Source organism: Pseudomonas sp. REST10 (assembly GCF_029542605.1).
GTDB lineage: Bacteria > Pseudomonadota > Gammaproteobacteria > Pseudomonadales > Pseudomonadaceae > Aquipseudomonas > Aquipseudomonas khazarica.
In genome coordinates this window covers 1,895,810-2,237,559 of sequence record NZ_CP035677.1, presented here as the reverse complement: position 1 = coordinate 2,237,559, position 341,750 = coordinate 1,895,810, and the positions used below count along the sequence as shown (strand labels likewise).

The following is a 341,750-nucleotide window of genomic DNA, read 5'->3' as shown; positions in this document are numbered from 1 at the left end:
GCAGCAGGTTCAGCGCTTCGTCGAACGTGGTGGTGGTGCCGTCATGGCGGATCGCTTCGTACAGGGTGGTCTGCAGTTGCGGACCGTCGACCGAGTCGACGATTTCCAGGCGGAAGACCACGTGGCCGTCGCCGTCCACACCCACCACATCGTCACCATCCATCTGCAGCACGATGGCGCCGCCATCGGTGGCTTCCAGGTTGGTGCTCAGCTCGCCACCCGCCGGGATGCCGCTGAAGTAGAAGTTCCCGGTCAGGCTGCCAGGACCATCCTGGCCGTAGCCACCACCAACGGTGAACAGACTGACCAGGCCGCCACCACCCAGCTCGGTGGTCGCACGGCCCAGGTAGCCGGCGCCATCATCGTCGTTGCCATCGGCCGTTTCACCCGGAGCTTCGCGGTCGACGCCCAGGGTCTCATCCAGCTGCAGGTTAAGGCCCCGGCCCTCCATCTCTTCGTTGAGCCCGACGGTCAGCGTCGGGCTGTCATCGTCCACCAGAATGCTCAGGCTGCCCGTCGCCGGGGTGCCGTTGCCGTCGGTGATGGTGTAGTTGAACAGGTAGACGATGTCGTTCTCGTCGCTCCCCCCTTCCTCCGGTGCGGCATGGTCCAGTGCGGCCAGCAGGTCGAACTGGTAAGAGCCGGTCGCCAGGTCGGTGACCTGAGCGACGAATACCACGGTAGCCCCGGCGAAAGCCGTGAGCGTCAGGCCGTCAGCACTCACTTCATAGGTGAGCGGAACCCCGCCCGAGCTGATGCCCATCGCAGCCAGACCGGCAGTGGACCAGACGAAGGCGCCGGGGCCGTCGGGGCCGAAGCTGTAACCCAGCACACCTGTGACCTGGGTGGCCTCGCCATCCAGGTCGTTCACGCCGCCGACGATGCCGTCGGACAGGCCTTCTTCATCCACCTGGTTGGAGGCGGTGCCGCCAGTGGGAATGCCATCGACTGCCGGGTCGGCCAGCGCAATAGGTTCGGCTTCGGGGAATTCAGGGCCGCTGTTGAGCCCCTCGGTTGGATAACCGATGACCGGATCGAGTGCGCCGCCCACTTCGGTCAGCAGCACGAAGGAGTTGCCACCGCCGGCACCACCCGCGCCACCTGCACCGGCACCCGGACCGGCGGCGGTCGCCTCGCCCTGCAGGGTCGGGTCATCGCCAGCCTCGATCGCGGCCTGCAAGCGCTCGACGTCGGTCAGGTCATCGTCGGTGGGAGGCTGTGGCGCCTCGACCACCGGTGCCTGGGTTTCACCCCGGTACGCGAGCATCTGTGCGTCGAGCGTGATGCTGCTATCGCGGCCAAGGGTCAGTTGCTGACCGTTGGTCATGGAGACTGCCACGGCGCCGGTTGCTCCGGTCACCAGCTGTTCTCCTGCGTAGACGCGATCGCCCTCGCTGACAGGCCGGCGCGATCCGTCGCTCGCTACCGCGAAAACCTCGCCGACAACCTGACTGACGATACCGATGAGAGTAGCCATGATTCCATCCTCACTACAGCTGCCGACCACCGCCGACACGTACCTACCGAAAGGGTCAGAACACCTTTTCGAAGTCGGGGGACAAGCCCTGACAGCTGATTGAAATGGAACGGCGCAAAATCCAGAAAAACGCGACTGACAATAAAATGTCACCACAGCATGCGTCGAACTACTCCATCAGATGAATCCCCGATTTTTGATGCCTGACTGCTCACTGCAGCTGCGCAACCCACGAAAAATGAGCACTTGCGCAGCTAGCACCTTCAAACAATGTGCTGCTTTTCGCAGACTTCATAAGACTTTTTCCGAATAGGGGTTGTGAAAAAATCATCTTAGGTCCTCCGAAAGTTGTTCTTAGCTCTGATGTTACAAGCCTGAAACGGTTTGACAGGACAAAACGCCATTTTTATGGCGACAGGATAAGAACTTCAGTAAGGAGAAACGCCAATGCGCACCCTATCCCCTCTATGGAGCGCCATGCTTTTGGCGACGGTCTGCAGTCAGGCATACGCCATGAACCTCACGGAAGCGATCCAGAGCACGCTAGACAACCATCCGGAGATTCACGCCGCGACCAACAGCCGCCTGGCATCGGATGAGGATGTGAAATTCGCCAAGGGTGGCTACCTGCCGACCGTCGATCTGCTGGTCGGCTACGGCCGGCAGAACACCGACAGCCCCAGCACCCGTGACCTGGGCGACCACAACACGGAAACCCTCAACTACCGCAACGCGGAGCTGCGCCTGCGGCAGATGCTGTTCGACGGTTTCAACACGCCCAATGAAGTCGCCCGTACCGAGGCCGTGGTCAACTCCCGCGCCTATCGCTTGCTGGGCACCTCCGAAAGCCTCGCCCTGCGTACCGTCGAGGTCTACCTGGATGTGCTGATGCGCCGCGAGATGGTCTCTCTGGCGCGCAACAACCTGCAGGCGCACCAGCGCATCAACGACCAGATCGGACTGCGCAGCCGTCAGGGTGTCGGCAGCACCGCCGACCTCGACCAGTCCGAAGCCCGTCTGGCTCTGGCGCAGAACAACCTCTATACCGAGGAGGTCAACCTGGCCGACGCCGAAGCCAACTTCTTCAGCGCGGTCGGTCGTCTGCCGGATCAGCTCGAGTCGCCCGCCACGATCAAGGGCAACATGCCGGAAGACCTGCTCGCAGCCCGGCAGACGGTGATGGACAACAACCCCTTCCTGAAATCGGCACAAGCCGACGTCCAGGCTGCCGAGAAGCAGTACGAGGTCGCCAAGTCGCCGTTCTACCCGCGCTTCGACGTGGAGCTGGCCACCTCGGCCGACGACAACGTGCAGGGTGACGAAGGCCACTACAGCACCTGGCGGGCCGCCGTGGTGATGAATTACAACCTGTTCAACGGCATGCGCGACAAGGCCCGCCTGCAATCCGCCGCGCACCAGATCAACGAGTCGATGGACATTCGCAACAATGCGCTGCGGGTGCTCAACGAGAACCTCTCGCTGGCCTGGAACGCCATGGAAAACGCGCGCCTGCAAACCCCCAAGGCACGTGACTACGCCGATTACACCGCACGTGTACGCGAGGCCTATCAACAACAGTTCAGCCTGGGACAGCGCACCTTGCTCGACCTGCTCGACAGCGAGAACGAACTGTTCACGGCCAACCGCCGCTACACGGAAGTGCGCTATGGCGAAGAGTTCTCGATGTATCGCGTCGTTGCAGCGATGGGTGATCTGCTGCGTCAGCAGCAGGTCGTGGTCCCGGCGGAAGCGGTAGCCCTCACCGAGGTGAAGAGCGAGGCGCGCCTGCCAGAAATGAAGTAAGCCGTAGCGGCAGGAGTAGTAGATGACCACCATGGAACGGCCAGGACCGGCCAGCGATCCGCGGCTCAGCCACGATGATCCCCTGCTCGATGGCCTGCTGATTCTTTGCAGGCTGCATGGCTGCTCCGTCAGCCGCGGCACACTGAGTGCAGGCTTGCCCCTGCCGGAACAGCGCCTGAGTGCCGACCTGCTGCCGCGCGCTGCGGCGCGGGCCGGCCTGCAGGGGCGTCTGCTGCAGCGCAAGCTGGCCAGCATCTCGCCGCTCAGCCTGCCGGTGCTGCTGTTGCTCAAGGACGGCCGCAGCGCCGTGCTGCGCCAGTGGGGGCCGAAGCAGCAGGCGCAGATCCTGCCCTGCGAGACGGATGGCGGCGAACAGTGGGTCAGCCGCGAACAGCTGGCCGCCGAGTACAGCGGCCAGGCGTTCTTCGCCCGCCCGCGGCATGAGCTGGAAGAAGCCCGCACCCCACTGGTGCCGCGCATCGAGGCCTGGTTCCGCGACACCCTGAAGCTGTCACGCTGGCTCTATACGGACGCCGTGCTGGCCAGTCTGCTGATCAACCTGCTGGGCCTGATGGTGCCGCTGTTCGTCATGCAGACCTACGATCGCGTGGTGCCCAACCAGGCCACCGCGACGCTCTGGGTCCTGGCCATCGGCCTGTTGATCGGCACTGGCTTCGAGCTGTTGCTCAAGGTGTTGCGCGCCCACCTGCTGGACACGGCGGGCAAGAAGACCGACGTGGTGCTCTCGGCCACCCTGTTCGAGCGCATCACCGGCATGTCGATGAAAGCCAGGCCGGCCACCGTCGGCGGCTTCGCCCAGAGCATCCACGACTTCCAGGGGCTGCGCGACTTCCTCACCGCCGTGACGCTGACCAGCCTGATCGACCTGCCCTTCTCCCTGCTGATGCTGCTGGTGATCGGCCTGATCGGCGGCCCCCTGGTATTCATCCCGATGCTGGCGTTCCCGCTGACCGCGCTGTTCGCCTTCATCATCCAGGCGCGCCTGCGCGACACGGTGCAGAAGAGCCTGCAACTCGGCTCGCAGCGCCAGGCGCTGCTGATCGAGACCCTGGGCGGCCTAGAGATGCTCAAGGCCTGCAGCGCCGAGAGCGAACGCCAGCATCAGTGGGAGCAGACCCACGGCGCCCTCACCCGTCTGGACGCTCACGCCAAGTTCCTCGCCGCGCTGGCCACCAACGGTACGCTGTTCCTGCAACAGTTCGCCGGCATGGCCACCATAGTTGGCGGGGTGTACCTGATCATCGCCGGCAACCTCAGCGTCGGTGCGCTGGTGGCCTGCTACATGCTCGGCAGTCGCATTCTCTCGCCGCTGGGGCAGATCGCCGGGCTGATCACCCGCTACCAGCAGGCGCGCCTGACCATGACCAGTACCGACGCGCTGATGGCCCTGCCGCAGGAACGCCAGGAGAAGCAGCGCCCGCTGGACCGCACTCAGCTCAAGGGGGCACTGGAGCTGCGCCAGATCAGCTTCACCTACCCGGGGCAGAGTGCACCGGCCCTGAACAACGTCAGCCTGCGCCTCGGTGCCGGCGAACGCCTCGGCATCATCGGCCGCAGCGGCTCGGGCAAGAGCACCCTCGCCCGTCTGCTGATGGCCTTCTACAGCGCGGACGAGGGGCAGATCCTTCTGGACAACCTCGACCTGCGCCAGCTCGATGTCGCCGACCTGCGCCACCAGATCGGCTACGTGTCCCATGACCTGCCGCTGCTGGCTGGCAGCCTGCGTGACAACCTGACCCTGGGCGCGCGCTACGTCGACGATTCGCGCATGCTCGAAGTGGCGGAGCTGACCGGTGTGGTCGAACTCGCCCGCCAGCATCCCCAGGGCTTCGACCGCCCCGTCGGCGAGCGCGGGCAATTGCTCTCCGGCGGCCAGCGCCAGGCGGTGCTGCTGGCTCGCGCCCTGCTCCTCGACCCGCCGATCCTGGTGCTGGACGAGCCCACCAGCGCCATGGACAACACCAGCGAAGACCTGCTGCGCCAGCGTCTGCAGCCCTATGTGCAGGGCAAGACGCTGATCATCATCACCCACCGTGCCTCCATGCTCAGCCTGGTCGAACGCCTCGCGGTCCTGGACAACGGCCGGGTCGTGGCGGATGGACCGAAGGAGTCGGTGATCGAAGCCCTGCGCAAGGGCCGCGTCGGCCCGGCCAGCCTGTAGGAGCGACCTGCGATGCAAGCGACGCAGAATCTCGGCAACTACCTCGGCAGCCTGCGCGAAAAGCGCCAGGACACCGAGTTCATGCCGGAAGTGGAAGGCGCCATTCTCGAGGACTCGCCCTGGCTGACGCGGCTCACCGTGTGGTCGGTCTGCGCCTGCCTGCTGGCGGCACTGGTGTGGGCACACTTCGCCGTGCTGGAGGAAGTCACCACCGGTCAGGGCAAGGCCATCCCGTCGAGCAAGGTGCAGGTGATCCAGAACCTGGAAGGCGGCATCGTCAGCGAGATATTCGTCCGCGAAGGCCAGGTGGTGAACAAGGGCGACACACTGCTGCGCCTCGATGACACCCGGTTTCTCTCCAACCAGGGCGAGACCGAAGCCGACCGCCTGGCCCTGATCGCACGCATCGAACGCCTCACCGCCGAAGCCGAGGGCCGCGCCCCGGCACTGCCGGAAGAGGTCAGCCGCGACGCTCCGCAGCTCGCCGAGGACGAACTGGCGCTGTACCGCTCGCGCCAGCAGCGCCTGGAGAGCGAGCAGCGCACGCTCGGCGAGCAGTACCGGCAGAAGGAGCAGGAGCTTGCCGAGTTCCGCTCCAAGGCCCAGCAGTACCGCTCCAGCCTGGGCCTGCTGCAACAGGAACTGAACATGTCGCAGCCACTGGTGGCCTCGGGCGCCATCTCGCAGGTGGAGCTGCTGCGCCTGCGCCGCAGCCTGGTGGAACAACGTGGCGCCCTGGAAGCGACCAACCTGGCCATTCCACGCGCCGAAGCGGCCATGGCGGAGATCAAGAGCAAGATGCAGGAGTCGCAGCTGGCCTTTCGCGCCGAGGCGTTCAAGGAGCTCAACGAGGTGCGCACCGAGCTGCAGAAGATCAATGCCACCAGCGTCGCGATCCAGGACAAGGTCACCCGCACCACGGTGACCTCACCGGTGCGCGGGGTGATCAAGCAGCTCAAGGTCAACACCATCGGCGGCGTGGTGCAGCCCGGCAGCGACATGCTGGAGATCGTGCCGCTGGACGACAGCCTGCTGATCGAGGCCAAGGTACGGCCGCAGGATGTCGCCTTCCTCCACCCGGGGCAGAAGGCCATGGTCAAGTTCACGGCCTACGACTACACCATCTACGGCGGGCTCAAGGCCAACCTGGAGCTGATCAGCGCCGACACCATCACCGACGAGGAAGGCAACAGCTTCTACCTGATCCAGGTGCGCACCGAGAAGAGCCACCTGGGCAGCGACGAGAACCCGCTGCTGATCATCCCCGGCATGGTCGCCAGTGTGGACATCATCACCGGCGAGAAAAGCGTGCTGGCCTACCTGCTCAAACCGGTGCTGAAGGCCCGCTCCGAAGCGATGCGCGAGCGCTGAGCCCCGGCATTCACGTAGCCCGGATGCAATCCGGGGCCGAGCGGCAACGTCCGCCGACTACATCCGGGCACAGCCTCATCGCTCAGGCCTACCGCAGATGGTTGCGGGTAAAGACCTCCTCGCCCATCGCGGCGATCTGCCCGTCGATCAACGCGTCGAAGGGCTTCAGCAGCGCCTCGAAACGCTGCGGTGCCTCCAGCGCGTCCAGCGCCGCGACGATCGCCTCCACGGTCGACAACGCCCCCTCTCCCGGTGCCTTGCGCAGACGATAGCGTGACGGCGCGACGCTGCCCAGGCTCACCCGTGGCAAGCCGGCCAGCAGCGGATTGAGGTGCAGCAGCTTGCGTGCCTTGCGCCAGGTGCCGTCGGGCACCACCAGCAGCAGCGGCTGCTCAGCGGGTGCATAGGCGGTCAGCGCCACGGCATCGTCGCCGGGAAACAGCAGGCAGGCCCGGTAACCGGGCTGTGCCAGCCACTGCGGCAGATCGTCGAAGACTTCCCCCACGCGCAGTTCGGCATTGGCCAGGCCGAGTGCCGCCAGGCGTGCGGTGTTGAGGGCGTGGCCAGCCTCGCTCGGGTGCTGCAGGATGAGCACGCGCGTACGGCTGTCGAGATCAGGAATCAGCGCGCACAGGCAATGGCCGAGCGGGCGCTGGCAGCGGGAGCAGGTTGGACGGGGCATGCCGCGCAGTGTGCCATGAACGCCACGCGCCGCGCAGCCCGGATGCATACCGGGCTGCACGCGGCCTCTCGCTCAGCGGTTGAAACGCTCCGCCAGGCTGTGCAGGTAATCGGCCATCTGCTCCAGCTCGAGGCTGATGGACGCGCCCTGGTGAGCCTGGCCGGCGCTGTGATCCGACAGCTGCGCGATCCGCGTGATCTGCCGGCTGATATCGTCGGCGACGTGGCTCTGTTGCTCGGACGCGGCGGCCATCTGCTGACTCATCCCGGTGATGCGCGTGACGGCGGAGCTGATGCCCTCCAGCGCATCGCGCACCGACTCCACGCTCTGCACGCTGCCACGGGAAATGTCCTCGCCCTTGCTCGCCGTCACCACCGCGCGCTCGGCTCCCGCACGCAAGTCGGAAATGATCTGGTGAATCTGCTCGGTGGACTCCCGCGTGCGCGAGGCCAGCGAACGCACCTCATCGGCCACCACGGCGAACCCGCGCCCCTGCTCCCCGGCCCGGGCCGCCTCGATGGCCGCGTTGAGCGCCAGCAGGTTGGTCTGTTCGGCGATCGACGTGATCACATCGGCCACGCTGCCAATGGACTGAGTGGAGTTGGCCAGTTCGTTGACCGCCTGGCCGATATCGCTCACCGCCTTGGCCATCTGGCGCATGGACTCCAGGCTCCCCACCGCCAGATCACGCCCCTCGCGCGCCAGGCGATCGGCCTCCTCGGCGGCATGCGAGGTGCTCTGCACGTTGTGCGCGACCTCCTGGATGGTCGCGGCCATCTGGTTGATGGCGGTCGCCGACTGATCCGTCTCGGCCCGCTGCTGGTCGAGCAGCTGCGAGCTGGAGCGCGACAGTTCGGCCGACTGCGAGGCCCGCTTCTTGACGTTCACCCCGGCGTCTTCCAGCCGCGTGAGCGCCGTCTGCAGGCGCGCTTCCTCGCTGATCATCGCCATGTCCAGCAAGGCCTGGGCACCGCGGTTGTCGCTGTAGGTCAGCGCCACCAGGGCACTGGTGAAGGCCTTGGGATGCTCGGCCAGCGTGCGCCGGATCAACTGCCGCTTGCTGTACAGCTGGTAGGCGCCGAGGGCGAACAGGGTGACGATGACGAAGCCCATCAGCCAGAAACCCGACAGCACCCAGTGGGCCGCCAGCATCAGGGCCGCAGCCATGATCAGCGGCCAGGAACGCACCAGGTCGTAGGTCCAGTACTCGAGCGCGGAAACCGGCGGCTTGCCCGAGCGCAGACGGGCATAGAGCTTCTCCGCCCGGCGCTTCTGCATCTCGCTCGGCACCGAACGCACCGACTCGTAACCGGACACCCGACCGTTCTCGTAGATCGGCGTGACATAGGCACTGACCCAGTAGTAATCGCCGTTCTTCGCCCGATTCTTAACGATGCCCATCCACGGCTTGCCCTGCTTGATGGTGTCCCACATGTGCCCGAAGACGCCTGGCGGCATGTCCGGATGGCGCACCAGGTTGTGCGGCTGACCGATCAGCTCCTCCCGGGTGAAACCGCTGATCTCGACGAAGGCATCGTTGCAGTAGGTGATCTTGCTGCTGAGATCGGTCGTGGAAATCAGGCGTTCTTCAGCAGGGAAAGTTCTTTCCCGCTGGGTCACGGGTAGGTTCTGGCGCATCGAGGCATCCCTGTTCGCGTTGGAAGTTGGTACAGACGTATGAATAAGTACTAGCACAGTGAAACCCCTGCGCCAGGTGTGGTTTCTACGTCTTTCGGAGAATAGAGGCGACCCTGTTTCAGATCTGATTCAGTTGCGTCTTCAACAAATCACGAAACGTCTGGATCAGCGGCTCACGCGTACGACCCCGGCGCAGGATCAGCGAGAAAGGTGCCTGATAGCCGAAGGTCGCCGGTGACAGAACCCGCAGCTGATTCTGCTCGACCCAGTGCTGGGCATAGTGCTCCGGCAGGTAGCCGATATAGGCCCCGGACAGCACCAGGATCAGCTGCGCCTCCATCGACTCCACCGTCGCGGCACTGTGCTTGAAGCCATGCCGCGCCAGCTCGGCCTGACTCCAGTAGCCACGGCCCACCATGCGCTGCTGGGTGATCAGCTCCACCGGAATGCGCCGCTGGCCGAACAGCGCATGCCGCTCGCTGCAGTACAGCCAGTGCTGCTCGCGGTACAGCGGCTGGTAGACCAGCCCGTTCATGCGTGTGGAGAAGGCGCCGATGGCCAGGTCGAGACGGTTGTCCAGCACCGCCAGCTGCAGCTCGTAAGGGCTCATCACCGACAGGTGCAGGTGCACGCCTGGGTGCTCCTGGCTGTAGGCCCCGATCACCTCGGCCAGCGGCAGTGCCGGATCGCTGACGGTGGAGTCCAGCACGCCGAGATTGAGGGTGCCGCGCAGCTCGCCCTTGAGCGCCGCCGAGTAGCGTTCGAACCCCTCCAGTTCCCCGAGCAGGCGCAAGGTCTCCTGATGGAACAGCTCGCCCTTGCTGGTCAGGCTGAAACCTCCGCGCCCACGATGACAGAGCACGATGCCCAGCTGACTTTCCAGCTGACTCATGTAAGTGCTGATGGCCGACGTGGAGAGATTCAGCTCCTGCTGCGCGGCAGCGAAGCCCTGGTGACGGACCACGGCGACAAAGATCTTCAGCAGTTTCAGGTCGGGCAAGGCGAAGGACATGGGCGGCTACGGCAGTCGGTGGGCGGACAGTGTAGCGTCCTGCGCCGCCCAGACACATCCGCGATGACAGCCCATTAGTTCAGCGATTGCTGAACTGATTTTTTGCTCGCAACGATTTAACCGAGCTGACCCCTGGGCAAACAATGCGGCCCATAACCAGGCGCCGGCTCGAATCGGACGCCACCGGGCACGACTCACGCCCCTTGCCAATCTGCCGCAGACCCTCGCCCTCTCCAGGAGACGGCCATGCGACTGGATATCTTCCGCTCCCTCTGGGGCTATCGCGGCAGTTGGCAACAAGCGCTCGACGAAGCGTTCAGCGCCGGCTTCGACGGCCTCGAGGCGCGAATCCCCGAAACCGCCGCGCAGCGCAGCGCCAATGCCCGCATCCTGCGGGACAACGACGCCCCCTACATCGCCACCCTGTTCACCTCCACACCCGTACTGCCGCGGCAGAGCGACAGCCCGCAGGTGCACCTGGAAGACCTGCGCATGAAGCTCGACTGGGCCGCCGAACTCGGCCCGCGCCTGGTCAACGTGCTGCCCGGCAACGACCGCTGGGCACTCGGCGAACAGGTCGACTTCTTCGCCCGCGCCGTCGAACTGGCAGACGCCAGCGACCTGCACGTCTGCTTCGAGATTCACCGGGGGCGCTCGCTGTACAGCCCCTGGGTCACCCTCGAAGTGATCCGCCAGGTCCCCGAACTGCGCTTCACCAGCGACATCAGCCACTGGCTGGTGACCTGCGAGCGTCTGCTCGACGACCCCGCCGATGACCTCTCGGCCTTCGTCGAGCGGGTCGACCACATCCAGGCCCGCGTCGGCTACGACCAGGGGCCGCAGGTGCCGCATCCGGGCGCACCGGAATACGCCGAGCACCTCGCCTTCCATCAGCGCCACTGGGAGCGCATCTGGCGCAGCCAGGAGAAGCGCGGCCGCCAGGTCACCACGCTGACCCCCGAATTCGGCCCCGACGGCTACCTGCACCACCTGCCGTTCACCGACGTGCCGGTGGCCGACCTGTGGCAGCTCAACCAGTGGATGGCGCGCTGCGAGCGCCAGCACTTCCACCGTTTCACCAGCCGCTGAGGGCTCACCATGACCAGCAAGCACTTCACCGAAATTCCCGTGGTCGACATCGCCGGCCTGTTCAGCGGCGACCCTGCCGAGCGCAACGCCGTGGCCGCAGAACTGGGCCGTGCGGCACGCCAGGTGGGCTTCCTCTACATCAGCGGGCACGGCATCGAGCAGTCGCTCATCGATGGCCTGCACCAGGCGGCCGAGGCCTACTTCGCCCAGAGCCTGGACGACAAGATGCGCCATTACATCGGTGCCTCGGACAGTCACAAGGGCTTCGTGCCCGAGGGCGAGGAGCGCTACAGCGTCGGCAAGCCCGACCACAAGGAAGCCTTCGACATCGGCTTCGAAGTCCCGGCCGACAACCCGCTGGTACTGGCCGGCACGCCGCTGCTGGGGCCGAACCACTGGCCCGCCCTGCCCGGTTTCAGGGAGGCCGTGCAGGCCTACTATGCGCGCATTTTCCAGCTTGGCCGCACCCTGTTCCGCGGTTTCGCCCTGGCCCTGGGCCTGCCGGAGAACACCTTCGACGAGATGGCCAACTTCCCGCCATCGAAGCTGCGCCTGATCCACTATCCCTACGATGGCGAAGCGCAGGACGCTCCCGGTATCGGTGCGCATACCGATTACGAGTGCTTCACCATCCTGCTCGCCGACCGTCCGGGGCTGGAAGTGATGAACGACCTCGGCCAGTGGATCGACGCACCGCCGAAGCCGGGCACCTTCGTGGTCAACATCGGCGACATGCTCGAAGTCATGAGTGCCGGCACCTTCGTCGCCACCTCGCACCGCGTGCGCAAGGTCAGCCAGGAGCGCTACTCCTTCCCCTTCTTCTATGCCTGCGACTACCACACGCAGATCCGCCCGTTGCCGCAGTTCGAGGCAGCCGGCCAAGCCTACGAGACCATCAGCATCGGCGAGCACATGTGGAGCCAGGCGCTGCAGACCTACCAATACCTGAAGAAGCGCGTCGAGGACGGCCAGCTGCAGCTGCCCGAACGCGCCCGTCGCCCGTCCAGCTTCGGCCATCTGAAGCACCAGCCGAGCGCGCTGTGATTTCCCCCTGCCAACCCAACACCTGATCCGGAGATAACCACAATGGCAATCCGCAACCCGCTGCGCACCACCCTGCTGGCCCTCGCGTGCACCCTCGCCAGCGGCCTGAGCCAGGCCGCCGAAGCACCCAAGACCCTGTCCAGTGGCGAACTGAAGGTAGGCATGGAGATTTCCTACCCACCGTTCGAGTACTACGAAGGCGACAAGGTACTGGGCTTCGACCCGGAAGTGTCCGCTGCCCTGGCCAGACACCTGGGCCTGGAAGCGAGCTTCAGTGACATCAGCTTCCCCAACCTGATCCTCGGTCTCGACGCGGGCCGCTTCGACACCATCATCTCCGGCATGTACATCCTTCCCGAACGCCTGGAAAAGGCCGACGCCATTCCCTACGCCAAGACCGGCGCGGCGATCATGGTACGCAGCGACGCCGAGAAGAAGCCGGCCGCCCCCGAAGACCTCTGCGGCCTGACCGTCGGCCTGCAGCAGGGCACTTCGTGGATTCCGGCACTGCAGAAGGTCTCCGACGGTTACTGCAAGGAGCAAGGCGCCGCCGCCATCACCATCAATCAGTACCCGACCACCGCGGAAACCACCCAGGCCCTGCTCTCCGGCCACATCCAGGCGCACCTGGAGATCGACGCAGCCTCCTTGCGCATCGTCGAGCGCGCCAAGGGCCGCATCGCCATCAGTTCCAGCAGTGCGATCTATCCGCAGGTGCTGGGCATCTACGTGAAAAAGGGCAACGCCCAGCTGCTCGACGCACTGAAAGCCGCGCTGGACGACTTCAAGGCCAGTGGCGAGTACAGCGCGCTGCTGAAGAAATACAACCTGGAAGAAGCCTGAGAAACAGCCACAGGCGGCAAGCCGCCTGTGGCGCACCGGAGATGACACATGCCGTTCGAATGGAGCTATTTCTTCTCCCTGTTTTCCATGCCGGCCTTCTGGGCGGCATGCTGGACGGTGGTGAAACTCAGCAGCCTGGCCTGGCTGATCGGCCTGCTGCTGGGCTTCGCCCTGGCCAGTGCCAAACAGGCTGCCAGCCGCTGGCTCAGCGCACCGGCATCGCTCTACGTCTGGTTCTTTCGCAGCGTGCCGCTGCTGGTGCTGCTGATCTTCGTCTACAACCTGCCACAGCTGGTGCCCGCCAGCGGCAAGCTGTTGTCCAACCCCTTCTATGCCGGCCTGATCGCTCTGGTCCTGACCGAGGCGGCCTACATGGCGGAAATCCACCGGGGCGGCCTGCTCTCGGTGGCCAAGGGCCAACGCGAAGCGGCTCGCGCACTGGGCATCGGTCGTCTCGGCGCACAGCGCCTGATCGTGGTGCCGCAGGCGTTCCGTATCGCCCTGCCGACCCTGACCAACGAGTACGTCACGATCGTCAAACTGACCTCGCTGGTCTCGGTGATCTCGCTCAGCGAACTGCTGCTGGTCGGCCAGCGTCTCTATGCGCAGAACTTCCTGGTGCTGGAAACCCTGGGCGCGGTAGCCGTGTACTACGTGCTGATCGTCAGCCTGTTCGGCTGGGGCCTGCAGTACCTCGAGCGGCATCTCGACCTCGCCAGACGCAAGCCGGGCACCCTCGGCGAGGAGCAGCTGGCCGGGCTGCGGCGCGACCTGCCGGCGGCCGCCAGCCGCGAGGTCCAGGCCCGGACGCCCGGTACTCCGGCGGCGCTGCACCTGAGCAACATCCACAAGCACTATGGCAATCATCACGTGCTCAAGGGCATCGACCTGAGCGTCCAGCCTGGCGAGGTCCTCTCCATCATCGGTCCCTCCGGCTCCGGCAAGACCTCGCTGATCCGCACCATCAACGGTCTGGAGAGCATCGATGAAGGCGAAATCGTGCTGTTCGGCGAGAGCTTCATCCAGGCCGGCGACCGCCCGGACAATCGTCGCCAGCGCGCAGGCGTGCGACGCATCGGCATGGTGTTCCAGAACTTCAACCTGTTCCCGCACCGCACCATCGCCGACAACGTCATGCTCGCCCCGCTCCATCACGGTCTGGGCACTCGCGTCGAACTGCGCAGGCAGGCGCTGGCCCTGCTCGACAAGGTCGGCCTGCTGGCCCATGCCGACAAGTACCCGCACCAGTTGTCCGGCGGCCAGCAGCAACGCGTGGCCATCGCCCGCGCGCTGGCAATGAAACCGCAGGTGATGCTCTTCGACGAACCCACTTCGGCACTCGACCCGGAGCTGGTCGGCGACGTGCTGGCGGTGATCCGCGACCTGGCCCGCGAAGGCATGACCATGCTCATCGTCACCCACGAGATGGACTTCGCCCTGTCCATCTCCGACCGCGTGCTGTTCATGGAAGACGGTCACGTTCAGCTCGACGCCTCGCCCGCTGCCATCCGCACCGGCGACCACCCGCGCGTACGCCGATTCATCGGCCTGGAGAACGCATGAACGATATCGCCACCCTGCGCCGCGACCTCGCCGCGGCCTATCGCCTGGCCGCCCTGTTTGGCTGGGACGACACCCTCTACACGCACTTTTCCGTACGCCTGCCCGGCAGCGGAGAACCGCGCTTTCTGATCAACCCCTTCGGCCTGTTCTTCGAAGAGGTCCGCGCCAGCGACCTGATCGTGGTGGACATGCAGGGCAAGGTGGTCGAGGGCAACGCCGACTACAACGTCGCCGGCTTCACCATTCACAGTGCCGTGCACATGGCCCGTGACGACGCCCATTGCGTGATCCACACCCACACCCTGGCAGGCATGGCCGTTGCCGCGCAGGATGCCGGCCTGTTGCAACTCAACCAGATCAGCACCGAATTCCACCAGCGCCTGGGCTACCACGCCTACGAAGGCGTGGCGCTGGACCTGGACGAACGCAGCCGCATCCAGCGCTCGCTGGGCGACAACATCGCCCTGGTGCTGCGCCACCACGGCCTGCTCAGCGTCGGTGCCAGCGTCGCCGATGCCTTCTATGTCATGTACTACCTGAACCGTGCCTGCGAAATCCAGCTCGCCAGCACCGGCGGCGGCCAGGCCTGCAGCGAGATCGCGGAGCCGCTGTCGCGCCACGCCTGCGAACAGTTGCAAGGCGCCGAATGGCAGCGCCAGCTGCTGTGGCAGGCCTGGCTGCGCAAGCTCGATCGCCTCGATCCCGGATACCGCGACTGACACATCACCGTCGTCCGGGTACAGCCAAACCCCCATGAATCGGGGGATCAGGCACTTACTTCAGACAATCCTGAAGTAAGTTTTTGCCCCTGCCGATTCTTCCCGACACCTGGCCGGCCAAGAATCCCGCCACAACCAGAACAAGCCTGAGGCCCTCCCATGGACAAGAAACTCCACCAGCCCCTGGGTGGCAACGAAATGCCACGCTTCGGCGGCATCGCCACCATGATGCGTCTGCCGCACATCCAGAGCGTCGAGGAAAAGCGCCAGCTGGACACCGCCTTCATCGGCGTACCACTGGACATCGGCACCTCGCTGCGCTCCGGTACCCGCTTCGGCCCGCGCGAGATCCGCGCCCAGTCGGTGATGATCCGCCCGTACAACATGGCCACCGGCGCCGCACCGTTCGACTCGATCAACGTGGCCGACATCGGTGACGTGGCGATCAACACCTTCAACCTGCTCGACGCCGTGCGCATCATCGAAGAGGCCTACGACGAGATCGTCGAGCTCGGCATCACGCCACTGACCCTTGGCGGCGACCACACCATCACCCTGCCGATCCTGCGGGCGCTGCACAAGAAGTACGGCAAGATCGGCCTGGTCCACATCGACGCCCATGCCGATGTCAATGACCACATGTTCGGCGAGAAGATCGCCCACGGCACCACCTTCCGCCGCGCCCAGGAAGAAGGCCTGCTCGACAGCCAGCGCGTGGTGCAGATCGGCCTGCGTGCCCAGGGTTACACCGCCGAGGACTTCAACTGGAGCCGCAAGCAGGGTTTCCGCGTGGTGCAGGCCGAAGAATGCTGGCACCAGTCGCTGGCTCCGCTGATGGCCGAAGTGCGGGAAAAGGTCGGCGGCGGCCCGGTCTACCTGTCGTTCGATATCGACGGCATCGACCCGGCCTGGGCGCCGGGCACCGGCACCCCGGAAATCGGCGGCCTGACCACCATCCAGGCCATGGAAATCATCCGTGGCTGCGAGGGCCTGGAGCTGATCGGCGCGGACCTGGTGGAGGTCTCCCCGCCTTACGACACCACCGGCAACACCTCGCTGCTCGGTGCCAACCTGCTTTACGAAATGCTCTGCGTGATGCCTGGCGTCACAAAACGCTGATCGCCGAATCCGGGTGCCCTCGACGGCACCCGGAACATCCATACAACAACAATTCGGATGCCTGCCATGAATCATGATGAATCCATGCCCCTGCTCGACGACCAACCCGGCGCGAGCACGCCCTTCAACCTGCGTCAGCTGCTGATCTTCCTGATCCCCTCGCTGCTCGGCGTACTGCTGTTTCTCACCCCCATCGTCTACGAGGAAAAGGTCACCATCGGCCTCGGCGTGATGGCCGATGCGCTCAAGGCGGCGTTCAACGACCACCTGCCGGCCATCGCCACCGCCCTGCTGCTGGCATCCGCCGCGCTCGGCCTGCTCGGCAGCCTGTTCAAGCCACGCTGGCTGACCCAGCGTCCGGCACTCAACGAACTGTTCAACCTGCCGCCGCTGTGGCTCGGCCTGCGTGTGCTCGGTGCGCTGTTCGCGGCGATGACCTTCTGGCAGTTCGGCCCTGAATGGATCTGGGGCGCCAACACCGGGGGCGTGGTGCTCAAGGACCTGGCGCCGGTGCTGATCACCTTCTTCCTGGTGGCCGGGCTGATCCTGCCGCTGCTTACCGACTACGGCCTGATGGAATTCTGCGGCACCCTGGTGCGCAACGTGTTCCGCAAGGTCTTCGGTCTGCCGGGGCGCTCGGCCATCGACGCCATCGCCAGCTGGCTCGGTTCCGGCACCGTCGGCGTGCTGATCACCGCGCAGCAGTACCAGAAGGGTTTCTACAGCGCTCGCGAAGCGGCGGTGATCGCCACCAACTTCTCCATCGCCTCGATCGCCTTCAGCCTGCTGATCACCAGTTTCATGAAGCTCGACCACCTGTTCGTGCCCTTCTACCTCACCGTGGTGGTGGCTGGCCTGGCGGCGGCGATCATCACCCCGCGCATTCCGCCGCTGTCGTGGAAGAAGGAAGAATACGTCGCCGGTGTCGGCAAGCAGATCCGCGAGGAAGTCCCGGCGGGTACCTCGCTGCTGCGCTGGGGCCTGGCCCAGGCCGTGCGTCGCGCCAACGCCAACCCGTCGCCGCTGCAGATGGTGCGCATCGGCGTGCACAACGTGGTCGACATCTGGCTCGGCCTGCTGCCGCTGGTGATGGCCATCGGCACCCTGTCGCTGGCCATCGCCGAGTTCACTCCGATCTTCAACTGGCTGTCCTACCCGCTGGTACCGCTGCTCGAAGCCCTGCAACTGCCGGAAGCGGCCAAGGCCGCGCCGGCCCTGCTGGTAGGCTTCGCCGACATGTTCCTGCCGGCGGTACTGGGCAAGGGCATCGAGAGCGAGCTGACCCGCTTCGTGGTCGCCTGCATCTCGCTGACCCAGCTGATCTACATGTCCGAGGTCGGCGTGCTGATCCTCAAGGCCAAGCTGCCGCTGAGCCTGCTGGAGCTGTTCGTCATCTTCGTCCTGCGTACCCTGATCACCCTGCCGATCATCGCCCTGATGGCGCACTGGATCGTCGGCTAAGCCACAAGGAGAGAGCATGACCACCTGCGGTGAGTTTCTCGTCAAGCAGCTCCAGGCCTGGGGTGTCGACACCGTGTTCGGCATCCCCGGTGTTCACACCGTCGAGCTGTATCGCGGCCTGCCCGGCAGCGGCATCCGCCACATCACGCCGCGCCACGAACAGGGCGCGGGCTTCATGGCCGACGGCTATGCGCGCGTCTCGGGCAAGCCGGGGGTGTGCTTCATCATCACCGGTCCGGGGATGACCAACATCCTCACCGCCATGGGCCAGGCCTATGCCGACTCGATTCCGATGCTGGTGATTTCCAGCGTCAACGAGCGCGAGCGCCTCGGCCTGGGCAAGGGCTACCTGCACGAACTGCCCAACCAGCGGGCGATGACCGCGGGTGTCAGCGCCTTCAGCCACACGCTGATGAGCGTCGAGGAACTGCCCGGTGTACTGGCCCGGGCCTTCTCGGTGTTCGAGGGCGAGCGGCCACGCCCGGTGCACATCGAGCTGCCACTGGACATCATCACCGCCGACGCCTCGCACATGGCCCTGGCCCCACGTCCGGTGGTGCGTCGCCCGGCGCCCAACCGCACGCTGATCCGCGAGGCGGCCGGGTTGCTCAAGCAAGCCGAACGTCCGCTGCTGCTGCTCGGTGGCGGCTGCGTCGCCGCCGAGGCCGAGGCCCGTGCCCTGGCCGCCGCCCTGGATGCACCGACGGCCCTGACCATCAATGCCAAGGGTCTGCTACCGCCTGGCCATCCGCTGCTGCTCGGCAGCAACCAGTCGCTGCGTCCGGTACGCGACCTGGCGCTGGAGGCCGACGTGGTCGTGGCCATCGGCACCGAGCTGGGCGAAACCGACTACGACGTGGTGTTCGATGGCGACTTCCGCCTGCCGGGCCGCCTGATCCGCATCGACATCGACGCCCAGCAGCTGCACCGCAACTTCACCCCGCACCTGGCCATTCAGGGCGATGCGCGAGTAGCCATGCGCATGCTGCTGGCCGAGTTCAACCCGCGCGAGGCCGACCCCGGCAGCCCCGGCGCTCGCCGCACCCTGACCGTGCAGGCTCGCCTGAACGAAGATTTCAGCGGCTGGACGCACTACCGCCAGCTGTTCGCGACGCTGCTGCAGGCCCTGCCCGAGGCACGCTTCGTCGGCGACTCGACGCAGACGGTGTACAGCGGCAACCACCTGGTGGAACTGGACGGCGCGCGGCGCTGGTTCAACTCCTCCACCGGCTACGGCACCCTGGGCTACGGCCTGCCGGCGGCCATCGGCGCCAAGCTGGCCGAGCCAAGCCGCCCGGTGATCAGCCTGATGGGCGACGGTGGCATCCAGTTCACCCTGCCCGAACTGGCCAGCGCCGTGGAAGCCGGCGTCGGCATCATCGTGCTGCTGTGGAACAACGCCGGTTACGGCGAGATCAAGCGCTACATGGAGCGCCGTGACATCGAGCCGATCGGCGTCGACATCTACACCCCGGACCTGCTGGCCATCGCCCGGGGCTTCGGTTGCGCCGCCGAGCGCGCCCGTGACCACGCGCACCTGGCCGAGCTGCTGCGCAGCGCGCCGGCAGACCGCCCGCTGATTATCGAAGTGCAGGAGGCCGCGCCCTTTCACCCCTGAGCGGATCGACCACGGCTGAAACCGCTCCTGCAGAATGCGACCGCTGCGTAGGGTGGATGACGCCTTACCCATCCACCCACTGCAACGGCGGATGAAAAAGACCTCACCCACCCTGCCCGATTGAGCCAATCCGTGGCCCCGCTTGCATCCGGGCCACGGACATAACAAGAAGATTGCGTTTCCTCACTGACTGCCACTCTACCAACACCAATAATCAAGCACCGGGGAGTCATTCCATGTTCAAGAACCTAAGCCAGCATTTCGGCCAGGATGGCCTCGCCCCCACCGACGCCAGCCACCGCAGCCTCGGCCTCGGTGGCACCATCGCCTTGTGGCTGGGCGCCAACGTCGTGGTCACCACCATCCTCACCGGCATGCTGCTGGTGCCCGACCTGCCGTTCAGCCAGGCCATGCTGATCGTGCTGGTCGGCTCGGGGCTTGGCATTCTGCCGCTGGTACTGGTCGGCCTGATGGGCCAGCGCAGCGGCCTCACCACCATGGTCCTGGCGCGCGGCAGCTATGGCTCGCAGGGCGCCAAGCTGCCCTCGCTGGTCAATCTGCTGACCCTGCTGGCCTGGAGCTGGATCCAGGCACTGCTGGCAGGCATGAGCCTGAACTACGCCGTGGAGCACCTGACCGGCTACTCCAACCTGCCGCTGTTCACCATCCTCTGTGAAACCCTGGTGCTGCTGATCGCCCTGCGCGGCCACCTCGGCATCGAGCGGGTCGAGCGCTGGGCGGCCATCGGCATGCTGTTGCTGGCAGGCGCGGTGTTCTACGTGATGGGGCAGAAGTTCGAGTTCGCCAGCCTTCTGGCCATGCCGGCCGAGCCGCGCAACGACATCACCCCGGGGATCGCCTTCGATATCGTCATCGCCACCGCCTTCTCCTGGATTCCGCTGGCAGCCGACTACAACCGCAACTGCCGCAGCCAGGGCGTGGCCGGTGTCGGCACCTGGGTCGGCTACGTGCTCGCCACCCTGCTGGCCATGGGCCTGGGCGCCACCGTATCGGGCTTCTCGGTGATGACCGGCATGGAACAGACCTACGACCCCGCCGTGCTGCTCGCCGGCTTCGGCTTCGGTCTGCCGGCGGCCATCGTGGTGTTCCTCTCGGTGATGACCACCAACGTCATGTGCGTCTACAGCGCCTCGCTGTCGTACCTCAACATCAGCCCGAAGACCCCGTTCTGGAAACCGGCGCTGTGCATCGGCGTGCTGTCGATCCTCGGCTCGCAGATCCCCGGCATTCTCGACAACTTCCAGAACTTCCTGCTGGTGATCGGCAGTGTGTTCATCCCCGCCTTCGCCGTGCTGATCGCCGACTACTTCCTGATCCACAAGGGCGACTACGCGGTGGACGAACTGCTCAGCGAGGATGGCGGCCGCTACCGTTACCTGGCGGGTTTCAACCCCGCCGCCTTCGTCGCCTACGGCTTCGGCGCCGTGCTGGCCTACTACTGGGGCTGGGTCTCGCCGCTGGCCTGGGGGGCATCGCTGCCGGTGTTCCTGATCACCGCCGCCAGCTATGCCGTGCTGCGCCGCTGGCTGCTGGTACCTCGCACGCAACTGGCGTAGCGTGATGAATGTCGTGGCGGGTTGCACCCGCCCTACTCGTCATACCAACCTGTAGGGCGGGTGCAACCCGCCAACGAGGCACGTTTCCCGCCATGAAAATCGTCAGTCGCGACCGCTGGTTCGAGGTGGAACACCGCCACGATGGCATCTGCCTGATCCACGAGCCCTACGTACGCCCCTTCTACCGCTGCAACATGTGGCACGTACAGGGGCGCGAGCATGATGTGCTGATCGACTCCGGCTCCGGCCTGGTCAGCCTGCGCGAGCAGTTGCCCTGGCTGACCGAGAAGCCGCTGCTGGCGGTGGCCAGTCACTGCCACTTCGACCATATCGCCGGACATCACGAGTTCAGCGAGCGCCTGGTGCATCCGGCCGAGGCGGACATCCTCGCCGCACCGGACGGCGCCAACACGCTGGCCACCGACTTCGTCGGCGACGACATGTTCGAGGCGCATCCGGATTGTCCGCTGTGCTACGCCGAATACCGTGTGCGCGCCGCGCCGGCTACTCGTCTGATCGAGGATGGCGACGTTGTGGATCTGGGCGACAGGGTGTTGCAGGTGCTGCATACGCCCGGTCATTCGCCGGGCGGCATCAGCCTGTGGGAAGCGAAGACGCAGACGCTGTTTTCCGGCGACATCCTCTACGACGGCCCGCTGATCGAGGATGCCTACCATTCCAACCTGGAAGACTATGCACACAGCCTGATGCGCCTGCGCGACCTACCGGTGCGCAGCGTGCATGGCGGGCATTTCGCGAGTTTCTCCGGCGAACGCATGCGCGAGCTGATCGACGCCTGGTTCGACGCCCACCGGCTCGCCTGATGCGCTCGGACGCTGCAATCAGCGGCGCTGACGAGCCTCGCGACGCAGGCGCTCCTGCTCGGCCTCGCTGATGCGAATCGGCTGAGGTTGCGGGATGAGGCCAAGGGCCTGCAGCAAGGTATGCAGTTGTTCTTGCAGCTTGGCGAGCATGGGTACGACCTCCTGCCAAGTAGATGGGAGAGCACGCTGGCGTGCTCTCCTATGAGATTAGGCCTGGCAAGGCGGATTTCAACCAGAGCCGATCAAATCACCGGGCTTTTGCGCCGATAGGGGAACACATCGATCACCTTGCCAGCACGAATCGCGTCCTGCAGTTGCTTCCAGTAGTCGGCGTCATACAGGTTGCCGTGCAGCCTGCTGAACAGCTGGCGCTGCTTGATATCGGCGAACAGGAAGGGCGGAAACTCCTCGGGGAACACATCGTTGGGCGCCACCGAGTACCAGGGTTCGGCGCTCATCTCGTCCTCGGGGAAGCGCGGCGGTGGAATCCTGCGGAAGTTCACCTCGGTGAGAAAGCAGATCTCGTCGTAGTCGTAGAACACCACCCGGCCATGACGGGTCACGCCGAAGTTCTTCAGCAACATGTCGCCGGGGAAGATGTTCGCCGCCGCCAGTTGCTTGATGGCCAGGCCGTAATCGTCCAGTGCCTCGCGCACCTGCGCCTCGCTGGCACTCTCCAGATAGAGATTGAGCGGTGTCATGCGCCGCTCGGTCCAGCAGTGGCGCACCAGCACGCTGTCGCCTTCCAGCACCACGGTCGAGGGTGCCACCTCGAGCAACTCGGCCAGGCACTGCGGCTCGAACTTGGCCCTGGGAAAGCGAAAATCGGCGAATTCCTGGGTATCGGCCATGCGCCCGACACGGTCGACGCTCTTCACCAGGCGATACTTCTCGATCACCGTGTTGCGATCCACCGTCTTGGCGTGGGCGAAGCGGTCCTTGATGATCTTGAACACCGTGTTGAAGCCCGGCAGGGTGAACACGCTCATGACCATGCCGCGCACGCCAGGCGCCATCACGAAGCGGTCGTCGCTGCTGGCCAGGTGGCCGATGAGCGAGCGGTAGAACTCGCTCTTGCCGTGCTTGTAGAAGCCGATCGAGGTGTACAGCTCGGCAATGTGCTTGCCCGGCAGGATGCGCCGCAGGAAACCGATGAAGTCGGCCGGGATGGCGACATCGACCATGAAGTAGCTGCGGGTGAAGGAGAAGATGATCGACACCTCCGCCTCGTCGGTGATCGCCGCATCGACCTGAATGCCCTGCCCTTCGCGATGCAGCAAGGGAATCGCCAGCGGCCATTGCTCGTCGCGGGTGTAGATGCGCCCGACCAGGTAGGCGCCCTTGTTGCGATACAGCACCGAGGAAAACAGCTCGACGCACAGCTCCGGGTCCTTGCAGATCCAGTCCGGCAGGCTCGCCCGCAGTTGCTCCTCCAGGCGCTGCAGGTCACGCGGCAGGTCTTCGTAGGCGGCATCGAAGGCGTAGTCCTCGAAGATCGCCCGCAGCGCCTCGTCCAGTGCCCCGTCTGGCCGGTAGCGGCGGGTCTGCGCGGCGCCCGAGCGGCTGCGCAGCGATGGTCGCGTGGTGTGGATGAACATGCAGCCATCGCTGATCAGGTCATGACTGAACAGGCTGCAGAAGATCGAGTTGAACCAGGTCTCCGCCAGCTCGTCGTCGAGGCGCAGGTCGATCAGCGCGATATAGGCGCTCTTCACCAGCGGCCACTGGCTGGCCTCCAGCAGCGCGGCATCGAAGCCCTGCTGCAGACGCCCGCGGGTCTGCGCCACCTTGTCCTCGTAGAGGTTGATGCGCGCGGCCGAGGCCTGTTGCGCCTCCTGCCACAGCGCCTGCTCGAAGCGGGCACGCGCGCCATCGGTGATCTGGCGGAACTGCTCGCGATAATCGTCGAAGCCATCGAGGATCAGGCGGGCGATCCCGTCGGCCGGCCATTGCTGCCCCATGCGCATACCCTGTCAATGCGGTGAATGAGCCGAGCTTAGCCGACAAACCCGGCCCGGATGCAAGTCGCCATGCCGGCAAGGCGTTTGCCGCTTGCAGCCGGCCAGCTACGGCGCACTTCGAAAGCGCGATGCGGATTGCCAGAACGCCGTCCAGCGGCAACACTCTCGCCCCCACCCCTGCCGGATAATCCATCGTGCGCACCGCCGACCTGCTTCGCCTGCTGCTGCTCGCCGCCATCTGGGGCGCCAGCTTCCTGTTCATGCGGGTCGCCGCCCCCGTGCTGGGCAGCATGCCGACCGCCTTCTTCCGCGCCAGCTTCGGCACCCTGGGACTGCTGGCCCTGCTGTTGCTGCTGCGCACCGACTGGGACTTTCGTGGCAAATTCCGCATCTGCCTGGTGCTGGGAATGATCAACGCCGGCTTGCCATCGGCCATGTACTGCCTGGCGGCGCTGATCCTGCCGGCTGGCTACTCGGCGATCTTCAATGCCACGACACCCCTGATGGGCGTACTGATCGGCGCGCTGTTCTTCCACGAGGGCATCACCCCGAGCAAGGCCGCCGGCGTGTTTCTCGGCCTGCTCGGCGTGGCGGTGCTGACCCGCACCGGCCCGGTCGCCTTCGACATGCAATTGCTGCTGGGTGCGGGGGCCTGCCTGGTGGCCACGACCTGCTACGGCTTCGCCGGCTTCCTCACGCGACGCTGGATCGGCCAGCAAGGCGGCCTGGACAATCGCCTGACCGCCTTCGCCAGCCTGGTCGGGGCCAGCCTGTTCCTGCTGCCGCTGTTCGCCGGCAGCCTCGCGCTGCAGGCACCGGCGAGCTGGGGCGGCATCGAGGTATGGCTGTCCCTGGCCGGTCTCGGCCTGCTCTGCACCGCCTTCGCCTATGTGCTGTATTTCCGTCTGCTCAGCGATATCGGGCCGATCAAGGCCAGCACCACCACCTTCCTGATCCCGCCGTTCGGCGTGCTCTGGGGGGCGCTGCTGCTGGACGAGCCACTGAGCTGGGACTACCTGCCGGGCTGCCTGCTGATCGCACTGGCCCTGTGGCTGGTGGTTCGGCCAACTACTGCCAGGGCCTAGCGTGGCTCGCGCATCAGCGGTCCAGCGCCCGGCAGCTCAGACTACAGGCGTGGAAGCGCCTGAGCGCACAGCCTGAGCGAGCGGATTCGCCCGCATGAAACACCGTGGCCATCAGCACAGGCTGCGCCAATCATCCATGCGCAGCCACGGCAACGGCCCTCGCATGACGCGTTACTGCTGCAGTTCCTGCTCGGTGAACAGGCCGTCGAACAGCATCGAGGTCAGGTAGCGTTCACCGGAGTCCGGCAGGATCACCACGATGGTCTTGCCCTGCATGTCCGGCTTCTGCGCCAGGCGCACGGCAGCCACCATCGCCGCACCGCAGGAGATGCCGCAGAGAATGCCTTCTTCGCGCATCAGGCGCAGGGCCATGGCCTTGGCATCGTCATCGGCGACCTGCTCGACCTGATCGACCATGGCCAGATCGAGGTTCTTCGGCACGAACCCGGCACCGATGCCCTGGATCTTGTGCGGAGCCGGCTTGACCTCGTCACCGGCCAGGGTCTGACTGATGACCGGCGAGCCCACCGGTTCCACCGCCACCGAGAGGATCGGCTTGCCCTGGGTCTGTTTGATGTAGCGCGATACCCCGGTGATGGTGCCCCCCGTACCGACACCGGCCACCAGCACGTCGATGGCGCCGTCGGTGTCCCGCCAGATTTCCGGGCCGGTGGTCTTTTCATGGATGGCCGGGTTGGCCGGGTTCTCGAACTGCTGCGGCAGGTAGTAGTCGGGGTTGGCGGCGGCTAGCTCGTTGGCCTTCTCGATCGCGCCCTTCATGCCCTTGGCCGGTTCGGTCAGCACCAGCTCGGCGCCGAGCGCCTTGAGCACCTTGCGTCGCTCCAGACTCATCGAGGCGGGCATGGTCAGCACCAGCTTGTAGCCGCGCGCCGCCGCGACGAAGGCCAGGCCGATACCGGTGTTGCCGGAAGTCGGCTCGACGATGGTCATGCCCGGCTTGAGCACGCCGCGTTCCTCGGCATCCCAGATCATGTTGGCGCCGATGCGGCACTTGACCGAGTACGCCGGGTTACGTCCTTCGATCTTGGCCAGGATGGTCACGCCTTTCGGGCCCAGGCGGTTGATCATCACCAGCGGCGTATTGCCGATGGCCTGGGCGTTGTCTGCGAAGATACGACTCATGATGGAAGTCCTTGCGGGCAGGAAAAACCCCAAGCCTATGCCGCCGCCCGCTGGCCGTCCAGCAGTCAGACCGAAAGCCGGGTGACCCGCCATTCAGTGACTGAATACTGCGTCTGCGTTCACAGCCACCAAGGCTGCGCGTTATAGTCGCGCTCTGAATTTCTGCTGCGGGCCGCCCCGCGCTATCGCTCCGAGGATTTTCCGATGAAGTTCGAAGGTACCCAGTCCTACGTCGCCACCGACGACCTCAAGCTGGCGGTCAACGCCGCCATCACCTTGCAGCGCCCGTTGCTGGTCAAGGGTGAGCCGGGCACCGGCAAGACCATGCTCGCCGAGCAACTGGCCGAAGCCTTCGGCGCCCGCCTCATCACCTGGCACATCAAGTCGACCACCAAGGCGCATCAGGGCCTCTACGAATACGACGCGGTCAGCCGCCTGCGTGACTCGCAGCTCGACTCCGACAAGGTCCACGACGTTCGCAACTACATCAAGAAAGGCAAGCTGTGGGAGGCGTTCGAGTCCGACGAGCGCGTGATCCTGCTGATCGACGAGATCGACAAGGCCGACATCGAGTTCCCCAACGACCTGTTGCAGGAACTCGACAAGATGGAGTTCTACGTTTACGAGACCGACGAGACGATCAAGGCCAAGCAGCGCCCGATCATCATCATCACCTCGAACAACGAGAAGGAGCTGCCTGACGCCTTCCTGCGTCGCTGCTTCTTCCACTACATTGCCTTCCCCGATCGCGACACCCTGAAAAAGATCGTCGACGTGCACTACCCCAACATCAGCGGCGAGCTGGTGGCCGAAGCGCTGGACGTGTTCTTCGACGTGCGCAAGGTGCCGGGCCTGAAGAAGAAGCCCTCGACCAGCGAACTGGTGGACTGGCTGAAACTGCTGATGGCCGACAACATCGGCGAAGCCGTACTGCGCGAGCGCGATCCGACCAAGGCCATCCCGCCACTGGCCGGCGCCCTGGTGAAGAACGAGCAGGACGTGCAGCTGCTTGAGCGCCTGGCCTTCATGACCCGCCGCGCTTCTCGGTAAACATCGGGCGGCTGCGCGTCGGCCAGCGCCTTTGTAGGGTGGGTTAGCGAAGCGTAACCCACCGCCCAGCCGTCAGGCTGGCAAGCATGATGCCGACGGCATCAACGGTGGGTTACGCCGCTACGCGACTAACCCACCCTACGGATTATCCCGAGGGCACAGACAATGCTGCTCAACCTATTCAACGAAATGCGCGCGGCCAAGGTGCCGGTGTCGGTGCGTGAGTTGCTCGACCTGATCAACGCGCTCAAGCACAACGTCGTGTTCGCCGACATGGACGAGTTCTATTACCTGGCGCGGGCGATCCTGGTGAAGGACGAGCGTCACTTCGACAAGTTCGACCGCGCCTTCGGGGCCTACTTCAAGGGCCTGGAGAACCTCAACGAACACATCGAGGCGATGATCCCCGAAGAGTGGCTGCGCAAGGAATTCGAACGCCTGCTGAGCGACGAGGAAAAAGCGCAGATCCAGAGCCTCGGCGGCCTCGACAAGCTCATCGAGGAGTTCAAGAAGCGCCTCGAAGAGCAGAAGGAAAAGCACGCCGGCGGCAACAAGTGGATCGGTACCGGCGGCACCAGCCCGTTCGGCTCCGGTGGCTACAACCCGGAAGGCATCCGCGTCGGCGATGCCGGCAAGCGCCAGGGCAAGGCCGCCAAGGTGTGGGACCAGCGCGAGTACAAGAACCTCGACGACCAGGTCGAACTGGGTACGCGCAACATCAAGGTGGCCCTGCGCCGCCTGCGCAAGTTCGCCCGCCAGGGTGCGGCCGAAGAGCTGGACCTGGACGGCACCATCGACCACACCGCGAAGGACGGCGGCCTGCTCAACATCCAGATGCGCCCGGAGCGCCGCAACACGGTGAAGCTCCTCCTGCTGCTGGATATCGGCGGCTCGATGGACGCCCACGTCAAGGTCTGCGAGGAGCTGTTCTCGGCGTGCAAGACCGAGTTCAAGCACCTGGAGTACTTCTACTTCCACAACTTCATCTACGAGAGCGTGTGGAAGAACAACATGCGCCGCACCAGCGAACGCACCTCGACCCTGGACCTGCTGCACAAGTACGGCGCCGACTACAAGGTGGTGTTCGTCGGCGATGCGGCCATGGCGCCCTACGAGATCACCCAGGCAGGCGGCAGCGTCGAGCACTGGAACGAGGAAGCCGGCTACGTCTGGATGAAACGCTTCACCGAGAAGTTCAAGAAGATCATCTGGATCAACCCCTACCCCAAGGACACCTGGAACTACACCGCCTCCACCGGCCTGGTACGCGAGCTGATCGAAGAACGCATGTACCCGCTGACCCTGCAGGGCCTGGAAGACGGCATGAAGTACCTGTCCAAATAGCCCGGCCGCAACGAAAACGCCGCGACCCCTTTACAGGTGTCGCGGCGTTTTTCCTTGCCCGGAGTACCTCCGGGCCCGGCGTCGGAATCAGCGCTTGTCGGCATCGTCCGGCTTGTTCAGGTCCATCACCGTCTGCGCCGGTGTCTGCGGCGGTTCCTCCGGCTTGCGCTCGGCAGCCGCAGGCGCGGCCGGGGCGCTCTCCTCCGCGCTCGGCGCAGGGTCTTTCTTGCGCAGGCCCAGGCGCTTGCCCAGCCAGCCGAACAGCACCACCGGGATGAACCAGAACTTCTTCAGCAGCACCAGCAACATGGCCAGCAGGCCGGTCTTGGCCGCCACCTTGCCCGCCACCAGCGCACCCAGGCCGTAGGCCGCAACGGTATCCAGGTCCGGGTTGAACTCGGCGTAACGCTGGCCCGGATTGAATTCGGTAGCCGCCAGCACCGCCGGCACGTTGGCTTCGATTTCCGCCAGCTGGTCCATGTTGGCGACGAAGTTCAGCACCAGCACGCCCTTGCGACCCAGCACACGGATGTTGTAGTTGAGGGTGTTGATGTCGCTGTCGCCGAACTTCAGCTCCTTGGCCCAGTGCAGCTTCTTGCCTTCGGCGTCGTAGCGCGGCTCGGCGGCCCAGCCGACCAGCTGCACCGTCTCGTAGCCGTTTTCCTCGCGCCAAGCGTTGGATTCGCGCATGTCGGACTGCATGTCTTCGAGCATGTCGCCGTAGTCGATATCGGCGGCGTCCTCGTCGGAGACGTAGCCACTGTCCTCGTACTCGACCGTCACGCCCCAGGACTCATCGGCCAGCGGCGAGATACCAGCCGGCAGGATCATCCCCAGTGGCGGCACGTCGTCCGGCGGATTGCCCCAGCCGTCGACCAGCAGGCGCTGGGCATTGTCACTGTCGAGAAACACCAGCGAATCGGGCAGGTTCAGCGTCGCCAGGTCATTGCCCAGCACCACGCGGCCGGTCTTGAACTCCAGGCTGGCGACGAACGCTTCGGGACTGCTCCATTGCCCGTCTTCATCGACTTCGGCAACCGCAGCGGCAGGCTCCGGCTCAGCCGTGGAATCGGCATGGGCAACGGACAGGAAAGGCAGGACGGCAGCCAGCGCGGCTGCCAGGATCGAATCCTTGATCGGCATGGAAACTCCAGAGATACACTGAGGCGATTAAATGTAACGCCGTATTACATTAACACGCGCCACCCGCCGCGCAGGCGAACCAGTGCAAATTTCTGCGCGATGCCAGCCAGGGACAGCCGCCCTGCGCCCGTCTCCGTCCCGCTCAGCGCCAGTGTCGCTGCTGCGTCTGCCGGGTTCGTCCAGCGCCGGACATCCAGCCGAGCGTGAGGATCAGCAACTCGACCAGCCAGGCCAGCAGCAAGGCGCAGACCAGGCCCCAGAGAATCGCCTCCGGGGTGAACAGCACCTGGTAGCGGTACGCCTGCAGCGTCTCCTCGAACAGCCCGCGGTCGGCCCCCGTGGCCAGGTGCCAGGCCTGTTCGTACCAGGCCCCCTGCATGGCCTGCCATTCGCGCTCGAGCAGGGCCGCGCGCTCTACCAGGTGGGCGACGCTCTGCGCATCGCTGCGCATCACCGGGTCGTCACTCACGCGGTAGTGCGCCACCAGCGCGTCCATGTCGCCCTTGAAGAACTTGCTGGCGGTGTCCTGAAAGCCCTTGAGACTCTGTTGCGACTCCAGGCGATGCGCCTCGACGCGCTTGGCGTAATCGTCGACGAACCCCGGTACCTGCACGCCCAGCAGCAGGCCGAAGGCGAACAGCGTCAGCCGCAGATAGCTTCTCAACATGCCTCGTTCCCCTCTCTCAGGCCTTGCCGCTGGCGACGCACTCGCCACGACGCCACAACCGCCACTCGCCCGGTTCGTAGCGTGACCATTGCTCATTGTCGGTCAGCGGTTCGGTGGCGATCACCGTAACCACGTCGTCAGGCGTGGTTTCCGCCTGGAAATCCACCTTCAGGTCGGCATCCTTGAGCTGCGCAGGGCCGAAGGGCGCACGCCGGGTGATGTGCGCCAGCTTGCTCGAACAGAAGCTGAACAGCCAGTCGCCATCGCTGAGCAGGCAGTTGAACACGCCGAGCTGACGATAGCTGGAACAGGCCGCGACCAGCACGGGCAGCAGCACCTCGACCGACACCGGCTCGGGAAAGGCCCGGCGCACACGATTGAGCAGATCGCAGAAGGCCGCTTCGCTGTCGGTATCGCCGACCGGGCGATAGAAGCTGCTGGAGCCGGTGAGCCCCGCCAGCTGGCCATTGTGCGCGAAGCACCAGTTGCGCCCCCACAGCTCGCGGCTGAACGGATGGGTGTTGACCAGGCACACCTTGCCGACGTTGGCCTGGCGAATGTGGCCGATCACCACCTCGCTCTTGATCGGATAGCGCTGCACCAGCTGCGCCACCTCCGACTCGCTGCTCGCCTGCGGGTCCTGGAAGATGCGCAGGCCCCGGCCCTCGTAGAAGCCGATGCCCCAGCCATCGCGATGCGGCCCGGTACGGCCACCGCGCTGCATGAGGCCGGTGAAGCTGAACACGATATCGGTCGGAACGTTGGCGCTCATGCCGAGCAATTCGCACATCGAATCAATTCTCCTTGGCGAGGATCAGGCGCAGGCGATCGGCTTCATCCTGCAGGCGCGCTTCGATGCGCTTGCGCCCCAGCGGCAGAAAACGCGTCAGCAGCCGCCAGAGCAATGCCGGCAGGTCACCCGGCCGGCGTGGAATCAGGTGCAGATGAAGATGGGGGACGTGCTGATTGGCGTCCGGGCCATCGTTGATCAACAGGTTGATGCCCTGGCCACCGTAGCCTGCCTGACGCAGCGCCGCAGCCACCCGCTCGGCCAGGGGCAGCAGGCGCTCAGCGAGCGCAGGCGGCAGATCGCGCAGAAAAGGCGCATGCCGGCGACTGACGATCAACACATGGGCCGGCCGCATGGGGAAGATATCCAGCAGCACGATGAAATCATCGTCTTCGTACAGGCGGTGAGCCGGCAGCCGTCGCTCGGCAATGGCGCAGAACACGCAATCCATCGAGCCTCCCTTGCACTGGGCCAGCCGGCCTTGCGCCTGCAGCGGCAGGCGCAAGGCGGCAGATCAGATACGCGGTTCCAGACGACCGGAACGGTCGTGGCCGTAGTCACGCAGCGGCAGGTCGTCGTCCTCTTCCATCCGCTCGCGCAGCGTACGCGAATCGTTGTCGACCTCGCTCACCTGCTCTTCGCGGCGACCTTGCCACCAGCGTTCGATGGGCCAGCGGATGGCGACGAAGAGCAGGTACAGGGCGAAGGCGATCAGGCCATACAGCGACAGGTCGGCCACCGCACGCCAGGCGTTGTTGCCGACCTTGAGCAACAGGTCCATGGCGGTGACGGCAATCGCCGGGGCGAACAGCTCACGCGCCGGGTCGACGATGGTCGGACTGAACAGCAGCACGGCCACCAGCACCCGCAGCGGCTCACGCGCATAGCGCCACATCCAGGTGGTCATGCGCATCCACACCAGCAGGCAGCCCAGGGCGGCAACACCGTATGCGGCCCAGGCCATGAGGTAGTCGTTTTCGTTCATCATAAGCAGTCGCCGGCGTGGCAGGTGTGGCAAAGGGGCGCTTATGATAACGGCTTTTGCTCGCCCCGGCGCCCCTGTCGGGCACCCAGTTCTGGAGTTTCAGCATGTCCACTGCCCCTCGTGCCCGCCAGGAAGCCGGCACAGATCCCTACCGCTGGCTGGAAAACCGCGACAGCGAGGAGGTGCTGGCCTACCTGCAAGCGGAAAACGCCTACCTGGAAAGCACCCTGGCCCCGCAGCATGCCCTGCGCGAGCAGTTGTTCGAGGAGATCAAGGGGCGCATTCGCGAAACCGATCTGTCGCTGCCCACGCCCTGGGGGGACTATCTCTATTACCAGCGCACCACGGCAGGCGACGAGTACCCGCGCCACTACCGTTGCGCCCGCCCGGCGGGCGCTTCGCTCGAGGTCGACGCGGCCAGCGAGACGCTGCTGCTGGACCCCAACGAACTGGCCGCCGGCGGTTTTCTCTCGGTGGGCGCGTTCAGCATCAGCCCCGACCAGCGGCGCCTGGCCTACAGCCTGGATAGCAGCGGTGACGAAATCTACCGCCTGTTCGTGAAGGAACTCGACAGCGGCGCGATACGCGAGCTGCCCTTCGACGACTGCGACGGCAGTATGACCTGGGCGAACGACAGCCAGACCCTGTTCTTCACCGAACTGGACGACACCCACCGCCCGTACAGGCTGCACCGCCACCGCCTCGGCGATGACGCGGCCGAAGCGGTGTTTGAGGAAACCGACGGTCGCTTCTTCCTGCACTGCTATCGGTCCAGCTCCGAACGTCAGCTGATCCTGCAACTGGGCAGCAAGACCACCAGCGAAGTCTGGGTGCTGGACGCCGACACGCCGCAAGCAGCATTCGCCTGCCTGGCGCCGCGCGAGGAAGGCCACGAGTACGACGCCGACCACGGCATGCTCGACGGCCAGTGGTGCTGGCTGATCCGCAGCAACCAGAGCGGCATCAATTTCGCCCTGTACCGCGCCGCCGAAGACCAGCCGCAACGCCCGCACTGGCAGCAGATTCGCGCGCACGATGCGCAGGTGATGCTCGAGGGCGCGACCCTGAATCAGAGCGCCATCGTCCTCGCCTTGCGCGAAGGCGGCCTGCCCGTGCTCGAGGTGCAGCCGCAGGGAGCGGCCAGCTACCGCGTCGCCCTGCCGGATGCCGCCTACAGCCTCTACGTGCAGGACGGCCTGGAGTTCCACAGCACGGTGATCCGCCTGCGCTACGAGGCCCTCGGCCGCCCTGCCCAGGTACGCCAGCTGGAACTGGCCAGCGGCGAGCAGCAGGTGCTCAAGCAAACGCCGGTGGAAGGTCCGTTCGACGCCGACGCCTACGAGAGCCGCCGCCTCTGGGCCACCGCGGGTGACGGTACATTGGTGCCGATCAGCCTGGTGGCGCGCCGCGAGGTCTTCGCCGCCGGCCAGCCGGCACCGCTCTATCTCTATGGCTACGGCGCCTATGGCGCGAGCCTCGACCCCTGGTTCTCCCACGCCCGCCTGAGCCTGCTGGAGCGCGGCTTCATCTTCGCCATCGCCCACGTGCGCGGCGGCGGCGAGATGGGCGAAGCCTGGTACCGTGCCGGCAAGCTCGAGCACAAGCAGAACACCTTCGACGACTTCATCGCTTGCGCCGAACGCCTGATCGCCGAGGGCCTGACCAGCCCCGCACGCCTGGCGATCAGCGGCGGCAGCGCCGGTGGCCTGCTGATCGGCGCGGTGCTCAACCAGCGCCCAGAGCTGTTCGCCGCCGCCATCGCCGAGGTGCCCTTCGTCGACGTGCTCAACACCATGCTCAACCCGGACCTGCCGCTGACCGTCACCGAGTACGACGAATGGGGCGACCCCAACCAGCCCGAGGTCTTCGCCCGGCTGCAGGGCTATGCCCCCTACGAGAACGTCCGCGCCCAGGCCTACCCGGCCATCCTCGCCGTCGCTGGCTACAACGACAGCCGCGTGCAGTACTGGGAAGCCGCCAAATGGGTGGCCAGGCTGCGCGAGCGCAAGACCGACGACAACCTGCTGCTGCTCAAGACCGACCTGGACGCCGGCCACGGCGGCATGAGCGGTCGCTATCAGGGGATCCGCGACGTGGCGCTTGAGTACGCCTTCCTCTTGCGCGTACTGGATATCCGCTGATGCAGGGCCTGCTGTATCGCTGGCTGTTGCTGATGGGCGCGGGGCACGTGCTGCTGGGCATCGTGCTGGCCTTTGCCGCCCACCTGCCACTGACCCAGGGGTACTTCGACTACCTGCACGCCGCCCGTGGCCTGCCCCTGCCGAGCCCCGAGCAGCAGGTGCCGCTGCGCACCCTGGTTGGCCTGTTCGGGCCCACCGTGGCCAGCTGGGGCCTGCTGTTCTGCGCACTGCTGGTGATCTACCGCCGCCACGGCCTGGGCCTGATCAAACCCGTACTGATCGCCGCCCTGCTGCTGTGGAGCCTGCTCGACAGTGCCTTCTCCATCGCCTTCGGCTTCACCCTGCACGCCTACCTCAACGGCGCGGCCGCTCTGGCCATGGGCATCCCGTTGCTGGCCCTGAAGCCCGCCACCCGGCCACGTCCGCCGGCGCTGACACTGCGCCATGACAGCGGGCGTCGCCTGCGTGTGCTGATCACCGGCGGCAGTGGTTTCATCGGCAGCCCGCTGGCCACCGCGCTGAGCCAGGCCGGCCATGAGGTACTGATCCTGACCCGCGACCTGGCCGGTCTCGGCCAGGTGCGCGGGCGCATCAGTGCGCTGACCGACCTGGCGCAGATCGCCAGCGATGAGCGCATCGACTGCCTGATCAACCTGGCTGGCGAGCCATTGGCCGGGCAACACTGGAACCCTGCGCGCAAGCAACGCTTCCTGAGCAGCCGGCTCGACACCACCGACGCACTGCTGCAACTGGTGCAGCGCCTGGAGCACAAGCCCGAGGTGCTGCTCAGCGGCTCCGCCGTCGGCTACTACGGGCACTGGCAGGACGAGCCGCTCGATGAAGACAGCGAGGCGCACGACGGTTTCTCCCATCGGCTGTGCGCTCAATGGGAGGCCAGGGCCCTGCAGATGCAGGCGCTTGGCCTGCGCGTGTGCCTGCTGCGTATCGGCATCGTCCTGGGTCGCGATGGCGGACCGCTGGCCGAGTTCAAGCGCCCCTTCGAACTGGGTGTGGCCAGCCAGCTGGGCGACGGCCGGCAATGGATGCCCTGGATACACCTGGACGATGTTCTGGATATCTGCAGCTACCTGATGCACACGCCACTCAGCGGCCCGGTCAACCTCACCGCCCCCGAACCGGTCAGCCACCGGGACTTCTGCCAGGCGTTGCAGCGCCAGGTGCCCTGGGCGCGCCTGCGACTGAAGGTGCCGGCCGCGCTGGTACGCCTGCTGCTGGGCGAGATGGCCGACGAAGTCCTGCTCACCGGCCAGCGCGTGGTGCCGGCCCGCCTGCTGCAGAGCGGCTACCGTTTCCGCTACCCGCAGCTGCAACCCGCACTCCAGCAACTGCTCGCCAGGCGCTAGCCGCGCGCAGCGGCGGCCAAGGCTCGGCCAGCGCCCTGAAGCGGGTGCTGGCGCGGCACTCTCTCTGGCGTCAAAGCCCCGCCACACCTGGCCTGCTGCCACTTTTCAGCGACGAACGGTAACAAACCTGACCGTTCGACCAACTCGCCGCGCTGGCGGCGAAATCTGATCTAGGCTGAACGCACGGCGCTTGGCGATGGCCATGAGCCACCCTTTCCTGCTGCCAAGGAAGACCCTGCCATGAAGAGTTGGAAGATACGCACTCACCTGTTGCTACTCGCCGGCGTTCTGCTCACCGCGCTGCTGGCCGTCGGCCTGCTCGGCCTGCATGGCCTCAAGACCACCGTCGGCGGCCTGCAGACCGTCTACCTGGACCGCGTGGTACCGCTGCGCGACCTCAAGCAGATTGCCGACCTCTACGCGGTGAACATCGTCGACGCCACGCAGAAGGCGCGCAGCGGCACCCTCAGCGGCAACGCCGCGCAACAGATGATCGAGCAGGCCCAGCAGCGTATCGCCGAGATCTGGAAAGCCTACCTGGCCACCCAGCTGATCGCCGACGAGCGGCGCCTGATCGACGAGATCACCCCCCTGATGAGCAAGGCACAGCAGCCCCTTGAGCAGCTGCAGAGCCAGCTCATCCGGGGTGACCGGGGCGAGATCGAGCGCTTCGCCAGCAACGACCTGTACCCGTTGATCGACCCGCTGTCGGCCAAGTTTTCCGAGCTGATCGAAGTCCAGCTCGGCGAGGCCAAGCGCCAGTACCTGCTGGGTGAAGCGGCCTACGCCAGGAGCCTGCGCCTGAGCCTGTTGCTGCTGGTGGTCGCGCTGCTGCTGGGCAGCGTGCACGTGCTCTACTTCAGCCGCCTGCTCGGCCGCCAGCTGGGTGCCGAACCCGGTGAGCTGGAGGCGATCAGCGCCCGCATCGCCTCCGGCCGCCTCGACGGCGCGCAGCAGGACGGCGCTGGCAGCAGCGGCGTGATGAAATCGGTGCAGGCGATGCGCCACGGCCTGCACGACGTGATCGGCAACATCGGCGAAGCCTCCGAGGAAATCGAGTGCGCCACCCTGCAACTGGCCGCTTCCTCCGAACAGGTGCTCAACAGCGCCAATATCCAGAGCGACACCGCAGCGGCGATGGCCGCCACGGTCGAGCAACTGGCGGTGAGCATCAACCACATCGCGGAGAGCGCCCAGCACACCCACGACCGCGCCCGCCAGGCCGGCGAGCTGACCGACAGCGGCCTGCAGGTGACCACCCAGGCCATCGAGGAGATCCGCCGCATCGCCTCGCTGGTGACGCAGTGCTCCGGCGATGTCGAGCAACTCGCCGCACAGTCCGGCAACATCGGCGCCATCGTCGACGTGATCCGTGGCATCGCCGAACAGACCAACCTGCTCGCCCTCAACGCCGCCATCGAGGCCGCCCGCGCCGGTGAACAGGGCCGTGGCTTCGCCGTGGTGGCCGACGAGGTGCGCAGCCTGGCCGCGCGCACCGCACAGTCCACCACCGAGATCGTCGCCCTGGTCGAGGCCATCCACAATGGCGTGTGCCAGGCCCGCGACAGCATGTCCGCCACCTGCTCGCGGGTGGACACCGGCCTGCAACTGGTGGAGAACAGCGCCACCACCATGGGCGAGATCCGCGTGGCACTGGACGAGTCGCTGCAGTCGGTGGGGCTCATCGCCACCGCCCTGCAGCAGCAACGCGCCGCCAGCGAACAGGTGGCGCAGAACGTCGAACAGGTCGCGCAGATCGTCGAGGAGAACTCCGCCGCGCAAGGCGGCATCGTCCAGGCCATTCGTGCCTTGCAGGGCATGTCCGAGCGCTTGCAGGGGGTGATGCGCCGCTTCAGTTTCTAGGGCGCCAGCGGGCGGCGCCGGTGAACGCGACGCCGCCCTGCCGGGTTTGCCTGCTGCCCGTCACATCGGCAGGAAGACGGGATTGGCAACGCCGAGCGCAGACGCTAAGGTCGCCAGCTCGTTCTTTCAGCGTGACGCCCCAATGTCCGATACCTCCCACCTGATCGACGCGATCCGCGACATGCTGCTCGACTGCGGCCTGTTCGACACCCTGGATCGCAGCGACGTGCAGACCGCCGCCGGCTACTTCAACCTCAATCGCATCAACGAGGGGACGGCGATCTTCAGCGAAGGCGACGCCGGTACCTTCATGTGCATCCTGGTCCAGGGCAGCGTCTCGATCCGCAAGAGCAATGCCAGCGGCGACGAGGTCGAGGTGACCCGCCTGCGCCGTGGCCGCGCCTTCGGCGAGATGGCCGTGCTCGACGGCGAACGCCGCTCGGCCAGTTGCGTGGCCACCTGCGACTGCGTGCTGCTGTCGCTGGGCAAGGACGCGCTGGACAAGATGCTGCAGGAAAGCCCGAGGACGGCCGCCCAGGTGATCCGCGCCATCGCCGTCGGCATGTCCAGGCGCCTGCGCATGGCCGACGGGCGCCTGGTCAACCAGCCCTAGTCGGTCTTCCGCGTCTCGCTCGCGCCTGGGCTGCGGCGCTCGTTGCCACCCTGCTGATTGCGCTGCAACTGCTGCTGCAGCGACTCCAGCGGCAGGTCCTTCGCCGGTGCGGAGCGCGGCGCCGGCAACAGCGGCGCCAACCCCGAGCGCCCGGCAGGCGTCTGTGCCGGTCTTGCATAAGGCTGGCTGGTGGTGGGCTGCGTCGACGTTTCCGGCATGCGCAGCAGCGGTGCGGATTGCCCCTCGGCCAGGGCCTGCCCCACGAGCAACAGCAGAGTGCCCAGCCAGGGCCTGACATGCTTCATCGAAGACCTCCTGCGCGATGCGCTTTCGTTCTATTCTGGCAACACCCACCCACGAACGTTCCAGTGAAACGACTCATGACCACCAGCAAGCTCGACAAGATTCTCGCCGAGGCCCAGCAGCGCCGCGAAACCAGCTACCGGGAAAAGGCGCTGCGCATGTACCCGCACTTCTGTGGCCGTTGCGGTCGCGAGTTCAGCGGCAAGCGCCTGAGCGAGCTGACCGTGCACCACCGCGACCACAATCACGACAACAACCCGGAAGACGGCTCCAACTGGGAGCTGCTGTGCCTGTACTGCCACGACAACGAGCACCAGCGCCAGGTCGACCTGCACTACCAGAAAGAGGAAGCGGCCAGCGCCGGCTCTGGCAGCAAGGTCACGCACAAGGGCCTGGCCGGCCTGGCGGATCTGCTGAAGAAGTCCTGATCGTCAGAAGAAGCGCGTCACGCTGATCTTGGCATTGCGCCCCTGGCTGTAGGCACCGTCGCCGCTCAGCGCCGGTCGATAGAAGCGGTTGAACAGGTTGTCCACGGTCAGGTTGACCCGCGTGCCCTTGAGCCCCTTCATCGTCGGCGCCCACTCCGCAAACAGCCGGTGGGTGTCGTAGCTGTCGTTGTCGTGCTGATCCCACACGCTCTCGCCGGAGACATCGTAGAAGTCGCTGGGCAAGCGGTCGGTTTTGCGCACGAACTCGCCCTGCCAGCCCATCAGCAGGTCCGCCTCGGGCACCTTCAGGCCCAGCGTCGCGACCCACTTCGCCGGCGGCACGTCGCGGGCCCAGACGTCCGGCCCCCAGGGGTTGCTGTAGGCACCGTCGTGCTTGCCGCTGACCCAGGCATAGGTGAGGCTGCCGAACAGGCGGTCGCTATCGTAGTAGGTCTCCACCTCGAACCCCTTGAGCGTCACGCCTGGCAGGTTGCGGTAGTTGGACAATGGCAGGTATTCGCCGCACTTCGCGGAAATGGAGCCCCCCTCCGCAGCCTGGCGCTCGCAGGCGATGCTGCGCAGCTTGAAGATCTCGTCCTCGATCCGGTGGTGGAACACCGTCGTGCGGACCTGCAGGCTGTCACCCTCGCGCAGCAGGTTGCCGAGGCTGACCACGCTGCCCGCACGCAAGGCGCGGATACGCTCGGCGTCCAGGCCGCGACTGGTTCCGCCGATGGTCGTGCTGTTCTGCAGCTCGTACTGCTCGTCGATCACCGGCGCGCGCCAGGTCCGGGCGTAGTCGGCGAACAGGGCGAACTCGTCGGTGACCCGCCAGAACAGCGACAGGCGCGGCGACCAGCCCGTGTAGGTCTGCGCCCGATAGTCATGCCCGCGCTCGGGGTTGTTGTAGTTCGATGCCAGGTTTTCCTTGCCCTGGTTGCGCACCGTGTCGAAGCGCAATGACGGCGTGATGGTGAGGTCGCCCAGGGTGATCGCGTCCTGCAGGTAGGCACTGCGCGACGTCTGCGAGCCGCGCGGCATGAAGTAAGGCTGGAACCAGCCATAGTTGTACTGCGGACGGTTGTAGGTGGAACCCGGCAGGTACATCAGCACGTCCCGCTTGTGGCCGTGCCAGGCCACCCCTGCGGTCAGCTCGTGGCCGAGTACGCTGGTGTCGAAGCGACTGGTGTTGCGCAGCTCGACGACCCGGTCCTGATAGTCCGTGCGCATCCACTTGCCACCGGTGGCCAGCGAGTAGCTGGCATCCTCGCCGCGCTCGTCGATCTGCTCGGTTTCGGACCAGGAGGCCTTCAGTTCGAGGTCGATCCAGGGGTTGTCCAGCGGCTGGTAGCGATAGCGGCCGGCCCAGGTGGTGTCGGTCACCTTGCGATCGGCCATCAGCCGGCGCATGGCCGCCTCCAGGCTGCCGTAGCGGTCGATGCTGTACTTGCTCGGCAACAGGAAGCTGGCCGCGCTGAAGGGGACGAACTCGTCACTGCGCGAACGCATGAACGTCAGGCCGAAGCTGTGCTCGTCGTTCGGTCGGAAGTTGCCCTTGAGCAAGGCGCCATCGAGTTTCTTGTCGGTGAACGGATAGCGCTGCGGATACTCGTACTCGGGTTCGAGCTGGATGTTCCCGGCCAGCTTCATGTCGCGGCCATCGCGTGTGGTCAGGTAGGCCAGGCCGTCGAAGCGGGCATCCTCGCTGCGGCCGTAGACCGCGCCGCTGTAGAGCTTCTGCTGATCGTTGCTGTGATAGCCATACTTGAGCATGGTGCCCAGGTCACGTCCCTCCTCGAGCAGGTCCGGGGCGTCCTTGGTCTCCATGTGCACGGTACCGCCGAAGCCGCCGTTGCCGGTGAACACCGAATAGGGCCCCTTCTCGACCTCGATGCGCTTGATCAGCTCGGGTTCGATGAACACCGTACCCTGCTGGTAGCGCTCGAAGCCGCTCTTGGACGCGCCGTCGAGGCTGAACGGAACGTCCTCGGCATCACCCAGCCCCCAGATGTTGACCGTCTGCCCACCCTGCTTGGACGACCCGCCCATGCTCACGCCCGGCAGCGTCTGCAGCAGGCTGGGAATGTTCTCCGCCTGCTGACGCTCGATCTCCTTGCGCGTCAGCGTCGAGCGCCCGACGCTGGCCGAGTCGACCTGGCGACCGTCGCCCACGATGCTGACGGAGCCCAGTTCGATGGCGTTGGCCTCGGTCGTCGAGACCGGCATGCGGCGCACCACGAAACTCCCCGCCGCCTCCACCAGCTCCAGGCCGCTGCCGCGCAGCAACTGCCGCAGCGCCTCGACGGGTTCGTAGCGCCCGCGCAGCGCGGGCCCCTGCAGCCCCTGGACCTGATCGCTCTCGAAGAAGATCTGCAGCTGCCCTTGCCGGGCCAGGGCCGTCAGCGCGCTGCCCAGGGGCTGCGCGGCCAGATCGAAATCACGTGGCTGCGCCTGGGCGGTTGCCCCCATCAGGCAACCGATCATCAGGGCGGCACCGGTGCGGGAACGCCACCAGGCACTGGGCGAAATGCGGGTTTTCATGCGGGTCTCCACTGCTTGCAACACCACCACGGCATGAGGTGGTTGGCATGGAAGACGCTTAAATGAAAAATATCCGCATATGAGAATGAAAATATTTTTAATCAGGTGCACTGATGAGCCGAACGCTGCCATCGTCCAGCGGCTCGACCTTCACCGGCAGGAGCACCGGCAAGGCGCTGAGGAAGTCGTCGGGCCGCGCCAGATCGACGCTGCCGGACACCTGCCTGGCGGCCAGCGCGGCATCGCCGAACGACACCGGCGTCGCGCCGTACTGCGACAGCTCATCGAGCAGCTGTGCCAGTGGCCATTGCTGGAAGACCAGCCGCCCGGAACGCCAGCTGGCCACTTCGCCGTCGGCGACCCGCGAGCGCAGCAAGGTGCCCCGGCTGCCGTCGTAGACCGCACGATCCCCTGCCAGCAGCTCGACCAGCGGGGCATCCGCACGTGGCTGCAGGGCGACCCGCCCGCTCTCCACGCTCACGGTCAGCAGCTCGCGGCCACGGCGCACGTCGAAGCGCGTACCGAGCACCTGCACACTCCCCTCCCCGGCCTGCACCCGGAACGGCCGTTGCACATCCCTGGCCACCTCGAAGAACGCCTGCCCCTGCACCAGTTCGACCTCGCGCCGCTCCGCCAGCAGGCGCACCTCCAGGCGCGTGTTGCGATTGAGATGGATACGGCTGCCATCCTCCAGGGTCACCTCGCGGGGCGTCTGCGGCCCACTGACCAGGGTGAGCGCCCCATCCGGCGAGACATCCAGCCAGGCCGGCAGCAGCGCCAGCAGCACCAGGCAGGCGGCTGCCGCCAGCGAACGCCAGCGCCGCCGGGGCGCCGGGCGTTCAGCCGGAATCGGCGGCCTGGGTAGTTGGGCCATGTCCTGCCAGAGCAGCTGCAGGTCGGCGTACGCCTCGGCATGGGCGGGGTCGGCCGCCAGCCAGGCCTGCAGGTCGGCTTCGTCGTGGGCGCCGAAGGCATCGCCATGGCACCGGGCGAACCAGAGGGCGGCCTGCTCGTCAGGCGACGTCGGGTCGACTCGATGCTCGCTCATTGCTCATCCTTCCCTGTGTCAGGCGTCAGTTGCTGCCGGCAATGCAGCAGGGCGGCGGCGATGTGTTTTTCCACCATGCTCAGCGAGATGCCCATGCGCTCAGCCACCTGGCTCTGCGACAGGCCCTCGAAGCGGTGCAGGATCAGCGCCTCGCGCCGTCGCGGTGGCAGGCCCTCCAGGGCACGGGCCAGCTGTCGCAGGCGCTGCTGCTGGTCGAGGCGCTCCAGTGGACTCGCTTGCGTGGCGGCGGTATCCGCGATCGCTTCCAGCGGCTCGCGTTGGCCCTGGCGCTGCTGGCGACGCCAGTGGTCACGCAGCAGGTTGCGCGCGATGTGAAAGAGAAAGGCGCGCGGCTGCTCGACGCCACCGCGATCCCGCCAGCCCAGCCACTGGGCGAATGCGTCCTGAGCCAGATCGGCGGCATCGGCCTGGCTTTCCAGGCGCTTGCGGAAGAAGCGCGTCAGTTCCGTGTGGACGCTGCGGTAGACCGACGAGAAGGTGCCGCGAAACTGCTCATCCACGGGCGGCACCAGCGGGCGCGGTGCAACAGACTGCCTGCACGAGGCCCCCTAACTGCATGAGGCGCCCGAAGGCGCCAATTAATGATAATAACTATCATTTAATAGCAGTTATCGTATGCAGGTCAACTCAACGCAACAGGCGCGTATCCAGCGTCTTCGACGGACCACCGATGACATTCTCGGTGATGTCGATGAAATCCTGGGTACTGACCCGGTCCAGGCGCATGAGCCCGCGGGTCACGTCGTCCAGTGACAGGTTGCCCTTGTCCTTGGTCTTCTGCCGAATCTCGCGATCCAGTTCCTGCAGCAGCAGCACCGCACGCGCCGTCACCGGCCCGGTGGCGTGATCGGTACGCAGGCTGTTGACCGGCTTGCTCCAGTCGATCAGCTGCTCGCGGATCTTCTGGTAACGCTCCTCGCTGATGCCGCCCGCGCGGCGCACCAGTTCGATGGCGTAGTACTCGGCCAGGCCCTCGGCGATCCAGTCGCTGCGCTCGCGCCCGTAGATGCGCCCGAAGACATGCACCAGCTCGTGCACCAGGGAGCTGGTGCCGTTCTCGCTGACCAGCGGACGATCGGCGTGCATGTAGTAGGAATTGGCCGCCGACAGGCCGCCACGCCACATCGGATCGCCGGCCCCGACGATCAGCAGCTTGTTCGGATCACGCGGGAATACCTGCTGCAACTGCGGCCAGACGAAGGTGAGGAAGGTCATGATATCCATGCGCCGCATGCCCTCGCCCACCGGCGCGGAGATGGCGACTTCGGTATCGCCCAGGCGCGTGCGCCGGGTACCGAGCTTGCCGGCGAGCATCCAGCCAGTCGGGCGGTCGAACTTGCGCTGCGCATTGTCGACGCGAAAACGGTTCTTGCCGATGCGTGGCCAGCCGGTTTCCACGCTTTTCCAGCCCTTGGGCAGGTCGAACTGCAGGCGCGACACCAGTTCGGTCTTGTCCTGCTGATCGAGCTTGGCCGCCGGCACCAGGTCGTCGCCACGCAGCAGCACCCAGTCCTTGGTCATCCGCGCGTCATAGCGCCCCGACTTGCGTTCATGGTCGATCTGCACCCGGTAGCTGAGCACGCTCTTGCCCTTGCCCGGCTGCCACTTGCCGCGCCCGGCGACCTCCTGTGACCACTGGCCGTCGGTCTCGAAGTCGCTGTAGCGCCCGTCGTCACCCAGGTTGAAATCCAGGCTGCGGACGCGCTCCCCCTTCTCCAGGGTGATGCTGACCTCGGCCTGATCGCTGTCCGGCAGGAAGCGCACGCGATAATCCAGATCGACCTTCTGGGTCGCGGCGAAGGCCGGCAGGCTCAGAAGCAGCAGAGACGATAACAACGGCAAGCGAAGGGACATCGAGCAACACTCCTGGTGCGGGAACTGGCGGCATATGACCGCGACGCCCCGGGGCAATTCCATGGGCGCCCGACAGATTTGCCACGAAGTGGCGAGGCAATCAACCCGCGCGGAAGATCAGGTGCTCTTCCCAGTCGTCCTCGGCGACGCTGTTCTCGCTGAGCATGCGTCCAGCCTGGGAGATGCGCTCGATATGCACCGCCTCCGGGTCACCGCATACCAGGTGATGCCACAGGGGCAGGTCCTTGCCCTCGCTGACCAGGCGATAGGCGCAGGTCGGTGGCAGCCACTGGAACTGGTCGGCCTGCGCCGGCGTGAGCTGGATGCAATCGGGCACGTGCTTGACCCGATTGGCGTAGTCGCTGCAACGGCAGGTCTGCAGATCCAGCAGCTTGCAGGCGATGCGCGTGTAGTAGACGGCGCCGTCGTCTTCATCCTCGAGTTTCTGCAGGCAGCACAGGCCGCAACCGTCGCACAGCGATTCCCACTCGTCCTGGTCGAGTTGGGCGAGGGTCTTGCGTTTCCAGAAGGGTTCGACTTTGGCGGCCATGACGGCAGTATGGACTCGGCGGAGAAAAGCGCGGCAGTCTAGCTCGTGCGCCCGTCCGGGCCAAGCCGCGCGGGGCGAACGGCAGGTCAATAGCCGCGACTGAAGTCCACCTCACCGCGCAGGGGCGCGGCGGCCTGCCAGCGCGACAGGTTGTCGAGGAACAGCGCGCTCATCAGCAACGGGTCGGTCGGTGCCGAACTGTGCCCGGTCAGCAACAGGCGCGGTGCCGCCCAGAACGGATGCCCGGCCGGCAAGGGCTCCTCGCGGCATACGTCGATCACCGCCCCCGCCAGCTGCTGCCGTTCCAGCGCGGCCACCAGGTCGGCATCGACCACCGCCGTGCCGCGTCCGGCGTTGATCAGCAGAGCCTGCGGGCAGAAACGGGCGAACAGCGACGCGTCGTAGAGGTCACGGGTCGCGGGCGTGTCCGGCAGCAGATTGACCACGTAGTCGGCCCAGGCGCTCAAGCGGGGCAGCTCGTCCAGCGCCGCCACCTCGAGGAAGGGTGCCTGCTCGCGCGCCTGACTGGCCAGGCCACGCAGTTCCACGGCGAACGGCGCGAGAAACTCGGCCACGGCCTGGCCGATGTCACCGCAGCCGACCACCAGCACCCGGCGCCCGCGCAGGCTGCGTGGCTGGCCGTTGTCCCACTGCTGCGCGACCTGCGCCGCCAGCCGGGCGAACAAGCGGCGTTCATGCGCCAGCATGTGCCCGAGCACGTACTCGGCCATGACCTGGCCGAAGATGCCGACGGCGCGGGTCAGGCGGTAATCACGTGGCAAGTCGGTCGCCAGCAGCGGCGTGATGCCGGCCCAGGTCGACTGCAACCAGTGCGGGCGCAAACCCTCGCGCAGCAGCGGCGTGAGCAGGTCCGGCTGGCCCAGCCAGACTTCGCACTGCCCGGCGGCCTCGCGCAAGCGCGCCGGCTCGGCGCTCGCCACCAGCTGCAGATCGGGGCACGCACTGCGGACCTGCTCGGCATACAGCGCGTGCTTGTCTTCGGCGATCAGCAGACGCATGACTCAGACCGGATCGTTACGGCACAGCAGCTCATCGGGCAGATGCTGGATGTAATCCTCTTCGGGCGGCGGCATCTGCAGGTGATAGCCCTGCTTCTCGAGGTTCTCCAGCACCTGGGCGATGTCCTCGCGCGCCAGCTGACGCTCGGGGCTGAGCACCAGGTCGAAGGCATGCGCGGGCGGGCCGAACACGGCGAGCAGACCTTCGGGCACGCGGGTCAGGGCATCGGCCTTGAGCACGTAGAGGTACATCTCGTTCTTGCGCGGGCTTTTGTAGATCGAGCAGATGCGTTTCACGCGGATTCTCCTTCGCTGGCCAGGCAGTCGAGCAGCGCCTGGCCCATCAACTCCCGGCGCCAGCCGCGCAGGGAATCGGGCAGTTGGTACGGACCGTTGGGGAAACCCGTTTTCAGCAGGGCTTCCAGGGTTTTCTTGCGCAGCATCAGCTCCGGCACGATATCCAGGCGCTCGCCCTCGCGCTGGCCGACGGCGCGCAGTTTCTTCAGCAGTGCCGAGGCCTCGATCGGCAGCGGCTCGGGCAACGCCTCGGGCCATTGCTCGGGCGGCAGCGCCGCCGCATCGCGAATCAGCTGCAGCAGGGTTTCACCATCCTGACGCACGGTCTTCGGGTGCATGTCCTCGATGCGCGCCAGGGCGACCAGGTTGTCGGGCTGCGTACGCGCCAGCGGCCACAGCGAATGCTCGCGCAGCACGCGATTGCGCGGCTGGTTGCGCGCACGCGCCTGCCGCTCGCGCCAGGCACACAGGGCGCGCAGCACCGCCTGCTGCTGACGGGAAAGCTTCCAGGCCAGCTTGGCATCGCGCCAGGCGTCTTCCGGATCGACTTCGCGGTGCAGGTTGCCCACCAGTTCGGCACCGTCCTCCAGCACCCACTCGACCTTCTGCGGCGCCAGGCGGGCGGACAAGGCGCGGTACACCTCCACCAGATGCAGCACATCCTCGGCGGCATAGCGCACCTGCAACGCCGACAGCGGCCGCTGCAACCAGTCGGAACGGGTCTCGCCCTTGGGCAGCTCGATGTCGAGCAAGGCCAGGACCAGGCGCGAATAGCCCATGGAGAAACCGAGGTTGAGGTAACCGGCCGCCAGTTGCGTGTCGAACAGCGGCGCCGGCAGGCTGCCGGTCAGGCGCAGGAACACCTCCAGGTCCTCGCTGCACGAATGCAGCACCTTGACCACGTTGGGCGCTTCGAGCAGCGCGGCGAATGGCGTCCAGTCGCTGATGCGCAGCGGGTCGATCAGGTAGGCGCCGTCACCGCCGCTGACCTGCAGCAGCCCGGCGATGGGATAGAAGGTGTCGACGCGCATGAACTCGGTGTCCAGCGCGACGAAGGGCAGCGTCTGCCAGACGGCGCAGTGCTCGGCCAGGCTGGCGTCGTCGAGAATCCAGTGTATGTCGTTAGCCACGCGGCTCTCCCATGAACAATGGCGCGCAGTATATATGCCCTGGCCACTCGACGGGCAGCGAGCTGCCGCCGGAGGCTCGATCTGTGTAACCTGTGCCGCGCATCGCCCTCCGACACGGAAGAACAACAATGCTGAAGAAACTGCTCGCCCTGCCCGTCCTGCTGTTGCTCGCGGCAGCGCTCTACCTGGCGCTCACGCCCAGCCCCATCGCCCCCCTGCCCTGGGAAGCGCCCGAGGCACCACCGATGACCGCTGTGCTGGAGCCCAACGACACCCTGATGAAAGCCGAGCTGCTGGCGCGCGGTCAGATCCACGGCCCGGAGGACACCGCAGTCGATGCCCAGGGCCGGGTGTACGCAGGCCTGCATGATGGACGCGTCGTCCGCGTGCTGGCCGACGACAGCGTGGAAACCTTCGCCGATACCGGAGGCCGTCCGCTGGGCATGGACTTCGATGCCGCCGGCAACCTGATCCTCGCGGATGCCTACAAGGGCCTGCTGCGCATCGATCCGCAGGGCCGCATCGAGGTGCTGAGCACAGAGGCCGACGGCCTGCCCTTCGCCTTCACCGACGACCTGGACATCGCCAGCGACGGCATCATCTACTTCAGCGACGCCTCCTCGCGCTTCCAGCAACCGGACTACCTGCTCGACCTGCTCGAAGCGCGCCCGCATGGACGCCTGCTCAGCTATGACCCGAGCACCGGCGAGACCCGCGTGCTGCTCGATGACCTGTACTTCGCCAATGGCGTGGCGCTGTCGGCCAACGAGGACTTCGTGCTGGTCAACGAAACCTATCGCTATCGCATCACCCGTTACTGGCTCAAGGGCGAGCGGGCCGGTCAGCATGAGGTGTTCATCGACAACCTGCCGGGCCTGCCGGACAACCTGCAAGGCGACCGCAAGGGTACCTTCTGGGTGGCCCTGCCGACGCCGCGCAAGGCGGATGCCGACTTCCTCCATCGCCACCCCTGGCTCAAGGCGCAACTGGCCAAGCTGCCGCGCGCACTGTGGCCGAAGGCGATTCCCTATGGCTTCGCCATCGCCCTCGACGAGAACGGCAAGATCGTCCGCAGCCTGCATGACACCAGCGGCACGCACCTGCGCATGGTCACGTCGGTGAAACCGGTGGGTGACTACCTGTACTTCGGCAGCCTGGACAACGACCGCATCGGCAAGCTGCCGCTTCACTGAGCGACGAAGCGGCCCTGCCCGTTGCAGGCACGGGCCGCTTGTTCAGACCTTCCGGGCGATCCAGATGGTGTGCCGCGTGCCGCGATTGCCGTGGGCATAGACCTGCACCGCCTCACCCTTGAAGCCCGCCTTGCGCACTTTCTCCGAGAAGGCCCGGTCAGCGCTGGACGACCACACCGCCAGCATGCCCCCGGGCCGCAGCGCCCTGGCGCACTGATACAGTCCGGGCATGCTGTACAGCCAGTCATTGCCCTTCTGGGTCAGCCCTTCCGGGCCATTGTCGACATCCAGCATGATCGCGTCGTAGCGTTGCTCGGCAGCCTGCAGCAGCTTGGCGACGTCCTCCTGAATGATCAGCGCACGCGGGTCGCGCAGCGGATGACCGGCTTTCGCGCCCAGCGCGCCACGGTTCCACTCGACCACTCCCGGCACCAGCTCGGCGACCTCGACCTCGGCGTCAGCCCCCAGGTGCTGCAGAGCTGAAGCCAGGGTAAACCCCATGCCCAGGCCGCCAATCAGCACCCGCGCCTGCGGGCGCCCGGCAATCTGCTTGCAGGGAATCGCGGCCAGGGCATCTTCCGAGCCGTGCATGCGTGTATTCATCAGTTGCCCACCATCACCGCCGGCAATCTTGATGACGAAATCGTCCCCGTATTCGAACAGGTTCAATGCACCGTCCGTACCCGGGATCGGAGCGGTGTCGAGCAAAACGAAGCGTTTCATGCGGAGCGCAAACCTGCGTGACGAGCGATAAGGCAGGCAGCATGCCTGAATCGCTCGCCCGACACAGCAACGTCATCCGCAGCGAGGGTCGCTCAGACCACACCCTGCGCCAGCATGGCGTCGGCGACCTTGACGAAGCCGGCGACATTGGCGCCCTTGACGTAGTTGATCCGGCCATTCTCCTCGCCGTGGTGCACGCAGGCGTGGTGGATGTTCTGCATGATGCCGTGCAGGCGCTCGTCCACTTCACCGGCACTCCAGTGCAGGCGCATGGCGTTCTGGCTCATTTCCAGGCCGCTGGTGGCCACACCACCGGCGTTGGAGGCCTTGCCCGGTGCGTAGCAGATGCCGGCCTCGACGAACAGGTCCACAGCCTCCAGGGTCGAGGGCATGTTGGCGCCTTCGGCCACGCAGATGCAGCCGTTGCCCAGCAAGACACGGGCATCCGTGCCGTTCAGCTCGTTCTGCGTCGCGCAGGGCAGCGCGATGTCGCACGCCAGGTTCCATGGACGCTGCCCCGCGAGGAACTGCAGGCCATAGTGCTCGGCCATCTCGCGCAGCCGACCGCGACGCACGTTCTTCAGCTCCATCAGGTAGTGCCACTGCTCGGCGCTCAGGCCGGCCTCGGCATACAGCGTGCCCTCGGAGTCGGACAGCGAAATGACCCGACCGCCCAGGTCCATGACCTTCTGCGCCGCGTACTGGGCGACGTTGCCGGAGCCGGAGATGGCCACCCGCTTGTCTGCGAAACCCTGCCCGAGGCGCTTGAGCATCTCCTGGGCGAAGTACACGCAGCCGTAGCCCGTGGCCTCCGGGCGGATCAGGCTGCCGCCGTAGCTCAGGCCCTTGCCCGTCAGCACCGAGGTGAACTGGTTGGAGAGACGCTTGTACTGGCCGAACAGATAGCCGATCTCACGAGCGCCGACACCGATGTCACCGGCCGGCACATCCAGGTCGGCGCCGATGTGGCGGTACAGCTCGCTCATGAACGACTGACAGAAGCGCATCACCTCGCCTTCGCTGCGGCCCTTGGGGTCGAAGTCCGCACCGCCCTTGCCGCCGCCCATGGGCAATGAGGTCAGGGAGTTCTTGAACACCTGCTCGAACGCGAGGAACTTGAGCACGCCGAGGTTCACCGAAGGGTGAAAGCGCAGGCCACCCTTGTAGGGCCCGATGGCGCTGCTCATCTGGATGCGAAAGCCGCGATTGACCTGCACCTGGCCGCGATCATCCACCCAGGGCACGCGGAACAGGATGGCCCGCTCCGGCTCGACCATGCGTTCGAGAATGCCGGCATCGCGATAGCGCGGGTTGGCTTCGAGGAAGGGCCACAGGCTGCGCACCACCTCCTCCACCGCCTGATGGAATTCTGGCTGATCAGGATCGCGCTGCTTCAGGCGCGCCAGGAAAGAATCGACGGACAACGACATGCGGCACCTCGACGCCACGCAGACAAAGTGGCCGGCACTCTATCAGGCGAAAAGGCACCAAAACAGATCAAAATGTCGCCTTGATGAAACTTTCAGGTGCGCGGCAACATGAAACAGCAATGGATCTCCAGTTTGTAGGGGCCTGCAGCGCCCTGATACGCACCAAAAATACACATAAGGTTGCACTATTTTTGCCCGAAGACTCACGAAGCGGCGTGACGGGGCAGGTTCGTGCCTTGCGCGATGGGTTGCAGGCCCGGCATGAAATGGCTCCTTCCTGGCGAGAGATCGAACTGCGTGCGCCGGATTGGCCAGGCGGTATGATGCCGGCAAACGCGTACACGACACCGGAGGCTCCATGCCACTCGCTCAACTGATCAGCGCGCAACAGCTTCGCCAACGTCTGGGCCAGGAGAACCTGCTGCTCCTGGACTGCCGCTTCGCCCTCGAAGACCCGAGCTACGGGCGCCGCAGCTACCTCGACGGGCATCTTCCCGAGGCGCATTTCGTCGACCTGGAGCAGGACCTTTCCGCACCGGTGGTCAAGGGCGTCACCGGTCGCCATCCGCTGCCGGACCCCAGCACCCTGATCGAACGCCTGCGCGCCTGCGGCCTGCGCAGCGACAGCCAGGTAGTGCTGTATGACGATGGCCCCGGTGCCTACGCCGCACGCGCCTGGTGGCTGCTGCTCTGGCTCGGCAAGCGCGATCACCTGTACCTGCTCGATGGCGGCCTCAAGGCCTGGCGCGAGGCCGGCTTCGAGCTGACCACGGCGCAGCCGGACAACACCCCCGGCGATTTCCCCGCGCAACCCGACAGCAGCCTGCTGCTGAGTGCCGAACAACTGGCGGCACGCCTGGACAATCCCGACCTGACCCTGCTCGATGCCCGCGCGCTGCCGCGCTTTCGCGGTGAAGTCGAGCCGCTCGACCCGGTTGCCGGGCACATTCCCCGGGCCCAGTGCGCGGCCTTCACCGACAACCTCGGGGCCGATGGCCGCTTCCTGCCCGCCGCGGCGCTGCGCGAACGCTTCGACGCGCTGCGCGGCGAGCGCCCGCTGGACGACCTGGTGGCCTACTGCGGTTCCGGCGTCACCGCCTGCCACAACCTGTTCGCCATGAGCCTCGCCGGCTACCCGCTGGCCGCGCTGTACGCCGGCTCCTGGAGCGAGTGGATCACCAACCCGGCGCATCCGATCGCCACCGGCGACTGAGCCCTGGCGCTAAGCACCAAAGGAAATATGCCCAATAACTGAAATCCGGAATCAATTTAAAAACAGCCCTTTACAGCTGAAATATCGCACTAGACTTGAAAATGAGCGGCTAACCCCGCTCCCGGTGGGGCCTTTATCGAAGAGCCACTAGAACAGCTGCCACGCGCCCGGCCCCACCGGCACCTTTCGCGAGGATGCCATGGGAATAGCCGCCTGCGACCTCAGCCAGCATGTGATCCGCCCTACCCTGCTCTACCTGCAACGTCACAGCGCAACGGCCGAAGCCCTGCTGCTGGGTGCCGCGGCCTGTCAGTCGGACCTCGGCAGCGCACTCGACACCCCGCACGGCCATGGTCTCTATCGCATCAGCGAGCAACGCCACCTGGCGCTCTGGGACCAGCACCTGGCCCGCGACCCGGAGCTGGCCAGCCGGGTACGCGGCCTGGCCAGCCAACACGCCTTCCTCGAGGCCCCGCACCTGGAGCTGACGGTCAACCTGCGCTACGCCACGGCCATCGCCTGGCTGCTGGTGGAAGCCGAGCAACTGGAGTTGCCGGCGGCCGACGACGTCCCCGCCCTGGAGCGGATCTGGTGCAAGGTGTTCCAGCCCTGCGGGCGCCAGACCGACTTTCTCGATGCCTGGCACCGGCACATCGACCAGGTCAGCCAGGTAGCCTGACCGATCGGACATGAAAGCATTGCGCCCATATCTGCGCAAAATTCAGACAATTGTCCGACAATGCGCTCTATTTCGGGAACTTAAGCGCCTTGGCACAGGTCAGGAAAAACTGTAGCGTGCGCCCCCCTCGCCCCACCACAGGAGCTTCCCCCCGTGAGCAAACGCCTTCTCAAGACAGGCCTGGCCGTCGCCATCACCGCCACGTCGAGCCATGGCTTCGCCAGTGGCTTCACCCTCAACGAGCAAAGCATTTCCGGTATGGGCACCTCGTTCGCAGGGCGCTCGTCGTCCGCCGATGACGCCAGCACCGTATTCGGCAACCCGGCCGGCATGTCGCGCCTCAAGCGCAGCGAGGTGTACTTCGGCGCCGCAGCCATTCATGCCAAGACCGATATCAGCCATGCCAGCGCCAGCGCCGGCCCGCTCTCCCTGTCGGGCAGCAACGACGGCGACATGGTGCCGACCACCGGCGTGCCCATGGGTTACTTCGTCAAGCCACTGGACGACAAGGTCGCATTCGGCCTCGGCATCTATGCGCCCTTCGGCCTGATGACCGACTACGAGAACGGCTTCCAGGGGCGCTACTACGCCAACAAGAGCTACGTGCGCGTGATCACCATCCAGCCGACGCTGAGCTATCGCTTCAACGACCAGCTGTCGGTCGGTTTCGGCCCGACCTTCAACCATATCGAAGGCGAACTCAGCTCTTCCCTGCTCAACCCGCTGAGCCCCGGCCGCAACGATGGCGAGGTGAGGGTCAAGGGCAACGATACCGCCGTCGGCTTCAATGCCGGCGTGCTCTACGAGTTCAGCCCGCGCACCCGCGCCGGCCTGACCTATCACTCGCGCGTGAAGTACGAGCTGGAAGGCGACACCCGGGTCTCCGCCAGCGGCGCGCTGGCCGGCCTGTCCGGCAAGTACGACGCCAGCCTCGACCTGACCACGCCCGAGTCGGTGGACCTGTCGATCACCCATGACCTCACCGACGCCCTGACGCTACACCTGGGCAGTACCTGGACGCGCTGGAGCCGCTTCAAGGAAATCCGTGTGGAGAACGATGCCGCCACGCTGCCGGCGAACCTCTCCACCATCGTCGAGGAGCAGAACTGGCACGACACCTGGGCCCACGCGATCGGCCTGTCGTACCGGGTCAGCCCGCAATGGACGCTGCGCACCGGTATCGCCGTCGACCAGTCGCCGATCAACAACACCGACCGCTCGCCGCGCGTGCCGTCCGGCGACCGCACCATCTTCAGCCTTGGCGCCGGCTGGAGCCCGACCCAGGACATGACCATCGACGTGGCCTATTCCTACCTGCAGGAAGAGACGGTGGACGTGAACCACCAGAGCTCGACCCGCGGCAGCTACAGCGCGCGCTACAAGAACAGCGCTCACGGCCTGGGGGCATCGCTCAGCTACCGCTTCTAATCGACGCCCGGCATTGGCTAAACTCACGCGGCAGAACAACAAGAAAAGCCGCGTGAGTACATCATGACTGCCCTCTGCACCACCCTGCCCGAACACCTCCGCCTGTTGCTGGTCGACGACCACCGCATCTTCCTCGATGGCCTGTCCCTGGCCCTGTCGCCCCTCAGCCAGAACCTGCTGATCCACACCGCGCACAGCGCCGCGGAGGCGGAACAGTGCCTGCGCCAGCATGCATACGACCTGATCCTGCTCGACCTGCGCCTGCCTGACGAACCGGGCCTGGAGCTGTTGCAGCGCTGGCTGTCCCGGGGCGAAAGCACACCGGTGGCCATCCTCAGTGCCAGCGACTCGTCACTGGATGCCCAGGCCGCCCTAGCCGCCGGCGCCCTCGGCTTCATTCCCAAGAGTGCCGACGGCAACGCCCTGCGCCAGGCGGTGACGCGCGTTCTGCTCGGTGAAACGCTGCCGGCGCCGAGCAATGCCTCTCCGCTCACCCCGCGCCAGCTGGAAATCCTCCAGCTGCTGGCCGAAGGCCTGCCGAACAAGGCCATCAGCCGCCAGCTGGGGCTGGCCGAAGACACGGTGAAGACCCACCTCAAGACGCTGTTCGAAACCTTCGCCGTGCACACCCGTACCGCCTGCGTCAGCGCCGCCCGGCAGCGCGGCTGGCTGTGATCAGCTGACGGCCTGGCGCACCTGCAACTGGGTCGCCAGCACCTGACGCAGGCGGGCCGGCAGCAGCGGCTTGGCCAGCGGCATGACATGCGCCGGCAGGCAGCGCTCATGCAGCTCGGGGCTCAGGTCGGCGCTGATCAGCAAGGCCGGCAACATCTGCCCGGCCGCCTCGCGCAAGCGCTCGATGGCCTGCAAGCCATCCTCCCGCCCGCCAAGGCGGTAGTCGCTGATCACCAGCTGCGGCACTTCCCGGCTTGCCGCCTGCAACGCCGTCGTCAGGTCGGCACAGGCCTGTACCTCGCAGCCCCAGCGGCGCAGCAGGCCGGCCAGCGCCTCGCGCCCGGTGGCGTCGTCCTCGAGCAGCAGGACCCGCCCGCGCAACGCCGTCGCCCCCTCACCGCGCGCGACCGGCAGCGGAATCCCGGCAAGCGGCAGACGCAGAGCGAAGCGCGCCCCAGCGCCAGGTCGTGAATCCAGGCGCAGCGGGTGATTCAGTACCTGCGCCAACTGCCTGACGATTGCCAGGCCGAGCCCCAGCCCGCGCTCGGCGTTGCGCCCGGGGTTGTCCAGCTGACGAAACTCTTCGAACACCAGCGCCTGCTCGGCCTCGCTCAGGCCCCGACCATCGTCCGCTATCTGCAGCGCCACGGCATCGCCGTCAGCCCGTGCGGTCACCTGCAGGTGCCGGGCCTGCGCGTGCAGCAGCGCATTGTTGAGCAGGTTGCGCAGCAGGCGTTCCAGCAGCAGAGGGTCACTGCACACCCCCAGCTCAGCGCACTGCAGGTCGAGTTGCAGCCCCTGCTGGCGTGCCTCCGGGGCCACCTCGGCGAGCAGACGTTCGAGCAGCGGGCGCAGCGCGAAGGCATGTGGCCGCGCCTGCACACCACCCGGCAAGGTCAGCCGGGTGTAGTCGAGCAACGACTGCAGCAGGCGCCCGAGCTGCTCCACTGATGCGGCCAGGCGCGCACTGATACGCCGGGTCTGCTGGTCACCGCCCTGCTCCACCAGGTGTTCGGCATACAGGCCCATGGCATTGAGTGGCTGGCGCAGATCGTGACTGGCCGCCGCCAGCAGCCGCAGCTTGCGTGCGTCATCGGCCTCTGCCCGCTGGCGCGCCAGATCCAGCAAACGCAGGTTGAGCCAGGCGCCGCGCTGGCCATGTTCCTGCATGTAGGCGCCGACCGTACCGATCAGGTTGGCGCAGAACAGGAACAGCCCCTGATAGGCCAGTGCACCACCGGTTTCGCCGAACACCGCGCCAAGGCCGACGAACAGCAGGCAGAAGCTCCAGCTGCACAGGCTGATCGCGCGAAACGACAGCCCCAGCAGCGCATAGCCGAACAGCAGGATGAGAAACAGGCCGTCATAGGGCATCGCCACGCCCTGCAGCCAGCACAGGTGCACGATCAGCGCGACGCTGACGCCATTGACCCAGTAAGCCGCCGCATAGACCGGCGGCACCCGGGCGAGTGGCGCAGCGGCACGCCGACAGTAGAGAAACGACAGCAGGACCGCCGTCAGCGCCAGCACCCGCAACGGCAGGACCGACAGGCTGACCGACAACGGCATGAGCAGGAAGTCCAGCAGCGCATAGATCACCTGGAACAGCGCGGCAGTGGCGGCGATCAGCGGCAGGCGCCGGCGAATGCGCTGCACCCGGTGTTCGGCGAAGCCCGCCTCCAGTGGTGCGACGAAGCACAGCGAACGATAGCCACGGCGCTGCTGGGCCAGCAGCTGCTGCTCGCTCAACGCAGACGCTCCTCAGGGCGCGCCCGGCGACTCCAGCTGTTTGGCGGCGATGGCGTCATAGGTTTCCACACGGTATCGGTCTTCATTGGCGAACAGCCGCTCACGCAACTGGCGCTGCAGTTGCTCGCCATCCGTCGCACTCAGCCCCTGGCCCTGCAGGCCAGCCAGTTCGCTGCGGTAGGCCTGGTAGCGCTGCTGCCAGTCACGCTCGCGACGCTGCTCGGCCAGCAGGCGCTGCACGGTATCCGGATCATAGGTCATCGCCAGGAACTCGCGCACCTGTTGCTCGTCCGCCCCGTCGCGCCACAGCTGCTCGCTGTGCTGCAGCTGCTGCAACGCCAGTTGCTGGCGCTGTTCGCTCTCGCGCAGCGCCGTCGGCAGGCGCTCGCGCAACTGCTCGAGCAGTTGCGCACGCTGCCCCGCGTCGAGGTCGTCGCGCTGCTGCAGCGCCAGGCTGTCCAGGGTGTAGCGGGCGTAGGCCTGCTCCGCACCGAACAGCGCCTCCTGCGCCGCCGCGGAAAAATGGCCGCGGCGCAGCTCGTCGAGCTGAGCGAGGGCCGCCTGCAGCACCTGCAACTGTGCCTGCGGGTCGGCTTGCTGCCTGCTCTGCAGCGGCTGCTGCAGCAACGCCATGCTGGCGCGCTTGTAGTCCAGGTAGTCACCCAGCAGGCCGATCAGCTGACCGAGGGCCGGTTCCTCCAGGCGAGCGCCGGCGTCGGCCAGCAGGACCTCGATCACCGCATCGAGACCGGACTGGTCGACGGCACTGAGGAAGTAGTCGAAGTAATCGCGCACGGCCAGGTCCAGCACCAAGTTGCCGGCCGCGTCGCTGCGCAGCTGGCCATCCACCGTGGTGCCGGCCAGGCTCGGCAGCGCCGTGGTGGCAGGTGCCTGGGCCATGCCGGAAACCCGCGCGGGGGCCACTGGCACCTCAGGCGACTGCACGGGCGCAGCGCCGGGCTCAGCGCGCGCGGCAGGTGTCGCTGGCGGCAACGGGGCGGGCCAGCGCCAGTAGAACGTGAGGCCGCCGGCCAGGAGCACGGCAGCCAGGGAAAAACCGAGGAATCTGGACATGTCGCCTCGCTGCGGCGGAGCCAGGCCCCGCCGCACTCTTCAGGATCAGACGCCCTTGTTCTTCAGGCGGTTGGCATGCTGGCGATACAGCGACACCGGTTCGGTCCAGCCGCGAATCCCGAACAGGTGGTTGATCGCGTCGACGTGATTCATGTTGTAGCTGTCGCCGATCACCTGCCCCAGGTAGGTCGAGCAGACGCCGACCAGGCCGTCGTTCTTCTCGCTGCCGAAGACCAGGCCGGTGAACGCGAGGAACGGGTCGGCCGCGTCGAACACGTTGGTGTAGGCCGAGTTCCCCGTCCACGAGTAGTAGCGGATGCTGTAGCCACGAACGTTCTGCACTTCACTGGACTTGGCGCAGTAGCTGCTGCTGTTCACGCCCCAGGGATGGCGCGCATTGAGCGCGTTGGTCCCGGCCGTGGTCAGCGTGGCCAGGGCGTCGATGCCGCTCTGCGGATTGCTCGAGCCGGAGAGCAGGTTGATCAGGGCGCCCAGCGCGTTGGCGATGGCATTGGCGCCACCTTCGATGCCGCTGCCGGGCGGGATCACGCCACGCACCACATCGGCCACCTTGGAGCCCTTGTTGACGCCGTTGACCGAGGTGACCGACGCCACCAGGTCCGGGCGCAGCGACGCCGCCACCCGCGAGGTCGGCGAGCCCTGGCTGTGGCCGATCAGGTTGACCTTGCCACCACCGGCCGCCGCCCAGGGCACGATCTGCCGCGCCAGCTCGGCGCCACGTTGCTCGCTGTCGTTGAACGCGGCGACGCTGGCGACATAGACCCGGGCACCGTCACGCTCGAGGTTCCAGGGGATGGTGTGGAAGTAGTTGACCAGACCGCCGATGGTGTTGAAGCCGGTCACGCCGTGCACCAGCACGATCGGGTACCTGGTCCTGGTGTAATCGCCCGCCTGGGCCTCGACGGCGCCGAGCAGAGCGAGGGTGGCGATGGCAGCGGTATAGACGCGACGCATGGGTGCCTCCTTATTGTTCTTGTGGGCACGCCGGGGAACTGCGTCCGGCGCCTGGCCAGTCTAGGCAGGCGAGCGGATGCGGCCCATCGCCCAGATGGGTGAAGGGCCGTACAGCGAAGAGTGGGCTCAGGGTTGCGAAGCGATGGCCTTTTCCACGGCGGCGATCAGCTCGGGATCGTCCGGCTTGGTCAGGCTGGAGAAGCTCGCCACCACCTTGCCCTGACGGTCGACCACGTACTTGAAGAAGTTCCAGCGTGGCTGCCGGCTCTGCTCGGCGAGCCCCTTGAACAGGGCGATGGCGTCATCACCGGACACCGGCTGCGGCTCGGTCATGGTGAAGGTGACGCCGTAGTTGACGTAGCAGACGGTGGCGGTTTCCGCGCTGTCGTCCGACTCCTGGCGGAAGTCGTCGGAGGGCACGCCGAGCACTTCCAGGCCCTGGTCCTGGTAACGCTGGTACAGCGCTTCGAGACCTTTGAACTGCGGCGTGAAACCGCAGAAGCTGGCGGTGTTGACCACCACCAGCGGCTTGCCGGCGAACTGACAGAGATCGACGCTGGCGCCCTTGCTGCGCAGCTTGGGCAGTTCGCCCTGCAACAGCGCCGGGCATTCGGCAGCGAGCAGGGGCAGCGCGAGGCTGGAGAGCAGCAGGGAGCAGGCGATGTGACGCAGTGACATGGCAGAAATCTCGGACGATGATGCGATCCGTTCACGCTACTCGCAGGCCGCGCCTCAGGCAACTAGCAGATGCCGACGCCCAGTTGCAGCAGGGCCAGGCCACCCTGGCGCCAGCCCCACCAGGCCAGGGCCAGGAGCGCCCCCAGGCCCAGTGCCACGGCCGCGCAGAGCGTGACCTTGCTGCTCACGCCGGCACCGCCTGCAGGCGGGCCACCGGCACCTCGCGCACCGGCCAGTTCAGCGCGGCAGCCATCACGCTCAGGCCGATGGAAATCTGCCAGACCAGGTCGTAGCTGCCGGTATGGTCGTACAGATAGCCCCCCAGCCAGCCGCCCAGGAACGAGCCGATCTGGTGGAACAGGAAGACGATACCGCCCAGCATCGACAGGTTGCGCACACCGAACAGCGTCGCCACGGTGCCGTTGGTCAGCGGCACCGTCGACAGCCACAGCAGGCCCATCGCGATGCCGAACAGGTAGGCGCTCCACTGCGTCAGCGGTGCCACCAGGAACAGGCTGATGACCACCCCGCGCAGCAGGTACAGGGCACTGAGCAGACGCGGCTTGGCCATCCGCCCGCCGAGCCAGCCGGCGATGTAGGTACCGAAGATGTTGAACAGCCCGACCAGGGCCAGCACGGTGGTGCCGGTCAGCGCCGGCAGGCCGTGATCCACCAGATAGGCCGGCAGGTGCACGGCGACGAACACCACCTGGAAGCCGCAGACGAAGAAGCCCAGCGCCAGCAGCCAGAAGCCGGAGTGGCTGGTGGCTTCACGCAGCGCCTCGACCAGCGTCTGCTCCGGACCGTTGCTGGCCGGCGGCGGAGTCTCCCGGATCATGGCCGCCAGCGGAATCATCAACGCCACCAGCAGCCCCAGCGCCAGCAGGGCGGACGACCAGCCCAACCAGCCGATCAAGCCCAGGGAGCCCGGCAGCATGGCGAACTGGCCGAAGGAGCCGGCCGCAGCGGCAATGCCCATGGCCATGCTGCGTTTTTCCACCGGTACGGCGCGGCCCACCACGCCGAGAATCACCGAAAACGAGGTGCCGGACAGGCCGATACCGATCAGCAGACCGGCGCTGAGCGACAGGCTCAGCGGCGAATCGGCCATGCCCATGAATATTAGCCCGAGCATGTACAGCACACCGCCGATGACCACGGCCTTGCGTGCCCCGAAGCGATCGGCCAGCGCCCCGGTGATCGGCTGCGCCAGACCCCAGATCAGGTTCTGCAGGGCGATGGCGAAGGCGAACACCTCACGTCCCCAGCCAAACTCGGCGCTCATCGGCGGCAGGAACAGGCCGAAGCCATGCCGGGTGCCGAGCGACAACGCGAGAATCAGCGATGCGCCGAGCAACAGCCAGGTGGAAGAACGCCATGCAGTTGTCATTGTTATCTCCAGCGAGCGGCCGTCAGTGGCCGCATGGGCAGTAAAAATCAGTCGACCCTCAGGCCAGGGCTTCCAGCAGTTGCATCAGTTCGGCACGCCGGCCCTCACCCAGTTGCAGGTTCAACTCCTGCTGCACCTGCTCCCAGAGCGGCAGCGCCTGGGCGATGCGTCGCTCTCCGGCATCGGTGAGGCTGACCTCGCGGGCACGCAGATCGCGCGCCTCGCTCAGCTGCAGCAACGCCTGCTCCTCGAGCACCCGCAGGTTGCGCCCCAGGGTGCTGCGGTCCAGCCCCATGGCCTCGGCCAATGCGGAAATGCTCGGCTGGCCGAGGCGCTGGACATGCCGCAGCAGGGAAAACTGTGCGGCGCCCAGGCCGACGGCAGCGAGTGCGTCGTCATAGCGGCGGGTCACGCCGCGACTGGCGCGGCGCAATTGGGTACAGAGGCAAGAGGTCGGCAACATGGATACAGGTATATACCCGCATCACCGATTCGCACTCATACAGTTGCAGGGCGTGTCGGCATAACAGTTGCGCTCAGAGGCTCAACGCGAGGACCAGCAGCATGCCGCACTCGGCCAGCTCGACCAGCGCGCCGGCGGTGTCCCCCGTCGTGCCGCCCAGGCGACGCAGCAACGCGCGACGCGTCCAGGCGAACAGCAGCAGGGCACTGGCCACGGCAAGCAGCGCCGGCCAGCCGAATGCCAGCATCAGCAGCAGATGCACGACCAGCACCCAGGGCAGTTGCTGGCGCGGTGCCTGCTCGACCAGCGCCTGCCCCAGGCCGCCGGCGCGCACGTAGGGCGTGGTCACCAGCAGCACCGGCAGCAGGCTGCGCCCCAGCCAGGGCAGCAGAATCAGGCAGGCGCCCTGCCCGGCCTGCAGCAGCGTCAGCAGCGCGGCGTACTTGAGCAACAGCAGCAGCACCAGCACGACCACGGCAATCGGTCCGCTGCGCGGGTCCTTCATGATCGCCAGGGTCCGCTCGCGGTCGCCGAAACCACCCACCCAGGCGTCGGCGGTATCGGCCAGGCCGTCCAGGTGCAGCCCGCCACTGAGGCCGACCCAGAGGGCCAGAATGATCGCTGCCTGCAGCGGTATCGAGGTCTGCCCCAGCAGCAGGTGCGCGCCCCACAACAACACGCCGAGGAGCAGCCCCACCAGCGGATACCAGAGCAGCGAGCGCCCCACCTGCGCGGGCGTCGGCATGCCGGGAAGACTGACCGGCAGGCGGGTCAGGAACTGCAGCGCGATCAGGAATGCGCTCATGGCAACTCCAGCCACTGGCCATCGGCATCGAGGCGCAGGCGGAAACGCTCGGCATAGCCGACGTTGACCTGCAGCAGGTCCTTTCTCGGCAGGCCACGCGCCCGCGCCAGCAGCAGGCGCATCACACCGCCGTGGGTCACCAGCAGCAGGCGCTCACCATCATGCGCCTGCGCCAGGCGCTGCAGGCTGCCCAGCACCCGCGCCTCGAAGCGCGACAGGGGCTCGCCATTGGGCGGCGTGAAGGCATAGGGGTCGGCCCAGAACTGCCCGAGCGCCTCGGCATCGCTGTGCATCAGCTCGGCGGCACTGCGCCCTTCCCAGTCGCCGAAGTGCAGTTCCTGCAGGTCGCGCTCGTAGTCCAACGGCAGCGCCCGGGCCGCCGCCAGCTCTTCGGCGAAACGCGCACAGCGTTGCAGCGGCGAACTGATCAGGCGATCCCAGGGGCCCGCCTCCTGCACGGACCTGCGCAACTGCGCCCAGCCCTGCTCGGTCAGGGCATCGTCGAGGCTGCCACGCAGCCCGCCGCCCTGCTCGGTCTCGCCGTGGCGCAACAGTTCCAGGTACAGCATCAGGCCGGTTTCTCCGCCACGGCCGCCTCGGCGAAGGTGGCCATCTGGCCATGCAGCGCGCAGGCCATGCGCAGCAGCGGCACCGCCAGCGCCGCACCACTGCCCTCGCCGAGACGCAGGCCCAGCTCCAGCAGAGGCTCGGCGCCCAACGCCTGCAGCACACGCACGTGCCCCGGCTCGGCGCCATGGTGGGCGAACAGCAGCCAGTCACGGCACCCCGGATTCAGGCGCACCGCCAGCAGGGCCGCGACGCTGCAGATGAAGCCGTCGACCAGCACCACCACGCCCTGCTGCGCCGCCGCGACATAGGCACCGACCAGCGCCGCGATCTCGAAACCGCCGAGGTGCTGCAGGGCCTCCAGCGGCCCGTCGAGTCGCTGCCGATGCAGCGCCAGCGCCGCATCGATGACCCGCGCCTTGTGCGCCACACCGGCAGGGTCCAGCCCGGTACCGGGGCCGGCCAGTTCGCTCGCCGGGCACTCCAGCAGCCAGCAGGCCAGCGCCGCCGCCGCCGTGGTGTTGCCGATGCCCATCTCGCCACCGACGAACAGGTCGCAGCCGGCGCTGCGCGCACGCTCGATGCTGTCGCGGCCGGCCTCCAGGCAGATCAGCGCCTGGGCCAGGGTCATCGCCGGCTCACGCGCGAAGTTCTGCGTGCCGGCGCCGACATGCAGGTGGCGCACGCCAGGCAATTGCGCCAGCGGCTCGGCGGTGCCCAGGTCGATCACCTCCAGCGCCGCGTCCAGCTCACGCGCCAGCACGCTGATCGCTGCGCCGCCGCCGACGAAGTTGGCCAGCATCTGCCCGGTCACCGCCTGCGGATAGGCGGAAACCCCTTCTGCCACCACGCCATGGTCGCCGGCGAAGATGGCGATCCACAGTTTTTCCAGGTTCGGCCGCTCGCGGCCCTGCAACGCGGCCAGATGAATGGCGATGTGTTCCAACCGCCCCAGCGAGCCCGTGGGCTTGGTCAATTGCTGTTGCCGTGCTTCAGCCTTGCTTCGCGCAACCCGATCACTGGGCTGACAAGGCCCCTGCCACCAGTGCAGACTCATAGCGCTTCCCCCTTCAGAACCATGGGCAGGCCAGCCACGCTGAAGACCACGCGCTGGCTGCGCTCGGCCAGCGCCTGATGCAACCAGCCGGCCTCATCGACATAACGGCGGGTCAGCTCACCCAGCGGCACCACCCCCAATCCGCTTTCGTTGCTGACCAGCAGGATGCGCCCAGGCAACTGCCCAATGCAGGCCAGCAGCGCCTCGCGCTCGACCGTCAGCCGCTGCGTATCCTCGAGCAGCAGCAGGTTGGTCAGCCACAGCGTCAGGCAATCCACCAGCAGGCAACGATTCGGCGCCGCCTGCTCGCGCAGCACGCGGGCCAGCGCCAGCGGCTCCTCGACCAGGGCCCAGTGCCCAGGCCGGCGCGCCCGGTGCTCGGCGACGCGCGCCGTCATCTCGCCGTCGAGCGCCTGGCTGGTGGCGACGTAGACCACCTCCAGGCCCGACTCGTCGGCCAGTTTCTCGGCCAGGCGGCTCTTGCCGGACCGGGCGCCGCCGAGGATCAGTTCAAGCATTTCCACTCCGTAGGGTGCGCGCTGCGCACCGTTCAATAGCTCTGCCGCGCGGCCCTACTCCAGGCCGCACAATGCCCTGAGCCTGGCGCTATCCAGGTGCTGTTCCACCTGGTCGGCCAGGCGTTCGATGTCACGCTCGCGCAGGGCCTGGTAATCCACGTGCTGCACCTCGCGCAGGCCGGCCCAGCGCAACAGCGCCGCCAACGCCGCCGGCTGTTCGAACAGGCCATGCAGGTAGGTGCCGAGGACTTGTCCATCGGCGCTCAGGCCCCCGTCGCCGCGCCCGTCCTCGAGCCGCACGGCGCCGTTGAGTCCCGGCCCCCGGCTGACCCCGGCATGGATTTCGTAACCGCTGACCTCGGCCTGCTCCAGGCACAGCTGGCCACGTACGTTGCGCAGCTGTTTCTCCGGCTCCAGCAGCGTCTCGAAATCCAGCAGGGCGAGGCCGTCGCTGCTGCCAGCGGCGCCCTCGAGGCCATGCGGGTCATGGATCTGCCGGCCGAGCATCTGCAACCCGCCGCAGATGCCCAGCAGCTTGCCGCCGTAGCGCAGGTGCCGGGCGATGGCCGCATCCCAACCCTGCTCGCGCAACCGCGCCAGATCGGCGCGCACGCTCTTGGAGCCGGGCAGGATGATCAGGTCGGCCGGCGGTATCGCCTGCCCCGGCCCGACGAAGCTCAGCTGCACCTGCGGATGCAGGCGCAGCGGATCGAAATCGGTGTGATTGCTGATGCGCGGCAGCACCGGCACCACGACGCGCAGGGCCTGTTCGTCCTTGCGCTGCTGGCGGGTGTCGACGGCGTCCTCGGCTTCCAGGTGGAAGTCCATCAGGTACGGCAGCACGCCGAGCACCGGTTTGCCGGTGCGCTGCTCCAGCCAGTCCAGCCCCGGCTTGAGCAAGGCGATGTCGCCACGAAAACGATTGATCACGAAGCCCTTGACCCGCGCCTGCTCGCTCGCACTGAGCAGCTCCAGGGTGCCGACCAGATGGGCGAACACGCCGCCCTTGTCGATATCGGCGATGAGGATCACCGGGCAATCCACCGCTTCGGCGAAGCCCATGTTGGCGATGTCACCGGCACGCAGGTTGATTTCCGCCGGCGAGCCGGCGCCCTCGACCAGTACCAGTCGGTAGCCCTCGACCAGCCTTGCATGGGACTCCAGCACCGCCGCCATGGCCACCGGCTTGTAGCCGTGGTAGCTCAGCGCCTGCATGTTGCCGATGGCACGCCCGTGGATGATCACCTGGGCGCCCATGTCGCTGTTGGGCTTGAGCAACACCGGATTCATGTCGGTATGCGGCGCCAACCCGGCGGCCTGGGCCTGCACGGCCTGCGCCCGGCCGATCTCGCCACCGTCGGCGGTCACTGCCGAGTTGAGCGCCATGTTCTGCGGTTTGAACGGCACCACGGCGACGCCCTGACGCCGCGCCCAGCGGCACAGGGCGGTGACCAGCGTGCTCTTGCCGGCATCGGACGTGGTGCCCTGCACCATCAGCGTGGTCATCAGGGCGTCTCCTCGAGATTGGCCAGCATCGGCGCGCACTCCAGCAGGCCCTGCTCCAGGCGCTGCCAGCCACACTCGTCCGCCGGCAGACCGAAGCGCAGGCTGTCCAGCTCGGCGAACAGGCGCACCAGGATGCCGCGCCGCGCCAGCAGCTCGGCACAGGGCACCGCCCGCCGCGTGCAGCAGAACTGGAACAGCGCCGAGCCGCCGGTTGGCGGCATGCCGCAATCGCGCAGCAACGCGGCCAGGCGCTCGCCGTCGACCTGCAGGCGTTCGCGCTGGCGGCGCTGGCCCTCATGGTCGTTGAGCAGCGTCAGGGCCACGCTGCGCGCCGGGCCGCTGACCGCCCAGGGACCGAGCAGGCTTTCCAGCTCGTCCAGCAGCGCCTGCGCCGCGAGCACGAACCCCAGGCGCAGGCCGGCCAGGCCGAAGAACTTGCCGAACGAGCGCAACAGGATCAGCCCCGGCATGTCGCTGTACGCCGCCAGGCTGTGCTGCGGGGTGCAATCCATGAAGGCTTCGTCGACCACCAGCCAGCCGCCGCGCTCGGCCAGCTGGTCATGCCAGTCGAGCAGGCGCGCCGGTTCGATCAGGCGCCCCGTCGGGTTGTTCGGGTTGACCAGCAGCAGCACATCGAGCTGCGGCAGGGCACGGTGCACCGAACCCTCGCTGAGCCTGGTGATGCGATGCCCTTCGCGTCGCCAGGCCGCCGCATGCTCGGCATAGGTGGGGGCCAGAATGCCGACATTGCCTGGCTTGCGCAGACGCGGCAGGGCCTGGATCGCCGCCTGCGACCCCGCCACCGGCAGCAGGCTGGCGGCACCGTAGTAGTCGCGCGCCGCCTGCTCCAGGCCATCGTTCACCTCAGGCAGCCGCGCCCAGGCAGAACCGGGCACGGCGGGCAGCTCCCAGCCATAGGGCGCCACACCGGTCGACAGGTCCAGCCAGTCTTCCAGGGCAATCCCGTAACGCTGCGCCGCGGCGCGCAGCCGACCACCATGCTCAAGCAATCCCTACCTCCCACAGCGTCAGGCACAGCAGCCACAGCGCTACGCCGGCAACGACCCGATTCATCGCCCGCTCGATATCTCGCGCTCGCGGAGCCGGCCCCTCGCCCAGTCGTGGACGCTCATGCACCTCGCCGTGATACTCCGCCGCACCGCCCAGGCTGACGCCCAGGCTGCCAGCCCCCGACGCCATCACCGGGCCAGCATTGGGACTGTCCCACATCGGCGCCTGTCGACGCCAGCAGCGCAGCGCCAGGGCCACGTTGCCGAGCAGTGCGTAGGTCAGCGCCACCAGGCGCGCCGGGATGTAGTTGAGGACGTCGTCGATCTTCGCGGCGGCCCAGCCGAAACGCTCGAAGCGCTCGTTGCGATAGCCCCACATGGCATCGAGCGTATTGCTCAGGCGATACAGCACGACGCCGGGCGCCCCCGCGACGATGAACCAGAACAGGGCGGCGAAGACTGCGTCGGAACCATTCTCCAGGACCGATTCGGTACCGGCGCGCGCCACGCCCGTCGCATCCAGCGCGGCGGTGTTGCGGCTGACCATCCAGCCCACGCGTTCACGCGCGAGCGGCAGGTCACCCAGGCGCAGCGCCTGCGCCACCGGCAGCGCATGCTCGTACAGGCTGCGCAGCCCGAGGGCGAAGTACAGCGCGAAGATATCCACCGCCCAGGTCAGGGAGGTCACCTGGGTCAGCAGCCAGGTGAGCAGTGTCAACGGCAGCACCGCCAGGCACCAGGCCGTGACACCGTGACTGCGCCAGCCGCCGCCGGCCGGATTGAAACGCTGTTCGAGGCGGCTGGCCAGGCGCCCGAAGGCAACCAGCGGATGCGCCCGGCGTGGCTCGCCCAGGGCGGCATCCAGAGCAACGCCCGCGCAGGTGATCAGGGCCAGGCTCATCGCTCAGTCACCACGGACACCCCAACGGTTCTCGAACAAGAGCTCCGCCAGCGGTCGTGGCGTCGCCCAGCCCTGCTCCACCAGCATGGGCTTTTCATAGAACGCCTCGACCGGTCCCAGGCACAGCAGCGCGACCGGCTTGCTGCCTGCGGGCATGCCCAGCAACTCGGCCAGCGCAGCAGGATCGAACAGCGACACCCAGCCCAGCCCCAGGCCCTCGGCGCGTGCCGCCAGCCACAGGTTCTGAATGGCACAGGCGACCGAGGCCATGTCCATTTCCGGCAAGGTGCGCCGCCCGAAGATGTGCTTCTCGCGGCCGTCCATCAGCGCCACCGCGAGCAGCTCGGCACAGTCACGAATGCCCTCGACCTTCAGGCGCATGAACGCGTCCGAGCGCTCGCCCAGGGCTTCGGCGGTACGCACCCGCTCCGCCTCCACCAGCTCATGCGCCTGCTGACGCAGCTGCGGATCGCTGATGCGCAGGAAGCGCCAGGGCTGCATCAGGCCGACGCTGGGCGCGTGGTGCGCGGCCTCCAGCAGGCGTGCCAGCACCTCGGGCGGCACCTGGCCACCGGCGAAGTGACGCATGTCACGACGCTCGCCAATGGCGCGGTACACCGCCGCACGCTCCAGCGCAGAGAAGGCGTGATCGCTCATGGACGCAACAGCGCGGCGGCCGCCTCCGGATTGGATGGCAGGTAGAAATGGATGTAGCTGGCGGTGAGCCGGCCGAGCCGATAGACCGCCTCGGCCACCGGCTTGCCATTCGGGCAGCGCGCCTGCGCGTGCGGCGTGAGCGGGCTGTCCAGCCGTGAGTGGTGATAGGTGTGACCGCGCAGCAGGCCTTCCGCCAGCTCGACTTCCTGCAACGCCAGCGCGGTCAGGCGCGGCTGCAGGGCCGCGCTGCCGGCAAGCAGGCCGAGCATGCGGCCACTGGCGCCCTGCTTGTCACGCAGCTCATCGAGCAGGTAGAGCATGCCGCCGCATTCGGCGAGCAGCGGCTTGCCGGCCTGGTGATGGGCACGAATCGCCGCCGCCATGGCCTGGTTGGCTTCCAGCTCGGCCAGGTACAGCTCGGGGTAGCCACCTGGCAGGTAGAGGCTGTCCACCTCGGGCAAGGCGCTGTCGGCGAGCGGTGAGAAGTAGCGCAGCTCGGCGCCCAGGGCCTGCAACAGGTCGAGGTTGGCCTGGTACAGGAAGGCGAATGCCGCGTCCCGCGCCACGCCGATACGCACGCCGGCAATCAGGGAGCCTGGCTCATCGATCACTGGTGCGGCGAAGCTCACTGACGGCGGCAGATCGACGTCGGCACTGGCCGCCAGGGCATCGGCGGCGGCATCCAGCCGAGCATCGAGATCGGCCAACTCGGCGGCCTGCACCAACCCCAGGTGGCGGCTGGGCAGTTCCACCGCCGCGCTGCGTGGCAGCGCACCGAACCAGCGGATCGTCTCCGGCAGGGCATCACGCAGGATTTCGCCGTGGCGCGTGCTGGCGACGCGGTTGCCGAGCACGCCGGCAAACGGCAGGTCCGGTTGGAAGGTGGCCAGGCCATGGGCCAGTGCGCCGAAGGTCTGCGCCATGGCGGCGCCATCGATCACCGCCAGCACCGCTACGCCGAAGTGACGCGCCAGGTCGGCCGCCGAGGGCTTGCCGTCGAACAGGCCCATCACCCCTTCGATCAGGATCAGGTCGGCTTCGCCGGCGGCCTGCCACAACAGGCGGCGACTCTCGGCCTCGCCGACCATGGCCAGGTCGAGCTGGTACACCGGCGCGCCGCTGGCACGGGCATGGATCATCGGGTCGAGGAAGTCCGGGCCGCACTTGAACACCCGCACCCGCCGCCCCTGGCGCGTATGCAGGCGCGCCAGCGCAGCGGTGACGGTGGTCTTGCCCTGACCGGAGGCCGGCGCGGCGATCAACAGCGCCGGACATTGACGTGCGCTCATCAGAATTCGATGCCCTTCTGCGCCTTCACCCCGGCCTTGAACGCATGCTTGACCAGGTTCATCTCGGTGACCGTATCGGCGGCCTCGATCATCTCCGGCAAGGCGCCCCGCCCCGTCACCACCACATGCTGCAGCAGTGGCCGGGCTTCGATATCGGCCAGTACCGTGGGCAGATCGAGATAACCGTGCTTGAGGGCGATGTTCAGCTCGTCCAGCACCACCAGGCCGACGGACTCGTCGGCGAGCAGGCGCCGCGCGACGTTCCAGGCGTCCTGCGCCTTGGCGATGTCACGCTGACGGTCCTGGGTCTCCCAGGTGAACCCCTCGCCCATCACGTGGTAGCTGACTTCCTCGGGGAAACGGCGGAAGAAGGTTTCCTCCCCGGTGCTGGCTGCGCCCTTGATGAACTGCACCACGCCAACCCTGATGCCATGCCCGAGGGCCCGGGCGACCATGCCGAATGCGCTGCTGCTCTTGCCCTTGCCATTGCCGCTGTGCACCAGCAGCAGACCGTACTCGTCCTGGGCCTGGGCGATCTTCTCGTCGATCAGGGCTTTCTTGCGCTGCATGCGCGCCTTGTGGCGCTCATCACGTTCGACGGACTCGCTCATGCTCTGCTCCTGTACATCACGCGCCGGCAAGGTCGTGCACGGCGCGAACGGCAACCAGAAGACGAGACGACGATGCGCACGTCCCATCCAGGCGCCAATGGCTGGTCGGGCATGCGGAAGACAGAAAACACGAACGCCCCGGTGCAACCGGAGCGCTGGCCGGACAACGCCCTCCGCGATGCCGTGAAACTGCGACAGGCCGGTCTCCGGGCTCGTGAGCGAACCAAAGGTTCAACGCCGCGCCTTCCCGTGCACTGCACAGTGGCCTATAGCGGCGTACGACTCACCTACCGTTGCGGGGGCAGCGCCGGCATTGGAACCGGCTTCCCTGTTTCACCCTATCGACCGCCGCTGGCGGCGATTCAGGGCACCTGAAGCAAGGCGCGCAGGTTAGAGGCTGTCCGCCCTGCGCGTCAACGCTCAGCTCAACGAGCAGCCTCGGGGCGCGCGCGCGGGCCTGGCAGGATGCCATTGGTGGTATTGCTCGACAGCAGACGCACGCTGGTGATACCGGCAATCTCGTGACCACGGTCGCTGAGGGTGTTCACCACCTGGTCGACCAGCGCCACGATCAGCATGCCAACCAGGCCACCGCCATTGTTCTGCTGCTGCTCGGCGCTGCTGGCACGGGCCGAGCCCTCCCACAGCAGCTTGCCACTACGCAGATCGACCAGCTTGGCCGTGGCGGTAACCGCCACCTCGCTGGTGATGATCTTGTAGCTGCTGCCGTACTCGGTCACGTCCAGGTACAGCACGCTGTCGGCACCGAAGATTTCCCGCAGTTTCTCGGGCGAGGCCTGACGGACCTCCTCGGCATTCATCAGGCCATTCTGCTTGAAGGTCTCGTCGACCAGGCCCACCGGCATCACGTAGTAGCCGGCCTCGCTGAGCGGCAGAGTGACCTGCGAATAGAGGCTGTAGGAAGCTTTGACATCCGGCGACTGGTTGACCGGAGGCAGCACCAGGATCGACGCCGGCTTGCTCTCGAGGAAAGCGGTGTAGTCATAGCTCTTGGGGGTCGCGCAGCCGCCCAGGGCGGCGAGCAGAGCACCGATCGCCAGCACTCGCAGGGAAGACAGCATGTTCATTGGTCGAATTTCCGCATGAGAAAGTCCATGTAGGTGGCGGACTCGGGGTACAGCGCCTTCTCGGTCTCGAACTCCTGGCGTACCTGGTCGAGCTTGCCGGCATCGGCATAGAGCATGCCCAGGTGCGCATGGAAACCGGGCGGCAGCGCACGGTCGGCGGCACGCGCCTGCTGCACGCTGGCCTCCAGCGCAGCGATCTGCTCCTCGGTGCTGCTCGTGCCGTCGAAGCGCTGGTAGACCTGCTGCTGGTAACCATCCCAGTAGTACAGGGGCTGCGGGCCAGCGGCACAGCCCGCCAGCAGGCCGAGCAGCAGGATTGCGGACACCGTGGTCCATCGGCGTGAAACGATCATGTTCGTCATGTCCTTTTACTTGGCGGGGTGCCACGCGCCACTGTCGACGCCATTGACCAGGTTGTTCACCGCCTCGCGGATCGCCAGGTCGAGCACCTTGCCATTGAGGGTGGAGTCATAGCTGGCAGTACCACCGAAGCCGACGATCTCCCGATTGGAGAGGCTGTATTCACCGGCGCCCTGTGTGGAAAACACCACCTCGGACGTCTTCACATCGACGATGTTGAGGTTGACCTTGGCATAGGCGATCTGCTGCTTGCCGCGGCCGAGAATGCCGAACAACTGATGGTCACCGACTTCCTTGCGACCGAACTCGGTAACGTCGCCGGTCACCACGTAACTGGCACCACGCACCTGTTGCGCCTGCTTGGAGAAACCGGACTCCTGCTGCAGTTCGGCGAGGTTGTCGCGATCGAGCACGTTGAAGCGGTTGGACTGCTGCAGGTGCGTGATCAGAATGGTCTTGGCCTGACCACCCAGACGGTCGACGCTGTCGGTGAAAATACCGCGCATGTAGCTGGACCGGTTGTCGAACTTGCCCACGGAAATAGGGCTACGCGGGCCGGAGTAGGACAGGTTTGCCGTGTTTACCTTGGCGACTTCCAGCGTACGGGACTGCTCTGTCGCACAACCGGCGAGCAGCATGAACAAACCGGCGAGACCACCGGCAAGGAACTTTTTCATACGAACCTCATTTGGAATGACTGATACGCCCATTCAGCACATGCCGACAGACAATGAGGCAGGAACACGTCAGCCGAAGCGTATTGACGAGACAGGAGAGACGAAGAAAGAGAAGAAGTCTGTCCATGACGTTCGGCCCCACGAAACCAGGGCCTCGGTGCATCCTGCAGGCGCGGCGATTCTAACGGGACAATCGGCGTTTTGCCATCTATTGGCCATCAGATTGCGATCATGCGGACCTGCGCCTCTAGAGCGACTTGTCTGTGCTGGGTCGTCAGGCCATACCGGGCACGAGCGAACACCCGGAAGCCACCCGCCAGGAACACCTCATACAGTCTGGACAACCCTGCCCTGACCGACCGTCACCCACCGTTCAGGGATTGTGCGCCAGCTCCGGCGTGATGACCCGCTTGGCATCGAGATAGACACGCTGCCAGTAGACGTTATCGAGGCTGTCGAGGCGCACGGTGCCGCCGCTGGAGGGCGCATGCACGAAGCGGCCCTCGCCGACATAGATGCCGGCGTGACTGACGCTGCGCCCGCCGTTGGTGGCGAAGAACACCAGGTCGCCACTTTGCAGGGCATCACGACGGACATCCGGGGTGCGCATGGCGCTGAGCTCACGCGTCGAGCGAGGCAAGCTGATCCCGGCGGCGTCGCGGTAGACATAGCCGATCAGGCCACTGCAATCGAAGCCGCCCTCGGGCGTGTTGCCGCCATAACGGTAAGGCGTACCGACCAGGCCGAGCGCACGAAACAGGACATCCTCGGTACCGCCCTGATAGGCCGAGGAAGCGCTTGGCGGTATGTAGACGGGCTGGGGAGCGGGAGCGTGGCTGCTGCAGGCACTCAGCAGCAGCGTGAAGGAAACGAGGGCAACACGGGTCGTGACGGGCATGAGCGAGGCGATCCTGAGCCTGGACAGGCTCTACTCTGCCGCCTCGGGCGTGGTGGCGCAACCCTGCGGTTACGCCGCCCCCTCAGGGATGGGCCTTGGCCGAGGCCTGCTCGTCTTCTGTCGAAGCCAGCGCCAGCACGCGCTTGGCCTCCATGTAGCTGCGCTTCCAGTAGCTGTCGTCCAGGCTGTCGATGCGCACGCCACCGCTGCGGCTGCTGCTGGAGTGGATGAACTGGTCATCGCCCAGGTAGATGCCGGCATGGCTGACGCGACCACGACCCCGGTTGTTGAACAGGATCAGGTCACCCGGTTCCAGGTCGGCACGCGCCACCTTGGGCGCATCCAGCTTGATCAGCTCGCGAGTGGAGCGCGGCAGCTCCAGACCCACTTCTTCGCGGAACAGGTAGCCGACGAAGCCGCTGCAATCGAAACCGGACTGCACCGAGGTGCCGCCGTAGCGATAGCGGGTGCCGATCAGCGAACGCCCGAGATCGAGCAGGCTGTCGGCCAACTGCGGCATTTCATAGGGTTTGTCGTCGACCAGTGCGGCGACGTCATCCTCTGCCGGCTCGCTCTGCTGAGCCTGTACTGGGGCGGCGGGCCGGGCCGAGGTTTCGCCGCTCTGCGGCTGCGGCGCATGGCCCGCGCAGGCGGCGAGAAACAGGGTGAGTGCAACAGGCACGAGGGGTGCGAAGCGCTTCAGCATGGGCACGACCGTGTCGAGGGAATTTATATAAGTGCGCGACTATGCCCTCTATATGACCCATTTGCAAATTCTATCGTTGCAATTGTGACTCCGTAGTCTCGCCACACCATCTAACGCGCCCAGCCAGGCAATGGCCGGGCGCGTGTCGCTCAGCCCAGGATCTCGCTCAGCGGGATGAAACGCAGCATATCCCCTTCGGCGAGGGTGCTGCCCTCCATGACTTCCGCCAGTCCCTCAGCCCAGGCCGCGCTGCGCAGCACGCCGGAACTCTGATTGGCGTAAGGCACCACCCGGCCGTGCTCCAGCCGCGCCCGCAGGTACTCGCGGCGCATGCCCGGCTTGCTCCAGGTGAAGCCCGCCGGCAGTGGGAAGCCCAGCGGCTCGACCCGCTGAACGCCAAGGCGGCGCAGCATGTAGGGGCGCGCGAGCAGGCCGAAGGTGACCAGCGTCGAGGCCGGATTGCCCGGCAGACCGATTACCGGCACGCCCTGGTAATGACCGAAGGTCAGCGGCTTGCCCGGTTTGATCGCCAGCTTCCACAGCGCCAGCTCGCCCGCCTCGCGCAGGGCCAGGCCGAGGAAGTCAGCCTCCCCGACGGAAACGCCACCGGTGGACAGGATCAGGTCGACCTCGCCCAGGGCACTCAGCGCCGCGCGGGTACGCGGCAGGTCGTCCGGCAGAATCCCGGCGTCGGTCACCGCACAGCCCAGGCGCTGCAACCAGGCGATCAACAGGCGTCGGTTGCTGTTGTAGATCTGCCCCGGCCCCAGTGCCTGGCCTGGCTCCACCAGCTCATCGCCGGTGGAGAGCACCGCCACGCGTAGACGCCGGCGCACCGGCAGTTGCGCCACGCCAAGCGATGCCGCCAGCCCCAGTTCGACCGGGCCCAGGCGGGTACCTGCCGGCAGCACGCACTCGCCCCTGCGCGTTTCCTGGCCTTGCGCACGCACGTTCTGGCCGACCCTAAGCGTTTCGCGGAACACGGCCCGCCCGGCATCGTCCAGATCGACGTTCTCCTGCATTTCCACCGTGTCGGCGCCATGCGGCAGCGGCGCACCGGTGAAGATCCGCGCACAGCTGCCCGGCTGCAGCGGCGCGGGCGCCGACCCGGCCTGAATGCGTTGACTCACGGGCAGCGCCTGGCCATTCCAGTCGGCCAGGCACAGGGCATAACCGTCCATGGCGCTGTTGGCCCAGGGTGGCAGATCCAGCGCCGCGATCAGCGGCTCGGCCAGCACGCGGCCATCCGCCTCGGCCAGCGCGACCGACTCGATCTGCTCCACGGGCGCCGCGTCGGCCAGCGCCAGAAGGCGCTCCAGTGCCGCCTCCATGGGCAGCAGGCCGGGCTTGTCGCAAGCACTCATCCGCGCGTCTCGCAGGCGCCGACCTCTTTCAGGTGCGGCACGAAGTTGCACGGACGATGACGCGCATCCAGCTGCTCGGCGAGGATGCCGTCCCATGCGGTACGACAGGCGTTGGTCGAACCCGGCAGGCAGCAGACCAGCGTACCGTTGGCCAGGCCGGCCAGCGCGCGCGACTGGATGGTGGAGGTGCCGATATCGGCCACGGAGATCTGCCGGAACAGCTCGCCAAAACCATCGACCTGCTTGTCCAGCAGACAGGCGACGGCCTCGGGAGTACTGTCACGCCCAGTGAAACCGGTGCCGCCGGTGATCACCACGACCTGCACCTGATCCTCGGCGATCCAGGTCGCGACCTGGGCGCGGATGCGGTACAGATCGTCCTTGAGCAGGACGCGCGCCGCCAACTGGTGCCCGGCAGCGCTCAGGCGATCGACCAGCAATTGCCCGGAGGTATCGGTATCCAGCGTGCGCGTGTCGCTGACGGTCAGTACGGCAATGTTCAGCGGCACGAAAACCGCGTCGGCCTTGTGGTTCATGGCAGGCATCCAATTGGTAGACAATGGGCGACGTTATATCACACCGCCCGCCCCGGAGACCGCCGCATGCCTACGCCCAATGCCCTTGCCAACTGTTCGGTGCTGTTGCTCTCCGGTGGTCGCGGGCAACGCATGGGCGGGCAGGACAAAGGCCTGCTGCACTGGCACGGCCGCCCGCTGATCGCCTGGCTGCATGAACTGGCCAGGCCGCTCAGCGACGACCTGATCATTTCCTGCAACCGCAACAACGAGCGCTATGCCCCCTACGCCGACCAGCTGGTGGCCGATCAGGAGCAGGATTTCCAGGGTCCCCTGGCGGGCATCCGCGCCGGCATGGCCGCCGCTCGCCATCCACAGATACTGGTACTGCCCTGCGACGCCCCCCTCGTCGACGCAGCGCTGCTCGACGCCCTGCTCGCGCAGGCGGGCAGCCGGCCGGTGGTCGTCCGCCAGGGCGCGTACTGGCAACCGCTGTTCTGCCTGCTCCCCACTCACCTGCGGGACGACCTCGAGCGCGCCTGGCAGTCGGGTGAGCGCAGTCCCCAGCGCTGGTTCGGCAGGCTCGACCCCATTGCCGTCGACTGCCCGCTGGACGACCCACGCCTGGCCAACCTCAACACGCCGGAAATTCTTGCCGCCACTGCACGCTGACGCTGAAACCGACGCCCTCAGCGGAACTCATGCGGCCGTTTCACGTCAGAGCGAAGGTATGGCACCCCATTCGTACCCAAGGAGACAGACCATGACCAAACGGACCCTTCCCGCCCTGCTGCTGGTGATCGGTTTCGCGGCCCTCGCCGGTTGCGCTTCGCCGTCGGTGATCACCCTCAACGATGGCCGTGAGATCCAGACCGTGGACAAGCCGACATATGACGAAGAGTCGGGCTTCTACGAGTTCGAACAGCTCGATGGCAAGCGCGCCACGATCAACAAGGATCAGGTTCAGACGGTCAAGGAACTCTGAGGCGAGGCGCTACCGACGCGCACCTGGCGCCAAGCCTGAACGGATGATGGCCATGCCGGCCGGAAGTTTTTTCAGGCTAACCCCTTGTGCAGTAAAAGTTTTTCGGTAGAATACGCCTCATTCGGAGTGTAGCGCAGCTTGGTAGCGCGTCTCGTTCGGGACGAGAAGGTCGCAGGTTCGAATCCTGTCTCTCCGACCAAATCAAAAACCCGCCTGTCAAGGCGGGTTTTTTTATGCCTGGCATTCCTGCCAGCCGCAGATCGGCACGGCGGCCAGCGGGCCTTCAGCGCAGAAAGGCCACCACTTCCTCGGCATCGAACGGCCAGTTCAGCTCAGCGCCGGTATCGCAGCGGCGCAGCACCGGAATGCGCAGGCCGTACGACTCGACCAGCCCTTCATGCTCGGCGATATCGATCAGCTCGACCAGCAGGCCGTTCTCGACGAACGGCATGAGCAGCGCCTCGGCCACCTCGCACAGATGGCACCCCAGGGTTCCGAAAAGTTGGCATTCAGGCTTCATGAGCGCACCTCACTGTCAGCAAGGTGCGCAGTCTAGCACCGCGCGGCATCAGCTCGCGTCGTCGCCACTCTCGCCAGCCTCGCCGGCGAGCAGCGACTGCAGGCCGTCGAGCAGGTTGCGGTTGAGACTGTCGGCCTTCTCCAGGCGCGGCAGGTCGAAGCGCTCGTCGAGCGAGAAGCCACCCTTGAGCAGATCCTTGAGCATGCCACCGGCATCCTGAGCCAGGTCGCCAGCGCTGCGCAGTGCATCGAGCAGGCCCTGGGCGTAGTCCTGCAAGCCGCTGTTGACCGCACTGGCACCCTGCCCGCCCACGGCGCCGTAGGCATCGGTGGCCTGGCGCACGCTGGTCTGGGTCAGGCGCAACGACATCGATGCCAGCTGCTCGCCGTCCATGTCCAGCGCCATGGCGCGGTCGAAGGCTCCAGACAGATCACCGGCATAGAACTTGTCGGAGAGGTCCTGCACCTGGCTGAACAGCTTTTCCAGGGCCTTGATCTCGTCATCGTCCAGCTCACCTTCCACACTGACCTGCCAGCCGCCGATCTGCAGGCTGCCGGACTGACTGCTGGCCACCAGACTGCTGGAACTGCCGTCGCTCGCCGCGGCGAAGCTGCTTTGCGACCAGCTGGCCGACGCCTGCGCCACGGAGACACGCAGGCGATCGCCATCGCGCGTGGTGATGGCCAGGTCGAAGGTTTCCGCCTGCGCACTGAAACGCTCGCTGTAACCAGCGACCGCAACGCTGTCCGCGGTGCCCGGGGTTGCCGCGCCGAAGCGCTTGTCGAGATCGCCCAGGCCATCCTGGATACGCGAGTAGGTGTCATCGATGTCACTGGCCACCTGGCCACCCAGCACACCCATGCCGTCGAGAATCTTGCGCGCATCGGCGAAACCCTTCTCGATACCTTCGCGCGCCTGCGCCAGCAGTTGCTCCAGCCGGGCCGGATCGGCCCCGGCCGCGGCCTCGCTCTGCAGGCGCTGCTCGACGAAGCCAAGCACGCGCCCCGCCACCTTCTCCGGCGTGTAGTCGTCACGCTTGCCATTGAGCGCCCCGGGCTGCAGCCCCAGCTTGTCGGCAAGACGGTTGGCCAGCGTCGCCTGTGCATCGGCGGCGTTGTTGCGCGCAGCGGCCGACTGGCTGGCATGCGCGGTGCGTGAAGCGGCGGAGTTGAAGGAGCTCAGAGGATTCATGACCGGGTACCCAGGCAGGTGATCTGCCGAACTTAACGGCCGCGCAGCAGCAAGCTTTAGGGCTGATCGACCAACGGTTGGCGGTTTTTTCTCGCTGCCCGTGCACTCAACGGCGCTTTCCCGATCGGCGGTCGAAGCGCGAAAGGCGCCCGTCACCACGCGCTAGAGCCTCGCAGCCCTGAAAGCCCCGGCAGGCCCCAGGCCCCGCCAGACTAAAGTCTTACAGTCGCCGAATAACCGAAGTGCTTTATTTCATGGCGCCGTAACGGGTCGGTCACAGAGTGGCCGCCCGCTAATAACAACAACGAGGAGACAACAATAATGAGCAAGACTCCCCTCGCCCGCGCCGTGGCCCTCGCCACGCTGGGCGCCAGCCTCACACTCCCCGGCCTGGCACAGGCCGACTTCATCGGTGACAGCAAGGCCACACTCGAACTGCGCAACTTCTACATGAACCGCGACCTGCGCGACACCACCGCCGCGCAGCAGTCCAAGCGCGAAGAATGGGCGCAAGGCTTCATTCTCAAGGCCGAATCAGGCTTTACCGAAGGCACCGTGGGTTTCGGTCTGGACGCTTATGCCGGCCTGGGTCTGAAGCTCGACTCCTCGGACGAACGTGCCGGCACCAACCTGCTGCCCAACGGTTTCGGCGATGAAGGCCCGGACGAATATTCCGAGGCGACCGGCGCGGTCAAGGTGCGCATCTCCAAGACCATCGGCAAGGTCGGCGGCCTGATGCCCAAGCTGCCGATCGTCTCCTCCGGCGACTCGCGTCTGCTGCCGCAGGTGTTCACCGGTGGCATGATCACCTCGCAGGAGCTCGCCGGGCTGACCCTCAACGGCGGCCAGCTGCGTGAAGTGAACTTCCGCAACTCCACCGACAGCCAGGACATCACCGCGAGCAACGTCGGCGGCAAGAGCGACCGCTACAACTTCGCCGGCGGCGACTACAAGTTCAACGGCGGCAATACCACCGTCGGCCTGTGGTACGGCGAGCTGGAAGACATCTACGACCAGAAGCTCTACAACCTGATCCACGTGCAGCCCATCGGCGACTGGAAGCTGGGCGCCAACCTGGCCTACTTCGATTCCCAGGACAACGGCCGCAAGCTCGGCGGCGACGTGGACAACGACCTGACCTCGGTCAACCTCTGGGCCGGCATCGGTGCGCACACCTTCCGCCTGGGCTACCAGAAGGTCGGCGGCGACAACGCCTTCCCCTTCCTCTCCGAAACCGATCCTTACATCGTCAACTACCTGCAGATCCTCGACTTCACCCGCAAGGACGAGAAATCCTGGCAGGCCCGCTATGACATCAACTTCGCCAGCTATGGCGTCCCGGGGCTGAGCGCGTTCGTCCGCTACGTGACCGGCGACGGCTTCGATGGCGTGGGTGGCGCGAGCGGCAAGGAATGGGAACGCGACGTGGACATCAGCTACATCATCCAGGAAGGTCCGCTGAAGAACCTGGGCGTGCGCTGGCGTAACGCGATGGTGCGCTCCAACGCGAGCATCGGCGACCTCGACGAGAACCGCCTGATCGTCAGCTACACCATTCCCCTGCTGTAACCGCCCCCGGCACTGACGGAGCGCCGCGACCTGCTGCAGGTCGCGGCGTTTTTCATGGCGAAGAAGACGGCAGAGCGTGCCACCCGGGCGGTTCCCGGCTAGGCTCAGCGCAGAGCACGAGGAGTGACGCGATGGACGACTACCAACCGCTGGCCTGCGACCTCTACGACTACCTGGAGATCGCCTGCCTGCATGGCTATCAGCTGGACGTGGAGCTGGTCGACGGCACGCGCCTGCAAGGCCGCGCGCTGACCACGGAAACCGCGGCGAGCAAGGAAGAGTTCCTGCTCCTGCGCACGGCCGACGGCGAACAGCGCCTGCGCATGGATCGCCTGCTGGCGATCACACCGCAGGACGCAGGCGCCAGCTTCGGCCGCGTGCTGCTGGGCGGCAAACGCTGCTGAGCGCTACGCGCCCGACGCCCCGCGCCGAAGCATCACCACATCAGGTCGTCAGGAATCTGGTAGGCCGCGTAGGGATCGTCGGCATCCGGCTCTTCGACATGGGTATTGAGCAGGACGATGCGCGAGGCATCGCGCTCCTGGATCTTCAGCGCCGCCTCGCGCGGGATGACTTCATAACCACCGCCGTGACGCACGATGGCCAGCCAGCCGTTGGACAGCTTGTTGCGCACCATGTTGTTGACCGGCAGGCGCTTGACCTTCTTGTCGTCGACGAAGTTGTAGTAGTCCTCGCCATCGAGCTTGGGCAGGCGCGAGCGCTCGATCAGTTGCTTGATCTGCGCCACGCGGGCCTTCTGCTCGGCCTTCTCCTGCTGCTGACGATTCAGCTCCTGGTCGCGCGCCGCCTTCTCCGCCTGCGCCTGCAGGGCCGCCTGGCGGGTGCTGTCATCCAGTTCGGCCTGCCCCTTGTGCGCCAGACGTTTCTGCTTCTGCTGCTGCTTGCCAACCTGCTTGGCCTGTTTTTCATTGACCAGCCCGGCTTTGAGCAGCTGGTCGCGCAGGGAAAGACCCATGACTAAAGATCCCGAACATGATGTTGTTGCAGCGGCGCGCGGCACCGCCATTTCGAAGCGCCCAGCATAATGGCTAACCGGCCCTGGCTCCAGCCGCACGGGCCGGATGCATGCCGGGATACCCGATCAGCAACCGGGCGCCAGCTTCTCCAGCTTCTTCGCTTCGCCCCAGAGCGCGTCCAGCTCCTCCAGCGAGCAGCCATCCAGACACCGTCCGGCTTCGCGCACGCTCTGCTCGATGAAGCGGAAGCGCCGCTCGAACTTGCCATTGGCGGCGCGCAGCGCAGCCTCGGGATCGACCTTGAGGTGACGCGCCAGGTTGGTGACGACGAACAGCAGATCGCCGATTTCCTCGGCCACCGCCTCGGCATCGTTCTCGCTCATGGCCTCCAGCACTTCGTCCAGCTCCTCGCGCACCTTGTCCACCACCGGCAGGGCCTCGGGCCAGTCGAAGCCGACCTGCGCCGCACGCTTCTGCAGCTTGGCCGCGCGGCTCAGCGCCGGCAACGCGGTCGGCACGTCATCGAGCAGGGACAGCTGCTCGGGCACGGCGGCCTTCTCGGCACGCTCCTCGGCCTTGAGCTCCTCCCAGCGCTGCTTGACCGCCGCCTCCTGCAGCCTGGCTGCATCCGGCGCGCCATACAGGTCGCCGTCGGGAAACACGTGCGGGTGCCGGCGGATCAGCTTGGCGGTGATGCCATCGACCACCCTGGCGAAGTCGAAACGCCCCTCCTCCTGCGCCAGCTGGCTGTAGTAGACCACCTGGAACAACAGGTCGCCGAGTTCCCCCGGCAGATGCGCGAAGTCGCCGCGCTCGATGGCATCGGTGACCTCGTAGGCCTCTTCCAGGGTGTAAGGCACGATGCTCGCGTAGCTCTGCTTGAGGTCCCAGGGGCAGCCGTGCTGCGGGTCACGCAGGCGCGCCATGAGGTGCAGCAGGTCGTCGAGTTGGTACATGGAAACTCCTGGGCGGCAAGCTGAAAGCTTCAAGCCACAAGAGAAAGCGGCGGACCACCTTTCACTTGCGGCTTGTTGCTAGAGGCCTGCCGCTCAATTGGCGCGGTGACGGCGCGCCTCGATGATGTTGGGCAACTGGCCGATACGCGCCAGCAGGCGGCCGAGCGCATCCAGGCCGGGGATCTCCACGGTGATCGACATGGAGGCGGTGTTGTCCTCCTTGTTCGAGCGGGTGTTGACCGCCAGCACGTTGAGCTTCTCGTTGAGCAGCACCTGGGTCACGTCACGCAGCAGACCGGAGCGGTCGTAGGCCTTGATGACGATCTCCACCGGGTAGGTCTGCACCGGCACCGGGCCCCAGCTCACCTGGATCATCCGTTCCGGCTCGCGCCCGGCCTGTTGCAGCGCCGTCGGGCAGTCCTGGCGGTGAATGGTGACGCCGCGCCCCAGGGTGATGTAGCCGACGATGGGATCGCCCGGCAGTGGCTGGCAGCAACCGGCCATCTGCGTCAGCAGGTTGCCGACCCCCTGGATCTGGATGTCGCCACGCTTGCCCGGCTTGAAGCCCTGGGCCTTGCGCGGGATCAGCTCGAGCTGCTCGCTGCTGCGCTCCGGCTCGACCAGCTGCTGGGCCAGGTTGACCGCATGGGCCAGGCGCACATCGCCTGCGCCCATGGCCGCGAACAGGTCCTCGGCGGTCTTCAGGTTGGCCTTTTCCGCCAGCTTGTCGAAGTCCACGCCGAGCAGCGCCAGGCGTGCCAGCTCGCGTTCGAGCAGTTGCTTGCCGGCCGCGACGTTCTGGTCGCGGTCCTGCAGCTTGAACCAGTGCACGATCTTCGCCCGCGCCCGGCTGGTGGTGACGTAGCCCAGGTTGGGGTTGAGCCAGTCGCGGCTCGGCGAGCCCTGCTTGCTGGTGATGATCTCCACCTGCTCGCCGGTCTGCAGGCTGTAGGTCAGCGGCACGATGCGCCCGTTGATCTTGGCGCCACGGCAGTTGTGGCCGATCTCGGTGTGCACGCGGTAGGCGAAGTCCAGTGGCGTGGCGCCCTTGGGCAGGTCGATGGCATGGCCGTCGGGCGTGAACACGTAGACCCGGTCCGGCTCGATGTCGACGCGCAGCTGCTCGGCCAGGCCGCCGATGTCGCCCAGTTCCTCGTGCCACTCGATGACCTGACGCAGCCAGGAAATCTTCTCTTCGTAGTGGTTGGAGCCGGATTTGACGTCGGTGCCCTTGTAGCGCCAGTGTGCGCAGACGCCCAGCTCGGCCTCCTCGTGCATGGCGTGGGTGCGGATCTGCACCTCCAGCACCTTGCCTTCCGGGCCGAGCACGGCGGTGTGCAGCGAGCGGTAGCCGTTCTCCTTGGGGTTGGCGATGTAGTCGTCGAACTCCTTGGGAATGTGCCGCCACAGGGTGTGCACGATACCCAGCGTGGTGTAGCAGTCGCGCACCTCCGGCACCAGCACACGCACCGCGCGCACGTCGTAGATCTGGCTGAACTGCAGGCCCTTGCGCTGCATCTTGCGCCAGATCGAATAGATATGTTTCGCCCGGCCGCTGATGTCGGCCTTGATGCCGGTGGCTTCCAGCTCCTGGCGCAGGTGATCCATGGCGTCGTTGATGTACTGCTCGCGATCCAGACGACGCTCGTGCAGCAGCTTGGCGATCTGCTTGTACTGGTCGGGCTCCAGGTAACGGAAGGACAGGTCCTCCAGTTCCCACTTGATATGGCCGATGCCGAGGCGGTGGGCCAGCGGCGCATAGATGTCGAACACCTCGCGCGCCACCCGCTGGCGCTTCTCTTCGTCGGCCTCCTTGACCGCGCGAATCGCGCAGGTGCGCTCGGCCAGCTTGATCAGTGCCACGCGCACGTCGTCGACCATGGCCACAAGCATCTTGCGCAGGTTCTCCACCTGCGTCTGCGAGCCGACCACCACCGATTCGCGCGGGTTGATACTGGCGCTGATCGCCGCCATGCGCAGCACGCCTTCGATCAGCTTGGCCACCACCGGGCCGAAGCGCTGGTGCACCGCAGCCAGGGTGATCTTGCCCTCGCGTACGCCGCGATAGATGATCGCGGCGACCAGGGAATCCTGATCGAGCTTGAGATCGGCGAGGATTTCCGCGATGTCGAGGCCGGCACGGAAGGTCGAGCCGCCTTCGCTCCAGTGATGCGGGGTGGTGTTGGCCTGCTGCTCCAGATCGCGGGCGAACTCGCAGGCCTCGTGCAGTGCCTGACGATCCAGCGCCGGGTCGACGCTGGTGACATGATCCAACCAGGCCTCGAGATTGATGCTGCCGTCATCGTTGACTGGCTGATGCGCTCTCACCTGAACCATCGTCTTACCTTCCCTACGGTGCGCATACGCCGCACCGAGCAGTCGCCGGCCTTCTCTGAGCCGGTCGGATTAACTGAAAGAACGTGCATCCTGCACATCCCTGCGACACCGAACGTGCCGCCTTGTCCCGAACCTAAGGCTCGGCTATCTCGAATAACGCCATCGCCTCGACATGCGCGGTCTGCGCGAACATGTCGAGAATCCCGGCACGTCGCAGGCGGTATCCCTGCCGGACCAGTTCGGCGGCATCGCGCGCCAGGGTGGTCGGGTTGCAGGATACATAGACCAGGCGCCGGGCGCCCAGCTCGCGCATGCCGAGCACGACCTGCAGCGCACCGTCGCGCGGCGGGTCGAGCAGCACCGCGGAGAAACCGCCGCGCGCCCAGGCCTCGTCGGCCAGCGGCTTGGACAGGTCGGCACGAAAAAAGTGCGCATTGCCCAGGCCATTGTTCGCGGCGTTGGCGGCGGCTCGCGCCACCATCGCCTCGCCCCCTTCCACGGCCACCACCTCGGCAGCCTGACGCGCCAGCGGCAGGGCGAAATTGCCCAGCCCGCAGAACAGATCCAGCACGCGTTCATCCGCCTGCACTGCCAACCAGTCTAGCGCCTGCGCGACCATCGCCTCGTTGACCGGACCGTTGACCTGCACGAAATCCCCGGGGCGATAGGCCAGTCGCAGCTGCCAGCGCGGCAGCTCGAAGCCCAGTTCGGCGGCCGCGTCGTCCGCCTGTGGCTGCCCGTCGCCCTGCAACCAGAGCTGCGCGGCATGCTCGTGACAGAAGCGGCGCAGACGGGCCAGATCGGCATCGGTCAGCGCTGCGGTATGCCGCAGCAGGACGGCTTCGGCGGTGCCACTGAACAGCTCGACGTGACCGACTGCCTGGGGTTTCTCCAGGCTGTGCAGCAGCGCCGGCAATGCCTGGAAAATGGGTTGCAAGGGCTGTACCAGTACCGGGCAGTCATCGATGGCGACGATCTCCTGGCTGGCCTCGGCGCGGAACCCGACCTGCAGCTGACGCGCCTTGACATCCCAGCGCACGGCAACGCGTGCCCGGCGCCGGTAGGCCAGCTCGGGGCCGACCAGCGGCGCCGCCCACGCCTCCGGCTGCACGCCACCCAGGCGCGACAGCTGCTCGGCCAGCGTGCGCTGTTTCAGGGCAAGCTGCTCGGCATGAGGCAGGTGCTGCAGGTTGCAGCCGCCGCAGCGCTCGGCATGCGCACAGGGCGCGACGCGTCGTTCGCTGCTGGCGGCGATGATGCGTTCGGCACGGGCCTCGACGGTCTGGCTGCGCGCGCTCAGCACCCGCGCCTCGACCTCTTCGCCAGCCAGGGCACCGCTGACGAACCAGGTGCGCCCGGCCTCGAAGGCGATGCCGCGACCGTCACCCGCCAGCCGCTCGATGGTGAGTTTCTGCTTCTTGCCGACCGGTACCTGCGTCGCCCGACTGCCGCCGCTGGGCTGGAAGCGCAGGTTGGAGCTGCGTCTGGCCATCAGTTCGTCGGTTCTTCGTAAACGCCAGTGGACAGGTAGCGGTCGCCGCGGTCGCAGATGATCGCCACCAGCACGGCGTTCTCCACCTGCTGCGACAGGCGCAGCATGCCGGCCACCGAACCGCCGGAGGAAACGCCGCAGAAGATGCCTTCTTCACGCGCCAGGCGCCGCATCACGTGCTCGGCCTCGGCCTGGCCCATGTCCATCACCTGATCGACACGCTCGGCCTGGTAGATCTTCGGCAGGTATTCCTGCGGCCAGCGACGGATGCCGGGAATGGCCGAGCCTTCCTGCGGTTGCAGGCCGACGATCTGGATCGCCGGGTTCTGCTCCTTGAGGTAGCGCGAGGTCCCCATGATGGTGCCGGTGGTGCCCATCGAGCTGATGAAGTGGGTGATGGTTCCGCCGGTCTGGCGCCAGATTTCCGGGCCGGTGCCGCTGTAGTGCGCCTCGGGGTTGTCGCCGTTGGCGAACTGGTCGAGCACCTTGCCACGGCCTTCGGCCTGCAGTTTCTCCGCCAGGTCACGCGCGCCCTCCATGCCCTCCTCCTTGCTGACCAGAATCAGCTCGGCGCCGTAGGCGGTCATCGCCCACTTGCGCTCGGCAGTGGAGTTGTCGGGCATGATCAGGATCATCTTGTAACCCTTGATCGCCGCCGCCATCGCCAGGGCGATGCCGGTGTTGCCGCTGGTGGCTTCGATCAGGGTGTCGCCTGGCTGGATGTCGCCACGCAGCTCGGCACGGTTGATCATCGACAGCGCCGGGCGATCCTTGACCGACCCGGCCGGGTTGTTGCCTTCCAGCTTGACCAGCAGGGTGTTGCTGGTCTCGCCAGCCAGGCGTTGCAGGCGCACCAGAGGCGTATTGCCGATGCAGTCGGCGATGGTGGGGAATTGCAGGCTCATGGGGTGTGCGAATCCAGACTGACGCAAAGGGGCGTCATGATACGCCGAACCCGTGGCTTCATCACGCCATGATCCATGTCAGGGCGTGATGAAGCCGATGCCCGCAGCGGCAGGCGCTGGCTTCACCGCGCCGCCGCGAAATCCTCCAGGGTCTTCATCAGTCCCTGATACCCCCCCGTGGCGATGTACCAAGTGGCCGGATCGAGATAGAACACCCGGCCCTGGGTCCAGGCCGTACTGGCGGCGACAGCCGGGTGCGCGGCGAGCGTCTGCGCCGCCTTGCCTTCGCCACCGGTCGCGGCACCGCGATCCAGGATCACCAGCCAGTCCGGCTCGGCCTGCAGGGCGGCAGCCAGGCGCGCCTTGTGCCGTTCGCGCAGCTGCATGGCCTCTGGCGAACCGGGCGCCGGGCGGCCCTGCGGCAGGGATGCCGGGTCGACCGGCGGGGCAACGGACGTCGTGCCCAGCACCTCGGCGAGCATGCCGAAACGCTCGCCTGGCGCATGCACCATCAGCGCATCGTTGACGGTGAACAGCGTCAGCGTAGCGAGCCCCTGGTTCTTCTCGTGCGTCGCCGCCAGCGCCTGTTGCAGCTCGGCATCCAGCCGGGCGGCCCGTGCCTGGCGGTCGAAGATGTCGCCCAGCAGCCGCAGGTTCTGCCGCACCCCGGCGACGAAGGCATCCGGCGCGATGCTCAGGTCGAGGGTCGGCGCCAGCTGCGCGAGTTTCGCGTAAGCGCCACTGGAACGCCCGGCAATGATGATCAGGTCCGGGCGGAGGGCTTCCAGCGCAGCGTAGTCCGGCTCGAACAGGGTGCCGACATTGGCCGCCTCACGCCCCGCGTAGGCGTCTTTCAGGTACTCGGGGCCGGCCATCCGCGGCACCCCGGCCGCCGACACGCCGAGTGCATCCAGCGTATCCAGGGTGGCCAGGTCGAACACGGCAACCCGTTTGGGAACCTCGTTCAGCGTCAGGCCACCCTGCGCATGATTGACCGTCAGTGGATAGGCGCCATGGGCAGACGCCAGGGCCAGCAGGGCGAACGCGGCGACCAGGTGGGTCACGGCGGAGCGAAGCGACGACATCTCACTCTCCTCGTTGCAATGGACAGGTAGCGGGCGCGTACGCCGCATGCGGGCGTCGCCTCGGCTGCATGCGCCCCGCCCAGGCGCCGTCGAGGGTACAGCAGCGATTTTGCAATTGATATTGAGCCGCATTCGGATTTACACCTCGCCGGAACCAGGCCCACGAGCCCTCTGCTGTGCAGGGCTGCCGGGGTGCGCAGAATTTACAAAGTGCAAATGTATAGTTTGTAAATCACATTTACTCGCAGATGAGTATTCATATCATTTGCGACCTGTCCGCAGCTTACCGGCAGATTGCCAGCGGCAAGACCTGCCCGGACATGGGCGCCCCAGCAGCACTCGCCCGTATCGCGTCACGCCTCCGAACAGCCGCCGGGACGATCTGCCCTGCGCCGCCGGAGACGCGCCGTCGCTCTGCAAGCACGCCGACACCCGGGCCATCCTGATTTCCGTAGGAGCTATTCGCATGTCACGCACGCGCCACCCGTTCACTGCTCGTTGCAACCCACAGTTCCAGAAAACCCTGCTGGCCGTCGCACTGACCTCGGTCGCCTGCACGACCGCCGCCGCGCAGGCATCCGATCAGGTGAAGCTCAATGACGTGGTCGTGACCGCCTCGGGCTTCGAGCAGAGCATCAAGGATGCGCCGGCCAGCATCAGCGTGATCTCGGCCGAAGAGCTGAAAAAGCGCTCCTATACCGATGTCACCGATGCGCTGAAGAATGTCGCCGGCGTGCAGATCGCCGGGGGCGGCGTCGAGCGCTCGATCATGATCCGCGGCATGACGGCCGGCTACACCCTGTTCCTGATCGATGGCCGTCCGGTGCAGGGCAACGACGCCTTCGGCCTGAACGGCACCCAGGCGGGCACGCCGATCAACTTCCTGCCGCCGATCGAGGCCATCGAGCGTATCGAGGTCATCCGCGGCCCGGCATCCTCGCTCTATGGCTCCGACGCCATGGGCGGCGTGGTCAACATCATCACCAAGCGGATCCACAACGAGTTCGGTGGCAGCATCACCGCCGAATACTCGATGGCCGACAGCAAGAACGACGTCAACGAGGATGGCTACCAGACCAGCGCCTACCTGAATGCGCCGCTGATCCGCGATGTGCTGTCCCTGCAGCTCAATGGCTCGTTCCTGCACCAGGATGAGAGCCACCTCATCGGGGAGGACGACAGCGGCGCCACCGACCCGCGCTACAGACGCAGCAACGCTGGCGGCAAGCTGGGCTGGAACATCGATGAACAGAACCTCGTCACCTTCAACTACAACGAGGGCCGCCAACGGCGCTGGGCCAACCCCGGCAAGAGCCTGCCCCAGGCGGACGACGCCACCTTCACCGACTCGATCCAGCGCACGTACGCGATCACCCACGAAGGCCGCTACGGCAACCTGCTGAGCGACAGCTACATCAATTACGACCACTCCGAGAACCTCAGCCGCCTGAACGCCACGACCGGTGAAGGCATCGAGTACAGCGTGCTGACGGCCAATACCCAGGCGACCTACTTCGCCGGCTCGCACGCCCTCACCGCGGGCCTGACGCACAAGTACGAGAAGCTCGAGGACGGCGCCAGCAGCGGGCTGCGCGAGCCGGTGGTGGCGGACGCCAACGCGGTGGTGGAGATGGATCGCTACCAGAACTCCCTGTTCCTGGAGGACAACTGGAGCCTGACCGATGCCCTGACCCTGACCCTGAGCGGTCGTTTCGATGACAACCAGGCCTATGGCAGCGAGTTCAGCCCGAAGGTCTACGCGGTCTATCGCCTGAATGACAACTTCACCCTCAAGGGCGGCGTGACCACCGGCTACAAGGCGCCGGCCCTGCGCCAGAGCGCCACCGACTACGGCGCCACCTCGAGGGGCGGGGTGATCATCGGCAACCCCGATCTGATCCCGGAAACCAGCGTCAACCGCGAACTGGGGATCGGCTACGAGAACTTCGACCTGGGCCTCAGCAGCACCCTGACCGTCTACCAGATCGACTACGAGGACAAGATCAACCGCACCGGCCGCATCTGCGCCCAGAACGTCGCCTGTACCTACAACGGCACCACCTACCCCGCCCACCAGTACGGGTATACCGCCTACGAGAACGTCGACGAGGCCGAGCTGAGAGGCGTCGAGTTCACCCTCGACTACCAGATTCTCGACAACCTCACCTACCGCCACAGCTACACCTACACCAGCACCGAGCAGAAGTCCGGGCAGTACAAGGGAGAGCCGCTCAACGACGTGGCCAAGCACATGTTCAATGCCTCGCTGGACTGGCAGGCGAGCGAGAAACTGAACCTGTGGACCCAGATCAACTACCGTGGCGAGACCTCCGGCCGCTGGCAGACCGGCACCAGTGGCTCCAGCAGCAACGGCGTGACCTACCCCGCCTACACCTTCGCCGACGTCGGCCTGGTGTACAAACCCAGCCGCGACCTGAGCCTCAAGTTCGGTATCTACAACGTCACCAACAAAGAGGTCACCACCGATGAGGACTTCGCCTACAACCTCGATGGCCGGCGCTACGTGTTCGGCCTGACGCAGAACTTCTGAGGCGACGGGACCCGCCCTGCACGCAGGGCGGATGTCCATGCACAGACGCATCGTCAAGCCGTCACCGGGTTCGCGTGGCGGTCGCCGTATCCAGGTCGATAACCGGCTGGCGCAGCCCAGTCAGGTGAGTCAACCGAGCGCCGAATCCGCCTGGGCCGCCACTGGCGCCTGCTGCTGAGGTGCGGACTCGCCAGGGGCCGCCGGCAGGCGCAGATGGATGCGCAACCCCGCTTCCGGGCTCTCTGCCCACAACTGGCCGCCCTGCAGTTGCACCATGCTGCGCGCGATGGCCAGACCGAGACCGTAGCCATCGCCACCTGGGCGCGCCGCGTTGAGGCGGGTGAAGGGACGAAAGATCGCTTCCAGCGCCTGTTGCGGCACGCCTGGCCCCTGGTCCTCGACACACAGCCACCAATGATCCCCTTCGCGCCGACCGCTCAGGCGCACCACCCCGCCCTCGGGGGAGTGGCGAATCGCGTTGCGCAACACGTTCTCCAGCGCCTGCGCCAGGCCGTTGAGGTGCCCGCGCACGATGCAGTCGGCTGGCAGATCGCAGGGCAAGCGCTGGATGTCCCAGCCCGACTCGAAGCCGGCATTCTCGCGCAGCACTTCCCAGAGCCGGCCGATATCGATCGGCTCCAGCGGCAGGCTGGGCCGTTCGGTATCCAGCCAGACCAGCTCGAGGGTGTCGCCGATCAGCTTCTCCATGCCCTCGACCTCACGCTCCAGGCGCTGGCGCAGGGCGACGATATCCTGCTCGTGCTCGCCGGCGACACGCAGCCGGCTCAGCGGGGTGCGCAGCTCGTGCGACAGGTCACGCAGCAGCTGACGCTGAAAGGTCAGCGTATTCTGCAGACGCCCGGCCATGTGATCGAAGGTCCGCGCCAGCTCTCCCAGCTCGTCCTGGCGGCCGCCCACCCCGGGACCGACCCGGGCATCCAGGTCGCCGGCACTCAGTGCCACCGCCTGGCGGCGCAGGATCGCCAGCGGCGCGATCAGCACGCGGTACAACAGCAGGCCGAGCAATACCGCGAGCACGGCCGGCAGCACCCGCTGCAGCAGGGCTTCCCAGATGTCGTTGTAGCGACGCGGGTTCAGGCGCTGCGGCAGCTCCATGATCAGGCGCGCCTGGTCGTCGCTGAACGGAATGGAAAACGCCGGAGTGCCCCCGGGGCGTCCGACGGAAAAATCGAGCGCACGCACGAAATCCAGGCGCTGCCGCGCCTCCCCGTCCAGCGGCTGCGAGGACAGCGAACGCAGCTCGGCGTCGACCACCACCGCCCAGACCTGCTCGCGTTCGCGCAATGCCCGCAGAAAACCATCGACGCCCTCGGCCCCGTCTTCACGCCAGGCACGCTCGGCGGCGTGCGCATAATCACCGAGCACCGCCTTGGTCGAGTCAGACAGGTAGGAAGTGTTCTGCAGCAGGAGGCGACCGATATCGACATGCAGGCTGACCAGCAACAGGCAGAACAGCGCCAGTGCACCGCTCAGTTTCCACAGCAGCGAGTGCCGCCCCGGCAGGCTCATGGGCTGACCTGCACCATCACGTAGCCCTTGCCCCAGGCGGTGTCCACCCGCGCATCGGCATAGCCGATGGCCTGCAGCTTGCGACGCACGTGGCTGACATGCATGTCCAGGCTGCGATCATGCTGGGCATAGGCGCGACGCAACGCCTGCTGATAGAGGAAGGGTTTGCTCAGGACTTCCTCGCGGTTGCGCCAGAGCAGCTCCAGCACCCGGTACTCGCTGGGTGTCAGTCCGGCCCACTGCCCGGCATGCGAGACATCGCTACGTCCCTCGTCGAAGCTCAGCCCCTCGTCGCTCCTGGGGGCCTGCTGCTCGTGCCGTTCGTAGGCCACGCGGCGCAGGATCGCTTCGATCCGCACGCTCAGCTCACCCAGGCTGAACGGCTTGGGCAAATAGTCGTCCGCCCCCTGGCTGAAGCCGGCGATGCGGTTCTGCTCGTCGCCCAGCGCCGACATCAGCAACACCGGCACCCGGCGACGCTGGCGCAAACGCTGCAGGGCCTCCAGGCCGTTGGTGCCCGGCAGCATGATGTCCATCAACACCAGGTCGAAGTCCTCGCGCTCGGCCAGGCTCAGCCCCTCGCTGCCATCGTGGCTGAGGGTCACCTCATAGCCGCGGCGCATCAGGTCGGCCTGCAGGTGGCTGGCCAGCAGGGGGTCATCTTCGACGGCGAGAATGCGGGCAGACACGGGAGAATGAGCCATCATCGGGGACCACGGAATAAAATGAGAATAATTCTACCTCCTAAACGACAACCGCTCACCTGAAGATTCCGTCGCGCCGAATCGCTACACTGCGCGGATGTCATTACGGAGAGACATCGTGTTCAAGGATCTCGGCATCAAAGGGCGTGTACTGCTGCTCACCCTGCTTCCCACCAGCCTGCTGGCTCTGGTCCTGGGCGGCTATTTCACCTGGGTGCAGCTGTCCAACCTGCAGGCGCAACTGCTGCAGCGTGGGGAGATGCTGGTCGAACACCTGGCGCCCTTGGCCGCACCGGCCCTGCAGCAACAGAACAAGGCCCTGCTCGAGCGCATCGCCCAGCAGGCGCTGGACCACCCCGACGTGCGCGTGGTCAGCTTCCTCGCACCGGAGCGCACGGCCCTGGCGCATGCCGGCCCCAGCATGCTCAACCCCGCCCCCGACAGCCAGACCGAGATCAGCCTGCTCAGCGGCCAGGACGCCACGCGGTTCCTGCTTCCGGTCTACGACCAGCACCTGGTGCTCAGCGACGTGAGCGAAACGGAAAAGCCTCCGCAGCTGCTCGGCTGGGTGGAACTGGAGCTGTCGCACCAGGGCACGCTGCTCAGCGGCTACCGCAGCCTGTTCGCCAGCCTGCTGCTGATCGTCGGCGGCCTGGCCGTCACCGCCCTGCTCGCCCTGCGCATGAGCCGCACCATCAATGAACCGCTGCGTGCGATCAAGGCCGGTGTCGCCCAGCTCAAGGACGGCAACCTGGAAACCCGCTTGCCGCCACTGGGCAGCCACGAGATGGACGAGCTGGCAGCCGGCATCAACCGCATGGCCGAAGCCCTGCAGAATGCCCAGGAAGAGCTGCAGCACAGTATCGAACAGGCCACCGAAGACGTCCGGCAGAACCTGGAGACCATCGAGATCCAGAACATCGAACTGGACTTCGCCCGCAAGGAGGCGCTGGAAGCCAGCCGCATCAAGTCGGAATTCCTCGCCAACATGAGCCACGAGATCCGCACGCCGCTCAACGGCATCCTGGGTTTCACCAACCTGCTGCAGAAAAGCGAACTAAGCCCGCGCCAGCAGGACTACCTGACGACCATCGAGAAGTCCGCCGACAGCCTGCTCGGCATCATCAACGAGGTCCTCGACTTCTCCAAGATCGAGGCGGGCAAACTGGCGCTGGAGTCGATTCCCTTTAACCTCCGTGACCTGCTCCAGGACACCCTGACCATCCTCGCGCCCGCCGCCCACGAGAAGCAGCTGGAGCTGGTCAGCCTGATCTATCGCGATACCCCGCTGGCCCTGCGCGGCGACCCGCAGCGCCTCAAGCAGGTGCTCACCAACCTGGTCAGCAACGCGATCAAGTTCACCCGCGAAGGCACCATCGTCATGCGCGCGATGGTCGAGGACGAAAGCCCCGACAGCGCGCAACTGCGCATCAGCGTGATGGACACCGGCATCGGCCTGTCGGACGAGGAGCTGCGCGCGCTGTTCCAGGCCTTCAGCCAGGCCGACAACTCGCTGACCCGGCAGACCGGCGGCACCGGCCTCGGCCTGGTGATCTCCAAGCGCCTGATCGAACAGATGGGCGGCGAGATCGGCGTCGACAGCACCCCGGGTGAAGGCTCGGAATTCTGGATCAGCCTGGCACTGCCCAAGGCACGCGACGATGCCGAGGACCTGCCCCGTACCGCGCTGCTCGGTCATCGCGTGGCCATTCTCGAAAGCCATGAACTGGCGCGTCAGGCCCTGGCCCACCAGCTGGAGGACTGCGGCCTGGAAGTGGAGAGCTTCGCCGATGCCGGCGCGCTGTTCGATGCCGTCAGCACCCAGCAGCATCAGACGCGATCGCTGACCCTGGCAGTCCTGGGCATCACCGCCGGGCAGATGCCACCCGACACCCTCGGCCAGCGCATTCAGGAGCTCGACCGCCTTGGCTGCAAGGCCCTGGTGCTCTGCCCGACCACCGAGCTGGGGACCTTCCACAGCACGCTGCCAGATGCCTACACCCAGTTGCAGGCCAAGCCGCCCTGCACGCGCAAGCTGCACAAGGCGCTGGTCGAACTGGTCAACCCGCAGCGCCCGCTCAACGAACCGCTGCTGATCAACGACACGCGCCGGCCGCACATCCTCTGCGTCGACGACAACCCGGCCAACCTGCTGCTGGTGCGTACCCTGCTCGATGACATGGGCGCCCAGGTCACGGCGGTGGACAGCGGCTACGCGGCGATCGATGCGGTCAAGCACGGCAATTTCGACCTGGTGTTCATGGACGTGCAGATGCCCGGCATGGACGGCCGCGAGGCCACGGAAGCCATCCGCTACTGGGAGAACGAACAGGGGCACAGCGCCACCCCGATCATCGCCCTGACCGCCCATGCCCTGGCCAACGAAAAACGCGCCCTGCTGCAGAGCGGCATGGACGACTACCTGACCAAGCCGATCAACGAACGCCAGTTGGCCCAGGTGGTGCTGAAATGGACCGGCCTGAACCTGCGCAACCAGCCGGCCAGCAAGGCCGCCCCGCCGGCGCCGGTGCAATCCCAGAGCAAGGTGCTCGACGCCGAAGAAGGGCTGCGCCTGGCCGCCGGCAAGGCCGACCTGGCCGCAGACATGCTGAGCATGCTGCTGGCCGGCCTGCCGGGTGATCGCCAGGCCATCCGCCAGGCCCGGGAAGCCGGCGAGCGCACGGCGCTGATCGAGCGCGTGCACCGCCTGCACGGCGCGACACGCTACTGCGGCGTGCCGCAACTGCGCGCGGCCTGCCAGCGTAGCGAGACGCTGCTGAAACAGGATGACCCGGAAGCGCAGCAGGCCCTGGACGAGCTGGATGCCGCCATTTCCCGCCTCACCGAAGCCGCGGCGCAGAGTGCCTGAGGAACCGCCATGCGTATCTGCCTGTTCAGCAGCAAGCCCTACGACCGGGAATCCTTCATCGCCGCCGGCGCGCCATCCGACTGGCAGCTGCACTTTCACGAGGCGCGCCTGACCCTGGACAGCTCGGCGCTGGCCGCTGGCAGCGAGGTGGTCTGCGCCTTCATCAACGACGAGCTCTCCGCCCCGGTGCTGGAGCGCCTGGCCGCCCAGGGCACACGCCTGATCGCCCTGCGTTCGGCCGGCTACAACCATGTCGACCTGCAGGCAGCGCAACGCCTGGGGCTACCGGTGGTGCGGGTGCCGGCCTACTCGCCGCACGCGGTGGCCGAACACGCCGCTGCCCTGGTGCTGGCCCTGAACCGGCGCATCCATCGCGCCTTCAACCGTACCCGCGAAGGTGATTTCTCCCTGCATGGGCTGACCGGCTTCGACCTCCACGGCAAGACCGTGGGCGTGGTCGGAGGCGGCAAGATCGGCCAGGCGTTCGCCCGCATCATGCACGGCTTCGGCTGCCAGGTACTGATCTACGACCCCTACCCGCTGGCCGGGCTCGAGGCCCTCGGCGCCCGTCAGGCCACGCTCGATGAAGTGATCGCCGGCAGCGACATCCTCAGCCTGCACTGCCCGCTGACCGAGGCCAGCCACCACCTGATCGACAGCACCCGCCTGGCGCAGATGAAACCCGGCGTGATGCTGATCAATACCGGCCGTGGTGCGCTGGTCGACGCACCCGCGCTGATCGCCGCGCTGAAGAGCGGCCAGCTCGGCTACCTGGGGCTGGATGTCTATGAAGAGGAATCCGAGCTGTTCTTCGAGGATCACTCCGACCGCCCGCTGCAGGACGACACCCTGGCCCGGCTGCTGACCTTCCCCAACGTCATCATCACCGCGCATCAGGCCTTTCTGACCCGCGAAGCGCTCGGCGCCATCGCCCGCACCACGCTGGACAACATCGCCGCCTGGGTCGCGGGCACGCCGGGCAATGAGGTCAAGGCCGGCGCGTGATAGCATGCCGGCTGATCCGGAGGACCCATGGCCGAACACGATTTCCGCTACACCCTGCTCAACCCGCAACACACCCTCACCGAATGCCGCGCGCTGGCGCCGGGCCGCTACCAGGTCACCGGCAACGGCGGCTCGATCCAGGCCAACGACGTCCTGCTGGTCACCCTCAAGGGCAGCCGTGACCTGCACATGCGCCTGCAGGTGGAGAAGGTCCGTCACCTGATCAATCCGCCCGGCCAATGGCTGGCCGTGTGCAAAGGCCCGCAGTTCAAGGAGCTGGCCATCCACAACTGGCAGGTCAACTGCGATGGCTGCGGCAAGCAGCTGGATTTCGAATTCGCTGTCGACGCGGCGCTTGGCAAGGCCGCCCAGGGCCCGGCTGCCGAGGCGCGCATCGCCGAACTGGGCTGGCGCAACGACGCCGGCCGTCATCTGTGCCGCACCTGCCAGGAGGCCTGACCATGCACCGCGCCCTGCCCCTCGCCCTGCTGACAACGACGCTGGTCGGTTGCGCCAGCGATGCACCGCAACTGGAAACCGAGCACAGTTACCGCGTCGAATGGATCGGTGAACGCCCGCTGATCGACCGCAGCCACCTGACCATCACCTTCGCCGCCGACGGTCGTGCCCACGGCAACGCGGGCTGCAACCACTGGTTCGCCGGTTACACGCTGGCTGGCGAACACCTGCGCTTCGAGGCCCCCGGCAGCACGCGCAAGCTGTGCGCCCCGGCCCTGATGGAGCAGGAGCAGCGCTTCCTTGCCGCATTGGGCCAGGTGCAGCGCTGGGACTTCAACGCCATCGGCCAGCTGCAACTGTGGCCGGCCAGCGGCAAGCCGATCCGCCTCTGGGCCGAGTGAGACCACTTTAGACGGCGCTCAGCGACAACGCCGTTGTCGCTGAGCGCCCCGCTTCCTGTCAGGCGAACAGATCCAGCTGTTCCTGGCGCCCACGCATGTCGTGCAGGCGAACGCCGACCCCAAGCAGACGCACGGGCCTCTCGCCCCGGGCGAAGGCGTTGCTCAGCAGCAGCCGGTAACTGTCCAGATCGAGGCTGGCGCCCGCCTGCTCCAGGGTGGTCTGGGTGAAGTCATGGAACTTGACCTTGACGAAGGGCTTGTCCGGCCGATAGCTGGCGTCCAGACGCAGCAGGCGACCGTTCATTTCCTCGAGCAGCGCCGGCAACCTCTGCAGGCAACTCTCCAGGTCCGGCAGGTCCTGATCGAAGGTGTGCTCGACGCTCAATGACTGGCGCCGGCTGTCCACCTGCACGGCGCGCTCGTCGATGCCATGCGCCAGGCGCCACAGGCGCTCGCCGAAACTGCCGAACTCACGCACCAGCGCCAGCTTGTTCCAGTCGCGCAGGTCCATGCAGGTGCGGATGCCCAGACGCGTCAGCTTGTCCGCCGTGACCTTGCCGACCCCGTGCAGCTTGTTCACCGGCAACTCGGCGACGAAGTCGTCGACCTGATCCGGCGTGATGACGAACAGCCCGTTGGGCTTGCGCCAGTCACTGGCGATCTTGGCCAGGAACTTGTTCGGCGCCACGCCCGCCGATACGGTGATGTGCAGCTCCTGCGCCACGCGACGGCGGATTTCCTGGGCGATGCGTGTGGCACTGCCGGAAAAATGCGGCGAGTCGCTGACATCGAGGTAGGCCTCGTCCAGCGACAGCGGCTCGATCAGATCGGTGAACTGGCGGAAGATGGCGTGGATCTCGCGGGAAACCGCGCGATAGGCCTCGAAACGTGGTTTGACGATCAGCAGGTCAGGACACAGCTTCAGCGCATGTCGCGAGGACATCGCCGAGCGCACGCCATACGCCCGCGCCTCGTAGTTGCAGGTGGCGATCACCCCACGCCGATCCGCAGAACCGCCCACCGCCAGCGGGCGGCTGGCCAGGCTCGGGTCGTCGCGCATCTCGATTGCCGCATAGAAGCAGTCGCAGTCGACGTGGATAATTTTTCGCTGGCTCATAGGCCGTCGATTTTACGTGCATGCCCCCATGAAAGACGACAGCTGAATATTGCTCCGCTGAATACCTTAGAGGTGTTCTACCAGACGTTATGCACCGAGACCGTCATAGGTATTGCTCAACCAGTAAGCAGTAGAAAGAAACAACGCGACCTGGCAGTCTTGCCGACCACTCTCGACAACCAATTCAGCTGACTAACTCGCTCAGCCTGATGATGGGGTCTCCGTTGTAAGCAAATGACCACAATCCAAACCAGACCATGCCTGGTTGCCATCCTGAAACCTGCAGGCTAGAGTTCGGCCGTCGTGGTCAATCCCACGACCGGGTGTGACAACCCGAATCGTTCGAGGCGCGGTAGCGCCATAGCCTAAGTAGCCAGCACTCCAAGTGCATGGTTACTTAATTTCTATGGTGGACCGTGTGGGGCAGGCTTTTGCCTGGCCGGTTCCCTCGGACGCCGGTTTGTCACCCCCGCACGGTCCGCCACCCATAGCCGAGTGACAACGGCGGGTGACGGCTCCTTAATCGTCTGAGGAGCATAAGGAAAATGCGCTATCCCCTTTTTACCCAAGAGCTCCGCCTTGGGCTTCAGGTCTTACTGTCCACCTCCGATGTTGAGGTGAACCATGGCTGAGTTCGAATCCGGTGTTGTACCTTTTCCGATGCGGCGAAGCCCGCTGCGTGAATCAGAACGTTCCCCCTTAGCCTCTGAAGCAGCAGCTGAACGACGCGGTGAAATGCTCAGCAATTTATTGGATCAGTTGGCCGAGGCAGACGGTTTGCAGCCAACAGACCTGCGCGTGCGAGTCGCCGCTTACGCTGCTTTGGAGTTGCTAAATGAAATGGTCGTGCTCTATCGCCGAGCTTTATCCGAGGCACGAGGAGGTGCGAGATGAGCAAGAGTGCAATGACCTATCTGCCACCTCACGAAGACCTCCCAGGTGTTGAAATCATTTGGACTACGGAGTGCAGGGAAGCATTCAACCAAGGTGCAAAACTGGCACAGACCTGGCTCGACAACGCCCGAGGCGGCTGGCTCTGGGCGATCATGATTGCCGAGCGCGATCTCCTACCTTGCGCTCTAGAAAGGCGTGCCTTCGAGGTCGGATTTCTAAGTCGTATCCACCGGCGAATTGGTTCACAGCATTCCTGAGTAGCCAGCGAAAAGCTCCTCGCGCTGTAGGTGGTTTCTCTACGACAGCAGATTCAACCTAATGGTCGTCCAGGCTTTGTAATGCCAAATCGCTTCGAAGATGAGAACGATTGACGCAGAGACAGGCTGTAGCAGGCTCTGCTATCAGATTGGTCACTCAACCAGCGGCGCTAGGTGGGGCAAAATAGGAGACGTGTACAGCAGTGACGCACCACTACGCAAACCCGCCTCGCGGCCTTGCCCAGCCTGGCCTGGAACCCTGAAGCCCAACGAGCGTTTGACGCTAAGCATCTGAGTTGAAAACAGTTTTCTAGCAAATAGCGGTTGACAGGAAGATATCTGCCGGTAGAATGCCGCCCCACAGACGCGGGATGGAGCAGTCTGGTAGCTCGTCGGGCTCATAACCCGAAGGTCGTAGGTTCAAATCCTGCTCCCGCAACCAGCTTCACGAAAAGGCCACTCAATGAGTGGCCTTTTTGCTTTGGCGAAAAATTAACTTTTTCGATCAAAAACAACAAATCGATTGACAACCTCTCAAGCAAGCGTAGAATTGCCGGCGCGGGATGGAGCAGTCTGGTAGCTCGTCGGGCTCATAACCCGAAGGTCGTAGGTTCAAATCCTGCTCCCGCAACCACCTTCAGAAAAAGGCCACTCATCGAGTGGCCTTTTTCGTTTCCGGCATTGACCTCCCTCAGCTTCGCTTAAGGCAATCGGCCTATTCTTGGCGTACCTGCCACAGACGCAGGACATTGACCGAGGAAAGCCTGAATGAACTGGAAGAACACCCCACCACGCTATGGAAGCCTGTCCATCGGCCTGCACTGGCTGATGCTGATCCTGATCGCCGCCGTCTACGCCTGCATCGAACTCAAGGGCAACTTTCCCAAGGGCAGCGATACCCGCGAACTGCTCAAGCAATGGCACTTCATGCTCGGCCTCGGCGTTTTCGCTCTGGTCTGGCTGCGCCTGCTGGCCCGGGCCCTGGGCAGCACGCCGGCGATCGTACCGCCGCAGCCATCCTGGCAGGCACTGGCCGCCAAGCTGATGCACCTGGCGCTGTACGCCCTGATGATCGGCGCCCCGCTGGCCGGCTGGCTGATCCTCAGCGCCGCCGGCAAACCCATCCCCTTCTTCGGCCTCGAGCTTCCCGCACTGATCGGCCCGGACAAGGCGCTGGCCGGGCAGATCAAGGAGCTGCACGAGCTGGCCGGTACCGCCGGCTACTGGCTGATCGGCCTGCATGCCGTCGCGGGTCTTTACCATCACTACGTGATGCGCGACAACACCCTGACGCGCATGCTGCCCGGACGCAATTGAGGTGAAGACGCCTCTGGTCAAGCGCCCTGAGCGCCGCTAGAATTGCGCACTTTTTGATCAGAGGCGCCCGCAGGCGCCCGTAGAGGTTAGCCCGCATGTCCACCGCCACACCCAAAGTCGGTTTCGTCTCTCTTGGCTGCCCCAAGGCGACCGTCGACTCCGAACGCATCCTGACCCAGCTGCGCATGGAAGGTTACGAGATCGTGCCGACCTACCAGGATGCCGACGTGGTAGTGGTCAACACCTGCGGCTTCATCGACAGCGCCAAGGCCGAATCCCTGGATGCCATCGGCGAGGCGATCGCCGAGAACGGCAAGGTGATCGTCACCGGCTGCATGGGCGTGGCCGAGAACAGCATCCGTGACGTGCACCCCAGCGTGCTGGCCGTGACCGGCCCGCAGCAGTACGAGCAGGTGGTCAGTGCGGTGCACGAGGTGATTCCTCCGAAAACCGAGCACAACCCGCTGATCGATCTGGTGCCGCCACAGGGCATCAAGCTGACACCGCGTCATTACGCGTACCTGAAGATTTCCGAAGGCTGCAACCACAGCTGCAGCTTCTGCATCATCCCGTCGATGCGCGGCAAGCTGGTCAGCCGCCCGGTCGGCGACGTGCTCAGTGAAGCCGAGCGCCTGGTCAAGGCCGGCGTGAAGGAACTGCTGGTGATCAGCCAGGACACCAGCGCCTACGGCGTGGACCTGAAGTACAAGCTGGACTTCTGGAACGGGCAGCCGGTCAAGACCCGCATGCTCGAACTGTGCGAGGCCCTGTCGGCTATGGGTGTATGGGTGCGCCTGCACTACGTCTACCCCTACCCTAACGTTGACGACGTGATCCCGCTGATGGCGGCCGGCAAGCTGTTGCCCTACCTCGACATTCCTTTCCAGCACGCCAGCCCGAAAGTGCTCAAGTCGATGAAGCGCCCGGCCTTCGAAGACAAGACCCTGGCCCGGATCAAGAAGTGGCGCGAGATCTGCCCCGAGCTGACCATCCGCTCCACCTTCATCGTCGGCTTCCCGGGCGAGACCGAGGAAGACTTCCAGTACCTGCTCGACTGGCTGACCGAAGCCCAGCTCGACCGTGTCGGCTGCTTCCAGTACTCGCCGGTGGAAGGCGCCCCGGCCAACGACCTGGGCCTGGAGCCGGTGCCGGATGACATCAAGCAGGACCGCTGGGAGCGCTTCATGGCGCACCAGCAGGCCATCAGCTCGGCACGCCTGCAGGCCAAGATCGGCCTGGAGATGGACGTGCTGGTCGACGAAGTGGACGGCGAAGGCGCCGTGGCCCGCTCCTGGGCCGACGCTCCGGAGATCGACGGCAGCGTGTTCATCGACTCCACCAACGTGAAGCCCGGTGACAAGGTGCGCGTGCGCATCGTCGATGCCGATGAATACGACATGTGGGGCGAGCTGGTCTGAGCCTCCTGCCTGCAAGCCCCGCCTCGGCGGGGCTTGTTCTTTCTACCCCCCATTTGCCTGTCCGAGCCCTGCCATGAGCGAACCCACCCGTCTGTCCAAACGCGTCATCGAACTGCTCGGCTGCTCGCGCCGCGAAGCTGACCTGTACATCACCGGCGGCTGGATCAGCGTCGACGGCCAGGTGATCGAGGCGCCGCAACACAAGGTAGACGAGCAGCAGCGCGTGGAGCTGCTGCCCGGTGCCAGCCTCGATCCGGTGGAGCCGGTCAGCCTGCTGCTGCACGTCCCCGCCGGTAGCAGTGGCGGCGCCCTGCTGCGCCTGCCGACGCGCGACAACCATTGGGAGGCCGATCCGCACGCACAGCGCATCCTGCACGGCCACTTCCTGCGCCAGGAACAGAGCCTGCCACTGCAGAACGGCGCCAGCGGCCTGGTGGTGCTCAGCCAGGACTGGCGTGCCCAGCGCAAGCTGCGCGAGGACGGCGCCAGGCTGGAACAGGAATACCTGGTCGAGGTCAGCGGCGAGATGCCCGCCAACGGCCTGGAGCGTCTGAAGAAAGGCCTGCTGCACAAGGGCGTGCAATACCCGCCGTGCAAGGCCAGCTGGCAGAGCGAGCAACGCCTGCGCTTCGCCCTGAAGAACCCGGCGCCGGATCTGCTGCGCACGCTGTGCACCGCGCTTGGCCTGCAGGTACGGGAGATGAAGCGTATCCGCATCGGCGGTGTGCCGATGGCCAAGCTGCCGCTCGGGCAGTGGCGCTACCTGGGTGACAAGGAACGCTTCTGAGGCCGTGTTAGGCTGTGCCCATCACGCTCTGGAGACCACCATCATGCGTACCCTGCTCCTCACCGCCCTGCTCACCCTGAGCCTGCCCGGCCTCGCTGCGCCAGCGCCGTTCTTCCTCTGGCAGAGCAAGAGCGACGGCCACCTGACCTGCGCTCAGACCAGCCCGGGCGAAGGCTGGATTCGCTTCACCGGGCCGTTCCGCGATGCGGGCTGCCGGGTGGCATACGACGCCCCGGTCAGCAGGCGCTAAGAGTCGAGCCATGCAGCATCTGGTTTCCCCGGTCGGTATCGTCCACTCCTGCTTCAAGGAAAAGTTCGCCATCCCGCGCCAACCGCATCTGGCCCCCGCCGCGCGCGGCGTGCTGGAGCTGCTGCCGCCCTTCGATCAGGGTGATGCCGTGCAGGGGCTGGAACAGGTCAGTCATGTCTGGCTGCTGTTTCTCTTTCACCAGGCACTGGAAGACAAGCCGCGCCTGAAGGTGCGCCCACCGCGCCTGGGCGGCAACCAGTCGGTGGGCGTGTTCAGCACCCGCGCCACCCACCGCCCGAATGGTATCGGTCAGTCGGTGGTGCGCCTGGAACGGGTCGAACCAGGGTGCCTGCATCTGTCCGGCATCGACCTGCTCGACGGCACACCGGTGCTGGATATCAAACCCTACGTGCCCTACGCCGACAGCGTGGCCGAGGCGCACAACGGCATGGCCGACGCGCCACCGCCACTGATTCCGGTGGACTGGCAGGACGCCGCCCTGCAGCAGGCACAGCAGCATGCCCTGCGTCTTGGCCAACCCCTGGTGGAGCTGATCGAGCAGTGCCTGGCCCAGGACCCGCGCCCGGCCTACCAGCAACCCCAGCCGGACCGGCGCTACGGCGCGCGCTTCTGGGACCTGGACGTGCACTGGCACTACCCGGAGCCGGGGCGAATTCGGGTACTCGATGTGCAGACGGCCACGACCTGATCAGACACATGAGCAGGCATTTCGGTTGGCAATGATGCCTGCTTTAGCTGCTGCAACGTCCTAGGGTGAAGGCCTCAATATCCTGCGAGGCCTTTTCATGCATCCGTACTTTTCTCTTGCCGGGCGTACCGCCCTGGTCACCGGCGGCACCCGCGGCATCGGCCTGATGATCGCCAAGGCCTTCGTCGAAGCCGGCGCCCATGTCTATGTCTGCGCGCGTGACGGCGAGGCCTGCGCACAGACCGCCGCCAAGCTGTCGCAGCTCGGCCAGTGCACCGGCATCGCCGCCAACCTGGCCAGCGAAGAAGGCGTGCAGGCGCTGGCGCGGGAGCTGGGCGAACGCATCCAGCGCCTGGACATCCTGGTCAACAATGCCGGCACCACCTGGGGCGCGCCGCTGGAGAGTTACCCGGCCAAGGGCTGGGAGAAGGTCATGCAGCTCAACGTCACCTCGGTGTTCGGCTGCATCCAGCAGATGCTGCCCCTGCTGCGCGAGGCTGGTTCGGCAGCGTGCCCGGCGCGGGTGATCAACATCGGTTCGGTGGCCGGGATCAGCGCCATAGGCGAACAGGCCTATGCCTACGGACCGAGCAAGGCCGCGCTGCATCAGCTGTCACGCATGCTGGCCAAGGAACTGGTGAGCGAGCATATCAACGTCAACGTGATCGCTCCGGGGCGCTTCCCGAGCAAGATGACCCGCTTCATCGCCGAGGATGAGGCCGCCCTGGCCGCCGATACCGCCGTGATTCCGATGCAGCGCTGGGGCCGTGAGGAAGAGATGGCCGCCCTGGCCCTGACCCTGGCCGGCAGCGCAGGTGCCTACATGACCGGTACGGTCATCCCCATCGACGGCGGTTTTCACCTGGGCTGAAGGCTGTACCGGCGGCCGCGCTGCGCATGACGCCCGCGGCTAGCCGTGCGCCCTTCAGCGCGACGGATTGAGCGCCAGCATATCGGCCTCGATAGCGTCCTGACGCTCGATCAGTGGCTCCACCAGCGGGCGGCTGGCCAGGAAATGGGCAGTGCGCGTATGCGCCTCGAAAGCCGCCTCGTCGACATACACCTCGTACAGCCAGACCAGATCGGGATCGCTGCGGTCACGCATCAGGTCGAAAGTCAGGCAGCCCGGCTCATCACGCACCGAGGCGGCGGCGTTGACCTGCATGGCAGACATGAACGCGTCGAACCGGCCAGGCTTGAGTCTGGTCTTGAGCAATAGCACGTACACTGCATTCTCCAATATGTTTTATATTTGAAGAATTATTGTATACATAATGGAGTGCAAAGAAATGCTCGAACGCCCGTCCCGTCTCAATGGTCTGCGCCACCTGGCCCTGCTGGTACCCAACCTGGAAGCCTGCGAGCGTTTCTATGTGGATGTGCTGGGCATGCAAGTGCTGCACCGCGCCAACGAGGACCTGGTCTACCTGACCTGTGGCAACGACAACCTTTCGCTCGGCCGTGCCTACGCCGAGAGCCATGGCGTACCGCTGGTCGATCATTACGGGTTCATCGTCGACAGCGCCGAGGAACTGGATGCCTGGTATCACTACCTCAAGGCCTGCGGCGTGACGCTGCTGGACAGCCCGTTCGAGCATGGCGACGGCGCGCGCAGCTTTCACCTGCTGGACCCTGCCGGCAACAAGGTCCAGCCGCTCTATCACCCGGCGATATCGGGCCAGCGCTTCAGCCCGGCCGCCTGATCAGGCAGCCGCAAGCGGGTCACTCAGGTACGGAACTGCCCGACCAGCCCCTGCAGCTCCACGCCCAGGCGCGCCAGCTCGGCGCTGGAGGAAGCGGTCTGCTCGGTCGCCGTGGCGCTCTGCTCGCCGATGTCGCGCACCCGGGTGACGCTCTCGTTGATCGCCTCGGCCACCGCGCTCTGCTCTTCGGCAGCCGCGGCGATCTGCTGGTTCATCTGCTCGATGGTGCTGACCGCCTGCGTGATGCGCCCCAGGGCATCCCCCGCCTCGCCGGCCAGCTCCACGGTGCGGCGGGTCAGGTCGCGGCTGCTGTCCATCTGCTGCACGGCGTCCTTGGCCATGCGCTGCAGGCTGGCGATCAGGGTCTCGATTTCCTCGGTGCTGTCCTGCGCACGCTTGGCCAGCGCCCGTACCTCATCGGCGACCACCGCGAAACCGCGCCCCTGCTCGCCGGCACGCGCCGCCTCGATGGCAGCATTGAGCGCCAGCAGGTTGGTCTGCTCGGCGACGTTGCGGATCACCTCCAGCACGCTGCCGATGCGTGCGCTCTCCTTGTTCAGCGCGGCGATGGCCTCAGCGGAGTGCTCCACTTCACCGGCCAGGCTGTCGATCTGCTCGACGGCCTGCTGCACCACGCGATTGCCCTGCTGCGCCTCCAGGTCCGCGTCACGTGCGGCCAGCGAAGCCTGCTCGGCGTTCTGCGCCACTTCCTGTACGGTGGCGGCCATCTGGTGCATGGCCGTGGCGGTCTGCTCGGTTTCCAGCTTCTGCGTCTGCACACCGGCGCTGGTCTGCGCGGTGATCGCCGACAGCTGATCGGCCGCCGCCGCGATCTGCCCGACGCCACCGCCGATGCGTCCCACCAGATTGCGCAGGCTCAGGGTCATGTCCTGCATCGCCGCGAGCAGTTGCCCGACCTCGTCGCGGCGGTCCTGCGGGATGTCCTGGCTGAGATCACCGGAGGCGATACGCTGGGCGAAGCTCACGCTCTGACGCAGCGGGCCGACGATCAGGCGGGTGATCAGCAAAGCGGCACAGATACCCAGCACGATGGCCGCAGCACCCATGACGCCGAGCATCAGCAAGGCGCGCTGACTATCACCGAGCATGCTCTGCTCAGCGCTGACCTGGGCCGACTCGGCCAGGTCGACCACCGAGCGCGCACGCTCGATCATGGCCTTCTCGGTCGTATGGTTCTGTTCGCGCAGCTGCTGGTAGTAGAGGAAGGAGCGCTGGTACAGGGTCAGTGCCTGCAAGGCGGTGTCGATGGCCGCCTTCTGATCGTCGTTGAGCCAGACGGTGAGGCTGCGGGCGACGGTCTGCAGGTCTTCGCTGACGTACTCCCACTCTTCCAGCGCCTTGGGTGAGCCGTCGATGATGTAGAGGCTTTCCTGGCCGCGCAGATCAAGCATGCGCTTGCTCAGGCCGGAGGCGGTTTCCGCCAGGGTCAGTGGATCGCTGCCGCGCAGCCGGTCACCTTGCAGGCGCAGTTCGCGCACGGCGTCATACATGTCCAGCTCGATCACTTCGAACTGGTCGCGCGCCTCGGCGGCAGCGGTGCGCATGTCCTGGCGGGCTTCGCGTGCCTTGCCCTGCTGTTCGACGTAGTTGTCGAACTGCTTGAGGTATTCGGCGGTGGCCTGCTGCATGGTCTGTACGCGGCTGCTTTCCACGCTCTGCTGCGCCAGTTGCTCGAGCATGCCCTGTACCTTGCGCAGGCTCTCGCGCACACGCTCGGCGCTCTCCGGGCTCTGCTCGATGGCGAAGTTGCGCTCCAGACGACGCGCCTGGAGGATTTCCTGGTTGACCTGCGCCAGCTGGCCGACCTGCGCGTGCCCCTGGAGCACGGCCTGGACGGCGAGATAACCACTGCCGGTCATCGCGGCGGTGAGCAGCAGCACGAGACCGAAACCGATGAGGAGTTTCTTGCCCACGGCAAGGTTGGCAAACAGACGCGCGGCAGGCTTGAACATATGGGGGTCGCTCCAGTTCTTCTTATTGCAGTCGTACCTCGTGGGTGCGACCTGATCGACTGAACAGGCAACTGCTGTGCCATGCCGAGAACAACCTATCGGCAGGCACCTGGCACCGCTTGAGTGCTGGCAATTGGCCAAACGAACAGTCTGAGGATAGCCACTGCCCGCTCGCTGGCTGGCGCATTTCGGCAAATATCCGCTTACTGGCGCCGAATAACTGGCGACTTCCCGCCCCCCGCCGCGCGCCACGCGGCAAATGAAAAAGGCGCAGCTCCATCAGAAGCTGCGCCTTGGCTGACACCCTACCTGCCTGTGTTCAGCGGCCGGCAAGCACCGGCATCACGCGTGGACGCAATACCTCACCCACCACGGCCAGAGCGCCGATGGCACCGGCGATCCAGTACCACTGCGCGACCGGGTCGAACAGCAGCCAGCCCAGCGCATGCAGGAACACCACCATGATCAGCACGGGGCTGACGTAGCGCACCATGAACAGCCACAGCGCATAGCCGGCCGGCGGCAGGTCGAGCTCATCGCGCATGATCTCGCCGCGCAGCGCATAGCCCGCGAGAATCACCATGAAGATACCGCCCAGGGGCATCATCCAGCGCGAGGTCAGGTAGTCCAGCCAGTCGAAGAAGTTCTTGCCCAGCGGCGTCCAGCCGGACAGCAGGTTGAACGACAGCATCGCCAGCAGGCTGATCAGCAGCAGCACCGCCCCGGACACCATGGCGGCACGCAGGCGGCTGACGCCGTGCTTCTCGTTCAGGTAGGCCACGGTGGCCTCGATCATGGAGATCGCCGAGGTCAGCGCAGCGATCGAGACCATGGCGAAGAACAGCACGCCGAAGGCCGTGCCGAACGGCATCTGCTGGAACGCCAGCGGCAGGCTCATGAAGATCAGCCCCGGGCCCGCACTCGGGCTCATGCCGTTGGCGAAGATGATCGGGAAGATCGCCAGGCCGGCGAGCAGCGCCACGCAGGTGTCGCAGATGGCCACCATGAAGGTAGTGCGGGCGATGGACTGGCCGTCGGGGATGTAGGAGCCGTAGGTGAGAATCGCCCCGGAGGCCAGGCTCAGGGTGAAGAAGGCATGGCCCAGCGCCGCCAGCAGCGCTTCGCCCGTGATCTTCGAGGCATCGAAATGGAACAGGAAACCGAAGCCGGCGCTGAAGCTGCCGCTGGTCAGGGCATAGCCCACCAGCACGATGAGCATCAGGGCCAGGCCCGGCATCATCCAGCGCACCGCATTCTCGATGCCCTTCTGCACGCCCTTGGCCACGATCCACAGGGTCAGCAGCGCCACCAGCACGCTCCAGCCACCCAGCTGCCAGGGGTTGGCGTTGTGCGCCTCGAACACCCCACCGAGCGCTTCCACGCTGGTGGCCGCCAGGGAGCCGTCGAGCATCTTCCAGGTGTAGGCGAAGGCCCAGCCGGCGACGACCACGTAGAAACACAGGATCATGAAGCCGGCGAGCATGGACATGCCGCCGACGGCCTTCCACAGCGGGCTGCCGTTGTTCTCGCGCACCACGCGGCCGATGGCGTCGATGGGGCTGCCACGGCCACGCCGGCCGATGGCGATCTCGGTCATCATCACCGGAATGCCGATGGCCAGGATACACGCCAGGTACATCAGCACGAAGGCACCGCCGCCGTACTCACCGGTGATATAGGGGAATTTCCAGATGTTGCCCAGGCCGACGGCCGAGCCGGTTGCTGCGAGGATGAAGCCCCAGCGCGAGAGCCAGAGATTCTTCGGTTTTTCACGAGTCATGCGTCACCTGTTTGTTTTTATCTGTGACGGGATCGGACCCGCCGTGCTTGTGGCACGGCGGAATGCAAGGCTTGGATGAAAGCCGGAGGTGTCACTGAGCGTCGGGCTGCACCTCCGGGGCGGCCAGTCGGAAGGCCTCCAGGGGTTCGCAGCGCGCCGCCATGGCGACAATGCGTGGGTACGCGGCAAGGTCACAGTTAAAACGCCGCGCATTATACAGCTGCGGGATCAGACAGGCTTCCAGATAACCCGGATGCGCGCCGAGCGACAGGCGCCCGTCGAACGGCGCCAGCCCTTCCTCCACCGCGGCCAGGCCCAGCGCGACCCAGTGCCGGTACCAGGCGTTCTTCGCCGCGTCGTCGGCGCCCAGCTGGTTGCCCAGGTATTGCAGCACGCGCAGGTTGTTCAGCGGATGCACGTCGCAGGCGATGTGCAGGGCCAGCGCCCTGACCTGCGCACGTTCGGCCGGATCGGCGGGCAACAGCGAGGGTACCGGGAAGATCTCTTCCAGGTACTCGAGGATCGCCAGCGACTGGGCGATGCGCACGCCGCCATTCTGTTCGTCGACCAGCAGCGGCAGCAGGCCCTGCGGGTTCAGTGCCCGGTATTCGGCGGCATGCTGCTCGCCACCGTCACGCAGCAGGTGCACCGGCAACTGCTGGTAGGCCAGGCCCTTGAGATTGAGGGCGATACGCACGCGGTAGGCGGCGCTGGAGCGCCAGTAGCCATAGAGTTTCAACATTGCGAATTCCTTTCGAAACGCAACCTGCGTGGGAGCGGCTGCAGCCGCGATTCAACCGAGCATCGCGGCTAAAAACGCTCCTGCAGTCGCGCCGATGGATCAGCGGGCGTCGTAACGCTCCACCACCTGATCGATGGCACCGAAGATGGTCTGGCCGCTGGCGTCGAACATCTCGATACGCACCCGGTCACCGAAGGCCAGGAAAGGCGTCTTCGCCTCGCCCTGTTCGACGATCTCCAGCATGCGTTTTTCCGCCAGGCAGGAAGAACCGGCGCTGCGGTCGTAGTTCGACACGGTGCCCGAGCCGATGATGCTGCCGGCCCCCAGCGGACGGGTCTTGGCGGCATGGGCGACCAGGGTCGGGAAGTTGAAGGTCATGTCCACGCCGGCGTTCGGCTGGCCGAACAGCGCGCCGTTGATGTGCGACACCAGCGGCCGATGCACCTTGCCATCCCTCCAGCTGTCGCCCAGTTCGTCCGGGGTCACGGCCACCGGCGAGAAGCTCGACGACGGCTTGCTCTGGTAGAAACCGAAGCCCTTGGCCAGTTCGCCGGGGATCAGGTTGCGCAGCGACACGTCGTTGACCAGCATCAGCAGGCGGATGTGACCCGCCGCTTCGGCCGGCGTGGCCCCCATCGGCACGTCGTCGGTGACCACCGCCAGTTCGGCTTCCAGATCGATGCCCCAGGCTGCGTCGGCCAGGCGAATCGGGCTGTGCGGCGGGATGAAGGCATCGGCACCGCCCTGGTACATCAGCGGGTCATGCCAGAAGCTTTCCGGCATCTCGGCGCCACGGGCCTTGCGTACCAGCTCCACGTGATTGACGTAGGCACTGCCATCGGCCCAGTGGTAGGCACGCGGCAGCGGGCTGTGACAGGCCGCCTGGTCGAAGGCGAAGGCGCCCTCCTCCATACCGTCGTTGAGACGCTGATAGACCGCCTCCAGCCTGGGCCGCAGCGCGCTCCAGTCGTCCAGTGCGGCCTGCAGGGTGGCGGCGACCTGCGGCACGCGCACGGCGCGGCTCAGGTCACGGGAGACCACGACGAGAACACCGTCGCGGCCCTGATTCAGTGATGCGAGTTTCATGCTTGCTACCTATTCGTCTGTTGGCGTGCGGGCAGCCCCGCTCCCTCTCGCGGGAGCGGGGCGATCGATGCCCGCCCCTTAACCCTGGGCACCCGGCGCGCGCCAGGAATTGACGTACTCGGGCACGTCCACGGCTGCGGCGGCCTCGCCCACCTCCAGCGCACGACGGGTGTCGATCATCACCGCCACCTCGTCGATGAAGGTCGCCGGATCGACCTGGCTTTTCTTCAGCGCCTTGGGATGCGGGCCATGGGGGAAGCCGCATGGGTGCAGCGTGACCATGCCCTGCTCGATGTTGTCGCGACTGAAGAAGTTGCCACGGTGGTAGAACAGCACCTCGTCGTAGTCGTCGTTGTTGTGGAAGAACGGCACCTTGAGCGCGCCCGCATCGGACTCCACCGGGCGTGGGGTGAAGGTGCAGATCACGAAACCGTTGGCCACGAAGGTGGTGTGCACCGACGGAGGCAGGTGGTAGCGATGGCTGATCAGCGGGCGTATGTCGCGCCAGTTGAGACGCACCACGGTGTTGTCGCCATGCCAGCCGACCACGTCCAGCGGGTTGTAGGGATAGGTCACGGTACTGATCTGGTCGCGCCGCTTGATGCGGATCTGCCAGGTGTTCTCGTCCTGCTGCGCCTTGAAGGCATCGTCGATGTGCGGATGTTCCAGCACCGCCGGGTCGAAGATCGCCTGCGGGCCGAGCAGGCCCTTGTCCGGCAGCTGGTAGGCACCGTCGGTGTTCTCGATCAGCAGGAAATAGCTCGGCGTGCTCGCCTCGATGCGCCAGGCGGTACCGCGCGGGATCAGCAGGTAATCGCCGTCACGGTACGGCAGATGGCCGAAGTCGCAATACAGGTGCCCGGCCCCTTCATGGACGAACAGCAGCTCGTCGCCATCGGCGTTGCGCACCAGGTGGCGCATGGCGCCGTGGGTACGCCAGACGCGCAACTTGACGTCGGCATTGTGCAGGGTCAGCGGCGCAGCCAGCGGGCAGTCTCGCTCGCTGGGCACCTCGTTGAAGTCGAAGGCGTGCGGGCGCAGCGGCCCTTCCCAGTCGATCCAGCCCGTCGGCGCATGCTTGTGATGCAGGTGCGCGGTGGGGCCGAAGAACCCCTCGCGGCCCATCTCGCGCTCGTAGGTGTCCTGCGGCAGGTCGCAATGCGCCTGCCGCGAACAATCACCCTCACGCAGGGGAAAGCTGATCCATTTGCGGCTCATGGAATCACTCCTCGGCCTTGATCACGCCGCGCCGCAGCTGGTCCTCTTCGATGGATTCGAACAGCGCCTTGAAGTTGCCCTCGCCGAAGCCCTGGTTACCCTTGCGCTGGATGATCTCGAAGAAGATCGGGCCGATCACCGTGTTGGTGAAGATCTGCAGCAGGATGCCGTCATCGCCCGGTGCGCCATCGATCAGCAGGTTCAGCTCGCGCAGCTGGTCCAGTGGCTCGCCATGACCGGCGACGCGGCTGTCGACCTTCTCGTAATAGGTCTCCGGGGTGGTCATGAAGTCCACGCCATTGGCGCGCAGCTGGCGCACGGTGGCGTAGATGTCGTCGGTGCTCAGGGCGATGTGCTGGATACCCTCGCCATGGTATTCGCGGATGAATTCCTCGATCTGCGACTTGTCGTCGGCCGACTCGTTGATCGGGATGCGGATCTTGCCACAAGGCGCGGTCATGGCGCGGGAGAACAGGCCGGTGAGCTTGCCCTCGATATCGAAGTAGCGAATCTCGCGGAAGTTGGCGATGCGCTCGTAGAAGCCGGACCATACGTCCATCTGGCCGCGACGCACGTTGTGGGTCAGGTGGTCGATGCACTGCAGGCCGACGGCATTGTCGTTGGGGCTACGGCCTTCGATGTACTCGAAGTCGACGTCGTAGATGTTCTTGTCGCCATAGCGATCCACGAGGTACAGCAAGGAGCCGCCGATGCCCTCGACACAGGGGATATTCAGTTCGCCGAAGTTGGCGTGGCTGCCGACCAGCGTGGCGCCCTGCTGCTCGACGTAGGCAGCCGCCTGGGCCGCATTCTTCACGCGGAACGCCATGGCGCAGGCACTCGGCCCGTGTTTCTCGCCGAAGGCACGGACATGGCCGGTAGGGCTGCCATTGAGGACGATGTTGATGTCGTTCTGCTGGAACAGCCAGACTTCCTTCGAACGATGCTTGGCGGTTTCGGTAAAGCCCATGGCCGTGAACAACTGACGCAGTTGCTCGATGCCTTCGGCGCTCGGTGCGGTGAATTCGACGAACTCGAAACCGTCGGTCCCGATGGGGTTGTGCTGCTCGATCTTGGCCACGGCGTTCATTCTGCCTCCTGATTGTCATTGTTATGGCAAGCGCACGAATGCGTTGCGGACAACCTCATGACAACCGAGCGCAGAGCCGCTCTCAAGATGGCTTGCGGCATCTCGCCGCGGTGGCCGAGTGCAGCAATGGCAATTATTCCTTACAGCCCTGAAAACCTGGCGGGCGGAGCATCCACAGCCCCGTAAAACGTAAGCTTTTCTTTACAGCTTGGTGAGTGGGCTTGCCGCTGGCCGTCAGTCCGGGCGCGCGAAAGCGTAGGCGCGCTCCACCTTGGCCACGCGCGTGACGAAAGCCGAGTACCAGGTGCTGCGTCCCTGCTCGCGGACCTGCGTGTGTTCGGCATGCTCGCGCCAGGCGCGAATGGCCTCCTCGCTCTGCCAGTACGACAGGGTGATCCCCAGCCCGTCGCTGCGCGCCGACTCCACGCCGAGAAAGCCAGGTTGCCGGGCGGCCAGTTCGAGCATGCGCTGCGCCGCCTCGGCGTAGCCGGCATCGACCGGCGTCCGCAGCGAGGTGAACATCACCACGTAATAGGGAGGCTCCGGCGTGGCCGCGATCACGAAGCCTGCTCCAGATGGGCCTCGTGCACCGATTGCACGGCACAGGCCCCGACCAGCCCGGCCACCAGCGGCGGCAGGCGACCTTGCAGCGCGGCCCGCTCGGGCTGGAACAGGGTCGCGATGAAGAACGGATGGTCCTCCAGCTCGATGGCGCGCACCGCACCGGCCTCATCATGCCCGGAGGCCTTCAGCGCCTGCGCCATCAGCGGCTCGACGAAGGCATCGACCAGGCCATAACGGCACAGGTACTGCTCGCTGATTTCGCGCACACCGTACAGCTCGGCGATACGCGATCCCGAAACCAGGTGCACACGCTCGCTGACATCCTGCAGGGCGCAGGCCAGCGGCGCGATCAACGGCGTCTGCGCCTGCGGCGACAGCTCGGCGTGTTCGGCATCCGACCAGCCTAGGCGATTGCGCGCGTACTCGAGCAGCGCATGCTGGAAACCGCCGCAGGTGCCGAGGAACGGTACGCCCTGCTCACGGGCGAAGCGGATCGCACGCAATGCCCCATCGGCACTGACATAGGGGCTGCCCGGTACGCACCAGATGCCGTCATAGGCCATCAGGGCCGCATCGTCGACGATGCTGTCGGTGCCCAGCCAGTCGTGTTCGACCGCCACGCCCAGGGCTTCGGCAGCCAGCCGCAGCGCCTCGGGAATGGCCCGGTGCGCGGTAATCGCCGCATTGAATTCACCCACCAGGGCGACCCTGACTCGACACTTGCTGTACATGCGCATCTCCCCCTCTTGCATGGCGGTTTACCTGCCACTATAAGAGGGCGCTTACGCAATAATAATTGGCAAACTGACAAGCAGGAATTGCAGCGATGCAATATCAGATCGACCACGCCGACCTTTCCCTGGTACTCGCCCTGGTGCGTGGCCGCTCCCTGGCCCGTGCCGCCGAACTGCTGCAGGTGGACGTCTCGACGGTGTTTCGCGCCGTACGGCGGCTGGAGGCCGCACTGGGCGTGGCACTGTTCGAGAAAAGCCGGCGCGGCTACGAGCCCAGCGAGACCGCGCGGGCCCTGGCCGAGCAGGCCGAGCACGCCGAACAGGCACTGGACGCCGCCCGCGTGGCCCTGGAACAGGGCAAGCACGTGGTCAGCGGCACGGTACGCCTGACCTGCACCGACGCGGTCCTGAGCAGCCTGCTGCTGCCGGCACTCGCGCGCTTCATGCCCAACTACCCGGCGCTGTCGCTGGAGCTGGTGACCTCCAACGACTTCGCCAACCTGAGCAGGCGCGATGCCGACCTGGCGCTGCGCCTGACCAACCAGCCACCGGAGCACCTGGTTGGCCGGCGGCTGGCGAAGGTGTCCTACGTGGTCTGCGCACGTGACGACGGGCAGGACCGCAGCGACCTGGCGCGGCAGAGCTGGATCGCCCCGGACGAGTCGATGCCGGACCACGCCACCGTGCTCTGGCGCCTGCGCGAATTGCCGGGGGTCATGCCCAGCTACCGCTGCAGCAGCATGTACGCCGTGTCTCAGCTGACCCGTGCCGGGCTCGGCGTTGCCGCCCTGCCCGACTTCGTCCTGCGCAGCCAGCCCGACCTACGGGCGCTCAGCGAACCCCTGGCCGGCTGCGACACCGAACTCTGGCTGCTGACCCGCCCCGACTGCCGCGCCTTGCGCTCGGTGCAGACGCTGTTCGAGGAGCTGGGCAAGGCGCTGAAAAGCAGCGCCTGAGACAAGCACTCGCAGATATCCGCCTCACGGCACCCCACGTGGGAGGGGATTCAGCCGCGACAGGTCAGTGCCCGCGGGTATCCGCCTGCACGGCACCCCGGATTGCATCCGGGCTACGTGAGTCGAGCCGCGTTGTAGCCCGGATGAAATCCGGGGCCTCAGCGGCAGCGGTCAGTCAACATCGTCCACCTGCAGGAGCGGCTGGGTGGCATTCCGCTTCAGCCGCGAAACCCTGCTTGCAGCGCCGCGCCAAAGCCCCTGCCGGCTCAGCCCTGCTGCAAGTGCCCGTACAGCTTGGCGTACAGCCCGCCCTCGGCGATCAGCTGCTGGTGGTCGCCATCCTCGGCAATGCTGCCGCCATCGAACACCAGCACGCGGTCGGCCTGCTTCACCGCACTCAGGCGGTGAGCAATGATCAGCGTGGTGCGCCCCTCGAGGAACTGCGCCAGGGCTTCGTGCAGGGCATATTCGGTCGCGGCGTCCAGCGCCGAGGTGGCTTCGTCGAGGATCACCACCTTGGGCTCGGCCAGCACCATGCGGGCAATCGCCAGGCGCTGGCGCTGCCCGCCGGACAGGCGCACGCCGCTGCGCCCGACCACGCTGTCGAGGCCCTGCGGCAGCAGCGCGATGGTGTCGGCCAGCTGGGCGATACGCAGCGCCTGCCAGCAGGCTTCGTCACTGCGCTCGCGGCCCATCGTCAGGTTGGCGCGCACCGTATCGTTGAACAGCGCCGGATGCTGCAGCACCACGGCGACGTTGTCGCGCACGCAGTCCAGGCCGATTTCCTCCAGGCTGCTGCCGCCAAAGCGAATGGTGCCGGCCTGCGCCGTGTAAAGGCCGAGCAGCAGCTGCACCAGGGTGCTCTTGCCGCCGCCCGAGGCGCCGACGATGGCCACCTTCTCGCCGGGGCCGATGGACAGATCGAGTCGGTCCAGCACCGGTTCGTCACCATAGGCGAAGGTCAGCCCCTGTACCTCGATGCCGACGGTGTCGCGGCCCTTGAACGGGTCGACCTGGCCGACGTACTGCGGCTCGTCCTGGCGCGCCAGCAGCTCGTTGATGCGCGTCAGCGCACCGCCCGCGGCATAGAAGGCGTACTGCAGGCTGAGCAGCTGCTCGACCGGGCCGATCATGAACCACAGGTAGCTGAACACGGCGAGCATCTGGCCGATGGACAGGTCGGAGAACAGCACGGTGAGCATCGCCGCCGCGCGGAACACATCGATACCGAACTGGAACAGCAGGCCACTGGCGCGGCTGGACGCATCGCTCTTCCACTGCGAGGCCACGGCATAGTCACGCACCTCGCGGGCACGGCCGCCGAGGCGCCCGAGGAAATACCCCTGGCGGTTGCCGGCGCGCACTTCCTGAATCGCTTCCAGGGTTTCGGTCAGCGCCTGGGTGAAGCGCGAGGTGCTGTCGTTCTCCAGCTTCTTCAGGTGCTTGACGCGCTTGCCCAGCAGCACCGTGGCGTAGATCACCAGCGGGTTGAACAGGAGGATCAGCAGCGCCAGCTGCCAGTGCATCCAGATGAGGATGGCCGACGTGCCGACCAGGGTCAGCATCGCCACCAGAAAGCGGCTCAGGGTCTCGCCGACGAACTTGTCCAGGGTGTCCAGGTCGGTGACCAAGTGGGTGGTCACGGTGCCGCCGCCCAGGCTCTCGTACTCGCCGAGGGAAATGCGCTTGAGGCGCTCGATCAGGCGCACGCGGATGCGATAGACGATGTCCTTCGACAACCTGGCGAACAGGCGCGCCTGCAACACGTTGAAGACCAGCGCGGAGCTGCGTAGCAGCAGGGTCAGCAACAGCATCAGGCCGATGTAGCCGGCCGCCGTTTCCCAGCCGGCCGGCAAGAAGCGGTCCATCACCTGGAGCGCGGCGTTGCCATCATGCAGCAGCACTTCGTCGACCAGCAGCGGCAACAACAGGGGAATCGGTACGCTGCACAGGGTCGCCAGCACCGCCACCAGGTTGGCCAGCAGCAGCGCCTTCTTGTGACGCAGGGCCAGGCGCCGAATCTGCGCCCAGCTCAACCTATCAGGCATGGCCGGCACGCTCCAGCCAGCGTCCCAGCAGGGGTGAAAGGGCTTCCAGCGGCTGATAGCCGTTGGTCAGCAGCGCCAGCTGGCCGTCGCGCTCGGCGAGCAGGGTGGGAAAGCCGGCGATGCCGAGGTCCTGCACCCAGGTGAAGTCGGCCAGGGTGGCATCGTGCATCGCCTGGCTGTCGAACGCCTCGGCGAACTCGATGCGCGGGATGCCCGCCTGCTCCGCCAGTTGCACCAGCGCGCCGGCCTGGGTGACATCGGCACCCTCGGTGTAGAAGGCCTGCTGGATCAGCTTGAGCAGTGTCCAGGCACTGCCCGCATCCAGGCTGCGTGCGGTGACCAGGGCGCGACAGGCCGGTTCGGTGTCGTACACCAGGCCCTCCGGCAGGCCGCGCTCGAAGTCGAACAGCTGCCCGGTGCTGGCATTGACCGCCTGCCAGTACCCCAGGTAACGCACCCGCGCTGCCGCATCGACCGCAATCTGGTCGCGCCGCAGGCCACCCACCACGATCTGCAGCGCCACACCGGCTGCGGCGGCCTGCTCGGCAAGCGCTTCGGCGACGGGCGCAAAGCCCCAGCACCAGGAACACATCGGGTCCATCACGTAGAGCAGGCGGCTGGTCATGCATCAGGCCTCGTTCAGTTGGCGGGGGTCTCGGCCAATCGGGTGTGGCTGGTTACGCTGACGCGCCAGCTCAATCTGCTTCTGCCGCTCGCGCGCGCCTTCACGGGTCTTCTCCGGCAGCGAGTCCCAGCAATGCGGGCAACTGACGCCAGGGCTGTAGAACTCGGACTGGCGCTCTTCCACGGAAATCGGCGTGCGGCAGGCATGGCACTGATCGTAGTCGCCTTCCGACAGATCGTGGCGCACGGTCACGCGGTTGTCGAAGACGAAGCAGTCGCCCTGCCACTTGGTCTCTTCCTGCGGTACGTCCTCGAGGTATTTGAGGATGCCGCCCTTGAGGTGGTACACCTCCTCGAAACCTTCGCCGAGCATGTAGCTGGAGGCCTTCTCGCAGCGGATGCCGCCGGTGCAGAACATCGCCACCTTCTTGTGCTTGCTCGGGTCGAAGTGCTGGCGGATGTACTCGGGAAACTCGCGGAACGTCTTGGTCCTGGGGTCGATCGCGCCCTCGAAGGTACCGATCGACACCTCGTAGTCGTTGCGCGTATCGATCAGCAGCACCTCGGGGTCGCTGATCAGGGCATTCCAGTCCTTGGCCTCGACGTAGGTACCGACACGCTGGTTGGGATCGACGCCCGGCACACCGAGGGTGACAATCTCCTTCTTCAGCTTGACCTTGGTGCGATAGAACGGCTGTTCGTCGCAGTAGGATTCCTTGTGGTCGATATCGGCCAGGCGGGCATCCTGGCGGAACCAGGCGAGCAGCGCATCGATGGCCGCGCGGGTGCCGGAAACGGTGCCGTTGATGCCCTCTTCGGCGAGCAGCAGGGTGCCCTTGATGCCGTTGTCGAGCAGGGTTTGCAGCAGGGGTTCGCGCAGCGCCTGGTAATCCGCCAGGGAGACGAATTTATACAGCGCCGCCACGACGATCTTGTCAGTCATGAACAGTTCTCTCAGTAGTCGCCCACGTAAAGGGCGGACCGGGTGACATGAAAAACGCCGGCATGGGCCGGCGCGGGGGCGATTGTAGCAAAGCGGCCAATCAGCGGGGAAAGTTGGCGACAGGGCGCGACAGCCTGCCGCGTAGCCCGGACGCAATCCGGGAACGCTCGCCGCCCCGGATTGCGTCTTCGGCTAGCCCGGCATTGACCTGATTGAGCACAGCGCCACCCGGGAAATCTGCGGCAATGCTGCCGCAGGTTTCATCCGGGCCAGGTCAATGCCCGCCGCGACAGGTCGGCGAAGCGGGCGCCGTGCCCTGCGCAGCCCACTCCTCCGGGGTGTAGGTGTGCAGCGCCAGCGCGTGGATCTGGCCCATCAGCTCACCGACCGTGGCATAGACCTTCTGATGCCGCTTGACCGCGTTCAACCCGGCGAACGCCGGGCTGACGATCACCGCCTTGTAGTGGGTTTCCAGGCCACGGCTGTGCATGTGGCTCTCGTCCAGCACCTCGAGGTGCTCGGGCTGCAGCCCGGCCAGGGCGGTGACGATCAGGTCTTGCTTGGACATCTTGGGCTCCATCAGGGCTGTTTCGGCAGGCCGAGCTCGTTGCTCATGTCGGCCAGCAGCTTGTTCACCTCAGGCACGGCGGTTTCCAGCTTGCCCTGGGTGATCTGTGCCGATTGCGCCGTCAGCATCGGCATCTTCTGCAACACCTTCTGCCCCAGCGGCGACTCGTAGAAGCGGATCAGCTCCTTGAGCTCCTTCTCGTCGAAGTTGCTGGTGTAGAGCTTGACCATGTCCGGCTTCAGCTTGTCCCAGCCCACGGCCTTGTCCAGTGCGGCATTGGCCTTGGCCTGGTAGCTCTCCAGCACGGCCTGCTTGCCTTCCGGCGCCTGGGCAAAACGCTGGGCGAACATCTGCTGCACCTGGCCGTACACCGGCACGGTCAGCTTGTCAGCGTGGGCCAGCTTGAGGAAGCGCTCGGCATCGGCGGCATGGCTGGCGGCATCGGCCATGGCCAGGGACGAGCCGGCGGCGAGCAGTACGGCGGCACACAACTGGTGGAAACGGGGCATGAGTGGTTCCAACGGTGATGAATGAGTCTGGGTAGACTACGGTGCCGGCATTTTGTGCCCTGCGCCAATTTCGCTCAAGCGTCGCGAACTGTGCGCTGGCTCACAGCCGTGTTGCCCACCGGCGCACCCACTGGTCAGTTGCCAAAGTGCCAGTACTTGCTCATGCTTGGGCAGGCTCGGCATTCTGTCTGCCTCCAGCCATTATCTCCAGCAAGGCGTGCGCACTCCTCGACCCGGCAATTGATCGCCAGCCCGCGCACAAACATGGATGTGCTCGATGAACAGCTTCGCCTCACATGCGCCCTTTCGGCTCCAGCCGCTCTGCGACAGCAAGGGCAAACTGCTGGACGAAGCCATTGGCTGGTCCAATCGCCCCCTCGTCGACTGCGCCCTGCGGGGCCACGCCGGACGGCGCAAGCGCTGGAATCACTGGTGCATCACCACCCCGCAGTGGATGCTCTCGCTGACCCTGGCCGATCTCGACTACCTCGGCTACGGCGCCGCCTACTTCCTCGACCTGGAAAGCGGCCAGGCAGTGGCCCACACCCAGCTCCGCCCCTTCGCCCTCGGTTGCCAACTGCCCGACCTGCCCCTGGAAAGCCACTCCTTCAGCCACTCCCGGCTGCAGCTGCGCATCGATGAGCACTCCGGCCGCCTGCGCCTGACCGCTGCGGCGCCCGATATCGGTGGCCAGCCCATGCAGGTGGCACTGGATATCCAGCGCCCGGCCCACCTGGAATCGGTCAATCTGGTCGCGCCCATGCAGAATGGCGGCTTCCACGCCACCAGCCGGCAACTGGGACTGCCCACCGCCGGCAGCCTGCAACTGGGGCGCAAGCACTACAGCTGTACGCCGGGGCAGAGTTTTGCCGCCCTCGATTTCGGCCGGGGCGTCTGGCCGTTGAACAGCTACTGGCAACGCGCCGCGTTCGCCGCCGCTGGCGGCATCGCCGGCAACTTCGGCTCGGGCTGGCTGGACCACAGTGGCCTGTCGGAAAACTCGCTGTGGTTCGGCGGCGAAGTGCAGCAACTGGGCAGCCCGATGCATATCGAGCGGACCTCCCACGCGCCCCTCACCCCCTGGCGCCTGGACAGCGAAGACGACCGCGTATCCCTGCGCTTCGCTCCACGCCAGCTGCACAAGGCCTGCCCCAAGATCGGCCCGTTCCATGCCAACACCGTCCAGCACTTCGGTCATTTCACCGGCGTGCTGCGCGGCCCCAAGGGCGAGCGGGTACCGGTGGACGGCGCGCTGGGCTGGCTGGGAGAGACTCACGCCCGCTGGTAATCGGGGCGATAGAGAAGTTGCGGAACCAGTCTCCGGCAGCGCGACCTAAACTGCCAGCACCCTCGCATTTGCCCCGGAGAACGCCATGAGCCGCACCGAAACCGACAGCATCGGCCCCATCGAAGTCCCCACCGACGCCTACTGGGGCGCGCAGACCCAACGCTCGCTGATCAACTTCGCCATTGGCCAGGAGCGCATGCCGCTGGCCGTGCTGCACGCCCTGGCCCTGATCAAGAAGGCCGCTGCGCGGGTCAACAGCCGCAACGGCGAACTGCCAGCCGACATCGCCCGGCTGATCGAGCAGGCCGCCGACGAAGTGCTCGAAGGCCAGCACGACGCGCAGTTCCCGCTGGTGGTCTGGCAGACCGGCAGCGGCACGCAGAGCAACATGAACGTCAACGAGGTGATCGCCGGCCGCGCCAACGAACTGGCTGGCGGCCAGCGCGGCGGCAAGACCCCGGTGCATCCCAACGATCACGTCAATCGCGCGCAGAGTTCCAACGACTGCTTCCCCACCGCCATGCACATCGCCGCGGTGCAGGACGTTCGCCATTGCCTGCTGCCGGCCCTGGCCGAACTGCGCGACGGCCTGCAGGAGCAGGCGCAGCGCCACGCCAGCCTGGTCAAGACCGGGCGCACGCACATGATGGACGCCACGCCGATCACCTTCGGCCAGGAGCTGTCCGCCTTCGTCGCCCAGCTCGGCCACGCCGAGGCCGCCATCCGCGCGGCGCTGCCTGCGGTGTGCGAACTGGCCCAGGGCGGCACCGCCGTCGGCACCGGCCTGAACGCCCCGGCAGGCTTCGCCGAGGCGATGGCCGCCGAACTGGCGGCGCTGTCCGGCATGCCGCTGACCAGCGCCCCGAACAAGTTCGCCGCCCTCGCCGGCCATGAGCCGCTGGTGCAGCTTTCCGGCGCGCTGAAGACCCTGGCCGTGGCCCTGATGAAGCTGGCCAACGACCTGCGCCTGCTGGGTTCCGGGCCGCGCGCCGGTCTCGCCGAGGTGCGCCTGCCCGCCAACGAACCGGGCAGCTCGATCATGCCCGGCAAGGTCAACCCGACCCAGTGCGAGGCGCTGTCGATGCTCGCCTGCCAGGTGCTGGGCAACGACAGCACCATCAGCTTCGCTGCCAGCCAGGGTCATCTGCAGCTCAACGTGTTCAAGCCGGTGATCATCCACAACCTGCTGCAGTCGATCCGCCTGCTGGCCGACGGCTGCCGCAACTTCCAGCAGCACTGTGTCGCCGACCTGCAGCCGGACGCCGCGCAGATGGCCGCCCACCTGGAGAACGGCCTGATGCTGGTCACCGCGCTCAACCCGCACATTGGCTACGACAAGGCCGCCGAGATCGCCAAGAAGGCCTACAACGAAGGCAGCACGCTGCGCCAGGCCGCGCTGCAGCTCGGCTACCTGAACGACGAGCAGTTCGACCAGTGGGTACGCCCACAGGACATGCTCGGAGCCGGCTGGCATGAGTGAGGGCAAGAGCGGCGCAACGCCGCTGGAAGGAGACGGCAAGCGCATCCTGCTGGTTCTCGGCTCGCCGAAGCAGGACAGCCTCTGTCACGCCCTGGCCGAGGCATTCAGCCACGGTGCACGCGGCAAGGGACACGTGGTGCGCCAGCTCAGGCTCGGGGAAATGCAGTTCGATCCGATACTGCGCGACGGTTATGACCAGAGCCAGAACCTGGAACCGGACCTGCTCGAAGCGCAGCGCCTGATCCACTGGGCCGAACACCTGGTGTTCGTCTATCCCGTCTGGTGGGGTGGCGTGCCGGCCTTGCTCAAGGGCTTCTTCGACCGCGTGTTCCTGCCCGGCTTCGCCTTCAGGTATCGCAATCGCTCGCAGCTCTGGGACAAGCTGCTCAGCGGACGCAGCGCCGACCTGCTGGTGACCATGGACACGCCGCGCTGGTACTTCCGCTGGATCTACGGCGCCCCGGCGCATCGGCAGATGGTGCGCACCATTCTCGGTTTCTGCGGCATCAGGACCCGTCGCCTGAGCGAGTTCGCCCCGGTGCGGCCATCCACCGAAGAGCAGCGCCAGGGCTGGCTGCGCAAGGCCGAAATACTGGGCGCCCGAACCTAGGGTGGCTGACGCTTCACCCATCCACCACAGCGATTCGCAGCCGAACACCCGCACCCTGCATACCCCCGGATTGCATCCGGGCTACGCGCACGATTTACGGATGTATCAGGCCGTAGGGTGGATGACGCTTCACCCATCCACCACAGCGCTTCACTGCCGGACACCCATACCCCGCACATTCCCGGATTGCATCCGGGCTACGCGCACGATTTATGGATGTATCAGGCCGTAGGGTGGATGACGCTTCACCCATCCACCACAGCGCTTCACTGCCGGACACCCACACCTTGCACATCCCCAGATTGCATCCGGGCTACAGCACCAGGCCGTCACTGGCCAGGCTGACGCCTGCCGGCAAGGCATCGGGGTGGTCCAGCAGCCAGGCATCGAAGCTGTGACCGATGTGCGTCAGCACCGCATGGGCCGGCTGCAGGCGAGCGATGATCTCCAAGGCACGGGTCAGGTCGTTGTGATTGCGCGGCGCCACCGGTTGCGGCGCGGTGGAGCAGTCGAGCACCAGCAGATCCAGCGGCGCCCGCTGCAGCTCGGCGCAACTGGCTTCGGGCACGCCGACGGTGTCGGTGAGGTAGGCGATGCGCCTGCCCTGCCCCTGCAACAGGTAGCCGAAGGTCGGCCTGGAGTGGGTCAGCGGCACGGCGGTGACGGTCAATTCGCCCAGCTGGCGACGCTCGAAGGCCGCGAAGGGCTGGCTGAAATCGAGGATGCCGGGGTGCTTGTACAGGTCGGCCAGGCCCTCCGGGTCATCCGGGCCATGCACCGGGATCACCAGGCCCTGGCCCCAGCGCAGGTGCAGCAGCCCCTGGGCGTGGTCGGCGTGGTAATGCGTCTGCAGGATGCCGTTGAAGCTGTGCGGCGGAAAACGCTCGGTCAGGTCGCTCAGGCCGCTGTCGATCAGCCAGCGCTGCGCCCCGCATTCGATCAAAGCCGAGCAGGGCCGGCGGCGGCGTGACGGGTAGACCTGCGCCGCGTCGCAGGCCGCACAGCTGCAGTTGTACACCGGCACCTGGCGGGCATCGCCGGTGCCGAGCAGGGTCAGGCGCATTGGCGCGCCTCGTCGAGCAATTGCAGCAGGCGGCTGACGGTCTGTGGCAACGGCCCGGAGTTGTCCAACACGCAGAGCGGTTGCCCTGACGCCGCAGCGCCGTCCTGCCCCCCGGCGGCAAAGCTGCGGCTGCGCGCCAGGCGCTGCTCGATCTGCTCCGGCGTCTCCCGGCCACGGGCCAGCAGGCGTTGGCGCAGTACCGACTCATCGACCCGCAAGAGGATCGCCAGCAGTTGCGGGTAGCGCTGACGGGCGGCCTCGAGATGGCCGCGCGAACCGTTGATCAGCACGTCCTGCCCGCTGCCCAGCCAGGCGTCGATCTCGCTCGGGATGCCATAGGCCAGGCCGTTGGCACGCCAGCTCAGGGCGAAGGCGCCCTCGCCTTCCAGGCGCTCGAATTCGGCCGGGGTCACGCCCACGGCGTCCTCGCCCACCGACTCGGCGCTACGGGTGATCACCCGCCTGGCGAAACGGCAGCCGTGCGCCTCCAGCGGCGCACGTGCGGCCTGCAACAGGCTGTCCTTGCCCGAGCCCGAAGGCCCCATCAGATAGATCAACCTGCCCTGCATCAGAACACCCTTCGTGCTTGCCGCCATACCTGCTGGATCACCGGCTGCTCGCCATGCGCCCTGGCCTGCAGCAGGTCGGCGCGCAACCCTACGCGAATCTCGCCACGGTCGTCCAGGCCGGCCGCCCTGGCCGGTGCGCGGCTCACGGTGGCGATGGCCGCAGGCAGATCATAGTCGTTGTCCTGCCCCGCCAGCAGCCAGGCGGCGTGCAGCAGGCTGGCCGGATAGTAGTCACTGGAAAGGATATCCAGCACACCGTGACGCGCCAGTTCGGCGGCGGCGATATTGCCGGAGTGCGAACCGCCTCGCACCACGTTCGGCGCCCCCATCAGCACCTTCAGGCCCAGTTGGTGGCTGGCCTCGGCCGCCTCCAGGGTGGTCGGGAACTCGGCGATGGCCATGCCGAAGTCGGCCGACTCCTGCACATGGGCCAGGGTGGCGTCGTCATGGCTGGCCACCGAGATGCCCCGGCCATGGCAGTCCTCGACGATGGCGCGGCGCTGGCGGTCGCTGTACTGGCGCGAATTGGCGATCTGCTCCTGGAGGAACTCCTCCATCTCCGCCGGGCTCAGGTGGTACTTGCCCATGTAGTACTCGCGGTACTTCTCCACCTTGGCGAACTGACGCTGGCCCGGCGAGTGATCCATCACCGACACCAGCGACACCAGTGGGTGCTCCACCAGATCTCGATAGAGGCTCAGCGCATCGGGGTGGCACAGCTCGCAGCGCAGGTGCAGGCGGTGCTCGGCGCGGGTCTGCCCGGCCGCCTCGGCGGCGGCGATGGCCTCGATCATCGCCGGCAATTGCTGCATGCGTCGACCACGCGGGTTGATGTCACCGATGGACAGCGCATCGAACACCGTGGTGATGCCGGCGGCCACGATCTGGGCGTCGTGGGTGAGCACCGCCGACGCCGACGGCCAGTCCACCCCGGGACGCGGGCTCATGTGTTTCTCCAGGTTGTCGGTGTGCAGTTCCACCAACCCCGGCAACAGGTAGTCACCCCCCAGGTCCTGGGCCTGCGCCAGCTGGCTGGCGCCCTCGTCGACAGCGGCGATCAGCCCGTCGCGCAGCAGCAAGGAGCCGAGGAACTCGCGATCGGCGGTGACGATGCGGGCATTGCTGAGAATCTGTTCAGACGACATACACGTACTCCGGTTGCGCCGCGGCGGCGCTCATGTCCAGGTAACGATCGGCCACCGCCTCGCGGGCAGCACGGTCGTGGAAGATGCCGATCAGCGCGCTGCCGGCGGCCTTGGCCTCTGCGATCAGCTGCAGCACCACCTGGCGGTTGGTCTCGTCCAGCGAGGCGGTGGGCTCGTCGAGCAGCAGCAGCGGCCACTCGACCATGAAGCCGCGGGCGATATTGACGCGCTGCTGCTCGCCGCCGGAGAAGGTGCCCGGCGCCAGTTGCCAGAGCGCCTCGGGGATGTTCAGCCGGGTCAGCAGCGCCTTGGCCCGCGCCTCGGCATCGCTGCGCGCCCAGCCGCGCGACAGGGCCGGCTCCATCACCACGTCCAGGGTCGAGACCCGCGGGATGACCCGCAGGAACTGGCTGACGTAGCCCAGGCTCTGCCGGCGTACCGCCAGCACCTGGCGCGGCTCGGCGCCGACCAGTTCCACCGCTTCGCCCTGGTGACGGATGCGGATGCTGCCGCCGGCAGCCAGGTAGTTGCCGTACAGGGTGCGCAGCAGGGTCGACTTGCCTGCGCCGGACTGGCCGTGCAGCACCAGGCACTCGCCGCCGCGCACGCTGAAGTTCAGGTCACGCAGCACCTGCAGGACGACGCCGTTCTGCTGGTGCAGGGTGAAGGTCTTGCTGAGGCCGGTGACCTCGATCAGGTTGTTCATACACACCTCGAATACCCTAGGCACGGTCTGCCCCCTCCCCCAGTCGCGGGAGAGGGGAGAAACGCCCATCTGTCGTAGGGTGGATGGCGCTTTATCCATCCACCGGTGGTGATTCGCTGGTGGATGAGAAGAGCGTCATCCACCCTACGTTTCCCCAGTGCGCGGCACGTTCAGGGCTGCAGCACCGACGACACCAGCAGCTGCGAATAGGGATGCTGCGGATCGTCGAGAATCTGGTCGGTCAGCCCCGCCTCCACCACATGCGAACGGCGCATCACCATCAGTCGATCGGCGAGCAGCCGCGCCACCGCCAGGTCGTGGGTGACGATCACCACCGCCAGGTCCAGCTCGCGTACCAGGCCGCGCAGCAGGTCGAGCAGGCGAGCCTGCACCGACACGTCCAGCCCACCGGTCGGCTCGTCCATGAACACCAGGCGCGGCGCGGAGACCAGGTTGCGGGCGATCTGCAGGCGCTGCTGCATGCCGCCGGAGAAGGTGCGCGGCAGATCGTCGATGCGTGCCGGGTCGATCTCCACCTGACTCAGCCAGTCGAGCCCGGCGGCGCGCAGCTCGCCGTAGTGGCGCACGCCCTGGGCCATCAGCCGTTCGCCGATGTTGGCGCCGGCCGACACCGCCATGCGCAGGCCGTCACGCGGGTTCTGCTCGACGAAGCCCCACTCGGTGCGCAGCAGGGTGCGCCGCTCGGCTTCGCTGGCGCTGTAGAGGTCGAGCCATTGCCCCGTGCGACCGCGATAGCGCACCGCGCCGCGATCCGGCAGGCAGCGCCCGGACAGCAGGCTGAGCAAGGTGGACTTGCCCGAGCCGGACTCGCCGACGATGCCCAGCACTTCGCCGGGATAGAGGTCGAAGCTCACGCCCTGGCAGCCCTTCTCCGGGCCGTACAGGCGGGTCAGGTCACGCGCCGAGAACAGCGGCTCGGCCGTTTCCAGGGCAGGTTGCAGACGTTCGGCGGCGCTCATTGCAGGCTCTCCTCGGTGCGCTGGCGGCAGTAGTCGGTGTCGGAGCAGACGTAGCGTTTGCTGCCGGCGTCGTCGACGATCAGCTCGTCGAGGAACGACTCGCTGCTGCCACAGAATGCGCAGCACTCGTCCCACTGCTGCACGGCGAAGGGGTGATCCTCGAAGTCCAGGCTGACGACACGGGTATAGGGCGGCACCGCGTACAGGCGCTTCTCACGGCCGGCACCGAACAGCATCAGTGCCGGGCTCATGTCCAGCTTGGGGTTGTCGAACTTGGGGATCGGCGACGGATCCATCACGTAGCGCTCGTCCACCGTCACCGGGTAGGCGTAGGCCGTGGCGATGTGGCCGAACGTGGCGATGTCCTCGTACAGCTTCACGTGCATCACGCCGTAGTCCTCCAGCGCATGCATGGTGCGCGTCTCGCTCTCCGACGGTTCGATGAAGCGCAACGGCTCGGGAATCGGCACCTGATAGACCATGATCTGCCCGGCCGCGAGCGGTGTTTCCGGAATGCGGTGACGGGTCTGGATGACGCTGGCCTCCCGCGTGCGCTCGGTGGTGGCGACGCCTGCGGTACGCGCGAAGAAACGACGGATCGAGACCGCGTTGGTGGTGTCGTCGGCGCCCTGGTCGATGACCTTGAGCACATCGTCACGACCGAGAATGGCGGCGGTCAGCTGCATGCCACCGGTGCCCCAGCCATAGGGCAGCGGCATCTCGCGGCCGCCGAACGGCACCTGGTAGCCGGGGATCGCCACAGCCTTGAGCAGGCCGCGACGGATCATGCGCTTGGTCTGTTCGTCCAGGTAGGCGAAGTTGTACGCGGACGCCTCGCGGGCGCCGCTGGTGGTCGAAGGGTTCATCAGCGGTTCTCCTCTGCCGGCGCCTGACGACGCAGCTTGCGGATCAGTTCCAGTTCGGCCTGGAAGTCGACGTAGTGCGGCAACTTCAGGTGCGAGACGAAGCCGGCGGCCTCGACGTTGTCGCAGTGCATCAGCACGAATTCCTCTTCCTGCGCGGGGCCCTGCACCTCTTCGCCGTACTCGCCGGCGCGCAGGGCACGGTCGACCAGCGCCATGCCCATGGCCTTGCGCTCGGCGTAGCCGAAGGCCAGGCCATAGCCACGGGTGAACTGCGCCTGCTCGGCGCTCTCGCCGACGAACTGGTTGACCATCTCGCACTCGGTCACTTCGATGTCGCCCAGCGGCACGGCGAAGCCCAGCTCGCCCGGCGTCATCCACACCTCGATGTCACCAATGCGGATCTCCCCGGCGAAGGGGTGGTTGCGCCCGTAGCCGCGCTGGGTGGAATAGCCCAGCGCCAGGAGGAAGCCCTCGTCACCCCGCGCCAGTGCCTGCAGGCGCTCGGCGCGGCTGGAGGGGAACGCCAGCGGCTCGCGGGTGATGTCCGGCACCGGCGCGGCATCGTCCTGTTCGCGCGCCATCAGCCCCTCCTCGGCGAGAAAATCCAGCACCCGCGGGCAGGGCCTCGGCTCGTCCTGCGCGCCGGACGGCGGCGGCGGATACTCGCCCTCGGCCAGCAGCGCGAAGTCCAGCAGGCGATGGGTGTAGTCGAAGGTCGGGCCGAGCAGCTGGCCGCCGGGCAGGTCCTTGAAGGTCGCGGAGATGCGTCGCTCCAGCTGCATCTGCGTGGTGTTCAGCGGCTCGCTGGCACCGAAGCGCGGCAAGGTGGTGCGGTAGGCGCGCAGCAGGAAGATGGCCTCCATCAGGTCACCTGCGGCCTGCTTGATGGCCAGCGCGGCCAGCTCTTCGTCGTACAGCGAGCCTTCGCTCATCACACGGGCGACGGCCAGTGGCAGTTGCTGGCGAATCTGCTCCACCTCCAGCTCGGCGATGCTGCTATCGCCGCGACGGCGACTGGCCAGGAGCTGGTGAGCGTTGTCGATGGCGCGTTCGCCACCTTTGACGGCGACATACATCAGGCTGCCTCCTCGGTTTCGATCAGCACATGGGTGCTGCGCGGCAGGCCGATGACCTCGGCGCCTGCAGCGAAGAAGCAGTCCAGCCCGCGCGGGAATGCGCTACGGGCCTGGCGCTGCGGCCAGAAGCCGGCCGGCAGTTGCAGGCTGACGCTGCGCACGTCCTTGATACCCGGCCCGCGCCAGCGCAGGGCCGCGCCGGCGTGCAGGTCATCGAGCTGGATCAGCAGCGTGCAGGACTGGTCGGGGTAACGCTCGCTGCCGTTGTCGAAGTCGGAGAGGTCGACCAGCTCGCTCTCGTCGAGCAGGGCGAACAGGGCGATCTCGCGGTCGTCGACGATCGGGCAGCCGCAGTGAAAGGCCAGGTTGGCGCGAATCAGCGGCGTATCGAAACGCGGTGCCAGCCACAGCGGCGTGTCGCTGTCGAGAAAGGCCAGGCACAGGCCATAGGTGGCCGGTGCCAGGTCACCGAGTGGGTGAGCGCGATCCATGGTGCGCGGCTGTCCTGGCTCGGCCAGGGCATTGAGTGCGGCGCGAAAACTGACCTGGGCATCCAGCACCGGGTCATCGAAAGCCGGTTGCAGCCAGTGCGAGCTGTGCGGCGTGTTCATCAATCCTCTCCTCTGACCAGGGTGAAGAACTCCACCTGGGTGGTGGCGGTGCGGGCGGCCCGGGCCAGGCGCTGTTCACGCTGCTGGCGGGCCAGGGGTTCGATCAGGTCGCTGAGCCAGCGGGCCTGGTCGCTACCCTGCAGATGGGCATCGGCCAGGGCCGCCAGCTCGGCGCGGCGCTTGTCGCGGCCGGCCAGGTAGCTGTAGCCGGTACGTCCGTCAGCCAGGCGCACCACGCAGCGCGTGACGGTCATCTCGCCCAGGTTGAAGGCGCTGCCGGTGCCGCCCATGCGCCCGCGCACCAGGGTCATGCCCACCTCGGGCGCGCGGATCAGCTGGTAGGCGCTATCCCTGAGCGCCGCTTCATGGGCATCGAGGGCCTGGCCGGCGCGGGCCAGCACCCCCATCCAGCGCTGGCGCGCGACGGTGTTCGAGTCAAGGTCGTTCATGCGGGTCTCCATCAGGTCGCTACCTGGTACTGGAAGCGGTCGGCGCGGCTGCTGGACTGCGCCAGCTCCACCGCTCGACCAGAAGGATCGCGGGACAGGGTGAGCACGCTGAGCAGCGGCGCATGGCGCGGCATCAGCAGATGCGCGGCCTCCTCGCGGCTGGGCAGGCGCGCGCCGATCAGGCTGAAGGTGCGCACCAGCGGCAGGTCGCGTTCGGCCAGGTACTGGCGCAGCGAGCCACCCTGGTAGTCCACCAGCAGCGGCGCCCGGCTGGCGCAGAAGCGGTGGCGAATCAGGCTCAGCGGCTGGCCGTCGAGCAGGCGCAGGGTGGCCAGTTCGATCAGCTCGCTGCCGTCGGGCAACTGCAGATGACGGCACTCCTCGCTGCTGCCGGTACGGCACAGGCGCTCGATCAGGCGTGCCTCGACCCGGTGCCCGAGGGCCGACAGCGACTGGCTGAAGGCGCTGCCCGCCTCCACGGGATAGACCAGCGGCCTGGCCAGCACCTGGGTGCCCTTGCCCTGACGGCGCAACAGGCGGCCTTCGAGGACCAGTTCGTCCACCGCCCGGCGCAGGGTGTGGCGGTTGACGGAAAAGCGTGCGGCCAGTTGCATCTCACCCGGCAGGTAGTCGCCCGGGCTCATGCGCTGCAGTTCCTCGCGCAGCACGCCAGCCAGTTCGCGGTACAGCGGCTCGTTTTGTCTAGACAAGTTCATCGTTCGAAAAGGGCGCACACAGGCGCCCTCCTTCTCCTTCAGATAAAGAGCTTGCGCAGGCGTTGAGAGAGGATGTCGATGGAGCTCACCACCAGGATGATCACGATCAGCACGGCGCAGGTCTGGCCGAACTGGAAGCCGCGAATGGCCTCCCAGAGGATCACGCCGATACCACCGGCACCGACCATGCCGACCACCGTGGCCGAACGCACGTTGGACTCGAAGCGGTACAGCGAGTAGGAGATCCACAGCGGCAGGACCTGCGGGATGACCCCGAAGATCACCTCCTGCAGCGCGCTGGCACCAGTGGCACGCACGCCTTCCACCGGGCCCGGGTCGATGGCCTCGACCGCCTCGGCGAAGAGCTTGGCCAGCACCCCGGTGGTGCTGATGAACAGCGCCAGCACGCCGGCGAAGGGGCCGAGGCCGACCGCGACGACGAAGAGCATGGCGAAGACCATTTCGTTGATCGAACGGCAGGCGTCCATCACCCGGCGTACCGGCTGGTAGACCCACCAGGGCACGATGTTCTCGGAACAGAGGATGCCCAGCGGGATGGCGCAGACGATGGCCAGTACGGTGCCCCACAGGGCGATCTGCACGGTGACCACCATCTCCTTGAGATAGTGCCGCCAGTTGCTGAAGTCCGGCGGGAAGAAATCGGCGGCGAAGGTGGACATGTTGCCAGCATCGCGCACCAGCGCCAGCGGGTTCATTTCCGCGCCCTGCCAGGACCAGGCAAGCACGGCGAAGAACAGCCCCCAGCCGATCAGCTGCAGCCAGCTGCGCTTGCCATCGGCGATCGGGGTGGCGGTGGTCAATGTAGTCATGGGTAACTCTCGATCACTCATTCAGAACCTGTTCACAACCTGCTGCGCGTTGGCCCTGTTGCTGCAAAACCTGGCTCGGAGTGCTCTCGCCTGTATCTGCGGGGCCGCCACCGGTGTTGCAGGGTTCCAGCTCGCGAGGTCATGGACAGGTTCACGGAACGAGCCGCCCCGCCAGGGCGGGACGGCTCTCGGGGTCAGCCGGCGCTGGCGCCACTCTTCTTCTCGAGTTCGGCCATGCGTTGCTGCAGCTTGGCCAGCTCGGCATCCAGCTCCTTGAGCTGAGCCTGCTTGTCGGCCTCGTTGAGCGTGGTGCTGTTGGCCACTTCGGTGCGCTTCTTGAACAGCTCGAGCTGACGGATCGGCAGCAGCTGGTCGTTGTCGGAAGCGCGGAACTGGCCCCACTGCAGACCGGCGAGCACCTTCTTCTCCTCCGGCTTGGCGCCGTAGGTCATGAAGAAATTGCGCAGCTTGTCGCGGGTTTCCTGAGGCAGGTTCTTGCGCCAGACGATGGGGTCGGACGGAATCAGCGGCGACTTCCAGATGACCTTCAGCTGTGCGGCCTTGTCCGGCGCGGTGACTTCCAGGCGCTCCATCCCTTCGCTGTTGAAGGTGCCGACATCGACCTGCTTGTTGGCGACCGACAGGGCATTGACCTCATGGCTGCCGTTGAGCGAGCGCTTGAAGATCTTGCCGGCGTCGGCGTTGTTCTGGGCGAACACGTAGTAGCCCGGCACCAGGTAGCCGGAGGTGGAGTTCGGATCACCGTTGGCGAAGGTCAGGTTCGCGGCATTCTTGAGCATGTCCTCGACCGAGTTGATCGGGCTGTCCTTGTGCGCCACCAGCAGGCTGTAGTAGCCCTGGGCGCCATTGGCCGCGACGGTCTGGGCGAAGATCTCGCCACCGGCACGGTCCACCGCTTCCATGGCCGACTTGTTGCCGTACCAGGCCACGTCGACCTTGTCGAAGCGCATGCCCTGGATGATCCCGGCGTAGTCAGGAGCGAAGAAGGCGTTGATCTTCACGCCAGTCTGCTTGCTCATGTCAGCCAGGAAGGGATCCCACATGGATTTCAGGTTCTGCGAGGACTCGGTGGAGATGATGCCGAAGTTGAGTTCCTCGGCAGCCTGGGCCGAGCCCAGCAGGGAACCGGTTACGAGCGCAGAGGCAGCCAGCACCTGGCCGATGCGTTTGAACATGGAGCACACTCCTGTTGCGGGTTGGCGTTGTTGTTTCGGATGGAGGCAGCGGCGTCAGGCCTTGGCCAGTGCCAGGGGACGCTCCAGCGCACGCGGGCGCTGGCCTTGCGGCAGCAGCAGACTGATGTCGAGGTCGCCGCCGTAGAGGTCGTTGAGGAAATCGGGATTGAAGTCCTGGGTCGGGCCGTCGAAATGAATGCGCCCGCCCTTGAGGGCCACCGCGCGCTGGCAATAGCGCACGGCGTAGTCGACTTGATGCAGGGTCACCACCACGGTCTTGCCGTCGCGGCGATTGATGTCGGCGAGAATCTCCATCACCTTGCGCGCCGACTCGGGGTCGAGCGAGGCGATGGGTTCGTCGGCGAGAATCACCTCGGCCTGCTGGCACAGCGCTCGGGCGATCGCCACCCGCTGCTGCTGGCCGCCGGACAGGGTCGAAGCCCGCTGTGCGGCGAATTCGGCGAGGCCGACGCGCTCCAGCGCGTCCATGGCCCGCTGCTTCTCCTCGGCGCTGAACAGGCTGAGGCTGCCACGCCAGCGCGGCATGCGCCCCAGGCCGCCGAGCAGCACGTTCTGCAGCACGCTGAGGCGACCGACCAGGTTGAACTGCTGGAAGATGTAGCCGATGTCGGCGCGCAGACGGCGCACATCGCCGCTCAGGCGACCTTCGGCCTGCACCTGGCGGCCGAGCACCTCGATGCAACCATCGTCGCCACGCGCCAGGCCAGCCAGGTGCCGCAGCAGGGTCGACTTGCCCGAGCCGGACGCCCCGATCAGGGCGACCATCTCCCCTGGCTGCACGGAAAGCGCCAGGTCGAACAGGGCCTGCTTGCGCCCGAAGGTCTTGTTGAGACGGTCGACTCGAATGGCTGCGCTCATATGCTGGCTCTCTACTATCATTGTCGATATGAGAAGGCAGCACCCGGCTGCCATCTGGTGTAGACCAAGGTAGCCAGAGCCTGTGTCAGCCCAGTGAACCGGGGATGACAATTGAGTGACCGAAACTTTAAATTTCAAATACCGAGCACAGCACGAACGCGACTTCTGCCGAATACTGCGCAATTCTGACAGTCGGTGCTGGCATAAAGCCTCCACCTGCACCACAATGCGACACGTATTTGGCGTCAAGGAACTGTTCAGATGACCGAATGGTCATAACGACGCAGAACGCGGTACCGGTTGAACGGCTAGTGCGAAACACTGTCAAACCGGTGACAATCTCGACACTGACCACCAGTATCGCTCCCTGAACTAACCGGTAATGTATGCGCCCTATGAAACAGGCTACTTATTCCAGCCGCACGGCTGACAAATTCGTCGTTCGCTTGCCAGATGGCATGCGTGAGCGTATCGCTGACGTAGCACGCAACCATCACCGCAGCATGAACTCTGAAATCATCGCCCGTCTGGAGCAGAGCATGCTTCAGGAAGGCGCTCTGGATGAGGATCTCAGCCTGCGTCTCGACAGCCCCGAGCTGAGCCTGCACGAGCGTGAGCTGCTGCAGCGCTTTCGCCAGCTGTCGCGCCGTCAGCAGAACGCCCTGGTCGCGCTGATCGCCCATGACGTGGAAATGGCCGCCGAAGAAGCCTGAAGCGAACCCATGAAAAAAACCGGCCTTGAGCCGGTTTTTTTATGCCTGCGACACGCCGGTCGCCTGTCGGTCAGCCGACGAAGCTGAGCAGCACCCCCGCCGCCACCGCCGAACCGATCACCCCCGCCACGTTCGGCCCCATGGCGTGCATCAGCAGGAAGTTCTGCGGGTTGGACTCCAGCCCGACCTTGTTCGAGACCCGCGCAGCCATCGGCACTGCGGATACCCCGGCCGAACCGATCAACGGATTGACCTTGTTGCTGCTGAACAGATTCATCAGCTTGGCCATCAGCACACCGGCCGCGGTGCCGGCACAGAAGGCGACCATGCCCAGCAGCAGGATGCCCAGGGTCTTGAGCTGCAGGAAGGCTTCCGCCGACAGCTTGGAACCCACGGTCAGGCCAAGGAAGATGGTGACGATGTTGATCAGCGCGTTGCGCGAAGTATCGGCCAGGCGTTCGACCACACCGCATTCACGCAGCAGGTTGCCGAGGGCGAACATGCCGATCAGCGGCGCAGCGTCCGGCAGCAGCATGCCGATCAGGATGCACAGCACGATGGGGAAGATGATCTTCTCGGTCTGCCCCACCGGACGCAGCTGCTGCATCACGATCGAGCGCTCTTCCTTGGTGGTCAGGGCGCGCATGATCGGTGGCTGCAACAGCGGCACCAGGGCCATGTAGGCGTATGCCGCGACGGCAATGGGGCCGAGCAGGTCAGGCGCCAGCTTGGAGGTGACGAAGATCGAGGTAGGCCCGTCCGCCCCGCCGATGATGGCGATGGACGCGGCCTCCTTGAGGGTGAACTCCATACCCGGAATACCCAGCGCAGTGATCGCCAGCGCCCCCATCAGGGTGCCGAAGATACCGAACTGCGCCGCGGCGCCGAGCAGCAGGGTCTTGGGGTTGGCCAGCATCGGTCCGAAGTCGGTCATGGCGCCGACACCGAGGAAGATCAGCAGCGGGAAGATGCTGGTCGGCAGGCCCACTTCGTAGATCAGGTGCAGGAACCCCGCGCCTTCGGCCATGTTGGCCACCGGGATGTTCGACAGCAGCCCGCCGAAGCCGATAGGCACCAGCAACAGCGGTTCGAAGCCCTTCTTCACGGCCAGGTAGATCAGCAGCAGACACACCGCGATCATGAAGGCCTGGCCAGGTTCCAGGTGGTACAGGCCGGTGCTCTGCCAGAGCTTGAGCAGCTTTTCCATGGCGCGCCCCTCAGCCGATGGTCAGCAGGCTGTCGCCCACCGCCACCGCATCACCGACCTTGACGTTGACCGCCCCGACCGTGCCGGCCTTGAAGGCGCGGATTTCGGTTTCCATCTTCATCGCTTCGAGGATGATCACCAGCTGCCCCTCCTCCACGGCCTGGCCTGGCTGTACCAGCACCTTGAAGATGTTGCCGGCCAGTGGTGCCGCCTGCGGCTCGCCAGCGCCGGCAGTCACCGCTGCTGCTGCCGGCGCAGCGCTCGACGCGCCACCGACGGGCTTGAGCCCCTCGATGTCGCCGCCTTCGTTGACCTGTACGACGAAGGCCTTGCCATTCACCTCGACGGTGTAGACCTCGGGCTTGCCCGGCTCGCGGGCCAGGCTTTCCTTGCCGGTCGGCACCGGCTCGAAGGCAGCCGGATTGCCACGATTTTCCAGGAACTTCAGGCCGATCTGCGGGAACAGGGCGTAGGTCAGCACATCGTCGATGGCGTCGGCGGCGAGCTTGATGCCCTTCTCCTCAGCGATGCCCTTGAGCTCGGCGGTGAGCTTGTCCATCTCGGCGTCGAGCAGGTCGGCGGGACGGCAAGTGATCGCCTCGGCGCCATCGAGCACACGCGCCTGCAACTCGGCATTGAAGGCGGCCGGCGCCGCGCCGTACTCGCCCTTGAGCACGCCGGCGGTTTCCTTGGTCACGGACTTGTAACGCTCGCCGGTGAGCACGTTGATCACCGCCTGGGTGCCGACGATCTGCGAGGTCGGCGTCACCAGCGGAATGAAACCGAGGTCTTCGCGAACCCGGGGGATCTCGGCCAGCACCTGGTCGAACTTGTCCTGAGCGCCCTGCTCCTTGAGCTGGCTCTCCATGTTGGTGAGCATGCCACCCGGCACCTGGGCGACCAGGATGCGCGAGTCGACGCCCTTGAGGTTGCCCTCGAACTTCGCGTATTTCTTGCGCACCTCACGGAAGTAGGCGGCGATTTCCTCGAGCAGTTCCAGATCGAGCCCGGTATCGCGCTCGGTGCCCTGGAACATCGCCACCACCGATTCGGTAGGCGAATGGCCGTAGGTCATCGACAGCGAGGAGATTGCCGTGTCGACGTTGTCGATACCGGCCTCCACCGCCTTGAGAATGGCCACCGAGGACAGCCCCGCCGTGGCATGGCACTGCATGTGGATCGGGATCGCCAGGCTGCTCTTCAGGCGCGACACCAGCTCGAACGCGGTATAGGGCGTGAGAATGCCGGCCATGTCCTTGATGGCCACCGAGTCGGCGCCCATGTCCTCGATCTGCTTGGCCAGGTCGACCCACATCTGCAGGGTGTGCACCGGGCTGGTGGTGTAGGAGATGGTCCCCTGGGCATGCCGCCCCTGCTGCTTCACGGCCTTGAGGGCCGTTTCCAGGTTGCGCGGGTCGTTCATCGCATCGAAGACACGGAACACATCGACGCCATTGACCGCCGCGCGCTCGACGAACTTCTCCACCACGTCGTCGGCATAGTGCCGGTAGCCCAGCAGGTTCTGCCCACGCAGCAGCATCTGCTGACGCGTATTGGGCATCGCCTTCTTCAGCTCGCGGATGCGCTCCCAGGGGTCTTCGCCGAGGTAACGAATGCAGGCATCGAAAGTCGCGCCGCCCCAGGACTCCACCGACCAGAAGCCGACCTGATCCAGCTTGGGCGCGATCGGCAGCATGTCTTCGAGGCGCAGGCGGGTCGCGAGGATCGACTGATGAGCGTCACGCAGCACCACATCGGTAATGCCGAGTGCTTGTTTTACGGCTGTCATACAGGTACTCCCTCTGAACCTGATCAACCGCGACGCGCGCGGTGCTGGGCAATGGCGGATTGAATGGCGGCCAGCGTCTGCGCATCCGGCTCGTGACTGGCCGGCCTGGCAACGGATACCGGGGTGGGGGCTGCGGCAGCGGGCGCGGCGAAGACGCCGATCATGCGTGACATCAGGCTGACCACGCCGACCAGCAGTACCAGGAAGGCAAACACGAAACCCATGCCGAACAGCATGAGCTCGACACCCTCGAGAAGAAGTTCACTGGGGGTCATCTTGGCTCCTTTTGGCCAGCAGCTCATGGGCTGCATTCGTTATCGATTAGGAGCGTCCGGGGTCAGCGCCTGGACAGAGCTGCCGAACCTTAGCCTGAAACGCGCGTTTGAGGCAAACCTCCAGCCGGCCTGAAATGCCTGATATGTAGTGTTTTTCTCACAAGCACTACCAAAGGAGGAGAAGCGCCCCGAAGCGCCGCCTGAACCAGGCCACCCCGCCTCCCGCGCCACGCCGGGGATGGACGAGCGGAAGCGCATGACCGAGGTGCAACCCAGGCAGTGCATCGCCGCGCATCCAGGCAGCGACAATCTGACGCCGGGCGCCACTGCCGGTAGCACTCCATGCCAGGCTGCCAGGGGCAGCAAGTGCCTCAGGTCATCGCTCGATGGGAGGGGCAAGCGACTGCCAGGAACGGCAGTCGCTGCAGGGGCAGACGGCTCACAGCACACGAACCGTCCGTATGGCCGAGCGGTGGCGCGATCTACAGCAGGAAGATCGACGCCATGCCCAGGAAGATGAAGAAACCGCCGCTGTCGGTCATGGCGGTGATCATCACGCTGGCGCCCATGGCCGGGTCGCGCCCGAGGCGCGCCAGAGTCATGGGGATCAGCACCCCCATCAGCGCCGCCAGCAACAGGTTGAGCGTCATCGCCGCCGTCATCACCACACCCAGCGACCAACTGCCATAGAGGGAGTAGGCGACGCCGCCGATCACCCCACCCCAGAGGATGCCGTTGATCAGGGAAACCCCCAGCTCCTTGCGCACCAGCCGCGCGGTGTTGCCGGTGCTGATCTGCCCCAGCGCCATGGCGCGCACGATCATGGTGATGGTCTGGTTACCGGAGTTGCCACCGATGCCGGCCACGATGGGCATCAGCGCCGCCAGCGCCACCAGTTTCTCGATGGAGCCCTCGAACAGGCCGATCACCCGCGAGGCGAGGAAAGCCGTCACCAGGTTGATCGCCAGCCAGGCCCAGCGGTTGCGGACCGACTTCCACACCGAGGCGAAGATGTCTTCCTCCTCGCGCAGACCGGCCATGTTCAGCACTTCGCTTTCGCTTTCCTCACGGATCAGGTCGACCATCTCGTCGATGGTCAGACGGCCGATCAGCTTGCCGTTCTTGTCCACCACGGGCGCGGAAATCAGATCGTAGCGTTCGAAGGCCTGAGCGGCGTCGTAGCCGTCCTCGTCCGGGTGGAAGCTCACCGGATCGTCGGCCATGACTTCGCCGACCTGCTTCTCCGGATCATTGACCAGCAGGCGCTTGATCGGCAGGACGCCCTTGAGCACACCGTCGTAGTCGACCACGAACAGCTTGTCGGTATGGCCCGGCAGCTCCTTGAGACGACGCAGGTAGCGCAGCACCACCTCCAGGCTGACGTCCTCGCGGATGGTGACCATCTCGAAGTCCATCAGCGCGCCGACCTGATCCTCTTCGTACGACAGGGCCGAACGCACGCGCTCACGCTGCTGCGCATCGAGCGATTCCATGAGTTCATGGACGACGTCGCGCGGCAGTTCGGGTGCCAGGTCGGCCAGCTCATCGGCGTCCAGGTCCTTGGCCGCCGCGAGAATCTCGTGATCGTCCATGTCGGCGATCAGGGTTTCCCGTACGGCGTCGGAGACTTCCAGCAGGATGTCGCCATCGCGCTCGGCCTTGACCAGCTGCCAGACGGTCAGACGGTCGTCGAGCGGCAGGGCCTCGAGGATGTGGGCGATGTCGGCGGGGTGCACATCGTCGAGCTTGCGCTGCAGCTCGGCGAGATTCTGTCGGTGTACCAGGCTCTCGACCCGGTCATGGTGCTGGCCTTCCTGACGGTGGGTCAGGTCCTCGACCAGCTTGTGCCGATGCAGCAGTTCGACCACCTGCGCCAGGCGATCCTGCAAGCTTTCCTGCGGCTTTTTGGCTTCTACTTCAGTCATAGCGCGCTCCACCCCCAGCTGGCGGGCACGCCAAAGGGGATCAATCAGGTGTTACACGATTGTGCGATGGGAGTATTGAGTAACTACTGGGTAAGTCCATGGTGGTATTCCACAAGCCCCGGCGGGGCTGACGCGGCGAATGATAACACCGCAGAACCGCTTTGTACGTGACAAAAGCGCGGCAAGAACAATTGCTTGCATCGCAAACTTCGATCCCGCGTGAAAACCTGAGTCAGTGACGCCAGTCACTAGGCCCAGGACACCCTGACGAATGAGAAATAACCGCTTAAGCTGGCCCGGTGAACGTCAAGGAGGACGAATCATGCGAGGACTGCACATCGCGGCGCTGTGCGCTGCCGCCCTGCTCCACCCTATTCAAGACAGCTCGGCCACCAGCGTGTTCCGCTGCGAAGACGCCAACGGGCAGATCACCTTCACCCGCCACGGCTGCGCACCCGAGCAGACGCAGTACAGGCAGGAGGTGCGCAACCACTCCCCCGGCAGCGGCAAACCCATCCCCCTGGCCGTCCCCAGGGCGCGCACCGCGACACCTACGACGCGCTCCAGGGCGCCCGTGATCGTCGGCGAGCAGAATGACGGCTGCGGCAACCTGCTCAACAGCAGCGAAAAGCGCCAGGCGATCATCCGCCGCGAGGTGCGCAGCGGCATGAGCAGCGCCGACGTGGAAAGCAGCCTGGGCAAGCCGGACAGGATCACCCGGCAGAACGGCAGGCAGCGCTATCACTACCGCGACAAGCGCGGCGACAACCAGCTGATCAGCTTCGACGAGGCCGGCTGCGTGAAGAAATGACGCGCAAAGAAAAAGGGCCTGCATCGCTGCAGGCCCTTTTGGTATGGCGGACTCAGGAGGATTCGAACCTCCGACCGCTCGGTTCGTAGCCGAGTACTCTATCCAGCTGAGCTATGAGTCCGGTCGGTGCTTTTATACCAGATCACCTCTGGTTGACGCATGACCCCGCATTGCTGCAGTGCCATTCGATATGGCGGACTCAGGAGGATTCGAACCTCCGACCGCTCGGTTCGTAGCCGAGTACTCTATCCAGCTGAGCTATGAGTCCGTTGCAGATCACTCGAAAGCCACTGCGCTTTCGTGCGACCCTTGGCGCTTTTAGACCAGATCACCGCTGGTTGAAACAAAATGGCTTGCAGCGATGCAAGCCATTGAATATGGCGGACTCAGGAGGATTCGAACCTCCGACCGCTCGGTTCGTAGCCGAGTACTCTATCCAGCTGAGCTATGAGTCCGGTCGGTGCTTTTATACCAGATCACCTCTGGTTGATTCGCCAGCCCGGCTTGCGCCCGACTCGCTGAATAATGGCGGAGAAGGGGGGATTCGAACCCCCGACACCCTTTTGAGGTGTACTCCCTTAGCAGGGGAGCGCCTTCGGCCACTCGGCCACCTCTCCGCAACACGGGGCGCATGATAAACATGTTTTCCCCGTTTGCAAACAAAAATTTGTAGAAAAATTAGTGGCTTGGTTCGTCACCCTTCTCTTTCTGGATACGTTGGTAGATTTCCTCACGGTGCACGGCAACCTCTTTGGGCGCATTGACGCCAATGCGCACCTGGTTACCTTTCACGCCCAACACGGTGACAGTCACATCATCACCGACCATCAGGGTCTCTCCGACCCGGCGAGTCAGAATCAGCATTCCTTTCTCCTCACGGATTACATTTTCAGGACAACAGTCTGCAAAAAAGAAAATGGTGCCAGCTTCCTGCTTGTTCAAGCCTGGAAACCTCCACCCAAGTATTGACCAGCCCGCGCAGAAAGAAAGTTCCCGCCTGCCAGTCAAAAAAACGAAAGGCGCGGAACCAGCCGCGCCTTTCGGATAGATCACTCGCCCTGTCGAGCCGGGGCGTCGAGCTCGAAAGCCGTGTGCAGTGCACGCACGGCCAGCTCCAGGTACTTCTCTTCGATCACCACGGAAACCTTGATCTCGGACGTGGAGATCATCTGGATGTTGATGGTTTCCTTGGCCAGTGCCTCGAACATGCGGCTGGCCACGCCTGCGTGGGAACGCATGCCGACGCCGACGATGGACACCTTGGCGATGTCGGTGTCGCCGACCACTTCGCGAGCACCCAGCTCGTCCGCAGTCTTCTGCAGGACGTTCAGGGCATTGTTGTAGTCGTTGCGGTGCACGGTGAAGGTGAAATCGGTGGTGTTATCGTGCGCCACGTTCTGCACGATCATGTCGACTTCGATGTTGGCAGCGCTGATCGGGCCGAGAATCTTGAAAGCCACGCCCGGCAGGTCCGGCACGCCACGGATGGTCAGCTTGGCTTCGTCGCGGTTGAAGGCGATGCCGGAAATGATCGGCTGTTCCATGGATTCCTCTTCATCAAGGGTAATGAGGGTGCCCGGCCCCTCCTGGAAGCTGTGCAGGACGCGCAGCGGGACGTTGTACTTGCCGGCGAATTCCACCGAACGGATCTGCAGCACCTTGGAGCCCAGGCTGGCCATTTCCAGCATTTCTTCGAAGGTGATCTTTTCCAGACGCTGGGCCTTGGGCACCACGCGCGGGTCGGTGGTGTAGACGCCATCGACGTCGGTGTAGATCTGGCACTCGTCGGCCTTCAGGGCCGCAGCCAGAGCCACGCCGGTGGTGTCGGAACCGCCACGGCCGAGCGTGGTGATGCTGCCGTGCTCGTCGACACCCTGGAAACCGGCGACGACGACGACACGCCCGGCCTTGAGGTCAGCGCGAATCTTCTGGTCATCGATCTGCAGAATGCGCGCCTTGTTGTAGGCGCTGTCGGTGAGGATGCGCACCTGGCTGCCGGTATAGGACACCGCCGGCACGCCGCGCTTGATCAGCGCCATGGCCAGCAGAGCGATGGTCACCTGCTCGCCGGTGGACACCATGACATCCAGTTCGCGCGAGACCGGTTCGCCGTCGGTGATCTGTTTGGCCAGATCGATCAGGCGGTTGGTTTCACCGCTCATGGCGGAAACCACCACGACGATGTCGTCACCGTTCTCGCGGAATTTCTTCACCTTGTCGGCCACCTGCTGGATACGCTCGATGGTGCCGACGGAGGTGCCCCCAAACTTCTGTACGATCAAAGCCATTTCAAAAAGCCGCCTGAATCCTCGAAGGGCGCCCATTAAACCCGCATCGGGTCATACTGCCAAGGCCCGCCGGACGCACTGCGGGCCCCGCTTTCTCACTCGTTACGAAGCCTGCTCGACCAGGGTAGCGGCCAGGGCCAGGGCCTCGTCCAGTTTGCCGGCATCGACGCCGCCGCCCTGGGCCATGTCCGGACGACCACCGCCTTTGCCGCCCACGGCTGCTGCGGCCTGACGCATCAGGTCACCGGCCTTGAGCTTGCCGGTCAGGTCCTGGGTGACACCGGCGACCAGCACCACTTTCTCGTCGAACACGCCGCCGAGCAGGATCACCGCGCTACCCAGCTTGTTCTTCAGCTGATCGACCAGCGCCAGCAGCGCCTTGCCATCCAGGCCGTCGAGACGCGCCGCCAGCACCTTGGTGCCCTTCACGTCCACCGCCGAGGCAGCCAGGTCGTTGCCCGCCGCGCTGGCAGCCTTGGCCTTGAGCTGTTCCAGCTCCTTCTCCAGCTGACGGTTGCGCTCCAGCAGTGCGGACAGCTTGTCCAGCACGTTGTCGCGATTGCCCTTGACCAGGGAAGCGGCTTCCTTGAGCTGCTCCTCGGCACCGTTCAGGTAGGCCAGCGCTTGCGCGCCAGTGACCGCTTCGATACGGCGCACGCCGGCGGCCACACCACCTTCGCTGACGATCTTGAACAGGCCGATGTCGCCGGTGCGAGCCACGTGGGTACCACCGCACAGCTCGACGGAGAAGTCGCCGCCCATGCTAAGTACGCGCACCTGGTCACCATACTTCTCGCCGAACAGGGCCATGGCGCCCTTGGCCTTGGCCGTCTCGATATCGGTGATTTCGGTTTCCACCGCCGAGTTCTCGCGCACCACGCGGTTGACGATGTCCTCGAGCTGCTTGAGCTGCTCGGGCTTGATCGCCTCGAAGTGGCTGAAGTCGAAGCGCAGGCGCTGGCTGTTGACCAGCGAGCCCTTCTGCTGCACGTGATCACCGAGCACGATGCGCAGGGCTTCGTGCAGCAGGTGGGTGGCGGAGTGGTTCAGTGCCGTGGCCTGGCGCACTTCGGCCTCGACCTCGGCCTTGACGCTGGTGCCGACGTTGAGCCCGCCGCGTACCACCACGCCGTGATGCAGGAAGGCGCCGCCAGCCTTGGTGGTGTCGCGCACGTCGAAGCGCACGCCAGCACCTTCGAGGTAGCCGCAGTCACCGACCTGGCCGCCGGACTCGGCGTAGAACGGAGTCTGATCCAGCACCACCACGCCCTCCTCGCCCTCGGCGAGGCTGTCCACCGCAGCGCCGGCCTTGAACAGGGCGATGATCTGGCCACTGCCGCTGGTGCCTTCGTAACCGAGGAAATGGGTGTCGGTGTCGACCTTGATCAGACTGTTGTAATCCATGCCGAAGTTGGATCCTGACTGGCCGCGCTCTTTCTCCTCTTGCATCAGGCGGTTGAAGCCATCTTCGTCAATTGTCAGCTCGCGTTCGCGAGCGATATCAGCAGTCAAGTCCGATGGGAAACCATAAGTTCCATACAGCTTGAACACCACGTCGCCGGGAATGACCTTGCCTTTCAGCTCGGCCAGGTCCTGCTCGAGGATCTTCAGGCCCTGCTCCAGGGTCTTGGCGAACTGCTCTTCTTCGGTTTTCAGCACGCGCTCGATGTGCGCCTGCTGCTGCTTGAGTTCGGGGAAGGCCTCGCCCATCTCGGCCACCAGGGCGGCGACGATCTGGTAGAAAAAGCTGCCCTTGGCGCCCAGCTTGTTGCCGTGACGGCAGGCGCGGCGAATGATGCGGCGCAGCACGTAGCCACGGCCTTCGTTGGACGGCGTCACGCCATCGGCGATCAGGAAGCTGCAGGAACGAATGTGGTCAGCCACCACCTTCAGCGACGCCTCGCCGGCGTTGGCGCAGCCGATGGCCTTGGCGGAAGCGGCCAGCAGGTTCTGGAACAGGTCAATCTCGTAGTTCGAGTTGACGTGCTGCAGCACGGCGCTGATGCGCTCCAGGCCCATGCCGGTATCCACGCTTGGCGCCGGCAGCGGGTGCAGCACGCCATCGGCAGTCCGGTTGAACTGCATGAATACGTTGTTCCAGATCTCGATGTAGCGGTCGCCGTCTTCCTCGGGCGAACCGGGCGGGCCGCCCCAGATGTGCTCGCCATGGTCGAAGAAGATCTCGGTGCACGGACCGCACGGGCCGGTGTCACCCATCGCCCAGAAGTTGTCGGAAGCGTACGGCGCACCCTTGTTGTCGCCGATGCGGATCATCCGCTCGGTGGGAACGCCGACTTCCTTGGTCCAGATGTCGTAGGCCTCGTCATCGGTGGCGTAGACGGTGACCCAGAGTTTTTCCTTGGGCAGCTTCAGCCACTTCTCGGAGGTCAGGAACTCCCAGGCGTAGTGGATGGCATCGCGCTTGAAGTAGTCGCCGAAGCTGAAGTTGCCCAGCATTTCGAAGAAAGTGTGGTGGCGCGCGGTGTAGCCGACGTTTTCCAGGTCGTTGTGCTTGCCGCCGGCACGCACGCACTTCTGGCTGGTGGTGGCGCGGGTGTAGGCACGCTTCTCCAAGCCCAGGAAGCAGTCCTTGAACTGGTTCATCCCCGCGTTGGTGAACAGCAGGGTCGGGTCGTTCGCCGGAATCAGCGAGCTGGAAGCGACACGGGTGTGCCCTTTTTCTTCGAAGAAGCTCAGGAAGGCTTCACGGATTTCTGCGCTTTTCATAGGGGTCATCCACGGAATCAGGCGGCCACGGCAGAGCCGGCGAAGCAGACGACGCGAGAACGTGGCGAGCGACGGTCAGGCAAGGCAGGAAACGACAACACATGCAACGTCGCCCCATCCGTGGTTGCGGATGCCGAACGAGCATTTCGATGCCGTTTCCAACGCAGCATGGCCGAGCGCGGCCGTTGTCACGCAGTCTGCAAAGGGACGCATTATATCGGTCCATTCGCCCGCGGCTAGTGCCTTGTTGATAGCCGACCGCTATGGGCGGTCGGCAGCAGGATCAATGATCACGGAAAGCGGCGAATGCCTCGATCACCCGCTCGACGCCCTCGGAACCGACATCCAGATGGGTGACCAGGCGCAGACGCGGTGCCGCGCTGACGACAATGCGGCGCTCGGCCATGAAGGCGCCGACCTGGCTGGCACGCTCGCCGAGCTGCACGTAGACCATGTTGGTCTGCACCGGCTCGACGCTGTAACCCAGCGCACGCAGCGCCTCGCCCAGGTGCGCCGCCTTGGCGTGGTCCTCGGCCAGGCGCTCGACCTGATGCTGCAGCGCATAGAGGCCGGCCGCCGCCAGCACGCCGGCCTGGCGCATGCCACCGCCGACCATCTTGCGCAGGCGCCGCGCCCTGGCGATCAGCGCGGCGCTGCCGCACAGCACCGAGCCGACCGGCGCCCCGAGGCCCTTGGACAGGCACACCGAGACGGAATCGAAGTGCTGGGTGATCTCGCGCGCCGGCACGCCCAGCTTGACCGCCGCGTTGTACAGGCGGGCGCCATCCAGATGCAGGCTCAGGCCCCGCCGGCGCGTCAGTTCACGCGCCGCCGCCAGGTAGTCGAGCGGCAGCACCTTGCCCTGCATGGTGTTTTCCAGGGCCAGCAGACGCGTGCGGGCGAAATGGAAGTCATCCTGCTTGATCGCTGCCTCGACCCGGCCCAGGTCCAGCGAGCCATCGGCCTCGCCTTCGATCGGCTGCGGCTGGATCGAACCGAGCACGGCGGCGCCGCCACCCTCGTACTTATAGGTGTGCGCCTGCTGGCCGACGATGTACTCGTCTCCGCGCTCGCAGTGCGCCATCAGGCCCAGCAGGTTGCTCATGGTCCCGGTGGGAACGAACAGCGCCGCCTCGAAGCCCAGCTCCTTGGCCAGCCAGGCTTCCAGATGGTTGACGCTGGGGTCTTCACCGTAGACGTCATCGCCCAGTTCGGCGGCCATCATGGCTTCGCGCATGGCGGCGGTAGGTTGGGTGACGGTGTCGCTACGCAGGTCGATCAGGGGCATGGCAGGCTTTCCCGTTCATTGGCGAAAGGGCCATGCTAAAGAGGTCGCGAAGGGGGCCACAAGATACAGTTGGCGCAAAATCCGGCGGAACGGCGAGCGAGCCGACTGCCCTTGCTGACAGTCGGCGTGTGGCCAGAGGGAGAGCTGTATCGCGGCTGAAGCCGCTCCTACGGGATGCGGCGTTTGACCCAGGTGCGGCTTCAGCCGCGATGCCGCCCGGATACCCAGGCAGATGGCGCGCTGGCTACACCAGGCTGGCGCCGTCGTCCGGGACGATGAGGATGCCGGCGCGCAGGCCGTTCTTGACCCTGGGGTTGGGGAAGATGATGCGGGCGCCCTGCTCCTCCACCAGCCAGCGGGTGTCGGCGATGTCCTCGGCGAGCAGATAGCCCGGCTTGAGCTCGGTGAAATTCTCGATATCCGCAGGCAGGTGCAGCTGGAAGCTGTCGCTGTGCTTGATGATCTCCCGCGACACGGCGAACAGCTGCAAGCCATCCAGGGTCGGTTCGCCGCTGACCACCTCACGCCCCTCGATCAGCGCCTGCAAGGCGTTCTCCAGCAGATCGAGATTGACCAGCTGGTTCTGCCCGAACGCACGCGCCTTGCCCAGTTCCAGGGTAAAGGCCTCGGCCCCGAGCTGCGCATAGGTGTAGGCACTGAAGGTGATGGACGGCTTGTTCTGCAGCAGCACGGCCTCGATCCCGGCGGCGCGCAGACACTCCAGCTCTCGCCGCGAATGAGCGCGACCTTCCTGCCAGGGGTAGAGGGCGAACTGCTCGATCTTCGAACCGCGAATCGCGGTATGCAGGTCATAGTGCAGGCGCGTGCGGCCCGTTTCCTTGCCGAAGAAGGTGGCCGACAGATGCTCCAGGTCACAGGCACGAATGGCCTCGAAACCACTGGATTGCTCATGGCGACCGCTGAACAGGCGGTTGATGTCCTGCTCGACGAAACGCTCGCCACGGCGCATGGCCTCGGGATTGCCGAACAGGAAGAGAATGCGCGCGGCCGGGCGCAGCTCGTTGCGTGCGATGCCGCGCAGCAGGCGATCGAGCATCTCGATCGGCGCGGTCTCGTTGCCGTGAATACCGGCGGACAGCAGCAGATCGAGGCCGTTGTCACGCGCCGCTGGCGGGGTCACCTCTAGCGCGCCTTCATCCAGCCAGCGCAGGCGCGTGCCGTCGGGGGTCAGTTGAATCTTCGCCGACGGCTCGTGGCCGGCCAGGGTCAGTTCAAGCAGTTTGCCGAGGACCAGCATGGCGACTCCTTGCTTTACAGCACTTCGTGCAGGCGCGAGCGGCAGCCGCGCCTACATGGCTCGACGATCAGTGGTTGCAGTCGGGGCCATGGACATGATCGTCATCATCGTCCGCCGGCTCCATTTCCAGCTGCAGGCTGACCAGGTTGGTGGCCTGCGGACGCAGCAGCAGGTTGGCATACTCGGTATCCCCCTCCTCCACGTCGACGCCGATCAGCAACTGATCGCCAACGGCCTGAACCCAGAGTTCCTTGCCCTGCCAGACCACCGCAAAGCGGGTGCAGGACGTCTCCAGCTGGGTGCCGTCGTTATCTTCGAGAATCAGTTGCAGCGCGTCGCTCATAAAATCTCCGGGGTTGGGGTCAGTTCAGTTGGAAAGGATAGACCGAGCCCAGTTTAAGGATCTGCGTCAGTTCATCCAATGCCGTGCGGCATTCGCCGAGCAATTGCGGATCGGCAAGATCGGCCTCGCTCAGGCGATCGCGATAGTGCTTGTCGACCCAGGCCACCAGGGTGTCATGCAGCGCGTGGCTCATCACCACGCCCGGATTGACCGCCGCCAGCTCCTGCTCCTTGAGCGCCACGCGCAAGCGCAGGCACGCCGGGCCGCCACCATTCTGCATGCTCTGCTTGAGGTCGAACACGCGCACCTCGCGGATCGGCCCGCCGCTGGTGGTCAGTTGCTCGAGGTAGCGCCAGACGCTGGCATTGTTGCGACATTCTTCCGGCACCACCAGCAGCATGCTGCCATCGGCGCGTGTGAGCAGTTGGCTGTTGAACAGGTACGAACGCACCGCATCCTGCACGCTCACCGCCGAGCCCGGCACGCAGACGGCCTGGAAGTTGCCGCCGCGCCGCGCCAGTTTGTCGCCCAGTTCGGCCAGCACCTTGTCGGTCTCGAGGAAGGCGTCCTGGTGGTAGAACAGCACCTCGCCGTTGCCCACCGCGATCACATCGTTGTGGAACACGCCCTGGTCGATCACCGCCGGGTTCTGCTGGGCGTAGACCACGCCCGCGTCGCTCAGGCCGTGCAGGCGCGCGACCGCCTGGCTGGCTTCCAGGGTCTGCCGCGCCGGGTAGCGCGCCGGGGCCGGATAGCGCGTATCGAAGGCACTGCGTCCGTAGACGAAGAACTCCACGCCGGCGTCGCCATAGCCCTTGCAGAAGCGCGTGTGGTTGGCCGCGCCCTCGTCACCGAACTGCGCCACAGCCGGCAACGCCGGGTGGTGGGCGAAGTGCGCGTCGTTGGCGAACATGGCCTGCAGCACGCGACTGGTGATCGGGTGCTCGATACTGCGGTGGAACTTGCAGTTGAGGTTGGCAGCGGTGAAGTGCACGCGACCATCGGCCGTGTCGGCACTGGGGCTGACGGTGCAGGAGTTGGCCGTCCACATGCTCGATGCCGAGCAGCTCGCCACCAGCAGCGGCATGGCCTCGCGCGCGGCGCGGGCGATGACCTCGGCGTCGCTGCCGGTAAAGCCCAGGCGCCGCAACGCGCCGACATCCGGACGCTCCTGCGGGGCCAGCACGCCCTGCTTGAAGCCCATGTCCATCAGCGCCTTCATCTTGGCCAGCCCTTGCTTGGCGGCCTCCCTGGGGCTGGATACCACCTGGCTGTTGCTCTGCGATGCCACGTTGCCGTAGGACAGACCGCCGTAGTTGTGCGTCGGCCCGACCAGGCCGTCGAAGTTCATTTCATAGGCGGACATCACAGGGTCACTCCCGGGGTCAGGGTCGCAGGCAGGGCCAGGGTCTCGCTCTCCAGCGACGCCACCGGGTAGGCACAGTAGTCGGCCGCATAGTAGGCACTGGCGCGATGGTTGCCGGAGGCGCCGATGCCGCCGAACGGGGCGCTGCTGGCAGCGCCGGTGAGCTGCTTGTTCCAGTTGACGATGCCGGCACGGCTATGCAGCCAGAACTGCTCGTAGCGGGCCCGCGAATCGGACAGCAAACCGGCAGCCAGGCCATAGGCCGTCGCGTTGGCTTCCTCGATGGCCGCATCGAAATCTGCGTAGCGGACTACCTGCAGCAACGGGCCGAAGAATTCTTCGTCCGGGCGTTCGGCCACGGCGGTGACATCCACGATGCCGGGCGTCAGCAGTGCCGCATCGGCCTGCGGCTGCGTCATCGCCAGCAGCACGCTGGCGCCCTTGACCTGCAGATCGGCCTGCGCCTGCATCAGCTGTGCGGCGGCCTGCAGGGAAATCACCGAGCCCATGAAGGGCGCCGGCTGCTCGTCGAAACGCCCCACCCGGATCTGCCCGGCGACCTGCACCAGGCGCGCCAGCAGGGCATCGCCCCAGGCGCCCTGCGGCACCAGCAGGCGGCGCGCGCAGGTGCAGCGCTGACCCGCGCTGATGAAGGCGGATTGAACGATGGTGTAGACGGCGGCATCGACATCGGCCACCTGATCGACGATCAGCGGGTTGTTGCCGCCCATCTCCAGCGCCAGGATCTTGTCCGGGCGCCCGGCGAACTGCGCGTGCAGCAGGTTGCCGGTGCGGCTGGAGCCGGTGAAGAACAGGCCATCGATACCGGGATGCCCGGCCAGGGCCACGCCGGTTTCACGGCCGCCCTGCAACAGGTTGAGCACGCCTGCCGGCAGACCGGCTTCGATCCAGCATTGCAGGGTCAGCTCGGCCACCTTGGGCGTCAGCTCGCTGGGCTTGAACAGCACACAGTTACCGGCCAGCAGCGCCGGCACGATATGCCCGTTGGGCAAGTGCCCGGGGAAGTTGTACGGACCGAATACCGCCACCACGCCATGCGGCTTGTGCCGCAGCACCGCCGTGGCATCGGCCAGCGGACCACTCTTCTCACCGGTGCGCTCGCGATAGCTCTGGATGGAAATGGCCACCTTGTTGACCATGCTGGTCACCTCGGTAGCGGCCTCCCACAGGGGCTTGCCGGTCTCTTCACCGATCGCCCGCGCCACCTCGTCGGCACGCGTCTTCAGGCAGGCGGCGAAACGCTCCAGCACGGCAATACGCCCGTCCAGCGAATGCGCGGCCCATAGCGAGAACGCGCCACGCGCGGCGCTGACCGCCGCATCGACCTGTGCGGCAGTGGCGCCCTGGCCTTCCCAGACGACGGCCTGGCTGACCGGGTCGAGCGACTGCAGCGGCTCGCCCTGACCGGGCTGCCACTGACCTGCGATGTAATGAGTGTTCATCTTGTTCTACCACTCCCAGCATTCAGCGGCGGCCGTCGAGAGCCACCGCGCAAAACAGAAATCTCAGCCGTGTGCCGCCAGCGGCACGGCGCGCACCTGATCGCCCGCCGACAGGCGCAGACGCTTGGCCGTCAGCGGATCGACCACCAGGGTACCGGCCGCCAGGCGTGCCGGCGCGGCGGTGATGCGGCAGTCCTGGCGCTTGCGGTTGTGCACCAGGAAGGGTTCGGCGTCGTCACCCGGCGTGCCGATGGCCAGCACCAGGTTCTGACTGTCACGCACAGCGCGGATCTTCGCGGTTTCCGCCTCGATGGCCGGCCCGGCATCGAAGATGTCGACGTAGCCCTGGTAGCTGAAACCCTCGGCCTTGAGCATGGCCAGTGCCGGCTCGGTGTCCGGGTGCACGCGACCGATCACCCCGCGCGCGTCCTCGGAGAGGAAGCAGGCGTAGAGCGGGAACTTGGGCATCAGCTCGGCGATGAAGGCCTTGTTGCCGACACCGGTGAGATAGTCCGCCTGGGAGAACTCCATCTTGAAGAAGTGCCGGCCCAGGCTTTCCCAGAACGGCGAACGCCCACGCTCGTCGGACACACCGCGCATCTCGGCGATCACCTTGTCGCCGAACAGCTCGCGGAATTCGGCGATGAACAGAAAGCGCGCCTTCGACAGCAGGCGGCCGTTGAGGCCAGTGCGGTAACCGGCATGCAGGAACAGCGAGCACAGCTCGGAATTGCCGGTCAGGTCGTTGGCCATGAACAGCGTCGGCACCTGGCGATGGATGTTCAGCTCCTGCGAGGCGCTGACGGTCAGGCCCACACGGTAGTTGTACCAGGGCTCGCGCAGGCCCACGGCGCCGGCGACCGCCGAGATGCCCACCACCTTGCCGGCATCGTCCTCGAGCACGAACAGGTAGTCGGCATCGGCCCGTTCGGCCTCACCGCGAAAGGCCTTCTCCGCCCAGCCGACCCGGTGCGCCAGGCGCGCCTCGTTGGCCGGCAGCGTGGTCAGGCCAGCGCCGGTACTGCGAGCCAGGTCGATCAGAGCCGGCAAGTCGGTACTGCGCACGGGACGAACGATCATAAATCCTCCAGATTCCTCGAGAGTGCCGACGGCACCCTCACCCGCCCCGAAGGGCGCCCTCTGCTACCGGAGCAGGGCCTGTTAAACCGCGACCAACCTGACGCTGGCACCTTCACCGACGCCCAGCGCCTCGGCCGCCTCCGCACTGAGCAGCACGGGCTTGCCGGGCACCCAGTCGAGATCGGCGACGATGGCACGGAAATCCTGCAGTTGGCCGTTGCTCACCAGGTACTGGCGCCCGCCGCCCTCGGCCTCACCGATCTTCACCGGCACCAGACGGCTCTGCGCGATGCTGCGAATGCCCGAGGTGCGCGCGTGCAGGGTCGGGCCACCGTCGAAGATGTCGATGTAGTGGTCCGTCTCGAAGCCTTCACGCATGAGGATGTCGAAGGTAATCTGCGCACGCGGATGCACCTGGCCCATCGCCTCCTGCGCCTCGTCCGAGAGCAGCGGCACGTAGATGGGGTAATGCGGCATCAGTTCGGCGAGGAAGGTGCGGCTTTTCAGCCCGCACAGGCGCTCGGCCTCGGCGTAGGTCATGTCGAAGAAGTTGCGACCGACCGCATCCCAGAACGGCGAATCACCGCCCTCGTCGCTGTGGCCGACGATCTCCACCACCACCGCGTCGGCGAAGCGCTCCGGGTGGCCGGCCATGAACAGCAGGCGACCGCGCGAATTGAGCTCGGCGAAGGCGCTGCCGACCAGCGGCCGCTCGACGTAGAAGCTGGTGAGCAGGCTGTTGCCGGTCAGGTCGTGACAGAGCGACAGCACGTGAATCTTGTTGTGAATCTTCAGCTCGCGCGAGTTGTGCACGAAGGTTTCATTGCGAAAGCTGTAGAAGGGTTCGGAATAGCCGGCCGACGCGACGATGCCGGAGCAGCCGACCAGACGGCCGCTCGCGCTGTCTTCGAGCACGAAGAAATAGCTTTCTTCACCGTTGAAGCTGACCTCGGCGGCGAAGGACGCCTCCGAAGCGGCGATCTTGTCGCCCAGCCGGCCTGCGTCGTCCGGCAACGAAGTGACCCCCACCGGACTGTCAGCAGCCAGTCGCTGCACATCCGCCAGGTCCGCCATTTGCGCAGGGCGCATCACCAGCATGGGTCACTCCTTCTAAACACAGAATCGTTGCGACAGGCAGGCCGACGACCTGCCCGACGGATCGGCGATGAAACGGGAGGGTCCTGGCCAGCCGCTGTCGCGACCAGCCCCCTCCCGGTATCAGCCCGCAAACACTCAGGCCGCCGGCAGTTTGCTCAGCGCTCGTTCGAAACGCGCCAGGCCTTCCTCGATGTCGGCATCGTCGACCACCAGGCTCGGGGCGAAGCGCACCACATCCGGCCCGGCCTGCAGAATCATCAGGCCTTCGGCCGTGGCGGCGTCGAGCACCTGCTTGGCCTTGCCCTTCCAGGCATCGTTGAGCACGCAACCGAGCAGCAGGCCCATGCCACGTACCTGCTCGAACAGGCCGTACTGCTTGCCCAGCGCCTCGAGGCGGACCTTGAACTGTTCGCTCTTGGCCTGCACGCCGTCCAGGGTCTGGCGGGTATTGACGATATCCAGCACGGCCTCGCCGACCGCACAGGCCAGCGGGTTGCCGCCATAGGTGGTGCCATGGGTGCCGGGAACGAAGTGCTTGGCCAGGTCGGTAGTGGTGAGCATCGCCGCGATGGGGAAACCACCGCCCAGGCTCTTGGCGCTGGACAGGATGTCCGGCACCACGCCGTAGTTCATGTAGGCGAACAGCTCGCCGGTACGGCCCATGCCGCTCTGCACCTCATCGAAGACCAGCAGCGCGTCGTGTGCGTTGCACAGCGCGCGGGCGCCCTCCAGATAAGCCTTGTCCGCCGGCAGCACGCCGCCCTCGCCCTGCACGGGCTCCAGCACCACGGCGCAGGTCTTGTCGGAAATGGCCGCCTTCAGGGCGTCCAGATCGTTGTAGGGGACATGGGTGATGCCCTGGATCTTCGGCCCGAAACCATCGGAATACTTCGGCTGGCCGCCCACGCTGACGGTGAACAGCGTCCGCCCGTGGAAGCTGTTGGTAGCAGCGATGATCTCGTGCTTCTCCGGACCGAAACGGTCATGGGCGACACGCCGGGCCAGCTTGAACGCAGCCTCGTTGGCCTCGGCGCCGGAGTTGCAGAAGAACACGCGCTCGGCGAAGGTCGCCTCGACCAGCTTCTTGCCCAGGCGCAGCGCCGGCTCGTTGGTGAACACGTTGGAGATGTGCCACAGGGTATTGGCCTGCTCGGTCAGAGCCGCGACCAGCGCCGGGTGGCAATGGCCCAGCACGTTGACCGCGATGCCGCCGGCGAAGTCGATCAGCTCTCGCCCGCTCTGATCCCAGACTCGCGAACCCAGACCACGCACGGGCACGAAGGCGGCAGGGGCGTAGTTGGGAACCATGAACTGGTCGAAATCGGCGCGTTGCACCGCATCGTGCTGAACGGACATCAAAGCTCTCCTGATGAGAAGTACCAGTCGCAGACCGGCGACAAAGCGCCCGAAACGACAGGGAATGCAAGGATTGTAGGGACTGAAACGGGGGCGGCATTGCCGCCATGCGACAACTTCTTACAGCGCCACCCCGGGTTTTCCGCGGGTTGTCGCCCAAGCGACAGAAAGCATCGGAAAGGCGCAGTTTAATCGCAGATCGTCGCCCGGAGCACGTGGCCGGAAAAAATCTCCGCAGACTGACCGGCCGGTATCGAAATCCTCGCCGGCGTGGCCGCATGAGCACCCGGCAAGCGCGCTGGAGATCGCCCGGATGCCTCCTGGCGAGCGCCCGTGTCAGCCGCGCTCGACCGGGGTGGAGGTCAGCTCGAAGGGGCTGTTGCTGCGGCGCTGGTTGCGATCGTCACGCGGCGTGGCGCCGAAGAAGTTGCGGTAGGCGCTGGAGAAATGCGGCCCCGAGGAGAAACCGCAGGACAGGCCGATCTGGATGATCGACTTGCTGGTCTGCATCAGCAGCTGGCGCGCCTTGTTCAGGCGCAGCTCCAAGTAGTACTGGCTGGGCACACGATTGAGGTACTGCTTGAAGATGCGCTCCAGCTGCCGGCGCGAGACGCAGACATGCTGGGCGATCTCGTCGGTGGTCAGCGGCTCCTCGATGTTGGCCTCCATCAGCAGCACGGCCTGGGTCAGCTTCGGATGGCTGGAGCCGAGGCGATTCTGCAGCGGAATGCGCTGGCGCTCGCCCCCTTCACGGATGCGCTCGACCACCAGCTCCTCGCTCACCGCACCGGCCAGCTCGGCGCCGTGGTCGCGCGCCAGCACCGCCAGCAGCAGGTCGAGCACCGCCAGGCCGCCACACGCGGTGAGCCGGTCACGGTCCCAGTCGAACAGGTGACTGGTAGCGATGACCTTGGGAAAGCGCTCGGAGAAATCGTCCTGCCAGCGCCAGTGCACCGCCGCACGGTAGCCGTCGAGCAGACCCAGCTGGGCCAGCGGATAGACCCCAGCGGACAGGCCGCCGATCACGCAGCCTCCACGCACCTGCTGCTTGAGCGCAGCGGCCAGGCCGGCAGAGACCTGGGCCGGCGGCGTATCGGCCAACAGAAACAGCTTGTCCAGGCCATCCAGATGCCCGGCCCAGGGCTCGCCCGGCAGGCGCCAGTCACCCGCGACCAGTGGTTCGGCCTGGAGGAAAACCAGCTCGTACACCACTTCCGGGTGGACGCGCTGGGCGACACGCAAGGCTTCCTCGGCCAGGGACAGGGTCAGGGCCTTGGTGCCGGGCCAGTAGAGAAAGCCGATTCGATGGGGGGTCATGGGTCTATGTTCAGGTTTGCCTTGCACCAGTTCAGGGCGTCTGCAAAAACCGGCAGCGGTCTCGAGCGCACCCTAAAAGGGCAAAGTCTAGCTGCTTATTATTTGAGGCTACCGGAAAGGAACTGCTTGAGACGCTCGGATTGTGGATTGACCAGCACATCCTTCGGGCAACCGCGCTCTTCCACCAGGCCCTTGTGCAGGAATACCAGCTGGTTCGACACCTCACGGGCGAAGCCCATCTCGTGGGTCACCACCACCATGGTGCGACCTTCGGTCGCCAGGTCCTGCATCACCTTGAGCACTTCGCCGACCAGTTCCGGATCGAGTGCCGAGGTCGGTTCGTCGAACAGCATCACCTCCGGCTCCATGGCCAGGGCACGGGCGATGGCCACGCGCTGCTGCTCGCCACCGGACATGTGCGCCGGATAGGCATCCTTGCGATGGGCCACGCCCACCTTGGCCAGGTAGTGCTCGGCCTTGTCGCGGGCCTCGGCCTTGCTCACGCCGAGCACGTGCACCGGCGCCTCCATCACATTCTCCAGGGCACTCATGTGCGACCACAGGTTGAAATGCTGGAACACCATGGCCAGGCGCGAGCGCATGCGCTGCAACTGCCTGGCATCGGCGGCGCGCAGCGAACCGTCCTTGGCCGGCACCAGCTTCAGCTCTTCGCCGTTGAGCAGGATCTTGCCGGCATGCGGCTGCTCCAGCAGGTTGAGGCAGCGCAGGAAGGTGCTCTTGCCCGAACCACTGGAGCCGATGATGCTGATCACGTCGCCCGCCTTGGCCGACATCGACACGCCCTTGATCACCTCATGGCTGCCGTAGCGCTTGTGCAGGTCCTGAACTTCGAGTTTGTACATGTTCGGGTTCTCTTGAATCGTCATGGCATCAGCCCTTGCGCGGGGCCATGTAGGCCAGCCAGCGGCGCTCGGCCAGCTTGAACAGGCGCACGAGGATGAAGGTCAGCACCAGGTAGAGCAGGCCGGCGGTGATGTAGGCCTCGAACGGCAGGTAGTACTGCGAGCTGACGGTCTTGGCGGCGCCGGTGATGTCGATGAGGGTCACCACCGAGGCCAGGCTGGTGGTGTGCAGCATCATGATCACTTCATTGCTGTACTGCGGCAGCGCCCGTCGCAATGCCGACGGCAGCAGGATGCGCCGATACAGCTTGCCGCGCGACATGCCCATGGCCTTGGCCGCCTCGATCTCGCCGTGCGGCGTGGCCTTGAGGCTGCCCGCCAGGATCTCGGCCGTGTAGGCGCTGGTGTTGATGGCGAATGCCAGGCAGGCACAGAAGGTGGCGCTGGACAGGTAAGGCCACATGAAACTCTCGCGCACGGCCTCGAACTGGGCCAGGCCGTAGTACAGCAGGTACAGTTGCACCAGCATCGGCGTGCCACGGATCACGTAGGTGTAGAGCCAGGCCGGGAAATTGACCAGCGCCTGCTTGGACACCCGCATCACCGCCAGCGGCACCGCCAGCAGCAGGCCCACGGCCAGGGCGATGAGCAACAGCTTGAGGGTCACCAGCACGCCACCGAAGTACAGCGGCAGGCTGTCGAGTACCACGTTGTAATCGAAAAGCATGGTGACTCCCTCAGATCTCGGCGGCTTTGACGCCGACCGAATAGCGGCGCTCGAGATAGCGCAATACCAGCAGCGACACGCTCGTGATCACCAGGTACACCGCCGCCGCCAGGAGGATGTAGGTGAACGGCTCGCGGGTCGCGTCACCGGCGCTCTTGGCGCGGGCCATCATGTCCTGCAGACCGACCAGGGAGATCAGCGCAGTGGCCTTGACCAGCACCAGCCAGTTGTTGGTCAGACCGGGAATCGCCAGGCGGATCATCTGCGGCACGAGGATGCGGAAGAACACCCGCAGCGGGCTCATGCCATAGGCCATGCCCGCCTCGCCCTGCCCCTTGGGGATGGCCATGAAGGCACCGCGGAAGGTCTCCGACAGGTAGGCGCCATAGATGAAGCCCAGCGTGCCGACACCCGCCACGAAGGGATTGATGTCGATGTAGTCCTCATAGCCCAGCAGCGGGGCTATGCGGTTGACCAGGTCCTGGCCGCCGAAGAAGATCAGCAGGATCAGCACCAGCTCGGGAATCCCACGGATCACCGTGGCGTAGGTCTCGCCCATCAGCGCCAGCCACCTCACCGGCGACAGACGGAAGGCCGCACCGAGCAGGCCGAGCGCGATGGCGACCGCCATCGACAGCAATGCCAGCGACACGGTAAGCCAGGCACCCTCGAGAATGGTCGAGCCGTAGCCTTGAAGCATGCGCCAATACCTCTCAGGCACCACGATGGCGCCATCTAGCACAAAGGAAATTCATGTCGCCCGAGCGACCGACAACGCCTGAGCGCCAGCACGGGCGAGCCGCCAGCCGGTCGCTACAGGATGAACCAAGAAAAAAGTGGCACAACCTCCGGGAAGGTTAGTGCCACTTTGTCCATCTGCGATCGCTTACTCGCCGTAAACGTCGAAGTCGAAGTACTTGTCCTGCACGGCCTTGTACTTGCCGTTGGCGCGAATGGCCAGGATGGCAGCACTGATCTTGTCGGCCAGCGCCTTGTCGCCCTTGCGCACGGCGATGCCCTGGCCTTCGCCGAAGTATTTCACGTCGGTGAAGTCCGGGCCGGTGAAGGCGAAACCCTTGCCGGCGTCGGTCTTGAGGAAGCCGTCATCGATGTTCACCGAGTCGGCCAGGGTGGCGTCCAGGCGACCGGACTGCATGTCCAGGAAGATTTCGTTCTGCGAGCTGTAACGCACGACCTCGATGCCCGCCGGAGCGAACAGGTCGGTGGCGTAACGGTCGTAGACGGACGAGCGCTGAACGCCGACCTTCTTGCCTTTCAGGTCGACCAGCGGGTCCTTGACCTCGGTGCCGGCCTTCATCGCCAGCTTGGCCGGCGTTGCATAGTACTTGCCGGTGAAATCGACGGATTTCTTCCGGTCTTCGGTGATCGACATGGACGACAGCACGGCGTCGAACTTGCGGACCTTGAGGGCCGGGATCAGGCCATCGAACTCCTGCTCGATCCACTTGCACTCGACCTTCATCTCTTCGCACAGGGCGTTGCCGATGTCGTAGTCGAAGCCGGAGATCTGGCCATCGGGAGTCTTGAATGCGAAGGGAGGGTAAGCCGCTTCGATACCGATGCGCAGCGGTTTCTCGGCCATGGCCAGAGGCGACATCAGGGACAGCGCCAGGGCGCCGAGCAGTGCGATCTTCTTCATTCTTTGCTCCTTCGAATTGGGTATGGCATCGATGGCAGTGAGGGGCCCGGGCCTTGTAAGGATTGTAGAAGGCGGTGCAGCGTCATCCGTGTAGGACGAGCGACGAAAGGGCCTTGGCTGGGTGAGCGGCATTCTAGCGGCAGCCAATGAGGCGATATTTCCTTAATGCGACAAGTAATTACAGAAGCACAGGAAGCGCCCGGGGCAGATATTGACAGCTCGCAAAAGGAGTGATCAAGCAGAAAAGGGTAAACGGATAATCTCAGCAAGACTCAGGCCAGAAACCATCAAACGCCCACAGCATAGGCACTGGAGACGCCGCGCAGTTTTCCCGCACGCCCGCGACGGCACCTTATCGGCGCATCGGCGTTTCCTATGCGCCCAATCGGGTGCGCGATGTTACCTGTCGGGACAACGGGCGTGCCCACTGCACCATCAAGCCCTGCCGGCACGCGCGAGCGAACCCGCGCCGCCGTCACTCGCCGGCACGCAAGCTCAGCCGCGCCATCACGCGATTCTCCTCGGCGCGGTCCAGCCCGGCCTCCTCCACGCGCACGCCCTGCCCCTCCAGTGTCTCGATCCAGCGCAGGAGCTGGGCAAAGGCCACCGGTTGCAGGTTGACCTGCACGGCGCCGTAACCCTCGGCATCCAGGCGCTCGATCACCACGCCCTGCTCCGCAGCCGTTGCCGTGACCAGGCCCTGCAGGCGCTCCGGGTCGAGGCTCGCGCGCGGTTGCAGGTCACGCCCACGCAGCTGTGGCGCACGGCTCTGCAGGTAGGCATACAACGCCCGCTGCTCCTCGAACGCGGTACGCGCCGCCTGCGCATGGCGCTGCGCGGGCTGCCACAACGCCAGGTAGAACAGCACCAGCAGCAGGAACAGGCCCAGCGCCAGCAACGCCAGGCGATCACGCGACGGCAGCACCTGCCAGCGCTGCGCCAGGGGTGAACGCTGCCAATGCTGCTGCAACTTCTCGCTCATCGCCATGCCGCTCATCCTCCGATCACCACACGTGCGCTGACGCCCTGCGCCTCACGACTGGCCGAGCCCATCTGCACCGACAGACCGGCCTGCTGCAGGCGCTCGCGCAGCCCTTCCAGCTCGGCGAAGCCGGGTGCCTGCAATTGCAGTGACAGGTCGCCACGCACCGCGCTGTAATCGAGCTGATTGACCTGCACCTGCGGTTCTCCCTCGGCATACAGCGCGGCAGACACCTCGCCAAGCAGACCGAGCAGCGCGCTGCCTGCGGTCGACGACTGCGCCAGATGCTGGTCCAGCTGTGCCCTCAGGTTGATCAGCTTGCTGTCCTGCGGAAACAGCTCGCGATACAGCGCCTCACTGGAGGCCGCGTAGGCATCGGCCTCACGCTGCAGGTACCAGCCCTGCGCCAGATTGAACCCCCATTGCAACAGCACACAGAGCGCCAGCACGGCCGCCAGCGGGCGCCAGCGCTGCCAGCCGTCATCACCCTGGCGCAGCGCGAACGCCCCCTGCGCCAGGTCGATACCGCCGCCCTGCTCGACCAGCCACAGGTGCGCATCCTCGAGCGGGTGCTGCTCATCGTGCGGCTCGGGCGCCGACTGCTCGGCCGTCGCCCAGACCATTCGCGGCTGCGGGCACGACTCGGCCAGCGCAGACCAGTCGGCGGCCTGCACTGCCAGCCGCCAGGGTGCCTCGCCCCCCAGCACCCAGCGCGACTGCAGCCACAGCAGCGGGCTGCCCTGATGCGGCAGCATGTCGGCATCCATGCGGATCGCCTGCGGCGGTTGCGCGGCGAACAGCGCCAGGCAGTCACGCAGCCAGTCTGCACGCAGCGCATAGACGCGATGACGACCATCGGCCAGTTGCTCGCCCAGCGCCAGATGCATCGATTCGACATCCTCGGCGAGCAGCTCCTCCACCGCGAACGGCAGCGCCTGGCGTACCCAGCGCGCCTTCTGCGTGGGCAATTGCACGGCGCAGGCGGTCACCGCCTCCACCGGCAACACCAGTTGCCAGTGCGCCGGCAGGTCCGGCAAGGCATCGGCCAGGCTCAGCGTCCGGCTCTCGCCTGGCGCAACCCACTGCACCGGCAATTCCGGCGAGAGTCCCTGGCAGGCCTCGGGCGGCAGAAAAATCCATAACGGCTTCATTCTTGTTCTTCCTCAACGGGCTCCGGCGGCATGCCGCCCTGCCCCAGATCACGCGCCAGGACACGAACCTGGCCATCATTGCCGCGCTGCAGCAGGCTGCGCAAGACCACCCTGCGCTCGCCCAGGCTGACCTCGCTGAACACTTCGAAATACTGGCTGCCGACCGCCAGGCCCTGCGCCACCTGCTCCCCCAGCCCGGCAAGCGCAGGCTGAGCAGCGAAGGCAGCCGGGCTGGCGTAGCCCTCCGAGCCCCGCGCCGCGATCAGCGACATTGCCGAATCCGGGCTGAGGCCATCGGACAGGGTAGAAAGCACCATGGCGCTGGCCGTGTTGACGTTGAGCAACGTGCCGCTGGGCAGCGCACTGACGAAGGGCAGCAGGCGGCGATAGTCGGCCTCGTCCATCTCCAGCAACAGGCGCAACTCGGAAACGTCACTGATCTCGCGATTGGCGCTGCGATAAGGCGGTGCAGCCAGGAGGTACTGAGCATCCTCGGCGCCGTTGCCACCCAGCGTCTCGCTGTCGCGATCCAGCCAGTCGAGCAAGCGCTCGGCGTAAGGCTTGCCGATGTCCAGGCGCAGCAACAGACGGCGCAAGCGCATGACCGCCAGCTCGTTGGGCCGGCCCTGGCTCACCAGGTTGTTGAGATTGAAGCGGCCGCTGGGGTCGACGATGCGCACACGCAGCTCCCCGCCCTCATCCAGCGGAAAAGGCGGCAATGGCCTGGCCCAGGGTTCCAGCAGGTGGTCCACCGGTTGCCGCGGATCACCCTGGCGCAGATCCCGTGCGAGCATCGCCTTGGCCAGGGTCTCGCCACCCAGCGCGTAGTGCCAGGCCTGGGTCACGTGCAACTGATTGGCGCTGCTGCGGATCGACAGCTGCTGGCGGGCGATCAACCCGGCGCAGACCACCGTGACCACGGCCACCACCAGCAGCACAGTGATCAGCGCGACACCCTGCTGCCGCCTCATGACTGCGGTTCCTCGCCCTGCTCGCCTTGCTCCCCCTGCGGCGCCGCCGGCTGCTCCTGCGCCGGCAGATCCGGCAGGCGCAACAGACGCCGCAACTCGCCATAGCGCCGGTGCTGCAGGCGCAGCTCCAGCGCGCGCGGCAGCTCGGTGAACGACGCATCGCCAGTGGCATTGGCCGGCGGCCAGTCAGGCTGCCACTGGCCGTCCTTGTCCAGGTAGCGCAGGCTCAGCGACTCGACGCCGTCGAGCGCCTGCTGCACCTGTGGCGCACTGTCCTGGGCACGATCGAGCACCCGCCAGTAGCGACGCTGCCATTGCTCGCCACTCAGTTGCCAGCGCACCCGCTGCACTTCGGCACGCGGCTGGCCCAGTGGATTGCGCCAGCCGGCACGGCTCAGCTCCAGCGCCGTGGCATCGGTCAGGTCGCTGTGCAGCGCCGGCTGCGGGTCGCCAAAGGCATCTCGAATCGGCCGCACCGTGACCTGCCGCAGGTCACGCTCGAACGCCGACAACGCCCGCGTCAGCTCACGGAGCTGACGCTCGTGTTCACGGGTCACAGCATCGGCACTGAGCACGCTGTCGAGCATGCGGTAGGTCGCCAGCCCCAACAGCGCGAAGATGGCGATGGCGATCAGCAGCTCCAGCAGGGTGAAACCGCGCTGCCCGTACCTCATCGCGGCACCCCGAGAAAACCGCTGAGGCTGACCACGGCCCGCTCGCGCAGATCACCCCGGGCGCCGCGCTCATCGACCGCGACCCACAGCGTCACGCGGCGCATGGCCGGCTCGCTGGTGGCCTCGATCTCGCTTTGCCACGACCAGCGGCGTCCGGCGAACTCCACCTGGCCCTGATCTCGGCCGTCGGCAGGCGGTGTTTCAGCCAGTTGCAACTCCGTCATGCGGTTGTCGGCCACCCACATGGCCAGAGTCTTGTCCTCCAGCTGGCTGGCGGTGCGCACGCTGCGCGCACTGGCGGTCAGCACGCTGGCGGCGACCAGGGCGAAGATAGCCAGGGCCACCAGCACTTCGAGCAGGGTGAAGCCTCGTGCCGATTTCATCCGGCACGCCCCGCGCCCAGTTCCTCGACACGCGGCAGCGTGAAACCGTCGCTGGAGAGCTGCATACGCAGGCCATCACGGCGTCGTTCGGCGAGACGCAGGCGGAACGGGGTCAGCTCGCCACTGGACAGGATCAGCAACTGCGGCGCCGCCGCATCCGCCTCGCCCGGCAGCGCAGGCTCCTCGCCCTCCAGCTCGAGCGTCAGCTCGGCCCACTCCGGCAGACGATGGGCCTGGCGGTCCAGCGCCTGCCATTCGGCGCGTTGCGAGTCGTAGCGCAGCACACGGTAGCCTTCGCGGGTAAAGCTCAGGCCATACTCGCGGTTATCCAGCACCGCCTCGTCGAGCAGCACGCCGATCAATCCACTGAGGCGCTCGGCCTCGCCACGCAGTTCGCGCGCCGGACCGGCGATGCCCGTGCTGAACACCGCGAGGCCGATCAGGCTGCCGAGAATCACCAGCACCACCAGCAGCTCGATCAGGGTGAACCCGCGCTGGCCATGCGCCACGAGCGCCTGCGCGGTGCGCGTGCGAGGGCGCCAACAGGTGAAGGCCAGCATCGGCAGGTCAGAGGTCCCAGTTACCGATATCGGCGTTCAGCTCGTTGCCGCCCTGTTTGCCATCGGCGCCGAACGAATAGAGATCGAAGGCCCCCTTGGTGCCGGGCGCCAGGTACTGATAGGGATTGCCCCAGGGATCGACGGGCAGGCGCTTGAGGTAGCCGTCCTTGTTCCAGTTCTTCGCCGGCGGGTTGCCGCTCGGCTTGCTCACCAGCGCCTCCACACCCTGCTGGGTGCTGGGGTAGTTGTGATTGTCCAGCTTGTACATGTCCAGCGCGGCACCGATGGCGCGGATGTCGTTCTGCGCGGCAGTGACCTTGGCCTGGTCCGGCCGGCTCATCACCTGCGGCACGACCAGCGCCGCCAGGATGCCGAGGATCACCACCACCACCATGATTTCGATGAGCGTGAAGCCCGCCTGAGATTTTCTCACCTGCTATCCCACCATTTGGTTCAAAGAAAGAATCGGCAACAGGATGGCCAGCACGATCACCAGCACCACTGCCCCCATGAAGACCAGCATGAACGGCTCGAACAACCCGACCAGCAAGGCGATCTGCGCGCTGAGGTCGTTCTCCTGGTTCTTCGCCGTACGCGCCAGCATCTGATCCAGCTCCCCGGAGCGCTCGCCGCTGGCGATCATGTGCAACATCATCGGCGGAAACTGCCCGGTCGCCTCCAGCGAACGGGTCAGGCTACCGCCCTCACGGACCTTCTGCGCCGCCACCAGCACCTCGGCGCGAATCACCCGATTGCCGATCACCTCGCCGGCAATCGCCAGCGCCTCCACCAGCGGCACGCCGCTGCGGGTGAGGATCGCCAGGGTCGAGGCGAAGCGTGCGCAATCGGTGGCGCGGCCCAGCCCCCCCAGCAGCGGGATGCGCAACAGGAAACGATGCCAGCGCAGGCGAAATGCCTCGTCACGCAGCGCGGCACGCAAGGCGATAACCGCCAGGACCAGCGCCACCACGGCCAGCAGCCCCCAGGCCTTGACCCAGTCACTCAGGGCGATGAGCCCACGGGTGAGTGCCGGCAGGGTCTGCCCGGAGTCGACGAAGACCTTGACCACGTCCGGCACCACGTAGCCGAGCAGAAAACCGACGATCAGCAACGACGCGCACATCAGGATCACCGGATAGAGCAGCGCCAGTTGCACCTTCTGTCGCGACTGCTGGCGCTGCTCGGTGTAATCCGCCAACTGTTCCAGCACCGGCCCGAGATGCCCGGCGTGCTCGCCAGCGGCCACCGTGGCGCGATACAGCTCGGGAAACGCTGCGGGAAACTCCTTGAGGCTGGCGGCCAGGCTGTGCCCCTCCAGCACCCGCGCGCGCACCGCCAGCAGCATGCCCTGGATGCGCGAACGGGCGGATTGCGCGGCGGCGGCGCGCAACGCCTCTTCGATAGGCAGCGCCGCCTGGATCAGCGTCGCCAGCTGGCGAGTAACCAGTGCCAGGTCACGTGCCGACAGACCACGGGCAAAGCCCAGGCGCACCTGGCCAGCACCCTGCTCGCGACTGCGCGTGGCCTTGACCTCGAGCGGCGCCAGCTGGCGTTCACGCAGCAGCTGCCGCACCTGCCGGGCGCTGTCGGCCTCCAGCACGCCCTTCTGCTGGCGGCCACTGCCGTCCAGGGCGATGTATTCAAAGGCGGCCATCGGCAAATCGCTCCCGTCGTTCCCGTGGAAGCGGCTTCTGCCGCGATCTGCGCCGACCCGCAGCCGAAGCCGCCGCTACAGCCGATGCCCATATCACGCTCGCCATCATTCCTCTCGCGTCACGCGCAACACTTCCTCGACCGTGGTCACCCCTTCCAGCACCTTGCGCCGACCATCATCGCGAATGCTCGGCCCCAGGGTGCGGGCGTGGCGGATCATGTCCTGTTCGGCAGCGCGACTGTGCACCAGGCTGCGCATGGTCTCGTCGAACACCACCAGCTCGTAGATACCGGTACGCCCACGATAGCCCTGCTGATGGCAGTGCGCACAGCCACGGGCGTGGTACAGCGTCGGCGCCTGATCGAGCGACGCCCCCAGCAGCGCGCACTCGGCCGCATCGGCGCTGTAGGGCTCCTTGCATGCCGGACAGAGCACGCGCACCAGGCGTTGCGCCAGCACGCCGAGCAGCGATGACGACAGCAGGAAGGGCTCCACGCCCATGTCCACCAGACGGGTGATCGCGCCGATGGCACTGTTGGTGTGCAGGGTCGAAAGCACCAGGTGACCGGTCAGCGACGCCTGCACGGCGATCTCGGCGGTTTCCTTGTCGCGAATCTCACCGACCATCACCACATCCGGGTCCTGGCGCAGGATGGCGCGCAGGCCACGGGCGAAGGTCATGTCCACCTTGGTGTTGACCTGGGTCTGGCCGATGCCTTCGAGGTGATACTCGATGGGGTCCTCGACGGTGAGGATGTTGCGCGTGTGGTCGTTGAGGCTGACCAGGCTGGCATACAGCGTGGTGGTCTTGCCCGAGCCAGTGGGCCCGGTGACCAGCAGGATGCCATGCGGCTTGCGCACGGTGTCTTCCATCAGCGCGCGATCTTCGCTGCGCATCCCCAGGTGCTGCAGCGACAGGCGCCCGGCCTGCTTGTCGAGCAGGCGCAGCACCACCCGCTCGCCGTTGGCCGACGGCAGCGTGGACACGCGGATGTCCACCTCACGCCCGCCCACCTTGAGCGAGATGCGCCCGTCCTGCGGGATGCGTTTCTCGGCGATATCCAGCCGTGCCATCACCTTGACCCGCGAGACCAGCAAGGTCGCCAGCTCGCGCTTGGGTTCGAGCACTTCACGCAGGATACCGTCCACGCGAAAACGCACCACCAGGCGCTTCTCGAAGGTTTCCAGGTGAATGTCGGAGGCGTTCTCCTTGATCGCTTCGCCGAGAATCGCGTTGATCAGGCGGATGATCGGCGCGTCGTCCTCCTGTTCCAGCAGGTCCTCGGTTTCCGGCACCTGATCGGCCAGCGACGCCAGATCGAGGCTGCCGCCGATGTCCTCGGCCAGCTGCATGGATGCGGAGTCATGCTGATAGGCCGCGCCCAATGCCTGGGCGAACTCGCTGGCGCTCATCGCCTGCAGCGGCAGGCTGCGCCCGGCGAACCGCTGCGCCTCGGCCAATGCCACCAACTCCGCGTCGGAGCGATAGCCCAGGCTCGGTGATCCATCAGTACTCAGCATCACGACCCCATGACGCTTGGCAAAGCTGAAAGGTAAACGCCGCACAAGAGTTTCCGTCAACATCGCATCCATGATCGATAGCCTCTGCCGGGCTAAACCCGGCAGAGGCATTAGAGTTTCCAGCTGCTGATTGTCTTATTTTGCCGAAAGAAGAGCCACAGGGCTAAACAGGTTAAGCGGAGTGAGCTCCCGTCCGCACTAATTCAGCGGACTGCATACCTGCCAATCAGCAGCATTCTGTATACGCAGGCTCGTACCGACATCCTCCGTGGACATCCAAGCGCGATGCCCACGGAGCTGGTCATCACTACGGCATTACCCAGGCTTCGTTCAACGCTTTCACAAGCCGTTCCTGATCGGCGGCCTTACGCTTACTGGACATGCGGTTCATACCCTTCATGACTGCCAGCAATGCATCCACACGCTCCACCGGCAAATAAGCGCCATCCTCACGCTCGATGCGAGCAATACGATTACCTGGCTGGCTGAACCATTTGACGATGGTGATTCGGTCAGTCGCCCCCTCGAACAGCAACTGCAGATTGCTACCGCTTTTCACCAACCAGATCTGTTGTGGCTCCAGTGCCAGATGCATGACCAGCCGATCGTGATCATCGACCAGGCCGCGATCCTCGATGAAATCACGCCCTCCCTCATAGTGGTAAACATCACTACCCGCTCCACCATACAGATAGTCGTTGCCCATGCCTCCGCGCAGCACATCGTCACCTGGGCCACCGTACAACTGATTGCTCTTGCTGTCGCCCAGCAGAACGTCGTTACCAGCGCTCCCGAACACCGGACTGTTGGAAAACGCCTGGATGTGCGCGATGTTACGCAACTCGCTCTCGGAGAAATCAAAGGTCCGCCTGACGCCTCTGGCACTCTTGGCATGAATCACATTGGCGCCATCCCGGCCATCGATGAGCTCCAGGCGATAGTTGCCATCGAAGCGTTCAAGCTTGATGACATCGTCGCCATCACTACCGAGGATGCTGTCGCTCCCCTCACCGCCGACGAATGTGGTGATTCCGGATTCGGCAGAAACCAGAAAGATATCGTCTCCCCCCTGCCCGTCCAGGATGCTGTTTCCAGAGCCAACCTTGAAGAAGTCCGCCTCCTGGCTGCCGATAATCTGGTCATTCCCTCCTGCGCCGTCGATGAGTGCAATAGCCTGCAGATGGATGCCGGAGAAATTGAGCACATCCTTGCCAGCAGTACCGCGAATGATGTTGTAGCCACCATTGCCGTCGACCTCTTCGATCGAGTTGGCCGCAGAGAACTTGTTGAGCAGCAAGACATCGTCACCTGCGCTACCCAGCAAACGGTCATGACCAGGGCCACCATTGTATTCGTTGAGTTCGCTTGCCTCGCCTCTGAACAAGAACGTGTCATCGCCCGGGCCACCGTTCAATCGGTTGCGCCCGGCACCACCGTCTATCACATCGTTGCCCGCGCTACCGGTGATGACATCATCGCCTGCGCCACCCTCGATCACGTCGATATTGATGAGTTCGGTCTTGCTGAAATCCAGGGTGTTGTCGTTGTCATCACCACTGATGACATTGCGCCCCCCACCACCATCGATACGTTCGACGGTGAACCCTTTGGCGAAGTAGCTCAAGCCGATACGATCGTCCTCATCGCCCCCCAGAATCTGGTCGGAGCCTGAGCCTCCGCTGATCTTGTCGAAGCCTTGATCCTGCCCCGACACCAGGAAGGTATCATCGCCGCCCTCGCCATAGAGTTCGTCATTGCCAGGACCGCCAACGATTACATCACTTGCCCGACTCCCTCGAATCAAGTCATCTCCACTCAATCCATGAATGGACTCGATATTGCGCAGCTCGGTCTTGCGGAAATCCAGGCTGTCAGGTCCTGCCGTTCCCTCGATACGGTTGACACCACCGCTACCGTCTATGAGTTCGACATGGTACTTGCCGGTGAACCGGGTCATGCGAATGACATCATCACCTTCACCACCAAGAATACGGTCGTGGCCACTACCGCCGATGAAATGCTTGGGTGACGGGTCGTTACCCTCGACGATGAACGTGTCATTGCCCGAACCACCATCCAGCGTATCTTCACCGGCTCGCCCAATCAGCACATCGTTGCCGCCCCCACCCACCAGGTGATCGTCGCCAGCGCCACCACTCAGGATATCGTCCTTGCTGGTACCAACCAGTTCACCACCGGCATCGCCCAGCTCGCTGACTGGCGCCAGAGCCCCCGGCTCGATCGTCCAATGCAAACGGTTGAACTGCACAGGCTGATCTGCCGGCTGACTGAGGACGATGCGATCGGGGCTCTGGCTCCGAATACCGGTAAGCACTTTGTCGAAACGCACACGACTGGCGCCGGAGAGAACGATATCCCCCCCCTGCACCGACGCACTTGCAGTGGCGCTGAGCAGGGCTGCGCCAGTATTGAGCAACTCAGGCCGCAACGTGATATCGACCATGCCATCGGCACGGACTGCACTACGAGAAATCACCTGGTAATGGCACACGAACAACGTCTGGCCTTCGACTTCATTGTCCATGGTCGTCAGCACGACATCCTGAGGGTCCAGCCCATCGAAATCAGGGTCGCTGCTGTGCAAAGGCAATAACTGAAGCCCCACAGGTTGAGCCCCATCGATGGCGCAGTCATCGACACCCTGGACGCGGATGCGCTGCGGGGTCTGCCAATTCTCCGCCGTGAAATAGAGGAACGGCGGATCATTGAGCACGCGAGCCTCACTCGGATCATCGACGGCCAAGTTGAGAGTCACGCTGGCCCCCGGCATTGGTTGACGGTCGAGACTCACCTCGATCTCGGCTACCACCTCACCGTACTCATCCAGTTCCAGACTGGACAGCGGGGTAACTCGCACCTCAGGTGCCGGCTGCTGCACGGTGATCGAACAACAGGCTTGCGCCCACACTTCGCTGGTGTCGTCGCGTATCACCGCCTTGATCCGGTAAGTACCTGGCTCGACGCCTGCCAGGGACCACTCGAAACGGTCCGCATCACCGTCAGCGTCTTCATCCAGACCTGAGGCGATCAACACGTCATTGGCATACAGATCGATCTTCGCAGAGCTATCCGGATCCGCATCGACCCACTGGATGACAACCATGCCGCCGCTCAAGACCCGATCTCCGTCCGGCTGCACGAAGCTCAGGGAGGGGGCATCATCAACACCGTTCTCGTTGACGAAGAAACGCAACTCCTCACTCCAAGCCGAATACAGCCCCGTGGAATCCAACGCCCGTACACGCCAGCGATACCAGCTGTTGTCCGTCAATGTCAGAGAGGGAGTCCAATACGCTTCCCCCACAAGCTGGCTGGCCATAGGACTCTCGCCGGCGTCGCTGTACAGCTCGAACTGATAGCTGACCGCATCACCATCAGGGTCACGCACAGGGTGTACGGAAAACCGCGGCCGGATCACTTCGACCCAGGCGCCAGGGGCCGGATTATCGACGACCGGCAGCGCGGGCGACTCCTGGAACTGGTTGACCTGGAAGCTGCCAGCCAGCCACTCCGACTCCAACTCACCATCGCTCGCTCGCGCACGCCAGTGATACACGCGGTTTTCCTGCAACGCCTGCGGCACCTGCCACTGGATACCCTCGGCGCTAGCACTGAACCAAGCGGAGTCGAGGCGTTCTGCGCCGTCGAAACGCTCGTTGTCGTCCAGCTGGATACGATATTGCAACGGTCGACGCTCAGGGTCGGTAGCTGCATCCAGGCGCAACACCACCCCTTCACTCTCGGCGATACGCTGCCCCTGCAGCGGCCAGGCCAAACCAGGCGTACTTGGCGCCTTGTTACTCAGGCTGACACCAAAGAGGCTCGGCTCGCTGGCCGTGATGGCGCCATGTGGGTCGCGCGCGTCGACCAACCAGAAGTAGAACTTGCCGTCCTCCAGTTGTACGGGCACTTGCCAGCTCGTCACCCCATCGGGGCCAGGCAGCAATCCGCTCACCTCCGCCAGGGGTTGCTTGAAGTCATCGTCGTCTTCACCAAACACCCGCACCCGATACGTCAGCGGGTCTTCGTCCACGTCCTGACTGTTGTTGAAGCGGAACACGGGCTGAGTATCAGCCACCAAGCCCATGGGTGTCGGATTGAGCAGCACAGGCGCACTGGGAGCATCATTGGCGGTATTGATGAAGAAACGGCCGTTCAACCATTCACTACTGCCTTTGTCGTTGCTGACCCTGACCCGCCAGTAATAGCGACGGTTGTCATGCAGATCAGCTTCCGGCTCCAGCTGATCGGCCTTGACCACCCACTCGGTGCTATTGCTTCCAGGGTTGATCCCCTCGGATCGTGCCAGCAGCTCGCTCATACCCTCATCGGCATACAGCTCGAACCAATAGTGCAGCCCCTGGCCATTGTCCTGAGTCGGGCTGTTGGATACCCGCAGAGCCGGGTACAGGTCACTGACCTGGGCATTGTCGGCAGGGCTCAACAACTGCGGCGGCAACGGCGTGGCATCGGCCACCTTGGGGTCGGTACGATTGAGGAACTCATCCAGATCGGAAACCCCATCACCGTCGAAATCACCGGAGCCATCACGGTCCAGATTGCCAAAGTGCTCCAGCTCCCAATCGTCATCCAGACCGTCGCCGTCGCTGTCGCCCTGACGAAACACCTGAATGCCAACCGGCAGGCTGGACTCCAGCAAACCGTCACTGGCCTTGAAGTTCACCACATAGCGCCCGGCCTGGCCCTGCAACGGCGCCCAAAGAAAAGTACCGCGCCCCTGACCTTCATCCTTGAAGCTGGCACCCGTGGGCAGCCCCTCGACCGAGAGCATGGGGACAGTGCCATTGGGATCACTGGCACGAACCAGAAAACCTACCTGCCCGCCTTCATGCACACTGCGATCCGAGATGTACTGAAATACCGGGGCCTTGGGTTCCTGGCTCAATTCACCGAACTCGACACTGTACTGAGCATCCGGCTGAGTATCGAAGATATTGAGGTAGTAATTGAACGTACGGCCGTCACCTGCACGCTCCTTGCTCAACCAGGCGTTGTATGGCGACAGTGGCAGACCATTGCTGCGCAGTACACGCTGCAAACCCTTGGTCCCCTGATAGGGATCGGTCACTCGCACATAACCAAAACCTGGCTGAACGTCGACGTCCAGCGTGCGCAGTGTAGAAGCGCCAGACAGGTTGCCGCTCAGGCGCTGCACAGGCGAGCAATCCAGGCAGGGCGCGTTGTCCGCCTGGCCGGTCCGGTCGGATTCGAAGACATAGAGGTCATCCCCGACCATGGCGAGAAAATCACGCACTGCGTCGCGAGCCGGCAAGTCGACCAGCACGTCACGCAACAGAAAACGCGCGTGGGCGGCGTCGAGCAGAGAGGTCAGGCGGCCGCCAAGTTCATCGGGGTGACTGAAGGAGGCGCTGAAATCGATGAACTCACCGGACAGAGTACTTTCCATGATCCAGCGCCCATGCCGATTGCTGCCGGGGGCGATCTGACCGAAATCCAGCAACAGCGTAGGCGCAGCAGGTGCTTCATCGACAAAACTGTTGGTGATGCGGAAATTGATTGCCAGGCCCAGCTCGTTACCGATGATGCGTGGCTGCGCCGACTCCAGCTTGACACCCTTTACCTCGCCACGGCCACTATTGTGGATGCGCACGCCCAGGGTGTATGGCTCTGGCGCCTCGATCTCGGGGGTAAAGGCGTCGTCGGCGATCACCTCACGGGTGAGGAAGTAATCCAGGGTCAACTGAGGTTGGGGTTTGACCGTGATGGTGTCGGGGGTCACCGTCATCGACTCGACCTTGCCGCCGGCGTTATAGCTCAGGGCGGCGCCAACGTTGTAGCGCTTGCCGTCGATACCCTCACCCGCCGCACCGGCTGTGGGGATGATCAGCCAACGCAGCACGCCACTGGCCTTGGCCGGCACTTGGCCATTGGTCACCGAGCCGTCTGCCCCTGACTGAACACTATTGACGTTCTGCGAGTCGTCCAGGCGGATAAAGAAGGCGGCATCCGTAGCGTTGGGGTCGGAGCTGGCCTTGATCACGTTGCCCTGATCGTCCTCGAACGACACCTGCACCTGCAACTGATCCAGGGCAATGCTATCCAGGCCGTTATTGATGCGCATGGTGGCCTCGAAGGCCTGGCGCTCGAAGCTCAGCTCCTGGGCGATCTCGATCAATACCACGGCGCAGAGCTGATCCTCCGCCCAGGCCCCCACACTCCAGAGCGCCAGCAAACCGGCCATCCATTGCTTAACCATCATTCCCCCAACTCCCCAATGGCGGGCAATAGGCCCACCGAATTTAAAAGCGATGATATGTAGGAAGGTTCAAAGACCCGCCATCCAACAGGCACTACGATCACTGTGACCGCCATAAAACCGTAGGGCGGGTTAATCCAGTAGCGGCGAAACTCGGCAAGCTATTTCTACCGCAGCGTCAACTCCGAGAACATGGCTGTTAATCGTGGCCTGTCTCCGTTTACCAGTACCAGCAATCAATCAGCGCGAGTCACGACCCGCCATACTTGGCTCATGGCTGCAATGATCGCCTGTAATAGTATCGCGACACTGAACTAGACTCGGAAATATCCACCCAGAATAAATCAGGATCAATCCAATTAAATATCTGAAACCCTAGGTCACCACCACGCCAAAGAATAACGCTCTGCTCTCCTTCAGTAGAGATTACATCATAAGAAAAACTCGCATCATAAGGTTCAATATAACCCTTCCTCCCCATAGAGGCGCACTCACCGCCCCTCAAAAAATAACGCCCCTTACCATCAGAAAACTCAAGACCTGATAGCTCCGCAGTGCACTTAAAAATATCAACCTCCACCTCATCTCGACTTGAAAAATTCTGATCAAAGGAGAAAGTTAACGACCCATCCACCACCCAAACCCCATCCAACTTCCATGGCAAAGAAAAGCAATAACCAGAAAAACCAAAGAACAATAAAAAGCAAAATACTAACTTATTCATACACACAACCCTGCTTGCCATTTTTCAAAAGTACAATTAGGTGTTAACTCATCTGGAGGTGGAGTCCCATTTCCAGATGGATCAGATGGATCAGATGGATCAGATGGATCAGATGGGCCTCCACCACTCACACAGTTCGAAAGCGCGCCATATTTCGATTCACATTTCACAATACAAGGCCCAGCAAGTAGAGGTTTTCTCCCACACAAAGTGCGACATGCTTTTAACTTAACTAGACAAGGATCATCAACACAAGGCTCCAAACCATAAGGATCAGAAAACCTTACAACCATACTCTTCACATAGATATATCGATCATTTATGCGGCCAAGCAGGTCTGAACTGACCGTGTTGGTAGCTATTCCCCAAACACCAAGCTCTTTATAATCTTTCAATATCCCAATCGGATCACTCTGCACATATCGACCAATTTGCGGGTCATAGTCCCTGAAGTAGTTCTGATACAGCCCCGTTTCTTCGTCGAAGTACTGCCCCGGAAACTTCAGCTTATTATCGATAGTGTTGAGCTGGATTTGCGTCTCTCCAAACGCCTGCGCCTTGGCCCGCCAGGTCACTTCCCCGCTCTTCTCGAACGCCACTTCCGGTGCGCCCAGATGACTGGTGCCGAAGTAACTCACTGCCCATACCTGGGTGTCATTGCGCTGGGCTCGAGTAAACAACGGCTGGCTCATCCAGGGCGCGGTCGGATCGTAGGCATATTCCTGTTTGAGGTTGCCTTGCTGGTCGTATACCCCTACCAGCCCTTCTTCGCTGTAGAGGAAGTAAGTGGTCTGGTTGCTCGGTAGCAAGGTCTTGCTGATGCGCTGGCCCAGGGGGTTGTAGGCGTATTTGACCAGCGGCTGGCCGTTCTTCTGCACTGCAACCAGGCGTTCGCGGCTGTCGTACTGGTACTGCCAGTGGTCGATGCTGCCGCTCTGGACCAAACTGCCGTTTTCCTGCAGCGCGCCCTTTTCGATCAGGTGGCCATCGGCGTTGTAGCGGTAGCCGATGCCGTCATGGCTGGCCAGTTGGTTATGGGCGTTGTATTGCCACTGGCCGATATCCAGTTCGGCTTTGCTGGTTTTTTCATCCAGCCGGTTTCCCACGCCGTCGTAGGCGTAAGCTTCATTGCGTCTGCTATCGCCCTCGGGGTATTGCGCTTCGGTCAGGCGGTAGAGTTTGTCGTAGCCATACTGCTGGGCACCACTCTCAGTCTCGATGGCGGTGATATTACCCACCGCATCGTACTGGTAGCGGTGGCTCTGGATCGGGTTGCCCGCCTGGTCGCTGAGGATACGGCTGGTGTAGCGCAGTAGACCGTCATGGACGATCTGCAGGGCGCTGCCGCCCGGGTAGAGGATGTTCTGCGGCTGCATCCAGTTGTAGTTACCCAGACTGATGCTGCCCTCCCCCGGTATGCTCAGACCGCTCAGTTGGCCATGGGCGCTGTAGCCGTAACTGTAGGTCTGTTGTTCCGGGTTGGTATAGCTCGCCTTGCGCCCATTGGCGTCGTAGCTGTAGGCGAGGGTCTTGCTGAACGCTGGGCTGGCCGTTTTGTAGGTAACAGTCAGTTGAGTCACTCGCCCGAGCACATCGTGCTGGTAGACCGCCTTGCTCTCCTCATCCTCGTAGCTCGTTAGGCGGTTCAGGTCGCTATAGCTGTAGGTGGTAGTGCGTTCGGCGTAACCATTGTTCGCCTGGCCGGCATTGACGAAGTGCTGGGTCTGAATCAGGCGATTGCCATCGTCGTATTGGTACTGACTGACTCGGCCATCCGGGGTGATGCTCTGCTTGAGATTGCCCACCGCGTCGTAGCTGTAGCGGCGTTCGGTACGCGGGGTGCTGTCATCACCTGGTTTGATCTCGGCGATCACTGCGTCGCGGGTATCGTGATGGAACTGGGTGACGCGCCCGGCGGGGTCGGTGACCTGGATCAGGTTACCCCGTTTGTCGTAGGCAAAGCGGGTGATGCCGCCTTCGGCATCGATACTGCTGGTCAGCCGGCCCTGGGCGTCGTAGCCATTGCCGGTGGGATTGTTGGCGGCATCCAGGTGTTGTTCCAGCAGGCCGTTGGCCAGGTAGCGGTAGTGCTCGGTCTGGCTTTTGTCGGTGTCGCCTTCGCGGTATTCCTGGGTCTGGCTTTGGATGCGTTCGCGACTGTCGTACTGGTAGCGCTCTTTGTAGGTCGGATAGTCGATGCCGCTCAGGCGGTCCTTGTCGTACTGGTACTGGATGCGGTTGTCAGCGGCGTCCTGCTGGCTGAGCAAACGGCCGCGGGCGTCGTACTGGCGCTGGCTTCTGTTGCCCAAAGGGTCGATCACCGCCACCAGGCGCTGGTTGGCGTCGTATTCGAACTCGGTCTTGGCGCTGGCGGCGTCGGTGATGCTGATGGGCAGGCCGGCGGCGTTATAGGTGGTAACCATGGCCGCGCCGTTAGAGGCGAGGGTCTGGGTGCGCTGGCCCAGTTTGTCGTACTGGTAGGTAACCGTCTGATCAAGCGGCGTGGTCAGGCTGGTGAGGTTACCAGCGGCGTCATAGCTGCTGGTCCAGGTCTTACCCAGGGCGTTGGTCAGGGTCAGCACATTGCCCAGCACGTCGTGGGTGTAGCTGGTGCCGTGGTTGAGCGGGTCGATGCTTTTGCTGCGGTTGCCCTTGGCGTCGTACTGGTACTGCCAGGTGGCGGCCGGGGTCTCGCCGCTGGCCGGAGTGCTCTGCTCGGTCAGTTGGCCCAGGGCGTTGTAGACGTAGGTGGTGGTGCTGGCTTCAGGGGTGCCGGCGGCGTCGATGCGCTCGATCAGGTTGCCCTGGGCGTCGTAGCGGTACTGGGTCTTGTTGCCGCGCTCGTCGATTTCTTCGCTGACGCGGTTGGTGCGTGGGTCGTAGCTCTTTTTGACCTCACTGCCATCGGCGTACTGGATGCGGATGACCTGGCTGTACTGGTTGTACTCGGTGGTGGTGCGGTTGCCCTGGGCGTCCTGCTCGATCATCTGCGCCACATAGGGCGACGGCGCCCTGCCCTGGCGTTGGGAGATCTCGCGGGTCACGGCCAGGCTGCGACCGGTCAGGCGGTAGGCTTCGGCGATCTTGCTGACGTCGCTGGAGCGGTCGGAGAGCAGGTACTGGCGGATCAGTCGGGTTTCCCCAGCTTCCTGCTGGCGCACCAGTTGGCCCAGGCGGTCGTACCAGCGTTCCTTGACCAGGCCGGCCTGGTCGATCTGCCGTACGTAGTATTCTTCGCTGTTCTGGTCGTAGCCGTAGCTGTATTTGATCCAGCGGCCGTCGGGCTGTTTGATCTCCTGCACGCTGTCGCTCTTGCCTAACACGTAGGTGGTGCGCTGGCCCAGGGGGTCGGTGTAGCCGGCAAGGCCGTTGCCGTCGTAGTGGTATTGCCAGCGCTGGCCGACCACGTCGATCACCGCGCTGAGGCGCTCGCCGCTGTACTCGTAGCGGACTTCGCGGCCGCTGTAGTCGCGAACAGAGGTAAGGTTGGCGCCGGTGTAGGTCAGGGTCACCAGTTGCTCGCCGTGGTGATCCTTGACCCCGATCGCCCGCCCTTCATCGTCGCGCACCAGGTTGACCCGATGGCCCTGGCGGTTCTGGTAGCCGGTCATGCGTCCTTGGGCATCGTAGTCGACACGGTTACCCTGCACGTCTTCCCAGCGGTAACCGGCCAGGCCGCGCTGCAACGCGGTAAGGCGGCGCTTGGGCAGGTTGTTGAAGGTCACGTCCTGGCCCTGCACCGTGCTGTTGGCACGCAGGTAGCTCTGCCCGCCGCGCACCACGGCGTAAGGACGGTCGGCATTGAGGCTATCGGCAGCGCCACCCGGGGCGCTGGGGTCGGCCGGGCCGAGTATCTTCAGGTCCTCCCAGCGCTCGTTCCACACCCACTGGCCGTTCTTCCAGCTGCGCAGCATGCGGATCGGGCTGCCCAGCGCCTGCACCTGCAGATCCAGCACGTCAAGCTGCAGCGCCTCGGTGTTGTAGTGAGGGCCGCGGTACTGGTGATCCAGGCCGGGTTTGGCCTGCAACGCGCCGCTGAACAGGGCCAAAGCCGCCCCCAAGCAAAGGCCCAAGCGGCCAAAAACCTTGCGATCCAATCCTTTCTCCTTGTTAACGGGCATGCCGCGAGAGGCACCCCGAATGATGAAAGCCTGCGCGGCATGCCCCTCATCCGGCGCTTCGCGCCACCTTCTCCCGGTGGGAGAAGGGCATCAAAGAGGGCGTCGCTACGCGACTTTCACGCTAGCCGTAGGGGCGCTATATAAGCCAGCACAGCTGAAAACCCGGGCGGGTAGAGCCGCCCTTTCCAAAAGTCCGTATAAGCCTGTGAATCTCGTTGAGGCGCGGGCCTAACGGCGGGTCTTGACCCGCCGCCCTACGTTTAATCGCCGCCGCCGTTACCGCCGCCGCAATTGCCGTTGTCGCAATCTGGTGGTGGTACGCACTGCTTGGTCGAGGTCAAGGGGGTCGGCCGCGGAATGAAACCATTCCCCCATGAACCGCCCCAACCGCCCCAGCCGCTGGCACCACCACCACCGATACTGCCACCACCACCGCCGCCACAGCTTCCGGTACGCCCATTCGCGCTCCAAGCCACATTGGCTCGCCCCGGAATGATCTGGCCATTGACGCACTGGCTTTCGTAGTTCACCACACCCTGGTAATTGAAACTCCAGCAGCCGGCCGCTCCGTTGAGCTCGTCATCCGGGTCGAAACTCTGCAGCGCCACGATGCGATATGGCACCACCAGCACATCTCCCGCTTCCAGCGTCTCCGGCACCGTCCGTAGGTATTCGATACGCGTGCGCGCATCCCCCGTCGGCAAGCTCGCTTGCACCTTGTCGGCACGGATCAATCCGTAGTTCGTAAGCGTCAACTCACCCTGGAACACATCTCCCTTGCGCATCATCGGCAGGTTGATCGACAACGGCTCGATCATCACCAACGCGGTCGGGACGTTGGTCTTGAACGTCGCGTTGAGGATGATTTCGTAGCGATCCTCGACGGTGATTTCCTTCACCGACCACTCCACGGTGACCAGTTTGCTCATCAGGAAAACCCGCTCATCGCCGACTACACCCGGCTTGATCCACAGCTGCCCCGACAGATCATCGTGATCCCACGCAGAGATACGGTAGCTGTATTCACCGGCAGGAATGTTCTCCAGCAGTACCTGGCCACGATCATCGGTGGTCGCACTGAACTCACTGCTCAGTACGTTGCGGTTCTGCAGCTTGATCTTGGCGCCCTTGAGCCCCAAAACCCGCTGCCCCTGCTCGTTCAACGTGCCGGTGTAGATGTCTTCCACCTGGAAAATCACCCCACCCTGCCCTGACTGGGTAACCGATGCACTCATCGGCACATTGGCCACCGGCGCGTTATCGCTTTCGATGCGCAGGGTGAAGTAGTAGTCGCCTTCCGCCACGGCGGCGTCGGGACTGAACGCGACCCCTATCAACTGACTGGCACTCACAGGCAAATCGCCCAAACGCTCAGCAGTTCGCAGGCTAACCCAGCCAGGTGCTGCGCCGCCCTGCTCATCGAGCAGGCTGACGCGAACGTTGCGCAGCACATCCTGACCCGGGTTGCTAAGGGTTACCTGCTCAACCTGCTCAGCCTCACGCGAGACGCCGGTTCGGATCTGCGTCGGAGCGACTCGGACCAACGGCTGGGCTTGCACAAGCTTGTACTGGATACGCACCTGCCCTATAGGCCGCTCCAGACCGTCGGCGACGATGCGATAATCCAGCAACCCAGACTCAGCCGCGCCGTTGTCCCCACTGATGCGCAGAGTCAAATTGCCGCGTTGCTTGGCAATCAGGTTGAGCGCACCACCCTGCTGCACCTTGAGCCCTGTCGGCAAGCCGCTGCTGCCGTCAGGTTGTACATATTCCAACCTGACGTTCGCCAGCGGTGAGTCATGGCCCGCCTCCACCACCACCGTGACGGTTTGCTCATAGTTACGCGGGAAGCTGGTATTCACCGACGCAGGCGAGAACGCAGCGCCCTGCACCAGGAAGCGTCCATGTTGCGGACGCAGCTGGATACTTGGGTGAATCAACGACAGCAAGTACTCCCCGGAGTCGCTGGAGGCCGTATCGAACACATACTCAAAGACACCTTGCTCGTCGGTATTGACGCTCACCACGTGCTCGAAGCCTCGGACGTTGAGCACCAGCTTCAGCGCCACTCCTGCTAGCGGTTGGGCATCATCACGCCCCAATGCTCGGCCACGAATCGTCACGCTGTCACCCGCCTGCACTTGCTCTGGGCTGATCGCGGTGATTTCTCCTCGATAGGGGGCTTCCACCAGGCTCAACTCATGACTGCTACGCAGACCACCCAACTTCAGCTCACCTGGTAGCCCAGTCTGATAGTGAAGGAAGTCCGCTTCCAGTCGCACTCGTACTCGATCCGGTGCAGCCACCGGTACATCGATGCTGAATGGCCCGGTTTCCAGCACGTCATAGCCCCCTACCCGAGCGACAGTTCGCCCGTCGCGGACAGTGATCAAGCCATTGCCCACGGAGGCTTTGACCGACTGACTCGCCAGCACGTTGCCCTGCAAGTCTTCCAGTATCAGGCGCATCTCGTCCGATACTTGGTTGCCGTTACTGCGCGCAGTGATCAACTCCGTTGCGATGGCGCTAGGGTTCTCCAGACGGACACGAACACTGCCACTACCACCACGAGTGAACTCGTCGGGCAACAACTGCACCAACAGGGTGTTCTCACCTGCAGTGATCGTCTCATTGCGCTGAATGCTGACCGACTCACCCTCTTGTGGTGCCTGCACTATCTCCACACTCAGCGGTACGACACCTGGCAGATCTTTATATCCAGCAACCACGACCGCTACTTCGGACACAGAACCAGCACCAACATCGAAGTAGTCGGACAGATGCTGCTTGACCTGCCCTTCGCTGCTGACGTCGACACGCAAACGCAAACGTTTGACAGCAACGGAGCCACTGTTAAGAACTCGGTAATGGAGCTGATTGAAAACACCTCGCTCGAGTTTTTGCTCAGCTCGCAGCTCTGCTTTCAGAGCAGGTAACAACAACGTATGTGGCAAGCTCTCCACACCCTGAGCATCGACAGCCGTCACGCTGTACTGACGCTCGGCACTAAAGGGCAGCGCGACACGGTGATCAACGAAACTGGTGCTCGTAATCAAGGTCTCGTTGAGCTTCTCCGAAGAGGTGCCGGCATAGACGTTGTAGCCGACCACGTCCTGACCAGAGTGGTCCCACTGCAACTGTGGCGCCTGCCCTTCAGCCAAGTGGACCGACAGGTCACGTACCGGTAGCAGACCGGCATTGAGGTACACACTTGTCGCCGGTGCCGACTCATTACCAGCAGCATCCACTGCCGTCACGGTATAGGCATGCTCGACATCAGACGGGCGACTATCCAGTGCAATGCGCTCCGGAATATCACTCTGCAGCGGAGCGAGCCCCTCGATATCGATAGGCTGATCCTGCCCGACATTGGCACGATACAGGTTGTAGCTAACCACCTGGCCTGCCTCGGGAGCCAACCAGCGCAATACGATTCCTGCACCGTTGAGCTCGATGGACAGATCAGTCGGTGCCCCCGGCGCTTGGCTCAGCACGTCCACCTTGATCGAATCACTGGGCAGACTGACCGCCTCTTTATCATCGTGCTCGCGGATACTGGCCACACGATAGTGGTAAGCCCCATCGGCCAACCCCGCAACCGGCAGGTTGTCCTCGAAGGCCTGTTCACGCACACGCCCCAGGGCGACGAAGTCGCTATCAGCATCACCACGACGATACACCTGGTAGGCGCTTGCCTCCGCCACCTCTTTCCAACTCAGAGCCACTCGCCCCGCCGACAACGCCTTACCGCTCAAGCCTTGAGGGATATCCAGTGGCGGCAGGTCTCCCTTATACACCTGAAAATCACGGCGTCCCAGAATGCGCTCACTGGTATTACCAAGGTCATCGCTGGCCCGATAATCGAAGCTCAGAAGCTGGACACTCTGCTGCCCCGCGTCGACTGGTAAACGGAAACGTCCGGTGTAGATGGGTGCCCCTGGCTGCGACTGGGCATCCAGGCTCAGAGCAAGCGGGCCAGGCTGGCTGACCAATGCCTGGCCATCGAGGCGTGGCGTCAGCTCTGGCAATGCGATCGGGTCCTTGCTCAGGCGCAGAACAACCTGAACCTCTCGCCCCTGATTGCCGTCGACCAGATTTTCCACCGGGCTTTCTGGCAACAGCGACAGCTGCTGCAAGTCAGGCCCCTGTGTGTCCACACGCAAGGTCTTGCCCTCAACAACCTCCGTTCCTTCATTACCCACTGGGTCATGCGCAGAAACCCGCGCATAGAGCAACCCGGACGGTACGGCAGCGCTCAGATCAAAACTCCCGAGGTAAGACAGCGGATCATTCGCCGCCTGAGTCAGACGCACAGGAATCGATGCCCCCTGCGGTACATCCAGGCTGAAGAAGGGAGCGTTACGAAGCGCCTCACTCATGCGCAGGCGGACGTCCACACGCCCAGGCGCAAAGCGTCCATCACCGGAGACCTGCCCCAGACTGCTGTATAGCGCCTCTTCCACCTTGGGTGGTGTGCTGTCTGCAGTAACCGACTGCGGCACCGACAAGGCACTTTGCGAGCCAAGCGTGTTGACGCTGCTGACACGGTAATAGTAGGTGCCATCAGCCGTTGTCTGATGCTGGTAGCTGGAGCTGGTCAGTGCCTTGCTGTTGAGTTTGCTCACCCCTGCATCAGTCACCGAGGTGAACGGCTGGTTGGCCGCGTACAGGTCGTAGCCCGACACTCCGTTCACAGCAGCCCAGCTCAGGTTCACGATACCTTGTGCCTTGGCGATGGCCTGAAGACTCCCTGGCGTATCAGGCAAGGCGCTGTCCAGATTGACGCGCAGTGGTTCACTCGCCGCACCGAACTGCTCCCGACTACCGTAACGCAGGCGTGCGGTAAGTTGGTTATCACCTTCTACCAGGGTCAAAGGCACCTGGGCCTGACCACTGCCGTCAAGCACGACCAAGTCACCCAAGTCGCTACCGTTGTGGCTGATTTGAGCCAGGCTGTTGGCCTGGCCACGAACGATCAGCACCTGCTGCGGCGCATTGGTCTTGCTGGCCTTGCTCTGCAGACTCAGGCTCGGAGCCGCTGGCGGAGCCAGCTCAACCTGCACGGCCACTTCAAGCTGTGATTGGTTATCGAGGGTGTCGTACAGACTCACTTGCAACTGGTGGGGACCATCAGCCACCTGAACCAGACTCCAGGCCTGACGGTAATAGTCACCTGCCCGAGTCGCCATGCCCATGGGTTGCCCGTCAAGGCTCAACTCGACGCGACCAATACCAGATTCGTCCTTGGCCTGAATCCTCAGCTCACCCAACTGAGCCAGCACACCACCTGCACGAATATCCTGATTCGCTGATCCATCATGCCAGGTCAGAGCAGTCAGCTCCGGTCCGTCCGAATCGGCAACAGGCTTGACGCTGAGCGACTGCACTTGCGGATTCTCTCCACCAGATGCATTCACCACCGTAACTGCTACGTGGTAAGCCTTGTTATTCAGCAAGCCGCCGATCGACGTGCTGATCTGCCCTACCCCCACCTTGGCTTTGGGCGACATGCCTTGAATGGAAGTGAACGGCTCATCTGCCACATACAATCTGTAGCCACTGACCCATTCGCTTGGCTGGACGGCTTTCCACTGTGCCTCAAACCGATTGGAGAGCGCTTGCAGTTGCAGATCCTGCGGATTACCCAACCAGGTGATACCTGGATTGCGTACTCCTGCACTCTCGTTGCCATCTCCATCTACTGCGACCAATCGCAGGGGATGAGCCGAACCCGCCGCGAGCCCCGTGAGGCTATAACTCAAGCCATCAACGAGGGCAGGCAGCGGAAGGTCGATGCGCTGTACGCCACCTTCACCGACATAGAGCACATAACCCGAAAGATCACCCGCGAGGTTGACACTGGCTTGCCAGCTCAGCTCGAGCCGATCCTCAAAGGAGCGCACACTGAAGCCGCTCGCGTCTGCAGGAGGCTGGATATCTTGTGGAGTTGCCGCTTGAGATAGCAGCTCATCAACCAGCAAGCCTTGCTGATCCACCGCAACCACTGCGAAGTGTCGCGTTTCTGCGCGCGGCAAGTTCTTCACCACGGCCTGACGCGTCCCTCCAGGCACCGTCATCGTAAGTTGCGCTTCGGCAACACGAGTGAACGGCTGAACGGCTGAATAGATGCGGTACTGCTGGATATCGTTGCCGTTGGCGACTTCATCGTAGTTCGGCCATGCCAGCTTGACTTCGGTACCGCTACCCTGAGGGTCGATACTGAAAAGAACCGGCCCTGGAGCTTCATTGTCGAAACGCACCTGAATGGAGGTACGCGGGCTCACGTTGCCCGCTACATCTCGCTGCTCGAGGGTAAACAGGTTATCACCCGGTACCAGATTGATATCCCAGTTCCAGTTGGTGCCACCTCCCGACATGCTACCAACGGCCTGCTCGGCGGCATTACGCAAGATCAACGAGCTTCCGCTTTCCTTGGTAATGCTCAACCGCAGTACATTGACCGTGGTAACGGCAGGGTATGCCGCCAACACAGGTGCCAATGGAGGGGTGTAGTCAAGCGTGAAAGAAAAGGTCGTGGTACTCAGGTTACCGGCCCGGTCTTTCAAGCTCACAGCAACACTGTACTGTCCCTCCAGAAGGGTGCTGCTAGGCGTCAAGCGAAGCGTGTTGCCTTCCAGGCTCAACTGTCCGGCTATCAGGTCGTTGCCACGTTTGAGTACCAGGCTGCTGTTGGCGAAGTCCAACCCACTCCCAGCCTCGACGAAGCGAACCCAGACAAAGTCCGGCACAGTATTGATAGATCCGCCATGGGAATACTGCTGGAAGCTCGGGCGCGTACTATCGACACTCAGCTTCACCACACTTGCGGGAGACAGATTGCCTGCCGCATCGCGTGCTTGAATCTGCAGGTCACTGTCACCCTCGACAGGAACGTAGTCACTGATCGTCCAGGCACCGTTGCCGAGCGCAACTTGCACAACCCCATTGACCAGAATGGCTGTTTGCGACTCTCGCTCGCCAGTCAGGGTGACACGGCGAACATTGATAGAGTTGATCGCAGGAGCAACCAATGGGCTTGTGACTAAAGGCGCCAATGGTGCCTGACGGTCGATCACGAACTGGCGTACGAATACATCACCCGGCTCGTCTTCGATACCGTTGCCGTTCTGATCCATGCCGCGTCCCTGAACCGAGCGAATACCTGGCCCAACGCGAAGCTCATATAGACCATCACTCAACACCGACTCCAACTCGAAGCGGTAGCGCACGCTGTTCAGGGCAGTGATCGACTGAATGGCCACAGCGCCTTGAGGCCCACTCAACGCTACAGCACTGGCAGTGACCGTTTCGGGGTCGACGGCATTAATGAAATCGACGGTGAAGGCATTGATCTCACGACCGATAGAGCCATCGACGTCGGCTCCAGCAACGGCCGTCGAGACCACACGATTCTCCAGGTGTAGCGAACCCTGCTCGGCTGCTGTAGCACTACCACTGCGAACACCACCCGCAACGCTGATCTGACTCAGTACATCGAAACCCTGGAGCCCGGCGTAATAAATAGCGATACGCCCGCCGCCACCGGAGCCACCAGAGTTACGGCCGGCACCACCATTGGCTTGAATACGCGTAGTCGCGCTCCCCAGCAACACTTGCGTGTCGACCCACAAGGAGCCGCCTGCGCCGCCGCCAGCAGTAGAATTGCTCGGGTACGCTTCCCCATTGGCGAGTAGCTGCCCATCCAGATGCAAGGAGCGCGCTACCAGCTTCAACGCACCACCGCCACGGACCATACCCGAAGTCCCGCTACGGCGACCGCCCATACCGAAGGTGACCGGCGCCAGATAGTCGCCATATACCGCATTCGTCTGGCAACCACCGTAAGACCCGCCCAAGCCACCGTGGCTGCCCCCACAATAGTTGGCGACGTCGGCGCCGGGTATCAGCCCTTTGGCACTGACATCGATACGCGAGCTGGCATCGACTTCGATCTCATCGGCGGTCAGAGTGATGCCCTGGGTGAAGGTTTCCGATGCAGCTGGCGTGGTAATCACCCCACCGTTAATCAAGCGTATTTTTTGCCAGCTTCTATCATCCGAAAGCTCTACGGTGTAGTTATCCACCAGGAGCTCGTCCACAACCTGGTTGAAGGAGCCGCTGAGCTGCAGAGTCGCACCGCTGAAACGGTAACTGCTCGTGCTCAAAGCAAAGCCTGCCTGATTCCAGAGACCAGCGTCCAAACGGAGATCGGCGACGTTCAGGTCAGCCCTTTGCAGCAAATGGCTACCAGCGGCCTGCACCAGCCCTAGCTGGCCAGCCAAGAGCTCGACATTGGCATTGTTGACGGTCAGTTTTTCTTTTAACTCACCTTCACTGCCCAAATCGAGCAAGGTTGTAGCAGCCTTGGCTCTATCTACGCTGGTATTGTCGATAATCAGCTCGGCCTGATCACTGCTCCTGTCGTTCAGATAGAGAGTTCCCGCGCCGCCCTGCTGGTAGCTCCAACTCAAGCCTCCACGGACTTGCAACCGCTGCAACAAAGTCGCGCGATCTACTTCCTGGAAATGCACGGCAATACGCCCACCGCCACCGCCACCACGAGTGCAAGTACCGCAAGTACTCGTACCACCACCATTGGCCTGAATCTTCGCCTCGCTACCCAGCTCGATTGCATCGACACGTAGCAGCAACGATCCACCACTTCCAGAACCTTGGCTCGAAGCGTATTGACCGTTGGCCAGGAGCTGGCCGTCCAACTTCAGCGTCCCTGCGCGCAGCTCAAGCGCACCGCCGCCGCGGGTGAAAGCATTGCCACTCCCTCGGCCACCGCTACCGAAGTTCGTCGGCTCACGAAAGTCTCCATAAGACTCGTTGGTCGAGCCGTTATAAACACCACCGCTACCGCCATAGCTGCCGCCGGTGAATGTACCAATAGCTGTGGTGCCCAACTGCCCTTTGCCGCTGACATCGATACGTGAACTTGCATCCACTTCGATCTCATCGGCGGTAATCACTACAGCCTGGGTGAAGGAATCTGAAGCCACGGGCGTGGTGATCAAACCTCCATTCAACACTCGCACCTTGCGCCAGGTTGCGTTCTGATTGAGTGCAACGGTGAAACCATCCACGATCAGGTCAGTTTGTGCACCACTGAAGGCTCCGCTCAGGTCCAGTGTGCTGCCATCGAAGGTATAACGCTCAGCATTTAGCGCATGGCCAGCCTGAATCCAACTACCGCCTGTCATCAGCAGGTCTGTAACAGCAATATCTCGCACCTGAGTCAGTTGGCTATTGTTCGCTTGCAAGAGCAATACTTCGGCAACATTTAGCGAAGCAGTGCTGTCAGCAAAGGAAACTTCGCCAAGCTTGGCACCGACCAGCTCAATATTGGCATTGATCACTGTTAGTTTATCGGCGAACTCAGCATTGTCGCTCACGTCTAGCCGAGTCGTTGCAGCCCTGGCCTTGTCTATGCCGGTGTTATCAATGATCAATTCGGCCTGCTGAGTTTCCAGGTCTTTGACATACAGAGTCCCCGCTGCCCCCTGCTGATGGCTCCAACTAGGGCCTCCGCGTGCCTGTAATTTTTGTACAAGTGCAACGCGATCCACTGCGCGATAATGGACCGCAACACGTCCACCACCACCGCCACCACGAGTGCAAGTACCGCAAGTACTCGTACCACCACCATTGGCCTGAATCTTCGCCTCGCTACCCAGCTCGATTGCATCGACACGTAGCAGCAACGATCCACCACTTCCAGAACCTTGGCTCGAAGCGTATTGACCGTTGGCCAGGAGCTGGCCGTCCAACTTCAGCGTCCCTGCGCGCAGCTCAAGCGCACCGCCGCCGCGGGTGAAAGCATTGCCACTCCCTCGGCCACCGCTACCGAAGTTCGTCGGCTCACGAAAGTCTCCATAAGACTCGTTGGTCGAGCCGTTATAAACACCACCGCTACCGCCATAGCTGCCGCCGGTGAATGTACCAATAGCTGTGGTGCCCAACTGCCCTTTGCCGCTGACATCGATACGTGAAACAGAATCAACAGATATGGACTCGGCAGCAATCTGCAGAGTCTGCCCGACCTGAGCAGTGATGACTCCCTGGTTACGGACAACGACAGATTCGAAATCATGATGACCTGAAATGGTCAGTTCTGCGCCGTCAACGATCAGCCTTTTACCATCCAGACTGGAATCATAAGCGCCAACAAATCGATTGGTATCAACCAGAACATCACCGACTTCGATAGAGAACTCATAGACGCGCTCTTCACCCAGAGCAACCCCGGCGTTAGAACTTAGCGAAGCGTCAAACACGACCCGATAGCGTCCATCCCTGATACGAGACTCGAATTCAAGTCGTAAATCACGCCCCTGCCCTAGCGCCTTGACAGGTATTTCCACCTCAGTATCTGAATCGGCATCAGAAGCCAAGTAAAGCTTCACTAGCCCATCATCTAGGACCTTCGCAGGGGAGTTTTGATCAGCAAGAGGGGCACTGAAAGAGAAATTTAGCTCTTTCAGACTATGCTCATAAACGGAAGGCAAGGAGTCAGCAACCAGATCGAAAGAGCTTATGCTTGGTTTACCGAAAGCGACACCCTGATCCAGAACACGATATAAATCCTGACAGTCTACGTCCTCACCAAAGCAATCAAACCGAAACTTTTCAACAGCTTCTCCTATAGGAACGAGAGAGGAAAAACCGCCATAAAGGTAACTAAACTCATAAGTATCATGCAAAACACCAAGAGCATCTTCTACCACTTCATACTGAAGGCTTCCGACATCAGATTCATCTTCACCCTTCAGATAATATTCCCCCCGGTAATTAAAAATCAGCCCATCCGTCACCTTGGGATACAAAAATGCAACAAAGGACGATTGGTCCTGCCATACGCCATATAGACCATTTGACCAGCGCTGACTTTGAAGCGGATAGTATCCAACTGCAGCCATCATCAATACAGCACGCGTCATCGTGCTATCGACTGAACCGCCCTCCAACTCGGGATTAGAACAGAACATGGGTGGTTCATTCTCAACAACACTCTTACGCGCCGAAACCGAAGAACGGCTGGCATGCAGCTGCTCGGCTTTCGGCAAGACCATCCTGGTTGGCTGGAGGGGCATGAACTCATGCCATGCGTCATTACGGACAACAATCAATTCATCTATGTCACCCTGAAAACCGCTGACATTCTCTTTCACAAGCTCCGCTTTGGCACTTGAAGAACAGTTACCAAGGGTTATATCCAAACCAGACAGACTGCTGACACCATCAGGCACCTCAAGAGACCATATCTTCTTCAACCCCAAGTACACTTCAACTTCGAAGGGAGCAAAGACAATAAAAAGGCCATCCGAAGGCTTATCAAGCTCAGCCGCTATATGTTCAGAGCGGCTAACGCCATTCTCATCGACGTATGCGCGTAGCCCACCATCACCAAACAAGAGCGCAAACCTGTTACCAACAGAAAACAAGCACTGCCATTCAGGTGCAGCTTCGCCCCAACGATAATTAAAATACCCACCCAGAACGACATCAGAGGACAGCCCCTCCAGAAAACCGGTAAACAAATCAAGTGAATCCTGACCATTCAGGCGCAACGCTTTGCCGGCATGTTCCCCCAAAAAACTAGGCACTGTAACTGGCTCGCCACCAAGATACCTTAGCGACTCATATCCAACCTCGTTGAGACTTCCATCCTCCGCCGAAGCCAGGTTATCGGCAGAAAAATAAACCATAGGATCCAAACGCTTCAGCTGATCTGAAATCTCTGCTGAAACCGCTACCGCAGAGCTCATCCAAAGCATGCTTAAAAGTACAAATTTCTTGAAAAGCAGAGCCTTGCGCAGAACAGATCCGACCGAGCAAACTGCAAGCCCGACAAGACGGCTCAAACGCTGCCCTACCTTAGAGAAAAAAGCAAAAATAACTTGATGCATGCAATTGAAATCCCTTCAGACCAAGGATCATCCTTGATATTTTAAGAACCGTTACAAACGTTTATTTTCTACAGCCCGAACTTCATAGCCGTTCATTGCGGCCGCGATAGCCGCAATATGCGCCCAGCAACGTCAAAATCCCTCTTGCACTGCACTTGTACGCCAATACCACTCAGCACGACACCGGCCAAGAACAAGCAGTCAGCACAGGAAAAATATGCGAAGAAAATCACCCGGCAAGGTGAGACAAGAAACAGTCCATTCGACGAGTCCTTTCATACAATCCCTTCGCCCTTACTGCAAAAATAACTTCAAGCTTGGCGAGTCCGTGAAAAGCGGCTGAAGCGATAGCTGCCGGGTGTTGCTATAGAACAGCAACCCCAGATAACGGCTATCTTTCGGGGCGCCAAGCAGCCTTCTGGATGAGTCGAAGACCAGCCATCTGCCATTATCTCGATATTCAATCCAGTTATGCAATCCAGAAGCACTTATATGGTGCTGTTCGTTGGGTACTACTGCCCCTAAAATTCTTCGAACTGTGACGCCATTCCGCTCAAGCAACTCCCCCGCCAGCAGCATGTGCTCAGTGCAATCCCCCCCACCCACTTGCAATGCGTGCTCAGCCCCCTCGACACCTCGACGTATGCCGAAAAACGCAATGTGTTCAACCATCCAGGCAAAGATTCGCTCAACCCGCTCACGCCTGGGATAGATTGCAAATGACTTAGCTAACCGCCGCAACTGTTCAGACGGCTCCTGGACCAAGTCAAAGGATGCCTCTGACGTCCAAGCCTCATCCTGATCCTCAATACCAGGCTGCCACTGCATACTTATACGTTGCGACTGGTATGGCCCCAACTCTTCATGCTGGAGGCAATATTCTCTTGAACGCAGTCGCACAGGACTTGAAGCTTCAATACGCCAGTCACTGACCCGCCCGTTTAGCGAAAGCGGTTTTAGACCGCACACCTCAGCCGCCGGCAGCACACCAGCACTGTCGTTTTGCAAGCGCAGAACAAGTTCGAACCTCTCGTCAGCCTGAGCGGAGCCGCACAACAATGCACTAATCACAGTAATAATTAAGTTGGCGCGCCTGGTCATCTGCCGAGATGCTCACATATTTATTCAATGTATCGCGCACCTGCTCAACCTCATCGAATGACAGGAAGACGCCGGGCAATGGATTATTCGAGAAAAACTCAAAAAACCGCTGCTGATAATCTCTGGACACGAAAAGCACTACTGGCTCGAAAACACGCTGCTGTTTGTCAATCAGTTGTGCAGCCACTTTTGCCGGATCGACTGATGGGAGTTTTTCCAATCCCCGTCCTACCACCACCTTGCCCTGACCAACGAACATCCCGGACAACTCACCGCTCAATAGGTTGGCCGCCACATCCTCCGCCCCCACCAATAGCCAGTCCCAAGCTGGAGCGCCTTGCTTGGCCTGCAACCATTCGCGCCCACCAAACAGTATGTTCGCGTTATAAAGGCCAGTTTCTTGCATCTCAGAACAAACACGCCGCACCGACAGCATGTCATAGCCTGCGAACAGTAACGTCTGAGAAACTCGCCCGCTCTGCAAGCGTGCCAAAAGCGAACCACTCGACACTGACCAAGCACCTTGCACGCTACCCTCGCCATCTACATCGATGAGCTGCTGCGATGCCTGACTGACCCAGCATCCGGGAATGGGTAACGCGGAAGCACTGGCATCCCCCCAAAGCGACAACAGCGATGCCGCCACCAGACACTTAACGCGCTTCGAAGTCATAACCCATTCGCTCGGCTGCTTGATCGATATAGCGATAACGCCCGCCTGTCACCAACTGCGCATCATCATTGCTGCGGATGATCCTAGGCTGAATGAAGATCATTAGATTGTTCTTCGTCTTATTTTTCTTATCACTGCGAAATAGCGCCCCAATGATAGGGATACGCCCCATGAACGGCACCTTGGCATCACCACCTTGCTGCTCATCCGATATAAGCCCGCCCAACACCAGCGTCTGCCCATCCTCCACCAATACTCGAGTCTTGACAGAACGTGTATTGGTAATGATGTCTTGCGCCTGAGCGACACGTGCATTGGAGACACTGGATATTTCCTGCGTGATATCCAATGTAACAGCATCACCCTCATTGACTTGGGGCTTGATTGTCAGGGTGATACCCACATCTTTCCGCTCAATGGTCTGGAAGGGATTATCAACCGGAGTGGCAGCACTCGTAGAACGTCCGGTAACGAAAGGAACATTCTGACCGACGACAATCTTGGCCTCTTCATTATCCAAAGTAACCAGATTGGGTCGGGAGAGGATATTCAACGAATCACTGGTTTCCAGCGCGGTGAACAGTCCCCGTAACGAGCCGTTTCGATAGAAACCTAATGCAAGGCCACTCACCAAGTTAGGCGCTTCATCTATCGCCCCCGCCCCCGCACTATCCCGATATAGAGTTCCGCCATACCAACCATCACCACCTTTAGCGCTGGCGCTGCTCCGCCATTCAACCCCTAACTCACGCCCCTCACTTTCAGACACCTCTACAATCACAGCCTCAACCAGGACTTGAGCGCGGCGAATGTCCAGTTTCTTGATGATGTACTCTACGGCATCGATCACATCAGGCGGCCCACTGACAACCAGAGCATTGGTCGCTTCACTGGCCTGAATGTTCACTTCGACGGAAGACTCCTGAGCGTTGAGTCCCTGCTTCTGAATGCTACTGCTCAGGCTCTGCACTACCGGCAGTATGTCTGCAGCGCGTAGATAGTGCAGATAGAACACCTTGGTATTACCCACACCTTGCACTTTGCGATCCAACCGCATAACCACGTCATGCACCTGACGCCGCAGAACCTCCTCACCAGACACCACGATGCTGTTGGTTCGCACATCGGCACCAATCGAGAAGAACCCCTCCGGTGTATCGGCCTTTGGCTTGGGGAAAAGACCATTGAGCATGGCCAGTATGTCCTGAGCATTGGCATACTTCAGGGCAAAGACATCCGTCGTCACTTCCCATGCCTGATCAAGACGCGCGACCAGATCATCGATCTTGGCGATGTTTACAGCACGGTCAGCAACGATAATGTAATTACGATCCGGATAAGCAGCGATATAGGCCGACTGTGGAACCATAGGCTTGAGCAGATTGACCAGTTGAATGGCCGAAACATTGTTCAATTTGAACAACTTGATAACGTTATCCCCAGCCGTAGCGTTACGCTCATTGACCGGTATGCTGGAGGACTTGGCATCCACTTCGGGAACAACCTTATAAACGTTATTCTCCTTGATGAGCGCAAACCCATGCACACTGAGCACTGAACTCAACAACTGATTGAGGTCCTCTGCAGGAATCGCCTCACTGGTCACCACGGTGACCTTGCCCTTGACTCGGGGGTCGATCACGATGTTCTTGCCCGTCTGATCGGCTACCCACTCAATCAAGGTACGGATGTCCGCATCCTTCATGTCCAGATCAAGTCCAGCAGGCTTCTCCTGTTCCGCATATAGCGCCACGCTGAACAACAACGCACACAACAACGCTCCCCAACGCATCAAATTTCCCCGTTTGCCAGCGCTTGCAATTTATTGAGTTTTTCCGTCAGCTTCTGTTGGCTGATCGGATTCATAGCAGGTGGTGCTGCCGGTAACCTGGCGACCTGTTCAGCAGCCGCTCGATGAAGAGCTGGCTGCTGCCTCTCCTCTAGACTTACGCTTTCCAATGCCCCATTACGTTTGATCAGAACACGGCGTACCTGCACATCGACCAACTCGACGCCAGGCATTAACTGATCGCCTGGATAGTAGAGCTTGTGACTGTTTTCACTCTGAGCGATCACAGCAGCCGAACGTCCCTGTTTGCCACCTACATAACTGGCCACCAGTTTGAGCGACAACGCGCTTTCCTTGACAGGGGCAACGGCAGTCTCTGACTTGATCGTACCGAACAGATTGACCAATTCGACGTGATCCGGCTTGGTACTCTGCGCAGGAGAATCCATAGTCAGGACTGCCGGCAATGCTTCTGTTGACAGATCGTGCTGCCACAGAAAAAAGGCAACGCAATAGGCAGCGGATATGAAAAACAGCCCCGTAAGAAGCAGCCACGGCTTTAGTCGCTCAATCATGCGAGAGTGCAATCCCGACATAACCCCACCATATAAACGCAAAATTCCTAAAAATAATCAGGTGTCCGTACATCAAAATAAAAAACCAACACCCCACTATGAAACAACAGCTCTGAGCACACCACGAAAACTATAAGCTCCAGGCCATCGACCAATTAGAACTTGGCCCAACTCAATACTTACTCGACACCCAGACAGGCACCCTCAACAATATTCTTATGGTGATACGTCACGACAAAAATCCAACCTGCGACTCGTAGCACTTATTGATTTCGCTACCGTCCGTGCATGGGCCACGGATGAACTGGCCGTAGTGGTTGTATTCCGTGTTGGCGCGCCGCCCCACTGAATCGGTACAGCCGGCCAGGCCATTACCGTCGTAGTGGTGCTTCCAGAGCAGGTCCAATACGCCGTTCACCGTAATCAGGTTGTCGCCGGTGTAGCTCAGGATCAGCCGTTCATCGTCTTGATGTTCCTTGACATCGCCCCCCAGCCCTTCGTCGTCGCGCATCAGGCTGGCCTTGATGTCATTGCGGCTCTGATAACCGGCTACGCGGCCCTGGGCTCCGGAGTCGATACGTTTGCCGAGCACGGTCCCCCGGCGATGGTCCGCCAGGCCCCACTGCAAGGCCATTGGACGACGCTTGGGCAGATTCGCGGCATTACTCGCACGTAGGATATCGGGCGCAAGAGCACTCGCACCGAGCACATTCAAACCCGGTACATCAATCTGCAGCATCTCGGTGCTGTAGTGCGGGCCTCGATAGGGGTGATCAATACCAGGATTGAGCAAACCTACGTAGCTGAACAAGCATGCGATGCTTGTAAGCAGGCAAAGCGGAAGGTAACGAAGGAGAGTGCATCCCATGCAGAGTTCCTTTCCATGCCCCAGAGATTCATCTGGGCGATCCATCGGTCTTCGGGAGGAGAAATAGGGCGCCGAGTCTACCCTGAAGGCTAATTGACAGTACAACCCAGTCGTCACTTTTACGACAAGTCCTAGATTTTTCCTTGCTTCCTCAAAGGATGGTGGATGAGATGCAAGCACACTGCGAAACCTTCACAGCGAACACATCACTCTCGGCATGTCAGTCCGGTTGCAACCTTCAACAAGCTCAACGTCCAGGCTTTCACGGATTTCAAGCCCCCTTAAGGGGGATGTCAAAAGCACACATCTTGCTATGATCACTCCCGCTGATCACCGCAGAACAAGAACTTGATGGAGTGACGCACTTGTCCCATGCGATGAATCGATATCGCACCCTGATGCCCCCCTTGCTCGGTCTGCTTGCATTGATACTCGTCAGTAGTGCTTTGGCGTGGCAGAGCGCCGACCTGCTGCGCCTGGTACGCGGCCAGGTGCAGCCCGCCCCGGAGCAGGCCGGCTCCGGCCAGGTGCAGCACGGCCAGGCCCCCGTCGGCCAACTGTTCGGCGCCCCTCGGCAGGCCGATAGCGGCCCGGCGCCGACCACCAATCTGCAACTGACCCTGCTCGGCAGCTTCGTGCACAGCGACCCGCAACGCTCCAGTGCGCTGATCCAGCCCCAGGGCGAGCATGCCCAGCGTTTTGCCGTCGGCACGGAAGTGAGCGATGGCGTGCGTGTGGACGCCATCTATGCCGATCGCGTCGAGCTGCTGCGCAACGGGCGCCGCGAGAGCCTCGGGTTCCCGCGTCAGCAGAGTGGGCAGTACAGCTATACCCCACCGTTCGAAGCAACGCAGGAAGACCCGCAACAACAACTCGAACGACTCGACCAGGACAACCTCGAACAACTGCGCCAGCGCATGCAGATGCTGCGCGAACAGATGGAAGCCTCCGGCACACTGCCCGAAGAAACGCCCCCCGATCAGCCCATGGAAAGCGACTGAACCGATGCCTGTTCTCCGAAGCCGACTGACACTCGCCCTGATAGCCGCCAGCCTGGCCAGCACGCCCTTGCCGCTGCTTGCGCAGATCGAACAGGTGCCCAGCAGCGCCAACCAGCAGGAAGAAAGCTGGACCATCAACCTCAAGGGTGCGGACATCCGCGAGTTCATCGACCAGATCGCCGCCATCACCGGGCAGACCTTCGTCGTCGACCCGCGCGTGAAGGGCCAGGTCAGCGTGGTGTCCAGCACCCCGCTGGGCCTCTCCGAGGTGTACCAGCTGTTCCTCTCGGTGATGGCCACCCACGGTTTCAGCGTACTGACCCAGGGCGACCAGGCGCGCATCGTGCCCAATGCCGAAGCCAAGGCCGAAGCCGGTGAAGGCCGGGCCGCACCGGACCGCCTGGAAACCCGGCTGATCCAGGTACAACACGTGCCGGTGGCCGAGCTGATCCCGTTGATCCGCCCGCTGGTACCGCAGTACGGTCACCTGGCTGCCGTCACCTCGGCCAACGCGCTGATCATCAGCGACCGCAGCGCCAACATCGCACGCATCCAGGACCTGATGCGCCAGCTCGACCAGAGCGGCGCGCAGGATTTCAGCGTGGTCACCCTGCAACATGCCTGGGTGATGGACGCCGCCGAGGTCCTCAACACCGCCATCGCCCGTGGCCAGGCCAAGGGCAGTGGCGCTACCCAGGTGGTGGCCGACGCCCGCACCAATCGCCTGATCCTTCTCGGGCCACCGGACGCCCGCGCCAAGCTGGCCGACCTCGCCCGCTCGCTGGATACACCCACCAGCCGCTCGGCCAACACGCGGGTGATTCGCCTGCGTCACAACGACGCCAAGGCCCTGGCCGAAACCCTCGGGGAAATCTCCGAAGGCTTGAAGAGCCAGGAGACCGGCGAGACCAGCGGCAAGCAGTCGAACATCCTCATCCGTGCCGACGAGAGCCTCAACGCCCTGGTGCTGCTGGCCGACCCGGATCAGGTCGCCACCCTCGAGGACATCGTCCGTCAGCTCGACGTGCCGCGCGCGCAGGTCATGGTCGAGGCGGCCATCGTCGAAGTCTCCGGCGACATCACCGATGCCGTGGGCGTGCAATGGGCGGTGGATGCACGTGGTGGCCGTGGCGGCCTGGGCGGGGTCAACTTCGCCGGTACCGGGCTGTCCGTCGGTTCGGTGCTGCAGATCCTGCAGAACGATGAAATACCGGAGAACACCACCCTCCCCGACGGCGCCATCATCGGCGTTGGCAGCGACCGCTTCGGCGCGCTGATCACCGCACTGTCGGCCAACAGCAAGAGCAATCTGCTGTCGACGCCGAGCCTGCTGACCCTGGACAACCAGAAGGCGGAGATCCTCGTCGGGCAGAACGTCCCCTTCCAGACCGGCTCCTACACCACCGACGCCTCTGGCGCGGGCAACCCCTTCACCACCATCGAGCGCAAGGACATCGGCGTCACCCTCAAGGTCACCCCGCACATCAACGAAGGCGCCACCCTGCGCCTGGAGATCGAACAGGAGATCTCCTCCATCGCGCCGAGCACCGGGCTCAATGCCCAGGCGGTGGACCTGGTGACCAACAAGCGCTCGATCAAGAGCACCATCCTCGCCGACGATGGCCAGGTGATCGTGCTCGGCGGCCTGATTCAGGACGACGTCACCGAAGCCGTTTCCAAGGTGCCGTTGCTGGGTGACATTCCACTGATAGGCGGGCTGTTCCGCTCCACTCGCGAGTCGCACATCAAGCGCAACCTGATGGTCTTCCTGCGTCCCACCGTGGTACGCGACGGCGCCGGCCTGGCCGCACTGTCCGGCAAGAAGTACAGCGATATCCGCATCATCGGCAATAGCAGCAGCAACGGCGGCCGCCCCAGCATCCTGCCCAGCCAGCCTGCGCAACTGTTCGATGGCCAGGGCGCGCCGGCGGTGGATTTGCGCCAGTAAGGGGTATCGCCTGCCACGTTAGCGCCGGCAGCTTCTACCGCCATCGCGGCTGAAGCCGCTCCTACGACCAGCGGTGCCGCCCCCCTCTCCCGCTTGCGAGAGAGGGGCCTCCCGGCACCGCGCATCACCCCAGCGGCGGCGTGCCCGGTGGCACCTGGCGTTTGCTGCCAGTGGACTCGTAAGCAGCCGCCAGCTGCAGCAAGGCCGAGTCGTCATAGGCGCGGCCTGCGAAGGTCAGGCCAACTGGCATGCCGATATCGGCCATCACGCCCATGGGCACGGTCACGGTCGGCACACCCAGGTGGCGAATCGCCAGATTGCCGTTGGCCACCCACACGCCATTACTCCAGGCGATGTCGGCGGATACCGGGTTCACATCGGCATCCGCCGGGCCGACATCGGCAACGGTGGGGAACAGCACGGCATCCAGCCCCAGTTGTGCCATCCAGTCCTCCAGGTCGATCTTGCGCGTGTGTTCCAGGCCGCGCAGTCCATCGGGCAGCGTGGCGATCTGGTCCCAGGGCTTGATGCCGCGCTTGGCCATCTTGACGTACTCGTCCATGCCCGCCGCCAGATCGCCCTCGCGATTCGGCAGCGTACCGGGGTCATGCGGGAAGATCTGCGGCCCATCGACATCGGCCAGGCGCTGCAGCTGCGGGTCGCCGTTGGCCTGCAGGAAGTCGTCGAAGGCCCAGCCGCTCAGCTCCCACAGCTCGTCATGCAGAAACTCGGGCGTGACGATACCCCGGTTGAACACCGTCGGTGCCCCCGGGCGATCCCCTTCGCAGTTGGACACCAGCGGGAAGTCCACCTCCACCACTTCGGCGCCGGCAGCTTCCAGCGCCTGGCGGGCCGCTTCCCACAGGGCGATCACCGTTGGCCGGGTGTGGATGCGCTGGCCGGTCGGACCACCGATGCCCGGCGACTCGCTGGTGCCGGCTTCCTCGTCCTTGTTGATGAACATGCGCGGCACGCCCAGGCGCTTGCCAGCCAGCGCATCGGCCTTGGCTGCCAGCGCCAGGTAGGATTGCGGACGCACAGCGGAGGCTTTCGGGATCGGCACCCAGGGCTGCAAACGCCACAGGTCGCCACGCGTGTCGGCGTCATCGGCCACCACCACGTCGAGTACCTCGAGCAGGTCGGCCATGGTCCGGGCATACGGCACCACCACGTCCATGGTCGGCGTCAGCGGCCAGTTGCCGCGCACCGAGATCACCCCGCGCGACGGCGTGTAGGCGCACAGGCCATTGTTCGACGCCGGGCCGCGCCCGCTGGACCAGGTCTCCTCGGCCAGACCGAACGCGGCGAAACTGGCAGCGGTCGCCGTACCGGCGCCGTTGGACGAGCCCGAGGCGAACGGCGCCGTCAGGTAATCCGCGTTGTAGGGACTCTCCGCGCGGCCGTATACCCCGCGCTGCATGCCGCCGTTGGCCATCGGCGGCATATTGGTCTTGCCCAGGCAGATAGCGCCGGCCGCACGCAGACGCTCGACGGTGAACGCATCACGTTGCGCCACCAGGTCCTTGAAGGCCGGGCTGCCGGAAGCCGCCGTCAGCCCCTTGACCAGGTAACTGTCCTTCGCGGTATAGGGAATGCCGTCCAGCGGGCCGAGCGTTTCACCACGCGCACGGCGCGCATCCGACGCCTCGGCTTCCTGCAGTGCATCCGGGTTGCGCACGACCACAGCGTTGAGCCGGGTCGACGTGGCGGGCCCGTCGTAGGCCTCGATACGCGCCAGATAGGCCTTGACCAGTTCGACCGCAGTGGTGCGGCCGGACTCCAGCGCGGCGCGCAGCTCGGCGATGGAAACTTCGGTTACCTCGATCATGCTGTCATCTCTCGCAGAAGGCGGGACCTGCCAGCTGCATGGCCCCGGTACGCAATACGGCGTGTCCGCGGTCAATGCTGAAACCGCGACACTCTGCCGCCGATGATACAGGGCAACGGATTGCGACAGGAGCGGGCCGGCAGAACTCAGTCTCCGCCGCCACCACCATCACCGCCACCACAGTCGCCACCGAAATCGCCGAAGAAGCTGCCGCCGCCATCCACACCCGGGCCTCCCCCATCGCCCGAGTGGTTCGCGCCTGAGGACTTCCTGCGCATGGCCCGCAGCAACAGCAGCAGAAAGACGATGAACGCGCCGATCACCAAGTAGAACCCCATCAGCCTGCCTCCATGTCCCTGTTCAGCACTGGATGATAGCCCATGCGCCTGCCCGCACTGCCAGAGCGGTTGCCCGCTCGGCGGACACGTTGAGACGCCGATCGCAGAAGCGCCGAGCCATTGCGCACCTCAGTTGCCTGCAGCTTTGCTAGGGTCACAGGCGATAGCCAACGAGCGGAGACCCTCACATGCCACAGATCACCGGCGGCTGCCTCTGCGGCCAGGTACGCTTCAGCACCAGCGCCCAACCCTATCGGGTCGGCGTCTGCCACTGCATGGACTGCCGCAAGTACCACGGCGCACTCTTCCATGCCTCGGCAATCTTTGCCCAGGACACCGTGACCCTGAGCGGCGAAACCGGCCAGTATGGCGGCCGCCATTTCTGCCCGCGCTGCGGCTCGTCGGTGTATTCGCGCACGGCGGATGAGATCGAACTGAACCTGGGCTCGCTGGATGCGCCGGACCAGTTCACCCCCACCTACGAGCTCTGGACCATTCGCCGCGAAGCCTGGCTACCGCCCTTCCCCTTCGCCCGCCATTACCCGCGCGACCGCGAGAGCAGCACGCGCCACGAATAGCGTCGAGCGCTCATGAGCCGTGCCCTCAGGCATCCGCAGCGCGCTGGCAGCCCCAGCCGTGCATCAACCCGGCCTGGAAGAACTGCACCGGCGCCGCGAAGCCGGCGGCCTGGATGATGCCGGCCACCTGCTGCGCCGGCAGCACCGCCACGTCTCGCGCGTAGGCAATGCGTACGCGCTCGAGCATCTGCGGCTGAACGCCGGCACCGGACATCAGCGTCATCCAGTTACGCAGCAGCACCTCGTAGGCCGGCGCGTGGATATCTGCGGCCAGGTCCGCATTGGCCAGCAGCCCGCCCGGCTTGAGCCGCTGCGCGATCTGGCGGAAGAAGCGCGTGCGTGCCTGCGGCTCCAGCAAGAACTGCGAGACCAGGAAGCAGGTCGCGCCGTCATGCAGCGGCTCATCCGCCAGCGTGTCGAGATAGCCCGCGTGAAACTCGCAACGATGCGCAAAGCCCTCGCGCTGCGCACGCTGGCGACAGACATCGAGCATCGCCTCGGAAGGGTCCAGCGCCGTGAACCGCCAGCCAGGAAAGCGCGCGGCCAGGTGGCCGATCTCCGCACCGGTACCCGCGCCCACGCAGAGCACCCGCGCATCGGCCGGCAGCTCGGCGAACAGCGCATCGAGCAGCAGATAGAGCGCCTCGCGAATCGGCGCCATCCCGGCCCATTGCTGGTCATAGCCAGCCGCCTGTTGATCGAACAACGCCCTGAGTTCCTCGTCGCGCATGGCAAACCCTCCGTTTGGCCTGATGAATGATCGCGCTCACACTTTCCAGTATCCCAGAGCTGTCAAGCCCCCATGGCCATGCGCCTTGGCGGCAGCCGTAAGCAGCCGTGGCAAGGCAGCAAGACCGGTCAGCAGTGGATTCGCGGGCACTTTGCCGGCGTTTGCGGGGACTAACTGGCATGCCTCCGCTGAACGAAACCAAGATGCGCAACCCGACCTTCGAACAGAAAGCCTTCATCCTCCTGCTCGCGCTGGTGACCATCGCCTTCTTCTGGATACTCCTGCCGTTCTACGGCGCCGTGTTCTGGGCGATGGTGCTCGCCGTGGTGTTCGCCCCGCTGCAGTCACGCCTCAATCAGCGCTGCAACGGCAGGCGCAACCTGACCGCCCTGCTGACGCTGACCATCTGCCTGCTGGTGGCGATCCTGCCGGTGATCTTCATCACCTCGGCGGTGGTGGCCGAGGGCACCAGCCTGTATGAACAGCTGGAGTCCGGCGAGCTGGATTTCGGTGCCTACGTGACCAGCACCCTGCGCGCGCTGCCGCAGCCGATGCAGGAGCAACTGCAGCGCTTCGGCATCGCCAACCTCGACGGCCTGCGCGAGCAGATATCCAAGGGCGCCACGACCGGTAGCCAGTACCTGGCGACCAAGGTCTTCGCCATCGGCCAGGGCACCTTCGAGTTCTTCATCAGTTTCGGGGTGATGCTGTACCTGCTGTTCTTCCTCCTGCGCGACGGCCAGGAGCTGGTGCGCAACATCCGCGTCGCCATCCCCCTGGCCGACAGCACCAAGCGCCGCCTGCAGATCAAATTCACCCGCGTGGTACGCGCCACGGTCAAGGGCAATGTCCTGGTCGCCGCAGTCCAGGGCGCGCTCGGTGGCTTCATCTTCTGGGCGCTGGGCATCTACAGCCCGCTGCTGTGGGGCGTGCTGATGGCCTTCCTGTCACTGCTGCCAGCCGCTGGCGCCGGCATCGTCTGGGCCCCGGTCGCGCTCTACCTGCTGCTCAGCGGCAGCCTGTGGCAAGGCATCATCCTCACCGCCTTCGGCGTGCTGGTGATCGGCCTGGTGGACAACATCCTGCGCCCCATACTGGTGGGCAAGGACACCCGTCTGCCCGACTACCTGATCCTCGTCTCCACCCTCGGCGGTCTCGCCCTGCTGGGTCTCAACGGCTTCGTCATCGGCCCACTGGTAGCCGCACTGTTCGTGGCCAGCTGGAATCTGCTGGGGACGAAGAAGAAGGTCAGGTTGCCGGAGTGAAGACATCGTCGCAGTGCGGCCATTCGCCCTGGCGCGCAGTCTTCACGACAGTGATAGAAAGGGCTCTCACACTGCCCGGTACTCGAAATGGAATTCACGGAATACGGAACACCTGCTGGCAAACCCGTCGTTCGAGTGACACCGCTGCGAACGAGCAGCCCGTCTTGTGGCCGTCAGATGAACAATGCCGGTCATACGACCGGCATTGCCTGCTCGCAGGTGGGTGGCCAGGACAGCAAGCTCCTGGCCAGCGCGCCTGGATCACGTCCTGGATAAGCCGGCGCGGTACTCGGTGGTGGTGATTCCGGCATAGCCCCAGTTATCGGTGTCGACTTCCTCGATCACGATGTGAGTGAGCTCGGGCTTCTTGTTCAGAACGCGCTCCAGGGTCTCGGTGATTTCCTTGATGACCTGGGCTTTCTGTTCGCGGGTAACCCCGTCGCGGGTGATGCGTACGCTGACGAAAGGCATGGTGATGCTCCTGTGGTTGGGGAAGGGATCTGCTGGCGGTGGCACGGCAGTGGCCGCGTCATCCGCCCGTTACCATTTGCCGCTGCTCATGCCGCCATCGACCGGCAGCACCACGCCCGTGGTGAAACTGGCGCCAGCCAGGTACAGCACGGCCTCGCCGATGTCCTCGACCTGCCCGATGCGTCCTGCCGGTTGCAGGCCCTTGAGGAATTCATGAGTCGCCGGATCGTGCATCGGTGTCTCGATGATGCCAGGTGCCACCGCGTTGACCTGGATATTGTGCGGCGACAGCTCCAGCGCCAGTGCGCGGGTGACCTGGTTGAGGCCGCCCTTGATCAGTACCGGCAGCGCGGCGGGCACGTCGATATTGGCCTGCAGCGCAATGGCCGCGGTGATGGTGATGATCTGCCCCTGACGACGCTCGATCATGTGCGCCGCAGCCGCCTGGGAGGCATAGACCACGCCCTTGAGGTTGGTCTCCAGCAGGCTGTCGATATCCTCCGGGCTGTAGTCGAGGAAAGGCTTGGGCAGGAAGAAACCGGCGTTGTTGACCAGCACATCGACCTGGCCGAACGCTTCGATGCCGGCATCGATCAGCTGGCGAGCGGTCTGCGGCCGGGCGATATCGCCTGCCACGCCAACGAAACCGGCGGGGTTGCCCAGTTGCGCCCTGGCCTGCTCCAGCCGCTCGGCGCTGCGCGCGTTGCCCACCACATTGAACCCCTGGGCGAGGAAGGCCTTGGCCAGGCCGAAGCCGATGCCGCTGGAGGCACCGGTGATCACTACCGTTCTGTTGTTGCTCATGTCGTTTCTCCCGCTGAGAAGGCGCCCTGGGCGCCGTTGGGAGAACTATATTTTTGCCATGAAAGCAGATAAATATGACTTCAATAACTTCAGTTGATACACGGTGTAATCAATCATGCCACGCCAATTCGACGATGTACTGCTTGGCAGCATCGAACTGTTCTGCCTCGCTGCCGAGCTGGGCAGTTTCACCGCGGCAGGGCTGGCCGCGGGCGTGACGCCGGCGGCGGTCAGTCGCTCGATCGGCCGGCTGGAGGAACGCCTGGGCTCCAGACTGTTCTTGCGCACGACCCGCAGCATTCGCCTGACCGAAGGTGGCCGTGGCTACTACGAGCAGTGCCGCCAGGCGTTGACCCAGCTGGTCGAGGCGGAGCGCGCGGTCAGCGGCCAGCAGCAGGAACCCTCGGGGACGCTGCGCATCAGCCTGCCCACCACCTATGGGCACCACCGCATCCTGCCGCTGATGCCGGAGTTTCGCCGCCGCTATCCCAAGGTGCAGGTCGACATCCACCTGGGCAATCGCAACATCGACTTCGTCGCTGAAGGTTACGACCTGGCCATCCGCGTGCGCGCGCAGCCGGATTCGAGCCTCATCGCGCGGCCGCTGGAAGACGCCCGCCTGGTGGTGGTGGCCACTCCCGACTACCTGGCACGCGAAGGCGTCCCACAGACGCTGGACGACCTCGAGCGGCACGACTGCATTCAGTTCGAGCTGCCCAGCAGCGGGCGGCGCATCACCTGGCTGTTCAACGATGACGGCGAGGAGCGGGAGGTCGTCAGCGCCGGGGGCTGCACCTGCTCGGACGATGTGCTGGGTGGCGTGACCCTGGCCAAGCACGGCGCCGGGTTGTTCCAGACCTACCGCTTCATCGTCGAACGCGAACTGGCCGAAGGCTCGCTGGTCGAGGTGCTGCAAGCGTTCGCCGGGCGCTCGCGGCCCTTCACCCTGCTCTATCCGAGCGGCAGGCACATGCCGTTGCGTCTGCGCGCCTTCATCGATTTCATCATGGACAAGCAGCGCCAGTGGAGCGCCTGAACCTTGCCCGCCTCAGACGGCGCCTGCCTCGGCGCCGAGCGCGGCATGGGCACGCAGTTCCTCGTCGATGAATGCGGCAATCATCGCGCGGTACACCTGCTCGACCACCTCGGCCGAGGCCCCGCGTTCACTGGCAAGTGCCCGCACCTTGGCGATGACCTGCTCGACGCGTGCCGGGGCACGCACATCGGCACTGTCCTTCTTGAACCGCGCCGCCTGCGCGACGAAACCACCGCGCCGGGCGATGAGCTCGACCATGGCGCGGTCGATCTCGTCGATACGCTGGCGCACGTCCTCGAGAGAGCTGCATTGCACGTCCATATGATGATGTCCTGTGGTGATTCACGTCGGGGCCATCACGTTAGTGAGCTGACGGCCAGACGTCCAGCGCAACGCCCTGCGACGCGACACCGGCAGCCGGCTTCAGTGGTACTCGATGCGGTTGCGCCCGCCGCGCTTCGCGCAGTACAGGGCGATGTCGCTACGTGAAAGGGCGGCCTCGACGTTGCTGTCGTTGGCGGTGAGCGATGAGATACCCACACTGACGGCCAGGAATATCTGCTCGCCGGCATGCAGGATCGGCGTCCTGGCCAGCTCGCTCTGGATGCGGGTGGCGAAATGCGTGGCCTGTTGCTGGTCGGTCTCGCTGAGCACCACGGCGAACTCTTCGCCGCCCAGGCGTCCGGCGGTATCGCTCTTGCGCAGCTGCGCGCCGAGGATGGTGGCGAAGTGGCGCAGTGCCTGGTCGCCGACGTTGTGCCCCCAGCGGTCGTTGATGGTCTTGAAGTAGTCCAGGTCGAACATCAGTATCGCCGCACTCTGGCCCGAACTGCGTTGCAGGCGCGCCAGCTCGATCTCGAGCTGACGCATGAAGTGACGGCGATTGGCGAGCTGGGTAAGGAAGTCGGTGGTGGCGAATGCCTGCAGCTCGGCCTCGATCTGCTTGCGCTCGGTCACATCGGTCATGAATCCGTGCCAGAGCACGCTGCCGTCGCCCTGGCGGCGCGGGCAGGCCTCGACCTCGCACCAGACCACCTCGCGCCCCGGTACCTGCACGCGGAATTCGTGGTGCCAGGGCGTCAGCTGTTCGGCGCAGCGCGTGAAGGTGTCCAGGAAGGCGTCCTGATCATCCGGATGGACGACCGTCGTCAGCGCCTGGGCATCCTGCATCAACTGCGTGGCGCTGAGGCCGCAGATCGCTTGCGCACCGGCACTGACGTAGGTGAAGGCAGGCTCGCCCTGCAGCGGGCGCAGGAACTGGAAGACCATGCCGGGTATCTCGTTGGTGAGGTCCGTCATCAGCTCGACGGTCTGCTGCACCTGATCGGACAACCGGCGTATGGCAGTGATGTCGGTGGTGGTGCCGATCATCCGCAGCGGCTGGCCATCGCTGTCACGCTCGACCACCTTGCCACGGCTGCACACCCACTTGTACTGACCATCCCGGCAGAGCAGCCGGTGCTCCACTTCATAGGCGTCGGTGCGGCGCTCGAGGTGCGCCTGGATGGTCGCACGCACGTAGTCGAGTTCGGACGGATGAACCCGCGTGTAGCTCTCTTCGATACGGTTGCCGATTTCATGGTCGGCATAGCCCAGCAATGCCTTCCAGCTGCTGGAGTAGTGAATCTCGCCGCTGCTGACATTGCGGTCCCAGATGCCGGTGCCGCTGCCGGCGATGGCCAGCGCCATGCGCCGTTCGCTCTCGCGCAGGGCCGCCAGCTCATGCCGTTGCCTGGTGTCCTTCGCCTCCCGCTCCAGCAGGTCGAGCGCCAGCCAGGCGAACTCCTGCAGGGCCTGTTCCTGGCTGGCGTCCAGCAGCCGATGGCTCTCATCGAGCAGATAGAGGCAGCCGAACTGCCCGCCCTGACACGCCAGCAACGGCCAGACCACCAGGATGCGCAGGTGCTGGATCTCAGCGAGTGGACCGGCCTCGCGGGCATCCGCGATCTGCCGTCGTTGCGTATCGCTCAGCCCGGCACTGGCCCAGATACGGCGCGTGCGCCCCTCGCCCGCGACCAGCACGCAGGCCGGTACAGCGAAGTGGGCACAGATCAGGCGGACCATTCCGTCGAACCGCTCGTCATTGGCGCTGGCAGTTGTATTGATCGACCCCAGGGGCTGCATAGGACGTCTGCTTCGCTTGGACCGCACAAGACATTGATAGTGATACGCCATTAGTGCGCTGGCGTCTAATCGTTCGTCACGCGCCGGCCTGGGGAGCATTCCCGCGCCAGGCACTCACCGAGTGGCCATGGACGCGGAGCGGTCCCCTGCCCCGAGCAGGAAAGCGCTCTATCTCGGCTATTGCACCAATGCCGGGAGACTCATGGATGGTCGAATGCAAATAATTTGTTATGGTATAACATCTACATTTGCGCACTTCAGCGAACGCACCGAACGGCCCATCCGTGATCGGCCATGCGCACCTCCCTCCCAGAAACGCAGTACTAGGATCCCCGATGAAAACCACCTCGGCCTCCCTCGCCGTTCTGTCGGCGCTGGCATCGACCGACCTCCACGCCGCTCGCCCCAACGACGCCAGCGTCTCCCTCGGCGCCGTCTACGTGACCCCCGAGAAACGGAATGCTCTCGGCACCGAACGCATCCTCACCTCGGTGGACGTGATGGGCAGCGAGCGCATCGAACAACAGAACGTGAGCAACAGCTGGGAACTGCTCGGCCAGATGCCCGGCATCCAGCTGACCGAAACGCGCATGGGCGCCGAGTCTGGCAAGGCAACCTTGCGCGCCTTCAATGGCGAGGGCTACATCAACGGCATCAAGGTGCTGATCGACGGTATCCCGAGCAACGTCAACAGCGGCAATCAGCGCTTCATCGACATGCTGTTCCCGCTCGACATCGACTACATCGAAGTGGTGCGCGGCACCAACGATCCGCGCTACGGCCTGCACAACATCGGTGGCAACATCAATTTCGCCACGCGCCAGGGCGGCAACTACACCGACGGCCGCGTCACCTACGGCAGCTTCGATACCCGAGAGGTGCAACTGGCGCTGGGCCGTGAGGAAGGCAACTTCGCACAGAACTACATCCTCGCCAAACAGGACAGCGAAGGCTTCCGTGACCACAGCCGCTCCAACAAGTACTCGCTGGGAGGCAAGTGGTTCCTCAGCGACGACGCACAGGCCTTCAGGCTCGGCCTGGTCGCCCGCCTCTATCACCACCAGGCCGAAGAGCCGGGCTTTCTCACCGCCAGCCAACTGGCCGCCAGCCGCACGCAGTCACCGGAGAAGAACGGCAACGACGACAGCGACCGCGACATGAAGCACCTGAGCCTGCATGCCGACATCCGCCTCGCTGACGCACTCGAGCTGAGCAACAAGCTCTACTACAACAGCTACGACGATGACCGCCGGGTAACCTTCAGCGACTACCAACCCGGCAACGCCCCGCGCCAGCGCCGCCTCTGGAACGAGCGCCAGACAGGCGTGCTGAGCAACCTGACCTGGCGCGCCAATGACCTGCTGACGCTCGACGGCGGCATCAACCACGAGCAGCAGAACAACGAGTACCAGCGCTATCGATTCAACCATGGCGTGCCCACGAACTTCGATGCCACGCCAGCACGCGTACAGAATGACGAGCGCTACACGCTGTACAACAGCGGTGCCTACGTGCAGGCGATCATCCAGGCCAGCGAAAAACTGCAGATCATCCCTGCCTACCGGGTGGACCGGTTCTCCGGCAACAGCGAGATGCCCGGCGGGGTGAAGGCCGAGCTGCAGGACTACGGCTGGATTCGCCAGCCCAAGCTGAGCGTCGTCTACAGCCTGAGCGAGGACATCAACCTGTACGCCAACTGGGGGCGCACCTTCCAGATCCTCACGGGCTCGACCAACCCCGCCTACCTGACCGCCGGACAACCGCGCTACAGCCCGTCGATCAACACCGGCAAGGAAATCGGCATCAAGTTCAAGCCATTCGCGGACAGCGAAGCGCGCATCGCCGTGTGGCAGCAGGACGCCACCGACGAAGTGGCCAACATGCCGGCAACCGGCACCAACGTCGGCCTCGGGGAAACCCGCCGGCGTGGCGTCGACCTGCAGATCAATGCCTCCCTGACGGATCGCTGGAGCGTCTGGGCATCCCATTCCTATCAGGAAGCCAAGGTGATCAGCGCGTACTCCGGCGGTGAATCGCTGGCCGGCAAGGAGGTGTTCTCCACGCCGCGCTACATCAGCAACCTGGGCACCGACTACCAGTTCGACCACGCCTGGCGCATCGGCCTGCAAGCCCGCGCGCAGGGTGACTACTACATCGACGAACACAACGCCCAGGGCAAGTACGGCGGCTTCGCGGTGCTTGATGCCAGCATCCACTACCAGCTCGACGACAGCACCAGCCTCGACCTGCAACTGAAGAACCTGACGGACCGCGAATACGAGTACGTGTGGTTCGACAACTTCTTCTGGGGCGGTGACGACCAGGCGATGTTCTCCCCGGCACCAGGTCGCTCGGCGTACCTGTCGATGAACATCAAGCTGTAGCGCCGCGTGCCGGAATCGCCGATCCGCAGGGTCGGCTTGCCGGCGCCTGCGATACGTGCCACCTCGCACCGCCGCCCGCTGACGGCGTGGGCGATCAGAGATACTTCAGCCAGCGCATGTCCCGCCGCCGCGCCTTGAGCCGGGCGAACCAGCGCGTCGGGGCGAACAGCAGCAGCGCGAGCGCCAGCGTCATGAGCCAGATCCAGTGCACCGCAGCAAAGCCGAAGTAATGCCCCTGGTTGCTCCCCCAGATCGCCAGGGCCGCGATGTAGAGCAGCTTCAACACGTACAGGTGCAGCAGGTAGAAGAACATCGGCGCACTGCCGAACACGGCCAGCGTGCCCACCATGCGCCCGTCGTTGCGCCGCTCGAAGGCCGCCAGCAGCAACAGGCCAAGCCCCAGCGTCAACGCCAGGAACAGCAGTGACGGCGGGTACTTGGTGAGGTTGAACAGCCCCATCAGGGTCTGCATGCCCGTCGCCTCGACCGCCCAGGGTTTCTCGCCGTAGCCATTGAGCAGACGCAGCACCACGAACAGCGCCAGCGCGGCGCAGCCGGCGACGCGCAGGTAGCGGCTCCGCTGCTGCGGCGTGCAGGTGCCGCGAAACCACGGACCGATTGCATACCCCAGGGCGATCACCCCGATCCACGGCAGCAGCGGATAGGACGTGCGCAGGCGCACGGAGTCGCCCAGCTGGATCCAGCCACGCTCATGCAGCACCGCCCAGGGAATGTGCAGCGCCGACTGCGGGTCGACATGCAGCCCATCGAGCAGGTTGTGCCCAGCCACCAGCAGCAGCCCCAGGCCCGCCAGCCAGGCCCTGGGCAGCCACAACAGCAGCGCCAGCGCCAGCATGCTCAGGCCGATGGCCCAGATGACCTGCAGGTAGATGACCGTGGGCGGAAACTGGAAGGTCCAGGCGAAGTTGACCAGGGTGAACTCCAGCACCAGCAGAAAGAGCCCGCGCTTGAACAGGAAGGCACTGGTCGCCGCCCGGCTCATCTGCTTCTCGCCGTAGAGAAACGCCGAAAGCCCGGTCAGCAGGATGAACACCGGCGCACACAGATGCGCCAGGGTGCGGCTGAAGAACAGCGCCGGATCGGTGCTGCTCACGTCCATCGGGTCTGCGACCTGCTGATGCAGGTAAAAGGTTTCGCGAACGTGATCGAGCAGCATGAGGAGGATGACCAGGCCGCGCAGGGCGTCGATCGAGTGCAGACGTGAGGAGGACATGGACGGCTTCGGCAGGGGCTGAATGAAACGTAATACTGTAACTTTTCAGCCGCTCCCGGTGCCAGCGAAACCGTCAGGCCTGCTCGATCAACGCAGCAGTGCCGGTACCTTGCGCTGCAACAGCTCGATCAGCTCTGGCTGCATGTAGGCATAGTCGTCGGGGATATCCAGGCAGATCACCCGCTTGCCCGCCAGCGCCTGCCGGTACTGGCGCGTCAGCTTGCTGCGGTGGTTCTTCTCCATCACCAGGATCACCGTCGCCCAGTCGAGCTGCTCCGCCGAGACACGTACCTCGGCGTCGGGAGCCAGCCCGGCCGAGTCGGTCTCGACGTCCGGCCAGTCAGCGAATACCCGTTCGGCCGTGGGGCTGCGCAGACGATTGCGGCTGCAGATGAACAAGGCACGGATCACTCGCCGGACACCTGCTCGTAGAGTTCGACCGGTTCCACCTTGCCCTGGCTGCCGCAGGCGGCGTGGCCCAGACCGAGGTGACGAAAGCCGGCCTTGAACAGCACGCGCCCGGACTGCGGATTGCGCGCCAGGTGGCTGGCATGCAGACGGCGCAGGCGCAGGTGGCGAAAGGCGAAGTCCACCAGCGCATTGCACGCTTCGCTGGCATAGCCGCGACTCCAGTACGGCACGCCGATCCAGTAGCCTACCTCGGCCTCGCCACGGCTGATGTCCTTCAGCGCCATGCAGCCGACCAGCTTGCCGCTGTCGGCCTCGGTGATGATGAAGTTGGCCGCAGCTCCGCTGGCCCACTCCTCTGCGCAGCGCTCGATCCAGCGTGGCGCCAGCTCGGGCGGATAGGGATGAGGAATGCTGCGGGTGACGTCGGCGATACGAAAGTCGCCGGCCAGGCGCTGCACCTCGCTGGCATCCTCGGGTTGTGGCGTGCGCAGCAGCAGGCGCTGGGTTTCGATTCGCGGCTCATCCATTCTGCCACCTCGTCAGGACTGTTCAGGCCGGCACGGGGCCGATGGGGTAGAACTGCCCATCACTCCACACGCCCAGCCAGGGTTCTCCGTCGACCTCGCGCTCGACCGCCAGTTCCACCAGCTGGTAGAACACGTTGCGGTGAATCAGCGCCTCAAGGTTACGCCGTACCAGAATGTAGGGCGAGGGTTCGAGTGTCGCAGGATCGATCTCCACGCGAATGGGGTGCTCGGCGCCGCCAACCACCTCGTCCTCGACGTTGGTGGTGAAGCGCAGGCGCTGCGACTCGCCCTCCCCCTCGACCTGCAGGGTGACGGCCACGAAGGGGGCATCCTCGACCTGGATGCCGACCTTCTCCACCGGCGTGATCAGGAAATAATCGTCGCCATCGCGGCGAATGATGGTGGAGAACAGCCGCACCATCGGCTTGCGGCCGATTGGCGTGCCCAGGTAGTACCAGGTGCCGTCGCGGGCGATGCGCATGTCGATATCGCCGCAGAAATCCGGGTTCCACAGGTGCACCGGCGGCAGACCCTTGCCTTCGCCCTTGGGAATCTGCGCCAGCAGGTCGCCCGCCTTGCCTGGATCGCTCATGCTCTCTCCTCGTCCGTTTCCGCGAACGATCAAGGATACACCCTGGGGCCGGCTTTGACCTCGAAGGCCTGCGGCTGACTGGCAGGGCGCGCCCGGCGCCCTGTACAACGGATCAGCGGCCGAGACCGATCAGGCTGCGCGCATAGTCGTGCAGCGGCGGGCCGATCAGATCCTGGGGCTGGGCGTCATAGAACGTCAGGAAACCGCCACGACTGCGGATGCGCGCGGTGTCCACCAGGTAGCGGGTGTTGGTCTCGATCAGCATCAGCTGGATCGACGCGCGGTCGGTGCCGAGGCGATCCAGCGCCTCCTGATCCGCCCATTCATCCTCGTTGCCGATGCGGTCGTCACTGTAGGCGAAACGGCTGTAGAGCAGGTAATGGGCGCCTGCCGAACGGGCCTCGGCCATGGCCTCTTCCAGGCCCAGCGGCTGTTTGGCGCGACGCACCAGCGGGAAGTATTCGACGAAGCCCTTGAAGGCCTCCTCCGCCACCACGTTGGGACGCGGATAGCCATGCCCCGGCGGCACGAAATGGCCCTGGGCGATGTAGATGAAGGAGTCCTGCTGCAGGCGCCGCGACGCCATGCGCTCGGTGCGGCCGTGGTCGAGAACGCCGGCATCGCGCATGTGATACTCGGCGCCATCGGCCAGGTCACTCACCTTCATGCAGCCAGCCAGGCCCAGCAGCGCCACCAGTAGAAACAGGTTACGCATGAATCGATCCTCCTCATGCCGGTGACGGAAAACCGGCGGATAAGGCATAGATGCAGATTCTGCGCCAGCCTGCTCAAAGCCCCCGCTGCCACTCCTGGCGCAAGTTCGCCTGCTGCGGTTGCTCGATGGCGCTGCGCACCTGGGCCAGCAGGCGCGCCTTGTCACGGCCGAGGTTGCCCTTGAGCACCAGGTAGTTGGAGGCATGATCGCTGCGAAACACCGTTTGCTGCAGCTCGAGCCCGGCGAGCAGACGCTCGACCTCACCGAACAGCTGCAACTGGCTAAGCGGCCGGTAATCGGCGAACTGCTCACGAAAGCGCGCCTCGCCCATGGGAAAGCTGACCACCAGGGTGGACAGGTATTCGGGCTGCGCCTCGTTCATCAGCCGCGCCGAATTGTCCGCGTGCTGATCGCTGAGCGCCTGGCCGCCGAGCCCGTTGAGAATCATCACCGAGCGGGTGATGCCGGCCTGGCCGAGCTTGTCCAGCGCGCTGAGGCTGGAGTCGAAGGTTTCCCCCTTGTTGACCCGCGCCAGCACCTCGTCATCGCCGGACTCGCAGCCGACATAGGCCATCTTCAGACCGGCATCGGCCAGCTCCTTGAGTTCCTCGACCGATTTCTTGCGCAGGTTGCGCGGCAGGCAGTAGCTGGAAACCCGGCGCACCTCGGGCATGTGCTCGCGGATGGCCTGCAGAATGGCCAGCAGGCGCCTGGTCGGCAGCACCAGGGCGTCGCCATCGGCGAGGAACACCCGGTTGACGATCAACTGCTCGCCTGCGCGACGGATCTCCTCCAGCACCTGTGCCTCGTCCCGGGCGCGGAATTTCTTCTGCGGGGCGGTGTACATCCCGTCCGTAGTTACCCCAAATCACCCCAAAAGCTCGATTACATACATATATATTATTGATTTATAAGATGACTTTTAAGGACAAACTCTAGGATGATCACCGAGCCTAAATCCTAAACTTTCTCGCCATTTTTTGGCCTCAAGTGACGCCACAGTGAATCGTCCTCAATTTAATAGCCACAATTGAGCGTCTGCGTTTGGCCGGAGAAGACGCTGGTAACAGGCGGCTGTCGGCCAAAAGCGGACGAGCTAGTGTGTACCCACTGAGCGCACTTGCCGTCCGCTGAATTCAGCCCATGGCCTCAATCCCCACGAAACAGGTACCATCACTCCGAGTACTTTTATAGTGGCGAAATGCTTTCGTAGGGAAACAGCTAGATTCCTCTACATGCACTTGACCTACAGTCGAGCGGCCGACAATCCGCCAGCTAGTTTTTATTGAGTAGGCTCGCTGAGAGCGTTGCAGCGAGCACGTACCGAAACTAATCAAGAAGGCTCAGCTTGGCTAATGGCTGACCCTAAGCGCCAGGGAGGCTCAGATGAGCGATGATGTAGTTGAGAACGGTAGCAGTGACCTGCCCAGCGTTGAGATAGCTACCCCAACCTCCGAGAACTTGATTGTCGAAGACACGTCGCCAATCGAGCCAATCGAACCGGCGCCAGTCAATACGGTGAAGATTCAAACCACCGTCGTCGCCAAGCTCAACCTCGCCGACTACCAGAATGCTGTTCCGCTAATCCGTGAACTACGCGTCATCAACGAGACCACAACGAAGTACAGCGATCTAGAGCTTACGCTGTCCTCCGATCCAGCAGTTTTCAAGCCGAAAACCTGGCATATCTCTGAGCTCGGGGCGACGGTTTTTCGGCAAATTCCAGGACTCGACCTGGCCGTCGACGGTGGCATGCTCGCCAAACTGACCGAGGCCGAGCACTCGACACTCAACTTCGTCCTGACCTGCAGAGCCGACTCTCCTGAAGAGCCCCGCACAGTCATTGCTCAGGCTGAACTCCCGCTGGAGGTATTGCCACGGAATCAGTGGGGGGGACTGGCCCACCTTCCAGAATTAACAGCCGCGTTCGTGCAGCCCAACGATCTGGCCGTGGAGGCCCAGCTTAAGAAGGCGGCCGAACTGTTGCGCAAGAACGGCAAGAATGCCGCTCTTGATGGTTATACCAGCGGCCCAGAGCATGCCTGGGAAATCGTTTCCGCAGTCTGGAGTACGGTGGTGTCCATGGGGCTGGACTATGCGCTGCCACCGGCTAGTTTCGAGAGAGACGGGCAGAAAGTGCGAAGCCCTAGCCACCTGAATGAGCATGGTCTTGCGACCTGCTTCGACACCACCATGCTGTTTTGTGCCCTACTTGAGCAAGCAGGCCTTAATCCTCTGATCATCTTTACGCATGGCCACGCGTTTGCCGGCGTATGGCTGAAGAACGAAGAGTTCACGACAACCGTCGTCGACGATATCGCCGCGCTGCGTAAGCGCATGAAGCTCAACGAACTCGTGCTGTTCGAAACCACCCTCGTAACCCAGCGTCCGTCGGTGGGGTTGCGTTACGCCATCGAGCGTGGCGCAGATCACCTTGCAGAAGGTAAAGAGGCTACGTTCGAAATGGCGCTCGACATTCGTCGAGCACGCTTGCAGCGAATCAAGCCAATGGCCAGCGGCGATGCGCAGGTTCATGGCAGTGGTGCCGCTCAAGAAGAAACCACTCCAGTGGTTGCGCCCGAGATCGAAGCGCCCATGGCCTTACCGAGCGACGTCGCAGATACCATGGATGTCGCCGGCCTCGACCCTCGGGATCGTCTCGGTCGCTGGCAGCGCAAGCTGCTCGACCTGTCTCTACGAAACAACCTGCTCAATTTCAAAGCCGGAAAAAAAGCGCTGAAGCTGGAGGCGCCTAACCCAAGTGCGCTCGAAGATCTGTTAGCCACCGGCAAGCAAATCAAACTGATGACACGACCGGATCTGATGGATGGCGCTGATCCGCGCGACAAGGAGCTTTACGAAGCCCGTGAGCATGAAAACGTTCGGAGGCAACACGCCCTGGATGCACTTAAGCGCAATGAGGTATTCATCGCCCTGTCGCAAGCAGAACTCGACAGCCGCTTGATCGAGCTGTACCGGGGAGCCAGGACCAACCTTCAGGAAGGGGGCGCCAATACCCTGTTCCTCGCTCTTGGATTCCTTTCATGGACACGGGAGGATCGGGGCAACCAACGCTATCGGGCACCGCTGATCCTGATTCCGGTGACGCTGGAGCGAAAAAGTGCGCGCTCGGGCTTTACGATCATCCTGCATGACGACGAACCACGCTTTAACCCGACCCTGATCGAAATGCTGCGCCAGGACTATGATCTGAACCTTGGCGTTGCCGAGGGCGAGTTGCCGCGAGACGAATCGGGCCTGGACATCGATGCGATCTGGCGCAATGTCGCGCATGCAGTCAAGGACATCAAAGGCTGGGAAGTGAGCGAGGACGTTGTTCTCTCAATGTTTTCCTTCGCCAAATATCTGATGTGGAAGGATCTCACCGAGCGCACCGATGCTCTGCGGGACAACCCAGTGGTGCGTCATCTGCTGGATACGCCCCGCGACGCGTATGCCTCAGCCACCAATACCCCCTTCCCTGCCAGCAACAGGCTCGACGCCGAGTACAGTCCGAAGCAGGTTTTCTGCCCCCTGCCCTATGACTCTTCTCAGCTGTCGGCGGTGCTGGCTGCGTCACAGCAGAAGGACTTCGTCCTGATTGGGCCGCCGGGAACCGGCAAAAGCCAAACCATCGTGAACATGATCGCCCAGTTCATCGCCGAAGATAAGCGCGTGCTTTTCGTCTCGGAGAAGATCGCAGCGCTCAATGTGGTGTACCGCCGCCTACGCGAAGTGGGGCTGGGCGAGTTCTGTCTGGAGGTCCACTCCAATAAGGCGAGCAAGACGGATGTGCTGTCGCAACTCAATGCCGCTTGGCAGGCTCGCGGCAACGCGGACGTTGAGACCTGGAAAGTCGAGGCCGAACGCCTTGAGTCGCTGCGCACGGGCCTCAACATCTATGTCGATCGATTGCACCATCGCTACCCAAATGGGCTGAGCATCTACGACGCAATCGGCGCCACCATCGCCGGCCAAGACCTGCCCGTCGTTTCGCTGTCATGGCCCTCACCGCTGATGCACGACCGAGAGGCGTTGCATCGCCTGCTGGAAATCACTGATCGCCTGGAAGTAAATGCGCAATCGATTGGGTACCACAAGCTGACCGAACACCCCCTTGGCGCTATTAGCCAGCACGATTGGTCACCAACCTGGCAGCAGCAGGTAATCCTAGCCGCGCGCGACGTTATCCCAGCAATCAATTCGACTGCGATGGACGCAGCAAACTTCATTGGGGCGGCTAACCTTCCCAACGCAGAGCTCACTCTTACCGTGCGCGACGGCCTCTCCGCTCTCGCCACCACCCTGCCCCAGGCAGCCGGACAGGATTGGCGATTCGCCCTTAGGCCAGATGCCCGCCTCATTGCACAGCGCCTACAACAAGGTTGTGAGCTGGTTAACTTGCATCGCGAGATCAACGGCAAGCTTCCAGCGCCCTGGTCGCAAACCACGATTACTGCGTGCCAAGATGGCTTGGAGCTTCTTGAACAGTACACCCGGCTGACGCAGTCGTTGCCGGAGCCACTCTCCGTTCCGACCATGGTCGTGCTGTCACAGGCACTCAAGCTTTTTGACGAAATCGCAGCACTGCTTCAGTGCCTATCGGTTACCTACGGCCCCGGCATTGAAGATCTGGATGTCGCCGCGTTACTTGACGAATGGAACCAGGCCGACCAATCGTTCTGGCCTAAGTCCTGGCTGGGTAAGCGGCGGATCAAGCAGCAACTGAGCCAGGTCATCGACGGTAACTCCGAAGTCAACATCCCTGTCGACCTCCAGAACCTGGCCTCAATCCGGACTGTGCGTCAGCAGATAGAAGGCCTGCGGCTAGGTTCCGAAACCGCCGAGTTCTGGCGGGGAGCGAGCTCAGATCCGACTGTAATCCACCAGGTGAAAACGCTTCAAGTCGCCATTCAAGCAGCCAAGGAGAACCGTGGCTGGGAGGATGTAGGCTTTGAACTGATCAGTCAGGGTGTGGCCGGCCCTGCGCTGAAGGGCACACTTGACGCGATACGTGAACAACGCGCGCTTGAGCGGAAAATTACTGCCCACGGCGAGTCTCTGAAGTTAGCCGACGTAGACCTATGGCAGGGTCTCAACACGAGTAAAACCAATCTCGCTGCCGCGATTGCGTTCCAGAAAGAACGTCGTGCGATAGTCGAGGAAGGGTGCCTGGAACAGGACCATGACCTGATCGCCACCGGCAAGTGTGGGCCGGCACTGCAGGCAGAGCACAACTTGCTCAAACAGCGGGCAAACAGCGAACGGAGTCTGAAGGAATACGCAGAGCTACGTGACCTCGCCGCCGGCATCTGGACCGGTTTACACACCAAGACAGACGTGGCTTTGGCCGCAGTGAATTTCCAAGGGTACATCGCAACCGCCGTTTCCCAGCTGGCACGTACCCCCGATGAAATCACCGCCCTGAAGTCGGCGTTGACGCAGCTACTGGGTGATGGCAACGCCCTCCTCGAATCGCAAGGGCTGGTTAACCAATATGGTCGGCAGTACCTGGATTCCTCGGCAAAGCTCAATAGCAGCCTGGAGCGACTGGCCTCGGTTGGGCACTTCAGCAACGAAGGCACTGAACATATTGGCGGCCTTTCCCTAGACACGCTACGTCAGCAGTGTGAAGGTATCGTCCAGGCCGAACACAGCCTGCATGCTTGGAGCGCATGGTGCAAAGTCCGCGACGAAGCATCCGGGCTGGGGCTCCGACCACTCATACAAGCCCTTGAAGATGGACTCCTTGCTCAAGGCACGATCAAGAAAGTGTTCCAAGCCAACTATGCTCGCTGGTGGTTGAATGCGACGGTCGACCAAGAGCCGACTATTCGCAACTTCGTCAGCGTTGAGCATGAACAACGCATCCGAGATTTCCGCGCGCTCGACGAGCACCTTACTGCCCTCACCCGAGACTTGCTGCGAGCTCGTCTGTGTTCAGGGCTGCCGACTCCCGACAGCGTCACTCAAGCCTCGGAATGGGGCGTACTGCGCCACGAAATTTCAAAGAAAACTCGGCACAAGCCGCTTCGTGAACTGATGTCGACGATTCCATCAGCCCTGGCAAAACTCACGCCGTGCATGCTGATGAGCCCACTATCCATTGCACAATACCTTTCGACGACATCGACTGTGTTCGACGTGGTCATTTTCGACGAGTCCTCACAAATTCCGGTGTGGGATGCCATCGGCGCCATCGCACGGGGGCGCCAAGTGATCATGGTTGGGGACCCGAAGCAGATGCCACCAACCTCTTTCTTCGATCGCGCTGAAACGACGAATGAAGACGATGATATCGAACCGGATCTGGAGAGCATCCTGGACGAGTGCCTGAGTGCAAACCTGCCAACGCTCGATCTAAATTGGCACTATCGCAGCCGGCACGAAAGCCTGATCACTTTCTCCAACCATCGGTACTACAAAGGCAACCTGGTCACCTTCCCGGCACCGGTCACATCAGATCGAGCGGTAAGCCTGAATATCGTTCAAGGGGTCTATGACAGGGGCGGCTCACGCACCAACTTGGGCGAAGCAAAAGCCCTAGTGGCACATCTCGTGGCACGCCTGCGCACCCGCGAGGCAAAGGAGAACAAGCTGACCTTCGGCGTCGTTACCTTCAACGGCGAGCAGCAGCGCCTCATTGAAGACCTGTTTGATGCCGAGCGGCGCAAGGACCCCTCACTCGAGAGCCACTTCGCCGATACGCAGTTGGAACCGGTCTTCGTCAAGAACCTGGAGAGCGTGCAGGGCGACGAGCGGGACATCATCTACTTCTCCATCACCTATGGCCGAGATGCCGCAGGCCATATGACGATGAGTTTCGGGCCGATGAACCGTCCAGGCGGCGAACGCCGCTTGAACGTTGCGGTTACCCGCGCTCGCCATGAGCTACTCGTATTCTCCACCATGAGCCCGGACCTCATCGATCTGGCCCGCACCCAGTCCATCGGCGTGCGAGACATGAAGCACTTCCTCGAATTCGCCGAGCGGGGTCCGCGGGCAATCATCGAGGCGACTGCAGACAGCCTGGGGAGCTTCGACAGCCCCTTCGAGGAACAGGTCGCCAAGGCGTTGGGCCGCAAGGGCTGGCATGTTGCGACGCAGATTGGCGTCTCTGCGTTCCGGATTGACCTCGCCGTGGTTCACCCGGACGCTCCGGGCCGCTACCTCGCGGGCGTTGAATGTGACGGTGCCACCTATCATCGCAGCGCCACGGCTCGAGACCGCGACAAGCTCCGCGAACAGGTGCTACGTGGCCTCGGCTGGGAGATATTGCGTGTCTGGTCGACCGACTGGTGGATCAACCCCATCGGAACCGCCGACAAACTCCATGAGCGCCTGGAAGCTCTACTGACTGAAAGCCGTGCCCGCCACGCCAGTGGGCAAGCCGATTTGGCACACCGCGCTGACGTGATGGAAGAGGAAGTAGAGGTCGCCAGCGAAGACGAACCACCGATGGAGGAGGTTGCCCTGCCTGTAGGCAGCATGGCCGACGCCCCTCCGGTCAGCAAGCCATATGCGAGGGCATTTACCCCCACGTCTGGAGCCATACGTGAACAGCAGTCGGCGGTGTACCGTAAGGTCGATCCGCTCGCCGCCGTTGCGTCCGTAGACCCGGAGGCATTCTTCGATGAGCATTACAACGACGTTCTGGCCACCATGATCGCTCACGTCGTGGTCCATGAGGGCCCCGTGCTTGACGTTATCCTGGCTCACCGGATTGCACGGGCGCATGGTTGGGTACGCACAGGCAATCGCATTCGGGAACGCGTCAGCCGGCTAGCGGAGCAGTCACACCGCAAAACGGTAGAAGATGTCGGCGACTTCTATTGGCCATCCCATCTCGAAGATGACAGCGCAGTGCCGTTCCGAAAGGCCGCAGATAGTGACAGCCTACGCGCCGTGGATGAGATCAGTCAGAAAGAGCTTGAGGCTCTGGCACGAGAATCCCTGGCGCGCGGGGAACTGGTCGATAATCTGCTCTATACCATGGCACGTGCTATAGGGTTGCAGAAAGTCTCTGCGAAGAACAAGCAGCGACTTGAACAGGTCATTGCGAACGTGAACCAGGCTGCCGCTCTGTAGGGATAGAGGCGGCGCAGGCCACTCCGCCTACTCACTTGCTGGTTGGTGCCCCAGGTCTCCGACTGACTGCTCCTGGCCGATTGCTGCCCGCCCTAGCGGGCAGCAATCGGCCAGGAGCAGTCAGTGAGCATCTACGAAATCGGAGGCGATTCACTTTGTTAGTGATGTAACAGCGTTATTTTGTTAAGGACATGCTCTTGTGTAACATTATTTTTATGCATCACAGCCATGCAGTCACTTCTAAAAAACCAATGAACTAAAACACGATATAAAGCTTGATGCATCATCCATTTATATAATCCAGTGGAGTTAGTCCGGTTTGCTGTCGAAAAAAATGGATGAACGCGCTATCCGATGAGAATGCTAGTTTATAAGCAACATCGTTCACTTGGCAGCGTAAAGAGAGTAGCTCTATAGCTGCCAATAAACGCCATTGCTGGCGCCAAACTTGATAAGCCATCCCGGTTTCGCGCCTAAAAATACGACTGATGGTTTTACTGCTGGCACCAATGTTCTGCGCTAATTGATATAAGTTAGGGGGCAGCGTTCCATCGGGACTCCAGCCCTCGGCTAGACTTTTCAAACGCGGATGAAATGGCAGCGTTAATTGCAGCACCTCCGGCTCTGCCTGTAACATCTCTTCGACAAAGAGGGCCAGGATATTGTGGGTCTTTACCTCGGCCAAATCCCAAGGCCACCAAGCCATGCGCTCGATCAAAGCACGCAGGATTTCGTTGACCGCGACAATTTTCACTTCATGTCCGATTAATTGCGACACTCTTGGGCTGAAATAAATCGAACGGTAGGCCACCACATTGGTCATCACGACTTGGTGTTCGACCCCAGCCGGGATCCAAGCCGCCCTTATCGGCGGCAACACGCATCGCTGTCCATCTAGCACTATTCGCATGCATCCTTTAGGTGCATACAACAGCTGCCCTTTACCGTGGTTGTGCATACCAGAGTCGTGATTCACAACCTCCACCGCGATCCCCACCACGTCTGCGAGGATCAGATCCGGATCAAATGGCACTTGTTGATTAATCCGCATAGTTGTCCGATTTTCGATATATTTTGTTTTAATTACGCTATCTGATTTCTTCAGTATTAAATAACATTGCGCCCTATTTCAACAGGTGCGAGTAATTGCCGTGCGATCTTTACTGTTTTTAATCTTGGCGTTGATGATGTTTCCCCAAGTGGTCGAGACCATTTACAGTCCGGCGCTGCCTTCAATAGCCGCATTTTTTGGCGTGTCGGTATCCACCGCTGGCCTGACTCTTTCTTGCTACTTTGTGGCCTTTGCCTTTGGAGTGGTGTTTTGGGGCGTGATGGCCGATAAGCTTGGCCGTCGCCCGGCCATGATGCTAGGGCTGGTGTGCTATGCCCTCGGTTCCGCCATCGCTGTCTATGCGCCAAATTTTGAATGGTTGCTGCTTGCCAGGGCGCTGTGCGCCTTTGGTGTCGCAACGGGCTCGGTGGTTAGCCAGACGATTCTACGTGATCGCTGGCAGGGCCCACAGCTGGCCGAATTTTTTTCGTACATGGGGATGGGCATCGCCCTTAGTCCAGCGATCGGGATGCTTGCCGGAGGACAACTGGTAAGCTTTGGAGGTCATCAGGCGGTGTTCAGCGTGTTACTGTTGATCGCGCTTCTGCTGCTTGCCGTTACCGCCAGAGCGCTTCCGGAAACCCGCCGGGAACAGGTGTCAGTAGACCTGTCAGCATTGGGGCAACAGATGATGAAAGACAAGGCCTTATGGCGCGATGCCATACTTGTTGCTTGTTTCAACGTGCTGCTATTTGGCTATTACCTACAAGGCCCGTTTTTGTTTGCCAGGTTTGGCCTGAGTGAGCAGACGTTTGGCTACAGTGGCATCGCACTAGCTATCGGAACAGTCTTTGGCAGCTATACCAACAAAATCCTGCTTAAAAGTGGGCAAAGTCCGGATCAGCTCATCGCCAACGCCAGTCAATTGGCTGTGATCAGTGCCGCTGGAGTGTATGCCCTGCAATCCAGCCTGCTATTTTTGCTTCCGATGATGGGGGTAGTAGCAGCATTTGCTATAGCGATACCCAATCTTCTGAGTCGTGCACTAAAGACCTACCAGAGCCAGCTGGGTGGAGCCGGTGCCCTCTTTGGCCTAGGGTACTACCTGTTCATCGGCGCAGGACTTGGAATAAGTGGTTGGCTGGAAAACCTGGGAGTGAGTTCTTTATTGTGCGCAACAATAGCGCTGCTCGTTACGAGCAAGGATAGAGCCACATTAGCCAGGTGAATAAATTCAAGCCAGCCAAAGCAAACAAACCATCGGGGGAGTAGTTAGTTTTAATGATACATCCACTGGTTGGGGTAATTTTAATCTTAACTATATGACTATAAGCAGGTGCTAGAAGTGGCGTAATATTTTACGCCGCTTCCGTCGCATAACGCCCTCATCCATGCGTAACCTCTCAAGCCCACTGAGCCGGACGCTAGAAGCGCAACATTGGAAAAAGAGAAAAATCGCCCCCTGTCTCAGGTTAGGAAATGGTCAGCGGTATGTCTATGCCGTTCTCGGGGGAGACGCCTCCGAGCTTGACTGTCTGCTCCTGGCCGGAGGAGGACATTGCAGATAAGTGGCAACTGCGCGCCCCACAATTTTCTAGAGTGCGCGAATGGGGGCGTAGAACTGAGTGGCACCTAGCAGGTACAGCGAGTTGGGGTCGACACCATGATAACGGCTCGCGCTGTTTGATCGAGGCGATTATCTCATTCGGGACAAACATAGCCCCGGCCCCTTGATGCTCGCCTGAATTCGCCAGGTCGATCCGGTTCAGCTATACCGTCGCTTGAGCTGGCACTTGGCCGCTCATCACAGGGAGCATCGAAATCATGAGAGCGATAGCGTTCATTGGGATTGCGTTGTTAGCTGTAGCCGTAAGCGGTTGCCAGTCGTGGTCAGTAATTTCCGCAAAAAAGCTTGAGCCTGGTACAAGTAAAACTGCGTGGACAGTTGCGGTTCCCATCACCAAAGCTTCGACACAAAAAAATACTGGGGAGCTCTCGCAGTGGGAGCAGTTGTTCGGGACAAGCTCAGCAGCAACGTCCTACCAGAATTACTGCTTCAAGACGGCCGGGACAAAGGGCTTGGGAAGCTTTGGCGCCGCCATTGCCGTAGCTATGGGGGGCGTTGCGTGGGACCTCGCTGTTGATGCAGCAAACTCGAAAATCGAGAAGATTCAGGAGCAGTCCGTTCAGTCCTGGAGCGCGACATGGACACCAACACCATCTGATTTGAAGACGACGGAATGTCTCGCCCTTGTTCGATACACCGATGCCAAGACACCTGATCCGCAGATGGCGGTCCTGCTGATGATTCAACCTGCTGCCACCGGCAAGAGTGGCGTCGAAGCAGTTCAGTTCGCACCGCTGATGGTTCGCTCTAAATCCAGCGTGGCATTGACCAAGGACGAAGGGGACGGGAGCGGCAAGATTGGCCTCTCTATCGCGCCTGCCATTTCCTCATTTCACGACGGGGAGTTAAAGGACGCGACTCCCGATGCGATCAGCATTGGTGACGTAACCGTAACCAGTCTAGGGAAGAATGCTGACGGGTATCTCAAGAAGGTCGGAACCGCGACGCACAACGGTGACCTCAGCACCCTGGCTTACACGAAGCCATCCGTATACAGCACTTCAGGGGCACTTCATCTGAAGTTCGCTGTGGTAGAGACTGGGACGCTGGCCGGCAAGGATACGAAGGCCAAAGCAGAGCTGAAGGCTGTGACCGACGCACTGGGCCCAATCGCCAAGGACGCATTGAAGAAACGTATCCTAGGTGACGACGCCAAGTGAGACCTGGTGGGATGCCCGACGCCGGGCATCCCACCCTACCGCCAGTATTCCTCGACCATCCAAAGCGGCTGGCCGGCCATGAAAAGCTTGATCGCTTGGATGTGCGCTAGGTAGTCCTGCAGCTCGAAGTTCGTCCAGGCGGTGCATGCCTTCTGCGCTGCAGCGAAAGCCATCGCGGCATCAGTTGTCTTCTGGGTGCGGAACTCAGCGTGAAGGCCAGCGAACAGCTCCCGGTCGAGCGGCGGATGTAGCTTGGCTACCTTCGGGTGGGTTTCCTGGCCACCGCACACCAGCTTGGTCTTCAGGTAGATGTTGACCAGCTTCTGAGCCCTGCCGTAATTGATCCCGAGAATCTGGTGCTGCGCAGCGTAGTCGACGATCAACCGCATCCGCTCCAGCAGCCACGCATCCACATCCTCACCGAGATCATCCGGGCCACGCACACTCTCCAGGCCGGCAACGCCAATCAGGCGCTGAGCCAATGCCAGGTCGCCCCCTTTCAATTTTCGATTCCATGCGCGAGAGGCAGTCCAGACCGCATAGCGGTGCTTGTGCTGATGAATGTCGTACATGGGTGGCTTCCATTCCGAGAGATGGGGATGCTATCAGAGCTTTCGGCAATGACTACCAATTCCAGGACTGCGACGCGAAAACTTGCGCGGGCAGGCAATGGCACACGGGCCAGTACAACGCATGGGCTCGGGAGATCAAGGACAGCCCATGCTAGGCGTCGCTATCGTCGAAGCTGTCGGGCACTGCACTCTCTGCAACCGCCACACTCGGTTCCTGTTCTGCCTGCATCACGACATGGGGTTGACCATGATCGAGAATGACCAGTGGCGAAGGTGGGAAGCGCGCCGGCGCTCAATGATCGGCAGGGCCAGGCTGCACCGGCTCATGCATACCGGCGTATGAGCCTCAGCGCGATGGCGCGGCTCCGAAGACTTGGCGAATATCGCCAAGTTTGCCCATCCCCCGCACCAGATCGAAGGCCAGCTGTGCTTCACTGGATTGCACCCTGGCAAAATCGCCAGCAAACGATTTCTCTGGAGCGCACCACTCGGCCGTCGGCGCCAGGCTGTGATGCCGACGGCAGGAATACTGAATCGCCCCGGATTTCCTAGACACTCTCCAAGCTCTGGAAATAGCGCTTTTCAAACTCCACTGGCGATAGCTGCATAGCGCTGCTGTGCCGGCGCTTGGGGTTATAGAACATCTCGATGTAATCAAACACATCACTGCGCGCTTCTTCGCGGGTGCCGTAGGTTTTCCGTCGGATGCGTTCCCGCTTCAGCAACTGGAAAAAGCTTTCCGCCACCGCGTTGTCGTGGCAGTTGCCGCGTCGACTCATGCTGCTGATCAGGTTGTTGGCCTTGAGGAAACTCTGCCAGTCCGAGCTGCTGAACTGGCTGCCCTGGTCGGAGTGGATCATCACTTCCTGCTTGGGCTTGCGTCGCCAGACCGCCATCAGCAACGCATCAATGGCCAGGTCGCTGCTCATCCGTGGCTTCATCGACCAGCCAATCACTTGGCGCGAAAACAGATCCAGCACCACCGCCAGGTACAACCAGCCCTCATAGGTGCGGATGTAGGTGATGTCGGTGACCCAGACCTTGTTCGGTTCGCTGACGTTGAACTGCCGCTCCAGGCGATTAGGCGAAGCCACCGTCGGCTTGCCTCCGTAATAGCCGGGGCGCCGACGATAACCGGTCTGCGAGCGCAGCCCCTCCACCTGCATCAGGCGAGCCACGCGGTGCCGGCCACAGGACTCGCCCAGCTCACGCAGGTCGTCATGGATCTTGCGGTAGCCATAGACCCCGCCGCTTTCCAACCAGGCATGTTTGATCAATCCGAGCAGGCGTTGATCTTCCTTGGCGCGTACCGATTTCGGCTCGACCAGCCAGGCGTAGTAACCGCTGGGATGCACCTTGAGGGTCTGGCAGAGACGCCGCACCGGGTACTCCACCGACAGTTTGCTGATGAAGGCGTACTTCAGCCTGACTCCTTGGCAAAGTACGCGGCGGCCTTTTTTAGGATGTCTCGCTCTTCGGTCACCCGCTTGAGTTCGGAGCGCAAGCGACGCAGCTCGGCCTGCTGATCATCTACCTGCTGCCGCTGTGCTTGGGGTTTGCTGTAGCGCTTTACCCAGGCGTACAGGCTGTGCGCGGACACGCCTAGACGCTCTGCCACATCGGCAACGCGCAAACCGCGCTCGGTAATGTGCTTGACCGCTTCGATCTTGAATTCTTCGGGGTAACGCTGGTTGCTCATGGCACCTCCTGATGGGCCTCATTATGAGGCTTGGAGGTGTCTACAAAACTAGGGGCGATTCAGGGCAGGATCAGTGACTGCGCCTCGCTCGGCGGACGGAAAACCGGCTCGATGTAATCGATGGGGAAACGGGCAGACATTCGCGGCACACTCGCAAAGGGAAAGCCCGCACAGTCTATATGTCTGCGGCGTGACTGCCGAGCCACGCCGCGCGCAGCGCTTCAGCGGCTGCGGCGTGTCAGCCGCCGATGATCTTCATCACCGTGACGCCACCGGAGAACGCCAGGTCCTGCTTGTCGCCCAGCGCCTTGACCAGCAGCCGCTGCAAGGCCGGCAAGGCCTGGTGACGCGGCTTGTCCAGCAGATCACCGACGAAGTGGCGGTTACTCGACGACAGGCAGCCGTGCAACCAGCCGGTGGACGACAGGCGCAGGCGCGAGCAGGTCCGGCAGAACGGCACGCTTTCGTTGGCGATCACCCCGAAATGACCGGCGCCAGGAATGGCATAGCGCATCGCGGTGGCATCCACCGGCGCACTGGCCTGCACGTACTGGTGGCGGCCGCCGATCAGCTCGAGCAATTCGGGCAGCCCCACGAACTGCTGGTTGAAGGCATTGGGGTCGCGCGCCAGGTGGCCCATGCGCATCAGTTCGATGAAACGCAGCTCGAAACCTCGCTCCAGGCAGTACTCCAGCAACGGCAGCACCTGATCGAGATTCTGTCCGCGCAGCGGCACCATGTTGACCTTGATCTTCATCCCGGCCTCACGCGCCGCTTCCATGCCGGCGAGCACCGTGGCCAGGTCGCCACCCCGGGCGATACCACGGAACGCATCGGCATCCAGGGTATCGAGCGAGACGTTGAGACGACGAATGCCGCACTCGACCAGCAGCGGCAGCTTGCGCTCCAGCAACTGGCCATTGGTGGTCAGACTGATGTCGTCGAGGCCGAACTGGCTGACCTGACGCAGGAAGGGTTCCAGGCGCGTGCTGACCAGCGGCTCACCACCGGTGATACGCAGGCGCTCGATGCCGGCGGCTTCGATCAGGTAAGCCACGCCACGCGCCATGGCGTCGGCAGAGAGTTCGTCCTGTGCGGCGACCAGGCGCTTGCCGTTCGGCACGCAGTAGGTGCAGGCATAGTTGCAGGCGGCGGTCAGGCTGACGCGGAGGTTGCGGAAGCGTCTGCCCTGGCGATCGACGATCATGGAGAACTCCAGTGGAGGAATGGGCTGGAGTATATCGCCATGTCGGCCACGGGACATTCCCATGGCCGACATGCAAGGGTCAGGCGTCGCGCTTGCGCTTGTTGCCCATGCGCACGCCGATGTCCATGAGGAACTGGAAGAAGCCTTCCTGATCCTCGAGCACGTTGCTCCAGAACGGCGAGTGATACAGCGCCACGGCGCCATGCACCAGCGCCCAGGCGGCGCAGTAGTGGAAGTACGGCGGCACGTCTTCCAGCTTGCCTTCGGCGATGCGGCCCTTGATCAGCTGGGTCAGGCGCTCGAAGTTGGAAGCACGGATCTTGTGCAGCTGCTCGACCATGTCCGGCACCTGGTTGCCCTTGACCACCTTCTCTTCCAGGCGGTCGAACAACCGGTAGCGCTGCGGATCACGCATGCGAAACTCGAAGTAGGCACGCGACAACGCTTCCTTGTCGCGATCGACATCGGCCGAATGCAGCAGCTCGTTGAGATCACGCTCGTAGTCGAGCATCAGGCGCAGGTAGATCTCCGCCTTGGACTTGAAGTGCTTGTAGATAGTGCCTTTGCCGATACCGACCGCGTCAGCGATCATCTCGACGGTAACGCTGTCTTCACCTTGCTCGAGGAAGAGTTTCAGCGCGGTATCGAGAATTTCTTGTTCGCGGCGACGGAATTCGCGGACCTTACGGGGTTCTTTCTGCATAAAGGGACTACGGGGTCAAAAATCGAAGCGGCCTATTATGCCCAAATGTAGCCAAATTGCACGGATCATCCGACCATGTACGTGTTTCATGATGAGTTTCCCCAGGAAGAAGGGCTGCGTTATCTCAACCATGCGGCGGTCGCACCCTGGCCGAAACGCAGTGCTGAAGCGGTTCGGCGGTTCTCGGAAGCGAACGTGGTCCACGGCGCGCGTGACTATTCCGACTGGCTGAAAGTCGAGCGTAGTCTGCGCGAACGCCTGGCGCGCCTGATGAACGCACCGAGCACAGGCGATATAGCCCTGGTCAAGAACACCTCCGAGGCGCTGTCCTTCGTCGCCTTCGGGCTGGATTGGCGCGCAGGTGATCAGGTGATCATCAGCAACGAGGAGTTTCCCTCCAACCGCATCGTCTGGCTCGCCCTGGCCTCACGGGGCGTCGAGGTGATCGAGGTCGGCCTGAGCGGCGGCGACCCGGAAGGCGCCCTGCTCGCGGCCATCGGCCCGCGCACGCGCCTGCTCTCGGTCAGCGCGGTACAGTTCGCCAGCGGCCTGCGCCTGGACCTGCCACGCCTGGGCCAGGGCTGCCGCCAGCACGGCGTGCTGTTCTGCATCGATGCCATCCAGCAGCTCGGCGCCCTGCCCTTCGACGTGCAGGCCTACGACTGCGATTTCGCCATGGCCGACGGGCACAAGTGGATGCTCGGCCCCGAAGGCCTGGGCGTGTTCTATTGCCGCACGGCGCTACGTGATCGCCTGCAGCTGCACGAGTACGGCTGGCACATGCTGGAACACGCCGGCGACTACACCCGCCAGGATTGGCAGCCGGCGCGCAGTGCCCGACGCTTCGAGTGCGGCAGCCCGAACATGCTCGGCGCCTTCGCCCTCGATGCGAGCCTGTCGCTGCTCGAGGCGGTCGGTATGCAACGGGTCGGCGAATGCCTGGAACAACGCGTGCAGCAGTTGAGCGAGGGCATTGCCAGACTGCCGGGCGCCACGCTGCACAGCCCGCTCGCGGCACAACGCCGGGCCGGCATCCTCAACTTCAGCCTGGCCGGTTGGGACAATGCGGCGTTACATCAGCGCCTGCGCGAGGATCAGGTGATCTGCGCGCAACGCGGGCTCGGCGTGCGCCTGTCGCCACATTTCTACACCTCGCAGCGGGTCATCGAGGAGACGCTGAACCTGCTGGCCCAGCTGGCAAAAGGGTGAGGACTCAGCAGCGCCCGGGGTATTCCAAATCTGTTTAAAAAACACACGATTCGCTCTGGACGCCCGGCCAGCATGGCCAATACTGAAAGTTACTGACGCGCGGCATCTCCCCCCAAGTGCCCCGTCAGCCGAGGTACCGTGGACCGCGTACCTTGATTTACTCCTAATGGTCTTGACCCGGATTCATCCCCCAGAGTCCGGGTTTTTTTTGTCTGGCGTGCGGCCGCCGCGCAGGCGCTCCGGCCATGCCTCGACCTCAGGCGACGCCGGCCAGCGGGAACAGTCGCTTGAAGTTGCTGGAGGTCTGCTCGGCCAGGGTCTCGTAGCTCACGCCACGCAACACGGCCAGGTACTCGGCGACCTCGCGCACGTATTGCGGCAGGTTGGGCTTGCCGCGATGCGGCACCGGTGCCAGGTAAGGCGAATCAGTCTCTACCAGCAGGCGATCGGCCGGCACCTGACGGGCGACCTCGCGCAGCGCTTCGGCATTGCGGAAGGTGACGATGCCGGACAGCGAGATGTAGAAGCCGATGTCCAGCGCCGCCCTGGCCATTTCCCAGTCTTCGGTGAAACAGTGCAGTACGCCGGTCTGCGGCAGCGCGGCTTCGCGCAGCAGCGCCAGGGTATCGGCACGGGCCTCACGGGTATGCACGATGACCGGCTTGCCGGTGATACGCGCCGCCTCGAGGTGCAGGCGGAACGAGGCCTGCTGCAGGCCGGCGGACTCGGGCTCGTAGTGATAGTCCAGCCCGGTTTCACCAATGGCCACCACCTTCGGATGCGCCAGTTCGCCCAGCAGCCAGTCGAGTGCCGGCGCCGCGCCCGGCTCCAGGTCCAGCGGGTGTACCCCCACCGAGCAGTCGACATCCGCGTAGCGCTCGGCCAGGCCTTTCACGGTCGCGGCGTTGTCGGCACTGACGCCGATGCACAGAAAATGCCCCACGCCAGCGGCACGTGCCGCGTCCAGGGCAGCATCCAGCGAACCGCCATGGGCGGCGAGGTCGAGACGATCAAGGTGGCAGTGGGAGTCGATCAGCACAGCGGGAAACTCGGGCAAAGGGAAAGCCCGAATTGTAATCGAAAGCGAACGCTGACTGCCTGACCGGCAAGTGCCTGGCCGCGACGAGGCAGGTTCGCGGCCGGCTACGTTACATCGTGTGGGTCGGGCGGTCGGACTTCAGCGCACCGGCGAGGTAGGTCTCGATCTTGTTGCGTGCGGTGTTGTCACCGTCGTTGAACTGCACCCCGACCCCGGCAGCGCGGTTGCCCTGGGCGCCTTTCGGGGTGATCCACACCACCTTGCCGGCGACCGGGATCTTTTCCGGCTCATCCATCAGGTTGAGCAGCATGAACACTTCGTCACCGAGCTTGTAGCTCTTGTTGGTGGGGATGAAGAGACCGCCATTCTTGATGAAAGGCATATAGGCCGCATACAGCACGGACTTGTCCTTGATGGTCAGGGACAGGATTCCGTTACGGGGCCCAAGATTGGGTGGCAGGCTCATCAGCGCATTCCTAGCGTTTATTGCTTAATGGTTGATTCTAGGGCCTGTTCATGCTGCTACGCAAACCAGCGCATGGCCCACAGCCAGCAGAATGTGACGCCCTGCCGAATCCGACGGCTGCCGGGTCAGCCTCGCCCCGTGGCAGGTAGCGCGGCCCACTGCACCAGCAGGGCCTCGAGCAGCAGTACGCGATTGAGGTTGGCCTTACCCATTACCTTCTGCCGCTGCGCCAGCAACCACTCCTGGATGGCCAGCACCTTGTCCTGTGCGGTCTTGTCCGCCAGGTACTGCACCACCTTGCGCATGTCGGCCTGGCCCAGCCCCTCCTCGTCCCGGGTCAGCTGGTAACGCAGCATGAGCTGCGCCCAGTCGCAGAACCAGTCGAACAGCAGATTCAGCGGCAGCGCGTTCCAGCTCTCGGCCAACTGGCTGGGCGATACCTGCTGCTTGAGCAGCTTCTTCACGCCCTCCACCGCCTGGGCGCGCTGTTCGCGCACGCCCTGCGCGTGCATGCGCAGCGCCGCCAGGGGCGAGCCCGCAGCGAGGGTCAGCAGATCGGCACGTTCCTCGTCGCCCTGCTCGGGCAACGCCTGAGCCAGCCAGACCAGGCTCACGGCCTCGCTCGGCAACGGACAGGCCTGCTGCACGCAGCGGCTCTTGATGGTCGGCAACAGGCGACTGGGCTGATGGCTGATCAGCAACAGCACGGTGTTGCCGGACGGCTCTTCCAGGCTTTTCAGCAGTGCGTTGGCAGCATTCAGGTTCATCGCCTCGGCCGGCTCCAGCAACACCACCTTGCGCCCGCCGAGCTGCGCGGTCTGCACCACGAACTCGACCAGCTCGCGAACCTGGTCGACCTTGATCGGCTTGTCCGCCTCCTCGGGTTCGAGGACGAAGTTGTCAGGATGGGTGCCCGCCGCCAGCAGGTGACAGGACTTGCAGTTGCCGCAGGCATCCAGCCCGTTCGGGCTGAGGCACAGCAGCCGCGCCATCAGCCGCTCGGCCAGGGCGCGCTTGCCGATCCCGGCCGGACCATGCAGCAGATAGGCATGGGCATGCTGTGCGCGCCCGGCCAGCTGCTGCCAGAGATTCTCCTGCCAGGGGTAGACCTCAGCCACGGCACGCCTCCAGCAGACTCGGCAACAGGGCATCTATATCGGCCTGCACCTGCGCCAGGCTCTGCCCGGCATCGAGCACCCGATAGCGCTGTGGCGACTGTTCGGCACGCGCCAGGTAGGCGTGACGAACCGACTCGAAGAAACTGCGCTGCTCCTGCTCGAAACGATCCAGGCGACCACGGGCAGCGGCGCGGGCCAGGCCGACCTCCACCGGCAGGTCGAAGATTAGCGTCAGGTCTGGACGCAGTTCCCCCTGCACGAACTGCTCGAGCTGCGCGATGCGCGCCGTGGAAAGACCGCGCCCACCGCCCTGGTAGGCGTAGGTGGCGTCGGTGAAACGGTCGCACAGCACCACGCTGCCCCTGGCCAGGGCCGGACGAATGACCTGCTGCAGATGCTGGGCGCGCGCGGCGAACACCAGCAGCAGCTCGGTATCGGCCGCCATCGGCTCGTCACTCGGCGCCAGCAGCAGTTCGCGAATGCGCTCGGCCAGCGGTGTGCCGCCAGGCTCGCGGGTGAGCAGCACGTCGACGCCCTGCTCGCGCAGACGTTCGGCGAGGTACTCGCGGTTGGTGCTTTTACCGGCACCTTCCGGGCCTTCCAGGGTAATGAACAGACCGGTCACGGATTGCCCTTATTCAGTTTCGGCCGCCGCGCTGGGCGCGGGGCTGGAGCGATAGTCGGCACGGCGCTTGAGCTGGTACTCGCGAACGGCGCGGTTGTGCTCGGCCAGGCTATTGGAGAACACGTGGCTGCCGTCGCCCCTGGCGACGAAATACAGCGACTTGCCTTCACGCGGGTTGAGCGCGGCATGAATGGCCTCGCGGCCGACCATGGCGATCGGCGTCGGCGGCATGCCATCGATGGTGTAGGTGTTGTAAGGCGTCGGGGTACGCAGATCGGCACGGGTGATCCGCCCCTTGTAGCGCTCGCCCATGCCGTAGATCACGGTAGGGTCGGTCTGCAGACGCATGCCGATGCGCAGGCGCCGCACGAACACACCGGCGATCTCGCCACGCTCTTCGGGTACGCCGGTTTCCTTCTCGATCATCGAGGCCATGATCAACGCATCGTAAGGCTCGCGATAGGGCAGCCCCTCGGCGCGCTGCTGCCATTCCTCGGCTAGCACGGATTCGAGGCGGGCATTGGCCTGCCTGAGCAGGTCCTCGTCGCTCATGCCACGCACGAAACGGTAGGTATCGGGGAAGAAACGCCCTTCCGGGTTCTGCCCTCCGAGGCCCAGGCGCTCCATCAGCTCGTCGTCGGAGAGATCGGCCAGGCGCTGCTGCAGACGCTCCTGGCGCGCCAGTGCAGCGCGGACCTGGCGGAAGTTCCAGCCCTCGACCAGGGTCATGCTGTACTGCACCACCTCGCCGCGCCGCCACAGATTCAGCACATCCTGGGCCGTCTGCTCGGGCAGCAGGCGGTATTCGCCGCTGTGCAGCGCCGGAGCACGCAGGTTGAAACGCCAGTACAGGCGCAGCCAGAAGGCATTGTCGATCACCCCATCGGCTTGCAGGCGATTGAGCAGGCCGCCGGGTGTCGCGCCCGCAGGCACTTCCAGCAGCAGCTCGTCATTCAGATGCAGGGGTTGCTCGAGCGCCCTCTGCTGTTGCCAGGCGGCAACCACTACCAGCAGCGCAGCCAGTAGCACGCCGCACTCGAGCAGCACCAAGATCTTGCGTAGCACCAGTTATTTACTCAATAGGTCGCGAACGATGGCCTGCAGTTTACGGGTGAGCGGCCCGACCGGCCAGTATCGTTCCTGCAACGCCCGTACCGGCCAGATGCCGTAGAGGCTGTTGCAGAGAAAGACTTCGTCCGCCGCCAGCAGTTCGTCGTGGGAAATGTCCCGTGATTCGATGGGCAGACCGAGGCGCTCGGCCTGATGCAGGATCTCGGCGCGCATCACCCCCGCCACGCCGCAGCGCGACAGCTCGGCGGTCAGCAAGCGCCCCCCGACCACCAGGAACAGGTTGCTGTAGACGCCCTCGATCACCCGCCCCGCGCAGTCACGCATCAGGCCTTCGGCGCAGTCGGCATCCTGCCATTCGGCACGTGCCAGCACCTGTTCGAGACGATTGAGGTGCTTGAGCCCGGCCAGCAGCGGCTGCTCGGCCAGACGGGTCGCGCAGGGGAACAGGCGCACGCCCTGCTCGGCATGCTCGGCTGGGTAGTGCGGCATGGGCGCCGCCTGCAGGATACGCAGAGGCTGGCAAGGTTGTGGCGGCGCATAACCACGCTGCCCCTGGCCACGGGTAACGGTGAGCTTGGCCACGCCGTCACCGAGCTGCGCGGCGAACGCCTGCAGCTCGTGTTGTATCAGGGTCATGTCGAGCGCGATGGACAGGCGCTGACAGCCTTGCGCAAGACGCGCCATGTGCCGCGCCAGCAGCGCGATCTGCCCGCCACGCACGGCGATGGTCTCGAACAGACCATCGCCGTAAGCCAGGCCACGGTCGCGAACCGACAACTGCTCGCCGGGCGCGCCGTTGACCCAGCTCAGCATCAGCCGTGGAACCGACGGAACAGCAGCGAGCCGTTGGTGCCGCCGAAGCCGAAGGAGTTCGACAGGGCGATCTCGATCGGCATGGCCTTGGCCTGGTGCGCCACGAAGTCCAGGTCGCAGCCTTCGTCCGGCTCGTCCAGGTTGATGGTCGGCGGTGCGACCTGATCGCGCAGCGCGAGGATGCTGAAGATCGCCTCCACCGCACCGGCGGCACCCAGCAGGTGGCCGGTCATCGACTTGGTCGAGCTGACCGACAGCTGATAGGCATGCTCGCCGAACACGCTCTTCAACGCAGCCGCTTCGGCGAGATCGCCGGCCGGGGTGGAAGTGCCGTGAGCGTTGACGTACTGCACCTGGTCAGCGTTGATGCCGGCATCGCGCAGGGCGTTGGCCATGCAGCGAGCGGCACCGGCGCCATCCTCGGGCGGCGAGGTCATGTGGAAGGCGTCACCGCTCATGCCGAAGCCGATCAGCTCGGCATGGATGGTGGCACCGCGCGCCTTGGCGTGCTCGAGCTCTTCCAGCACCAGCGCACCGGAGCCATCGGACAGCACGAAACCATCACGGCCCTTGTCCCAGGGACGACTGGCCCTGGTCGGCTCGTCGTTACGTGTGGACAGCGCACGCGCCGCGCCGAAGCCGCCCATGCCGAGGCCGCAGGCCGCCATCTCGGCACCACCGGCGACCATCACGTCGGCTTCGCCGTAGGCGATGTTGCGCGCGGCCATGCCAATGCAGTGGGTGCCCGTGGTGCACGCCGTGGCGATCGCGTAGTTCGGCCCCTGCAGACCCAGGTGGATCGACAGGAAGCCGGAAATCATGTTGATGATCGAGCCCGGCACGAAGAACGGCGAAATGCGCCGTGGCCCCTGCTCGTGCAACGATTTGCAGTTGTTCTCGATATTGGTCAGGCCGCCGATACCGGAGCCCATGGCCACACCGATGCGCTCGCGATTGGCGTCGGTGATATCCAGGCCAGAATCACGCACGGCCTGGAAGCAGGCAGCGAGACCGTACTGGATGAACAGGTCGAGTTTGCGCGCCTCCTTGGCGGAGAGGTACTCCTCGACGTTGAAGTCCTTGACCGACCCGCCAAAACGGGTGGAGTAGGCGGACAGGTCCATGTGTTCGATCAGACCGATGCCACTGCGCCCGGCCAAAATGCCCTGCCAGCTGCTCGGCACATCGTTACCCAGCGGCGACAGCATGCCCATACCGGTAACCACGACGCGTCTACGCGACACAGCAATCTCCTCTTGTTCTACTCAGGCGCTGCATGCGCCCTGCACGTAAAGAAAAGCCGCACGCCTGTTTAGGGCAGTGCGGCTTTTCTCGGTCAGAAAGCTGACGGTGACTTATTGCGCGTGGGCAGTCACGTAGTCGATGGCTTCCTGAACGGTGGTGATCTTCTCTGCTTGCTCGTCCGGGATCTCGGTCTCGAATTCTTCTTCGAGAGCCATCACCAGCTCAACGGTGTCAAGAGAGTCGGCACCCAGGTCTTCGACGAAGGAAGCGCTGTTGGTAACTTCCTCTTCTTTAACGCCAAGTTGCTCGGCAACGATTTTCTTGACGCGTTCTTCGATGGTGCTCATACCTTGTTTTCACTCCTAATTGGACAAATCCAGGCAGCTGGTAGCGGCCAAGTGTATAGAAAGGGTTTTTAGCATTTCAAGCTGAATGCCGGGGAGCCCCCAGGAACACTTCAACGATCTGTCTATAAACCTGTTGCAGCTTTATAACGGATTTTAGACAGCGACTATGACAGTTTTCTGATGGCTCGCGTCACATTCAGCTCATGTACATACCGCCATTCACCGGGATAGTAGCCCCGGTGACGTAACCTGCGCCATCGGAAGCCAGGAAACCGACCACCTTGGCGATCTCTTCGGCCTGCCCCAGACGACCCAGCGGAATCTGCGTCAGCAGCGCATCGCGCTGGGCTTCCGGCAGCTCGCGAGTCATGTCGGTGTCGATGAAACCAGGAGCCACCGAGTTGACCGTGATACCACGGGAACCCACTTCACGCGCCAGTGCGCGGCTGAAACCTTCCAGGCCGGCCTTGGCAGCAGCGTAGTTGACCTGCCCGGCGTTGCCCATGGCCCCAACGACGGAACCGATGTTGATGATGCGCCCGAAACGCGCCTTGGTCATGCCACGCAGCACGGCCTTGGACAGGCGGTAGAGGCTGTTCAGGTTGGTATTGATGACGTCGAACCACTCGTCGTCCTTCATGCGCAGCATCAGGTTGTCACGGGTGATGCCGGCGTTGTTGACCAGAATCAACGGCTGGCCAAGATGTTGCTGGATATGTTCGAGGGTGCTGGCAACGGATTCGTCGTTGCTCACGTCGAGCACCAGGCCGGCGCCTTCGACACCGTTGGCCTTCAGGGTTTCGGCAATACGCTCGGCGCCCGAGGCGCTGGTGGCGGTACCGATGACGATGGCGCCCTGACGGCCCAGCTCCAGAGCGATGGCCTGACCGATACCACGGCTGGCGCCGGTGACCAGCGCGACTTTACCTTGCAGACTCATGTGCTTCTCCTTTCCAAAACCGTTTCAAGCCAGCGCAGCGCGAGCGGCAGCGAAGGCGTCGGGGGTATCCAGGTTGTGGGTATTGATACCCTTGACGCAGCGCTTGTTCAGACCACCGAGCACCTTGCCCGGGCCGCACTCGACCAGATCGGTCACGCCCTGCTCGGACAGACGCACGATGGACTCGACCCAGCGCACCGGGCTGTACAGCTGAGCCAGGAGGTCGGCCTTCAGGGTGGCCAGATCGGATACCACGGCAGCACTGACGTTCTGCACCAGCGGAATCTGCGGGGCCTGCCAGCTCAGCGCCTCGACCGACTCGGCGAAACGCTCGGCGGCGGGCTTCATCAGCGCGCAGTGCGACGGCACGCTGACCGGCAGCGCCATGGCGCGCTTGGCGCCACGCGCCTTGCAGGCCTCGATGGCGCGTTCGACGGCAGCGGCGCTACCGGCAATCACCACCTGACCCGGGGCGTTGAAGTTGACCGCGCTGACCACGTCACCCTGCGCCGCTTCGGCACAAGCGGCCAGCACGTCGGCGTCCTCCAGACCGAGAATCGCCGCCATGCCGCCCTGCCCGGCAGGCACGGCCTGCTGCATCAGCTGACCACGGCGCTCGACCAGTTTCACGGCATCGGCGAACGCGATGCTGCCAGCGGCAACCAGCGCGGAGTACTCACCCAGGCTGTGACCGGCGACGAATGCCGGCTTGGCGCCGCCCTCGGCCTGCCACAGACGCCACAGGGCGATGGAGGCCGTGAGGATGGCCGGCTGGGTCTTGTCGGTCTGGTTCAGTTGCTCTTCCGGACCTTGCTGGGTCAGCGCCCAGAGGTCGTAGCCGAGGGCTTCGGAAGCCTCGCCGAAGGTATCAAGCACCAGCTTCTGCTGGGCACCGTGATCAGCGAGCATGGCCAGGGCTTGCGAACCCTGACCGGGGAAGACGAATGCGAGGGATGCAGACATGAATAAGTCCCTTGAGTCGAAAAACCAGCGCCAGGCGAGCCTGGCGCAGCAAACTGACAGTTGGATGACAGGCTACGCGCCGCGGTCACATTCCGGCCCCGTCACACAGCGAAAACGCGACGAGTCTACAACAACAAGTCCTCGAGTCGACCATGCAGTCGCTGCGGCAGATTCTCCTGCACCTCGCGCAGCGCGCAGCGAATGGCGCTCTGGAAACTCTCCTGGCCGGCGGCGCCATGGCTCTTCACGACGATGCCCTGCAGCCCGAGAAAACTCGCGCCATTGTGCCGCGCCGGCGCCAGATCGGCCTTGAGGCGACGCAGCAGAGGCATCGCCAGGGCACCGATGGCCTGGGCGAACAGCCCCTCCCTGAACAGCGCCTCGACCCGCCCGGTGACCATTCGCGCGAGCCCCTCGCTGGACTTGAGCAGGATGTTGCCGACGAAACCGTCGCACACCACCACGTCGGCCTCGCCGCGATAGACACCGTCACCTTCTATGTAGCCGACGAAGTTCAGCCCATGCGCCTGCTGCAGCATGCTGGCGGCGAGCTTGACCTGCTGATTGCCCTTGATGTCTTCCGTGCCGACATTGAGCAGCGCCACCCGTGGCCGCACGATACCCAGCGTCTCGGCCGCGACCGCGCCCATGATGGCGAACTGGTAGAGGTGCTCGGCGCTGCAGTCGACGTTGGCGCCCAGGTCCAGCAGGTAGCAGTGGCCACGCTCGGTGGGTATCGGACTGACCATGGCCGGCCGATCGATCCCCGGCAGGGTCTTGAGCAGATAGCGCGACAACGCCATCAGCGCACCGGTGTTGCCGGCACTGACGCAGGCGTGCGCCTGACGCTGCCGCACCAGCTCCAGCGCCACGCGCATCGAAGCATCGGGCTTGCCGCGCAGCGCCTGAGCCGGACGCTCGTCCATGGCGATCACTTCACTGGCGTGATGAACCTGCAGGCGCGCGCGATCGACGCCGGACTGGCGAGCGAGCTGTTCTTCGATGAGGGGAGCTTGACCGACGAGGGTCAGGTGTAGCGAGGGGAAGTCGGCCAACGCGGAAATGCAGGCCGGAACAATGCAGTGGGGACCGAAGTCCCCACCCATTGCATCAATCGCGATGATCGAGGCGGACAAGGATTACTCGTCAGCGCCCTTGTCGATCACTTTACGACCGCGGTATACGCCTTCCGGAGAAACGTGGTGGCGCAGGTGAACTTCACCGGTGCTCTTCTCTACGGACAGGGCGCTGGCCTCGAGTGCGTCGTGCGAACGGCGCATATCGCGGGCGGAACGGGATTTTTTGTTCTGCTGAACAGCCATAACTCATTAACTCCTAAACGTTTGGGTCACGCTTTAACTGCGCCAATACACTGAACGGGTTGGACCGCGATACCTCGTCCTCGCCCGGTTCGGGCTCATCGAGACCGTCCGGCTGCTGGCAATCACCTGGGGCATGAGCAGGAACGATCGGCAGGGCGAGAAGCAATTCATCCTCGACCAGACCGAGCAGCTCCAGCGGCTCCTCACCCACTTCCAGCACGTCGTAGCCCTTCGGCAAGGACTGAGTGTTCGCTCCAACCCGGACCACCGCGTATTCACATTCGCTGCGGATGGGTAGCGCGACCAGCTCCAGACAACGCTGGCAGACCATTTTGACCTCAACCTCGAGCTCACTGCGGATCACCACAGTTTTCTGCTCGTCACGCCCGAAGTGAAACTTCGCCTGCACCGCGCCCGCCGTATCGGCAAGCGGGTCGCAGAGACGCGGCAGGCTGGCCAGTTCGAGCTGCCCTTCGAGGGTAGCTTCGCGGTCGGCGAGCTTGCGCGGATCAACGTGAGGTGGAATCGGCCCATTCAACATAGGCGCAGCATTCTAGGGATGCACCCTGCCCGTGTCAAAGGAAATTGAGCCTGTATTCACCCAGGCACGACCAGTAGAATTTCTCGCCCACTTATATAAGGAAGAGAACATGCCCGCGCTGCTGCTCGCCTCCAGCTCGCCCTACCGCCGCGAACTGCTCGACCGCCTGCAATTGCCCTTCACCTGGCAGTCGCCGAGCATCGACGAAACCCGCCTGGCAGGCGAAACCGGCATCGACCTGGTCAGACGCCTGGCCGAGGCAAAGGCCCGCGCACTGGCCGACCAGCACCCCGACCACCTGATCATCGGCTCGGATCAGGTCGCCATCCTCAGCGACGGCCAGATTCTCGGCAAACCCCATGACCTGCCGAGGGCCCAGCAGCAACTGCGCGCCGCCAGCGGCAGCAGTGTAACCTTTCTCACCGGCCTGGCCCTGCTCGATACCGGCAGCGGTCGATGCCAGGTCGACTGTGTTCCCTTCACCGTGCATTTTCGTCCGCTCGATGACGGACAGATCCTGCGCTACCTGCAGCGCGAGCAACCTTTCGACTGCGCCGGCAGCTTCAAATCCGAGGGCCTGGGCATCAGCCTGTTCCGCAGCACGCAAGGCGAAGACGCCACCAGCCTGGTCGGCCTGCCGCTGATCCGCCTGGTGGACATGCTGCTCAACGAGGGCGTCGAGATACCGTAGAGCGGGCGCAACCCGCCGACCGAGACTGGCGGGCTACACCCGCCCTACGGGAGAATTCCTCAGCGCAGTGTCGACCCCTGGAAGCCCATCCACAGCGCGATACGATCCGCCACACTGGTACCCAGACGCTTGGCGAAGCGATCGAACGGCGTGTCACGCTGGGTGTAGTCGACCATTTCCTTCTCGCCGATCACCTCGCGCGCCACATAGCTGGCACTGCCCAGGGCATCGATCAGACCCAACTGCAGAGCCTGCTCGCCGGACCAGATCAGGCCGGAGAACAGCTCGGGATGCTCATCCGCCTTGAGTCGCTCACCCCGCCCCTTCTTCACGCTGTCGATGAACTGACGGTGCGTGGTTTCCAGCACAGTCTTCCAGAAGCGTGTTTCCTCTTCCTTCTGCGGCTGGAACGGGTCGAGAAAGGCCTTGTGCTCGCCGGAGGTGTAGACGCGACGCTCGACACCCAGCTTCTCCATGGTATCGACGAAGCCGAAACTGGCCGCCGTGACCCCGATCGAGCCGACCAGACTGGCCTTGTCGGCGTAGATCTCGTCCGCCGCACTGGCGATGTAGTAGGCGCCGGATGCCCCGAGATCGCTGATCACCGCGTAGACCTTGGTCTGCGGGTACTCGCCACGCAGGCGACGAATCTCGTCATAGATGTAGCCCGACTGCACGGGACTGCCGCCCGGGCTATTGATACGCAGGATCACACCCTTGGTGTTGCTGTCCTCGAACGCCGCACGCAGGCTGCCCACCACCTTGTCGGCACTGGCTTCCTCACGGTCGGCGATCATGCCGCGAATCTCGATCAGCGCCGTGTGCGCCGTCGTGGTCGAGGCCGACTTCAGGTCGAGCGCCGGCAACACCAGCGCCAGCGCACCGAACAGATAGATGAAGGTCAGCAGCTTGAAAAAGATCCCCCAGCGCCGGGACCGACGCTGCTCCTGCACGCTTGAAAGCAGGGTTTTCTCAAGCAGTTTCCAGCTCTTGGCATCCTCGCCCGACGACGACGATGACTTCCACTCATCCGACATGCTCACTCACCTCTGAAGGATGCTGCGCAGGGCGGCCTTCCAGCCACGCGCGCAGCTCATTGAACTCGTTGATTGCCAAACGCGGCGCACATTCACGCAGAACCGACAATGGCTGGGCACCGAAACCGACCGCTACCGCGTCCATTCCGGCATTGCGCGCCATGAGCAGGTCGAAGGTCGAATCCCCCACCATCAACGCCCGCTCGGGCTGCACCCGGCAATGCGCAAGAATCTCGTGCAGCATCAGCGGATCCGGCTTGCTCGCCGTCTCGTCAGCGCAGCGGGTGATGTCGAAGTAGTCCAACCAGCCCTTGTCCGCCAGCACCCGATGCAGCCCCTTGCGCCCCTTGCCGGTCGCGACCGCCAAACGATAGCCCTGCTCGCGAAAGACTTCGAGCGACTCGCGCACGCCATCGAACAGCGGCGACGGCTCGGTTTCCAGCGTCAGGTACTGCTCGCTGTAGGCGCGCCGAATGGCTTCGATGCGCAACGGTTCATCGAGTTCCGGATAGAGCGTGCCGATCGCCACCCCCAACTCCAGACCGATGATGCCGCGCACCGCCACATCGCTGCAGCGCGGCACGCCAGTGATATCGGCAGCGCGATGCATGGCCTCGACGATGCGGCCGATGGAGTCGACCAGCGTGCCATCCCAATCGAAGACCAGCAGTTGATAGTCAGGCACTCAGACGCTCCAGGGTCCTGGCCCACACCTCGTCCACCGGTGCCTCGAGCTTCAGCACGCCACCATCCGGCAGCGGCACATGCAGCTCGTAGGCATGCAGGAACAGGCGCTTGCCGCCCAGCTCGCGAATCTCACGCGTGAATTCGTCATCGCCGTACTTGGAATCACCGGCGATGGAGTGCCCGGCATGCTTGGCATGCACACGGATCTGGTGGGTACGCCCGGTGACCGGCTTGGCCTCGACCAGGGTGGCGAAGTCACCGAAGCGGCGCAGCACGCGGAACAGCGTCAGCGCCTCCTTGCCTTCACCATCGACCTCGACCATGCGCTCGCCGGAACGCAGATTGCTCTTCTGCAGCGGCGCATTGACCTGCTTCTTGGCCGTCGCCCAGTGCCCGCGCACCAGCGCCATGTAGCGCTTGTCGACGCCATCACCGCGCAGCGCTTCATGCAGATGACGCAGCATGCTGCGTTTCTTGGCGATCATCAGCAGACCCGAGGTATCACGATCCAGGCGGTGCACCAGCTCCAGATCCTTGGCATCGGGGCGCAGCTGGCGAAACGCCTCGATCACCCCATAGTTCAGGCCGCTACCACCATGCACGGCGATACCCGCCGGCTTGTTCAGCACGATCAGCGCCTTGTCCTCGTAGACGATGGCTGCTTCGAGGCGCTCCAGCAGGCCCTGAGCCAGCGGCTCGGGCTCATCGCGCTCGGCCAGGCGCAACGGTGGCACCCGCACCACGTCGCCAGCCTGCAGCTTGTACTCGGGCTTGATGCGCCCCTTGTTCACGCGCACTTCGCCCTTGCGCAGGATGCGGTAAATCAGGGTCTTGGGCACGCCCTTGAGCTGTGTCCGGAGGAAATTGTCGATGCGTTGGCCGGCGAGTTCCGGTGCAACCTCGATCAGCTGGACGCCGGAGGTTGGAGAGGCAGGAGTAGTCATCGCGCAATCATAACAATTTTTTATGGAATTGAAGCACTTAATCATTGCTGCTATAGTCGCGAACGCCGCCAAAAGTGGCCTGGCTTGCGGATGATCGCCAAACTTGCCATCCCCTGCCCGCGCAACCCTTTCAGGACGTGAGGCCGTCCGACGGATTGTTCAGTGTTAGAAGGCCGCAAAAGGCCGTGAAGAATTCGGAAACAACGCCTTGAGTATGATGCGCGACTCGCCCAGTGGGGCGGTCGCGGTAACTGACAACCGCTGCGGAATCCGCGCGCGGCACCCGATTTTCAGCGATACGTGTAGGGTGGAGATGTACAACTGTCGGACTGCGTAGCTCATAGCTTGATCAAAGACGCCTCATCTCGTCCGCTTCCGCCAGTTGATTCCTCCTCCTGACTGAGTGCTTTCTGTCACCACAGCAAGCAGGAGACGTCCGTCGCGACCGCGGCCCTCGATGGCCGACCGTCGCTAGACAGTGGAACGATTTACGACCGTTTCTGACGCGCCTGACACCGACTCTGATAGTCGTGTGTGCCTAACGTGGCTTCCGCTAGCCCGGAGCCCATTGGTACCACATGAAAAGAATGCTGATTAACGCGACTCAGCCCGAAGAGTTGCGTGTTGCCCTGGTAGATGGCCAAAAACTCTACGACCTGGACATCGAGTCCGGCGCCCGCGAACAGAAGAAGGCCAACATCTACAAAGGCCGCATCACTCGCGTCGAACCCAGCCTTGAAGCCGCCTTCGTCGATTTCGGTTCCGAACGTCACGGCTTCCTCCCCCTCAAAGAAATCTCTCGCGAATACTTCTCCAAGGCCCCTGAAGGCGGCCGCGTCAATATCAAGGACGTACTCAAGGAAGGCCAGGAAGTCATCGTCCAAGTCGAGAAGGAAGAACGCGGCAACAAGGGCGCGGCCCTGACCACTTTCATCAGCCTGGCCGGCCGCTACCTGGTCCTGATGCCGAACAACCCGCGCGCAGGTGGCATCAGCCGCCGCATCGAAGGCGAAGAGCGCAACGAGTTGCGTGAAGCGCTCAATGGCCTCGACGCTCCGGCCGACATGGGCCTGATCGTGCGCACCGCCGGCCTGGGCCGCTCCAGCGAAGAAATGCAGTGGGACCTCGATTACCTGCTGCAACTGTGGAGCGCCATCAAGGAAGCCTCCACCAGCCGCCCTGCCCCGTTCCTGATCTACCAGGAATCCAACGTCATCATCCGCGCCATCCGCGACTACCTGCGCCAGGACATCGGCGAAGTGCTGGTCGACAGCGTCGAAGCCCAGGAAGAAGCCCTGTCCTTCATCCAGCAGGTGATGCCGCAGTACGCCAGCAAGATCAAGCTGTACGAAGACAGCGTGCCGCTGTTCAACCGCTTCCAGATCGAAAGCCAGATCGAAACCGCCTTCCAGCGTGAAGTGAAGCTGCCGTCCGGCGGCTCCATCGTCATCGACCCGACCGAGGCCCTGGTGTCCATCGACATCAACTCGGCGCGCGCCACCAAAGGCAGCGACATCGAAGAAACCGCCCTGCAGACCAACCTGGAAGCGGCCGAGGAAATCGCCCGCCAGCTGCGCCTGCGTGACATCGGCGGCCTGATCGTCATCGACTTCATCGACATGACCCCGGCGAAGAACCAGCGCGCCGTGGAAGAGAAAGTCCGCGAAGCCCTGGAAGCCGACCGCGCCCGCGTTCAGGTTGGCCGCATCTCGCGCTTCGGTCTGCTGGAAATGTCCCGTCAGCGCCTGCGTCCGTCCCTCGGCGAGACCAGCGGCATCGTCTGCCCGCGCTGCAACGGTCAAGGCATCATCCGCGACGTCGAATCCCTGTCGCTGGCCATCCTACGCCTGATCGAAGAAGAAGCGCTGAAGGATCGCACCGCCGAAGTCCGCGCCCAGGTACCGATCCCGGTCGCCGCCTTCCTGCTCAACGAGAAGCGCAACTCGATCACCAAGATCGAACTGCGCACCCGCGCGCGCATCGTGATCCTGCCGAACGATCACCTGGAAACGCCGCACTTCGAAGTCCAGCGCCTGCGTGATGACAGTCCGGAAGCCCTGAGCAGCCAGACCAGCTACGAAATCGCCGCCACCACCGAGGCCGAGGACGCAGCCGCCCACCCCGCCGCCGCCACTCGCACCCTGGTTCGCCAGGAAGCCGCGATCAAGGCCGCACCGCGCAGCAACGCGCCGGTCGCCGCCGAGCCGCAGGCGCAGGCGCCACTGGCTCCCGTCAGCGCACCGGAGCCGAGCCTGCTCAAGGGCCTGGTGAAGTCGCTGGTCAGCCTGTTCGCCGGCAAGGAAGAAGAAGTCCAGCCGGCGGTGGTCGAGAAGAAGAGCAAGGAGCGTCCGCCGCGCGAAGAGCGTCGCAACGGTCGCCAGCAGAGCCGTAACCGCGGCGGTCGCCGTGGTGACGACGAGCGCAAGCCTCGTGAAGAGCGCGCCCCGCGTGAAGAGCGTCAGGCCCGCGAGCCCCGTGAAGAGCGCCAGCCGCGCGAAGAGCGTGCTCCGCGTGAAGAACGCGCACCGCGCGAAGGCCAGGAGAACCGTCGCGAGCGCAAACCGCGCGAAGAGCGTGCCCCGCGTGAAGAGCGCGTGCGCGAACTGCGCGAGCCGCTGGACGCTGGCAACGAGCAACGCGAAGAGCAGCGCGCCGAACGCCAGCCACGCGGCGAGCGCCAGGAGCGTCAGCGTCCGCCACGCGAGGAGCGCCAGCCGCGCGCCGAGCAGGCCGAGGCCGTACAGGACGAAGCGCTGCCGAACGAAGAGCAACTGCAAGACGACGAGCAGGGTAACGCTGAAGGCGAGCGCCCGCGTCGTCGCTCTCGCGGTCAGCGTCGCCGCAGCAACCGTCGCGAGCGTCAGCGTGATGCCGATGGCAACCTGATCGAGAGCGCCGAGAACAGCGAAGCCGCTGGCAACGACGCCCAGGCCGCCACCCCGGTCGCAGGCGCCACTGCCGCTGCGGTCGTAGCAGAAAGCGTCGACAACAGCGAAGCCGTCGCCAGCGAAGCGCCGGCCGCAGAAGCGCCAGCAGTCGAGGCCGTCGAGGCCGTCGAGGCTGAAGTGCCTGCCGCACAGCCGGTCGAGGCGCCAGCCGAAGCCCCAGCGAGCGAAGCGGTCGAGAGCGCTGTGATCGCCGAACCGGCGGTCGAGGCAGCCCCTGCCGCTGCAGCCGAAGAGCCGGCAACCGTCGAAGCCCCTGCTGTCGAGCCGGCTGCACAGCCCGAGCCGGTCGTCGAAGCCGCCCAGGAACCTGCTCCGGCAGTAGCCGAGGAAGTCGCTCCGGCAGCGGAAGCAGTCCCGGCCAATGCCACCGGCCGTGCCTCGAACGACCCGCGCGAAGTGCGTCGTCGTCAGCGCGAAGCCGAGCGCCTGGCCCGTGAAGCCGCCGAAGCTGCCGCCGCCGCACCGGCCGAGCAGAACGAGCCGGTAGTCGCGGAAAGCGCCCCGGTTGAAGAGCCGAGCGCCACTGCAAGCGAAAGCGAAGAGGCAGCCCCTGCCGTCGAGCCGAGCGCTGAAGCGGCCCCTGCTGCCAGCGAGCAGGTTGCGAGCGAAGCGGTAGAACAGGCACAGCCGGAAGAAGAAGCGGCCGCCGAGAAGGAGGAGATCAAACCTCAGGTTTGATCCTCCGGCGGTACGCAAAAAGGGGATGCCTAGGCATCCCCTTTTTCATGTCCGCTTTCCGCCACCGCGAGTGAAGTGCCTGGAGCAGCGCATGCTCCAGGAGCACGTCAGAGAACGTTGGGTTCGATTTCCAGGGCGACGCCGAATCGCGCCAGCACATCGCCCTGGATGCGCTGTGCCAGGGCCAACAGTTGCGCGCCCGTGGCGTGGCCATGGTTGACCAGCACCAGCGCCTGCAGGCGATGCACTGCGGCATCCCCGTCACGAAAGCCCTTCCACCCTGCCCGCTCGATCAGCCAGCCGGCCGCCAGCTTGACCAGGCCATCGCCCGCCGGATAGCTGACCAGATCGGCGTGCTGCGCACGAATGCGCTCGGCCAGTTCGAACGACACCACCGGGTTCTTGAAGAAGCTGCCGGCGTTGCCCAGCTCGGCCGGGTCCGGCAGTTTCTCGCCGCGAATGGCGCAGATCGCCCGACTGACATCACTCGCCGTCGGCACCTCGATCCCCATTTCAACCAGGCGCTGGCGCACCGGACCATAGTCCAGACGCAGCGCGGCCTGGCGAGCCAGGCAAAAACGCACGCGCAGGATCAACCAGCGCCCGGCCTCACGCTTGAACAGGCTGTCGCGGTAGGCAAAGGCACACTCCTCCAGCGCGAACTCGCGCAGCTCGCCGCTGTGGCGATCCAGCGCGGTCAGCCCAGCGAACAGGTCCTTGACCTCCACGCCATAGGCACCGATGTTCTGCATCGGCGCAGCACCGACGGTGCCGGGAATCAGGCTGAGGTTCTCCAGGCCACTGAAGCCCTGCGCCAGACTCCACTGCACGAACGGATGCCAGGGTTCGCCGGCCTCGGCCTCGACCAGCACCTGCTCGCCAGCATCGTCGAGAACCCGCAGGCCACGACTGGCCATACGCAGCACCAGCGCCTCGACATCGCCCGTCAGCAGCAGGTTGCTGCCACCGCCGACCACCAGCAGGGGCAGGCCCCGTTGTTCGGCCAGGCTCAGCGCCTCGCGCACCTCGGCATCGTCATGCGCCTCGGCGAACAGCCGCGCACGCACATCGACGCCGAAACTGTTGAACGGCTTGAGCGACATGTCGCTCTGCAGGTTGAGTGTCACAAGCGCCCCTTGATCTCGATCAGCAATGCATCGCTGGCCTGCTCGATCAGGTCCAGCACCTGCTCGAAGCCATCCTCACCGCCGTAGTACGGGTCCGGCACCTCGTCCAGGGCCAGGTCGAAACGACGCAGGTACAGATCGAGGTCGGCACGGGCGCCGGCCGGACGCAGCGCCTGCAGATTGCGCAGGTTGCTCTGGTCCATGGCCAGGATCAGGTCGAAGCGCTGGAAGTCCGCGGCCTCGACCTGGCGCGCACGTTGCGCCGACAGGTCATAGCCGCGACGCTGCGCCGCCTGGCGGGTGCGGCTGTCCGGCGCCTTGCCCACGTGCCAGTCACCGGTGCCGGCGGAATCCACCTGCACCTGCCCTTCCAGACCGGCTGCGCGCAGCTTGTGACGGAAGACGCCTTCGGCGGTGGGCGAGCGACAGATGTTGCCCAGGCAAACGAAGAGAACCTTCATCAGGCCCCCAGCAGGTGACGAACCCGTTCCAGGTCTTCGGCGGTATCCACGCCGGCGGCCGGCGCTTCGAGGGCATCGGCGACATGGATGCGCACACCGTTGTAGAGCGCGCGCAGCTGCTCCAGGCACTCGGTGTCTTCCAGCCAGCACGGGCCCCAGGCGACGAAGTCATGCAGAAAACCGGCACGGTAGGCGTAGATACCGATGTGGCGGCGGTACGGCACGCCTTGCGGCAGCACGTCGCGGCTCCTGGCGAAGGCATCGCGCGCCCAGGCCAGCGGCGCACGGCTGAAGGTCAGGGCCAGACCGTTCTTGTCGGCCACCACCTTGACCACATTGGGGTTGAACAGCGCCGCGACGTCCTCGATCGGCTCCGCCAGCGTGGCGATGCCGGCCTGCGGATTGGCCGCCAGGTTGGCCGCCACCTGATCGATGATCAGCGGCGGAATCAGCGGTTCGTCGCCCTGCACGTTGACCACGATGGCATCGGCGGACAATCCGAGCTGGGTGGCGACCTCGGCCAGGCGGTCGGTGCCGGAGTTGTGATCCTCGCGGGTCAGCAGCACCTCGGCGCCGAACGCGGTACAGGCCTCGACGATGCGGGCATCGTCGGTGGCGATGACCACCCGGCTGGCCGAACTCTTGCGCGCCTGCTCCCAGACATGCTGGACCATAGGCTTGCCGGCGATGTCCTGCAGCGGCTTGCCTGGCAGGCGGGTAGAGGCGTAACGGGCGGGAATGACGACAGTGAAGGCAGCGCTCATTTACTTGTCCAGACGCTCGTCAGTGGTCAGGGTACGGGCTTCGCTCTCCAGCATCACCGGAATGCCGTCGCGAATCGGGTAGGCCACGCCGGCGCCCTTGCTGATCAGTTCGGTCTTGTCTTCGGAGAGCTGCAGCGGGCCCTTGCAGATCGGGCAGGCGAGGATATCGAGCAGTTTGAGGTCCATGACGCAGTCCTTGGATGGGGTTACGAAGACCCCGGTATGAGACGGGTCAGCTCCGCATCCAGCCAGTCGACGAAGGCCTGCGTGGGCACGGCATCGACAGCCAGATACCACCAGTCGGCGGCGGCGAAGGCCCGGCATTTCACCGCATCCTTCTCCGTCATCAGCAGCGGCAGCGATGGCTCGAAGCTGAGCTGCGCCAGATCGTACTGGGCATGGTCGGCGAAGGGGTGCGGAACCGGCCGCCAGTTTAGCGCTTCGAGGGTATTGAAGAAACGCTGCGGATTGCCGATGCCGGCCACTGCATGCACCGCCTGCCCCGTCGGAAAATGTTCGAGCGCGACGCGCTCGCCGCTGGCCAGGTTGACCAGCGCACTGGGCTGCAGCTGGAAGGCGTAGCCGTCGGCGCGATCCGCCTCGGCGCCGTTGTACAGCACCGCATCGACCGCCAGCAGACGCTCGGCAGGCTCGCGCAGTGGCCCCGCCGGCAGGCAGCGGCGATTGCCCAGGCCACGTGCGGCATCGATCAGCACCAGCTCCAGGTCGCGCGCCAGGCGATAGTGCTGCAGGCCATCGTCGCAGAGGATCAGGTCCAGCGGTTCCTCGGCCAGCAGCGCCCGCACGGCGCGACTGCGGTCCGGGTCGATCATCAGCGGCACATCCGTGCGCTGCACGATCAACAGCGGCTCGTCACCGGCCTGCGCCGCAGGCTGCTCGGCACGCACACGCCAGGGCAGGCTCGGCGGCGTGGCGCCATAGCCACGACTGACCACGCCGACCCTGAGGCCGCGAGCCCGGCAATGTTCGATGAGAAAGAGGATCAGCGGGGTCTTGCCAGTGCCGCCGACGGTGACGTTACCCACCACCAGCACCGGCACGGGGGCGCGGTAGATGTCACCCTCGCCCGCCAGGAAACGCGCGCGCTTGCCCTGCACCACGCGGCGGTACAGCCACTCCAGCGGGCGCAGCAGCGCCAGCGCCGGGTGGCCGCGGTACCAGGCCTCGAGCAAGCGATCGGCGACGCTCAATCAGGGCGCTTCCTGTGCTTCCACCGTGGTCATGCGCAGGTGTGCGAAGCCCAGCTTGCCGGCGGCATCCATGGCCGTGATCACCGCCTGATGCGGGGTCTTGCCATCGGCGCTGATGATCAGCGGCAGGCTGTTGTCACCGCCGGACTCTTTCTGCAGCGCCGCCATCAGGTTGCTCAGGTTGCTTTCCAGCAGGGCCTTGCCGTTCACCGAATAGGCGCCGTCGGCAGCGATCAGCACTTCGACCTGCTTGAGCTCGGTCTGCTCCGGTGGCGTGCCACTGACCGCCTCGGGCAGATCGACCTTGAGCTGGGTCTCACGGGTGAAGGTAGTGGTGACCACGAAGAACAGCAGCAGGATGAACACCACGTCGATCAACGAGGCCAGGTTGATCTCGACGTTCTCCCGCGGTTTGCGCCGGAATTTCACGCCTTGCCCTCGCCCAGGTCGACGTCACGGTCACCTTGCACCATCTCCACCAGCTTGATCGCCTCCTGCTCCATGCCCACCACCAGCTCGTCGACACGACGTTGCAGGTAGCGGTGGAAGAACAGCGCCGGGATCGCCACGATCAGGCCTGCCGCAGTGGTGATCAGCGCCTTGGAGATACCGCCGGCGAGCATCGGCGCATTGGCCATGCCCGCGCCCATGAAGGAGCTGAAGATTTCGATCATGCCCAGCACGGTACCGAGCAGGCCGAGCAACGGTGCGATGCCGGCGATGGTGCCGAGGGCATTGAGGTAGCGCTCCAGATCATGAATGACGCGGGCGGCGGCCTCTTCGATGCACTCTTTCATGATCTCGCGACCATGCTTGGAGTTGGCCAGGCCAGCAGCCAGGATCTGCCCGAGCGGCGAATGCTCACGCAGCTCCTTGAGCTTCTGGTTGTTCAGTTTCTTGTCCTTGATCCAGCGCCATACCTGGGCCAGCAGATTGGCCGGCGTGACGCGGGCGGGCCGCAGGGTCCACAGGCGCTCGGCAACGATACCGGCAGCAGCGATGGAACAGAGAATGATCGGCAGCATCATCCAGCCGCCAGCTTTGACCAGTTCCCACACGGTAGAGATTCCCCCTCGAAAAAGTGGCGCCACTCTAGCATAGGGTGGGTCACCCGCCGACCGCCGCCGTTCTCATTTTTCCCGCCAGAAGCGTGCCTCGCTTCGCAACCCGCGCGGCGCGAGCCACTTGCCCAGGCGCAGATGCAGCGCACCGGCATACGCGGTGTCATGCACCGCCACGCCCGCCGCCCGGTAACGCGCCAGCACCTGCGGGTGCGGATGGCCGAAGGCATTGTGCCGGCTGCGCGTGATCAGCACGTGCTGCGGCCCGACCGCGTCGATGAAGCGCTGGCTGGAGGAACTGCGGCTGCCGTGATGCGGAGCCAGCAGCCAGTGCGACGCCAGCGGGAAGGCCGATTGCACCAGCGCCTGTTCGGCCGCGGCATCGATGTCGCCGGTCAACAGCAAGCGCTCCCCCTCGGCCTCCACCTGCAATACACAGGAACGCGGGTTGCCTGGCGCCGCCTGCGGCCATTGCCACAACCTGAAGGTCACGCCATCCCACTGCCAACTGCGCCCGGACTCACAGACCTCGGCAGCCAGGCTTCGCGCGAGACGCGCCGGCTCGCCACTGATGACCCGCGCCACCGGCATGCCAGCCGCCACGGCCGTCGCCCCACCGGCATGATCGTTGTCGGCGTGGCTGACCACCAGCAGGTCGAGCCGCCGGAGGTTCAGCGCACGCAGCGACGGCAGGACGATACGTTCGCCGCTGTCGAAGTCACCGAAGCGCGGCCCGGCGTCGTACAGCAGGCTGTGCTCGCGGGTCCGCACCAGAACCGACAAACCCTGGCCGACATCCAGGACCCAGACGTCGGCCTGCCCGTCCTCGGGTCCTTGCGCTGGCACCAGCAGCGCGGGCAGCAGCAACGCCAGCCCCGGCAAGCGCAGTGGCACACCGGCAGGCAGCAACAGCAACGCCGCCCCCAGCGCCGCCAACGACCAGACCCACCACGGCAACTCGCTGGGCAGCCAGGCGGGCAACCAGCCGGCGATCAGGCCGAGCAGCACGAAGAGCAGCTGCAATGCCCCGCCGGCCAGCCACAGCAAGCCCTCGCCGAGCAGAGGTACCGGCAACAGCAGCGTACCGAACAGCGCCAGCGGCACCACCACAAGCCCTACCCAGGGCACGGCGAGCAGATTGGCCAGAGGCCCGCTGCTGCTGACCGGCAGCCCGAGGATCAACATCATCGGCAACAGGCCGATCGCCGTGGTCCATTGCGCACGTGTCAGCCCGCGCCACCAGCCCCAGGCACCCAGCCGCCCGGCAAAGGCCAGCGCAAGCACGGCGACCGCCGAGAACGACAGCCAGAAGCCCGGCTGCAGGGACGCCAGCGGCTCCAGCAACAGCACCACCAGCAGAGCCGCCAACAGCGGCCAGGCAGCGCCCAGGTGACGAAAGCGCAGGCGCCACAACAGCACCAGGGCAACCATCACGCAGGCCCTGCGCACCGGCACCTCGAAGCCGGCCAGCAGGCCATAGATCAGCGCGCCGCCCAGGGCCAGCGCGCAGGCGCAAGGCAACCACGGCAGGCGCTGCGGCCAAACCCCGAGCCTGGCCAGCAGCGCCACCAGTCCATAGAGGAAACCGGACAGCAGGGCGATGTGCTGCCCGGAGATAACCATCAGGTGGACGGTGCCGGTGTGCTGCAACAGACGCCAGTCCTCCGCCGTCAGGCCGGAGCCATCGCCGAGCACCAGTGCGGCAATGCCGCCCTGCCGTCCCCAGGCGGGCACCGCCAGCAGGTGCTGGCGCAGGGCGTCGCGCCAGTTGCCCAGGCCAATAGCCGGGGCCAGGCGCTCACCCGCCTTGATCGTCCCCGTGGCGCCGATGCGCTGGGCCAGCAGCCAGGCTTCGTAATCGAAACGCTGCGGATTGACCAGGCCATGGGGACGCTTGAGATTGACTGCCAGACGCCAACGCTCGCCAGCCAGCACCGGTGGCCCGCCGTACCAGGCCAGGCGCATCCTGGCGGGCAGTTCGGCACGCCGTGAACGGGCGTCCTGCAACTGGAAGCGAAGCACACCGTCGGCCGCTTCCGGCAAGCCGACCACCTGCCCTTCCAGCCACAGGGTGCGCCCATCCAGCGCCACGCCCAGGCGATCATCCAGTGCCCATTGCGCGGAGCAGCAGGCCCAGGCCAGCCCCAGCAGGAAGAAGCCCAGGGGATAGCCCCGCGAGAACAGCAGCGCGAGCGCGCAAGCGGCCATGAGCAGCAGCATCCCGGCGGACGGCAGGCCCGGCAGAAAGCGCAACGCCAGCAAACCCAGGGCCAGCGCCAACATCCCTGTACGCATCGAGCCTCCCTGCTCGTCGAGCTCAGCCGAGCGCATCCGGCGCTCAACTTAGGTCACAATATGGAAACGCTGACGATGACGAATCCGTGCATAATATCGGCGCTTTTGCCTGCCCAGAGACTCTTCATGCCGCGTCGTTTATTCAAGCGCTACTTGCCCAACCCCGACAGTATCAAGGGTAACAAGTCCCTGCGCTTTCTCGGCAAGCTCATCCACGACCCCAATCTCTGGCACCTCAACCGCCATTCGGTCGCCCGCGGCATGGCCATCGGCCTGTTCTGGGCGATGATCCCCATGCCCATGCAGATGCTGGCCGCCGCTGCGGTGGCGATTCCCCTGCGGGCGAACCTGCCCATTTCCATCGGCCTGGTCTGGCTGACCAACCCGATCACCATGCCGCCGGTGTTCTACTGCACCTACAAGTTCGGCGCCTGGCTGAGCAACTCACCCGCCGTGCGCATGCCCAGCCACCTCAGCCTGGAGTGGATCACCGCCGAGCTGTCGATGCTGTGGAAACCGTTGCTGCTGGGCTCCTTCGTGGCGGGCCTGATCCTCGCCGTGCTCGGCTACGTGCTGACCATGGCGTACTGGCGCTGGTGGGTGCAGCGCAGCTGGCGCAAGCGCCAGGAGCGTCGCCGCCAGCAGCAGCAGCAGCAGCAGCAGTAACCTCAGCCAGGCGCAGCATGGCGCCAGGAGACGGATACGCATGAACGAGCCGGGCTTTCGCATACGACGTCTGAGCGGGCTGGGTGTGGAGATCGTCGAGGCCGACTCCGCCCGCAGCTTCGCACGCCATATCCACGAACAGTTCGGCATCGGCCAGATCCTCCAGGGCGCCCAGCGCTCGGCCAGCGGCCGGGGCCAGGTACAGGCGCAAGCCGGCGACCTGATCTCGCTCAACCCCGGTGAAGTCCACGATGGCGCACCACTGGGTGGCAACGCCCGGCGCTGGCGGATGCTGTACTTCGAGCCCGAGCGGATCGCCCAGGCCTTCGCCGACATGGCCAGTGACGGCGGTCCGACGCCCAGCGAACTGGCCTATCCGGTACTGCGCAAGTGCCAGGCCAGCCATGCCTTCGCGGCGCTGTACCGGGCCATCGCCCAGCCAGGCATGCCAGCGGCGCAACTGGCCGGCGAGCAGACCCTGCCGGTGCTGCTCGCGCACCTCCTGGAATACCGCCCGGGCAAGCCTCTGGCCGCCGGAAACGGTGCCAGCCGAGCCAAGACGCTGATCGACGACGACCCCATGGCACCCCTGACGCTGGCGCTGCTGGCGGAGCAGGCGCAGCTCAGCCGCTTCCAGCTAGTGCGCGCCTTCTCCCGCCTGACTGGACTGACACCCCACGCCTACCTGCTGCAACGACGCCTGCTCAAGGCGCGCCAGCTGGTAGCCGCCGGCCTGCCCCTGGCCGAGGCTGCGGCCACTGCGGGCTTTGCCGACCAGAGCCACATGAGCCGCCACTTCGTGCGCTGCTTCGGCTTCACCCCAGGACTGTACGCCCGCCCGGGACGCTGAGCACCCCTGCAATTTCGTTCAAGATCGTCCGGAACACGACTCGACAGACTGCGGGCTCACTCGTCACAGGGAAAGCCCCATGCACAGGCACGATCGCAACACAGGCCCGAACGACCAGGGAGGGCCGGCGGCATGAGTCTCGAGTTTCTTCTCACCTCACTGCTGGTGGTGGCCTCGCCAGGCACCGGCGTGGTCTACACCATCGCCGCCGGCCTGGCACAGGGCTGGCGCGCCAGCCTGGTAGCGGCCTTCGGCTGCACCCTGGGCTGCGCGCCACATGCCTTGGCCGCCGTCAGCGGACTGGCCGCCCTGCTCTACGCCAGCCCCCTGGCGCTGCAAGCACTCAGCTACGGCGGCGCGCTCTACCTGTTGTGGATGGCCTGGGGCATGTTGCGTGAGCAGGGTCCGCTGCAGCTGCAGGCGAATCAGGGCGCACGTTCGAACGCCACGCTGATACGCTCGGGCGTCGCGCTCAACCTGCTCAACCCCAAGCTGTCGATCTTCTTCCTGGCCTTCCTGCCGCAGTTCCTCAAGCCCGGCCAGGCGCATGCCATGCAGCACCTGCTGACACTCAGCGGGCTGTTCATGGCAGTGACCTTCGCCGTATTCAGCGTCTACGGGCTGTTCGCCGCAGCGCTGCGCCAGCATCTGCTGCAGCGCCCGGCGGTGCTGCGCACGCTGCGCTACCTGTTCGCCGTCGCCTTCGCCGTGCTGGCGCTGCACCTGGCCGGGTGGTGGTGAAGCGGCTCACTCGTAGCGCAGGGCTTCGGCCGGCTGCACCTGGGCGGCGCGCCAGGAGGGATAGAGCGTGGCAAGGAAGCTGAGCAGCAGCGCAGCGGAACAGATCAGCGCCACGTCCAGCCACTGCAACTCCGAAGGCAGGCTGCTGATGAAATACACGTCGGAACTCAGCACCTGCTGCCCTGCGAAGGATTCCAGCCAGGCCACCAGCGCACTGACGTTCAGTGCGGCCAGCACGCCGAACACGGTGCCGAACAGGGTGCCGACCAGGCCGATCACCGAACCCTGCACCATGAAGATCGCCATGATCTGCCGTGGCGTGGCGCCCAGCGTACGCAGGATGGCGATGTCGCCGCCCTTGTCGGCGACCACCATGATCAGCGTGGCGATGATGTTGAACGCCGCCACGGCGACGATCAGCAGCAACAGCAGGCCGATCATGGTCTTCTCCATCTTCATCGCGCTGAACAGGCTGCCCTGGGTGTGGGTCCAGTCATCGGCGCGGTAGCCACTGCCCAGCTCGGCCACCAGTGCCTTGGACACCTGCGGCGCCTGGTAGAGGTCCTTCAGCGCCAGGCGGATACCCGGCACCGTGCCCTCCGGCAGGCGCTGCATGCTGGCGGCATCGGCGACGTTGATCAGCGCCAGCGAGCTGTCCAGCTCGGCGCCGACCTTGAAGATCGCCGCCACGTTCAGACGCTGCATGCGCGGCGTGACACCACCCGGCGCGCTGCTCAGCTCGGGAATGATCAGCGTCAGCTTGTCGCCGACCTGCAAGCCGAAACGGCGCGCGGTGATATCGCCGATCACCACGCCGAACTCGCCGGGCTGCAGGTTACTCAGGCTGCCCTGGCGGATATGGCCGGGCAGGATCGACACCTTGCCCTCCTGCGCCGGATCGATGCCGTGAATCTGGATCGGCTGCATCACCCCACGGTGCGAGAGCATGCCCTCCAGCTCGGCATAGGGCGCAGCAGCCAGCACCTGCGGATTGGCCATGGCCTTGTCCGCCAGCGCCTGCCAGTCGGCCACCGGCTGCTCACCGTAGAGCATCGCGTGCGGCACCATGCCGAGGATGCGCGAGCTCATTTCCCGCTGAAAGCCGTTCATCACCGAGAGCACCACGATCATCGCCAGGACACCCAGGCCCAGGCCGATCATCGAGGTCAGCGAAATGAAGGAGATGAAATGATTGCGGCGCTTGGCCCGTGTGTAGCGAGCGCCGATGAAGATACTCAGCGGACGAAACATCAGATGCTCACCAGTTTGCCGTCCTGCAGGCTCAGCACGCGATCCATCTGCCGGGCCAGCTGCATGTCGTGGGTCACCACCAGGAACGCGGTGTTGGAGTCGCGGCTCAGCTCGCGCATCAGCTCCTGGATACCTTCGGCGGTGTGCTGGTCGAGGTTGCCGGTAGGCTCGTCGAGCAGCACCAGGCCCGGACGGTTGACCAGCGCGCGGGCAATCGCCACACGCTGGCGCTCGCCGCCGGACAGTTCGGCCGGCTTGTGATTGAGGCGATGGCCCAGACCGACGCGTTCGAGCAGCTGGGTAGCACGCTCACGTGCCTCGGCGATCGGCGTCTTGCCGATCAGCAGCGGCATGCAGGCGTTCTCCAGCGCGGTGAACTCTGCCAGCAGATGGTGGAACTGGTAGACGAAGCCCAGGGCACGATTGCGCAGCAGGCCGCGTGCCGTCTCACTCAGTGCCGACAGCTGCTCGCCGGCCAGCCAGACGCTGCCCTCGCTCGGCGTATCCAGGCCACCGAGCATGTTCAGCAGGGTGCTCTTGCCCGAACCGGAGCTGCCGACGATGGCGACGCGTTCGCCGGCCAGCAGTTCCAGCTCCAGACCGTCGAGCACGACCACCGACTCGGGGCCCTCGTCATAGCGCTTGCTCAGGTTGCGGCAGCTGAGCACGGCATTTTGCTGTTTCATGGCGTTCTGACTCATGGATTCACTCATAACGCAGGGCCTCGGCGGGCTGGGTGCGCGCGGCGCGCCAGGCCGGATACAGGGTGGCGAAGAAGCTCAGTAGCAGCGCCGCGGCACAGACCATGACCACGTCGGCGCTCTGCAGCTGCGAAGGCAGGTAATCGATGAAATAGACATCGGCGTTGAGAAACTTGATGCCCAGCAGCTTCTCGATGGCAGCGATCAGGCTGCTGACATTCAGCGCGGCGACGATGCCCAGCAGCGCACCGATGAGGGTGCCGACCACGCCGATGACCGTGCCCTGGACCATGAAGATGGCCATGATCTGCCGTGGCGTGGCGCCGAGGGTGCGCAGGATGGCGATGTCGGCCTTCTTGTCGCTCACCACCATCACCAGGGTGGAGATGATGTTGAACGCGGCCACCGCGACGATCAGCAGCAACAACAGGCCGATCATGGTCTTCTCCATGCGGATGGCCTGGTAGAGGTTGCCGTGGGTGCGGGTCCAGTCGCGTGCATAGAAATCGCCGTCGAGGGTCTGGGCGATTTCCCAGGCACTGCGTGGTGCCTGGAACAGATCATCGAACTTCAGGCGCAGCCCCTGCACCTGGCCGGGCTGCCAGCGGTGCAGGCGGGCCAGGTCACTGATGTTGGCCAGCGCCAGCGCGCCGTCGATCTCGCCGGCGCCGACATGGAAGATGCCGGTGATGGTAAAGCGCTTCAGGCGCGGGAACATGCCGGCCGGCGTGACCGTCACCTCGGGCGCGACGAAGGTGATCTTGTCACCCAGTTTCACCCCCAGCTTGGCCGCTGCCTTGTCGCCGATGACCATGGCGAAATCGCCGGGGCGCAGGCTGTCCAGGCTGCCCTGCTGGAAGAAGCCGTCGATGATCGACACCTTGCGTTCCTGCTCGGGGTCGATGGCATTGATCAGCACCTTCTGCACCTTGCCGTCATGCGTCAGCAGGCCCTGCATCTGGGTGAAAGGCGCCAGCGCCTCGACCCGCGGATGCTGCTTGACCTGGCTCGCCAGGGCCTGCCAGTCGCTGACCGGCGTCGCCGACTCGATGGTGGCATGGGGAATCATGCCGAGTACGCGCGTGCGCATCTCATGGTCGAAGCCATTCATCACCGACAGCACCAGGATCATCACCATCACCCCGAGGGTGAGGCCGAGCATGGACGTCAGGGAGATGAAGGAGACGAAGTGGTTGCGTCGCTTGGCCCGCGTGTAACGCGTACCGATGAATACGAACAGAGGTCTGAACATGTCGGAGAGATTCGGGAGAAAGAAAAACGTCCTTGTGGCGGGGCCTGATCAGCGGCCTTACACTCAGAAACAAGTCAAAGTCCGCTGCGCAACGAGCCTGCTGCGTTGAAGTCGACTCGGGGCGCCGGTTTACCCAGGTAAACGGCACGACCTCGGCGACTCTCGCCTTGCATGCATCCAGCTCGCGAGACTTTCAACAGGGTCTTCGACCACCACTGCTTTCATGGGTTCGCCATGTCGACAAACGATGTAGATGATCGCCGCGAATACTATCGCATCGAAGATACGATCGCACTGGAATTCACCCTGCTGGCAGGCGCCGAAGCCCAGGCCAGCGACGAACTTCACGATCCGTCGCCGCTGTTCAACCTGCTCAGCGACCTGCACCTGATGGACTTCGAGTCGCAGCACCTGCTGCGTCACATCAGCGAGCGCGACCGCACCCTGGCCAACTACCTGAAGGTGATCAACAAGCGCATCGACCTGCTCGGCCAGGCCGTGGCGCAAAGCCTGCTGCGCGATATCGGCGCGCCCCGCCAGGTGTCGTTGTCCGAGGGAGGCATCAGCTTCAACCATGCCCAGGCCGTCGCGCCGGGCAGTCACCTGGCGATCAAGATGGTGCTGATGCCCCAGGCCCTCGGCCTGTTGCTGCGGGCCCAGGTCGTGCACTGCAGCCAGCGCGCCAATGGCCAGTACGAGATCGGCACGGAGTTCGAAGCGTTGACCGACGCACAGCGCCAGTTGCTGGCCCGGCATATCCTGCAGAAACAGGCTCTGGAACGTCGCCAGGCCCGCGAATGAACGCCGCCAAGGAATCCCTATGTACCGTCTTGCCCTGCTGATCGCTCTGCTCGCCCCCGTTACCCTTCACGCCGAAACCCTGGCCATTCCCGTCGGCAGCCAGGGCAGCGACATCGACGCCCGCAACCTGCCGAAGCTGGGCGAGTCCAAGCGCTCGGTACTGGAGCGCTTCGGCCTCGCGGACGAGGAGCACAAGCCCGTCGGCCAGCCGCCCATCACACGCTGGGATTACCGCGATTTCAGTGTCTATTTCGAATACGATCACGTGATCGACAGCGTGCGCCATCATCAGCCGCGCTCCCCTGACACCGCCAAGGAGCAACAGTGACTCTCATCTACGGCCATCGCGGCGCCAAGGGCGAAGCCCCGGAAAACACCCTCGCCAGCTTCCAGCGCTGCCTGGAGCATGGCGTCAGCCGTTGCGAACTGGATCTGCACCTGTCACGCGACGGCGAGCTGATGGTGATCCACGACCCGACCCTCAAGCGCACCACGGGCCTGCGCGGCAAGGTGGTCGAGCACGATGCCGCCGAACTGGTGAAGTACGATGCGCGCAAGGGCGGCCCGGGCTGGGTGCGCCCCTGCCCGATTCCGCGCCTGGCGGAGCTGTTCGAGCAATGCCCGTTCGAACACTGGCAGCTGGAGGTGAAAAGCGCCTCGAAAGTACGCTCGGCACGCACCGTACTGGCCATCGCCGAACTCGCCGAACGCTTCGGCCTGCGCGAGCGCATCACCATCACCTCCAGCTCGCGCGAAGTGCTCAAGGCCGCTCGCGAGCTGACTCCGCACCTGCAGGTGGGCCTGGTCGCCGAGTACGCCTGGCTCGACCCGCTCAAGGTGGCGGCGCACTACGACTGCCACCTGCTGGCCCTGAACTGGACGCTGTGCACCCCGGAGCGCCTGCTCAAGGCGCAGAAGCAGGGCCTGCACGTGTCGGTGTGGACGGTCAATGAAGCCGCCCTGATGCGCCGCCTCGCCGACTTCGGCGCCGACAGCATCATCACCGACTTCCCGGAACTGGCGGTACAGACGCTGCGCAGCTGAGTGATGCTGATCGTTTTCAGCGGCCTTCCAGGCACCGGCAAGACCACCCTCGCGAGGGCGCTGGCGGCCCGCCTGGGCGCTGTTTACCTGCGCATCGACAGTATCGAACAGGCACTTCGCAACAGCCAGGCAACGGGTACGGATATCGGCAGCAGTGGCTATGCGGTCGCCAATGCCATCGCCCTGGACAATCTGAACAGTGGTCGCCGGGTAGTCGTCGACTGCGTCAATCCGGTGCAGGAAAGCCGCGCGGCCTGGAGCACAACGGCAGCCAGTGCCGGCAGCCGCTTGCTGAACGTGCAGATCGTCTGCTCCGATAAAACCCGGCACCGCCAGCGGGTAGAGTCGCGAGTCGTCGACGTGCCGGGGCTTGTGCCGCCCACCTGGCAGTCGGTCAGCCAGCATGACTATGAGCCCTGGCAACCCTCGCCATTCACTGTCGATACCGCCCAGCTCTCGCCTCAGGCAGCATTGGCCTTGATCGCCGAACAGTTGGCCGGCTGCTCTGAGTGACGCAGGCAGCCCAGGGCGCTGACGCAGGCCAGCATCGCGAACGACACCGACATGAAAAAACCGGCCCATGAGCCGGTTTTCTCGTTGCTGCCGCCTGAGACGCTAGAAGCTCTCCCGATTCGGCCAGCGCCACTCGGAAGCCACTACCCAGCCTGACTCCCCGACCGGCTCAGGCCGCCGGCCGGAGCCGCTCAAAAAAGCCGGTTGAGGCCGTCGAACGCTGCGACGCGATAGGCCTCGGCCATGGTCGGGTAGTTGAAGGTGGTGTTGATGAAGTACTTGATGCTGTTGGCTTCACCCTTCTGGTTCATGATCGCCTGACCGATGTGGACGATCTCCGAGGCCTGGTAGCCGAAGCAGTGCACACCCAGCACTTCCAGGGTTTCACGGTGGAAGAGAATCTTCAGCATGCCCACCGGCTCGACCGAGATCTGCGCACGGGCCATGCCCTTGAAGAAGGCCTTACCCACTTCGTACGGCACCTTGGCCTGGGTCAGTTCACGCTCGTTCTTGCCGATCGAGCTGATCTCCGGAATGGTGTAGATGCCGGTCGGCACGTCGTCGACGAAACGCCAGCTGCCATTGTCGACGATGCTGCCAGCGGCGGAACGGCCCTGGTCGGCGGCGGCACTGGCCAGGCTCGGCCAGCCGATCACGTCGCCCGCGGCGTAGATGTTGCTCACCTCGGTGCGGTAGTACTCGTCGACCTGGATCTGGCCACGGCTGTTGACGCCGATGCCGATGTTCTCCAGCCCCAGCTGATCGGTATTGCCGGTACGGCCGTTACACCACAGCAGGGCATCGGCCTTGATCTTCTTGCCCGACTTCAGGTGCAGGATGACGCCGTTCTCCAGCCCCTCGATGCGCTCGTACTCCTCGTTGTGACGAATCAGCACGTTGTTGTTGCGCAGGTGGTAGCTCAGCGCATCGGAGATTTCCGAGTCGAGGAAGCTCAGCAGCTGGTCGCGGTTGTCGATCAGGTCGACCAGCACGCCCAGACCGCTGAAGATCGAGGCGTATTCGCAGCCGATCACCCCGGCTCCGTAGATGATCAGGCGGCGCGGGGTATGCCCGAGGCTGAGGATGGTGTCGCTGTCATAGATGCGCGGGTGGCGGAAGTCGACGTCCGCCGGGCGGTACGGACGCGACCCGGTGGCGATGACGACCTGCTTGGCGACCAGTTTCTCCACCACGCCATTGAGGCATACCACCTCGATGGTCTGCTCGTCGGCGAAGCTGGCCGTGCCGAAGTAGGTGTCGATACGGTTGCGTGCGTAGTAGCCGGTGCGCGAGGTGACCTGCTTGGCGATGACCTTCTCGGCGCTCTTCAGCACGTCAGGGAAGGAGAACCAGCGCGGCTCACCGATCTGGCGGAACATCGGGTTGGTGTTGAACTGCATGATCTGCCGCACCGAGTGGCGCAGCGCCTTGGACGGGATGGTGCCCAGGTGGGTGCAGTTGCCGCCGACCAGCGGACGGTTGTCCACCACGGCCACCTTGCGCCCGGCCTTGGCCGCGTTCATCGCCGCGCCCTCGCCAGCAGGCCCGGAGCCCAGCACCACCACATCGTAGTTGTAGACCGCCATGTTTACTCCTTCAGATCAGGCCGGAGCGCTTGTGGCGCACCCTCGGCGGGGCCGGCAGTGGATAACGGCTGCCGGCTGTCAATCCATACCGCCTGACTCAACGCTTGCTTGCGTCGTAAGCCAGGTCGGTGTTCGGCGCATCGGCCTTGTCGCGGTTGACCTCTTCGCACTTCTCGCGGCTGCCACCACAGATCGAGCATTCTTTCTCGATGCCCAGGTTGGCGATGCCGCCGCAGGAACCGGCGATGGGTTTGCGCCCCATGATCACGCCGACGGCCATCATGCCGACGACCAGAACCATGGTCAGAAATACAACCAGAAACGTCATTGCTCATCTCCTGCAGCGAATAGCTGCTCGAATGCGGCCGTGCCATGTGTGACGAAGCCCTCGCCCTCACGCGTCACGAAAAACGCCGCGATACCGTTGCGCTCGGCGAACGCCATGCCGGCGTCAGGCCCAAGCACCATCAATAGGGTAGACAAGCCATCGGCGCGCAAGGTCGATCGGTCGGCCACGGTGACCGCAGCCAGCGTATGGCTGACGGGGCGCCCGGTGAGCGGATCGAGCGTATGCGAGTAGCGCTGCCCATTCTCCTCGAAGTAGTTGCGATAATCACCCGACGTGGAGATACCGTAACCATCGAGTTGCAGCACGCGCTGGGCCACGCGCTTGTCGTCACGCGGTGCCTCCAGGCCGATGCGCCAGTGGCTGCCATCGGGCTTGAAGCCAGCCGCCTTGAGCTCACCCGTGGCTTCGACCAGGTAGCTGGTGACGCCCAGCTCGCGCAGGCGCGCGACGATGCGTTCGACCGCATAGCCGGCGGCGATGCTGTTGAAGTCGACCTGCACGTCGGCGTCCTTGCACAGCTGCTCGCCATCGATGCGCAGGCGCTGCTGACCGACGCGCTGACGCACCTCGGCGAGCTTCTCCTCGCTCGGCACGGCCTCGCCCTGCCCTCTCGGGCCGAAGCCCCAGAGGTCGAGCAGCGGTTCGAGGGTCAGGTCGAAATAGCCCTGGCTCTCTTCGTGCAGGCGATCGCCGGCGCGCACCAGGTCCAGCACAGCCTGCGGCATGGCCTGGCAGGCCCCGGCCGGTGCACGGTTGAACTGCTCGATCAGCGAGTCGTCACGGTAGGTGGACATCTGCAGGTCGATCTCGGCGAGGATCGCCTCGGTCGCGGCCTTGAGTTCGGCTTGTGGCGCGACACCTTCACTGCGGACGTATTTGATCGAATAGGTGCTGCCCATGGTCGGGCCACCGAACTCTTCGATCCGTTCAGAATGCAAGCAGCCCGTTAGGGCTGCCGCCAGGGCGACAGCGATAACGGGCTGAAGTACAGCTGACCTCATGCTTAGCCGCCGAAGTCGTCGAGGAGGATATTCTCCGGCTCGACACCCAGGTCGGTCAGCATCTTGATCACAGCAGCGTTCATCATGGGTGGGCCGCACATGTAGAACTCGCAGTCTTCCGGAGCCGGGTGGTCCTTCAGGTAGTTCTCGTACAGCACGTTGTGGATGAAGCCGGTGAGGCCGGTCCAGTTGTCTTCCGGCTGCGGATCGGACAGCGCCAGGTGCCACTGGAAGTTCGGGTTCTCGGCCTGCAGCTGGTCGTACTCTTCGTTGTAGAAGGACTCGCGCATGGAGCGCGCGCCGTACCAGAAGCTGATCTTGCGCGTGGACTTCAGGCGCTTGAGCTGGTCGAAGATGTGCGAACGCATCGGCGCCATGCCGGCACCACCACCGATGAAGACCATCTCGGCATCGGTGTCCTTGGCGAAGAACTCACCGAAAGGTCCGTACACGGTGATCTTGTCGCCCGGCTTGAGGCTGAACACGTAGGAAGACATCTTGCCCGGCGGCAGATCGTCCTTGCCCGGAGGCGGCGAGGCGATACGGATGTTGAACTTCACCAGGCCGCGCTCTTCCGGGTAGTTGGCCATGGAATAGGCACGGATCACGGTCTCGTCGACCTTGGACACGTACTTCCACTGGTTGAACTTGTCCCAGTCGCCGCGGTACTCCTCCTGGATGTCGAAGTCCTTGTAGTTGACGGTGTGCGGCGGGCATTCCAGCTGCACGTAACCACCGGCACGGAAGTCGACGTTCTCGCCTTCCGGCAGTTTCAGCGTCAGCTCCTTGATGAAGGTGGCGACGTTGGGGTTGGACTCGACGGTGCACTCCCACTTCTTGACGCCGAAGACCTCTTCAGGGACTTCGATCTTCATGTCCTGCTTGACCGGGGTCTGGCAGGACAGACGCCAGCCCTCGCGGGCCTCGCGCCGGGTGAAGTGCGACTCTTCGGTGGACAGCATCTCGCCGCCGCCGGACTCGACGACGCACTTGCACTGCGCGCAGGTGCCGCCGCCGCCGCAGGCGGAGGACAGGAAGATGTTGTTGTCGGCCAGGGTCTGCAGCAGCTTGCCGCCGGCCGGTACCACGATGGTTTTTTCGCCGTTGATCTCGATGCTCACGTCACCGCTGGACACCAGCTTGGCGCGCGCAGCGAGGATGATCAGCACCAGCGCGAGCACGATGGCGGTGAACATGCCGATGGCGAGGAAGATTTCGTAATTCATCTGTTCATCCTTTCCTTACAGCTGCACGCCGGAGAAGGACATGAAGCCCAGCGACATCAGACCGATGGTGATGAAGGTGATGCCCAGACCCTGCAGGCCAGCCGGTACATCGCTGTACTTGAGCTTCTCGCGGATGCCCGCCAGCGCGGCGATGGCCAGCGCCCAGGACACGCCCGCGCCGACACCGTAGACGGTGCTTTCGGCCAGGTTGTAGTCACGCTCGACCATGAACAGCGAGCCACCCATGATGGCGCAGTTCACGGTGATCAGCGGCAGGAACACCCCCAGGGCGTTGTAGAGCGACGGCACGTACTTATCCAGGGTCATTTCCAGGATCTGCACGATCGCCGCGATCACGCCGATGAAGGTCAGCAGGCCAAGGAAGGACAGGTCGACGTCAGGCAGACCGGCCCAGGCCAGGGCACCATCCTTGAGGATGTTGGAGTAGATCAGGTTGTTCACCGGCATGGTGATACCCAGCACCACGACCACGGCGATGCCGAGGCCGATGGCGGTTTCCACCTTCTTGGAGATGGCGATGAAGGTACACATGCCGAGGAAGAACGCCAGCGCCATGTTCTCGACGAACACCGCACGGACGAACAGGCTGATGTAATGTTCCATTAATAGGCCTCCTTGCTGGATACCTGAGGCGCCATCTTGTAGGCATTGGACTCGACCTGGTCCTTCTTCCAGCTACGAATGGCCCAGATGAACAGGCCGATCAGGAAGAACGCCGAAGGCGGCAGCAGCAGCATGCCGTTGGGCTGATACCAGCCACCGTCGTTGACCACGGAAAGGATCTCGTAGCCCATCAGCTTGCCGGCACCGAACAGCTCGCGGATCACGCCCAGGGCGATCAGCATGGCGCTGTAGCCCAGACCGTTACCGATACCGTCGAAGAACGACAGCACGGGCGGGTTCTGCATGGCGAATGCTTCGGCACGGCCCATCACGATGCAGTTGGTGATGATCAGACCGACGAACACCGACAGCTGTTTGGACAGGCTGAAGGCATAGGCCTTGAGCACCTGATCGACCACGATCACCAGGGAGGCAATGATCACCATCTGCACGATCATGCGGATCGAGCCGGGGATCTGGCTGCGGATCATCGAGATGAACAGGTTGGAGAACGCCGTGACCAGGGTCAGCGCGGCGGACATCACCAGCGCGGTCTGCAGGTTGGACGTGACCGCCAGGGCCGAGCAGATCCCGAGGATCTGCAGACCGATGGGGTTGTTGTTGAAGATCGGGTTGAGCAGGACTTCTTTAATAGTCGGCTGCGACATGATCAGGCCTCCCCTGCGCGCAGGTTAGCGATAAACGGACCGAAGCCGTTCTGGCCGAGCCAGAACTTCAGCAGATGATCCACCCCGTTGCTGGTGAGCGTGGCACCGGCGAGCGCGTCGACCTGATGGGTCGCTTGCGGGCTCTGTAGGTCGACACCACCCTTGACCACCTGCACGGCGAGCTTGCCGTCTTCGTCGAACAGGGTCTTGCCCGGCCACTGGCCTTTCCATTTCGGGTTGTCGACTTCACCACCGAGGCCCGGCGTCTCGCCGTGCTGGTAGAAGCCCATGCCGACCACGGTGTTGAGGTCGCCCTTGACCGCGATGAAGCCGTGCAGGGTCGACCACAGGCCGTAGCCACGCACCGGCAGGATCAGGGTTTCCACCTGGCCATCCTTCTCCACCATGTACACGGTGGTGTAACGCTCCTGGCGCTTGATCCCGGCGATGTCCTCGCTACCGCTCAGTACCGTGGACAGCTTGGGATCCTTGGCCGCCTTGAGCGGGTCGAAGGTGATCGGGTCGAAGGCGTCGGAGAACTTGCCGGTTTCCAGGTCCACCAGCTTGGCGGTGATGGCACCGTCGAACACCTGCTTGACCTGCGCCGAGGACATGCCCGGCTGGGCCAGGCCGGCGATCGCCAGGATGCTGCGCTGCTTGTCCAGCAGGCGGTTCTCGACCTGGGTCGGCTTCAGTGCGATGGCCGCGCCGGCAACGAATACCGAACACACGAGGCACACCAGCACGGCCACCGTCAGCGTGCGGACGGTGGATTCTTTTTGACTAGACATTGCGTGCCAGCCTCCGCTTGATATTGGCCTGAACGACGAAGTGGTCGATCAGCGGTGCGAACAGGTTGGCGAACAGGATCGCCAGCATCATGCCCTCGGGGAAGGCCGGGTTGACCACACGGATCAACACCACCATCACGCCGATCAGGGCACCGAAGATCCACTTGCCGGTGTTGGTCATGGACGCCGATACCGGATCGGTGGCCATGAAGAACATGCCGAAGGCGAAGCCGCCGACGACCAGATGCCAGTACCACGGCATGGCGAACATCGGGTTGCTGTCCGAGCCAATCAGGTTGAGCAGCAGGCTGAGGCCGATCATGCCCAGCATCACGCCGACGACGATGCGCCAGGAAGCGATGCGGGTCAGCAGCAGCACCAGGCCGCCGATGGCGATGGCCAGGGTGCTGGTCTCGCCCAGCGAACCGTGAATGGTGCCGACGAAGGCGTCCATCCAGGTGATGCCGTTGTTGATCACGTTCTCGATGCCGCCAGACGCCGCCAAGCTCAGCGAGGTCGCGCCGGCGAAACCGTCGACGGCGGTCCAGACCGCATCACCCGACATCTGCGCCGGGTAGGCGAAGAACAGGAAGGCACGACCGGTCAGCGCCGGGTTGAGGAAGTTCTTGCCGGTACCGCCGAACACTTCCTTGCCGATCACCACGCCGAAGCTGATGCCCAGGGCGACCTGCCACAGCGGAATGCTCGGCGGCAGGATCAAGGCGAACAGCACGGAGGTGACGAAGAAGCCTTCGTTGACCTCATGACGACGGATCGAGGCGAACAGCACTTCCCAGAAACCGCCGACGATGAAGGTCACCGCGTAGACGGGCAGGAAGTAAGCAGCGCCCTGGATGAAGTTGTCCCACAGGCTGCCCGGATCGAAGCCGGCCAGCGAACCGATCAGCGCGAAGCGCCAGCCTTCCTGAGCTGCCAGCAGCTCGGGGCTCTGGGCGAAGATCAGGTTGGCCTGGTAGCCGGTGTTCCACATGCCGAAGAACATGGCCGGGAAGGTGCACAGCCACACGGTGATCATCATGCGCTTGAGGTCGATGCCATCACGCACGTGAGCGGTGGTCTTGGTCACGCTGCCAGGACGGTAGAAGAAGGTGTCGATGGCTTCGTAGAGGGCGTACCACTTCTCGTACTTGCCGCCCTTCTCGAAGTTGTGCTCGATCTTGTCGAGGAATGCACGAATACCCACGGATTAACCCTCCTTCTCGATACGGGCGAGGTTGTCCCGCAGGATCGGGCCATATTCATACTTGCCGGCGCACACGTAGGTGCACAGCGCCAGGTCTTCTTCGTCGAGTTCGAGGCAGCCGAGCTTCTGCGCCATCTCGGTGTCACCGACGATCAGGTAGCGCAGCAGCTGGGTCGGCAGGATGTCCAGCGGCATCACGGCTTCGTAGTTGCCCACCGGTACCATGGCGCGCGGGCTGCCATTGGTGGTGGTGGTGAAGTTGAACAGCTTGGCGCCGGCCAGCTTGGAAACGAAGATGTTCAGCACCGAGTGCTTGTTCACCCCGGCACGCAGGTAGTGCAGCATCTCGCGGTCATTGCCCTCGCCCAGGCAGGACACCTGGTTGTGGTAGCGACCGAGGAAGGCGAACGCGCCCTGGGCGGTACGCCCACCGAACACGGAGCCGGAAATCACCCGGTTGAAGCCGGGCTTGAGTTCACCAGCGGTGAGCTCTTCCAGGCTGGCGCCCAGGCGGGTACGCAGCAGACGCGGCTGCTCGGCGACCGGACCACCCAGCGCGACGACGCGCTCGACGAACAGCTGACCCGTGGTGAACAGCTTGCCGACGGCGATCACGTCCTGATAGCCGATCTGCCAGACGCTCTTGCTGGCGCTGACCGGGTCGAGGAAATGAATGTGGGTACCTGGCAGACCAGCCGGGTGCGGGCCGGCGAAGGCCTCGCTCTGCACCTTGGCCAGGCTCTCGCCGGGCAGGCTGACGCCATCCGCCTTGCACAGGAAGACCTTGGCCAGGTTACCGAGAACCTTCAGGCCATTTTCGAAATCAGCGGCATATTCGCCAATGATCACCGCCGGATCGGCGGCCAGCGGGTGAGTATCGACCGCGGTCACGAAGATCGAACTGGGCACCGCATCCAGGGCCGGCACCTTGCTGAACGGACGGCTACGCAGCGCAGTCCACAGGCCGGACTGCTGCAGGTTCTCGCGAACCTGCTCGTCACTCAGCGCTTCGAGCTGGTCGGCAGCGTACTGGGCGAAGGTTTCCTGCTCGTCGCCGTCGATATCGATGACGACCGATTGCAGGACACGCTTCTCGCCACGGTGAATGGCACTGATAACGCCAGCAGCGGGGGCGGTGTAACGCACGCCGGGTGTCTTCTTGTCGGTAAACAGCAACTGACCGAGCTTGACTCGGTCACCGACCTGCACTTCCATCGTCGGCTTCATCCCGTGATAGTCGAAGCCGATGACGGCGACACTGCGCACGGGCCTTGCGGCCTCGATACGCTGTGCCGGCGCACCCGTTATGGGCAAATCGAGCCCATGCTTTAGTTTGATCATAGGTTTGCCTAACCACTGATTTAGAAAGCTTTTTATAAGACAGGGGGCAACGCCCGCAGACCCAATAGGATCAACCACCTCGGCATGTCGCTGAGGTGCATAAGGGTGCCGGTCCTGGGTAAAAAATCTGCTCGATTATAAAGATGGCCCCCTGGACTGGCCACCCAAGTGCTTGCTTTTTTTGACCCTCCGGTAACAGCAAGCAACACTTCACGTGCCGCCAGGCATCAACCAGACGCAGCGGACAGACGATGTACATACGACCATCGTCCAAGCGCCGCCACCTGCCCCACCCTCGAATACGCGCCGCGAGCGACCAGCCAGCGGCGGCCGCGCATAAAAAACGGGAGCCGAAGCTCCCGTCTTGTCACACCCCGGCGCTTAGCGCGGGAAAGCAGGCGGGTTGACCCCGGCCATGTCTTCCATCACTCGCACCACCTGGCAGCTGTAACCGAACTCGTTGTCGTACCAGACGTACAGAACGACGCGGTTATCGTTGGCGATGGTCGCCTCGGCATCGACCACACCAGCATGACGCGAGCCGACGAAGTCAGTGGACACCACTTCCTGCGAGCTGACGAAATCGATCTGCTTCTGCAGGTCCGAGTGCATGGCCATCTGGCGCAGGTACTCGTTGATCTCTTCGCGGCTGGTGGCCTTCTCAAGGTTCAGGTTGAGGATGGCCATCGACACGTTCGGCGTCGGTACGCGAATGGCGTTACCAGTCAGCTTGCCCTTCAGCACCGGCAGTGCCTTGGCGGCAGCGGTGGCGGCGCCGGTCTCGGTGATCACCATGTTCAGCGCAGCACTGCGACCACGACGACTGCCCTTGTGGAAGTTGTCGATCAGGTTCTGGTCGTTGGTGTACGAGTGAACGGTCTCGACGTGGCCGTTGACGATGCCGAACTTGTCATTGACCGCCTTGAGCACCGGCACGATGGCGTTGGTGGTGCAGGACGCAGCGGAGATGATCTTGTCGTCCGCAGCGATTTCGCCGTGGTTGATGCCGTGCACGATGTTCTTCAGCGCGCCCTTGCCCGGCGCGGTCAGCACGACGCGGTCGACGCCCGGGCACTTCAGGTGCTGGCCGAGGCCTTCGGCATCACGCCATTTGCCGGTGTTGTCCACCAGCAGGGCGTTCTTGATGCCGTACTGGGTGTAGTCGATGGACGCCGGATCGTTGGAGTAGATGATCTGGATCAGGTTGCCGTTGGCAGTCAGGGTGCTGCTGGCTTCATCGATTGTGATGGTGCCATTGAACTTGCCGTGTACCGAGTCGCGGCGCAGCAGGCTGGCGCGCTTGACCAGGTCGTTCTCGGCGCCCTTGCGCACGACGATGGCACGCAGACGCAGGCCGTCGCCACCACCGGTCTTCTCGATCAGGATGCGCGCCAGCAGGCGGCCGATGCGACCGAAGCCGTAGAGCACCACGTCGGTGCCTTCACGGGCAGCGCCGTTCTGCTTGCCCACGACCTCTTCCAGCTCGTCCTTGACGAACTGCTCGACGCCGCGGCCAGCGCCTTCGGCCTTGAACTTGGCAACCATCTTGCCCAGGTCCACGGAAGCGGCACCCAGCTTGAGCTCGCTCATGGCCTTGAGCATCGGGAAGGTGTCGTGTACCGACAGTTCGGCCTCGTCAGCCAGGCGGTGACGGGCGAAACGGTGAGCCTTGAGGATGTCGATGACCGAACGGTTGATCAGGCCACGGCCATAGATCGAGGTCACCACATTGTTGTTGCGATAGAGCTGACCAATCAGCGGAATCATCGCTTCCGCGAGGGCTTCACGATCGATCCATTCACCGAGACACTGGTCGGGCTTCTGAGTCACGGGCAGTACCTTCCACATGTAGGGGCTGAAAAAAGGGGCTACATTATGACGGCGCTCGCGTGCGGGAGCAATGCGCGCCTGTCGCGACTGACATTGACCCCAAAGCCCCGCTACAATTCCCGGCCTTTTGTCACGACCGCGAGCCGCCCGTGTCCGTACTGCGTCTTCCGTCTCTGCCGGCCAGTGCCGGCAAACAGCAATGGGGCAACCTGCCTGGCGCCGCCCTTTCCCTGGCGATTGCCGAGGCCGCCAGCACTGCCGAGCGTTTCACCCTGGTCCTGACCGAGGGCAGCCAGAGCGCCGAACGCCTGCAGGAAGAACTGGCCTTCTTCGCCCCCAGCCTGCCGGTGCTGCATTTCCCCGACTGGGAAACCCTGCCCTACGACGTCTTCTCGCCCCACCAGGACATCATCTCCCAGCGCATCGCCACCCTGTATCAGCTGCCGCAGTTGAAGCGCGGGATACTGGTAGTGCCGATCAGCACCGCCCTACACCGCCTGGCGCCGAAAAACTTCCTGCTCGGCAGCAGCCTGGTGCTGGATGTCGGCCAGAAGCTGGACGTGGAGCAGATGCGCACGCGCCTGGAGGCCGCCGGCTACCGCTGCGTCGACACGGTCTACGAACACGGCGAGTTCGCCGTGCGTGGTGCGCTGATCGACCTCTACCCGATGGGCAGCGAAACGCCCTACCGCATCGACCTGTTCGATGACGAGATCGAAACCCTGCGCACCTTCGACCCCGAGACGCAGCGCTCGGTGGACAAGGTCGAGTCGATTCGCCTGCTGCCGGCACGCGAGTTCCCGCTGGAGAAGAAGGCCGTCAGCGATTTTCGCGGGCGCTTTCGCGAACGCTTCGACGTCGACTTCCGCCGCTGCCCGATCTATCAGGATCTGTCTTCCGGCATCACCCCTGCGGGCATCGAGTACTACCTGCCGCTGTTCTTCGAGGCCACCGGCACCCTGTTCGACTACCTGCCGGGCGACACTCAGGTGTTCTCGCTGCCGGGCATCGAGAAAGCCGCCGAGCAGTTCTGGCTGGACGCGCGCAACCGCTACGAGGATCGCCGTGTCGACCCGGAGCGCCCGCTACTGCCGCCCGCCGACATATTCCTGCCGGTGGACGACTGCTTTGCCCAGCTGAAAAGCTGGCCACGGGTGGTGGCCAACCCCGAGGACATCGAACCCGGCGTCGGCCGCACGCGGTTCGACGCACGCGCCCTGCCCGACCTGGCGATCCAGGCCAAGGCCGGCGAGCCGCTGGCGGCGCTGCGCCGCTTCATCGAGGAGTACCAGGGCCGTGTGCTGTTCTGCGCCGAATCGGCCGGGCGCCGCGAGGTGCTCCTGGAGCTGCTCGCCCGCCTCAAGCTCAAGCCCAGGGAGGTCGACGGCTGGCCGGCCTTCGTCGCCAGCGGCGAACGCCTGAACATCTGCATCGCCCCGCTGGACGAAGGCCTGCTGCTCGATGACCTGGCGCTGATCGCCGAAAGCCCGCTGTTCGGCCAGCGCGTGATGCAGCGTCGCCGCCGCGAGAAGGGCCGCGAAGGCGGCGACAACGTGATCAAGAACCTCACCGAGCTGCGCGAAGGCGCACCGGTGGTGCATATCGACCACGGCGTCGGCCGCTACCTGGGCCTGATCACCATGGAGTTCGACGGCCAGGCCGCCGAGTTCCTCGCCCTGCAATACGCCGACGAGGCCAAGCTCTACGTTCCGGTGGCCAGCCTGCACCTGATCGCCCGCTACAGCGGCAGCGACGATGCCCTGGCGCCGCTGCACCGGCTGGGTTCGGAAACCTGGCAGAAAGCCAAGCGCAAGGCCGCCGAGCAGGTACGCGACGTCGCCGCCGAACTGCTCGACATCTACGCCCGCCGCGCCGCCCGCGAAGGCTTCGCCTTCCAGGACCCGGCGGTGGACTACGCCACCTTCAGCGCCGGCTTCCCCTTCGAGGAAACCCCGGACCAGCAGGCGGCGATCGATGCCGTGCGCGGCGACATGCTGGCCGGCAAGCCGATGGACCGCCTGGTCTGCGGCGACGTCGGCTTCGGCAAGACCGAGGTGGCCATGCGCGCCGCCTTCATCGCCGTGCACAGCGGCAAGCAGGTGGCGGTGCTGGTGCCCACCACCCTGCTCGCCCAGCAGCACTACAACAGCTTCCGCGACCGCTTCGCCGACTGGCCGGTGAAGGTCGAGGTGATGAGCCGCTTCAAGAGCGCCAAGGAAGTCGAAGGCGCCGTGCAGCAACTGGCCGAAGGCAAGGTGGATATCGTCATCGGCACCCACAAGCTGCTGCAGGACGACGTGAAGTTCCACAACCTGGGCCTGGTCATCATCGACGAGGAACACCGTTTCGGCGTGCGCCAGAAGGAACAGCTCAAGGCCCTGCGCAGCGAGGTGGACATCCTCACCCTCACCGCCACGCCTATCCCGCGCACCCTGAACATGGCCGTGGCTGGCATGCGCGACCTGTCGATCATCGCCACCCCACCGGCGCGGCGCCTGTCGGTGCGCACCTTCGTCATGGAAGAGAACAAGCCGACCATCAAGGAAGCGCTGCTGCGCGAACTGTTGCGCGGTGGCCAGGTGTACTACCTGCACAACGATGTGAAGAGCATCGAGAAGTGCGCCGCCGACCTCGCCGAGCTGGTACCGGAAGCGCGCATCGGCATCGGCCACGGGCAGATGCGCGAGCGCGATCTGGAACAGGTGATGAGCGACTTCTACCACAAGCGCTTCAACGTGCTGGTGGCCTCGACCATCATCGAGACCGGCATCGACGTGCCCAGCGCCAACACCATCATCATCGAGCGCGCCGACAAGTTCGGCCTGGCCCAGCTGCACCAGCTGCGTGGCCGCGTCGGCCGCAGCCACCACCAGGCCTATGCCTACCTGCTGACGCCGCCGCGCAAGAGCATGACCGAAGACGCGCAGAAGCGCCTGGAAGCCATTGCCGGCGCCCAGGACCTCGGCGCCGGATTCATCCTCGCCACCCACGACCTGGAAATCCGTGGCGCCGGCGAGCTGCTCGGCGACGGCCAGAGCGGGCAGATCCAGGCAGTGGGCTTCACTCTCTACATGGAAATGCTCGAGCGTGCGGTCAAGGCCATCCAGAAAGGCGAACAACCCAACCTCGACCAGCCGCTGGGCGGCGGCCCGGAGATCAACCTGCGCGTGCCTGCGCTTATCCCCGAGGACTACCTGCCCGACGTGCACGCGCGCCTGATCCTGTACAAGCGCATTTCCTCGGCCTCCGACGAAGACGGCCTGAAGGAACTGCAGGTCGAGATGATCGACCGCTTCGGCCTGCTGCCCGAGCCGACCAAGCACCTGATGCGCCTGACCCTGCTCAAGCTGCAGGCCGAAAAGCTGGGCATCACCAAGGTCGACGCCGGACCGCAGGGCGGCCGCATCGAGTTCGCCGCAGAGACCTGCGTCGACCCGCTGACGCTGATCAAGCTGATCCAGGCCCAGCCCAAACGCTACAAGTTCGAAGGCGCCACCGTCTTCAAGATCCAGGTGCCGATGGAGCGCGCGGAAGAGCGCTTCAACACCCTGGAAGCCCTGTTCGAGCGCCTCGCGCCCACCACCTGAAGGACCTGACCATGCGCCCACTGCACCTGATCGCCCTGCTGCTCTGCCTGTTGGCACCGAGCGCTTTCGCCGAACGCCTCTACCAGGTCGAGCTGCTGGTGTTTCGCCAGGCCGGCGAACCCGTGATCGCGCCGAAGATCGCCCCCGACGACTGGGCCGGCACCGCCCTGCCGATCGACGGCAACGAACGCGCCACCGCCCTCAACAACGAGGCCGCCAAGCTCAACCCCGGCAACGGTTATCAGGTCCTGCTGCACAAGGCCTGGAGCCAGACGCTGGGTGGCACCCCGAGCCGCGTCGCCGTCAGCACTGGCGACGGCCACTTCGGCCACTACCCGGTCGAAGGCACGCTGACCTTCACCCAGGAACGCTTCGCCGACCTGGACCTGGAGCTGTGGATCAACCACTTCAGCGCCGACGGCCTGCTCGACAGCAGCGAGCACATGAAAGTCGCCCAGCGCCTGAAGGACAACAGCCTGACCTACCTGGACCACGGCAGCCTCGGCGCGCTGGTACGTATCAGCCCGCTTTGAGGGCATGACGCAAAAGGGCCGCTGAGCGGCCCTTTTTCATTGCAGCGATCGAGGCAGCAGCTAGGCGCTCAGCACACGCGCCAGCACGCCCTTGACCGTGCCCATCCCCTGCTCCAGCACGCGCTCGATCTCGGCCATGGTGATCAGCCCCGGCGCCTTGCCCGCAGCCGGATTGACCACCAGCGCCAGGCAGGCATAGGGCAGCGCCAGCTCACGCGCCAGAGCCGCCTCGGGCATGCCGGTCATGCCGACCAGGTCGCAGCCATCGCGCTCCATCCTGACGATTTCTGCCACAGTCTCCAGGCGTGGCCCCTGGGTGCAACCGTAGACGCCCTGGCTGCTGCAGGCCGCCCCCTCGCTGCGCAGCGCCGCGATCAGGCGCTCACGCAGGGCCTCGTCATAGGGATGACTGAAATCCACGTGGGTCACATGCTCCAGCTCACCCTCGAAGAAGGTGTGTGCGCGCCCGGCGGTGTAATCGATGATCTGGTGCGGCACGCAGAAATGCCCGGCGCCCATCGCCGCGTGAATACCGCCGACCGCGTTGACCGCGACGATGGCACTGGCGCCGACCTGCTTCAGCGCCCAGAGATTGGCGCGGTAGTTGATCTGGTGCGGCGCAATGCGGTGTGGTTGGCCATGACGGGCGAGAAACAGCACGTCGCGCCCGGCATACTCGCCCCGCAGGATATCGGCCGAAGGTGCCCCGTAAGGCGTCTCCACGGAGACCGCCTGACGGATCTCGAGGCCCGGCAACTGGGTCAGGCCAGTGCCGCCGATGATGGCAAGAACGCTCATGGTGCCCTCCTCAATCCAGCAACTGAGCGGTTCTGAGTGCAGCCACCGCCCGCGACCAGCGCGGCGCCTGGCGATAGTCGGTGCACGCATGAGCACGCCCGCGCATCCGCTGCAGCCGTTCGGCCGGCTGCACCTGCAGACGCTGCAGTGCGGCGAGGGCCAGCTCGGCCGAGCCACGATCGTTGCACACCAGGCCCATGTCGCAACCGGCGCTGAGCGCCGCCTCGATACGCTTGCCCGCGTCCCCGGCGACATGCGCCCCGGCCATGGACAGGTCGTCGCTGAAGATCACCCCGTCGAAACCCAGCTCACCGCGCAGGATGTCCTGCAGCCAGCGGCGAGAGAAACCAGCCGGCTGCTCGTCCACCTGAGGGTAGATCACATGCGCCGGCATCACCGCATCGAGCTGGCCGGACAACTGCCGGAACGGCTGCATGTCACAGGCACGAATGTCCTCCAGGCTGCGCTCGTCGACGGGAATCGCCACGTGGGAGTCGGCCTCGGCCCAGCCATGTCCGGGGAAGTGCTTGCCGGTCGCCGCCATGCCCGCCTGCTGCATGCCACGGATGAACGCCGCAGCCAGCTGCGTGGCACGCTGCGGGTCACCCTCGAAAGCACGACTGCCGACCACCGCGCTGCGCTGATGATCGAGGTCGAGTACCGGCGCGAAACTGAGATCCAGGCCGACGGCCAGTACCTCGGTCGCCATCAGCCAGCCGCAGTGCTCGGCCAGCTCCTCGGCGTTGTGATTGTCGGCGATGGCGCGCATCGCCGGCAGGCGCAGGAAGCCCTCGCGCAGGCGCTGCACCCGTCCGCCTTCCTGATCCACGGCCAGCAGCAGGTCCGGGCGCACGGCACGAATGCTCTGGCACAGCTCGCGCACCTGGCGCGGCGATTCGATATTGCGGGCAAAAATGATCAGGCCACCCACCTCGGGCTGGCGCAGCATCTGGCGATCCTCGGCGGTCAGCCAGGTGCCAGCGACATCCATCATCAATGAGCCTTGCATGCAGGTATTCCTTACTGAAAATCGTGGTCCGCAGCCCACTGCGGGCATGGCGCCTCGTCGATACGCACCCGGCAATGCACGGGCACGCGCTCGAACAGCGCCAGCATGTCGGTATTACGCAGCCGGACGCAGCCATGAGACAGCGGCGTGCCCATGGGTTCCGTATCCGGCGTGCCATGCAGATAGATATAGCGGCGAAAGCTGTCTACCTCACCCAGGCGGTTGCGACCGGGCTCCAGGCCGCTGAGCCAGAGAATGCGGGTGAGGATCCAGTCGCGGTCGGGAAACTGCTGATGCAGCTGCGCGGACCAGACCTCACCGGTCCAGCGCCTGCCGCGCAGCACGGCGGCCAGCGGCAGGCCTGCGCCGATCTTCGCCCGTACCTGGTGCAGGCCACGTGGCGTGCAGCCGGAGCCGTTGCGCTCACCGGGGCCGTTCAGCGCCGTGGAGACAGGCAGGCGCAGCAGCACCTGGCCGGCGCCAAGGCCATAGAGGGTCTGGTCAGCGAGAGAGATATGCAGCAGATCGAGATCGGACATGGGCCGCTAGCTTAGCCGAAGGGCCAAGCCAAGCCCACCTGCCCCGGCATCAAACCTTGGGCGTAGCGCCGGGCGTCTTGCTGCGGGGCTTGAGCTGAGCACCTGCCAGCGCGGGATCGTCGACACCGGAGTCCGAGCGCATGCCGGCGGCCAGGAATGGCACCATCATCCTCATCACCTGCTCGATGGAGGTATTGACGCCGAAATCGGTCTCGGCCATGGCGCGCAGCGCCTTGATCCCGGACATGCTGAACGCCGCCGCGCCGAGCATGAAGTGCACGCGCCAGAACAGCTCCAGCGGCGGAATGCGCGGCGCGGTTTCATGCACCAGCAGCATGTAGCGACGGAACACCTTACCGTAGACCTCTTCCAGGTACTTGCGCAGGTGCCCCTGGCTCTGGCTGAAGGCCAGGCCGAGCAGCCGCATGAAGATGGAGAGGTCATTGCCGCTGCGCGGCTTGACCGCCAGTGCCTGCTCGACGAGCAGTTCCAGGAGCTCCTCGAGTGTGGCCTGGTTTTCCGTCTTCGCCTGGCGACGGTCGAGCTCCTTCTCCAGGCTGGTACAGAACGGCCCGAGGAAACGCGAGAACACCGCCTGGATCAGCGCCTTCTTGGAGCCGAAGTGATAGTTGACGGCTGCCAGGTTGACCCCCGCCTTGCTGGTGATCAGACGAAGCGAGGTCTCGGCGAAACCTTTCTCCGCGAACAGCTGTTCTGCAGCATCGAGAATGCGTTCAACGGTTTCCGACTGGGCCATGAGCTATCACCTGACAAACACTTGTTTGAAACATACGTTTCAGCGCATCGAAATGTCAAGCCGCATGAGCCGTCTTTTGGCCGGCTGGTCACAGCTTATAACAGCACAGACGTCAATTGACCCGTGCGGGTAACACGCGGCGCAACCGGCGCATGAAAATTGGCCGTTGCCAAGCCCGGCTTACTGTATATAATCCCAGTCACTGTATAAAAAGACAGAGCCCAGCCATGCTGAAACTGACGCCCCGCCAAGCCGAGATTCTCGCCTTCATCAAACGCTGCCTGGAAGACAACGGCTACCCGCCCACCCGTGCGGAGATCGCCCAGGAACTGGGCTTCAAGTCGCCCAATGCCGCCGAGGAGCACCTCAAGGCCCTGGCCCGCAAGGGGGCGATCGAGATGACCCCGGGCGCCTCCCGTGGCATTCGCATCCCCGGTTTCGAGGCCGGCGCAGCGAACGAAGACGAGGGCCTGCCGGTCATCGGCCGGGTGGCCGCTGGTGCGCCGATTCTCGCCCAGCAGCACGTCGAGGAATCCTGCCAGATCAACCCGACCTTCTTTCAGCCCAAGGCCGACTACCTGCTGCGCGTACGCGGCATGAGCATGAAGGACATCGGCATCTTCGATGGTGACCTGCTCGCCGTGCACACCACTCGCGAGGCGCGCAACGGCCAGATCGTCGTCGCCCGCATCGACGACGAAGTCACGGTCAAGCGCTTCAAGCGCGAAGGCAACAAGGTCTGGCTGATTGCCGAGAACCCCGAGTTCGCCCCGATCGAGGTCGACCTGGAGCACCAGGACCTGGTCATCGAAGGTTTGAGTGTCGGCGTGATTCGCCGCTAAGGAGACGCCATGCACATGCAGCAGTCGTTCGAACGTTCACAGCTCCCCCTGTTCAACGCCTTTCTCGCCGACACCCCACACGAGGCACCTGCCGAAGCCGGTGTGGTCGACGACCAGGCATTCAGCGAGCTCGCCCTTCGCGGCACGGCCGGCCACTGCCTGCATTTGCTGGCACCGATCCTCCGCGAACTGAGCCAGAACCAGGATGCGCGCTGGCTGACGCTGGTCGCGCCGCCTGCCAGCCTGACCCAGGCCTGGCTGCGTGACGCCGGCCTGAATCGCGAACGCATCCTGCTGCTGCAGCCACGCCAGGGGCAGGACGCCCTCGAGCTGGCCGAGGAAGCGCTCAAGCTGGGCCGCAGCCATACCGTCATCAGCTGGCTGCATCCTGTCGAGCGCAGCACCCGCCAGCGCCTGGCGCAGGCGGCGCAGACCGGCGGCGCGCAGAGCCTGAACATCAGCCTGGGCTGACGCTTCGCAGAAACGCAAACGGGGCTCCACTGGAGCCCCGTTTTCGTTGATTCATCGTCGTCGATCAGTGCAGGACGCGAGGTTCATCTTCTTCGCCGACGAAGTCGCCCTCGGCCATGCGCCCGGCCATCTGCACACCCACGTTCAGCATGGCCTTGGCCACTTCGATGTGCTGCCCCTGCAGAAAGGCCTTGGCGTCAGCGGAGAAGTCCAGAGTGACCAGGGCCTCTTCATCTTCTGCACGGCGCAGGGCGATACGCCCATCGGGCAGTTCGACGATTTCCAGGAAGGATGTAGGCATGGCTCAGTCTCTGTGCAAAAACACGACATTGTAACAGTCAGTCGGGGTCACCCCCAGCCCACTGGTCCAGTTAAACCCGATCAGCACTCACTGAGGCCTTCGCGGAAACGCAGCACCAGGGTCTTGAACTGCTGACGCCAGGCGTCGATGTCGTCGACGCTCAGCTCCACCGGCTCCTCACCGACACTGACCGCAGTGATCAGCGGCATCGCCGGGTCGACCTTGGCCTTGCGTTCCTCACGCGGCGGCTGGAACAGCGCCGCATAGGCGGCCAGCAGCTGCGCCAGCCAGGTTTCACGCTGCTGCGCCAGTTCGACCAGCTCGGCCAGCTCGGGGCTGGGCGCGCCATCGAGCACCGCCTGCTGGACGAAGGCCTCGACACGCGAAGGGGCCGCGTCGCTCATGCGGTAGTAACCGGCGATCTCGTGGCACACGCCGAGAAGCGCGCCATACAGGTGGAACAACGCCGCCTCGCGCTCGGCCTGCACCAGCGCCTGCACGTTGAACGCGGCGGAGCCTTCGGCCTTGCGCCAGTTATCCAGGGCGATACCGGCGAAGAAGATCTTCTGGTTGGTGCGGGTGTAGATTTCTTTGGCCATTGCGGCGACCTCCACTGCAGATCGAGCCATGGTACGCGCGCCGGCCATTGCCGGCGCGCATTTCGTCAGGACGCTGAACTCAGCGCTTGTCCTCGACCTTCCACTTGCCGCCATCGAAGAAGGCGCGCCAGCCGGTCGGCTTGCCGTCGACCTCGGACTGCACGTACTGCTCCTTGGTCTTGCGGCTGTAGCGAATCACCGCCGGGCGACCGTCCGGGTCCTTCTGCGGGGCATCGCAGAGGAAGTGGTACTTGGGATCGATCTCCTGCTTGTGCGGCACGATTTCCAGCACCAGCGGAGCGCGGGTCTCGCGGTTCTTCGGGAACTGGCTGGCGGCGAGGAAGAGGCCCGAGGCGCCATCACGCAGCACGTAGGTGTCATCCACCTTCTCGCACCTGAGTTCCGGCATCTCCACCTTGTCCATCTTCGGCGGTGCCGCCTCGCCGTTCTTCAGCAGCTTGCGGGTGTTCTTGCAGCTGGCATTGGTACAGCCGAAGAACTTGCCGAAACGGCCGGTCTTGAGCTGCATCTCGCTGCCGCACTTGTCGCACTCCAGGCTCGGGCCTTCGTAGCCCTTGATGCGGTACTGGCCCTGCTCGATCTCGTAGCCGGTGCAATCGGGGTTGTTCCCGCAGATATGCAGCTTGCGGGTTTCATCCAGCAGGTAGGCATCCATCGCCGTGGAACAGATCGGGCAGCGATGCTTGCCCAGCAGCACGCGGGATTCGGACTCGCCCTCGTCGTCCGCGGCGATCTCGTCGCCCGGCACCAGGTTGATGGTGGCCTTGCAGCGCTCCTTCGGCGGCAGCGCATAGCCGGAGCAGCCGAGGAACACCCCCGTGGAGGCGGTACGAATCATCATCGGCCGGCCGCACTCGCGGCAGGGGATGTCGGTCAGGGTCGGCTGGTTGGCACGCATGCCACCCTCGCCCGCTTCCGCCACTTCGAGCTTCTTCTTGAAGTCGGCATAGAACTCGTCGAGCAGATGCTTCCACTCGCGCTCGCCCTGGGCGACATCATCCAGATGCTCTTCCATGGTGGCGGTAAAGCCGTAGTCCATGAGGTTGGCGAAGCTCTCGTCGAGACGCTCGGTGACGATGTCGCCCATCTTCTCGGCGTAGAAGCGACGGTTGTGCACCGTCACGTAGCCACGATCCTGAATGGTGGAAATGATCGCCGCGTAGGTGGACGGACGGCCGATGCCACGCTTCTCCAGCTCCTTGACCAGGCTCGCTTCGGAGTAGCGCGCCGGCGGCTTGGTGAAGTGCTGGCTGGGGTCGAGCTGGATCAGCTTGAGGCCCTCGCCTTCCTTCATTTCCGGCAGTACGTCGTCTTCACCGGGCTTGCTCTGCTGCGGCAGCACACGGGTGTAACCGTCGAACTTGAGGATGCGGCCCTTGGCACGCAGCTCGAAATCGCCAGCCGCCACGGTGACGCTGGTGGACAGGTATTCGGCCGGCGGCATCTGGCAGGCCACGAACTGGCGCCAGATCAGGTCATACAGGCGCTCGGCATCACGCTCCATGCCGGACAGCTGGGTCGGGCGCAGGTTGACGTCGGACGGACGAATCGCTTCGTGCGCCTCCTGAGCGCCTTCCTTGCTCGAGTAGAGGTTGGGCTTGCCCGGCAGGTACTTGTCGCCGTACTCGCTGCCGATGAAGCCACGCACCATCTCCACGGCGTCGGCGGACAGGTTGGTCGAGTCGGTACGCATGTAGGTGATGTAGCCGGCCTCGTACAGACGCTGGGCCATCATCATGGTCTTCTTCACACCGAAGCCCAGGCGGTTGCTCGCCGCCTGCTGCAGGGTGGAAGTGATGAAGGGCGCCGAAGGCTTGCTGCTGGTCGGACGGTCCTCACGCTTGGCCACGCTGTAGCTGGAAGCCTTGAGCTTCTCCAGCGCGGCCATGGCCTGGGCCTCGTTGACCGGCTTGAAGGCCGCGCCCTTCTCGCGCACCACCTCGAAACGCACCTTGGCGTTCTTCGCGGTACCGAGGTCCGCGTGCACTTCCCAGTATTCTTCCGGCACGAAGGCGCGGATCTCTTTCTCGCGCGCCACCACCAGCTTCACGGCCACCGATTGCACGCGACCGGCAGACAGACCACGTGCGATCTTCGCCCACAGCAGCGGCGAGACCATGTAGCCCACCACGCGATCGAGGAAGCGTCGGGCCTGCTGCGCGTTGACGCGGTTGATATCCAGATCGCCGGGCCTGGAGAAGGCTTCCTGAATAGCCTTCTTGGTGATCTCGTTGAACACCACGCGCTTGTAACGGGCGTCATCACCGCCGATGGACTCGCGCAGGTGCCAGGCGATGGCTTCCCCTTCACGGTCCAAGTCGGTCGCGAGATAGATGGTGTCGGCATCCTTGGCCAGACGACGCAGTTCGTCGATCACCTTTTCCTTGCCGGGCAGGATCTCGTACTTGGCCTTCCAGCCATGCTCGGGGTCGACCCCCATGCGCGCGAACAGCTGACGTTTGGCCTTTTCCTTGGGCGACAGCGCCGGGGCTTCGCCGGCCGCCTTGCCGCGCTTGGCAGGCTCCTTGTTGGCGCTTGCCGAGCCACTGGTAGGCAGGTCACGGATGTGGCCGATGCTCGACTTCACCACGTACTGGTTGCCCAGGTACTTGTTGATGGTCTTGGCCTTGGCCGGGGATTCCACGATGACCAGCGATTTGCCCATGGATCAGAAAATTCCTGAATTGCGAAATATAGAAGGCACGGAGCCGAGGGTGTTTACAAAGCAGCGAGCGAAGGTCAGGCAAGGCGAAAACAGTCGAGAAAGTGCTGTGTACGAGCTGTACATGAGCATTTTGAGGCTGGTTTCAACGCAGCATGGCCGAGTGCAGCAATTTGCAGACGCCCTCTAAGGCCCCGCTATATATAGTGGCGACCAAGCGAAGGTCAAGCGCAGGGTCTGCGCAGTCAGGCTTGATGCGCCCCAATCGGGCTGACTTCAGCCTGAATCAAAGCAAAGCGTGGAACGCGCTTGCCGTCCACCTCGACCTCCTCGCAGAACATGCTCAGCGGTCGCACCCAGAGGCCGAACTCGCCGTACAGCGCCTGGTAGACCACGACCTCTTCCTCGCTCTCGGAATGCCGCGCCACACCGAATACACGGTACTGCGGGCCTTTGTAATGGCGATAGAGTCCTGACTGCAACTGCATTGAAGGGGTTCCCGAAGTGAAAAGCCGTAAAAAGCAAAACCGGGGCACTGGGCCCCGGTTTCGTGTCCGCTAGCGCTTAAACGCGCTCGAAGACGGTGGTGATGCCTTGGCCAAGGCCCACGCACATGGTGGAGACACCCAGGGTGCCGCCGTTCTGCTTCATGACGTTGAGCAGGGTACCGGAGATACGGGCCCCGGAACAACCGAAGGGGTGACCCAAGGCGATCGCGCCGCCGTGCAGGTTGACCTTCTCTTCCATCTTGTCGAGCAGTTTCAGGTCCTTCAGCACCGGCAGGGCCTGTGCGGCGAAGGCTTCGTTGAGTTCGACAAAATCGATGTCGACCATGCTCAGACCCGCGCGCTTGAGCGCCTTCTGAGTGGACGGCACCGGGCCGTAACCCATGATCGCCGGATCGACACCAGCAACGGCCATGGCACGCACCACGGCCATCGGCTGGATGCCCAGGTCCTGAGCACGCTGGGCGCTCATGACGATCATGCAGGAGGCGCCGTCGGTGATCTGCGAGGAGGTACCGGCAGTCACGGTGCCGCCTTTCGGGTTGAAGGCAGGCTTCAGCGCAGCCAGGCTCTCGAGGGTAGTTTCCGGACGAATGGTTTCGTCGAAATCGTACATCTTGAGGAAGCCGTTCTCGTCGTAGCCTTGCATCGGGATGATTTCATCCTTGAACTTGCCTTCGACGGTGGCCTTGTGCGCCAGACGGTGCGAACGCTCACCGAAGGCGTCCTGCTGCTCGCGGCCGATGCCGTGCATCTTGCCCAGCATCTCGGCGGTCAGGCCCATCATGCCGGACGCCTTGGCGGCGTACAGCGACAGGTGCGGGTTCGGGTCGACACCGTGCATCATGCCGACGTGGCCCATGTGCTCCACACCACCGACGACGAACACGTCGCCGTTGCCGGTCTGGATCGCCTGCACGGCAGTGTGCAGCGCGCTCATGGACGAACCGCACAGGCGGCTGACGGTCTGGCCGGCGCTGGTGTGCGGGATCTGGGTCATCAGCGACGCCATGCGCGCGATGTTCCAGCCCTGCTCCAGGGTCTGGTTGACGCAGCCCCAGATCACGTCCTCGACCTCGGCCGGATCGACCTTGGCGTTACGCTCCAGCAGCTTGCTGATCAGGTGCGCGGACATGGTCTCGGCGCGGGTGTTGCGGTGCATGCCGCCCTTGGAACGACCCATCGGGGTACGACCGAAGTCGACGATCACTGCATCTCTAGGATTCAGGCTCATAAATTCACTCTCGCTCTAGTCGTTGCGCGCTTAACCGAAGAACTTCTGGCCGTTGGCGGCCATTTCGCGAAGCTTGGCGGTCGGGTGGTACAGCGCGCCCAGGTCGGCGTACTTGTCGGCCAGGGCGACGAACTCGGCGACACCGATGGAATCGATGTAGCGCAGCGCACCGCCACGGAAGGGAGGGAAGCCGATGCCGTAGATCAGGCCCATGTCGGCCTCGGCTGCGGTGTCGACGATGCCGTCTTCCAGGCAACGAACGGTTTCCATGCACAGCGGGATCATCATGAAGTTGATGATGTCCTCGTCGGTGACTTCACGCTCTTCGACCACGATCGACTTCAGCAGCTCGTAGGCAGCCGGGTCGGAGACCTTCTTCGGCTTGCCGCGCTTGTCGGTCTCGTAGGCGTAGAAGCCCTTGCCATTCTTCTGGCCCAGGCGGTCGGCTTCGTACATCACGTCGACGGCGGTCTTGCCTTCCACGGCCATGCGGTCCGGGAAGCCTTCAGCCATCACGTCACGGCCGTGGTGACCGGTGTCGATGCCGACCACGTCGGACAGGTAGGCCGGACCCATGGGCCAGCCGAACTTCTCCATCACCTTGTCGATGCGCACGAAGTCGACACCGAAGCCCAGCAGCTTGGAGAAGCCGCCGAAGTACGGGAACAGCACGCGGTTGACCAGGAAGCCGGGGCAGTCGTTGACCACGATCGGGTTCTTGCCCATCTTCTTGGCGTAGGCAACGGTGGTGGCCACGGCCACTTCGCTGGACTTCTCGCCACGGATGACTTCGACCAGCGGCATCATGTGCACCGGGTTGAAGAAGTGCATGCCGACGAAGTTTTCCGGGCGCTTGAGCGCCTGGGCCAGCAGGCTGATGGAGATGGTCGAGGTGTTGGAAGCCAGGATGGCGTCCTCACGTACGACGCCTTCCACTTCGGCCAGCACGATCTGCTTGACCTTGGGGTTCTCGACCACGGCTTCGACGACGATGTCGACGTTGCCGAAATCACCGTAGGACATGGTCGGACGGATGGCGTTGAGCGCCTCGGCCATCTTCGCCGGGGTCATGCGGCCCTTCTCGACGCGCTTGCCGAGCAGCTTGGAGGCCTCGTTCAGGCCCATCTGGATACCCTCTTCACGGATATCCTTCATCAGGATCGGCGTGCCCTTGGAAGCCGACTGGTAGGCGATACCGCCGCCCATGATGCCGGCGCCGAGTACGGCAGCCAGTTTCACGTCACGCGCGATTTCGTCGTGATGCTTGGCCTTCTTCTTCAGCTCCTGGTCGTTCAGGAACAGACCGATCAGGCTCTCGGCAACCGAGGTCTTGGCCAGTTTGACGAAGCCGGCGGCCTCGACTTCCAGCGCCTTGTCACGGCCGAAGTTGGCGGCTTTCTGGATCGACTTGATCGCCTCGACCGGTGCCGGGTAGTTCGGGCCGGCCTGGCCAGCGACGAAGCCCTTGGCGGTCTCGAAGCACATCATCTGCTCGATGGCATTGAGCTTGAGCTTTTCCAGCTTGGGCTGACGCTTGGCCTTGTAGTCCAGCTCGCCGGAGATGGCGCGCTTGACCAGGTCCAGCGCGGCGTCCTTGAGCTTGGCAGGGGCGACGACGGCGTCGACGGCACCAACCTTCAGGGCGTCGGCAGCCTTGTTTTCCTTGCCCGAAGCGATCCACTCGACCGCGTTGTCGGTACCGATCACGCGCGGCAGGCGCACGGTGCCGCCGAAGCCCGGGTAGATGCCCAGTTTGACTTCCGGCAGACCGATCTTGGCGGTCTCGCTCATCACACGGTAGTCACCGGCCAGGCACATCTCGAAACCGCCACCCAGGGCGATGCCGTTGATGGCGACGACGGTCGGCACGGCGAGGTCTTCGAAATCACTGAAGATCTTGTTGGCTTCCAGGTTGCCAGCCACCAGCTCTTCGTCGGGCAGCTTGAAGTTGTCGACGAACTCGGTGATATCGGCGCCGACGATGAATACGTCCTTGCCACTGGTGACAATCACGCCCTTGATCGAACCGTCAGCCTTGATCGCGTCGACGGAGGCGCGCAGCTCGTTGAGGGTAAGACGGTTGAATTTGTTGACGGACTCACCCTTGAGGTCGAAATTCAATTCGACGATGCCGCTCTCAAGAGCCTTAACCGTGATGGCTTTACCTTCGTAAATCATCAACTGATCTCCACGGTATGGAAGCTGAACAGTACACATCGGAGCCAACCGGCAGGCCTGCCCGCGACACAGCCGTCGAGCATAGCCCCAATCGGTACGACACACCCGCCGACGCGATATTCGGGCTGTGTTGGCGCGCCTGACCAGGCAAACGCTCAATTCATACGCCCGTTTGATTTGGGTGTGCACACCTTCGGGGAAAAGCCCGCGCTTGTCAATTGGCCTCGTTTCGACGTTTTCCCGACGATTTGCGCAAGCCTGGTCACGCGCGGCCTCCAGCGGGTCTCGATAAATAGCGTCAATATCGTGCCATTGCCGGTGTTTTCGCGTTTGTTGCAGGCAAGCCCGAGTCCCTAGCCAAACGCCGACGCTCCGGGTACAGTCGTCTCACTTTCGGCTGGCACAGCGCCATCCGTGAGCACTACAACAACAAATCGAGCCCCACGATGGGCCACACGGAGTCGCCAATGTCGAGCCGCCGTTCGCTTGCATTCCCCCTGAGCGCCCTGCTCGTTCTGCTGTTCACGTTGCTTTCCTCTCCCTTGCTCAATGCCGCGCCGGCCGATGACCTGCTGCGCCTGCACCAGCTGCGCCTGGCGATGCAGAAGAGCCTGGGCGACTTCTACATGTACAACGGCATGGAAGGCGACCAGCGCTATGCGCGGATGATCGGCGAATCACTGCAGGACGTGCAGTCGCACCTCAGCGCCCTGGGCGACATGCCCGGCGACGCCAGCAAGGCCCTGCGCGCGCAGCTGCAGAGCAACTGGCAGAGCTACCACGCCTCGCTCCAGGCACTGATGGAAGCCATGCGCACCAAGGGCTACACCGACCTGCAGCCGGTTGCCGACCTCGCCGACAGCAATCAGCGCCTGATGGCCATCAGTCAGGAGCTGTATCAGAAGATTCAACAGGAAAGCGGCCATAGCGTTCCGCCGCTCACCCAGAAAAGCCGCGAGCAGAGCCTGCTGATGCAGAACATCGCCCTGGACTACGCCTCGCGCAGCGCCTCGGTCGGCGCCAGCTTCTTCGGCGGTGGCGAGGAGCGGGCAATCGACGAGCTGGCGGGTGAGTTCGCCAGCAAGCTGGACAGTCTCAGCAGCGCGCAGCAGAACACGCCGGAAATCAGCGCTGCGCTGAACACCATCGAGACCAAATGGCGTTACATCGAGAAATCGCTGCGCAACTACAACGAAAATACCGTACCTTTCCTGATCAGCAAGTATTCCGACAGCATCATCGAAGGCCTCGAAGGCGTATCGGCGCAATATGCCGCCAGCCAGCATTGATGCCCCGCATTCCGGCCTGCCTGGCCACCTCCGCCCGGTGCTCGCACTGGGCTTTTTCTTTTCCCTGCCATGATCGGTCGCCCTATCGCATGCAATGGGGCCATACTTGATACAGCGCTATTTGCCTTTCACGAGGAGTTCACCATGCCCTACCAGCATATTCTGGTCGCCGTAGACCTGACCGACGAATGCGACCCCGTGGTGGTTCGCGCACAGAAACTGGCGCAGGCCAGCGGAGCGAAGATGTCCTTGGTGCACATCGTCGAGCCCATGGCCATGGCCTTCGGTGGTGACGTGCCGATGGACCTGTCGATGCTGCAGCAACAGCAGTTCGAACAGGCCCGCGAGCGCCTGGACAGCTTCTCCGGCAAGTACCCCGAGCTCGCTGCGGACCAGCGCCACCTTGCCTACGGCCAGCCACGCCAGGAAATCCACCGTCTCGCCGAAGAACAGGGTTGCGACCTGATCGTGGTCGGCAGCCATGGCCGCCACGGCCTGGCACTGCTGCTCGGCTCGACCGCCAACGACGTGCTGCACGGTGCGCCCTGCGACGTGCTCGCGGTGCGCCTGAAGAAGCCGGAAAAACACGCCTGATCCTGTCTCCCGCGCTCATCGCTGAGCCGCGGGAGATCACAACTGGCGGCGGTTCGTTGCTCAGTCGAACGAATCGCCGGCACTCATGACCAGCGGACGGATCTTCTGCAGCTGAGTCTCCAGCGATACCGTCATGCTCGACGACATGGAGAAGAAGGTGAGGAAGGCCTTGAGGTTCGAATCACCCTCGCAGGTGTCGTGGATGCGCTGCCAGAACGCCTGGTTGACCAGTTTCAGTTGCTGGAACAGGCGCACCAGCCCCTTGAGTTCCCAATCGGCCAGACGCCCTTCACGCATGTTGAAGTACTGCCGCGTCAGGTAGAGCGACACCGCGCGCAGGATGAACTCCTGGTTGTTGGCGAACGGCAGGTGATGCTGCGCCATGGGCCGCAGGCGCCCCAGCAGCGGGCAGGCGCTGGTGGCCATGATCACCCCCAGCAGCGCACGCAGCCCCTCCTCCAGGCCCAGGTGCTTGGTGTACTCGCGCTCCGGCGTACGGACCCAGACACTGGCTTTCTTGAACGCCGGCAGGCCACGAAAATCCTCGATCACCCGATGCAGGTCGACCGCCGCCGGGCAGTTGCTGAACTGCTCGCGGCTGAGCGGGCAGTTGCTGCACTGCTGGTGCCCGAGACGCGTCCAGGCTGGTGCCTGCTGAGCCTCCTCGGGGTCGTACTCCCGGTTCAGCTCGATCCGATAGCTGAACTGATGATTGTCATCCAGAGTAATGCGGTACTCGATGGCCATGCCTGTTCGTTCCTTCGTCAGCCTTCCAGCTCTGCCCAGCGCTCGATCAACCTGTCCAACTCCTTCTGCAGGTCATCGAGACGCGCCAATACGTCCGTGGTGGTCTGCACCGGCTGCTGATAGAAGCCGGGATCCGCAATCCGTTCCTGCAACGCGGCCATCTCCTGCTCCAGGGCATCGATCTGCCCGGGGATCGCTTCGAGTTCGCGCTGCAGCTTGTAGCTGAGTTTCTTCTTCGCCGGCTCGCTGCTTTCCTGAACCGGTTGTGGCGCCGCTGCCGCCGGCGCCTCGACGACCGCGCTGGCCAGCTCGGCCTTGCCCGACTTGCTCTCGCCAACACCGAGCAGGCGCGGCGAACCACCCTGGCGCAGCCAGTCCTGGTAGCCACCCACGTACTCGCGCACCTTGCCCTCGCCCTCGAACACCAAGGTGCTGGTCACGACATTGTCGAGGAAGGCACGATCGTGGCTGACCATCAGCACCGTACCAGGGAAGTTAAGCAGGACTTCTTCGAGCAGTTCCAGAGTTTCTACATCCAGGTCGTTGGTCGGTTCATCGAGCACCAGCAGGTTGGCCGGTTTACTGAACAGCTTCGCCAGCAACAGTCGTGCCCGCTCCCCCCCGGAAAGCGCCTTCACCGGGGTGCGCGCCCGCTGCGGACTGAACAGGAAGTCGCCCAGGTAGCTCAGCACGTGGCGGTTCTGCCCATCGATGCTGATGAAGTCGCGCCCTTCGGCGACGTTGTCGATCACCGTCTTCTCCGGCTCGAGCTGGTGACGCAATTGGTCGAAATATGCCACTTCCAGCTTGGTGCCCACCTCGATGCCGCCACTGCTCGGCTGCAGGTCACCCAGCAGCAGCTTGAGCAAGGTGGTCTTGCCGGTGCCGTTGGCGCCCAGCAGGCCGATGCGGTCGCCACGCTGCAGCACCATGGAGAAATCCCTGACCAGGAACGGACCGCCGGCATGGGCGAAACTGACGTTCTCCGCCACCATGACCTGCTTGCCGGACTTGTCCGCCGTCTCCAGCTGGATGGTGGCCTTGCCCTGGCGCTCGCGACGTTCAGCGCGCTCGGCACGCATCGCCTTGAGCGCACGCACCCGGCCTTCGTTGCGCGTACGGCGTGCCTTGATGCCCTGGCGAATCCACACCTCCTCCTGGGCCAGGCGCTTGTCGAACAGCGCGTTGGCAGTCTCCTCGGCGGCGAGCTGCTGCTCCTTGTGCACGAGGAAGCTGGCGTAGTCGCCGTTCCAGTCGATCAGCCCGCCACGATCCAGCTCGAGGATGCGTGTGGCCAGGTTCTGCAGGAAGGAGCGGTCGTGGGTGATGAACAGCACGGCGCCACCGAAGTCCTTCAGCGCTTCTTCGAGCCAGGCGATGGCGCCGATATCCAGGTGGTTGGTCGGTTCGTCGAGCAGCAGCAGATCCGGCTCGGAAACCAGCGCCTGCGCCAGCAGCACGCGGCGGCGCCAACCACCGGACAGCTCGGCGAGGGTCTTGTCGGCAGGCAGTTGCAGGCGGCTCAGGGTGCTGTCGACCAGTTGCTGCAAACGCCAACCGTCCTTGGCTTCCAGCTCCTGCTGGACGTGCATCAGTTGCTCGAGATCGTCATCGCCCGAGATGTGCTGCGCCAGGTGGTGATAACGCGCCAGCAGCTCGCCGACTCCGGCCAGGCCTTCGGCGACCACGTCGAACACCGTGCGCTCGTCGGCACGCGGCAGCTCCTGCGGCAACTCGCCGATCTTCAGCCCGGGCGCCCGCCAGATTTCGCCGTCATCCGGCATCTGGTCGCCCTTGACCAGGCGCAACATGCTCGACTTGCCGGTACCGTTGCGGCCGATGATGCACACCCGTTCGCCCCGTGCAATCTGCCACGACACCCCGTCGAGCAGGGGCATGGCGCCATAGGCGAGGGATACGTCAGCGAACTTGAGCAGGGTCATGGGCATCTCCAGAAACAGGGGGCGCATTCTACCCGAGATGCAACCGGGCTGTTGCCGTTTCGCGCCGGCAACGGCATCCACCCGGATGGCGCCCGAGCGCCCCGGCGCCGCTTTTTTGCCGCATATGTCCGTCCGGCGCTGCGCCATTCACCCTGCCTCGATGAAGCGCTAAGCTAGACGTATGCAACAACACGGACCGTGTTGCCCAATCACCCGCTTGCCCCTGGATATACCATGCGCAGTCGCTTTCTCTCCGTAATTTCCTGCCTGATTCTCACCTCCGCCGGCGTCGCCAGCGCCGAAGCCGCCAGCCTTGCCCAGCAGCGCCAGTACTACGACGAAGCCAAGCGCGCACTGGCCAAGGGCGACAGCGGTCCCTACCGCACCTACCAGACAGCGCTGCGTGACTACCCGCTGACGCCTTACCTGACCTATGACGACCTGACCAGCCGGCTCAAGTCCGCCAGCAATGCCGAGATCGAGAAGTTTCTCGCCGAGCATGGCGACCTGCCGCAAGCCAGCTGGATGAAGCTGCGCTGGTTGCGCATGCTGGCCGAGCGAGGCGACTGGAAACCTTTTCTCGCGCACTACGATCCGGCGATGAACTTCACCGAACTGGACTGCCTCTACGGCCAGTACCAGATGACCCATGGCCAGGTCGCGGAAGGCAATGCCACGGCCGAGAAGCTCTGGCTGGTGGGCAAGTCGCAACCCAATGCCTGCGACCCGCTGTTCGAGCGCTGGACGGCCAACGGCCAGCTCACGGAGAGCCGCCGCTGGCAGCGCACCAAGCTGGCCGTCGAGGCCGGCAACTATGGTTTGGCCAACTACCTGGTCAAGGGGCTGTCCACCCTCGGCACCCACGGCAAGCTGTTGCTCGAGGTGGCGCAGAAACCGCAAACCCTGAAGCAGACCGCCCGCTTCGCTCCGGCCGACGAGGCAATGGGCGACGTGGTCGGTCTCGGCCTGCGTCGCCTGGCCCGGCAGAGCCCGGAAGACGCCCTGCCGCTGCTGGACAGCTACGCGCAGCGCATGAAGTTCTCCGAACAGGAGAAGGTCGCCATCGCCCGGCAGATCGGCCTGACCCTGGCCAAGCGTTTCGACATGCGCGGGCTGCAGGTGATGGCCAAGTACGACCCGGAACTGCGCGACAACAGCGTCAGCGAGTGGCGCGCACGGCTGCTGCTGCGCAACGCTCGCTGGGATGAGGCCTACCAGCTGACCCAGCGCATGCCCGCCGAGCTGGCCAGCAGCAACCGCTGGCGCTACTGGAACGCCCGCAGCCTGCAACTGGCCCAGCCCAACAGCCAGCAACCGGCCGTGCTGTTCCAGGCACTGGCCAAGGAGCGTGACTTCTACGGTTTCATGGCCGCCGACCAGGTCAAGGCCCCCTACCAGCTGAACAACCAGCCGCTGCACATCGACCCCAAGGTCATCCAGAAGGTGCGCAACACGGCCGGTATCCGCCGCGCCATGGAGTTCCACGCCCTGGGGCAGATCGTCGACGGCCGGCGCGAGTGGTACCACGTCAGCCGCCTGTTCAGTCGCGATGAACTGGTGGCCCAGGCACGCCTGGCCTACGACATGGAGTGGTACTTCCCCGCCATCCGCACGATCAGCCAGGCCCAGTACTGGGACGACCTGGAAGTGCGCTTCCCCATGGCGCACCGGGATGACCTGGTGCGTGAAGCGCGACGCCGTGACATCCATTCGAGCTGGGTATTCGCCATCACCCGCCAGGAGAGCGCGTTCATGGCCGACGCCCGCTCCCATGCCGGCGCGATGGGCCTGATGCAGCTGATGCCGGCCACCGCCCGGGAAACCGCACGCAAGTTCGGCATTCCGCTGTCCTCGGCGAAGCAGGCGATCAACCCGGAGACCAACATCCAGCTGGGCGCCGCCTACCTGAGCCAGGTATATGGCCAGTTCAACGGCAACCGCGTGCTCGCCTCGGCGGCCTACAACGCCGGCCCAGGCCGCGTGCGCCAGTGGCTGCGCGGCGCCAATCACCTGAGCTATGACGTCTGGGTGGAGAACATCCCGTTCGACGAGACCCGCCAGTACGTGCAGAACGTGCTGTCCTACTCGGTCATCTACGGCCAGAAGCTCAATGCGCCCCACCCGCTGGTGGCCTGGAACGAGCGCTTCTTCGACGACCAGTGAAACCGCGTGCGCTGCAAGCCATGAACGCTGAACACAGCGCTGCGGCTTGCAGCCCGAGGCTCATGGCCTGCGGCTTATTCCAGCACCTCGACCGGCATGCCCACCTGCAGCTCGCCTACGCCGCGCGGTAGCAGGTTCTGACCGAAGTACACATCGCCATCGCGCTCACGGTAGGTCTTCAGCGTGGCCAGCGGTTCACGCTGGGCATGGCGCTCGCCGGTCTGCGGATCGACGGTGGTGAGGATGCAGCGCGAACAGCCCTTGGCCACGTCGAACTCCACCTCGCCAATGCGAATGCGCTTCCAGCTGTCTTCCGCGTAGGCCTCGCTGCCGGTGACCACCAGGTTGGGGCGAAAGCGCAGCATCGACAGCGGCTGGCCGACACGCCGCGACAAGTCGTCCAGCGACGCCTGGCCGATCAGCAGCAGCGGGAAACCATCGGCGAAGGCCACCCGGTCCCCTGGCTGCGCATAGGCGGTATCGACCTGGCGGGTACGCTCGTCCGGCACCTGTACCAGGCGACAGGACTTGCCCAGCAGCGCACTGAGCCAGGCCGCCGCTTCGTCGCCGGCATCCGGCACGCGCAGGCTGTCACGCCAGACGGTCACACCGCGCAACGCCTGATCCGGCTCGGGAAGCGCGACGCACAGATCCTCGACCCCGGCCGCGCTGAGCGTCAGGCCGCCGCGACCGTCGTACAGGGCGCTCAGCTGGCTCATCTGCGGCAGCAGGCGTTGCGTGATGAAGCGACCGTTGTCGGCATCGACCACCATCCAGCGGCGGTCGCCATTGAGCCCCAGGCCATCGACCGCGCTGCGCTGCAGCGCCTCGCCGCGCCCGGACTTGAGCGGATAGCGGTACAGCTCCGAAAGACTCGGCATGGATCAGCTCCCTGTTGGCAAAACGCCGTTATACGAGCTGACGCCGATACTCACAAGCACCAGGCTGCAGGAAACAGGGTAAACCCGGGTAGCGGGTTGGCGGATGGGCAGCGTCAGCGCCGGACGGTCGCCCCGCCCGCGCCGCGACGAAAGGATGAAGCCTGCGTGCTGCCCCTAGCGGGGCTCGTCGAGCTCCAGGCGCGTGCGGATCACGTCCACCAGCTTGTCCGGCTGGAACTTGGAGAGGAAACCGTCGCAGCCAACCTTCTTCACCATGGCCTCGTTGAAACTGCCGGACAGCGAGGTGTGCAACACCACGTAGAGGTCCTTGAGGCGCGGGTCGCTGCGAATCTCGCTGGTCAGCCGGTAGCCGTCCATCTCCGGCATCTCGGCATCGGTGAAGACCATCAGCAGCTTGTCGGTCATCACCTCACCGCTGTCGGCCCACTTCTTCAGCAGGTTGAAGGCCTTGAGGCCGTCGCTGGCCATGTGCAGGCGAATGCCCAGCTGGGTCAGGGTGTCACGCAGCTGGCTGAGCGCCACGCTGGAGTCGTCGACCAGCAGGACCTCACGACCACGCGCCTTCTCCAGCAGCGGGTCGGCCAGTTTCTCGGCCGATACCTTGGTGCTCATCGGCACGATCTCGGCCAGCACCTTCTCCACGTCGATCACCTCGACGATCTGCTCGTCGACCTTGGTGATGGCGGTCAGGTAGTGCTGCCGGCCGGCACCGCCAGGGGGCGGCTGGATCGACTCCCAGTTGAGGTTGAGAATGCGGTCGACGCTGCCGACCAGAAATGCCTGCACGGAGCGGTTGTATTCGGTGACGATGATGGTACTGCGCTCATCCGGCACCAGCGGGCGCATGCCGATGGCCTGAGACAGGTCGATCACCGGCAGGGTCTGACCACGCAGGTTGACCACGCCACAGACGAAGCGATGGCGCTGGGGCATCAGCGTCAGCTTGGGCATCTGCAGGACTTCCTGCACCTTGAACACGTTGATCGCGAACAGCTGCCGGCCGCCCAGGCGGAACATGAGGATTTCCAGGCGGTTTTCGCCGACCAGTTGCGTGCGTTGATCTACTGAATCAAGAATGCCGGCCATCATGCGCTCCCGTGGTGTTTAGTGAGTCTAGCCTGCCATTAGGGTTATCGGCGAGCGGCCGGCAGACTGTAGCATTGCTGGCGCTCAGCCATCATGCCTCAGCCCTCTTCACCTGACCAGCGACCGAGTAGCGGGGAATGCTCCGGCAGGTGCAGACGCAGGGCAGCAGGCACCGCGTCGAAACGCAGGCGCTCGCTCGTCATCGGCTCGCCATCGAGGTTGAGGTCGAGCCCCTCGCTGGCCTCGACCTCGACCCAGGGCAGGCGAGCGTTGATCGCCACGCTCTGCAGGCCGCGCATGCCGCCCGACAGCAGGGTGCCCAGGGTCGTCACCACATCCTGCGCGGCCGGTACGATGCAGACGTCCAGCAGGCCGTCGTCGACCCTGGCCTGCGGGCACAGCACATGGCCGCCGCCGGCCTGGCGGCCGTTGCCGATGCCCAGCGCGAGAAACTCCCCCTGCCAGTCGAAGTCAGGCCCGTGGAAGCGCCCCGTGGCGGCGCGCACCTCGGAAAAGCGGCTGAGCCCGGTGAGCAGGTAGGCGGCGCCACCCAGCACCTTCTTCAGTTCTTCCGGCGTGTTGGCGGTGACGTTGGAGCCGAAGCCGCCCGTGGCCATGTTGAGGAAGGCGCGTTCGCCCGCCATCCCGACATCCACGCTCACCGGCTCGACCTCCAGCAGCGCCAGCGCGGCGGCGGGGGCCAGGGCGATACCGGCGGCGTGGGCAAAGTCATTGGCGGTGCCCAGTGGCAGCAGCGCCAGGCTCGCCTCGCTCCGCGCCCTGACCAGCGCCTCGACCACATCGCGCAGGGTGCCATCGCCACCGCCGGCGATCAGCGTCCGATAGCCGGCCGCCAGCCCTTCCTCGACCAGTCGTTCGGCGTCACCGCCTTCCCAGGTCAGGCGCACCGCCAGATCCCAGCCACGCTCGCGCAGGCCGTTAACCGCCGCCCTCACCTCTTCGTTCAGTGCCTGTTTGCCATGCAGAATCAGCCAGGCCTTGCGCTCGCCCATCGCACTCCTCCTTGAAGGGTTCAGCGAAAGCCTAGTGCTTGGCTTTCGCGAAAATAATCGAATAAATCGATGTTAATACCAAAAACATTGCGCTTTAAAATCGATTAAACCAAATGGATCATGCCGCCATCGACACTGCCCGGGACTCAACCTAGGCGTGACAGGAGGATTGACCATGATTGACGTACGTCCGTTCGAACAACTCGGTGGCGCCCACCACGGCTGGCTCAATGCCCGCCACCATTTTTCCTTCGCCGAATACTACGATCCGCAGCGCATGAGCTGGGGCAACCTGCGTGTCTGGAACGACGACGAGATCGCGCCGCACTCGGGCTTTCCGCCCCATCCGCATCGTGACATGGAGATCATCACCTATGTCCGCGAAGGGGCGATCAGCCACGAGGACAACCTGGGCAACAAGGGCCGTACCGAGGCCGGCGATGTGCAGGTGATGAGCGCCGGCACCGGGATCGCCCACAGCGAGTACAACCTGGAGGATGAGACCACCAAGATCTTCCAGATCTGGATCCAGCCGACCCAGGCGGGCCTGCCGCCGTCCTGGGGCGCCAAGCCGTTTCCCAAGGGAGATCGCTCCGGAGCCTTCGTCACCCTGGCCAGTGGCTACGAGGACGATGTCGACGCCCTGCGCATCCGCACCGATGCGCGACTGCTAGCCGCCACGATCAAGGCCGGACAGACTGCCGAGTACAGCCTGCAGCCGGGGCGCAAGGCCTATCTGGTCGCGGCCAGCGGCGCCTTCAGCGTCAACGGCGTGGCCGCCAAGGCACGTGACGGGGTGGCCATCGCCGAGGAAACGCAGCTGCGCGTCGAAGCGCAGGAAGACAGCGAGATCGTGCTGGTGGACGTCGCCTGAGGCCAGCCCTAGGCCGGATAGCCGGTGATCCTGCGGATGCGCTGGTACAGCGGCCTGAGCTGGCGATACATGCGCTGGTAGACCTGCGTGTAGAGCTGCTCGTAGGTGCGCTGCGCCGCCGGGTCGGGCTCGAAGACCTGGCCGACGCGGGTCATCGCGGCGATGGCGGCCGCATAGTCGGCATGCAGGCCAAGGCCCACGGCGCAGTTGATCGCTGCCCCGAGGCCGCTGGTTTCGTACAGATGCGGGCGCTCTGCCGGCAGGCCGAAGATGTCGGCAGTCAGCTGCATCGCCGCATCGCTCTGCGAACCACCGCCGGACACGCGCAGGCGACGGATCGGCGTGCCGGCACGCTTCTCGATGCGCTCCTTGCCCTGGCGCAGGGCATAGGCCAGCCCTTCGAGGATGGCGCGATACAGGTGCGCGCGCGTGTGCACGTCACCGAAGCCGATGATCGAGCCCTTGGCCTCCAGTCCGGGCTCCCGGATGCCGGGGGTCCAGTAGGGTTGCAGCATCAGCCCCATGGAGCCGGGAGGCACGGCGTTGACCAGTTCGTCGAACAGAACCTCGGGCGCCACGCCCAGAGCCTCGGCGCGCTGCATCTCGCGCAGGCCGAACTCGCGCTTGAACCAGCTGACCATCCAGAAACCGCGATAGATCATCACCTCGGTATTGAAGTGATCCGGCAGCGCTGCCGGGTACGGCGGAATCAGCGCGATGGTCTCCAGATAACGACTGCGGGTGGTGTTGATGGTCGCCGTGGTGCCGTAGGAGAGGCACGCGGTGCTGGCGTCCAGTGCGCCGGAGCCGAGCACCTCGCAGGCCTTGTCGGCGCCAGCGGCGATCAGCGGCAGCCCCTCGGGAATACCGGTGTGACGACTCGCCTGCGCCGAGATGCTGCCCAGGCGCTCGCCCGGCTTGAACAGCTCGGGCAGCTGTTCCCGGCGTACCGCCAGCGCCTGCCATTTCCAGTCCCGCGGCGCAGCCCAGCACAGGCGCTTGTAGTCGAACGGCAGGTAGGCCACGCAACTGCTGGTCGAGTCGACGAAACGGCCACACAGACGATGGGTGAGAAAGCCCGAGAGCAGCAGCACCTTGTGCGTGCGGGCGGCGATCTCCGGTTGCTGCTGCGCGACCCAGTTGACCTCGGCCTGGCCACGGAAGTGATCGACCGCCTCCTCGGCACGGGCCAGTTTGAACAGCCAGCCCCACGGCCCCTTGATGCGCTCGCGGACCTCGGCGCGACGCTGGTCGAGCCAGAGGATCGCCGGGCGCAGCGGCGTGCCCTGCTCATCGACATGAATGACGCTGCCACGCTGCGTGGTCACCGCCACGCCCCGGATCAGGCTGCGGTCGATGTCCGCCTGCTGCCAGAGCAGCCGACAGGCCTCACCCAGGCTGGCCCAGTAGTACTCCGGGTCCTGCTCGGCCCAGCCCGGCTGGCTGGAGAAGTACGGGTCGAGCTCCACCTTGCCCTTGGCGAGCAGGTTGCCGGCGGTATCGAACAGCAGCGCACGCACGCTCTGGGTGCCGTTGTCGATGCTCAGCAGGTAGCTTGGTTCGCTCAAGGTGTGATCCTTCTTGTCAGGCATGTGGCTGCGTGGCCGGCTGCATACCGGGCGCGGCTTCTTCGTTTGTCCCGGTTCGCGTCCGGGCTGCCAGCGGCGGCCAGGCCACCACTGGATGATCAGGCTGGCGGCAAGCTGTAGCAGCGTTGCCAGAGCGCCAGGTAGTTCGCTTGTTCCTGCTGCCAGCGCTCGTCGCTCCAGCCCAGGCGCGGCTGGCACAGCGCACGTATGCGCGGCAACTCGGCACGCCCGCCTTCGGCCAGCAACAGGCCCAGACGGGTACGGCGCAGCAGCAGGTCGTCCAGGTGCAGCACCAGTTCGCCGTCGGCGGCCCAGGCCAGCTCGGCCCACAGGGTGTCGGTGCCGGCGACGCACGCCTCACCCAGGGCTTCGATCCGCCGCAGCACCTCGCCCAGCTGGCGACCATGGCGACCGGCCAGACGCCGCTGCTGCGCCGGGCTCAGCGACGCCATGGACGGCAACGCTTCAGCGCGGAACACCGCACAACCGCGGTCGTCGACCGTCTTGCCGACGAAACCGGCGCAAGCGCGCAACACCTCCAGCGCCAGCAGCCGGAAGGTCGTCAGCTTGCCGCCGGCCAGGGTCACGCACCCCGGCTCGACCCACAGCGCATGCTCGCGCTTCTCGTCCGAGGGCTTCAGGCCGACGGCGCCGTCACTCACCACCGGACGCACGCCGGCCCAGGTCGCCAGCACGTCGGCGCGGCCGACCAGGGCCAGGGGAAACTGCTGGGCACAGGCCGCCAGCAGGTAGTCGACCTCCGCGTTGCTGATGGCCGCCTCGTCATCCAGCGCCCCATCATGATCCAGGTCGGTGGTGCCGATCACCGTCGCCCCCTCCCAGGGGAAGACGAACACCGGCCGACCATCCTCCGCATGCATGAAACTGAAGACGTGGGCCACCGGCAGGCGCCAGCCCGGCAGCAGCAGATGGCTGCCGCGCAGCGGGCGGATCCGCCCATTGCCCGGCGTACGCAGGCGGTCGGCCCAGGCCCCGGTGGCCTGCGCCACGGCGCGACTGCGCAGCGGGTAGCGCGCGCCCGTCTGCGTATCCTCGGCGAGCACACCGACGACCTGGTCCGCCTCGCGCAGCAGCTCGACCACGCGCATGCCGTTGAGCGCCTCGCCACCGTCGCTGCGCGCCTCACCCAGCACACGTTGCACCAGGCGCGCATCGTCGGTCACCGCATCGAAGAAACGCGTGCCACCCAGCAGGCCATCCTCGCGCAGGCCCGGCGCCAGATAGCGCAGTTGCTGCAGCGGGTAGAACAGGTGGTTGCGCTTGCCGGCCAGGGCGTCATACAGGCTCAGCAAGCCGCCGAAGACCCTGGGGCCGGGAAAGCCGCCACGATAGTGCGGCATGACGAAGCTCAGCGGCTGCACCAGCCCCGGCGCCTCGCCCAGCAGGCGCTGGCGCTCGCGTACCGAATCACGGGTCAGCGCCAGTTGCCCCTTGGCGACATAGCGCAACCCGCCGTGGACCATTTTCGACGAGCGACTGGAGGTGCCCCAGGCGAAGTCACGCTGCTCCAGCAGCAGGCAACGCCAGCCACGCCGGGCGGCCTCGCGCAGGATGCCGGCGCCGCAGATGCCGCCGCCGATCACCAGCAAGTCCCAGTCGCGCGCCGCCAGCTCGGGCAGGGCACGTTCGCGCCAGGCGGCGTTCCAGGCTTCCATGATCAGTCCTGCAGGAGCACGCCGGGAGCCAGGCGCTGTTCAGGATCGAAATGCGCGGACAGCTTGCGCAACGTGGCCATGCCCAGCTCGCCCTTCTCCTCCACCAGGTACGGCGCATGGTCACGCCCGACGCCATGCTGGTGGCTGATGGTGCCGCGGTTCTCGGCGATGGTGCGGCTGGCCGCGGCCTTCAGGCGCTGCCAGCGCGACAGGGCCTCGGCGTAGTCGCTGCCCGGCCGGAACACATAGGTGGTGTAGATGCTGGAGCCCTCGCCATAGACGTGCGACAGGTGGGTGAACACATGCACGCGCTCACCGTCGCCGACCAGCTCTTCGCGCAGGCTGGCTTCGACCTTGTTCAGCAGGTTGTCGACGTTCGACCAGTCGGTGGCGGTTTCCAGGGTGTCGACCAGATAGCCGCCCTCCCACAGACCATGGCGCAGGTACGGGAAGCGGAAGCGATTCTGCTCCCACTTCTTGCCCAGCAGGGTGCCGGTGAACACCCCGCCGAAGCCCTTCAGCAGGCGCCGCGCCTGTTTCAGCGAGGCGGCGTTCTGCACACGGCTGCCGGTGACGCCGAAGGTCAGCATGCACTTGCCGTCACGGGCGCCGCGCAACGCCAGGTACTTTTCCAGCAGGGCGATCTGCTGCGGATGCCCGGCCAGCGCCAGCTGGGTACGCGACTCGATGGCATTGGACAGGCGCAGCATGGACAGGGGTACGCGCGCCTGGGCCAGCTGTCGCACGGCGCTCAGTGCCTGCTGCCAGTCGGGCAGGAAGACGCTATAGAAGCGCTCCTGCTCGGCCAGGCGGCTGATGCGCACGCGCACTTCGGAAATCACTCCGAAGCGCCCTTCCGAGCCCAGCACCAGCTCGCGCAGGTCGGGGCCGGCGGCCGAGGCCGGGAAGGTGGGAATCTCCAGAGTGCCGGCGAAGGTTTCCAGCTTGCCGCCGGCGAACAGTTGCTCGATGCGCCCATAGCGCAAGGACTGCTGACCGCTGGAGCGACTGGCCACCCAGCCGCCGAGGGTCGACAGCTCCCAGGACTGCGGGAAGTGCCCCAGGGTGTAGCCGCGTGCGCGCAACTGGCTCTCGACCTGCGGGCCATTGGCGCCGGGGCCGAAGGTGGCGATGAGGCTGTCTTCGTCGATGTCGAGCAGACGCGTCATGCGCTCCAGCGACAGGGTCAGCACGGGGCGCTCGCCGGCTTGCGGATTGATGTGCCCGGCCACCGAGGTGCCGCCGCCATAGGGAATCAGCGTGACGTCGTGCTGCTGCGCCCAGGCCAGCAGCTCGCGGATCTGCTCGGCGCTTTCCGGGCAGGCAACGCCATCGGGAAACAGGCCGAAATCCCCGGAGCGCATGGCCAGCCAGTCCGGCAGGCTCTGCCCACGGGCGTGGCGCACGCGCATCTCGGCGTCCTGGCTGATCGACGGGTGCGGCGCCAGGCGCGACGGCGGCACACTGGCCAGCACCTGCGCCAGGCTGGCATCGGCCAGACGCTGCCCTGGCCCGATCAGCTCGGCGAGAAACGCCTCGCCATGTGCCGGCAGTTCCACTTCGGTCGACTCGTCACCCCATCCGTTCCAGCGTCGCATTGCGTTCCCCATTCCGATCAGCACTGATGGCTGCCTATACTAGCCAGCCGTCGTCCGCCGTCACTGTCGGATTGTGACAGGCGCTGTCGCCAATCAAGACAGGCAGAGCACCCTTTCACCCAGAACAAGAAGAACCCATGGAAAACCTCGGCTACACCTCGGTTCCCGCCCTGCTCAAGTACCTGCGCCAGGCCGAGCACCTCGGCCTGGACATCGATCGCGCGCTGGCGGCGGCCGGCATCGATGCGCGCGACCTGGCCGACAATGGCAAGCGCATGCCCAGCGAGGTGCATGAGCGCCTGCTGGAACACCTGATGAGCGTTTCCGCCGACCCGCTGTTCGGCCTGCACGCGGCGCGCTTCGTACAGCCGGGTTCCTGGAGCGTGCTCGGTTACATCGCCATGAACTGCGCCACCCTGGGCGAAGCCATGAGCCGCATCGTGCCCTACGAGAAACTGGTGGGTGACATGGGCACCAGCCGTATCGAAGCGGCCGAGGACCATGTGCGCCTGATCTGGAGCTGCCGTCATCAGGGCCCCGAGGTGCGGCGACACATGGTGGAGAACGTGCTCGCCTCCTGGCTGCTGTACGCACGCTGGATCGCCGACTCCGAGCACTCGCCACGCGAGGTGTGGTTCGAGCACGCGCAACCGGCCGGCACCACGCTCGACGACTACCAGCAGCTGTTCGGCTGCCCGGTGCTGTTCGAGCAGCCATGCAATGCGCTGCTGGTGCCGCTGGACTACCTGGGCGTCGCGTTGCGCCAGGCCGACGCCAACCTGCTGCGCACGCTGGAAGAACACGCCCTGACCCTGATGGCCGGCCTGGACGATGACGAGCCGCTACCGCGACGGGTGAAGAATGCCCTGCGCCTGCTGCTCAAGGATGGTCTGCCACGCAAGGAACGGGTGGCCGAGAAGTTCGACATGACGGTGCGCACCCTGCAGCGCCATCTGCAGCAGGCCGGCACCAGCTACCAGCAGATACTCGACGAGCTGCGTCAGGAGCTGGCCGAGCACTACCTGCTGCGCAGTGACCTGGCGATCCAGGACATTGCCTGCTACCTGGGTTTCACCGAGTCGCGCTCCTTCCACCGCAGTTTTAAGAGCTGGACCGGACAGACGCCGGGGGAGTTTCGCGAGAACCGGCGCCGTGACAACCCGCTCGCCTAGACGGACGCACGCGGCGTGCGCCACTGCCGCGCCAGCCAGTAATCCAGACTGAACCAGCGCCCTGCCCCACTGAAGAACAGCGCGACCAGCATCACCAGGTAGGTGACGGCGAACTCGATGCCATTGTTCAGCACCACGAACTTGCCGCTGCTCGTCAGCCAGTCATAGTTGCCGTGTTCACGCAGGATGGCGCGTGCCCGTTCCAGCTTCTGCGCAGCCGCCAGCACACGTTCGTTGGCGAAGGGCGCGGACGGGTCGGCGATCGCCTGCCAGCCGTAGGGCCAGTGCACGGCACATATCGCCACCAGCATGGTGACGATCAGCGGAATGCTGATCCAGCGCACCGCCAGGCCGAACAGCAGCAGAATGGCGCCACCGGCCTCGCTCAGCGCCGCGGCCCAGGCCAGCAGCTCGGGGAATGGCAGGCCAAGCCCCCAGTCCGGGTTGCCAAACCAGGCCGCCGTGGCGCCGATATCGGCCAGTTTCTGCGTACCGGCCATCCAGAACACCGGCACCAGGTACAGGCGCAGCAGCAGCGGGCCGAGGAAATCCAGGCGCCGGGAATACTCCAGCGCATCCTGGAAACGATTGAGCAAAGCGATCATGACGGTCAGTCCTCGGTATAGGGAAACCAGATGTCGCGCGCCTGCCAGTCTTCCAGCAGCGCACGGGCGTTAGCGAAATAGCTGCGGTCGGCGGCCAAGCCTGCAGCCGTGGCCAGGGCCAGCTGCGCCTGCAGCGGTGGTTCGCCGGCCTGCAGGCGCAGCGCCAGCTGGTAGGCGAAGGGCGTCAGCTGCATGAAGCGCACCTGATCCTTGCCATCCCGCCAGACCAGCAGGCAGGTCGGCTCGTCAGGCGGCAGCGCAGGGCGATGTTCAGCACCGATGCGCTGGACCGGCCACACATAGGCCAGCGGCCAGGCCAGCGGCGACCAGCCGCGTTGCGGCAGCTGCGCCTCGCTGACATCCAGCGCCAGCTCCACCCATTCGTAGTGCGCCAGCTCCAGCATGAACGGCGGGTCGTCAGGCTCAGGGCGGTAGCCCTGCTGCAACCAGGCGATGAACTCCTGACTGATTTCCAGGAAATAGGGGGTAGCGGCACGGTGCTCGGCGAGAAAGCCGCGCACCAGGCATTGCCAGCGCTCGGCACCGATCACGCCGCGCAGCACCGGGAAGGCACCGCTCACCAGGCTGGCGACATTGTTGAAGAACAGCTCCTCGTAGATCGCCATGCGCTCGGCGGCGATCCCCGGCAGCAGCCCGTGCGCATCGGGCTGACGGATGCGCGCGGCGAAATCGCGCTGCAGCTCGATCCCCTTCATGTGCCGTACCTGCCGAGAGGTGTCGCGGCCTGCTGCAACGCACGGATGTGCGCCAGCTCGGCATAGAGTTCGGCCAGCGGCGGGAAGTTGAAGTCGCGCTCCAGCAGCGTCGGTCGCACGCCATGCCGCGCGTAGGTGGCACGCAGCAGGGCCCACACCGGGTCGATCACCGCGGCTCCGTGGGTATCGATCTTCAGGTCGTCGGCCTGGTCGTAGTGACCGGCCACATGCAGGTAGGCGATGCGCTCGCTGGGCATCGCCGCGATGTAGGCATCGGCATCGAAGCCGAAATTCAGGCTGTTGACGTAGACGTTGTTGACGTCCAGCAGCAGCTGGCAGTCGGCTCGCTCCAGCACCGCGCAGACGAACTCTGCTTCCTCCAGCTCACCCGGCAGACGTGCATAGGCCGAGACGTTCTCGATGATCAGCGGCCGTTCCAGCACGTCCTGGACGATGCGCACGCGCTCGGCGATGCGCAGCACCGACTCCTCGGAGAACGGCAGCGGCATCAGGTCGTAGAGCTGGCCCTCGTCGGCACAGGCCGACAGGTGCTCGCTGTAGGCCAGCACGCCGTGCGCATCGAGAAAACCCTTGATGGCGTGCAGCAGGTCCAGGTCCAGCGGTGCGAAGCCACCCAGGTTGAGGGAAAGACCATGGCACAACAGCGGCCGGCGCTCGCTCAGGGCCCGCAGCTGCTTGCCTAGGCGCCCGCCGACGCCGATCCAGTTCTCCGGCGCGACCTCCAGGAAGTCGGCGCCGCTGGCGGAATCGGCGCTCAGCTCGGCCAGCAGGCCGCGGCGCAGGCCAAGCCCGGCGCCGCTGAGAGGTGCGAGTTGCATGATCCGTCCCTCGCCCTTACTCGCTCTTCTCGCCGCCGCACTTGCCTTCGCCGCATTTGCCTTCGGCGTCGGCCTTCTTCTCGGCACCGCACTTGCCCTCGCCGCACTTGCCTTCCTGATCGGCCTTCATCTCGCCACCGCACTTGCCTTCGCCACAGGAACCTTCCTGGGCCTTCTCGGCAGCTGCCAGGCTGTAGCCGCTGGCCAGTTCCTGCGCGGCGAACGGGTTGCTCGCAGCGTGCGCGGTGAACGCCACGGAAGTCAGCAGTGCAGCGCCCAGGGTGGCAGTCAGGGTATTGAGTTGTTTCATGGTGCATCTCCATCGGTTCGATTGACGGGGCCGGATTGGCGCCCTCGCAGCAATGGACGAGGCACAGGTGCGGACGTTACAGCGGAGGGTGAAAACTTTTCCCTGGCCGGGAGGAAATGCGCGTTGAGCAGGTGCGCGACTATCGATTAGCGGCTATCCAGGAGGTCGCGGCTGAAGCCCCTCCCACAGCGGCGACGCGGGGGATGAATGGTGGTGAAAGGGAGAAAAGAAAAACCCGGATCACTCCGGGTTCGCTTCAATCGTCGTCGCGGCGCGTCTGCGCCAGACGCTCGGACAGAGCCTCGAGTTCGGGCAGCTCGCCCTCCGGCATCTGTCGGATCACCGCCTGGGTCAACTTCATCTGCCGGATGAAACGCCGGCAGTTACCGCACATGGCCAGGTGCGCGCGCACCGCGATACGCTGGCGCAGGGTCAGTTGGCCGTCGAGAAAATCGCTTGAGTGAGCGACCAGTTCCTTGCAGGTCAGCATTGGCCTGTCTCCTCGAAATGTTCCAGAGTGGCGAAGACTTTCAGGCGTGCTCGATGCAGCAGCACACGCGCATTGGAGAGCGAGATGTCGAGAAGATTACAGATCGCCTCCAACTCCAGCCCCTGCCGCTCGCGCAATATCAGGACGCTGCTCTGCAATTCCGACAGGCTGGTCAGCGTATGCTCCAGGCACTCGCGCAGCTCGTCCTCGGTCAGCAACGCCTCGGGGCTGTCCTGATGCCAGGCGTGGGGCGCCAGCAGCCAGTGGCCATCGTCGGCGAAGCGCTCCTCGCCGATGGTGCCGTGCGGCGCTGGCAGGTCGTCGAGCAGCACCTCGCGACGATTCTGCTTGAGACGGGTCTTGGCGGTATTGGCGGTGATGGTCAACAGCCAGGTCTTCAGGCTGGCGCGCCCCTCGAAGCCGCTGAGACTGCGCACCACCGCGAGCCACGCGTCCTGCACCACCTCATCGGCGTGGCGGCTGCCGACGATGGCGTAGGCCACCGCCCGCATCGCGCCCTGATAGCGAGCGACCAGCTCGCGATAAGCCTTCTGCTCACCGGCGAGCAGACGATCCAGCAGTTCGGAATCGGACATAGAACTCCCTAGGATGAAGCCTGAGCGCACGCATGAACGCCCTGCGCGCATCAGGCATTCTTAAAGAGAGTTCAACGCTTGCGCAAAATTACACTGCCGATCGAATAACCGGCACCGAAGGAGCTTAGAACACCCAGGCTGCCTGCGGGCAGATCGTCCTGGTTCTTGTGCAGGGCGATCACCGAACCGGCCGAACTGGTGTTGGCGTAGGTGTCGAGAATCACCGGCGCCTCATGCGGCTCGGCATCACGGCCCAGCAGCTTGCGAGCGATCAGCAGGTTCATGTTGAGGTTGGCCTGGTGCAGCCAGAAGCGCTTGACGTCGCTGACGTTGAGCTGGTTTTCCGCCAGGTGCGCGGCGATCAGCTCGGCGACCATCGGGCAGACGTCCTTGAACACCTTGCGGCCTTCCTGCACGAACAGCTTGTCGCGAGTGCCCACGCCCTCCTCCGCCGCACGGTTGAGGAAACCGAAGTTGTTGCGGATGTTGTTGGAGAACTGGGTCAGCAGCTTGGTACCGACCACGTCGAACTGATGCTTGGAAGTGGCCTGGTCGGCACGCTCGATGATCACCGCCGTGGCGGCATCACCGAAGATGAAGTGGCTGTCCCGGTCACGGAAGTTCAGGTGGCCGGTGCAGATTTCCGGGTTGACCATGAGAATCGCGCGGGCCTGGCCGGTCTGGATCGCGGTGGTCGCGGCCTGGATGCCGAAGGTGGCCGACGAACAGGCCACGTTCATGTCATACCCCCAGCCCTCGATGCCCAGGGCCGCCTGCACTTCGATGGCCACCGCCGGGTAGGCGCGCTGCAGGTTCGAACAGGCGACGATCACCCCGTCGATGTCGGCGACGGTCTTGCCGGCACGCTCCAGCGCCTGCTTGGCAGCGCCCACGGCCATCTCGCAGAGGATGCCCCATTGCTCGTTGGAGCGCTCGGGGATGCGCGGCACCATGCGCTGCGGGTCGAGGATGCCGTCCTTGTCGATGACGAAGCGGCTCTTGATGCCCGACGCCTTCTCGATGAAACCACTGCTGGACTCGCTCAGCGCCTCGACCTCGCCACGGGCGATGGCCTCGGCGTTGTCGGCGTTGAACTGCTGCACGTAGGCATTGAAGGATGCCACCAGTTCGTCGTTGGAAATGCTGTTGGCCGGGGTATAGAGGCCGGTACCACTGATCACGACGTTATGCACGGTCATTCCTCTTCTTGGCCGCCAAGGACGGCCTCAGGCAGTAGGACTGCAACGATTGCGCAGACCCAAAAAACGGGGGATAAGGGCCAAGCTCTGGCGATGGTTGGCTCCGGGCCACTGAGTGTGCCACAGGGCGTGGCCATTCGTCCTCAGCCTTTGCAGAGTGTCTATACGGGCAAAAAATGACCAGATAAAGCCGCCTGGTCTAAAGTCTAATTATGTTCCGCATCATGGGAGACCGCATGAACCTGTCCTTGCTCAGCCGCTACGCTTTCTTTGCCTTCTGCGTGCTGTTTACCCTGGGCAGCCTGCCCTTCCTCGATCACGAGTGGCTGGGAGCCTTCACCCTGCTCGGCGCCGTGCTCAGCCTGATCGGCATCGGCGACCTGCTGCAGAAGCGCCATGCGGTGCGCCGCAACTACCCGATCCTCGGCAATATCCGCTACCTGGTCGAGGGCATCCGTCCGGAAATTCGCCAGTACCTGCTCGAAGGCGACGCCGAACAGCTGCCCTTCTCGCGCTCGCAACGCTCGCTGGTCTACTCTCGGGCGAAGAACGAAGGCGCCGACAAGCCCTTCGGCACCCTCAGCGACGTCTACCAGAGCGGCTTCGAGTTCATCAGCCACTCCATGCGCCCGGCACCGCTGACCGACCCCTGCAGCTTCCGCGTGGAGATCGGCGGGCCGCAATGCCGCCAGCCTTACTCGGCCTCCCTGTTCAACATCTCGGCAATGAGCTTCGGCTCGTTGAGCGCCAATGCCATTCGTGCCCTCAACGAGGGCGCGAAGCTCGGCGACTTCTACCACGACACCGGCGAAGGCAGCATCAGCCCCTATCATCGCGAGCATGGCGGTGATCTGGTGTGGGAGCTGGGCAGCGGCTACTTCGGCTGCCGCACCTCGGACGGCCGCTTCGATGCCGAACGCTTCGCTGCCCAGGCCTGCACCCCGCAGGTGAAGATGATCGAGATCAAGCTCAGCCAGGGCGCCAAGCCTGGCCATGGCGGCATCCTGCCCAAGCACAAGATCACTGCGGAAATCGCCAGCACACGCGGCATCCCGATGGGCGAGGATTGCGTGTCCCCGTCGCGCCACAGCGCATTCTCCACGCCGACCGAGCTGCTGCAGTTCATTGCCCAGCTGCGCGAGCTGTCGGGCGGCAAGCCGGTGGGCTTCAAGTTCTGCCTGGGCCACCCCTGGGAGTTCATGGGCATCGTCAAGGCCATGCTGGAGACCGGCATCCTGCCGGACTTCATCGTCGTCGACGGCAAGGAGGGCGGCACCGGTGCCGCGCCGCTGGAGTTCACCGACCACCTCGGCGTGCCACTGCGCGAAGGCCTGCTGTTCGTGCACAACACCCTGGTCGGCAGCAACCTGCGCGACAAGATCAAGCTCGGCGCCAGCGGCAAGATCGTCAGCGCCTTCGACATCGCCCGCGTGCTGGCCATCGGCGCCGACTGGGCCAATTCGGCACGCGGCTTCATGTTCGCCATCGGCTGCATCCAGTCGCAGTCCTGCCACACCAACAAGTGCCCGACCGGCGTCGCCACCCAGGACCCGCTGCGCCAGCGCGCCCTGGTGGTCGAGGACAAGGCCCAGCGCGTCCACAACTTCCACCGCAACACGCTCAAGGCGCTGGCCGAGATGCTCGCCGCCGCCGGCCTCGACCACCCCGCACAGATCGATGCAAAGCATCTGGTGCAGCGCATGTCCGCCACCGAGATCAAGCTGTTCGCCCAGCAACACGTCTTCCTCGCAGCGGGCGAGCTGGTCAGCGGCGAAATCAGTGGCGAGTTCTATGAACGCATGTGGAACATGGCGCGGGCGGACAGCTTCGAACCCGCCCTGGCCTGAGCGATAGCAACATGTCCGAGCAGATACCGCACCGACGCCAACGCTGCCCTGCGCTGACGCGTCTGTGCCTGCTCGGTACCCTGCTGCTGGCGGTCGGCGTTGCCGCCTTCGCGCAGGAACAGCGCCCGCTGCGGTTCGCCGTCATCGAGGGCTGGGCCATGCCGATGATGCAGTTCGTCGACGGCCAGACGACCACTGGCATTCTCTATGACCTCTATATGCACCTGGCGCAAAAGGTTGGCCGCGACGCCGAGCTGGTGGTGATACCACGCCTGCGCGCGCAAAGCGCCCGGGCTCGAGGCGAAATCGACGTACACTGCTACGTCAACCCGTCCTGGCACCAGGACTCACACCACCAGTACATCTGGAGTCAGCCCCTCTTGGTCCAGCACGGCCTGATCGTGGGGCGCAGCGCCGAGCCCGATTTCACCCTGGAGAAACTTCACGGCCAGCGCCTAGGGACGGTCCTGGGTTTCAACTATCCCGGCCTGCAGGCGCTGTTCGACAGTGCCCAGGTTCACCGCGAGGATGTCCGCACCCAGACCCTGGCGCTGGAGAAGCTCGAGGCCGGTCGCTACCGCTATGCGGTCAGCAACAACCTGTCCCTGGACTGGTTCAACCGCCATCGGAGCAAAGCCAAGCAGCTGCACGCGCTCGGTGAAATCAGCAGCGACCTGATCTACTGCCTCGTTCGCGATGCCCCGGACGTACCGACGCAAGCGCTCCTGGGCGCACTGGTGCAGATGAAGCAGGACGGCGAGCTCGAGGCCATCCTCGCCCGCTACCGCTAGGCGTCGGCCAGCACCTGCAGCACCTGCTCGACGCGCTGCGCCAGGCTGCCGGCAAGACGCGTGAACGCCCAGCCGCGCTGCTGCAGCGCCTGTTCATACCACTGGTTCTGGCGCCTCCGGAAGGTCTCGTCCTGGCGCGTGCCGTCCTGCACGAAGGGGAAGTCATCGGCGCACAGGAACACGTGGTGATAATGCCGCCGGGCAAGCTGCTCCAGCTCGGCCTCGGCGCGCCCGAACAGCTCGCGACAATAGAACAGCGTGGTCAGTGGCGTGGTGTCGCAGACCAGGTAGCGCTGACAGTGCCCGGCCAGTTCCCGCTCCCGCGCGACCTGGGTGCGACCAATCCGCAGCAGGTCGTCGTAGCCCAGCACACCGCCCTGCTGCTCCCACAACTCTCGACCGTACTCGGCGGCATGGCGCGTACCCAGCGCCTCGGCCAGCGCCAGGCCGAGGCTGCTCTTGCCGGTGGACTCGCCGCCGAGCAAGGCGATGCGCTCGACGAAGTCCGCGTAGACCTGTGGTGCCAGGTACTCGCGCAAACCGTGGACATCGGCGCGCAGACGCGTACCGGACACCGGCACCGTGACGCGTGCACGGTCGATCTCGACATGCTGCACCGGCCGCCCGAAGCACCTGGCCAGATGCGCAGCGAAACCATCGCCATAGGCTTCGCTGGTGAACACTGCATCCACCGGCCGGCCGAGCACGGCCAGGCAGAAATCGGCGACGAACTGGCGCTGCGCCGCAGCGGGTGCCGATTCATGGGGAAGCTCCGCCAGCGTCACGCCTCGGGCACGCTGCTCGTCGACCCAATCGGCTGTCACCACCCAGCTGCGCAGGTGTGGAAAGCGTGCCTGCAACCAGCGCGCGCGCCGCTGCGGCGCGCAGCCGGGCAACTCCGGGTTCGACCAGCTGAGCAACACCAGCTGCTGGCACTGCATCTGCGCCTGGCGGATCAGCCACTCGTGGCCCAGGTGCAGCGGCGCGAACTTGCCCACCACCAGGCCGCAGGCGAATCGCTGGCGCATGTCAGGCCGCCTGCGCCTCGGCCGCCAGTTCACGGCGCCAGCAGTACAGGCCGTACCAGGCGTTGAACCAGAACAGCACGTAGATGAAGGCCGTCAGGTACAGCTCACGCGAGACGAACAGCGGCACCGCCAGGGTGTTCACCAGCAGCCAGCCGTACCAGGTCTCCAGCTTGCGGCGCATCAGCAGCAGTTGCGCCAACACGCTGAAGGTCAGCACCAGCGAGTCGATGAAGGGCGCGTAGGCATCGGTGAAGTGATGCAGCAGCGCGCCGTAGGCCAGGGCGACGACCACCGCGAGCGACAGCGCCAGGCACAGTTCTCGCCAGGATGAGCGAACGATGGGCAGCGCCGTCCCGCTGCGCCCGTACAACCAGCTCCACCAGCCCAACAGGCTGGTGGCGATGAAGAACAGCTGCAGGGTGACGTCCGCGTACAGCTGCACGCTGAAGAACAGCCAGCCGAACAGCACGCAGCCGACCAACCCGACGGCCCAGGTGTGCACCGAATTGCGTGCAGCCAGCAACACCGAGAGCAGGTAGAACAGGTTGGCGAAGATCTCCAGCGACGACGGCATGCACGCATCCTCAACGGCAGCGAATCAGCCGCGCAGCCTATCACGTGACGTACCCCACAGCCGTGCATGGATCACCTGACAACCATGGCGATCCATGCTCTGATAGCCGCCCCTCCGCACTCCAAAGGACTGGACCGCACCATGCCCCTGCTCGCCCTGCTGATCATCGCCTGCCAAGTCACCTGCGGCCTCCACGTGGTACGCAGCGGCCAGGATCGCTACTGGCTGTACCTGATCATCGCCCTGCCCGGCATCGGCTGCCTGATCTACTTTCTCGGCATCATGCTGCCGGAGCTGCTCGGCAGCCGCCGTGGCCGCCGCGCGCTCGGCAAACTGCACGACAGCATCGATCCGCAGCGCCACCTGCGGGCCCTGCGCGATGAACTGGAGATTCGCGACACCCGCGACACCCGCGTGAACCTGGCCGACGAACTGCTGCGCATGGGGCAGGCGCAAGAGGCCGCCCAGCACTACCAGCAAGCCTTGCGCGGCATTCACAGCGACGCCCCGGACATCCTCCTCGGCCTGGCCAGGGCCCGCTTCGCCCAGGGCGATTTCGCCGGCTGCCAGGCCAGCCTCGACCAGCTGATCGCGCAGAACCCCGACTTCCGCTCGGCCGACGGCCACCTGCTGTATGCCCGCGCCCTGGAGGCCCAGGGCAACGACCTCAAGGCCGAAGAGGAATACCGGGTGCTCGGCAGCTACTGCACCAGCCCCGAGGCGAACTATCGCTACGCCCTGCTGCTGCGCCGGGTCGGCCGCGAGCGCGAAGCCGTCGAACTGCTGCAGCAGATCCAGACCCACGCGCGCCGTTCCGCCCGCCACTACCGGACCCTGCACCAGGAGTGGCTGGAGCTCAGCCGCAAGGCACTGCTCGAGCTGCAACGCGACTGAAGAGCTCGCCATTATTTGCGTGCATCGTTCACAAAAAACGGACGTCGCGCGCCGTTGCGCAAGACTTTGCGCATGGGTCATTGGTTAGCATCTGCCGTTGGCGAAGGAACCTGCCGGCAGATGCCGGCCGCAGCATGGATGCCACAGGATGAGCGGCTACGTCCCCAATAATCGCAACGAACGTCCGGCTCCGGCACCGGAGCCCTACAACGGCGACTTCGACCGCCAGCCTGCGAGGCAGCTCGAAGGCGCTGCCGCCCAAGCCAACCGCTGCCTGGTCGGGCTGCGTTTCGTCTGGGACAACGGCGAATGCATCGGCGCCAACCTGCCCTATAGCCTCACGCCCAGCAGCGGCGGCGCCGTAAGAGGCAGCCTGGATGCCCGTGGCGGCCTGGTCCAGAGCCTCCCTGCCGGCGAATACGAAGCCCAGTTGCTGGCCGATAGCGACGTCGACAGCGATATCAGCAGTGCTCGCGCCGAGCTGCAGGCCGTGCTCGACGAGATCCTCGCGGCGGAGCGCGCCGAAGCCGCTCGCCTGCAAGCCATCCAGGATCAGCGCAGCGCAGTATCCAACTACCTGCATCGACGACTCGCAGCGGGAAAGGGATTCTTCCTTGGTGCCTGGGGACTGCTGAAGACCGTCAAGGAATACTCCGACCTGATCAACCCGTTCACCATCTTCAGCAACACCCTGCGCAGTGCCTGGCAGGCACGCGCCAGCGAGGGAGAATCCTGGCTGGCCGCCTACAACCGCCAGTTCAGTGCGGAGCAGCACCGTGAGCTGGTCGAAGCCCTGGGCTTCGACCCCAGCAGCATCACCCGCGAACAGCTGGCCGAAGCCTACGAGCTGGCCTGCTTCATCTACGAGGACGATCCCAGCAAAGCCATGCTGGGCCGCTTCGCCGTCGACTATGCACAGGCGCAGAACGCCGAGGAAGTGGCCGAGTTCAGTGGTGGTGTGCTGTTCGAAATCGTCCTCTCCGCCCTGCTGATCGTCTTCACCGCCGGCGTCGGCCTGGCTGCACGCGGCGCGGCGTCGGTAAGCTATGTGGACAAGCTGACCCGCCTGGGCAATGCCCTGAAGCGCCTGAGCGCCGCGTTGAAGCGTGCAAGAATCAGGCGCGGGGGCAAGACAAGAGGGACAGGGACCGGGGCGCGAACGGTTGAGGTGGAACGCCCGCAAGCCATTCGACCTGAAGCACTTGCTGCACCAACCGTACGGAGCTGGGCACATCTAACGCTGAGTGAGAGGCACTTTCCTCACAGGGTGACAATCCCCAAGAAAACTGGAAATACCATGTATACAGTTTCGCCGGAGGAAGTAGCGAAGGATTTACGAGAGATTCACATGAACGGTGAATCCATCCGCCAGGGAGAGTTCTTTCATACGTCCTCAGGCCGGGTGTACGGCCTGCATGAAAACTCAATACATCCAGTTAGCGGGCCAGGCACTGTAAATATCACCTCGGCCGAATACAACGTCTTGATAAGCGCCAAGAAGAAAGGCTTGGAGAACGCCAGAAAAACGCTGGATATCATGACTCAGAAAGGGATATTCACCGCTGAACAAAAGGCGCGCACGTCACAACTACTCGACATCATGCAGACACGAGGTATCAAATGAGCAAGTCGATTGACTTATTCATTAGAAACGCAGTTCCCGAGCAGCGAATAATCACACTACTCAACCAAGGGATCCCCGATGGGGTCGAGTCGCTCGACTATCCCAGGGAGCATGCGGCCATCTTCCTTCAATACGCTGACCACGAGGCCGAGTTCCAGCAGAGCCTGGGGCTCTCCTGGGCGTCGGATGAGCTGAGTCTTGACGACGTGCAACTGGCCATCCAGCTGGCCAATGCCCTGTCCACAGAGGTCCTGCTGGAACCTGAACACCTGGCTCTGCCTGATGGCTACACCTGGTGCCTGGCGACGATGGACAAGCAACTGTATGCAGTCGACACCATCGACGTCGAAGATGGAATCGCTGTGAAACCATATGCCCGGAAGATTCTGCTCACTGTCTGAAAGACGCTCACCCTGCTGCCCGGACCACCCGTGACTGGCTCATGACATCCCTCGAAAACGCACTGTCGATGACGGTTCTCGAACTCAGTGACTATGACGAAGCCGCAGAGGCCCTGAGTCAGCTAGGGCGTCTGAACAAAGAGCTCGCCGAGCAGCTGGCACTGGATATCGTTCGCCATGACAAGGGCGACGAGCATCTCCAGGCTTCGGCTTTCGAGACCCTGTATTCAAGAACCTTCACAAAGGGATCGAACTGATCAGGCACCCGCCGGAGCATTTGAACAGCGCCACCCTGAGCGCGATGATCGAATGCACGACTGTAGACTCCGGCATCGCAGCGGAGCACCCTGAAGTTCTCGAAGCGGCAAAGATACTGAAAGAAACCATCCGGCATCTGGACGCTGAAAAAGCCCACCGCATGAAAGACGCCATCGACTGGTTCCAGGAAACCTACCCCGATATCTGATCAGCGCAAGCGCTTCTCTGGCACCGCGCTGCTGGCTACTCCCACGCCTGCCGCTCGCCCTTCCAGGCATGCAGCGCCCGTTGCTGCGTCCCCTGCCACAGCCAGCCATTGCGTGCGCCCACCAGGGTGCTGACCGCATGCTGGCGACCGAAGCGATTGTGCCGCGCCAGCATCAGGGCGATATCGCGCAGCACGGCCAAGGTGCCGCTGTTGGACTGGAACAGCGGCGTCAGCAGGCGGCTGGCCTGACGGTAATACCGCAGGTGATCGCGACGGGCATCGCCGTAGCCGGCGAACCGCGCGTTCCAGTCGAGCGTCTCCTGGGCCGCATCGGAAGCGTCACCCAGGGCATCGGCCAGGGCGGCGGCATCGACCAGTGCCATGTTCGCGCCCTGCCCCAGCTGCGGACTCATGGCATGCGCACAATCGCCGATGGCGAGCACGCGAGCGTCGTGCCAGCGCTGCATGCGCACGTCCGCGTAGGCGGCCAGCGTCAGCTGCGCGGGATCGTCGATCTGCTGCAGATAGCCGTGCGCGGCCTCGCCGGCCAGGCTGCATACGCGACGTTTCCAGGCCTCCAGGCCGTGCTGAAGCCAGGCCTGGTGCTCGCTCAGCGGCAGGCTCCAGAACAGGCTGGTCAGGGCGCAGCCAGGGGCCTGGTGCGTCGCCCCCGTCGGCATCAGGCCGAACATCTCGCGGCAACCGCGGTACCACTGGCGCAGTTCCCCGGACTCGCCGGACGCCGCAATCGGCAGCATGCTCCACAGCGCACCCCAGGGATAAGGCCGCGCCCATTGGCGCACCTGCATCTGCGCGCGCAGGCTCGAACGCGTGCCATCGGCGAGGATCAGTGCGGCGCAATCGCCCAGGGGCTGCTCGGCGCCCTGCGCATCCTGCCGCACGAGTCGAACATGCCCGGCCGCCTGCTCGAAGCGGCTGACGCTCACGCCGGTTTCCATCTGCACGCCGGCACGCTGCGCGGCCTTGAGCAGGGCCGTCATCAATACGCCACGGTGAATGCCAAGGCCAAAGCTGCCTGGCTGCCAGTCGTCATAGCGGGTATCGAGTATCACTCGCCCGTTGCAGCTGGTGCCGTACAGACGGCTGACGGGCGCGCCCAGCGCGGTGCACTCGGCCAGCAGCCCGAGCCGCTGCAGCACCGCCAGGCCGGAAGGCTGCAGCAGGATGCCGGCGCCCACCGGCTGCAGGTGCTCGACCCGCTCCAGCAGGCGCACGGCGAAGCCCTGGCGGGCGAGAAAAATGGCCGTGGCAAGGCCGGCGGTGCCGGCCCCCACGATTGCGATCGGTAGTCCCTTCAAGGCTGTTCTCCCTGTTCTGGCCGGGAGATTCTAACTGCCCCGAGCGCCTGCTGGCGGGAACTGCCACGCAAGCGAGGTGGTTCAGAGGAACATGCCGCCCGATGCCTCGATGCGCTGACCATTGATCCAGCGGCCGCCATCGCCGAGCAGCGCGGCGACGGCGGCGCCGATGTCATCGGGCAGGCCGGCCCGGCCCAGTGCGGTATTGCCGGCGACGAAGGCATTGAGTTCGGAGTTGTCGCGCACCGCGCCGTGACCGAAGTCGGTCTCGATGGCACCGGGGGCCAGCACGTTGGCGCTGATGCCGCGTGGGCCAAGCTCCTTGGCCAGGTAGCGCGTCCACACTTCGATGCCGCCCTTCATCGCCGCATAGGCGCCGTAGCCAGGCAGGGTGAAACGGGCCAGGCCAGAGGATACGTTGAGAATCCGCCCGCCATCGGCCATCAGCGGTAACAAGCGCTGGGTGAGAAAGAACGGCCCCTTGAGCTGGACCTTCAGCAACTCGTCGAACTGCGCTTCGCTGATTTCAGCGAGTGCGGCATGGATGCCGATACCGGCGTTGTTGACCAGAAAATCGAAACGCTCGGCAGCGAAGGTCTCGTGCAGGCCCTGCGCCACGCGCTGGGCGAAGTCGGCGAAGCTGCTGCTGTCACTGACATCCAGTTGCAGCATCAGGGCCCGCCCGCCCTGCGCCTCGATCTCGCCGACCAGTTGCTGTGCTTCCTCGGCCTGGCTGCGGTAGGTGCCGATGATGTCCACGCCCTGCGCCGCCAGGTGCTTGGCGGCACTGCGGCCGAGACCACGGCTGGCGCCGGTGATGAGTGCGATCTTGCGCGTCATGGTGAATCTCCTGTGACAGGTAGTGAAGGTTGATCACAGGTTATTGCTCGTACAAATACTGATAAATCCAGAAAAACAGGAAATACTGATCGCCGTCAGCGAACAATCGGGATTGCCACCATGAACAAGCTGGAGTTGTTGCGCACCTTTCAGCGCGTCACCGAACTGAGCAGCTTCACCCAGGCCGCCGACAGCCTCGGCCTGCCTCGCTCCACGGTATCGGAGCAGGTCCGCGACCTGGAACGCCTGGTCGATGCGCGCCTGTTGCACCGCACCACACGCCGGGTACGTCCGACGCAGGATGGCCAGATGCTGTACGAACGCGCCCGCGAGCTGCTGGCGCAGATGGACGAACTGGAGAACCTGTTTCGCCAGGACGCCCATGCCCTGAGTGGACGACTGCGCGTGGACATGCCCACGGCGATCGCCCGGCGCCTGGTGGCACCGCGCCTCGATGAGTTTCTCGCCCGGCACCCGGCGCTGGAAATCGAACTGGGTTGCAGCGACAGGCGGGTCGATCCGCTGCGCGAGGGCTTCGATTGCGTGCTGCGCGTCGGCGTCAACGAAGACGACAGCCTGGTCGCCCGGCCACTGGGGCATCTGTCCATGGTCAACTGCGCCAGCCCGGCCTACCTGGCCACGCACGGCATGCCCAAGCAACTGGACGACCTCGCCGGACACAGCCTGATTCACTACGTGACAGCCTTTGGCGCACGCCCGGACGGCTTCGAGTTCCAGCGCGACGGCAAGCTGCATTCGCTGGCCATGGCGGGCCGGGTCACGGTGAACAACATCGATGCCTACGAAGGGGCCTGCCTGGGTGGCCTGGGCATCATCCAGGCGCCGCTGGTCGGCATGCGCCTGCACCTGCGGGAGGGGCGTCTGCTGCGCCTGCTGGATGACTGGGTCGCCGCGCCGATGCCGGTGAACCTGGTGCACCCGCACGGGCGTCATCTGCCACGGCGGGTGCGCGCCTTCATGAACTGGCTGGAACAGCTGCTGGCCGAGGAACTCGACGCGGCTTGAACCGCCAGGATCAGGCCAGCCGAGTCAGGGCGTATCGGTGCGGATATCGAAGCCGCCGCGGTTTTCGCTGAGGATGCGCAGGTCATGGCTTTCCCCGGCCTTCACCGGCACCGCCACTTCGCGCAACAGGCGACCCATGCCGCACAGCGTGTCGTCCATCCGGTCCGGGGTGATACCCACCACCCGCGTACCTGCCGGCACCTGGAAGGTCGCGCGCTCTCCGACACCGATACGCGCAGCGACCTGGCGATCGACCTCGATGGCCACGTAGCAGCCACCGCCCATCATCCCGAAATCGCGGGTGACCACGATCTGTCCACCGCTGGCCTGCGTCTCCTGAAAGGCCAGCAGACGATCTTCCGGCACCGGGCGAATGTTTTCCGGGTCACCTCGAAACGACGAACAACCCGCCAGCAACAACAGCGGCAAAGCGATGAGCATCGAACGCATGAAGCCCTCCATGGGCAAATGAGTGCTGCCTGAGTATTGGGGTTGGCGCGCGTGCGGGCAAGGTATCGATGGCAACGATGTCCAGTAGCACAAGCATCGATTTCTGCAATGAAAGACGTGGTGTTTTCATGGCTCCCGACCCCAGCGCCACCCTCGACGGCGCCACTGACCGGAGACCATCAGCATGAAAATCGCAGCCATCACCGCCACCCTCATCGCCGCATTCGCCCCCATCGCCTTCGCCAACGAAAAGGCCTCGGCCAGCGCCCGGGTGGACGTGAAGCAATACCAGTACGGCATGCAACTGGACATCGACCAGGTCCTGCAGCGCACCGACAACAGCCGCGAGAGCGGTGTCGTGCCCAGTGTCATGGTCTACCGTGACAGCCAGGGCGACGTACACGCCGTGCGCTTCCTGGAATGGGGCGGCCAGACCAACCAGAACGGCTGATCCCCTGCTGCACGCACGCTGCCCCGGCCGAGTCGCTCGTCCGGGGCAGCGGCCGTTTCAGCCTTGCAGACGCTTGACCAGACGGGCCTGCAACGCCTCGAGCTCGGCCGGATCGGCCTTGCTGGCCGCGTGAATGCCCAGCCCTTCGCCGTCGAAGCGCGGGATCACATGCATGTGGATATGGAACACCGTCTGCCCGGCAGGCGCGCCATTGAACTGCGCCACCTGCACGCCCGCCGGCTGCAGCTCGTCGACGATGGCCTGGGCGACCTTCTTCACCACGGCCATGACCTTGGCCAGGCTGGCCTCGTCGATCTCCAGGATGTTGCGCGCCGCCGCGCGCTTGGGAATCACCAGGCTGTGGCCTCTGGACTGCGGGAACAGGTCGAGGAAGGCCAGCACATCGTCGTCCTCGTACAGCGTGTAGCAAGGCAGGTCGCCGCGAATGATCTGGGCGAAGATGTTCTGCGAGTCGTAGGTACCGTGCAGGCTCATGCCAATGGGCTCCGGGTGAAGGAAAGCTCGCACCATACCGCCTTGCTCGCACACAGGGAACCGGGCAGGATCGCTCGAGTCGATGACTACTAGCAGGCGCATCGATTTCAGTCGCTGTCGCCACTCGTGTTCTGATCGCCCCCCTCTTCAGGCCCATCCGACATGGAACCCACATGACCGATCTCAGCCCATTCCACATCACCCGCAAGTGGCCCGCCCAGCATCCCGAGCGCCTGCAGCTCTACTCGCTACCCACGCCCAACGGCGTCAAGGTCTCGATCATGCTGGAGGAGATCGGCCTGCCCTACGAGCCGCATCTGGTCAGTTTCGACAGCAACGATCAGCTCAGCCCCGAGTTCCTCTCGCTGTCACCGAACAACAAGATTCCCGCCATCCTCGATCCGGACGGGCCGAACGGCCACCCGCTGCCGCTGTTCGAGTCCGGCGCGATCATGCTCTACCTGGCCGAGAAGACCGGTCAGTTGCTGCCGCAGGACCCCGCTGCCCGCTACCAGGCGATCCAGTGGCTGATGTGGCAGATGGGCGGCCTGGGCCCGATGTTCGGCCAGCTCGGTTTCTTCCACAAGTTCGCTGGCAGCCAGTACGAAGACAAGCGCCCGCTCGAGCGCTACGTCGCCGAATCGGCGCGTCTGCTCGGCGTGCTCGACCAGCACCTGCAAGGGCGCGACTGGATCGTCGGCGAGTACAGCATCGCCGACATCGCCGTGTTCCCCTGGATTCGCAATCTGGTGGGGTTCTACGAGGCAGGCGAACTGGTGCAGTTCGAGCGTTTTGCCAACGTGCGCCGCGTACTCGATGCCTTCCTCGCGCGTCCGGCCGTGCAGCGTGGCCTGAGCATCCCGGCACGCGGCTGAGGGTTGCGGGAGCCGGCCCCACGGCTCCCGTCGCACGCGCACGTGGCAGATTGCCCAGCGGCGTGAGCGCCCGCGTGCGGGATGCACGAGCCACGCGCAGGCGAAAGCCGCAAAAATGCCCAACCACTCGCCTCCAAGCCCCGAAATAGAGCGGTTGCAAATACCCAAGTCGAGCGCTGGGAGATTATAATCCCGGCCCAGCTTCCTCCCCTCCCAGGTTCCGCATGAACAAGCCTTCCTCCGACGCCGCGACGAGTCTGTCGCCGGGCGCGATCCTTCTCATTCAACTTGCCCTGGCCCTCGGCGGCTTCGCCATCGGTACGGGCGAGTTCGCCATCATGGGCCTGATGCCCAACGTCGCCCAGGACCTGGGGGTCAGCGAGCCGCAGGTCGGCCACGTGATCAGCGCCTATGCCCTCGGCGTGGTGGTCGGTGCGCCGGTCCTGGCCCTGCTCGGCGCTCGTCTGCCACGACGCATCCTGCTTCTGCTGCTGATGGGCTGCTTCGCCCTGGGCAACTTCGCCAGCGCCCTGGCACCGACCTACGAGCCGCTGCTGATCTTCCGCTTCATCGCCGGCCTGCCGCACGGTGCCTACTTCGGCGTGGCCATGCTGGTGGCCGCGTCCATGGCCCCGCCGCACAAGCGCGCCAAGGCGGTGAGCCGGGTGCTGGCCGGCCTGACCGTGGCGATTCTGATCGGCAACCCGCTGGCCACCTGGCTCGGCCAGTTCATGAGCTGGCGCTACGCGTTCGCCCTGGTCGGGGTGATCGCCATCACCACCATCGCCATGGTGGCGATCTTCCTGCCGACCGACCCGAACGAGCAGCGCAGCAGCCCCTCGGGCGAACTGCGCGCCTTCAACCGCGCGCCGATCTGGCTGGCGCTGGGCATTGGCGCCATCGGCTTCGCCGGCATGTTCTGCGTGTTCAGCTACATGGCACCGACCCTGCTCCACGTGACGGGCGTCGGCCCCGGCTGGATTCCGCTGGCCATGGGGGTGTTCGGTGCCGGTTGCATCGTCGGCAACAGCGCCGGCGGCTGGCTGTTCGACCGCCTGCGCCTGCGCGCGGTGGCCTGGATCCTGGCCTGGAGCACCCTGGTCCTGCTGGTCTTCCCCTTCGCCGCGCACAGCCTGTGGACGGTACTGCCGGCGATCTTCGCCCTCGGCACCATGATCGCCCTCGGCCCGGCGCTGCAAACCCACCTGATGGATGTCGCCACCGGCGCACAGACACTGGCCGCGGCCTCCAACCATGCTGCGTTCAACGTCGCCAACGCCCTCGGCCCCTGGCTCGGCGGCCTGGCCATCAGCGCCGGCATGGGCTGGACCATCACCGGCTACATCGGCGCCGCCACCGCCATCGGCGGCCTGGCACTGTTCGTCTGGGCATGGCGGGTGCAGCAGAAGGACGGCCACATCTGAGAGGTGCACGATGGTGAGCCGGCAGGTATCTTCTAGCCCCCGCCCACCATCCCGTACCGCCCGATGATGACCCTACTGCTGCGTTCCACCCTGTTCGGCACCACCCTGCTCAGCGCCCTGACGGCTCAGGCCCAGGTGCAGGTCGAAGCCAATGCCGGGATGCTGGCGGCGAAGATTTCCGAGGAGATCGCTCCGGGCGACTACGAGAAGCTGCTCAAGGGCTTGCGCGCCAATCCGGGCCAGTACAAGCGCAAGGTCGTCCTGCTCGACAGCGTTGGCGGCAGCGCACCGGAGGCCATCCGCATGGGTCGCCTGCTGCGGGAAACCGGTTTCGACGCGCTGGTGCCGTCATCCGGCCTGTGCCAGGGCAGTTGCGTCTACCTGCTTGCCGCAGGCCGCAAACGCACCATCAACGGTTACGTCGCCCTGCGTCGCCCGCCCTTCCCGGCCGGTGACTCGGCGCAGGCGCAGGCCGCCCATGGCAACCAGCCACTCAGCCCCGCCCGGTACTTGCGTGACATGGGGATCGACGTGCGCCTGGCGGAGGACATCTACCAGGTCGCCCCCGGCCAGCTGCGCCTGCTGAGCCAGGATGATTTTCGGCGTTATCGGTTGAAATAGCGAAAGGCGCTTGCCGATACCTGGATAGCGGGATATCTTGCGGGACGGCATGGCAACAGGCCATCAATGAAACGGATTTCGAGCATGTACAGGTTGCGTACAGCCTATACCCTCCTTCGAGCAGCTCCCTCTCCATTCCCGATAGCTCGCCACGGCTGAACGTGCTGATCCGTTCCGCCGCCTTGCCGTGCCCATCATTCCTCGACATTCGGAGTCATCATGCTGAAGAAACTGGTTCTGGCCGCCTGTGCCTCATCGCTGCTCGCCGGTTGCGCCTCGGTGCCAATGGAAGACAAAGACGCCTCAGCCGAAGCGAAGCGTTTTGCAGCCCCGGCGCCTGGCAATGCCGGCCTGTACCTCTATCGCAACTCGGGCGTGGGGGGATCACTGAAGAAGGACATCTGGGTCGACGATAAGTGCATCGGCGAATCCGCACCGAAGGTGTTCTTCTACGAGCAGGTCAAGGGCGACATGGAGCACAAGATCTCCACCGAATCCGAATTCTCTGCCAACGATCTGCTGGTCAAGACCGAAAGCGGCAAGAACTACTTCATCAAGCAGTACATCAAGATGGGGGTATTCGTAGGCGGTGCCAACCTGGAACTGGTCAGCGAGCAGGAAGGTAAAGAGGACATTGCGAAGCTGGAGCTGGCCCGCAAGGGCAACTGTTCCAAATAAGACGGAGCAGGAAGACCGAGCCCCGGCATCGAGAGATACCGGGGCTTTTTTCATCAGAACAGGAAGGTCAGCGCCAGATTGAACAGCATCGCAGCGACGAAACCGATGGGCGCGGCGCGCAGCAGCAGTTGCGAGAACAGCGTGGCCCGCGTCTTCTCCTCGGTGCAGGAGCCCAGCAGCAGGCTGCCGCCGGAGGAGAACGGCGAGATGGAGGTGGCCTGAGCACCGACCACGATGGCGATGAAGATGATCATCGGATCGATCGACATCGACGCCGACAGCGGCAGCACCATGGGGAACAGCGCCGGCGTCACCACACCGAGGGTACTGGCGAAGATCGACATCAGCGCGGCCACCACGCCGAAGGCCAGCGGCACTAGTACCGGCGGGATGTTGCCGCCGATCCAGGACGCCAGGGCATCGATGGTGCCGGCCTTGATCGCCACGCTGATCAGCATGCCCACCCCGCAGATCATGATCAGCGTGGCCCAGGGCAGCGAGGCGATGGCCTTGCGCTCGTCACCCAGCTTGAGCAGCAGCGCGATCACCGAGAACACGCTGGCGATCAGGCCGATGTCCACCTTGCTGTTGATGAACCTGACCGTGGCGTTGTCCGGGAAGGCCAGCAGCGCCAGCGGTGCGGCGAGCACCAGCGCCATCATCAGCACGGTGAGCAGCAGGGTCAGTTTCTGTTCGCGATTGAAGGCGTCCGGCAGGTCGGCATTGATCACCGCATTCTTCAGGTTGCGGCCATGGCCACCGAGGAAGACGAACACGGAGATCACCAGCAGCGGGATCACCGCCGTGCTGGCGAAGATCGCCAGTGCGTTGACGAAGGCCTCGCTCTCCGGCATGCCGGCGGTGGTCATCAGGCCACGGAAGATGATGCTGCTCTGGCTGGAGACGAAGTTCGCCCCGCCCAGCGCACCGTAGTTCACCGCCATGCCGCCGAGGATCAGGCTCATGCCGGTGCGCTGGCACAGCAGCAGGGTCAGCGGCGCCATGAAGGCCAGCACGGTGTAGTAGCCCGCGCCCATGGCCGCGATCAGCCCCGAGGTCAGGAAGATGGCATACGGCAGCAGGTGCGGTACGCCGCGGCAGCGATAGAGCAGATGCCCGGCGAGCTTCTCCAGGGTGCCGTTGACCGTGGCGAAGCTGTAGAACAGGCAGACCGAGAAGATCACGAAGAAGATCTTCAGCGGCCACATGCCGATGATCTCGCCCGGGCTCATGCCCATGCCGAAACAGCCCAGCAGGTAGGCGAAGGCGATGGCGAACAGGCCGATGTTGATCTTGGTGGTGTAACCCAGCGCGACAGCGAGAACGATCGCGGCGACGACGAGCAGGCTCATCATGGTTTGACTCCTTGTTGTTCTGGTGCAGGCGGTTACGCGTGAGCGAAACCGAACAGCGTTGCGGGGTTGTCCACCAGAACGCGACGGCGCTCCTCGGGGTCGGGCAGAAGGGCCTCGAGCAGCGCGAACTGCTCATCGTAGCGGGTCTGCGACTCGAACTGGGTATTTGGCCAGTCGCTGCCCCAGAGGAAGCGGCCGACGCCGCCACAGGCCTCGCGCAGACGCGCCTCGATGGCCCGCGCACGGGCCAGATCGGACTGGCTGCGGTAGGCGGCCGACAGCTTGATCCAGACCGGCGCCTGGCCGAGCAGGTCGAAGAACGGCGCATGCTGCGGGTCATCCAGCTGCACGCTCGCGGCGGGCAGGCCGAAATGGTCGATCACCACGGTCACCCCGGATTCCAGGATCGCCGGTACCACCAGCGCCAGATCCGCGAAGCCGCGCTGGATCTCCACCTGCCAGCCACGCCGGGCCAGGCGCCGGAACAGGCCGCTCCAGGCCGGGCCGGTGTAGTCCTCCAGCAGCTTGCCGATCAGGTTCAGGCGAATACCGACCACGCCAGCGGCAGCCAGCTCATCCAGTTCACCGTCGCTGATCTGCGCATCGACCACCGCGACACCGCGCAGGCGCTCGGGCAAGCGCTGCAGCGCCGCGACCATGTAGTGATTGTCGGTGCCGAGAAAGCTCGGCTGGATCAACACCCCGTGGGACAGGCCGCAGGCATCCAGGTGGGCCAGATACTGTTCCACCGTGGCGTCGTAGTCAGGGCTGTAGCGGCGACCGGCAACCATGGGCAGATCACGCCGGAAGATGTGCGCGTGGGTGTCTATGCCGGTAATGACGGCATTGGGCATGGGCGTCACGAAGCGATACCTCTGTCGATTATTGTTCGAGCCGACCTTGGCAGCAGCTCTTTTTATACAGACATACAGTCATATATATGAATAGATGACTGTATAGATACAGATCGACTGCTGTCAACGCACGGCCCAGTGGTAAAGTGACGACCGGTTGAAATTCGGATTTGAGGTTTATGAGCAGCACGGCTCTGGGACACGACGAACGCCTGCCGCTGTATCAGCGGCTGCGTGACGAGATGCTGGCGAAGATCGCCGCAGGCGAATGGCTGCCAGGCGAAGCCATCCCCACCGAAGCGGAGCTGACCCGCCAGTACGGCGTGGCGGTGGGAACGGTGCGCAAGGCCGTAGAAACCCTGGTTGCCGAGGGCTTGCTGCTGCGCGCCCAGGGGCGCGGTACCTTCGTGCGTCGACCGAACTTCGACGGCTCGCTGTTTCGCTTCTTCCGTCAGGTCAGCGCCAGCGGGCAGCCGCAGGTACCGGAGAGCCGCATTCTCGACTGCCGGCTGGCCCCCGCCGATGCCGCCGCAGGCCAGGCCCTGAAGCTGGCCGACGGTGAACAGTGCGTGCACCTGCAGCGTCTGCGCCTGATCGACGGGCGTCCGCTCTTCCACGAGCGTATCTGGCTGCCCGCCTCACGCTTCGAGGCGCTGCTGGATGTCGCGCCAGTCGACTTCCCGCAGCTGCTCTACCCCTTCTACGAACAGCACTGCGGCCAGCGCATCGCCTCCGCCCAGGAGACCCTGACGGTGTCCGCCGCCGACGACGAGCTTGCCGCGACGCTGGACGTCGCCTGCGGCAGCCCCGCCGTGGCCATCGAGCGAACCGCGCTCGGCTACGACCGCACGCCACTGGAATACCGCCTGTCACGCGCGGCGGCGGAGAACTTCCGCTACCAGGTGGACATCAGCTGAGGACAGGGCTGACCGATGCAACACGCCCGGGCCAGCCCGGGCGTGAGTGACGCACGTACCCGACGAGGCTAGAACAGCCCCAGTGCCCAGGCCGCGCCGAACAGCACCAGCGAGAAACCCCACATCCACCACAGCGAGTAGCGGATGTGGCGGCCGAGATCCAGCCCGGCCAGGCCCAGCGCCAGCCACAGCGCCGGCGAGAACGGGCTGATGAAGGTGCCGATGATATTGCCGATGGTCAGTGCATAGACCACGCTGGCCGGCTCGACGCCCTGGCCGCCGACCACTTCCAGCGTCACCGGCAGCAACCCGAAGTAGTAGGCATCGGTACTGAGCATCAGCTCCATCGGCAGGCCGAACAGGCCGAGCACGATATGCATCTGCCCCACCAGCGGTGCCGGCAGCACCTGCGCCAGATCCTGAGCGATGGAGGTGAGCATGCCGGTGCCGGTGAGGATGCCGAGCATCGAGCCCGCCGCCAGAATGATCATGCCCATGCTCAACGCCGCCGGGGCGTGCGCCGCGATGCGTTGCATCTGCGCCTTGCCGCCGGGGTAGTTGACCAGCAGCGCCAGGCACAGGCCGATCATGAAGATGTAGCCCGCCGGCAGTACACCGGAGAACAACGCGACCAGCACCGCGAGGAACAGCGCCGAGTTGGCCCACAGCAGGCGGGGCCGCTCCAGCTCACGCTCCTCGGCAGTCGGCTCGTGCAGGTCACTGCTGGTTTCTACCAGAACGCCTTCGTCGGCCGACCGCCCGGCTGCAATGCGGCGCTGCTCGCGCCAGCCCAGCAGCGCGGCCAGGGTGATCAGCAGCACCACGCCGATGGCCTGAATGCTGATCAACGGACGCCACAGCTCGGTGACTTCGATGCCGGTCACCGCCGAAGCGCGTCCCAGCGGCCCGGCCCAGGGCAGCATGTTGAAGATACCGGCACCCAGCGCCAGCAACAGCAGCATCAGGTAGGGGCTCATGCGCAGTTGCTTGTACAGCGGCAACAGCGCGGGAACGGTCAGCAGGAAGGTCGTCGCGCCGGCGCCATCGAGGTGCGCCAGCATGCCGATCACCGCCGTGGCCACGGTCACCGCGATGACGTTGCCACGCGTCAGCCGCACCATGCCGCCGATCAGCGGGCGGAACAGACCGGTGTCCTGCAGCACGCCGAAGAAGGTGATGGCGAACACGAACATGGTGGCGATCGCCGTCACGCGGCCGATGCCATCGGTGAAGAAACCGGAGATGGCCTCCGGGCCGAAGCCGGCAGCCAGTGCTCCCAGCAGCGGCACGACGATCAGGGGCAGGACAGGCGACATGCGCCCGATAAGCAGCAGCACAACCAGGCTGCAGATGGTCAACAGGCCAATCAGGGTCAACAAACCACTTCTCCTCTTTTTCTTGTAGGCACGACAAAGGCGCGGGCGGAGGCTAAGGCGCCAACCTTTCAGCAACCTTTAAGCGCCGTCTCGGAAGAGGAGGAAATGTCAGTGGATATGTCGCCTGACGAGGCGCCACGGCGGGCGCCCCGAAGCCGGCTCACTGCAGGGTGTAGCCCTTGTCCACCACCCAGTCCTGGCCATGCACGCCACTGGCGCCGTTGCCCAGCTGGAACAGCACCACCTCGGCAATGGCCCGTGGCGTGAGGAACTCGCCGTCGACCAGGCGCCGGGTCACCTCGCCGGCCACCCCGGCCAGTGCATCCTCGGCCAGGCCCAGACTGCTCCAGATCGGCGTGGCGGTCGGCCCTGGCGACACCAGATTGAGCCGCAGCCCTTCGCTGGCGTGCTCCAGCGCCAGGCTGCGGACCAGCGCCGACAGCGCCGCCTTGCTGGCGATGTAGCCGCCCAGCCCGGCAAAGCCGAGCTGGCGCAGGAAGGTACTGATGAACACCACCGAAGCGGGCCTGGCCAGGTGAGGCCTGAGCACCTGGAAGGTGTTGATCGCGCCGGCACCGTTGACCTGCCACTGCAGCTCGAACGCCTGCATGTCGCAACCGGGGGCCAGGCGGGCAATACCGGCATTGGGTACCAGGCAGTCGACCGGGCCCAGGCGCCCGGCACGCTCGGCCAGACCATGCAGCGCCTCGATGTCGGTGACATCGCCCGCGCACCAATGCAGCTGCTCGGGATACTGCGCCTGCAATGCAGGCAGACCTCCCAGGCTCCGCGAGAACGCCATGACCCGCGCGCCGCGTTGCAACAGCAACTCACACACCGCCAGCCCGATACCCGAACTCGCCCCCGTGACGACCGCCAGGCGGCCCTGAAAACTCGTATTCATGAAGATCCCCGAAGAAAGAAGAGCGTGAGCGCCGCGCCAGCCGGACGCAGCGCAATCGACTTACTGTGCCAGCAGACGGATGCCGTGCATGTCCACCTGCTGGCCGACGTCGAAACGTGCGTTCGGTGAGCGCACCCACTGCTCACGACCATCCTCGTGACGCACCACATAGGCCGTCCCGCTGTGTCCCGTGGCGTCCTGCACCTGGGCGCCGGACCAGCCACCGAACAGGCCACCGACCACGGCGCCGACCGGACCGCCCGCCGCAGCGCCCAGCATCAGGCCGGACAAGCCACCGAAACCGGCGCCCACCGAGTTGTCTGCGCGCTCGGCCAGCACCTCGGCGGCCTGCGCGCTACTGACGGCCAGCAGGCCAAGGGAAAGTGCAAGCAAGGCAATGTGTTTCATCTGTGTTCTCCTGTAATGGGCATTGCGCCTGGAGACAGTCAGATTGCGTGCCATTCATTTTTATTAATAAAAACAAATAGATATGAATACAGGTATCTCAATGACAACAAGCGAAGAGAGTCATTGAGACAGCAGAAGAGTCATCCTGACCCAGCAGCGGAAGCCGAGATGACACAGACTGGTGGGAGACGATCAGGCCGGCACGGGGCGTCGTCGGGTGGTGCATGCGGGCACTGCCTGAAAATCGCCCGCTACCGTCAGGGTGACTGGCAAGGCCAGATCATGGGTAACGCATGGCGAAGGCCGTCGAAACAGCGCCACACCCTACGCCTTGAAGACTTTCACCTGCTCCAGCCATGCGGGGTCGAGTCGCGTCTGCTCCAGCTCCAGCCCGCGCTGCAGCATGACGTCCCGATGTGCGTCGATCTCGTGCACCATCTGGCTCAGCTCGCTGCTGTTGCCGTCGAGCTGATGCATCTGGGTCACGCCCAGGTGGTAGAAGCGCAGCAGTTTCATCGCGGTTTCATCCCCCTGCGCCACCCCTGCCCTGACGTGATGCATGACGTTGGTGATGCGCATCAGGCTGCGCTTGAGCCGCCAGCCATAGACCGCCGCCGCCATCCACTCGCGGTGCCAGAACTGCTGGCGCACCAGCACCACCGTGAGGACGAAACCGAGCGCGACGCCAAGCAGGTTCCAGCGGAAATTGTCGGCACCGCCCGGCTCGCCGAACAGTTGCACGCTGAGGGTGGCCAGCAACATCGCGAGCGCGACGAAGATCAGCGCGACCAGCGCGGTACTGCGGCGGGTCTGCTGACGGTAGTGCTCGGGACTGATGGGGGTGATTTCGAACATGCGCGAGGGCTCATGAAACTGGGGCGAGGCGCGATGGTACGACAGCTTGCCCGGCCGACACGAATCCCGCGGGCAGCGCGGGCACCTCAGGTCGCGTTCGGCAGGTAGCGCCCGATGGCCGCCATGGCTGTGGCCAGGTACTGCTCCTTCTCGCCCACCGGCGCGATGTAGTGCAGCGCCTCGCGCGCCTGATCGACGCCCGCCAGGCGCGCGGCGACCCAGGCCGCAAGATAGACCGATGCCAGGCAACCGCCAGCCGTGGCGACGTTCCCCTGGGCGAAGAACGGCTGGTCGAGCACCCTTACCCCCGCCTCCTGCACCCAGGGCTTGCTGGTCAGGTCGGTGCAGGCCGGCACATCGTCGAGCAGCCCGAGCCGGGCCAGGATCAGCGCGCCGGAACACTGCGCGGCCAGCAGTTGCCGCGTCGGATCGAAACGCAGCTGGGCCAGCAGCGCCGGGTCCGCGACCACATCGCGGGTACGCAGGCCGCTGCCCACGATCACCGCGTCGGCCGCGCTGGCCTGCTGCAGATCGATCTGGCCGTCGATCACCAGGCCGTTCATCGATGTCACCCGCGCATCCGGGCTGGCGATGCTGACACGCCAGCCCGGCTGACGGATGCGCTTGAGGATGGCGAAGGCGATCAGCGAGTCGAGTTCGTTGAACGCGTCGAAGGTGAGAATGGCGATATGCATGGCGACTCCGTCAGTACAGGTGGGTTGCCAGCCAGCTTCGGCGCACGGATCATGACAATCAAATTATTGTCATGGATACAGCCGCCATGCCGCTGGCACGCTACAAACAGATCGTCGATCGCCTGGCCGACGACATTCGCCGTGGCGTACTGGCACCCGGCACGCGCCTGTCCACCCATCGCGAGCTGGCCGCAGACCACGGCATCGCGCTGGTCACCGCCTCGCGGGTCTACGCCGAGCTGCACGCCATGGGCCTGGTCAGCGGCGAAACCGGACGCGGCACCTTCGTCCGCGAGACGACCCTGGCGCCCGGACACGGCATCGATCAGCAGGCGACCGCCAGCGACCTGCTCGACCTCAACTTCAACTACCCGACGCTGCCCGGCCAGGCCGACCTGCTGCGCCAGGCCTTGCGCCAGCTGGCACTGTGCGGTGACCTGGACGCGCTGCTGCGCTATCAGCCGCATGCCGGCCGTCCCCATGAGCGGGCGTTGCTGGCCCGTCACCTGAGCAGCCAGGGCCTGCCTGTCAGCGCCCGGCAGGTGCTGATCGTCAGTGGTGCCCAGCATGGCCTGGCGACGACCGTGCAGGCGCTGCTCAGGCCGGGCGACGTGGTCGCGGTGGACGCCCTCACCTACCCCGGTTTCAAGACGGCGGCCGAAGCGCGCGGCCTGGAGCTGCTGGCCATTCCCTGCAGCGCCAGCGGCCCCGACCTGGAGGCGCTGGCGCGGCTCTGCGAGAAGCGTCGGGTACGGGCGATCTACAGCATGCCGACCCTGCACAATCCGCTGGGCTGGGTGCTCGACCTGGCGCAGCGCGAGCGCCTGGTGAAGATTGCCCGGCAGCATGACCTGCTGATCATCGAGGACGCCGCCTACGCCTTCCTGGCCACCTCGGCGCCACCGCCACTGGCCGCGCTGGCGCCCGAACGCACGGTGCATGTGTCCGGCTTCTCGAAGAACATGGCCACGGGCCTGCGGGTGGGCTACCTGAGCGCGCCCGAAGCCTGGGTCGCCGCGCTGGAGCGCAACATCCGTGCGACCACCTGGAACACGCCCGGCGTGATGAGTGCACTGGTCTGCGCCTGGATCGAAGACGGCACGCTGGCCCGCCTGGAAAGCGAGAAACGCCGAGACGCCCAACGCCGCCAGGCGCTGGCTCGACGCATGCTGGCCGGCTTGCACCTGGTGGGGCATGAGGCAGGCTACTTCCTCTGGCTGCCGCTACCGGAGGATGTGCGCGCCGATCAGGTCGTTGCGCACCTACTGCAGGCGCGCGTCGCGGTATCGAGCGCCGAGCCGTTCAGCACCTCGGAGCAGGTACCGCACGCCCTGCGCCTGGCCCTCGGTTCGCTGCCCCTGGAGCAGTTGCAGATGGCCCTGGACAAGGTCAGGCAGGCCATCGCTCACTTCGCCTACTGAACGCCCTGGCGCAGCCACTCGCTGGGGCTGAGACCGACCTTGCGGCGAAAGGCACGGGCCAGCGCCGAGGGGCTTTCATAACCGACCTCGTCGGCGATCAATGCCATGGGCCGGCCTTCGCGCAGGCGTTTCTGCGCCAGGCTGACGCGCCAGCCGACCAGATAATCCGCCGGAGTGGCGCCGACCACCTGATGGAAGTGCGCGGCGAAGCTGGCCCGCGACATACCCGCCAGCGTCGCCAGTTCGGCCACCGACCAGCCATGCTGCGGCCGCTCGTGCAGTTGATTGAGCGCGCGTGCCAGGCGCGGCTCGGCCAGCCCCGCCATCATCCCGGACGCCAGCTCGCGGCTGTTCATCAGATGACGCAGCAGCTGGATCACCATCAGTTCGAACAGGCGGTTGAGCACCAGCTCGCGCCCGCAGTCGTCGCCTGCCGCCTCGGCGAACAGCCAGTCCAGGCAACCGTTCAGGCTCGGCAGCTCGCGCAGGGGTTTGACGATGGCGCCGGGCAGCGCCCGCGCCAGCGGGTTGTCGAAACCACCATCGAAGGCCAGGGTCGCGCAGACCAGCTCGGCACCATCGGCCTCGCTGGCACTCATCCGATGCAGGCGAGGCCGCGCCACCAGCATCAGGCTCGGCTCCTCGAGACGCAGCTCATGGCCGTCGCTGTCGCGAAAGCTCAGGCGCCCCGCCCGCAGCAGATGGATGTGGCCATGCGCCTCGTTGGCGCCATAGCTGTTGGTGCCGCAGAAACCACCGCGGTGAAAGGTACTGGCATGCAGGTTGAAGTGATGCAGCAGGCTGGACAGACGATCCACGGGCACCTCGCATTTCTGGACGATCTGTCGCATAAGATCGACGATCTGAATCCGAAAAGCCAGATCGCTCCACTAGCATGGCTCCAGGCTTGAAACACAGGCTCCCCCAACCAAGACTGGAGAATCACCATGACTCGCATCACCGCACTGCCGTTCGAACAGACCGCCGCCAGCGCCCAGGCGCAACTGGAAGGCATCCGCAAGGGGCTCGGCTTCGTGCCCAACACCTTCGCCACCCTGGCCCATGCGCCCGCCGCCCTGAGCGGCTACCTCGCCCTGTCGCAGGCCCTGGGCAAGGGCACGCTCGATGCCAGGGCGCGCGAAGTGGTGGCGCTGGCCAGCTCGCAGGTCAACGGCTGCGAATACTGCCTGGCGGCGCACACCCTGTTCGGCAGCAAGGCCGGCCTCAGCGACACGGATATCCGCAGTGCCCGCGACGGCGAGCTGGATGCGGTGGCGCGCCTCACCCGGCAGGTCATCGACCACCGTGGCCGCCTCACTGACGCACAGCTGCAGGCCGCGCGCCAGGCCGGACTGGCCGACGCGGCCATCATCGAAGTGGTGGCCAACGTCGCGCTGATGACGCTGACCAACTACCTCAACAACCTGGCCGAAACCGACGTCGACTTCCCTCCGGTCGCGGTCTGATCACCCCGAGGTGCACCATGCAGAACGTAACGCTCTATACCAGCGATCACTGCCCCTACTGCCTCAATGCCAAGGCGCTGCTGAAGCGCAAGGGGGTGAGCTACGACGAGATCGACGTGGGCCGCTCCCCCGGGCGCCTGGCCGAAATGCTGCAACGCAGCAAACGTCGCAGCGTGCCGCAGATCTTCATCGGCCAGCGCCACGTCGGCGGCTTCGACGACCTGGCCTCGCTGGACCGCGCCGGCCAGCTGGATGCCCTGCTGCAGGCCTGACCCGGAATGCGCCGCAAGAGGGCTTGCGGCGCATTCTGCATCTTCGTCTCGCGGCCTTCCCCGCCGCACAGGCGCACGCTCACGCCGGCTCGGCGATTGCACCCTCGCGTGCCACCGCGCAGGTTCCGATCTCGCCTGCCGTCGCCCGCCACGAACGGGCAAACAAAACCTCCCGAACCGCCCTCATGTTCTGTGGCGTCGCGGCCGATACAACAACGGCAATACTGGCCGGTCATGGTGACCGGCTGCTGCGCTGCATATGTTCTCGGACCGGAGCCTTCCCATGCGTCTCGACGCCCTCTCGCTGAAAACCCGCCTGATCGTGGCGGTGGCCATACCCTGCATCGCCCTGCTGCTGGTGGCGCTGACCAGTCTCAACAGCATGTCCAGCATGCACCGCGATACGGAAGTGCTCTACCTGAACACCGCCGCCCCGATGCGTGCCATGGCCGAAGTGGCCTCACGCATTCCGCGCATGCGCGTCGGCCTCGACATGATGCTGCTGCAGGACACCCCACTGCGTGACGAGCGCGGGGTGAAGTCACGCGTCCAGGATGCGCGCAACGAGGACATTCCGGAAATGCGCGAAGCCATGCGCCAGGCGGTGGCCGCACAGGTCAACCCGGAGCGCAAGGCCCAGGCGCAGCAGCTGCTCGACCAGTTCGAGAGCATGGTCAGCAACGAGCTGAACCCGATGCTCGCGGCCTTCGATGCCGGCGACATGGCCAAGGCGCAGCAGATCTATCGCGACCAGTACGCCAAGACCTACGGCGTGATGCGCCAGGGCGCCAACCAGTTGCTCGACGTACTGCTGCAGCAGGCCGAGCAGCAGAACCAGCACAGCGCCCGCAGCTACGACAGCGGCCTGACTCGCCAGATCGCCATCATCGCCATCGGCCTGCTGGTCTCGATGATCATCTCCTGGCTGATCGTCATCCAGCTGCGCCGCCGCGTGGCGGTGCTGCAGAACAGCCTCGGCCAGGCCGCCGACAACCTGGCCCTGAACACCCGTATCGACCTGCCCGGCCAGGACGAACTGAGCGAGATCGCACGCAGCTTCAACCAGTTCATCGACAAGGTGCATGGCGCCATGCGCGAGCTCGCCGACAACTCGCGTCAGCTGTCGAGCATGGCCCGCGACGTGGCCGAACGCGCCAGCCTGACCCAGAGCAACTGCACCGCGCAGAGCGACCGCACGGTGCAGGTGGCCACCGCCATCAACGAGCTGGGCTCGACCGTCAACGAGATCGCCCGCAACGCCGAGAACGCGGCGGAAGTCGCCCGCGAGGCCACCCAGCATGCCAGCGACGGCGGTGCCGTGGTCGGCCAGGCGCAGCAGCAGGTCGACGCCCTCAACGGCGAGCTGGAACAGGCCGCCCAGGTGATCGAAGCGCTGGCCGCGCAGACCGAGGCCATCAGCACCACGCTCAACACCATCCGCAGCATTTCCGAACAGACCAACCTGCTCGCCCTCAACGCCGCCATCGAGGCCGCCCGCGCCGGCGAACAGGGCCGTGGTTTCGCCGTGGTGGCCGACGAGGTGCGCACCCTGGCCAGCCGCTCGGGTGCCTCCACCGAGGAGATCCAGCAGGTCATCGACCGCCTGCAGAACGAATCACGCTCGGCGGTCGAGGCCATGGCCAAGGGCCGACGCCAGAGCGCCCTGGTGGTCGAGTACGCGAGCAAGGCCTCGGCGGCGCTGGAGCAGATCAACAGCCATATCGGCCAGATCAGCGATCAGAACATCCAGGTGGCCACGGCCACCGAGGAACAGTCCAGCGTGGTGGAAGACATCAACCGCAACATCGTCGACATCAACGAGCTGACCGTCGGCACGACCCATATCGCCGACCAGCTGAGCCAGGCCAGCAGCGACCTGCAGGCGCTGTCCACGCAGCTGGACGGCCTGGTCGGTCGCTTCCGCCTGTAACCCTGCGGCCGGGTGGACAGCCGGCGCTGTCCACCTCCCGGCCTAACGCAGGCGCTGGTCGATGCGCTGCTGCAGGTAGTCGTAGAAGGGGTTGGATGTCGCCCGCTGCAGACTGTCCAGCCCCACCACCAGCACGCCGTGCTCACCGCGCGGCGCCAGGGTACCGAGCGAAACGCCATAGGACTCGCCCGCGACCGGGTCGCTGCCGTACAGCGGGTCGCCAGGTGGGAATGGCAGGGCCACGTGCGACAGCGAGAACAGCTGGCTCGGGTACTCGACCCCCAGCGCCTGGTGCTCGACCTGCTGGCTGCCGCTGGCCACGCGCCGCGCCTCGACCTCGCGCCCCTGATCGGCGGCCACGCCGACCACCGTCAGGTCGTAGTTGCGCCTGGCCGAGGGCAGCAGCGCCTCGAGCAGGTCGCTCATGTCCGCACGCAGCAACGAGCTGGCCGCACGCGAACGGTTGATATCGAACACCACCAGCTCACTGCCGTTGTCCGGCAGGCGCTCGAACAGCTGACGCACCACCGCCGGGGTGCTCACCGTGCTGTCGGCCAGCGACTGGAACGCCAGCACCGGCGGCAGGCGCTGCAGGCGGCCGGAGGTCTCGGCGGCGTCGAAGGCATGCTGCACCTCGCTGGTCAGCTCATAGGTCTGCCGCGCCGCCTGCACCGGAAAGGAGTTGTACTTGAACGGGTTGAACTCCGGCAGCACGTTCATCCATGCCGACTTGGCGAACGCCGGCAGCACCGCCGGCAAGGCCGCCAGCCCGGCATAACGGGCGTAGCTGGTGACGCCGATCATCGGCGAGATCAGCACCAGTTGCCGGGGCATGGCCAGGCGCTCGTCCTCCAGCGCCGCCAGGCTGTAGCGCAGCGCCAGCGCACCGCCATTGGAGTAGCCGAACAGGTACAGCGGCGCGTCCGGCACCTGCCGGCGCGCCTCGCGCACCGCCAGCCGTGTAGCGGCCAGCCACTGCTCCCAGCGGGCATCGGTCAGCGCCGCCGGCGCGCTGCCGTGGCCCGGCATGCGCGGCACCACGGCGAGCAGGCCCTGCTCGCTCAGGTGCTGCGCGATATGGCGCAGGCTGTAGGGCGAATCGGTCAGGCCGTGCAGCAGCACCACCACTCCGCGCACCTCGCCCTGCGGCGGCAGGATGAAGGAGCGGTTCCAGTCGTGTGGCAGGTTGCCGGGATACACCGGGCTGTCACTGGCATAACGACTATAGCGGGCGGTCCCGGCCCGGGTGACCGGCTCGACCAGCTCGCGCTCGAGGCGCTCGAACAGCGCCGCCTCGGCGGCCAGGTAGGCCTGCCAGTCGGCAGCGTCCAGCTGGTCTACATCCAGCTCTTGCGGCACCAGACGGTGCCAGGGTTGCAACTCGGGCAATGACGACAACCCGGCAATGCGCACGCCGAGCAGAGCGACCACGATCAACAGCACCACCACCAGCGTCCAGGCCATAACGTTACGCATGCGCGGTAAACGCATGAGGCGCCTCCCTCGAAAGTATCCAACCGGGAAAATCCGTCCCGGCGACCGGCCCATCGGACCTTAGGCTCTGTACGAAAAGTCGTCGAGCGAAGGTCAGGCAAGGCGA

At 64.6% G+C, this 341,750-nt stretch carries 314 protein-coding genes, 7 tRNA genes and 1 riboswitch; of the genes, 99 read left to right on the top strand and 222 right to left on the bottom strand.

The genetic code is table 11. From position 1 onward, the window contains the following. A partial coding sequence (locus tag EWH21_RS10515) for a retention module-containing protein (protein WP_277700460.1) occupies window positions 1-1,477 on the bottom strand: 1,477 nt, incomplete at its 3' end. 447 nt (window positions 1,478-1,924) lie between these two features. Here EWH21_RS10515 and EWH21_RS10510 point away from each other — a divergent pair. The 3 genes from EWH21_RS10510 to EWH21_RS10500 are packed head-to-tail and all read left to right on the top strand — an operon-like array spanning window position 1,925 to window position 6,833. Further along, the gene (locus EWH21_RS10510) at window positions 1,925-3,280 is read left to right on the top strand and encodes a TolC family outer membrane protein (RefSeq protein ID WP_037053415.1); all 1,356 of its coding nucleotides are present in this window, start codon (window positions 1,925-1,927) and stop codon (window positions 3,278-3,280) included. Between the two features lie 22 nt (window positions 3,281-3,302). Beyond that, a complete protein-coding gene (locus tag EWH21_RS10505; RefSeq protein ID WP_134677990.1) occupies window positions 3,303-5,462 on the top strand; it encodes a type I secretion system permease/ATPase in 2,160 nt (719 codons plus the stop codon). Window positions 5,463-5,474: 12 nt separating this feature from the next. After that, window positions 5,475-6,833 (top strand): HlyD family type I secretion periplasmic adaptor subunit, encoded by a 1,359-nt coding sequence (locus EWH21_RS10500; RefSeq protein ID WP_047584828.1) that lies wholly within the window; start codon window positions 5,475-5,477, stop codon window positions 6,831-6,833. An 88-nt stretch (window positions 6,834-6,921) separates the two neighbouring features. Here EWH21_RS10500 and EWH21_RS10495 read toward each other — a convergent pair whose 3' ends face one another. The 3 genes from EWH21_RS10495 to EWH21_RS10485 form a co-directional block, all read right to left on the bottom strand. After that, window positions 6,922-7,515 carry a DTW domain-containing protein gene (locus EWH21_RS10495; protein ID WP_152488455.1) on the bottom strand — a complete coding sequence of 198 codons (594 nt, stop codon included), beginning with the start codon at window positions 7,513-7,515 and terminating at the stop codon, window positions 6,922-6,924. A 72-nt stretch (window positions 7,516-7,587) separates the two neighbouring features. Next, entirely contained in the window at window positions 7,588-9,153 is a 1,566-nt protein-coding gene (locus EWH21_RS10490; protein WP_277700459.1) for a PAS domain-containing methyl-accepting chemotaxis protein, read from the bottom strand. Window positions 9,154-9,271: 118 nt separating this feature from the next. After that, complete coding sequence (locus EWH21_RS10485) at window positions 9,272-10,165, bottom strand: LysR family transcriptional regulator (RefSeq protein WP_037053424.1); 894 nt, start codon at window positions 10,163-10,165, stop codon at window positions 9,272-9,274. 246 nt (window positions 10,166-10,411) lie between these two features. On the opposite strand from EWH21_RS10485, the gene EWH21_RS10480 reads away from it, so the two are divergent. The 10 genes from EWH21_RS10480 (at window position 10,412) to EWH21_RS10435 (ending at window position 22,022) form a co-directional block, all read left to right on the top strand. Then, complete coding sequence (locus tag EWH21_RS10480; RefSeq protein WP_179553954.1) at window positions 10,412-11,254, top strand: TIM barrel protein; 843 nt, start codon at window positions 10,412-10,414, stop codon at window positions 11,252-11,254. A gap of 9 nt (window positions 11,255-11,263) precedes the next feature. Further along, the gene (locus EWH21_RS10475; protein WP_277700458.1) at window positions 11,264-12,298 is read left to right on the top strand and encodes a 2-oxoglutarate and iron-dependent oxygenase domain-containing protein; all 1,035 of its coding nucleotides are present in this window, start codon (window positions 11,264-11,266) and stop codon (window positions 12,296-12,298) included. A 42-nt stretch (window positions 12,299-12,340) separates the two neighbouring features. Continuing rightward, window positions 12,341-13,141, top strand: coding sequence for an ABC transporter substrate-binding protein (locus EWH21_RS10470; protein ID WP_277700457.1), 801 nt, complete (start codon window positions 12,341-12,343; stop codon window positions 13,139-13,141). Between the two features lie 48 nt (window positions 13,142-13,189). Beyond that, window positions 13,190-14,704: an amino acid ABC transporter permease/ATP-binding protein gene (locus EWH21_RS10465; protein ID WP_277700456.1), complete on the top strand. Its 1,515-nt coding sequence runs from the start codon at window positions 13,190-13,192 to the stop codon at window positions 14,702-14,704. Next, entirely contained in the window at window positions 14,701-15,423 is a 723-nt protein-coding gene (locus EWH21_RS10460) for a class II aldolase/adducin family protein (RefSeq protein ID WP_218952942.1), read from the top strand. Before EWH21_RS10465 ends, EWH21_RS10460 begins: the two co-directional genes overlap by 4 nt. Before the next feature lie 159 nt (window positions 15,424-15,582). Beyond that, complete coding sequence (gene speB / locus EWH21_RS10455) at window positions 15,583-16,542, top strand: agmatinase (RefSeq protein ID WP_277700455.1); 960 nt, start codon at window positions 15,583-15,585, stop codon at window positions 16,540-16,542. Between the two features lie 66 nt (window positions 16,543-16,608). Further along, complete coding sequence (locus EWH21_RS10450; protein WP_277700454.1) at window positions 16,609-18,003, top strand: YjiH family protein; 1,395 nt, start codon at window positions 16,609-16,611, stop codon at window positions 18,001-18,003. 16 nt (window positions 18,004-18,019) lie between these two features. Further along, a complete protein-coding gene (locus tag EWH21_RS10445) occupies window positions 18,020-19,621 on the top strand; it encodes a 5-guanidino-2-oxopentanoate decarboxylase (protein WP_277700453.1) in 1,602 nt (533 codons plus the stop codon). 236 nt (window positions 19,622-19,857) lie between these two features. After that, on the top strand, window positions 19,858-21,198 hold the full coding sequence (locus tag EWH21_RS10440) for a cytosine permease (protein WP_037053449.1): 1,341 nt from the start codon (window positions 19,858-19,860) through the stop codon (window positions 21,196-21,198). A 92-nt stretch (window positions 21,199-21,290) separates the two neighbouring features. Then, entirely contained in the window at window positions 21,291-22,022 is a 732-nt protein-coding gene (locus EWH21_RS10435) for an MBL fold metallo-hydrolase (RefSeq protein WP_150609172.1), read from the top strand. A gap of 18 nt (window positions 22,023-22,040) precedes the next feature. Here the strand turns inward: EWH21_RS10435 and EWH21_RS10430 are convergent, their stop codons facing one another. Further along, window positions 22,041-22,172 (bottom strand): PA1414 family protein, encoded by a 132-nt coding sequence (locus EWH21_RS10430; RefSeq protein WP_256663112.1) that lies wholly within the window; start codon window positions 22,170-22,172, stop codon window positions 22,041-22,043. Between the two features lie 92 nt (window positions 22,173-22,264). Next, window positions 22,265-23,983, bottom strand: coding sequence for a bifunctional isocitrate dehydrogenase kinase/phosphatase (gene aceK, locus EWH21_RS10425; RefSeq protein WP_277700452.1), 1,719 nt, complete (start codon window positions 23,981-23,983; stop codon window positions 22,265-22,267). A gap of 194 nt (window positions 23,984-24,177) precedes the next feature. Between aceK and EWH21_RS10420 the strand changes: the two genes are divergently transcribed. Then, window positions 24,178-25,068, top strand: a complete 891-nt coding sequence (locus EWH21_RS10420) for a DMT family transporter (protein ID WP_047586597.1) — start codon at window positions 24,178-24,180, stop codon at window positions 25,066-25,068. 171 nt (window positions 25,069-25,239) lie between these two features. On the opposite strand, the gene cysK is transcribed toward EWH21_RS10420, so the two are convergent. Continuing rightward, a complete protein-coding gene (gene cysK, locus EWH21_RS10415) occupies window positions 25,240-26,211 on the bottom strand; it encodes a cysteine synthase A (protein WP_037053461.1) in 972 nt (323 codons plus the stop codon). A gap of 204 nt (window positions 26,212-26,415) precedes the next feature. On the opposite strand from cysK, the gene EWH21_RS10410 reads away from it, so the two are divergent. Next, the gene (locus EWH21_RS10410; RefSeq protein WP_277700451.1) at window positions 26,416-27,261 is read left to right on the top strand and encodes a MoxR family ATPase; all 846 of its coding nucleotides are present in this window, start codon (window positions 26,416-26,418) and stop codon (window positions 27,259-27,261) included. Window positions 27,262-27,426: 165 nt separating this feature from the next. Continuing rightward, on the top strand, window positions 27,427-28,605 hold the full coding sequence (locus EWH21_RS10405) for a VWA domain-containing protein (RefSeq protein WP_037053464.1): 1,179 nt from the start codon (window positions 27,427-27,429) through the stop codon (window positions 28,603-28,605). 87 nt (window positions 28,606-28,692) lie between these two features. On the opposite strand, the gene EWH21_RS10400 is transcribed toward EWH21_RS10405, so the two are convergent. The 5 genes from EWH21_RS10400 to EWH21_RS10380 form a co-directional block, all read right to left on the bottom strand. Further along, entirely contained in the window at window positions 28,693-29,748 is a 1,056-nt protein-coding gene (locus EWH21_RS10400) for a DUF2167 domain-containing protein (protein ID WP_277700450.1), read from the bottom strand. 142 nt (window positions 29,749-29,890) lie between these two features. Continuing rightward, window positions 29,891-30,415, bottom strand: a complete 525-nt coding sequence (locus tag EWH21_RS10395; RefSeq protein WP_134677975.1) for a DUF2937 family protein — start codon at window positions 30,413-30,415, stop codon at window positions 29,891-29,893. 16 nt (window positions 30,416-30,431) lie between these two features. Next, complete coding sequence (locus tag EWH21_RS10390; protein WP_037053469.1) at window positions 30,432-31,205, bottom strand: class II glutamine amidotransferase; 774 nt, start codon at window positions 31,203-31,205, stop codon at window positions 30,432-30,434. A 4-nt stretch (window positions 31,206-31,209) separates the two neighbouring features. Continuing rightward, window positions 31,210-31,656 carry an HIT family protein gene (locus EWH21_RS10385; RefSeq protein WP_179553947.1) on the bottom strand — a complete coding sequence of 149 codons (447 nt, stop codon included), beginning with the start codon at window positions 31,654-31,656 and terminating at the stop codon, window positions 31,210-31,212. Window positions 31,657-31,719: 63 nt separating this feature from the next. Beyond that, window positions 31,720-32,193 (bottom strand): hypothetical protein, encoded by a 474-nt coding sequence (locus EWH21_RS10380; protein WP_047586607.1) that lies wholly within the window; start codon window positions 32,191-32,193, stop codon window positions 31,720-31,722. A 101-nt stretch (window positions 32,194-32,294) separates the two neighbouring features. On the opposite strand from EWH21_RS10380, the gene EWH21_RS10375 reads away from it, so the two are divergent. The 4 genes from EWH21_RS10375 (at window position 32,295) to EWH21_RS10360 (ending at window position 38,171) form a co-directional block, all read left to right on the top strand. Further along, entirely contained in the window at window positions 32,295-34,331 is a 2,037-nt protein-coding gene (locus EWH21_RS10375; RefSeq protein ID WP_277700449.1) for a S9 family peptidase, read from the top strand. Next, entirely contained in the window at window positions 34,331-35,695 is a 1,365-nt protein-coding gene (locus EWH21_RS10370; protein ID WP_277700448.1) for a TIGR01777 family oxidoreductase, read from the top strand. Before EWH21_RS10375 ends, EWH21_RS10370 begins: the two co-directional genes overlap by 1 nt. 240 nt (window positions 35,696-35,935) lie before the next feature. After that, a complete protein-coding gene (locus EWH21_RS10365) occupies window positions 35,936-37,558 on the top strand; it encodes a methyl-accepting chemotaxis protein (protein WP_277700447.1) in 1,623 nt (540 codons plus the stop codon). Between the two features lie 142 nt (window positions 37,559-37,700). Continuing rightward, a complete protein-coding gene (locus tag EWH21_RS10360; RefSeq protein WP_037053474.1) occupies window positions 37,701-38,171 on the top strand; it encodes a cyclic nucleotide-binding domain-containing protein in 471 nt (156 codons plus the stop codon). On the opposite strand, the gene EWH21_RS10355 is transcribed toward EWH21_RS10360, so the two are convergent. Then, complete coding sequence (locus EWH21_RS10355) at window positions 38,168-38,476, bottom strand: hypothetical protein (RefSeq protein ID WP_277700446.1); 309 nt, start codon at window positions 38,474-38,476, stop codon at window positions 38,168-38,170. The genes EWH21_RS10360 and EWH21_RS10355 overlap by 4 nt on opposite strands. A 75-nt stretch (window positions 38,477-38,551) precedes the next feature. On the opposite strand from EWH21_RS10355, the gene EWH21_RS10350 reads away from it, so the two are divergent. After that, a complete protein-coding gene (locus EWH21_RS10350) occupies window positions 38,552-38,902 on the top strand; it encodes a YajD family HNH nuclease (protein ID WP_037053485.1) in 351 nt (116 codons plus the stop codon). Window positions 38,903-38,905: 3 nt separating this feature from the next. Here EWH21_RS10350 and EWH21_RS10345 read toward each other — a convergent pair whose 3' ends face one another. From EWH21_RS10345 to rnd, 8 genes are all read right to left on the bottom strand, one after another. Next, window positions 38,906-41,386: a TonB-dependent receptor gene (locus EWH21_RS10345; protein ID WP_277700604.1), complete on the bottom strand. Its 2,481-nt coding sequence runs from the start codon at window positions 41,384-41,386 to the stop codon at window positions 38,906-38,908. A 154-nt stretch (window positions 41,387-41,540) separates the two neighbouring features. Beyond that, entirely contained in the window at window positions 41,541-42,491 is a 951-nt protein-coding gene (locus EWH21_RS10340; protein WP_277700445.1) for a FecR domain-containing protein, read from the bottom strand. Further along, window positions 42,488-43,012, bottom strand: a complete 525-nt coding sequence (locus EWH21_RS10335; RefSeq protein ID WP_277700444.1) for a sigma-70 family RNA polymerase sigma factor — start codon at window positions 43,010-43,012, stop codon at window positions 42,488-42,490. The genes EWH21_RS10340 and EWH21_RS10335 overlap by 4 nt, the downstream gene beginning before the upstream one ends. A gap of 127 nt (window positions 43,013-43,139) precedes the next feature. Continuing rightward, a complete protein-coding gene (locus tag EWH21_RS10330; RefSeq protein ID WP_047589726.1) occupies window positions 43,140-44,366 on the bottom strand; it encodes a hypothetical protein in 1,227 nt (408 codons plus the stop codon). Window positions 44,367-44,466: 100 nt separating this feature from the next. After that, window positions 44,467-44,916, bottom strand: coding sequence for a YcgN family cysteine cluster protein (locus tag EWH21_RS10325; RefSeq protein WP_175253573.1), 450 nt, complete (start codon window positions 44,914-44,916; stop codon window positions 44,467-44,469). Between the two features lie 86 nt (window positions 44,917-45,002). Next, entirely contained in the window at window positions 45,003-45,935 is a 933-nt protein-coding gene (locus EWH21_RS10320) for a D-2-hydroxyacid dehydrogenase (RefSeq protein WP_277700443.1), read from the bottom strand. 3 nt (window positions 45,936-45,938) lie between these two features. After that, entirely contained in the window at window positions 45,939-46,232 is a 294-nt protein-coding gene (locus tag EWH21_RS10315; protein WP_047589720.1) for a YcgL domain-containing protein, read from the bottom strand. Further along, window positions 46,229-47,362 carry a ribonuclease D gene (rnd, locus tag EWH21_RS10310; protein ID WP_047589719.1) on the bottom strand — a complete coding sequence of 378 codons (1,134 nt, stop codon included), beginning with the start codon at window positions 47,360-47,362 and terminating at the stop codon, window positions 46,229-46,231. The genes EWH21_RS10315 and rnd overlap by 4 nt, the downstream gene beginning before the upstream one ends. Window positions 47,363-47,493: 131 nt before the next feature. On the opposite strand from rnd, the gene EWH21_RS10305 reads away from it, so the two are divergent. Next, window positions 47,494-48,555 carry an SMP-30/gluconolactonase/LRE family protein gene (locus EWH21_RS10305; RefSeq protein WP_277700603.1) on the top strand — a complete coding sequence of 354 codons (1,062 nt, stop codon included), beginning with the start codon at window positions 47,494-47,496 and terminating at the stop codon, window positions 48,553-48,555. Between the two features lie 42 nt (window positions 48,556-48,597). On the opposite strand, the gene EWH21_RS10300 is transcribed toward EWH21_RS10305, so the two are convergent. Next, a complete protein-coding gene (locus EWH21_RS10300; RefSeq protein ID WP_150609132.1) occupies window positions 48,598-49,278 on the bottom strand; it encodes a hypothetical protein in 681 nt (226 codons plus the stop codon). 92 nt (window positions 49,279-49,370) lie between these two features. Beyond that, complete coding sequence (gene gdhA / locus EWH21_RS10295) at window positions 49,371-50,708, bottom strand: NADP-specific glutamate dehydrogenase (RefSeq protein ID WP_277700442.1); 1,338 nt, start codon at window positions 50,706-50,708, stop codon at window positions 49,371-49,373. 358 nt (window positions 50,709-51,066) lie between these two features. Here gdhA and EWH21_RS10290 point away from each other — a divergent pair, with 358 nt between their 5' ends. The 4 genes from EWH21_RS10290 (at window position 51,067) to EWH21_RS10275 (ending at window position 54,703) form a co-directional block, all read left to right on the top strand. Then, window positions 51,067-51,921, top strand: coding sequence for a sulfurtransferase (locus EWH21_RS10290; protein ID WP_277700441.1), 855 nt, complete (start codon window positions 51,067-51,069; stop codon window positions 51,919-51,921). Between the two features lie 199 nt (window positions 51,922-52,120). Continuing rightward, window positions 52,121-52,600, top strand: coding sequence for a hypothetical protein (locus EWH21_RS10285; RefSeq protein WP_277700440.1), 480 nt, complete (start codon window positions 52,121-52,123; stop codon window positions 52,598-52,600). A gap of 153 nt (window positions 52,601-52,753) precedes the next feature. Continuing rightward, window positions 52,754-54,028 (top strand): outer membrane protein transport protein, encoded by a 1,275-nt coding sequence (locus EWH21_RS10280; protein ID WP_277700439.1) that lies wholly within the window; start codon window positions 52,754-52,756, stop codon window positions 54,026-54,028. Window positions 54,029-54,091: 63 nt separating this feature from the next. Then, window positions 54,092-54,703 (top strand): response regulator transcription factor, encoded by a 612-nt coding sequence (locus EWH21_RS10275; RefSeq protein WP_037053534.1) that lies wholly within the window; start codon window positions 54,092-54,094, stop codon window positions 54,701-54,703. On the opposite strand, the gene EWH21_RS10270 is transcribed toward EWH21_RS10275, so the two are convergent. From EWH21_RS10270 to moaB, 24 genes are all read right to left on the bottom strand, one after another. Beyond that, entirely contained in the window at window positions 54,704-56,452 is a 1,749-nt protein-coding gene (locus tag EWH21_RS10270) for a hybrid sensor histidine kinase/response regulator (protein WP_277700438.1), read from the bottom strand. 12 nt (window positions 56,453-56,464) lie between these two features. Further along, window positions 56,465-57,526: a lipase secretion chaperone gene (locus tag EWH21_RS10265; protein WP_277700437.1), complete on the bottom strand. Its 1,062-nt coding sequence runs from the start codon at window positions 57,524-57,526 to the stop codon at window positions 56,465-56,467. 45 nt (window positions 57,527-57,571) lie between these two features. Next, window positions 57,572-58,501, bottom strand: a complete 930-nt coding sequence (locus tag EWH21_RS10260) for a triacylglycerol lipase (RefSeq protein ID WP_047589519.1) — start codon at window positions 58,499-58,501, stop codon at window positions 57,572-57,574. Between the two features lie 126 nt (window positions 58,502-58,627). Further along, window positions 58,628-59,179: a redoxin domain-containing protein gene (locus EWH21_RS10255; protein WP_037053543.1), complete on the bottom strand. Its 552-nt coding sequence runs from the start codon at window positions 59,177-59,179 to the stop codon at window positions 58,628-58,630. Between the two features lie 62 nt (window positions 59,180-59,241). Next, window positions 59,242-59,367 (bottom strand): hypothetical protein, encoded by a 126-nt coding sequence (locus tag EWH21_RS10250; RefSeq protein ID WP_256663111.1) that lies wholly within the window; start codon window positions 59,365-59,367, stop codon window positions 59,242-59,244. After that, window positions 59,364-60,569: an MFS transporter gene (locus tag EWH21_RS10245; RefSeq protein WP_037053546.1), complete on the bottom strand. Its 1,206-nt coding sequence runs from the start codon at window positions 60,567-60,569 to the stop codon at window positions 59,364-59,366. The genes EWH21_RS10250 and EWH21_RS10245 overlap by 4 nt, the downstream gene beginning before the upstream one ends. Before the next feature lie 58 nt (window positions 60,570-60,627). After that, on the bottom strand, window positions 60,628-61,032 hold the full coding sequence (locus tag EWH21_RS10240; RefSeq protein ID WP_037053548.1) for a MarR family winged helix-turn-helix transcriptional regulator: 405 nt from the start codon (window positions 61,030-61,032) through the stop codon (window positions 60,628-60,630). Between the two features lie 73 nt (window positions 61,033-61,105). Then, a complete protein-coding gene (locus EWH21_RS10235) occupies window positions 61,106-61,837 on the bottom strand; it encodes an adenosylcobinamide-GDP ribazoletransferase (RefSeq protein ID WP_277700436.1) in 732 nt (243 codons plus the stop codon). Further along, window positions 61,834-62,406: a histidine phosphatase family protein gene (locus EWH21_RS10230; protein WP_277700435.1), complete on the bottom strand. Its 573-nt coding sequence runs from the start codon at window positions 62,404-62,406 to the stop codon at window positions 61,834-61,836. Before EWH21_RS10230 ends, EWH21_RS10235 begins: the two co-directional genes overlap by 4 nt. Beyond that, complete coding sequence (gene cobT / locus EWH21_RS10225; RefSeq protein WP_277700434.1) at window positions 62,406-63,461, bottom strand: nicotinate-nucleotide--dimethylbenzimidazole phosphoribosyltransferase; 1,056 nt, start codon at window positions 63,459-63,461, stop codon at window positions 62,406-62,408. The genes EWH21_RS10230 and cobT overlap by 1 nt, the downstream gene beginning before the upstream one ends. Next, on the bottom strand, window positions 63,458-63,979 hold the full coding sequence (gene cobU, locus EWH21_RS10220) for a bifunctional adenosylcobinamide kinase/adenosylcobinamide-phosphate guanylyltransferase (RefSeq protein WP_152488423.1): 522 nt from the start codon (window positions 63,977-63,979) through the stop codon (window positions 63,458-63,460). The genes cobT and cobU overlap by 4 nt, the downstream gene beginning before the upstream one ends. Window positions 63,980-64,033: 54 nt before the next feature. Beyond that, window positions 64,034-65,485: a cobyric acid synthase gene (locus tag EWH21_RS10215; protein ID WP_152488422.1), complete on the bottom strand. Its 1,452-nt coding sequence runs from the start codon at window positions 65,483-65,485 to the stop codon at window positions 64,034-64,036. Continuing rightward, window positions 65,485-66,495, bottom strand: a complete 1,011-nt coding sequence (gene cobD / locus EWH21_RS10210) for a threonine-phosphate decarboxylase CobD (RefSeq protein ID WP_150609114.1) — start codon at window positions 66,493-66,495, stop codon at window positions 65,485-65,487. Before cobD ends, EWH21_RS10215 begins: the two co-directional genes overlap by 1 nt. Then, window positions 66,488-67,396, bottom strand: coding sequence for an adenosylcobinamide-phosphate synthase CbiB (cbiB, locus tag EWH21_RS10205; protein ID WP_277700433.1), 909 nt, complete (start codon window positions 67,394-67,396; stop codon window positions 66,488-66,490). Before cbiB ends, cobD begins: the two co-directional genes overlap by 8 nt. A gap of 3 nt (window positions 67,397-67,399) precedes the next feature. Continuing rightward, the gene (bluB, locus tag EWH21_RS10200) at window positions 67,400-68,053 is read right to left on the bottom strand and encodes a 5,6-dimethylbenzimidazole synthase (RefSeq protein ID WP_134677949.1); all 654 of its coding nucleotides are present in this window, start codon (window positions 68,051-68,053) and stop codon (window positions 67,400-67,402) included. Further along, window positions 68,050-69,342 carry a cobyrinate a,c-diamide synthase gene (locus tag EWH21_RS10195; protein WP_277700432.1) on the bottom strand — a complete coding sequence of 431 codons (1,293 nt, stop codon included), beginning with the start codon at window positions 69,340-69,342 and terminating at the stop codon, window positions 68,050-68,052. The genes bluB and EWH21_RS10195 overlap by 4 nt, the downstream gene beginning before the upstream one ends. Further along, on the bottom strand, window positions 69,342-69,953 hold the full coding sequence (gene cobO, locus EWH21_RS10190; RefSeq protein WP_134677947.1) for a cob(I)yrinic acid a,c-diamide adenosyltransferase: 612 nt from the start codon (window positions 69,951-69,953) through the stop codon (window positions 69,342-69,344). Before cobO ends, EWH21_RS10195 begins: the two co-directional genes overlap by 1 nt. 179 nt (window positions 69,954-70,132) lie before the next feature. Further along, a riboswitch (cobalamin riboswitch) is annotated at window positions 70,133-70,343 on the bottom strand. 35 nt (window positions 70,344-70,378) lie between these two features. Next, on the bottom strand, window positions 70,379-71,035 hold the full coding sequence (locus EWH21_RS10185; protein ID WP_150610243.1) for a DUF799 domain-containing protein: 657 nt from the start codon (window positions 71,033-71,035) through the stop codon (window positions 70,379-70,381). A 2-nt stretch (window positions 71,036-71,037) separates the two neighbouring features. After that, window positions 71,038-71,394: a DUF4810 domain-containing protein gene (locus tag EWH21_RS10180; RefSeq protein ID WP_256663110.1), complete on the bottom strand. Its 357-nt coding sequence runs from the start codon at window positions 71,392-71,394 to the stop codon at window positions 71,038-71,040. A 15-nt stretch (window positions 71,395-71,409) separates the two neighbouring features. Beyond that, on the bottom strand, window positions 71,410-72,078 hold the full coding sequence (locus EWH21_RS10175) for a CsgG/HfaB family protein (protein WP_277700431.1): 669 nt from the start codon (window positions 72,076-72,078) through the stop codon (window positions 71,410-71,412). A 373-nt stretch (window positions 72,079-72,451) separates the two neighbouring features. Continuing rightward, window positions 72,452-72,976, bottom strand: a complete 525-nt coding sequence (locus EWH21_RS10170; protein WP_277700430.1) for a C40 family peptidase — start codon at window positions 72,974-72,976, stop codon at window positions 72,452-72,454. Between the two features lie 82 nt (window positions 72,977-73,058). Next, a complete protein-coding gene (locus EWH21_RS10165; protein WP_175253558.1) occupies window positions 73,059-73,682 on the bottom strand; it encodes an NlpC/P60 family protein in 624 nt (207 codons plus the stop codon). A gap of 149 nt (window positions 73,683-73,831) precedes the next feature. Continuing rightward, on the bottom strand, window positions 73,832-75,046 hold the full coding sequence (gene glp, locus EWH21_RS10160) for a gephyrin-like molybdotransferase Glp (protein ID WP_277700429.1): 1,215 nt from the start codon (window positions 75,044-75,046) through the stop codon (window positions 73,832-73,834). Beyond that, window positions 75,043-75,582: a molybdenum cofactor biosynthesis protein B gene (gene moaB / locus EWH21_RS10155; protein WP_037053578.1), complete on the bottom strand. Its 540-nt coding sequence runs from the start codon at window positions 75,580-75,582 to the stop codon at window positions 75,043-75,045. The genes glp and moaB overlap by 4 nt, the downstream gene beginning before the upstream one ends. A 66-nt stretch (window positions 75,583-75,648) precedes the next feature. On the opposite strand from moaB, the gene mobA reads away from it, so the two are divergent. The 3 genes from mobA to EWH21_RS10140 all read left to right on the top strand — a co-directional run bounded on the left by mobA (window position 75,649) and on the right by EWH21_RS10140 (window position 76,745). Continuing rightward, on the top strand, window positions 75,649-76,233 hold the full coding sequence (gene mobA, locus EWH21_RS10150; RefSeq protein ID WP_277700428.1) for a molybdenum cofactor guanylyltransferase MobA: 585 nt from the start codon (window positions 75,649-75,651) through the stop codon (window positions 76,231-76,233). 91 nt (window positions 76,234-76,324) lie between these two features. Further along, window positions 76,325-76,546: a YgdI/YgdR family lipoprotein gene (locus EWH21_RS10145; RefSeq protein WP_037053581.1), complete on the top strand. Its 222-nt coding sequence runs from the start codon at window positions 76,325-76,327 to the stop codon at window positions 76,544-76,546. Window positions 76,547-76,668: 122 nt separating this feature from the next. Next, a tRNA-Pro gene (locus EWH21_RS10140) sits at window positions 76,669-76,745 on the top strand. A gap of 84 nt (window positions 76,746-76,829) precedes the next feature. Here the strand turns inward: EWH21_RS10140 and EWH21_RS10135 are convergent. Both EWH21_RS10135 and EWH21_RS10130 read right to left on the bottom strand, forming a co-directional pair. Beyond that, window positions 76,830-77,066, bottom strand: a complete 237-nt coding sequence (locus EWH21_RS10135) for a glutaredoxin family protein (RefSeq protein WP_047592840.1) — start codon at window positions 77,064-77,066, stop codon at window positions 76,830-76,832. Between the two features lie 48 nt (window positions 77,067-77,114). Next, a complete protein-coding gene (locus EWH21_RS10130) occupies window positions 77,115-78,257 on the bottom strand; it encodes a DUF5610 domain-containing protein (protein ID WP_037053584.1) in 1,143 nt (380 codons plus the stop codon). Between the two features lie 321 nt (window positions 78,258-78,578). On the opposite strand from EWH21_RS10130, the gene EWH21_RS10125 reads away from it, so the two are divergent. After that, window positions 78,579-79,826: an OprD family porin gene (locus tag EWH21_RS10125; protein WP_037053585.1), complete on the top strand. Its 1,248-nt coding sequence runs from the start codon at window positions 78,579-78,581 to the stop codon at window positions 79,824-79,826. Between the two features lie 131 nt (window positions 79,827-79,957). Continuing rightward, window positions 79,958-80,230: a Rho-binding antiterminator gene (locus EWH21_RS10120; protein ID WP_037053586.1), complete on the top strand. Its 273-nt coding sequence runs from the start codon at window positions 79,958-79,960 to the stop codon at window positions 80,228-80,230. 32 nt (window positions 80,231-80,262) lie between these two features. Here the strand turns inward: EWH21_RS10120 and EWH21_RS10115 are convergent, their stop codons facing one another. The 6 genes from EWH21_RS10115 to EWH21_RS10090 all read right to left on the bottom strand — a co-directional run bounded on the left by EWH21_RS10115 (window position 80,263) and on the right by EWH21_RS10090 (window position 87,578). Then, complete coding sequence (locus EWH21_RS10115; RefSeq protein ID WP_047592844.1) at window positions 80,263-80,802, bottom strand: DUF2058 domain-containing protein; 540 nt, start codon at window positions 80,800-80,802, stop codon at window positions 80,263-80,265. Window positions 80,803-80,928: 126 nt separating this feature from the next. Further along, a complete protein-coding gene (gene mazG, locus EWH21_RS10110) occupies window positions 80,929-81,759 on the bottom strand; it encodes a nucleoside triphosphate pyrophosphohydrolase (protein ID WP_277700427.1) in 831 nt (276 codons plus the stop codon). Window positions 81,760-81,852: 93 nt separating this feature from the next. Further along, on the bottom strand, window positions 81,853-84,096 hold the full coding sequence (gene relA, locus EWH21_RS10105) for a GTP diphosphokinase (protein WP_047592847.1): 2,244 nt from the start codon (window positions 84,094-84,096) through the stop codon (window positions 81,853-81,855). Window positions 84,097-84,229: 133 nt separating this feature from the next. Continuing rightward, a complete protein-coding gene (gene rlmD, locus EWH21_RS10100; protein ID WP_277700426.1) occupies window positions 84,230-85,588 on the bottom strand; it encodes a 23S rRNA (uracil(1939)-C(5))-methyltransferase RlmD in 1,359 nt (452 codons plus the stop codon). Beyond that, complete coding sequence (gene cysM / locus EWH21_RS10095; RefSeq protein WP_037053597.1) at window positions 85,588-86,493, bottom strand: cysteine synthase CysM; 906 nt, start codon at window positions 86,491-86,493, stop codon at window positions 85,588-85,590. The genes rlmD and cysM overlap by 1 nt, the downstream gene beginning before the upstream one ends. A 122-nt stretch (window positions 86,494-86,615) precedes the next feature. Further along, window positions 86,616-87,578 carry a siderophore ABC transporter substrate-binding protein gene (locus EWH21_RS10090; protein WP_277700425.1) on the bottom strand — a complete coding sequence of 321 codons (963 nt, stop codon included), beginning with the start codon at window positions 87,576-87,578 and terminating at the stop codon, window positions 86,616-86,618. 466 nt (window positions 87,579-88,044) lie between these two features. Here EWH21_RS10090 and EWH21_RS10085 point away from each other — a divergent pair, with 466 nt between their 5' ends. Further along, window positions 88,045-90,129 carry a TonB-dependent receptor gene (locus EWH21_RS10085; protein ID WP_277700424.1) on the top strand — a complete coding sequence of 695 codons (2,085 nt, stop codon included), beginning with the start codon at window positions 88,045-88,047 and terminating at the stop codon, window positions 90,127-90,129. Between the two features lie 129 nt (window positions 90,130-90,258). Here EWH21_RS10085 and EWH21_RS10080 read toward each other — a convergent pair whose 3' ends face one another. Both EWH21_RS10080 and EWH21_RS10075 read right to left on the bottom strand, forming a co-directional pair. Further along, complete coding sequence (locus EWH21_RS10080) at window positions 90,259-91,659, bottom strand: sensor histidine kinase (protein ID WP_277700423.1); 1,401 nt, start codon at window positions 91,657-91,659, stop codon at window positions 90,259-90,261. After that, on the bottom strand, window positions 91,656-92,366 hold the full coding sequence (locus tag EWH21_RS10075; protein WP_081876489.1) for a response regulator transcription factor: 711 nt from the start codon (window positions 92,364-92,366) through the stop codon (window positions 91,656-91,658). The genes EWH21_RS10080 and EWH21_RS10075 overlap by 4 nt, the downstream gene beginning before the upstream one ends. Before the next feature lie 115 nt (window positions 92,367-92,481). Here EWH21_RS10075 and EWH21_RS10070 point away from each other — a divergent pair, with 115 nt between their 5' ends. From EWH21_RS10070 to EWH21_RS10055, 4 genes are read left to right on the top strand one after another with little or no spacing between them, the layout of a single operon-like run. After that, complete coding sequence (locus tag EWH21_RS10070) at window positions 92,482-95,232, top strand: response regulator (RefSeq protein WP_277700422.1); 2,751 nt, start codon at window positions 92,482-92,484, stop codon at window positions 95,230-95,232. Between the two features lie 9 nt (window positions 95,233-95,241). Next, window positions 95,242-96,237, top strand: coding sequence for a 2-hydroxyacid dehydrogenase (locus EWH21_RS10065; RefSeq protein WP_277700421.1), 996 nt, complete (start codon window positions 95,242-95,244; stop codon window positions 96,235-96,237). Between the two features lie 27 nt (window positions 96,238-96,264). Beyond that, on the top strand, window positions 96,265-96,696 hold the full coding sequence (locus EWH21_RS10060) for a hypothetical protein (RefSeq protein WP_277700420.1): 432 nt from the start codon (window positions 96,265-96,267) through the stop codon (window positions 96,694-96,696). Between the two features lie 2 nt (window positions 96,697-96,698). Beyond that, window positions 96,699-97,097 carry an META domain-containing protein gene (locus EWH21_RS10055; protein ID WP_047590001.1) on the top strand — a complete coding sequence of 133 codons (399 nt, stop codon included), beginning with the start codon at window positions 96,699-96,701 and terminating at the stop codon, window positions 97,095-97,097. A gap of 58 nt (window positions 97,098-97,155) precedes the next feature. Here the strand turns inward: EWH21_RS10055 and dinB are convergent, their stop codons facing one another. Continuing rightward, window positions 97,156-98,214 (bottom strand): DNA polymerase IV, encoded by a 1,059-nt coding sequence (gene dinB, locus EWH21_RS10050; protein WP_152488408.1) that lies wholly within the window; start codon window positions 98,212-98,214, stop codon window positions 97,156-97,158. A 624-nt stretch (window positions 98,215-98,838) separates the two neighbouring features. Here dinB and EWH21_RS10045 point away from each other — a divergent pair. The 10 genes from EWH21_RS10045 (at window position 98,839) to EWH21_RS10000 (ending at window position 104,717) form a co-directional block, all read left to right on the top strand. Continuing rightward, on the top strand, window positions 98,839-99,108 hold the full coding sequence (locus EWH21_RS10045) for a hypothetical protein (RefSeq protein ID WP_080757071.1): 270 nt from the start codon (window positions 98,839-98,841) through the stop codon (window positions 99,106-99,108). Beyond that, on the top strand, window positions 99,105-99,365 hold the full coding sequence (locus tag EWH21_RS10040) for a LasR-specific antiactivator QslA (protein WP_080757070.1): 261 nt from the start codon (window positions 99,105-99,107) through the stop codon (window positions 99,363-99,365). The genes EWH21_RS10045 and EWH21_RS10040 overlap by 4 nt, the downstream gene beginning before the upstream one ends. A gap of 365 nt (window positions 99,366-99,730) precedes the next feature. Then, window positions 99,731-99,807, top strand: a tRNA-Met gene (locus EWH21_RS10035). Window positions 99,808-99,922: 115 nt separating this feature from the next. Next, window positions 99,923-99,999 (top strand) — tRNA-Met (locus tag EWH21_RS10030). Between the two features lie 134 nt (window positions 100,000-100,133). Then, window positions 100,134-100,682: a cytochrome b gene (locus EWH21_RS10025; protein WP_047587813.1), complete on the top strand. Its 549-nt coding sequence runs from the start codon at window positions 100,134-100,136 to the stop codon at window positions 100,680-100,682. Between the two features lie 95 nt (window positions 100,683-100,777). Beyond that, complete coding sequence (gene rimO / locus EWH21_RS10020) at window positions 100,778-102,100, top strand: 30S ribosomal protein S12 methylthiotransferase RimO (protein WP_277700419.1); 1,323 nt, start codon at window positions 100,778-100,780, stop codon at window positions 102,098-102,100. Between the two features lie 73 nt (window positions 102,101-102,173). Beyond that, entirely contained in the window at window positions 102,174-102,887 is a 714-nt protein-coding gene (locus tag EWH21_RS10015) for an rRNA pseudouridine synthase (RefSeq protein ID WP_273255492.1), read from the top strand. A gap of 43 nt (window positions 102,888-102,930) precedes the next feature. After that, the gene (locus EWH21_RS10010; protein WP_277700418.1) at window positions 102,931-103,137 is read left to right on the top strand and encodes a hypothetical protein; all 207 of its coding nucleotides are present in this window, start codon (window positions 102,931-102,933) and stop codon (window positions 103,135-103,137) included. 10 nt (window positions 103,138-103,147) lie between these two features. Beyond that, window positions 103,148-103,846, top strand: a complete 699-nt coding sequence (gene tsaA, locus EWH21_RS10005; protein ID WP_277700417.1) for a tRNA (N6-threonylcarbamoyladenosine(37)-N6)-methyltransferase TrmO — start codon at window positions 103,148-103,150, stop codon at window positions 103,844-103,846. 97 nt (window positions 103,847-103,943) lie between these two features. Continuing rightward, window positions 103,944-104,717, top strand: a complete 774-nt coding sequence (locus EWH21_RS10000; RefSeq protein WP_277700416.1) for an SDR family oxidoreductase — start codon at window positions 103,944-103,946, stop codon at window positions 104,715-104,717. A gap of 54 nt (window positions 104,718-104,771) precedes the next feature. Here EWH21_RS10000 and EWH21_RS09995 read toward each other — a convergent pair whose 3' ends face one another. Continuing rightward, complete coding sequence (locus EWH21_RS09995) at window positions 104,772-105,074, bottom strand: putative quinol monooxygenase (RefSeq protein WP_277700415.1); 303 nt, start codon at window positions 105,072-105,074, stop codon at window positions 104,772-104,774. 61 nt (window positions 105,075-105,135) lie between these two features. On the opposite strand from EWH21_RS09995, the gene EWH21_RS09990 reads away from it, so the two are divergent. Continuing rightward, on the top strand, window positions 105,136-105,549 hold the full coding sequence (locus EWH21_RS09990) for a VOC family protein (RefSeq protein ID WP_277700414.1): 414 nt from the start codon (window positions 105,136-105,138) through the stop codon (window positions 105,547-105,549). Between the two features lie 23 nt (window positions 105,550-105,572). Here the strand turns inward: EWH21_RS09990 and EWH21_RS09985 are convergent, their stop codons facing one another. The 8 genes from EWH21_RS09985 to EWH21_RS09950 form a co-directional block, all read right to left on the bottom strand. Then, the gene (locus tag EWH21_RS09985; RefSeq protein WP_273255489.1) at window positions 105,573-107,522 is read right to left on the bottom strand and encodes a methyl-accepting chemotaxis protein; all 1,950 of its coding nucleotides are present in this window, start codon (window positions 107,520-107,522) and stop codon (window positions 105,573-105,575) included. 319 nt (window positions 107,523-107,841) lie between these two features. Then, window positions 107,842-109,302: a sodium-dependent transporter gene (locus EWH21_RS09980; protein ID WP_047587824.1), complete on the bottom strand. Its 1,461-nt coding sequence runs from the start codon at window positions 109,300-109,302 to the stop codon at window positions 107,842-107,844. Window positions 109,303-109,393: 91 nt separating this feature from the next. After that, complete coding sequence (gene maiA / locus EWH21_RS09975; RefSeq protein ID WP_037056904.1) at window positions 109,394-110,044, bottom strand: maleylacetoacetate isomerase; 651 nt, start codon at window positions 110,042-110,044, stop codon at window positions 109,394-109,396. Window positions 110,045-110,143: 99 nt separating this feature from the next. Continuing rightward, window positions 110,144-111,130 carry a fumarylacetoacetate hydrolase family protein gene (locus EWH21_RS09970; RefSeq protein WP_277700413.1) on the bottom strand — a complete coding sequence of 329 codons (987 nt, stop codon included), beginning with the start codon at window positions 111,128-111,130 and terminating at the stop codon, window positions 110,144-110,146. A 78-nt stretch (window positions 111,131-111,208) separates the two neighbouring features. After that, window positions 111,209-112,348 (bottom strand): homogentisate 1,2-dioxygenase, encoded by a 1,140-nt coding sequence (locus EWH21_RS09965; RefSeq protein WP_277700412.1) that lies wholly within the window; start codon window positions 112,346-112,348, stop codon window positions 111,209-111,211. Between the two features lie 4 nt (window positions 112,349-112,352). After that, on the bottom strand, window positions 112,353-113,438 hold the full coding sequence (hppD, locus tag EWH21_RS09960; RefSeq protein WP_047587829.1) for a 4-hydroxyphenylpyruvate dioxygenase: 1,086 nt from the start codon (window positions 113,436-113,438) through the stop codon (window positions 112,353-112,355). Between the two features lie 234 nt (window positions 113,439-113,672). Continuing rightward, a complete protein-coding gene (locus EWH21_RS09955) occupies window positions 113,673-113,999 on the bottom strand; it encodes an antibiotic biosynthesis monooxygenase (protein WP_277700411.1) in 327 nt (108 codons plus the stop codon). Next, window positions 113,996-114,733, bottom strand: coding sequence for a CTP synthase (locus EWH21_RS09950; protein ID WP_277700410.1), 738 nt, complete (start codon window positions 114,731-114,733; stop codon window positions 113,996-113,998). The genes EWH21_RS09955 and EWH21_RS09950 overlap by 4 nt, the downstream gene beginning before the upstream one ends. Before the next feature lie 95 nt (window positions 114,734-114,828). Between EWH21_RS09950 and EWH21_RS09945 the strand changes: the two genes are divergently transcribed. After that, window positions 114,829-115,692: a LysR family transcriptional regulator gene (locus EWH21_RS09945; RefSeq protein WP_037056919.1), complete on the top strand. Its 864-nt coding sequence runs from the start codon at window positions 114,829-114,831 to the stop codon at window positions 115,690-115,692. A gap of 266 nt (window positions 115,693-115,958) precedes the next feature. Here EWH21_RS09945 and EWH21_RS09940 read toward each other — a convergent pair whose 3' ends face one another. From EWH21_RS09940 to EWH21_RS09920, 5 genes are all read right to left on the bottom strand, one after another. Beyond that, complete coding sequence (locus tag EWH21_RS09940; protein ID WP_277700409.1) at window positions 115,959-117,740, bottom strand: ABC transporter ATP-binding protein; 1,782 nt, start codon at window positions 117,738-117,740, stop codon at window positions 115,959-115,961. Beyond that, window positions 117,733-118,365 (bottom strand): DsbA family protein, encoded by a 633-nt coding sequence (locus tag EWH21_RS09935; protein ID WP_277700408.1) that lies wholly within the window; start codon window positions 118,363-118,365, stop codon window positions 117,733-117,735. Before EWH21_RS09935 ends, EWH21_RS09940 begins: the two co-directional genes overlap by 8 nt. A 3-nt stretch (window positions 118,366-118,368) precedes the next feature. After that, window positions 118,369-119,307, bottom strand: coding sequence for a rhodanese-related sulfurtransferase (locus tag EWH21_RS09930; RefSeq protein ID WP_047587840.1), 939 nt, complete (start codon window positions 119,305-119,307; stop codon window positions 118,369-118,371). 274 nt (window positions 119,308-119,581) lie between these two features. After that, a complete protein-coding gene (locus EWH21_RS09925) occupies window positions 119,582-119,875 on the bottom strand; it encodes a BolA family protein (protein ID WP_037056937.1) in 294 nt (97 codons plus the stop codon). Window positions 119,876-119,886: 11 nt separating this feature from the next. Further along, window positions 119,887-120,324, bottom strand: coding sequence for a DUF2059 domain-containing protein (locus tag EWH21_RS09920; protein WP_230622743.1), 438 nt, complete (start codon window positions 120,322-120,324; stop codon window positions 119,887-119,889). Between the two features lie 337 nt (window positions 120,325-120,661). Between EWH21_RS09920 and EWH21_RS09915 the strand changes: the two genes are divergently transcribed. The 3 genes from EWH21_RS09915 (at window position 120,662) to EWH21_RS09905 (ending at window position 123,762) form a co-directional block, all read left to right on the top strand. Next, a complete protein-coding gene (locus tag EWH21_RS09915; RefSeq protein ID WP_047587846.1) occupies window positions 120,662-121,672 on the top strand; it encodes a DUF2804 domain-containing protein in 1,011 nt (336 codons plus the stop codon). A gap of 85 nt (window positions 121,673-121,757) precedes the next feature. Beyond that, window positions 121,758-123,152: a class II fumarate hydratase gene (locus EWH21_RS09910; RefSeq protein WP_037056931.1), complete on the top strand. Its 1,395-nt coding sequence runs from the start codon at window positions 121,758-121,760 to the stop codon at window positions 123,150-123,152. Further along, window positions 123,145-123,762, top strand: a complete 618-nt coding sequence (locus EWH21_RS09905) for an NAD(P)H-dependent oxidoreductase (RefSeq protein ID WP_277700407.1) — start codon at window positions 123,145-123,147, stop codon at window positions 123,760-123,762. Before EWH21_RS09910 ends, EWH21_RS09905 begins: the two co-directional genes overlap by 8 nt. Window positions 123,763-124,075: 313 nt before the next feature. Here EWH21_RS09905 and phnP read toward each other — a convergent pair whose 3' ends face one another. The 13 genes from phnP to phnC form a co-directional block, all read right to left on the bottom strand. Continuing rightward, on the bottom strand, window positions 124,076-124,825 hold the full coding sequence (phnP, locus tag EWH21_RS09900; protein ID WP_047587851.1) for a phosphonate metabolism protein PhnP: 750 nt from the start codon (window positions 124,823-124,825) through the stop codon (window positions 124,076-124,078). Further along, window positions 124,816-125,394: a phosphonate metabolism protein/1,5-bisphosphokinase (PRPP-forming) PhnN gene (phnN, locus tag EWH21_RS09895; RefSeq protein ID WP_277700406.1), complete on the bottom strand. Its 579-nt coding sequence runs from the start codon at window positions 125,392-125,394 to the stop codon at window positions 124,816-124,818. Before phnN ends, phnP begins: the two co-directional genes overlap by 10 nt. Then, the gene (locus tag EWH21_RS09890; RefSeq protein WP_277700405.1) at window positions 125,394-126,539 is read right to left on the bottom strand and encodes an alpha-D-ribose 1-methylphosphonate 5-triphosphate diphosphatase; all 1,146 of its coding nucleotides are present in this window, start codon (window positions 126,537-126,539) and stop codon (window positions 125,394-125,396) included. Before EWH21_RS09890 ends, phnN begins: the two co-directional genes overlap by 1 nt. After that, entirely contained in the window at window positions 126,529-127,245 is a 717-nt protein-coding gene (gene phnL / locus EWH21_RS09885) for a phosphonate C-P lyase system protein PhnL (protein WP_037057166.1), read from the bottom strand. Before phnL ends, EWH21_RS09890 begins: the two co-directional genes overlap by 11 nt. Before the next feature lie 170 nt (window positions 127,246-127,415). Continuing rightward, a complete protein-coding gene (gene phnK / locus EWH21_RS09880; RefSeq protein ID WP_150609004.1) occupies window positions 127,416-128,225 on the bottom strand; it encodes a phosphonate C-P lyase system protein PhnK in 810 nt (269 codons plus the stop codon). Then, window positions 128,222-129,091, bottom strand: a complete 870-nt coding sequence (locus EWH21_RS09875) for an alpha-D-ribose 1-methylphosphonate 5-phosphate C-P-lyase PhnJ (protein WP_037057161.1) — start codon at window positions 129,089-129,091, stop codon at window positions 128,222-128,224. Before EWH21_RS09875 ends, phnK begins: the two co-directional genes overlap by 4 nt. Beyond that, window positions 129,091-130,167: a carbon-phosphorus lyase complex subunit PhnI gene (locus EWH21_RS09870; protein WP_037057155.1), complete on the bottom strand. Its 1,077-nt coding sequence runs from the start codon at window positions 130,165-130,167 to the stop codon at window positions 129,091-129,093. Before EWH21_RS09870 ends, EWH21_RS09875 begins: the two co-directional genes overlap by 1 nt. Further along, window positions 130,167-130,778: a phosphonate C-P lyase system protein PhnH gene (gene phnH / locus EWH21_RS09865; protein WP_037057147.1), complete on the bottom strand. Its 612-nt coding sequence runs from the start codon at window positions 130,776-130,778 to the stop codon at window positions 130,167-130,169. Before phnH ends, EWH21_RS09870 begins: the two co-directional genes overlap by 1 nt. Beyond that, window positions 130,778-131,227, bottom strand: a complete 450-nt coding sequence (gene phnG, locus EWH21_RS09860) for a phosphonate C-P lyase system protein PhnG (protein ID WP_150609000.1) — start codon at window positions 131,225-131,227, stop codon at window positions 130,778-130,780. The genes phnH and phnG overlap by 1 nt, the downstream gene beginning before the upstream one ends. Window positions 131,228-131,238: 11 nt before the next feature. Then, window positions 131,239-131,961 (bottom strand): phosphonate metabolism transcriptional regulator PhnF, encoded by a 723-nt coding sequence (phnF, locus tag EWH21_RS09855; protein ID WP_277700404.1) that lies wholly within the window; start codon window positions 131,959-131,961, stop codon window positions 131,239-131,241. 20 nt (window positions 131,962-131,981) lie between these two features. Then, window positions 131,982-132,773 carry a phosphonate ABC transporter, permease protein PhnE gene (gene phnE / locus EWH21_RS09850; protein ID WP_037057140.1) on the bottom strand — a complete coding sequence of 264 codons (792 nt, stop codon included), beginning with the start codon at window positions 132,771-132,773 and terminating at the stop codon, window positions 131,982-131,984. A gap of 194 nt (window positions 132,774-132,967) precedes the next feature. Further along, window positions 132,968-133,969: a phosphonate ABC transporter substrate-binding protein gene (gene phnD / locus EWH21_RS09845; RefSeq protein ID WP_037057138.1), complete on the bottom strand. Its 1,002-nt coding sequence runs from the start codon at window positions 133,967-133,969 to the stop codon at window positions 132,968-132,970. 54 nt (window positions 133,970-134,023) lie between these two features. Then, a complete protein-coding gene (gene phnC, locus EWH21_RS09840; protein WP_037057134.1) occupies window positions 134,024-134,848 on the bottom strand; it encodes a phosphonate ABC transporter ATP-binding protein in 825 nt (274 codons plus the stop codon). Window positions 134,849-135,234: 386 nt separating this feature from the next. Here phnC and EWH21_RS09835 point away from each other — a divergent pair, with 386 nt between their 5' ends. Beyond that, window positions 135,235-135,561, top strand: a complete 327-nt coding sequence (locus EWH21_RS09835; RefSeq protein ID WP_037057131.1) for an Arc family DNA-binding protein — start codon at window positions 135,235-135,237, stop codon at window positions 135,559-135,561. Window positions 135,562-135,631: 70 nt separating this feature from the next. Here the strand turns inward: EWH21_RS09835 and EWH21_RS09830 are convergent, their stop codons facing one another. The 4 genes from EWH21_RS09830 to mgtE all read right to left on the bottom strand — a co-directional run bounded on the left by EWH21_RS09830 (window position 135,632) and on the right by mgtE (window position 140,757). Next, window positions 135,632-136,768: a sodium ion-translocating decarboxylase subunit beta gene (locus tag EWH21_RS09830; protein WP_037057128.1), complete on the bottom strand. Its 1,137-nt coding sequence runs from the start codon at window positions 136,766-136,768 to the stop codon at window positions 135,632-135,634. Between the two features lie 10 nt (window positions 136,769-136,778). Next, entirely contained in the window at window positions 136,779-138,557 is a 1,779-nt protein-coding gene (gene oadA / locus EWH21_RS09825; RefSeq protein ID WP_037057126.1) for a sodium-extruding oxaloacetate decarboxylase subunit alpha, read from the bottom strand. 23 nt (window positions 138,558-138,580) lie between these two features. Beyond that, window positions 138,581-138,832, bottom strand: coding sequence for an OadG family transporter subunit (locus tag EWH21_RS09820; RefSeq protein WP_047589573.1), 252 nt, complete (start codon window positions 138,830-138,832; stop codon window positions 138,581-138,583). 482 nt (window positions 138,833-139,314) lie between these two features. Continuing rightward, entirely contained in the window at window positions 139,315-140,757 is a 1,443-nt protein-coding gene (gene mgtE, locus EWH21_RS09815; protein ID WP_037057120.1) for a magnesium transporter, read from the bottom strand. 322 nt (window positions 140,758-141,079) lie between these two features. Between mgtE and EWH21_RS09810 the strand changes: the two genes are divergently transcribed. Then, window positions 141,080-141,568 carry a hypothetical protein gene (locus EWH21_RS09810; RefSeq protein ID WP_277700403.1) on the top strand — a complete coding sequence of 163 codons (489 nt, stop codon included), beginning with the start codon at window positions 141,080-141,082 and terminating at the stop codon, window positions 141,566-141,568. Window positions 141,569-141,612: 44 nt separating this feature from the next. On the opposite strand, the gene EWH21_RS09805 is transcribed toward EWH21_RS09810, so the two are convergent. From EWH21_RS09805 to EWH21_RS09620, 38 genes are all read right to left on the bottom strand, one after another. Continuing rightward, window positions 141,613-141,689, bottom strand: a tRNA-Arg gene (locus EWH21_RS09805). 70 nt (window positions 141,690-141,759) lie between these two features. Beyond that, window positions 141,760-141,836: transfer RNA gene (locus tag EWH21_RS09800), tRNA-Arg, on the bottom strand. Window positions 141,837-141,946: 110 nt separating this feature from the next. Next, window positions 141,947-142,023 (bottom strand) — tRNA-Arg (locus EWH21_RS09795). A gap of 71 nt (window positions 142,024-142,094) precedes the next feature. Further along, window positions 142,095-142,185 (bottom strand) — tRNA-Ser (locus tag EWH21_RS09790). Between the two features lie 61 nt (window positions 142,186-142,246). Beyond that, window positions 142,247-142,432 carry a carbon storage regulator CsrA gene (gene csrA / locus EWH21_RS09785; protein WP_003244478.1) on the bottom strand — a complete coding sequence of 62 codons (186 nt, stop codon included), beginning with the start codon at window positions 142,430-142,432 and terminating at the stop codon, window positions 142,247-142,249. Window positions 142,433-142,617: 185 nt separating this feature from the next. Beyond that, window positions 142,618-143,856, bottom strand: coding sequence for an aspartate kinase (locus tag EWH21_RS09780; RefSeq protein WP_047586507.1), 1,239 nt, complete (start codon window positions 143,854-143,856; stop codon window positions 142,618-142,620). A 102-nt stretch (window positions 143,857-143,958) separates the two neighbouring features. Then, window positions 143,959-146,583 (bottom strand): alanine--tRNA ligase, encoded by a 2,625-nt coding sequence (gene alaS / locus EWH21_RS09775; protein WP_277700402.1) that lies wholly within the window; start codon window positions 146,581-146,583, stop codon window positions 143,959-143,961. A gap of 283 nt (window positions 146,584-146,866) precedes the next feature. Continuing rightward, a complete protein-coding gene (gene ltaE, locus EWH21_RS09770; protein ID WP_152488370.1) occupies window positions 146,867-147,871 on the bottom strand; it encodes a low-specificity L-threonine aldolase in 1,005 nt (334 codons plus the stop codon). A 244-nt stretch (window positions 147,872-148,115) separates the two neighbouring features. After that, window positions 148,116-149,129 carry a succinylglutamate desuccinylase gene (gene astE / locus EWH21_RS09765; protein WP_277700401.1) on the bottom strand — a complete coding sequence of 338 codons (1,014 nt, stop codon included), beginning with the start codon at window positions 149,127-149,129 and terminating at the stop codon, window positions 148,116-148,118. 67 nt (window positions 149,130-149,196) lie between these two features. Further along, window positions 149,197-149,472: a topoisomerase II gene (locus EWH21_RS09760; RefSeq protein ID WP_152488368.1), complete on the bottom strand. Its 276-nt coding sequence runs from the start codon at window positions 149,470-149,472 to the stop codon at window positions 149,197-149,199. A 19-nt stretch (window positions 149,473-149,491) separates the two neighbouring features. Beyond that, entirely contained in the window at window positions 149,492-150,838 is a 1,347-nt protein-coding gene (gene astB, locus EWH21_RS09755) for an N-succinylarginine dihydrolase (RefSeq protein WP_277700400.1), read from the bottom strand. Then, the gene (gene astD / locus EWH21_RS09750) at window positions 150,838-152,301 is read right to left on the bottom strand and encodes a succinylglutamate-semialdehyde dehydrogenase (protein ID WP_179553874.1); all 1,464 of its coding nucleotides are present in this window, start codon (window positions 152,299-152,301) and stop codon (window positions 150,838-150,840) included. Before astD ends, astB begins: the two co-directional genes overlap by 1 nt. A 63-nt stretch (window positions 152,302-152,364) precedes the next feature. Beyond that, window positions 152,365-153,381, bottom strand: a complete 1,017-nt coding sequence (gene astA, locus EWH21_RS09745) for an arginine N-succinyltransferase (RefSeq protein WP_277700399.1) — start codon at window positions 153,379-153,381, stop codon at window positions 152,365-152,367. An 81-nt stretch (window positions 153,382-153,462) separates the two neighbouring features. After that, the gene (gene aruF / locus EWH21_RS09740; RefSeq protein WP_150608980.1) at window positions 153,463-154,479 is read right to left on the bottom strand and encodes an arginine/ornithine succinyltransferase subunit alpha; all 1,017 of its coding nucleotides are present in this window, start codon (window positions 154,477-154,479) and stop codon (window positions 153,463-153,465) included. 135 nt (window positions 154,480-154,614) lie between these two features. Continuing rightward, window positions 154,615-155,835 carry an aspartate aminotransferase family protein gene (locus tag EWH21_RS09735; protein ID WP_179553873.1) on the bottom strand — a complete coding sequence of 407 codons (1,221 nt, stop codon included), beginning with the start codon at window positions 155,833-155,835 and terminating at the stop codon, window positions 154,615-154,617. Between the two features lie 336 nt (window positions 155,836-156,171). Then, entirely contained in the window at window positions 156,172-157,152 is a 981-nt protein-coding gene (gene argR, locus EWH21_RS09730) for a transcriptional regulator ArgR (RefSeq protein WP_037048434.1), read from the bottom strand. Window positions 157,153-157,250: 98 nt separating this feature from the next. Next, window positions 157,251-158,015, bottom strand: a complete 765-nt coding sequence (locus EWH21_RS09725; RefSeq protein WP_037048436.1) for an ATP-binding cassette domain-containing protein — start codon at window positions 158,013-158,015, stop codon at window positions 157,251-157,253. Window positions 158,016-158,043: 28 nt separating this feature from the next. Next, the gene (locus tag EWH21_RS09720) at window positions 158,044-158,742 is read right to left on the bottom strand and encodes an ABC transporter permease (RefSeq protein ID WP_277700398.1); all 699 of its coding nucleotides are present in this window, start codon (window positions 158,740-158,742) and stop codon (window positions 158,044-158,046) included. A 10-nt stretch (window positions 158,743-158,752) separates the two neighbouring features. Next, a complete protein-coding gene (locus EWH21_RS09715; RefSeq protein ID WP_037048443.1) occupies window positions 158,753-159,442 on the bottom strand; it encodes an ABC transporter permease in 690 nt (229 codons plus the stop codon). Between the two features lie 186 nt (window positions 159,443-159,628). Beyond that, a complete protein-coding gene (locus tag EWH21_RS09710; protein WP_037048446.1) occupies window positions 159,629-160,402 on the bottom strand; it encodes an ABC transporter substrate-binding protein in 774 nt (257 codons plus the stop codon). Window positions 160,403-160,877: 475 nt separating this feature from the next. Further along, entirely contained in the window at window positions 160,878-161,399 is a 522-nt protein-coding gene (locus EWH21_RS09705; protein WP_277700397.1) for a type II secretion system protein M, read from the bottom strand. Further along, the gene (gene gspL, locus EWH21_RS09700) at window positions 161,396-162,535 is read right to left on the bottom strand and encodes a type II secretion system protein GspL (protein WP_277700396.1); all 1,140 of its coding nucleotides are present in this window, start codon (window positions 162,533-162,535) and stop codon (window positions 161,396-161,398) included. The genes EWH21_RS09705 and gspL overlap by 4 nt, the downstream gene beginning before the upstream one ends. Further along, on the bottom strand, window positions 162,532-163,506 hold the full coding sequence (gene gspK, locus EWH21_RS09695) for a type II secretion system minor pseudopilin GspK (RefSeq protein ID WP_277700395.1): 975 nt from the start codon (window positions 163,504-163,506) through the stop codon (window positions 162,532-162,534). The genes gspL and gspK overlap by 4 nt, the downstream gene beginning before the upstream one ends. Further along, window positions 163,503-164,180: a type II secretion system minor pseudopilin GspJ gene (gene gspJ / locus EWH21_RS09690; RefSeq protein WP_277700394.1), complete on the bottom strand. Its 678-nt coding sequence runs from the start codon at window positions 164,178-164,180 to the stop codon at window positions 163,503-163,505. Before gspJ ends, gspK begins: the two co-directional genes overlap by 4 nt. Beyond that, the gene (gene gspI / locus EWH21_RS09685; RefSeq protein ID WP_277700393.1) at window positions 164,177-164,563 is read right to left on the bottom strand and encodes a type II secretion system minor pseudopilin GspI; all 387 of its coding nucleotides are present in this window, start codon (window positions 164,561-164,563) and stop codon (window positions 164,177-164,179) included. The genes gspJ and gspI overlap by 4 nt, the downstream gene beginning before the upstream one ends. Then, entirely contained in the window at window positions 164,560-165,123 is a 564-nt protein-coding gene (gene gspH / locus EWH21_RS09680) for a type II secretion system minor pseudopilin GspH (protein WP_277700392.1), read from the bottom strand. Before gspH ends, gspI begins: the two co-directional genes overlap by 4 nt. A gap of 7 nt (window positions 165,124-165,130) precedes the next feature. Then, window positions 165,131-165,556, bottom strand: coding sequence for a type II secretion system major pseudopilin GspG (gene gspG / locus EWH21_RS09675; RefSeq protein ID WP_277700391.1), 426 nt, complete (start codon window positions 165,554-165,556; stop codon window positions 165,131-165,133). 3 nt (window positions 165,557-165,559) lie between these two features. Further along, window positions 165,560-166,777, bottom strand: coding sequence for a GspF family T2SS innner membrane protein variant XcpS (xcpS, locus tag EWH21_RS09670; RefSeq protein ID WP_277700390.1), 1,218 nt, complete (start codon window positions 166,775-166,777; stop codon window positions 165,560-165,562). 105 nt (window positions 166,778-166,882) lie between these two features. Continuing rightward, on the bottom strand, window positions 166,883-168,370 hold the full coding sequence (gspE, locus tag EWH21_RS09665; RefSeq protein ID WP_152488361.1) for a type II secretion system ATPase GspE: 1,488 nt from the start codon (window positions 168,368-168,370) through the stop codon (window positions 166,883-166,885). Between the two features lie 235 nt (window positions 168,371-168,605). Further along, a complete protein-coding gene (locus EWH21_RS09660; protein ID WP_277700388.1) occupies window positions 168,606-174,560 on the bottom strand; it encodes a calcium-binding protein in 5,955 nt (1,984 codons plus the stop codon). Between the two features lie 268 nt (window positions 174,561-174,828). Then, a complete protein-coding gene (locus tag EWH21_RS09655; RefSeq protein WP_152488359.1) occupies window positions 174,829-175,281 on the bottom strand; it encodes a hypothetical protein in 453 nt (150 codons plus the stop codon). After that, window positions 175,278-179,402, bottom strand: a complete 4,125-nt coding sequence (locus EWH21_RS09650) for an RHS repeat domain-containing protein (RefSeq protein ID WP_277700387.1) — start codon at window positions 179,400-179,402, stop codon at window positions 175,278-175,280. Before EWH21_RS09650 ends, EWH21_RS09655 begins: the two co-directional genes overlap by 4 nt. Before the next feature lie 260 nt (window positions 179,403-179,662). Further along, entirely contained in the window at window positions 179,663-191,314 is an 11,652-nt protein-coding gene (locus EWH21_RS09645; RefSeq protein ID WP_277700386.1) for an Ig-like domain-containing protein, read from the bottom strand. A 294-nt stretch (window positions 191,315-191,608) separates the two neighbouring features. Further along, the gene (locus EWH21_RS09640) at window positions 191,609-192,415 is read right to left on the bottom strand and encodes a transglutaminase-like domain-containing protein (RefSeq protein WP_277700385.1); all 807 of its coding nucleotides are present in this window, start codon (window positions 192,413-192,415) and stop codon (window positions 191,609-191,611) included. Further along, window positions 192,378-193,088: a hypothetical protein gene (locus tag EWH21_RS09635; protein ID WP_277700384.1), complete on the bottom strand. Its 711-nt coding sequence runs from the start codon at window positions 193,086-193,088 to the stop codon at window positions 192,378-192,380. Before EWH21_RS09635 ends, EWH21_RS09640 begins: the two co-directional genes overlap by 38 nt. Continuing rightward, window positions 193,069-194,880 (bottom strand): type II secretion system secretin GspD, encoded by a 1,812-nt coding sequence (gspD, locus tag EWH21_RS09630; RefSeq protein WP_277700383.1) that lies wholly within the window; start codon window positions 194,878-194,880, stop codon window positions 193,069-193,071. The genes EWH21_RS09635 and gspD (EWH21_RS09630) overlap by 20 nt, the downstream gene beginning before the upstream one ends. Next, window positions 194,880-195,452, bottom strand: coding sequence for a type II secretion system protein N (locus EWH21_RS09625; RefSeq protein WP_277700382.1), 573 nt, complete (start codon window positions 195,450-195,452; stop codon window positions 194,880-194,882). Before EWH21_RS09625 ends, gspD (EWH21_RS09630) begins: the two co-directional genes overlap by 1 nt. 229 nt (window positions 195,453-195,681) lie before the next feature. Next, entirely contained in the window at window positions 195,682-196,263 is a 582-nt protein-coding gene (locus tag EWH21_RS09620; RefSeq protein ID WP_277700381.1) for a hypothetical protein, read from the bottom strand. A gap of 422 nt (window positions 196,264-196,685) precedes the next feature. Between EWH21_RS09620 and EWH21_RS09615 the strand changes: the two genes are divergently transcribed. Both EWH21_RS09615 and gspD (EWH21_RS09610) read left to right on the top strand, forming a co-directional pair. Beyond that, the gene (locus EWH21_RS09615) at window positions 196,686-197,321 is read left to right on the top strand and encodes a type II secretion system protein N (RefSeq protein WP_277700380.1); all 636 of its coding nucleotides are present in this window, start codon (window positions 196,686-196,688) and stop codon (window positions 197,319-197,321) included. Between the two features lie 4 nt (window positions 197,322-197,325). Further along, window positions 197,326-199,269, top strand: coding sequence for a type II secretion system secretin GspD (gspD, locus tag EWH21_RS09610; protein ID WP_277700379.1), 1,944 nt, complete (start codon window positions 197,326-197,328; stop codon window positions 199,267-199,269). A gap of 124 nt (window positions 199,270-199,393) precedes the next feature. Here gspD (EWH21_RS09610) and EWH21_RS09605 read toward each other — a convergent pair whose 3' ends face one another. Further along, a complete protein-coding gene (locus tag EWH21_RS09605; protein ID WP_277700378.1) occupies window positions 199,394-201,097 on the bottom strand; it encodes an amidase in 1,704 nt (567 codons plus the stop codon). Between the two features lie 146 nt (window positions 201,098-201,243). Then, the gene (locus EWH21_RS09600; RefSeq protein WP_178114234.1) at window positions 201,244-201,435 is read right to left on the bottom strand and encodes a hypothetical protein; all 192 of its coding nucleotides are present in this window, start codon (window positions 201,433-201,435) and stop codon (window positions 201,244-201,246) included. A gap of 188 nt (window positions 201,436-201,623) precedes the next feature. Between EWH21_RS09600 and EWH21_RS09595 the strand changes: the two genes are divergently transcribed. Continuing rightward, window positions 201,624-202,013 carry a GFA family protein gene (locus EWH21_RS09595; RefSeq protein WP_037048476.1) on the top strand — a complete coding sequence of 130 codons (390 nt, stop codon included), beginning with the start codon at window positions 201,624-201,626 and terminating at the stop codon, window positions 202,011-202,013. Window positions 202,014-202,038: 25 nt separating this feature from the next. On the opposite strand, the gene EWH21_RS09590 is transcribed toward EWH21_RS09595, so the two are convergent. Further along, on the bottom strand, window positions 202,039-202,743 hold the full coding sequence (locus tag EWH21_RS09590; protein WP_277700377.1) for a class I SAM-dependent methyltransferase: 705 nt from the start codon (window positions 202,741-202,743) through the stop codon (window positions 202,039-202,041). A gap of 203 nt (window positions 202,744-202,946) precedes the next feature. On the opposite strand from EWH21_RS09590, the gene EWH21_RS09585 reads away from it, so the two are divergent. Beyond that, window positions 202,947-204,008 carry an AI-2E family transporter gene (locus tag EWH21_RS09585; RefSeq protein WP_277700602.1) on the top strand — a complete coding sequence of 354 codons (1,062 nt, stop codon included), beginning with the start codon at window positions 202,947-202,949 and terminating at the stop codon, window positions 204,006-204,008. Between the two features lie 261 nt (window positions 204,009-204,269). On the opposite strand, the gene EWH21_RS09580 is transcribed toward EWH21_RS09585, so the two are convergent. Together EWH21_RS09580 and EWH21_RS09575 are read right to left on the bottom strand one after the other, a co-directional pair. Then, window positions 204,270-204,479 carry a 4-oxalocrotonate tautomerase family protein gene (locus EWH21_RS09580; protein ID WP_037048481.1) on the bottom strand — a complete coding sequence of 70 codons (210 nt, stop codon included), beginning with the start codon at window positions 204,477-204,479 and terminating at the stop codon, window positions 204,270-204,272. Window positions 204,480-204,548: 69 nt separating this feature from the next. Further along, entirely contained in the window at window positions 204,549-205,283 is a 735-nt protein-coding gene (locus EWH21_RS09575) for an SDR family NAD(P)-dependent oxidoreductase (protein ID WP_277700376.1), read from the bottom strand. A gap of 115 nt (window positions 205,284-205,398) precedes the next feature. Between EWH21_RS09575 and EWH21_RS09570 the strand changes: the two genes are divergently transcribed. Further along, window positions 205,399-206,319: a LysR family transcriptional regulator gene (locus EWH21_RS09570; protein ID WP_179553864.1), complete on the top strand. Its 921-nt coding sequence runs from the start codon at window positions 205,399-205,401 to the stop codon at window positions 206,317-206,319. A 12-nt stretch (window positions 206,320-206,331) separates the two neighbouring features. On the opposite strand, the gene EWH21_RS09565 is transcribed toward EWH21_RS09570, so the two are convergent. Together EWH21_RS09565 and EWH21_RS09560 are read right to left on the bottom strand one after the other, a co-directional pair. Beyond that, on the bottom strand, window positions 206,332-206,640 hold the full coding sequence (locus EWH21_RS09565) for a chorismate mutase (RefSeq protein WP_179553863.1): 309 nt from the start codon (window positions 206,638-206,640) through the stop codon (window positions 206,332-206,334). A gap of 102 nt (window positions 206,641-206,742) precedes the next feature. Beyond that, window positions 206,743-208,443, bottom strand: a complete 1,701-nt coding sequence (locus tag EWH21_RS09560; protein ID WP_277700375.1) for a sensor domain-containing diguanylate cyclase — start codon at window positions 208,441-208,443, stop codon at window positions 206,743-206,745. 335 nt (window positions 208,444-208,778) lie between these two features. Here EWH21_RS09560 and EWH21_RS09555 point away from each other — a divergent pair, with 335 nt between their 5' ends. Then, window positions 208,779-210,827 carry a TonB-dependent receptor gene (locus EWH21_RS09555; RefSeq protein ID WP_277700374.1) on the top strand — a complete coding sequence of 683 codons (2,049 nt, stop codon included), beginning with the start codon at window positions 208,779-208,781 and terminating at the stop codon, window positions 210,825-210,827. A 94-nt stretch (window positions 210,828-210,921) separates the two neighbouring features. Here the strand turns inward: EWH21_RS09555 and EWH21_RS09550 are convergent, their stop codons facing one another. The 6 genes from EWH21_RS09550 to EWH21_RS09525 all read right to left on the bottom strand — a co-directional run bounded on the left by EWH21_RS09550 (window position 210,922) and on the right by EWH21_RS09525 (window position 215,153). Continuing rightward, entirely contained in the window at window positions 210,922-212,061 is a 1,140-nt protein-coding gene (locus tag EWH21_RS09550) for a heparan-alpha-glucosaminide N-acetyltransferase domain-containing protein (RefSeq protein WP_277700373.1), read from the bottom strand. An 87-nt stretch (window positions 212,062-212,148) separates the two neighbouring features. Further along, complete coding sequence (locus tag EWH21_RS09545) at window positions 212,149-212,472, bottom strand: low molecular weight protein tyrosine phosphatase family protein (protein ID WP_047591240.1); 324 nt, start codon at window positions 212,470-212,472, stop codon at window positions 212,149-212,151. Then, window positions 212,469-212,999: a GNAT family N-acetyltransferase gene (locus tag EWH21_RS09540; protein ID WP_277700372.1), complete on the bottom strand. Its 531-nt coding sequence runs from the start codon at window positions 212,997-212,999 to the stop codon at window positions 212,469-212,471. The genes EWH21_RS09545 and EWH21_RS09540 overlap by 4 nt, the downstream gene beginning before the upstream one ends. Before the next feature lie 22 nt (window positions 213,000-213,021). Beyond that, a complete protein-coding gene (locus tag EWH21_RS09535; RefSeq protein WP_134676217.1) occupies window positions 213,022-213,591 on the bottom strand; it encodes a DUF1285 domain-containing protein in 570 nt (189 codons plus the stop codon). A 112-nt stretch (window positions 213,592-213,703) separates the two neighbouring features. Beyond that, a complete protein-coding gene (locus EWH21_RS09530; protein WP_277700371.1) occupies window positions 213,704-214,306 on the bottom strand; it encodes a DUF4823 domain-containing protein in 603 nt (200 codons plus the stop codon). A 73-nt stretch (window positions 214,307-214,379) separates the two neighbouring features. Further along, window positions 214,380-215,153, bottom strand: coding sequence for a radical SAM protein (locus EWH21_RS09525; protein WP_277700370.1), 774 nt, complete (start codon window positions 215,151-215,153; stop codon window positions 214,380-214,382). A 539-nt stretch (window positions 215,154-215,692) separates the two neighbouring features. On the opposite strand from EWH21_RS09525, the gene EWH21_RS09520 reads away from it, so the two are divergent. Then, window positions 215,693-222,394: a DUF3320 domain-containing protein gene (locus tag EWH21_RS09520; RefSeq protein ID WP_277700369.1), complete on the top strand. Its 6,702-nt coding sequence runs from the start codon at window positions 215,693-215,695 to the stop codon at window positions 222,392-222,394. A 283-nt stretch (window positions 222,395-222,677) separates the two neighbouring features. Here EWH21_RS09520 and EWH21_RS09515 read toward each other — a convergent pair whose 3' ends face one another. Next, on the bottom strand, window positions 222,678-223,445 hold the full coding sequence (locus EWH21_RS09515) for a helix-turn-helix transcriptional regulator (protein ID WP_277700368.1): 768 nt from the start codon (window positions 223,443-223,445) through the stop codon (window positions 222,678-222,680). Window positions 223,446-223,545: 100 nt separating this feature from the next. On the opposite strand from EWH21_RS09515, the gene EWH21_RS09510 reads away from it, so the two are divergent. Then, window positions 223,546-224,673 carry a Bcr/CflA family efflux MFS transporter gene (locus tag EWH21_RS09510; protein WP_347177587.1) on the top strand — a complete coding sequence of 376 codons (1,128 nt, stop codon included), beginning with the start codon at window positions 223,546-223,548 and terminating at the stop codon, window positions 224,671-224,673. Window positions 224,674-225,269: 596 nt separating this feature from the next. Continuing rightward, window positions 225,270-226,232 carry a hypothetical protein gene (locus EWH21_RS09505; protein ID WP_277700367.1) on the top strand — a complete coding sequence of 321 codons (963 nt, stop codon included), beginning with the start codon at window positions 225,270-225,272 and terminating at the stop codon, window positions 226,230-226,232. A 35-nt stretch (window positions 226,233-226,267) separates the two neighbouring features. On the opposite strand, the gene EWH21_RS09500 is transcribed toward EWH21_RS09505, so the two are convergent. The 4 genes from EWH21_RS09500 to EWH21_RS09485 form a co-directional block, all read right to left on the bottom strand. After that, complete coding sequence (locus EWH21_RS09500) at window positions 226,268-226,804, bottom strand: hypothetical protein (protein ID WP_277700366.1); 537 nt, start codon at window positions 226,802-226,804, stop codon at window positions 226,268-226,270. 548 nt (window positions 226,805-227,352) lie between these two features. Beyond that, a protein-coding gene (locus EWH21_RS09495) for an IS3 family transposase (RefSeq protein ID WP_277700365.1) occupies window positions 227,353-228,503 on the bottom strand; the annotation gives its coding sequence in 2 pieces (ribosomal slippage) (window positions 227,353-228,266 and window positions 228,266-228,503; 1,152 coding nt in all). Between the two features lie 238 nt (window positions 228,504-228,741). Beyond that, complete coding sequence (locus EWH21_RS09490; RefSeq protein WP_047591247.1) at window positions 228,742-229,710, bottom strand: radical SAM protein; 969 nt, start codon at window positions 229,708-229,710, stop codon at window positions 228,742-228,744. A 79-nt stretch (window positions 229,711-229,789) separates the two neighbouring features. Continuing rightward, window positions 229,790-230,413: a TetR/AcrR family transcriptional regulator gene (locus tag EWH21_RS09485; protein ID WP_037048515.1), complete on the bottom strand. Its 624-nt coding sequence runs from the start codon at window positions 230,411-230,413 to the stop codon at window positions 229,790-229,792. A 75-nt stretch (window positions 230,414-230,488) separates the two neighbouring features. Here EWH21_RS09485 and EWH21_RS09480 point away from each other — a divergent pair, with 75 nt between their 5' ends. Next, window positions 230,489-231,622 (top strand): aminotransferase class V-fold PLP-dependent enzyme, encoded by a 1,134-nt coding sequence (locus tag EWH21_RS09480; RefSeq protein ID WP_277700364.1) that lies wholly within the window; start codon window positions 230,489-230,491, stop codon window positions 231,620-231,622. A 256-nt stretch (window positions 231,623-231,878) separates the two neighbouring features. Here EWH21_RS09480 and EWH21_RS09475 read toward each other — a convergent pair whose 3' ends face one another. The 13 genes from EWH21_RS09475 to EWH21_RS09415 form a co-directional block, all read right to left on the bottom strand. Continuing rightward, window positions 231,879-232,661 (bottom strand): TatD family hydrolase, encoded by a 783-nt coding sequence (locus tag EWH21_RS09475; RefSeq protein WP_277700363.1) that lies wholly within the window; start codon window positions 232,659-232,661, stop codon window positions 231,879-231,881. A gap of 109 nt (window positions 232,662-232,770) precedes the next feature. Beyond that, the gene (locus EWH21_RS09470) at window positions 232,771-233,127 is read right to left on the bottom strand and encodes a PilZ domain-containing protein (RefSeq protein WP_003245164.1); all 357 of its coding nucleotides are present in this window, start codon (window positions 233,125-233,127) and stop codon (window positions 232,771-232,773) included. A 125-nt stretch (window positions 233,128-233,252) separates the two neighbouring features. Beyond that, window positions 233,253-234,245: a DNA polymerase III subunit delta' gene (locus tag EWH21_RS09465; RefSeq protein WP_277700362.1), complete on the bottom strand. Its 993-nt coding sequence runs from the start codon at window positions 234,243-234,245 to the stop codon at window positions 233,253-233,255. Then, complete coding sequence (gene tmk / locus EWH21_RS09460; RefSeq protein ID WP_037048525.1) at window positions 234,238-234,870, bottom strand: dTMP kinase; 633 nt, start codon at window positions 234,868-234,870, stop codon at window positions 234,238-234,240. Before tmk ends, EWH21_RS09465 begins: the two co-directional genes overlap by 8 nt. A gap of 9 nt (window positions 234,871-234,879) precedes the next feature. Continuing rightward, a complete protein-coding gene (gene mltG / locus EWH21_RS09455; protein ID WP_179553855.1) occupies window positions 234,880-235,935 on the bottom strand; it encodes an endolytic transglycosylase MltG in 1,056 nt (351 codons plus the stop codon). A gap of 3 nt (window positions 235,936-235,938) precedes the next feature. Then, window positions 235,939-236,754, bottom strand: coding sequence for an aminodeoxychorismate lyase (gene pabC / locus EWH21_RS09450; RefSeq protein WP_277700361.1), 816 nt, complete (start codon window positions 236,752-236,754; stop codon window positions 235,939-235,941). Then, complete coding sequence (gene fabF, locus EWH21_RS09445) at window positions 236,754-237,998, bottom strand: beta-ketoacyl-ACP synthase II (RefSeq protein ID WP_037048531.1); 1,245 nt, start codon at window positions 237,996-237,998, stop codon at window positions 236,754-236,756. Before fabF ends, pabC begins: the two co-directional genes overlap by 1 nt. A 111-nt stretch (window positions 237,999-238,109) precedes the next feature. After that, the gene (gene acpP / locus EWH21_RS09440; RefSeq protein ID WP_003245177.1) at window positions 238,110-238,346 is read right to left on the bottom strand and encodes an acyl carrier protein; all 237 of its coding nucleotides are present in this window, start codon (window positions 238,344-238,346) and stop codon (window positions 238,110-238,112) included. 196 nt (window positions 238,347-238,542) lie between these two features. Continuing rightward, window positions 238,543-239,286, bottom strand: a complete 744-nt coding sequence (gene fabG / locus EWH21_RS09435) for a 3-oxoacyl-ACP reductase FabG (protein WP_037048534.1) — start codon at window positions 239,284-239,286, stop codon at window positions 238,543-238,545. Between the two features lie 24 nt (window positions 239,287-239,310). After that, window positions 239,311-240,249 carry an ACP S-malonyltransferase gene (gene fabD, locus EWH21_RS09430; protein ID WP_179553853.1) on the bottom strand — a complete coding sequence of 313 codons (939 nt, stop codon included), beginning with the start codon at window positions 240,247-240,249 and terminating at the stop codon, window positions 239,311-239,313. A 125-nt stretch (window positions 240,250-240,374) separates the two neighbouring features. Further along, the gene (gene plsX, locus EWH21_RS09425; RefSeq protein ID WP_277700360.1) at window positions 240,375-241,385 is read right to left on the bottom strand and encodes a phosphate acyltransferase PlsX; all 1,011 of its coding nucleotides are present in this window, start codon (window positions 241,383-241,385) and stop codon (window positions 240,375-240,377) included. Window positions 241,386-241,388: 3 nt separating this feature from the next. After that, on the bottom strand, window positions 241,389-241,571 hold the full coding sequence (gene rpmF / locus EWH21_RS09420) for a 50S ribosomal protein L32 (RefSeq protein ID WP_037048542.1): 183 nt from the start codon (window positions 241,569-241,571) through the stop codon (window positions 241,389-241,391). 13 nt (window positions 241,572-241,584) lie between these two features. Next, on the bottom strand, window positions 241,585-242,112 hold the full coding sequence (locus tag EWH21_RS09415) for a YceD family protein (RefSeq protein ID WP_037048544.1): 528 nt from the start codon (window positions 242,110-242,112) through the stop codon (window positions 241,585-241,587). A 109-nt stretch (window positions 242,113-242,221) separates the two neighbouring features. Between EWH21_RS09415 and EWH21_RS09410 the strand changes: the two genes are divergently transcribed. Beyond that, the gene (locus EWH21_RS09410; protein WP_037048547.1) at window positions 242,222-242,803 is read left to right on the top strand and encodes a nucleoside triphosphate pyrophosphatase; all 582 of its coding nucleotides are present in this window, start codon (window positions 242,222-242,224) and stop codon (window positions 242,801-242,803) included. A 59-nt stretch (window positions 242,804-242,862) separates the two neighbouring features. Here the strand turns inward: EWH21_RS09410 and sppA are convergent, their stop codons facing one another. Genes sppA through rluC form a run of 3 tightly spaced genes read right to left on the bottom strand, consistent with a single transcriptional unit; the run spans window position 242,863 to window position 245,471 of the window. Further along, a complete protein-coding gene (gene sppA, locus EWH21_RS09405; RefSeq protein ID WP_277700359.1) occupies window positions 242,863-243,840 on the bottom strand; it encodes a signal peptide peptidase SppA in 978 nt (325 codons plus the stop codon). Then, the gene (locus EWH21_RS09400; RefSeq protein ID WP_152488332.1) at window positions 243,830-244,525 is read right to left on the bottom strand and encodes an HAD-IA family hydrolase; all 696 of its coding nucleotides are present in this window, start codon (window positions 244,523-244,525) and stop codon (window positions 243,830-243,832) included. Before EWH21_RS09400 ends, sppA begins: the two co-directional genes overlap by 11 nt. Next, the gene (gene rluC / locus EWH21_RS09395; RefSeq protein ID WP_047591277.1) at window positions 244,518-245,471 is read right to left on the bottom strand and encodes a 23S rRNA pseudouridine(955/2504/2580) synthase RluC; all 954 of its coding nucleotides are present in this window, start codon (window positions 245,469-245,471) and stop codon (window positions 244,518-244,520) included. Before rluC ends, EWH21_RS09400 begins: the two co-directional genes overlap by 8 nt. Before the next feature lie 578 nt (window positions 245,472-246,049). Between rluC and rne the strand changes: the two genes are divergently transcribed. Then, window positions 246,050-249,097, top strand: coding sequence for a ribonuclease E (gene rne, locus EWH21_RS09390; protein ID WP_277700358.1), 3,048 nt, complete (start codon window positions 246,050-246,052; stop codon window positions 249,095-249,097). 107 nt (window positions 249,098-249,204) lie between these two features. Here the strand turns inward: rne and murB are convergent, their stop codons facing one another. The 8 genes from murB to EWH21_RS09350 form a co-directional block, all read right to left on the bottom strand. Then, window positions 249,205-250,224 (bottom strand): UDP-N-acetylmuramate dehydrogenase, encoded by a 1,020-nt coding sequence (gene murB, locus EWH21_RS09385; protein WP_277700357.1) that lies wholly within the window; start codon window positions 250,222-250,224, stop codon window positions 249,205-249,207. Beyond that, window positions 250,221-250,685, bottom strand: coding sequence for a low molecular weight protein-tyrosine-phosphatase (locus EWH21_RS09380; protein ID WP_134676230.1), 465 nt, complete (start codon window positions 250,683-250,685; stop codon window positions 250,221-250,223). Before EWH21_RS09380 ends, murB begins: the two co-directional genes overlap by 4 nt. Next, the gene (gene kdsB, locus EWH21_RS09375) at window positions 250,685-251,449 is read right to left on the bottom strand and encodes a 3-deoxy-manno-octulosonate cytidylyltransferase (RefSeq protein ID WP_210390751.1); all 765 of its coding nucleotides are present in this window, start codon (window positions 251,447-251,449) and stop codon (window positions 250,685-250,687) included. Before kdsB ends, EWH21_RS09380 begins: the two co-directional genes overlap by 1 nt. Continuing rightward, window positions 251,450-251,635 (bottom strand): Trm112 family protein, encoded by a 186-nt coding sequence (locus EWH21_RS09370; RefSeq protein ID WP_003245207.1) that lies wholly within the window; start codon window positions 251,633-251,635, stop codon window positions 251,450-251,452. A 20-nt stretch (window positions 251,636-251,655) separates the two neighbouring features. Continuing rightward, window positions 251,656-252,660 (bottom strand): tetraacyldisaccharide 4'-kinase, encoded by a 1,005-nt coding sequence (lpxK, locus tag EWH21_RS09365; RefSeq protein WP_277700356.1) that lies wholly within the window; start codon window positions 252,658-252,660, stop codon window positions 251,656-251,658. Then, on the bottom strand, window positions 252,661-253,089 hold the full coding sequence (locus EWH21_RS09360; RefSeq protein WP_152488326.1) for a biopolymer transporter ExbD: 429 nt from the start codon (window positions 253,087-253,089) through the stop codon (window positions 252,661-252,663). It abuts the gene before it with no gap. Then, window positions 253,086-253,718: a MotA/TolQ/ExbB proton channel family protein gene (locus EWH21_RS09355; RefSeq protein WP_037048580.1), complete on the bottom strand. Its 633-nt coding sequence runs from the start codon at window positions 253,716-253,718 to the stop codon at window positions 253,086-253,088. The genes EWH21_RS09360 and EWH21_RS09355 overlap by 4 nt, the downstream gene beginning before the upstream one ends. 72 nt (window positions 253,719-253,790) lie before the next feature. After that, window positions 253,791-256,004, bottom strand: coding sequence for a DNA internalization-related competence protein ComEC/Rec2 (locus EWH21_RS09350; protein ID WP_277700600.1), 2,214 nt, complete (start codon window positions 256,002-256,004; stop codon window positions 253,791-253,793). 138 nt (window positions 256,005-256,142) lie between these two features. On the opposite strand from EWH21_RS09350, the gene EWH21_RS09345 reads away from it, so the two are divergent. The 3 genes from EWH21_RS09345 to EWH21_RS09335 all read left to right on the top strand — a co-directional run bounded on the left by EWH21_RS09345 (window position 256,143) and on the right by EWH21_RS09335 (window position 258,273). After that, the gene (locus EWH21_RS09345; RefSeq protein WP_277700355.1) at window positions 256,143-256,682 is read left to right on the top strand and encodes a DUF2062 domain-containing protein; all 540 of its coding nucleotides are present in this window, start codon (window positions 256,143-256,145) and stop codon (window positions 256,680-256,682) included. 40 nt (window positions 256,683-256,722) lie between these two features. Further along, the gene (locus EWH21_RS09340; RefSeq protein WP_277700354.1) at window positions 256,723-257,532 is read left to right on the top strand and encodes an AraC family transcriptional regulator; all 810 of its coding nucleotides are present in this window, start codon (window positions 256,723-256,725) and stop codon (window positions 257,530-257,532) included. Window positions 257,533-257,664: 132 nt separating this feature from the next. Then, complete coding sequence (locus tag EWH21_RS09335) at window positions 257,665-258,273, top strand: LysE family translocator (RefSeq protein WP_277700353.1); 609 nt, start codon at window positions 257,665-257,667, stop codon at window positions 258,271-258,273. A 6-nt stretch (window positions 258,274-258,279) separates the two neighbouring features. On the opposite strand, the gene EWH21_RS09330 is transcribed toward EWH21_RS09335, so the two are convergent. Genes EWH21_RS09330 through EWH21_RS09320 form a run of 3 tightly spaced genes read right to left on the bottom strand, consistent with a single transcriptional unit; the run spans window position 258,280 to window position 261,477 of the window. After that, window positions 258,280-259,524: a lipoprotein-releasing ABC transporter permease subunit gene (locus EWH21_RS09330; RefSeq protein ID WP_277700352.1), complete on the bottom strand. Its 1,245-nt coding sequence runs from the start codon at window positions 259,522-259,524 to the stop codon at window positions 258,280-258,282. Continuing rightward, the gene (gene lolD / locus EWH21_RS09325; protein WP_037048593.1) at window positions 259,524-260,225 is read right to left on the bottom strand and encodes a lipoprotein-releasing ABC transporter ATP-binding protein LolD; all 702 of its coding nucleotides are present in this window, start codon (window positions 260,223-260,225) and stop codon (window positions 259,524-259,526) included. Before lolD ends, EWH21_RS09330 begins: the two co-directional genes overlap by 1 nt. 4 nt (window positions 260,226-260,229) lie before the next feature. Further along, entirely contained in the window at window positions 260,230-261,477 is a 1,248-nt protein-coding gene (locus EWH21_RS09320) for a lipoprotein-releasing ABC transporter permease subunit (protein ID WP_047589830.1), read from the bottom strand. Between the two features lie 234 nt (window positions 261,478-261,711). On the opposite strand from EWH21_RS09320, the gene EWH21_RS09315 reads away from it, so the two are divergent. Genes EWH21_RS09315 through EWH21_RS09300 form a run of 4 tightly spaced genes read left to right on the top strand, consistent with a single transcriptional unit; the run spans window position 261,712 to window position 263,835 of the window. Beyond that, the gene (locus EWH21_RS09315) at window positions 261,712-262,278 is read left to right on the top strand and encodes a PilZ domain-containing protein (RefSeq protein ID WP_037049118.1); all 567 of its coding nucleotides are present in this window, start codon (window positions 261,712-261,714) and stop codon (window positions 262,276-262,278) included. 19 nt (window positions 262,279-262,297) lie between these two features. Then, window positions 262,298-262,606, top strand: a complete 309-nt coding sequence (locus tag EWH21_RS09310) for a hypothetical protein (RefSeq protein ID WP_047589832.1) — start codon at window positions 262,298-262,300, stop codon at window positions 262,604-262,606. Continuing rightward, window positions 262,603-263,322: a glycerophosphodiester phosphodiesterase family protein gene (locus tag EWH21_RS09305; RefSeq protein WP_150608880.1), complete on the top strand. Its 720-nt coding sequence runs from the start codon at window positions 262,603-262,605 to the stop codon at window positions 263,320-263,322. The genes EWH21_RS09310 and EWH21_RS09305 overlap by 4 nt, the downstream gene beginning before the upstream one ends. A 3-nt stretch (window positions 263,323-263,325) precedes the next feature. Next, window positions 263,326-263,835 carry an AAA family ATPase gene (locus EWH21_RS09300; protein ID WP_277700351.1) on the top strand — a complete coding sequence of 170 codons (510 nt, stop codon included), beginning with the start codon at window positions 263,326-263,328 and terminating at the stop codon, window positions 263,833-263,835. Between the two features lie 191 nt (window positions 263,836-264,026). Here the strand turns inward: EWH21_RS09300 and sthA are convergent, their stop codons facing one another. The 10 genes from sthA to EWH21_RS09250 form a co-directional block, all read right to left on the bottom strand. Continuing rightward, entirely contained in the window at window positions 264,027-265,421 is a 1,395-nt protein-coding gene (gene sthA, locus EWH21_RS09295) for a Si-specific NAD(P)(+) transhydrogenase (protein ID WP_037048600.1), read from the bottom strand. 97 nt (window positions 265,422-265,518) lie between these two features. Continuing rightward, window positions 265,519-265,749 (bottom strand): (Na+)-NQR maturation NqrM, encoded by a 231-nt coding sequence (nqrM, locus tag EWH21_RS09290; RefSeq protein WP_037048601.1) that lies wholly within the window; start codon window positions 265,747-265,749, stop codon window positions 265,519-265,521. Continuing rightward, entirely contained in the window at window positions 265,746-266,669 is a 924-nt protein-coding gene (locus EWH21_RS09285) for an FAD:protein FMN transferase (RefSeq protein WP_277700599.1), read from the bottom strand. The genes nqrM and EWH21_RS09285 overlap by 4 nt, the downstream gene beginning before the upstream one ends. 104 nt (window positions 266,670-266,773) lie before the next feature. Continuing rightward, window positions 266,774-267,997, bottom strand: a complete 1,224-nt coding sequence (nqrF, locus tag EWH21_RS09280; protein WP_037048607.1) for an NADH:ubiquinone reductase (Na(+)-transporting) subunit F — start codon at window positions 267,995-267,997, stop codon at window positions 266,774-266,776. Between the two features lie 15 nt (window positions 267,998-268,012). After that, entirely contained in the window at window positions 268,013-268,621 is a 609-nt protein-coding gene (gene nqrE, locus EWH21_RS09275) for an NADH:ubiquinone reductase (Na(+)-transporting) subunit E (protein ID WP_037048611.1), read from the bottom strand. Further along, window positions 268,621-269,295 (bottom strand): NADH:ubiquinone reductase (Na(+)-transporting) subunit D, encoded by a 675-nt coding sequence (locus tag EWH21_RS09270; RefSeq protein WP_172979207.1) that lies wholly within the window; start codon window positions 269,293-269,295, stop codon window positions 268,621-268,623. The genes nqrE and EWH21_RS09270 overlap by 1 nt, the downstream gene beginning before the upstream one ends. Then, complete coding sequence (locus tag EWH21_RS09265) at window positions 269,292-270,080, bottom strand: Na(+)-translocating NADH-quinone reductase subunit C (RefSeq protein WP_277700350.1); 789 nt, start codon at window positions 270,078-270,080, stop codon at window positions 269,292-269,294. Before EWH21_RS09265 ends, EWH21_RS09270 begins: the two co-directional genes overlap by 4 nt. Further along, entirely contained in the window at window positions 270,073-271,284 is a 1,212-nt protein-coding gene (locus EWH21_RS09260) for an NADH:ubiquinone reductase (Na(+)-transporting) subunit B (RefSeq protein WP_037048619.1), read from the bottom strand. Before EWH21_RS09260 ends, EWH21_RS09265 begins: the two co-directional genes overlap by 8 nt. Before the next feature lie 3 nt (window positions 271,285-271,287). Continuing rightward, window positions 271,288-272,625: a Na(+)-translocating NADH-quinone reductase subunit A gene (locus EWH21_RS09255; protein ID WP_152488322.1), complete on the bottom strand. Its 1,338-nt coding sequence runs from the start codon at window positions 272,623-272,625 to the stop codon at window positions 271,288-271,290. A gap of 381 nt (window positions 272,626-273,006) precedes the next feature. After that, on the bottom strand, window positions 273,007-274,473 hold the full coding sequence (locus tag EWH21_RS09250) for a glyceraldehyde-3-phosphate dehydrogenase (RefSeq protein ID WP_047589845.1): 1,467 nt from the start codon (window positions 274,471-274,473) through the stop codon (window positions 273,007-273,009). Window positions 274,474-274,604: 131 nt separating this feature from the next. Between EWH21_RS09250 and mfd the strand changes: the two genes are divergently transcribed. Beyond that, entirely contained in the window at window positions 274,605-278,042 is a 3,438-nt protein-coding gene (gene mfd / locus EWH21_RS09245; protein WP_277700349.1) for a transcription-repair coupling factor, read from the top strand. Window positions 278,043-278,053: 11 nt separating this feature from the next. Further along, on the top strand, window positions 278,054-278,575 hold the full coding sequence (locus EWH21_RS09240) for a CsiV family protein (RefSeq protein ID WP_037048640.1): 522 nt from the start codon (window positions 278,054-278,056) through the stop codon (window positions 278,573-278,575). A gap of 60 nt (window positions 278,576-278,635) precedes the next feature. On the opposite strand, the gene EWH21_RS09235 is transcribed toward EWH21_RS09240, so the two are convergent. From EWH21_RS09235 to EWH21_RS09220, 4 genes are read right to left on the bottom strand one after another with little or no spacing between them, the layout of a single operon-like run. Beyond that, on the bottom strand, window positions 278,636-279,373 hold the full coding sequence (locus tag EWH21_RS09235) for an S-methyl-5'-thioinosine phosphorylase (RefSeq protein WP_152488320.1): 738 nt from the start codon (window positions 279,371-279,373) through the stop codon (window positions 278,636-278,638). Window positions 279,374-279,383: 10 nt separating this feature from the next. Continuing rightward, complete coding sequence (gene nagZ / locus EWH21_RS09230) at window positions 279,384-280,382, bottom strand: beta-N-acetylhexosaminidase (protein WP_277700348.1); 999 nt, start codon at window positions 280,380-280,382, stop codon at window positions 279,384-279,386. Between the two features lie 11 nt (window positions 280,383-280,393). Next, window positions 280,394-280,921, bottom strand: a complete 528-nt coding sequence (locus tag EWH21_RS09225) for a L,D-transpeptidase (protein ID WP_037048645.1) — start codon at window positions 280,919-280,921, stop codon at window positions 280,394-280,396. Window positions 280,922-280,970: 49 nt separating this feature from the next. After that, on the bottom strand, window positions 280,971-281,678 hold the full coding sequence (locus EWH21_RS09220; RefSeq protein ID WP_277700347.1) for a TetR/AcrR family transcriptional regulator: 708 nt from the start codon (window positions 281,676-281,678) through the stop codon (window positions 280,971-280,973). A gap of 227 nt (window positions 281,679-281,905) precedes the next feature. Here EWH21_RS09220 and lexA point away from each other — a divergent pair, with 227 nt between their 5' ends. After that, window positions 281,906-282,520 (top strand): transcriptional repressor LexA, encoded by a 615-nt coding sequence (gene lexA / locus EWH21_RS09215; RefSeq protein ID WP_037048649.1) that lies wholly within the window; start codon window positions 281,906-281,908, stop codon window positions 282,518-282,520. Between the two features lie 9 nt (window positions 282,521-282,529). Continuing rightward, complete coding sequence (sulA, locus tag EWH21_RS09210; protein ID WP_037048651.1) at window positions 282,530-282,991, top strand: SOS-induced cell division inhibitor SulA; 462 nt, start codon at window positions 282,530-282,532, stop codon at window positions 282,989-282,991. A gap of 64 nt (window positions 282,992-283,055) precedes the next feature. Here sulA and EWH21_RS09205 read toward each other — a convergent pair whose 3' ends face one another. From EWH21_RS09205 to fadB, 6 genes are all read right to left on the bottom strand, one after another. Next, on the bottom strand, window positions 283,056-283,292 hold the full coding sequence (locus EWH21_RS09205; protein WP_037048652.1) for a hypothetical protein: 237 nt from the start codon (window positions 283,290-283,292) through the stop codon (window positions 283,056-283,058). 80 nt (window positions 283,293-283,372) lie between these two features. Beyond that, on the bottom strand, window positions 283,373-283,891 hold the full coding sequence (locus EWH21_RS09200) for a DUF6586 family protein (RefSeq protein ID WP_277700346.1): 519 nt from the start codon (window positions 283,889-283,891) through the stop codon (window positions 283,373-283,375). A gap of 79 nt (window positions 283,892-283,970) precedes the next feature. Beyond that, the gene (gene topA, locus EWH21_RS09195) at window positions 283,971-286,577 is read right to left on the bottom strand and encodes a type I DNA topoisomerase (protein WP_037048654.1); all 2,607 of its coding nucleotides are present in this window, start codon (window positions 286,575-286,577) and stop codon (window positions 283,971-283,973) included. A gap of 242 nt (window positions 286,578-286,819) precedes the next feature. Continuing rightward, the gene (locus EWH21_RS09190) at window positions 286,820-287,062 is read right to left on the bottom strand and encodes a DUF1653 domain-containing protein (RefSeq protein WP_277700345.1); all 243 of its coding nucleotides are present in this window, start codon (window positions 287,060-287,062) and stop codon (window positions 286,820-286,822) included. Between the two features lie 76 nt (window positions 287,063-287,138). After that, window positions 287,139-288,314 (bottom strand): acetyl-CoA C-acyltransferase FadA, encoded by a 1,176-nt coding sequence (fadA, locus tag EWH21_RS09185; RefSeq protein WP_277700344.1) that lies wholly within the window; start codon window positions 288,312-288,314, stop codon window positions 287,139-287,141. A 30-nt stretch (window positions 288,315-288,344) separates the two neighbouring features. Continuing rightward, window positions 288,345-290,492, bottom strand: coding sequence for a fatty acid oxidation complex subunit alpha FadB (gene fadB, locus EWH21_RS09180; protein ID WP_037048661.1), 2,148 nt, complete (start codon window positions 290,490-290,492; stop codon window positions 288,345-288,347). Between the two features lie 467 nt (window positions 290,493-290,959). Here fadB and EWH21_RS09175 point away from each other — a divergent pair, with 467 nt between their 5' ends. Both EWH21_RS09175 and EWH21_RS09170 read left to right on the top strand, forming a co-directional pair. Beyond that, window positions 290,960-291,781 carry a hypothetical protein gene (locus tag EWH21_RS09175; protein WP_277700343.1) on the top strand — a complete coding sequence of 274 codons (822 nt, stop codon included), beginning with the start codon at window positions 290,960-290,962 and terminating at the stop codon, window positions 291,779-291,781. Between the two features lie 144 nt (window positions 291,782-291,925). Beyond that, on the top strand, window positions 291,926-292,375 hold the full coding sequence (locus EWH21_RS09170) for a universal stress protein (RefSeq protein ID WP_037048672.1): 450 nt from the start codon (window positions 291,926-291,928) through the stop codon (window positions 292,373-292,375). 60 nt (window positions 292,376-292,435) lie between these two features. Here EWH21_RS09170 and EWH21_RS09165 read toward each other — a convergent pair whose 3' ends face one another. Then, window positions 292,436-293,122, bottom strand: coding sequence for a hypothetical protein (locus EWH21_RS09165; protein WP_047586426.1), 687 nt, complete (start codon window positions 293,120-293,122; stop codon window positions 292,436-292,438). A gap of 17 nt (window positions 293,123-293,139) precedes the next feature. After that, entirely contained in the window at window positions 293,140-295,065 is a 1,926-nt protein-coding gene (locus EWH21_RS09160; protein WP_277700342.1) for an ATP-binding cassette domain-containing protein, read from the bottom strand. Between the two features lie 234 nt (window positions 295,066-295,299). Between EWH21_RS09160 and EWH21_RS09155 the strand changes: the two genes are divergently transcribed. Next, window positions 295,300-297,228 carry a transglycosylase SLT domain-containing protein gene (locus EWH21_RS09155; RefSeq protein ID WP_134676245.1) on the top strand — a complete coding sequence of 643 codons (1,929 nt, stop codon included), beginning with the start codon at window positions 295,300-295,302 and terminating at the stop codon, window positions 297,226-297,228. Window positions 297,229-297,302: 74 nt separating this feature from the next. Here the strand turns inward: EWH21_RS09155 and EWH21_RS09150 are convergent, their stop codons facing one another. From EWH21_RS09150 to yegS, 3 genes are all read right to left on the bottom strand, one after another. Next, window positions 297,303-298,109 carry an MOSC domain-containing protein gene (locus EWH21_RS09150; protein WP_047586432.1) on the bottom strand — a complete coding sequence of 269 codons (807 nt, stop codon included), beginning with the start codon at window positions 298,107-298,109 and terminating at the stop codon, window positions 297,303-297,305. Between the two features lie 174 nt (window positions 298,110-298,283). Continuing rightward, window positions 298,284-299,216 (bottom strand): chemotaxis protein CheV, encoded by a 933-nt coding sequence (locus EWH21_RS09145; protein WP_037048692.1) that lies wholly within the window; start codon window positions 299,214-299,216, stop codon window positions 298,284-298,286. A gap of 98 nt (window positions 299,217-299,314) precedes the next feature. Next, entirely contained in the window at window positions 299,315-300,229 is a 915-nt protein-coding gene (yegS, locus tag EWH21_RS09140) for a lipid kinase YegS (RefSeq protein WP_277700341.1), read from the bottom strand. 175 nt (window positions 300,230-300,404) lie between these two features. On the opposite strand from yegS, the gene EWH21_RS09135 reads away from it, so the two are divergent. Then, window positions 300,405-301,103 (top strand): pirin family protein, encoded by a 699-nt coding sequence (locus EWH21_RS09135; protein ID WP_277700340.1) that lies wholly within the window; start codon window positions 300,405-300,407, stop codon window positions 301,101-301,103. 8 nt (window positions 301,104-301,111) lie between these two features. On the opposite strand, the gene EWH21_RS09130 is transcribed toward EWH21_RS09135, so the two are convergent. From EWH21_RS09130 to EWH21_RS09120, 3 genes are all read right to left on the bottom strand, one after another. Next, window positions 301,112-302,671: an FGGY-family carbohydrate kinase gene (locus EWH21_RS09130; protein ID WP_277700339.1), complete on the bottom strand. Its 1,560-nt coding sequence runs from the start codon at window positions 302,669-302,671 to the stop codon at window positions 301,112-301,114. Between the two features lie 119 nt (window positions 302,672-302,790). Then, window positions 302,791-304,368 carry a glycerol-3-phosphate dehydrogenase/oxidase gene (locus EWH21_RS09125; RefSeq protein WP_277700338.1) on the bottom strand — a complete coding sequence of 526 codons (1,578 nt, stop codon included), beginning with the start codon at window positions 304,366-304,368 and terminating at the stop codon, window positions 302,791-302,793. Between the two features lie 2 nt (window positions 304,369-304,370). Next, window positions 304,371-305,966, bottom strand: coding sequence for an FAD-binding oxidoreductase (locus EWH21_RS09120; protein ID WP_047589463.1), 1,596 nt, complete (start codon window positions 305,964-305,966; stop codon window positions 304,371-304,373). 137 nt (window positions 305,967-306,103) lie between these two features. On the opposite strand from EWH21_RS09120, the gene EWH21_RS09115 reads away from it, so the two are divergent. Beyond that, on the top strand, window positions 306,104-307,138 hold the full coding sequence (locus tag EWH21_RS09115; protein WP_152488308.1) for an AraC family transcriptional regulator: 1,035 nt from the start codon (window positions 306,104-306,106) through the stop codon (window positions 307,136-307,138). Here the strand turns inward: EWH21_RS09115 and EWH21_RS09110 are convergent. The 7 genes from EWH21_RS09110 to EWH21_RS09080 all read right to left on the bottom strand — a co-directional run bounded on the left by EWH21_RS09110 (window position 307,135) and on the right by EWH21_RS09080 (window position 311,887). After that, a complete protein-coding gene (locus EWH21_RS09110) occupies window positions 307,135-307,743 on the bottom strand; it encodes a DoxX family protein (protein WP_277700337.1) in 609 nt (202 codons plus the stop codon). The genes EWH21_RS09115 and EWH21_RS09110 overlap by 4 nt on opposite strands. A gap of 5 nt (window positions 307,744-307,748) precedes the next feature. After that, window positions 307,749-308,459, bottom strand: coding sequence for a putative DNA-binding domain-containing protein (locus EWH21_RS09105; RefSeq protein ID WP_277700336.1), 711 nt, complete (start codon window positions 308,457-308,459; stop codon window positions 307,749-307,751). Next, window positions 308,456-309,298 (bottom strand): DUF692 domain-containing protein, encoded by an 843-nt coding sequence (locus EWH21_RS09100; protein WP_277700335.1) that lies wholly within the window; start codon window positions 309,296-309,298, stop codon window positions 308,456-308,458. Before EWH21_RS09100 ends, EWH21_RS09105 begins: the two co-directional genes overlap by 4 nt. A gap of 16 nt (window positions 309,299-309,314) precedes the next feature. Then, complete coding sequence (locus EWH21_RS09095; RefSeq protein ID WP_037048714.1) at window positions 309,315-309,608, bottom strand: hypothetical protein; 294 nt, start codon at window positions 309,606-309,608, stop codon at window positions 309,315-309,317. Between the two features lie 256 nt (window positions 309,609-309,864). Continuing rightward, window positions 309,865-310,098, bottom strand: coding sequence for a zf-HC2 domain-containing protein (locus tag EWH21_RS09090; protein ID WP_037048717.1), 234 nt, complete (start codon window positions 310,096-310,098; stop codon window positions 309,865-309,867). After that, entirely contained in the window at window positions 310,092-310,694 is a 603-nt protein-coding gene (locus EWH21_RS09085; protein WP_037048720.1) for an RNA polymerase sigma factor, read from the bottom strand. The genes EWH21_RS09090 and EWH21_RS09085 overlap by 7 nt, the downstream gene beginning before the upstream one ends. Before the next feature lie 71 nt (window positions 310,695-310,765). Continuing rightward, complete coding sequence (locus EWH21_RS09080; RefSeq protein WP_037049126.1) at window positions 310,766-311,887, bottom strand: beta-ketoacyl-ACP synthase III; 1,122 nt, start codon at window positions 311,885-311,887, stop codon at window positions 310,766-310,768. A 242-nt stretch (window positions 311,888-312,129) separates the two neighbouring features. Between EWH21_RS09080 and EWH21_RS09075 the strand changes: the two genes are divergently transcribed. Both EWH21_RS09075 and EWH21_RS09070 read left to right on the top strand, forming a co-directional pair. Next, complete coding sequence (locus tag EWH21_RS09075; RefSeq protein ID WP_277700334.1) at window positions 312,130-313,740, top strand: FMN-binding glutamate synthase family protein; 1,611 nt, start codon at window positions 312,130-312,132, stop codon at window positions 313,738-313,740. 11 nt (window positions 313,741-313,751) lie between these two features. Continuing rightward, a complete protein-coding gene (locus EWH21_RS09070; protein ID WP_277700333.1) occupies window positions 313,752-314,531 on the top strand; it encodes an ABC transporter substrate-binding protein in 780 nt (259 codons plus the stop codon). Here the strand turns inward: EWH21_RS09070 and EWH21_RS09065 are convergent. Continuing rightward, complete coding sequence (locus EWH21_RS09065) at window positions 314,528-315,559, bottom strand: AAA family ATPase (protein WP_277700332.1); 1,032 nt, start codon at window positions 315,557-315,559, stop codon at window positions 314,528-314,530. The two genes, EWH21_RS09070 and EWH21_RS09065, sit on opposite strands and share 4 nt — an antisense overlap. A gap of 1 nt (window position 315,560) precedes the next feature. Further along, window positions 315,561-316,133, bottom strand: coding sequence for a nicotinamide riboside transporter PnuC (gene pnuC, locus EWH21_RS09060; protein ID WP_152488301.1), 573 nt, complete (start codon window positions 316,131-316,133; stop codon window positions 315,561-315,563). A 141-nt stretch (window positions 316,134-316,274) separates the two neighbouring features. On the opposite strand from pnuC, the gene EWH21_RS09055 reads away from it, so the two are divergent. From EWH21_RS09055 to EWH21_RS09035, 5 genes are all read left to right on the top strand, one after another. Next, complete coding sequence (locus EWH21_RS09055; protein WP_277700331.1) at window positions 316,275-317,027, top strand: tetratricopeptide repeat protein; 753 nt, start codon at window positions 316,275-316,277, stop codon at window positions 317,025-317,027. Window positions 317,028-317,175: 148 nt separating this feature from the next. Further along, window positions 317,176-318,651, top strand: a complete 1,476-nt coding sequence (locus tag EWH21_RS09050; protein WP_277700330.1) for a hypothetical protein — start codon at window positions 317,176-317,178, stop codon at window positions 318,649-318,651. Continuing rightward, on the top strand, window positions 318,648-319,052 hold the full coding sequence (locus EWH21_RS09045) for a hypothetical protein (RefSeq protein ID WP_277700329.1): 405 nt from the start codon (window positions 318,648-318,650) through the stop codon (window positions 319,050-319,052). The genes EWH21_RS09050 and EWH21_RS09045 overlap by 4 nt, the downstream gene beginning before the upstream one ends. Window positions 319,053-319,093: 41 nt before the next feature. After that, window positions 319,094-319,309: a hypothetical protein gene (locus EWH21_RS09040; protein WP_277700328.1), complete on the top strand. Its 216-nt coding sequence runs from the start codon at window positions 319,094-319,096 to the stop codon at window positions 319,307-319,309. A gap of 20 nt (window positions 319,310-319,329) precedes the next feature. Next, window positions 319,330-319,518 carry a hypothetical protein gene (locus EWH21_RS09035; protein ID WP_277700327.1) on the top strand — a complete coding sequence of 63 codons (189 nt, stop codon included), beginning with the start codon at window positions 319,330-319,332 and terminating at the stop codon, window positions 319,516-319,518. A gap of 35 nt (window positions 319,519-319,553) precedes the next feature. Here EWH21_RS09035 and EWH21_RS09030 read toward each other — a convergent pair whose 3' ends face one another. Together EWH21_RS09030 and EWH21_RS09025 are read right to left on the bottom strand one after the other, a co-directional pair. Then, complete coding sequence (locus EWH21_RS09030) at window positions 319,554-320,837, bottom strand: NAD(P)/FAD-dependent oxidoreductase (RefSeq protein ID WP_277700326.1); 1,284 nt, start codon at window positions 320,835-320,837, stop codon at window positions 319,554-319,556. An 81-nt stretch (window positions 320,838-320,918) separates the two neighbouring features. Then, complete coding sequence (locus EWH21_RS09025) at window positions 320,919-321,677, bottom strand: SDR family oxidoreductase (RefSeq protein ID WP_134676263.1); 759 nt, start codon at window positions 321,675-321,677, stop codon at window positions 320,919-320,921. A 120-nt stretch (window positions 321,678-321,797) separates the two neighbouring features. On the opposite strand from EWH21_RS09025, the gene EWH21_RS09020 reads away from it, so the two are divergent. Next, complete coding sequence (locus EWH21_RS09020) at window positions 321,798-322,703, top strand: LysR family transcriptional regulator (RefSeq protein ID WP_277700325.1); 906 nt, start codon at window positions 321,798-321,800, stop codon at window positions 322,701-322,703. A 24-nt stretch (window positions 322,704-322,727) separates the two neighbouring features. Here the strand turns inward: EWH21_RS09020 and EWH21_RS09015 are convergent, their stop codons facing one another. Continuing rightward, complete coding sequence (locus EWH21_RS09015; RefSeq protein ID WP_037048744.1) at window positions 322,728-323,153, bottom strand: hypothetical protein; 426 nt, start codon at window positions 323,151-323,153, stop codon at window positions 322,728-322,730. A gap of 184 nt (window positions 323,154-323,337) precedes the next feature. On the opposite strand from EWH21_RS09015, the gene EWH21_RS09010 reads away from it, so the two are divergent. Continuing rightward, window positions 323,338-323,604 carry a DUF2790 domain-containing protein gene (locus tag EWH21_RS09010; RefSeq protein WP_277700324.1) on the top strand — a complete coding sequence of 89 codons (267 nt, stop codon included), beginning with the start codon at window positions 323,338-323,340 and terminating at the stop codon, window positions 323,602-323,604. Between the two features lie 57 nt (window positions 323,605-323,661). Here the strand turns inward: EWH21_RS09010 and EWH21_RS09005 are convergent, their stop codons facing one another. Next, window positions 323,662-324,099 (bottom strand): HIT family protein, encoded by a 438-nt coding sequence (locus tag EWH21_RS09005; RefSeq protein ID WP_047585016.1) that lies wholly within the window; start codon window positions 324,097-324,099, stop codon window positions 323,662-323,664. A 173-nt stretch (window positions 324,100-324,272) separates the two neighbouring features. Between EWH21_RS09005 and EWH21_RS09000 the strand changes: the two genes are divergently transcribed. The 4 genes from EWH21_RS09000 (at window position 324,273) to EWH21_RS08985 (ending at window position 327,697) form a co-directional block, all read left to right on the top strand. Further along, a complete protein-coding gene (locus tag EWH21_RS09000; RefSeq protein WP_037048750.1) occupies window positions 324,273-324,974 on the top strand; it encodes a glutathione S-transferase N-terminal domain-containing protein in 702 nt (233 codons plus the stop codon). Window positions 324,975-325,198: 224 nt separating this feature from the next. Further along, on the top strand, window positions 325,199-326,398 hold the full coding sequence (locus EWH21_RS08995) for an MFS transporter (protein WP_277700323.1): 1,200 nt from the start codon (window positions 325,199-325,201) through the stop codon (window positions 326,396-326,398). A 63-nt stretch (window positions 326,399-326,461) separates the two neighbouring features. Next, the gene (locus EWH21_RS08990; RefSeq protein WP_277700322.1) at window positions 326,462-327,019 is read left to right on the top strand and encodes a hypothetical protein; all 558 of its coding nucleotides are present in this window, start codon (window positions 326,462-326,464) and stop codon (window positions 327,017-327,019) included. Window positions 327,020-327,238: 219 nt separating this feature from the next. Further along, complete coding sequence (locus EWH21_RS08985) at window positions 327,239-327,697, top strand: DUF2846 domain-containing protein (protein ID WP_277700321.1); 459 nt, start codon at window positions 327,239-327,241, stop codon at window positions 327,695-327,697. A 53-nt stretch (window positions 327,698-327,750) separates the two neighbouring features. On the opposite strand, the gene EWH21_RS08980 is transcribed toward EWH21_RS08985, so the two are convergent. After that, a complete protein-coding gene (locus tag EWH21_RS08980; protein ID WP_277700320.1) occupies window positions 327,751-329,052 on the bottom strand; it encodes an SLC13 family permease in 1,302 nt (433 codons plus the stop codon). Between the two features lie 32 nt (window positions 329,053-329,084). Continuing rightward, window positions 329,085-329,906, bottom strand: coding sequence for an amidohydrolase family protein (locus EWH21_RS08975; RefSeq protein ID WP_277700319.1), 822 nt, complete (start codon window positions 329,904-329,906; stop codon window positions 329,085-329,087). A 179-nt stretch (window positions 329,907-330,085) separates the two neighbouring features. Between EWH21_RS08975 and EWH21_RS08970 the strand changes: the two genes are divergently transcribed. Beyond that, window positions 330,086-330,823 carry a GntR family transcriptional regulator gene (locus EWH21_RS08970; RefSeq protein ID WP_277700318.1) on the top strand — a complete coding sequence of 246 codons (738 nt, stop codon included), beginning with the start codon at window positions 330,086-330,088 and terminating at the stop codon, window positions 330,821-330,823. 68 nt (window positions 330,824-330,891) lie between these two features. Here the strand turns inward: EWH21_RS08970 and EWH21_RS08965 are convergent, their stop codons facing one another. The 5 genes from EWH21_RS08965 to EWH21_RS08945 all read right to left on the bottom strand — a co-directional run bounded on the left by EWH21_RS08965 (window position 330,892) and on the right by EWH21_RS08945 (window position 335,061). Next, window positions 330,892-332,202, bottom strand: a complete 1,311-nt coding sequence (locus tag EWH21_RS08965) for a citrate:proton symporter (RefSeq protein WP_277700317.1) — start codon at window positions 332,200-332,202, stop codon at window positions 330,892-330,894. A gap of 157 nt (window positions 332,203-332,359) precedes the next feature. Further along, window positions 332,360-333,103 (bottom strand): SDR family oxidoreductase, encoded by a 744-nt coding sequence (locus EWH21_RS08960; protein WP_277700316.1) that lies wholly within the window; start codon window positions 333,101-333,103, stop codon window positions 332,360-332,362. A 60-nt stretch (window positions 333,104-333,163) separates the two neighbouring features. After that, window positions 333,164-333,511 carry a hypothetical protein gene (locus EWH21_RS08955; protein ID WP_037048770.1) on the bottom strand — a complete coding sequence of 116 codons (348 nt, stop codon included), beginning with the start codon at window positions 333,509-333,511 and terminating at the stop codon, window positions 333,164-333,166. Window positions 333,512-333,835: 324 nt separating this feature from the next. Beyond that, complete coding sequence (locus EWH21_RS08950; protein WP_277700315.1) at window positions 333,836-334,366, bottom strand: DUF3087 domain-containing protein; 531 nt, start codon at window positions 334,364-334,366, stop codon at window positions 333,836-333,838. Between the two features lie 86 nt (window positions 334,367-334,452). Further along, on the bottom strand, window positions 334,453-335,061 hold the full coding sequence (locus EWH21_RS08945; RefSeq protein WP_277700314.1) for a DJ-1/PfpI family protein: 609 nt from the start codon (window positions 335,059-335,061) through the stop codon (window positions 334,453-334,455). An 86-nt stretch (window positions 335,062-335,147) separates the two neighbouring features. On the opposite strand from EWH21_RS08945, the gene EWH21_RS08940 reads away from it, so the two are divergent. Then, window positions 335,148-336,482, top strand: coding sequence for a PLP-dependent aminotransferase family protein (locus EWH21_RS08940; RefSeq protein WP_277700598.1), 1,335 nt, complete (start codon window positions 335,148-335,150; stop codon window positions 336,480-336,482). On the opposite strand, the gene EWH21_RS08935 is transcribed toward EWH21_RS08940, so the two are convergent. Then, window positions 336,476-337,300 carry an AraC family transcriptional regulator gene (locus EWH21_RS08935; protein WP_175253437.1) on the bottom strand — a complete coding sequence of 275 codons (825 nt, stop codon included), beginning with the start codon at window positions 337,298-337,300 and terminating at the stop codon, window positions 336,476-336,478. The two genes, EWH21_RS08940 and EWH21_RS08935, sit on opposite strands and share 7 nt — an antisense overlap. 129 nt (window positions 337,301-337,429) lie before the next feature. Between EWH21_RS08935 and EWH21_RS08930 the strand changes: the two genes are divergently transcribed. The 3 genes from EWH21_RS08930 (at window position 337,430) to EWH21_RS08920 (ending at window position 340,150) form a co-directional block, all read left to right on the top strand. Beyond that, the gene (locus tag EWH21_RS08930; RefSeq protein ID WP_277700313.1) at window positions 337,430-337,948 is read left to right on the top strand and encodes a carboxymuconolactone decarboxylase family protein; all 519 of its coding nucleotides are present in this window, start codon (window positions 337,430-337,432) and stop codon (window positions 337,946-337,948) included. Between the two features lie 17 nt (window positions 337,949-337,965). Continuing rightward, complete coding sequence (gene grxC / locus EWH21_RS08925) at window positions 337,966-338,220, top strand: glutaredoxin 3 (RefSeq protein ID WP_037048783.1); 255 nt, start codon at window positions 337,966-337,968, stop codon at window positions 338,218-338,220. A 283-nt stretch (window positions 338,221-338,503) separates the two neighbouring features. Further along, window positions 338,504-340,150 carry a methyl-accepting chemotaxis protein gene (locus tag EWH21_RS08920; protein ID WP_037048785.1) on the top strand — a complete coding sequence of 549 codons (1,647 nt, stop codon included), beginning with the start codon at window positions 338,504-338,506 and terminating at the stop codon, window positions 340,148-340,150. 42 nt (window positions 340,151-340,192) lie between these two features. On the opposite strand, the gene EWH21_RS08915 is transcribed toward EWH21_RS08920, so the two are convergent. Beyond that, complete coding sequence (locus EWH21_RS08915) at window positions 340,193-341,641, bottom strand: alpha/beta hydrolase (RefSeq protein ID WP_277700312.1); 1,449 nt, start codon at window positions 341,639-341,641, stop codon at window positions 340,193-340,195. Window positions 341,642-341,750 lie beyond the last annotated feature (109 nt).

Bases quoted from the DNA above. Each gene is read 5' to 3' on its own strand.
- EWH21_RS10510 (WP_037053415.1), top strand. From the start codon at position 1,925: ATGCGCACCCTATCCCCTCTATGGAGCGCCATGCTTTTGGCGACGGTC.
- EWH21_RS10505 (WP_134677990.1), top strand. From the start codon at position 3,303: ATGACCACCATGGAACGGCCAGGACCGGCCAGCGATCCGCGGCTCAGC.
- EWH21_RS10500 (WP_047584828.1), top strand. From the start codon at position 5,475: ATGCAAGCGACGCAGAATCTCGGCAACTACCTCGGCAGCCTGCGCGAA.
- EWH21_RS10495 (WP_152488455.1), bottom strand. From the start codon at position 7,515: ATGCCCCGTCCAACCTGCTCCCGCTGCCAGCGCCCGCTCGGCCATTGC.
- EWH21_RS10490 (WP_277700459.1), bottom strand. From the start codon at position 9,153: ATGCGCCAGAACCTACCCGTGACCCAGCGGGAAAGAACTTTCCCTGCT.
- EWH21_RS10485 (WP_037053424.1), bottom strand. From the start codon at position 10,165: ATGTCCTTCGCCTTGCCCGACCTGAAACTGCTGAAGATCTTTGTCGCC.
- EWH21_RS10480 (WP_179553954.1), top strand. From the start codon at position 10,412: ATGCGACTGGATATCTTCCGCTCCCTCTGGGGCTATCGCGGCAGTTGG.
- EWH21_RS10475 (WP_277700458.1), top strand. From the start codon at position 11,264: ATGACCAGCAAGCACTTCACCGAAATTCCCGTGGTCGACATCGCCGGC.
- EWH21_RS10470 (WP_277700457.1), top strand. From the start codon at position 12,341: ATGGCAATCCGCAACCCGCTGCGCACCACCCTGCTGGCCCTCGCGTGC.
- EWH21_RS10465 (WP_277700456.1), top strand. From the start codon at position 13,190: ATGCCGTTCGAATGGAGCTATTTCTTCTCCCTGTTTTCCATGCCGGCC.
- EWH21_RS10460 (WP_218952942.1), top strand. From the start codon at position 14,701: ATGAACGATATCGCCACCCTGCGCCGCGACCTCGCCGCGGCCTATCGC.
- speB (WP_277700455.1), top strand. From the start codon at position 15,583: ATGGACAAGAAACTCCACCAGCCCCTGGGTGGCAACGAAATGCCACGC.
- EWH21_RS10450 (WP_277700454.1), top strand. From the start codon at position 16,609: ATGAATCATGATGAATCCATGCCCCTGCTCGACGACCAACCCGGCGCG.
- EWH21_RS10445 (WP_277700453.1), top strand. From the start codon at position 18,020: ATGACCACCTGCGGTGAGTTTCTCGTCAAGCAGCTCCAGGCCTGGGGT.
- EWH21_RS10440 (WP_037053449.1), top strand. From the start codon at position 19,858: ATGTTCAAGAACCTAAGCCAGCATTTCGGCCAGGATGGCCTCGCCCCC.
- EWH21_RS10435 (WP_150609172.1), top strand. From the start codon at position 21,291: ATGAAAATCGTCAGTCGCGACCGCTGGTTCGAGGTGGAACACCGCCAC.
- EWH21_RS10430 (WP_256663112.1), bottom strand. From the start codon at position 22,172: ATGCTCGCCAAGCTGCAAGAACAACTGCATACCTTGCTGCAGGCCCTT.
- aceK (WP_277700452.1), bottom strand. From the start codon at position 23,983: ATGGGGCAGCAATGGCCGGCCGACGGGATCGCCCGCCTGATCCTCGAT.
- cysK (WP_037053461.1), bottom strand. From the start codon at position 26,211: ATGAGTCGTATCTTCGCAGACAACGCCCAGGCCATCGGCAATACGCCG.
- EWH21_RS10410 (WP_277700451.1), top strand. From the start codon at position 26,416: ATGAAGTTCGAAGGTACCCAGTCCTACGTCGCCACCGACGACCTCAAG.
- EWH21_RS10405 (WP_037053464.1), top strand. From the start codon at position 27,427: ATGCTGCTCAACCTATTCAACGAAATGCGCGCGGCCAAGGTGCCGGTG.
- EWH21_RS10400 (WP_277700450.1), bottom strand. From the start codon at position 29,748: ATGCCGATCAAGGATTCGATCCTGGCAGCCGCGCTGGCTGCCGTCCTG.
- EWH21_RS10395 (WP_134677975.1), bottom strand. From the start codon at position 30,415: ATGTTGAGAAGCTATCTGCGGCTGACGCTGTTCGCCTTCGGCCTGCTG.
- EWH21_RS10390 (WP_037053469.1), bottom strand. From the start codon at position 31,205: ATGTGCGAATTGCTCGGCATGAGCGCCAACGTTCCGACCGATATCGTG.
- EWH21_RS10385 (WP_179553947.1), bottom strand. From the start codon at position 31,656: ATGGATTGCGTGTTCTGCGCCATTGCCGAGCGACGGCTGCCGGCTCAC.
- EWH21_RS10380 (WP_047586607.1), bottom strand. From the start codon at position 32,193: ATGATGAACGAAAACGACTACCTCATGGCCTGGGCCGCATACGGTGTT.
- EWH21_RS10375 (WP_277700449.1), top strand. From the start codon at position 32,295: ATGTCCACTGCCCCTCGTGCCCGCCAGGAAGCCGGCACAGATCCCTAC.
- EWH21_RS10370 (WP_277700448.1), top strand. From the start codon at position 34,331: ATGCAGGGCCTGCTGTATCGCTGGCTGTTGCTGATGGGCGCGGGGCAC.
- EWH21_RS10365 (WP_277700447.1), top strand. From the start codon at position 35,936: ATGAAGAGTTGGAAGATACGCACTCACCTGTTGCTACTCGCCGGCGTT.
- EWH21_RS10360 (WP_037053474.1), top strand. From the start codon at position 37,701: ATGTCCGATACCTCCCACCTGATCGACGCGATCCGCGACATGCTGCTC.
- EWH21_RS10355 (WP_277700446.1), bottom strand. From the start codon at position 38,476: ATGAAGCATGTCAGGCCCTGGCTGGGCACTCTGCTGTTGCTCGTGGGG.
- EWH21_RS10350 (WP_037053485.1), top strand. From the start codon at position 38,552: ATGACCACCAGCAAGCTCGACAAGATTCTCGCCGAGGCCCAGCAGCGC.
- EWH21_RS10345 (WP_277700604.1), bottom strand. From the start codon at position 41,386: ATGATCGGTTGCCTGATGGGGGCAACCGCCCAGGCGCAGCCACGTGAT.
- EWH21_RS10340 (WP_277700445.1), bottom strand. From the start codon at position 42,491: ATGAGCGAGCATCGAGTCGACCCGACGTCGCCTGACGAGCAGGCCGCC.
- EWH21_RS10330 (WP_047589726.1), bottom strand. From the start codon at position 44,366: ATGTCCCTTCGCTTGCCGTTGTTATCGTCTCTGCTGCTTCTGAGCCTG.
- EWH21_RS10325 (WP_175253573.1), bottom strand. From the start codon at position 44,916: ATGGCCGCCAAAGTCGAACCCTTCTGGAAACGCAAGACCCTCGCCCAA.
- EWH21_RS10320 (WP_277700443.1), bottom strand. From the start codon at position 45,935: ATGCGTCTGCTGATCGCCGAAGACAAGCACGCGCTGTATGCCGAGCAG.
- EWH21_RS10300 (WP_150609132.1), bottom strand. From the start codon at position 49,278: ATGAAACGCTTCGTTTTGCTCGACACCGCTCCGATCCCGGGTACGGAC.
- gdhA (WP_277700442.1), bottom strand. From the start codon at position 50,708: ATGTCGTTGTCCGTCGATTCTTTCCTGGCGCGCCTGAAGCAGCGCGAT.
- EWH21_RS10290 (WP_277700441.1), top strand. From the start codon at position 51,067: ATGCCACTCGCTCAACTGATCAGCGCGCAACAGCTTCGCCAACGTCTG.
- EWH21_RS10285 (WP_277700440.1), top strand. From the start codon at position 52,121: ATGGGAATAGCCGCCTGCGACCTCAGCCAGCATGTGATCCGCCCTACC.
- EWH21_RS10275 (WP_037053534.1), top strand. From the start codon at position 54,092: ATGACTGCCCTCTGCACCACCCTGCCCGAACACCTCCGCCTGTTGCTG.
- EWH21_RS10265 (WP_277700437.1), bottom strand. From the start codon at position 57,526: ATGTCCAGATTCCTCGGTTTTTCCCTGGCTGCCGTGCTCCTGGCCGGC.
- EWH21_RS10260 (WP_047589519.1), bottom strand. From the start codon at position 58,501: ATGCGTCGCGTCTATACCGCTGCCATCGCCACCCTCGCTCTGCTCGGC.
- EWH21_RS10255 (WP_037053543.1), bottom strand. From the start codon at position 59,179: ATGTCACTGCGTCACATCGCCTGCTCCCTGCTGCTCTCCAGCCTCGCG.
- EWH21_RS10245 (WP_037053546.1), bottom strand. From the start codon at position 60,569: ATGACAACTGCATGGCGTTCTTCCACCTGGCTGTTGCTCGGCGCATCG.
- EWH21_RS10240 (WP_037053548.1), bottom strand. From the start codon at position 61,032: ATGTTGCCGACCTCTTGCCTCTGTACCCAATTGCGCCGCGCCAGTCGC.
- EWH21_RS10235 (WP_277700436.1), bottom strand. From the start codon at position 61,837: ATGAGCGCATTCCTGATCGCGCTGCAGTTCCTGACCCGCCTGCCGGTC.
- EWH21_RS10230 (WP_277700435.1), bottom strand. From the start codon at position 62,406: ATGCTGTACCTGGAACTGTTGCGCCACGGCGAGACCGAGCAGGGCGGC.
- cobT (WP_277700434.1), bottom strand. From the start codon at position 63,461: ATGAGTCTGCACTGGTGGCAGGGGCCTTGTCAGCCCAGTGATCGGGTT.
- cobU (WP_152488423.1), bottom strand. From the start codon at position 63,979: ATGCTTGAACTGATCCTCGGCGGCGCCCGGTCCGGCAAGAGCCGCCTG.
- EWH21_RS10215 (WP_152488422.1), bottom strand. From the start codon at position 65,485: ATGACCACGCTGATGGTGCAGGGCACCACGTCCGATGCCGGCAAGAGC.
- cbiB (WP_277700433.1), bottom strand. From the start codon at position 67,396: ATGAGCCTGGCCCTGATCACCTGCGCGGGCGTTGCTCTGGATGCCGCC.
- bluB (WP_134677949.1), bottom strand. From the start codon at position 68,053: ATGAGCGATCACGCCTTCTCTGCGCTGGAGCGTGCGGCGGTGTACCGC.
- EWH21_RS10195 (WP_277700432.1), bottom strand. From the start codon at position 69,342: ATGAGCGCACGTCAATGTCCGGCGCTGTTGATCGCCGCGCCGGCCTCC.
- cobO (WP_134677947.1), bottom strand. From the start codon at position 69,953: ATGAGCGAGTCCGTCGAACGTGATGAGCGCCACAAGGCGCGCATGCAG.
- EWH21_RS10185 (WP_150610243.1), bottom strand. From the start codon at position 71,035: ATGCTGTCTTCCCTGCGAGTGCTGGCGATCGGTGCTCTGCTCGCCGCC.
- EWH21_RS10180 (WP_256663110.1), bottom strand. From the start codon at position 71,394: ATGATCGTTTCACGCCGATGGACCACGGTGTCCGCAATCCTGCTGCTC.
- EWH21_RS10175 (WP_277700431.1), bottom strand. From the start codon at position 72,078: ATGAAAAAGTTCCTTGCCGGTGGTCTCGCCGGTTTGTTCATGCTGCTC.
- EWH21_RS10170 (WP_277700430.1), bottom strand. From the start codon at position 72,976: ATGCCCGTCACGACCCGTGTTGCCCTCGTTTCCTTCACGCTGCTGCTG.
- EWH21_RS10165 (WP_175253558.1), bottom strand. From the start codon at position 73,682: ATGCTGAAGCGCTTCGCACCCCTCGTGCCTGTTGCACTCACCCTGTTT.
- glp (WP_277700429.1), bottom strand. From the start codon at position 75,046: ATGAGTGCTTGCGACAAGCCCGGCCTGCTGCCCATGGAGGCGGCACTG.
- moaB (WP_037053578.1), bottom strand. From the start codon at position 75,582: ATGAACCACAAGGCCGACGCGGTTTTCGTGCCGCTGAACATTGCCGTA.
- mobA (WP_277700428.1), top strand. From the start codon at position 75,649: ATGCCTACGCCCAATGCCCTTGCCAACTGTTCGGTGCTGTTGCTCTCC.
- EWH21_RS10145 (WP_037053581.1), top strand. From the start codon at position 76,325: ATGACCAAACGGACCCTTCCCGCCCTGCTGCTGGTGATCGGTTTCGCG.
- EWH21_RS10135 (WP_047592840.1), bottom strand. From the start codon at position 77,066: ATGAAGCCTGAATGCCAACTTTTCGGAACCCTGGGGTGCCATCTGTGC.
- EWH21_RS10130 (WP_037053584.1), bottom strand. From the start codon at position 78,257: ATGAATCCTCTGAGCTCCTTCAACTCCGCCGCTTCACGCACCGCGCAT.
- EWH21_RS10125 (WP_037053585.1), top strand. From the start codon at position 78,579: ATGAGCAAGACTCCCCTCGCCCGCGCCGTGGCCCTCGCCACGCTGGGC.
- EWH21_RS10120 (WP_037053586.1), top strand. From the start codon at position 79,958: ATGGACGACTACCAACCGCTGGCCTGCGACCTCTACGACTACCTGGAG.
- EWH21_RS10115 (WP_047592844.1), bottom strand. From the start codon at position 80,802: ATGGGTCTTTCCCTGCGCGACCAGCTGCTCAAAGCCGGGCTGGTCAAT.
- mazG (WP_277700427.1), bottom strand. From the start codon at position 81,759: ATGTACCAACTCGACGACCTGCTGCACCTCATGGCGCGCCTGCGTGAC.
- relA (WP_047592847.1), bottom strand. From the start codon at position 84,096: ATGGTTCAGGTGAGAGCGCATCAGCCAGTCAACGATGACGGCAGCATC.
- rlmD (WP_277700426.1), bottom strand. From the start codon at position 85,588: ATGGCCAGACGCAGCTCCAACCTGCGCTTCCAGCCCAGCGGCGGCAGT.
- cysM (WP_037053597.1), bottom strand. From the start codon at position 86,493: ATGAGCCTGCAATTCCCCACCATCGCCGACTGCATCGGCAATACGCCT.
- EWH21_RS10090 (WP_277700425.1), bottom strand. From the start codon at position 87,578: ATGTCGTCGCTTCGCTCCGCCGTGACCCACCTGGTCGCCGCGTTCGCC.
- EWH21_RS10085 (WP_277700424.1), top strand. From the start codon at position 88,045: ATGTCACGCACGCGCCACCCGTTCACTGCTCGTTGCAACCCACAGTTC.
- EWH21_RS10080 (WP_277700423.1), bottom strand. From the start codon at position 91,659: ATGAGCCTGCCGGGGCGGCACTCGCTGCTGTGGAAACTGAGCGGTGCA.
- EWH21_RS10075 (WP_081876489.1), bottom strand. From the start codon at position 92,366: ATGATGGCTCATTCTCCCGTGTCTGCCCGCATTCTCGCCGTCGAAGAT.
- EWH21_RS10065 (WP_277700421.1), top strand. From the start codon at position 95,242: ATGCGTATCTGCCTGTTCAGCAGCAAGCCCTACGACCGGGAATCCTTC.
- EWH21_RS10060 (WP_277700420.1), top strand. From the start codon at position 96,265: ATGGCCGAACACGATTTCCGCTACACCCTGCTCAACCCGCAACACACC.
- EWH21_RS10055 (WP_047590001.1), top strand. From the start codon at position 96,699: ATGCACCGCGCCCTGCCCCTCGCCCTGCTGACAACGACGCTGGTCGGT.
- dinB (WP_152488408.1), bottom strand. From the start codon at position 98,214: ATGAGCCAGCGAAAAATTATCCACGTCGACTGCGACTGCTTCTATGCG.
- EWH21_RS10045 (WP_080757071.1), top strand. From the start codon at position 98,839: ATGGCTGAGTTCGAATCCGGTGTTGTACCTTTTCCGATGCGGCGAAGC.
- EWH21_RS10040 (WP_080757070.1), top strand. From the start codon at position 99,105: ATGAGCAAGAGTGCAATGACCTATCTGCCACCTCACGAAGACCTCCCA.
- EWH21_RS10025 (WP_047587813.1), top strand. From the start codon at position 100,134: ATGAACTGGAAGAACACCCCACCACGCTATGGAAGCCTGTCCATCGGC.
- rimO (WP_277700419.1), top strand. From the start codon at position 100,778: ATGTCCACCGCCACACCCAAAGTCGGTTTCGTCTCTCTTGGCTGCCCC.
- EWH21_RS10015 (WP_273255492.1), top strand. From the start codon at position 102,174: ATGAGCGAACCCACCCGTCTGTCCAAACGCGTCATCGAACTGCTCGGC.
- EWH21_RS10010 (WP_277700418.1), top strand. From the start codon at position 102,931: ATGCGTACCCTGCTCCTCACCGCCCTGCTCACCCTGAGCCTGCCCGGC.
- tsaA (WP_277700417.1), top strand. From the start codon at position 103,148: ATGCAGCATCTGGTTTCCCCGGTCGGTATCGTCCACTCCTGCTTCAAG.
- EWH21_RS10000 (WP_277700416.1), top strand. From the start codon at position 103,944: ATGCATCCGTACTTTTCTCTTGCCGGGCGTACCGCCCTGGTCACCGGC.
- EWH21_RS09990 (WP_277700414.1), top strand. From the start codon at position 105,136: ATGCTCGAACGCCCGTCCCGTCTCAATGGTCTGCGCCACCTGGCCCTG.
- EWH21_RS09985 (WP_273255489.1), bottom strand. From the start codon at position 107,522: ATGTTCAAGCCTGCCGCGCGTCTGTTTGCCAACCTTGCCGTGGGCAAG.
- EWH21_RS09980 (WP_047587824.1), bottom strand. From the start codon at position 109,302: ATGACTCGTGAAAAACCGAAGAATCTCTGGCTCTCGCGCTGGGGCTTC.
- maiA (WP_037056904.1), bottom strand. From the start codon at position 110,044: ATGTTGAAACTCTATGGCTACTGGCGCTCCAGCGCCGCCTACCGCGTG.
- EWH21_RS09970 (WP_277700413.1), bottom strand. From the start codon at position 111,130: ATGAAACTCGCATCACTGAATCAGGGCCGCGACGGTGTTCTCGTCGTG.
- EWH21_RS09965 (WP_277700412.1), bottom strand. From the start codon at position 112,348: ATGAGCCGCAAATGGATCAGCTTTCCCCTGCGTGAGGGTGATTGTTCG.
- hppD (WP_047587829.1), bottom strand. From the start codon at position 113,438: ATGAACGCCGTGGCCAAGATCGAGCAGCACAACCCCATCGGGACCGAC.
- EWH21_RS09950 (WP_277700410.1), bottom strand. From the start codon at position 114,733: ATGTACAGCAAGTGTCGAGTCAGGGTCGCCCTGGTGGGTGAATTCAAT.
- EWH21_RS09945 (WP_037056919.1), top strand. From the start codon at position 114,829: ATGCAATATCAGATCGACCACGCCGACCTTTCCCTGGTACTCGCCCTG.
- EWH21_RS09940 (WP_277700409.1), bottom strand. From the start codon at position 117,740: ATGCCTGATAGGTTGAGCTGGGCGCAGATTCGGCGCCTGGCCCTGCGT.
- EWH21_RS09935 (WP_277700408.1), bottom strand. From the start codon at position 118,365: ATGACCAGCCGCCTGCTCTACGTGATGGACCCGATGTGTTCCTGGTGC.
- EWH21_RS09930 (WP_047587840.1), bottom strand. From the start codon at position 119,307: ATGACTGACAAGATCGTCGTGGCGGCGCTGTATAAATTCGTCTCCCTG.
- EWH21_RS09925 (WP_037056937.1), bottom strand. From the start codon at position 119,875: ATGTCCAAGCAAGACCTGATCGTCACCGCCCTGGCCGGGCTGCAGCCC.
- EWH21_RS09920 (WP_230622743.1), bottom strand. From the start codon at position 120,324: ATGGCCGATGCCGCCAGCCATGCCGCCGATGCCGAGCGCTTCCTCAAG.
- EWH21_RS09915 (WP_047587846.1), top strand. From the start codon at position 120,662: ATGAACAGCTTCGCCTCACATGCGCCCTTTCGGCTCCAGCCGCTCTGC.
- EWH21_RS09910 (WP_037056931.1), top strand. From the start codon at position 121,758: ATGAGCCGCACCGAAACCGACAGCATCGGCCCCATCGAAGTCCCCACC.
- EWH21_RS09905 (WP_277700407.1), top strand. From the start codon at position 123,145: ATGAGTGAGGGCAAGAGCGGCGCAACGCCGCTGGAAGGAGACGGCAAG.
- phnP (WP_047587851.1), bottom strand. From the start codon at position 124,825: ATGCGCCTGACCCTGCTCGGCACCGGCGATGCCCGCCAGGTGCCGGTG.
- phnN (WP_277700406.1), bottom strand. From the start codon at position 125,394: ATGCAGGGCAGGTTGATCTATCTGATGGGGCCTTCGGGCTCGGGCAAG.
- EWH21_RS09890 (WP_277700405.1), bottom strand. From the start codon at position 126,539: ATGTCGTCTGAACAGATTCTCAGCAATGCCCGCATCGTCACCGCCGAT.
- phnL (WP_037057166.1), bottom strand. From the start codon at position 127,245: ATGAACAACCTGATCGAGGTCACCGGCCTCAGCAAGACCTTCACCCTG.
- phnK (WP_150609004.1), bottom strand. From the start codon at position 128,225: ATGAGCGCCGCCGAACGTCTGCAACCTGCCCTGGAAACGGCCGAGCCG.
- EWH21_RS09875 (WP_037057161.1), bottom strand. From the start codon at position 129,091: ATGAACCCTTCGACCACCAGCGGCGCCCGCGAGGCGTCCGCGTACAAC.
- EWH21_RS09870 (WP_037057155.1), bottom strand. From the start codon at position 130,167: ATGTATGTCGCCGTCAAAGGTGGCGAACGCGCCATCGACAACGCTCAC.
- phnH (WP_037057147.1), bottom strand. From the start codon at position 130,778: ATGAACACGCCGCACAGCTCGCACTGGCTGCAACCGGCTTTCGATGAC.
- phnG (WP_150609000.1), bottom strand. From the start codon at position 131,227: ATGAACGACCTTGACTCGAACACCGTCGCGCGCCAGCGCTGGATGGGG.
- phnE (WP_037057140.1), bottom strand. From the start codon at position 132,773: ATGACTACATTGACCACCGCCACCCCGATCGCCGATGGCAAGCGCAGC.
- phnD (WP_037057138.1), bottom strand. From the start codon at position 133,969: ATGTTCAAACGCATCGGCCAGGTGCTGGCTGCCTCTGCGCTCGTAACC.
- phnC (WP_037057134.1), bottom strand. From the start codon at position 134,848: ATGAGCGCAGCCATTCGAGTCGACCGTCTCAACAAGACCTTCGGGCGC.
- EWH21_RS09835 (WP_037057131.1), top strand. From the start codon at position 135,235: ATGCGCCCTATGAAACAGGCTACTTATTCCAGCCGCACGGCTGACAAA.
- EWH21_RS09830 (WP_037057128.1), bottom strand. From the start codon at position 136,768: ATGGAAAAGCTGCTCAAGCTCTGGCAGAGCACCGGCCTGTACCACCTG.
- oadA (WP_037057126.1), bottom strand. From the start codon at position 138,557: ATGACAGCCGTAAAACAAGCACTCGGCATTACCGATGTGGTGCTGCGT.
- EWH21_RS09820 (WP_047589573.1), bottom strand. From the start codon at position 138,832: ATGACCCCCAGTGAACTTCTTCTCGAGGGTGTCGAGCTCATGCTGTTC.
- mgtE (WP_037057120.1), bottom strand. From the start codon at position 140,757: ATGACTGAAGTAGAAGCCAAAAAGCCGCAGGAAAGCTTGCAGGATCGC.
- EWH21_RS09810 (WP_277700403.1), top strand. From the start codon at position 141,080: ATGCGAGGACTGCACATCGCGGCGCTGTGCGCTGCCGCCCTGCTCCAC.
- csrA (WP_003244478.1), bottom strand. From the start codon at position 142,432: ATGCTGATTCTGACTCGCCGGGTCGGAGAGACCCTGATGGTCGGTGAT.
- EWH21_RS09780 (WP_047586507.1), bottom strand. From the start codon at position 143,856: ATGGCTTTGATCGTACAGAAGTTTGGGGGCACCTCCGTCGGCACCATC.
- alaS (WP_277700402.1), bottom strand. From the start codon at position 146,583: ATGAAAAGCGCAGAAATCCGTGAAGCCTTCCTGAGCTTCTTCGAAGAA.
- ltaE (WP_152488370.1), bottom strand. From the start codon at position 147,871: ATGCCCCTGATCGACCTGCGTAGCGACACCGTCACCCAACCTACCGCC.
- astE (WP_277700401.1), bottom strand. From the start codon at position 149,129: ATGCTGGTCCTCGGCAAACTGCTTGAACTGACCCTGGCCGGCCACGAG.
- EWH21_RS09760 (WP_152488368.1), bottom strand. From the start codon at position 149,472: ATGAGCGACGCGCTGCAACTGATTCTCGAAGATAACGACGGCACCCAG.
- astB (WP_277700400.1), bottom strand. From the start codon at position 150,838: ATGTCCGCCTATGAAATGAACTTCGACGGCCTGGTCGGGCCGACGCAC.
- astD (WP_179553874.1), bottom strand. From the start codon at position 152,301: ATGAACACTCATTACATCGCAGGTCAGTGGCAGCCCGGTCAGGGCGAG.
- astA (WP_277700399.1), bottom strand. From the start codon at position 153,381: ATGATCGTTCGTCCCGTGCGCAGTACCGACTTGCCGGCTCTGATCGAC.
- aruF (WP_150608980.1), bottom strand. From the start codon at position 154,479: ATGCTGGTGATGCGCCCTGCGCAAATGGCGGACCTGGCGGATGTGCAG.
- EWH21_RS09735 (WP_179553873.1), bottom strand. From the start codon at position 155,835: ATGTCCGTTCAGCACGATGCGGTGCAACGCGCCGATTTCGACCAGTTC.
- argR (WP_037048434.1), bottom strand. From the start codon at position 157,152: ATGACCCCCCATCGAATCGGCTTTCTCTACTGGCCCGGCACCAAGGCC.
- EWH21_RS09725 (WP_037048436.1), bottom strand. From the start codon at position 158,015: ATGTACAAACTCGAAGTTCAGGACCTGCACAAGCGCTACGGCAGCCAT.
- EWH21_RS09720 (WP_277700398.1), bottom strand. From the start codon at position 158,742: ATGCTTTTCGATTACAACGTGGTACTCGACAGCCTGCCGCTGTACTTC.
- EWH21_RS09715 (WP_037048443.1), bottom strand. From the start codon at position 159,442: ATGCTTCAAGGCTACGGCTCGACCATTCTCGAGGGTGCCTGGCTTACC.
- EWH21_RS09710 (WP_037048446.1), bottom strand. From the start codon at position 160,402: ATGAAGAAGATCGCACTGCTCGGCGCCCTGGCGCTGTCCCTGATGTCG.
- EWH21_RS09705 (WP_277700397.1), bottom strand. From the start codon at position 161,399: ATGAGCGGCATGGCGATGAGCGAGAAGTTGCAGCAGCATTGGCAGCGT.
- gspL (WP_277700396.1), bottom strand. From the start codon at position 162,535: ATGAAGCCGTTATGGATTTTTCTGCCGCCCGAGGCCTGCCAGGGACTC.
- gspK (WP_277700395.1), bottom strand. From the start codon at position 163,506: ATGAGGCGGCAGCAGGGTGTCGCGCTGATCACTGTGCTGCTGGTGGTG.
- gspJ (WP_277700394.1), bottom strand. From the start codon at position 164,180: ATGAGGTACGGGCAGCGCGGTTTCACCCTGCTGGAGCTGCTGATCGCC.
- gspI (WP_277700393.1), bottom strand. From the start codon at position 164,563: ATGAAATCGGCACGAGGCTTCACCCTGCTCGAAGTGCTGGTGGCCCTG.
- gspH (WP_277700392.1), bottom strand. From the start codon at position 165,123: ATGCTGGCCTTCACCTGTTGGCGCCCTCGCACGCGCACCGCGCAGGCG.
- xcpS (WP_277700390.1), bottom strand. From the start codon at position 166,777: ATGGCCGCCTTTGAATACATCGCCCTGGACGGCAGTGGCCGCCAGCAG.
- gspE (WP_152488361.1), bottom strand. From the start codon at position 168,370: ATGGATGCGATGTTGACGGAAACTCTTGTGCGGCGTTTACCTTTCAGC.
- EWH21_RS09660 (WP_277700388.1), bottom strand. From the start codon at position 174,560: ATGATGGTTAAGCAATGGATGGCCGGTTTGCTGGCGCTCTGGAGTGTG.
- EWH21_RS09655 (WP_152488359.1), bottom strand. From the start codon at position 175,281: ATGAATAAGTTAGTATTTTGCTTTTTATTGTTCTTTGGTTTTTCTGGT.
- EWH21_RS09650 (WP_277700387.1), bottom strand. From the start codon at position 179,402: ATGCCCGTTAACAAGGAGAAAGGATTGGATCGCAAGGTTTTTGGCCGC.
- EWH21_RS09645 (WP_277700386.1), bottom strand. From the start codon at position 191,314: ATGCATCAAGTTATTTTTGCTTTTTTCTCTAAGGTAGGGCAGCGTTTG.
- EWH21_RS09640 (WP_277700385.1), bottom strand. From the start codon at position 192,415: ATGACCAGGCGCGCCAACTTAATTATTACTGTGATTAGTGCATTGTTG.
- EWH21_RS09635 (WP_277700384.1), bottom strand. From the start codon at position 193,088: ATGACTTCGAAGCGCGTTAAGTGTCTGGTGGCGGCATCGCTGTTGTCG.
- gspD (WP_277700383.1), bottom strand. From the start codon at position 194,880: ATGCGTTGGGGAGCGTTGTTGTGTGCGTTGTTGTTCAGCGTGGCGCTA.
- EWH21_RS09625 (WP_277700382.1), bottom strand. From the start codon at position 195,452: ATGATTGAGCGACTAAAGCCGTGGCTGCTTCTTACGGGGCTGTTTTTC.
- gspD (WP_277700379.1), top strand. From the start codon at position 197,326: ATGCCTGTTCTCCGAAGCCGACTGACACTCGCCCTGATAGCCGCCAGC.
- EWH21_RS09605 (WP_277700378.1), bottom strand. From the start codon at position 201,097: ATGATCGAGGTAACCGAAGTTTCCATCGCCGAGCTGCGCGCCGCGCTG.
- EWH21_RS09600 (WP_178114234.1), bottom strand. From the start codon at position 201,435: ATGGGGTTCTACTTGGTGATCGGCGCGTTCATCGTCTTTCTGCTGCTG.
- EWH21_RS09595 (WP_037048476.1), top strand. From the start codon at position 201,624: ATGCCACAGATCACCGGCGGCTGCCTCTGCGGCCAGGTACGCTTCAGC.
- EWH21_RS09590 (WP_277700377.1), bottom strand. From the start codon at position 202,743: ATGCGCGACGAGGAACTCAGGGCGTTGTTCGATCAACAGGCGGCTGGC.
- EWH21_RS09585 (WP_277700602.1), top strand. From the start codon at position 202,947: ATGCGCAACCCGACCTTCGAACAGAAAGCCTTCATCCTCCTGCTCGCG.
- EWH21_RS09580 (WP_037048481.1), bottom strand. From the start codon at position 204,479: ATGCCTTTCGTCAGCGTACGCATCACCCGCGACGGGGTTACCCGCGAA.
- EWH21_RS09575 (WP_277700376.1), bottom strand. From the start codon at position 205,283: ATGAGCAACAACAGAACGGTAGTGATCACCGGTGCCTCCAGCGGCATC.
- EWH21_RS09570 (WP_179553864.1), top strand. From the start codon at position 205,399: ATGCCACGCCAATTCGACGATGTACTGCTTGGCAGCATCGAACTGTTC.
- EWH21_RS09565 (WP_179553863.1), bottom strand. From the start codon at position 206,640: ATGGACGTGCAATGCAGCTCTCTCGAGGACGTGCGCCAGCGTATCGAC.
- EWH21_RS09560 (WP_277700375.1), bottom strand. From the start codon at position 208,443: ATGCAGCCCCTGGGGTCGATCAATACAACTGCCAGCGCCAATGACGAG.
- EWH21_RS09555 (WP_277700374.1), top strand. From the start codon at position 208,779: ATGAAAACCACCTCGGCCTCCCTCGCCGTTCTGTCGGCGCTGGCATCG.
- EWH21_RS09550 (WP_277700373.1), bottom strand. From the start codon at position 212,061: ATGTCCTCCTCACGTCTGCACTCGATCGACGCCCTGCGCGGCCTGGTC.
- EWH21_RS09540 (WP_277700372.1), bottom strand. From the start codon at position 212,999: ATGGATGAGCCGCGAATCGAAACCCAGCGCCTGCTGCTGCGCACGCCA.
- EWH21_RS09535 (WP_134676217.1), bottom strand. From the start codon at position 213,591: ATGAGCGATCCAGGCAAGGCGGGCGACCTGCTGGCGCAGATTCCCAAG.
- EWH21_RS09530 (WP_277700371.1), bottom strand. From the start codon at position 214,306: ATGCGTAACCTGTTTCTACTGGTGGCGCTGCTGGGCCTGGCTGGCTGC.
- EWH21_RS09525 (WP_277700370.1), bottom strand. From the start codon at position 215,153: ATGTACACCGCCCCGCAGAAGAAATTCCGCGCCCGGGACGAGGCACAG.
- EWH21_RS09520 (WP_277700369.1), top strand. From the start codon at position 215,693: ATGAGCGATGATGTAGTTGAGAACGGTAGCAGTGACCTGCCCAGCGTT.
- EWH21_RS09515 (WP_277700368.1), bottom strand. From the start codon at position 223,445: ATGCGGATTAATCAACAAGTGCCATTTGATCCGGATCTGATCCTCGCA.
- EWH21_RS09505 (WP_277700367.1), top strand. From the start codon at position 225,270: ATGAGAGCGATAGCGTTCATTGGGATTGCGTTGTTAGCTGTAGCCGTA.
- EWH21_RS09500 (WP_277700366.1), bottom strand. From the start codon at position 226,804: ATGTACGACATTCATCAGCACAAGCACCGCTATGCGGTCTGGACTGCC.
- EWH21_RS09490 (WP_047591247.1), bottom strand. From the start codon at position 229,710: ATGATCGTCGATCGCCAGGGCAGACGCTTCCGCAACCTCCGCGTCAGC.
- EWH21_RS09485 (WP_037048515.1), bottom strand. From the start codon at position 230,413: ATGCAGAAAGAACCCCGTAAGGTCCGCGAATTCCGTCGCCGCGAACAA.
- EWH21_RS09480 (WP_277700364.1), top strand. From the start codon at position 230,489: ATGTACGTGTTTCATGATGAGTTTCCCCAGGAAGAAGGGCTGCGTTAT.
- EWH21_RS09470 (WP_003245164.1), bottom strand. From the start codon at position 233,127: ATGAGCCTGCCACCCAATCTTGGGCCCCGTAACGGAATCCTGTCCCTG.
- pabC (WP_277700361.1), bottom strand. From the start codon at position 236,754: ATGCTGAGCTGGGTCAACGGCGCGCCCGGCGAGCAGTTGTCGGTTCGC.
- acpP (WP_003245177.1), bottom strand. From the start codon at position 238,346: ATGAGCACCATCGAAGAACGCGTCAAGAAAATCGTTGCCGAGCAACTT.
- fabG (WP_037048534.1), bottom strand. From the start codon at position 239,286: ATGAGTCTGCAAGGTAAAGTCGCGCTGGTCACCGGCGCCAGCCGTGGT.
- fabD (WP_179553853.1), bottom strand. From the start codon at position 240,249: ATGTCTGCATCCCTCGCATTCGTCTTCCCCGGTCAGGGTTCGCAAGCC.
- rpmF (WP_037048542.1), bottom strand. From the start codon at position 241,571: ATGGCTGTTCAGCAGAACAAAAAATCCCGTTCCGCCCGCGATATGCGC.
- EWH21_RS09415 (WP_037048544.1), bottom strand. From the start codon at position 242,112: ATGTTGAATGGGCCGATTCCACCTCACGTTGATCCGCGCAAGCTCGCC.
- EWH21_RS09410 (WP_037048547.1), top strand. From the start codon at position 242,222: ATGCCCGCGCTGCTGCTCGCCTCCAGCTCGCCCTACCGCCGCGAACTG.
- sppA (WP_277700359.1), bottom strand. From the start codon at position 243,840: ATGTCGGATGAGTGGAAGTCATCGTCGTCGTCGGGCGAGGATGCCAAG.
- rluC (WP_047591277.1), bottom strand. From the start codon at position 245,471: ATGACTACTCCTGCCTCTCCAACCTCCGGCGTCCAGCTGATCGAGGTT.
- rne (WP_277700358.1), top strand. From the start codon at position 246,050: ATGAAAAGAATGCTGATTAACGCGACTCAGCCCGAAGAGTTGCGTGTT.
- EWH21_RS09380 (WP_134676230.1), bottom strand. From the start codon at position 250,685: ATGAAGGTTCTCTTCGTTTGCCTGGGCAACATCTGTCGCTCGCCCACC.
- kdsB (WP_210390751.1), bottom strand. From the start codon at position 251,449: ATGAGCGCTGCCTTCACTGTCGTCATTCCCGCCCGTTACGCCTCTACC.
- EWH21_RS09370 (WP_003245207.1), bottom strand. From the start codon at position 251,635: ATGGACCTCAAACTGCTCGATATCCTCGCCTGCCCGATCTGCAAGGGC.
- EWH21_RS09350 (WP_277700600.1), bottom strand. From the start codon at position 256,004: ATGTTGGCGCTGGCCCTGGGTTTGCTGGCGTTGCGCTTTCTGCCGGGC.
- EWH21_RS09345 (WP_277700355.1), top strand. From the start codon at position 256,143: ATGCCGCGTCGTTTATTCAAGCGCTACTTGCCCAACCCCGACAGTATC.
- EWH21_RS09340 (WP_277700354.1), top strand. From the start codon at position 256,723: ATGAACGAGCCGGGCTTTCGCATACGACGTCTGAGCGGGCTGGGTGTG.
- EWH21_RS09335 (WP_277700353.1), top strand. From the start codon at position 257,665: ATGAGTCTCGAGTTTCTTCTCACCTCACTGCTGGTGGTGGCCTCGCCA.
- EWH21_RS09330 (WP_277700352.1), bottom strand. From the start codon at position 259,524: ATGTTTCGTCCGCTGAGTATCTTCATCGGCGCTCGCTACACACGGGCC.
- lolD (WP_037048593.1), bottom strand. From the start codon at position 260,225: ATGAGTCAGAACGCCATGAAACAGCAAAATGCCGTGCTCAGCTGCCGC.
- EWH21_RS09320 (WP_047589830.1), bottom strand. From the start codon at position 261,477: ATGTTCAGACCTCTGTTCGTATTCATCGGTACGCGTTACACGCGGGCC.
- EWH21_RS09315 (WP_037049118.1), top strand. From the start codon at position 261,712: ATGTCGACAAACGATGTAGATGATCGCCGCGAATACTATCGCATCGAA.
- EWH21_RS09310 (WP_047589832.1), top strand. From the start codon at position 262,298: ATGTACCGTCTTGCCCTGCTGATCGCTCTGCTCGCCCCCGTTACCCTT.
- EWH21_RS09300 (WP_277700351.1), top strand. From the start codon at position 263,326: ATGCTGATCGTTTTCAGCGGCCTTCCAGGCACCGGCAAGACCACCCTC.
- sthA (WP_037048600.1), bottom strand. From the start codon at position 265,421: ATGGCGGTCTACAACTACGATGTGGTGGTGCTGGGCTCCGGGCCTGCT.
- nqrM (WP_037048601.1), bottom strand. From the start codon at position 265,749: ATGACGTTTCTGGTTGTATTTCTGACCATGGTTCTGGTCGTCGGCATG.
- EWH21_RS09285 (WP_277700599.1), bottom strand. From the start codon at position 266,669: ATGGGCAGCACCTATTCGATCAAATACGTCCGCAGTGAAGGTGTCGCG.
- nqrF (WP_037048607.1), bottom strand. From the start codon at position 267,997: ATGAATTACGAAATCTTCCTCGCCATCGGCATGTTCACCGCCATCGTG.
- nqrE (WP_037048611.1), bottom strand. From the start codon at position 268,621: ATGGAACATTACATCAGCCTGTTCGTCCGTGCGGTGTTCGTCGAGAAC.
- EWH21_RS09265 (WP_277700350.1), bottom strand. From the start codon at position 270,080: ATGTCTAGTCAAAAAGAATCCACCGTCCGCACGCTGACGGTGGCCGTG.
- EWH21_RS09255 (WP_152488322.1), bottom strand. From the start codon at position 272,625: ATGATCAAACTAAAGCATGGGCTCGATTTGCCCATAACGGGTGCGCCG.
- EWH21_RS09250 (WP_047589845.1), bottom strand. From the start codon at position 274,473: ATGTGGAAGGTACTGCCCGTGACTCAGAAGCCCGACCAGTGTCTCGGT.
- EWH21_RS09240 (WP_037048640.1), top strand. From the start codon at position 278,054: ATGCGCCCACTGCACCTGATCGCCCTGCTGCTCTGCCTGTTGGCACCG.
- EWH21_RS09235 (WP_152488320.1), bottom strand. From the start codon at position 279,373: ATGAGCGTTCTTGCCATCATCGGCGGCACTGGCCTGACCCAGTTGCCG.
- nagZ (WP_277700348.1), bottom strand. From the start codon at position 280,382: ATGCAAGGCTCATTGATGATGGATGTCGCTGGCACCTGGCTGACCGCC.
- EWH21_RS09225 (WP_037048645.1), bottom strand. From the start codon at position 280,921: ATGTCCGATCTCGATCTGCTGCATATCTCTCTCGCTGACCAGACCCTC.
- EWH21_RS09220 (WP_277700347.1), bottom strand. From the start codon at position 281,678: ATGGCCCAGTCGGAAACCGTTGAACGCATTCTCGATGCTGCAGAACAG.
- lexA (WP_037048649.1), top strand. From the start codon at position 281,906: ATGCTGAAACTGACGCCCCGCCAAGCCGAGATTCTCGCCTTCATCAAA.
- sulA (WP_037048651.1), top strand. From the start codon at position 282,530: ATGCACATGCAGCAGTCGTTCGAACGTTCACAGCTCCCCCTGTTCAAC.
- EWH21_RS09205 (WP_037048652.1), bottom strand. From the start codon at position 283,292: ATGCCTACATCCTTCCTGGAAATCGTCGAACTGCCCGATGGGCGTATC.
- EWH21_RS09200 (WP_277700346.1), bottom strand. From the start codon at position 283,891: ATGGCCAAAGAAATCTACACCCGCACCAACCAGAAGATCTTCTTCGCC.
- topA (WP_037048654.1), bottom strand. From the start codon at position 286,577: ATGGGCAAATCGCTGGTCATCGTGGAATCCCCGGCCAAGGCCAAGACC.
- EWH21_RS09190 (WP_277700345.1), bottom strand. From the start codon at position 287,062: ATGCAGTTGCAGTCAGGACTCTATCGCCATTACAAAGGCCCGCAGTAC.
- fadA (WP_277700344.1), bottom strand. From the start codon at position 288,314: ATGAGCCTGAATCCTAGAGATGCAGTGATCGTCGACTTCGGTCGTACC.
- fadB (WP_037048661.1), bottom strand. From the start codon at position 290,492: ATGATTTACGAAGGTAAAGCCATCACGGTTAAGGCTCTTGAGAGCGGC.
- EWH21_RS09175 (WP_277700343.1), top strand. From the start codon at position 290,960: ATGTCGAGCCGCCGTTCGCTTGCATTCCCCCTGAGCGCCCTGCTCGTT.
- EWH21_RS09170 (WP_037048672.1), top strand. From the start codon at position 291,926: ATGCCCTACCAGCATATTCTGGTCGCCGTAGACCTGACCGACGAATGC.
- EWH21_RS09165 (WP_047586426.1), bottom strand. From the start codon at position 293,122: ATGGCCATCGAGTACCGCATTACTCTGGATGACAATCATCAGTTCAGC.
- EWH21_RS09160 (WP_277700342.1), bottom strand. From the start codon at position 295,065: ATGACCCTGCTCAAGTTCGCTGACGTATCCCTCGCCTATGGCGCCATG.
- EWH21_RS09155 (WP_134676245.1), top strand. From the start codon at position 295,300: ATGCGCAGTCGCTTTCTCTCCGTAATTTCCTGCCTGATTCTCACCTCC.
- EWH21_RS09150 (WP_047586432.1), bottom strand. From the start codon at position 298,109: ATGCCGAGTCTTTCGGAGCTGTACCGCTATCCGCTCAAGTCCGGGCGC.
- EWH21_RS09145 (WP_037048692.1), bottom strand. From the start codon at position 299,216: ATGGCCGGCATTCTTGATTCAGTAGATCAACGCACGCAACTGGTCGGC.
- yegS (WP_277700341.1), bottom strand. From the start codon at position 300,229: ATGGGCGAGCGCAAGGCCTGGCTGATTCTGCATGGCAAACAGGCACTG.
- EWH21_RS09135 (WP_277700340.1), top strand. From the start codon at position 300,405: ATGATTGACGTACGTCCGTTCGAACAACTCGGTGGCGCCCACCACGGC.
- EWH21_RS09125 (WP_277700338.1), bottom strand. From the start codon at position 304,368: ATGGAAGCCTGGAACGCCGCCTGGCGCGAACGTGCCCTGCCCGAGCTG.
- EWH21_RS09120 (WP_047589463.1), bottom strand. From the start codon at position 305,966: ATGCGACGCTGGAACGGATGGGGTGACGAGTCGACCGAAGTGGAACTG.
- EWH21_RS09115 (WP_152488308.1), top strand. From the start codon at position 306,104: ATGGAAAACCTCGGCTACACCTCGGTTCCCGCCCTGCTCAAGTACCTG.
- EWH21_RS09110 (WP_277700337.1), bottom strand. From the start codon at position 307,743: ATGATCGCTTTGCTCAATCGTTTCCAGGATGCGCTGGAGTATTCCCGG.
- EWH21_RS09105 (WP_277700336.1), bottom strand. From the start codon at position 308,459: ATGAAGGGGATCGAGCTGCAGCGCGATTTCGCCGCGCGCATCCGTCAG.
- EWH21_RS09100 (WP_277700335.1), bottom strand. From the start codon at position 309,298: ATGCAACTCGCACCTCTCAGCGGCGCCGGGCTTGGCCTGCGCCGCGGC.
- EWH21_RS09095 (WP_037048714.1), bottom strand. From the start codon at position 309,608: ATGAAACAACTCAATACCCTGACTGCCACCCTGGGCGCTGCACTGCTG.
- EWH21_RS09090 (WP_037048717.1), bottom strand. From the start codon at position 310,098: ATGCTGACCTGCAAGGAACTGGTCGCTCACTCAAGCGATTTTCTCGAC.
- EWH21_RS09085 (WP_037048720.1), bottom strand. From the start codon at position 310,694: ATGTCCGATTCCGAACTGCTGGATCGTCTGCTCGCCGGTGAGCAGAAG.
- EWH21_RS09075 (WP_277700334.1), top strand. From the start codon at position 312,130: ATGAACCTGTCCTTGCTCAGCCGCTACGCTTTCTTTGCCTTCTGCGTG.
- EWH21_RS09070 (WP_277700333.1), top strand. From the start codon at position 313,752: ATGTCCGAGCAGATACCGCACCGACGCCAACGCTGCCCTGCGCTGACG.
- EWH21_RS09065 (WP_277700332.1), bottom strand. From the start codon at position 315,559: ATGCGCCAGCGATTCGCCTGCGGCCTGGTGGTGGGCAAGTTCGCGCCG.
- pnuC (WP_152488301.1), bottom strand. From the start codon at position 316,133: ATGCCGTCGTCGCTGGAGATCTTCGCCAACCTGTTCTACCTGCTCTCG.
- EWH21_RS09055 (WP_277700331.1), top strand. From the start codon at position 316,275: ATGCCCCTGCTCGCCCTGCTGATCATCGCCTGCCAAGTCACCTGCGGC.
- EWH21_RS09050 (WP_277700330.1), top strand. From the start codon at position 317,176: ATGAGCGGCTACGTCCCCAATAATCGCAACGAACGTCCGGCTCCGGCA.
- EWH21_RS09045 (WP_277700329.1), top strand. From the start codon at position 318,648: ATGAGCAAGTCGATTGACTTATTCATTAGAAACGCAGTTCCCGAGCAG.
- EWH21_RS09040 (WP_277700328.1), top strand. From the start codon at position 319,094: ATGACATCCCTCGAAAACGCACTGTCGATGACGGTTCTCGAACTCAGT.
- EWH21_RS09025 (WP_134676263.1), bottom strand. From the start codon at position 321,677: ATGACGCGCAAGATCGCACTCATCACCGGCGCCAGCCGTGGTCTCGGC.
- EWH21_RS09020 (WP_277700325.1), top strand. From the start codon at position 321,798: ATGAACAAGCTGGAGTTGTTGCGCACCTTTCAGCGCGTCACCGAACTG.
- EWH21_RS09015 (WP_037048744.1), bottom strand. From the start codon at position 323,153: ATGCGTTCGATGCTCATCGCTTTGCCGCTGTTGTTGCTGGCGGGTTGT.
- EWH21_RS09010 (WP_277700324.1), top strand. From the start codon at position 323,338: ATGAAAATCGCAGCCATCACCGCCACCCTCATCGCCGCATTCGCCCCC.
- EWH21_RS09005 (WP_047585016.1), bottom strand. From the start codon at position 324,099: ATGAGCCTGCACGGTACCTACGACTCGCAGAACATCTTCGCCCAGATC.
- EWH21_RS09000 (WP_037048750.1), top strand. From the start codon at position 324,273: ATGACCGATCTCAGCCCATTCCACATCACCCGCAAGTGGCCCGCCCAG.
- EWH21_RS08995 (WP_277700323.1), top strand. From the start codon at position 325,199: ATGAACAAGCCTTCCTCCGACGCCGCGACGAGTCTGTCGCCGGGCGCG.
- EWH21_RS08990 (WP_277700322.1), top strand. From the start codon at position 326,462: ATGATGACCCTACTGCTGCGTTCCACCCTGTTCGGCACCACCCTGCTC.
- EWH21_RS08985 (WP_277700321.1), top strand. From the start codon at position 327,239: ATGCTGAAGAAACTGGTTCTGGCCGCCTGTGCCTCATCGCTGCTCGCC.
- EWH21_RS08980 (WP_277700320.1), bottom strand. From the start codon at position 329,052: ATGATGAGCCTGCTCGTCGTCGCCGCGATCGTTCTCGCTGTCGCGCTG.
- EWH21_RS08975 (WP_277700319.1), bottom strand. From the start codon at position 329,906: ATGCCCAATGCCGTCATTACCGGCATAGACACCCACGCGCACATCTTC.
- EWH21_RS08970 (WP_277700318.1), top strand. From the start codon at position 330,086: ATGAGCAGCACGGCTCTGGGACACGACGAACGCCTGCCGCTGTATCAG.
- EWH21_RS08960 (WP_277700316.1), bottom strand. From the start codon at position 333,103: ATGAATACGAGTTTTCAGGGCCGCCTGGCGGTCGTCACGGGGGCGAGT.
- EWH21_RS08955 (WP_037048770.1), bottom strand. From the start codon at position 333,511: ATGAAACACATTGCCTTGCTTGCACTTTCCCTTGGCCTGCTGGCCGTC.
- EWH21_RS08950 (WP_277700315.1), bottom strand. From the start codon at position 334,366: ATGTTCGAAATCACCCCCATCAGTCCCGAGCACTACCGTCAGCAGACC.
- EWH21_RS08945 (WP_277700314.1), bottom strand. From the start codon at position 335,061: ATGCATATCGCCATTCTCACCTTCGACGCGTTCAACGAACTCGACTCG.
- EWH21_RS08940 (WP_277700598.1), top strand. From the start codon at position 335,148: ATGCCGCTGGCACGCTACAAACAGATCGTCGATCGCCTGGCCGACGAC.
- EWH21_RS08930 (WP_277700313.1), top strand. From the start codon at position 337,430: ATGACTCGCATCACCGCACTGCCGTTCGAACAGACCGCCGCCAGCGCC.
- grxC (WP_037048783.1), top strand. From the start codon at position 337,966: ATGCAGAACGTAACGCTCTATACCAGCGATCACTGCCCCTACTGCCTC.
- EWH21_RS08920 (WP_037048785.1), top strand. From the start codon at position 338,504: ATGCGTCTCGACGCCCTCTCGCTGAAAACCCGCCTGATCGTGGCGGTG.
- EWH21_RS08915 (WP_277700312.1), bottom strand. From the start codon at position 341,641: ATGCGTTTACCGCGCATGCGTAACGTTATGGCCTGGACGCTGGTGGTG.